The sequence below is a fragment of the Mucilaginibacter sp. PAMB04274 genome, from assembly GCF_039634385.2.
GTDB lineage: Bacteria > Bacteroidota > Bacteroidia > Sphingobacteriales > Sphingobacteriaceae > Mucilaginibacter.
The window spans coordinates 4,209,738-4,671,110 of sequence record NZ_CP155081.2 but is presented as its reverse complement, the minus strand read 5'-3'; the positions used below and the strand labels follow the sequence as shown (position 1 = coordinate 4,671,110).

Genomic DNA, 461,373 nt, shown 5'->3' with positions numbered 1-461,373 from the left:
CATGGGTTTGGCGTGAAACGCCTGATGTATCCAGTAACCATGATATGGCTTATGCGTGTTCTAAAGATGGCGGTGTAACCTGGCAAAAATCCAGCGGAGAAAAATATGTACTACCCATCACTGCTGGTACAGCCGAATATGCCTGTCATATTCCGCAAAAAAGTGAGCTCATAAATCAAACCTCCATGGTGGCTGATGCGGCAGGCCACCCTTATATTGCTACCTACTGGCGCGACAGCGCCCAAACAGTGCCACAATACCACCTGGTTTATCATGATGGAAAGAAATGGAATATTAAAATTCTGGGTTTTCGTAAAGCAGCATTTTCTTTAAGCGGTGGTGGTACCAAGCGTATACCCATTTCCCGTCCGCAAATTATTGCATGGAAGAACGGCAGGCAAACCGCAGCGGCTATTATTTTTAGAGATGAAGAACTGGCCAACCTGATATGTATAGCAGTGAACCGAGATTTAAGCAAGGACAATTGGAAAGTTGAAAGCCTGCACAACCGACAGGTTGGCTCCTGGGAACCAACTTATGATACCGAGCTATGGAAGAATAGTGGTGTACTTAACCTATTTATTCAAAACACTACACAGGTTGATGGTGAAGGTAATGCCAACGTAGCGCCACAGCCTGTTGAGGTGCTGGAATGGAGGCCCAAACTTAAAACACAATAATAATCTATGCTATATAAGAAAACATTTTGGTTGAGCTGCCTGATAGGTATTTTGACCATATCATCAACGTACGCACAAAAGGCTACGGGCTTCAAGAAAGATAAGGCGCTGCTGGGATCCTTAAGCCAGCAGTTTAAGGATGGCGGCGCCCAGTACAAGCTGCTGGCTGCGCGGTTAAAGGCAGACCGCTTCCCCAAAACCTACTATGCCAAAACCGACAGTTTGGAAACCAGCGGCTCGGGCTGGTGGTGCAGCGGCTTTTACCCCGGCACGCTCTTTTACCTGTATAGGCAAACCCATGATAAGGCACTGCTGGCCGAGGCCAACCGTATCCTTTTGCCACTGGAAAAAGAACAGTATAACAAATCGACCCATGATCTGGGCTTTATGATGTACTGCAGCTTTGGCAACGCCTTAAAGGTTGACCCCAAGCCCCGCTACAAGCAAATACTGCTGAACAGCGCCAAATCCCTGTGCACCCGTTTTGACCCCAAGGTGGGCTGCATTAAATCATGGGATTCCAAAAAGCCGGAGTTTTTGGTGATCATTGATAACATGATGAATTTGGAACTGCTGTTCTGGGCCACCCGGGTAACCGGTGATTCGAGCTTTTATAAGATAGCAGTAACCCATGCCAATACCACAATGAAAAACCACTTCAGAGCCGATTACAGCTCATACCATGTTATCGACTATAACCCCCAGACAGGCGCCGTACAACAAAAGCGTACCGCCCAGGGCTACGCCAATGAGTCGGCCTGGGCCCGGGGGCAGGCCTGGGGCTTGTATGGGTATACGGTAATGTACCGCCATACCCGCGATAAGAAGTACCTGGTGCAGGCCAATCACATTGCGCAGTTTATCCTGGGCCACCCCAACCTGCCAAAAGACAAGATACCGTACTGGGATTTCAATGCGCCTGACATTCCCAAGGCCTTGAGGGATGCCTCGGCAGGAGCGGTGATGGCATCGGCCCTGCTGGAGCTGTGCACTTATACGGATAAAGCCATGGCACAGCGCTACTTCGGCAGTGCGCAAACGATGCTCAAAAGCCTGTCGGCAGCGCCATACAAGGCAGCCCTGGGCAGTAACGGCGGCTTTATTTTGCAGCACAGCGTTGGGCACATCCCCCAAGGTACCGAAGTGGATGTACCCCTTACCTATGCCGACTACTACTTTATGGAAGCACTGGAACGGTATAAAACGTTGTAGTAATTTGCGGACTACCGAAAAATGATTATTTATCTTCATATCATGAAAATTGTAATATTCTCTGCATTATTGGTGGCTCTGTCACTTGGCAATGCATCTGCACAAACGGATGCTGCTAAAGTTCAGGTTGATTGGTCGGCAGTTGTACCTACAGCTAACGTAGCAGCACAGGTAGGCAAAAAAGTAGCCGTTTGTGACACCGTATATGATTACCGGGTGGTAAGTGAGGCGCTTACGTTGCTTAACCTGGGTGGTCGCTACCCAAATCAACGTTTAACTGTGACCGTTAAAGGTGCCGGCGTAAAAATTAATGCAGCTGCCATGAAAGGTAAGCCAGCATGTTTTTACGGCGAAGTAACTATGTTCAAAAATCGCCCGGAACTGGTGGTAACTGAACCGGACCAAATAAAAAATATAAAGCAGTATCAGTAACAAAGCTTGTATACAGGCAACTGAGTTAAAAAGTGGATTAGTAAATTGTCCGCTTTTTTTATCGGCAGAGCTTTAAGTTGCTTTAATAGTAATTAATAGTACTTCTTTACTTCTTAATTTTTGCCAGGCATTTTATAATAATTGCGTTGGTTAAACGTTTTGAATTGATAGCAGGAAATACCGATTATACCTTTTACTTTCTGTTTTAGCTAAATGCCTCATCAAATTTATATCTCCTTATTTGATTTGGAGCAATTCATTGCATCATTCCATGCGTATAGTTTTGATAACTATTCGTTACTGAAAATCTTTAATGTGGATTTATTGGCGTTTTTAGAACTGGAGCATCCTGAAATAAGCAAGCAGACAAAGTTAGACCTCAGCTTGGAATTGGAAAACGAAATAGAAACATTGGAGGCTATACGCTATGCTCAGGATAAAAACGAGGACTTTTCGACGCATGTGGCAAATACACTGTCTGTTATTAAAAGGCTAATGCTTTATTTCCCAGGCAAAGATGCGATCATACTAACCACCGATTATAATGATGGGTTTGGCAATAAGCTTAAAATGATGCTTAAGCGTTGGTTTAACCCAAAAAGTGACCTGGGGTTACAATAGCAGGATGTAACCGAAATAAAAAAAGCTTTACGAATTGAAGAAAACGTGTAAGTAGGGGAAATACATGCGCTAGATCGGTGGAACTACCTAAAGTTCCACACCATGTCTTTTTTCGCTTAACAAAGTAAAAAAAGGGAATACTGTGGTTCTGACTTTAGTGGCACAAGCTAATATCTATCAGGCTAAGACCGTTAACCGCTTAACTGCAAATGCATTGTATAATTATACAGGTTTAGTGCGCTATTTTATTTTGTAAACCGTTTGGGGCGTATATCTGTTAATGCTTTAACTCACTGCTGCTTCTAAACGAACAGCCGATTATATGATTACTTGATAGCCGTATGTTAAAAGTTATAGCTTATCTCATTTATGTTGTTGTTTTTACTTACTGTTATTACGGCCTAAACAAGAGAATGTCCAACACATGGATATTGATGCTATATCCGTTAATCTTTGTAGCCGCTATTTATCCAATGAAGTTATGGGTAGATTATGCCAGACCGGCATATGGAGACGCCTTTGCAAGCACCTGGGCTAAGATAATACTGATGATGCTGTCCAGTTTCATTGTGTTTAATTGGATGTACGTTGCTGTCAACTTCATCGGGAATACTCAAGTAAGGTTTCACCAGAAATACAACGAACCTAACATTAGGGGCTTCCTTAAGTCAACGTTGGACAAGGGACCTAATATTAGGACCTTCGCACATTTTTTCTTCTATATAGGAGGCGTAATACTCATGTACATTGCGGTTAAAAACTATTAACCTGAAATTGCAACAGTATAATAGAAGTGATTTAGTTGAGTAAGGTGCAAATGGTTTTAAACACAGCCAGTCAGCCAAAAATGGGATTGCCAGTATGGTTCTGAGCGGTCTGCCAGTCAACAGCGTTTGTAGCGCAGTTTGTACGATAATGTAAGTTTTTACGACTGCGCAAAGAAACGCTGGTCATTTAATGGAAAACGTAACATGAGTGTCCTGAAGAGTATCTCCATAGTGTCTATAGGTAATACTTTGCCATTAAGTAAATCGTCCAGGTTGTCTTTACCACCAACCAGCATTGACAGATAGTCTTGTGGCAGATCAAACATACTCGTGCGCTGCATAATCACTTCTTGTAAACTCATTGTCGGAAAACGTAATTGTTCCTTTTCATAACGTTCTATGGATGGAAGCAAGGACATCAACTCCGGGTATGACCATTCTTTAGGCTGACTGTTAAAGAGACTATTTGCCCTTGCCAGCGCTGTTAGGTATTCAGCTTCTGTACTAAGAGTAAATGTGGCGTCAGGATTTAATTCAGACCGGTCATCCTGTTTTAAATCTTGCCGGTAATTGTATGCTGGCATTGGCCAACTAACGCTTACGGTATCTTCCGTTGCCTCAAACTCATCAAGATGGTCGTAGTCCTCCAAGGGTGGTGGTGGGGTAAGTGTAACTGTAACTACTTTGACGTGTGAGGTAGAGCCTGAGTGATTCTCCTGATGTGCTTTGATTTCCTGCATGACTTCCTCTTGCGTTTTGATATCATTGATGCAGACAGCCTTTGCCGAGAAGTTTATATGATAATTGACAACGATTTCTCCTGTGCCTGGCTGGGCCGATCCATTACCAAACCCTGCAGCTGTATGTCCATCATGATTGGCAAACATCCGGTCCATCCAGTAATCAGATTCCTTTAGCCAGGTTAGTAAGGTTACTCGTGATTCAGGATGCGTATGAATGAAGTCGGCAATCTTGCCAGTTGCAATAAGGTTCATATTGCAAAATAGACAATGTATGCTAAAGTTAAATCATTTTTTATGCAGATAAATCGGATTGCATAATAATGGTTCTGAGCGTATTGGCACAGGTTTAAATAACATAAGAAGGCTACTAAGCTGGTTGCAGTCTGTTCTCTAACTTTTCTCTTAGCTCCTCCAATTGAAAAGGCTTGTGCAGATAGTCGTTCATGCCACAACTGATTACCCGCCTTTGTATCTGATCAGAAACCGAAGCTGTAAGGGCAATGATATGCACATTAGCTTTCGTGCTATTAGCCATCTGCCTTATTTTTTCTGTAGCCTGCATTCCATCCATTACAGGCATGTGCATATCCATCAATATCACATCGTAGTCGTTATTTTCCAGTAGCTCCAACACTTCGGCTCCATTCTCGGCAATATCAGCCGATATATCCCAGCGTTTAAACAACTGCTTCATAAAGTAGATGTTCATCATATTATCCTCAGCAAGCAAGATTCGTAGATTACTTAGGCTCTTCTCTGTAGATGTTTCTGCTATCGATCCTGCATCTATGGGCTCTTGCTCTACCTGCTGCAACGGCAAATCAAAGTAAAAACTCGTTCCGCTACCCAGCTTACTTTCCAACTTAATTTGGCTGCCAAACATCTCTACCAGTTGTTTAACAATGGCCAGTCCTAAACCTGTACCGCCAAACTTCCTCGTGGTACTGGCAGTAGCTTGCTGAAAAGGCTCAAACACCAGTTTCTGTTGTTCCTCTGATATGCCTATCCCGGTATCACGTACCTTGAACCGTATTGCAAATTCAGAGTCGTTGTTATCAAGTATCTCTGCACTTAGGCTTACCTCGCCTTGTTCAGTAAACTTAACCGCGTTGCCTACAAGATTGTAAAGTACCTGACTGAGACGGGCAGGATCTCCTTCAAAGCTTTTACCTTTTAACCTGTTATCAATCGAAAACTTGAATTTTAGTCCCTTCTCATGCGCTTTGAATTCCATTCCACGGGATATACCGCTTAAAAGTAGCTCCAATGAGAAAGGAGTAGACTCTAGTTCCAGTTTGCCCGAATCCAGCTTGTTAATGTCAAGTATGTCGTTAATCAGCGTTAACAAACCCTCGGCCGAGAACTTTAATACGTCCAGTTGTTCCTTTTGCTTAGCGTTAGCCTCATCGCTAATAAGTAGTCCGGCTATGCCAATCACCGAATTTAGCGGTGTACGCAACTCATGCGACATGGTTGACAGAAAGTTAGTTTTAGCCTGGGCTGCCTCTGCCAGTTGTAAGCTGAGTGTTTTGCTCGCTCTGAGGTTGCCATACAACACACCATGAAAGTAGACGTGTGATAACAGGATAACCAGCCAGTTTACGGCGATAGAAATGTCGTTCAAACCCTCGGGCAATGGATGCAAACCTGTAAAGCGGAAAGGTATATAATGAACTGATATCGTTGATGCGACTGCTATTAGCGTATATACAGTTCCCCACTTTTTACCCAGTCCGTAAAAGCCCGAAATGATAACCATAATAATGGCTTGAAGGGTAACCACATCTAACCCTACCGACTGATTGAAGGCTCGGTAATAAACATGGGCAATGGTGGCAATTACAGCATAGTGAATGCCCCAATGAATAATTTTGGGGAACCTGCGCAGTACAAGGATGATAACAATAGAGGAAACCATCAGGCGGATTGCCCTGCCGCTTCCATCACCGCCAAATCGGTAGATGGCGTCATAAAGGTATAAACCTCCCTTGATGATGTTAGCCGCAAGCATTAACGTAAACAACTTTACTTGTGCGTTTAAAAGTGTTTCACTACCCGACCAGTTATTGATATATTGGGCTGCCCGCCTGATCTGCATTTCTTACTAAGTATGAGGTATCTATCTAAAACTAAACAAGCAGCAAAGTTAGGCAAAATCCATGTTTTATGAATAACCTGATATTTACAGCCAGTTCGCTTCACCTTATGCGGCGCATAGAGCTAAGAGTAATAAGGCACTAATCTCTGAGTGGCTTCTCCACTCTCATATGGCAAAATCTACATACTGAAGTGGACGGATGTTCACTGCTTGTAGGTTATGTGGTTGTGTACTATATTGCAGTATGTCTTTCCCTTTTTCTATAAGCTATAATAAGCACTTGAAGGCGGTTCTCACCCCTGGTAATCAGCAGCAGGTGATGCAGTATATTCAAAAAATAATACTGGAAGAGTGGTCATTGAGAATTGACGGAAGGTTGGGTAGTATACAATTATTTCCGGAAGGAGAAAGCGATATTGAAGTATATGAGAATGATAAACTGATGGAATATTGGTTTAAGTGCATGCTCTAAGCTTGATACTAATTTAAGATACTAGGTAGTTATGTACATTGCTATTAAGCCTAACAAGTCAAAACCGCGCCAAGCCTTTGTGAAGCATTATGAGTGACCGTACCTTGTCAGTGCTACCTCCACTCAGACTCTGCTCAATTCGCGTAGGACGGTTCGCAATTAAGAATATCAGAGCAATACACTACCTTAGTTACTAATTATGAGAATCCCAACCATAAGAGGTATTATAGATAGACGCATGTTGGTTAACTTTACAGTTGACTTGGATGTGGCTAAATTCATAGTACCCGCTCCGTTCACTCCCAAAGCATTCAATAGTAAAGCGATTGCAGGCATATGCCTGATTAGATTAAAGCAAGTAAGACCGAAAGGACTGCCTGCCTTCATTGGTATTGGGTCTGAGAATGGAGCACACCGTATTGCAGTAGAATGGATGGAGGACGGCAAACTTCGGGAAGGTGTTTACATACCCAGGCGAGATACCTCGTCAGCCTTCAATGCTTTAGTAGGTGGCAGGGTGTTTCCAGGCAGGCACTACCATGCTAAATTTAACGTAAAGGAGGAAGCCGACAATTATCATGTTGCTTTTAAAAGTTCAGACGCTACCATGATTAGTGTAGATGCGAAGCTGGCGCATTCCCTCCCGCCACACTCTATCTTTAAAGACTTGCAGGAGGCTTCTGCCTTCTTTAAGGCGGGTGCAACAGGTTATTCACCTAACGGCAGTAAGTATGATGGGTTACACCTGAATACTTATAGATGGAACATGAAGCCGTTAGAGGTAAGCAACGTAAGGTCAAGCTTCTTTGAGGATGAAAAGGTATTTCCTAAAGGGTCTGTGCAGTTTGACAATGCTTTGCTGATGACTGACATTGAGCATGAATGGTCCTCCATAGCCGATATGCGTTATGTTTAACATATCCGTTAAGTATAGCAATTGTTTCAAGGTAGTACATAAAACTGGATATCCTCTTTAGGGAGCCTCCACAGTTTTCTGTCTCCACCTTGCCATAGTGTTGCCGTCAGCAGTTCGTTTTTAAAAGGGGAACACCAAGGGGTACACTAAACCTCGAAATCAGGCTCATTCCAAACTCTATTCCAACAAAAAAGCCCATATCGAACATTCGTAAATGCTTCGATATGAGCTTAATTTGTGTGGAGAATATCGGAGTCGAACCGATGACCTCTTGCATGCCATGCAAGCGCTCTAGCCAGCTGAGCTAATCCCCCGTTTGTGTGGGTGGGCAAAAGTAATAAAAAGTTACATTATGCCAAATTTGTATGATACAGTTTTTGATTTTTTTATCTGCTGCTAAATTAACTTACAAAAAGTTGGTAAAAAAAAGCAAGGCCTCCTGATGGGCAGGAGGCCTTTACTAACCAATTATAAACCTAAATTATGAGAAGACTTTTTTGTGTGTATCTTTTGAATACGGTGTAAAAGTAACACTTACTTTTCTAACTGCAAAATTTATTTTCAAAAAAATTACAAATAATTTATTTCTAGTCTCATTATTTTGTTAACCTGTTATGTTTTCCTTCTAAATGTTAATAAATGTTAAATTAATTGATTTGTGTTGATTTGAAATAGGCAAATAGTATTGCCTATATTACTTGTTTAAACAAATTTTATTCTCTTAATGCTCAAACAATCCAGATATCACGTTTTTTAGCTATTAACGGTATATTTTGCCGTTAATTTGTAACATGTCTGCTGTTTCATCAACTCATCATCAAAAGCTTACACCAATCGTCCTCTGGGTAATGACTTTGGCTACCGGTTTAGTAGTAGCCAACATCTATTATAACCAACCTTTACTAGGTGATATCGCGACTTCGTTCCATATTAGCAATGGCGAGGCCGGTCAGTTGGCTATGTTTACCCAAATAGGTTATGCTACCGGGTTATTGTTTATTATTCCGCTGGCAGATATGTTTAGGCGTAAGCGCTTAATGCTGGTTGACTTTGCCTTTGTAGTAGCATCGCTTTTGTTAGCGGCAAGTGCACAGCAAGTATGGGTACTGGCGTTAAGCAGTTTCTTTATTGGCTTAACTTCGGTGATACCGCAAATATTGGTCGCTATGGGCGCGCATCTGGCTAACCCGCAGGAGCGTGGTAAAAAGATTGGCTTTATTATGAGCGGTTTGTTAATTGGCATCCTGCTTTCGCGTACGGTAAGTGGCTTTGTGGGCGAACACTTTGGCTGGCGGGCTATGTTTTATATCGCCGCCGGTCTGATGCTGGTTATGTGGCTTCTTATAGCGCTGGTAGTGCCCGAGGTAGAGCCCGACTATAAAGGCAGCTATAGCAGCTTAATGCAATCGTTGGTTTCCATCACCCGGCAGGAGCCTAAGCTCAGGCTTGCCGCGTTTAGGGGAGCCTTGTGTTTTGCCTGCTTTAGCGCTTTTTGGACAACCTTAGTATTCTTACTGCGTGAGCCACCCTTTAACCAGGGCAGCGCTGTGGCTGGTGCATTTGGCTTAATTGGCGCTTTTGGTGCATTGGCTGCTTCTTTTATAGGCAGGCTGAGTGATAAGGCTGATACCAACCGGCTCATTACTTATACTTTAATACTGGTGCTAGCTTCGTTCGTCCTTTTTGCTGTATTTAGCCATAGCCTGGCAGGGCTGGTTATTGGTGTAATACTAATGGATATGGGTGTACAGGCTACACACATCTCTAATCAGGCCATTATTTTTTCGCTTAATGCCAACGCACGTAACCGTATCAATACAGTTTACATGGTGTCTTACTTCGTCGGCGGGTCGGCCGGTACTTTTCTGGCCGCTAAAATATGGGGAAGCTACCATTGGACCGGCGTGTGCGCTATTGGTATAACACTGTCTGCAATTGCCCTAATTGTGCACCTGCTAAGTTTGTTAAAAAAGGACAGGTAGTTTCCATTCTATACAGTATCTGACTATTCTATACAACACTGTACTAATATTCGCTATTGAATAAGGTGCCTTCTATTGCATTAATAAAGCTGGTTGGCGCAACTTTAGGCATTGATGATCAGCTTATTGAAAATATTTTAGCGAGTTTGTCCCACTTTGGCACCGTATTGGAACAAGAGTTATCAAATTCACTGATATGGTAATTGTTGATAATAGTAAGCCAGACGGTAACGAAGATCAGGAGTGGGAAAACCCGCAAAATCCTGAGAAACCATCTGATGCACGCGATGAAGAACAGGTACAGAGGCAGTATGAAGAGGCCAAAAGGCGCAAAGACAACCTGACCGAAAAAGATCACATTGACAAAGAAAAGAAGACTGATAATTAATTTAAAACTATCAAAGCAATGAAAACTTACAGCAAACCATCTATAAGCAAATTAGTATCAAGTTTTGATACCGAATTAAAAAACCTGTTATTACAAGATTTAAGAGCTGTAAAAAGCGCCAAAAACCAATTGCTTGAAAGTATTAAACAAAGCATTAACGCTAAAAGCTTAGCTGCCTAAATAATATACTACCACACAACCTACATATACCTATGAAAAACAATACTCAACCACAAGCCACCAAATTGATGAGTCAATTTGATAACGAATTGAAAAAGTTACTAATGGCTGATTTAAAAGCATCTAAGCTAAAAAATCAGTTTGTTAGCAATCAATTGCAGGTAAATACTGCTACAGCAGCTTAATCAGCACATCTACCATCTACCTATATATAACTTCTACAACATCACCTATGAAAAAGATAAAGCTCCGCATATGCCGGAGCTTTATTTGTTTTGGGTATATTTAATTATAAGTTCGGCTGTTTGGGCGGAGGCGCCTGGCTGCCCCATTAAGCCATCCAGTTTGTCATAATTAGCTTTTTGCTCATCAATATAACTGCCATCGTGCAGTAGGCGGTCAACCTCCAGGCTAAGGCTTTCTACATTACAGTGTTCCTGAATAAGCTCCTTTACCACTAGCTTGTCCATTATAAGGTTAACAAGCGTAATAAACTTTATTTTTAGAAATTGCCGCCCGGCCCATATCAAAATAGGGTTGGCCTTATATACAGCTACCTGCGGTACATTAAATAAAGCAGTTTCGAGCACTGCTGTGCCCGACGCCACAATGGCTGCATGTGCATGGTATAATATATCATAAGTGGCATTGAATAATACGGGGAGCTTTGAGCCAGCCATATATTGCTCATAGTATTGGGGCTGAAAAGATGGCGCTCCTGCAACTACAAATTGGTAGTCGGGATATAGCTCCGCAACCTTTACCATCACGGGTAGTAACCGGCTTATTTCCTGTTTGCGGCTGCCGGGTAATAAGGCAACCAGCTTTTTAGCTTCCAATCTGTTTTTTACAAGAAACTGCTCGTCTGCCTTAAAGGCCGATACGGCATCCAGTAAGGGGTTGCCTACATAATCAACCTTCATGTTAAATTGCTTGTAAAAAGCAACTTCAAAGGGGAGAATGCAAAACAGGTGATCTACCACCTTTTTGATTTTATAAACCCTTTTTTGGTTCCATGCCCACACTTTGGGCGATATATAAAAGCAAACCCGTAAACCTGCAGATTTAGCAAAATCGGCTATCTTTAAGTTAAAGCCAGGAAAATCAATCAAAATAACTACATCAGGTTGCCATGCGGCAATGTCTTGTTTGCAAGCCCTCATGTTACGCAATATAGTACGCAGGTTGGCTGCTACCTCTACAAAGCCCATATACGCCATGGTTGAGTAGTGCTGTACCAGCGTGCCGCCCTGTGCCTGCATCAGGTCACCGCCAAAGTAGCGGAAGTCAGCTTCCTTGTCTTGTTCCTTTAATGCTTTTATAAGGTTAGCGCCATGCAAATCGCCGGAGGCTTCGCCTGCTACCAGGTAATATTTCATGTCAACCTTATTTTAAAAACGAACAAAAATAATAACATACAGGCAAATGTTGCTATCATCACCCCACGGCCGGTTTCGTCGGCATTTTTTTTATAGCAAAGCCGGATGATAAGCAAGTTTATGCCAAGTGCAACCAGGTAGGGGATAGCTGGTTTATTAAGAATAATTACGTTGGGGTATAACTTGCTAAACAGCAGCCATGCTGTTAATGGCAATATTAATCCAAGCAGCAAGCCAATTAGAACAGAATTTTTACCAAGCATATCATCAAAAGTACAATAGTAAGCGATTTTTAATGTTATTTTTAAACACGTAATTAATTGAAATTAATTTAAAATGAAAAAACTGTTATTAATACTCACTTGCGCTGCAATAACCCTAACAGCTAACGCACAAAAATATGTACCGCAAATAAAAGCAGGTACGGTGCTGAATTACACAGCTAACGCCCGTGCCATGGGGCAAACCCTGCCTGCAATTTTAACCATAAGCGAACTAAATGCCCCTATGAGGATTAAGTGGGTCATTTCCGGCTTGGGCACAGGCATGTTCGAAATTTCTGCTAAGGCTATACAGAGCGGCAACAAAATGGCGCTTCGGGAACCTGGCTTTGACGCTGTAACCAAATTAAAGGATAACGAGACGCTGGCTTTCTTATCTAAAGATACTTTTAACAGTTTGCTCACTAACAAAGCTTTTGAACTGAACGGGCAAACCTTTACAGTTACGGAAAGTGCAACTCCTTACGTTTTGGATGGGAAAGAAACTGACACGTTTTATGCGGTAACCAAAAACGGTAAAACAAAGTTGTGGATACTCAACAGCGCTGATTTTCCACTCATTTGTAAAATTGAAGGCGCCCCCCAGGGGATTGACTTGACCTTAAATAGTGTACAGTAACCAACGACTAACAGCAGAAATTAGTGCTTGGCGGCAGCTGTTGCAAATTTAGATAGCAGTAAAACAATGATTTGGTAAATTTGTAGTATAGGGTGAGTTTGCAGCCTATACATACCTCCATACCTGCTTTATATCGTTTAAGTTCCGCTACCTGCTGTAAATGCCTTAATATACTTCAACCTTTTTAGCCCATGATAACAACGGCCGGCAGTACTTTCGAGCATATTTTTAACTTACTGAATGATTCGCAAACCTATTACCTCGTATTAGTTGATGACGAAGGCAATTACGCGCATTTTAACGAGTATTTTTTAGAAAAGTATCAGGCGTATTATAAAAATCCGGGAACCCGTTCGGCCCTTGCAGCTTTACATCCGGATGATCATGGTGTGGCTTACCAAACAAATATGATGTGCCGGCAGCACCCACATCAAAGTTTCCAGGTAACGTTACGAAAGTTGAACGGCAGAGGAGGTTATACCATTACCCAATGGGACTTTAAAGCCAATCTGACACTTGAAGGTAACATCAGCGGTATTATCGGAATGGGTTACGATATTACCGATTTCGAATCTCGACAGGATCATATTAAGTTTCTTACATCAACGCTTCGTGATGTGGCATACAAGCAGTCTCATGTAATCAGGCGCCCGCTAGCCAACATAATGGGCCTGGTAGAAATACTGGAGGATAGCGAAATGGATGAAGGTGTTAAAGTTGTTGTGCAAATGTTAAAGCAAAGTTGCGTTGAACTGAGTGAGGAGTTTAACAGCTTCCTGATTAAAGGCAGTCAAGAAAAACCGCTTGGTTACGAGGAAGTAGAATAAGCCGGTAAAACTAATATACTTCGATACGTATCAATCTAACACCCTACAATCAAGCGCTATAATTTCCAGCTATTGATATAAGATATGGCATGGTGTGCGGTCATATCAAACTGCACTGGTACTACAGATACAAAATTGTTTTCAAGCGCCCATACATCCGTATCCTCGCCCTGGTCATTTAACTGAAATTCGCCGGTAAGCCAATAATAAGGACGTTTGTGTGGGTCCATTCTTTCATCAAACTCCTCGGCCCACTTGCCCTGTGCCTGCCGGCAAACTTTAATTCCTTTTAATTCATTTCCTTTCGGAAAGTTTACATTAAGTAGTGTGCCTGCGGGGAGGCTGTTTGCCAGAACCTGTTCAGCAATCTTTTTAACATATTTGCTGCAGGGGCCAAAGTCGGCCTGCTGTGTATAGTCATCCAATGAAAAGCCAACAGATGGAATGCCCTCAATAGCGCCCTCAACCGCGGCCGACATGGTGCCTGAATAAAGCACGTTTATAGAGTTGTTTAAACCATGGTTAATACCCGAAACGCACAAATCTGGCTTAGTGCCTTTAAATACCCGGTTAACAGCCAGTTTAACACAGTCAACCGGTGTGCCCGAGCATTTGTACATTTCTATACCTTCGTACAAGTCTACTGCATCTAATCGCAACGGTTTGCCGATAGTAATCGCATGCCCCATGCCCGATTGCGGGCTATCGGGCGCTACCACCACAACATGGCCCAACTCTTGCATGGTTTCAATCAAAACTTTAATACCAGGCGCAGTTATGCCATCATCGTTAACCACCAAAATTGTGGGCTTAGACTTTTTCATACCGCTAAGTTAGTTATTTTAAGTTCTATGCTTTACCAAGAGGTAATTTGGTTTTTAATGTTCACATAATCAGATGATTACATGTTAGTGAAAAATTAATTTGCATTTAATGCAAATATTTTTGCTCAGGCCCGTATAAGTGGCAGAAAGCTATGCTTTTTGGCTCAATACAACTATGCTAATATTAAATATTTATTGAAAAGTTATATTTTTTGTGAAAATCATAAATAATTAAACTTTAAATTATAATTTGCTCCCTTTTATGAGACCCGTTTCTATACCTGCGTATATCAGTAACTTCTTTTACACTAAGCAAGATCCACTACAAGTGAAGCAGGCTTATCAAAAATTGTATAAGGGAACGCCTGATGTATCTGTAGTTATGCCGGCTTATAATGAGGAAAGCACTATTGTACAAACGCTGGCGTCGTTGTGTAGCAATGAAACCAAGTGGTCGGTTGAGATTGTAGTGGTAAACAATAACTCGCAGGATAAAACCGAAGAACTGGTAAAGGCCTGCGGCGTAAATTGTATACTCGAAACTACGCAGGGTATTACCCCCGCTCGTAATGCTGGCCTGGCTAAGGCAAGCGGCAAATATATACTGAATGCCGATGCCGACACCATTTACCCCAAATATTGGATAGAAGAGATGGTAAAACCATTGGCCGATAGCAGTAAACAGGTGGCTATTACATACGGCCGCTTTTCGTTTATACCGGTGGGTAGCACCAGTCGTTTTACTTATTTTTTTTATGAGTATTTTTCTGACTTTACCCGCTTATATAATACGCACTTTAAAAATGAAGCGGTAAATGTTTACGGGTTTAATTCGGGCTTCAGACGTGAGCAAGGGCTACAGGTGGACAGTTTTAACCACCCCCCAGGTACCAACGAAGATGGTTATCTGGCACTAAAATTGAAAAATAAGGGCTTCGGAGACATGTTTCGTGTTGATGAACCCCGGGCCATCGTATGGACAACAGATAGGCGCATACAAATAGATGGCGGCTTATGGAAAGCAACAGTAAAACGTTTTAAACGCGTATTTATTTCGTGACAATATTATTTGTAAGAACCTTTACCGTATAAATTACGTATCAGGTATACATATATAATGATACAGTATGATACCTGCGATTAACAACCTTTTAAGCACAACAAACACTACCAAATCCACACGTATGGGATTCTCCGACACTGGGCAAACTAAAATATTAATTATCGAAGATGATAATTATATGCAGCTTATACTCAGAAAGTTCTTAGGTAAAGCCTATGAGTTAGAAATTTGTCCTTCGGCATTAGAAGCACTTTCGTTTTTACAAAACGGCAATATCCCCGACTTGGTGATATCCGATTTAAATACACCCAACCTGAGCGGACTTGATTTTATTGCCCAGTTACACAGCAGCGATTTTTTTAAGTCTATACCCGTTATCATCGTATCGGGTGAGGATAGTTCAGAGGTAAGGGTGAGGTGCTTAAATACAGGCGCAGATGATTTTATTGTAAAACCTTTTAACCCGGCTGAGCTCGAAGCGCGTGTTAGAGCGATTTTAAGAAGAATAGGAAAGAGCGTGCAGAACTTATGAGTGTTGACACATTTACCCACAAACGGCAAATTATTGCATTGATTAATTTGAGCGACGAGCTCACCATGTCAATTAATCAATGTAACTTTCAGGATAGACAACTCATGCATTTTAAAAATGGCATGCAGATGTTCTCGGCCTGGCAGGAAGGTAAGCTAAATATTGCAGCAGTTATTTCGCAAGATGAGGTTTTAGCTTCATCGGGTATTACACTGTTAGAGACTTTAAAAAAGAATAACATGCGCGATGTGCCGTTCTTTTTAATTGTTAATCATTTTAACAGCAACCTGCGTAGCCTGGCGCTTAACGCCGGTGTAGCCGATGTTTTCAAGTTGCCGGTTTCTTACCAAAATATTGAAACAAGGGTAAATTTTTTGATTGACCACTGGAAAGGATTGCGCAACAATGTTGCCACCCGTACCGAAATTACTTATAAAGTGCCCGCAGGTAAAAGAGCGTTTGATATGTTCTTCTCTGGTTTGGCCCTTTTAATGTTATCGCCGTTCTTTTTGTTGGTTTATATATTAATTAAGCTCGAATCGAAAGGTCCGGCGTTTTATTACTCATTGCGTGTTGGTACGGGTTACCAGGTATTTAAATTTTACAAGTTCAGGTCGATGTATGTAAATGCCGACCGGCGCCTGAAGGATTTAAAACACCTGAACCAATATGACACCGATGCCGCCGCAAAAAAAGGTGACGAAGGCAAGCAGATCATAGAAAACACCTCGCACCTGTGCAGCGATTGCTTAAGCGCCGGCAGGTGTCAATTCCCAATGTATGCGGATAAAGTGCACTGGTGTGAGCGTGAGTATATAGATAATAAAAAGACAAGTGCCGGGTCGGCCTTTTTTAAGATCAAGAACGATCCGCGTATTACCCGTATTGGAAACTTTATTCGTAACACCAGTATTGATGAGTTGCCGCAATTGTGGAACGTTTTTATTGGAGACATGAGCATTGTAGGCAACCGCCCGTTACCGCTGTACGAAGCAGAAAAGTTAACTACCGATAAGTACGCCCTTCGCTTTCATGCCCCCGCTGGAATAACCGGCTTATGGCAAGTAGAAAAGCGCGGTAAAGGCGATATGAGCGAAGAGGAACGCTTAATGCTGGATAACGTTTATGCCCAAAACCATAGCCTGCGCAGCGATGTGAAGCTTATACTCAAGACCATACCTGCACTTTTGCAAAAGGAAAGCGTATAGAAAAATATAGAAAATCAGGAATTAAGATGTATCAAAAAAAGCCATCCTCAAAAAAAGGGTGGCTTTTTTATTGTTAGCGCGGCTGATATTGCTACGCTGCTTTATTAGTAAAAGCTAAGATTTAAGCTCCTAATATAAGTTCCGAGTAATGTGTTTTGTAAACAAAGGTTCGAAGCTGAACGCTTAAAAAGTCAAAATAACCTATACTCGTACCCAGTCCTTTAACTCAAAATCATATTGTTTAATGATTTTGGCAGGGTTGCCTGCAGCTACCGAGAATGGGGGGATGCTTTTGGTGACTACAGCATTGGCAGCCACTACGCTGTGTTTGCCTACAGTTACGCCTGAGGTAATTACGGCATTAGCGGCAATCCAGCAGTCATCTTCAATTACAATGGGGGCGGTTAATATCTCTTGCGTATGAATGGGTTTGTTTACGTCACGATACTCGTGGTTTAAGGCACTTACTACAATATTTTGCGCCATAATTACATTGTCGCCAATGTTAACGGGGCCAATAATCACATTGCTCATGCCTATTAGGGTGTTGTTGCCAATCAGTACATCGCCTACACCGTTGTTAATAGTACAAAAGTCTTCAATGGTTGAGTTTTTGCCCAGCTCAAAACGGTTAAAAGGCATTACGTCTAACCGAGTGCGCCAGCGTATTTTTGAGCCCTGAGCCCGCTTATGCAGAAATGGGTTCACCAATATCTTTACCCAAAACCGCGGTGTTGCCTCACCCTTAGGTATAAGCATACGGTGCACCATTTTCTTTAAAGAAGGGTTGTTCTTAATCTGATCTGTAAGCGACATCGCTCGTTTTTACGTTATATAGCAGGATAAGTTCCTGTTTGTAGCAGCTAAATTTCGTATAAAGGTAATTTATTTTCGTTTAGATTTTTCCCAGGCTGCACTTTGTCCGCCGGCCATGTATCTGAAGATACCGCGTATCACTGCATAGTTCATCATGCAAAAGTAGTAGGGAATGAATAGTATCTTCACTTTTATCTCGCGGCGCTCCAGCAGCCACCCTGCCAGGGCCATCAGGTAAAAAGCTGCCTGGGCAAATAAAAGTAACTGATAAATTAAGCCTCCGCCTGCCGCAACAATGGCAATGTTAAGAAGCAAAGCCAGTATCATTAAAAAGGGTACCACCGTCCACCGTAATACGCGGTGGCTAATGTATTGGAACGATAACAATGGCTGGTTGAACGGGTTGAGTAAGTTCTTTAACCAAATGATAGATTGAATACCACCGGCAGCAATACGTATTTTACGCTTCAATTCTTCCTTAACATCGGCAGACGATGTTTCGGTTGCATATGCTTCCGGTTCATAAAGTACCCGGTAGCCTTCCTCGGCTACCAGCAGCGATATCATAAAGTCATCTAAAATGGCATTAGGCGATACCGGTCTGTACAAGGCAGTGCGTATACTAAACAATTCGCCCGCTGCCCCAACTACCGAGTGTAGTTCGGCATCCCAGGCTTTCAGCTTCGATTCATATTTCCAGTAAAATCCTTCACTGGCGGTAGCATCGGCAGTTGCATCTACCATTATACGCTTTTCGCCTGCAACAGCACCTACGCGGGTATCCGCATAGTGGCGGCAAATTTTGAGCAGGGCATCAGGGTTGAGATAGGTATTGGCATCAGTAAACACCACTACCTCGCTGATAATTGTTTCCATAGCACGGTGTACAGCCGCTATTTTACCGCGCCGATCAGGCGAGTGCATTAATCTGATCTGCGGATATTCAGCCACCATTTCGGGTGTACGGTCGCTGGAACCATCGGTAATAAATACAAGATTCAATTTACCGGCCGGGTAATCGAGTTCGAGCGTATTTTTTATCTTTTCGGCAATAAAGCCTTCTTCATTATAAGCTGCAATAACCAGGCTGCAGGTTGGCATATTAGCCATATCAACTACCGGTATCACCGGGGTGCCGCGTAGCTTGCGCTTAATTTTAATAATTATAAAAAGTAATATCCCATAACCTGCAAAGGCATAAAAAACAATAAACAGGCTAAGCCAAAATAGTATTTCCATAAATTAATTAAGCCTGTAACCTAAATCGGTACTGTTTTTACTGTGCGTTAAATTCCACCAAATGGCTTTGATTAACAAGCCGGTAAAGCCTTTATAGCCTTTCCGAAGGTAGTTGATTATGTTACGTGGTGTAACCACCAGTATAAAGTAAATATAAAAAATGATAACCGCCAAAACCGAAGGTGCATTGCGCCTGATGAAGAGTATGCGGTTGCGGTTCATAAAATATTCTTTAAGTCCACTTATCTTACCTACCGAAACCGACTCTTTGTGGTAAATAAGCGCTTTTGGCTCGAGCCATATCTCGTACCCTGCACGTTTAATATGGTCATTCCAATCCATTTCTTCGTAATACAGAAAAAAGTTTTCGGCCATTAACCCGCCTTTGGCAATAGCTTCTTGCCTAATCATCATGGCCGCGCCGTGTATATAACCAGTAGGGCCTGTGTGGTGATCATACTGCCCTTTATCTACCTCAAACTGGCCTATGCATTTGTTGCGCATGGTGTAATAATTCATGGGCGTAAAGCCGGCATATTGAAGGGTGTCGGGCTGGTCAAAGTACCTTATCTTAGGCGATACCATACCCACTTGCGGTTGGGTATCTAATATATTTACCAGGGCCTGTGTTAAACCGCGCGTAAACTCGGTATCATTGTTCACCAAAAATAAATAATCGCCTTTAGCGGCTTTAATGCCCAGGTTGTTGCCGCCGGCAAAACCCAAATTAGTTTCAGACCGTATAAAGGTTATATCGGGGTAGCGTGTTTGCCAGGCTGGCACCGGGTTATCTTTACTGGCGTTGTCAACAACAATCAGTTCAATAGCCTGGTAAGCATTTGTGGCGGCTATGGAAGCCAGCAATTGCTCGGTAATGAAACTTTGATTGTAATTAACCGTAATGATAGAAACTAATTTCATTGTATAAGTTTACGGTTTAGGGCCATAAAAGTTTGTGATGAATTTATTACTTTGATTTGAGTAAGCACGAAGATATAAAAAAAGAAGTGGCGCAGTTGCAGCAGGTTACCAATAAGCAAACCGCTATTGATGACAAGCTGGAAGAGCTGGTAAACTTGCTGGCCGAAAGCGAGATTGACAGCGAAAAGGTAAAGCAAATCAGGACGCGGGTAAACCAGGCGCTTGATGATGCCGGATCTTACCGCGACCAGCTCGATGCATTTAAGCAAATAGATGTGCATGACACTGCTAACCGTGCCGACTTGCTCGACGAGTTTAGCGTACTGCTGGCCAGCCATCAGGTTGACAGCAACATGTCTAAAAAATATCTGCGTGGCGAGCGTGTCTCGCGGTTTTTTCTTATCCTTATCAGTCTTGTACTCATAATGCTGGGCTTTGCTATGATCATTATGCCGGCACCGCCTTATTTCGAAATGTTCACCATCTTTTATTTCAATCCGCAGGATGGGGTAACTTTAATGGATGTTATATCTTTGCTCATTATACTTACCGGCAGTTATTTGTTGGTAAAATCAGTATACAAACAATTAAGCACCGATAAATAATATGACCAGCGCATCCCAAAGTATTTTATTGGTTGATGATAACCCGCTGTTCCTTAAACTGCTTGCTCAGGCGTTTACCCGGGCAGGTTTCACCTGCCATACGGCACATTCGGCCCCCGAGGCGTTAAGCATGCTAAAAGCCCAGGTCCCGGATATTATCCTGTCTGACTATGAAATGCCCGAAATGAACGGGTTGGAGTTCAGGCAACACCTGCTTGATGATGCCCATTTAAAGGATATTCCCTTTGTGTTTCTTACCGCGTTTGACGATCAGCAGATTATGTACAGCGGGCTCGATTTGCGCGCTATTGATTATGTTATAAAGGATACGCCTGTTGATGTTATTATAGCCAAGATAAACAACCTATTGCACACGGTGAATATGCAAAGGCAACTGTCTGAACTGGAGATCAGGAAAACAGTAGCTGCACTCAATATTAAGGCAGTACCACAAAAGTTGCCTAAAATTAACGGCTTTGATATTGACCTATGGCACCAGGACTTTCAGGACATACCCGGCGGCGATTTCATAGATTTTATAGAGGCTGATGACCGCTACCTGTTCATCATACTGGGCGATATTATGGGTAAAAAGTGGAAAGCCTGGTTTTACACCTTCACCTATTTGAGCTATATACGTGCAGCGATCCGCTTTGGAGTATCAGATAACCAATACTCGGGCGCTGCTATGCTGCAAAAAATAAACGAGGTAATTTATCATGACGAGGGCCTGCGCGATATATTGTGCAGTTTATCGTTAATATGCTTGGATAAGCAAACCGGCCAGTTAAGCTATACTGGAGCAGGCGATTTACCGCTACTGCATTACCATAGCTTAACACAGGAAATCAGACCCATAGAATCGACAGGGTTGTTACTTGGCATGCTGCCCGACGGGAATTACACCGGGCAACCGATAACACTGGCCGAAGGCGACCAGCTTTTTTTGTTTACCGACGGACTGACCGACTTTGTTGCAGACGGCGCAAAGAAGAGCGATTATCAACAATTTGCTGGCCATTTAAAACAACAGCTGGATGGTGGAGTTACCTTCACCGAATTTAAAGAAAGTTTACAAAAGCAATCATCCAAATGGGTTGATGATTGTAGTATTATATACATCTGCAAAATCTTACCACATGCTTAATGTTCTTAAAGAAGAAGCTAAATATTTATTAGTTGAGGTTAACTTAACGGAGGCAAACTTAAGCCATGCCGAGCAGTTTAAAAACGAGTTGATCAGCCTTCTCAATACAAAAAAACGCAGTATTTGGCTTGATATGGCAAAAGTGACCTATGTGGACAGCTCATTTTTGGGTGCCCTGGTAGCTGCCTTAAAACATGCAATGCCTATGCAGTGCGATGTCGTATTGTTAAGCCCGCAGCAGGACATCAGCGATCTGCTAAAACTAATCAGGCTGGATAAAGTGTTTAAAATGTACGCTGGCGAACAGGATGCTGTACAGGCGATTGGATAGGGCAAACAAATGAACGAGCAACACTTTGATTTTGATAACCGGGCCGAAGGTATAAGTGCTTTCTCGCACCTGGTGCTCGATCACCTGGTAACGCAATTGGTGGAGTGCCACCACGACAGCAGTTTGTTGTTTAAAGTTAAATTTATACTGGGTGAATTGCTCAACAACGCTGTTAAACATTCGGGCACAAGTAAATCGGTCTTTAGCCTGGAGGTTCATAAAGAGCATCTTATCATTACAAAAACCGACAATGGCCAACCATTGCCCTACTTTACCGCAATTGCTTCAAAGCCCAATGAACCGTTGCTGATTAGTTATGACAGTATACACAGCCTGTATGCCGTTTTTAAAAATGAAAAAGTGGAATTTTATAATACTGAAATTGATAATTCCGACATCTACATTAACACGCTAAGCGAACATATGGGCTTGCTCATTATTACAAAGGCCGCCAGCGAATTTACTTATAGTTACCGGCAACCAGCCAATATTTTTACCGTAAAGCTTAATTTAGGCTGAAGCCACCCTGCTGTCGTTACCCAGCTTTTGATCAATAAGCTGCATTATATCACCATGCTTATCCAGGTCAAATTTGCGTGCGTATAAGTTGTTTGATGCTAAAAGCTTGCTTTGGTCGGCAATGGTAAGTGTTTTCGGGCTGGCGCCTCCGGCCGACCAATCAATATACCGTAGATTATTGTTCACCAGCCGCTCATAAAAAGGCGAGTTATAAAGGATGGTTTGAAATACAAATTCATCCGGCCCCCAGGTTAAGCCTATAAAGCGCCTTAATTGCGGGTTCTGTTTCCAAAAATTTAATATATAAGCCACCGCATCACCTGATGCTGTGAACCATTGCGATTGCCCTACCGGTATCAATGCGTTGGGCATACTCCGCTTAGGCAAAAGCTGATTTAAAAGTCTTTGCGCTATAAAAACTCCGGGAAATTTATAATTATTCAAGTGATACAGCTCAATACGGGGAATGGCTTCCTGCCAGTCATTACTTATGGCTTTAAAGCTCATAAAGGTTTTACCTTTATGCTGGCTCAAATAATCATGAATATATTCGGGTCTTTGCAGAGGGTAATCACAACCACTGAGCAAGTTTATAAAATCGTACTTTGTACCGGTTGCCAGTATTTCAGTAAAGCCATTAATAGTGGCATCCACCATGCTGCTGGCACCCCATTTTACACTCACTCTTTTGTCTACAAAAAATACGTTTTTTAGCGTTCTTAAATAGCCGAAGGGTGCCAATGGTGTCTTTTTATCTAAATGTACATACACCACATCATCGGCATAAGTCAATCGCCTGATGAGCAGTTCCAACTGGTTGGGGTTGTTGTGAGCTAATATCAAATGCGCTATTCTCATGCCTTTATTCAATGTGGAGTTTGTGTTTCCTATATACACTTGTTATGTTATTATGTAAGTTGCCTAAAACAGGTTTACAGCGGTGCTTTTGTTTAAGCTTTTACTAATCCAATACTTAACCTGCCGGTAACCGGTTGCATATATACTGCCAATGGTAAACGGATAATACCTGCACAAAGCACGATAGCCTATTAGCGTTCCAATCAGTACCGGGAATACGGTTGCTATGGCTATGCCGTAAATACTGCCCAGCAGGTACACGCCTGCCCAGTCAAAAACTATATTAGCTACGAGCATTACCAGTACTTTATAAAAGTTCACTTTTGGATGGTGTATTACATCCAGCGTGAGTGCAAAAAAGCGGTCGGCCGGGTATAGTAAGGCAAATGTTAAAAACAGGCGGAATACGTTTGCTGCATCCGTGCCTGCATATTTGTTGCCACCTATAAGGTAAATAGGTAAATCGGCAAAAAGGCAGCCCAGTATCACAGCCGGTATCAATACAATGCTCAGTGTTCCGGTATAGCGCTTCATAATGCTTATGACCGAAAACCGGTTGTTCTGGTTGTAAGCGACAGATAGTTCGGGCATACCGGTGGCGGCAAAACTTCGCAGCGGAATCTCAACCAGTTGCATTAGCGTTTGGCCCAGGTTATAAATGGCTACCGCCTGCTTGTTAAGAATAAAGTTGATGACAAAGGTATCAGACGTGCGGAAGAGATTGGATATTAAGGTAGTCCCCACACTAAACTTACCAAAGTGAAACATATCCTTTATGCCCTGCGGGCTGCGTTGCGTAAGGGAGCTAATGCGCGTCCATCCCATTGCAAGTGCATAAATACTGGTAAGCAGGTTGGCCCCCAGGTATATGTACAATACGGCTATTACGTTTACCTTGCCTAAAATAAACAGCAACAACACCCCTAACAGAAATGAAGCCTGGTTAACCAGCCTCACGTATAAAAGCCGGTCGAAACGTTGCTCGCCCTGCAACACGCAGGTAGCCATAAACCACGGTAGCGAAAAGATATAGTTCAAACCAAACCACCGGCAAAACATCAAAATACTCTCATCATGTATATAGGGTGTTACTAAAAATGCGGGAATATTTATGAACAGTAGCAGTGCTGTAATGATGAGGCCCAGCCACCAGGCCGAGCCGGCTACTTCGGCCATGCGTTTGGTATCGGCACCGGCGTAAAATTTAATGAAGGCCGTAGTAATAAAGCCCGACCGAAAGGTATCTACCAGAATTAAAATGGATTGAAAGAACACCCAGATACCGGCATCGTTCACAGATAAGGCATGATATATCAGCACCATGGTAACCAACCCCAAACCCGACATAATGACGTTGCCGGCCAGCGAAAGGAAGTGTTTGTTTTTAACCAGGGTGATAACTTTTAGCCACATATCTCGTACAATAACACCAAGCTATGCAAACTGAATGCCTGTAAATTCAGAAACATATAGCATATTAGCTCAATTTATGGATGTTAACGTAAATCACTTTCCAGAAGTTACCTTATTAATTACACATTATAACCGCAGTCAATCGCTGGAGCGCCTGCTAAAGACTTTTAACGACCAGCAGATGAGCTTTGGCGGTATTATAGTGTCTGATGACGGTAGTAAGCCCGAGCATCAAAAAAAATTACAGGAGCTGCAAAGTGTATACGGTTACAACTTGGTTACTACGCCTCAAAATAGGGGATTGGGCAATAACATCAACAAGGGGCAGGACGCCGTTTCTACACCTTACACGCTCTACGTACAAGAGGACTTTGAGCCCAAGCCACAATTTTTGCAGCACCTTAAAGATGCAAGTAACTTTATGCAGGCAGATGCCGGGCTTGATATTGCCCGTTTTTATGCCTATTTCAGTTACCCTTATACCAAAGCTTATGGCAAGGGTTTTGCCGAAATGGTTTTTAAGCCCCAGCTATGGGCTAATAACCACATCAAATTTTACATGTACAGCGATCACCCGCATTTGCGGCGCACCTCTTTCTTTCAAAAATTTGGGCGATATGCAGAAGGTGTTAAAGGCGATATAACGGAATATCGCATGGCCAAATCATTTATACAGCATAAGGGCAGAGGAATTTTTTTTGAAAACTATAACGACTTGTTTTACCAGAAGAACTCAAGTGATGAGCCGAGTACCATGAACCGGGCGGGCTGGCGCGAAAGCAAGAATCCACTGGCACTGGCTTTGCGTTATGTATACCTGCAGTTTAAACTCATGCGCTGGACTTATGATGTGTTGTATAGAAAGTAAAGAGTGCCCAAGGTGTTTTTGTGGGAGCCGCAAGGTTGCACTTTGCCGTTTTAACCCAGCACGTATATAAATTTTTGCCTGCTGTTCTAAAAAGATAATCTTCAATTAAAGAATATAGAAAGTAAAATTTCATGCCAACCCAATTTCCATCTGTCACCCTCTTAGTTACGCATTATAATCGCAGCCAGTCATTAGAGCGGCTTTTACAGGCATTCCAAAAACAAGAAATTGTATTTGGAGACATTGTGGTGTCGGATGATGGAAGCAAGTCGGAGCAGGTTGTGCGTTTAAAAGAACTGGCGGCGAACTATAATTTTAGACTTGTTTCAGCACCCCAAAATAAGGGATTGGGTAACAATATCAACAAGGGGCAGGATGCGGTAAAAACAGCTTATACGCTATACGTTCAGGAAGACTTTGACCCCTTTGCGGGTTATGCAGTTCATTTAAGTAATGCCTTGACCATTATGGAAGAGCGGCCCGATGTGGATATAGCCCGCTTTTATGCCTATTTTAAATATCCGTATCTGAAACCTTATAAATTTGGTTTCTCCGAAATGGTGTTTAAGATATGGTACCCTGGTTACAAAAAATTTCATGTTTACAGCGATCATCCGCACTTGCGCCGCAGTACATATTTTGAAAAGTTTGGCCGCTACGCCGAAGGGTTAAAAGGCGACCGGACCGAATTTATGATGAATCTTTCTTTTATTAAAAAGAAGGGCAAGGCCGTATTTTATGAGGATTATAAAAAACTGTTCGATCAGGTTAACTCATCAGACGAGCCCAGCACAATGACGCGCAGTGATCTGCGCCAGAGCAATAACCCGTTAGTTGTGTTAGCCAGGGCTTTGTATCGCAATGTTAAGCATACGTGGGAAGTACTTTTTTAATAGCACTGTAAATCTCAGCCACGTTGTTGGTCCAGGTATGGGTGGCGGCAAAACGCACACGTTCGCGTTGTAACGTTTCACTGTTCTCGGCCAGGGCCTGGTCAATAAGGCGTACATAATCTTCCTTGCTATCGCCCAGGTAAACATGCTCTGCAAAGGTGCTCATAGCTTCGGTGCGGGTAGCAACAGTAGGCTTGCCCATAGCTAAATATTCGTCAATTTTACGTGGGTAATTGCCAATAGTTACTTGGTTAACAATCTGCGGATTGATGCATACATCAAACGCACTAATGTAAGCCGGTAATAACTCCGGGCTTTTGGCACCCAAAAAATGAACATTTGGCATGCGGTGCAAATCGCTCTGCTGAAACTCGCCATCCTCCGGGCCTACCAGTACAATGTTCCATCCCGGGCGTTGTTTAGCCATATGCTTTATAATGTCTATATCAAGCCTGATGCTTTGCAGCGCGCCAACATAACCGATGATGGGCTTAGGAATATAAGTGATATCCAACGGTGATTGCTTTTGCTGATTGTACCCCGTGAAAGTATCCAGATCACAGCCCTGGCCTACGTAAAAGGAGTTGGGGTTGTATTGCTTGCAGTAATTAGCTAAGTAAGTAGAATTAGCTACACAAAGGTCGCTTTTAGCTATCAGTTCGGGCTCCATGGTAGTGCCGTGTAATTTCCAGTAATCAACAGCCAGCATAAAATCGCGCGAGTAGTAAATGCTTAATGCAGGTTGCAGCATTTCCTTCAGGTAAAAGCTTCTGAACATGTCATTATCGTTAAACAATACATAGTCCTTAAAACCAAGTTGCTTAATGGCCTTTTTAATACTGCGGGCAAAGCGTTTATTATTCAGCTTATTTAAAAACGTGTAAATGGTGTTGTTTTTAATCCAGTTTACCGATTCAATAATCTCATCAGGGTAATAGTTCCATAGGTTTTCCTGCAGGCGTATTAAACCGTTAACTTTGCCGTCAATTACTTCCAGTCGTTTCTTAATATTGGGTGAATCTTTATGCCTTAGCAGCGATATACGATCGAGCGGCGAGTTAACATACAACACTCGGTTATGCTTGCTTAGCTCAAGAGCTATATTTTTGCAATTGCTGCCTATCTCTACATCCCAGGGTTGCTGTCCTACAATGATAATATCCTTGTTTTTTATTAGATCGCCGCTGCTCATATGGTTTATACGGATGATGTACTAAAAGATTGTATCTGTAGCTTTTCTTTTTGTTTAGCCAGGTCTAACCGGTAGGTTACCTCTATTAAAGCTACCTCCAGGTAAAAGAACACGTTTGATGGATATTGCACCAATGCTTCCTGCGGAAAGTTAGCAATATTATACGCAAACACAATCAGTGTCATGGCCAGGCAGTAAGTTTTTAGCTCCGGGTCCTGCATCTGGTAGTAGTTGTTAATGCCCCGCTTCAGGATGGTAAACATCATTAAACAAAACAAGAACAAGCCGATCCAGCCCTCCTCAACTGCCACGCGGATGTAACCACTATCGGGCGGAAAGCTGGCCAAGAACGAACCCGGTGCAAACTTTTTACCCCAGTCGCCCGTGGCGCCTAATCCACCGCCCATTGGGTGGGTAAGTATGTAAGGCTGTATGCGTTTTTGGTTTTGCTTACGCAGGTTATACGAGTCGTCATTATTAGGCCTGAATGCCGTTTGAAAGCGTTGAATATTAGGGTTACCGGTAGGTATGTTAATAAGTACCAGCAAAAATACAGCTGCCACGCAAGTAAAAATAAGTACACGCTGGCTGTAATTTAAAATGGCAAATAGCAGCAACGCCGCCGGTAAAAGCACGTTAGCTCCTCGTGTGCCCGAAAATAACATAGCCGACATAAACAATGCTGCACATATGGCTAGTACCACTTTTTTCCAAAGTTTAAACTTGCCTGCTATAATACAAATGCATAGTATGGTAGGCATTACCATATTATAAGAGAACGCAACCGGATCAGAAAAAGTAGAGAACTTGCGCCAATGACCGGCAATAAATAGTAGCGAGGCAATAGCCGGATCAGAATGCAGATAGGCGTCTTCGGCTGCCGAGAAGCCAATATACTCCTGTTTATAAGCATACAAAGCGCCTATTAAGCTCATTAACAGCCAGAGCTTTAACAGCAGGCGTACATATTTAACCGAGCGTATACTGTATAAATGAACAAAATAGCCCAGCAGTACAATAGCTACAGTTCGTATGGTATATACCCAGGCCAGGCGCGATTCGGCAAATGGATTGCCAAACTCCAGTATGTTATAGCCCAGCCATATTAATAGTACGGTAGTGATAGGACTTTTAAAATAAACCCAGTTGTGATTATCTTCTTTTACGCGGATAATTAAGCCTAGCAACAGCAAAGCCTGAATACCATCCATCAAAGTACCTACCGGCCCCGGCACCCCTATGCGTATGAGTACGAACAGGAAGTAAGCCATAATAAGCTGCAGAATAATACCGAATTTGGGAAAGTTAACGATGGCATGCAGCAAAGGCAGTACACCAAAGGCAATAAGCAACAGAATGCCAAAGGGCAGCCCCATTTTGGCGGTACCCAAGGCTATGATAGCCGCAGCTGCCAGTAATATAATGATACCTGTAGGGTTATTAAGCTTTTGTACCAGGAACAGCTTAGCCAGCCGCTGCCTGATACTGCCGCCCGTTTTGCTGCCTTTTATGGTTGCCTGAAAATCCGTCACTTACAAAAACAAAATTTTGATAAAGAAAAAAAAGGTACTCAAAAAAGCCACCGCTAAAGCTACAATACGGGTTATCTGGTCAATCTTGCCCTGAAGGGCCGGATCAACCTTATTATCTCGTAGCGCTTTATCTGTTGGATTTATCCTCATGGCTTAGATATTGTCTGTTGTGCTCTGACTACCGCGGGTAGCAACAGAGTATTGGTTTGCCTTACGAGCCTTTAACAATGAAAGTATCTGAAAATAAATAAATTTAGGAATATTAATCAGCGATTGCCATACGCGCTTATCCGTATCAGATTTAGCCAGGGCAATGTAAAAGCCCAATACAAATAGCAGAAAGCCCAACATCCACACAGCCACAGCAGCCCAACTAATAAAAATGTTGATGAACATGCAGAACAAAGCCAGTATCAAAAATATAAATAGGGGTGGCCTCAACAGTATCAACCCGAATATGAACTGATTTAAACTAAAGTTTTTAACCGACTTTAACAATAACGTAAAGCCGTAACCAAAGTATTTAAACCAAGTGTTTATCCAGCGGGCGCGCTGCTTAACTAACTGGTCCGAATGGGTGGTCTTTTCATCCCAAACAATGGCTTTTCCGGTAAATGCAATGCGCTTGTTTCGGCTTAGTATGGCGGCCTGCAGTACCTTGTCAAACCCGGCACCGCTTACATCGCGATTTTCAAGGCTTTCGCGGTAAAGCTGTGTGGTAAATGCCATGCCCGATCCGGCCAGTGTAGCCGATGAACCTACCTGAAACAAAATCTTACCATCATAAAAATGATAATATATATCGCGGGCTGCATCCAGGCAGGCGTAGGTAGTGTCAAGGTTTTTGGCCTCTCGTACACCCTGTACTGCCTCAAAGCCCTGGTTAAACATTTTGTTCAGTTCGTTTAAATATTCGGGCTCTACCAGGTTGTCGCTATCAATAATGGTTAACCTGTCGTGTTGGCGTTTAAAGCGGTTAATGGCATAAAAGTGGGAGCGAACGTTGCCCGCCAGTGTTTCTTCGGGGCGCAGTATAACTACACGCTCATCTTCAAAATTAAGTGTGCTGATATCGCACTTATCGGCCACAACATAAATTAAATAATTGCTGTAATTAAGTTTTAGTAAAGAAGCCACCACGTCGGGTATGGCAGTTACCCATTCATAAGCGGTTACAATAATGGCGTAGTCTGCCTCGGCAGGGGATGAGAGCAACACCTGAGGCTTTCTTTTAAGGCTATAGAAAAGGTAAAGTACTATTGGCAACACCAAGTTATACCCAATCAGTACCTGAAATATTATCCATAACGTATTTATTACGGCCATGTAAGTAGTTTTAACGAGTTAAATGTTAGGCTTGCTGTTCGGCAGGTACCTGTCCTTTATCTACTTCATTTAACACCCAGCCTATAAATTGGTTAGGCAGGCTTTGTAAATAGTTTATGTGCAGTTTTTTATGCTCCTTTAAAGTTTGACCGGCTTTTAAAATGGTAACTACTTTATCGGCCACGCTAATCCACTCTTTTGATTTGTTGAGCGTGTTTAGTGCCGAAGCTTCGATAATGATAATATCGAAGTTTGATTTTAATAAAGATAGCTTTTCTTCAATTACAGCGGAAGAAGCAATTTGTAACAGCGAAATATCATTGCCTTTGTTGCCCAAGGTACTAATTTTTGAGGTAGATGCCAATTCATTAATGGGCAAATTGCCGGTTAGGTAGTCTTCTATAAACGTTTTGGCTTTCACGGCTGCTGTAATATCAGGTCGGGTAAAGTCGCCGTCAATCAACAATACTCTTTTGTTTACCAGCGCATAGGCATAAGCAAGGTTTAGGGCTAAAAAGGTTTTACCCTCATCTTGCGCAATGCTGTTCACCAGCAACACCTTATTGCCTTTCAGTTCATTATCAATCTCAAAACGAATTGATTGCAACAAGTTTTTAAACCTCCGATGTTCATCATTACTCTGAGTATCGTTCCATATCTGGCGCAGGTCGAACGTAGATCCGCTAAGTTTGTGCAGGTAACCCAGTACAGGTGTTTTGGTGATGTTGGCCAGTTCACGCGGATTTTTTACAGAGTTATCCAGGTAAAACAACACAAACAATATCAGCACACAAAACAACACACTGATAACTCCGCTAATAATAACCAGCAGCATTTTTTTTGATGGCTGTGCTGCACCCGGCATGGCGGTTTCAATTTGCCTTAAATTGACCGAAAAGTTAGACTCTAAACTGGTTTGATTGTATTTTTCGAGTACGTCCATGTACTCATCACGTGCAATTTGTATAGCGCTTTCGTCAGATTGTACTACTGCTTCATGCGGTACCAGTCGGGTAAGGCGGTTATTTAACCTTATCAGTTCGCGCTCAATTGAACCAGCGCTGCTTTTGGCCAGATCATACTGAATTTGCATGGTTAGCTTTTGTGCAATGAGACTTTGCTTGTTTACCATAGGGTTAACAATGTACTTGTCTGACGCCCGGCTGATCTGGCTACTCATTAATCTGGTTAACGAGTCAATACGTTCTTGATATTCGGGTTTAAAACCACTTTGTACGTACTCATTGTTAACGGTCTCCAGTTGGGTACGTGTTCTCATCAACTGCTGGTTAATGCGTACCATTGAGCTTTCCAGGTAACGGCGATCGGCAGGGTCAAACTGGTTGTCAATCTCATTAATAGCCGCTTTGTAGGCAATCGCATCTTTTTCAGACTGCTCACGCCGGGTCTCAAAATCAGATATTTGTCCGTACAAAGATTTGGCCTGCTCGCTCAGGTTCAATACCCGATTCTTAATTTTATAATCTTTTAAGCGGTCTAACCTCCGTTGTAAAGTATCTCCTTTAGCCTGCAGTAGGTCACTGTAAAAGTTTACGGCTTTGCGCTGATTTTCCTTTACCAACAACGTATAGTAAGCAATAAACTCCTGGCATAAATTATTAACCACCAGTGCCGACATGTTGGGATCTTCTGACTCAAATTGTACAAACAAAAAATCACTGTTGCCATCGCGGTAAACGGTTAGTTTGTTAAGTAACGACTGGTCGTCATACCGCATGGAGGCCATCAGATCATGCAACCCGCGCTGGTCGGGGTCAAATAGCGATAGCGGCTGCCGCAGGTTATAAAATTTTTTGTAAACAGCTATGGCATGTGCTTTTGCCGATGCATTGAGTGTTAGAAATAACTTGCTGGGTTTACGAAAAGGCGTTGACGAAGACAAGTCATGAATCATGAGCTGGTAACCCACCTGATCCAGCATCTTTTTGGAGCGTATCATGGCTATCAGGTTGCTGAACTCCTGGCTCACCTGCTGGTCTTGCAGCACAGCGGCCGCTGTATTAATGCTTTTTTGTGTCTGGTCTACAATACCGGTGGCAATTTGGCCGCTGGATAAATAGGTATCGGGCTGGTTACGAACCAAAAAGTAGGTAATGATTACCGTTACTAACGGTACTAAAACCAGTGTAAGTTTATGACGGAGTAATACCTTTAGGAAACTACTTAAATCCATTATTTAATATTTTCTAATTTTTCGCCCAGCAGTTCCTCAAGGTCGGCCTTTGCCATAAACAGATCAGCTTCAGCAGTAATTTTGCTTTGATTTTGTTGCGTAAGCGCAAGGCGGGCTTTGTTGTAAGTATCAAGTGTTTCTTCGCCTTTCTCAAATTTGTATTTAACGTCCTTCATTACATTCTCGGCATCAATAGATGCCTGCGACTGCAGCTTCAATGCAGCCACCCGTTGTATATATTGATAGTAGCGTTTTTTTACCTGGGTACTTAAGGTTATCAGGTATTCTTGTATGTCGTTATTGGCAATGGCCAATTCCTGCTTGGCTTGCTTAACCGCATAGGGCTTTTGCAGATAGGAGCCTAAGTTAAAAAACAAGCCAAATTGCGTACCCTTAAATAAGCTGGTTTGGTTGTTGGTATTTGCTGTGCCTGTTGTGCCGCCAGTAGTAGTTGTAGGCGCCAATGTATTTAAATTGAAGGTAGTATTGGGCTGATAAACGTATGAAAATGTCAATGCATCGAGGTAGGAGAGTTTGGAACGGCTCACATTGGTTTGTGCAACGGTTATACGGTTATCTAACGATTTTAAGTGCGGATAGTTAGCTTTGGCGGTGTTAATCAGTTTTTCAAGGTAGGGTTCTGATATTTCATTTACCAACGAATTTTGGGCCATTAAGCTAACCGGAGCGGCAAAAGAAGTAGAAGCTAAAATAATAACAAGGGTAAATAATCTGTTCATCAAATTCTTGTGTGCTGGCAAGGTATTATGGTTAGCCTTAAAATGGGTTAAAGTACTTAAAATACCTTTATACGTCAATATAGTTAAGCCGGTTTATTTTAATCAAAAATAATTTAAAAGGTGCTTAAAGTGAGGTTGTTAAAGTTTTAAAATGCATTGAGCTTTTCAATTACAGCATTAATTTGATCCTCAGTATGGCAGTAGGAGCAGGGCAGGCTTAGTGTAGTTGCATGTATCTCATCGGCTATATTGAAGTTCTGTTCCTGCATTAACGGCTGCAATGCTTTTTGCCTATGCGGCGGTACCGGATAATGTATTTCGGTGCCAATGCCTTGCTGTAACAAAAAGGCCTTTAGCTTATCGCGCTGCGGATGCCTTATGTTAAAAATGTGGTAAACATCCTTGTAACCTTCCTCAACAACCGGCAAAATGTAGTCACTTTTTAACTGGTTAAGGTATAGTCCGGCAAGTTTGCGTTTATGTGCGTTAATATCATCAAGCGCCTGTAACTTAACGCTTAGGAAAGCTGCCTGCAATTCATCCAGCCTCGAATTGGTACCTATCCGTTCGTTGTAATATTTCTTATCCGATCCATAATTGCGCAGCTGTTTGATAATGCCGCCCAGGTTTTCATCGTTTGTAGTAACCGCGCCGGCGTCGCCCAAAGCGCCCAGGTTTTTGGTAGGATAAAAGCTAAATGCTCCAAACTCACCAAAAGTGCCTGCTTTTTTGCCTTTATAAGTGGCGCCGTGTGCCTGTGCACAATCTTCTATCAATATGAGTTGGTGCTTGTTTTTGATAGCTATAATCGCGTCCATATCACAACATTTTCCGTACAGGTGTACTACCATTATAGCCCGGGTACGTGGCGTAATAGCTTGCTCAATTAACAGCGGGTTAATGTTATAAGTGTGGATGTTTGGCTCAACCAAAACTGGTGTAAGGTTATTGTTCAGGATGGCGAGGATAGTAGCTATATAAGTATTTGACGGGACTATGACTTCGCTGCCTGGCTCGAAATTGTAAGCTTTAAGCGCCAGGGTAAGTGCATCCAGCCCGTTAGCCAGGCCCACACAATAAGAGGATGTATTCCATTCTGCAAACTGCTGCTCAAAATTGCTTACCGATTTGCCTAAGATGTACCAGCCCGAATTTAAAAATTCATCAAACTGTTGCTTAAAACGCGCTGTAAAAGGTTTGTTCAGTTCCAGCAGGTTTTCATACGCTATCATGCCGTTTCAGGATAAGGGTCGAAAATGTAGTCGCTTGCATCAAACGAGGTGGAGGCCAATACCAGCAGTATAGCATCGGGGCTAAAATTAGTCATAATGTGCCAGTCCTGCGTTTCCAGAATCAGGCACTTTCTAGGTGCGTCCAGTTCTATATGCTCCAACGTTTTGCCATCATGGTTTATAATGGTGCAGCTGCCCTGTATGCAAATAGCAGCCTGTACGGTTTTATGATGCCTGTGACCTCCGCGGGCAGAGTTATCTACCCCGTATATATAAAACAACCTTTTTATGGGAAACGGAATGGCTTCATCCAGCACGGTAAGGTTGCCGCGCTCATCGCTAAAAGTAGGTATATTAATCAGGTAAGCCATAGGTGCTGGTAGATGGTGTTAATTTAATGTGCTTGTCAAATGCATCTAAAAGTTCGCTGCTTTTCTCTGCGTTCACTTTGCGCGCAAATAAATCACCGGTTTGGGTCGCTTTTACAAAATCGCCCATATCCAGCACCTTGGGATGCGCCCCTCCGGCCGACCAGTCAATGTACCGGTAGTCGTTATTGACGAGTTCGTCTTTGTACGGCGAATTCATTAAAATAGTTTGGAAAACAAATTCGTCACTTCCCCAGGTAAAGAGGAAAAAACGCTCCAATTGGGGATTGGATTCCACAAAATTCACCACATGCATAGCCCGTTTCGGGTTTAGCATCCAAAACATAGCCTTGCCATAAGGGTCTAAGTTTTGCGGCATTTTACGTTTAGGTGTAAAAAGGTTAACCAGCCACTCAATACGGTGCCGGCCTTTAAAAGTAAAGTTGGTGAAATGGTATTTGGTGATGCGCGGCTGTGCCTCAATCCACTCCCGGTCTATACTTTGGTACTCAATAAACTGTTTGCCTTTGTTTTGCTCAAAAAAACTGAGCATGTCCTCCGCAGATTTAAGTGGATAGTCTTGCCCGCTCATAAAGTTAATATACTCATATTGAGTACCAGAGGCCACTATTTCTCTAATACACTTAAAGGTTGCCTTAATAGTATTGTAGCCAGCCCACCGCACGTCCTCGCGGTCTTTTATAAAATAAACATTAGGGTATTGCTGCAAATACAAATACGGCTCAATACTGTACTTTTTATCTACATGTATATAAAAATCAAACTGCGGATGAGTGATCGCTTTGATGAGCCTCTCTGTTAACTGTGGGTTGGTATAGGTAAGTATTAAATGCGCTATTTTCATGAATGCGGTTTCGGCTATAAGTTAAAGCAACGGTCAAATATGGGTGTTTTAAGACAATACCGTGCCATGTTTAATAGTCTGCTGGTTAATGCCGGTTGCTTAATAGGCAATGTATGTGGATAAATACGTAAGGAGGCGCATTTAGGTATGCTTAATTTTATTTGTTTCGCTAAATTGTTACATTCGCTACGGTTACAAATACGCTGAATGAAAAAACGTCCGCCGCATATTGCTGTTGCTATTGATTGTATTGTTTTTGGTTTCGACGGAGCAGATTTAAAACTGTTGCTGATTCAACGAGGCTTTAACCCAGAAATGCACAAATGGAGCCTCATGGGTGGCTATGTAGAAGAAGATGAAAGTGCAGACGATGCATCCAGCCGTATTTTGCATAAACTTACCGGTTTGCAGGGCGTTTATTTGGAACAGTTGCACACCTTTGGGGCAGTAAACCGCGATACGAACGAGCGGACCATTAGTATCACTTACTTTGCATTGATTGACATTGCCCGGTATGAAAAGCAATTAAGCCCGGATTATCATGCTGAATGGTTCCCGATAAAAAATGTGCCGAAGCTGATTTTTGACCATGATGAAATGGTGAATCTGGCCAAAAAACGTTTGCAGTATAAAGCCGCTCTGCATCCCATTGTATTTGAGCTGCTGCCCGAGAAATTTACCCTGCCGCAGATACAGGCCATGTATGATGCCATTTACGAGGTAAATTTTGACAAACGTAATTTTAGCCGCAAGCTACTTTCAACCGGCTTGCTCATTAAGCTAAATGAAAAAGATAAGCTGAACTCAAAAAAAGGAGCTTTTTATTACACGCTGGATAAAGCACGGTACAAGGAAAATCTATATAAAATTTTTAGCCTAATTATTACGCCCGATCACCTTCAATTTTTCTGATAAAATTTTTTTGCAGTGATAGTTTAGAACCCTACTTTTACGTTCTATTAACTGTCAAAATAACAATTAATAGCTAACCATGACTGATAGACCTCAATATGTAATCGGTGTTGATTACGGTTCTGACTCTGTACGCTCGGTAATCGTAAACGCTGCCGACGGCAAAGAACTAGCCACCTCTGTATTTTATTACCCACGCTGGCAAAAACAGCTGTATTGTAACGCTGCAAAAAACCAGTTTCGCCAGCATCCGCTCGATTATATAGAAGGGCTGGAACAAACCATTAAAAATTGTATTGCTAAAGCAGGCCCCGAAGTGGCTGCCCACGTAAAAGCTATTGCTGTTGATACCACAGGTTCAACTCCTGTAGCAGTAAACAAACAAGGTGTGCCACTGGCACTATTGCCGGAGTTTGAGCAAGAGCCAAACGCCATGTTTGTGCTTTGGAAAGACCATACCTCGGTACAGGAAGCGGCCGAAATTAATGCACATGCCACAAAGTTTGATACGAATTACCTGCAGTATGTTGGTGGTATTTATTCATCGGAGTGGTTTTGGGCTAAGTTGCTGCATGTTTTGCGGGTTGATGAACGTGTGCGCGAAGCTACCTATTCATGGGTGGAACATTGCGACTGGATACCTTTTCTGCTAACCGGTGGAACGGAAGCTGATAAGATAATGCGAGGCCGCTGTTCAGCCGGGCATAAAGCTTTATGGGCCGAGGAGTTTGGTGGCTTGCCACCCGATGAATTCTTTTCATCGCTCGATCCGCTATTGAAAGGATTTACCGAACGTCTGTATAAAGACACTTATACGTCTGATGTATCTGCAGGCAACCTAAGTGCTGAGTGGGCTGGTCGCTTAGGCCTTTCCACTGATGTAGTTATAGGCGTAGGTGCTTTTGATGCACATATGGGTGCTGTAGGCGGTCAAATTGAGCCTTATCACCTGAGCAAGGTAATGGGTACATCAACCTGCGACATTTTAGTGGCTCCTAACCGCGATATGGAAGGCAAATTGGTTAAGGGCATTTGCGGACAGGTTGACGGCTCGGTTATACCTGGCATGGCTGGTTTGGAAGCAGGTCAGTCGGCTTTTGGCGATACTTATGCCTGGTTTAAAAATCTGGTGGCCTGGCCGCTCGAAAGTCTTTTGAGCAATTCCACTGTGATTGATACGCAAACTGCCGAAGCCTTAAAAGAGGAAATGATAGGCAAAATTATACCTGAACTTAGCAAACAAGCCGCAGCCTTACCGCTCGATGAAAAAGCCGAACTGGCCATCGATTGGTTTAATGGCCGCCGTACGCCCGACGCTAACCAGTTGCTCAAGGGAACTATAACCGGTTTGGGCTTGGGCAGCGATGCTCCGCGTGTGTTCCGCGCACTGGCTGAAGCGACCTGCTTCGGCGCCCGTAATATTGTGGAGCGTTTCAGGAGCGAGGGTGTGCCCGTTGAAGCTATTATTGGCATAGGAGGTGTGGCAAAAAAATCGCCTTATATTATGCAAATGATGGCCGATGTATTACAGATGCCGATCCGCATACACCAGTTTGAGCATACCTGTGCTTTAGGCGCAGCCATGTTTGCTGCTACCGTAGCCGGTATATACCCTAAGGTTGAAGAAGCCATGGCCGCCATGGGCGGAGGCTTTGACGTGGAATACCAACCAGAAGCTGCTAATACAGAATTTTACGACAAACGTTACCAGCAATATTTAGCTTTAGGAGCGTTTACTGAAAAGTTAGTTTAAATCAGTTCTGTCAATACAGTTGACTAAACGAATCTAAAAACGAAAATTGATATCCAAAAATAAAAATGAGTTATCAACACATACAACAAGCCGCTTACGAAGCTAATATGGAGCTGCCCAAACTGGGCTTGGTGATCTTTACTTTTGGCAACGTTAGCGCAGCCGACCACAGCCAGGGCGTGTTTGCGATTAAACCAAGTGGTGTGCCTTATGAGGACCTTACACCCGATAAAATGGTAATTGTTGACTTTGACGGCAATACCGTTCAGGGCACTTTAAGGCCATCGTCAGATACCAAAACACATGCGGTATTGTACAAAAACTGGCCTGAGATTGGCGGCGTATGTCATACGCACTCTACTTACGGTACGGCCTGGGCACAATCGCAACGAGATATTCCAATTTTTGGAACCACCCATGCCGATTATAATACGGTAGATATCCCTTGCGCGCCGCCTATGATAGACGAGTACATTAAAGGCGATTACGAATACCAAACCGGTTACCAGATCATGGATGTATTTCGTGAAAAAGGGCTGGATTATAAAGAAGTGGAGATGGTGCTAGTGGGTAACCATGCACCCTTCAGCTGGGGTAAAACGGCCGCTAAAGCAGTACATAACAGCGCAGTTTTGGAGGCTATTGCCAAAATGGCGTTGCTAACCGAGCAAATAAATCCGCAGGCACCACGTTTAAAAGATGCTCTTATCCGCAAGCATTACGAGCGCAAGCATGGGCCGGATTCGTATTATGGACAAAGTTGATAGTAACCAAATGCCAGTTGCCGGTAGCCTGTGCTAAATATAATTATAAATACCAATAAAAACATCTGGCCTTTTACAGCAGTGTCTCAGGCCTCAAAAAACAGCTCATGATAAACTTAAAAGAATTAGAAGTATGGTTTGTTACCGGTAGCCAGGATTTGTATGGCGAGGATACGCTAAAGCAGGTTGCCGAACATTCGCAAGAAATTGCCCGTGGTTTGGACGCTACGCCACAAGTGCCGGTCAAAGTGGTGTTTAAACCCACTGTAAAATCATCAGACGAGATTTATAACCTGATACAGGAAGCTAACGTAACCACTAACTGTATTGGTTTAATTACCTGGATGCATACGTTTTCGCCCGCTAAAATGTGGATTCGTGGATTGAGCATCCTCAAAAAGCCGGTATTGCACTTGCATACTCAATACAATAGTCAAATTCCATGGTCGAGCATTGATATGGATTTTATGAACCTGAACCAGAGTGCCCACGGCGACCGCGAGTTTGGTTTCATGATGTCGCGTATGCGTTTGCGCCGCAAGGTGGTTGTAGGCCATTGGCAAGAGCAGGAAGTAGCCGAGCAGATTGCTGTTTGGGCACGTGCTGCAGCTGGATGGCATGATTGGCAAGGTGCTAAATTTGCCCGCTTTGGCGATAATATGCGCTACGTAGCCGTTACCGACGGCGATAAAGTAGAGGCAGAATTACAATTTGGCTTCTCAGTAAATACTTATGGTATCGGCGATCTGGTGCAGGTTATCAACGCACTGGACTACTCGCTGATTGATCAGCAGATTGCTGAGTACCATGATCTGTACGACGTAGCGCCTGAATTGCAAAAAGGCGGCAATCAATACCAAAGTTTAGTGGAGGCCGCTAAAATTGAAGTAGGCTTGCGTACGTTTTTAAAACAAGGTGGCTTTAAAGGTTTCAGTGATACTTTCGAAGATTTGCACGGCATGGTACAGCTACCCGGTATCGGTGCGCAGCGCCTGATGGCAGAAGGCTACGGTTTTGCCGGTGAAGGTGACTGGAAAACTGCGGCCCTGGTACGCGCTATGAAAGTAATGGGTGCTGGTTTGCCAGGTGGTAACGCCTTTATGGAAGATTATACCTACCATTTTGACGGTAATAATTCTATGGTATTGGGCTCGCACATGCTGGAGGTTGACCCTGCTATTGCTACAGGTAAACCCAAAGTTGAAGTACACCCCTTAGGTATTGGCGGCAAGGCCGACCCTGTGCGTTTAGTATTTAACGTGGCCGGTGGTGCTGCGCTGAATGCTTCTATTGTAGATATGGGTAACCGTTTCCGCATGATAGTGAACGAAGTTGAAGCTGTTGAGCCTGAGCATGACCTGCCTAAACTGCCGGTAGCCCGTGTATTGTGGAAACCATACCCGGATATGAAAGCTGGTTGTGCAGCCTGGATATATGCCGGTGGTGCGCACCATACCTGCTACAGCCAAAATTTAACTGATGAGCACCTGCACGCCTTTGCCGAAATGGCGGGCATTGAGTACTTGCTCATTGGTAAAGAAACCAAACTGCGCGAGTTCCAGAAAGAAATTGCCTGGAATGATGCTTATTACAAAATGGTTAAATAAGCCAAAACTTATACTCCTAAGAAAAGCCACTGCGCCTAATTGCACAGTGGCTTTTTTTGTATATTGTAACGCAGATAGATATTAATAACATAAGCCCGATTATGAAAAGAGCGCTTCTTACTTGCTTACTGGTTTCATTTTTTAGTTATTGCTTTGCCCAGGGTATAGTTGGAGATTGGTACGGAACTTTGAAAGTTGGTGATACAGGAATTCCGTTGGTATTTCATATTGTAAGAGCTGGCGAAACTTATGCGAGTACAATGGACAGTCCTAACCAGGGAGCAAAGGGGCTGCAAACAGGTAGCACCACGTTTTTGAATAATCAACTTGTTATTGATGCGGCGCAATATGGTATTAAGTATACAGGCGCTTACCTGGCCGATAGCAGTAAAATAAACGGCACCTTTAGCCAAGGGGGCATGCAGCTTCCGCTTGTTTTAGCAAATAAGCAACAGGCTGCGGTAACTGCGCTTCCTGCACGTATGCAAGACCCTAAAGATTTTCCTTACAAACAAGAGCAGGTTGCTTTCGAGAGCCCTAAGGCCGGTGCTAAACTGGCTGGTACCTTAACCCTGCCCCCTGATGGTAACATATCGAAAGTTGTAGTGCTGATTAGCGGGTCGGGCCCGCAAAACCGCAATGAAGAAATAACACAATATAACCACCGGCCGTTTCTGGTTTGGAGCGACTGGCTCACCCGCCAGGGCATAGCCGTGTTGCGGTATGATGACCGCGGCGTTGCCGAATCTACAGGTAATTTCCAAACTGCTACCAGTGCCGATTTTGCCGATGATGCTGAGGCAGCCGTTACCTACCTGCAATCAAGACCGGATATGGCGGGCGTAAAAATTGGTCTGGTAGGGCATAGTGAGGGTGGTTTAATTGCCCCTATGGTTGCAAGCCGTAATGAGGTAGTGAAGTTTATAGTATTGCTTGCCGGTCCGGGTGTTCCTATTACCGAGTTAATGGCTCAGCAAACGGCAGACCTTACCCGCCAGGCCGGAGCTTCCGAAAAAATGGCAAAGATGAATGCAGCTACTAACGAGAGGTTATATAATGCGGTTAAGAGTAATTCAAATTTGCCAAAGAAGGAACTGGAAGTAAAACTTGCTGCTGTTTTAAATGAGGAATGGAAAAAGTATCCGTCAAACGCCTTAGGTAAAGCAAAATTACAGGATATTATTGATGCCAGTATTAAGACGGTAACTACGCCTTGGTTCAGGTACTTTTTGGGTATGGATCCCATTCAATATTTAACAAAAGTAAAGTGCCCGGTGTTAGCCCTTAACGGTACGCTGGATATGCAGGTAAACAGTGAGGCCAACTTGGCGAGTATTCGCAGCAGTTTACAAAAAGCAGGCAACACCCATCATCAGGAAGTACCCATGCCGCAAATGAATCATTTTTTTCAAAAAGTAAAGACCGGCTCTACCGACGAGTATGGAAAAACAGAAGAAACGGTAAACCCACTTGTGTTACAAAAAGTGTCTGATTGGATAAAAGCAATGCAATAATGCATCTGAAGGCAAATTGCTCTCCAGTTTTTAGGTAAGCCGTGTACCCTTTGCATCTAATTGCTGCTCTTTGTTATAAGATATAAATAATACAATTACGCCAGCCGTAATACAAACGTCGGCAACGTTGAAGATGCCGGTGCGGATATGGTGTATGCCCAAATTCATAAAGTCGGTTACATGGCGGTCTCTGAATATGCGATCAATTAAATTACCAATGCCGCCGGCAAACACCAATGCAAAAGCTGTTAATCTTAAAAGACTAAAATCTTTCATTTTTATAATCACATAAGCTAGCACAGCCAGCATAAATACGAGCGGGATTATGCTTAGTAATATAAAGTTGAAAGGCTGGGGTAAATCGGCTCCCAAACTTAATGCAGCACCTGTGTTTTCCGCATACTCCAGCCTGAACAAGTCATTCAAGTAAGATGTGGGTCCTTGATACATCAAATTATCCTTAGCCAGCTTTTTAGTGACCTGATCGCAACTGATGAATGAAGAGGAGAGGAGGCAGAAAGTGATGATTTTAAATTTGGCTTTCATGTGTGTGCGGGTTGATTGAATTAGGGTAACGCAGGAATGCTTAAAATAGTCTTTCTTAAAGCGATAGGAGTAAAAATTAAGGATGATTGAGCCTGCCGTTATGCAAATAATTATTTTTTCTTGTAACCAATCTTCAATAACCAGCGTCTAATTCATAACTGAACTCTAAAACACCATGAAACTGATAGCCCAAACAATAATAATTGCTGCACTCACTACCGGTGCTGGTCAAACTTTTGCCAAACCATTACCGGTAAACAACATATATGGTATAGAAACACAGGATCGTCATTTGTCGGGCTTTTCAGCTGTGAGTGTGGCCGGTTCGTTTGATGTTTATATTACGCAGGGTGGCAGCGAGTCGGTTAAAGTGGAGGCTGATGACGACGTAATAAATAATATCATCACCGAAGTAAAAGGCGGGGTATTGAAAATCTATACCAAAAACCAAGGCTTTAACTGGAACTGGGGCGATAAAAAGCGTGTAGTACACGTTACAGCTAAAAATCTGAACGCCATCAGTCTTTCGGGTTCTGGTGATGTGTTTTTTAAGGACGGTATTCGGGCCCAGTCATTAGCTTTAAGTTTAAGCGGTTCGGGCGATATTACGGGTAAAGTAGAGGTAACAAACCTAACCAGCAGTATAGTGGGCTCGGGCGATATTACGGTTATTGGTCGTGCCGAAACTTCCACCTCAAAAGTTTCAGGCTCGGGTGATTTTACAGCTAAAGGCTTGCTTACTACCAATTCTATTGTAAAGGTAGTAGGCTCGGGCGATGCAGTTGTTAACGCCAGTCAAAAAGTAGATGCGGCAGTAACCGGTAGCGGCGACATCCGTTATACCGGCGGCGCTAAGCAAATCTCAACATCTAAAACCGGTAGCGGCGATATCAGCAGATATTAAAAAATTAACCAAGATCCTTGCATTACGGATGTTCCATCTGGCGCGAGCCTCTTATAAAACACGCCGATCATGAATTTTACAAAAGTTTATTGACGGATTTATGTCAGTAAGGTAACCACTGTTAAATGCCAAAAAGTAAATGGATTAGGCTTTTTTAGGGGGCAAAGTGTTCCGCCAAAAGTAGCTGAAACAGCCTATCTGTACTCCGTTTTATTTGACTGCAGGCTCATTGCAGTAATTGAAAAACACCAAAAGCACATTCTTATGATGTGCTTTTGGTGTTTAGTATGTTCGGTTAAAATAATGCGGTAGGCAATCCGTCTAAGCTTACCCTGTTCTTCTCCTGGCGGTATTCGGTCAGGCCCTCCTCGCCTTTTTTCTCGGCCCATCGGTACGAAAGGTCTCGCTCGCCGGTGTACTCAAAAAAGGGTACGCTAAAACCGCATGAGGTTTGTACTTTATGCACATCAATAACGATGATTTGCCGGGTAGATAGCGGTAGATTATCAAACAAGGCGGCTAATTCTTCCCATTCGGCATGGCTGGGCAGCACGGCGCGCCCTTTGCCGTATAAGCGCAAAATAAGCGGTGGCCCCTCAAAGGAGCAAAACATTAAGGTAATGCGTCCATTTTCTAATATATGTGCCGATGTTTCGTTGCCGCTGCCGGTTATATCAAGGTAGGCAGCCTGTGTTTCGTTCAGCACACGAAAGCTATCCAGTCCCTTTGGCGATACATTAACATGGCCTTCGGCGCTCAATGGAGCACTGGCTACAAAATACATTTTTTGTTTTTCAATAAACTCCCGGTGCTGGGGTTGTATACGGTCAAAAAATTTTCCCATGGTGTGTTGATATGTTCAGGAACGGCAAAGGTATGCATTATATAATAATTTCATTTTCATGATGTTATTACTATATTCAATCAACCGCTTTTATTAATAAACCTTACCCATGCAACCTGCACAAACCTTGAGTACACCATGGCCTACGGGCCAAAAATGGGCATTCCGCTTTGCCATCCTGTTTTTCATCCTTTTTATCTTTTTTAATCCTAACGGGGCGGTACCATTTCTGGAGATTTTTTATAACTATTACATACAGCCCATGCACGGCCTGGTGGTTTGGGCCGGTACCCATATTTTTCATTTGCCAGAACCCATAACCACCTTTACCAATGGCAGCGGCGATACCACTTATGATTACCTGGTACTTCTATTTTGTGTAACAGTAGCTTTAGTGGGGGCCACGGTATGGTCGGCCGTAAATAGGCAGGCCTGTAATTACGATAAGCTGTATTATTGGTTAAACGTTATACTACGGTTTTATTTAGGCATTACCATGGTCTCTTACGGGGCGGTAAAGGTAATTAAGCTGCAATTTCCAACACCCGGGCCGGCGCGCTTGCTGCAAACCTACGGCAGTTCATCACCAATGGGCTTGGCTTGGACGTTTATGGGATACTCCAAAGGCTATAATTATTTTACCGGCTTTGCCGAGTTAAGCTGCGGTTTGCTATTGCTGTTCCGCAAAACGGCGTTGCTTGGTGCCGTAATAGCGCTGGTGGTATCGGCTAATATCATGGCTATTAATTATTGCTTTGATGTGCCGGTGAAAATCCTGTCGACCATGATGGTGGTAATATGCCTGTACCTGCTATCAAAAGACTTTGCCCGCTTTATCAACTTCTTTTTTTTAAACCGGGTAGCGCAGCCCGCTAACTTAAGTCCTAAACGTTTTACAAAGCGATGGATGAATATTACGCTGATAAGCCTCAAATACCTGCTTATTGCTTATGTAACTGCAAGTACGGTAGAGAACTGTATACAAGGCTTTAAACTTTACGGAGACGATGCGCCCAAGCCGCCCCTAAGCGGCCTGTATAATGTCGAAACTTTTGTGACCGACGGCGATACTCTGGCGCCGGTGCTTACTGAGGCTATCCGCTGGCGCAGGTTAAATATCAGCGCCTTCGGTAACGCACAAATCTATCTCATGAACGATAGTGTTGAAACATACAAACTTCTTACCGATACCACCGTTAAGTCGCTTGGGTTTTATGAGCAGGATCAGAATCAACGGCAAGTATTGTATTACACGGCCGTAAAGCCCGGTTTGCTCTTGCTAAAGGGAAAGTTATATAATAATAACATAGAAGTTACCATGCGCAAAATAGAATCGAAAGACTTTCTGCTCATGAACCGTGGCTTCCATTGGATAAATGAGTATCCGTTTAACCGGTAAGTTTTGTTTATTTGCATCAGCGGCCTACCAACGGCACTTCTTCTTTAAAATGAATACATCAATCAAAATATTTTTGCTGACGCTAACCTCAGCTTTTATATCATTAACAGCCTCGGCACAGCTGCTGCAAAAGAAGCCTGCCTATACCCGGGCCGATACTTTACGCGGTATGCTTACGCCGTTGCGCACCTGTTACGATATTAATTACTATCACCTTGATGTGAAATTCGATATAGATCAGCAGTACATTAGCGGCAGCACACAGTTTAAGTTCACATCAACACAGGCTTTTACCAAACTGCAATTTGATTTGTATGCCAACTTAAAGGTTGATAAGATAATATACGGCACCCAAGAACTGCCCTTTACCCGCGAGGAAAATGCCGTTTTTGTAACTTTCCCCAAGCCTGTTGCCAAAGGCAGCAAAGATGAGTTTACTGTGTACTACTCGGGTAAGCCTACGGTAGCCAAGCGAGCGCCCTGGGATGGCGGCGTGGTGTTCACGCGCGATTCTACGGGTAAGCCTTGGGTAGCCACGGCCTGCCAGGGAGCCGGTGCCAGTATTTGGTGGCCCACTAAAGATCATCAGTCTGATGAGGTGGACAGTATGCTTATCAGTGTCAGTGTGCCAAAGGGGTTAAAAGATGTATCGAACGGCCGGTTGCGTAAAACTACAGAACTGCCCGGTAGCTACACCCGGTTCGACTGGTTTGTGGCTAATCCTATTAATAATTATGATGTTACCGCCAACATAGGCGATTATACCCACTTTGACGATGTTTATAACGGCGAGAAAGGAAAACTAACGCTGGATTACTGGGTGCTGCCTTATCACCTGGAACTGGCCAAAAAGCAGTTTGGCCGTGATGTAAAACCTATGCTAAAAGCTTTTGAGAACTGGTTTGGCCCTTACCCCTGGTACGAGGATGGGTACAAGCTGGTAGAAACCCCTCATCTGGGTATGGAGCACCAAAGCGCCGTAGCCTATGGCAATAAGTTTCGCAACGGTTATCTGGGGCGCGATTTGTCGGGCACTGGCCGTGGCTTAACCTGGGATTTTATCATCGTGCACGAAAGCGGGCATGAGTGGTTTGGCAACAATATCACCTCCAAAGACATTGCCGATATGTGGATACACGAAAGCTTTACCAATTACTCCGAGTCGTTATTTATTGAAACCTATTACGGTAAGCAGGCCGGTTTGGAGTATATAGAGGGTCTTCGCAAAATCATACAAAACGATGAACCCGTTATTGGGCCGTACAATGTGAATAAAGAGGGCTCGGGCGATATGTATCCCAAAGGCGCTAACTTGCTGGGTACGGTGCGTGCTATTATCAGTGATGATGCCAAATGGCGCAATATTTTGCGCGGGTTGAACAAAACGTTCTATCACCAAACGGTTACCACCGAGCAAATTGTTAACTATATTAGCCAGCAAGCCGGGCAAAATTTTACGCCCATTTTTGACCAGTACTTGCGCTATACTAACATTCCCGAACTAAATTTAAAATACGAGAATAACAAAGTATACGCCAAGTGGACGGCCGACGTAAAAGGCTTTACCATGCCCGTTAAGCTGCGTAAAAAAGGAGGCGAGTATTATCTGGTTAAATTAAATACCGAGTATGCACCTGTAAATATGCCTGGCTTAACCCAGGATAACCTGGAGGTGGATACGCATGAGTTTTATATAAGGATGAAGTAGCAGCCCCTCCCAACCCTCCCGGGAGGGCTTTAATTACGGTATCAGTAAAATCCCTGTCATCTTGAACGTAGTGAGAGATCTTTTCGAATTGACTGGCTTATCGCTTAGAACAGGTTTCTTGCCATGTTCGAAATGACGGCTTGATTTGGAATCTTCCATAAGGGCAGATTTAGAGGGCTAATTCCTAAATGCCTACATTTGCCCTGATTATTGGTTTAAAGCATGTTTAATACTACCCTCAGTAAAAATACTTCTGCTAAATACATTACGTATTTTATACTGGGGTGGACGGTGCTTAACCTGCTGCAGGCTGCCACGCTGGGCATTCACTCCGACGAGGCTTACTACTGGATGTATTCCCGCTTTCTGGATTGGGGCTATTATGATCATCCGCCTATGGTGGCCTTGTTTATCCGGATGGGGGATGCCCTCATACCAAACGAACTAGGCTTGCGGTTAATGACCGTTATCAGCAGCAGTTTGTCAGCTTACTTATTGTGGTTAATAGCCCGCCGCTACCGGGCCGATGCACGGTGGTTTGTGATTTTATTTTGCGGTGTGTTTGCCTTTAATATTTACGGCTTTACCACCACTCCCGATGCGCCTTTGCTTTTATTCAGCGTTTTATTTTACTACGTATACCAACAATACTTAGAGAAAGACAGCTGGCCGCTGGCACTGCTGCTGGGTGTGGTTATAGCCCTGTTACTGTATAGCAAGTATCATGGCGTTTTATTGCTGTTTTTTACGCTGCTGGCCAACTTAAAAGTGTTAAAACGGTTAACGTTTTGGGTGATACCTGTGCTAACTGTATTGCTGTATTTGCCGCATATATTATGGCAGGTTAATCATGGTTATCCATCAGTTAACTATCACCTGTTCGAGCGTTCGTCGGCGGTGTATGAATTTTCGCGCACCTTACAATATATCCCGGCGCAGTTACTGATGGCTGGTCCGCTGGTGGGATGGCTGTTGTTCTATTACAGCTCGCGGGTAAAAGTTAAAGATGCTTTTATACGCTGCCTGGTATTTAATGCGGCAGGTATGTTTATCTTCTTTTGGCTCAATACCGCTAAAGGCAACGTCCAACCCCACTGGACGCTTATTGGCTTTGTGCCTTTACTGCTGCTGGTACTCATCAGGCTTAAACAAACTATTGTACAGCCGGTATGGGCGTACCGCCTGGCGTTTATTAATGCTGCCATCATTGTACTATTCAGAGTGATGCTTATAGCCGGAGTGCCATTCGTGAAAAACCTGCCCACCGTAAAAAATTATTTTTACCACGATGAATGGGCCGCTCACATCAAACAAAAAGCTGGAAATAATTATGTGATTATGCCCTTAGGCTTCCAACCGGCGTCTAAATACAATTACTATACCCGCAGCCTTAAAGGCTTTTCGTATGATGTATTTGACTACCGCCGTACACAGTACGAGCTGTGGCCCATTGAAGATAGCCTGCAGCATAAAAAAGCCTATTACCTGGTTACCTACCCGCTGCATGGACCGGGAGTAGATAGTATAAACACCAAGCTTGGCATGTGGTACGGCAAGTGGGTAAACAATGTGCGCACGTATCAAAAAATCGATATCCTGTCTGACCGTTACAAAGTTACCGCCAGGCCCGGGGAAGCGGTAACTTTTAAGCTGCAATTGGTTAATCCTTATAGCTATACAGTAAACTTTGGCGGTACTCGGCAAAAGGATAGCACCGTATTGCGTGCCTGTTTTTATGAGGGCGAAGAGCAGGCCATATTAAGAAGAGCTGATCCAAGCTTTAATCAGTTAATCATCCCCTCACATCAAAAGGCTAACTATACCCTCACCGTTAAGGCGCCTAATGTCAAAGGAAAGTATGATTTGATCTTTTCTATCCGTACCACGCCTTTTCCAGGGGGGCGTAACAGCCGTATTGTTACTTTTACCGTTCAATAACTTATCCACTTAAATGAATAAAAAGTTTTACCTCGTTATCTTTTGCTTACTGCTTGCCCGCCTTGCGCAGGCGCAGCAAAGTTTAGATATTCATTTCAACGGCCTCGGCTTTTTAGATAACCGCGAATACCAGGCCTACACCGAGCGCTCGCGCACTTACTCGGGCACCCGTTTAGCTCTGGATCTGGGCCTTAACATGGATAGCCTTAACCATTTTATAGTGGGTATAAACGGTATACATGAGTTTGGCGCCAAGCCTTACTTCCTAAAAGTGGATCCGGTGGCCTATTACAAATTTGAAAGCAGCAAATGGTTGTTCAATGCCGGTATGTTTCCGCGGGCGGGGTTGCTTACTAACTATCCACGCGCTATACTTAATGATACCCTGATGTACTATCGTCCTAACGTAGAGGGGTTGTTAACCCGCTATCAGGGTGCGCATGGCAATATTACTTTATGGCTTGATTGGGTAAGCCGCCAAACCAATACCGATAGGGAGCAGTTTCTGTTTGGTGCATCGGGCAAGTATTTGCCTAACCAGTTAGGGCCGCTGTATGCCTCTTACTACTTTATGTTATTACATGATGCCGGAGCGGTTGTTACCGTGCCAAACGATCATATACGCGATAACGGTGCGGCGCAGGTAAGATTGGGCTACAACTTTGGCAAACACACAATGTTCGATTCGCTTTCTGTTGAAGTGGGCGGCATGATGTCGCTGGAGCGGGTGCGTACCGGCGAGGGTGGTGGCTGGAAAAAGCCTTTGGGCCTGGTGGCCAGTGCCTATGCCAGCTTTGGGCGTTTTGCCTTGTTTGATGAATTTTATAAAGGTGATGGTCATCACGTAACCTACGGCGATGCCTTTTATGAAAAGAAGATATATAACCGCCTGGATATTATCTATACGCCGTTTTTATTTAAGCATGTAAAAGGTCAGTTCATCCTGAGTTTACACCAATCGCCGGCGCATTTAAATGATAATCAGGAAGCCTTTAGAATTGTTTATGACCTGGGGCGGAAAAACCTGGTCAGATTTAAGGATGACAACTAACTAAGTATATATACCTATGGAAACTCCCAAAGTTTGTGAACACCTGGCCGCAATAAAAGAGGTTAAAGTGGCAGCTAAGCACGTTTGCGAAGAATGCGTTAAACAAGGCGATACCTGGCTGCACTTGCGTACCTGCCAAACCTGCGGCGTAACCCTTTGCTGTGATTCATCGCCCAATAAGCACATGACGCAGCATTTTCACCAAACACAGCACCCGGTGGTATCATCGGCAGAGCAGCATGAATGGTGGCTGTGGTGTTATGTAGATGAAGACTTTGTGGAGTATTAGCCTGCAGGCACTGCTGATCTATAGAAAAATAAGCGGCAGAAATAAATGTTAAAACAACGCTTCCTGCTAATCTTTACCAAAAAATTACCCGTAATATAGCGGGTAATATTACCTTTGAACAACAACAAAATACATTACTGTTATGCAATATGATGTTATCGTTATAGGTTCGGGCCCGGGTGGTTATGTGGCTGCCATACGTGCTGCCCAACTGGGTTTAAAAACGGCCTGTATTGAAAAGTACAGCACTTTTGGCGGTACTTGCCTAAACGTAGGCTGTATCCCGTCAAAAGCCCTGCTCGACTCGAGTGAGCACTACCACAATGCGGCGCACACTTTTAAAACCCACGGTATTAACCTGGATAACTTAAGCGTTGATTTTGGGCAGATGGTAAACCGCAAAAATGAAGTAGTTGCGCAAACTACCGGCGGTATCTCCTTCCTGTTCAAAAAGAATAAAATTACCTCTTACCAGGGTATGGGTTCTTTTAAAGACAAAAATACCATTGTTATTAAGAAAGATGACGGCAGTGAAGAAACCATTACCGGTAAAAATGTAATTATAGCCACCGGCTCAAAACCATCAAGCCTGCCGTTTTTACCTATCGATAAAAAACGCATCATCACCTCAACCGAGGCTTTAAACCTGCCCGAAGTACCTAAGCACCTGGTGCTGATTGGCGGCGGTGTTATTGGTTTGGAATTAGGCTCGGTATATGCCCGTTTAGGCGCCAAGGTATCTGTGGTTGAATACATGGATGCCATCATCCCAACTATGGATAAGCAACTGGGTAAAGAACTGCAAAAAAGCCTGCAAAAGCTGGGTATGGAGTTTTACCTAGGCCACAAAGTTACCGGTGCATCGGTAGAGGGTGAAGAAGTTACCGTAACTTTTGATACCCCTAAAGGCGAAAAGAAAGAGCTGAAAGGCGATTACTGCCTGGTAGCTGTTGGCCGTGTGGCTTATACCGACAGCTTGGGCCTGGAAAATATTGGTATAACTGTAGAAGAGCGCGGTCGTAAAATTGCGGTCGACGAGCATCTGGAAACCTCTGTAAAAGGCGTTTATGCCATTGGCGACGTAATACGCGGCGCTATGCTGGCCCACAAGGCTGAGGATGAAGGTACATTTGTAGCCGAAATTATTGCCGGCCAAAAACCGCACATCAACTACAACCTGATACCAGGTGTGGTTTATACTTGGCCCGAGGTGGCAAGCGTAGGCCAAACCGAGGAGCAACTGAAAGAAAAAGGTGTTAAATATAAATCAGGCTCATTCCCATTCAAAGCCAGCGGCCGGGCACGTGCCAGTATGGATATTGATGGTTTTGTTAAAGTACTGGCCGATGCCGCTACCGACGAGATACTGGGCATGCACATGATTGGTCCGCGTGCGGCCGATATGATAGCCGAAGGCGTAGTAGCCATGGAGTTCCGCGCCAGTGCCGAGGATGTAACCCGCATGAGCCATGCGCACCCAACCTACACCGAAGCCATCCGCGAAGCCTGCTTAGCCGCTACCGAAAACCGGGCTATACATATTTAGTGAATAGTTATCGGGGATTAAGTTATTAGACCCCAATTTTAATAATATAGAGGTTGCAGGCTTGTACTGCAACCTTTTTTGTTGATGGGTGTTTGTTGAATTGAGATAGAGGCTAGTGTTTGGAGATTGTTACCCTCGTGAGCAATTCTATCAGCAGTTACAGCTTTTTTTAGCTCAAAATGTTCCGTTCTACTAAGACAGATATACATGACCACTATTCTTTCCATAATCATCATCCTCTTAACCATAGCCGCTATGGAAGCCTTATCCTGGTTTATACATAAATACCTGTTTCATGGGCCGCTTTGGTTTATACATAAAACCCACCACCAGGAACGGCACGGCTGGTTTGAGCTGAACGATGTATTTAGCATGGGCTTTGCAGCTTTATCTTTATGGCTGATGTGGGAAGGGCACCGGACGTTCGATTACCGGTTTTGGATAGGCGTAGGGATTACTGTGTACGGGATGATCTATTTTGTTTTCCACGACTGGTTTATACACAACCGCTTCAAAGCATTCAAAACCTCCAACAAATACCTGCTCAGCATTCGCCGGGCGCATAAGATCCATCACAAGTCCACGGGAAAAAGTCCTTCGGAAGAATTTGGGTTGCTGGTGGCGAGTAAGAAATATTTCAGAAGGTAGGTTGTTGATGGGTTTCTATTTAATGGCTCTATAGTATATTGCCTTATAAGTTGGTCATTTTCATAGACCTTGATTTTGGGAACGGTTGACTGAAACTTCATAATGCCTTCTGACCGCTCACTTTTCTTTCTAAAGTACTGGCTGAATGGATGAATATACATTCACCTACAATATTGATTCGTTTTAGAGATAGCATTAAAGAAGGTATTTAGTACTTGATTTAACAAATTTAAATAAATCACCTATATGATTATGAGGTTGTTTATCATGCAATGATTGAGGTCTAATCAAGATAAAATTCCGAAATTCGCCCTCCGACATCCGATATCAAAACTATGCTGCACATTCAGGAAAACGTTTCGCTTAAAAAATTTAACACTTTTGGTATTGAGGCCCTGGCCCGGTATTTTGTGGAAATTAACCACGAGCAGGATCTGGTTGAATTATTTAGCGATAACCGTTGGCTTACAGTTGAACGCCTTGTGATGGGCGGCGGCAGCAATATGTTGCTCGTAAACGATTTTAGCGGACTTGTTATTCGCCTGAACATACAAGGCATTACCCAGCAAACCGAAGGTGATACCGTTTTTGTAGAAACTGGTGCCGGCGAGGTGTGGAACGACCTGGTAATGTATTGTGTAGAGCGTGGCTTTGCCGGCATGGAAAACCTGAGTTTAATACCAGGCTCGGTAGGTGCATCGCCTATTCAAAATATTGGTGCATACGGGGTGGAGTTAAAGGATGTATTTGAAAGCTGTAGGGCCTTTGAGATTGTGACCGGGCAGTTTAAGACATTCGGTAAAGAAGACTGCCAATTTGGTTACCGCGAGAGTGTATTTAAATCGGCCCTCAGGGGGCAGTATATCATCACTTCGGTAAAGTTCAAGCTGTCGCTCACGCCTCAATTAAATATAAGCTATGGAGCCATTGAGCAGGAGCTGGCTAACCGTGGAATCACACAACCAACTATTAAAGACGTATCGCAGGTGGTATCGGCCATACGGGTTTCTAAACTGCCCGACCCGTCTACTATTGGCAATTCCGGAAGCTTCTTTAAAAATCCGGTTATTCCGGCAGCACAATTCCAAAAATTATACGAACAACATCCGGCTGTTTCCTACTACCCCGCAGGAGAAGGCTTTGTGAAACTGGCAGCCGGCTGGCTCATTGAGCAGTGTGGCTGGAAAGGCAAAGCCATTGGCCATACCGGAACCTGGAAGAATCAGGCCCTGGTATTAGTTAACCACGGTGGTGCTACAGGTAAAGAAGTGTATGATCTGTCGTCGCAAATCATAGACAGTGTGTATACCAGGTTTGGTGTAATGCTGGAGCGCGAAGTGAACATTATTCAGTAAACCTTACACTTCTGTACCATTATTCCGAAAATCTAAACAATTCGTACAGTATTGTATTCAAACAAGAAGACAATGATTTGTAACTAATAATTAAATTTTAGTCTAATTGTTTAATTGATGTTAAATAATTGTGTTACAGAAATTTAATGTTCTTGTTTTTGTTTTTAAAAAGCGCATTTTCTTTTAAATACGGCGGTTTATGAGCTTAGTAAACTAATTTGTTATTTGGCACCGAGCCAAAACGGTATCATGTTTGCCAATGTATCTGTACAAAACTTTAACAGATAACAGAATGACAAAGATTGAGTTTAACACCATGGTTCTGCGCCAAGCCAGTTCACTACGTTCATACGCACTGCACTTCACTCATGACGCAGACGATGCTAACGACCTTGTTCAGGATACAATGTTGAAGGCTATAACTTATTACAATAAGTTTAAAGAAGGCACCAACTTAAAAGGATGGTTGTATACCATCATGAAAAACACTTTTATCAATAACTACCGCCGCTTTGTAAAGATGAGCACTTTTGTAACCAAGTCAGAAGAAATCTCATCGGCTAACTTAGTATTCAGTTCAACTAAAAACCAGGGCGAATCTAAATTCGTGATGGATGATATACGCCGCGCTTTAGACCGGTTACCAGAAGATTATTATGTGCCTTTTACCATGTACTTCGAAGGTCATAAATATCATGAAATTGCCGACCACTTAACTATCCCAATAGGTACGGTTAAAACCCGCATCCACGTAGCTCGTAAACTTTTAAAGAAAAATCTGAAAGCTTATGATAACGGTGTTAAAAAACCAATCTACGCTGAAGAAGAATAATCTGTATATTTAAACTCAATATAACTGATAACGAAGGCTCGCTTTAATCAAGCGGGCCTTTTTTGCTTTGATTTACAATAAGTGTTCTCTCAAAAAAGTGAGCATTTTTTCGAACCAATAGCCTTACCGGTTAAGACTCGAAATAGCAGGGTGGAAATCTGACTGTGTAAATAACACGCTTCAACCTTTAAGCATCTTTATGGCCTCTTTAGCCGCTACCTGACCCGAAATTAATGCCGGCGGCACACCCGGACCGGGTACTGTCAGTTGGCCGGTATACAGCATATTTTTAATCTTTTTAGCACGCATAGCTGGTTTTAGGAATGCGGTTTGCAAAAGCGTGTTAGCCAAACCGTAGGCATTACCTTTAAAAGAATGATAATCGGCCTTAAAATCATTCATAGCGTAGCTGCGCTTTACTACGATATTGTTACGAATACTTTGGCCGGTTATAGCTTCGAACCTATCCAGAATCAGGCTAAAGTATTTTTCGCGCAAAGCTTCATCATCATGCAGGCCAGGCGCCAGAGGCATTAAAAAAAACAGGTTCTCACAACCTTCAGGTGCCACGGTGCTGTCGGTTTTAGATGTGCACGATACATAAAACAAAGGTTTGCTTGGCCATTGCGGTTCACTGTATATTTCTTTTGCATGCAGCTCAAAGTCCTCGTCAAAAAACAGGTTATGGTGCTGTATATTATCTACCCGTTTGTTAACACCTACATAGTAAAGCAAACTTGAGGGCGACATGGTACGGCTGTCCCAGTATTTACCGGTATAATTTTGATGGTCATTATCTATCAAGTGCTGGTCTACATGCTCATAATCGGCACCGGCTATTACAAAGTTGGCCATAAGCATACCTTGCGTAGTTTGCAAACTGGTAACACTGCCATCGGTAATATCAATTTTGGTAACTTCTGTATTTAACTTAATAACCACGCCATAGCTCTCGGCCACTTTTACCATGGCTTTCACTATCTCGTGCATACCGCCCTGCGGGTACCAGGTACCCAAAGCTAGGTCGGCATAATTCATCATGCTGTACATAGCTGGGGTATTTTGGGGCGTAGCACCTAAAAACAGTACGGGAAATTCGAGCAGCTTAACCAGCTTAGGGTTTTTAAAGTACTTACGCACGTGCTTGCTCATGCTGGTAAGCAACTGTATGCCCAGGCTCTTTTTAACCAGGTTAAAATCAAAGTATTCAGTTATCGAATGCGAAGGTTTGAACACATATTCGCCCATGCCAACCCTGTACTTGTATTCGGCCTGGTCCAAAAACTCTTGCAGGCATTTGCTACTGCCGGGCTCTATTTGCTCAAATACATTCTTCAAAGCATCCATACTTGCCGGTACATCCAGCACGTCATCTTTGCCATAATAAACACGATAGCCGGGGTCGAGCCTAGTAAGTTCGTAAAAGTCTGACGGATGTTTATGGAACAGGGCAAAGTAGTTTTCAAAAACATCAGGCATCCAATACCAGCTTGGACCCATGTCGAAAGTAAAGCCGTCTTGCTGCCAAATGCGGGCACGGCCCCCAGGTTGGTCGTTTTTTTCGAGTATGGTAACCGCGTACCCTTCTTTCGCCAGTACGGTAGCTGCAGCCAGGCCGGCAAAGCCTGCACCTATAACAATAACCTGTTGTTTGTTCATGCCGTGTTTACAAGTACAAATAAAGCAATTTGTTTGGTACCGGCACGAAACAAGTTTGGCCCAATTTGTGTACATTTGGTATAAACTTGCACTAAGTGATGAATTTATTTGATGAAACCTGCTTTGAATGCAGTAAAATAATTACCACCAAGTACAGTACATCCTTTAGCAAGGGTATAATGGCCTTTGATAAGCGTTTTCGCTATCCCATATATGCTATCTACGGTTTTGTGCGGTATGCCGATGAGATTGTAGACACATTTCACGATTATGATAAGCCCAAACTTATAGCCAGTTTCAGGGCTGAAACTTTTACGGCCATCAGCCAAAAGATAAGTTTGAACCCGGTATTACAGTCTTTTCAGCAAGTGGTTAATCAATACAATATAGAGGGTCATCTTATAGAGGCCTTTTTAGACTCCATGGAAATGGACCTTGATAAAACCACTTATGATCACGATAGCTACAATAAATACATTTACGGTTCGGCCGAGGTAGTGGGCTTGATGTGTCTGCGCGTTTTTTGCGAGTGCAGCGAAGATACTTATCAAAAGTTGGTGCCTATGGCCAGGAGCCTGGGCGCTGCTTTCCAAAAAATTAATTTTTTGCGGGATGTACGGGCTGATTATGAAGAACGAGGCCGGACTTATTTCCCGTTTATTGATTTTAACCGTTTTAGCGAGCAGGATAAGCTTGATATTGAAGTAGATATTCGCAAAGATTTTGATGATGCATTCCAAGGCATTAAACTATTGCCCAACGGTACGCGTTTAGGTGTATATATTGCCTATATTTACTACCGGCAGCTGTTTAAGAAAATAAGCCGCACGCCGGCGAGTGTTATTATGCAAAAGCGTATTCGGGTATCTGATACGCACAAAGTGGCTTTATATTTTAAGGCTGTTTTGCATCAAAAGCTAAAAGTAATTTAATGAAGGTAAGGTATTTTATTGTTGCGCTGCTTATTTGCATAAGCGGTATTATCCAGATAGCCCTAGCCGACATACCTGAACCCAAAGTGCTGCGCAAACAATTACTGGTAGCGCTTGATAGACGCAGCCTTACCGACTCGCTGTACAACAGCCTGGCAGCAACTACTAATAAATCGCCCATACTTACCTGTTATTTTGGTGTGGTGCAGGCGCTGAAAGCCAAGCATGCCTGGAATCCCTATTTTAAGGTAAAACACCTTAATGACTCCGAAAAGACCTTGCAGCAGGCTGTAAGCCGCGAGCCCGATAATATGGAGATTCGCTTTATGCGTTTTTCGATTGAACACAATGTGCCTGGTTTTTTGGGTTATGGCAAGCACCTTACTGATGATAGGAACGAAATGATTAAACAGCTGGAGCGTAAGCACTACGCCACAGCAGACCATGAAGTGGTCGTTACAATCATCAAGTTCCTGCTTGATTCAAAACGGTGTACGGCCGAACAGAATCAAATACTGCATAAACAGTTAGCTGCTTTAAAGTGAAATACGCCTATCTCCTCATAAATTTTTTAACCATCATCTTCCCTATACTGCTATCGTTTGATAAGCGGGTGGCTTTCCATAAAAGCTGGAAATTTATATGGCCCGGCATGGCTATCACCGGCCTGATGTTTTTGTTTTGGGATGTGCTGTTTACCATTAAAGGTGTTTGGTCTTTTAACCCAGAATATATCACCGGCATTCGCTTTTTTGAGCTGCCTCTAGAAGAGATATTGTTCTTTTTAACAGTGCCTTTTTCATGTATTTTTATATATGCCTGTTTAAATTATTACGTTACCTGGTCGGTGCCGCAAAGGGTGAGTGAATGGATATCCAACCTCATCATTATTTTAAGCTTGCTTATGTTAGTTACTTACTATAACAGGTTGTATACGCTGGTTACCTTTGGCCTGTTGCTGGTACTAACGCTAGTGCTGCAGTATGGCTTTAAGGCACAATGGCTAAATCGTTTTTACATGGCCTATGTGGTGTCGCTTTTGCCTTTTTACATTGTAAACGGTGTATTAACGGCTGTGCCTATCGTTATATATAACAATGCTGAGAACATTGCCAAGCGAGTAGGTACTATACCGGTTGAAGATCACTTTTACTCTATGGCCTTACTGGTAATGAACATTGGTTTCTTTGAATATTTTAGGAACAAGCAAAAAGCGATACAGGCATGAACGGCTTACCTCAATACACACGCTCGCAATTAGCCCTGCGCAACGGGCAGGATAAGCCCGAGATATGGGTGGCTTATTTTAATATTATTTATGATGTAACCGAAAGCCGCCTTTGGTTAAACGGCAAGCACTACGAGCATTGGGCCGGGCAGGATTTAACTGAAGAGCTGGCCGAAGCCCCGCACACCCATGAGGTGTTTGAGGGCTTTACAGCAGTAGGTGTGTTGAAGTAGAGGGAAAAGATTTACGTTATTAGAACCAAATGTCATTTCGAGAGATAGTGAGAGAGGTCTATTTGCTTAATAAGTTTTCTCTTAGCAAGCTTTCTCACTATCGCTCGAAATGACAAAGGGTGAATTTGCTTTATAACTCTATTTCAAATTGAGCCAGGCTAATGAATTGCTGCACGCGGGCCGCTACTTCTTCCTGGGTTAAGTTCTTGACTTTCTCAGTACCAAATTTCTCAACGCAGAACGAGGCCAGCGCCGAGCCAAAAATGATGGCGTTTTTCATGTTGTTAAAGTTTACCGTACCCACTTTGGCCAGGTAACCAATAAAGCCGCCTGCAAACGTATCACCGGCGCCGGTTGGGTCGAACACCTCTGCTAATGGCAGGGCTGGAGCCGAGAAAACCTTATCTTCATTAAATAGTAATGCACCATGCTCACCTTTTTTAATGATAAGGTATTGCGGGCCCATTTGTAAAATTTTACGGGCAGCTTTCACCAGCGAATATTCGCCGCTCAGCTGGCGGGCCTCAGCATCGTTAATAGTAAGCACATCTACCAATTTAATAGTTTCTACCAGGTCATCCATTGCAATGTCCATCCAGAAGTTCATGGTGTCCATTACAATGAGCTTAGGGCGGTTTTTAAGGCGCTTAATAACCGTTTGCTGTACCTTGGGTGTCAGGTTGCCCAGCATCAGGTATTCGCAATCCTGGTATGATTCTGGGATGATGGGGTCAAAATCGGCCAGTACGTTTAATTCTGTAGCCAGCGTATCACGGCTGTTCATATCGTTATGGTAACGGCCGCTCCAAAAAAATGATTTCTCACCTTCTTTTACCTGCAAGCCTTCAGTGTTGATATGGTGGTTCTCAAAGTCCTCAATTTCACTTTTAGGAAAATCATCGCCCACAACGGCAACGATTTTTACGTTGTTATAAAAGTATGATGCGGCTAAACTGGCATAAGTAGCAGCACCGCCAACAATTTTATCGGTCTTACCAAACGGGGTTTCAATAGCGTCAAATGCCACAGTACCAATCACTAATAAACTCATGTGAAAATATTTTAAAAAATTTTGCTACAAATATTGTGAAATTAGCGCAGACTTTATACTTTTGCACCACTCCAAACCGGAAAATACTCCTGAGTAGCTCAGCCGGTTAGAGCATCTGACTGTTAATCAGAGGGTCGCTGGTTCGAGCCCAGCCTCAGGAGCACTAAGGGTAAGCACATTTTAATGGTCGCTTACCCTTTTTTATTTCCATAAAAGGGCCTTTAGGATGCAATTACGCATGTTTTCGTCACTTCTGACGAAGATTTAGCCCTGCTGAACTAAGCAGAGGTCACGTCAATCAATTTTTCAGTTTCGCACAGTTTTTTGTTAAACTTCACGAATTTGTGTTACAGTTGTGTTACAACTGTGTTACAGAGGTTCGTGGTAAATCATTGAGAAATGGCCACTTTTAGCGCTAAAGTTTTTAAGCACCACAAAAAGGCAGATGGTACTTACAATGTTAAGATCTGCATCAGTCACAACAGAGGGCGTCGGTATATAGATACCCCCCATTATGTTAATGACAAGAAGTTATCTAGAAACCTGTCTATTAAGGACACGTTCATAAATTCCCTGATCAATGCTACATTAGAGGAGTATCGAAATGCTGCCAGCAGATTGGGCAAACGCCTTGCTTTGTTCGATGTCGAAATGTTGAGGGATTATTTACTGAATAAAGATCAGGCAATTGATTTTATGAAGTTTTGCCAGATACATTTGGATCACTTGAAGGAAAATGGACAAACTAAGAGTGAAGCTAATTATAAAACGGTTCGCAACAGCATAAGCGATTTTACCAAAAGTAAGCCATTGCCTGTTGAAGATATAACGCTAACATTTCTAAAGTCTTTTGAAAGGTTCCTTCGGGCTGAAAGAAAGATGATTAGGGTAGATCAATTTGGTAGAGAGTACATGCAAATCGGTAAGCCGCTATCGGACGCGAGTGTACATAATTATATGCGAGAGTTTAGAGGATTTTTTACAGCTGCCATGGCTTACTATAATAAACCATCACTCGGGCTCCAGCCAATCACATACAATCCTTTTACCGAATACAAATTAATTGATCCGCCTGAGACAAGAAAGCGGAATATAGATATTGAGCAAGTAATAAAGATTCGAGATTGTGAGGTTGAACCGGATAGTCGGGCTGAACTCGCCCGGGATATGTTCATGCTTTCCTTTTATCTGTGTGGCATCAACGCTGTGGATTTATATTTAAATAATTATAAAATCAAAAATGGAAGGATAGAATATAATAGGTCAAAAACTAAAGGTAAAAGACAGGATAAGGCTTTTATCAGTATCAATGTACTTGATGAAGCTCTCCCACTTTTATTAAAATACAGGAATATGCTTTCGGATAGGTATTCCAGCATCGCTAATCTGAATAAGGCTCTTAGTAAAGGCATGGCCGATATAAGAAATCTAACAGGAGTCAGTGGTATTACTTATTATTGGGCACGACATACTTTCGGAAACCTTGCCAGAAATAAGTGTAGAAAATCAAAAGACGATGTTGCATTGGCACTGAACCATGTGGATTATGGTCGCAAAACAACAGATATTTATTTAGAGAAAGATTGGGCTATCGTTGATGAGGTCCAAAGGGCAGTTCTGGGGCTAATAAAAAGCCATGAACGTGTTAGAGCAATGAGTAATCAGCCATCTGAAACTTCTTTATTTTCGTTTGTTAATTTGCCGAAGTTGGTTAAGTGACGCTTTTACTAAATGATTAAATCTAGATTGTCTTGTCATAACTCCTAAGCTAAATCAATTTGTTAAGCTTATCTCCCATGCTTCGATAACCTATCACATTCTTACTTTTATTTAAAAATAAATCAAATGTTCACTATATTTGATTGTTCACGTAACGTGAACATGGATTATTATGAACGAAGACGCAATTGTTCAGCAGGCCTTAAACAGGCTGAAAGATCATACAGGCATTGACGGTATCTGGACGAAACTGGATCAGGAAATCGATGGTGCAATAGATTTTCATTTTCAAAGTGAAGATTTTCACTTCATGGTTGAAGTCAAAAGAGAATTACGCGAATACCAATTACCTGCACTGGTTAATCTGTTTCATAAGTACCCAAACTTTTTAGTTGTGGCCGAAAGGATATTTCCCAACTTAAAGGAAAAATTAAGAGATCATAAGATTGGTTACCTCGACGGCGCAGGAAATATATTTGTAAATACCGGCGGCCAATTGATATGGCTCGACGGGCAAAAAAATATAGAGCCAGAAAAACCAATTACCAATAGGGCATTTACCAAAACAGGCTTACGGACTGTATTTTATTTATTAGCCCATGAAAATGCCATTCGAATGCCTTACCGCACAATTGCAAAGCATACCGGGGTCGCTCTGGGTAACATCAACAATATTATCCAGGGCTTGCGGGATGCCGGATTTATCCTGCAGATGAGCGATAAGGAAATGCGTCTTCAAAATAAAACGGAATTGCTGAATCGTTGGATCGCCGGTTACCGGGAAACACTAAAACCCGCCGTGTTACAGGGACGATACCGCTTTTTCCACTTGGATGATTTTAAGAACTGGAAAGCACTTGATGTAAGGCCGGACACAACGGTTTGGGGAGGCGAGCCGGCCGCCGAACTCATCACCAACTGGTTAAACCCCCAAGTGCTGACCGTTTATACTGCAGAAAAAAAAGGGGCATTATTACCCAAATGGAAACTGATTCCTGATGCCGCAGGGAATGTTTTGATTTATGATAAATTCTGGGAAACTGACAAAGTCAACGCTGATCCTGTTGCGCCCTATCTATTGGTCTACGCAGACCTAAAAATTAAAGATGACCCACGTTGCCTAGAGACCGCTGAAATGATCTACGATAAATATTTAAAAAATGAATTTAAGCAGTATTAGAGAAGGTGAGCTGAAAGAGGTTTTCGACGAACTGGAAGATGCTTTTGCGCAGCTGAATATCGACTTTTATTTGATTGGTGCACTTGCCCGTGACATTTGGTATGCTAGAGGAGATAAACAGTTCAGGACAACGAAAGATGTTGATTTTGCGATTATGATCAGCAATAAGGACGATTACGAGGCTGTAAGAAACTACCTGATTGACAACAAAGGCTACCGGGAAGTGAAAACAAATTCTTTCGTGCTACTTACTCCTGCGGATATTCAGGTAGATATCCTGCCTTTTGGAGAGATTGAGATCAATGACGAAGTTAAGTTTGAAGGTGCCGGTTTGACTAGCATCAAAGTCAACGGATTTAGTGAGGTATATCTAACAGGAACGGAAATTGTAAAACTGGCTACTGGTCATACTTTTAAAGTCGCTACGCTTCCCGCCATCATCTTACTAAAATTTATTGCCTATGATGACCGCCCCGAAGTGCGGTCAAAAGATGCACGAGACATCATTAATATCATGCTACATTTTTTTGACCTTCAAGCCGACCTAATCTACGACTCACATGCCGATTTGTTTGGCGGAGAAGAAATGGAACTGGAAGATATTGCAGCAATTGTTATCGGCCGAGAAATCAGAAAAATTGCTGACTCCAATGAAAATCTTTTTAAAAGAATGGACACTATAATGGATGGGCTTTTATTGGCTAAAGAAGATAGCGCCTTTGTAAGAAATATGGTTAGTGAGTCGGGGCGCACGGTTGAAGAAATATTATATCTGCTGACCTGGTTACAGATAGGGTTAAATCAATAATGGTAAATTGATATAACCTGCTAAGCTTTAAGATGCCGGCCCTTATACCAATTTGTTAATACTTTCCGGGCTGGTTCTAAAAAAATTGTGTATTCATTGGACTGTGTATCAATGCTAATCATTGCACTTGTAAAGATAAATACTCTTATTTCCATACTTATCAAACCTTAATAGTTTTTTATCATCGGCTAGCCTGTTTAATTCCCGTGATAATTCCTTGCTTGTAAAATCCTTATTATATTCACTTTTACAAAAAGCTTGTATAGCGTTAACTTCTCGATAATCAATGAGATAGCCAGAGGGGAGTAACACATTTTTTAAAAAATGTGCTATGCTGTTTTCGCCTTTCCGCGAGATAAAATATTGAGGGTTATTTATATTCTCTGTATAAAATATATTGATAGTTGCTATTTGTGAAAGCTTTTTTAATTTAAGCGCCTTAGCAGAAAATATTGAGTCTGGTTCTATTTCGCAGAAGTCAGAAATTTTCTTTGCAACTTTATATGTAATATTCGCAGTTCCCTTTTCAATTAATCGTAAATAGCTAATTGAAATCTTTACAGCTTCAGCGAAACCAACGAATGTTAGTCCAGCGTACTCCCGAATATATTTAATATTATCAGCGACTATTTTTGCATCTATATTTGGACTCACCTAACAAAAGGAGAAATATTTCTGTCCTCATTATGAATTATATATTTTGTTTTTTGAAAACAGATTTTTATCTTTACGATAAGTTAATCGCTGATTAAGTAGCGAATTAAGCACATTAGAAAAATGTGAAAAAATATAATAGGTATTTCTAACAAAGAAACCTTGCTTTGGCAGACGTAGGAATCTTAAAAAGCACGCGAGGTTACGGTGAATGAAATGCCCATTTTTTCTATCTTAGGTGGAATTAATGGGCTATTCTCCGTATTGCGTGCTTAGGAAATTTCAGTTTCCGCCCTTCCTACGGGGTGCCATTGCGATACGGGGAATAGTCTATTATTTCCCCTAATATTCTTACTGAAGTACTAAAAAAAGTAAGAGTATGCTTGCCAAAGAAACTATTTACATCCAAAAGGATAAAGTTAGTGGAAGGACCCTCTCCGCAAAAGAAAAAGCTATAGATTATTTTTTCAGTAATATTTATTCCTCTCAGGTGGAAGAAGAATTGTGTAAATGGTTTTTCTTTAGATTAACTGGCAGAGGAAGGCATATTATTGATCTTACTGCTGACGAGCTAATTCAGTTTGCTAATGAACTGCCCCGCTTAATCACATTAATTTATAATTACCAGCACTCGTCAAGAAAGGGGGGCAGCAATGCTGTTTAACAGTCCCCTTTCATGGCTTTTATTGATCAGCCCTCCAGAGTGATGCCGAAAAGGTAGTCACTTTTAGTTAACGCAAATATTATAGGCTGCCTTTCCTTACACCCCTACGGCTCAATTGGTACGGGTAGTTTATTATCGATCAACTAACGTTCTTATTTCATGAAAAAAATAACGATATATATCGTCCTGGCCATGCTTTGCCTAAATTTTTCCACACATGCACAGGCATTAAAAGGCACGGGCTCAAGCTCAGAAGGCATACAAATCGGGCAACAAGTTCCTGATGTTATCATCACCGGTCTTATTAACTACAAAGATAAAGAAGGCAAGGCATCGAACGCAGCGAAACTTTCTGATTTCAAAGGGAAGCTGCTGATAATCGATTTCTGGGCCACCAATTGCGGAAGCTGCATAAGGGCTATGCCCAAGATGGACAGCCTGGCGAAAAAGTATGCCAATAAACTGCAGATCATCGCCGTGTCCTATGAAAAGCAATCCATTGTTGCTTCTTTTCTCAAGCGCAACCCGGTTGGCAGATCTATGACGTTACCAATCGTAACCGATGACGTTAGACTGAAAAAACTGTTTCCTCACCGCATCCTTTCGCATGAAGTATGGATCAATGAAAACGGAATTGTAGCCGCGATCACAGCGCCGGAATATGTAAATGAAGTAAATGTACAGGCTTTACTTACTCATCAGCCGCTGAACCTCCCGGTGAAAACCGATATCATGGCTTACGACTATAACCAACCGATGGTAAGCAATTCCAGCACAATTACCTACAGTGCACTTGATCATTACAAATCAGGCGTTGCGCCGAAGTTTGGTGCATTAACCGATTCGTCTACCAGCAGGCTCAGATTCTATATAGTCAATTTTCCGATACTCCAGATGTATCTGCTCTCGCTGGATCACCTGCTGTACTTTCCCAAAACCATGATGCAAATAGAAGTTAAAGACACCTCAAGGCTAAAAATGCCTTCGGGAATAACCCGGGAACCCTGGAAAAGGCTGAATACCTTTTGTTATGAAACTGTTCAGCCTTCCGGTACACCCATAGGCAGGCTCAAAGAAATTATCAGGCTGGATTTAAATAGGTTTTTTAACCTGAATGGCCGCATGGAAAAGAGGAAAGCAAAGTGTCTCGTTTTACAGCGGTTTAATAAAGAAAGTCGCCTGCTTGCTACTCCTCAAAGCGTTCCGCTCAACAGCCTGCACAGCAGGGATTCGATCAAGGTCCTATCCGGTGGGTCTATCAGCAATATCATATGGGAGCTCAACGAGGTTCCGAACGGACTCCCGGCAATTGATGAAACAGGTATTCAGGAAAACGTGGAAATGCACCTGCCCATAAAATCGTTTGCCAACATTCCGGAGGTCAACCGGGCACTTGACAAATATGGATTGATGCTGAAAGAGGAAGTGCGTGAGCTGGAATTCTTTGTCCTTTCTGACACCCAGGCCGCTACCCAATAATCAGGTCCTGATTGGTCATTGTCCTCAACTTACATTCAAAATGAAAAGATATTTACCCCTTATTTTTATTTTCATCACGATGAAGACCCTGGCACAGGTCCAAATGCCGGTAACCGGCAAAATACTGAGTGCAAAAGACAGTCTTCCGCTCAGCGGAGCAACCATACTGGTCAAAGAGACTGGCAAAAACTATACAACAAATAGTTCCGGTGTTTTTACGATCCGGGAATTAAAAGATCAGCTTAGTTTAACCATTTCATTTATTGGTTATCAGAAGACACAGCTATCGGTCAGTCTACCGCTCAAAGATCCATTGATCGTATATCTGCAACAGGAGCATACCGAGTTAAAAGAAGTTACCGTTTCTACGGGTTACCAGACGCTGCCACGGGAAAGAGCAACCGGCTCCTTCGAAAAGGTTAACGCCGAATTATTTAACCGGGCTACCGGAACAGATATACTGACCAGGCTTGACGGGATTACCACCTCAACGCTCTTCGATAAACGTACTGGGGCTGATCCCCTGAGTTCATTAACAATCAGGGGAATCAGTTCCCTGTATGCGACTACATCCCCACTGGTAGTCGTCGATAACTTTCCGTACGACGGCGATATTAATAACATCAATCCTAACGATGTGTCCAGCGTTACCTTACTCAAAGATGCGGCTGCCGCTTCTATTTGGGGTGTACGGGCAGGTAATGGTGTTATTGTGATCACCACGAAGAAAGGATCATTTAACCAGCCTTTACAGGTCAGCCTGAACAGCAACCTCACTTTTACCGCCAAACCAGACCTGTACTACCTGCCGCAAATGAGCAGTTCGGATTTTATAGATGTAGAAAAAATGCTGTTTACTAAAGGATTTTATGACAGTGATCTCAGCAACACGTTTTCCAGGCCACCGGTTTCGCCTGTCGTGGAACTTTTAAACCAGCAAAGAAATGGTCAGATCAGTAGCAATGAAGCTGATGCTCAGATCAACGCTTTAAGAAATTATGATGTACGCAAAGATTTTGACAAATACATCTACCGCACAGGAATTAACCAGCAACATGCCCTTTCGCTATCCGGAGGTAGCGGTTCTGCCAATTATTTCTTTTCAGCAGGATACGATAAAAACCTATATAACCTGATGAACAGCGGCTATGACCGCGTGACCATTAAAAGCAACAATATCTTTAAGCCATTTAAGCGTACGGAAATACAGGCTGGCCTACAATATACCTCAAGCAACACTGCTAATCAAAACTCCCTCTCGCCATATGGTTACGGGCAAATCGTTCCGGCTGGGAAATCGGCGCTCTATCCTTATGCGCAATTGGCAGATGCAAACGGTAATGCTTTACCAATCGCTAAAGATTATCGTTTAGGGTTTGTCGATACAACGAGTGCAGGAAAACTGCTGAACTGGCAATATAGGCCGCTACAGGAAGTACAGCAAGCGGATAACAACACCAAGGCACAAGACGTACTGTTAAACTTTGGGATCAGATATTACTTCAGTAATCATCTGAACGCTGAAGCTAAGTACCAGTATGAGAAAGCAGTAAATACCAACACCCAATATTATAGCGCGGATAGCTATTATACCAGGAATCTGATCAACAGTTTTACACAGCTCAACGGAACAAGTGTCATCAGACCGGTGCCGGTAGGCGGCATACTGGATATGACCAATAATAACCTGGAGGCCCATGATGTACGAACTCAGCTTAATTATAACAATTCATGGAATACAAAAAATCAAATATCGGCGATCGCAGGTGCAGAAGTAAGGCAGAACACGACCACTTATAACGTAGGCAGAACTTATGGTTATAACCCTAATCTGCTTACTTATACCAATGTGGACGAAGTAACTACTTTTCCTTTCTACCAGGGATTAAACAGCGATGGTACCATTCCCAATCCCGCCCAGTTCGGTAATATCTTAAATCGTTACGTTTCCTTGTATGCAAACGGCTCCTATAGCTACGATAACAGGTATATGCTTTCACTAAGTGCCCGTAAAGATGAATCTAACCTCTTCGGGGTGAATAGTAATCATAAAGGCGTCCCATTATGGTCAGCCGGGCTGGCCTGGAACATAGTCAATGAGAAATTCTATCATTTACCTGTTCTTCCATACTTAAAGCTGAGGCTGACTTATGGGTATAGCGGAAACGTAGATAACAGCCGGTCAGCTTATACAACGATCGGCTATGTACCTACTAATAATTATACGCATGTCCCATATGCCAATGTGATCAACCCGCCCAATCCCGAACTGAGATGGGAAAGAGTTGGCATGACCAATATCGGGCTGGACTTCGGCTTCGTAAATGAACGGATCACCGGCAGTGTGGATTATTACACTAAAAAATCAAAAGACCTGATCAGCCCGGCTCAGATTGATTTTACAACAGGGTTCAGTTACCTGTTTATCAACAGCGCCAAAACAAAAGGTCAAGGAGTCGATCTGCAACTGAACTCAAGAAATCTGACAGGCGCTTTAGCCTGGAATAGCACCTTGTTATTCTCTTACAATCGTAATCAGATCACCGCTTATTACAATGATCTGTCTACCGCAAGCGCCTATGTAGGTACCGGGCTTACCCTTAACCCCGTCGTGGGCAGAGACGTTTACGCCTTGTACAGTTATAAATGGGCCGGACTTGATTCCCAAACGGGCGATCCGCAGGGTTATGTTAACGGATCAGTGAGCAAGGACTATTCGGCCATGATCAATAGCAGTTTAAGTGACCTGGTTTATAATGGCTCAGCCATTCCGGTCTACTACGGCGGATTCAGAAATACCCTGACCTGGCGCAGCCTATCCGTATCGGCTAATATTACCTATCGCTTCGGCTACTTCTTCCGGAAAACTAGTATCAACTACAATAACCTTTATTCGGGCTGGGTAGGTAACAGTGATTACAGTTTGCGCTGGCAAAAGCCGGGAGATGAAAAAACGACCAATGTCCCTTCCATGATCTATCCCAATGACCCGAACAGGGACGAGTTTTATGCTTATTCCGATGCTACGGTAGCCAAAGCGGATAACATTCGCTTACAGGACATCAGGATTGGGTATCAACTGGAAAAGAACCGGCAAGCCTGGCTGCCTTTTAATAGCTTACAGTTCTATATCTATGCCAGTAACCTCGGTATTCTGTGGCGCGCCAATAAATGGCATATCGACCCGGATTACGGTTCCGGTTTCCCAGCGCCTCGGACGGTTTCACTCGGCCTTAAAGCAGACTTTTAAATTCTAATCAGATGAATATGAAAAATATATCCTCTAAAAATCATACCCGTTCCAGATTGATCCTGCTTTGTTTACTCTTGGTGAGTACTTCCATCGTGTCGTGTAAAAAATATCTGGATGCAAAGCCGAATCAGCAACAGGTGGTTCCATCAACCTTACAGGACTTGCAAGCCCTACTGGATAATGTTTTGGTGATGAATCGTTCTTTTTCCGGCATCGGTGAGGCGGCAGCTGATAATTATTACGTTACACTTACCGATTACAATGCCTTAGTTACTGCCGAGGACAAGTCCTTGTACATCTGGCAGCCGGACGGCGTGCTTCCCAATGGGCAATGGCTGGCATCCTACCAGGTGGTTTATTATGCCAACCAGGTTTTAGAAAGCCTGGAGCAGATCGCCCCGGCACCAACCGTTCAATCGCAACAGATCAGGGGAGCGGCTTTATTCTTCCGTGCTTACGCATTTTTCCAACTCGCCAGCGTCTTTTCAAAACCTTATTACGAGCAGACCGCAGGTAACGATTCAGGGATACCGATCAGGCTGACCGCTGACTTTAACCCGGTCTCCGTGCGTTCTACCAACCAGCAAACCTATGACCGGATTCTGGCAGACTTTAAAGAAGCGGTGCCTTTATTGCCTCAAAGCAGCACCTATCCATCGCAGCCAACGAAGTCGGCGGCTTACGCGGTACTGGCAAGAACTTATCTGGCCATGGGGCAATATCAAATGGCAGGGACTTATGCGGATTCCTGTCTAAGCCTTCAGCCCCAGTTGATCAATTTCAACACGCTAAGCGCAACTTCTGCAAACCCGATTGCCAGGTTCAATAAGGAAACTATATTTTATGCCATGTCCGGAGGTTCAACCTTATTGGTTCCTTCCAGGTGTAAGATCGATTCTACGCTGTATGCCTCTTACGCCACCAATGATTTGAGAAGAACTATTTATTTTAAGAGCAATAACAACGGTTCGTATGCTTTTAAAGGGAATTATGATGGCAGCCAAAGCGCAACGATCTTTTCAGGACTGGCAACCGATGAAATTTATCTGATCCGGGCAGAATGTTATGCAAGAGCAGGTCAAACCGCTAAGGCGTTAAGTGATTTAAATACCCTATTGCAAACACGATGGAAAACCGGGACATTTCAGCCACTCCAGGTAACAGATGCCAGTGCGGCGTTGGCCTTGATATTGAATGAAAGAAGAAAGGAATTAATCTTCAGAGCGCTAAGATGGACAGATCTAAGGCGGCTCAACCAGGAAGCGGATCTAAGAATCACGCTAAAGAGAAATCTGGGATCGGCCCTCTATCAATTGCCACCGCAGGATTTGAGATATGTCTTTTTAATTCCGCAGGAGGTGATTACGACCAGTGGTATTGCACAGAATCCAAGATAAAAAGAAAGAGAGCGGGGCTCTCTTTCTTTTTATTGAAACTATTGATCCTGCAACAGCACATTGCTGGAAGGGGAATGATTATTAACCGCATTGTTAATCTCTGTTTGCAAGGCAGAGGTAATGACAGGTTTGGAATTACTTCCAACTGTCGCCTGAATGGAACACATACTTGTTGTTCCTGGGCAGTCAGGAGTGCCGCTAACCTGCACATAGTTGAGCGGGTCTGTAATACTGCCCGATCCGTCGTAGGTAAACCAGGATGTTGCAAATTTAGCTGCCTTTTTCTCAGTGGGTGCTTTCATAGCCATCATGGTGCCTGCACCTAAGAGAACGAAAAATAATAGGGCTATCGATACCGCTATTTTGTTTTTAATGGGGTTGAACATTTTGCTGTTCATAGTATGGTCTTTTTTTGCTAAAAAAGATTACCTTAAAAAATGTCTGACTGGGTATATTTATATCGCGTTTTGTCTTTAGGCAGACCTCACCGTAACCTTTTACATCCCTGATGTATCGGTTACTTGGTCCCGAATAGCCCGGCACGGCTATTCGGGTTTTTCGTGAACAGTGCGAGCTTACGCTCGTGGGTGGTTCTGTTAGTAATTCTCTTTCGGGCGTAGGTATGGAACATTGGCGTGAAAGTAATGGCAAAAAACCATACAACTGCTGCCATGTTAGCTTTGATGAAAACGATGCATAGCCCTGCCATAACGGCCAGCATCGTTAACCGGAAGATTTCCTCCGCCATGTCTCTAATTATTGCTACATCTAATTTTTTCATCTGTTTTACATTTGCTTTTCTTCTGCTCGATTCAAATGTTAAGTAAAGTTAGTTGGATATCATATGCTTTTAGAAAGACACTTTGCTCAAAATGAATCTCTTATGGACTCTCTAAAACTGAATTTATGACCAATGAGGAGGGCCAATTGTCACTCTATTTAATCCCTTTCCTTTGCAAAGCGGTTACGGATTCGAACGAAATGGCGACGTGACATATTCATATACGAGGCAAGGAATTCAAAATGGCCACCCGTAAAAAGATAGGGCTGTGTTTTGGCCAGATGCCGGTATCGGTCCTCCGGAAACATGCGCATCATGTTTTCCCTTTCTTTACCTGCCTGAATGCTGTCTTCGGCCAATAGCAAGAAAAGGTTCTGGCTTTCCCGATGGATTTTGTTGATGGACTGAATAATGGTATGCGGTAGGGACAAAAGTACGGTCGGCTCGCGGAAAGTGATATATTCAGTAGCCGGCTGCTGATGGAAAAAGCAGGAAGGAATCAGAAAGCTATCCTGGAACTGAAACCATTGAACTACTTTTTGTTTTTGACGGATCGTGTGACCCATCACCAGACCTTCCTGAATGTAGTACATTTCCATCGGAACATGGCCTGGACTAAGTAAGCGGTCATTCTTCTCAAAAAACAGGGTACTTAGGTTTTTCTCAATCAATGCTTTAATCTGCGCTGTTAAAACAATCTTTTCACTGATTTTTGAAAAAAAGCTTTCCTGATCCATCACTTCGGGTGTTCGGTTTAGCTACAAAAAACGGCTTAAACCAGGCACTTGTCAAGTGTTGCAAGGTGTCTGTAATTTGACACCGTTGTAATTTGAACGTATATAGGCTTTCCACAATTTAGACTTTGATAATTTTCAAGACTCTAATCAACATTATTTTTAAAATTAACATGTTTTAATTGCCTGTAAATTCTAATAATAAATCAATGCTTAAATTATTGTTAATTAATTATTAAATAATTATGTAAAAGTTACAACTTTCCGGAATAATGCGCTTTAATTTTATGGTGTAAGCTTTAAATCACTTACCATAAAGCACATGAAAACACCTTTAGCAGTAGCAGGAATTAATTTTGAAGAGGCGAGTTTTAAAAATTTTGAGAACATAGGTGGGTACGATATGTATGCCCGGGCAAATATTTTTAATGAATACCTGGACTTCCTTGATGAACGCGGGCATTTGAATTATCGCATGGAAGCGGTATCCGGTTGTGGACCTGAAATGGAAGTTTTGATACCCGGTAAGTCCAAGCCACAAACGATGGTCGGTCTGGTGTCAAACGATTATTTGGGTTTTACCCAGCATCCTAAGGTTAAAGCAGCGGTTATTGAAGCCGTTCAGCAATATGGTACCGGTGCTGGAGCTTCACCGGCAATAGGCGGTCATTTTAGTTTTCACCAGCGGCTGGAGGAAAAAATTGCTCAGTTTTTCAAAAGGGACAGCGCTATCCTCTACACGACCGGTTACACCGCCAACAGCGCGACCTTCCAGTGCCTGCTCCAGAAAGAGGATATAGCTATTCTAGATATGGCTGTGCATGCCAGTGTATTTGAAGGCTGTCAGCTGACCAATGTCAAGCGGTTCCCGCATAATAACCTGGAAATGCTGGAACTGGTACTTAAGCAGACCAAAGGCAAATACCGGAACAGGATGGTGATCATTGACGGCGTTTATTCTCAAGACGGTGATCTGGCTCCACTCGACAAGATTTTGGAACTGACCAAAAGCTATGGAGCGTATCTGGCGATTGACGACGCCCATGGCACCGGTGTGATCGGTAAAACCGGGAGAGGAGTGCTGGAATTGTACGACCTTTTTGACCAAGTCGACCTGATCACCGGTACATTCAGTAAGACTTTTGCACACCTGGGCGGTTATATCGTCGGTAATCCTGAGCTGATCAGATTTTTGAAATTTCAGTCCAGGCAACATTTATTTTCGGCGACCTCGTCGCCGGCAGCTGCCGGTATTATCAAAGCCATCGAATTACTGGACGAAGAACCACATTGGCAAAGCCAGTTATGGGGTAATATCGATTATTTCAAGAAAGGGCTGCTAGAATTAGGGTTTGATGTAGGTGCCACACAATCAGCGATCATTCCAGTAAAGATCGGAGACCCCAAGAAAACTGGCGAAGCCGGACGCCTGCTATTGGAATATGGCGTCTACAGTAACCCGATCATCTATCCTGCAGTTTCGAAAAATGATGCCCGGATCCGGATGAGCCTGATGGCTACGCATACGCGTGAGCAATTGGACAAAACGTTAAATGCTTTTGCTGACGTAGACCGTAAAATGGGGATCGTTAATAAAAGCTAGCACCCGCGTTTATTTACCTAAGCAGATTTATATGAAAACAGGTTACAAACGAGTTTCCGGCAGAACCAATAACCGGCCGCTAACCGAGCGGAAGCTGATCGATGCTGTTGGATCAATTATTAAAAAGCACGGTTATAAAGGACTGACGGCATCCGCTATTGCCTCCCAAGCCGATGTCAGCCGGCCACTGATCAATAAATACTTTAAATCATTAAATGGATTGATCGAAAAGTATGTTATGGAAAAGGATTACTGGATCGCTTCAAAAAGCCAGATGACGGATGTAGTTATGAAGACGCAAAAGAAAGCCCCTCTAATAGAACTGCTCGTACATACGCTTCAGGAACAATTGAGATTTTTTTATACCACGGAAGAAATGCAGCAACTGATACTTTGGGAAATTTCAGAGCAATCCCACCTGATGAACAGTATCGGTAATGCGAGAGAAAGTATTGGGGAAGATTTTTTCAGTAAAACGGCACGCTATTTTGAAGGTTCGGATGTAAACTTTAAAGCAATAGCTGCATTGCTCGTATCTGGAATTTACTACCTGGTGCTTCATGGGCGGACCAATTCCAGTTTACAATGTGGTATAGATATCAACACACCTGAAGGACAGTGTGAAATATCTAAGGCGATCAGGCATATTATTACCGGGGCCTTCTACGCAGGCAAAAATAAAAAGACCTCAGAATAACAGAATAAAAATCCGGCAATTATTATAGTTACATTTTTGACGATGCGAAATATAAGATATGAGATACACAGATCGTTTACGGCTTTTAGAGAACGAGGTTCTGGAAAGTGCTCATGGGCCATTAACTACATATGAACAAGATTCGACTATAGCGCATATTATAGCAGAACGAGCCCAGATCGCTGAAGACATCCACCGAATGGTGTTCGAACTTAGCGGTGATCAACCCCGCGCAGAGATGCTAATCAGTGATATACAAAATGAGATCGCCTTATTTTCAGATAAGCACTTTCGTTCATTAAATAGAAGCTCAGAAGGCGCTTCTGTGAATAATTATACACCCGCCGGATCTATTGTTGAAGCGTTGCTTGCAGAAATGGATACGCTTTATGCCACGCTCCAAGAAAATTACCCCAGGTTATTTAACATGGAGTTACCGATTCCATTGTCTCTCAGAAATCGGCGGTCATCAGCCATAGCCCAGCAAGCAGAAACGGTGCTGATGGCGTTAAATAAACAGGAGGTGGACGCATCGCTCGTCAGCCTGATTGCCGAATATCTGCATACATTTTTCAGATATTCAGATGTTTTCCTATCAAGCAGCAGGGAGATCGATTATTATACATTTGTTGTCGGGCATTTATACCGATTTGTTAAAAGTTCATTTACAGCCGATTTTAAAGAAAAACTGTTCCGGGAACTCATTTATATGAATTTCAATAGTCTGCCGCTGATCAATTATTATTTAAAGGAGATACAACTCAATTATGATCAGATAGAAAGCTATCAGAGCGAACTTTATCGGTTGATCATTGATCAGCGGAATCTCAAATCACTGCCCGTTCATCCGAAATTTATTTATCAGCCCGGCGGGATATCCTTAAAAGAACTTTTAAGTGGTGCGATAGCTGAGGAAATTTCCTGCGTTGAGCAGCTGCAGCGTATCCAGGAGAAAAAAATGTATAAAGACTGGCCTTCCGGTGTAATTTCACCCTTCTATTTTCATGTTTCCCTTACGCTGGAACAGCTCACTTTCTTGTTCAGGATCATGATCGAGGCTGGAGTGGTTATCGTCAAGAAAAAACTGGAACTCTTTGACTTTATTGCTAAACATATCGGTACCACGAATAAGGACAACCTAGCGACGCGGAGCATCAAAAATAAGTTTGGTAGTCCCAGTGCGCTTACCATTCAGAAAGTAAAGCATATGCTGCTTATGCTGGTAAACCTGATCAATGAAAGGTATCCGGCTTAGGGGGCATATCAAGCAGGAGGTAATTCGCCTCCAAAAACTTCAGCAGTTCACCGAACCAGCGGTAGTTGAAATGCTCATATTTCGTCAAAGAGACCCAGCCCGTTGAAATAATGTCTTGCAGCGTCCTAAAACCCATTTTTTGACAGCAGTCTTTAAAGTCAGTACTTAACTCAAGTTCGCTGATGGCAGTATGTAATATCGGACTCTTTACCTGTTGACCTTTCATTGTAAACAATGTACTATCAGTAGTTTCCTGAATCTTTATTTCGGTACCCGGTTTTCGTTTGCCCTACAAAAAATTAAGCGGATCAATGACACGCTGAATTCGTTCGTAGGCTTGATTTCTACTTCTTTTTGTACGAGGGTGTCAATCGGTAACGACACCTCTGACACTTGACTAAAATACATGAATCAAGTGACATTTGTCTCATTGGTAGCCAAATATAGTTGTTCATGAGCAATTAATCACGCCTGTTTTGTGGTTACTGCCGCTCGGTTGCGGTGGGCAAAACTGATGTTAACCTTAATCTGTGAAATCATGTCAAGTGCCTATTTTAACAAGCTGAAATCCGAACTGGAAAATGACCTTAAATCTTTAACGGTCAAAACGAGCGAGCCGCTCGACCGCCTTACTACAGCAACGGCCTTAATTGCCAAAACCCTTCGTGAACTAAAGGGATATGTTCTGGAAAATAATTTTCCCGACCAAGCGTCGGAGATTGCTTTTTTTAAAGCGATCAAGCCTGGTTTTTATGCCCTCCAGATTTACGAGATCGGACGATTCAACCTGCTCATCCATCAGCCGGTCGGCACAGATGAGACAGAGCTTAACTATCTACAGGAAGAAGTCCGCCAAATCACCCGGTTTTTTCAGCAGAATGCCTTTCATTATCATTATTACCGCTTCAAGATTACGGAACTGGATCATATCTATTTTACGCGAAATCAAGAGTGCCATTTTCAGTCTTTTCCTGAAATCCCTTTACTCGAACCAGATTACTCGACGGAAATGGACTATCTGTTTGCCAAATTTATGGCTTGGGAACGTTTACTGGATGATCTTGACCATCGGATTGCATTGCTGAGCAAATCTGCCTTGCCTGCCGTTTCTGGTTCCGCACAGTTACACCATGATCTGAAATGGACCGGCGACGGAATAAACCTTGTGGAGGTCGCTTACGGAATTTGGTTAACTGGTCAGTTGAATCACGGCACCGCCGGAATCTCTGAGATCATCAGCTGGTTGGAAGCGAACTTACAGGTCAAAATCGGACGGGCTTACCGGAGGTGGACCGCGATCTCAGGGCGCAAACGAATCAGTACCACCCGTTATATTGACCAAATGCGCGAAGCGGTTCAGCTTCGCCACCAGGAGGAGAATAGTTTGATCAAAAAGACAAAAGAGATATAAAATAATTTTTGCGTTTTGTTAAGAGGCTGCTCCGGCGGCCTTTTTTTTTGATTTGAGAGGCGCTTTATCTGCTTTTTAGGGTTCTTACACAAGTTCCCAACGTCGATTCTAAGATTTCTTTTTTCCGAAAGTTATTTCCAAGTGCTTGACAATTAGCATTATTCATATAATATCAGATCTATTTAAGGGTCCCACCCCAAGAGAATTTCAGATCCTCCCAACCTTTGTTTTGTCGGCCATGGCATTATAGCCCGGCTATATAGACCAATGGGATGGAGCAACTTCAACTGATCAGGATCTTCAGAGAATCGGTAAAGACCGGCTCAGAAAAAGCTACGGCTGAGCTGACGGAGAACCCGAATTACCTCACCAAAGCAGCGGCTTACCGAAAATATGGCCGCAGCCTGGTGGATCGATGGTTTCAGGAGAAGCTCTTAGAACTGACGCCCGTTCGTGGCAGACCTTCCCAATTGGGTATTGACAAAAATACGCTGGAGGCCATTGCGGCTGCCAGTAACCGCATAACCTATCTGCCAGTGGCGGAAAGGTAAGATCAGCCTGAGGCTGACTGCTCTTTGACATTGGGGGAAGAAACATTATCCTGTGCGAACAGGAAATTTTGCGAAGGTGAGATCGTATCAATATACCGAAAGCGCATTGGCAGGCGACGGCCCGTTTTGTAGAAAACGACGCGAGTATTCCCGAATCAAAGCCCATTGGACCGCAGGCAATTGCTCATCCAATGGGCTTTTTGTGTTTACACCAATCTTTAAAATCATGGATATACCAATCTCTGCACACCTCCTCGGCTTAATGCTGGAACACGCAGCTGAAATGGGTGCCAAAAATGCGCTCATTCAATTCGGTCACCTCAAACCCTATCTGAAAAAGTCGGAAGCTTACCGCCTGTTCGGCCGCAAGAACGTCGAGTACTGGATCAAAGCCGGGTTGGTGACGCCCCGCAAGGATGGAGACTGTTCCGCGACCTGGCGGCTTGAACGAATGGAGCTTGAAGCCATCGCCAAAGTCGAAAGCTTGCTGATTTATTTATAGATACAGCAGCTCATCACTGCTGGTAGAAAGTAAACAAACATCAAATAAATTAATATCTCATGAGCAATTTTTTAAATGCAGCCGACATCAAAGACCAAGTGTCACTGGTAGACCTGTTATTCCGCCTGGGTTACGAACCCGCACGGCGTTCGGGTAAGGAATTAATGTACCTGAGCATGTTGCGGGATTCTGATATCGATCCATCTTTTGCAGTGAATGAACAACTCAACGTCTGGTTTGACCATGGAACCGGCAAGGGTGGCAATATCGTAGATTTTGGCTTGGCTTACTGGCCGATGACAGATTTCGTCGAGGTATTGCACAAGATCCAGACTACCGCTAAACAGGAGATCATCGCCAATCATTCCAGGGAAAATGCCAGGCCAAGAATGGCCATCAAGATCCCGCATTACCAGATTGAAGATATCAAAGAATTCGGCACCAACGCCGCTATCACTACTTACATTGAAGAGCGGGGGCTCGGCGCCGTAGCTCGGGACAAATTAAAGGAAGTCTACTATTATGTAGAGGATCAAAAGAAATTACGTAAACATTTTTTTGCTTCCGGCTGGCAAAATGAACTTGGGGGCTGGGAGGTCCGCAACAAATATTTCAAGGGTTGTCTGGGCCACAAGGCCGTTAGTTTTATAGAGGGCGTAACTCAAAAACTGGTCATCTTTGAAGGTTACCTGGATTATCTCAGCTGGCTCACCGAACACGCGGAAAATAGGTCTAGTATCTTGGTGCTGAATAGCTTGTCACTCCTAGAAGCAGGCATCAAGCGAGCAAAGACTTACTCAGAGGTTGATCTATATTTCGACCGCGACAAAGCCGGTCATCAAGCTTCCGTCAATTTTAAAGCGGCAGTACCGCAGGCTCAAGACCGCTCTGCCGTTTATGACGGCTATAAGGATTACAACGATCGCCTTCAAGCCGGTATAGCAAGCACCCCGATGGTTTCTTTTCAGCCGGAACCCGAACAGCGAACACGTTTTCGCAGGTAGCATTGCGAGAAAATCACGAGAACAAGTCATTGGAGTGAAAGCGTTGTGATGAGTATCTCAAACTGGATTAAGATAAAACTGGCAGTTTTCATCTTTGCACGGCTTTTTTATCTCAGTAATAGATTGTGTGTGGAGTAAGGCGGGTATGATGAATAGGGCTCTTGCCACAACAACCGCCGATATGTCCTTTAAATGAACTCAACCGTGCAACGTTGGGATATATGGCTACTTGGCTACATTTTGGTTTTTATCCTTGCAAGATGTCTTTTTGTCCGACAAAAATTCGCCTGCGCTCATTTTAGGTCGCCCAAAAAGAATCTTGCCTTCAAGCTGCCTGTCGTCTGCTTGAAGGAAGTATCGAAAATTCGCAACTCATTTCCTCTTCATGAAGAATACAAAAAAATCCCGGGGCAGGCCTATGCTGGCGGAGGGTAAAAGAACGCGTAAGATCGACGCCCGCTTCACAGAGGAGGAATACCAGACTATAATCGAAATGGAGCGCGAGTTTGGGATCAGCCGGGCTGATATCATCCGTTCGCACGTGCTCAGTGGCGCGCAGCAAAGAGTGATTAACGGCAAGGAGCTGATCAGCCAGCTTGACCTGATCGGGGGTGAATTGGGCCGTGCAGGCAATAATATCAATCAACTGGCCCGGTATGCCAATATTTTGAAAAAGCAAAATATTCTTTCGCCGGGCCTGATCGAGCAGTTCAACCTGCTGTTGGAAAAATATCACGGCAACCAGGTTGTTTTGGAGGTGACACTGCGGAAAGTGATCCGCCTGATGACGCAATCTTAATTATAACACTACTACACAGCCATATAACTACACAGCCATCTAACTACAAATCTATGTAGCTATAAGACACTATAGCAAAGTAGATATAAAGCTATTGAGCTACAGTCCTATATATAACGCTATGTCCTGTCTTGTCCTGAAATAGGTTTACAAATTTCGAGGTTTAACTAAGATCGAAAATGAAAATTGTAAAGCACTATCCGGACGAGCTTAAGCTTAAAGTGGTCCGCTATTATCTGGACTCCGATGAGGGTTACCAAAAGACCGCAGAGCGATTTAACCTGCAATATGCTGCAACGGTTATGAAATGGGTTCGTAAATTTAGAGGCGAATCCACTACTCAGCCAGAAATGAGTAAACCAGCAAAAAAAGAAAAACCGATTGCCCCTGGTGATGCCGAAGCTATGGCTAAACGTATCCAGGAACTGGAGCAGGCGTTGGAAACCGAACGTCTTCGGAGCCAGGCAATGAGCACGATGATCGATGTGGCCGAGCGTGACCTGAAGATCTCCATCCGAAAAAAGTCTGGAGCCAAACGGTCAGGGAAATGAAAGCATGTTATCCCAAAATCAATATGGATACGCTTTGCCGATTGTTTGGCTACAGCAGACAAGCCTTTTACCAATTGCAGCAGTATGAATACAAATGCCAGGTACAATCGCAGATCATCTTAGAAATGGTCAGCAATGAGCGCCAGAGTCTGCCGGGCATCGGTGGGCGTAAGCTGCTCAGTCTGATGAGCGGGCCGATGAAAAAGGAAGGCATTCATCTGGGCAGGGATGCTTTCTTTGCCCTGCTACGCGAAAACCGCCTTTTAGTACGTCACCTGCGCTCGAAGATTAAAACCACGGATTCCAGGCACCGTTTCCGCAGGTATCCCAACCTGATAAGGGAGCTGGTACCCAGCAGACCACATGAGCTTTGGGTAAGTGATATCACCTATATAGAAACCGGAGAAGGTTATCTGTACCTGTCATTAGTCACGGATGCTTATTCACGTAAGATCGTGGGCTGGAACCTATCACCTAAGCTGGAAGCGGATGGTGCAGTAAGCGCATTGGATATGGCCATCCTGCAGTTACCGCAGCGTCCTTTGGGTGACTTGATTCATCATTCTGACCGGGGCATCCAGTATTGCTGTGATAAGTACATCAGCCGGTTGAGGGCAAACGGCATTCATATCAGTATGACCGAAAATGGCGATCCGCTCGAGAACGCTATTGCAGAGCGCGTAAACGGCATTCTAAAATCCGAATGGTTAAACAAACGAATGCCGGAAACCAAGTGGGCAGCGCACGCTATGTTAGCGGAGATCATCCAGGCTTACAATCATAAACGACCCCACATGAGTATCGGTATGCGAACTCCTGCCACAGCACATACCTTGAAAGGTGAACTCAGCAGAGCCTGGAAAAGCTATTACCAAAAGGATAAAACAGAACGTACAGATGTTAACAACACCATTGCTTGTAAAGCTGAAACAGGATGAGTAAAATTGCATCAGTAAAGTCCCCTCAGGACGAACCAAAGAAAGTAAACATTATACAGGACTAACACCCCAAATCTGTAAAGACTTTTTAGGACGAGACATCCGTATGACTATAGAGCCATATGGCTACGTAGCACTACAGCTCTACAGCCGGTTAGCTTAATAGTTAAAGAGCCCCATATTTTTAGCGCCCTATAACAACACTTAAACCTGAGGTTAATGAACAATCAAAGTAGCCCGGCTGAAGCCGCAGAACTGTTTAAGCGCCGTTCGCTTGGCATATTGCCGCATATCGATATCGCCGGAACCGATTTTACGATAGACTGGCGGGCAAAGGAATTGCGGGAATCCGCGGCACCCTGGAATACAATCCCGCTGCGCAATCTGGACATGGGCGACGCAGGTGAAAACTACCTGTTCTTTTATGATACGGCAAAGCATACACTTTGGCATTTCGACCCCTACATCACCGCGTTGCCGGCTAATGTTATTTTACTGGAAATACCCTATGAGCTTAAGCTTGATCCTTACGCAGTGGCTAACGAATATGGAATGGACCCGGCGGAATTAATAGCGGAGTTCCCCATTCAAAAGACGCTTTCCAGTGCGGTCAAACCGCTATCGGAATCCGGCCTGCCGGAGATTATACAGGAAAACCTGGAGAAACTACAGACAAGATCTAACGACCGCTCACCAGATCGAAAACGCGGCAGATAGTCATGTCATATGACCACTGCACCTCTATATCTTTTAACAAGTAACAAATTAATAGTATGGAAATTTACGTCACCTGGGCTCATATCATGGTCGCCCTCTGCTTTTATTTATTATTTAAGTATGCAAGCAGTTGCTATTTCAAAGTGTACAATGCCTGCGAGTCACCATTCAATCCTTTCGTTCCCTATGAAAGCCCGGAAGTTTACCGCCAATGGGAACGCGGCTACAAGTACGGCAAGAAGAAAATGCAGCTCAGGCATAAGCAGCAGCTCACTCAAATGTTCACCGAGCAGTTGAAGGATATCAACGATCAGGTGCAGGACGTGGTGGATAAGGCCGGGCAGGATCATGGATTCAATGCAAATTAGCCACTTTAGGCAAAGCTTATGGTCGTTAAGATACTATCTTCCTCTGCTACTTTCAGCGGCGTGACCTATAACACTGATAAGGTTGAGCGTGATAAAGGTGAGTTGATGCTGGTACGAAACTTCGGTTCCCTTCAGGGACTGGAAAAATTAAGGCCGGAAGATTACAGTAATTACCTGAAAATGCTGTCCGCACAGAATCCGAGGGTGCGCAAGCCGCAGTTTCATACGGCTATTTCGGCTAAAGGCACATCCTCTACCAAGGAAGCGCTTACCGAAATTGCCGTACGGTGGCTGGAAGCGATGGGTTATGGACAGCAACCCTACCTGGTCGTGTTTCATAAGGACACGGACAATCATCACGTCCATGTAGTTTCCACTCGCATCGGCCGTGACGGCAAAAAGATCAGCAGTGCCTTTGAGCGTGTCCGAGCCGTTCAGCAACTTAATCGTATCATGGGCACCGACTTCAGGCAAAATGTGGCTAATGATATAAGTGACGCGTTAGGCTATAGGTTTTCGAATAGCGCACAATTTATGCTGATCCTGGAAAGCCGGGGATATGTATTGAAGACGGTTAACGAACAATTGGAGGTGGTCAAGTTCGGGCAGAAACTTCAGAATATTCCTTTAAAGATGGTCAGCCAACAGGCCGCTCAATTTACAAAGGATGTGCAGCGGCAACGCCAGCTAAAGGCAATCTTTCAGAAGTACAGCAGCATTTATCAAACCGCTTTAAAGAATGATAAAGAGCCACTGGCGGGCGGACGCAGTAAGGTTCTTTCTGGGCTTGCTTCCGACCTGTCCCGGTTCCTGGAAATAAAGTTCGGTTTGAAGCTGATTTTTCATTCCAAAGATGATCAACCGGCCTATGGTTATTCCATCATCGATCACAGCGGCAAAGCGGTCTGGAAAGGCAGCGAAATCATGCCGCTTAAAGAACTGCTAAGCCGGAACGGTCAGCACACATTTGATCAGCGTTCTGCACTGGGGCTGCCGGAAATTCCGAAATGTGTGAGTCATGAAACCAGCAAATTATATGCTGCGCTGCTGAAAGCGGCCATCCGCAATTACCCGGACATTGGACAGGGGCTCACCGATCTTGGCTTATCATTCAGTAACGTGGATGGGCGGGTAGTCCTCAGTGATCCGGCGGCAGGTATCCAGGTTCCGGTAGATGAACTGCTTGAAGGCGCCGATACAGCCGACTGGTCAGCGGTTGAAGCTTATGCCGCCTATAAAGGCTACGACTATGTACCGCCGGTCAGCATTGCTGAAGACATTGATGATGAGCAGATCAACGGCCGCAGCCGCCGCCGGAAAAAGAAGGCCCGCACCAATACCCGTTAACCCGTACATTAAAATTAAACGATATGGTCATTATTATTGGCAACCAAAAAGGTGGCGCAGGAAAAAGTACGCTTACGCTGCTACTGGCCAACTACCTTTCTATTTCTAAGAAAAGAGATGTCATCGTTTTGGATCTGGACTATCAGCAATCCCTATCTCAAAAGTATGAAAAAGCCAAAATGCTGGAGAACGAGGAGTCTTACCAGGTGGTCGCAGCCGGACTGGAACATTTCCCGGATATGGCGGAGGTCTTATTGAGCAATCCCGACAAGATCGTCCTGATCGACCTTCCCGGCAAGTTGGATGATGACGGGTTGATCCCCATCTTCACATCAGCCGACCTGGTGCTGTGTCCTTTTTCTTATGATGAGATGAGCTTCGAGTCGACCATCTTTTTTTCCATTGTGCTGCGTAAGATCAACGCCAGGGTACCGATCCATTTTATTCCCAACCGCTTTAAAGCGAACGTACGTTACGATACGCAGCGGGACGTAGATGAGCAACTGGAAAAGTTTGGAACGATCACCAAGAAGATCCCTGACCGTATTGACTTTCAACGGGTCAATACGCAGCAGACACCGCTGACGGTTTCCCCGATCACGACGGACGTCTTCGACCCAATCTATCAATCCTATATTAAAAAGTAAGCTATGAGCGATATCAAATCCTTAGCCGACCAGCTGCGCAGCAAGGTCGGGCAGCCCGCAGAAAAGGAAGCTGCGACCAAAACCGGCAAAACTGTTACCAACGGTGAAATTGAACAATCAGCCCGGGCAGCTTCCGCCTCTAAAACACAGGCCATCCTGGCGCTCATCCGGGCTTACGATAATTCGGACCACAAGAGCATGGTGCATGTGCGCTTTGATGCCAAAACGCTGCAGACCATGAACCATTTTAAAATGGCAACGGGTGTCGATGTGACCAAACTGGTGGCCTATGCGGTCAGTGAACTGTTCGCACTGCACCCGGAACTAAAAACGATCATTAAACAATTTATTCAAAAACTCGACTCATGAACTGGCTTCAATTTATTCTTACGATCACCGGTGTTTATACGCTCTATTACCTGGTGATCATTCTGACCGATGTGGCCGGCACTGTTCACCACAAGGCAGGCGCCGCACTGAATGCTGAACTGACTTTTGAAGAGCCGGTCATTGCGCAGCAGGTTGCGCCGTTAGCTTCGGACGCAGAAGAGCCGATTCCGGATGATGCGTCAGCCGGAACAGCACGAAGTATAAAAAAGAGCGCCGTGCCCGAATCAGTTGGTATCGGCGGTGTGCCATTTAGCGAAGTCATTGCACTCTGCAAAGCTGAGGCCATTCAATTTACCGGAAAGGTAGCTTTTTAGCGTGATGAAAAAAATCCCTAAAATAACGCTATTGCAATTACTCCTATGCATTTTGGCATATCATTCATCTGCACAGCCCGGACTGAACGAAATGCAGCAAGCCAGGCAGGACCTGACCTCGTCTTTCTTTTCTTCGCTGGATGCATCGCTCGTGCTTGCCGCCATATTCGGGATCGTTGGCGCTGTACGTATTTATCATAACTGGCAAGTGGGTAAAGAACGGATGACAGCAGAGGTAGCCGCCTGGTTCTTCGCCTCACTTTTTATGGTCCTGATGGGCGCCTTCGTCCGCGCTATTTTTGGCATATAGTTATTTTCTGCTGTAAGATCAAGCTGCTACCGGCCGGGGCGGTTTTCTTTTTTAAACCCAATACCATTCAATTTTTAACGAACAAACAAATGAAGAGAACAAAAAAAATGGTCGCTATGGCCATGCTGTTGGCTATTACGCAGTTACAGGCTTTCGCCCAAAGTGGCGTTAACGGCCTGAATACTGCCACTAGTACCCTCAAGACCTATGTAGACCCGGTGACCAATATCACGCTGGTGATCGGTGGTATCGTCGGTATCGTAGGTGGTATCCGTGTCTACTCCAAATGGAACAGCGGTGATCAGGATATTAATAAAGAGCTAATGGGATGGGGAGGCAGTTGTCTCTTTCTCGTGCTTTCTTCGCTGATTATCAAAGCCTTCTTTGGCTTGTAAACCATGGCCAAACGATTCGCTGTCTACAAGGGGCTGGAACGGCCCCTTGTTTTCAAAGGCTTCAAAGGCAAATTCATCTATTGGGGGGTAGGCTGCCTTTTGCTCGGCCTGGTTGCCGGCTCCATCACCATGGCGCTCGTCAATATGTGGGTCGGCGCTGTTGTGCTGGTCGGCAGCATTGTCGGCGGCCTGTTTTATACCGCCGGCCGGCAAAAAGGCGGGCTGCATAGCAAGTCCCGTTCGCCAGGCATCTACGCACACCGCGCAAACCTTAAAAATCTCCAAGCTTATGCCGCAAAAAAACGAATTTAAGTTACCTTATTTAGGTACAGATACCTATCACGAGTATGACCTGCTCTACGGCGCAAAGGGTGAATTCTCAGTCGTGATCGAGATCACCAATCCCATTACCAGATATGCCGCCTCAGCGGTAGCTTATGACGAGTTTCACAGCATCTTTACCAGCTTGGTTAAGATCCTTGGAGACGGTTATTTGTTGCAGAAGCAGGATGTTTTCAGCAAGGTGGTCTATCCCTACCAGGAAGATGATGATTATCTGCAGGATAAATACAATGCCCACTTTGCGGGTCGGGAATACACCCGGATCAGCACTTACCTGACCATCACCAGGCAACCTAAGAAAGGACGCTTCTATGTTTATGATCCCAAGGTCCTGCAGGAATTCCGGCAGGCGGTGACTAAAGTTGTGTCGATACTGGGAGCTTCTAAATGCCACCCATCCCTGCTCAAAAAGCAGGAGATCAACAAGCTGATGATTAGTGTACTGGCTATGGACTTTAGCGGCGATAGCCTGGTACTGGATAATATCCGGCCCACAGATACCGAACTCCAGATGGGGAGCCGCGCCACACGTTGCATCAGCCTGGTCAATGCGGACAATGTCGATCTGCCTTCAGAGGTAGGCACCCATATCGAAATGAACGATAAGGATACCATGAAAGGTTTCCCGGTGGATGTGCTGAACTTCCTGCATAAGGTGCCGGGATATGAAACGATCATTTATAACCAGATGATCGAGATCCCTTCCCAGCAGATAACGCTGAACAAACTGGAAGTAAAAAAGAAGCGGCACTCTGGTATTCCCGATCCCGTTAACCAGCTTTGTGTGGAAGATATCGACCACTTGCTGCGTGATGTGGCGAGGGATAACCAGTTATTGGTCCGGGCCCACTTTAATATCATGGTCACCTGCAAACAGGAAAACCTGCAGCGAGCGGCCAACTATATTGAGAACGCGCTGTTCGGCCTTGGCATTATCGTTAGCAAGAATGCTTATAACCAACTGGAACTTTTCCGCACGGCCTTGCCCGGCAATGGCGTCGAGATCCAGCATTACGACTGGTTCCTGACCACCTGTGATGCGGCGCTCTGCCTGTTTTTCAAAGAAAGCCTGCCCAAAGATGACCCCAGCAAGTTCCTGGTCCGTTTTACCGACCGGCAAGGCATCCCTATCGGGATCGACCTTTCTGACCTGATGATGCGTACCGGCAGGATCTCCAACCGGAACCGCTTTGTACTAGGCGGTTCGGGTACGGGCAAATCTTTTTTCATCAATAGCCTGGTAGAGCAATACCTGCTCTTTAACATGGACGTGGTTATTGTGGATGTCGGACATTCTTATACCGGCCTCAACCAGTTTAAGAACGGTAAGTACGTCACCTATACGGAGGATAAGCCGATCACGATGAACCCCTTCCAGATAAAAGCCGATGAATATAATATTGAAAAGAAGGATTTCCTGGTGACGCTGACCGGGCTGTTGTGGAAGGGAGCCGATGGGACGATCAGCACGGTGGAACGGGACGTGATCTCCAACGTAGTGAGCGCTTACTACAACGCTTATTTCAACCCGTTGCTTACTTACGGAGAGGACGCAGCCGGCGAAGTGACTGAACTCAACTTTAATAGTTTCTACGACTTCGCACTCTACAAGATCCCGAAGATCAAGAGCGAGGACCATATCCCTTTCGATTTGGACGAGTTCCGCTACGTCCTGAAAAAATTCTACCGGGGCGGGGAATATGAAACGATCCTGAACGAAGCCGCTGATGAATCCCTGTTCTTTGAGCCTTTTATTATCTATGAAATTGATAATGTGAAAGATAACAAGGTTCTCTTTCCGATCTGTACTCTGATCATTATGGATGTTTTCATCCAAAAAATGCGTCACCGTAAGGACCGACGCAAGACGTTGATTCTGGAAGAGGCCTGGAAGGCGCTGGCCTCACCGATCATGGCGGAATTCCTGTTGTATCTGAACAAGACCGTTCGTAAGTTTTGGGGAGAGATCATCGAAGTAACCCAGGAACTAGGTGATATCCTGAGCAACCCCATCGTCAAGGACAGTATTATCAATAATTCCGATACCGTCATCCTGTTGGATCAGAGCAAAGCCCTGGAAAACTTTAAAGAGGTCGCCAAGCTCCTGTCTATTACCGAAACGGAACAGCGCAAGATCTTTACGACCAACCAGCTCGATAATAAGGAGAACCGCGGCCTGTTCAAGGAAGTCTATATCCGCCGCGGCCAGGTCGGTGAAGTGTACGGCGTCGAAGTGTCGATCGAGCAATATTTGGTCTACACCACGGAAAAGCCGGAAAAATCTGCGGTGGAGATCTATACCCGTCATTACGGAAAATATACGGACGGGCTGGATGCATTTGTCACCGATCTCCGGCAAAGCGGTAAGTCACTTACCGAATTTGTAACGGCAGTGAATTCGGCCGGACGTCCGCTAACCATCACTAATTGATCATTATGAAACGATACCTTTTGCTATTTATGTTCATGGCGGCAAGGCTTGCCGATGGACAAGTACTATACGTTGACCCGGTCACCTCGGCGGCCATGCTGACACACAGTTCGACCATTAACGGACAACTCAATACGACCAACAATAATCTGACCGCTATACAGCGGGGACAGCTGGCGGTAACCGGGCAACTGGTCATTGTCAATGACATGCAGAACAAGATCTATACCGGTCTTAGCCAGGTGGCGAGCGTGTTGAATAACCTCACCACCATCAAGGAGATCGCTGATATCGGCAACGATATTGTAAAGGATGTGGGCAAAGCGGTAGAAACCGCCAAGGCTAATCCGGCGCTGTTGCTATTCGCCGAACAGGGCGCGCGTGATTTCCAAAGCAGGGCTACTTTGCTTGCCGCGGAAGTAAGCAGCTTTGTGCTCAAAGGCGGGAAAGATAACCTCATGGACTCGGGTGAAAGAGGTAAGCTCCTTAATCATATAGCCAGTGAGCTGCGCATCCTGCGCGGGATTGTTTACGGAATGCAGCGGGCCATGTACTGGGCAAAGATGCGTGGTATCTGGGCTTCACTCAACCCCTGGGCCGAGTGGCAGAACATGGACGTTCAGATCGCCAATAGTGTTTTATCCGAAGCTAAATACCTGAAAAAATGAAAACAATGATCTTAAGCCCGTTAATCTTACTGCTGTGGTTGACAGGTGCTCATGCGCAAAAGAGCGCGCTCAACATACCGGGCATCTGGCAGCTTGTGGATTATTCCAAGTCTGAAAATAAACTTCAAACCGAAGCGCGTAATAACCAAACTGTTGTTACCGCGAACGAAGCCAATAATAAGACGATGCTCGCGAAATTAAAAGATACTTACCGCACTTTGCAGCGTCGTTACAACACACTGGGTACCGCCATCGATGCGGCCAACATTGGCCTGCAGGCAACGCCTATGGTCAACCGGATCATCGGTAACCAGACCCAATTGTACCAACTGGCCCGGGATAACCCCGCGATCATTGCACTGGCTTACCAGACCGAGATCGAGTTTGTTGGGAAGGCGCACAGCCTGGTCAATTATCTTGTCGGGCTAAGCGCCTCCATTGGCGACGTGAACCAAATGAAAATGTCAGACCGCAGGATCCTGTTTGATTTCATCCTTTCTGAGTTAAGTGTCATTGACGACCTTTCACGTAACCTTGCCAGTTCCATGCAATATGTCAACCTGAACGGGCTCATCCGTACGCTCAATCCCTTTCAGGATTATGTCGATACGGACCGGTCGCTGATCGAGGACATTATCACCAACGCCAAATATCTTAAACCATGAAACTTTTAATTACCCTGACCTTCTTTAGCTGGCTGAACATAGGTTGTTGCTTTGCGCAGCGCATCGTATTTGACCCGAAGCACTATCAGTCGGTGATCGAAAACGGTTCCGTACAAAGCTCCGCGGAAGTTACCCATGGCCATTATTTATCCCAAATTGATAACAACCTGCAAACGATCAACACGAATGTCGGTTCGGTAGTTCTCGCTCAAACGATCATATACAATGGACTGGCCAACGTTAATTCGGCGCTGAAGAACGGCCTCGTCGTCAAGGACCTCGCCGTGATCGTCAGCGATATCCTGAATTATACCGACCAGACCCTAAATATGGCCAGGGCGGAACCCTATCTTTTATTATTTGCCGAAAGTTATGCTAACGAGATCAGGGGCCGCGCTACTCGGCTCGTCACCGACGTATCGGGTTTTGTGCTTAAGAAAGACAGCAATGTGCTGGCGGACTACAATGCACGTGACCAGTTATTGAATCACGTCCGCCGGGAACTACAGATCATCGACGGCATGGCATACGGCGCCTGGAAAGCGATGTTCTGGGCGAAGCAGCGCGGCATCATCGCGTCGGTCAATCCTTATGCCGCTTTTATCAATAACGATAAGGTCTTTGTCGCGGACATCATCCGGCAGGCCAAATACTTAAAACAATGATTTTATGAAAAAAATATTTCTAATGCTAATAGGCCTGTTTTATTTGCAGCAAACCTATGCCCAGATGCCGATCAACGATGAAGCGATCCGCTACCAGCAGGAACGCATGGTCTTCAAGCAATGGGACCAGAATAAGTTTAAGCCGGGCAGCGGCTTCTTGGGTCTGAGCCCTTATTACTGGCTCACCTGGGGTCTGATGCCGAGTTATAAAAAGACTGACCTTCGTCCGTTAGGCCCCTCAGGTCCGCAGACGCAACGACTGGCTTTGGTCGGCACGATGAACAGTACGGATAACAGCTATAAGCTGCAGGCCGACACGCTCCGCAATTCGGCACTGTCAGAGATCGCGAATCAGGAAGGCCTGTTTTCCGGCACTGATCCTTTATGGCTGCTTTACTACTCGAAAGAACTGAAGCCGGTGCTGGAGCATTCGGAAGCTACCATCATGGGCAGCCTTCCCCCGGCCATTCGCAGCGACGTGGTGAGCGAAGGTATTTACAACTGGTACAGCCGGGAACTCGATATGCTGAAAGAGCGGCTCGATGCGGCCCGCAGCGTCAATATGGACCGTGGTGCGCGGATTATCGCCTACCACCGTATGTTGTTGCAATACCGCGAGCTTGCAGCTGCCTGGGCTACGAGGACAGCCACCGCTGCCATGAACCGGCAAATGACCCAGGGCCAGGCACGGGCATTAGAAGGGCGGGTCACGATCGGTGACAGGACACCTGCCACCGATGTACAGATCGCTAATAAAGTGTTAGCGGACCGAAAATATTAAATGTTTCCCTTATGAAGAGAAAAGCTACACTGATACTCGGCTTGCTGATGTTGCTGGGTGTCACTATTTGCTTCGGGCAGGTCACACCTAATCCCGAATACAAAAAGACCTTACAGTTCCTGCAAGGTAACGATGTTTACGAAGAAGGCATGATGACCATCCTGAAAGGTTTGAAGAATTCGTTATGGGATCATTTCAGCCTCTTCATCACCGATGCCAAGGCATTGTCCGCCATATTCATGATCATTTTCTTTGCCATCAAATCTTATGAGATGATGGCGGGTGATAAGCGCATGGAGATCATGCCGCTGTTAAGGCCCTTTGGCCTGGTGATGGTCATTCTTTGGTGGGGTGGTTTTACCAAGGTCGTCGCGTTTCCTACCGACATGATTGCAGCCCAAACGGAAGAGATGTATAAGTCCGAGCAGAATAATGTCAATGACCTTCGTTTCGTCCGGGCGGAATATATGCTCAAAGTTGCCAATTCCCTGTATACCTACCAGGCGCAAACCGAAGTGGCCGCCAAAGAATCGGATACCTGGTACGGCAGGGCCTGGGACTCCGTGACCAGCACCGTCAAGGAAGGCATTTCGACCGTCGTGTCACCTTTACTGGAACTCAAGAACCGGCTTACGATCGGCCTGCAGCTGCTTTTCACCCAGTTGCTCGAACTTGCGGGCATCTGGATCCTGAGGATCGCGGTGTATATCATATTTATGATCCAGATCATTTATTCATCGATCTTGGTCATTCTGGGGCCGTTTTCAATAGCCGTGAGTATTCTGCCCGCCTTCCGCGACAGCTTCAGCACCTGGGTTGCCCGTTTTGTATCTGTCAATCTCTATTCAGGTATCGGTTACCTGGTGATGTATTTGTGTTCACTGGTCCAAAAGTATGCACTAACCTCGGAGATCAGTAAATACAAGGAGCTCGTGGGCGAGGACGGTCTGAACGCAAGCATTGAAAAGATGACCGTATTTGCCGGCAATGGCGTCCTTTCCTTCGGTACCGTGATTATCACGTTCGTGGTCGGCGCCATCTGTATGTTCACGGTGCCGAGTATATCCACCTGGATCATCTCGACCTCCGGCATTACTTCCGCATCTTCCAGCTTTGGCAGGGGCGCAGCAACGGTAGGCGGACTGGCTAAAAAAGCTTCCGGCAGTTTCTTTTAATCCCATCATAGTTTTACTTTTTTCCTTCTGTTTCCTGTTTATCCGGCCGCCTGTCACCCCTGCAGGCGGCTTTTTATTTCATTATTATGCTCATTAAAAATATCGAATCCAAGATCCGGCTGGCCACGACGGTCGCTATCGGCAGCCTCATCGCAGCGGTGATCATCGCTGGCCTGGCCTGCAGCTACGCTTACCGACAGGTGCTCAGCGCCCGGCAAAGCGTTTATATTCTCGATGGTAACGTGCCTATCCTCGCGAAACAAACGGATGTAACCATGAACCGGCCTGCAGAATACCGTGCACATGTCGACTTATTCCATGCTATTTTCTTTTCACTGACCCCTGATGATAAATACATCGAGTACCAGATGAAAAAATCGATGTATCTGATCGATGAATCCGGCGCCCAGCAAATGAACAACCTGAAAGAGAAAGGATATTTCAATTCGATCCTTTCCTCCAGCTCCGTGCTGACCCTGCAAACGGATTCTATTGTGGTTGATATGCCGCACAAATATTTTCGCTTTTACGGGAAATTAAAGATTGACCGGCGCAGCTCGACCATTGTCCGCTCACTGATCACAGAAGGTAACCTGAAAGATATCCCGCGGTCCGATAATAATCCGCACGGCGTGCTCATCACCAATTGGAAAACCCTTGAAAATAAAGACCTTGAAAATGTTCAAAAGAATTCATTCTAATCGTGATCCGGGCGATACGCTCGGGGGCGAATTAAAAAAAGAGTTTGCCGTTTATTTTGGAAAGGCCGGCCGGATCATCCGGAAGCTATTGGAACAAAATCCCAGATATACCTTGATCGGTATGTCGCTTTGCATCCTCTTATCGCTGGTCCTGTCATTCACCTTGTTCCGTCAGCCGCAAGCTACTGCACCTGCAACCACTCCTGCAAAGGCGGCAGCAGAAAAACAGATAGCTCCGGTCCGTGACGGGCTCGATCAGATCCTGGCGACCACTTCGGCCTTACAGCAAACCCTGGCGCTTAAAAAGCAGGTGGAGGCACTGCTGGCCAAGCCTGTGCTTACCCCTGCAGATAGCGCCGATTTGGAAAAAGCACTGGACCGGCTCAATCAATTACAAAATCATTTAAACCAGAAACCATGAAGATCAATTTTAAGCAGCCCAAATATATCCTGCCCCTGATCATCCTGCCTTTTCTTTGCCTCTTCTTCTATGTCTGGCACAGCAGCGCTGCGAAAAAGCAAACCTCGGTAAAATCCGAGACTGGCATTCAGGAAAACGTGGGCGATGTATCGCCCGACGTCAAAAGGAAAGGGCTTTCCGGTAAGCTGGATGCCTTTCGGAATACCTATAAGGAGTCGGATGGCTATACGGCGGTCAATCCAATCGGGGCCGAAACAACCGGTAACCCGGCTTTTATAAGCAGGTATAGTTCTGAGGAACAACGCAAACTGGATTCCATCGACCAGCAAATGAAACAGCAATACGGAAGTGGGAATCAAGCGATAAACAATCGTTCCTCTATATCCTATGCGGCAGTAAGTAGCCGCCATCCGGCGGCTGGTAGCACTTCTGATGACAAGGCGCTGGCTGCCGCCCTGTCCAACTTGTCCGCCCAACGGCGAAGGGCACCGACCTCGCCGGGTGCCACCGCTGTGCTTCCGGAAAAGGATCCAATGGAGTTGTTCAAAACGCAGATGGCCTACATGGACAGCATGAGCAAGACTAATGATCCGCAGTATAAGGCAGAAATGAAAAAAAAAGCGGTACTAGCCAAAGCCGAGGCTATACGAAAAAGCCAGCCGGTTTTGGAGGTCCGTAAATCGCTTGATCAACCGGATGATTTTAATACGGTGATGCCGCAAAAGCAGGAGAACTTTATAACGGCCATAATTGATGAGAATGTCACCGGTTATGCAGGATCCCGGATCCGGCTACGGCTGCTTGATGATATTTATGCCGGCCGCATGCTGATCAAAAAAGGCACCTATTTGTATGCTTTGATCTCCGGGTTCCAGGGTCAGCGGGTTACGCTTACCGTGCAATCCGTGCTGACCGGTAATGACATTTTGCCTGTTAAGCTGGAGGTATACGATCAGGATGGTCTGCCCGGACTATATGTGCCGGCCTCCGCTTTCCGGGATTTTACCAAGGACCTGAGCGGCAACTCCATGCAAGGCGTTACCATCGACGGTGGTGCACAGAACGGCAGCCAGTTCCTGATGAGCACCCTGGACAAAATGTTCCAGTCCACTTCTTCCGCCATTGCCAGCGCTATCCGCAAGAACAAGGCGAAGATCAAATACAATTCCTATATCTATTTAATTGACCCGCAGGCGCAGCAGAATGCCCTGCAAAATCACTAAATCATGCAAAAATTACGCTTTCTTTTAGCGGTCATATTGGTGACTGCTGGGCATGCTTTTGCCCAATCCGTTTCTACCAGCGGCTTTGAAAAGGCCGCACTGCCGGTGATCTATCTGCCGGAAGATCTTTCTGTTCATTTTGTCTCTCCCGAACCGATCCAGTACGTAGACATCTCCACGAAGGCAGTTATCGGCGACCTGCCCGTGAAAAACATTTTGCGCCTTCGCCGTCGGGCGGATTCTCTGCGAACAGCGAGTCTGGCTGTTGATGCCGTGCTAACTATCGTAGGTGAAAAGTTCATCGCCCAGTACCGCCTGGTCTTCGCCGCGGAAGGCACATCACTGCCGGTTCGCTCTGATATCGAAATCCTGCCTGCTGATACCCGGCCGCTGGACTATCCGGGCACCAACCTTTCGCGGCCCCAGCTTCAGCAGTATTCAGTAGCATTGCTGGGCCAAAAGCCAGACAAGCACCTTGAGCATAGTAAGGCTTACGGGCTCAGAGCCAATCTTGGGCATGTCTATACGCTGGGCGATTATATCTTCCTGGATATCAGCTTTGAGAACGAAACGAGGCTCAAATACGATATCGACGAATTGCGCTTTAAGATCGAGGATAAAAAAGTGACAAAGGCTACGACCATTCAAACGCTGGAGATTAAGCCGGACTTTGTGCTGTTTGATATTTCCTTTTTTAAAAAGCATTACCGCAACATCTTTGTCTTCAAAAAATTTACTTTCCCGGGTAATAAGCTGCTGACCGTCGAACTCAGTGAAAAGCAACTGTCCGGCCGCACAATTACCTTGAAGGTCCCTTACCAGGATATTCTCGATGCAGATATCATTCCAGTACCGTAGGGCCTCATTTACATCAAGATAGTTTGCGATGAAAACAGCAATCACCCGGTTTTATCCCCTCACACGATCTTTCAAGTTGATACAATCCATATACCAGACGAAGGAGCAGACGTTGGTCTGAGTTCTTTTCAATCTTTTAATATTTAATGTATAATTCATGGAAGAGACGCGTGAACAGCAAAAGTTGCATGGCTTTCTGCAATGTACAATTTATGTGATGGTCGCTCTGGAGGCTGCCATCTTTATTTACATCCGGGCACCTGTCTGGGGCATTTTTCATCCGGCACTGGTGAAGATCGCCCGGATTTCACTTTACGACAACCTGTTTTACAGTAAGCTGGCCACGCTGTCACTGATTTGCCTGGTCAGTATTGGTACACTGGCAAAAAAGAAAATGGATCTGGACCCCAAAAAACATATCGTTTACCCGTTGTCGTCCGGTTTACTGTTCTTTTTTGGTAGCCTTTGGTGCTATAACCGGCCGTCTGGCATGGTTTTTCCCTATACCAGTTGGTACAACCTTAGCTATATCGTCTTTTCTTTTGCCGGCGCTTTGCTTACAAGCATTGCCATGGATAATATTTCCAAAATCATCAGGTCCGGGCTTGGTAAAGACATCTGGAATGTAGAAGGCGAAAGCTTTATGCAACCTATTAAACGCGTGGATACGCCATACTCGGTCAATATACCGATGCTTTTCTATTATAAAGGTAAAGTGCGTGATGGCTGGATTAATCTGGTAAACCCCTTTCGTGGTAGCATTCTGATTGGGACACCGGGCAGCGGTAAATCGTTTGGCATTGTAAATCCTTTTATCCGGCAATTGATCGGAAAAGAATTCTGCGCTTGTATCTATGATTACAAGTATCCCGACTTGGGGAAGGTCGCCTATTACCATTACCTCCTGGCTAAACAAAATGGCAAATGCCGTATGCATCACTTTCATGTGGTCAATCTCAACCAGGTGGAAAAAAGCAGGCGGATCAACCCCTGGCGCAGCGATTATATCACTACGCTTGCTGAAGCATCCGAGAGTGCCGAGGGTTTGGTCGAGGCTCTCAAAAAAGGGGATAAATCAGGTGGCAGCGATCAGTTCTTTACGCAGTCGGCGATCAACTTCTTAGCGGCCTGTGTTTACTTTTTCAGCAAGCATGAGGGCGGCAAATATTCCAGCCTGCCGCATGTGCTGTCATTCCTTAACCGGAGCTACGAGGAGATCTTTAATACTCTGTTTTCCGAACAAGAACTAGTTTCCCTACTGTCGCCTTTCAAAAGCGCCTTTATGGCCAAGGCATTTGATCAATTAGAGGGTCAGGTTGGTACACTGAAGATATTCATTAGCCGTCTGGCCACCAAAGAATCGTTTTGGGTCTTCTCCGGTGATGATTTTGATCTGAAGATCTCCAATAAAGAGGCGCCGGGTATCCTGGTGTTGGCCAATGACCCGAACACCCAGAATATTAATTCGGCCTGTTATTCGGTCATCCTTAACCGCCTGACCAAGCTGATCAACAGCAAGGGCAACCTGCCCTCGGCACTCATCATCGACGAAGTGCCCACGCTGTATGTACATAAAGTAGAGAATTTGATTGCCGTCGCTCGTTCCAACAAAGTCAGCATCCTGCTTGGCCTGCAGGAACTGCCGCAGTTCCAGCAGCAGTACGGCAAAGATACCGCTGCGACGATCACTGCAGTGACCGGAAATGTGCTTTCCGGCTCGGTGCGCAATAAGGAAACGCTCGACTGGCTGGAAAAACTATTCGGTAAGAATAAACAGATCGGCGAAGGATTGTCCATTGACCGTAACAAGACGTCTACCTCGCTTAATGAAAAACTGGAATCGCTGATCCCGGCAGGCAAAATCGCCTCGCTAAATACGGGCGAGATGGTTGGCCTGATCGCACAGGATGTCCAGGACCACTATACCGGCCAGTTCGCAACCTCCGCAATCAACTGTAAGGTGAACCTCGACCGGGATGAGATCGAAGCTGAAGAGGCCGGTTACCGCGAGTTACCTACCTTTTATGATTTCGGTGACCAGAAGGACCAGGTGCTAAGGCAGAATTTCTTTCGCATTAATAGCGAGGTAGAAGCAATCGTCGCCCGTTTTGCGCAGCCCGCTCCTGAGAGCCCAACTGTCACCAAGGCATCCATGAATGGTGCCGATACTCATTAATAACTCACTTACTTTCTAAATGACCATGGATGAACTAACAGGCACCCTTGTTTTGGTGCACCCGCAACTGCCGTCTGACCCGGCAAAGAAACAGGGTCAGATCGGTATCATTACTTCCGCCGACCTGGGAAGAGACGATGTCTTTGTCAGCTTTGGCAAGGGCGAACAAGCGCTTTACGCCACAGATGCGCTAATGGTGTTGAAGAATCCCGACAGGCTTTATCGTGATCTGATCGCCAACTTTAAAGAACTGGAGAAGAACGACTTTAAAATGCTCTTTCAAATCAACCTGCTCCAGCAGCATGGTAACTCTAAACAGGTCAAGACAGCGATGGAACTGGCGCTTGGTAATGACATTGTGCTCAAACATGCCATGAACACGCTGGATGATCACCTTGGTATTAAGAAGTCTGAAGTTCAGGAACAGCAGCGGGCGCCAGCTGCAAAGATCGGGCGGTAACCATGAAAGCGCTTATTTATCTGATGCTCATCAGTAGTTCAATTCTTGCCAGGGCACAGATTCCCGGCAGTTTCAGCCTGCCGCTCGATGATCTACAATTGAATTCGCGCTATGGATACCGGGTTCATCCGCTCACCGGAAAAGTAAAGTTTCATGCCGGTGTAGATCTGGCTGCACGCAGCGATACGGTGTTTGCAGTATTAGACGGTAGGGTAACCAAGTCAGGATACAATCACAGCTTAGGTCTTTATGTAAATCTTGATCATGGCGGAGGATTGGAGAGCAGCTATGGCCACCTGTCTCAATGCTGGGTACTCGAAGGCGATACGATAAGGGTCGGCAGTCCCATTGGTCTGACCGGTGCCACTGGCCAGGTGACCGGTGAGCACCTGCATTTTGCCATCAAATTCTATCATCGATTTTTAAACCCGCTGGCCTTAATGAAAGCATTGCTTTTAAGCCAGGCCGGCCATCAATTACCCAATATGGCTAATCATGAATAGCACCGTAGAAATATCACTGACACGAAAGCTCCGCGAGCTGATTGGCTTGCAGGAGATAGCCCTGACCGCAGAAGAAGCGGACCTGTATGACATACAGGGTGCTGACCTGCTCGAACCTGATTTTTTAATCTTAGAAGAAGGAGGATACGACCATGAGTAATTTTAAAGCACTGCACGAACAGGTCGCAGAAAAATTGATCGCTGCCCTGGAGGCAGGAACATCACCCTTTCAAAAGCCATGGACCGACGATCATACTGCCGGTTTCATGACCCCGCTCAATCCAACGACCGGAAAAAATTATCGCGGCATGAACGCGCTCTGGCTGGCCATGCAGGACCGCCAGGATCCCAGGTGGATGACGCTTAAACAAGCGTCATTTCAAAAATGGAGCGTCGAGAAAGGCGCCAAGGCCACTCTCATTAATTTTGTGAAGACCACCGACCTGAAGCCGTTGCTGGATGAGAAAGGTGAAAAGGTGCTGGATGAAAACGGCAAAGCCAAAATGCAGACCGTCAAACTGGAGAAACCAGTCATCACCAATGCCTGGGTATTTAACGGCGAACAGATCAAGGGCATTCCCGAATGGAAAGAGGCTTATGACGCGAAACAAGCGGAGCAGCAATGGTCTCCGGTCGAAAAGGCAGAACAGATCGTGAGTGCCAGCCAAGCCAAGATCAAACATGGCGGTAACGAAGCGTATTATCATTTAACCAAAGACTTTATCCAGCTGCCCAAAAAGGAGCAATTTGATTCAGCTGCTAAATATTACGCCACCCTGCTGCACGAGCTCGGGCACTGGACCGGCGCGGAGACCCGACTGAACAGGCCTATGGAAGGCAAGTTCGGGTCCGAGGCTTATGCCCGGGAAGAGTTGCGTGCGGAAATCGCGTCGCTTATGATTGGCAGTGAACTGAATATCGGCCACAACTTCGGCCAGCATGCCGCTTACGTCGATTCCTGGATCAAAATTCTTAAAGACGAGCCTTTCGAACTGCATAAAGCCTCTGCCGATGCCCAAAAAATCTTTGATTTTGTGCTGGATATAGAAAATAAGCGCGATTTGAAACAGGATGTTGCCGCCAAAACTAATGACAACGTCCTGAATAAGGGAGACGTAATCTCTTATAAGGAAGCGGAATACCGTGTCCTCGCTATACTGAAAGGTAAGACCGCCCAGATGGTGGAACTGAATACCGGTAACAAATTCAAATTGGGTCCTAAAGATGGCTTGTATACTTCCTTAGTCAATGCGCGTAACAACCCGATAGGACGGGAAGTGGAACAAATGGCTTACTACGATGCAACGAAAGACAAAGTAGAGTTCGCGCACCAAATGGAAATGGCCCAGCAGGAACAAGCGCCTAGCCAGGGTATGAAACGTTAATTAATCACCAATTTACAATGACTCAGCAAATATTTAATGAAAGGGAATTGCCATTGGCAGAGCTCGAAAAGATTGGGCTCGCTAAAGACGGCAAATTACAGATCGAGCCAGGAGCGCTGCAGGCGCTACTTGCCGGCAGGCGGACGGAGATGGTCCGACTTGCCGACCTGTCAATGGATGGGTTTCATATTGCGCAATTGGACGCCAAGCTTTCGCTTCGCCCGGACGCCAATGGAAAACCGGAATTATTACTTCACCCTATATATAAGGAAGCGGAATACCCCGAATTTCTGACCGATGTAGAGGCCGAAGAATTGCAAAAAGGTCAGGCGGTCAATATTCGGAAGATCATTAAGGACGAAAAAGGCAAGCCCAAAGACATCCTGGTGGAATATGATCCGGAAACACGGGAGTTTATTATCACTGACACCGAAAAGATCATCGTGCCTGATCTGATTAACAACGAAAAGCTTACCATGGAGCAAAAAGAACGCTATCGGAAAGGGAAGAGCGTAGAACTCCCCGACGATACGATCATCCAATTCTCGGGTGGGGACAGCCATGGCATACGGTCTAACAAATTGGCGCTTGTTGCGTCTATCCTGGTAGACGGCGGCCTGTCCTTTATGCTTTATAAAGGCCTGCATGCCCTGCTGGGTGAAAAGCAGGACGAGAAAGAACGGGCCAGGATGAGCCCCGGTTACCGCCAGGCGCTGGAAGATATGCGCGAACAGAACGCCTCGAAAGCTACCCTTCCGGATTTCGCAATGAAAGATGAGTATTCGCGGGGCTATTCCCGTTCAGGAATTTCACGCTGATGCATCCTTATTTGACTAAGCTAGGGATTCCAGCGATCATCCAGCAGCATTGCTTACCATACCTGGAGACTGATCAGAACAGAAATATTTCATTTTCGTTTGGCGACGGGTATGAGATATTCGGTCCGGGCAGGCATTGGGTACCTGTAACCCAAGGCTTATGGTTCGCCGGAGCGCTTGATGATCCAGGTATTAGACATTTGATCATTGGTCATTCGGCCATGGAACTGATCGCCTTTTTAACGCTCCATCGTCATTTGTTTGATGATCTTAACCGGATACTGCTTGTAGCAACCGGTTCAGGATTACATTCCTCGCAGCTATCCCTGATCAGGGATAGCTGCGAGGGTAAATCCTGTGCCTTTATTTTTGGAAAAGATTTGTTCGGGCGCATTGCCGATTTAAAGGCAGCTGCCAGCTTACGAAAACTACCTGTTTCCATTTCCTTAAGGAGTGACGAGTGCCTGACAGTGATATTCCGATCACGGCATTTCGTTTTTACACAAAATAGTTTCAGTCTGAATGCCTTCGAGCGATCATCAGGATTTCGATTCCGAATACATAGTTATAAACCGAAATCTGCTTCTTCCTATTTGCATCAACTCGAAAGACGGGCATAGGATAATCTTATAATGGTCTCAATATAGTGATGAGCCATAAAAGCCGTTGCTTAACAAATTTCAACTCGCGGTGGATTTTAATCATTCGGGGTTTTCAGGGCCTATTTCGATGTAGGGAGATAGCAGGTGTAGTGCTGTAAATCCGCGGCAATCGATTATTTCGTTGTTTATGGTATCATAAAATACTTCTGCATAAAAATCCGGAAGTGAAAATAAAAGGATACGCTGATCACCCTCCGTACGAGTTGCGATATGTTCACCCTGCCAGGCGATCTGCGCCCGGCCATTTAAGTTTTTAATATTAAATTCGTAGAGCGTGACCATATCAATTAACTGACTTTACGCCAGGTATACTGTGAGGTGAGTTGGCTGAATTGAAAAAGTTTCTGTCGGGAATCGAAGTTGCGTTCGAAAGTAAAGCCGGAATAATTTAGCACTCTCCTTGCTGCACCGTTCTCCCTGCTGACCGCCGCACCGACTTCGGTGATGCCTCTCCGGTTCAATTCTGCCAGAAAGGCCGGTAAGATCTTACTCATGATCTTTTTCCCTCTTGCCGTGCCGCGTAGGTAAAATTCAATAAAATGATAATACCTGGGTAAATGGTAATGCTCTTTGATCGTGCCGGGTGTAAAATGTCAATCATCCCCAACAGCTTACCGGATTTTTTATCAGTTACGAAATGCAGAAAATTACGGTCACAATGAAAATTCAAGATGGTGTTTTTAAGCCAGCTATCTGCCTCCTGAACAGAACGGAGCCGTTTCTCGGGGATGAAACGGAGCGTGTCCGGATCTGAAAATAGTTGATAAATATCTTTAACTAAAGCTTCATAACGCTTCACATCTTCAGGTCCGAAGGCATGGACAATAACCTGGTCATTTTCCAGGTAAATCGGATCAAGCATACGGCTAAAATATCCATTTGAGCAATAACAGCCAAACTATCTTTTGAATAATCAGCCAGAATTCGCGTTGATGCGTTTAATCACTTCTGCTCTTAGATCCGGCTCGCCTATACTGCCGGCGGTGATTACCCATTCTTCCTGCAACCACTCGATCTGTGCAGTGTAGACATCATTGATGAAAATTTTGTAGTAACCCTTATATTTCTCAATCCTGATCTGATCAACTACTTGGTTACGGCTAAAGTTGAAATTCAAACTATGGGCACTTGCGTAATCCTGAATGCAATCAACAATTTGCAATACCTCAACTTTGATGAGCTGTGTACCGTTATATTTCCACTCGAAAAAGTCCAGTCCGGTAAAAAGCAGCTCACCTAAAAACCCGGGATGATCTTTACCGGTTAGTGCAAAGTTTGCTAAATATTTATCCCGCAATTCCGCTGCGTTGTACAGTTCGCTGTCATCTTTCGGGTATCTCTCATAAAGGTCATAAAAACCGGTATTAACTAAATAGTTTTCTTGCTCAATTAATACAGGTGCTACTTCTACTATGCTCTAGTAACGGTCAGCGCGCTGAATCTGCAGATTGATGGGGTTCCTCATGATGCTAAGTTAAGCAAACTAATAGGAAGTGTCGCACAGCAGCCAGGGCTGTGCCATCTACGTTATTGAGACCCTTTAAGAATGCTGTCTCGGCACTAAGGAAACTTTCCGGCGGTTTAATGACGCCGTGGTCGTTTGGGCTTTTTGAGCCTGTTATCGCGGATCGCTTCAGCTGGTTTTGAAGCATTTGATATTGGCAGTGACTTTTCATCGGCAAAGCGAACGCTAATTGTACGGCCTTCCATTTTTGTCCCATCAAGGGCGGCAATGGCCCGCTTTGCCCCAGCATCATCAGTCATTGTAATAAATCCGTAACCCTTTGGCTGGCCTGTTTCTTTATCTGTCACCAAAGTCACGGTATTGACCGTTCCGTGCAGGCTGAACAATTCCACAAGTGCGATCTGCTGGAAGTCTTTGGGGAAACCCACGATAAACAGTTTAGCCATAATCACTGCTAATATAAATAATCGTTTTGACTTGATCTTAACAGTATTTCATTGAACAAACGCAGCATGAACCTCACCGTTCTAACGAAGATTAATTCTAGTTTCTCAATATCTTTAATCATTGATAATGTTCAGTTATCCTGCATTCAGCATATTGCATTGTCACGGAATCCAAAAAACATTGAAAATAGCGTTCGAAAAGTCAATGCCGGCAAAGGTTTTCGTGCAACGGACATTTACCCCGAAGTTGAAAGCTATGATGATCTGAAGTATGATTACCTCGTTAAATACGAAATATACGGGCCGGTCATGGTCGAGTTAAAGCTCTTGCACAATGACGAAATACAGAATACCAACTATCGCAATGCGTATAAGGTCAAACTGGAAAAATACTTAAAGCTAATAACAGGCATGGGATCTATGCCGTCTTCCAAACTGACGACAAGCCCACTCATAAAACAGGCTATCAGAGTATGGTAAAGGAATATGCAGTCATCGAACGGGTGGAGTTTATATTTATTAAGTGCTATTGAAGAAATTAAAATAATTTGTTAATGGACAACCTCGATACAGCCCTGATCAACCTGCAAGAAAAATATGAGGCCCAGCCAGTTATTAAAGCATTGATCCAAAGCCTGCCGATCGGTGCCGCAACGGATACGATCCTGAGTGGCTACATCAATAAGATGAAAGCGGAAAAAGATGCGGACATTTTTTGAACAACTGGCCAATGGCGATGTCGAACTCACCGAAGACCTGATCAAGGACGATGGTTTTTTACACGCCTATTTTGCGACTGTCAATTATGTGCTGCTTAATCGAAGCAAGCTTAAGATTAAGGCATTTGCGGAGATCCTCAAATCCCTCTACCGAGACCAACTTAATATGGACGAATTTGAGGAAATCGAACAGATCTTCAATGAACTGAGCGAGCGTGAATTTCTCATCCTTTCTGTTAAATACGAATTCGAAAAGCATGCAGCCAGCGATACGCGCGAACTGAATCCGGCGCAACGCACCTCAACCTATTGGGCGGATTTCAAAAATGAGATCAAGAATAAATTTGGTATCGAAGCTGACGAACTCAACTCGATGCTTTTACGCGTACAAAGGACGGGCTGCTATAACAGACACAAAGGTTATTGGGACGAATCCAATGAAGAAGAAGGCAACACCACCCCGATCTTCGCAAGATTAAGAACTGTGGTCTCCTTCGAGCAATAAATAAAAGATCATGAAAATTACACCTTTTGCAATAGACGGACTGGTAACTTGTTTTATGGACAGAACTGGTCCCGAACTGGTTAAGCTGTTCAATAAAAACGACCTAAGAGCGATCCTGACAGAGGTGCTTAATGGTGCAGCAAAATCAGTCGAAGATATTGCCTTCTTTGAGGTAATTAACAAAGAAAAATTTAAAAAACTATTACTCGATATTTCAGGAAGCCTGTAATGGCAGGGGCGACAAAAAAGCTCAATATGGATATCTGTCGTGTATATTCAACATCATTCAGGACTAAAACCTGTTTCAAATCTCATAGACCGCTGCCAGTTGTTCCAATAGCTCATCCAAGCTGATGGCACCCACTCCAGCTGCTTTGGCCATTGCCCTGATGTCTGGCTTTTCTTCTCTCATTACTTCGATAAAGGCCGCTATATCTGCTTTAATCATATCGGGGGCATCGGCCCTATCCTCTCCGCTGAGCGTGGTGACCAGTTTGAGAATATCTTTCTTGTGTTTATCAATATCATTTTGCTGTATTTGCTGGCCTTCGGCTTTGCGCTGTCGGTTATTTAAAAATGCTTTTACTTTCAGCACGATCAATGCACGTTCATTGGCAATCCGTAGCTGGTCTAACGTATCACAGTTGGTCAATGTAAACTGGTAATATTCATCATGCAGCAACATGGCGGATAAACTGGATAAGGCTTCATCGGTCGGTACAGGAGTTAAATGAAAGTCTTCCGGCAACTCAATGCCATCCGGTTTTCGTGAAAACAGCTCTACGACAACGGGGAAGCCTTCCGCCTGTGGGTTACTGAAGCGGAAGAACCTTCGCTCTCCACCATCGAAAAACTGGTTTACGTACTTACCATCCCGAATAAACTTCCAGAATTGTTCCTGGAATGGACGGTCCAGCGCTTCAACGATCAATAACATATCAATGTCTTTTGTCGCACGGAAATCGATCTCTCTTTCACTAAATCGGATCTCACAGGCGGTTCCTCCGATTATAATATAATGCTCCTGGTAATTTTCAAAATATGACCGTAAACGGTCCAAACCTATGACCATAATTGTGTTAATAATTCATTTAATGCGATCTGGATACGTTCGTCGTCCGATTCCTTCAGGCTTAAGTAAAGGGATAATTTGTCTACCGTTTTTGCATTGCCAAGGAGTTGTGGGGGATACTGCCAGGTCTCCAGCCGGTATCGGCCATAGCGTGGATGATTCGCGGCTGTTGGCAATGTTGTTAGTTTTACTTTCGCAACTGCGTAAGATGGCTGATCTCCCGCAGAGATCAGGGTGTATTGGGATAAAGCGGTATCGCCGCTCATTAAAGTCTGCTGTGGTAACTCATTTACATAATATACATTGCGGATCGGCGTGCGTAATAAAGGCATTGCCTGTTCCCAAAGCGAGCGAGGTTCCTGAGCAAGGAATCGTATGCGCTTCTCCTTCGTGCCGGACAGTTCTATCAATTGCAATTGTTCCAATTCTTTAACGATACGCGAAACAGACATTGCGGAGTAATTCAGTTTCTCGGCAATAGTGTTTAATGGCAGGTCTTCCAAAGATATCATCTGCAAATGATAAAGGACGGCTAGCTGTGCCGCATAAGTCATTGGCTCATCAGGTTTAACCACATGCTGCACCGTATTACGCAATTCTCCCAGGTCGATCAACAGTTCGGGCAGGAATAGTTGGCGGCCTGGCTGCGCGAAGGCGACTCCCCGCTCGATCAGACGTTTTCTGTCCCAGGAAGCAAGGTCAGCCAGTACATACACCACGGGGCGTTTGAAGATCCTGCGTAATTCATTCCCTTGTTTGGCCAGTCTTTCCGGCGTGACTTCTGCTTCTTCTCGCACGGCCGCGAAAAGCAAGGGACGACCATACAGTTCACTCTCATAAAAAGTATAATTTCCTTTCAGATAAAGAGGAAGGCGCGAGGTCGATTCCTTACTTGCCTGCTTGGCCTCTATCTGAATCGCAAAATTTCGGTACAAATAGTCCAGCAACTCATCCATTATACAATAATAACAAATATTTGCATAATAACAAAATAGATGTTAGTGTGCATTATTGTGTTAGCAAAATACTGCTCGAATATTTACCTGATGATATCACCTGAAGTCGTTAAAATTAACGAACTTGATATCGCTTTTAATTGAAGACGATATGGCTTATATAATGGTTGATGTAGAGAGTGACGGGCCGATACCAGGAGATTATTCTATGATATGCTTTGGAGCTGTTATTGTAGGCGATGATCTATCCCGTACGTTTTATGGTAAACTAAAACCGATAAGTGATCAATATCTTCTGGAGGCGCTTGCCATCTCTGGATTTACCCGTGAGGAAGTATTTTCATTTGATGACCCTTATACGGTTATGCATAATTTTGCAGAATGGATAAGTGCCAACAGCGAAGGCAAACCTGTATTTATCAGCGATAACAACGGATATGACTGGATGTTCATTTGCTGGTATTTTCATCACTTCTTAAACTTGAACCCATTCGGTTATAGCTCTCAAAATTTGGGGAGTTTTTATAAAGGCATCATTAAGGATACTTCTAAAAACTTCAAACATCTTCGTCAGACACGACATACGCATAATCCTGTTGAGGATGCCTTAGGCAACGCGGAAGCATTTTTGACCATCATTAAAGAGCATAACATAAAAATTTCCTTATAGCATCGCACTTTATGCGATATCGTAACCTAAAAAAATAATTATTTGTTTTTTAGGTTACGATTCCGTATGTTTGAATATGGAAAATTTATTAGGATTAAAGCTTAAAGATTTGCGGGAGGGTTTGAACTTCTCCTATCAGCAATTGGCTGATCAAGTCGGAGTAGCCAAACAATCTATTTTTAAATTTGAGAAAGGTCATTCTAAGCCAGGCCCCGATACTTTACTGAAAATGGCCGAATTATTTAATGTACCTTATTCCTTTTTTTACGAAAGCGCAGCTACCAGTTTGAACTTTGAGAATATCAGGTTTAGGGATGCCCACAAGATCTTTGATGTAGAGAGCCATCTAAAAGAGGTAACTGATAAAGTGATCGACTACATCGCTAAGTTTTTGGAATTGGAAAAGATCATGGGTTATGTCCGGCAATTTGAGAATCCTTTGGAGGATATGGTTATCAATAACGAAAAGGATATTGAAAAGGCAGCTAAAGTGCTGCGGAAGAAATGGAAGATCGGTAACTCTCCTATCCTGGATGTGGTTGAAACGTTGGAGTCTAAAGGGGTGTTCGTGGTAGAGGTAAGCCGGGCGGAAGATTTCTGTGGCTTAAGCGGGCAGTTAAATAAGAATATACCGATAATCGTACTGAACGAAAGGTCGCTCACACTCGAACGTAAGCGCTTTACTGCGCTTCACGAACTCGGGCACATTGTATTGAAATTTGACGAAAGCTTCTCTGACGATAAGATGGAGTTTTATTGTAACTTCTTCGCTGGGGCAGTACTGATCGTGGACGAATCATTGTATGCAGAGTTTGGGAAAAATCGTACGTCAATTTCTTTGGCGGAACTTAAACGGATCAAAGAGCTTTATGGCATTTCTATACAAGCCATAATCATCAGGGCAAGGCAAACCGAGTTTATTGATAACCGCACGCATAATGAGTGGTGGCAGATGTATAATGAGTGGTATAGTGGCGGTGATAATGCCAATGATTTCGGCCGTTTTAATTGCCAGGAAAAGGCGACAAGGTTTAATAATATGGTTACACAAGGCGTGACCGAAGGGCGTTTGTCCTGGTCTAAGGCCGCGGAATTGAGTGGGAAGAAAATTGATAATTTAAAGAAGGAACTGAATGTTTTAAATTTTAATGTAAGAAACTAATGTTTATAATAAACGATATGGAATTGCTATCCCGTTTGGGTAAATACAATATCTTGAGTGGTATACTGCTGCAGAACAGCATTTCTATATCAGCTATTAGATTAAACGATTATAGTTTCCAGCTAAAGAAGCAGATTCAAATATACACCGGTTTAAAGACCGAATTCCCGGAGGGTGGATTTGATGTTTGGGTGGATGGGAAAAGAGGGAATGCTTCGATTGGCGACTTGAGTTCATTATACATTGCCCAAAAGCAAGATCTTTCAATAGTGCTTTCGGATGAGGATCAGCATCTATCAGTCCTGGCAAAAGCAGCAAGAGTGGTCAGTATAAACTTTGATGAATTTATACGTAGGACCGTGAAGGATCAGCATATGATACAGATCTATAATTTAATAAAACGAGCAGCATAAAACATATGGATTCAACATAAAAAAAGCCGACAAGAATAGGCTTATCGACTTAAATTGAAGCAGAGCTTCGTTGGATTGTGCAACCAAATATACATCTATTTGGATATCTACAAAAACTCCCTTCCTTTTTTAGCAAGATAATCCTGTAATCTTTTTATTACCGTACGATCAGCAATGACGTGCCTTTACAAATTTTGAGCTTTTAAGCTCGAACAGGACAGATATAGTTTAAATTTTAATCAAGGAGGAACAATGAGTCAGCTCACAACGCACTCAACATTACATAGCCGCATGTGTTGCTTTGTAGATTGGATCGCACCAGATCCTGATAAAAAAGAAGATAACACATCACAAGCCGATACACTCACCGAGCGGGTGAAAAAAAATGCCAAAGATGATGGCGTAACAGTAGTAAGCACCCCTTGTGGCGGATCGGATGCCAAAGGGACGGGCTTGCGCAGGCATTATATGGGCCATTCGGAAGTAGATGGTTATGATATTGATATACCGATGGTGATTAAACCCGAAGATGCCGATGGCAAAAAGCTGGACGAATTACTAACCAAGTTTGAGCGATACGTCCGGAAATCTTACCCAAATTCAACCATTAATATCACTAACAGTTCTGTTAATCTAATATTATCAAATGAACTGGCATTTGATGTGGTGCCGATGCAGGCTACCAGTAAGATAGATGAGCAGATATTGATCAAAAAAAATGGTGACAGATTAAAAACTTCAGTGCAAAAACATTGTGAGTTTACCACCGGCAGGACTAAAATAAGCAAGGCATCACCCGGCCGTGTTAAATATAACGAATGCGTACGACTGATGAAATGGTGGAAGGAGTTTCAGGCAGATAATTCTTACTACCTAGACTATGATGCTTCTTCGGGGACCGATAACCGTCCACCGACAGCACTTATTGACTGGCTCACCGCATATGCCTTTGACAAGTTGGGTGTAGAGAAAACCTATGCAGAAACCTTGGCAAGGTGGTTCAGTTACCTCGCTAACATTGTAAGAAATCAAAAGCCAGTTTATTTTACGGATTACTATACGACACCTGATATTTCTGGCATGACCGGCTGGGTTGTCTTGGATCCAGTAAATAGCGGCAATAATATAACAGCTAAGTGGGACAAGAATAAGCTTAACGAGTTTGCTACGTGGTTTGAAAATGCCCGCGATAGTTGGAACAGGATCATCCGCTATAACATAGACGGCGAGGATCAGTTGGCAATGGATGAGTTAGTGAAGTTATTTGGAAACCCTTTTAAAAATCATTGCGAATAAGGAGAGCTTATTATGTCAGATACATACGTTAATAGTGCAACAAATACCTATACAGAGGCGAGGGCGCGTTATGTTATGGGAAAAGTATACGAAGATCTTATTGGCCTTATGACAGCGGATATAATCACCAAAGATTATGCTGATAAAATGCGCAGGGAATTATTGTACTTATTAGATAAAAAGGTACTTAAATCATTTCAACTGCAATTTAAAGACAGTTATGGCAATGAAAAAGGAGGGCTTCACTATGAGGTTCGCGCTGACTCAACAATAGCGGTAGACGATCAGACCGGAGGCATAGATTTCTGGGGACTTGACGGTATCACAGTTAATTTATTTATAAAAAAAGATCCCTACTCGCCAAACCTGGCGGAAGTTAACCGTCAGCTTACAGCTTGGGGTTGGGGAAGTGGCAAGGCATTGACAGGAAGTGCAACTTATGCAAAATCTTACTCAAGCGGCGGTTTTGGCGTTCAGCAATCAATTATAGGAAAATGGTAGATAGTACGATCAGGTTAGCAGAGGGTATTCACCCTAATAAAGAGGCAAAAAAAGATTTTATGTCTTTGGTGGGGATCGACCATCAAAAAAAGGAACTACTTACAACGTTAGAATTATTGCTTGATCAAAGTAAACTAACGGATTGGGAGAAAAAATATCATCATAAAGGATTGCCCATCATGTCTTTATTAAAAACCAGCAATCCGTTAATTATCCTATCGGGGGAGGTTGGTTGTGGCAAAACCGCTTTGGCTCAGTGTGTAGCTACGCCTTTAGCGGAGTTACTCGGCACGCAAGTTAAGGTATTTGAAACGCCTTCTAACATTAGAGGCGGGGGCTTAGTTGGCGAGATCTCAAACCGCATCACCGAGGTATTTGAGTCCGTTAAAGCGAAGTTAAAGGACAACGAATCTGGCTTACTGATTATTGATGAAGCAGACGACATAGCCACCAGCCGCGCCCAAAACCAGGCACATCATGAAGACCGTGCGGGATTGAATGTGCTCATCAAACAAATTGACGCCATTCAAAAGAGCAAAAAGAAATTGGCAGTTATTATGATCACCAACCGTATGACCGTTTTGGACCCAGCTGTACGCAGGAGAACGAGTTTACATTTGGTGTTTGACCGGCCAAATGAAGATACGCTCGAAGAGGTTTTTAATTGGATATTTACAGGTATAGACTTAAATATAACCCAATTAGATGACCTGATAAAGTATTGTTCAGGCCTAAGTATACCGTATAGCTTTTCAGACCTGATCCAAAGAGTGGCCAAGCAGACATTATACCGCTCTGTCGAACTGAAGCAACCATTTAGTGTGCATTTGTACACTGAAATATTAAAATCAACAGAACCAACACCTTTATTGGGTGAACACAAAATCAACTAAAACAACATGGCAAAAGGATATATTATATTAAAACACCAGATCTTTGGTGAGATCACAGATGAGGAAGTACTCGCCTTTTTACCACAGGATGCCGGTATTCCGGTCTATAAGATATTTGATATCAAAAGGGAGATCATCAGTATGGACAGGGTTCACTTGTTGGATAATGTAGAATTCCGCATTTATCAAAAAAACCTGATCGATAATGAAATAAAGCCATATATAACCGCAAATGCGGATCATAAAGTGCTTTATTTTGGTAAAGCTACCATACCTTTAGCATTACACCTGGGATATTGTTTCGGTTCCTGGAACGATGTGGATGTATATTTATTCCACCGTGAACAGATGACTTGGAATTGGCGAAACGATGATGAAAAGCCTCAATTACCGGCGATATCGCACTTCGTTTCTGAAACATTCAAAGCGCCAATAGATGTTGTTTACAAAGTTGAGACTACCTATCTTACGCAAGACTCAGACATGCAGGAGGTGGTTGATGGAGCCAGTAAAATAATTAGCCTGACCTTAGAGCAACCCGGCAAAGACGTATTTAGAAGCCAGGAGCAATTAAAAGCATTTGCGCACCAGTTCTCACAGGGGCTGGATTCAGTGGCGAATTATTTACCGGACACCGATAAAATCCACCTATTCCCTACCGTACCTGTTGGACTAGCATTTTTGATGGGGACGAAGATCAACCCGCTCTTATCTAAGCCAATTGTCACCTATCAGTTCAATGCTAACAGCACGCCTAAAAATGAGCAAGTACTGATCTTACAGGAAACTCCTCAAAGTGAAACCAATATCACTGAAGAGGATGTTAAACTGATCAATGAGATCAAAGCTGAATTTAAAGCTGAACTGGAAAACAAGATCGCCCCGTTCGCGCAGAGCAAAGCGCAGGAAAAAGAACGCCAGACTGAAAAATTCAGTTGGGTGCGGCAGTTATTACCTGCGGGAGATTACAGCGAAATAGAAAAAGGCTTTTGGAAAGCAATGCCTGATCTGGCCGATACGATCATTAAAACATCAACACTGTCATTAGATGTAGATAAAGCAGACGATGGTTTTCACATAAGTGAAAGTGATGTTTGGCAGGTCAATGACCGGTTCATATTTAATATAATGAACAGGCTTGAACGCGATAAATCAAAAATATTAAGAGCATTGCGCTTATTTGTTTTCCATGAGGGGTTGCATATTCATCAAAATTTAACCAATGCCACAGCGAATAACATAGGCCGTTTTCCAAGAGTACTGGAAGAAGCTGACTATGTGGCAGATGTTTGGGCAATGCTTCATGAGTTTGCCTATTCGCAAGCCCACTATAATCAGGATGCAAAAAATGAGAAAGAGTTCTTCCGTCAGTTGATCGATGTGGCAACAAAGACGATGTGGGCATTCGATGACCTCGATCCTAATAAAGATGAGATGCAGGTTAGGCGGGTAAATCGTTATTTGATCTGGTATTGGAATTATATCCAGATAGAGGACCGGTCATGCACAACTTTGCCGCAGATCGTAAATATCCTTGCCAACAAACCTATCATAGAAATAAGGGGGGTGGATATCAGGGCGCAAGCGCAACGTACCATATTCAGGTTGACCGGTTACAAATCAGAAGAGTTGGAGATCGGTTATTTCCAATTGGATGGCCGGATCTTGCGGGCGTCAAATGCTGGCGGATTTCAACTTACTGAGCTTGTTAAAGGTTATCGAGAACGTGATGGCGAAAAAATATCAAAACAACTGAAAGCATTATATCAATTAAACCGTTAAGCATGTTTCGCGTACCATCTACCTTTCAAAATAACGATCAGCTGGATCAATGGCTTAACAAAATAGGTGAAGCACTTGACCTTACAGCTGCACAGTACAAAGCAGTTGAAGACCGTTATACAGCGGTCGCTAATTATCTTGCAGAAACCCCAGGGCTTAAGCTTTATAAGCCCGAGATCAAACCCCAGGGCTCGTTTTTGTTAGGTACGATGATCAAACCAATCATGCAGGATGATGAACTGGATATAGACCTTGTTTGCCGGCTAACCGGCAAACAAGCGTCCTGGACCCAATATCATTTAAAGCAGGCGATCGGTGATGAATTAAAAGCGAATGGAACTTATAAACGGATGCTCGACGAAGAGGGTAACCGTTGCTGGACATTGCTCTATGCAGAGTCTACGAAGTTTCACATGGATATTTTACCTGCTTTAGTAGGACAAGAGCATTATCAGTTAATGGAAAGGTCGTTTTCTGCTTTAGAGAATAGGCAAGTTGATCGGCTGTCCATTAAAATTACCGATAAAAGATTACCCAATCACCGGACGGAGGTGCAACCTGAATTTTGGCCCAAAAGTAACCCTTTCGGGTATGCAGGCTGGTTCAACGAAAGAGCGAGACTGTCGGCAACTAAGTTGATGTCGTTAAGGGAGTCGGTTGAGGCATTACCGGAACATGCTTCCAGGAAGGAGCCGCTGAAACGGATCATACAAATACTCAAACGCCACCGGGATATGACGTATGGAGGTGACGATGATAAACCAATATCTATTATCATCACGACCCTCGCTGCAAAAGCCTATCAAAAGGAAGAGAATATTGTCGCCGCCTTACTCAATATCCTCAATAGGATGGAGTCGTTCATAGAACTTCGTTACAGTGCTATGTACCACAGGGAGATCAAATGGGTGGCCAACCCCGTGAATGACGTTGAAAACTTTGCAGATAAATGGCCAGATGAACCTAATAAGGAAGATAATTTTTATGCTTGGCTTAACAAGGCAAAGGAAGATTTCTCTGTTTTAGCAGGGGGCGATCTAGGTGAGATCGCGCGTGTTTTGAAAGCAGTGATCGGCACGAGTGTCATTAACGAAACGATAGACCCTGATGGAATTGGCCTGCAATTGTCAGAGAACTACTCTGGCAAAAGTTTTGATCGGTCACTATTGCACGTACCCCACCGCGAGCGAGTTCGATGGCCGGAAAATTTGAAATATAGATCGGAAATTCAAGGGAGTTTTAAACAGGGCAAGAAACGTCACACGATACTGGCGAATACCGTTGTGCCCAAAGGGTGCGATATTTATTTTGTCGCGAGCACGAATGTTCCCCGTCCGTTCGATGTATATTGGCAAGTGGTCAATACGGGTCAGGAAGCAGCGAATTCAAGTGGTCTCCGTGGTGGTATATATGCCTCCAGAACATTAGGGGTAGGCGGTCTTAACCAAAAAGAATATTCGTCATTCCGGGGGACTCATTGGATAGAATGTTTTATTGTCAAAGAGGGGACTTGTGTTGCAAGGAGTTCGGAGTTTATCGTAAATATCGCTTGATGATCAAAAAGTTTTCAATGTAGAATGTGGACACATATAGATAATAAATTATATAGGGAATTTAAGTTTAGCGACTTTTCGCAAGCTTTTTCCTTTATGACGAGGGTTGCATTGCTTGCAGAGAAAGCTGATCACCACCCAACCTGGAGCAACACCTATGGTCATGTTGAGATCTGGTTATGTTCTCACGATGCAGGCAACACAGTTACTGATAAAGATAGACAGATGGCTGATTTGATTGACCAGTTAGTGCCGCGAGTGGTTTAATTAGGCTATGGGGGCGTTCCCCGGCGCTGCCGGGGCCGGCTTCCGCTGTATCCGCTACGGTGGATGCCGCTGCTTACCCATAAGGCGTGGCGGACTATAGTAATACCGCCTTGCGCGACGCTCGTTTCATCCATTGAATTCGCAAAAGCTGCATTTATTCTTTCAACCAGCTTACCACGCCACAAGCGCATGGCGGACGGTTCCCCTGCTGATGCCTTGCTGCGCTCACCATCCGCCATGCACTTGCTTCTCTTTAAGATAAGATGGGTTAATTGGTATCGTCTTCAGGCTTTCAACCAGCATACTAGCAAGGATCGCCTACCGGCGTACCTTGCTGCCCTTCGGGTGCTCGTTCCGAATTACTTCAAAATGGCAGTTGATAGTTTCAAGCCTGCGAATGAGGCGGTACAGCGAAGCTTCAGTTCCCTTCACATTACTATACCTAAAGGCGGATCATATAAAGGCGGTATCGCTGCGGAGCGCCAGGCTGAGGGGGATCGGTTAGCCGGATCAAATGATATGGATACGGCTATCCGACCATCGCTAAGGGTATCTCGGTCGATGGTCTAACACTACTAACCAAGTTTTTTCGGTTATTTAGGGGTGATGAGTTTAGGCGATCTTTTGAAGACGGACTTTCTAAAGCGTTGATTACGCTGCGCTTTACATTAGTAGCAATCAATAACAGATTACTATTTATTATCAACTCTTGAAATTGTTAGGATTATAACTTTAGTATCATTTAGGTGATTTTCAAGAATTGAATTTAATTTTTAGTGAACTCTAGTTAATTGAATCTGTAGGCTGATTAAAATGGAACACTAGAATGGCACACTAATGGATAACTGCACTAAATTAAATCCGTTGATAATGATACCTACAGCGTTATGTTTAAGATTTAGGGAAAAATAAAGTTGCGAAGAAGGTCAGGTCGGTCAATGCTCTTGTTTTTTCCACAGCAATTACATATTGGGCATTTAAAACGACTAATGTTTCGGATTCAACTTTCATTTAGGGTCGAACAATAATCAAACAAATTATTCCGTTTTTTATTTTATTCGTATATTTACTATATGGCAGTTAAAAAGCATAGAACATCCAATCACGTTACCAGCGACGGGTATTCTTATCTCACTAAACGCTTGCTTGTAAGAAAAGCTAAAAGTGCTGGTGTGACAGCTGCGAATGACGCAATGAACGTTATGGGCTTTGTCGTGACCGTCAAAGACGGGTGGGTTGTGAAGCAATATGCTAACGGCAACATTGAACAGTTACAGGAGATATAAATATCCCATTTGAATGAAGTCTGAGAAACCTGCAACTTCCCAACTTCGCCTCCGTGTTTTTGCAGGTCCGAATGGTTCTGGAAAAAGTACAGTAATTAAGTCTATCCGCGAATCGGAGGCTTCCGGCCGTCAAATCGACGTTGGTGTTTATATTAACGCCGACGATATCGCTAGAGCACTGTCGGAGGACAAGTTTAGCTTTAATGTATATGAACTAGAACCGGCACCAAATAACTTTTTTGACTTTGCCGTTGTTTCGGGCTTGATCAGCGAGCAGTTTACGCTATACCAATTACAAGCTGCTATCAGGTTTGAAAGTAAAATCATCAAATTAGTTGATCGCCGGGCGTTGGACAGAGTTGCCCAACTCATTGCCCGCTTTTTGCGCGAAGCTTTACTAAAAGATCGGCGTCGTTTTTCATTTGAAACGGTTTTTTCACACGAATCGAATTTGGAAATCATGGAGCAAGCTGCTGCGGCTGGGTATAAAGTGTATCTGTATTTTGTATCAACGGAATCACCAGAAATAAACAATTATCGAGTGTTACTACGCAAAACTCAAGGTGGTCATGATGTTCCAGCCGATAAGATCACAAGCCGGTACACATCTTCACTTGGATTGTTATACAGAACTGCACAAATTGCTTACCAGGCTTTCTTTTTCGACAACTCTTTAAATGAAGCACCGTTCAGGCTAATAGGCCATTTTAAAAACGTGGACGGTAATAAAAATTGGGATACTGTCAGTTCGGCTGATCAAACAGCTTGGTTTGAAAAATATTATCTTTCCATCGCACGTGAGAACGGAGATTCCGTTCCACTTGTTGATTAGCCTTGTTTTACAAATAGGTTACAAAACAATCTTTGCGTCTTGTAAGATACTAAGAGTCAACTGTATGCACTCAAAGACCTTCTGATGGGTTAGTCAGGTTGTCCCAAGTAAGTTTAGCTTATAAATTGCTGAAAAACTACAACATTTCAAAAAGAACAACACATCTACTGGAGCTATATTTACGTGTTGTTGCTGTTTAGTTGTAAGATGTAAAATACCTATTTGTTCACGAAAATATTAGGTGTCTTGTCCCAAGGGGAAGAGTGAGTATGTTTTGTGCATTGTTAGGCTTAGTAAACAGGCTTACTATAATTAGATTATTAAAGATAACAGAAAAATTGCTTTGAGAATCCAAGTCCATACCTTGGTTTTGCAATTGCGGCGAAGCATGCCTTAGTTGGGCACACGTAAGCTAAATTATCTGTTAAAGCAAAGCAACGTTTTGACCAGTAGGGGCTATTTTTGATTTACTAAGGGCTGAAGGGTTGCTCGTTTTAAAACGAAAGCGGTATACTGTAACCACTAACTAAAAACAATGGTTACGCAAATATCTAACCTGATCGAAGACATCACTCTTGTACACCTGGAACAGCTGTGGGTAGCGATATCATTTACATTGATTCTAAAGACTGTAATCTTTATCTACAGATCCCTATTCTCAGCAGATCATAAGTTATGAACTCTGCAATAATTTATAAATTATATCAAAATTTCAAGCTACAAATGGCTATCGAACAAAGGCAATATAAAGATGCTGCCTAATCATCAATTAGATCGAGGCTTACAGTATTGCAGTAAGCTTTACTTGCCCATTCTTACTCAAAACGGAATAACTATATCGATGACTGAAAATGGACTCTTATGAAAATGCAGTTGCCTAAAGAGTAAATGGTACCCTTGGAGATGAGTTTGGCTTGGCTGATCAAATGGATGATATCATCGATGCAGATTACAAACAGAACAAAGTATAATTACTTACAACAACCAAAGACCGCACCTGAGTTGCCAAATGCTGACTGTGTTACAAATGTAAAACCAGCATACTGTTAGACTTAAGCTCTTTTGTTGTAATGTTTTTGCAATAATAAAACAGGCACTTATTTCAGGACTACTCACTTTCCAATAAAACGGTCTTTTGTAGTCTGCGCTGCAAAAGACCATTTTATTGTAGATGACTCAGTAACTTTTAAACTTTTTTCTATTGTTCCTCAACTATCTTTACACCCCAAGGAGCTAATATTATTTGCCCGCCATTTTTTACGCTTTGATCTGTGGTTAATTCTTTTCCGTCCTTGTGAATATATGAAAGCGATCTTTCTTGTCCTGAATAATTATAATAAAAGTGTACTTTCCTACCAAAGTCATTGATGCCCTGTTTGGTGATCAACGGGAAGTGAATATTCTGATCAACAGTTTTGATACCCGCACGTTCCATAGCAGCCAAAAGAATCTTTTCCTGCAAAATATCTGAGGGTTTGCATCCTTCATAAACCAATGTGCCTTTCCCGAATTGGTTACTTGTGATGGCCGGATATCTACTGTAGAACGGATGATCATAATAGGCCAACGGTTTTGCAGTTTCCGGTATGATCAGTTCCGCCCAATCCGTTACGCTGTTATCTTTTTCAGCAATAGCGAAAGGATTATTTTTCAACTTAAGATCTTTAATGTTAGCAAATTCTTGGTAATAGAACCCGCATGCCTGACGTAACGGCCCCGGTGCGATCACAGGGCGTACCATGTTGTTCTGATCGGTAAAACCGCTTTTGAACATCATGACCACCTGGCCACCGTCTTTCACATAATCAGACAATGCATTCAATAATGAATCTGACGCCGTATATAAAGGCGGCACAATGATCATCTTGTAATCCTTTAATTTCGGCCTATCTGCAAATACATAATCCACAGCAACGCTGTTGTTGTAAAGCGCACGGTGTAACTGGTCGGTTTGTGAACGGTAAGCATCACTGCCATCTTTATAAGGCATGATATTTAAAGCATGGTTTGAATCATAACTGAAGAGAATCGCAACTTCAGGTTTGATCTTGAGATTGACCAAATGGCTACCGAACTTTTTAAGGTCTTTAGCGGTCGTGGCCATTTCCTTATAGACCCTGTTCGGTTGCAGGTCCTGCGACAAGATTCCTTTCCAGTAAGTCTCCTGCCCGTAATGCAGAGAATGCCAATGCCAGTATGCCACCATATTTGCGCCTGAACCTATGTTCGAATACACATTTAAGCGGAGTTGCCCATCGTATGGGGGATATTGTTCTTTGGAATCCCAGCCAGTTGTTTGGCCGGTCGTTTCAGTGACGATATAATTCTTGTTTTTAACTGAACGTAAATAATCGCCAGCCATCGCGTACTCTGAACCCGTGCATTTATCCTGTACAGGAGGATATTTATTAAGTCCCAATAGGTCCATCGCACGGCTGGTTTGTGGCTTGTCGATCTCCGGGGTGGTCATAAAACAATGCATGACGAACTGGTCCTTGCGTTTATACTCACCCACGATATTGGTTTGCCACGTCAGGTAATCGGCGATCACTTTCATTTTATAACGCTCCCACTCCAGTTTATAGCCCGTATTGGTCACCGACTGGCGGTCCGGGAACTCATCCCAATTATTCAAGGCCATACCCCAATAATTCAAACCCCATATCCTGTTGAGTTCATCGGTCGTCTTGAATTTTTCTTTGATGTAGTTCAGAAAACCCGCCTGAAAACTGGGATTGGCAGCATTGCGGGTAAGGGTCTCATTGTCGACCTGCCAGCCTATGACCGCCGGGTTCTTCGCATAATGCTCTGCTATTTTGCGCACGATGATCTCTGCATATTTCAAAAAGGTGGGATTCGTGAAATCCACGTTCTGGCGTATGCCATAACCTATTTTTCGCCCGTCTGCATACTGTATCAGTATATCCGGGTGTTTTTTCCAAAGCCAGGCAGGAATAGAATAGGTTGGAGTTCCCACGATGACCTTGATACCCGCTTTGTGCAACCTCTCGATGATCCTGTCCATCCAGGCGAACTCAAATTTGCCTTCCTGCGGCTCGAAACCACTCCAGGAAGATTCGGCCAGGCGCACCACAGAGACACCGGCATCCTGCATCAGTTGCACATCTTTTTCTAACCGCTCGGTCGGCATATACTCGTGGTAATAGGAGGCGCCGTAAAGTATATTATCGAATTTAACCTGGGCACTGACCTGACCTGCAAAAAGAAGCGATGCGCCGAGCACTGCACCGTAAATATTGCGGAAAGTAGCATGGAGTAAAAGAGATCGAATTTTCATTTTTTATTTGTCTGAATTGGGTTTTTACTTTTTAAATAATAGAAGTTCATCCAGTACGACACCTTCATCAAGTGCAGTAAGCATGAGAACATGTTTCGAAGTCGGAGTGCATTTGAACTTAAATGTTCTAACAGCCTGGTTTCTTAAGACATTGTTCTTCCATTCTTCACTTTGTTCCTCGGTCTCATAATTAACTTCCTGTGATGTGTGGCCATCCAGGGATAAAGTGAACCGTAAATTTTTACCATTGATGGCATGGGTGGGCAAAAGCCTGACATCTACTTCTATAGCATCTGCATTCGAAAGAGTGAATATAAATTTCAGCGGTTCATTTTTGATGACTAAGGCCGCTTTACCCGTATAACCGAGTCCGGCGACTTTTTTTACACTTTTTGCAGAGGCATCACTTGCTGTCCAGCGATATAATGGCTGGGCCTTGCTCAGCATTTTTGAACTGTCTGTAGAACGGGCTAAAGGTTCAAATACAGGAAGTTTACGGGGGCGGTGATCCATCATGCCATGCCATTTCCCGCCAACGAGGTCATTGTATCTCTGGGTTAGCACCCCTATGCTGTCGTAAGCCTTTTCGCTCAGTTGCCATTCTGCTTTACCATGTCTGGCCAACTGGCCATTCAACATCTTAAAGTTCATTTGTGCTGCGGCCTCAACCGGATAAGCGATCAGTTCAAAAAAGGCATTCTTTCTGTCGGGGCCGATCTTAGCTGAGACCTTCTCTACACTTTTGGAGAGCTGCTCATATTCGATCATGCGGCTGCGTATCTCTCCCTCGGTCCAAGGCAGGTCGCTGACCATTGCCTTTGCTGCATCGTAGGTTCTTGAGTTACCCAGGTACTCCGGTTTACAGATCAGTGCGAGACGATAATGTTCCTGCATGATGCGGCCTAGTTCCTGTGCATTTTGCTGGCCGAACTCACGGGTTAAAAAGTTACGAAGATGAGATGGTATATCTTTTACAGCGCCGATGTTCCAGGCCATGTCCAAAAACAATTCGGTCTGGTATTCGATCGGTTTTATATCACCTACATTCGCGATCCATATTTTCTGTACACCTTTTTCATAGGCCATTTTCATTTGCTGGAGTTCCAAGGCCGGATCTGCTGTACCTAACCACAAATAGTCATGTGGCCTTCCCCAATAAGAAAGGTGGTAGTAAACGCCATTCCCGCCTGGCCTGGCCTTTTCTGCCTGATCGGGAAAATGACGAATGTAGCCGTAGTTATCATCCGGCCAAACCAATGTAACATGTGCAGGGACCGCAAGGCCTGAACGGTAAACGTCCAGAACCTCTTTGTAAGGCACGAATATTTGCGGCACTTTTGCCGGGTCTTTGGAAATGTACTGTTCGATTAAATTTTGTTGCTGGGGGATGATCTGTGAAAGCTGCTCTTTATATTCAGCGTTGTTCTTTACGCCTTCCATTTGCCCATCATGTTTACCACGCATGCCGATGGTAAATATATTCTCGCTTCCTTTAAGTTCTTTTAAACGATCTGCCCAGTAACTGATCACCGCATCCTTATTGGTCACATAATTATACCGCCCCGTTCCGGCCGCGTCCCATTCACTGGCACTGTTCCGCATCATGGGTTCACAATGCGAAGTGCCTAATATGATCCCATATTTGTCAGCAGCCTCTTTGGTGCCATCTACGAAATAAAAAGGCACGGTCACCTCATGCATAGCTGGCCAGATCGTATTGGCACGGAGCCGTAACAGCAATTCGAAGATGCGGGCGTATGTTTTGGGGCCGATCACGCTTTTTTCTTTTAAACTCGCCGCTTCTATCCCGTCCTTAAGCTTTCCTTCTGGTTCGTAGTTCTTACTGCTCCAGGGCAGTAGTCCCCAGTCCTCATCATTCAAAAAGATACCGCGGTATTGTACCGTAGGTGACCGGATGATCGTTTGTACGGGTGGTGTGAAACTGATTTTCTTCGACGGCGTTGCATCTGCCCACCACTCCCAGGGCGATACACCTAACATTCGGGAGATCTCTAATAAACCATAGGCTGTACCGCGGCTGTCGCTCCCGATAACAACCAGTTTATACTTGTTCTTTTCCTTGAACGCTTTGATCATATAGGTTTCCCACTTACCTTTTATCCCGTTAGTTTCTATGACGTGAGAGTCGGTAAGGCGGGAAATCTTGTCGCTTACCCCTAAAGTACCTGCGATGATCTCAGCGCCGCTGCCGGTGCTTTTAGACAAACTTGAGCCGAAAACCGACCTGAAGTCTTTTTGCAAAATTTCAGTTGCGGTTTGAACGACAGGGTTTTCATTTTCAGAGACCAGGATCGACGCATTTCGTCCTGCCTTGAACAAAGGGGATTGAGCTTGCGCATTGAATATTGTAATGAATATGACAAGTAAAAGTATCTTATATCTCATAATTTGGTACTGTCTTTTCCAACGGTTGTGCTTTTCAACTGACTTTAATTACTATTCTGGTGAATTCAATTTGGCATAGAAGCCTTTACCTTTCATCCAATACACCAGGTTGTTACGGTTAAGTTCGGCATACGCACGATACGCTGACGCACGGGAAACATTCAATGTGCGGTGAATATAATAGACGGATGGTAACGGCCGTTCGATGTCGAAATCCTGCTTTTCGATGAACTTCTGTAAATGTGTAGCCAGTTGCAGGTAAATATCTTCAGGAGAAGCAAAGTTGATGTAGAACTGCCTGATCGCCGTGACCTGTTGGTCGTAGTACTTATCTGAATTTCGATGGTTCATATTATCCCGTTTTTACTTGACTTATCCTTACCCAACTATTTTTTTGTTTCCACTATGGCCACCGGACCGAAAAGGCCGGATGGTTGAAGCGTATCGTTTTTGTTCTCTATACTGATCCTGGAGCGTACTCTACGATCTTTTAACGGAAGCTCACGATCTCCGAGCAAGCGGTTTCGCCAGGTATTGATCACCTCCACTTGCAAACTATTCTTACCTTTAACGAGTACGCCTGTTAGGTTTAGGCGGTAGGGGTAGGTCCAAACACCTCCTACATACTTCCCGTTCACTTTTACTTTGGCAGTTGCAGAGACCTTACCCAAGTCGATGTAGTAATTGCTTTTTTCCTTGATCTGAGAAAGAATAAAGGTGGTATTGTAGATGGCAGTGCCTGAGTAATGGCGAACACGCTCATCATCCGACATGCTCCAATCTTGTAGCTTAGACATAAACACCGGCTCATTAGGCCCTCTTTTGATACTATCATGTTCAAAGCCAACTCGCCATGTGCCGTTGAGCGCATTCGTTGATATGGGTTCCGGGTAGTTTAATGAAAGACCGCCACCTTTACCAACCCCCGCTATATTGAATATGATAAAGGCACTGCCATTGGCAGCTAATTTTAATGGCACGGTCTCGTGCCCATTGCTTTTTTCATAGGCCGGCAAACGCCTTGTTTCGCCGCTCAGTGCATCCCATAACTCTGGTTGCAATCCATTCACCCGAAATGTAGCTTCAAAATTGACAGGTTTACCCGTTAGATTGGCTAAAAAATAGATCTCTTTGCCATTAAGTGTACGATGGGTGTACGCTATCGCATTGTTGTTGGTGATGAGGTCGGCTGTAATTTTTTGTTCTTTAAATATCTCTTGCAAGCTCGTTCTTGAATACACCTTGCCTTTACCGTAGGCATGGGCATTTATGTTAGAGCTTGTCCATAATTTCGAGGCTAGGTCCCTGATGTTCTGGTCGCCCTGCGGATAATTCTGTAAACTCGGCGACCTGCTAGGCGGCGACCCTAAAACGATGCCCCCATCACTAACCAGTTTTTCGATCTTTTGTAGCACCTCAAGACGCATCGTTTCCTGTGGCGGTAACACCAGTACCCTGTAACTTGTGCCGTTCGGTAGAATGAACCGGCCATTTTTAACCTGAAGGTCTCGTGTAATGACCTCGGCATTGATGTAGTCGTAATTATATCCTTTTGGCAATTCGGGTTCTAACACCCCCCTCATGATGGGATTGTCCTCACCAATGTAATAAGCGACATCAGCCACATTCCTGCCCTGTTGAAGCATATAGTTACAGCGACGGTGATATAATGTGAACAGGTCCATATGCTTGAACCATGTGTTTTTACGGTTGAATTCTGTCCCGAACCAGGCATCAACGCCGGGATACACATCTTCGTAAGCTTGCTGAATATACAGGTGCAGTACTGTGCTGTTGATGCCTTGGGTAAATGCCTGGTCACCCAGGCTTTTGAGTTCCTGCGGATAAGTGCTGTATTCAAAACTTTTGGCCCACGAGCCGCTGGTAAATGATTCTGCCCATACCTTGTTCTTGCCATAAATATGTGCGGTCGATGCAGCGCCACGATTCTCAAAACGCCGGTCGCTGATCGGTTCTACCCAGTATTCACCCGCCACCTCATCGGATTGGCCCCCATATTGGAGAAATTCGCCTGGATAACCGGAATGCCCGTAATTTTCCAGCCATGTCCTCAACCCGTTCCGGTGGCTGATCTCCCGCATCCCGCCGATATAGTCATAGGAAAGCTTGTCAGCTACCAGTCGCCTTACATCCCATAAAAAACGATCTGAGATTGCCGGGCTGCTGATCATGTGGCCACTGTAAACAGGCAAGTATGGCGTTGCGTCATAACCGTAACGCTTTTTAAAATCAACCAGAAAACTATCAGTAAAGTTGGTGCCTCCACGTTCGTAACTATCCATGACGACCATTTTTAGTGTTCTGCGGTCGTTCGCAGGTACTCGTTTCAATATTTCTCCAATGAATGCATTGAAGTGCATTTGAATATTTTGCCTGCTCAGCTTGTCTACTTCCAAACCTTCGGCTTCGAAAGATGCAGGACCGTTCATTACATTAATGAATCGCATACCGGTACGGATGATCACCCATTCACCTTTCGGCACATTCCAATCCAAATTTCCCTTGGCATCCATGTTCTTTGAGATATCAAGCACATCCTGAGCAGCAGGCAAGGCCACATCCGCTGTTGATAGGGCTTCTGTTTTTTGTGCCGATCCGGTCCACCAGGGCGAACTTCCCACCACTTTTGCCAGTTTTTTTTCAAGCAGGTCTTTGATGACGGGGGTAGGACTTAGTACCAGCTTACTGATCCGGCTGTTTCCGCCGCCATATTGATGAAAGACCAAACGGAATGATCTTGCCGTCAGGTTGCCTAATGGCAAAAAGCAAGGTGAATAAGGCTCGAAACCCTTAGCGAGATCTTCAACCGCGCGAGAGCGGTTCAATTCCGCTTTTTTCACACTTTGGTATCCGGTATCTACTTTGACCTGCACATCGACAGTTGCGTTAAGCATTTCAAATGGATAGATACTTAAACTTCTTACGGTTTCTGTTTTAGGAAGCTCAATATTTAGAAAGGATTCTTTTTCTTTTAATACATAATGTGCCTGGGCCTCATTTGCAGAGGAGATGATCTCCAGTTTCTCAGCTTTGATCTTGGTGCCTGGATGCTCTATCAGATTTTGTCGGTAGTTTGACGGTACCCTCATTGCCAGAACTTTCACGTCCTGAAAAAAAGTGTCTGTCTTTGCCAGTTGTTTTTGAAGCCTTAAAGGTCCTTTGACGCGAAGCTCGGTCGCATCAAGATAACGCATGGCTTGGTTGGGTTTTACCCATGGCCCACCAGATTGGCTCCAGCCGGGACAATTGAATAGACCGACCTCGATATCTAACGCGGTCGCGGTCTTCAAAGCAACATGTACGATGTCCCACCATTCTTTAGAGAACACCTTTACATTGCCGAACCATTTGCCGGTCGTATCTCTCGACCAATCCGTTCGGTTACGTATGTTAGTACCTATAAACACCCTGGTGATCCCTGCCTCTTTCATAGCGTACAGGTCTTTGATCACGCCATCTTTTGAAATGTGATTATTCAACCAATAATAGAATGTGGTTACTCTGACGCTATCGGGCGGATGAATGAACCCCTTACGGATGTTTTCCATCTCATCTGCCGGATAGAGTTTAAATCCTGCCAGAACACTTAAAGCGGCGATCAAAAGCCAAATGTATTTTCTGCTCATTTGATTAAATTCAATAGAGGGTTTTCTATTTGATTACAAAGTCGCTTCCGTTAACGATCATTTTTTCCGTGGTGATATTAGGATATTTACCGGTAATTAAGGTGGGCGCGATTGCTTTGGCGGTAACATTCTTAAAGGATATGTCAGATATCCTGTCATCGGGGTTACCCTTAATGTCACCGATCCTGTTGCACTCGACCTGAATATTAGTAAAACTGATGTTTCGAACGGTACCGAAAGGTTTTTCTGTGCGGCCTGCCAAATCGTAGAACTGCGTCCACGGAGCTAATGCTAATAGTATCCCGCACTTTCCTGTGATCCCTTCGATGCTTATATTTTCATAAATCTGATAGGTATCAGGCCGCATCTTGATGCGCAAAATGGAGGTCTTATTATCCATTTTGCAGTTACGCATAGTAATGTTCCTTACATGGATCGCTTCGCTTCCCAGTGTCAACGAACCATGCGACTCACCAAAAGTGCAACCTTCGATCAGCACATCCTCTACTATCCCGTTTTGTGGTAACAGGTGGGCCTCTATTCCCTTTCCGCCTTTGATTGCGATAGCATCGTCGTTAACGGATATATAACAGTTTCGGATCACTACTTTACTACAAACGTCGAGGTCTATACCGTCTGTGCTTGGCGCAGGGATAGGGGCGTATGGGGAACGTATATCGCAGCCGTCGACAAGTACATTTTTACACTGATAAAGATGGGTGGTCCAGAAACCAGCATTTCTGAACTTTGTATTCTGAATGGTCACTTTGTTACATCCCCACAAAAATATGAGCCGCGGCCGGTGTACCTCCAGGTTCGTCCATGGCTTCTTAGCTTTATTCATAGTATCGCGGTGCTCCCAAAATGCTTTCCAGAATTTAGTGCCGTTACCGTTGATACTGCCGGGACCATTGATGCTAAAATCATCCACGAAATATGCGTTGATCAATGCAGCATAATACAATTGGTTTTGTCCTTCCATACGTGAAGGAAGCAAAGGGTAATCACGGATCTCATCTGAGCCTTTTAGAACTGCACCCTCCTGAAGGATGAGCTTGGTTTTGGGCTTGAAGAACAATGCTCCGGTCAAATAGGTTCCTTTAGAAAAAACGATATTCCCACCGCCTTCCGCCGCAGCTTTATCGATCACTTTTTGAATAGCATTGGTAAGTACTACCGTGCTATCGGCATTCACGCCGTATTTGGTCACTAAATAGTCCTGCGCAATCGATCTGTAAGAAATAATGATAAAGCAGAACAGGAATATTGAGTTTTTCATAGGTGTGATCTTTTTTATTGGGTTTTTCAAACGTTGGCCATAGGAAACAGCATTAAGCTTTATTTATTGATCATAACTGTAAAAAAATGGTGCATACGGCTTGGCGACCTGCTTTATATCTCCAAATATGGTTTTAAGCGTTCTGGGCCAGGTCTCTGCGGTGAATGGAATAACGTAAAAGCTTCCACTGATCGGCTTCCCATTATTAAAAGAATAGAGATCAGTAGGCCAGTTATATTTATTGAAATGACCAGAGACCGAAGAATTGTGACTGACCACCAGGCCATTATCCGTGCGTTCCACTGTGATATCTGCACTATCAGCGACCAATGCAAAACCAGAACCTTTTTTGTCCGAAAAGATGGCACAGCTTACTTTCTGCCGGTTACCTGGAAAATAGAGATCATTACTGTTCAAATGAAAAATACCAAATTCGCTTAAACGGTCCTTTCCCGGATAGGCTGGGTATGGTCCTTTTCCTACCCACCGAAATTCGGTAAGTGAAGCTGGGATCAGGAATGATAATCCGGTTTGTGTTGCTTCTTCTTTGGCATCTGCCGCCAGGTGATATTTCACTTTGATATTTCCGCTATCGGATAAACTGTAAGAAATATCGCCCGCGAGTACCCTGTCCTTAGGCGATTCCGGCTTAAACTTATAATTTACATCGATTAGGTTTGCGCCGAAATTTTTGATCTGCGTTTCTGGTTTAGTAAGAATGAACGGGTCCCAAACGTTGTGGACAACTTTAGGGTTAGCTTTTTTTCTTGCCGCAATTTCAGAGACCGTTGCTTTACGACCTACCCTGGCAAATGGCCCATCTAAGATCATGGTTTCCCCTGCGCTGTTCTTGATCTGAAAATTACCTGTTGCCTTATCGAATCCGAAGCGATAATTCCCCGAGATGATCTCATTACCGCTAACCGAGTTGGTCTTGATCTTTCCCGGTTCGATACGTTCAACCAACGACTTACCACTGATCACTTTTAATGGGAATACCTTCTCATAGACCTGAAAGTGGTTTTTGTCTAAGATCTTCAGCTTCAGATAAAAATAGCTTGCTGTCGAACCTGGGGGTAGGAATGTACCAATGGATGCAGTGGTCGTTTGATGTGGGGTACAGGAAAGGCGCAATATCCCTGATCTTATCACTGTTGAGTCTGCAAATATTTGCCACTCGCATTGGGTTGCGGACAAATTGGTAAAATCATAGCGATTCTCGATCCTGAGTTTGTAAGTAGCTTTGCCTGCCTGATATTTTAAAGTATCATCCAGAATCTTTACCGGTGTGTATACTTTTCTAACCTGGTAATAGTCAACCTGAGGCACCCTGTTGGCATAAACTATTCCGTCTGCACCTTCATTGGTAGATGTATCGAAGATCGAATCGCGGGTCGGCCACACATAAAATGTGAACTCATTCTTGTTAAAAGGTTTGGGCGATCTTCGTAGCAGGCCCTGGTCGAAGAAAGCCCAAACAGCACCTCCCACCATATGTTTATCGGGATACATCGTTTCATGTACAGCTTCCATCGAGTTAAAATCCAGTCCCAGCGCATGAGCATATTCACCTGAGATCATAGGCCGGTCAAGCTTAGGTGCAAAACGTTTCAGATCATCCTTGGTAGGATAATGATCGTTCAGCATGTCTATGGAATCGGGTATAGCTTTGAGCATATCCTCAAAAACATCTGGAGTTTGAGGAAAACTATACGGGCGGGTGTTATCTGATCGTTTGATATACTTACCGGTTTTAAGGCCGATCTCGGTGATCGGGTTCTCATTTCCCGAGGTCCAAATAATCACGCTGGGATGGTTCTTGTCCCGTGCGATCGTGCTCTTCGCTCTTTGCAACAAAATGGGTAAATAGCTGGTATCTTTAAGGTGCTGCTCACCGAATCCATAAGGGATCTCATCCATGACATAGAACCCCAATGAATCGCATAATTCAAGGAAGGGATACGCTGGTGGATAATGCGAGGTGCGGATAAAGTTGATATTTGCTTTCCTCATTAGGTTAAGATCGTTGACCATTTCTATTTTGGAGATCGCACGGCCGTTCACCGGCGAAAGGTCATGGTGATTTGCGCCTTTTAGCTTAATAGGTGCCCCATTCAGTTTTAAGACTCCATCCGCCCAACTTAGTTCACGTATGCCAACCCGTTCTTGATATTCTTGTATCAGGCCCGCCTTCTTTCTTACAGCGATCTGAATAGTATATAGGTATGGTGATTCCGCTGACCACAAACGAGCCCCGGTTACCGCTATTCTCCCTTTATAAGATAAAACAGCAGCATCTTTGGGGTTAGCCTCAGCTTGAAGATCGACAGATTTAATGGTTCTACCAGATGCATCGGTTAGCTTACCGGTCAGTTTCAGATCTTTAGGAAATGGTAAGTTACCGGCTTTTTCGACCAATGCCTGAACCTCAACCGCTGTCCCCGCACTTACCGCCGTTTTGATCACTACATCCCGCAGGTGAACCTTTGGTAAACTAAAAACTGTTACATTTCTGCTGATGCCGGATATAGACCAATCATCATTGGTATCGAACTCATAACCCTTAGGTTGAGTGATCACCTTCACCGCCAACTGGTTGACACCGATGGTGGCGAACTCAGATATATCAAAAACATTACGATTGTATGCGCTTGCAAATTTTCCTGCAAATTTTCCATTGACCCATATCGAATAACCAAATTCGACACCATCTAATGCTATAAAGGTCGGGTTACCTTTCCAGTCAGTTGGAACTTTAAAGGTCGTCCGATAAAGTCCCATTCCCTTCTTAAGGTTCCTGGCATAGAATGGCTCTGCAAAGCCTTGAAGTTCCCAGTTGCCTGGCACTTTTATACTCGCCCAATCTTTTATGTCGAATTGAGGCTCATAAAATAAAGTGTCGGAACCCATCCTTTCTCCCTGTAGGTATTTAAATTTCCACTTTCCGTTCAGGGATAATACCTGATGATGATCCTGGGAAGTAGGTATCAGGATCTGACCGAACAATGCATTGGTGCAAAAGATCAGAAATGTTGTACTGAGTATTAATAGATTTTTAAAGGACATGTCTCATGGTCAGTTTAAAGCCAAAGTTCAATTGGATCGTATCGGTCAACAGAAAAGCCTGCCAATAAAGTGATCTTTTGCAGAGATCTTATTGGCAGGCTGGGCTGGTGTTAATACCCTGGATTTTGCGGAAATTTAGGGCCTACCGTAACCAGATCGATCTGGCGTTGAGGTATCGGCCTTAAAACCATAAAATCCTGAATATTAGCTCCGGCTGTCGGGTTGAGCGCTTTAACACGACGGACCAAAGATTGTGTACGAACAAGGTCATACCAGCGTAGCGATTCGCCGAAAAGCTCACGTGAACGTTCGTCTAAAATAAAATCGATCCCCGCAGATTGTAGTTGTCCTGCTGTTACTTGTAGCGCAGCAGCAGCCCCGGCTGGGGCCGGGGCTGCTGTGATAGGACGTGCTACCGCTCGGGTACGTAGAACATTGAGCATATTTGCTTCCGTGGTATAATCGCCTAATTTAAAGGCCGCTTCTGCTGCGATCAGATATAGTTCTGAAAAACGCAGCAAAACGATAGGCCTGATAGAGGCATCATTAACAGCAGGTCTACCCGGATTATCAAACTTTTTCACTGATGGATACATGATCGTAGTCCAAGCATTCTTATTAACGCCTGTTGCAGCGGCAGCCACCGAAGGACGCAAAAAGATTACGCCTTTAAAAGCTGCTCTCTTTGTAGCACCCGGATCATACGGCGGTACCCATATCGCTGTATCGACCCCGATTGTTAATGTGCCGCGCGGCGTCACTGACGCATTGTTGGCGATCCATGCAGTTTGGAAAGTGTTCCAATAACGAAAATCATTTGTTTTATCTGCAAAAAGTACAGATTCCACCCAGTCTGGGTTCGGTCTTACACGTTGAAACGGGCGACCGTTAGTGAGGTCCCTTGTCACCAAAGTAGCACCGCTATTGGTTGGATAATTAACAACGATCGAAGGATAGTTCGGTCTGAAGTAAAAAGCCAATCCATTATAATTTACCGGCGTTGCTGCATTCAGGCTATATTCACCATACTTTGGATCAGTATTATGTTCTACAGAAAAAAGGTCTTCTCTATTCGACGCATCGTTCGCTTCAGTATATGCCTGATCGTAAGAGGCATACAGGCCTTTATTATAAGTACCTGCATTATTGATGAGATTTTGCGACGTTGTTAAGGCATTTTGGAAGTCGGTGGGTTGCGCCGCACTGGACCATCCACGCGTCAGATAGACCTTTGAAAGCAAGAACAAAGCGGAAGCCTTGGTTGCTGCATGACCAGCGAAGGCAGAAGAGACAGTCGAAGTTATAGGGTCACCTGCCTTAGTTTGCAGGTCTGTAGACGCCTGTGTCAGGTCCTGAATGATCAGGTTATAGACATCCGCGATCGGAGCCCTGCTGTCACTCAGTGTACTTTCGTTAATATACGTGGTATGCAGTGGGACATCGCCAAAAGTGCGTACAAGTTCGAAATAAAGAAATGCTCTTAAAAATTTAGCTTGTGCCAAATATTGCTTCTGCACAGCTGCATCGGTAAAAGCTGTCTGGCCAAATTGCAGCACACCATTAAGTGTATTGATATCCTGATACGCGTTTTGGAACAACTGTGCGAATGTATTATAAACGTCGGCGTTATTGACAAAATTTGTGTAGTTCATGATGTTAGCCCCGGTAGTAGATGCGCTACCCGCCGTTATGACCTCATCCGTACCACCCTGTAGCGTATAAAAAAAGTTCTCTGAGCCCCATAGAGAGCGAAAGTTTTGGTAAACACCAGTTATACCGCCCTGAACACCAGCTTGTGTGGTGAAGTAGGAAGGGGTGATACTTGCCCTTGGGTTTTGTTCTAAAAGTTTCTTACAGCTGAACTGACCCAATATGCTTGCTGCAATTAGAACGATAAATACTTTATAATAGAGTTTCATTTGAATTATGCTTTAAAAATTAAAAACCTGCGTTTATACCTATCGACCATACACGGGTTTGTGGGATGTACAGGCCAATTGTAAGTGCACGTCCCAGGGCATTTCCAGAAAAGCCCGACGCACCGCTGTCCTGTCCGCCATAGCCGTTACTTTCCGGGTCAAAAGCTAGTCCCTTATTCACCAATGGTGCCCATATCGTGAACGGGTTGTTGACGATAGCAGTAACTTTTAACGACTTAATCGCTCCTTCTTTCAAGATGCTTTTTGGGAAATTGTATCCCAAGCTTATACTTCTCATTTTGATAAATGAGCCATCTCGGTACTGTAAAGTTGATGCATATAGTGGTGCTGCTCCAGCATTTGGCCGCGGAGATTCATTGGTCGGATTTGTTGGCGTCCAATAATCCAGCATGATCTGATTTCCTCTACCAATGTTAAAGAGACCACCGTAAGTTTGAGCAAGATAATTTACCGACACCTTTTGCCCGATACGGCCAAAAGCGACAGCGGTCAGATCAAAACCTTTGTAGCTGAAATGATTGGTCAAGCCAGCGATAAATTTGGGTTGGTAATTTCCTAATATCTGTCTATCACTTGCATCGATCTTGCCGTCACTGTTCACATCCTGCACTTTAATTTGCCCAGGGCGCTGGTTATATCTTGCTGCTTCTGTGGTCTCACTAGTTTGCCAAATACCCAATTTTTTGTAATCATAAATAATATTGAACGGTTGGCCTACGAACCACCCGTTGCCGATGTCCTGCTGTAGGCCGTCGTGCAACGTTGTGATCTCAGACCGCTGGAATGAGATGTTGAAATCAGTATTCCACTGGAAATTTTTGGTGAGGTTTTTAGAGCTTAAAGTGATCTCTAGACCCCGTCCTTTTGAATCACCTGCATTCACGGTCGTAGTTGATGGGCCGATACTCAGCGGCAACGAAAGCACTTGCAAAATATCGTATGTTCTTTGCGTATAAACATCGACCGATCCCGTAAGACGGTTATTAAATAAACCGAAATCGACACCCAAATTGATGTTATTTGTATGCTCGAACTTTAAATTCGGGTTAGGTAATGAAGTAACCAAAACGCCATTTTGCAGATTAGTCCCGAAGTTATATGCTACGGAGGTGAGATTCCCAAGGATCTGGTATGGGCTGATATTCTGATCGGCGGTAACGCCGTATCCAAGTCTGAATTTCAACGAATTCACCCAGGTCACTTTTTTCATGAAATTTTCCTGATCAACATTCCAGCCGAATGCAAATGCGGGATAAGTAAAATATTGGTGACCTGGACCTAGTACTGAAGATCCATCCCGGCGAAGTGTGGCCGTTAAAAGGTACTTGTTATCAAATCCATAAAATGCACGGGCCATGTAAGAGATCAGACCGCGTTCCGCGTACGAAAAATTTGAATTGGTCACATTCGTACTGCTGGTCAGAAATAGGTTGTAGCTTTTCAGATAGTCAGCAGATACACCTATAGCATTTATGCCACTTCCCTGCGTATGATCTTTCTCAGCGCTATACAGACCGGTAAAAGTGAAGTGATGTTTTTGGTTGAAGGTCTTATCGTAGGTAAGTATATTTTCGATAAGCCAAACATAATTTTCACTATTAGATATAGAGGCGGTCGACTGGTCCTGGGTGCTGTTGGTATTTACCACATTGTTAACGGGGTTATAATTATTGCCCTGGCTCTGATTAAATGATAAGCTAGCGTTCAGTCTGTACTTCAGGCCATCAAGAATATTTGCTTCACCATATAGAACGTTATTAGTGGTCAGTCGCCTGTTCACCGCCTGAATAGCCGGATCTCTTAACGTTATCGGGTTTAAGGTCGTTAATTCTCCCAGGGTACCTGTGGCCGGACGAACATTGATACTGCCATCTGCATTGTAAACAGTGTTCAGCGGGCTTAAAGTACTTGCGGTAGCAACCAAATCACCGATGTTGTCGCGGAATGCTAAGCTATTGTTAGAGGTGATACCAACCTTGAAAACTTTACTGATCTTCTGATCGAGGCTGAACAATATACTACCCCTCTTGTAATGTTGCACATATTGAATGCCCTTTTCATCGCGATACCCACCGCTAAGTGAAAATTGAGTATTCTCTGTACCGCCAGATATCCGAAGCTGATTGTCAGTAACATAACCTGGACGCAGGACGGTCGCGATCCAATCGGTATTGGTTCCATTATCGAGGCCAGCCTGCTCAGCTACGGTCCTGGGATATGGTGTAGTTCCGGGGTTTACTGTATTGCCCGCAATGGTCTCTTGTTTAAATGCATCATATTCTTGGGCATCCATCAAGTTATATTTTCCGATGGCCCTTGTGATCCCTGTTGTTGTATTGAAGTTGACCTGTGTACGGCCACTTTTACCGCGCTTGGTAGTGACAAGGATTACACCACCTGATGCCCTTGAACCATAGATAGCGGTGGCAGATGCATCTTTCAAAACTTCGACACTTAAAATGTCATTGGGGTTGATGTCGTTCAGGCTGGCATTAATGAACGGCACGCCGTCCAATACAAATAATGGAGCGTTCGTTGCGTCAGCAGCGCTGTTACTGGTCGCAAATGATCTTTCCCCACGTAACCTGATCTGCCCTGTCGAGCCAGGTGCGTTGCCGGTAGTGGAAATATCCAGGCCAGCGACCCTGCCTTGAAGCTGTCCAACGACATTCGTTTGAGCCGGGACCTGTTGCAAGGTTTCGCTTGATACGGATGTGACTGCACCGGTAACATCTCTCTTACGCTGGGTACCGTAACCTATCACTACTACATCATTCAGATTTTTGGCAGCCGGTTTCAGTGATACGTTCAATGGAGATGAGCCTGTTACTGAAACTTCTTGAGTCTCATACCCGATGTATGAGATGATAAGGATGGAATTTTCAGATACGTCTATGGTAAACACGCCGTTGACGTCTGTTACAGCACCCTGACCGCCACTTTTCACTTTGACCGTTGCGCCAATTACTGGCTGACCCTTCTCATCCGTGATCTTACCGGTTACTTTTTGTTGTTGTGTTTTGAACTCTTCTTTCGCTGGTCGATCTTTTGCGAAGATGATGATCGTTTTGTTTTTGATCGAATACGCGAAAGGTTGGTCAGCCAGACTTGCCTGTAAAGCCGCGTCAAGCGACACATTATTTAGATTTAAAGTGACAGGGCTAGCGTGTTTGATAAGACTTGCATCTGCAAGTAAGTTATAACCGCTTTGTTTCCTGATGTCGCGCAGCGTCTCGTTAAGAGATGCGTTGTTTTTTTTCAGGGTGATCTGTGCCCATGAGGATGCGCTGACTTGCAGGCAACCTAACAGGACCAGAAAAAAAATTGATCTCATAATTCGCCATAATTTAGGGTAGGCGCACGAAGGAGACGTGCACCTGAGTGCAGTAATTTTTACGTACATTTGAATAGTGGTTTTTAGAAAATTGGTTTAAAAAGGAAACGATGATCTGATCACCCGAAGCAGCTCCCATAAGCTGTGACAGACCAGAAGCTGCCAGGCTTCTGGTTTTTTTTTCGGGCATACATGTTAAAGTATACCTATCTCATAAGCGTGATCCTCCTTCCTTCGATCTTGTACCTGATCTTGCCTGCCAGGGCAACGACATCAAGCAATTCATTTACGGTCTTATATTTGGATACAGTACCCAAAAGTTTCTTATCACCGACATTATCTTTGATCTCGACCTCCACATCGTACCACCGGGATGCTTTTCGCATGACCTCTGCAATACTGGTATCATCAAAAATGAACTGGCCATTTTTCCAGGCCATGGTCTCTTCTATATCTGCTTTGACGGTATACAATTTAGAGGCACCGTCATTGATAGTTGTAAGTCCCGGTGTTAGTAGAATATTCTCGGTGCCTCTAATGACCTTAACTGCCCCTTGGAGTAATGTGGTCCTCACTATATGTTCATCGGAATAAGCTTCCACATTGAAGTGCGTGCCTAAAACCTGGATCGTTTGTGTGGCGGTGTGCACTATGAACGGTTTTCCATTATGCACAACCTCAAAATAGCCCTCACCTGTAAGACTCACTTGTCGCTCGGCACTATTGAAAATAGTTGGAAACGTTAATGTAGATCCGGCATTTAACCATACATGAGTGCCGTCAGCGAGAAAAATGTCATAGTTCCCTCCTTTAGGGGTGGTTAGTGTATTTATTCCCTCTGATACCGGCTCATCCTTATTCTGGGTTGTGAAGCGTAATTGACTATCGCTGGTTTTAGAAATATCAACACCACTAATATTGGCCAACGTGCCATTCGCTGCGGTCGTCAAAGAAATTGTATTTCCATTTGCTGTCGTAAGTATTGCCTTGTTCCCTCCCGGTAAGATTACTATTGGTTTAACAACTCTTGCTTTGACATTTAAAACAGGTTGCTCATTATCCACGCCAAATCTTAAAAGTGTAATGGTCCCCAATAACAATATTGTCGCAGCAACTAACCACCAATGTTTTCTATAGAATGGAACAATCGTTTCTTTATCAATTTCGGCATTGATCTTTTGAAGAATGTATTCTGTTTCGTCTTCAATATCTTCTTTATCGACAGGTACTTCAAGCAAACGAGCTAAAATGTTTTTTTTAATCTCCTTATCATACTCTTCAGAATCCAAATATTGCATCAACTCTTCCTGTTCTTGAGGAGTACACGCATGTTTATTAAATTTGGCAAAAAGTTCCTCGAAGCGGTTCATAATTGGGCTTGTATATTAATATACACACCAAACCAGATGAGTAACTATATCGTAAGCATTTTTTTTAATTATTTTGGAAAGATGCAAGCAGAGATCACAAAAAATAAGGAAGATAGCATTTCAGCATTCCGCATAAAAAACTCGCGGATCTCACGATTACCTTTGACCATGTGATTATTGACCGTGGCGATAGACAACTTCAATATCTCACTGATTTCACGGTGGCTTTTACCGTCAATTTTGCTTAAGATGTAAACTTTACGGCATTGTTCAGATAAATTTTCTATTGCAGTGTTGAGAATATCCTCATTCTCTTTCTCGATCAGTTGTTCTTCTACATGGAAATATTCCCAACGGACATCTTGCGAAAACATAGCCTCTTTTTTGTGAGCAAGCGCTAAATTTCTTAAATGATTGTGTATCAGATTACTTGCAATTTGATACAAATATCGTTTACAAAACCTTTCAGGGTCCAATGAAGTTCTGGCTGACCACAACCTTAAAAAGACATCCTGGAGTATTTCCTGAGCATCTTCTTCATTTTTGACGAGAGTTTTGATCTTTTTAAGTAAGGGTTGACTATAGTACCGGTATAAAGAATTAAAGGCGTGCCGATTTCCGTCCCTAAGTTGGGAGACCAACAGTTTAAGATCAGTTGCGGAAATTACTTCCATATAAAAGATTTAATACTTAGGGTACTATATAACTTGGTTAATCAATAATACTAAAAGCATTTTTTAAAACAGAAACATTTTGAGGTACATAATTGATCAAACAATCACCTGTTTCATAATCAATTGAAAATCAATTTGATAATTTTAACGATACGGCAACCTGTACTATCCTGTATGTAACCTGCTTATTTCAGTGGAGTCACAATACGCAAACTTTGCTTAAGCAACGGTCAACTCAAAGTCCTGAAGATTTCAGCTCAACTATAATATTATGCTTGAATGGCGACTTTAACTGTTTTGGTCACGGAATGGTGAGTTACGGGGTCTCGACTACGAGATGTATATAATTTATAATATAGGATAATTAATGCAGCTTAAAGCGACTATCAATAGGGCCTTTGAGAGGTGCAGTCCAAATTAGTATTTATTTACAACGTAATTTTTTAGCAAATGTAACTTCGCCATCAAAATTGTCATTTTATTTATCAAAAAACAGTCTTTCTAAACTAAAGCAATTATTTTTAGCTATAAAACGGTTTTAATTTACTCATATTGACTGTAATAATTTGGTTAATGCCACATATAACACCGAGAAACGGTTGTTCAACTAAATATTCGTTGTTAGATGATTGAGAAGATTTATTAATCCGGGATGTATTAGATTAGGCAAATTTGAGATGGAAGGTTAACAATTTGTAACTCCAATTTTAAGTTTTAAATTAGAGATTTAAATAAGTGTATGCATGTCCTAACTGATGAGACTGATGAAGTGCTGTTTGATTTACTAAAAGAAGATAGTAATCGGGCTTTTACTGCATTGTATCGTCGCTATTGGGATAGGCTGCTAGAGGTTGCTCTTCAAAAGAAACTTAGTCAGGAAGATGCTGAAGAAGCGGTGCAGCAAGTTTTCATCAATATATGGAACAACAGATATCTGACAGAATTAAAATATTCCTTTAATACCTACGTTTCTGCATGTTTGAAATACGAAGTGTATGCCAACCTTGCCAAGAAGAAAAAAATATTCAACGTACCTATTGATGGGATCTCAGAAAGCTCTTTCATTGATAACGGCACCCAGGAATTCTTAAATTTTGTGGAAATAAGAGACCAATTAGAAACTATTATCACTAATTTACCGGAAAAATGTCAAATGGTATTTCGATTAAGCCGCGAGAGTGGATTCTCAAATGCTGAAATATCTGGCAAAATGAACATTTCGTTGAAAATGGTTGAGGCTCATATGACAAAAGCATTAAAATCAATCAAAAACAAGCTTAGAGATTCAGATTTTCTCCCGTTTATCTCTATAATATCCTTTTTGCTACTAAAAAAGTAGAAATTTTAATTCAGACATAGGGTTTGTCGGGTTTTAATACTCTATATGAGCAAAGAAAATACTTATGCCCGAAAATGAGTCTAGCCGAATTGAAATATTGGCAGAAAAACTACTTAATGGTACTATTTCGGTTCCCGAAATGGAAGAGTTAGAAATATGGTATGCTAAAAAACCAGCAGTGGCTCCGACGTGGAAATTAAATGATCGTAGTAAAGCTGATCTGGAAAGAAGATTATTTTCCCAAATTCAAGGTAGAGTCGCCAAACCTAGGCGCAAGTGGAAGATGGCCACTGCCGCCGCAGCTGTCATAGCATTGATCGGTTTGGCAGGAACCTTGTACTGGCAACTTAATCAAAACGCTGTCATTCCATTGAAAATAGCCAGTACTAAAGGGGGTATAAAAAAGATTTATCTCCCGGATCATACGATTGTTTGGCTCAAAGGAAACAGTAGTTTACAGTTCCCTGCAAAGTTTTCTAATTCTACCCGAAATGTATCTTTGCAAGGGGAAGCTTTATTTGAGGTGACTAAAGATCCCAAGCATCCTTTTATAATCAAAGCTGGTCAGTTTGAGACGAAAGTTCTCGGCACAAGCTTTAACATTCAGGAGAATTCCCTCAATAAGTCTTTCAAACTGATCGTACTTACAGGAAAAGTAATGGTGTCTTCGGCCAAAGGCCATTTTGCAAAAAAATCGACTGTAATCGTAACTCCTGAGAAAGAGTATGAATCTCGGGATGTGACAAAACCTCCGGTCATCTCTGCAACGATCGCGGATCACAAAACTCAAGTTATTTCAGGGACCGAATATCAAATGGAATTCGACAATGCAAAATTCGCCTTTGTAAGAAAGCGAATCGAGCAAAAATTCAATGTTAAAATAGAGACTGGTGAGGAAGATTATATGAATTGCAATTTATCTGCTAACGTAACGGATCAGTCACTTGAAAATACATTGAAAGTTATGTGCGCCGTAATGAGCGCCAATTACCAAATCAAAGACAACATAGTGACTATTACAGGAGGAGGCTGTAACTAATGAAATAAGCTATACCCATAAAAAAAGCAGGTGTGCTCCAACACGCCTGCTTATTAAGATTTAGAGGCAAACCTATTAATTTTTACGACTAAACCCTAACAAATGTACAAGGAATTGTTCAAACGGCCATTCTATGCACAAAATTTTGCGCCGTTATCTCAGCATGTTTCTAATGCCCATGCAAGTTACAATGTGCTCCCCTTTTTAAAAAAGATCATGAAGCTCTCGTTTCTTCAACTCTTATGTATCGCTATTACTGTGCAGTTCAGCTGGTCGGCACCAGTGCGTGCCCAGTTGCTCGAAAAACGCATTACTGCAGAATTTAACAACCAAAAATTGGAGCGGGCACTAAAGGTAATAGCCACGAAGGCGAACATTCGGCTGGTTTATGACAGCCAAGTTTGGAAGAATGCCAAGTTGGTAACTGCTTCCTTCAATAATGTAAAGATGAAAGATGTACTCGACCGGTTGTTAAAAGACGGTGGGGTGACCTATGAAATTATCAATGACCAGTTCATGGTGTTGAAGTCAGGGATCACCCCAAACCCTCAGGTTCTGCCCGTCACCTCCGCGCCGGACGTCAATTATCAATTGCCAGGTTTCGTAGTGACCGGTAAAATAATAGATGAAAATAACGAGCCGTTGATAGGAGTGTCGGTAAAGGTTAAAAATGGCAACCAGGCCGTTATAACTGATAGCAAAGGTAATTATGCTATTGGTTTGGCCAAATCCAATTCCATAATTGAGTTTTCGGTCGTTGGTTACAAAACCGTAGAGATGGTGGTCACTACTGAAGGTACTTTAAACGTAAAGATGCAACCTGATCCGGCAAAACTCGATGAGGTGGTGGTCATCGGTTATGGTACAACAACACGCCGTACCAGTACAGGTTCCCAAGCCGGCATCAGTGCCAAGGAAATTGAGAAGCAGCCGGTGACCAACGTTTTACAAGCTATGCAGGGGCGTCTGCCGGGGGTTGCTATAACACAGACCAACGGACTGCCGGGTGCAGGCATCAACGTGCAAATCAGAGGGACTAATTCACTATTAAACAGTAATCGTCCGTTTTATGTGATCGATGGGGTTCCTTTTCTTTCTGAACCGATCAGCGCGGCTGCTACCGGTACAGCTACACAATCTGCTGAAGGAGCTACCAGCCCGTTAAATACGATCAATCCTTCTGATATCGAAAGTATAGAGGTGTTAAAAGATGCTGATGCGACCGCTATTTATGGTTCCCGTGGAGCAAACGGTGTGGTTCTAATCACTACCAAAAAGGGCAAAGCAGGGAAAACCAAATTTGGTGTCAATGCATCAACAGGCATGTCAAAGGTTACACACTTTGTCGACCTGCTGGGTACAGAGCAATATCTTGCCTTGCGCAGAAAAGGTTTTGCCAATAACAATCTTACCCCTACTGCTGCGAATGCTCCTGATCTTCTGGTATGGGATCAGAACGCTAACACCGATTTTCAGCGTCTGTTTTTAGGAAACACGGCTCACACCAATGATATTAATGCAAATGTTTCAGGGGGCGATGTGCGTACAAATTTTTATTTAAGCGGAACTTATCATAAAGAAGGCAACGTTTACCCAGGAAGTCAGGCTTATCAGCGTGGCGGAGCAAACTTTAATTTAAATCATTCTTCAGCCGACCAGCGATTTACCTTATCGCTTTCCGCAATCTATTCCGCGGATAAGAATAATATTGCTACGATAGACCTCGCTACATACGCTTATACTTTACCACCCAACTACCCGCTGTACAACCCGGATGGTAGCTTATATTACTTTTCAACAGTTAATAACCCTTTGGGCTTCCGTGACCAGACCAATGATAACCGGAGCACTAATCTACTGAGCAATCTTGTACTTAAATATACACTGCTTAAGGGTTTGGATTTCAAGACATCCGTAGGCTATAGTAAAACGGACATGCGTACCACTACTATCCGGCCCTCAACCTCTTTGAATCCTGCGCTAAACCCTACAGGAACAGGTACTTCTGCATTCGTTTATAATTATACTAACAATTATATCGTTGAACCGCAACTGAATTACAAGACCAAAGCATGGAAAGGAAATTTAGATTTACTTGCAGGCGGGACCTGGCAGTTCAGGCAGTCCAATCAGCCTTATAACATATTGGCATCCGGTTTTACCGCGGATGTTTTCCTTAATAATATTGCTTCTGCGACCACCAGAAGTGTCAGTGCGGCGTCTATGGACTACAAGTATACGTCTGTCTTCGCCAGAACGACTTACAACGTCGATAATAAATATATTATCAACGGATCCTTTCGCCGTGACGGCTCCTCAAGATTCGGACCGGATCGCCAATTCGGTCATTTTGGGGCGGTAGGCGCCGCTTGGGTATTCTCGGAGGAAAAATTTGTCAAAGACAAGTTGGATTGGTTTAGCTTCGGCAAACTCCGGGGCAGCTATGGTATTGTTGGCAGTGATGAGATCGGAAACTATAAATATCTGGATACGTATACCTCTGCGGCAACGTCTGTTTACGCTACAGTTGCGGCATTGCAGCCCACCCGTATTGCAAATAATGAATTTCAATGGGAATCCACCAAGAAGCTGGAAATTGGCTTGGAACTCGGCTTTTTGAAGGACCGTTTATCGTTAACCAGTTCTTATTACCGTAATCGTTCAGGTAATCAACTACTCGACTTCAGTATAAGCCCGCAGACCGGCTTTGCCAGCTACCAGGCTAACTTGCCGGCAACCGTTCAGAATTCGGGCGTAGAATTTTTATTGACCAGCACGAACATCCGGAACAAAAGCTTTACCTGGACTACATCATTCAACATTGCTAAAAACGACAATAAGTTATTAACTTATCCCGGAATAGAAAAGACCAGTTACTATAGCCGCTTTATCGTCGGAAACCCAATCAGTGCTTATTATGTTTATCAATATAATGGCATCAATGCCACAACAGGACTTCCTGATTTTGCCGATCTGAATAACAGTGGAACCATTAGTGGCGGTTTCGCGGCGACCGGACGTGGTGACCAGTATTATGTGGGCACAAATTACCCTAAATATTTTGGCGGGCTGAGCAATTCGTTGACATATAAAGGTCTTAACTTAGACTTTACTTTTCAATTTGTCAAGCAACAGGGCAGAAGCTTATTGAATCAATCGTTTTATCCCCCCGGCTACATGTATAATGCATCTGCAGGCATAACGAATGATTACCTGGCACTGGGTTCACAAGATCAATTAGTGACCGCCAGTACCTCAACGGCCGCAGGTCTTGCCGCTTATCTCGCTTATACAAGATATGCGGCTTCTAATGCCTCAGTAGTCGACGCCTCGTTCATCCGCATGAAAAATATAAGCTTGTCTTACGTATTACCCTCAACCTGGATATCCAAGGTCAGGGCGCAAAACGTGCGCCTCTTTTTACAGGGCCAAAACCTGTTTACGATTACGAAATACAAGGGCTTCGATCCTGAATCGCAAGGCGTAAGTACGCCGCCGCTGAGGACGATCATTGCAGGGTTACAGTGTACATTTTAAATTTTAAGATCATGTCAGGAACGCTCAATAGAATTTTCATCATAAGCTTTATTTTAGTGGTGGTTGCCTCCGGTTGCAAAAAAGCGATCGAGATCAATCCACCGATCAACGAATTATCCTCAGCTACCATTTTTGCTTCAGATAAGACCGCCCAAGGGGCGCTTACAGGCATGTACGCTAATCTATCACAAGTTGCGGCTCAAACGACCGGACTTCCGGTTAACACCTCTTTGATGGCCGATGATTTGAAATACCTGAGCAACGTCGTGCTGCAGCAGGAATATAACAATAATGCCTATACACCACTCAGTTCAACCAGCGATATGTTCTCCGGCTGGTACGCGGTGATTTACCGGGCCAATGCAATCATCGAAGGGCTGCAAAAATATAGCGGAACCTCGGACAAGATCAGAAAACAGTTGTCGGCTGAAGCGAAATATGTCAGGGCTTATTGCTATTTCAACCTGGTCAATCTTTATGGGGGGGTACCCCTGGTCTTACAGACGGATGTAAACGTGACCGCTTACCAACCCAGGGAATCTGTAGAAAATATTTACCAGCAAATCCTCATAGATTTATTAGCAGCTAAATCCGATCTACTGGCCGACTTTTCATTTACCAGCAATGAACGTATCGGGGTGAATAAATTCACCGCTGCGGCCCTGCTGGCAAGGGTTTACCTTTTCACAGGGAATTATGCTGCGGCTGAAAGCAATGCTTCTGAAGTCATTGCGTCTAGTTTATTCAGTATAATTCCGTCTGCAACGATGGGAACAGGCGTTTTTGTGAAGAACAGCGCGGAAAGTATCTGGCAGATTATGCCGGCTTTACAATCTTCTAACCAGTACACTACGGAAGCATCAGAATTTCTGCCCGCTTCGAATACTGCTGCTATGATGAAATATGATTTACAGCCGAACTTATTGCAAATATTCCAATCAACAGACCTGAGAAGAACAAGATGGATCAGCGATATCACCATCGGCACGACCATATATAGAGTACCCTTCAAGTATAAATATAGGACCAATGCGCTTGCCTTAGCGGCAAACATCTCTGAATATCCGGTGATACTCCGGCTTCCGGAGCAGTACCTGATTAGGGCAGAATCAAGAGCAAGACTCGGTTCAAATTTAACGGGAGCGCTCGGTGACCTGAATGTCACCCGCGTCCGGGCAGGGCTTGCGGCAAGCACTACCACCGGAGCGGCAAGTTTACTAGACGAAATCGCGCTGGAAAATCGCAGGGAATTCTTCTGCGAGCAGGCTTTCCGTTGGTTCAATCTTAAACGCACAGGGCAGGCGGATGCGGTCATGAGTGCGTTAAAGCCAAGCTATACGTCAAAGTCCAAACTGCTTCCGATCGCTCAAAGTATTATAGACACCAACCCTAATTTGATTCAGAATCCGGGGTACTAACAAGAAAATGAAAAAGAACATTATCCATACTGGTACCAAGCAGAAAAGCCTGGTGCTTGCTACCGCATTGCTTGTGTTGATAGCAAACTCATGTAGCATATTTAAAAAGAAGAATAACAAGAAGCCTTTACCGATCGCTATGGCACCTGTTGTGAGGCCAAGAACCGATACGGCAAAGAATGTGCTCAAACCCTATAGCGAGGTTATCACAGCCAAAGCGGTAACGCAAAGGGGGCTAATTACCGTTCATAGAATTGCTGAGCGCTATTTTTTCGAAATACCTAACAGATTGCTGAAAAAGGACATCTTAGCCGTGACCAGGTTAAGTAAATCAACTCCCGGTGCCGGTAATTATGGTGGCGAGCAATTAGGAGAGCGTATGGTGTACTGGGAGAACGGGCCTAACAACAAGCTTTTCTTGAAAGTGACGGCTCTCGTTAGCACGGCAGATTCAACGAATATGATCGCTAAAGCAGTCGCCAATTCGAACTTGAACCCGATCTTGGCTGCTTTCCCCATCAAAGCAAAAAGCAAAGATTCTTCGGCTTCGGTTATCGATGTAACTGAATGGCTGATCAGTGAGAACCCATTGTTATCTTTCGATGCCAGCGCAAAACGGGCTTACAGTTTAGCGGCACAAATGGCCGATCGCTCTTATATTGAAAGCGTTAAAAGTTTTCCGATCAACACTGAAATAAGAACAATCCGCACTTATATGGCAGCTCCTGCCACAGGCCCGGGGCCTGGTGGTTTACCTGCCGCAACCGAGGCAGGTGCCGTGACCTTAGGCATGAATTGTTCGTTTGTTTTGCTGCCCGAAAAGCCTATGCGGATCCGGAAGTATGATTCACGTGTCGGTTTTTTTGCCAGTGCATATAATCGATATTCAGATACTCAACAAAAAGTCGAGGAAGAGGCATTTATACATCGATGGAGACTTGAACCTAAAAACGAAGATTTGGATAAATTTAAACATGGAGAATTAGTTGAACCTCAGAAACAGATCATATACTACATCGACCCGGCAACGCCAAAGAAATGGCGCCCTTTCCTGATTGCGGGTATAAACGATTGGCAAAAGGCTTTTGAGCAGGCTGGATTTAAAAATGCGATCGTAGGTAAGGAATGGCCGGAAAACGATACCACCATGAGCTTGGATGATGCCCGTTTCTCAGTAGTCCGTTATTTTGCATCTCCACGTCAGAATGCTTATGGTCCTAACGTGGCCGACCCGCGTACAGGTGAGATCATTGAAAGCCACATTGGCTGGTACCATAACGTCATGAGTTTGGTGCATCGCTGGTACATGATACAATGTGGTGCTGTAGACCCTCGTGCCCGCAATAATAAATTTGATGATGAATTGATGGGACAATTGATCCGTTTTGTTTCTTCACATGAAATCGGACATACGTTAGGGTTACGCCATAACATGGGATCGAGCAGTACTGTCCCTGTTGAAAAACTGCGGGATAAGGTTTGGGTTGAAGCTCATGGCCATACCCCTTCAATTATGGACTATGCACGCTTTAACTATGTCGCCCAGCCCGAAGATCATATCAGTGAAAAGGGATTATTTCCGCGCATCAATGATTACGATAAATGGGCTATTCAATGGGGTTATAAACCTATCTTAGACCAGCCTGATGCCGAAGCTGAGAAAAAGGTACTGAACAAATGGACCAAAGATAGTCTGTCTGTCAATAAAAGATTGTGGTTTGGAGGCGAGGGTAGAGACCAGGATCCCCGCTCACAAGCTGAAGATCTAAGTAACGATGGGATTAAAGCAAGTCTTTATGGTATAAAGAATCTTAGACGCATTGTTCCGCAATTGATCAACTGGACTCGTGAGGACGGAGAAGATTACAGTGAATTGCAGGCGATGTATAAGGAAGCCGTAGGCCAATATAGCCGTTACGCCGGTCATGTACTAAAAATCCTCGGCGGTGTGGAAACGACTGAAAAGACATACGACCAGCCGGGGGCAGTATATAAACCGGTTAGCCTAGCCAGGCAGAAACAAGCGATTAAGTTTTTCAATGATGAAGTTTTTCAAACACCAAAATGGCTGATGAACCGTCAGATCCTCGAACGTGTACACCCGGGATATACAAACAATGAAGTGCAATCAGTCCAACAGGGCATGATTGCCTCTGTAACTTCTCAAAGCAGGCTGTACCGTATGATGTTGAACCAGCGCGATTATGGAAAAGGGGCTTACTCTCCGGAAGAATGGTTAAAAGATCTGCGTACTGGTATTTTTTCAGAATTGAAAACAGGAAAAGCAATTGATGAATACCGGAGGCCACTCCAAAAAATGTATGTAGGTAGTATCATCACCATGTATAATAAAAGATTTGCATTACAGGGATCGCTGGACAATGTATTAGCTTCTGTAACCCCTCCGGACGTTATTTACTCAAATGTTCGTCCCTTGGCTTTTGCAGAGTTAAAATTGTTGCGTAAAGACGTATCCAACGGGCTTAGCAAAACCAAAGATGTGCCTAGCCGCGAACACCTATACTATCTAAAGCAGATGCTGGATAAGATTATTAATGAATCCCCAATACCTGGCTTAAATTATTAAGCATATGAAATCAAATTATTTAAAGATCAAACCGGTAATTATTACTGGTTTGATTAACCTGCCCATTTTAGTCCTATTGCTGATCATCAGTGGTTTCAATATAAAGCCGCATCAATATACCATTACCTCGAATATCAATGCACCAAGTGGGACTAGATTTTACCTCACCTATGAATATTTAGGGAAGGAGGTGAAAGATTCAGCCATTAGCAAGTCAAACGTGTTCCAATTCACCGGAACATTCCCTGAGCCGGTCATTTGCACATTAAGTAATACAGCTAATAAACAGATCCGGATTTTCATCGCTGAAAATGGTACTATAAGATTAAGTGGAGAATTTGATAAACTTTACGAGGTTAAAGTGGACAATGCCAAAGAGCAGGCATTGTATGATGCCTACAAGAATAAGAGTGGGCGAATTACTACGATATACCGTACCAGCCTCAGGCAAACAGGTGGTGACACGCATGACAAAAACCACCCGGCATACGTTCACTTCCAGGGGCAGAAAGATAGTCTGGTAACCGCATTTGTAAAGGAGAATAATAGTAGTATAGCAGCAGTCTTATGTATCATTGATAGCTATATCACTTACCCTGACAGGCCTAAAGCCATCGCTTGTTATCAGCTCTTAACTAAGACAGCAAAAAACACGATATATGGTAAACGTATTGGTCAGTTCATTGAGGCAGCGGCAACCATTTCCCCAGGACATGCTGCACCTGAGATTGTTTTGAAAGATCTAAAGGGGCGGTCAGTGGCATTAAGTAGTTACAAAGGTAAATATGTATTACTGGATTTTTGGGCCAGTTGGTGTGCGCCCTGTCGTAAAGAGCACCCCTTTTTGAGAAAACTATATTCTGAATTAAGGTCAGATCGCTTGGAATTTGTAAGTGTTTCCATGGACGCCTCAAACAGTTCTTGGAAGCAAGCTGTTATTGCAGACGAATTGATCTGGAAGCAGTTAAATGACCCCAAATCCTTGAACGGTGCGGTCGCTGATATTTATGGTGTAAAGAGTTTACCCTTCAACTGCTTAATTGACCCAAATGGATTTATAGTGGCAACCCGGTTAGATGAGAAAGATCTTGAAACTCATTTGACTAAAATTATCCGGGACAAATAGCGTTCAAACATATGTTATCAATGGAATCACATTTGTATTATAATGCAACGCAATAGAACGGCTAATGTCGGTCAAAAGTCGTTCTATTGCCATTATTAACCCAATAGTAACGGTAAAATCTACACTGATATCATCCGGCTTATTTTTTAGTATAAATTTATGGTTAAAACGAAAGGTTGTAGAAGGCTGGGTAATTTGTTACCATTGACATATTTCAATGGAAAATACGAAATAATATATAATTTTTGGCCTACGAATTTTTGGGCTTGGAACTTTGCGCAAATGCGCTAAATTAAATGGAAAGGATCAGTTGTTGGTAATTTTTATTAATCTTAAGCTGGGTTTAGATAATTCAAAAGTATTCATTTTAATAAACTCCCAAAGCCGCCTGGTTTACTCAGTTCAATGCGGTATTGCCCCTCACATAACATAACTTTGCAAACTGCAAGGGTTTAAAATCTATCATTAGTTAGGCGTTGGCGTTTCTGGCTGTTATCACACCTATTTGGAGGTTGAAGTTTTACGTTATGCACAATTTTCGTTGAGGCTACTGCTGATTTAACCAGTTGAAAAGTTATAGTGGCAATGGTACTACGCTTAGTTAAGAATCATGCGTTGAACCTAGTTTCGATTACCATATCACAAATGGTATTGGCTTGAAAAAGTTAATGGAAATCTGATTTAGTGGATTCTGATATTGTTACATCATAAAGCAGTCTTAACTTATAATTTGAACTACAATTTATTCACCTATCCTGCAACTGCAATCAAGATTATAAGTGATGTCAGAGAGGACTTTGGATAAAAAATATTCCATGGATAGGTGAGTAAACGAATTGATCGAACAATTTACAGGCTTGCTGATATGGTAAAGATACAGGCATCAGGTAGATTGCCTGAAAGTAAAAACTTCAAGCCTATCTAGTCGGAATGTGAAGGCAGCTTTTATTTTGTAATGTTTGAAAAGAGGCCAGCATAAAATGTGATGTGAAGCCGCCTTTCTTATTTAGTGGCGATTACCGTTTATATGAACTCCTGAACTTTCGTACTTGTCAATTTGCAGGATATCGTCCTTTGCTATTTTTCTTTATTCATCTACCCGCACTGCTTCTTCTGTTAATATGACAGCCTTTTTTTTATCTATTCTGGGGCATCAAATAATATACATGGTCATGAGAGGATAACTGAGACATACATCATGGCTGTGAAATTTGACGAGGTGCATAAAGAATAATGCTGACTCCAACTATCGCAACAACCGCACCGATAATGTCGTAGCGATCGGGTTTAAAGCCATCCACTTTCCATGCCCATAAAAGTGATAAGGTGATAAATATTCCGCTATAAGTTGCATACACACGTCCCCGAAACCAACTGTCTGCCATGTAGCTACCACACCATATAAAGCGAGTAATAACATTCCAAGCATACCAAACCAGTAAGGTTTGTCTTCTTTGAGCCATAGCCATACCAAGTATCCTCCGCCAATTTCACAAATGCCTGCCAGTAAAAAGATTAAGAGTGATTTGAATATCGCCATTTGTAACAGGTTTTACATTATAATTGATAAATTATGAAAACAATTCATTTTTATGCAAAGCTCTATAAATTTATTGCTCTTTAGGTTTTGGATAATACCTTGGTGAAAGCAGATTGATCTCTTCTTTATTAAACTTGCGCAAGATATTTTCATTTAGATCAGAAGTTATGAAATACATTTTTTCAGGTTTCCTGGTATACGCATGTAGTCTGTATACAATGTAAGTTTCATCCAGCTTATTTTTGAATACATATGGTGCCGGATCTTTTTCTACATTAGGGACTTCCAATGCCGCTTCAATTAACAATTCGTTAACTCTTTCAAAACTCACCGTATAGCTAACAAATACATCGATCGGGATAATGAGCGCATTTTCAAGGGAAGAAGAGCTGAAATTAACCGTTTTATTAGTCAGAATCATTGAATTGGGAATAGTTATGTCTTGATTGGTTATTGTCCTGATGCGGGTAACCAAAGCTGTTTTTTCTTTTACCTCACCAGTCACCTCATTAACCATTATCCAGTCACCTTCTTTGAATGGACGCATATAGGTGATTATAAAACCGGCAATTGTATTGGCTATAGCCGAAGAGGATCCTATAGAAATCAGTATGCCGAAAAAAACGGAAATACCTTTAAAAGCCTCTGTATCGGAACCAGGTAAGTACGGAAATATTATAATAATGGTTACAACCATTAAGCATATACGCAACAATTTATAGGTAGGCGTCGCCCATTCTTTGTAAAATCCTTTTATATTTAGATTACCACGCTTGATTTCAATAGAGAAAAATCGAAGCAACTTATTAACATACCTTCCTATAATCAGAATGACAATCAACTTAAATAATTTCGGAAAATAGCTGTATATCGAGGCCCCCAATTCCTTTATCGGTTGCCAAATCCATCTTGCAAGATCATTGGCGAGCCGTTCGGTAGAGGGGAAGATACTAAAGATGATGCTAAGCGAAATATATACGAGCACGATGACAATCGCTGTATATAGGGTTTTAAATATTCGTAGTGTCACGCTCCGCAAATGATGAGGAGATAATATCTGATAATTTTTTATTTTAAGATTTTTTTGAATAATATATTGCTTTTTGGCAATTTTAAAGATAAGCCATTTGAAGAAAGTGTTTAATAATGAAAGCAAAACGCCAAGTAATAAAATTACGCCTACTGTATAGGCCCAACGCAACAATATATTCTTAGGCTCATTACTGTTCCTGACGCCGTCTATTCCTTGATCAATTATTTGAATGTATTTTGCAGCAAGTGAATCTTTTGTGGTGTTTTCCCAAATGGCATCATCCTCACCAATGCTGGTGATAATATTGCCTTCATACAAAATATTTATATAGCTGCCTTTTTCCTGAGTCCTTAGTGAGTCTTTAACGTAGGTTTTCTGGTTGTATATGCCCGTGATATGTTGCTGTGCCGCTATCGCCCGCTCTTGCGCAGATAAAGGACCAAGGTCACTATAGATATCAAATAATTCTTTATAAGATAACTTTACTTTAAAAGGAATAATTTTTTCCCTTAAAGCATTGATTTTAGCTTTTTGTGAAGCCAACCGTAGGGAGTCACTCAAGCGTATTCTCACCAGCTCATTTTTGTATTGTTCCAGCTCTTTTGTTTTGGGATTGGATAGATTGTCCAATCCTTCTTTGATTACAACAGTTTTTATGGAATCTTTAATACGTAAAAGGCTATTGTCTTGCTTCATTTTGTCAATGACCTTTGTGATAGAATCCATTTGCGATTTCTGTCCGTAAGTCATTGAAATAATTCCAATGGTCAGTATTATACAATATTGCAGTTTTCTAATCATTTACCTATCTATTTATTTATAAAGCGAAATTCATAAGAATATTTTGAGGCTGTTAATTGCGTTCAACAGTTCTTCTGCTTTATAATATTATAACCATGCGTTTAGCATTGCCATTATATGCTAGACAGCATCTCAATCTGATACTGATTAAATTTTGTAAAATAACGACAACGATTTTTGACTAAGCTGCTAAAATTTCCTGCAAGCTAGATTGCTGGGTACCTTATTTGCTAGTATAATACGATTTCGTATAACCAACCAGTTTAAACCGTTAATAAATCAATCATTCTCGTAAATTCCTGCATTCAATGGTTCCCTTAAAAGTGATAATCTATAATACTTCTTCAACAAAGAAATGTGCCTAATATTGATTTTAATTAGTTCGGTAATCTCCTAAAAATTTTAAATAATTATGGGCAACGATAGCAGCCAGCATAATGAAAACTCCAAAGATTTGCATTTTACTGATATGTTCATCCAAAACTATCTTGGCCGAGGTGACGGCCACCGGTAATTCAATAGTCATTAATAAACTACTAACGGAAGCACCTACCTTGGGTATGCTGGTTGCAAATAAAATAGGTGGGAGTATCGTTCCAAAAATAGCCATCAATAAACCCCACCCCAGGAGTTCTGCTCCAGGGTGACTGCTAAATAAAAGTTCATGATGGTTTGTAATGCCGATTGCTATCGCAGATCCAGACATCAACCATGCTCCTTTATTTCGCCAGTTCACATCTCTTCCAGCTTTACTGTTGGCGACAACATACACGGCATAGAAGATTGAAGCGAGCATCACAATCAGAATTCCTTTGGTCGGCAGTTCCATATTTTTTGACATTCGAAGCCCACTTGCTAAAATGGTGCCTGCAACTATGACAAGTGCTGAAAATAATTCAAGTTGGTTGATGGTCTTTTTAAAAAAAAAACATTCGATCAACATGCTAATCCAAGTAAATTGCATCAGTAATACAATAGCGATTGTAGCAGAGAGATATTGGACTGATACATAATATAGGTAAGTCGAGATTCCAATGGTCGATCCAGACAATAGTAACATGACCTTATCCTTTGATGAGACAAACTGCTTTTTCGATGACCAGGTAACAGACCAAAGAACAATCGCTCCTATTAAAGCTTGCGTAAAAGATAACTCTCCCGGCAGAAAACCATCTCTATAAGCGACTTTCACAAACGATGACAAGATACCGAAGCTAATGGCGCCACAAAGGACTCCCAAATGGTACTTGGTCATATTTCTAGATTTAATACTGTATCTAGGCCTCTTCGTAAGCCTTTGAAGGAAGATATATTTTCTATAGCAATCAATGCTCCTTTGACATAAGGTTTCGCGCTTTTCCCTGCGTCATGGCGAATAATCAGCTTTTCATCTTCTAAACCAAAGATTGTCTCGATGGAGATCACATGACCCGGTAATCTTACTGAATGAACCTGAATGCCATTGAGATTGGTTCCCCTGCTATCCTTTTCACCAAGGAACCCATGTTTTAACTGTTCGCTTATCGGTTTTTGTATCATTGAAAGCTTATAAGCTAATTCCCGGGCAGTGCCACTCGGCGCATCAATCTTGTCTTGATGAGCGTAGTCAATGATTTCATAGGTAGAGATATATCTCGCCGCGATCTCGGCAAATTTTTGAAGCAACACTACAGTTATTGCAAAATTCCCGACTGCCAAAACTGAGGTCTCAAAATCGATTGCTACTTTTTCGATTTCAGCATAGTCGGATTCTGACAGGCCAGAGGTTCCGATGACGACCTTTTTGTGGCTTCTTAATGCAAGTATGATATTTGACATCGCGACAGCTGGACTGGTATAATCTACCATTATGTCAAAATCGGCTCCAGCTATCGCAGAATTGATGTTATCATAAATAGGCAAACTTCCCTCGATACCCAGCAGCTCAGCCAAATTCTTTCCTGCTTGCGACCGGGATATAGCTCCAACCAACTCTAGAGATGGATGCTGAACAATGGCTTTACTCAATTCTGAGCCGGCCCAACCTGTACCACCTGCAACTAACACTTTCATATTAAGCTTTCAAATTTTTTATGGTTCGATCTTTATAATTGCTGACTTTAATCTTTTCCTCGATCTTTGTCAAAGCATCTAGAAAATCATTATTATCCGCTGCAATTTCCTGCATAGTCAAAACACATGCTGTCCAACAACGCTCAAATCCAGGCAGCGCATCATAAGACTTTTGAGTAAGAAACAGTATTTGTTTTCTAGAATCATTCTCGTCTTTTTTAGCCTGAACATAACCCTTTATTTGCATGGCCTTAACGATTTTAATGATTGCCGGATGTGAAAGCTGTAGGCGCTCAGCAATATCTGCTAAGGATAAATTCTCATTTTCTTTCAATAACAAAAACACAAGATGCCAATTTGGCTCAATATCTAGTCCCAATGAGTGGTAGAAGTCTTTTGTACTATATAATAACGCATCACTCAATCTTTTGATGCGACTCGATAACCCTGCGTAAGATAGCTTCCTTAAAAAATCCTTGTCGTCCATTTTGTATAACTAGTTATACAAATAACGTTCTAATAATTATTCTTTCAAAGTTTTTTAGGACGTATCTATTATTGTACCGGCCTGAGATATCGGAAAACTGTTTTATCAAGATCACGGCAAAGCGGCTCTCTATTCCTGATGTTTGATAATATCACTTAACTGCCAAGTAGATTCCTGTCGATAAAATCATTTCGGAATTTACCTTGAGGGTCGTATCGCTTCATTAAACTTTTGAAGTCATGTAGCCTTTCATATCTTAATTGCAATACTTCAGGTTTGAGCGTGAAAATTTTTGCCCAATGCGGACGAACGCGGTATGCGGCCAATTTCTCTTCTATTTGATTTACCACGCTATTTACCGCCTCATTTTCCTGTTTCCACGTGAAATGAAAGGCTACACAATCCTGTTGATAACAAGGACTCATCCATAAATCATCGCCTTTGATCGTTCGTATCTCCGTAATAAAAAGATGTGGCGTTATTTGTTTATGCAGTTGTTCGATAGCCATCATTGCGTCATACGCGTGTTCAATACCTACAAAAAATTCTGACTGTAATTCCTTTCCCGTGCTCGGTTTGAATCCCATCTTGAAATGCGGCATACGTTCAAACCATGGCCCAGGTACACCCATCTGATCGGTCACTTTTTCCGCAGACTGATCGATCACAGGGTGGACGTTGTTTCGTGCTGCCTTAGCGCCATAAAATTCTGATTTAATTTCAGCGGTTGCTCCGTTTATCGCTTTGTCGATTAACCATACTTCGCTCACATTTTGATTAGCCCAGTTGGTAAACAAACTGACACTATAGCTGGCCGATAAAACAGCTAACATGTTATTTTTCAATGTCTTCATGGGCATATTTAAGTATACCACCTGAGTCATGTCAAACGTCGGTACCAAGTCTAACGTGATCTTGGTGACGATTCCCAAAGCACCTAAACTGACCACCGCGCCCGCAAACTCACTGGCATGGTCTTTTCTGGTCAAATGAACAAGTGCACCAGTTGCATCTACAAACTCGATAGCCGAAACCGATGTTGCGAGATTGCCTAATGATACTCCTGAACCATGGGTTGCTGTAGCGACTGCCCCTTCAATAGTAATATGTGGCAAGGAGGCGAGATTTGGCAAGGCGTATCCCTTTTTATATAAATAGGGCGCAAGTTCGCTGTAACGAATGCCCCCCTGAACGGTCACCGTGTGCTCTTTCTCATTGATATCTATTACTTTGTTTAGAGCGGATAGAGAAATCATATTGGCATCGCTATCGGCAATTCTATTAAATGAGTGACGCGATCCGAAAACCCGAATTTTTTTGCAACGCTTTACAATTTCTTGAATTTCACTGATCGATTCCGGATAGTAGAGATTATCTGTGCTGAACTCGATGTTTTCTGCCCAGTTTTTTAGTCTTTTTTTGGGCGGTGTAAAACAGCTGTAAAAAGGCGTAAACGCAACGCCAGCCAACAAGGCAGACGACATTTTTAAAAAGGATCTTTTTTTCATTTCTCAGGTTATTGGTATGGTCAAACTGGTGCTTGCGGACGCTGGTTTTGTTGAGTTACATCACCTAGGTAATCCTGCATCATGTATAACGGGTTAACTATAGCCTAACAAAGTTACTGGAGTGAATTGAAAATATCTCCATCGCGATTAACCTAAATAAGCTCTGTATTGATATTTTTATTATCTTCAGTACTTAATAATGGGAAATTGGGCATGCAGGACATTTATTTTGAAAAAATTAAGTTCGAGGAGGGAAAATCATTCAGATTGATATATCCAGAAATGCGTAACAAGTTTTTCTGGCATTGTCATCCCGAAATTGAGTTGGTTTATATCGAAGCCGATTCTGGTATCAGGCATATCGGCACCCATGTGTCTACATACACCCATAGTGATTTGGTTTTAATTGGAAACAACTTGGCCCATTTAAACTTTGATTATCGCCTGCAACAGGATTATACCCAAATTGTCATTCAACTCCGTACAGACTTTCTCGGCACAGCTTTGAAGAATGCACCCGAATTCGCAAAAATTTCAGCTTTGTTGCACCAGGCTGACTATGGCGTCGCTTTTCAGGAAAATACAAAGATTAAGATTGCCGAGCTCCTGAAAAATTTGAAGAACTTGGATACATTTGATCAGCTTTTACAGATTATTAAAGTCTTCAGTCTTCTTGCCGAGTCAGTAGATGGACAAATCCTGAACAAAGACCTAAAAAGTAAAGCGTTCCTTTTGAAGGACAAACTAAGGATGGGTGATATTTACGAATATATTGACAAGGCCTACGATCAGCGCCCTGATGTAAATGTAGTTGCTGCTAAAGTGAATATGACCACCCCCGCTTTTTGCCGGTACTTTAAGCGACAAACGGAAATGACCTTTACCGATTTTGTAAACCAATACCGGATCGAGCGGGCAAAAAATTTGCTTATGCAAGGTTATAATGTATTGGAAACTTGTTATGCGGTAGGTTTTGAGAGCCTTTCCCATTTTAACAAACTTTTTAAAACGACAGAGGGAAGAACACCATCAGCATTTAAACGCAGTTCGCGAAGAATCTGATCAATTCGTTTTTAAGTAGAATATTGGACAGTAGGAAAGGCCCCGCTTATAAAATCAACTTTTGGCTGTTGCCTTTACAGAGGTCTTCCCTAGGCAATTGACTGCAAGGGTCGTTAAGTTATGAAAATTATTTAAATTGCAATGTGGATAATCAGAAGGAGAGAAATTTTAATGGAAAAGAATTAAAATCACAGTGGGACCATTTTGTAACGGAGCAAAGTGAAACTTCTTTTAAAGATATCTACAACCACTATTATCATTACTTTTTTTTTATTGGAAGTAAGAAGGGGTTTCATGCAGAGCTCATCAAAGATACTATCAATGAACTCTTCTTGTATGTTTGGGAAAATGCTCCAAAATTGAACCAGATTAATCATCATCATAATTATTTAACGACTATATTTCTACGTAAACTGTTGAAAAATGAAGAGACGAATGCCGATGATGTTTTTTCCATTATAGATCTTCCTGAAGCATTCATTGTACCATCATCCGAGTCATTACATATATATAATAGTGTAATTGAGCAAAAAGCAGATATATTGAAAAGTTTTGTAAATAAATTGCCCAGCAAACAACGTTTAATGATTTATCAGAAGTTTTATTTAGGTATGTCTTATCCTGAAATTGCATTGCACAATGAAGTTTCTATTAATACGGTTTACAACACCGTATATAAAGCCATATCAAAGCTTAAAACCGATTTAGGGCCGGCTGGACGGTTAATTTTGTTGATAATCGTAGTTTTCATACTCTGTTTTTTGTTTTTTTTTTAAATAGAGTAGTGAAAATCTGGATTTCTTCACTCTATTGTATATAAAGCGATAGAATGGATCCGGAAAATATAAATTCGTTGTTGAAAGACGAATCTTTCATCAATTTTTGCACTGAAAAGAACGACAATGACGTTCGTTTTTGGTTAAAGCATATCGAGGATCATCCCGATGACCGATATTTTATTAATGAGCTCAAAGCTTTAGTAATTACTTCAGGCATTGAAGCCTCCCGGCAAGAGGCTCAAACTCAATTCGATAAATTACAAAAACTGATTTCTCGGCAACCGTTTTCAAGAAAGAAAAAACTTATATACTTCAATCCATGGGCTCTGACCGCTGCCATGGCCGCAATCGTGTTAGTGTTCTTGGCATTTGGCGTATTTTATTTGAAATATAAAACGCCTAAAAGCAACTATGTCTTTAATCGATCTCATGATATTTCCCCCGGTGGAAACAGGGCGTTATTGACATTGGCTAATGGTCGCAAGCTTGATATTACCCATGCAAAACCTGGTTTGCTAGTTGATGAACCAGGCTTTCGAGTCAGAAAAACGGCCGACGGGCAACTAGTATATCAGGTTTCTGAGCGTAAAGACAATGATGCCAACCTCGGCAAGCTTAACACAATTGAAATACCCGCCAAAGGCCAGTTTATGATTGTCTTACCAGACGGAACTAGGGTTTGGCTTAATGCGAAAACGACATTAATTTATCCGGCAGTTTTTGACCAGGCAGTAAGGAAAGTCGAGTTGAACGGAGAGGGATATTTCGAAGTGGCTCACCGTATAAATCCTATTACCGGGAAACGTTTGCCGTTTATAGTAAAGTATTCAATTGACCAGGATAAAAACCTTGACCAGGAGATTGAAGTACTGGGCACTCATTTCAATGTCAATTGCTATGCCAACGAACCTGCAGCCGTTACTACCCTGTTGGAAGGTAGCGTTAAGGTCAGGAAAGCCGCTGCCAATAGATCCTCCGGGGCATTGCTTAGGCCGAATCAGGAAGTGGTTAGCAGTAAGACAATTTTTCAGGTTAGGAATGCTGACATTGAAGCGGCCATAGCCTGGAAGAACGGTGATTTTGTTTTTAGAGAAGATATCCATAGTGCTCTCAGAAAGGTAGCGCGCTGGTATGACGTGGACATTATATATATGCAGGATGCACCACAAGATTTAGCACTCGGCGGGTGGATATCAAGAAAAAACAATATTTCCGAGGTGTTGAATATGATGGAATCAACTGGAAAGATTCACTTTAAACTTGACGGAAGGAGGGTATTGGTGTCCAAATAAGTATCTAAATTTTAACAGTAAAGCCAAGAGTGCTGCAAACACTCCTGGTCTTTAGCTGTCTGGCATTCCCTAGTAATTAAACTACAGTTAAACCTGCAAAACGCTTGCGTGTGGAAACAATAACGTTTTGCAAAACCAAACAAGACAAATGTATACAATTTATACTATTGGTGTTGTCGTGCCCCAACGACAGATCCAAAAAATTTTGCAAGTTATGCGATGGACCACATTGATTTTGTTACTTGGACTTCTTCAGGTAAATGCGGCCTCGATGGGTCAGCGCATTACGCTGAACAGGCAAAATGCTTCGCTTGAGAGCATTCTAAAAGAGATTCATCGGCAAAGTGGATATGATATTGTTTATGATCTGCAACTGATTACAAAAGCTGAACCAACTTCGCTTACGCTCAAAGATGCGACATTACCCCAGGCACTACGCGCGGCATTGGCAGATCAGCAGCTGTCCTTTGAAATTGACAATAAGACGATAACCATCAAGGAACGAAGCCTATTGGAAAAATTAAAAAATATCCTGCCCACAGCTGTTGATATACGGTGCGTGGTCACCGATAGTCTTGGCAACAATCTACCTGGGGCTGTGGCCACAGTTCGAGGAACCAAAAAAAGCTATATTTCTGATAAGAATGGGGAATTTACCGTTTCAGATGTTCCTGAAGCGGGCCTAGTTCTATCCGTGACGTATATCGGCTATCAATCGCAGGATATCTATGTTGACCGTTCCGATAAAATTCCTCACAAAATCATTTTAAGATCAACAATGACCCGCCTGAACGAGGTCAATGTGATTTATGACGGTTATACCAAAATATCAAAGGAACGTGCTGCGGGTGCATACGCAGCAATATCGCACGATGAAATTCAATCTACTCCGAGTGCCAATTTGATGGAACGTCTAATTGGTAAACTTCCGGGTGTGAATTTTGATGTCCGGAACAACAAGATACAAGTGAGGGGGGTAAATGAATATACGACTGCCGGTAACCCGCTTATTGTCGTAGATGGTTTTCCTTTAATTAGCAGTGATGATCAGCCGGGAATTACTAAAGCAACCGGAGCTGTAACAGGTAACGCAATTATAAATCGTTTTAATCCGGATGATATTGAACAAATTACGGTTTTGAAAGATGCTTCAGCTACATCTATTTGGGGATCAAGGGGGGCCAATGGGGTAATTGTTATTGAAACCCGTAAAGGAAAGAAAGGCTTGCCGCTCATCAATATGAATTATACATATGGTGTGTCCCAACGTCCGAGCCTCAAAAGCTTGGCGTGGATGAACAGTAGCCAATTCATCGACCTGGAACAGGAAATTGTTGATCGGGGGTTAATCACTGACCCTGCGCTATCCACCGGATCCAGCGCGTTGTATGTTGCTAACAATAGTGAGGCTACGGAATGGATGTTTCGTGTAAAACGAGGAACAGCAACAGTAGCGCAGCGCGACGCTGCCTTAGCGGAACTCAGCTCACACAATTCACTTGATCAGATTGACCAGTATTTATTACAGAACAGCATCACTCAGCAAACGAACATCTCTATCTCTGGTGGCGCTGAAAATACTGTATATAGTGTTTCTGGTAATTATACACGCAATCAACCTTTTTACAAGAACAATTTATCAGACAATTTCTATTTAAACTCCAATCTCTCCTCTGGGCTATTCAGAAAAAGATTGACCTTTAGGACGGGGCTGAACGTTCAGTATGATAAGTATCGTTATAATGGAGCAGCAGTAGACGCTCTATCTACCACCACCACCTCCCTGCGGCCCTATGACCTGCTGGTAGACGGAAATGGTAATCGTATTCAACGAACCATAATTTTCAGGCAGTCTATTGCAGATAACTTTACAGCACAGGGTTATTTGCCATTTGGCTATAATGCGCTGGATGAATTGAATTACTCGAATTCGATCAATAAATCAACAACTATCCGGCTAACTGCTGGTCTTAACGGGAAGATTATAGATGGATTAAACGCTGATATCTCATTTATGAGTCAACGCCAGCTGAATAGCATTGTCACTGTCAATGAACTTAACAGTTATGCCAATCGGATCCAGCTGAATACCGGAACGGTAGTTAATAGCGGAAAATTGGTTTATAATATCCCTTATGGCGGAACCTATTTTGAAAGCAACCCGGACGCTTACGATACTGGTGTGAGGGGCCAGCTCAACTACGATCATACTTTCAGGTCAGTGCATCAACTGACGGCCCTAGCCGGCACAGAAATAAGAGAAACCGGTACAAATACGACATCATCCACCCGTTACGGTTATAACCAGGATGCTAATTCCATTGGCAGCTTTAATCCAAGCGTTTCCTATATGACATTATATGGGTACTCGTCGACATTAGGAAATAATCTTAGCGGCATTTCCGCTACTAAAAGACGGTATTTATCCTATTATGGTAACGCTGGCTATAGTTATGACAATAAATATTTCGTCACCGGAAGTATCAGGTTTGATGATGCCACGCTGATTGGCGTTGACAGAAGCGTTCGCGCCAAACCCTTTTGGTCTGCGGGGATACGATGGAATGCGGACAAAGAAAACTTCTTAGCAAAAGTTGAGTGGCTTTCGGGCTTGGCATTCAGGGCATCTTTGGGGACCAGCGGTACCATACCAACATTAGGGTCAAACGTTACCTTGTTGTCCGTGAGCAATTCTTCAGACAGCCGAACCGGATTAACAACTGCGTCCATAACTACACCTGCTAATAGTACCTTAAGTTGGTCAACTACCCGTCAATTAAATATTGGGACAGATTTCAGTTTATTCAAAAGCAGGCTGATTGGAAGTTTTGATGTTTATACTAAAAAGACGACAGACATCCCAAGACCGCTGCCTTATAATCCGACTTATGGCTGGTCTAGCCTGACGTACAATACTGCTACTTTAAAAGGGCACGGTATTGATCTGGGTGTAACCGGGGAAATACTGCGATTTAGACAATTCAAATGGAGCTCTACTTTGAATTTTTCTTACACTACAAATGAAATTGCAGACGAGCGTTACGCTAACCAAACATCAAGTTTATTGACCAATTCTACTTATGTAAACGGACTGCCGATCGGTGCATTATTTGTTTATAAATGGGCCGGCCTTGATAAATTAGGTGAATCTCAGATTTATGATCGAAATAATAACATTGTAAGCAGTACCGCATCCACCGCGAATTTCACCAGGGAAGATCTAAAATATGCAGGTGTTACCTATGCCCCGTACTCGGGTGGCTTTTTTAATACATTTACCTTTGGCCCCTTCGCAGCAACGGCTCAAATAAACTACTACTTCGGCAACGTATTTATGCGCCCGTCCATTACTTACAACAACTATCCTTCTAGTGGAAACTCTACCTTCTATGGTTCTATTGGTAAAGTTGAGGATTTGGCGTACCGGTGGCGGCAACCCGGAGATGAAGCAAATACGAATATACCTGGCATAGCTAACTCAAATTATAATAGTATATACCGCTACCAGTATTCTGATGTCCTTTTGGAGAAGGGGGATCATATCAGATTACAGCAAGTAAGTTTAGGATATAGCGTTCCGGACAAGTACCTGGCCAAGACTATCATTAAAAGTTTATCCCTAAGCGGGAATATTCAAAATCTGGGGATTATCTGGCGCGCAAATAAGCATAACCTGGATCCTCTGTATATCAATAACGGTAATTACTCGAATCTCCCTCCAGCAAAGAGTTTTTTATTGCGCTTGAACGCTTCATTTTAAAATTATGAAAAAGTTTATATACACCTTGGTGGCTGTCCTGTCATTGGCCAGTTGCCGCAAGTATGTTGAAATCAGTCAGCCAGGTATCCGCACACCAAAATATACCAGCGATTACCGTTACTTACTGGACAACGCCTCTATTTTTGAGGGTAGCTTTGGTTACCCTATTCTACTGGGCGATGATACAGAAATAAACGATGCTACCCGACAATCTAATATTTCGACCATATGGGGGAATGTCTACACCTGGAGCGAGGCTTATGTTCCAGAATCAATAAGTGACATCGATTGGGATAAATTGTACAATATCATTTACAACTGTAACGTGGTGATCAACGGTGTGCTCAGTTCCGATGGCGGATCTGAAGCGCTGAAGCAACAACTCTACGGAGAGGCTTTGGTACATCGTGCCAACTGTTACCTTATTTTGGTTAATCTTTACGGTAAGCAGTACAATGCTGGTACGGCTGCCTCTGACTTAGGCGTTCCATTACTGACCACGCCAGACCTTTATGCCAATTTGAAACGTGCACCTGTTGCGTCCGTATACGAACAAATAACAAAAGATTTAAAACAATCTTTGAAGGCATTGCCAAGATTGCCGGACTATAATAACCGGCCCTCTAAAGCAGCAGGATATGCGTTACTGACAAAGACCTATCTTAACCTTCGTGAGTTCGGACAGGCCGGTCTTTATGCTGATAGTGCCCTTGCTATACAAAACACACTGTTGGATCTGAAAACGTTCAATTCCTCACCGGGAACTGTTCCCAAGAGACTTGCAGATCCTGAAGTGATTATGTCTAAGATTGTCAACGGAAGTTATACCGGCATCCCTATCAGTACTGAAGTGCTGAATTTGCTTGGGACAAATGATTTGCGTTATACGCTGTTTACAAGGGTAGGAACCTCATTTGGCGTCTTCAGTTCTTCCTTTACAGGAAGGGGATATTGGCGTTACACGCTTAATGGTGAATATGTCATCCAGACGGGTCCCTCAGTGCCAGAGGTTATGCTTACAAAGGCGGAATGCCTTGCACGTGCCGGCAATACAATAGATGCCATGGCTATAGTTAATACCCTACGTAAAAAACGTTTTTTGGATGCAAATTATGCTGAACTTTCAGCGGCTGACGCAAACACTGCACTAAGAATCGTAATTGATGAACGGAAACGAGAATTTTTTGGTAAAGGTCTGCGATGGTTTGACCAGAAACGTTTAAATGCTGATCCTGCATTTGCGGCTGCTAAATCTAGGGTGTTTAAAGGGATAACTTACACCCTAGAGCCTAATAGTAACCGTTATTTGTATCCTATCGGACAAAAATATATTCTTCTAAATCCAGAAATTGAACAAAACCCACGATAAGCGTACCATGATTAAGTTTTTCCTTCCAATGTTTATGTTATTATTCACCTGTGCCGTAGCACAGGTGAATAATAACCGCTTATCTATAAGCCCCCAGAAACCTGTTGCCGGTAAATCTCTGATATTAATTTATGATAAGGACTACAGCAATCTGGACAATACCAAGCCTGTAAAAGCAGCACTTTATCAGTTTATAAACTATCATTGGCAAACAGATACAGTTTCATTAGCTCAAAGAACTAATGAATTCAAAACAAGTATTGATGTAAGGCCAGGTACATCGTTTATAGCCGTAAAATTCTATCAGGGCGATTTGAAATCGCCTGACAAATTTGACAACAATAATGAACTTGGTTATTCCATACCGATTAGCGACAAAAAAGGCAGAAACTTACCAGGCGGCGCGCTGGCACAAGCATTATTAATGCTTCCCGGCTACAGTGGTGGAATCCCCGGATATTTTAAGAGTGATAAGGTTAAAATGTCGGCCGATTCCCTAAACAGGCTATTGGGACAGGAGTTGCAGCAAAAAAACAGTTCTCCGGTAAAATATGTCCATGCGTATCTGGCTCTACAAAGGCACATCCAAGGTAATGAGTTTAAGACAAATGCACCTGTTTTGCTGGAAAGATTGCTGGCTTTATCAGAGTTATCTGAACAGGATATGTCCGAAATTTACCGTGTTTACCAATATGAACTTAGAGATAAAGCGAGGGCGGATCAGCTTAAAAATAAGCTTATAAATAAATTTCCTACAGGTGAATTGGCCCGATTCGATGCCTATCAACAAGTCGTCAGTAACGGAGGTAAAAACGAACAACTCATTGCCCGGTGTGAACATTTTTTGAACACCTTTCCTATAGCTGAATTTAGAAGAAACCCCAGCCAGCAAGGATATATCTACTACGAAGTCTATCGTCTCCTTGCCACAGCTTATTTTGATAGCGGCAATTACTCAGCCTTGCTACGTCTAAGAAGCGATTGGGACTTTAAAACTGAGAATGAAGTTTACCGCTGGAATCTTGAGCGTGCTTACATGCTGAAATCTGTCCCCATATTTACCTTGCAGCCCTTAGCAGACAGTATTTTTAATGACCTGCTAAAGAAGGAACAGGATAATTCTTATCGTACTGATTTTGATCAATCAGAGCAAGCCCAGGCAAATGTGAGCAAGCAGTTGACTCTTCGGATAGCTAACCAAATCGAAATCCACTATGCGAGCGGGGATTATCAGGGAGCTGAACGTTATTATAAGCTGTTTAAAACAGCAGATCTATATGCAAGCGCTGATTTAAACGCAATTCATCTGGATTTGCTGGACAAAACAGGTCAGTCACAGCTTATCGGCCATTTACTGGAGGAAAGTGTTAAAGCCAATTCGGTCACACCGGACATGTTTATCCGGCTTAAGCAGATTTATACAAAAATGAATGGCAGTGAAGTTGGTTATGAACAATACTTGGCTTCATTGAAGTCATCCAATGAAATTGCGGACCTGAAAGAATATGTGCAGGCGCATATGATGACTAGGGATATGATGCCTTTCGCTTTGGAAGACCTCAACGGGCAGTTGGTGCGGTCGAGTGACTGGGATGGTAAAATTGTGGTCCTCGACTTTTGGGCCACCTGGTGTCGCCCATGTATTATGGCTTTCCCCGGTATGCAGCTTACCGTTGATAAATATGCCAAAGACCCACTAGTTGATTTTTATTTCATAGGCACCTCACAATCGGGAGATTACAAAAAGAAAGTTAAAGATTTTATTAAACGAGAAGGCTGGCGTTTTAAAGTTCTGCATGATGGCATCAATCCGAAGTCCGGAGAACAAAATGCAGTTTTCTCTACTATCGCCCCCATGTTCAATTCATCGGGCATTCCTCGAAAAATAATTCTTAAAGACGGCGTGATCCGGTACAGCACGGAAGGGTATTCAGGAAGCCCAAGCAAATTAGTGGACGAATTATCCTACGCTATAGACAAGTTAAAAGCAGAAAAATAATGTTATTCAAAAAAATAATCATCGTTGCCGTATTAATTACAGGATTTCCTTTCGTGATGGACGCGCAAACTACTGGAAGGGATAAGCTTAAGGAAGCCTTAAACGCCATCAAACTGAATTATGTAGACTCAATGAGCGAGCAAACTTTGGCCGAGGCAGCGATAAAAGGCATGTTTACCACCCTGGATCCCCACTCAAAATATATTAGCAAAGATGAAGCGCTGGAAATGAAAACAGCGATGCGAGGGAACTTTGTTGGAATTGGCATAGAATATATGTTACAAAACGATACTGTTTACCTGACGCAAATACTTCCTGACGGACCTGCAGAAAAAGCGGGTCTCATGACTGGTGACCGGATAATTAAAATCAATAATGAAACGGTAGCCGGCTCGCAACTGACTAATATGGATATTCTGACAAGAATCCGCGGGCAAAAGAATACGTCCGTTAAAATTGAATTATACCGTCCGATGGCAAGAAAAGTGCTTTCCTATGAGATCCCACGTGGGGCTGTTGCGGATCATTCTGTAACGGCGGCATATATGCTCAGTAGCCAAACAGGTTATATTGCAATACGCATTTTTAGCCAATCTACGCGTAATGAGGTCGATCATGCACTGATCAAACTCAAAGCATTGGGCATGAAGCAGCTGGTCCTTGATTTACAAGGGAATGGTGGAGGATATGTGGAAGCTGCTTTGGGAGTTGCTGATGAATTTCTAAAACGTGATCAGCTCGTGTATTACACTGTTGCACAAGACAGAGGCAAAGATTACTATTATGCTTCGGCGTCAGGAGCATCCTGGAACGGCCCAACCGTGGTACTCATTGATCAGTCAACAGCATCAGCTAGTGAAATTTTAGCAGGTGCATTGCAGGACTGGGATCGGGCAGTTCTGGTAGGCAGGCGAAGTTATGGCAAAGGACTTACCCAAAGGCCCATACCGCTTTCTGACGGTTCCGTCCTGGAGCTGACCGGTGGCCGCCTCTTCACACCCGCAGGCAGATCTGTTCAAAAACCATATAAAGGGATTAATTACCAGGCGGACATCAGTAACCGGTATGCGAGTGGGGAATTATTCAGAGAAGTCTCCGTAAAGCATGCAGATTCTTTGAAATTCAAAACACTTCTTAACAAACGGACTGTATACGGTGGAGGTGGTATTACACCCGACAAGTTTGTTCCTTTGGATACGTTGCAAGATGCATCATGGCTTAGATCGGTTGCGGCAGCTGGCTTGATCAACGATGCATCGTGGAAAATAGCAGACGCTCGCCGTCAGCAAATCAAAAATATCTATCCTGATATTCAGGCATTCGGCGCGGATTATATGGTGCCTGGAAATGTAGTTAATGAAGTAGTCCAGGCAGCCGGTCAAAAAGGCATTAAACCGCCCGGTGCCAAAAATAAAAAACAGTTACTATACCTCCTTTCACTTGAAATCAAGGCCCAGGTAGCAGGACAGGTATTCATGGGTAAGGAAGATTACCTGAGAATTATAAATCAAGAAAATACGAGTATCAAAGAAGCCCTTAAAATCCTTCAAGATACCCACCGATATACTGCTTACTTGCAAAGTAAGCCTGTCGATAGTGTTGATCAGAAAAATTAATTGTTAACGACAAATTATAATACAATCCAAAAATGAAAATAACTGCTCTTATCATAAGCGTTTTATTATGTACATCACTTTGGTGTTCAGCCCAGCAGGGCTACACGATTCACGGTAGCATTGGCAATTTGAACAAACCGGCAAAAGCCTATCTTTCCTATAAAAACGGCGAAGTAAGAATCATTGATTCAACCTATATTACCGGTGGAAAATTTGAATTTAAAGGAAAGGTAAATTCAATTAAAGAAGCAGTTGTTCGGGTGAAGCATGACGAAGCATCTGAAGATCCGACGATGAGGCCGGTATGGGATCTATTCCCATTTTTTATTGAAAATAAGGAACTAAGCATTGTAGCAACTGATTCTATTAAAAATGCAAAGATAGCTGGGTCAAATTTGCATGAAGAGAATGTCCGTCTGACGGCATTCCTAAAACCTATTTACGATAAGTATACTGTCCTGAACAATGAATATAAGAGTAAAAATCCTACTGAGCAATCAGATGCTGCTTATGTTCAGTCGCTGGAGAAAAGAGCACATGAGATCGAGGAAGAAACCGTGAAGGCAAAACAAAATTATGCGCTTGCTCATCCAGATTCTTATCTTGCCATCGTCGCTTTGAGTTCAACTTTGAAAGAGGGCTTTGATGCAGTTGCAGCCGAAAAAATATATAATAAACTGAGCTCTGAGGTAAAAAGCTCAGAACTTGGTCAGGCATCTTTGAAAAGAATTTCAGAATTCAAGAAAACACAGGAGGGAGAGTTGGCCCCTGATTTTACACAGAATGATGTGAACGGCAAGCCTGTAAAGCTATCTGATTTCAGGGGGCATTATGTCTTGGTTGATTTTTGGGCATCATGGTGTGCTCCGTGCCGAAGAGAAAATCCCAATCTGGTAAAATCTTATGATCTGTTCAAAAACAAGGGGTTTAAAATACTGGGTATATCGCTAGATAAACCGACGGACAGGGAGAAGTGGCTGAAAGCTATTAAAGATGATGGCTTGACCTGGACACAAGTTTCCGACCTGAAGTTTTGGAAAAATGAAGCAGCTCTTCTTTATAATGTTAACGCTATCCCTATGAATTTTTTAATTGATCCAAGCGGAAAAATAATAGGTAAATATCTCCGTGGTGACAATCTAACAAATAAATTGAAAGAGATTTATAAGATAAATTGATCTACTGCTTTAAGCTGAATCACGCTGATACTTCAACGGCTTTTATCTCATCAATGGTCGCGCAAGCCAATCAAGCAGATGCCATGATGATGTCCAAAAGTTAACCAGTTGGCATCTGCTCAGGGCTAAAGTATTAGGTGCCATTCTAATTGGCTGAAAAATTAAGACAATTTTTAAGCTGAGGTAACCTTGATTTCTGGATGTTAAAAAAGTACGTCAATGCCGATTTGTTAAAAGAGTCTGTAAAAGGGCTGCTTTTCAACAGATATGATTTTACAGATTGGATTAATATGCCGGTTATCTATACTGACTAACATAAGTCATTTCAAAAAAACATACATCAAATGAATAAGTTAATAATAACCCTCATGTTTACTTTATCAAGCACCTTACTTTGCGCACAAATATTAACTCCTGTTAAATGGGCGTACGCAGCAAGAAAAATCAGTAATACTGAAGCCATAATAATGATTAAAGCTACTATAGATGTTGGTTGGCATATCTACTCTCAAAATGTAGCCGATGGTGGACCAGTCAAAACGACTTTCACTTTCTCTGGTAACCCCAATTATCGTTTACTTGGAAAAACCTTGGAGCCAAAGCCTATTACCAAATACGAAAAAGCGTTTAGCATGAACTTAAGTTACTTCGAACGTTCGGTGGTATTTCAGCAAAAAGTAAAGTTAAGTAGAACCGGCCCGATTACGGTTAAAGGCAGCCTGGAGTACATGACCTGTAACGATCAAAAATGCCTGCCACCTGATAATGTCGAGTTTACCGTGCTTATCAAATAAGGCCATCTTAAAAGAATGCTATCTTGTGCCAGTGCACCGCTCAATAGAATCAGCGTTTCTACTGTCGCAATCTATTTGTGTTTTTGATCTGTATACAATAGGTTTGAGAGGTGACAATGCCGACGCTTCCTTCTCATCGATGTTATTCGGCGTAAATATGCGGTCCTTTCATATCACCGACTGGGCCTGATTTTTATTTTAATATCGAAAGAGTAATATTATGCCACAAAGTAGGCAAGCCTCTCATCTTGATCGATCGGACATGCTTTGGCAAATTGCCGAAACATGGAAGCCCATGCTTGGGCAGATAGGACAGTGCGCCTATTGATGATGTATGTATGATTCAGCATTGTGCAGATGATAAAGAAATTCTTGCCCGAAACCGAGTACAATATACTTTTAAATTTAGTAGCAGAAGGATAAATATCATACGATATCCAGGCGTTACGAATTGGCAGTCATTCACAGCGCGTTTGCGTTCTACTTGATCCAATAACCGAGCAACTTCTGGTGACCCAGGGCGCCGTCTTTGAGATACTCTTTTATCTCAATATCACCAGCGTGGATTAAGCGGCTATAAAAGATCTTCTTCCTCGTTTTTAAAATAGTTTAATTATTCAGCAAAGCACCTTTGAAGAGGGTGCTTTGCTATTGAATGAGCACACAAGTCCGGTTCTTGAACAGATTCAGATAGAGCCTTACAATTCATCTTACCGTTTCTCCCTGAAAACAGAATTAATAATGACCCAAATGTACTTTTCGCTTAAAATAGATCTGCGGAAAATTACAGAAAACATTAAATGCTATCGGTTAAATTTAATTGTTCTTACTTCTCAAGACCGATTTGTGTGAAAATTGAGGAAGCGCTGATTAACCTATAGCTTATGTTGTTCAACAGTCTGCATCTGTTCACTTCAATTATGGAGTAGCTTATTCATAACCACATTTCCATTAGCATCGTCAGTTAAGTAAAGCGAGTAAATTTTGCCTGCTATTAAATCTGTAAAATTAAATGTGCCTACGCTATTCTTGGATGTCAACCCAACGACCTGTACAGAGAGATTGCCCGGTGAAACAAATTTGTAACCAGTTGCCAGATCGCGAACTAGAGAGCTGGAATATTCGTCTCCGTTAGTGTTCTTGATAGTAACAATATTCGGCGCCTTATCACTCAGATGTATAAATTTAATCTTCACCAGTCCGTTATTGGGTGAGCCAAGGTCATCCTGGAAATTCTTGACGCGTGCGTTTGAACCTGAACCCGCCAAATACACCGTGAAATTCACACCATTGTCGGTATATATGGACCCTGACGCGTAAACGGAATTCGTGCCTGCATTTTTAAATTCCGTAATCATATTCTTTCCCGAAGGGACATTGACATATGCCGAAGCATCCATGTAATTTAGTCCGCTGCTGATCAGCACATTCCCGGCAAGCGTGAAAGTTTGCGGGCCGGCAGTTGCCGAAGCATTCACTACTTTAATGTTGAATTGACCCGAGTCATCGATATCGTTTTTCTTGCATGAAGAAAAAGCTATGGCTGTTAGAAGGAAGATCAAAGCAACAACTGGTCTTTTAAAAATTTCTTTTGTGTTCATTTTGTTCTGAGTTTTTTTATCTATTGATTTTGGTTTCTTAATTACAAGTATTTTACCTTGATTTCTACGCGTGGTTGTTTTCTTAGGTCAACCTTGAAATCATCAAAAGAAGGCTTTTTTAATTTTTCCATGTAGTAATTCGAAAAACCGAATCCCTCCTTTGGTACCCGGATCAGGTTTTTGTCAATCTTTCCGTTGGCGTTTTCGTCGTCAAGCAGGGTAATACCATATATACCGGCTTCCATATTGAACTTAACGGTCATCACGCCTTTATCAAGTCCTTTTTTATCAAAACTGAATTTCTTATAAGGTATTTCCTTATCATAATCTGCCTGATCCTTAAAAACATTGATGATGATATTGCCTTTAGAGGATCGGATACCCATGATCTTAACGGGTTGCGATTGGCCCTGTACATAATCGGCAGAGAAGATCATTAGCATACCAATCACAAGGTTTATGCTTTTTAGTGTTATCATTTTCATAGTTTTAATATTAAATTCGAGACGAAGGTATAAGCCCATTGCAAAGGCTGAACATTCAAATAACCTGAACCGGGCAATCTGATACCTGAACGATCAAAACGCCTGCTTGAAAGAAGTATTAAGGTTGCTTGTGGATTCCGTAGCCTTAAAATTGTTGTTTGAAAAAGTTGCTATTAATAAGTGCCTTTAACATAGTATCTATGTTCATTCAGGCTGTATTTTGTCCGCTTCAGGGAGTTCTTGGTTTATGTAGTATTATCTATTCATTAATTTCGCCCGCATGCAGGATGAATTGCCATTAAAACGATTAGTACGCCTGACCTGGTTACAGGCTGTAATCATAGGGTTCATATTTTATTTGGTTGCATCCAATACTGATCGCCCGATACACCACTTGATTGCCTATACTGTTCTCACCATGACCGGCATTTTATTGGTTGGATATTCGGACATTTCTTTAATGCTGGTCTTAGGAAAAAGAGTTTCGATAAGATCGAAAAGATTCTCCTTCCTACGTCGCTTTTTAACTTACCCCGTAAGTATCATCATTTACCTTGTATTGAGACCTGCATTCGGTTATATCGATGGCATCAATTGGTCATTTTGGGACCTAGGCTCGTTTGCTGCGTTTGTGGGTTCTGGGATAGTGATCAATACACTTATCACACTTTTGCATGATTCGGTCTTATTGTATGAACACAAATTACGGAGCGAATTGGAGGTTTCCCAATTGAAGGCCGTCAATGCGGAAGCCATGAACCTTGCACTGAAGCAGCAGATTCATCCACACTTTCTGTTTAATGCATTGAATACACTGAAAGCGCTCTATCATAAAGACACTCACATAGCCGACGACTACATCGTTCATTTGGCTAATTTTTTAAGGGCATCTATTTGTCATCAAAGTGTCCATGTCTCCAAATTAAAAGATGAGGTAGATTTGTTGCTTGATTATTTTGAAATGCAGCGTATTAGGTTTGGTGAGGCGCTGCATTGTAAAATTCTTCTTCCCGCAGAGGCCTTAGATTGTTTTTACCTTCCTTCATTTTCCTTACAGCCACTGTTGGAAAATGCGATTAAGCATAATAATTTTACGGTAGAGGATCCGCTGGACGTCGTCATCGAACAAAATGGCACATGGTTACTGATCAGCAATCCAATTCAAAAAAAGAGAATAAAAGTAGCATCAACCAATTTTGGCCTAGCCAATCTCGCCGAGCGGTATAAACTTTGGTCGGGAGATGATATTATCATCGAGGAAGAAAACAACATATTTTCAGTTAGTATCAAATTGTTGAATCATGAACATCGTAATTATAGAGGATGAAGGAATTGTTGCAGATGAACTGGAAATTAATATCCGTGAATTGATTGACGAGCCAGTTGAGATTACCAAGCTCAGATCCGTGAAGGAGGGTACGGCTTATCTCAAGTTCCACGAGGCCCCAGATCTTATATTTAGCGACATCCAATTGGGTGACGGATTAAGCTTTGAGATATTCATTAACGTTCCGCTTTCGGTTCCCATAATCTTTTGCACTGCTTATGATGAATATGCATTGGACGCTTTTAAAACAAATGGCATAGATTATATATTGAAGCCATTTACTAAACGAACCCTTGAGACTGCATTACAAAAGTACATGCAATTGAAAAAAGTCTTCTCCAGAGATCAGACGCCTCAATATGACGCGCTCATAAAATTGATCACTGCAAAAGAAGGACAACCTGCAGCATCTATCTTAGTACACCATAAAGACAAGATAATTCCCATAAGCTTGGACGACATCGCCATGTTCTACCTGGAGAATGAGATTATCCACCTGCTTACATTCTCCGGTCAGACATTTTACCCAAATAAGAATCTGGACGAGTTAGAACATTTATCCGGCTCTTCTTTTTTTCGGGCAAACCGGCAATATCTTATCTGCCGCAAAGCGATCATTGATGTCAGTAACTTTTTTTCTAGAAAACTTTCATTGAACCTGAAAATATCATACCCCGAGAAAGTGATCATCAGTAAAGGTAAAGCCTCACAATTCTTAAACTGGCTGGCCAAAGGATGATCCGGTGATGACGATCTCCTTTAACTATCTAATGATCATTTGCCGTATCGGTTAAATTCTTCCAGGCTGTTTCGGGTTTGATTTTGCCCGTTTCACTGAACTTTACTAAAAAAATACTACGTTCTCGCTGCAACTTTGACTCAAGTAACCAGCCTGCCAGGTGCAGGCTTAATTAAAAAAGTCAAACATTAGGAATTATGAAAAGGTCAGTATTTTTATTATTAGGATTAGTTGCATTAGCATTTAAGGGATTTAGCCAAACCAGTCCGGAAAATCTGGGTCGACGCGGAGGCTTTCTGAGCAAAATGGAGTTCGGCCTGACCGCGGGCGGAAATGCCAGTAATTTTACCAACGCCAATTTTCCAACAGACCCGCTTCCTGGGTTTCAGGGTGGACTTACAGTCGCCTACAAGTTCACCGAAAATTTTATCGTGCAGGAAGAATTTCTATATACCATGCAGGGTGCGAAAGTGAAAGGTGGCTTACTGGGTACCCGTGACGTTAAGTTATCTTACGCTGCCATTCCTATCTTATTAAAGTATCGTACCAGTTCGGGTTTCTTTGTAGAGGCTGGTCCACAGGCCGGTTTTAAAATAAAAGAAGATATAGGCGGTGTCACCGATGCAAAATTCTTTAAAAAGATCGACTTCGGTATGATAGGCGGTATAGGGTATAAATCGAATATCGGGTTAGGTATAGATGCGCGATATGTTTACGGGCTACAAAAAGTTCAGGAAATTCCATCTACTGTTTTAGGCGACTTCAAAAACAACAGTATCCAGGCAAGCATTTTTTATGTTTTCTAATCAAAGATTGTTTCACCGATTGCAGACAGGATGACGCGCTGTCATTTTATATGACGATCACCTAAAACCTTATTTCAGCGAATCGCTCCATAACTTTGATTAATCATAAGAAAGCAAGCTTCAAGATGATATAGCTAAACAAATATTGCTTTGCAACGTGCTTCTTGGACCTTTATTAAATTTATTGGTCAACTTTTATAGAATTAAGTAAACTTGCAGAAACATGGAGAAGTCATGAATGACAGCAGGGAACAGATAATTAACGTTGCGGCAAACCTTTTTATGCAAAAGGGATATCGGCAAGTGACGATGCAAGATATCGTTAAAGCGACCGGATTATCAAAAGGGGCATTTTACCATTATTTCGAAAGCAAAGAAGTTGTTCTTAAAGAGGTAGTGAAATATTTTTTTGATAATAACCCTTTTTATGCTGAGGACAGTTTGGTTCATGGCATTACTTTAAAAGACTATTGTGAAACTGTGATTCGCCGGATCTCCGAACGATTGGAAAGGTATGAGAAAGACATTAGTTGTGAGGACAATGTGCTTAGGGCAAATCAATACGTCTTGATCTTTGATGCACTTCGAATCCTTCCAGATTTTCAAAATCATTTTCAATCCCTGCAGCAGCGTGAATTCAAAGCCTGGAAAAGTGTAATTAACAATGCAATAGACAGGCAGGAGATATTTACATCTCTTGATGCGGATATTGTTGCTAAACAATTCATTTATTTAAGTTACGGGGTAGGTATATTGAATGTTATGCGTGATCAAACTGCCCGTTTAATTCTTGAATTAAAAGAACAGTTTTTTGCATTATACGGTACATTATCAAAAAAATAAAAAAATTTTAAACAAAACATACCGACCGTTCGGTTTATAGATTATGGAAACTAAATCAGGTAGTAGTAAGAAATCAAGAAAAACATTAATTATCGTTATCGTAGTAGTGTTAACAGCCGGACTTGGATTATACTTTTGGTTGAGCGGAGGGAAAAGCGAATCGACGGATAATGCGCAATTAGACGGCAATATATTGACAGTCCGGTCCAGTGTAACGGCCTACGTGAATCGTATTTGTTTCAAGGATAATCAATATGTTCAGAAGGGAGATACGCTAATTTTACTTGATACTGTGGTTTTGTTTGCCCGAGTTCAGCAAGCCAAAGCGGCATTGGCAAATGCCCGATCTGAAAAACGAGTGAGTGGAAGCAAAGCTGGAGCAAGTGTATTGAATGCACTTGCGTCCAAAAAACTTGCGGAGTCGAACGATGCAGCGATCACAGCAGCGCGTGCTCAAGTCGATCGTTTGCAAGCGGATTATGTTCGCAGTCAAAAACTTTTCAACATAAAGGGTATCACACAGCAGCAATTGGAAAGTGATAGAACGGAACTGCAATTAGCAGAAGCGCAATTAAAAGAAACGGTAGATAAGCAGCGATCAGCCTTAACCACTGCGAAAAGCCAGCAGGTCAATGCGCGTTCAGATGAAGCACAAATCGGATCAGCTGAGGCGTTAGTCAATCAGCGCATCGCAGAGCTCCGGGTAGCTCAGGAAGACCTCCGTCACGCATCGGTCATAGCACCCTGTGCAGGTCTAGTTACCAAAAGATCGGTTCAGGCAGGAAATTATATCTCAGCTGGTCAGAATCTTTGTGCGATAGTGAGTCAGCAGGATTTATGGGTATCTGCCAATGTAAAAGAAACGCAATTGAAGACTATACGTATTGGACAACCTGTAGAAATTGAAGTCGATGCGTTTCCGGATATGGACCTTGAGGGTGAGGTTATTTCATTTGGTGGAGCAACAGGAGCAAAGTTTGCACTGATGCCACCGGATAATGCTACCGGAAATTTTGTTAAGGTGGTGCAAAGAGTTCCTCTACGAATTGCTTTGAAACCCTTAAAAGATACTGCCGCAAGTAAGATGCTTTTGCCTGGTCTGAGTACCCACGTTAAGATCAAAACGGACTGATATGGCAAGTGAAGCAACAATCAATAAGCAACAAGCTTCTTACCCGACAGGAGCGAAACTTGCCATCTTAGTAGGAACGGCAATCGCTTGTGCCCTACTCGAACTGATCGACACGACAGTGGTTAACGTAGCATTATCAGAGATCAGCGGTAACATTGGGGCCAGTACTACCGAGATCGCATGGATTGTTACTGGCTACGGCATCGCTAACGTCATCGTGATTCCTCTTTCGGCAATGTTTTCGGCCCTTTTTGGACGGAAAGCTTATTTCACTGGATCGGTGGTTGTTTTTACATTCGCTTCCTTAATGTGCGGACTATCCGGTAGCCTTTGGACATTGGTCTTTTGGCGATTTATCCAGGGACTCGGAGGAGGTGGATTACTTTCAACTTCACAATCAATTATTTTTGGTGCCTTTCCTCCGGAAAAGGCCGGTATAGGTACTGCGATATTTGGTTTAGGGGTTATCTTAGGTCCTACTTTCGGCCCTGTACTTGGTGGAGTAATTACAGATAATTTAAGCTGGCACTGGGTGTTTTTCATTAATCTACCAGTCGGTGTGATTGCTGCGATCCTTGCATGGAATTACGTGCCTAACCTTGATGGTGTTGAAAAACCAAGCAGGATGGACTGGTGGGGTATACTGTTTCTGGTAGTGGGACTTGGATCTCTGCAGTATACCTTGGAAGAAGGTGGTGCCCATGATTGGTTTGAAAGCGGGGAAATACTGTTTTTCTTCTTGCTCGCTGTTGTCAGCTTAATTGCTTTTGTGTGGCGCGAACTTAGTATCACTTATCCAGCGGTCAATTTAAGGCTTTACAAAAATTACAACCTGACACTCGGTAATTTCTTGAACCTTATTGTTGGAGCGACAATAAGCGGTTCGGTATTCATCTTTCCCCTGTTCGCCCAAACAATGCTGGGATGGACCGCCACAAAAACCGGTGCATTCCTCATCCCTGGCTCCCTTGCTACCGCAGCAGGAATGCCTATCGTTGCAGCATTACAGAAGAAAGGGATCAACGCCAAAATTTTAATGAGTTTTGGAACGATTCTGATGGGGATCTTTCTGGTATGGTTGTCTTTCGCTTCGCCTGACGCAAGCAGCAATTTTTTCGTCGTCCCTTTTTTGCTGCGTGGGTTAGGTTCTGCTTTTATGATGATGCCGGTTTTGGGTTTATCCGTAGCAGGACTTAGTGGAAAGGATCTTGCCCAGGCGGCAGGCCTTTCCAATATGCTTAGACAGTTGGGAACGGCGGTAGGTATTGCTGTCGTGAATATTTTCCTTAATACGAAAACTGCTCAGGTAAGAAACGGGCTTGTCATCAACCTTAACGAATTTAACGAATTGCTCAACGATCAGCTAGCTGGAATAAGGCAAACTTTATTTACCGCCGGATACTCTCCTGAAGAGTCGACAGCGGGTGCTTATCAATTGATAGCTAATTCGCTAGGCAAACAACAAGCTGTTGTTGCTTACTGTCAGGGCTTCTTCTTTATGGCCATTGTCGTAGCAGCTTGCCTGCCGATCATTTTATTGCTAAAAAATACAAAACCTAATACAGATGCCTCTTTGGGAGGTGGCCACTAAACGTCATGAAAAAAAATATAGGGATCATTCTATTGCTGGCCTTGAGCGGCCAGGCGGCCTTTTCTCAAATAGATCTGAAGATCAGTTTGAAGGAGGCACAGGAACTAGGTTTGAAGAACCGAAGTGATGTAAAAGCTGATGCTTTAAGGCTGGAAGCCTCACGTATAGAAAAGCAAAAAGCAAAACAGGCCTGGTTACCAGAGATTAGTGCCAACGCTAATGTCAGTTATCATCCCCAATTACAAGCTACACTGATACCTGCGGGCTTTGTGCCCGGACTCAACGAGCCTCAGATACTCGCACTAGGCGCGAAAAGCATAAGTATTTACAGCTTAGAACTTAACCAGCCGATCTTGAAGGCCACTTTATCATCTGATGTTAAACTCGCAAAAAACAGTGAAGCAATGGAAGCCGAGAAGAAGCGCGGCAGGGATATCGTTGTCAAACAACAGATCAGTCAGGCCTATTTAAATACACAGTTGAAGGACCTTCAATGGCGCCTCGCTAAGCAGGACGAAAATAGATTCTTTAAGTATTATCAAGTGGCCGAAGGGAAGTTTAAAAGTGGGGCATTGATTGAAAACGAATATCTCCGTGCTAAATTAGATTACGAAAATGCTTGTCATCAAACGACGACCAGTTTGCAGAGTCTTGGATTGAGTATCAAATCCCTACGTTATGAATTGAACGTTGATACGCTTGTCAAACTCATCCTGACAGATTCGATAGATGTAAACCCTGTGGTGCTGCCTGCAATTCAGGAGGATATTACGCTGGCCCGTAACAGGACGGAGATCAAGCAACTTCAGCTTCAACGGGAAGCGGATGAGCTTAACGAAAAAAAGCAACGTCAGTCCGTGATGCCGGTTATTTCCTTATATGGAAATTACGCTCAGCAATTTTTAAATGGTAATTTTAATTATGATTACAGCAATTCCAGGTGGTGGTCGCCATTTAGCTCCGTAGGCTTAAAATTAAGTCTTCCGATCACAGGGCAATTGACTAATCGTACCAAAGTTCAGCAAAGCCGTCTCCGTTCTCAAGAAACAATCTTGCGGCAAGAGCAGCAAACCGCCAAGGTGAATTACGAGATCCGTCAAAGCACAACAGAAATTGCTAATGCCATACAAAATGTAAGACGTGCGGATAATAGCTTTAAATTGGCACAAAGGGTTTATGAAAATCAGGAAAAGCAACTTGCCTTAGGCGCTTTCAGCTATGATAGTTTACTTAATACAGAAAGTTCCGTGCTTAATGCCGAAAGAAATTATATTAAATCTGTATACGACTATTTTATATCACGGCTAAATTATGAAATTGCTATCGGAGGGTTATAAGTTCAAGATTGGCTCAGACAAGTCTCATTGTAAAGACTATCGTCGCTGAAATATTCGATGTCAAACAAATTAAAATATATACTCAGCGAAATCAGCTTTATCGCAATAGCGTGGGTAGTATTAACCTTGGTCTATGTGCTGGTAAAGTTTAGTGATGTGCCCGAACCGCAGATTGCTTACCTTTATAGCTTAGCTGAGCCGGTTAAAAAGTCATGGTTGTTTACTGTTTCGCTCATCGTGGCTACGCCACTCGGCATAGTATTAGGTGTGATGCATACGCTGGTCTACCCAAGCTTCGATAGATTCAAGAGTCTGGGATTTAATATTCTGACTAGGTCTTTTATTTTTAGCATGTTGGCAGTGACAGTTTTTCTGTTACTGCTTGCCGTTGGAACAATCAGCAATTCTTCGTTGATTCAAAGCTTGCAAGCATTGTTTAGCAAGGCATCGGTGCTCAACGTTTTCTTGTACATGCTATTAGTTGAGAACTTCTTAGGAGTTGTATTATTACTTAGGCGGGGCTTGGGAGACAGATATTTTTTCAATTCACTGGTCAACACCTATCGCAATCCAAAAGAAGAGCAACGCATATTCATGTTTCTGGATATGGAGGATAGTACACCGATTGGCGAATCGCTGGGTTATCTGAAGTTTAGCAGGTATGTGCAGGATTGTTTTTACGATTTGTCAGATATTGTTATTCAGCACGGAGGTGAGATTTATCAGTTTGTCGGTGATGAAGCGGTCATTACCTGGAAAATATCAAGTAACTTTCTCTACCAGCAGTGCATAGACCTTTATTTCGCTTATATGGTTCTTCTGATAGAACGTGAGTCCTATTATAAACTAAATTACCAAACAATTCCAATGTTCAGGTGCGCTATTCATTGCGGAACAGTATCAACATCTTTGGTCGGTAATCATAAGAAAGAGATCGCATACCATGGAACAGTGCTGAATTTATGCGCGAGGTTACAAGCTATTGCTAAAAGTCTGAACGCCTGTATTCTCGTGTCAGATATCTTTTGGGATCGGGTTTTGGAAAAAACACATTATCAAGCCGAACAGGTTCACTTGGAATCCTTGAAAGGACTTCATCACGAACAAATAGCTTATAAAATTTTAAAACATTTTTCTTGACCTGATAGCGTGGATCGAAAATGTCGATTTTCTATAAATTGAAACTGCATTAAGGCTAATCGACATTTATTATTCTTTGTTTTAATTTTAAGATATATTAGCAAAATATACAGAAGGATAGTTCCTGTGAAAAAACAAAATATGCTAAAGCAGTATAGATTGATAGAATGATGTGTGAAATATTGTTCGATTGGTTGAACGGTCATTTAATGGGTCTCTTGGAAACTCTTACGATACTATGGACTGGTTTATGCAGGCGGTCATTCCCCACACGTTCTACCTTGATGAGATGAAGCAAGCTACCCTTTAGCTGATACAAAAAACTTAAGTAAAGTAACCAACCAGCGGTGACTGCCGCTTATTTTATGATTACTATTAATTTACTATGCAGGGCCGCATTTTACCTTCTAGAGCTTCACAAATATTCAATAGGCCAAATACTGAGGTTTTGTTTGTGCTGGCCTTTTGTTCAAGGTTCAATCCAAATTTAAAAGAAAAATCAGAAATTTATGAAAAGTAACAACGATCATACCGCACTTTTAGTCATGGACATACAAACTAGTGTATTGGCAGGTATGACAGAAACAGCCACAATTTTAACCAACATCAATAAAGCGATAGCTTACGCACATTCCCATAATATAATGGTAATTTTCATTATCGTTGGCTTCCGCAACGGTGTGCCTGAGGTTAGTGCCGATAATAAGATGTTAGCTGGTATCAAAGAACGGTCAGCAGGAATCAACCTGCATGAAATGAGTAAAGTTCATCCAGGTGTCGTGTCCGATCCGCAGGAAATCATTGTAATCAAGCATCGGATCAGCGCATTTGTAGGTACCGACCTTGAACTGATTTTGAGAGCACAGAGCATTCGGCATTTGATCTTGACTGGTGTGTCTACAAGTGGTGTTGTGCTTTCGACCTTGAGGGAAGCTGCCGATAGAGATTACCGGATTACCGTACTTAAAGATTGTTGTATGGACCGGGACGAAGCGGTCCACCAGATACTTGTCGAAAAAGTTTTCGTCCTCCAGGCTGAAGTTACTGACCTAAATAATCTGGTTGAATAAATATTCAGACACCTAAAAAACTCTTCCCAGCAGCTCAGGCCGTTTTTTGCCTTATGAAAATAGCTGCATCCCTGGTAGGGTAAACTCGGAGTATTTCGAAATGGCGGGTAAGGACGTTTGTAATTAAGTAACGGAGAGACCGGTTTTAACTAAGAAATTATGCTTCATCAGATCCATCCGTCAGCAATACCCCTTTTTTATAATCGGGCTGTCCTTTGTTTATTTTAGTACTGATCTGATTACCGCTGACTTTCTTACCTCTATGAGGCGTTTTATCAACAGGTCCCCCCCGGGTACCAACCACCAGTTCGAGGAAGTCAATTTCAACTTGGGTCATGGATGTCGCAGTGGAGAACATTTCATGCCAGAGGACAACGACTTAGAAGTTCGGCGAAACGGAAAATCTTGATAAAGAAAACAGTTTGCCGAATGTGTCAGAATTTACGATACCAGTTAGCGGCGGACGTACTTTAAACGAAAAAGCACAAGTGATTTTATAGGTGGAGATGCCTATTGGCATAGTTTACGACTCCGGCGGAAATAAAGCCAACTTCGAGATGGTCCTTTGTCTTCTTGCACAGAAATACAGCTCGCTTACAGGGACAGGAACATCAATGAGCACTTGCTGACAGCAGCGGCAACCCGGTTTCCCTTTTCGTTAACCAAAGGAAAATTAAACGCAACACATGGTAAAAAGATTGCGAATCCATTGCAGTTGGGTACCAGGGCTATAACTATCCTGTTTTCAATAGTACTTGCCTTTTTAGAATACCTAAAAGCGCAGAATGGCAATGACCCGATCACCGAAGCCGCTAACCGAATCGAAGGATATTTATTTTAGTCCCTAGCCTAAGTAGGACGAGACGTCTGATGTGTCCTTAGCCTTGGTTATCAAGTTTGCCCAAACCGACTCAACCGAACGTAATGAAATCTTCGTATCGTAGAAACCAGAGAGTCTTTATCATAGGGGATTGAAGCCAATCTGTTAATTCATGTAAGGGTACTTGAACGCGTCGTTTCAGTTAACCTGGAACATACACTGCTTATTAACGTCAAAAACTACTAAGTAAAGAAAATATGGATTGGCTATTTTCTGAGCAAACCCTGTTCGGAAAGCCTCACTAAACTCAAATCAAGTCCCATTTGCCGAAACTGCTTCGCGATGCTCTTACGATACGTCTCAGTCTGCCCGCTTTTGATAGCACTTTGCCAGCTTATTGCCATCAAAGTTGCTTGGAGCTTCATCTCTTCGCCTAACTGGGCCATCATAACCGGTGATTTCAGGCTAACTCTTTGACTTAATATACCTGCTACCTGGCGCTGTACACCTCTGTCCATGGCTGGTGTTACAGTAGCGGCATTTTGTATGTTGTTAACGACGATGTAACCCATCTCCCAACATGCAGCTAATGCCGTAGCTGCATTGTCAACTGGCAAGCCTGATGGCTGAACCATTTGTTTAAACATCTCTTGGTAGTCCGCCTTGCCTGGCCCATATAGAGATGCCAATCCATGAGCCATTACGGGGTTAATAGTCTTTAAGCGTTTTGCAATGTTTGTTACTGCTTGTTGCCGTAAAGCGGGTGTAGAGTTGTAATTGAAATTAATTTTATTGGTCGCAGTCGATTTTGTTGTTGCATTGTAGCTTAGTCCAGCCTTTTTCTTTAAATCTATGCGGAGGATTTCACCTGCGGCGTATCCCATTGCCGCAGTAGGGTCAAGTGTTGGATTGAAAATAAAATCCTGAGCGCGAACCAATATTGGCATTAAGAAACTTAATGCAAAAATTGCATTTAAAATGAATAGCTTTTTCATAAGTAGGATCTGACAATTTTTAAACTCACATCACACGATCTATGTTAACGCGGTATCCGGCAAATTGATTTCTGAAAACGCACTAACGTACATATTACGCCAAAATACATCAACAACATTTTGAAATTGTTGCAAAAGGAAGAATAGAATCTGTTTTAAATAAAAATGATGTAAATACTTGGGACCTAACCGCCAGAACATGTGTTTGAAGTTTTACTCATGATATGCGTTTAACAAGATGTTTTAAGAAATATCGAAGCATATAAGTTTCATACGGTCAGATTCCACAAAAAAGAATTCCTTTGCAATTAAAATTTACAGTACAAACAAATCATCATGCGCTCCTATAAGAATTTTAGCAATCGTTTACCTTCAAAACAACCCTGAAAGAACTTAGTTACCGCTTTCGATCCCATGTATATTCAATAATCCACCTTTAACAAATTGCCATAAGGAATCTCTTATAAATAATTGGACACAGTTGTAGAATATTTAATTATAAAAGTATGATAATCATCTCGGAAGATATTTTTGTTCAGCCTGATTTTTAGCTGGTCACTTTCTTATGCGGCGTACTAGTTTTATAGCTTGGAACAGTCCTTTCTCGACGCTGACCATACATGATTTAATCTCGTTACCGAAATTACGCTTGTTATAGTCATCTTATACTCGTAGAAAAAATATAGCTATCCATACTTTGAAGGACTAGATGACGTCTTCACTAATATATTAATTACTCAGCCTCACAACCCGTCTCTGATCTACCAATTTCATAAGAATTTTCAGTTTGTTTTACGTGTTCTCAGCAAAAGTTCCTCGTTGGAGGCTTTCAACTCCTCCTGTTGTACCTGAAGTTCTTCAGCCTGCTGATGTACCGCCTCATATAATTCTTCGATCTCTCTCTTAGCGAGCATTGCATGAACGGTGATACCTATACGGCTTAAGGTTGATAATATAAATCCTTTGCTAATATCAGTAGGCGCTTCACGGTAACCGAGTTCCAAGATACCACATAACTGCTGCTCATAAAAGAAAGGTACGATAAAACAGTGTGCCAATTCTTTTTGAAAGATTGATGTCGAAAGCGTTAAATTGGAATTGAACCGGCCGCTGATCAGTTTAGCTTGCTGGAGGTTGCCTACTTGTCCGATCCAGGTCTCCGTAAGCCGGAACTGCTTTCTGATCTCATCCTTAGGTGATACGGCATGCGCAGCGCAAAAGTTTAACAATTCCTGTGAGGTTTGATAAAGGTACATGGTTCCTGCAACCCCTTCGGTATACTCAATTAGTTCTTTCAATATAACGGCACCGAGGTCTTCCATATTGCTTTGTCCCTGCATTTGTTCTGCAAGATGCTTGAGGCCTTGCAGCATCCAGTTCTGATGCTTGTTTTCCGAGAGCGTTTTCTCCAGGTAAGCATTGTTCTGATGAACGCTTTGTTCTGCCGCTGTCTTCTGGTCGAAAGTTCGTTTTATGTAAAAGAATAAGGTACAGATCATCACCATGAACAATAATGCGCCTCCGAACAGCACGATAGATGCATTTGTTGCGGCCATTTCAGAGCGTTGTTGCTGTTGCCTGAGTTGGTTCTGGGCATTGATAATAACGTCAGCCACCAACTTACGGATCAGGTCCATTTCCGTTTTACCTTCAAGGACCCTATATATCGGTATGCTGCCGGTGGTTCCGCTAGCCTGGCGTTGGGAAACGTAGCTTTTCATGACCGTCTGCTTAGCCACGACACGTGCGCCCAGTTGCTCGACGATGTGCAGTTGTGCCGCATCGTCTTGCACAGATCTGAATAGTCTTTGAAAATTCGGATCTATGTCTTCGAGTGCCCGCTGAAATGCGGTAATAAAAACCTCCTGACTTGTTCCAAAATAGCCTCTCGCTGAGGTTTCGGCATCAGTTACTCGTTGTAAAAGATCGGTAGCTGCTTTGGTCACCTCGCGGGTGTGGTCTGCCAATTGGTGTTCCTTCTCCAGATCATGAAGCTTTTGATATGAGATCAAGGTAATAGCAAAGATAAGGACTATAGAGGTTATAAAGCCTGCCAGTATCTTATTACGGAATGAGATTGAGTTATTTTGCATAATAAATTATGATGCAAGATAAAGTTAATTTGTATCTCTCCGTGTATATCAAATCTTGGGACTAAAATTAAGTGATATTTTTTTTACAATGACTTGAATAGATCTGCGGAGGTGGAATTTACTAATTCTCTACCTTCAAATGATCTATGTCTTCGCAGCATAGCAATAACATGGCACTGCGATGGCAAGGTAGCTGTACCAATAGAAAGTCAATGCCTAAACCAGTTGCGCAAGCAATACAAAAATAATAATACCCCCCGCATAAAGTATAAGAGCCGGATAGAAAAGCAGAGGTGCTAATTTGCTCTGTAATGAACTTATTGTTGGTTTGCTAATGTTATAAGCCGCTTGTTAACGAGAGACTTGAGATAAATTCCTTGATTTGATATGTTTGTTATAAATGGCGCGCATAATGTTAATAAGTCGAAGTTAGAATCACCAACATTTAGACAATAAATTTTTAAGGATTCTTATAACATTAAATTAATATAGAAAGTCTAAAATGTCAAAAAAAACATTTTGAAGATAATCTCAAAGACTTGTGATCAGTGAATCAAGCTCAAGTTTTGTTTATAAGCCATCACAATGATTATAAGCTTTTGATTCTCGAGTAAACCAATAATCAATATGGTGGCCTTCTCAGGTCAGTATATCATTGAACGTAATATCTGTTAGGCCTAAGTGGTCAGATTTCCGAAAACCAAGTCAGGGCATAATCTTTCGATGGTCAGGTTAGCCTTTTTGGGCGTTGATTCAGCATTTTGGTGTATTGACGGCGTTTTGAAAGATGCCCGGCCGCTTTGGATCATCAATTCGCTGATGCTGACCATGATCCTGGTGATGATAGGATTGAAGACTGCCTATCGACACAATATCCCGGATCAGCGCGCCTGATCTGCCGGGATACGGATCACCAGGTATGGGGGGTTCCGGAGATCTGTGCCATTGTTGAAGCTGGCTAACCGGTTCCATTGCCCCAGCGTAACGTACACGTACCCGTTGCGGTAAGCCAGCCCGTCGGGCCAGCCAAACCGATCCGCATCGTGCCCTATCAGGTGGTATTGCCCGTCGGGTGAGCGCTTCACGACCGACCGCTGCTCAAAGGCGCCAAAGTAGATGTTCCCCTGCTCATCTTCCGCCAGTCCGTCGCAGGCCGGATGCTGTCCCTCTTTGACGACCGCATTTTCAAGGGTGCTTTCCTCCAGGGCGAAGTTGCTCAGGGTATCGGTAGCCATGCTGTAAAGGGTTTTTCCGCTGATGGTGGTCCAGTACAGTTTCCTGCTGTCCGGCGACAGCGCTAATCCATCGGCACCGCCTTGAGGAAAGGCTTGTTTCTTCATGTCACCCACATGCGGCGTGCCTTCCAGGAAGGCCATGAACGCGGGTTCCGGCGAGGTGGAGGGGTGATCAAGCAGTACTTCCCTGGTCTTACCTGTGGCGACATCGATCACCAATAGAGAATAGCGCTCGCCGAAACCGGAGTTGGCTATATAGACGGTTCCTTGGCTGCCATGCGTCAGGTCCACGCGCAGGTCATTGTAATGCGCGTCACTGGACAGTACGGGCCGGCCGATCACCAGCGTATGTACGATCTTTTTGGTTCTGATATCGATTGCCACGACCTTAGCGGCCCCTTCAGGAATCTCATTGATCTTTGCCCCTTTACCATCGTCCAGTACCCAGAGCATATCGTGCTGGTCCATGTACATTCCGTGGGGAGATACCAGCCACTCCTGATACGGTTTGGCAGAAGGATACACATATTCCCGGCTTGGGAAAGGGACCGGTTTGCCATTCACCAGTTCGGCCAGGGCATAGGCCGTATGGTTATCCGCATGACGCGGGAAGCCCAGGAATACGCGGTTATCTGAGCTGACCGCGATACCGGACATATCAGGATCGGGCGGCGAGAACCGTGCGATGACTTCATAATTTTGTTGTGCCATAACCAATTTTTGGGTAAGGATTAGGGTTAGTATTCCTATTGTTTTGATGATTCTCCTCATTGTCATATGTTTATTAATATCGAATAGGCCCAAACCGGTTTGCCCAAGGAATCGCGGAAAAAGCAATGCTGCAGTCTGCGCGAATGAACCCGTGATCGATGGCAGGAAATCTTTTATGATTGTCATAATAGTTCGGCTTTCAGGTTCTGACGGGCGGGGATAATGACCGATTGTTCGCCGATGGTCGTCAGCGTATGCTCATGATCCAAAAACGTCAGTTCATCGGGATAAACCTGCTGCTGATAGAATTCAGAGTTGAGTACTTTCACCAGTCCATCCGCATCATCGAACCAGATCTCGGCGGTGCCGTCAAAGTCATCTTCGCTGTCCGCAGCGGAATGCACTGCGGACGGATGTGTTTGGATATAACATAGCACATGTGCACTGGCTTCAGGTATTTGCCTGAACAGGGGGCCATGTTTTTCGATATGGTGCTGTACGAACTGTTCATGCGTTAATTCAGGGTTGCGTTTAAGCAACATGGTCATCTTGATCATGAGCGTGTTTTTAATTTCGTTTAATGTGTACCGGGTGTCCAGCGGTGCAGGGTTTTGTCTTTTAATCCATCCGGATAGCTCAGCAGTTCGACCAGCGTTCCCCAGGGTGCTCGGCCATAAACGCCGCGGTTACGGGGGCCATCCTCCACGCCGGATAAGGGGTGCGGCGGTGACAGCAGCTTTCCGCCTGCTGATTCGAATTGCCTGGCAGCAGCCTGAATGTCCTCTACATATACCGCAAGATGCTGCAGGCCATAGTCATGCAGCCCGGCAGTTTTTGACTGGAAGGTACCGGCGACCTGAAAAAGTTCAATGGTCGGTCCGCTGCCGATCTGCAGCAAACGCATGTGAACGACCTTGCTATCCGGCGGTAGGCCGAGCTGCTCCTCCGTCTCTGCACCTTGCAACGGCTTTGCATCTTCGGGCAGCACGTCATAAAGCGTTTCGGCTTCAAAAGCCTTTGCAAAAAAGGCTGAAGCTGCGTTCACATCGGGAACAGTGATCCCGATATGATCTATTCCTCTGAAATTTCTATTGGTCTCCATTTTTTTTTTCATTTAATGATCAGTGACTTGACATGACCAGCCCGCCAGGCAGATGAAGGCGAGGGCCACGATCTTACCACTTTGTAAAAAAACAGGTAGCGCTCATGACCTGCCTCATTGCTGATCAAGATCATAAAAGTTGAGGCCCACGGCTTCATTCTTGACCTTGACCACTCGCGTGTTTAGCGGATAGACAAAGAATTCGCCCGCACCGCGGATCTTTCCATCCTGGAGGAGACCAGCCAGTGCCGTATAGTCGCGCCTGCCTAAAGTGGCATGCAAGTGCAGCAGGGGCCTGCCTTCGCTGATCGAGATATTGCCGGACAGGTTGCTCATCTCCAGTTGTTCGCTGAAGGTCTTGTCCACGTATTTTTTGGTCGCCGGGTCAAAGAAACGCAGGGTAGCTTCGTTCAGTGCGCCAATACCGGTGATCTCGCCTGCAGATATCCGCTGTGCGGTAACAAGATCGGTCAAGGCGTCCAGGATGCTGCTTTGATCAGCGACGCTCAAAATATAATGGTCGCCTGTTTTCCGGGCTGTCCAGTGGGTGCCTTTCAGGCTTTGTGCGTTCATGGTCAGATGAGTTAATAAAAGCAGTATGGTCAGTAATAAATGAGTTCTTTTCATGTGTCCTTTTGTTTAGTGCTCGTCCCTGCCCGGGCGGGGTTTCCAGCGGCGAAGCGGTGTGGTTCTTTCGATCTCCAGTTCAGACGGGTAAGTGATCAGTTCCACAAAACTGCCCCATGGGGTGACCGCATATAAGAACTGATTACCCTCGCCGCCCTCTCTGCCAAGCATCTCATTGGGCCCGGTTAGTAGCCGGCCACCAGCCTGCTCGAATTTTTTAGCGGTGGCTTCTATGTCTTCCGTATACACCGCAAAATGCTGCAGGCCGAGATCAGAAGGAATGATATCGCGCTGGCGCTCTCCCGGGACCTTCATCTCGAACAGTTCGATGCAGGCACCATCCCCGATACGCATCATGCGCATGTGAACGATCGCAGCCCCCTTGGCCACGCCAAGCTTTTGTTCGGTCTCTGCACCGCGCTGCGGCGGGTCAGACGGGATGACGTTGTCATAAATGGTGGTGGCGCCCAGTGCTTCCTCCAGGAAGCGGGAAGCTGATTCAATGTCCGGCACGGTAATTCCGATATGATCTATGGCCCGGACCTCTGTTTTCTGGTAATTCATAGGTAAGTTGTATGATGCTAGTTATTCATAATGTTCTTGAAGTGGTATCTTCAATACCTGGTACGGCCCGTGTCTGAGGTCCTTCCCCCCGTTCAGGTTAGGCGCCCGGTGCCACTGCCCGATGGTAACATACAGGAAGCCGCCTTGTATCACCATACCGTCCGGCCAGATCAGCCGAGGATCATATGCGGTAAGTGCGAGCTGGCCATGTACATCCTTTTGCAGGATACTGTAGCGGGAGGCATCCCCAAAGTATAAAGTGCCTTGCGGATCGACGGTGATGCCGCCATTGGAAACGATCTGGCCTTCATATCTGATCGCTTGTTGTAACATTTCCTCGGAAGCACTAAGATCGCTAAGGGTGGCGGTCGGAATGCTGTAATAATCGGGATTGCCAGGGGGCGTCCAGTACAGGGTGTGGAGGTTGGGACTCAGCTCGATACCGTTGACACCGCCCTGGGGCATGGTAGGCTTATCATAATTAACCGTATGCGGCCTGCCTTCCACAAAATAGACGGACCCTTTTACTGGTGACACTTCCGGGCGGTCCCGGAATACCTCGCGCATCCGGCCGCTTTTCACGTCGATCACAATCAGGGACTGGTCCGGTTTGGCAAAGCCGCTGTTACTGATATACAGCGTTCCATCTTCTCCATGCGAGGGGTCGAACCGCAGATCGTTGAGCTGCATCGACTCACGGAAGAAAGGCCTGCGGATCGGAAGCTGACGCACGATCTTCTTGGTGCGTATATCTACGCCCACGACCTTGGTGCTCCCTTCCGGAATGGAGTCAATGCCTGCACGCTTACCCTGATCCAGAATCCATAGTATGTTCTGGGACAAGTAGATGCCCAGCACGGATACGAGATGTGCTTCGGGATGATCCGCCGTGTTCTCATTGATCTCGGTATTCGGAAAGGCGACCGGCTTTCCTTCCACGATCTCCACCACGGAAGGGAAGCTGTGGTTAACGCCGCCGCGCGGCAAAGCCAGAAACATACGACCCTGGGGATTCACCGCGATCCCGGCCGGTTCTACGTCGGGCAGACTCGCCGCTACGGTGATCCCCTTTGGATAGGGGACCGGCATTTGCGCCAGGCTCGCCCCGCTCGTTAATATGGCACTCATCGATAGTAGTAAACAGCGTTTCATGGTCTTACAGTTGCAAATCTCATGCACGAAGAGTGTCGATCTTTAGTAGAATTACATGAATAAATAGTACATTTCCGGTAAATTGATGCCATCATGAAAAAAACACAGTTCGAACAATTAGTGATCCATGATTTCGAGGAGCAACATTTCCATTTGCCCAACCATAGCCATACCTATTATGAGTTAGTGTACATCTGGCATGGCTCGGGGCAGCATGTACTCAACCAGCAGCGCATGCCTTACCTGCAGGGTGACCTCTTTGTCATCAGTCCCGAAGACGAGCATTATTTTGAGATCGCAGAGAGTACCCGGTTCACGTTCATTAAATTCACGGACGGCTATTTCGCGGGCCATACTTTCTACCGCCCCGAGGCCCGTGCTTCCGGAAGCCCCGAAGCGGTCATGCGCCTGCCCGTGCTCAAGCAGCTGAAGCTGCAGATGGATGAACCTTGCATTACTATCCTGCGGCAGACCGTTGATAACATTGTCGCCTACAACTGCCGCAAAAATGTAGCCGCCTCACCGCTGGTCTTTTATCAGGTGCTCTCCGTACTGGGCCTGATCAGGGAGGCTGCAGCTAAACTGAATCTTCAGATCAGTTACCACGAGCCGGATAAGGAAGACCTGATCTCTTACATCCACGGTCATATTCATCTGCCAGAACGTCTTAAGGTCAAACATATCGCATCACACTTTGCGATCTCGGCCACTTATTTCGGCGACTACTTTAAACGGAATTTCGAGGTAAGTTATCGTAAGTATATTAATGCCTATCGTCTGCAATTGATCGAACAGCGCCTGCTCACAGCTAAAACGCCTCTAAAAAATATTGCGGCGGAATTCGGTTTCCAGGACGCCAGCCATTTGAGCAAGTATTTCAGGTCACAAAAAGGTGTTGGTACAAAAGAGTTTCGGTTAAAAGAAGTTGATGATTGACTTTTACTAAAAATCTGACAATTAGGGCTAATATAATTATATGATTCAACTGGGCGCTTATTTTATGTATCACAAAATTTAGTTCAGTGATGGAATGCCCTCGTTAATTCACGAAAATGGAAAAAATAGGTGCTTTTTAAATTAATCTTATTGATCTAAGAAGATGATTACTATCGTCAGTGTACCTGTGGAGATGCTAAAAAGTCGTCAAAGCATTCAAAATCTCCAAAGTTTAGTTGCTATTAGAAGTTTGGTGTTATACCAACCGTGCTTCATGCAGCCAGTTGTAACTCCGAAATCACCTGGCCATTTATCAGGTAAGACCTGTACTTGGTTTATGTCTTCAAATAAATATGCATTCGATATGTTTTTCTGAAACTTTCTGTTAAAGTGTTCAAGATAGTCGTTCTGTACAAGCTGGGTAAGTTGCAGGGTAACACCCTTTCTCAAAAATCTTGAATTCCATGTCGTTTTCTTTGGTGACGGTATTTATTCGGACACAAATCGGGTTGCCCTATTCATGACTAGAGTATTTCTAAATAGGGTGCCCCAAACGGCGGACAGGGTATGAGTGGCTACTATGGCAGGAGGTTTTCGGTCAATGTTCTGAAGTAATGTTGAGGGTTTGAAATCTGCTTTTGTTCACCTGTTCACGCACCCATAAAGTACAAAGACAAGTATCCCCGGCCTGTTCAGGTATAATGAGTCGTACTTTGGCTCCAGTGAGCAGGCAACTGCGGACCTTATGGCCTGAATACTCAGCCGCAAGTGAGCACGTCTTACACGCTTATGATTCCACATAAGTGTTTCTAGCGGATCTACTGTCCGCAGATTCTTAATCTTTAATTGGATGAGGCTCTCGAACTACAGTTGGCTTAGCGATCATCTCTAATGTTCTAATAATTATACCTGAACCACGGGCAGCCCCAACACACAAGGGACCCTGCTGATGCTTACCAGGCAGAATTACTGTCTTCGCGCTGGCACGGCTTTGAAGCTTTTCCCGATGTAGGTCTTTCAACAAGCTATAGTCAAGGGGCCGGTTTTGCTTAGATGCATTTAAGCTTGCCGCTCCCTTCGTTCAGCTATTTCAGTTCTCGGTGTACTTATCCACTCACTTCATTCGCAAGGTGTGAAAGGCTCCATCTGCGCATTCCCCTATTGCGGTATAAATCGTTAGCTAACATCCTGCTTTTTCCTCTTTAATGGCCTTAGAGGTCTCCGTAATTTGTTATTAATAGAATGCTGCATCGTTCCAACGTTCTATCTTAATCCTTCATGTCCACTGCGGAGTCCGAATGTTAGTAGGACATACCTAAGTAATAGTGAAATGACGATAATTAAAGTGTATTTTACTTGGAAGGCCAGTTGTCTTTCTTTATGGATCTTTTAAAACTGCTTAAAAGGGATGACGCCGTAGAAATGTAGAGTTATTCACTTTACTGATGGCACAATTTTTTCAGCAAGGGTACCATATCATGCACTCTATTCTACAATTATAAGTCAGCCAACAGTAACTGGTAGATCGACCAGCGTTTTGCAGTTGAGTTCCAATTCGCAGAACCGGGATTTATTGCTTCAAAGTCATCAGCGTTTGAAGCTTCGCTTAATGAACATATTATTTTCTGCGGGTATACTTGCTTAATCCGCCCTCCCAAGTAAAAATTGTTGAAATAATTAACGTATCACTTTTCAAAATTATAAAATTGTTATATGCCGTCGATCTGGCGCGGTTAGGTTGGAAAGTGATCAGTTCATCCTCAATGCTCTTTGCAGAATTTGTTATTTTGCTAATACTAAAAGTACCTGCATCTGTTACAGTTCCATCCGCAATAAATGTATAAGTACTATCTGCGTTAAGTGATAGCGACCTGCTACTTCCGGTAGAAGTAGGTGTAATAATCTGGGGTCCGACACCTCCGGTTGATAAGACCCACTGCCACTGGCCTAGGACGTTTGTTGCGGGATGGTCGTTAGTTTTCTTACAAGAAGTAATGAGTGAAACAAGTAGTGCACAGCTTAAAAACTTTTTTTTCATATCGGGTTTTATATCTCATTACGAGCCTTGTAATCGAAATGAGACATATCAATCTTAATAATTCACCACCATATCAAGATAGGCGTATTTAGTGGAATAAAATATATTCCTATTCAGTACTTAAATGGAGCGACTCACGTTCACCAGCAATGTTAATAATAAATAATTCATGCATCTTGTACAGAGATTCTTTAATGCAAGCGAATCAATTGCTTACTACGTAGTTAGCTATCTTTCCTCTTCTGAATTTGCCAATAATTTTTCTACCTGCTCCTATATAATACGTATACACTGGCTTGGTGTGTTATAATTACCTATATTAATGAATGTTTTAAGAAACAAAATCTACCTGAATGATCGTGATTCGCCACCCTTTTTATTTTCCAATTTTACAGCGTAGAAACACTACTCAATACTATAGGGTAGTTGTGTTGAATAGGTCGCGTGCCAATCTCATCCATATTATCGTTATTGGTACATCAAATGAGTTTCGGATATATAAAGATCTCTTCACCTTGTCCACAACAGAACATTTATTCAAATTATCTACCACCCATAGCTTTCCGTTCAAGATAAAAGTATAATTGACTTCACGTCTGAACTATCTTGAAGTTTTAAAGAAGTCGTGCGTTATGTACATTACGTATTTGCAGCCCGGTCGCTTTGCGATAGCTTCAAATAGAGTGTACTAATCGGATTTTACTGATCTTGCTGCTAATTCTTGCAAATACTGGGATGGTGTCTTTCCGTACTCTCTTTTAAAAGCTTTGGCGAAATAGGATTGGGTTTGAATCCCGACTCTATAAATGACCTCAGTTAGTAATACATCCTCCTCCGTCAAAATCTCAATTGCCTTTTTTAGTCGTACGGTTCTAATAAACTCGTTAGGTGACTGACCTGTAATGTCCTTAACTTTCCTGTAAAGTTTGGTTCTGCCCATATTAAGCTCACTACATAAGTCCTCAATCTGAAGTTCAGGATTACTTATATTTATTTGAATTAGTTCGAGCAATCGATCCATAAACTGTTTATCTTTTTGAGAACGTACCAGATCAATATGTTCCATTTGATGGCCTTTCTTATAGCGGCTTTTTAAGATCTCTCTTTGCTCGAATATATTTTGCAAGGAAGATTTGAGCAACTGAATGCTTAATGGCTTAGTGAGGTAGAGGTCTGCGCCAGACTGCATTCCTTCAATCTCTGCCTGTAGATTAGTCTTAGCTGTCAACATAATAAACGGGATATGGCTTGTTTCGATGTCATCTTTTATTGCCTTACAAAACTCAACCCCATTCATTCCTGACATCATCACGTCACTTATAATTAAATCTGGTAAGATTTCTTTAGTTTTGTGTAGTCCGGTTCTGCCATCAATGGCTTCATCTACCAAGTAGTAGCTTTTTAGTTCTCGTGCAAGGAACGACCTAATCTCATCGTTATCCTCGACAATCAAAATAAGATGCCGTTTGCTGGTAGGAGTACAAGCTTCGGCAGGCCTGAATTTTTGGCTGTTTTCGACGTTTGCAGATACATCAACCGACATATCAATATGCAAATTTTCCAAACTGATCCCTCCTTCCGAACTAGAAATACCTTCCCTTTCAGAAAAATCGTAATCTTGCTCTCCAACAGGTAACCCTATGATGATGTCGGTTCCATGGCCGCGCTGACTATGAACAAACAAATCGCCTTTATGTAATACAACCAAACTTTTAACTAATGCAAGACCGATGCCTGAACCAAGGTGCGTATCCTTAATCCGGTAATAGCGTTCAAAAAGATGGCTTATAGACTCTTTTGAGATTCCGATGCCATTATCGGAAATCCGGATATATCCATATTTGACCGAACGTGTATCATTTTTAAGAATCAATTCATTTTCAAAAACTGAATTGAATTCATTCAGCTGTTCAAACAATGAAATTGTTATTTTCCCGTGCACAGGTGTATACTTTAGTGCGTTGTTTAAAAGGTTCAAAATAATTTTTTCAATCACCTGTGGATCAAATAAAACTGTTTGCTCCATCATCTTGATTTCAATATTTAACTTAATTGATTTTGCTTGTGCTGCATCTTGAAATTCCTTTGCTAATTCAGTTAAAAATGAATTGAGGTTTCCGGAACGTACCTTTAGACGCAAAGCTCCGGTCTCAACTTTCCTAAAGTCCATCAGTTCATTGATTAGGGAAAGCAGGCGATTCGCGTTCCGGTACATGATCTTATAGTAATGACGGGAGAGTGATTGTCTATCATCCAAAAGCGTTTCAAGCGGGCCCAATATTAACGATAATGGGGTTCGAAATTCATGGGATATATTTGTAAAGAATTGAATTTTGGTTTGATGAAGTTCTTCTATGCGCTGCTTTTCAATTTTCTTCAGATCCAGATTTTTTTTCAACGATAAAATATAATAAGCACCTGCACTGATCACCACCACTGTCAAAATTCTGAACCACCATGTTCCCCAATATGGCGGAGCAATCACAATAAGCACAGTAGATTCTTTTGGATTCCATATCCCATCATTATTTGCCGCTTTAACGCGAAATACATAGTGGCCAGGTTCCAAATTTGTATATGCAGCCTTTCTTTCTGAGGTGAAATACCAATGTTCATCCATACCTTCCAGGCGGTAAGCATACCGATTATTTTGAGCAGCTGTAAAATTCAATGCGGCAAAGTAAAATGAAATTGAAGATTGTTTATAAGTTAATGAAAGTTTTCTGGTCATGCTGATATCCATTGCCAAGGGAGAGCCAGCCATACCAGGGTGCATCACTTTGTTAAAAATTAGAAGGTTTGTTAGGTAAACAGGCGGTACAAAATGGTTGGCCTGAACGGAATCAGGTTTAAATTGATTGAACCCATTTAGACCACCAAAGTACAATGTACCATCACTTGCAAGCAAATTTGCGTTAGGTTCAAACTCCTGGCCCTGCAAGCCGTCAACAAAATTATATATTTTAGCTTTAAAAGAATCAGGATTAAATTTAATCAAACCATTTGAAGTAGAAATCCAGAAATCTCCGTGGACGTCTTCCTCGATTCCCTTAATAAATTCTTTGTCTAGATCCGCCTTGCCCGTATATAGTTTAAAACTATCTTTGAGCGGATCGTAAAGATAAAGGCCACGTTGTCCAACCCAAATCCTTCCCTTGCGGTCAATAAATATTACCTGGAGATCTGGAAACTCCTCTAATTGATCGAAATAGTGTTTTATCTTTCCAGTCTGCAGGTTATAGCGATTCAACCCGCCATCATCAGTTCCAAACCAAATATTTTGCTTACCATCTTGACCTACAGACACAAAATTACATCCCTTGAGCTTGGTTTTACCATCCGGTGCTTTGGTAAATCGCCGGAATTTTCCTGATTTCACATCGAATAGATTCACGCCCCCATAATAAGTGATGACCCAAAAGTTTTCTTTGGTATCCTTAAAGCATTTATAGACGTAATTAGATGATATCGAATTGCTGTCCGCGGGATCATTGATATAATAAGTAAATTTCTTAGATTTTCTATCAAACAAATTGATGCCGCCACCCCATGTACTTAGACAAACTCGCCGATTATCCAAATTCATGATACTCAATACCGCATTAGAAGATAAAGAGCACTTATTGAAAGGCTCATTTTTGTATGCTTCAAATGTATAACTTTTAGGATCAAATAAATTCAATCCTCCGCCATCCGTACCAATCCAAATTTTATGCTCATTGTCTTCCGAGAATGCCCGTATATCATTGTAAGTTAAGCTATTTTTCTTGGGCTCGCTTTGAAATAGCCGAAATTTGGACATGCCAGGAGTATAAAGATTTATACCTCCACGGTGCGTTCCTACCCAAAGGTTATGCTGATTGTCCTCAAATATTGAAGAAACTGTTCGCTGAGATAAACTGGTGGAATTTTCAGGTATGTTTTGGTAGTTAAGAAATATATTCGCCTGATCGTTGTAAATACTCAGTCCACCGTTTATGCTACCGATCAACAATCTTCCATTATGATCTGTAAATAAACATTTGATTTGATTGGTGGCTAGGCTGCCAGGCTGTCTTTCATCATGCCTGAATTGGGTTATAGTTGAGCCATCCTGTGACATCCTAATCAATCCATGATCTTGAAGACCTACCCAAATGTTACCGGTTCTATCCTCTTGAAGGCTTGTTATGTTATAGGCTATCTGACTAATCATTCCAGCTGGGTGAAAAAACGAGCCATGCTTTCGGTCGAAAAGGAACAGACCCTGCGTAGACCCAACCCAAAATCCCCCTTTTTTATCTTCTAACAAGCAGGTCACTTCTCCAACCGTTGCCCCTCGGTATTTTTCGAACGGAGAAAACCGGGTAAATGAATTGGATGAAGGATTGTACAGGTTTATTCTTCCGTCTGCCGTGCCAACCCACATCTCTCCAGACCGATCGTTGAAAATACAATTTATCTTATTGCCAGAGATGGAATGGTTATTGCCCAGCACATTATTGAACCTAATGAATTTGTTGTTCTCCGCGTCAAATCTGTTTAAGCCATTTCCCGTACCTACCCAAATGGCATGTCGATTGTCTCCACCGATGCAACGGATATAATTGTCACTTATAGATCCAATATTTTGGACTGAGTTCTTGTAAATGGTCATTTGATAGCCATCATACCTGTTTATACCATCACGCGTACCGAACCAGATAAAGCCTCGATAATCTTGAAAAATTGCTTCTATAGTGCTGTTGGACATCCCTTGCGAAATGTTAATATGGGAAAATTTTAGTGAGTTATCTTGTGCGTAAGTTATCCCAAGCATAATGCGGCATACGCCAAACAATAACAGGAAAAGCCTCAATAAAATTTTGAAACGGGAGGGTTGTAGAAGACTCATATCCATTTAAAAAAGCAGCATTATCTGTTGCGGTTTAAATTCCTTGTAGTGATTGCTTATCATGACGTCATTCGGACTGCTCCAAACCACAAGGTAGACCACATGGAGAGGAATATTAGACAATTAGGTCGTATACGCTACCAAGTGGGTTTAGATTAGCACTAAACATGCGGTAGCTGTACAATTAATTCTATTGGTTAGAAATTTCAGTAAAGTTACTCAAATATCAATAAACAAGAGTAACCTGATATACCATTAATGTAATCACACTAACTCAAGTTTTTACACCCAAGTAGGGAGGTAACGATAAACCTTAATTGAAAGTTAGCTCATTGGTAGCTGTCAACGTTTTCAATGGATTCTTTAAATAATATTGCAATTTATGACAATATGAAATACAAAAAGGTCTAAATGAAACAGTGCTCAAGTAATCACTACGCTAACTTTGACCTTATAAACCATAATTAAAACCCATATATGAAAAAGCTATTTTATGTTTGTATTTTAGCACTTACGTTGCTTGGTGCTTGTAGTAAAGAGAAGGTGTCTAATACAGATCTAGGAACTATCCCGAGTGATATGAATACAGGATCATCTGTTACCGCCAAACAGACCTTGGCCGTATCTGCTGAATTTGCCTACGGCGCTGACATCAGCTGGTGGCCACAAATGGAAGCTAAAGGATATATCTGGAAAAATAGTAGCGGTATCCAAAAAGACCTTCTGGACATCCTTAAAGAAAAGGGTATAAATTCAGTCCGACTGAGAACTTTTGTAAACCCATCAACTGACTCAATTAAAGGGCATTGCAGTGATGGTGAAACGGTAGCGTTGGCTCTTCGATGCAAGAAAGCTGGATTACGGGTCATGATAGACTTCCATTTTGGAGATTCGATGAACAGTGTTGGTGAACAAGTACCACCAGCTGCCTGGGCCAACATGACCTATGCACAGATGCGTACGGCCATGAGTACTTATGTTTACCACTTTATGAACTTAATGAAGTATTACAAGGTTACTGCTGACTGGATACAGATTGGAAATGAAGAGAACCTTGGAATTTGTGGTTATGTAGGAAGCTTTGCTTATAATCCCGTTCAAATGACAGGATTATTGAATATAGCCTATGATCAGATAAAGGCTGTTTCTCCCTCGACTCAGGTGATCGTTCACTTAGCTCAACCGCAAAAATTAACGGCTGTGGAAAATTGGTTTGATACTTACAAAGCCAATGGTGGAAAATGGGATATAAGCGGGTTTTCTAGCTACGCAAGTAGTATCGATGCGCCCGGAATCGCACCTAATTTTAGTACAATACAAACACGATACGGAAAACCTGTTATGGTTGTGGAAGTAGGAGGACCGACTAATAAACCCTCGCAAACTGCATCAACTATTAAGACTTACATCAATTATTTAAGGGACACAATGCCAACCGGGACAGGCCTCGGTGTCTTTTATTGGGAGCCAGAAGTTTATACTCCGTTTTGGTATTGGGAAAACACTGCATGGGATGCTACAACTAAGATGCCTACCGCTGCGATGAATGCTTTTATTCACTAACATTTAATAGCCACCTGTAAGTTGCAGGTGGCTATTAAATGTTTTTACTTCTGGAAAGTTTACCCTTTGGCATGCCATGAAGCCCTACTTACATCAATCATCCATAATTTCCCAAAAGGGCTGTATATTATTGTCTCATTGACTCAAAACGTTTGCTACCAAAATGCCCTGATTGTATTAACATTACTTACATGATTGAAGTCAGCAATAGATGAGTAATATATCTTGAGAAACACGTCTTCAGGTAAGCTTTTTAGGTGCATGTTCTTTTTATTTGAAAACGCAAAAAGGGATTTGCCTAAATACACCGAGTTTACTTAAGGTCGCTGTAAATAACGTTATTATTTTTCAATAGCGGCTACGATTGCCAAGATCACTTTATCCATTTCCAAAACTTTTGTATCAAGGTAACGCAACAGTATCTCAACATCACCGGAATGCGATTCTTCTTTCAGCAGTGATACCAATCCCATTATCGTAGCTAATGGCCCCCTGACGAGATGGGATTGTTCATAAGCGATACGTTCAAAGGTTTTGTACTGGGAAAGCAATTGTTCATACAGCGCTGATATTTTATGTGTTTTGATGGTTACCTCTTCTTGTAATTGTTCTTTTTGCTGCTTATTTATATTGTTCTGGAGCGCCAGCATTTCAGCAAAACTATTTTTGAACGTCATAGCTGCTTTAATCTCGTGGAACTGCCAGTCCGTAGATAGCACGCTTTTAACGGACGCCTTGCCTTAGTCTGTTACCGCGACGAGGACACAACGCTTGTAATTTAATTTTCCAGTTCATGAACTAAGCCACGCTTAAACAGTAGCTTGATCACTTCAACACTAAAGGTTTTCAATGATGTTTTCCGATCAACGCTGTTTTGTTTAGATGAATATGTGTCATAAGTACGATCAAGAAAAAAAATTATCGAGGGTGAGGACATCGCTTCCCTTTAAAGCTTTTTACCATAAAATACAGTATATCTGTACATAAATATAAACAACACGGAAAGTTCCGTTGCTAAACTTCTTTCTTCTTGTAACCAGCCTTCATCATTACCTAACACGTCTCGAATATATGAAAATCATGGGCTGGGCCGGATGGTTCAGATCGGGTCGTCGGGCGAGATCGAGTTCTGTGCCGTGCAGCTGGATTATTTAGCGGCTACTGCTGCGCGTGATAACCTGACCATATCACTGGCCCGTAAGCTGAAAGGCATCATTGGCGTCAATCTCAAACTGCCAATATCCAAAGATTAGAAGTATTAGCCTAGTCACGTTGCCGGGGCCAACAACGTGACTAGGCATATTAGTAGTACAAAAAATGTTTAATACCTGAACCATAAAATAAGTTTACAATTGTAAGGCTTATAATTTATTTATATATTTAAACTACCGCAAGGGATTGTCACTGTGTGTTTCAAATATGCTACAACGGGGAAATTAATTGACATAACTAATTGATCCTTAGTCCAATATAGAGGTCGACCATTTCTCTGTTAATCAGAGGGTCGCTGGTTCGAGCCCAGCCTCAGGAGCTTGAAAATCAATTATTTAACCCAACTCTGGCGAGTTGGGTTTTTTTATTTGCAGAAAATTTGCAGAAAAAAATCAAAACAGATACAAACGGCATTTTGCATAACTTTGCTTTTATACTGGTTTTAGGCTTATGATAGCTGATTTTAGCTGGGTTATCTATACTTTTAAAATGCATGGTTGCGTTTTTTAAAGGAATCTGACTATAGTAAAGGGCTTAATTTCATCACCAACAAGTTATGCAGCATCTAAAAGAATTTCTAATCCGCATTCAAACATTCGATCTACGTATTATTGAGGATGATATTCAACTGGAATGGGGAACGAATGAAAGGAAGCATGTTAAAACTTATGACCTGACCTACGAAACCCAATATTACGATTCCTTTTCCTACAGAAGCGAACTAAGGGTATTAAAGGATATGGCTTATATAGACCTGCTAACGTTAGACAAAGACCATATTTTGCTTCAATTGGCAGAATTATCTAAAGTCCGCAACCGCTTTAAGGAATTTTGGACAAAATACAACCAGCATTATTCGGAGATGAATTTGGTTTATCACCGCTCCTTTATTATTTCTGTCCGACTGGAATATTTATTTATTGTCAACAATCTGCAATCTGACAGTGCTGATATAGAAGTAACCGCGAAGTTTGCGGAAGATTTGGGCGATTCTGTCAAGCTTCGGGAAAAGTTTTTAATGGAACTGATCTATGGTACAGAAAATTTTATTAAGCCGAAGATAACCGAGGTTGATTTTAAAAAAAGGATGAATGCCCAACTAGCGGGGCAGGAAGCGGCAAAAGTTGAAGAAGTTCCGGCAGAAATCTATAACGCTAACGAAGCGAAAGAAATAAATCAACCGGCAATAGTAGTACAGGAAACTACCTACCAACCGGAACTAAGCGAAGAACAGGCAGCCATTGCAAAAATAGTAGGCTACTATCCGACCTTTAAGCAGGGGGTAGCAGTTCAACTGTTTGACTTATTAAAAGCCTATTTTCTTCTTGAAGAGCACGCTGCACTTGAAAAGCTGTTACTATATGATGAGGCACCCGCTGCCCCGCTGGTTTTCCGTGGCTTTGCAACCCAGCTGGCCGATGCCTTTAAACAACTCTATGATGCTAACCTGATTGTCGGCTGCCGAAAGTCCGACCTGGAAAAATGGATTGCCCCGAAGTTCATGTACCTTTCCCAACAGTCCGAACCCAGGGAATTGCCAGAGGGTTATTTGTCCGGCCTAATGTCAGAAAATACCCGTCCATGCAAATCTCCCATCCTGAAAATTGAGCAAAAGGAAACTCAGTTTCTCATCCTGCCTACTCCCCGTAACAAAAGATAGCAAAAAAATGAGGGGGTAAGCGCAGGGTTACGGTTTACCCCCTTGTAACACTGCAAAACAAGCCCTTACAATTGCAGCATTAAACAAAATTAATGCGCAATGAAAGACACACTCACATTTGACCAGTTACCCGAGGCGGTAAGTAAAATACAGGATAAGCTGGATAACATCGAACAGCTTTTACTTCAGCGGCAGGAGCAGCCGATGGAGCAGGACGAAATTATGCCTGTTGCCAAGGCTGCAATATTTTTAGACCTTGCTATCCCGACCGTTTACAGTAAAGTATGCCGTAAAGAACTCCCTGTTAATAAGCGCGGGAAGCGTCTTTATTTCTACCGCTCCGAATTGACTGAATGGATTAAGTCTGGCCGTAAAAGAACGGCAGAGGATATCAAGGTTGAGGCCATCTCGAAATTTAGCCTTATCGAGAAGAAACCCAAGATAATTTAAGGCTCATTATGATGATTGCAGGATTCACCAATGGTCATAGCATTAGGTTTATCGCGCTAAGTGCGAGTAAAAAGCCATTGGACGACAAAAGAGGATGAGGTCAGAGAAGACAAATTCGATGCTTCGCATCGGATAGGCAACGAGTGAATCACAAAGCGAAGCTTTGTTATAAAGGCGGCGCAGCATACCGGTTTCGGTATAGCTGTATAGTTGTCTAACCGGCCTAAGGCCGTTAACAAAACTCATTTGCCGATAAGTAGCAAGTTTGTGTTTTTGTTGCCACAAAAACATCCCGGATGCCTGTCGGCACCGGGCAAACTTGCCTTTTGCGCCCGATGGTTGCAAAAGGGAAAATGGAAGAAAGAGTAAGGAGTAACCGATGGAAGCAACAGCAAAGACAACTAATAAACAACAGTTATCCCAATCAAAAAACAAAGGCGGTGCGCCGAAAAAAAGGGTTAAACGGGAGTTAATTATTCGCATTAGAATGACAGCGACGGAGCGCTTTTATATTGACAGTAAAGCCAAGACCGCCGGGATGCGATCAAGCAGCTGGATAAGGGCAGCCGCTAAAAGCGCGAAGGTAGTCCCCCGATTAACAGACGATGAGCGGCGCATCCTTTGGATGCTTGCCGAACTTGCCAACAACCTTAATCAGCTAACAAAGCTTGCACACCAAGTAGGTTTATTGACAGTAGTTCGTAACTGCGATAAAATTTTGAAAGAGATAGATATTACTTTAAAACAGCTCAATAACAATGATAGGGAAAGTGATAACGGGTAGAAGCTTTGCCGGGTGCATCCGCTATGTGGTACAGAAACATGATGCGGTGGTACTGGACGCGGCAGGCGTAAGAATGCTCCATGTCAATCAGATCATCAATGATTTTAACCTGCAACGAAAGTACAATCCAAGTTTAGGAAAGGCAGTAGGCCATATTGCTTTAAGCTGGAGTATAAACGATGCTGCTAAGTTGAATGATGAGGTAATGGTAAATATGGCGAAAGAGTATCTACAAAAAATGAAAATACAGGACACGCAGTACCTAATTGTTAAACATCGGGACAAAGATCATCCGCATATTCACATCGTTTACAACAGGGTAAGCAACAACGGTAAAACCATATCCGATAACTTTCAAAAGCAGCGAAATGTACAGGTAGCAAAGGAACTGACCATAAAGCATGGCCTTTATATCTCACCGGGTAAAGAACGGGTCAACCGCCAACAGCTAAAAGGCGAGGACAAAATCAAATATGAATTATTTGATACTATCAGGGCGGCCAGCAAAAAAGTAAAAAATATCAATGAGCTAAAGCAGGTATTGGCTAAGCAGGGTATCGTTACCCACTTAAAATACAGAAGCGGTACCACCGAGGTGCAGGGCATTAGTTTCAGCAAAGGCGAATATAAATTTAAAGGATCAGAGATAGACCGGAGTTTAAGTTATGCAAAGCTTAGCCAGGCAATAGAACAACAGCAGGCTAAACCGGAAAAGAGTTTGGCAGACCAGCTAAGAGAAGTAATGGAAAACGCAAAGCAGGAAAGAGAAAGCCAGGACAAGACCGAAAAAATAACTTATTTAAAGCCGGAGCCGGAAACCCATTACCTGAGGCAATCGCTATCAGCAGGAGCGGATTTATTAGGTGGCATGCTTGGCAATATAGCCGACGACGATGACAGCCCGGAAAGAAGACGGCGAAAGAAAAATGAACAACAGCAAAGTAGAGGAATATCAAGATGAAAGAAATAGATGAACTAAACCAAAGGATAAATGGAGTAGATGAACTTATTGACACCTTAGTCAAAACCAACACGGATATGGAAAGAAGACAAGTAAAACTCGAAGAGCATATAGAGAATATTAAAGACCTTGTTCCCAGAATTAAAGCAATGGAAAGTAAAACGAATTATCCTGAGGTTTATATACCTGACTACAGTGAAGAGTTCGGACAGATCTTTGCGGAAATTCAAAAAGCTTATGCCGAATCCGGCAAAGAAACGTCCACTGCATCCTTCCAAAAAGTTATAGATAAAATAGACGCTTTAAATATAGATATAAGGGCATTGGCTAAACGTTACTTTGATCCAAAGACGAGTTGGCTGCTTATCATTTGCAGCATACTCATCCTACTGGTAGCCGCATTGACAGGTACGACAATGGGCTTCGCATTCGAAGCATATGAATTTAAACTGAAAAACAACGCTGAAAATATATCAACTAGAGATACTGTTAACCGGTTCTCCCCAAATAAAACTTTTAAAAAACACAAAATGAAAGCTGGAAGAATAAAACAGTTTTTGCACCATACAGACAAAACAGAATAAGTGAACCCTTTATTTGTAAGACAATGAACAAAACGTTAAATTTGAATAAGTTTGAGAAGAACAGCGAACTTAGCATTTTTATAAATGCTAAATATGAGCCAATTGGTGTATTAATTCCATTGGAGCAATGGAAAAAGATAGCACCTACGGTAGATAAAAATTCTGAACTGCATCAACTAATGGATCAATTAACATTTAAACCGATTTTTGAACGTTCTTTAAAAGAGCAGAATAATTGGCTGGATCAGGAAATTGAACAGGTTGAAGCAGAGCACCTGCAAAAAGGATTATATAATATTTATCAGGACGATATATATTGCAAAGACAAAGATGTCTTTATACATCAATATACTGACCACCGTGAACTTGTAAAAGTAAATGCGGATACGGGCCAAACCCAAACTATCAGGAGAAGTTTCTAATGAAGCAACCACAATTGTATGTTTTTGCCGGACCCAATGGTGCCGGTAAGAGCACGCTGTCGGCGAGTATGCTTTTGCCTGGTACGCCCATATTTGACGGTGATAAAGAATTTGCATTATTAAAGAAAGAATTCCCGTCCACCGATAGTGGCAATCTCTATGAAGCCGTAAATGGGCATATATTTTCCGATTGGAAGAATAAAGCAAAGGAACAGTCGCTCGATTGTGCCTTTGAAACTAATTTCAGAACCTCAGAGGTGATGAACTCTATAGCTGAGTTTAAAAAATCTGGTTATCAAGCTAGGCTCATCTTTTTCGGACTTGATAGCCTGGAGGCTTCTATCGAACGCGTAAAACTTCGGGTGGCGAATGGTGGTCATCAGGTTAGCCTGGATAATATCAAAGCTAATTATGAAATGGGATTGAAGAATTTGACCAAATACTATCAAGATTTCGACTCTGTTCACTTAGTGAAAAGCTTTGCATCAAATGAGTTAGATAGGAAGCTAACCTCCTATTTAACAATCGAGGCTGGCCAAATTGAGGAGCGAGCAGAATTAATTCCTGATTGGGCGAATGACCTTGTAAAAACAGCTGAGTTAAACCAATCTGCAAAAATCTTGGACAAGCAGCAACCCCAACAGAATCAAGAACATAAAAAAGACCAATCACGTAGCATTGGTCGGTAACCATTCCATTTCACCGCGCTCGGCAAAGTTACCGACCGGCGGATGAAATGTAAAGGCTATACAAGCGAAGCATTTTAATTTGTTTTTTAGCGGTGCTTCGGCCTTGACATTTCATCCACCTTGCGCTTTTGGTGCCTAAGCGTTGAAAATGGGATGGTGAATTCAACTACTAATTAAGTTAGAATTTTATCTGTAAAAGAAATGTCTTTAATAACAAGAACCTTATCATAAAGGAGCATTTTTATGATAGTAAGGACAAGCAGGAAAGCCACCTTTAATCAATTTCTACACTAAACCCAGCCTCTCCGGCAGCATAAAATTCAATATTTCTCTTCTTGAAATGTTTAGCGTAGTTCTCATATCGTTGCTTCAGAAAAAAGTCTTTCGCATAGCCGTCGTGAACCGGAAGTATATGCTTTGGATGAATTTTGTCGCCAAATTCAGCAACTTTCAATTCGGTGGTAAAGGGTGCCATGATTGGAAGAATCAATAAATTTATTCCTTCATATGCATAAAGCTTTTGCTCAAACGAATCAACCGGATTCAATATTGTACCGTCAATAACGTAAGCTTGCATATCCGGCAAGGGGCTATCCAGTATAGGCTCGTGAACAACATTGATAATATTCAAACTAAAAGGACCAATTATCATTTCGCCTTCTTCGACAAGAATACTTTCCAAGCCATTGGCAAAGAGTTCTTTCGAAACTTCTGCGTTAGTATAAATGGTAGCCTTGCTTAGTTCAATTATCTTTTTCAAATTCTCCATATCCAAATGGTCGGGATGATTGTGCGTGATAATGACAGCATCGATTTCCGCAAACATTTCAGGGGTAACAAGGCCCTCTGCGAAAGAAAATTTGCCGGGATCAAAAAGTAATTTAAAACCGTCTTTTTCGAATAACAGGCAGGAGTGTATGTATTTGGTGATTTTCATATAGCAACCATAACAATAAGCGTTCCCTTTTAAAACCTTAACGCGAGTATTGGATAAGCGCATGATCTATGATCGCTAATGCCCGCAACCGCAATTCTATATTTCCGGCGTTCATATCTTGCAACAGCGATTTTTTACGCTGAAGATATTGCGGGCCGTGCTTCCGCTCGTACTCGATGACCAGCGTCATATTATCGATCAGGTCGCAGTATTTGACCGTCTGTGCAGCTGAACTAACCGTGCGCAGACGGAATTCTTCTTTTTCTTTACGCTCATTCCTGCTCAGGTCCGGGGAAGCGGCAGAAGTAAATTGATCGGTCAATTCTGCCACGCAGGCTGCTATGTCATCGGCATCATGATGGGAATAACCAAATGTGACTAGGGCTTCTTTCAGCTCGCTTCCGGTCGTCCGGGTGTCCTCCAGCAAATCATGGCAAAGGCCGATCTCATAGCCTAAACGTATCGCTCCTTTAGCCATTTCTGCGACTGACGCGAGATGATTAAAATAAGGTTCGCCATTATATTTTTTTAGCTGACCACCGTGTTTCGACCTAACCCAGCCGGTTAACAATTCCTGAGGGCTCATGATTTAGCTTGCAATGGATATTTTATTTTCCGGTAACAGTCTTTTTATAATTGCAGCTGACGCTTCCTCGCTAAAATCAAGCCCTGAATAATCCGGATTGTAGCCGCCGATGTAAGGTACAGCCATGATATAGATCCGGTCATTGAGCGCGCCATAGCTGTCTACCACTTGGAAATGATCGTTAATGGTGATACCAGAAACTTTCAAATAATAATCCCCGTTTTGATCCTGCCAGACATCTTTCCCGTCGGCAAGCGCCTTGCACCCTTCATCAGCTGAACGAAATTTAAGCCGTGCAGGGCTGACAGTCCTCTGCTCGATTAAACTTTTGAAAGGAAACGCTTCAAAAGTTAAATGCGGTTGTCCCACCCCATCAATATAAGTTTCGAAATAAGACGCCTGTTTAATTCCGTGCTCATCTGTGTAGTGATATACAGCTCCACCCTCGGTTTCAGGCTGCACCTCGCTATCTTCACCAACCGGGATAAGTGTCAATACGCCTGCCTGGTTCAGCGCTATCAATTCCTCGCTTGAACTTTGCGGAATATAGGCGATCACTATAGAGATTAGTGGCGAAAGCGAAGTTTGCAACCGTTGCATATCTTCAGCAGATAAATGCTTGGCCGGATAATTCAGCGCAAAACTCAATACGCCCAGCATCTCTTTCCAGTAAACCGATTCTTTACGTTTTATAGATTTCTCTGCTTCCGCATACTCCGCTTTGAGCAACTGAAATGGATCGAGCCGTTCGCGCAAGTCCATCATCGCCGCCACAAATTCTTCTAAGCGCATACCTTTGATCGACTCATAAAATTCAGGTTCTTTTTCCCTGATTGGTAATTTAAAATCCCGCTCGAACACAAAGTCCAAAGACAGAAAGCCATCATTGTCTTTGATATGGCTGGCAATCTCTGCTTTAGTAAGTAAAGAACTATTGGATAGATGGGAATCTTCCAGGTGAAATCGTACTGCCGGCAGCATCCCATTGCGGGTGTGCAGCACTATTTTGAAATCATTGCTGTCTTCCAATAATTTATAGGAAAGCTTGCTATCATTATCTTTTTCAAATGTGCCGTTATGACGCGAAAGCGTCCTGATCGCATCAACCGCGGTTAAAGAGGAACCTTTTATCGCAACAGCATGGTTGAGTTTTAAACCCAGTTTAGCCGGTGGATAAGGCGAATCGAAATAGTTGGGCACTGTACCCTCATATCGTTTAGGCCAGTTATGCCCTGTACAAATGATGACATGATCAAATTCCAATTTATCTTTGCCGCCTATTTCTACAAAAACAGTTTCCTGGTCAGGGCGGTCTATAATATCGGTCACTTCACTATTATAATGCACTTCGTATGCAATTCCGGTTTTCTTCGCCTGTTGTTGAAGCAGGTCAAACTGGGCGGCCAGGTATTGTCCAAAAAGCAAGCGAGGTAATACCTTATATTCATTAAAACGTTTCGGGTCTATATGGAATTTATCCAGCGTGTCTTTTGCTACAGTTTTAATCCAATCAGCTAATGTGGTAACCAATAGTGGGATTTCATTACCCGAAACATTGGTGATATGTTCATCATTAGCTCCCTCCTGGCTGTAAGGCATACCAGCACCCAATTTATTTTTTCGTTCGAAAATTGTTATTTCTATGTCAGGGTTATCAGCAGCTACTAACCGTTTAAACATGAATAATCCGCTTGGCCCTCCTCCAAGAACTGCTATACGTTTTTTATTTTTCAATTTGATTTTGGCCTATAAGAAGATTAATAGATGCAACACCTGTTACCCCTAAGTGTTTTAACGGCAAATAATTACTAACCAAAACCCGGATCAGTTGTTAGCTAAAAAACGCTATGACAACAAACGAAAACAAGCCAACTTCTAATCCAAGCGATCACCTCGCAAATGAAAGAACATTTTTAGCCTGGATCAGGACCAGTGTTGCCATAATGGGCTTTGGATTCGTTGTGGTAAAATTTGCGCTGTTTATTAAACAGATCTCATTGGTCTTAAATACCAAACAAACCGTATTACCCGGCAAAGGTTATTCTACACAAATAGGGATTTTGCTGGTTGGCATTGGTGCTTTTATGGCTTTGTATTCGTACTTGAGATATAGAAATACGGAAAAGCAACTCTTAAATAAGGCCTATAAGCCATCACAGCTTCCTTCACTATTATTAACCCTAGCTATAGTGATAGTAGGTGCCTTGTTAGTGATCTACCTGATACCGGGTCTATAATCAAAATTGTTTAATAACATTTAGTTATTGAACATCATTAATCATGATAAAAATACCCCTCATTCTGTAATTACTTTTGATGTATTAAATAACAACAAAATATTACAAAATGAAAAACTCAATAATCAAAACAGCACTTATCCTGATGGTATCAGGATTTACAATAAACGCCAATGCTGCAACAGGCGGTGTAAAAGCGCCAGAACAAGTTACTGCTGAATTTACAGCTAGATATCCCGGCGCTGTACTTAAAGATTGGAAAATGGACAAAGCCGGTTACAAGGCAGAATTTAAGCTTAACCACAAAAAACAAACTGCTGTTTACGCCGCAGATGGAACCTGGTTAAAAAGTTCGATAAAGCTAAGCGGGACCAAAGACATGCCGTTGGCAGTTAAAACCGCATTGAGGAACAGCAAATATGCTTCATTCTATGAAGATGAGATCAAGAAAGTCACCACCCAAAACGGAACCCTATATGTTTTAACCATTGACAATCATAGCGGAAGTACAATGGCTACAGAGGGTTATGGCAATTGGGAAGATTACCAGGTTACTTTTGACAGTAACGGTTTACTTACCAGCGTAAAAGAATTATAATACTCCTGACTATAATTAACGTAACATGCAACCCGAAGAAGAAAAAGAGCTGGTTAAAGCTATAGTAAAAGTATCGCGCTATACGGTTTATATTGCGCTGCTGACTGTAGGATGTATGGCGATCATTATCATTTCCTTATTAAATAATGGATCAGGAACTACAGCAAGCCCCAAGGCAAATGAGGTCGCAGTTACAACCAGTGTTACTGCTCCCGCATCTCCGCTTGCCGCTCCTGGAACTACGCCGCGAGCCATACCTGCAGATGCCTGGAAAGCGCCGGATGAAAGCACCATACCTGCCGGAAAAGCAGGCGACATGATTCGTTATGGAAAAGAACTTTTAGTACATACATCTCAATATTTTGGTCCGCAGGGTTCGGTTGCACATATTACCAACGGCATGAACTGCCAGAATTGTCACCTTGCAGGCGGCACTAAATTGTTCGGAAACGATTATGCTGGTTTCATTGCCAGCTATCCAAAAATGAGTGGCCGAAGCGGAAAGGTAGAGCCAGCTTCAGAACGGATAGCGGAATGTTTTGAACGCAGCCTGGCGGGTAAAGTACCCGATACTTCAAAAAAAGAGATCCAATCTATATTGGCTTACATGAAATGGATTGGTAAGGATGTGAAAAAAGGCCAGAAACTGTTTGGCAACGCTACTGAGAAACTGGCTTTTATGGATAAGCCTGCTGATCCTGTTAAAGGTAAGGAGGTCTTCGTCATGAAATGCCAAAGCTGCCATGGTAATAACGGAGAAGGCTTGCTTGCACCGGATAAGAAATCATACACCAATCCACCGCTCTGGGGTAAACACAGCTACAATGACGGTGCGGGGATGTACCGGTTAACCAATTTGGCCGGGTTTGTAAAAAACAACATGCCTTTTGGGGCCACTTACGAAAGCCCGCAGCTGACAGATGAAGAAGCCTGGAACGTAGCCGCCTTTGTTAACACCCAACCCCGTCCGCACAAAGACCAGCATAATGACTGGAAGGATCTGAAAAAGAAACCAATTGATTTTCCGTTCGGGCCTTATGCGGATCAGTTTAGCGAGAAACAGCACAAATTCGGGCCGTTCAAACCAATTATAGACGCACAAAAAGCAACAACTAATAAATCATAAACCAATTAATGAAAATCATCATGAAAAAGATCGTTCAATTATTATTCATCCTTTCAGGAACATTATTTATCAAACCAGCTATGGCACAAAATTATACCGGGGCCGAGGCCACCAAAGCCCATTACAAGGCATTGTATTTTTTAGATGATGCCGACCCTAAAAAGATAAAAGGGACTTTACGAAATATCGATAACGCTTTGGAGGACGTGCGTTTAAAAGGAAAGATCGAAGTAGAACTGGTTGCCTTTGGGGACGGTGTAGCCGTATATGAAAAAGCCAATCCTTACGAAGCTACCTTGTTAGCGCTTCAGAAAAAAGGTGTGATACTTGCGCAGTGCAGTAACACCATACGGGAAAGGAATATTGATAAAAATACGCTTTTTCCTTTCATAAACTATGTACCAAGTGGTAATGGCGAGATTATTATCAGGGAAGCCGATGGCTGGTCTGTAGTGCACCCATAAATTCACCGTTCAGCATTCATAATTCTTATTTAAATCAAAAATGAAAACATATAAAAAAATATTGTTCAGCATGGCCGCACTTATCGCACTGGGCAACCAGGTAAAAGCGCAGGATCACCGTTTCGATCCGCCCTGGAATACACCGCCTGAAAGTAAGGTAATGTTTACCGTGCCAGGGGTTGATAATGTCCCCGACCTGTTTGGTGACATCAACGACCCGCAGTTAGTTGTGTTCTTTGCCGGTAACCAGTTTATGTGCCTGGATGATATGATGGCGGCATTTAAGAAGGCTTATCCGCAGTACCAGCGGGTATTTGCAGAAACGTTGCCCCCGGGCATTTTAGCCAAACAAATTATGGGCGGTTCGATCACCATTGGGAACATGCGTATTACGCTTAAGCCTGATGTATATACCGCCGGAAAAAACCGCACGGATCAAATGCCGGAATATTTCAGCAAAACCGAAGCCTATGCTTATAACCGTTTGGCCATAATGGTGCAGAAAGGAAATCCGAAAAATATAAAAGGATTAAAAGATTTGGGACAATCGGCTATCCGTGTTAGCATGCCGAACCCGGATTTCGAGGGAATAGGTAAACGCATTGAACAGGCTTACGTACTCGCAGGTACAGAATCTTTGCGTAAGACTATTATGGAAGACAAGGTAAAGGATAGTACCACTTACCTTACCCAGATCCACCACCGTCAATCACCGATGCGTATAATGTATGGCCGATCAGATGCGGCCCCGGTATGGTACAGTGAGGCTTATTACCAGGTAATGATCAAACACCCGGTTGATATGGTCGAGATCCCCTCTGATCAGAATATCAACGCGACTTATGTTGCAGGACAACTAAAAAATGCGCCGCATGCACAGGCAGCCAGAGATTTTATGGACTTCTTAGTTAGCCCGACAGCCAAAGCAATTTACCGCAAATACGGTTTTACAACTAAATAAAAAACTAATATTAAAGTAAAAGATATGTCATTGCACTTAGGGGATTTAGCTCCCAACTTTACCGCACAAACAACCATCGGCGAGATTGATTTTTACAAATATCTTGGCGACAGCTGGGGAGTATTATTCTCTCACCCCGCAGATTATACACCTGTATGTACTACCGAATTGGGTAAGACGGCCCTATTAAAAGGCGAATTTGATAAACGTAATGTAAAAGCGCTTGCTTTAAGTATAGACCCGCTGGATAAGCATCTTGCCTGGATCAGCGATATTAACGAAACCCAAAATTGCAGCGTAGAATTTCCTCTTATTGCAGACGAGGATCGAAAAGTATCGATGTTATATGATATGATCCATCCAAATGCATCGGCAACAGCCACCGTTCGTTCCTTATTTATCATCGGGCCTGATAAAAAAGTTAAACTGATGATCACTTATCCGGCATCAACCGGGCGTAATTTCAATGAAATATTACGAGTGATAGATTCGTTACAGCTAACCGACGAATACAGCGTGGCTACTCCCGCAAACTGGGAAGCAGGCGAGGATGTGATTATTGGCCTGGGTGTTAAGACGGATGACATTGAATCAAAATTTCCGAAAGGGCATCGTATTATTAAACCTTACCTGCGTTATACGCCACAGCCTTCATCAACCACGAAATCATGAAAAAGTATCTTTTAATAATATTTCTTATCGGGCTGATCAGCCGTGCTGCATTTGCTCAGACTGATACGCTTCATGTTTACGGCCCAGGTGGTCCGCTATCGGCGATGCAGGATTGCGCCAAAGCTTTTACCGCGAAAACAGGTATCCCTGTAAAGGTGATGGGCGGCCCCGAGCCTAAATGGCTGACCCAGGCTCAGCAAAATGCCGATGTGATCTATGGTGGCGCTGAATATATGCTTACCCAGTTTATCCAGGCCCATCCGGGGATGGTTGATGCCGGTACAAGAGTTGAGCTGTATAAAAGAATAGCGGCCATTTTAGTCAGACCGGGGAACCCTAAACATATTGCAACGCTGAAGGACCTGACCAAACCGGGGATTCATGTTTTAGATGTGAATGGTGCAGGGCAGTTTGGCTTGTGGGAAGATATTGCCGGAAAAGAAGAGCTTATTAGTGGTATTCAACGGAACATCGCAGTCTCATTTGCCAATACTGCTTTAGGCATAGATGCCTGGAAAAAGGACAACCGGTATGATGCCTGGATTACTTATGCCTCCTGGCATCAAAACTTAAAAGAGATCACTCAAATAGTAGAATTACCAATTTCATTGCGTTTGTACCGGGGTACACCAGTTGCATTAGCCACCAATAGTAAGCATGGCACACAGGCTAAACAATTTGTTCAGTTCCTGCAAAGCCCGGCAGGTCATACGATATTTGAAAAATGGGGTTGGGAATAATTAGGCATAGGGGGCCTTTTTTAAAGCACGCCTTAATTGCCGGCTTTATCGCCATCTCGGTAAATACATTGTTGCTCCAACTTGCACCAATGATCCATATTAAGGCGGAAGGTGGCGGACTTTTAAAATTATTATTACAATATGGCAGGCCAATAACCGGCCATATTACTTTTTTATATACGTCATTATTTGGCGTAGTCTTTCATTACCTTACAGGACTTGTAATGGTTATAATTTATGTCTGCTGGTTTAGCCGGTTGTTAAAAATATCTGGCTGGATTAAAGGCAGCCTCTTTTCTTTATTGCCATGGCTAATTAATGGAGTTGTAGTGTTACCACTTTTAGGGTATGGTTTGCTTGGCAATTACAAACTCTCCTTAGCAGGAATGTGCTATTTCTTTATAGCGAATTGGTTATTCGGATTAGTACTTGGATGGCTATTTGCATATTTGAGTAAATCTGCGACCAAGTAATTCATAACTTTACATTATCAACCATGTACAATGGCGATGAAAATAATGCGTTTTTATGATTGATCTTTGATTAACAAAATCAAACAGATCATGAAAACTTTACAAAACTTAACTCATCACCAATTTACAGAAAGAACAATCGCATTAGGCGATAAGGCAATTAATACAGGAGTGATTATAGCTGCCTTCGCCTTTTCAGTTTTACCTTTTATATTAATGATTGCCAGGTTATCTTAAAACGTTAATTCATCCAAATGTTAGACTTTCGATTACAAGTGTTTTATACAGTAGCCAAAAGGCTCAATTTCACCAAAGCCTCAGCTGAATTGTATATCAGCCAGCCAGCAGTTACCAAACACATTAAAGAGTTAGAAGCTGAATATAAGGCAACCCTTTTTGAGCGCAGCGGAAATAAAAAGATCGTATTGACCCCGGCGGGCGATATGTTGCTTCAATATGCCGATAAGCTATTGGCTATTTATAAAGAATTAGAATTCGATATGAACTTACTGATAAAACAGCATTCGGGCGTGTTGCGGATTGGTGGCAGTAATACCGTCGCACAGTATGTGATACCCCCGGTACTGGCACAGTTTCACAAAAAGTTTAAAGACACGCGTGTAAATTTGGTTACGGGTAATACAGAGCAAATAGAACAGGCTTTATTAAACAAAGAGATAGACCTGGGAGTGGTAGAAGGTATAAACCGCAACCCGCAGATAAAATATCAGGAATTTATTGCCGATGAATTGGTGCTGGTCTGCAGTACAGCCAATAATATCATAAAAAAAGATATGATAAAGCCTGAAGAATTAAAAACTCTTCCCTTATTATTACGCGAGCCCGGCTCAGGGTCACTTGATGTCATTGCACACGCGCTCAAGCCATTCGATATTAAATTATCCGACCTGCAAACAGAAATGCAGTTAGGAGGAACCGAGAGCATCAAATCCTACCTGATGCATAGCGATTGTTTCGCCTTCCTTTCTGTTCAGTCTATTTTAAATGAACTTAAGGCAAATACTTTGAAAATAGTAGATGTAAAGGATTTTAATATAGAACGGCCTTTCTACTTTATTCAACCGCACGGGCAACCGTCTTCATTGGCGGAACTATTTATGCGGTTCGCCAGGACTTACAGGCAGAATTGAAAGATAATTTAATCGATTTTACTGGAACGGCTCATGAGTGTTACGGATACCCCCAAGCAGACGATTATTCCAACTAACAAAGCCCCGAAAAGACGTCCCGAAAAATCCTGATAGCCATGTTGCTTTCCGATAAAGCTGACAAACAAAATCCCAAGAAAACCTGTAATAAATCCGGCTACCAATAATATTTTAAAGCTTTGTACAAGCGCCTCAAAAAAGTTGATCTGGTTCTCCTTTTCGTTTTTCTTATAACTCAGCACTCCCAGGAACACACCAGCTATCGGAATAATGACTACGGCGTACTCAAATGATGTTGCCTGGCCGTTAGAAATTGAATCGCCGGCCCAACGCAATATAAACAGCCATAAAGCGCTTAATATGCCAATAATTCCCCCGGTTATAAGTGCGTTTTTCATTTTTTTAAAATATTGGCTATAAGTAAGTTTCTATTGCAACGCCGATAAGTTGAAATAGTTTGAAAAGCTTAGTGACTATAACTTATAGCTATCATCAATGCTTTTTTACGATAAAAAACGCAGTTAATTCTGATTGATATTTGTATCAACAAACAGAAAAAATATCATGAAAACATTTCAATTGGTAGTCGACCCCAAAATCTTAATCACCGGTAAATCTTGTCACTACACTTACGCCCCGGTAAAAAAGGTTGAACATATTGCTTTGGAAGACAAGGCTATGATTGGTATAAATACCAAAACAGGCTGGTTTGATAAAGATGCCCCTCAAAACCTTTCTTATAAAGAAGCAGGTATAAGGGCAATGATCGTCGTGTTTATGCCGGCACTCTCCGCTATCGACTGGTATTTACATACCCATACGATGTATTTCATTGCACCTTTGACCATGTATCTTGCCGTAAGCGCCTTGACCATGACCTGCCAGGTGAAGGCTTTATTTACTAAGGATAAACATAATGATAGCCACGTATTGTAAATAAGCTATCATATATATCAGGATTCATTTGATAATAAACACTAATAAAATGGAAAACATCGTTCAAATAATTTCGATCAAAGACATTACGCATAATGTAAAACGATTTAGAATGACAAAGCCTGCGGGCTTTCATTTTAATGCCGGGCAAGCTACCGAATTGTCCATTAATGCTGCTGGATGGAAGGATGAAAAACGCCCATTTACATTTACCAGTCTTAATAATGACAGTTTTCTTGAATTCACTATAAAAATTTACAATGATCATCAGGGAGTAACTAACCAGTTGGCTACACTGCGAAAAGGCGATGAACTCATTTTAAGAGACGTTTGGGGAGCTATAGAATTTAAAGGCCCGGGATATTTTATCGCAGGTGGTGCAGGAATTACACCTATGTTGGCCATATTAAGGCAATTACATCAATATGGTCAACTGGAAGGAAATAAGCTTTTCTTTTCAAATCAGACTGACCAGGACATTATTCTTCAAGACGAGTTGCAGGATATGCTTTGCCAAAAGGTTATTTTCACAACTACACGACAGGATGATGCGTCGCATGACCATCGCAGGATAGATGCGGCATTTTTGCAAGCGGAAGTTATTGATTTCAATAGACATTTTTATGTTTGCGGACCTGATCAAATGGTATCTGCGATCAATGAAACTTTAAAACAATTAGGGGTTAAGCCGGATTATTTGGTTTTCGAACAATAAATCTCTTGTTGGTAATGGGATTGAACCCTAATCTTTTAGCGCTTTATCTTAATAAAGTTAGGATCACTTATCCGGCTACACCGCTGAACAAACTAAAGGCTATTATACCCAATACAATCAAGGTAATAATAATATACATCTTATCTTTTTCCTCTATAAAACCAATTATAGAAAACAATACGCGGGCAATGGGAGTTGCCAGCAAAACCAGCACTCCAACCTGTAATATCGCCATGCTGTTTAAATGAAACGCATCCGTAAATATGGTTTTAAGATTGATCAGCTGATGCGGTTCACCTGCAAACTTTTTATAATGTGGCAGATCTTTGCCCTTTTGAAACAGATAGAGTACACCACCTAAAAACACAATCACTGCGGAAACAATGACGCCTGTGCGTAACAAGGTGCCCATTTGCGATTCGATATCTTTATCCCGGTTTTTGATCATTTGCTAAAGTTTACCTGAAATACCATTATAGATCATTTGAATGGCCAGAAACCCGATCACGATTGCGAAAAATATTCTTAACCAGGAAGTTTGACCTTTTATCAAAAATTTTGCGCCACCCATAGCTCCCGCTAATACCCCTAATACCACAGGAAAGCATAATCCCGGATCAATGTACCCTCTTTGAAAATATATGCCTGCACTTGCGGTAGCTGTTACACCGATCATAAAATTGCTCGTTGTGGTAGAAACTTTAAAAGGTAATTTCATAATGTTATCCATGGCGATTACTTTTAAAGCACCCGAACCAATGCCAAGCAACCCTGAAATTGTGCCAGCGACGATCATCATCAGGAAGCCAGCCGGAACTCTCACCACATCATATTGGACTGTGCCTTCAGCAGTTGGATACGAACCATTGAGTTTAAGCCATCTGGCGAATTTCCCCTGCGATCTGCTAATTTTTACTATTTCCTTTTTTCGCAGCGAGAGAATTGCTGAGATGATCAATACGATGCCAAATAAAATAGCGATGAAATGTGTAGGTGCATAAACCGCAGCAGCGGCACCCACAACCGCACCTATGGTAGTTGCAATTTCGAGAAACATACCAACTCGGATATTACTGATGCCTTCTTTTACGTAAGCCGCTGCCGACCCTGATGATGTAGCGATCACTGATACTAATGAAGCACCAATAGCATAGTGTATGTCTACGCCAAATAATAAAGTAAGCAAGGGTATGATAACAACGCCTCCGCCCAAACCAGTTAGCGAACCAACCAGCCCGGCTAGAAGTGAGCCTGCAAAAATAAGGAGCGTAAATAACGTTATAGTCATTGGAGATTAAACATTAGTGTACCTATTAAGTTTGCAACCAAAAAAGGCAATCTTTGTAGTATGAAACTATTCGGAGCAATTTTAGAAGAAGAACTGCGTGCTAACAGCCAGCTTAAAACCCTTCCGGCTGAAACGGTGATGATGCAATCGAATAGTTATATCCGGTCTATTCCGGTGGTGCTTTCAGGCAGCATGCGGGTAATGCGCGAAGATGAAGATGGCCGCGAGATCTTGCTTTATTATATCAAACCCGGTGAAAGCTGTATCATGTCTTTTTTGGCCGGGATACATGAAGATACCAGCAAAGTCAAATTAGTGGTGGAAGAAGATTCTGAAGTATTGATGTTGCCTATAGCCAAAGCCAGCGAATGGATAAAAGTTTACCCGGAATGGGCCGACTTTATCTTTAAACTGTATCATAAGCGTTTCGAGGAGTTGCTCGATGTGATCAATGCCGTAGCCTTCCAAAAATTAGACGACCGGATCGTGACCTTGCTGAAAAGAAAAGCAAGTGTTTACGGATCGAATGAGTTCAGCATTACTCACCAGCAATTGGCTGAAGAATTGGGCACTACTCGCGAAGTGGTTTCTAGGCTGCTTAAACAAATGGAAAAGCAGGAATTAATTACGCTCTCCAGAAATAAAATCACTTTAAATATCCCTCTGTAACATAGGTCACCAATTCACAGTCTGCATCCTGGTACATTTGTTTCCTAATCAAAAACGAGTGGAAATAGCAGGATACGCAGCGGCAATATTAATAGGTCTGTCTCTAGGTTTGATCGGTGGTGGCGGTTCTATTCTCACTGTCCCTATATTAGTTTATTTTTTCCTGATCGACCCTGTTATAGCGACAACCTATTCGCTTTTTGTAGTAGGGTTAACCAGCTCGGCAGGCGCGATAAGCCATTACCGAAAAGGCAATGTGAATTTTAAAATAGCTTTTGTATTTGGTATCCCATCATTAATAGCGGTATTCATCATGCGTAAATGGGTGATGCCTGCCATGCCGCATCATTTGCTCAATATGGGTTCGTTTGAATTGACCAAGCCGGTATTATTAATGCTTGTTTTTGCGGTGTTAATGTTGGCCGCTTCCATTTCTATGATCAGAAAGAAAAAGGAAATTTTAGTTTCCGACTCGCAGTTGAGTTATACCAAATTGATGATCCAAAGTGTTATAGTTGGCATCATCACCGGTTTTGTAGGCGTGGGCGGTGGCTTTTTGATCATTCCATCGCTGGTTTTGTTTGCCGGTTTATCCATGAAAAAAGCAGTAGGCACATCCTTAATGGTCATGACCATCAGTTCATTGTTAGGTGTTTTGGGAGACATCAGCCGTCATGCACCTATTAACTATCAATTCTTATTACTGTTTTCGGCATTTGCCATAGCCGGAATTATAATAGGCAGCTATTTAACCAAATATATAAGCGATACTAAACTAAAGCCTGCTTTTGGATGGTTCGTGTTGTTAATGGGCATTTTTGTGTTAATCACTACTTTAATTAAATAATATGGAACTAATTAAACAACCCTGGCCCTGGTATGTGGCTGGTCCCCTGATCGGGTTGATCGTACCGGCTTTACTACTCCTAGGTAATAAAACCTTTGGAATTTCCGGAACGCTTAGACAGGTCTGCGCCGCCTGTATTCCTGCGAATATTTCATTCTTTAAGTATGACTGGAAAAAGGAGAGCTGGAATCTTTTTTTTGCAGTCGGGATTATTATAGGCGGCTTTATTGCTACCTACCTGCTTTCAAACTCCGGGCAGGTAAATATCAATCCACATACGACAGCGCTGCTGCAGCAGGAAGGTGTAAAAGATTTCAGCGGATTATTGCCGCAGGATATATTCAGCTTTAGCCAACTGTTTACTATGCGTGGATTCATTTTTATTATTGTGGGTGGGTTCCTCGTTGGTTTCGGAACCCGGTATGCGGGTGGTTGTACTTCAGGTCATGCCATCATGGGAATATCTTCTTTGCAATGGCCATCTTTATTAGCTACCTGTTGCTTCATGATCGGCGGCTTTGTGATGACCTGGTTTATTTTACCTTATTTATTACACTTATGAAAAATATAAAGTTCTTAGTAGTGGGGATGCTCTTCGGTATTATCCTCGTCAAATCACAAGTAATCTCCTGGTTCAGGATACAGGAAATGTTCCGCTTGCAAGCCTTTCATATGTATGGGATTATCGGCAGCGCCATAGTCGTAGGCATCATTTCAATTCAGCTCATCAAACGGTTCCGGTTAAAGACCATACACGGGGAGCAAATTGTTATTCCTGACAAAATATTTCACTGGGGTAACGTTTATGGCGGCCTGATATTTGGTTTGGGCTGGGCAATTACGGGCGCTTGTCCGGGGCCGCTGTTTGCGGAGATCGGCATCGGCTTTTGGGTAATCATTGTCACGCTGCTGAGCGCTATTGCCGGAACGTGGACCTATGGTTTGTTAAGGGAGAAATTGCCTCATTAATAATTACAGATAAATATGAAAATCGAACAATTTGAAGATAAGGGGCTGTCGCACTATTCCTATGCTATTTTAAGTGAATGTGACCAACAGGTAGTTTTAATAGATCCGTCACGGGACGTAAGTCCATATTTGACTTACGCTGAAAATAATGGAGCGACGATCATCGGCGTAATCGAAACGCATCCGCATGCCGATTTTGTAAGCGGGCATTTAGAACTGCATCAAACAACTGGCGCGACCATTTATTGTTCTGCATTAGTAGGCGCTGCTTATCCGCATCAAACTTTTAATGATGGGAATAGTATCAGTTTTGGCAAGATCACGTTAAAAGGATTGAACACGCCCGGCCACTCTCCTGATAGTATCTCCATCGTATTAACTCACGATGGTAAAGATAAAGCGGTATTTACGGGCGACACCTTATTCATCGGGGATTGCGGCAGGCCAGACCTGCGTGAAAGTGCAGGTAACTTAAAAGCTAAACGGGAAGAATTAGCAGCCGAAATGTATCATTCGCTCCGGGATAAATTAATGGTGCTGGATAATGACGTAATTGTTTACCCGGCGCATGGGGCCGGAACACTTTGTGGTAAGGCTTTAAGTGAGGCCAATAGTAGCACCATTGGTTCTGAAAAACTGAGTAACTGGTCGTTACAAAGTATGACTGAATCGGAGTTTATAACTACGCTGTTGCAGGATCAACCCTTTGTACCAAAATATTTTCCGTTTGATGTGGAATTAAATAAGCACGGCGCAGGTAATCTGGCGCAGGCAATTGCAAATGTTCCGATTGGACAAACTGTAATATTAAACAGCAGTATTTATATCATTGATGCCCGCGATGAAAAAAAATTTAAAAAAGGGCATCTTCCGGGATCGATCAACCTGCAAAATGGCGGCAAGTTTGAAACCTGGCTGGGGAGCATTATTGCACCAGAGGAAGCGTTTTACCTCGTTGCAGAAAATGAGGAAATACTCCGGAGCCTGATTTTGCGCTGCGCGAAGATTGGCTATGAGCATTTTATCGAGCGGGCATTTGTTTTTCAGGCAGGAACAGCAATAATGGATGCTATTGATTTACCTAGGTTTTCAACGAATCAAACAGAATATACCATTGTTGACATCAGGAATAATGGAGAAGTGAAGGAACGCCCGGTATTTAAAAATGCAATCCATATACCGCTTCCCGAATTAAGGGAAAGAGTTTCGGAAATACCCTTTAATAAACCCATAATTGTACATTGCGCGGGTGGCTATCGCAGCGCGGCTGGCAGCAGTATCATTAACAATGCTTTTGGCAATAAAGCAAAAGTATATGACCTTGGTGAATCTATAAAAGCATTTTTATAAATATGAGTATATCATCCATTCGTAAAAAGCTGACCGTTGCAAATATGCTGAATGGGGTTTTCATTGTGTTGGTACTCATCGTTTTTTTCAGCCCGTCTGCCAAGGCTTTACTGATTCGCGGCTTAATGCAGGTGGGTTTATTTCAACCCGATATATCGCAGCCGATAAAAACCACCGGTAATACCAGTTTGCCAAATATCACGTTTCAAAATACCAACGGGCAAATACTCAACCTAAGCGATCAAAAAGGCAAGGTCATATTTATGAATTTCTGGGCGACATGGTGCCCGCCCTGTACAGCGGAAATGCCATCTGTTAATGAGCTCTATGAAAAACTGCAGCACAATAAAAATATTGTTTTTATCATGGTAGATGCAGATCATGACTTTAGTAAATCAGTACCATTTATGAATAAGCGTCAATTCAGCCTTCCGCTTTACGAGGCCAACAGCGAGATGCCGGAGAATTTATTGAGTGGCTCAATTCCTACTACCGTTATCTTTGATAAAAAAGGGCAGTTGGTATTTCATCATGAAGGAGCAGGAGATTATAGCAGTGCAAAATTTGCAGATTATTTATTAAAACTGTCCCGTTAATCATGGAAAGAAAAGATCATTGGGAAAATGTTTATCAAACCAAACAACTTTCTGAAGTAAGCTGGTATGAGCCGATACCTCAAACTTCGCTTAATATCATCGATGAGTTAGGCTTGCCTGCCGATGCCGCGATCATTGATATCGGTGGCGGTGACAGTTTATTAGCCGATCATTTATTAGCATTGGGTTATACCAATATTTCAGTGCTCGACATATCATCAGCAGCGATTGAAAAGGCAAAATTGCGTTTAGGGCCAAAAGCTGATTTAGTTAAATGGATCATACGCGATATGCTCTTATTTAACGGAACGGAAAAATTTGATGTCTGGCATGACCGGGCGGCTTTTCATTTCCTGACCGACCCGCAGGATCAGCAGCTATACTTATCTACCTTAAACAAGAATTTAAAGGATGACGGTTATTTAGTGATCGGTACATTTTCCTTAAATGGCCCCGAAAAGTGTAGTAATTTGCCGGTACAGCAATATTCGGAACTTACACTTACCAGGCTTTTTAGCCGGTATTTCAAAAAGATAAATTGTTTCATTATGGATCATGCAACTCCATTTCAAACTTTACAGCAGTTTATCTTTTGTGTATTTCAAAAGAATCAATAACTTTTTGTTATTGAGCATCCTATTTTATGATAAAAATGCAGGAAGAAATTGATTGATATTTGGGTATCAAAACAACGGATATGAATACCCAACAATCAACAATACCATCGACCGGCCTGATATTTAATATTGGCACAACTGCTCAAAAGATATTATTTTTTATATGTGTCATCTTTTGTCTTTCACCTTTTGCAAGCCCTGCAATAGCTTTATTAATAGGCATTGTTATAGCACAGTTTACAGGTCATCCTTACTTGCACCTAAATCATAAAGCTACTAACCTGTTGCTTAAAATAGCAGTAGTAGGACTGGGATTTGGCATGAACGTACATAGCGCCATGCAAGCGGGTAAAGAAGGCATTTTATTTACTATTGCTTCCATAACCGGAACCCTTGTGTTTGGTTATTTCATGGGCAAATGGTTAAATATTGAAAAGAAAACCTCTTACCTTATTTCAGCAGGCACAGCAATTTGTGGTGGAAGCGCTATTGCGGCTATTTCACCTGTAATCAAAGCGGAGGAAAAACAAATCTCTGTCGCCTTGGGATGTGTGTTTATCCTTAATTCAATAGCATTGGTGGTATTCCCTATTATAGGGCATCACTTCAATCTTTCTCAAACTCAATTCGGCTTATGGTGTGCTATCGCAATCCACGACACCAGTTCAGTAGTAGGTGCTGCAAGTAAGTATGGCGCTCATGCCTTAGAAGTGGCCACTACTGTCAAATTAGCCCGTGCTTTATGGATCATCCCGGTTGCTTTTATGTCAACCTTTATTTTCAAAAACAAATCAAAAAAGATCAGTATCCCCTATTTTATTGGCTTATTTATACTGGCTATGATAGCCAATACTTATATCCCGGCTACTAAAATTATCAGCCCCTACATGATCGCCATTGCTAAGGCCGGATTAACCCTTACATTATTTCTGATCGGTGCAGGTTTATCCAGGAAGGTGATCGTGTCAGTTGGTTTTAAACCCTTATTCCAGGGCGTTGTTCTTTGGATAATTATATCTGTTGCAGCTTTGTATGCGGTAATGCATTTGGCATAAATGAATTGATATAAAAGATAAATATTGGTAATCAACTGGGTCAGTTCAAAAATTCAATTCATCTATGTGTCATTGAGAGTAAATCATCGAACTGATTTCAAACGAAATTGAAGCCATTACCACACTACGCAACCCACTTATTTTATATCAATCATTCACCAGCATAGCAAAGATAGCCTACGCCGGAATAAAACGTAAAGGCTATACAAGCGGGCAAATATGTTAATTTTTAGCGTTTGCCCGGCCTTGACGTTTTACTGGACTACGCGCTATTGGTTGCTCAACTGGTGAAAATGAAAGATTTTGTGTTTGACTTACTCGCCGACTATGCATAGCTGCGAAAGTTATAATTAATTCTATTTGTTTTCGATTTGCAGCAACTAGGTTGGTATTGAAGAGGCCGTTTCAAACACCCTCTTCAATTACTGTCGGTTTTGCAACCGTAAATTCCATAAGCTTTTCTGCCATACTCTTTTTAGCATCATTTTCAAAGCCTTTCCAGTAGTCCTGTGTCGTGCTCATCGTTGTATGCCCTAAAGCTTCCTGTGCAAATTCCAGTCCCATTGTACGGGTTGCCTGGGTAGTGAACGAATGGCGGGCTACCATCGTGCCTAATTTAAATGATAAGCCTAACTGATCGACCAGTTTTTGCATGTGCTGGTTAACAAACCGTATAAAATTTTGGTTGACTCGATGCCGCTCTTTTGCTGACATGCCTGTCTGGAATATCGGAAATAAGTAATCATTAGGCTTGCCTTTTTCGTTTGCATACTTTTTAATAAAATCTTTAATATAGCTGGTCAAGGGAACAACAATAGGGGTCGGGTCTTCCTTTGTAGTATTTTTCGTCTTGTGCCTTAAAAATGAAAAATAGGTATCACGGATGTCTTTAAACTTTAATTCAGCAATATCTCTGAAATTCATCCCGTTGCACTGGTAACTGAAAAACCAGAAATCCCTGGCCTTTAGCATTAAGCTGTCTTTGGCAACATCTGCAATGTATAACGCATTAAGATCAGGTGTTTCCAATGCCTTTTTTACATTTTTGCCGTTCGGGATTTTATAAGTTTTAAAAGGGTAAAGTTCAGGGGAAATATCTCCGGCTGAAATTGCTTTATTAAAGATTGCCCTTAAATTACGCATATAAATACCAACTGTTGTTTTGGAACTATTTTTGGAGATCATCCATTGTTCGTATTTATTTAAAACATCGGCTGAAAGTGAGGCAAAAGGAATATACGTAACCGGATTTTTTTTACCCTCACTTAAATAAGCCGTGATAGAATTAATGCTGCAATTGTAACTGGAAGCTGTGCCGATCTGCTCATTTTTGTCCAGTTCCTTTACATAACCAGCAAAATGGTCAATAACATTATTGGCGCTTGCTTTGGTACGGAACATCTTGCGCTCAAATTTTTCAAAAGTAAAGCTATCACCTAAATCCTTAGCCAGTTCTGCCGCTTTTTGTATAATAGCATCCAACTCAATTTTAAGTTCCTTAAGTTCTCCTCTTGGCCTGGCAGCCAAATAAGATTGTTCAAACTGTTCATTGCTCAATTTGTAATCAGTTTTATACCACCGTTCCATTTTTGCGGTAAAATAAACGTGTAGTTTTATAGGGTAAGTGCCATCTTTCAATGCCCGCCTTGTGTCCAGATATAAAGAAACCTCTGCTTTCATGATTTTAATAATTAAATGTATAAATTTGCAGAAACAAACAAAATATAAGCATCACAATAAATGATATAAAATGCTGATTTATAGTGATATTTACTAATACAAATATAAAAAGAATGATTTAATTATTTGCAGAAAATTTGCAGAAAAATGGACAACAAATCACAAAATATCACAAATTAACTAATATTGAAAAATATATAAAATATTGATTATAAATACATAACAATGTATTTATAAATACTAATAATGTGTTAAATCTGACTGTTAATCAGAGGGTCGCTGGTTCGAGCCCAGCCTCAGGAGCACTGAAAATCAATGATTTAACCCCACTCTGGCGAGTGGGGTTTTTTGTTTGCACAAGATTTGCACAAGACTAGTTGGTGGCTGTCATTCGCACAGCATACTAATACTCGTCCCTTTCCTGCCCTTTTTCCTTTGTTTTGTCTTGTGTCATATCTCGGCTATCCTCTTTAAACCAATCTTTTTTCAACCAATCAGGCAGATGTGATTTTTCTTTTTCTGGCTCACGAGATATTTCAATTCCAGCTTTTAGGGCATCTAACTGTGGTGTGCGGGTTTGGGTAGAGACAATCAATTCCGCTATCTCAGGTGACATTTTATTCAACCCATACCCAATGTTGTAATAATCAGCGAACTCCTGTTCACTCAAATGTGCTCTATCCATATTAGAAAGTGTTTTGTGCTTTACTGTCCAAATAAGCGTTTATTGAATCGCTGTCATATAAAAAGTTCTTAGGTGTTACAGGGACAAATCTGATACGCCCTTCATCTCTGAACTTCTGCAAACTTGTTTTACTAGAAATCCCCAGCCGCTTCATGGCCATATCGCCAGTGATCCACTTCTCTTCATTGATATTATTATCGGCTTTATATCTCTTGTATAGCCGGTCAAGCATTTCATAGAATGCTTCATCTTCAAAACAAATGACTTGCATATTATTATTGGCTTAAAGTTGACAGCCCCTTGCTTTATCTAATATTGAAATTGACTTTTATTGGAAAAAACTTTCCTCTTATTTGCAGCTTTAAAGCTGTAGAAGGTACGGACTCTTGGTTTCTACCAGAGAGTATGTGAAGTTCCCGCGTTTTGACTATTCGTCTTCCGTTCCTATCTGGTCTAGAAGTTCGCGATGATGAGACGTCCACTCCTTTAGACGCGCACTCTCTTGAGCTGTGTACCACTCGAAAGATTCTTTATTACTCAATGCAGCGCGAGAATCCGAAGTTGTGATGTGCTCTGCCTTGTTAATCAACCAGAAAATCGTGTTTTCATCTCTTCTATATTGAACGTTCTCCTCATTACGATTTAATATATTGCTACCTATACGTTCGCAACTTCTTATAAGCCAATTATCTTCATAAATGAACTTAAATTCGTAGTGCGTTTGGTGCGGGCTTAATTTTTTGTTGGGAAACAAATTGGTTGCACGTCTTTTCAACTCTTCCGGGCATGTTGTTATTAATTCACTCAAGTCGTGGTTAAGCAACTGGAGAATAGTTATATCATCCATCCACCAATACCTTTCATCAGCATCAATGGTTCTTTTGATGCTTTGTAGATTCGTTATAAACGTATCCAAATTTTTTAAACTCAACTTGCGACAAACAGCTAATTCTTTGGATTCAAACCTTTTTAGCCGATCAATTACAGTGACATAGCATTTTGCATGTTTAATGCGACCTCTTTGTTCAAAAGACTGAATTGACGAGCAATAGTAATTAACAAGATCCAAAGGTTCTTGAAATAAATAAAACGACCTTGCGGAGTTCCAACTTCTATCTTCCCAGCACTTATAAACTTTGAGGTCATCCTTCTCAATTAATCCTTTAAATAGGTTGCTAAGAAGCTTCTTTAATTGTATCTCATCGTCGTTTAATGGCATGAAATATGAATGTTCATATTTTATTTCATCGTCCCTCTTGGTGTCGCCCTGAGAAAATCTTTCCTGATAAATTTTGTACAACACAGCTGCTTTTTGTCTTGCATCCTTTTCAACTCGTTTTGGAGTGTTGTTTGTCAGTTGAATTCCTATAAATTCGAGCATAACGCATAAAAAGTCATCTTTAATTGGTATTGTGTCGCCATCATATTGAAGAAGCTTACGGGTGAAATGATTTCGCTCAGTTTTGGGGTAGTGCTCGAGAAAAAATGACTCGAAAAAATTGTAGCCATTGATTCCGACTTCTTCTATATCCCATGTCGAACTATGACCTCGGGGATGTATAAGTTTTTGTTCCTCTGTTAATTCATCATCCCAAACTTTGGTAATGAAATCCTCAATGAGTTGTTGATATAGAGCTGCATCGATACGCATAAAATCAAATTAGATGTAAATAAATCTCTCCGTCTCAAGCTTTCAGACAGAGGTAATATAATTTTTTGTTCAGACACCGGTTACGGAGATGGCTTTTCCATCGTGCCGGGCGAAACTTTGTTTATTAGACTTTTGGTTGTGGCGACATTAGTCGCCCAGTATTCTTTTAGGAGCTTGCGAACAATATGAGGCGTGTTCGAAATTCCCGACACCCGATCTTTTGCAGGAGACAGAATATCCGACAAATCTACGCAGACAGTTTCCATTGCTTGAAGATAACCAGCGACCCACTTCTCACCATATTTATCAAGATACTCATCCAAATTCATCTCGCTCATGTGATCTGGCAGACTGCCAGTGAAACGACCGTAGGTGGTAAACTCGTCTAACTTGCCCAAGAAAATGCCTCGCCCAAAATATATCACATGATACCCGTTATGTATGATTCTGTCAATTAATTTTTCCTGCTCAATTCCCGGAAGTTAAGCATTGATACCACAATTATAAAACTTGGAGCTTTTCCCTAAAAAAATAGAAAAAATAGTTTTTTCTAAAAATTCGCTAGTGGTTTGATTTGGCTCCATTTGTATCAAGGCTTCTGATAAAGCCCTAAACGTTACTCTAACTTAAGGAAAAGCCATGAAACAAAAAGGACAAACATTAAAAATAGAAGATCAAACAAAAATTGCATCGTTTACCGACAATACGGTTTACAAAGTGTTTGACGCAAATTTCTTAAATGATTGGAACAGCTTAGAGTTTCCCTCACCTGAAACGCTTCCCCAATACTACGATCCGCAGCGGGATGGCAACTAAAATATCGCGATAGTGGAGAGCGCCTTAAACACTTAAAGCAAGCGGCTGGGAATTAGCTGAAAACCCAATAACAGAGTAAGCAGAAACCTTCAAACCCATTAATCATGAGTACGGAAAAAACCATTCGTGATGCGGGCTTCAGTTCTACCAGCGATCCTTACAAATTCAAAAAGGATAACAGCACGGTAACTGTAAGACCGGGGCAAGGCATAATCGTTGACCACGGTGGCCGCCATAACAAATACGGCAGCAACACTTCGGACAGCTTTTTAAGCAACCGCCTGAACAAGTAAGTATGAATGACCACTCGCAGCCAGGCTGCGGGTGGTTCTTAAAAACTAAGACAATGAGTTACAAATTAGAAGACCCGCTATTTTTCTTTAACAACCGAGATTACCGGGCCTATACATACAGGAATATTTTCGAGGGAACTCTTATCTGTGGCAGCCTTGGAGCGGGGAAATCAAGTGCCTCGGGTAAATTCTGGGCATTAAAGATGTTAAAGGCTGGCTTCGGCGGCTTGGTGCTGACGGTAAAGCCGGACGAGAAAAACCAATGGGTTGAGTATTGCCAGTTGGCCGGGCGTTCGAAAGACCTGCTCGTATTAGAGCCGGGATGTCCGTATAGCTTCGACTTTATGAGCTACTTATCCAGCAATAACACCGGCGATGCTTTAACGGGAAATTTGTTAGAAATTTTAAAGGTGGTTATCAACGCAGGTGCAGAGCGAAGCGGCGGTAAAAACAATAGCGACCCTTTTTGGAACCAGGCACTCGATCAACTGATTGCCAATGCCATTGATCTTTGTTTAATGGCCTTTGGCAAAGTCGATGTGCAGACCTTGTATGATATTGTGCAAACTGCACCGCATAACGACAAGCCAGTGCCTAAGCCTGAAGAACGCCATAAGAAAGCTTTCTACAGAGCCTTTACAAAGGTAAGAACTCAGGTATCAAAAGATTTAGACACTTGGTATAACGGGCTGCATTGGGCAGAGCGTGAGCAAATCGATTTCGATGGTACTTATGATGCAAAAGCGTCGGATGCCGTGCCTAATTACAAGCCTTTAAAGCTGCTTGATCAGTTTTTTACGGATACGTTTAGGAATCTCGCCACCAAAACAAGGAGCATCGTTGAGTTTAGCTTCACTGGTCTGCTCTACTCATTGCTAAGAGAACCCTTCTACTCCTTGTTCTGTAAGCAGAAGCAAGATTTTAATCCGAGGCTGAGCTTGGATGGAAAGGTCCTGCTTTTGAATATCCCCACCAAGCTTTATCATGATGTTGGAAGAGATTGCCAAATCCTTTACAAGGTGTTGTGGCAGCGGGAAATGGAAAAGCGTGATATCACTTTGAACGATAGGCCGCTATTTTTATTCGCGGATGAGGCATATACTTTCCTACATGAAAGAGATAGCCAGTTTCAATATACCGCGCGCAGTTCGCGGGTCGCGACGATTTACATTGCTCAAAATTTTTCACAATTTTTTGCTGCGCTAGGTGATAAGTCAAGAGACCGGGTGCATAGCTTTTTGGGTACACTTAATACTAAGGTCTTCCATGCTAACTCCGATGTCGAAACAAACAATGCCGCATCCGAGCTGATCGGCGATGCTGTTTTTATCGATCCTTCCAAATCAGTGTCCATATCAAAAGATTACTCCACGAGCCAAAGCAGTGGGCTAGTTGTCGAAAGGCAAGTACGGTCCAACGAGTTCGTAGGGTTAATTACTGGCGGTTCCAGAAACAACTTCAAAGTGGAAGCTTACATCCATGTCCAGGGTGATAAGCTGTTTAACGGACAAAATTTCGCCAAGGTGCGATTTGATCAAAACTATAAATAAAAGAAGTCTAATTTAATTTTTAACAGCCATGAAAAAGCATAATTCGTATTACCAAATCGTGTTCCAACGCACGAACCTTATTAAACTGTACCTCTTAAGTTTCTTTCTAGGGATTTCGAGCTGGCCTCGCATCATCCTGGAAGTGTTTCTTCGTCGGGGAATGGGCCAACGTTACATGAGTTTAATGACTTGTATCACCCTGTTTGTGTTAATGTTTTTCGGCACCAATGTGCCGCACTACAGTACGTACTCAGGTTGGTCTTTCCCAAGTGTGGCAGATAGCTTTGGTACTCATCCATCGGAAGCCATCTTCGCACTTGTGTTCCTTGCAATGGGCATCATGCGATACCGGGAAACGATGTCGGAACCGGGAGTGTTTGAGTTTGCCAAATTCAGCCACTATTCAGGAGACATCCTACCTTTTTACTACAACATTAAGCTGTTTGGTATTGAGCCTGGGCGTCGGTTAATTTCCACGGTCTATGAACCTTTGACCGGCATCGCCGTAGGAGCAATTCTAAACTTATTTGATTCGCCGGTGGGACCGCTTTTGATTGTTTGCAGTATCATTTACTCACTAAGCTATTTTGGAGCGCATTATTTAGGCGATCAATATTTAATGGACAGAATCGACGAGATTATGTGCAGCGAAGATTTAGGCAAAACACTTGCCGAAGGGATGCGTCCAGAGGATGGCCGTGGTGTTGAGTTTTTCGGCACCGTGCCACCTGACAAGCAATTTCGGCGGGTACTGGCAGATAGCATGATCGAAAATGAGCCTGCAACGGACATCGTGTAGCGGTCATTGCTCAGCAACGGGAAGATGTCTGTAAGGAAAATTAGAACCACTTATGGAATCTTCCCGGTGCTGTGTTTTGGTTAATAGAATACGCCTCCTCTTATCTATTCGTAACAAAGAAACGAAGTCCAGCACTGCTTTTATAGTTTCACGATATAACTGCTGCTATGATACGCATGCACCAAACAACTTCAGCAAAACAGGCCAAAGAATACTATTCCGGCGCACTGCTGCAATCGGACTATTACGTCGGAGATCAGGACCTTAAAGGGCGGTATTTTGGGAAACTAGCACAGCATCTTGGACTTGACATCGAGCCATCAAAAGAGAGCTTTTTCTCGCTTATCGATAACGTTAATCCTGTGACTGGCAAGCCGCTTACACAACACACCAAAGAGGGGCGGACCGTTGCTTACGATGTGGTGTTCAACGCGCCAAAAAGTGTCAGTATTTTACATGCTTTAGCAAACGATCAGCACATTTTACAGGCGTTCCAGGACAGCGTAAACGAAACCATGCAAGACATCGAAATGGATGCGCAAACGCGGGTACGTAAAAGCAAATCACAGGAGGATAGAGCTACGGGCAATTTGCTATGGTTCGAGGTTACGCACCAAACCGCTCGGCCTGTGGACGGCTCTTTGCCTGACGTTCACTTGCACTCCCATAACGTAATATTTAATGCTACCCATGACCGCGTCGAAGGCACGAACAAGGCTGGGCAGTTTCGCGATATCAAAAGGTCGATGCCCTATTACCAAGCGATGTTTCATAAGCGGTTATCTGACAAGCTTATTGATCTGGGTTATGGCATAAGACGAACAGACAAAGCTTTTGAAATCGCCAACGTGCCACAAGTTGCCATCAACCATTTTAGTAAACGCACCAACGCCATTGGTGAATTTGCCAAGGAAAAGGGTATTAGCGACCCAAAGGTGTTGGCAGAACTTGGAGCGAAGACCAGGGCCAAGAAGCAAAAAGGCCACACAATGGCCGAACTAAAAACGGAATGGCGGCGACAACTGCGTGAAGAGGTAACGTTACAACCTGGCGAAGATGTCATGCCGGTACGTTATGCACAAAAGGCATATGCTGATAGAACAATACCAGAAGATGTTATTGATCACGCGTTACGGCATTCCTTTGAACGGGCCTCTGTTAAACCGGAGCGCCGGATATTAGAAACAGCCTACCGACAAAGCATCGGAAAGCGTCAGCTTTCCATAGAAGGGCTAACGAAGTGTTTTGACGGCGACAGCCGGATCATTCGTGTAAAGGAGAAGCATCAAGTCGTCTGTACGACAAAGCCGGTATTGGCAGAAGAAAAAAGGATGGTGGAATTGGCCCGGCAGGGATTAAACAGCCAGCAGCCACTATACCGCAAAGCTCCGGCGTTGGCCCCTCACCTTAACGACCATCAGCAAAACGCCATTGCCGATATTTTAACCACCACCGACCAAACCTCAATTATTCGTGGGGCGGCCGGAACAGGCAAGGCGACGATTATGGTCGAGGCTAGGAAACATATTGAGAACGCCGGTAAGCAATTATTTGTGGTTGCTCCAACCTCACAGGCGGCGCGTGGCGTACTGGTCTCTGAAGGCTTTGAAAATGCCGAGACGGTCGCAAAGCTTTTGGCAGATAAAAAACTGCAAGAGCAGTTAGCAGGGCAAGTTTTGTGGGTAGATGAGTCCGGTTTGATGGGTACACAGGATATGATAGCACTCCTTAGCATCACGAAACAGCAGAATGCCAAGCTTATCTTAGGAGGGGACTACAACCAGCACAGCGCCACAGTGCGTGGCGATGCAATGCGCGTCCTTAATTCTGTAGGAAAAATTAAAACGTCGGATGTTAGCAAAATTGTCCGGCAAAAGAATATCCATTATCGTAAAGCGGTCGAGGACTTATCTAACGGAGATACCAAGCAAGCCTTTATCAAGTTAAGCAGCATCGGTGCAATTAAGAACGTCGATCCGCTTAAGCCTAATGAATTGCTGATTACCGAGTACGTAAAAGCCCTCAAGAATGGCAAAAGTGCCATGATTGTATCGCCTACTCATGCTCAAGGTAATGCGGTCACCACCGAGTTGCGCGAAAAGTTACGGGCCAACGGACTGATCGGCAAAAAAGAAATCAGTGTGGATAAATTTGATAACCGCAATTTAACGGAAGCGGAACGATCTGATTACCGCAACCTTAATGAAGGCGATATCGTGCAATTCAGCCAGCACGTACCAAAAATCAGGCGTGGATCGGTATGGAAGATTCAAAGTATCGACAGGGAGCAAGTGACGATTAGCAATAAGAATAATGAAACGCGCCAACTGCCGCTTGATCGCGCTAGAAGCTTTGATGTGTATGCTCACACTCAATTGAACCTTTCAAAAGGTGATACCGTCCGCATCAGTCGCAATGGATTTGATAAAAATGATAAGCGCATGAACAACGGGCAAATATTGGAGGTGGCGAGTGTCAGCAAGCAAGGAAAGATTGTGTTGCACAACGCTGCAAGCAAGGTGTCTTACGAGGTGGACCGCGATTTTGGTAACATCGATCATGCCTATAGCACCACGTCTCACTCTGCACAGGGGCGAACTGTTTCAGAAGTATTTATCTCTCAGCCATCGGCAACGTTTGTGGCGACAGATGCCAAACAGTTCTACGTATCTGTGTCCAGGGGCAAGGATGCCGCGCATATCTACACAGACGACCGAAAAGCGTTGCTGGAATATGCCAGCGAATTAGGCGACCGCCAATCGGCCCTGGAACTGGTAGGTGGGTATACCCATGCTGATTATGTGCAGGATCAGATTGTCAAAGGGCCGGAGCGCGAACCGCAATCAAGAGGAAAGGACAGAGCATTGGAGGTAACCAAAGGAAAGGATGATTATGAACCGGGACTTTGATTTAGGATTTGATAAATTTGATAAGTCCGAGCAAAAATCTGCTGGAAGTACAGATCAGGCTGACGAATACAAGGTACAATCGTCAGTTCGTAATGTATGCTTTGTCTGGCCGGACGGACGTATGAAGTTTTTAAATTATGCCTATCTTGTCAGTAGCGATTATCTGCCGGAGAACGGCCTTGTAAGGCTAACTTTCACCTCGGCAACCATTGAGCTAAAAGGAGTGAAGCTTCAGACACTATTCGATAAGCTGCTTTTTCATTTGCCGATCAGGATAATTTCTCAGGATGAGCGTTACAATCAACTGTCTGGCGATGCCTACTGTGTCAACGAAATCTTGGAGAATATATAAAACTTAAACTGTTAGCGATTTACTTTACGTCTACCAATCCCATAATAGTTTATAGACATCTTTGATCACAGGGTTTTTAACCGTCCAAATTAAAGCTGGACGACCTGAAATCAATGTTTCAACGGGCTGAATTTCGGTTAAAGTTTCATGAGATGTCACCCTTCTGTATCCTCTAAAGCTTCTATAGGGCCTATCTCGATGAAAGATAACTGTAAGCTTGAACTCCTCGGTTGGCAGGATGATTCGAACAGACCAATACTCTGGTTGGTTATTGAATGAATTTTTAAGTTTAGCAGTTATTTTCTTGTCGATACTTTCTCCCTTTTTAAGGACGTGCCCAAAGTTCGATTTTACAAATAAATCGCCACCCTCTTTCCTGATTTCTTCAATTATACCAGGGTGTACTTTAGGTTCACTAAATTCTCCGTCTGCACTCATATGATCGGTAAACGAACTTACACCATTTTTCAAACAAAGAAATTTTGTCTTCCTGCTGTGAATCGCGAGATCGCCATTTACATCCTGCAAATCGATCTCAACTTCATGCGTCAAAACTTTTAAATCAAATGTGATCGCATCCTTTTTATTGAACTTAAGATATAGAGCCACCGAAATTATTATGCATACCGCGGTGATTTCCAACGAAAGCTTCCTATCATGTAAAAAATAATCCAACCCGATAATTAAAGAAACAACAGTTAGTACGAACCCAGAATACTTAGCTATATTGTCAAAATTCATTTAAAGATAGTTGTGTATTAATTGGCTTATTAGGTAGCTAATTTAACATTTTAAACGTTAGGAATTTGTACCCCAATAGATTATATTATAAGGTAGAGTCATCGGGTTACAGTAGTTAATGAATTTCATTTGGATAGCCTATGCAAGATTTACAAAGTCGTATCAGGAAGATTTTCCAGTCAGCCAATCCATCGAGCCCAAAAGGTTATGCATTAGGCATATATCAAGATGGTGCAAAGGAATTTATATTCGAAGGCAAAGCGTCCATCGAACACGATGTAGCAATTGACGGGAAAACTAAGTTTCACATTGCATCGCTGACCAAGCATTTTGTGGCGGAAATATTTAGATACTTGGAACGTAAAGGAGTAGTAAGTGAACACGATGATTTAAGAAAGTATTTTTCAGAAATTGATTCAAATCTTCAAGATGTTAAAATCAAACATCTCTTAAACCATACAAGCGGACTTAGGGATCAATGGGAACTTACCGAATATGCCGGTTGGAGGCCTCAAGATGTTATAACTAATGACGACATCTTACAGCTCCTTAAGCGACAAACGGTTTTAAACTTCCATCCTGAAAGTCATTATGCATATAACAATACTGGTTATACACTTCTGTCGATTATTTTGGAGAAAGTAACTGGTGAAACGATCCAAAAGCTAACGACAGATTATTTATTTGAACAATATGGCACCGTAAATACAGGCTATTACTCATATAAAGATAGTTTGGATTGGATGGCTACACCATACGTACCAAAGCCTTCTATCAATGGTCAGTATGAAATTAGTAGGCCAAATTTCGATGTTACTGGCTCGACATCAATGTATTCGACTATTGAAGATCTAATTTCGATAGAAGAAACGTTTTATAAAACCCAAGTGGGCTTACCTTCCATAGAAAGGAAAGAACTCCTCTATCATGACGGGTTGATGATTCTTGAGTCCAATGGGTTAAGTGTGCAAATGCATAGCGGTTGGGATTACGGATACAGCGCTTTCTTACTTAGAATACTTTCGTCGAAAGTCTCGATAGTTATTTTATCGAATTATGGAGTGTCCAATTTATTTCCTTATGCAATGCGCGTCGCTGCTTTAATTGACGGAAGTCTTTCGAAAGCAACCCTTATCAAACACAATTTAGAAGGAGCGAAAGTATCTTATCCGAACCCAGATACCTTTGAGAGTGGTTGGTTCCTCAATAAACCCTCGAATATCATCTTTGAAGTTGACAGTGAAAATGCATTGAAAATTCAGGGTAATAATTTATTTCAAATAGATGATAAGAACTTTCTTATTCAAGACTCGTTGACACAGATTGAATCTGTGTCCTCTACCTGTTTTAACTATGTTAGTTTTGGTCTGTCGCTGCAATTCACAAAGCTAACAAGGGAGCAAATTGCATTTTCTTTAAAGAATTATGAGGGCACATATTACTCAGTTGAATTGGACGCAAAGTATTCCGTTGCATTGGAGCAAGGCGCTTTGGTGCTACTAGGCAGGAAATTTGTACGCTACAACCTGCGACAGGTAACGAACGAATATTTTATAACGCCGAGATTTACATTAAAATTTATTGTAGAAGAAGACCGAATCCTAGGCTTTATTTTATCCAATCAAAGAATGTGGAACCTGAGTTTTCAAAAGCTACGGACTTCATAGGCTCCTAACTCAAATATTGCAGAGCTCGAACCCTAAAAACAAGCTGCTAAGCTATGTGACTTCTAATTTCATCTCGATTGTGTGTTAACAAGCGTATAATGAATAAAGAGCCGGATTGATTGGCTCTTTAAAAATTAAAAGGAAGGTTGTAAACTATTTAAATATTCAACTGCTTTGTTTGCCGCACTCGCAGCACGGAAAATAGCGCGATTGTCCTCACGGAGCACCTTCAGCCAGTTATCAATGTAGGCCGCATGATTGCCTTTCTCAACGGTTGGCAAACTGAAGCCACTACACAAAAAGGCAGCCCCGAATTCGGCTACCAATTCTTCATTGGCGTATTTTTGATCACCGAAACGTGATTTTTCCAAACGATCCAGGCGTTTCTTGGCACCCGTCCAATGGGTCAGCTCGTGAAACAATGTAGCCAGGTAATTTTCTGTGATTGAACATTGGTCTGTTTCTTTAAAGCTTGCTGCATATGGCATAAAGATTTTGTCCTGAGTGATGTCATAGTAAGCACCGCTGTTTATTTCACAAATCTCAGCGCCGGTATTGATAATGAACTGTTCAATTTCAATCGTTTTGTTGACGGACGGTTTGATCTTGTTAGTATCTTCGGCTGTAGTCTCGGGGGTCGTATAGCTTTGCAACTGACAACGATTGTAGACTGTTGAAACTTTGGCAAACGGCACTTTTTGCAGCTCCCCATCGACCTCTTTTTCATAGGTGTCATAAAAAATGATCAATTGCGTTTTTGCACTTTCACCTTTGCGGATGCGTTCACCTTTATCGTTCCATTGCTTGAACGTGGCCCATTCGTCCGACTGATAGTTGTTTTTGATAGCATGGGCCCAAAGAAGGATGATGTTGATGCCTTGGTAACGTTTGCCGGTGGTAAAGTTGACCGGGATTGTAAATCTGTTGCGTGAGTTGTCATCGAAGGGTTTTTGCCAGGGAACGACGCCCTTCTCTAATTGTTCAATAATGGTATCGGTTACCTGTTGATAAACGTCCTTTTGATTTATGCTGAAATCGGATTTTGCAGTGGTTGCTGCTTGGGTCATGTTGTTTTCCTCTTAGGTTGATAAGCTGTAATAGGTGAATGGGTGTCAGTGGTTCCAGTGTTCAGGGCCGTACCATTGGCCGTTGATCAGAATTTCGTTGGCTTCATTGATCGGTACATATTGCTTTGAGCCGTCGAACATGAGCATGTTTGCGTATGTGTTATCGAAGCTGAATCCGCTGACTTGGAATACCCAAAGACTGAGTTCCCGATTGGCTAACTCGTAAGTGTCAAAGTGTTGAAGGAAGCCTTGAAAGTTTCGAACTCTGAACTTGTATTGTTGTGTCATTGTTTATGCCTTTCCTGTTTGAAGTTGATGGTTGCAGGAGATGACCAACAGAAGTTCAAGGGAGCGAGCCAAATTTTAATTTGGATGGGCGAGTGAATTGGCCCGCAGGGTCAAGAGGAAATTAACTTTTGGTGTAAAGACCGGCTTCTGTTAATCTCATGCAAAAACCATTAACTGCATCAAAACAGGAATGGCTTAAACGATGACGTCGTGCGACTAAGTGTAGTTGAAATGCTGCTTTTCCCTTCCGGCACAGGTGAATCGGAAATGCTTTAACATTCGCTGGTTGCCACATGCCAGTCGTTCACGTCTTTAAAGGCGCGATACAATCCGTTCATCGGCTTATGCCCTAAACCGTCCTGAGTCCTGACAAAGCGATTAATGGCTAAGGTGGCATTGTTGCCGCGTTCCGTATTATCCATCCAACTATACAAGGTCTGGTAGCCGTAACCGACCAGATAAGGAAACGCAGCAGTAAGGTGCCTAACCGAATTCAAAACGATGCTATCGTGCTGCGATACGTATTGCGGAAACCGCAAAAGAGCCGATAGGTAATCGAAACTGTCTTTGAACAGATGTACGGCCTTTGGCTTTGCCACCTCTCCGCGTTTAAACGTTACGGTTTGAGGGCCGACCGTGCCTTTCATAAAGATGTTGCGTAAGGAGTAGCCTTCGTCCTCGTTCTCAAAGGCAAGCGTGTACATGCGTTTGCCGGTGCCTACCTCCTGCACATAGGCTTCAAAATAAGTTTTACGTGCAAGGTCGGAGGGAATTCCGCGCTTTTCCAGGTAGCGGATAAGCGCCAGGTCTTCCAACTCATCTTTGCGGCTGATACGCCAGCCGGGCAGCAAAACCACATTTGATGATTTTGCTGAACCGGGTTTGACAACCATATTGTTGAGCCAGCGTAGCGCATCGGTCTCGGTGTCGTCTTCGTTCGTGGATTTAAGATACAGCATGACGAAATCGACAACACCGCCGATCTTGCCGATGGTGCTATCGTGCCAGGTATTCTCTTCCGATCTTACAATCATGCTACCCGGCTCTTTATCGTGTAGCGGTGAGTCATACACCAAAGCGTTGATGCAGATGTCCAACGGTTCAAAGCCGAGAGCGAGCAGGACTTTTGTAAGTGGAATGAGGTTAGCTTGTTCCAGCTTCATGTCGCCTCCTATCGCACAAGGCGGCTGTTGAGAAAGTCGTCGAGAGACGACTTGCGATAGCGAACGGCCCTGCCTACCTTGATCGGCTGTAGGTCGTAACGTTTTGTGCAGTCCCATACGGCCAGCGTATGCGGATTGGTCAGGCCTAGATATTTTGCTGCCGCCTTGCGGTCGAGCAACGGGTCGTGATGGTTGTCACGCATGGTTACCTCACTGGAAAAAATGAATTTTTGAAAAGTGGCTTCTGGTGGCCCTAATAGATGTAGGTTTATAATCCTACGTTATAGAAAATTCAATGGGAATTCGTTCCCATTAACAAAGAATAAAATACAATTATAAATTGTCGGCCTAAAAGGATATAAAATTGCCCCTGCAAGGCAGGGGCAATCCGGTTCTATACACCGGGAAAGTTGATCGTCGATTCGATTTCTTTCAATTTCAGATTACATTCTGAGAAAATGAACTGAGACACCATGCGGATCAATCCTGGAGTGGACGTCAGGAACTCACGTCCTTTATCATCGCGGATAATCAGTTTGCAGCCTTGGTAAGGGTTCTCATTTAGCTCGTCGCCTTCCTGGGCTAAGGCAACTTCGAAGGCTTCCAATTGGCGCATACGGGAGATCAGGTTGATGCGCTGAACGCTTCTACGGTGCAGGTCGCTTACCATTTTAAGCTTGTCATCAAGGGTTAGCTCGACTTTGGCCGGTTGTACCTCCGATTGTTTCACTTCCTGCTTTGCTTCTACCGCAGGTTCGGCCTTAGGCTTGTCGGCCTCTGGCTTGGCATCCGCAGTCTGCGCTTTGGCTGGCTGGGCAGCATGGTCTTTTTTTGCTGCACCGTTTTGTGAATTGTTGTTTGCTTGTTTTGCAGGTTCGTTCTTAACGCCTACACCGTTCAGATTGTTAAATTCCATGTGGAAATGTTTAATAAGTTAAAAAATCTGTTATCACCAAAGTCATTTGAGGTTGCCTCATCTGCCCTTTGATAGAGGCTAGATATTTGCGCGGTGGGCTGGCTGGCAAGGCTGACGCTAAAAAATACTACCCGTAGCGTAGCAGAGGTGTGGAGATTTTTTATGCGGCACTCCGCATGGCCTTGACAGCCGAAGAGGTATAAATTCGCCTCGTTCAAAGGGTTGATGAAGGCACACGGCCAATGTGGGGATGACAGGTTTTTACATCAACTATGCCATTGGGATTACAATTGGAGCAGTGAGGTAGTGAAAATGGAAGCTATGGAACGTAGCGGCCAGTTCATAGAAAAACAGCTTCAACAAAAAATCGCATGTCCACAATAAGGGAAGCGCCCTGACTGGAGCCAGGGCGCTGATAGTCTAAGGTTTCAGATGATGTACGGCTTGAAGTGATACATCGTCTATTACTATGCGTCGAACCTTACGCGCGGCATTGGCATATACGCTAAGTGGGTATTTGCCTTCGAAGTTATCATCACGAACAATGCGGTGCAGAAAGTCCTGGCATTCTTCGAGTTCAGCGATACTTACCAAACCCAACTCTGGAAAGCCCATGCCGAGATCACATAAGCCAAAGGCGATTTCCGGATAGTCAGGGTCAAGCTCACTGATTAACCAGGTCATTGAAGTGTTGGTCAGAAATAACCTGACGACTGGCGGGTAGTCTTTATCAGGGCTGGTATCGCTGCCGTTTTTTATGAGCTGTTCGTACTGCGCCTGAGTGAATAATGAAGACATTGTATTTTCCTTTCATAAGGGTTGATGGTTACAGGCGATGACAGAGCCGGAGTTAAGCGAACAAACCGGCTGTTATTTTGGATGGGCGAGTGAATTGCCCCAATGGGGCAAGAGGGAAATAATAGTTGGTGTCGAGAGCGCTTCGGCTAATCGCGTGTGCCCAACCATCGATCCCATAACTATAAAAGGAAAGAGCGTGTCTTAACTAATTCTGGTGCAAAGAATAATGCGCATCAAGCAACGGTAATCTGACGACTGTAAGTTGAAGTCTCGGAGTGGATGCGACTTGATAGGTATGAGTGAAAAGAGCTAAGGCAACTAGAAATAATTGCCTCAGCTATGAATCAGTTGCTTATGAGGGTCATGTTAGTTTTAATCGCCTGACGGCTTAGCAGCTTCCGCCTGGTCTGCAAGATCGAAAACATGATGGACGAGAAACGCTTCCACCAATGACAGTGCGTAACCATCATCAATGGGTAACATATCTTCGGTCAACAGGATTTCGTCGATGTAAAGTGCTGGATTCCACAGCTTGCGGATCAGTTCTGGCTGTTCGGGTTCCATACGCTCTAAAACACGTTCAAAAGAATTCTCGGCAGTTTCAAGGAACCTTTCACGAATGCCGGTTTCTAAAGGTAAAGTTGTAATCTGGATATTGTCTGTTTGTATGTGGCGTTTTTCTTTGATAGGAGGTTCATCACCTAATTTCCCAATGACATCACGATTCAAACGATAGTCCTGATACATGGTCTGATGCCCTTCAACGTCAGCAAAGACTTGTTGGAAAACGTCCAGTCGGAAGTCAGGGTCGTATCTAAGCTGATTGTCTGTTTCAACACCACGAATGTAATAGTGCCATTCCTCCGCACTGATTTTGTGCTGGTTGTCGAAGAGTAGTTTGGCAAGTTCAAATTCGCTGGCTGTACCTTTGGTGAGGTCTGCCCATTTTCTGAATCCGGCCAGTCGAGCCATTAGGTGTTGTGCATCCGCCAGTTTGAAATCTTCTTCATCAATGTCAAAATCCAAAAAGAGTCCGTCAATGTCGAAAAATCTTGGATTGTACTCATAAACATCACTGTCGAATTCTGGATCAAAACGAATTGTTTGGGTTTTGAAGTCTCTAAGCAGGTTTTTTGCTTGCAACCTGAAAAAGTCGATTGGTTTCATAATACATACCTTTTTTAGCCAAGTTCATTATCTATGGGTGGAGCGTTCGTAATCTGTTGACTAGATAACAACCTTGGCGGGTTTGCATTATTAATCTGTTGGCTGATGAAATCTTTGCACGAACGAGCTGGCTTGCCAACGAGCACACACAATTATAAGTATAATTTCAGAAATCTTGCTTGGAAACGAGGCCACAAATTATTGTGCCTTCTTAACTTCCTGATATTTTCTCTTCAAAAACCGATTTTGCTTTGTGAAGCGTGCCCGAACATAGCTGTCGAGTGTAGGCATTGTTCGAAAGTCAATTCTGTCAGCATTTAAGGTTAAGATATATTGGCTCCCATTGAAGTTTGCTTTATTAGCTAGGAAGTTCAGGTTGCGCTGTAGCGTATCCTGATCAACGTCGAAGATATTGTCATGAATTAAAAAGCCAGGATGGTTTTTCCTTGTATGTTCATCAATAAGGAGTGCGAGGTCATAAATAAAAGTTTTTTCGCGTTCTACACTGTGGCTCCCATCGTCAGCAATTCGCATGGTTATCTCCACAACTTGAACACGATTTACCTGCTTGATTTGAAGAGATGCCTGCCTAGTTCCTTGAACGTATTCATGGATCATTAAGACAGTTTTTTCTAAACTTTCAATGACCCTGCGGTGCTCTTGAAGCAACGATTGCAAACGCAGGAGTTCTTGCTCTTTTCTTACTCTATAATGCTGTCTGTCAGCAGTTAACTCATCATATCGAAGAACAAAACTTCTTAATTCTGAAAGCTGGTCCGATTTGTCTTTAAATGCTGCATAGGTTTGCTTAAGATTTTTAAGCGAACCATTCTGGTTTATTACTGATAATCCCTTTTTATACTGGTTATCCAATGATTCAAGCTCATTGTCTATTTTCTCAACTTGAGCAATGATTACTTTTTTTCGCTCACCTAGAAGCCTGTTTTGAAATTCATCGATGCTGTTTTTAAATTCTATCGCTTCTGATAGGCTCTTTTTTATATGTTTACCTAGTCCCGCCTTTAAATTGTCGTAGAATTCAGATATTTCGCCTAGGTCGAAATCTACTCGTTGTGATACCGGTTTCAGTTTTGCGAGCTGGAGTTTCAAAACCCCTTTTTGTCTGCGTCGCGCTTCAATGTCTTCCTCAAGTCGGATAAGATCAGACTTAATTAACTCATAACCGGCAATATTTAGGTATTACGGGAATGTTGACCAGGCGATTCCGTGGCAAACTGACCAGTCTAAGAACTGGCGGAATGGTGCAGCAAATGCTGTAGAAGCATTATTACAAAGTTAGCTATTAAAGGTTATTATTGGTAACTGATTTCTTTTTCATCAGCCCTGCGTTTTTTTCTCATAGATTCTCCTTTGAGCTCCAGTCTGTGAGCGCTGTGTACAATACGATCCAGTATGGCATCAGCTATCGTTTTTTCGCCGATCACCTCATGCCATTTACTTACCGGAAGTTGTGAGGTAATGACCAGTGAGGCTTTGCCATGCCTGTCTTCGATGATCTCCATCAGGGCAGCCCTGTTTTGCGCATCAAATGGCTGCAATCCGAAGTCATCAAGTATAAGCAGGTGCTGCCGTTCGATCTTTGCTATTTCTTTGATGTATGAGCCATCGGCCTTGGCCATCTTTAGTTTGGCCAGTAGTTTGGGGGTACTGGCGTAGAGTACTCGGTAACCCTGCGTACAAGCTTGATAGCCAATTGCAGAGGCTATATAACTCTTACCTATACCGGTGCTACCTGTCAGCAATACATTCTCATAACGCTCGATGAATGTGCAATCTGCAAGCCGCATTACCTGATTACGATCAATGCTCCGGTCCGCATGGTAGTTTACATCTTCGATAGATGCTTTGTACCGGAACTTAGCATAATAGATCTGCCGCTCAATGCGACGATTATGCCGATCATCCCATTCGGCATCAATGAGATGAGCCAGCAATTCATCGGCCGTATAGCTATCTGTTTGCCCGGTTTCCAGGCTGCTTTGGAAAGCATGGAACATGCCGAAGAACTTCATCTTCCGCATCTTGTCTAAAGTGTTCGTGTTCATATTGATATTATTATTGTTTATTGGTAATAGTCTTCTCCTCTGATATTATCATGCTCCGGCATGGTAAGTTCATTTGCAAACAGGCTTTCTTCGTACTGATCAAGGTTCTTTTCCAGAATCATCTGTATGGTCTTGTAACTGTACATACCATAACTCAGCCCCCTTCTGCAAGCCATGATCAGGCGTTCATTACCCGCCTTACTGGCAAAGCCCAGTACGCCAACGCAAGATCTATAGGCATGCTCTGCGTAATTTTTGCGATTGAGAATGTGTTGAATATAAAGGCGCACGTCCTCATGGATTGATGCCGCCCATGAGAGGAACTTATCTGGATTCCAGTCGGCAACAAACTGGTGGGTGGAGGCCAGATGGTCTTTGTCAGTAATATAGCGATGCAGTCCTCTGGTACGCTTGTGAATGGCTATTCGTTCATAATGATAAAAGGCCTCTACTGTGGAACTGGAATAAAGCAGTTTTATCTTTTTGCCGATAAAGCGATAAGGGACACTATAGTAGTTTTTGTCAGGCCCAAGGCTGACATGCCCGTTTTTCATTACGGTTGCATGGAACTGTTTTTTAAGCTCATAGCGTAATACAGGCAGAGGCATGAGTGTTTCGCGCTCTACCTCCTCAAACTGCTGCCTGCGGCTATAGGGGCGGCTTTGCATTAACCTGTTATTGTGCTCTTCCAGTAGTTCATGTATAGCTGCATTCAGCTCTTTTAAAGAATGATAGACGTTCTTACGAAGCGGCACATAGATCCGAGTGTAAATGATCCTTACAGCACCTTCTACCAGTGCTTTATCCCGTGGCCGGAACGCCCGAGCCGGTAAGATAGTCGTGCAATAATGATTGCTAAAGTCTTCAAACGTTTCATTCAGCGTAGGTTCGTAACGGTTACTTTTAGTGACGGCAGCTTTCAGATTGTCCGGAACAATAGCTTCCGGCACGCCGCCAATATAGTGGAGTGTATTCTCACAGGCCGTTATGAAGTCTTCTTTTTGCTGGCTCAAAACAGCTTCTACATACGTCAGTTGGCTTGCTCCAAGTATGCCTATAAAGACCTCAACAGGAATGATCTCACCGGTTTCCTTATCGGTTATATTCAGCTTTTGACCGGCAAAGTCTACGTATAGCTTATCACCGGCTTTGTGATCAATATGCATGACAGGGTTAACCCGGGCCTTCCACTGCGTATAGTAAAAGCAGAACTGGCTATATTGATAACCATCCGGGAACTCTTTGCGGTAGGCCTCCCAAAGTATATGACGGGTAACACCAGTACGTTTCAGCTCTTTATCTACTTTGGGAAAGCAGCGCAGCATGGCTTGCATACGGCTATTGGGCGGTTGTTCTTTTGCTTTGCCAAACAGATCTTCCAGCTCTTTGTCATTGAAAGCATTTACTTCATCAAAGGTAAAGCCGCTCTCTTTGAAAGATGCCAGGTACTTCTTTACGGTGTTTCTGGATGCATCGGCCTGGGCGGCTATAGACATAATGCTGCGCCCATTCGTATACATCCTTAAGATCTTTCTTATCTTATTCATACTGATCGTAGTGTTTGCCATGCTATTGAGGAGTTTTAAACCCTCAAAGATGGCGGCTTCTACCGCATCAGCTGCATTCCAGGGTGGTCATTTTCGCCCGGAATCCCTGGTCAGTTTGTCCCGGAATAGGGTGGTCAATTTGCGCCGGAATGATCGACCTCTTTATTCCGGAATACTTGGTCATTTTCAGCAGAATACCCATGCTATGTTTCACTATTGACAATGACTTATTAAAAGCTACTTTTTAATTGTTTGATGGGTCGTATTTAAGCTGCCCTTTCATTGAGTAATCCTGCAAATCCTTCATAATCATGTGGAACCATTACCTCCGGCGTGTTAGAACTTTCATACCTGCTGGTAATGAGCTTTGAAATCGTATGAGCTGTAAGGTGCTTCTCAGATAGTGGAGCAATAATCTCCCGAACCTGCTCTTTACTGAACTTTGGATCAAGCCAACTCCCTTCTATATCGCGTTCCAGAATAAAGGGTTGCCATAATTTGCTGTTATGTATGCGTGACATGAGCGAATTGGCGGGGTTGGTTAAAATCGAGTATGTCTTAACCACTTCACCTGTTTCAGGGTCAACCCAATGGCTATAAATGCCGCCAAAGGAAAAAATTTCCTTAGACTTTAGATAAATGTAATGAGGTATCTTTGTTTTTTTATCGAGATGATGCCACTCATAAATACCCGTTGCTGGTACAAGGCAGCGTTTTTTCCCAATATAATTGCGAAATGACGGTTTATCAAAAACCGTTTCGCCAATCGCATTTAAAGTTTGATTACTAAACTCCTGGGCCTGCTGCCGTGCTGGTATTGGCTTGCCTCGGCTATCTGTTTTATTGGGGTCATGCTTAAACCAGTGGGGGATCAATCCCCATTTATAAAGCTGTATCTTATTTGGTTCATCTGCTGTAATAACGGGCATAGCATTGTGCGCAAAACCGTCGGTGTGATAAACAACTTCATAGTCATTCATCAATTCTTTTGTCTCGTCACTTTCCAAAGAATACCGGCTACCCAGTTCAATTGGATCGGCTACTAAAGCATAGTGGTAACACATAATCAGATGATTTAGAGACCTAAGATAACGTTTTCGAGGGTATTAGCGAACCGATTCGATGCTATTCTGCAACGCGGAATAGCTCTAAAAATTATTTTTCCACAATTTAAATTACTAATATTTTTAGCATTAGTTTTGCTATTGCAATAAATATGAAAGAAAATTATGATGGTGTAAGATTGCCCGAAGATATACGAGAGAGTTTGCTAACCGCATCTTTAAGCAGTTGGAGGGTTTTGGTAGTTATGGTTTTCCCGAAAGTCATGCCGCCTCGTTCGCTGCCCTCGTCTATGCTTCTGCCTGGATTAAATGTCACTACCCTGATGCATTTGCAGCAGCACTGCTCAACAGCCAGCCAATGGGTTTTTATGCTCCTGCCCAAATCGTGATTGATGCAAAAAACCACGGTGTAACAGTGTTACCAATTGATATTAACTTCTCTATGTGGGACAACACACTTGAAAAACGCTTTAGCAAGTATCACAATTTGCGGTTGGGTTTCCGGCAAGTCAAAGATATCCGCGAAAGCGACATGCAGGCTTTGATTGCAGGCAGGCACAGCAACTACAAGAACATTATCGAATTATGCGATGCAGGTGTATCGGTTTCACCCTGGAGAAATTAGCTGATGCTGATGCGTTTCGTTCTTTAGGTTTGGATCGAAGACAAGCCCTTTGGGAAATTTCTGCATTGCATGACAGACCACAAGCTCTGTTTAAAAACCAACCTTCCGAAACCTCCAAAGAAGCACAGGTGGAATTACCCCTCATGACCCAATCAGAACATGTCGTGCAAGACTATGCAGCTACTTCTTTATCCATCAAAGCCCATCCAGTGAGCTTTGTAAGGGAAAAGCTGCGAATGTTGCATATCCTTTCAAGCAAGGAACTAAAAGAAGCTGAAGACGGTACAACTGTAAAAGTTGCAGGATTAGTACTAGTTAGGCAACGACCTGGCACCGCAGGTGGCGTTTGTTTTATCACAACAGAAGATGAAACGGGCTTTGCCAATATCGTGGTATTCCAAAATCTGTTTGATACATACCGAAAGGAAATACTGCAATCCCGCCTGTTGATGGTAGAGGGCAAAGTGCAGCGTGAGGGCGAAGTTGTGCATTTGATTGTCAGAAAATGCTTTGATCTGTCGAAAATGCTTAGGGGTTTAACAAGTGTGGAGAAAGAGCATCAACCTGTTTTAACGCTATCACGCGCCGATAAAGGAAGCCCTTTCCAAACAGCAAACAAGCGAGCACAGGTTCGAGAAAACGTCGCAAGTAATGTTATTCCGAAAGCTAGAGACTTTAGGTAATCAAAACATCTGTTTTTTAATCGATTGGATAAATTTTGAAATACAATAATAAGATTATAAACTTCCAGAAGATAGGTGCAAATGTTATCAAACGCCTAGAATGATGCACTTGTCAGAATAACTTTCAACGTATATTAAGCAAACAGAATACTTCTAAAAAAATATTTTAATATTTGAACGCGAATTAAATAAATGCAAGTAGTTCAATGCTTTCGCAATCAAATTAAACTTACCTGCCTGATTACTCAATTACTTTCTCATGAATCCATCTAAACCGAAAATTGAAACTGAAAAAGAAGAGACCACTCTGTCTGATAAAGGCTATGGTTATTTGGCTAATTCGTTGATAGTAACAGGTATTCTAATAGCATTCACCGTTTTTTACTTACTTCAACCCGGGTGTGCCACCAAAAACAAAGCTAACGCCGAACCTACACAAGATGATGTTAAAGATTACTGGACTATCAATGGGACACGTGGTGATTTTACAGCTGGAGTAGTAGGCACTTTTTTTTCATTAGGGGCATTTATATATCTTTATCTATCTTTTAAAAAGCAACGTGAATCAAATGAAGTGCAGCTTAAAGCTTTCCAACATGACAAAATTGAAAACCGCTTTTTCGAGCTGATTCGCATTCATCGAGAAAACGTTAGCGAAATGAGCTTAAAATATGTAGACGTCTCTCTAATCATTAAAGACGACCTACCAAGACTTAAAAAAAGCACAAGAACACTCACTAATAGACAAGTATTTCATGCAATATATCTTCAATACGTAGCACTTGTCGGAGAAGTAGGATTCGTTTTTCACGGATTAAAAGAAAATGATATTTATGATGATAGTTATTTGCTGCAGTTAAGGGCTAATACTACCTTAAACGAAAGGAAAATCGACTTAGTCAAGTATGCGAAAGCAGATTTATATTATTTAATCGTTTTCTTCGGAGTTGGAAAAATTGGAATAACGTCTATCGAAAACTTTACTAAGGGTAAGTACAAAAAAGAAATCGTTGATAAGCTTGTTAAATTAGCAGCTATGAAACCAAAGCAGGATTCAAAATATTTTGAAAAATGGCTTTGGTCGAATTCGCATAAAAAGAAAGAAGAAATTTTTGATAAAATTCTTGCTATTAGGAAAGATGCAAGTTTGCCTCAAATGACACCTTACCAGATAAAATATCGTGGCAAGGCATTTGAAGTGCAATTGTATTATCCTGGAGTTTACGAAAAATATTATGGTGGTCACCAATTTCGCTTAGGTCACTACTTTCGCCACCTATATCAAACTGCGCAGTTCATCAACAACCAGCCAGACTTGTGGGAAGAAGATCAAAGGGAATACTTGAGACACTTGCGAGGGCAGATATCGACTGCTGAACAAATAGTTTTTTTTCTAAATAGTCTTTCTCAGTTAGGCCGCGTATGGGAATTAGAAATTACTCGGACGGGCTGCTGCGTGCCCCGTGCAGATCGTTTGATTTCTGACTATGCCTTAATAAAAAACATCCCTCATGATCATGTTGTTGATGACCTCCATCTTTCAGATTTCTATTCAAAAATTGACTATGAGGGATTTATCGTAAAAGATATGTCGACTTAATTACTCCTTGGCAGTTCGAATCACGTAATACATATCGTCTGGTATGATGGTTTACAAGGTGGTTTTGTGATCGTGGCACTACCAAAGATTATGCGAAAAATATAAGTAAAGCGGTAAGCATAACAAGCAAGGTTTTGGCACCAAGACGTAATTAGAAATGGCGCTAGTCAATTTGGGGCTGAATGTCCTAATCAGCCTTGGACTGTCGTGTTACGTGGTGATGCAAAAGCCATAGCGCCTGAGATTGACGGTAAGGTAATCAAAGTTACTGGAACAGTAATGAGTACAAAGGAAAGCTGCAGATCGAAGTTAGCGACCGTGCGGCAATCAGCATAGCAAAGTAATACAGATAGTAATATTTAGAACGGCAGCATGCATTCAAACGATACCTGGCTGCCGGTTGTTTTTTTCTGGTAGGTTGTTTCTTCTGCAAAAGAATAATATCCCTCATTGGTAACAATAATATGGTCATGTACTTTTATGTCGAGCAATTCACCACCAGCCTTCAACTGGCGCGCTAACTGGTGATCTGCCTCACTCGGTTTAAGATTTCTTGAGGGGTGATTGTGAGCCAAGATAATTGACGATGCATTTGCATTGAGAGCCGCAACAAAAACAAGCTTCGGGTCTACAATGGCGGCGGAAGTCGTGCCGCTACTAACATGGTAAATGCCAATCAGTCGCATGGCACGGTTGAGCAGTAACACCTTAAAATCTTCAACTAAATCAATTCTGTTTTCATCCCATTGGCTATGCAGGACAGAGTATGCAGTTTCAGCGCCGCTTATCTGTATCTTGTCCTCTGGTGCCATATGCCGCTTATAACTCAATTGAATCTCATTAACGAGCAAGTCCTTCGTCATGTCTCCCTTTCATAAGAAGAAAGAGGATAAGCAGCGAGCCGAACCTATAGATGAAAAAGCGCAGGTCATTAAAAGCAGTTAAGCTACCGCACCAGTAATTCTTCTACGGAAATTTGTAATGCGCTCGCTATTGTCATTATTGTAGACAGCCGAGGGTCACTTTCACCTGTTTCGATTCGGGCAATTTGAGATTTTTCAATTTCAGCAATATTCGCTAAATCCTGCATTGATAAGTTTTGCGCTTCCCGGTGTTTGCGCAGGTTTTTCCCTAAGAAACTTATATCAATTACCCGATCCCGTTTAGCCATTACCAAAAGTGGTACGGCACTGAAAATATTTTGTAGGCAAATTTGCGTACAAAATGTGAACTTTTGTTTAGCTTTGTATATCAACAAATACGTAATCAACGCTTTATGAAACGGTTAACTATCGGGGCGATTGCCCTTCTAATGACAGCCTCTTTCTGCATGGCACAGTCAAAAAACAACAAAACACCTGTATCCCGGCAAGAGGCAGTGAAACCAACTTTGCCGGCCTTTGAAATGATGAACCATATTTACCATTTCAATAAAGCCAGTAACAGTGCTGCACCACTCGAAAAAGCTGCCGCTACTATGAAAACCAAGATGAAGCTTATGGGTTATGGCGGGGCAAATGTGATGTATGTAATTGATGGAACAAAGGCCAATGTACGGTTATTACAAACCGACACGGCATTGTTTGTGATAAACACTGGCGGCGCACCTGCCGAATACACTTTATATAAGCTGGAAACGACCAAAAAGGAAAGGCAAGCCATTACTCAAAAGGCAAGTGGTATGGGGTTTGGCAATAACGCTGCAAACGGTGGCTTAACTATTCCCTACAACACCATTCAACTTAAAAGCGGTCTGTATCAGCTTACTCCGGCAACCAAGCTTGAAAAGGGCGAATACTTCTTTGCGACCAAACCATCGTTAAGCGCAAGCAACATTGATGTTTTTGCTTTCGCTATTGACTAATCATCACCAAACTCAATGAAGAAAATTTTAATTTATAGCAGCATGGCCTTGCTGGGCCTGCTGTATTCCTGTGGCAAAGGAGGCGGCAATAATGTTCCAGCACCGGAACCGCCTGTGACAACAACTCCGATATCAAACGTTAAGATTTCAGATTTTTCGCCAAAGTCAGGTAAACCAGGAACAACGATAACAATTACAGGCACAGGCTTTACAAGCGATAGAGATGGGGTGTTAGTTTCAATTGGTGGATCACCATCAAGAAAGCCAGTATCTGTAACGCCAACATCCATGACTTTTAAAACCGATGAAGAAACCTTGAGTGGCAAAATCAGCATCAACGTGAATATGGATAAGGCAACAAGTGCTGATAGCTATACAGCAATGCCGCCTGATTTAACTGCTGGAGGCTTCCAGGGAGAGGCCGGGCAATTGGGTGCTGCACAACTCGGAACACAAGTTTATATAAGTGCGTCAGGCATGGGCAACGATACCAACAAAATCTTTATCTCCTTTGGAGGAACAAAGCCAGTAAAGGCAAATTATATAGGCCCACAAAAAATTTCCATTGGAACAACTGTGCCAAGATATGCGCTACCGGGTAAGGCGACAATAACCGTAGAAGGTAGAACGGCAACAACCATTGATGATTTGAAGTTTGAAATGTCAATGAGAGATTTTACCCCGAAAGCCTTTACCGTAGGCGACACGGTTAAGATTACTGGTGTAGAATTTGCAGACAAAAGTTCAATGTTTGTGAGTTTCAATTCAGGTGCAACTTCACTCAATCCTTATAAAGCCACCGCCACAGAAATGTGGGTAGTTGTTCCTTCGAATGCAAAATCAGGTTACTTAACAGTGAGCGAAAGGTTTGGGCGATCAAGTTCCAGTGAAGACAAGTTTACGTTTACACCGCAGGTGTTTTTTACCAATAATGGGTTACCAGGTTCGGCGAAAGCAGGTGATATGCTAACAATTAACGGTGATTTTGTGGGTGCGGATATTGCAACCATACTGGTTTCGTTTGGCGGCTCTACAGGTGTTAAGCCAACATCTATTATTGGCAGCAACATATCGGTCAAAATTCCGTCAGATGCAAAAAGCGGCAAAATTACCATATCAAGAACCGGCTACACTTCTTACACGTCATCATTCAGTCTGACGATTGTGAGGTAAATATGAATTTTTTTTAACGTTGTCAGATTAGGTTGCAAGTTGTAATCGGCAAGTTTTTTTGTCTTTAAGAATTAAACAAAAAGTTTCTAAGGTTCATGCCCTGGAAACTTTTTGTTTTATCTTCGATATCAAAGAATCAAAATGAAAGATTACGAACTTTTTGAGGTTGGCAATTACGCATACTTAGCTGGAACAGATCAGATGGTCCGGGTACTTAATACCTTCAAATCCCAGGTTCTGGTCGCTCACTATCCCCAAAGCGACTCTGACGGTTTCACAGTAGCTAACAAGATGATGACAGGTATACCAGTATCCAAGCAATTTCTTCGTGAATTTTTTTTCCGCGACGTAACGGACACTCACTTCTTTGCTAGCCGCCCAGAGTATGCCTGTGAACGAGATGGAGTGATTGTCTCATTCCAGTTGGGAACAATTGATGCAGGTGGCAAAATCGACGGCGATCACTTTGCCTACCTTACCGCTAAAGGAAAGAATGGTTATACTCCAGCCAGGTCGATGCATGAGATACAAAACTACTTTACCCATCATACAAACGAATATTTGAGCTTGTTCTAATTGTTTGCTAGGCGCTTTACTGCAATATTTTGGCGTTATAGTCGTCCAAAATATTACTTGGCAAGCTTTTTAAATACACTTCCGTCGTTTTTAAACTAGAGTGGCCCAACATAGCACTTATAGCGTTTAATGGAACCTGCTGTAACATCGCTTGCGTTGCAAAGGAGTGACGGCTTACATAGCTAGTTAAGTTCTGTTCAATTTCACATTTCTCAGCAAGCTTCTTCAATTTTATGTTATACCGTTTTCTCGCCCATTGAATATCTTTATCTTGGAGCAATGCGCTATCCCGTTTGATGATTGGAAAAACATATGGTGAATCTTCATCTAATGAGATATAGTGCTGCAAAATCTTATTCAAGTTTGGATTGATTTTGATGTCATAGAGCTTGCTCGTCTTTCTTCGGCGATACTGAATCCGCCCATCAATAATATTTGCCTTTTTTAAGAATGCCATGTCCGTAAAGTTCATGCCATACATCATGTAACTGGCTACAAAGTAGTTTCTGGCATTAAAGCATATATCATCGCTGTCGATCTGTTTTTTGATGATTATTTGCAACAAACTTAAATCCAAAGCTCGTTTTTCAGTAGGCACAGATTTAATCTTATAATCAGCAAACGGATAATTGTCTTTGTCGATCGCTCCCTCTTTGATGGCTTTGTTAAAAGCCGCTCGTATGGTACGAAAGTAAACGGCCAGGCCATTGTAAGATCCACCTTTACCTAGGTGGCTATTCTCAAACTTTTTTAAAAACGAATAAGTGATGTCTTTGAAATATAGTTCCTTGTTGTTTGTGAAGGTCTTCAAAACCGAAATTACGCCTTTATAAGATCGCGCTGTACCAATACGGTTAGCAGAAATAAGCTCTTGAACCTGTTGCTCAGTATAATCATAAAAGGAAATGGCAGCATTCTTTCGAACTAAATGGCCCCTTAGTTCAAGGATAGACATTCCCTGTAAGCGTCCATTTTCATTTAGTTTTAAAATGATGTCCATCGCTTCAGATTTGCTCTTCTGAATGATGTGATTAAGCCGTGTAACTGAATTAGTGCCAACATAGGATTTTTTAACAACCCGTAGTTCTTCATCCCAATCCTTCTTTTTAAGACTAATATTTAACGGAATAGCGGTAGTTCTTTTGTTATGTCCCAATCGCATGACTAGTGGAAAGGAACCATCTTTTTTCTCGCGGCGCTCATCCAGGGAAACAACGATATTTGTATTCATAGTAAGCTAAAGATAAGCATAATTTGCACAAGATTTGCACAAGAAATTTGATTTTATTTGTATAAATACGGATTTTTTTATTTATAAACAGCTGTATATCAGGAATAAATAATACAGATCAATTCATATGATATCAATAATCCATTGCCTGTTAATCAGAGGGTCGCTGGTTCGAGCCCAGCCTCAGGAGCCAATGCAAAAAGCCTTACCATGCCCGGTAAGGCTTTTTTGTTTCTAAGCCATTTACGATATCCTATCTGAAACACTCAGATGTTCGTAAAATGTTCGCACACTGTTCGTACAACCGTTGGCCACAACAAACAATGTTATGGTCTACTTAAAATTCTTTCTCAATTACAAGCGTCAAACCCTGGGCCAGCCAAGTTCAGTTCTCCTAAAAGTTACATTCAACCGTCGTAACACATCTATTACTACTGGTGTACGAGTAAAAACAGATGAGTAGGATGCTACATTAGGTCAGGTCAAGCGTGCAAACGCAAACTTCCAACTTCTCAACAATAAGCTAACCGAACTTCATCTGCGAGTTCAGAAAGTCGCTCTACGACTTGAAGACAATAATGAGTTCTCATTCGAGCAATTAAAGGAAGGCCTCATAGACAAACCGAAAACTATTCAACGTTCATTAACTTTTAATGAGTATGCAGCTCAAGTAATCCAAGAGCTCAAAAGAAGTCTAGCGTACGAGTAACGCTGTTGTATACCAAACAGCACTGAACCGTTTAGAACAGTTCTGTGGCAATTCTAAATTAAAGTTCACAGACATTAACTTTACATTGCTCGATAGTTTCAGCAGACATCTAACGGTTAGAGGCTTAAAACCTAACTCAATCGGTGACTACTTAAGGTCAATCAGAGCTATTTTACAACAAAGCTATTAAGGCAAAATTGGTTGATCGGTTATACTATCCATTCACGGAGATTTCTATCAAGACAGTCAGAACAGCAAAGCGCGCAATCACAATAGACCACATAGCTAAGTTGAGCAAACTAGAGTTGCGACCCAATAGTAAAGAATGGCATGCACGTAATTACTTCTTCTTAAGTTTTAATTTGATAGGTATATCATTTACAGACTTAATCTATCTTAAACCGGATAACATCATTAAGGGCAGGGCAGTCTACCGACGTAGGAAGACAAAGAAAGAGTATAGTATTAAACTTACTACAATGGCTCAACGGCTGTTAACCTATTATCGACATACCGGAAAGTACCTGCTGCCTATTTAACGCCTATTATCCTAAGAAATGTTGTGCTTCTTTGAGTAAGTCTGCTACAGTTACTTAGATAGAAAGTTGATGAGTACCGATTCAAATTTTATAAATATTGTTCTACATCTTTTTTCCGGAAAAACGTTTACCTCCTGCCCATTTTTAAGACCTTCACAGACCATAAATAGAAACTAAATTCTAGCAAATACCTCAAGATCCCATATGTAATGGTTCGATTTTAGTCCTATTAGGGCTCCCTTTTTTAGCGAAGCCCCGATGGTACTCGAACCGCTCAAACACTACAATCCAAAGCACTCAATAATCTGATATCTTCTAACCAGTGGTTCGAACGCTGCCCAGTCTGAGGGAGTTGAATACATTGCTCGAAAAGTGACGGCTTTTTTTATTATAATTATAAATTAAAGCGGATTATCCGAGTTGGAATTACTATTTGCAAATATGATTCTTTTATGGTTCGAGCCCATCCTGAAAACCTTCGCTGCAACGCATCCTAATTAAATGAGTTAATTAAAAATGCGCCAGTTGATGTTTATAAAACGATTGTGGTAATACTTTATTAAGACTGTAGATTTGACTGTATTTTACCCTGGCAATGACGAGCAACATTGAAATTTGATTTCACGTTAAACAATCTTTCTACCTCCTGTGAAATGCTGAACATAGACTTTTAGATTGAAGTTTTGTTTCTAATCATAGCGTTAAACTGCAAGCAATATACCTGAAGACAGTAGCAGCGAAATGTATAAAAAATCCTTAATAGTTGCCTGGCTTTTGAGGAAACGGGTTGCCTGACTAATCTGGTTTTCTACGGTCCTTTTTGATATTCGTAACCGTTCCGCAATCTCATCGTTAGACAAATCTTCTTTTCTACTTAAAATGAAAATCTCTCTGCACCTGGCAGGGAGGGGCGTGAGGTATTGCTCTAATTTATAAAACAATTCGTCTTTGCCATAACGGTTAACGGCAATATTTTCTACAACCGGCAACAAGTAATCTATATCACTCCCTAACGTATCAACCAAATGCGGTTTAGCGGCGTTGCTTTTTAAATACTTGTAGCAATTATACCGTACTGCGGTAAGAAGGTAGGCCGGAAAAGATGTAATTACCAGTTGATGCCTGCGGTCCCAAAGGGTTATAAATATATCATGCACTATCTCCAAACTGGTATGCTCGTCATCCAGATACTTAACAGCATTTTTGAAAAGTTTATACCAATACTTTTCAAACAGCTCACGAAAAGCTTGATCATCGTCAGACTGTATAGCCGACCACAATACAGGATCAAATAGTTTGGACATATAATTGGTTATCCAAATAACAAAAAATTATATGACTTTTCAAAAAAAGCTTTTTCTAAAAAAATAATTTAAAAAGCGTGTGAGTCAGCCATATTGTTTTCGCACTCCTATAATAGAACCACACCAAATGGACCGGGAAGAATACCTAAAACTGGCAGCTAAATATTTAAACGGAGAGTGCACCCCCGAAGAGGAGGCTGCATTGATGTCTTATTCAGACGGCGTATCATTGGATGACGACCAAACAAATGAGATACCTGCAAAGCACTTATTTGCTTACAAACAGTTAAAGGGTAAAATAGACAATCACTTACAAAAAACTAAAGTTAGCAGTAATAGTAGCCCCCGTTACTTCAAATGGATAGGAGTCGCTGCCGCTGTATTAGTTTTTGCGTTAGGAGCATTGTCGATTTTTTATTCACCACGCCCTGCTGCAATTACACAAATAACATACAAGCCAAAAAATCCTGTTGTAAACAAAGGCACTGCACTCATATTAGCTGATGGTGAGCAAGTGGATTTGAACAGCAGCAAATCACAAAGCTTAAACAATAAATCAGCGCAAATTGAACTGGTAACAAAAGGTCATATTAAATACCGCGAAGGCGTTGTTACTGATGAGCAACCATTGGTTTATCATACTGTTGCTACCCCTGTTGGCGAACATTACGAGTTAGAATTATCAGATGGTAGCAAAATATGGCTCAATGCGCAATCATCGGTGAAGTTCCCGGTACTGTTTAATAAATCTCACCGCGATATAGAGATTAGCGGAGAGGCCTACTTTGAGGTAGCAAAAAATAAAGCCGCACCATTTACCGTGTCTGTTAACGGAACTGCTATACGCGTTTTAGGCACCCATTTCAATGTTTCGGCATACCCGGGCGAGCATACCGTAAATACTACGCTGCTTGAAGGTTCGGTTGAGTTGGTTGCCGGTGACCATAAAACTTTATTATCTCCAGGAAAAATTGGCATTGTTGATCCGGTAAAACAAAGTTTTAAGGTGGAGGATGCAGATATTGATCAAACTATGGCTTGGAAAGGCGGCCTGTTCGTTTTCCGCGATGAGAATATTTGCGAAGTAATGAAAATTGCGGCTCGCTGGTATGGTGTTAACATTGAAGTTGCTGATGATGTAAAAACCAAAACCTTCGGTGGTACCGTATCGCAAAACCGCAGTCTTACCGATTTTATGGAATTAATTAAACTAACAGGGGGCATTAACTATAAAATAACAGGAAGGAAGGTAACCGTCATGAAGTAATATCACCGGCGGTTGAAAAAAGGAAAAGCCGAAAGCGCTGCAACGCTCCCGGCATTCGAAATCAGCCGTAAAAAAGAATGTAATCGACACAAACCAATTACTAAACCAATTAAACCAAATGTATGAAAATTTTACTGCAAAAATTTGCAGGTGCTATTTCTATGCGCAAAAACCTTTACTAATTATGAAACTTACTTTCGCTTTGCTGCTGCTTGCTCTTTTGGAAGTGAGTGCTACTGCCATAGCCCAAAAAGTAAGTTTAAACCAACGCAACGCCACGTTAAAAGTGGTGTTGGAGGAAATCAGAAAACAAAGCGGTTACGAAATTTTATATGATGCCGAACTAATTAAACAGGTAAGGAACGTAACGGTTACGGTTGAACAGGTAAGTGTTGATGAAGCACTGAAAAAATGCCTTGAAAATCAACCGCTTACCTACGTTATTAAAAACAAAACCATTGCTATAATACCTATACGCCCAACTCAAAATGCTCCCGGGGCGGCTATACAAATAAAAGGTACCGTTACCGACGAAGACAAGCAACCTTTACCAGGTGTTAACATACGCCTCAAAGGGGGCGGCGTGGCAGCGGTAACGTCAGCAACGGGGCAGTTTAGTATTAGTGTGCCCGATGCTAACGCCGTACTGGTATTCAGTATGGTTGGCTATGAATCGCGCGAGGTTAAGGTACCGGGCGATAATACGCAAGTTACCGTAACACTAAAGCAAATAAGCAGTCGGCTTGATGATATTGTGGTAGTTGGCTATGGCACACAACGTAAATCAGATGTTACCGGCTCGGTAGCTGGCATAAAAGAGCGTGAGATACAACAAGCCAAATCGGTATCATTTATGGAGGCTATGCAAGGCCGCTTGTCGGGTGTACAGGTTACTTCATCATCAGGTGAACCTGGTAGTGCCGTTAACGTAACCATACGTGGTACCAACTCATTCAACGCAGGCACGCAGCCACTATATGTTATTGATGGAGTACAGATTGACGTAAATAACGCCGAGGCTGCGAGTTCGGGCAGAGGTAGCACCTCGTTAACAAACCCGCTTGCTGGTATTAACCCATCAGATATTACTTCGATGGAGGTGCTTAAGGATGCGTCGGCAACTGCTATATTTGGCTCTAGGGGTGCTAACGGCGTTATCGTAATCACTACCAAATCGGGCAAAAACAACTCTTCAACGCTTGAATTAAATACTTACGGAGGTATAGCCTGGGCACCTAAACATATACCTATGCTTGGCGCACAAGATTATGCCTATTACCGTTTTGCCACGCTAACCGCCGATGGCAACTATGCCATTGATGTAAATAACGATAAGGTTATTGACTTTCGCGATCAGGTTAAAGATTTAAGCGGTGAAGTTAGCCACGATTGGCAAAAAGAGGCGCTACGCCACGCAGCCACACAAAGCTACAACGTAAGCTACAGCGGCGGTAACTCTCGTACTAACTTTTTAACCTCGGCATCGTACCTTAATCAACAGGGTGTGTTAATTAACAATAAGTATGAGCGTTACAGTTTACTGATGAAGATAAACCATAATGCGACCGAAAGGCTAAAATTGGGTGCTAATGTCAACTTATCACATGCTATTGGCTCTGGTGTAGCTTCCAACGGTGGTAACGATGTACCTAACTACATTGGCCTTATGCAAATGCTGGTAATGACCCGGCCCGTAAACGCGCCTGATCCTACACAACTGGCTCTTGACCCCGATGGCGGCTCATTTTCTAACCCGTTAGATTTTGCTAACCTATCATACAAAAAAAGCCCGCTCTCTAGGGTTCTTACTGATATAAACGCAAATTACCGCATTGTTAATGGCCTTAACCTTGACGCCAGGGCAGGCGCTATTCTTACATTTTCTAAGAACGGCGAGTTTTATCCAAGCACAGTTTCATGGGGCTATCCGGTAAACGGTTTGGCTTTGTTAAACACCAGTAATACTACCAACTGGTACCAAACTACTACCCTTACCTGGAACAAGCGCTTTGCAAAAAACCACTCTTTTACAGCCTTGGCCGGTTTCGAAGTAAACTCCTATCAGCAGGAAGCATCAAGCTGGATTGGACAGGGTTTTGATGTGCAAAACATTAATCCTATTGATAATATATCAACTGCAAATGTATTGCCTGCCCCGCCCAGCACCGATAAGCAACGCTACGTACGTGTATCACAATTTGCCCGTATCAATTACTCATTTAAAGATAAGTACTTGTTAACCGCAACTTTGCGTAACGATGCTTCTTCAAAATTGGCTGAAGGCAACAAATCGGCCAGGTTTCCAAGTATTGGTTTGGCATGGCGTGCTTCTAAAGAAAATTTCCTGAAGAATGTTTCAGCAATTTCCGACCTCAAATTCAGGGGAAGTTTCGGCTTAACGGGCAACGAGAGAATACCGCCTTACCAATCATTGTCTACATTGGCACCGGTATACTACTCTACACCTAACAATACAGCATCATTAGGTTTTGCACCTAACCTTATAGCCAACCCCATACTTACCTGGGAAACTACTAAAGCATACGATGCCGGTTTTGACCTGAGCTTGCTAAAAGACCGCATCAGCGTTACTGCCGATGTTTACCTTAAGCAAACTAAAGACCTGCTTTTACAGGCTGATGTTCCGGCACAGTCGGGCTTCATGCGCCAGTACCAAAACTTAGGTCAGATTGATAATCGCGGCCTTGAGGTTGCGCTTAATACCATTAACATTCGTACGGGTAATTTTAATTGGAGCTCTAACATTAACATATCTATGAACCGTAATAAGGTAGTATCATTAGGTAGTGTTAGCTTTATACCTGTTACCGTACGCGGTGGTGTTATTTCAACTGTTGGTCGCGTTATTGTAGGCCAGCCTATTGGTACAGCTTATGGCTATGTGTTTGATGGTATTTATCAAATTAGTGATTTCGGTATCAAAACCACAGCAGGTGCTGCGGTAGATCCATCAACCATTACCAGCGCCAACATTGCCAACTTTGTTTATACACCTAACAGCGGGGTGCCTGCAATGAGCACACGCTCAGCACGTCCGGGTGATAAAAAGTTTAAAGATCTTAACGGCGATGGCGTAATCAATGATCGTGATCGCACAATGATCAGCAACAGCAATCCTAAGCATTACGGAGGTTTTAGTAACAACTTTACTTATAAAAACTTTGATTTAAGCGTATTGTTCAACTGGTCGTACGGTAACGAGGTGCTTAACCTTGGCCGGTCAAAACTCGAAGCCGGACAATCATTTTTTGCCAACGTTACGCAAGAATACTGGGACCATCGCTGGTTACCCGAGAGACCATCTAACGAATACCCAATCCTTAATGAACAAAGCAAACTGGATGTATCATCATACTACGTTGAAGATGCTTCGTTCTTACGCTTAAGAAACATGACCATTGGTTACACGCTTAACAAGTCAGCTTTCCTGAAAAAAATAGGCGTTAGCGGCATAAGAATATACGCTACAGGCGTAAACCTTTACACCTGGACTAATTACAAGGGCTTTGATCCGGAAGTTGCTTCTTACACTCCCTTACTACCAGGTGTCGACAATATATCTTACCCGCGCGAACGGTCGGTAATATTTGGGCTAAACTTTAAATTTTGATTATGAATCGTATACTTACTATTATGATAGCAGCACTTGCCCTTGTATGCGGTTCGTGCAAAAAGTTATTAGAAGAAAAGCCTTCCTCGGTGGTATCTACCGGCAATTTTTACCAAACTGCAAGTGATGCCGAACTGGCTTTAACCGGAATTTATGATGTGCTTAACACTCCCAGTGTACAAGGGTTAGGCAACCAGGCGCTTTGGGGCCGTGGTATACATTACATGACCAACCTTGGGGTTGATGATCTTTCGCAGGACGTTAGGTTTAGCGTTGGTGTACCCGAACTGGTACAATTTTATAACTACACCTACACATCTGAAAACCTACTTATATGGTACTCATATTTTACCTTTTATGCAGGTATAAACAGGGCCAACTTTGTAATAGACAAAGTTCCATCGATTAACATGAACGCTACCCGCCGTGCACAAATAGTTGGCGAGGCCAAACTTTTACGCGGGTTGTTTTATACCTATTTAGGTTGGCTATGGGGTGGTGTGCCGCTGATCACTAAAACCGATCCTGATTTTACTTCGCCAAGGTCAACCTTGCAGCAAGTACTTCAACAGGCTAAAGATGACTTGAAAGCTGCTTACGATGTGTTGCCAAGCCGCAATGCCACAGCTGGCCGCATGAACAAGTATTCGGCATCAGGCTTTTTAGCCAAGGTGTATCTGTATGAAGCATCGGGCAAGCAAAACAACGTTGGCCAGGATCTCAACTTTCCGCTCAACAGTTTTGATTATGTTGATGTAGCCGCCTCATATGCCGAAGCGCTTAAATATTGCAAGGATATATACGATAATAGCGGTTACAAGCTTTTAAGGCCATACAATAACCTATTCTTATCAGCTACAGAAGCTATAGCACGCGATGAAAATATGATGATTGTGCAATCGGGCGCGGGCGGTAACCAGGAGTATATTCTTTTTTCACAACTTGCGGGGCCAAGGGGTAATACGCGCGACAACAGTGGTACAAGTGGTTTTTTACGCCCCGTACGCGAATCATATACCAAGTTTAACGCAAACGATGGCCGTATTACTTGCTTTAGTGGATTATTAAATACTACTACCAATTTCACTACTGTAAACGGGTATAAGTATTACACCCCTGATCCTATAGCTGCAAACCTAGCTAATTTATCAACCAATAAATGGCGCGAAGATGATACCAAAGCACGCGCCGCCAGAGGTGTGGTAGTTTGGGGCGGAGAGGCCGATTTTGCTATACTACGATTTGCCGACATCATACTCATGTATGCCGAGGCTCGCTTCCAAACCGGCGACGAGGCCGGAGCGAGGACACTCTTAAGAGAGGTGAGGCTACGTGCTTGCGCAGATGATGTTGCCAAAACCAATCTCATCACTACTGCTTACCTTAAACCCAGCTTTATGGATGAGCTAATGGATGAGCGCGGACGCGAACTTTTTGCCGAAGGTTGGCGAAGGATTGACCTGATACGTACCGGAAGAATAGCAAGCGTGGTAAGCAGTTTGAGCACCACCGTTATGTTTACCGGGCAAGATCCTGTTTCGGTTAAGCAAAACTTTCAGCCGTATAAAATATGGTATCCTATACCAAGCCGAGATATAGCAACAAACCCTAGCCTTATTCAAAACCCGGGTTACTAAGTTTTAATAAAAGACTGCTATAATATAAAAATCGGTTGGGCAACGGGTGCATTATTGCTCCGTCAGTGGGTTCCTATTGCCCGGCCGTTTTTATGATGATTCAAAAAAATGCTGTAACTATCGCAGCAAGCCTATGTACCATGAGAAACTTTTTTTGCCTTTTGTTTTGTGTTTGCATTTGCAAGTTGGCTTACCCGCAACAGTTGCAGGTGGTTAATTATGTTGACCCTTTTATTGGTACAGGTGGTACCGGGCATACGTATCCGGGAGCCACAGTACCCAACGGAATGGTGCAGCTAAGCCCCGAAACCGGTTACGCTGGCTGGAATTATTGTGCCGGTTACCGGCATGAAGATAGTACCATTTTGGGCTTTTCGCACACCCACCTAAGCGGAACCGGAGCGTTAGACCTGGGCGACATTTTATTGATGCCATTTACCGGCAAAGTAACGCCTCAGGAGTATTACAAAAGCTTTTTCTCTCATCAGGACGAAAAAGCAAGTGCGGGTTACTACGCAGTAAAGCTGAAAACGTTCGACGTAAAGGCCGAACTTACTGCATCGGCTCATGTCGGTGTTCATCGTTACAGTTATCCGGCCAAACAAGTTGCCAATTTACTGCTCGATCTACGCCATGGCTTGGTGGGCGAAACCCCCGGCAATCTTGACAGGCATGTGATGGAAAGCAATTTTAAAATGGAGAACCGCACTACGCTATCAGGTTATACTATTACCAACGGATGGGCAGGTCGCAAACATGTGTACTTCGTAATGCAGCTTAATCAGCCTTTTAGCAGCTACACCTGGGTGTCTGATTCTACCGCCAAGCGCAACCAAAGGGTAGTATTCCATTTTACTCAACCCGACCGTTCGCAGGTAATTGTTAAAGTGGGTATATCCAGCGTAAGTATTGAAAATGCACGTCAAAACCTAAAAGAAGAGGCGGGCAATGTTGACTTTGATCAACTGCACCAACGCGCCCGCCAACAATGGGAACGCGAACTTGCCTGTGTAGATATTGACGCTTCAAAGTCCCAAAAGCAAATTTTTTATACGGCCTTGTATCATGCCCTGGTTGCACCAAACAATATTGCCGATGTTAACGGGCAATACCGCGGTGCTGATAATAAAGTTTATACATCGCCCGGTAAAGCGTACTACTCTACCTTGTCATTATGGGATACGTTCAGGGCACTAAACCCGCTATATACTATCCTGTATCCTCAAAAAACAAACGGTATTGTAGCCAGTATGATTGACCATTACAAGGTTGTTGGCTACCTGCCTATATGGACTTTGTGGGGGCATGAAAACTTTTGCATGATTGGCAACCATGCCGTGCCTGTTATTGCCGATGCTTACCTGAAAGGCATACGTAATTATGATACCGCCAAGGCTTATGAGGCTATGCGCACAAGTCTTACCGCTAATCATCGCAACTCCGAATGGGAACTTTATAACAAATATGGCTACCTGCCATCTAACCTTTACAAAGTAGAGTCTGTATCAACGACGCTCGAGAATGGAGTGGATGACTGGAGCGCAGCGCAGGTGGCTAAAGCAATGGGCAAAACGGCCGACTATCAGATGTTTACCAAACGGTCTGGCTTTTATAAAAACCTTTTCGATCGTTCAACCAACTTAATGCGTGGCAAAAACAGCGACGGAACGTGGGTGAAACCTTTCGATCAGTTCAAGATATCTCACGCCAATACATCGGGAGGTGATTACACTGAGGGTAACGCCTGGCACTACAGCTGGCACGTTATGCAGGATGTAGACGGATTGATGAATCTCTATGGTGGTAAAAAACGTTTCGTATCAAAGCTTGATAGTCTTTTTGCGCTTGATTCAAAAGTTTATGGCGATGGTGCCACTGTTGATGTAAGCGGCCTTATTGGTCAGTATGTACAAGGTAACGAACCTAGCCATAATGTGGCTTATTTGTATACACTGGCCGGCGCGCCTTACAAAACACAGGAAAAGATAAATACGATTATAAACACCTTATACAGTAACCAACCCGATGGGCTGAGCGGTAACGATGACTGCGGGCAAATGAGTGCCTGGTATATATTCAGTACACTGGGTTTTTACCCTGTAAATCCGGCTTCGGGGCAATATGTGTTTGGGGTGCCTGCGTTTAAAAAGGCAACCTTAAAGTTAGGCGGCAAGTCTTTTGTTGTGGAAGCAAAAAACTTGAGCGATCGTAACCGTTACATAAGCCGCATACAACTGAACGGCAAGCCTTACACACTGCCTTACATCACCCACGCTGCTATCATGAAAGGTGGACAACTCACCTTTGAGATGACGGATAAGCCATCTATAGCCTCACTAACCAATTAACATAAACTAAACCATGAAAAGGATTTTAAAAATGGTAACTGCTGCAGCTTGTTTGGCTGCGCTTACGTCATTTGTAAATTATAAACCTTTCAGGCTATTTGTACTTGGCGATAGTATATCACTCCAGTACGGCACTGATTTGAGTAGGTTTTTAGGTGATGGATATACCATCGAAAGAAAGACAGGCGATTCTGTAGCATTTAAAAATCTTGACATTCCCGTAGGTTCCAACGGTGGCGATTCGCGCATGGTACTCAAATACCTTAAAAGCAAAGTAAACGACCCATCCTTTAACCCCGATCTTTTTGTGCTCAACTGTGGTTTGCACGATGTAAAGAAGGATCCAACCACCGGTAAGGTTGCGGTTGAAGAAGCCGATTACCGCAGCAACCTGGAACAGATTTATAAGCTTATCTCACAAAAAAAGATTCCGATGATGTGGGTAAGAACCACTGGTATCATTGATTCTATACATCGGCGAAATAAAGGGTTTAATCGCTTTAATAAAGACATTAAACTGTACAATCAGATAGCCGATGAGGTGTTCATCGCCCATCAGGTGCCCGAAATAGACCTTTTTACTTTTACCGAGGCCCAGGGAGACAACCGTTTTGTAGATCATGCACACTATACACCCGAGGTACGCAAGCTTCAGGCCGCTTACATAGCAGGCTCTATCCGGTTATGGAAACAAACATTAAACTTTAAGACTAAGTAAAACTCATGCAAAATATCACCCATCATATAAACACTAATCAATCCACGCCATTGTCGGGTCGTGCCAGGCGTTTAGGGCGCAATATGTCGTGCTCCTTATTGGCTGCGGCAATGTTGTTATTAACGCTTAATCATACCGCGCAGGCACAAAACGGTAAGCACTACGAACTAAAATCGCCCGATCAAAAGATTTCTGTTGCAGTTAGTGCCGGTAGTGCCTTGCTCTGGTCGGTAAAGCACAATAGTACTGAGGTAATTAAACCTTCGGCTATAGCTGTACAATTGCAGGGAATGTTCTTGGGCAGTAATGTAAAGGTGGTCAGCGCAAAGCAGCGCGATGTGAATAACGTCATTAAAACCACCTTTTACAAAAGGGCCGAAGTGAACGACAAGTATCATGAACTGGTGCTTGATTGTAAAGGTGGATACCAGGTTCAGTTCAGGGTGTATAACGAAGGCGTGGCCTATCGGTTTGTGCTCAATCAAAAAGATTCGGTTACCGTACTATCTGAGCTATCAACCTTTGATTTTGCTGGCAATCCTACAGCCTATATCCCTTACGTTGACCCTAAGCGCAGCGCCGCCGATAGGTATCAATCATCATTTGAGAATATTTACACTCATTTACCGCTGGCCTCAGCGGCGAAAGATTCACTAGCTTTTTTACCATTGTTGGTTGAACTTGCTGATGGAAAGAAAGCAGTAATTACAGAGGCCGATCTGGAAGATTATCCGGGCATGTATCTTAAAAGGGGTAGTTCGCCCAACGCTCTTATTTCAGATATGGCACCCGCTCCTAAAAATGAGAAGCGCGGTGGATATAACAATGTACAATCGGTAGTTACCGAACGTGAAAATTATATAGCTAAAATTAGCGGCAAACGTACCTTGCCATGGCGCTTAATAGCTATAAGCGAGCAGGATAAGGATTTGCTCGATAACGATTTGGTGTATAACCTGGCCTCCCCGTCACGTGTGGCCAATACCGGTTGGATCAAACCGGGCAAGGTTGCCTGGGATTGGTGGAACGACTGGAATATATCAAAGGTTGACTTTAGGGCTGGTATCAACACCACTACCTATAAGTATTACATTGATTTTGCTGCCGCCAACAAGCTGGAATATATTATGCTTGATGAAGGATGGTCGGAAAAGGCCGACATTATGAAGATCATACCTGATTTGAACCTGCAGGAAATTATTGACTATGGCCGCAGTAAAAATGTAGGTGTTTGGTTATGGACAGGTATGTATACCCTGAACCAAAAAATGGATGAGGCGTATAACCACTACGCTAAAATGGGTATTAAAGGTTTTAAAATAGATTTTATAAACCGCGATGACCAAAAAATGGTGGGCTTTTACTACAAAGCCGCCAAAAAAGCTGCCGAGCGGAACTTATTGGTAGATTTTCATGGAGCTTACAAGCCAACCGGCTTAAACAGAACGTACCCAAACGTACTGAATTTTGAAGGCGTTTTTGGTATTGAAAGCTTTAAGGCACTGCGCAAAGAGGTTGATTTTCCGGGTTATGAAGCTTTAGTGCCCTACATCAGAATGCTGGCGGGCCCGCTTGACCATACACCCGGCGCTATGCGTAACGCTACTAAAAAGCAATATGTTACATCGTACAGTATGCCTATGAGCCAGGGAACCCGTTGCCACCAGGTAGCGTTGTATATTACCTATGAGGCACCGCTTAATATGCTTTCTGATAATCCCACGGTTTACATGAAGGAGCAGGAAACCACCGATTTTATTGCAGCCATACCTACGGTTTTTGATGAAACCGTACCGCTTGGCGGCAAAGTAGGCGAGTACACCGTTTTGGCGCGCCGTAAAGGGAACCAGTGGTTTGTAGCTGCACTTAACAACTGGACGGCCCGCGATATTGAGGTCGATCTTTCGCCATTGGGTAAAACTACTTTTAGCGCTGTAGTTATGAAAGACGGCATAAACGCCGACCGCGATGCCACCGACTATAAAAAGGAAAGTGCAACCGTGAATCCTGGCAGTAAAATTAGGGTAAGCCTTGCACCGGGTGGTGGTTGGGCTGCACGTTTAACAGCCAAGTAATAAACTCCGTCAACCAACTTATAAAAACCTATGTATATGAAAAGAATTAAATTTTTACTATGCCTGTTAACTACCGGCATGTGCTTCATATTCATCTCTTTTGTTAAACCCGATAAACCTACCATATACCTGGTAGGCGATTCTACGGTTGCAGGTGGCTGGGGAAAGCTTATGTACCGTTATTTTGATACCACCAAGGTGAGCATTCAAAACAGGGCTGTGTCGGGTACCAGCAGCCGTACATTTTACACAGGTGTATTTCATGACCCATCGCTGGTTAAAAACGGCATGTGGAAACCTATAGTTAAGCAGTTAAAACGCGGCGATGTAGTATTCATCCAATTCGGGCATAATGATGACAGCCCTGTTAATGACACCCTACGTGCAAGAGGCAGCCTCAGAGGTACCGGTGATGACTCAACTGTTTTACAAAACCATTTCACCAAAAGCAAAGAGGTGGTGCATACTTATGGCTGGTATTTATCGCGCATGGTTGATGAAGCAAAGGCCAAAGGCGCTACAGTAGTAATTTGTTCGCCTGTACCTAAAGACAAATGGAAAGATGGCAAAATAGACCGGGTAAATGAAAGCTATGGCAAATGGGGTAAGGAAGTAGCCGAAAAAAAGGCGGCTTTGTTTTTGGATCTGAACAACATTATAGGAGACAGGTACCAGGGGCAAGGACAGGAAGCCACAGCTAAATATTTTATTAATGACCACGTACACCCAACTACCGAAGGAGCACAGGCAGGTGCACTTACTGTAGTTGATTTTATTAAAAACAGCAACCTTAAAATCAAAGATTACTTAACGCAATAATTGTCTGTATCCAATATACATTGGCCATGAAAAAGAACATAAAACACTTACTAATTATACTGGCTTTCTTTGCTTCAGTCTATAACGCTTCGGCCAAAGATTACCTCATTACCGATTTTGGTGCTAAGGCCGATGCCAAAACCGACAATACTGCCGCTATACAAAAAGCAATTGATGATTGCAGCGCTAAAGGCGGCGGCAAGGTGGTTGTACCGGGTGGAGAATTTGCCTCAAGGATGATATCCCTGAAATCAAACATAAACCTGCACCTGGAAGCAGGGGCAAAAATCAGCGCCATTGCTAACGGCTTCAAGTACACCAGCCTGGTAATGGGCAACGAAGTTCAAAACGTTTCGGTTACTGGTAGCGGTACGCTTTTTGGCAACGGCGGTAATTTTACCATTGGCGAAGAAGCACCCAACCGCCCGTATATTATATTTTTTAAAAATTGTAAAAACGTATTGGTTGAGGATGTCCATCTTTTACAATCAGCATCATGGACGCTTCGCCTGTTCGGCAGCGAACATGTAACCGTTAGGGGCGTGTCCATTTACTCGCATGCCAACTTAAATAATGATGGTATTGATATAGATGGTAAGGACATCATTATAACAGGATGCCATATTGACTCGGGCGATGATGCCATTTGCCTTAAAAGCGAGGATTCCACCAAACGTGTTACCGAAAACATCACCATAACCAATTGTATAGCCGCATCAAACTGTAACCTTATTAAAATGGGCACAGGGTCAATTGGCGGCTTCAAAAACATATCTATCAGTAACTGCACATTGCGTCGGGCCACCGAATCGCCGTTTCATAAATGGGCAGATAAGGCCGATCATTACATAGGTTTGCCTATCAGCGGCATATCAGGCATTGCCTTAGAGATTGTGGACGGAGGCGTTCTAGATCAGGTAAGCATAACCAATATTACCATGACGGGGGTACAAACACCCCTATTTATGCGGTTAGGCAGTCGTAAAAACCCTACCGGGAGCTTTAAAAATGTGATTATATCAAACGTCACAGCCACGTGCCATAGCCGTATGTCGAGCATGATTGCAGGTGTGCCCGGATTCAATATTGAGAATGTAACCTTACGGGATATTTTGATAAACAGTCAGGGCGGCGGTACCCGTGAGGATGCTGAGCGTAAAGTGCCTGAAAAAGAGCAGGAGTACCCCGAAAACCGCATTTTTGGCTGGACCATACCTGCCTCGGGTTTGTTCGTGCGGCATGCCAACAACATCAATATCGATAACTTTCAGGTAAGGTTAGCCGCTCCTGACGCCCGCCCCGCATTATACCTTGATGATGTGAAACAGCTTAAAGCAACAAATATAAAAGTGGACGGTGAGTATATAACTGATAAAGCGGTGTACAAAGCCAATGCTGTTAACACTTTGGTAAACCAGTAACAAATATCAATCTTTCAACCGGTTCAATATGATTGACATACTGTAAATCAATTGACCTTGCATTCAACAATGAAATGGCAACACCAGGCAATATGCAAAAAGTACAGCGGTTTTTACGTAGAAGCATCCTTGTTATTTTCTTACTACACATCACAAGTCTGCTTTGCCACGCACAGCCAGAGTTTGAGGGCATTGGCAGTACACGTAAGTTTATGGCTCATACCGATGCTGCTAATGCTATGTATCATTACTTTGCCAAGCAGGCATACGGCTATTTGAATGACCGGTCGACTCAAATCAGCAAGCTTTCTACTTTAAAAGATTGGCAGACCCGGCAGGAGCTGATGCGCAACAAGTTGAGGCGGGCAGTTGGCTCATTTCCTCAAAAGCAGCCGCTAAAACCTGTTGTGACATCAACAATTGAAAGACCCGGTTATAGGGTAGAGAACGTTGTATGTCAATCGCGGCCGGGGTTCTATGTTACAGCATCTATTTTTCTACCTGTTAAGGGTAAGGCAAATGGGCCCTCACCAGCAATAGTTTATTGCAGCGGACACATTTGGGAAGGCTATCGCTCGGCGGGTTATCAAACCGCTATTCTTAACCTCGTAAAAAAAGGATTTGTTGTACTTGCCTATGATCCGTTAGGCCAGGGCGAAAGATTGGAGTATTTGGATTCGGCCACTCAGCGTTCCCGTCTTGTATCTCCGTCAAGCGAGCATTCGTATCCGGGCGCACAGTTGTTCTTGACCGGCAATACTTTGGCTAATTATTTTATTTGGGATGGCATCAGGGCGGTTGATTACCTGCTTACCCGCAAAGAGGTTGACCCTAACCGCATAGGAATTACCGGCCGCTCGGGCGGAGGTACGCAAAGCGCATTCATAGCTGCTTTTGATGATAGAATAAAGGCCGCAGCACCCGAAGATTATGTAACAAGCTTTAGCTGGCTGTACCAATCATTAGGACCGCAGGATGCTGAGCAGAATTTTTTACACGGCATTAGTAGCGGTATTGATATGGCCGATTTATTGGCGGTACGCGCACCCAGGTCTACGTTGGTAATAGCCACCAGCAGAGATATGTTCCCTATACAGGGCACCATAGAAACGGTAGAAGAAATTGCCTCTTTGTATAAGTTGTATGGCAAGTCTGATCAGTTTGCAATGGTTACTGACGATGGCGGACATGAATCTACTAAGAAAAACCGGGAAGCTATGTACGCTTTTTTTCAGAAAGCGTTAAATAATCCAAGCTCGCCAACCGAAGAAGAGATTGCACTCCTATCACCTAAACAGCTTCAGGTCACTAAAACCGGGCAGGTGGTTACCTCTTACAAGGCAGAAACTGTGTTTAGTTTGAATAGTAAGGATGCCTCCGGCAAAATAAAAGCGTTGAACAATCAGCGTAAAAACTCACTTGATTATTTAAAAAGCCTTTTGCCTGTAGCTAAACGTATTTCAGGCTTTCGTGAACCGGTTAAAACATTTAAACCCGTTTTCACCGGGCGCATACAGCGCGATGGCTACATGATTGAGAAGTTTATGGTGAAAGGTGAGGGCGACTATAATATACCATACCTGCTATTTAAGCCAAATACTCCTGGCGACCGGGCACTTCTCTATCTGGATCCTAAGGGCAAAGCGGAACACGGCGCAAAACCGGGCGACGTGGAATGGTTTGTAAAACGGGGAGTTACCGTAATGGTGCCGGATATGCTCGGCAACGGGGAATTGGGGCCGGGAGTGTTTCAGGGGGATTCTTACATCGATAGCGTTTCTTATAACAATTGGTTTTCTGCCATGCTCATTGGCCGGAGTATCACAGGTGTGCATGCTGGCGATATTGTAACGCTGTCGCGCTTATTGAAAGCGCAAATCGGGGCTAAAAAGGTATTTGGATTAGCTAATAGTTCTTTATCACCGGCGTTGCTGCACGCAGCTGCTTTTAGTGATGATATAGACCGGGTTGCCATAATAGAGCCATATACATCTTACCTGTCAATTGTAGAAAATGAAAATTACAAACCATCGTTTTTGCACAGTACGGTGGCCGGTTCGATAGGGCAATATGATTTGCCTGACCTTGCCGCAAGTTTAGCGCCTAAAAAGTTGCTGATAATTAAACCTTGCCGAGCTGATGCCAAACCGGCAAGCACAAAGGATATTGAAAAAGAGTATGGCGTGATCGGGAAAGCATTTTCGGTTCGTAACGCTACTGCTAATTTAAGCGTTGAGCTGGGCTTAGGCACTGATAGCTCTAGCTTGTTTGAAACATGGATTGAAGATTAAATCATTCATAGTGCGCCCTTTAACCAATTAACACACCCGTCTAAACACACCGGCCTAAACCTTATCCAATTAATTAAACCTTATATTATGGCACATAAAATATTCAAGAAATCATGTGTAGTGTTGTTATTGTTATGCCTGTTTTGCGAAGCTTACTCGCAGGAAACAATCAACATAACCTCTTTTGGCGGCAGCCCTAATAGTTACTCAGATGTAATTCCTGCCATAAACAGGGCTCTTGGTTACTGCAAAGGCAAGAAGAATATTACCATACATTTTCCTAAAGGCAGGTATGATTTCTTCCCGCGGGAGGGAAGTTCAAACACGGTGGGCATGAGCGTGTATAAGCAAAACGGCGTAACCATAGATGGTGGCGATTCAGAATTTATCTTTCATGGAAAGATGCAGATTGCCAATGTAGACTCCAGCACCAATATTGCGCTGCGAAACTTTACGGTTGATTGGGATCGCCCCTTTACGTCGCAATGCCAGGTGGTTGGTGTTACCGATACCTATCTCGACGTAAAAATTGACCGCGAAGCTTACCCTTATCAAATAGAAAAGGACACTATACAGTTTACCGGCGAGGGCTGGAAGTTGCCGGTGTTGAAAATGTACGGAACGCTTTATGATAAATTAAATAAGGAGGTGGTGTACAATACCTGGGATGCGCCTTTGGGTAACATTTTTCAGAATAAAGCTGAGCAACTTGCAGGCGGCGTGGTTAGGTTTCATGGTAAGCCCAATATAAAACCCGAGATTGGAACTTATGTAGCCTTATTTCACATAAGATATGGCAATGTTGGCGTATATATTCAAAACAGTAAGGATGTATTGTTGCAGGATGTTAAAATCTACTATACGTTAGGTTTTGGGTTAAGAGGCGAACGGACCGAAAACATCACTATGAGAAATGCTTCAATATGTGTAAATGATCAAAAGGGCCGGGTATTTAGCTGTGCTGCCGATGCCACCAATTTTGTAAACTGTAAAGGTGTTATCAAAGTTGAAAATTGTGCTCATACAGGGCAGGGCGACGACTTTATTAATATTCATGGACGTAACATGGCTATAAATAAAATAGCTGGCCCTAGTACCGTCGAGTTTAAGGATGCCCGGCTGACCACTGTGGGTGATAGTGTGTGGTTCATCAACAAAACCACCGCCCAAAGAGGGGAAATACGCGTGGTAAGCTCGGTTAAAAAAAACAAGGACAACTACGCGTTAACTTTTACCAGTCCCGTACCCTCCAATGTAAATGCTGGCGACTTTGCCGAGAACAAAACCTGGACAGCAGGCTTAGAGCTTCGACGGTGTAAAGTATTAAAGCGGAACCGGGCGCGTGGGTTGTTGGTAACAACGCCTAAACGCGTAGTGATAGAGGATAACTATTTCCGTACCGCAGGTACAGCTATTTTAATTGAAGGTGACCTGAACTTTTGGTTTGAGGCAGGTGCCACCACTAACCTCCAGATAAAAAACAATGTGTTTGAAAATTGTCTTACCTCCGGTAACAAAAATGGCAATCGCGGCGAGTGGGGCGAGGCTGTTATCACTATTACACCATCACACCAACCGCAAAATTCAAGTACCGAACCTTATCATAAAAATATACGCATCACCAACAATCAGTTCAAGGTTTTTGATGCACCGCTGGTAAGAGCCGTATCTGTAAGGGGGCTGTATTTTGATAACAACCGGATTGTTAAAACCGAGAAGTACGCGCCCTATACCTGGCAAAAGTCTGCATTCCTTTTAGATGGCTGCCGTGAGGTAGAAATAACCCGCAACAAACTCGACGATAAATATGCAACCCGTGACGTTGCGATAAGCCACATGGAAAATTCAGATGTAAAAATTCCAGATGGTTTATTCAAGGTTAATTTGAATGCCACACGGTAATCATTGTCAGCAAATAAAACTAAACATGTCTTGTATGAAAAGTTTATCAGTCTTTTCGTTGTTAATGCTTACCGCCTTGTGTTGTCGCGGGCGCATTATATTGCCTGCACTGGTAAATTCTAACATGGTGTTGCAACAAAAGGCTACTGTTAAGCTTTGGGGTAAAAGTACACGAAAGGGAAGTGTGCAGGTCATCACTTCGTGGACCAACAGGCAGTATAAAACCATTATAAGCAAGGATAGTACCTGGCATATTAACATTGCCACGCCCCCTGCCGGAGGGCCATACAACATAAGCCTGAACGATGGTGTAAAGCTTACGCTCGATAATGTATTGATTGGAGAGGTATGGTTTTGCTCGGGGCAATCCAATATGGAAATGCCTGTGCGGGGGTGGAAAAATCAGCCGGTTAAGAACTCGGCAGAGCTATTACTTAATGCCCACAACCCTAACATGCGGTTATTTACGTAGCCCGAAATCCATCCTTAACGCCATTAAAAAATTGCGAAGGTGAATGGAAACAGGCGGATACTGAAAGTGTAGGCAGTTTTAGCGCCGTGGCTTACCAGTTTGGGTTAATGCTGCAGCAACGCCTTAAAGTACCAGTAGGGTTAATTTTTTCATCATGGGGTGGCACTAAGATTGAAACTTGGATGGATAAAGCATCCATCATGCAGCACCCGGAGATTGAACTGCCGGCGCAACTTCCTCCCCCAACGGTAGACCGCCAGCCACCTACGGCATTGTACAACGGCATGGTGCACCCCGTAACCAGCTATGCCATCAAAGGGTTTATTTGGTACCAGGGCGAGGCCAATAAAGATGCGCCAGATCTTTATAAAAGCCTTTTTCCGCAGATGGTAGCCGCGTGGCGTAAGCAGTGGGGCGGCGGCGAATTACCGTTTTACTATGTACAGATAGCACCTTACCATTATGGACGGGATAGTACCAATAAAGGTCCGCAACGCCTGCGCGAGGTACAGTTAAATGCCATGAAAGTGATCCCCAACAGTGACATGGCAGTAACCATGGATATAGGTGCAGAGCGCTTTATACACCCGCCCGATAAGATAACAGTAGGCAAGCGTTTGGCATTTTGGGCACTGGCTAACACCTATCACTTCAAAACGCTGCCCTTTTCGGGTCCGGTGTACCGGTCGAAAGAGAGTAAGAACGGACGCTTGCAGTTATATTTTGATTACGCACCGTTAGGGCTTACCTCGTACGAAAAGGAGTTAATCAACTTTCGCATAGCTGGCAATGACAATATTTTTTACCCCGCTAAGGCAAAGATCACAAATGAAGGCATAGAAGTTTGGAGCGAAAGAGTTAAAGAACCGCTTAATGTACGCTATGCTTTTGACGAATGGGTAGTTGGTGAACTGTATAACATTGAAGGCTTTCCTGCGTCCTCTTTCGGAACTGATAGTTTGATGAATCTAAGTACGCCTTGATAATTAATCTAATAGGAAGTTTACTGTACTTCTAAACTGCAAAATGCTGGTATAAGTATGCTTTAGGCAATACAAGTTTGTTTAGAAGGATTAAGCTTTATAGGGCCTTCAACACTTTTAAATTGTCCAATATCTGGTTCGAATTGTGTTCAGTGTGAGGCTTAAAACAAAAAGCCTTTCATTTTTCACTTAAAGGCTTTTTGTTTTAAGCCCCATTTCTTTTTAGTGGTACTAGTTCAGTTATGCACTGGTTAGTTTGCAACTTTTAATGAGTAAGCTAATCAATTGATAAATGAGCTATTGAAGGTGAAACGTACAGGAAACGCAGTTGTTTATAAGACCTCAGTGAAGCGTTTTATGCACTTCGGCAACAATCCTAATGCATCAGGCACTTTGTCCGCCATCAACATTCAACGTTACGCCAGTAATATACTGGGCATCATCGCTGGCCAAAAAGGCTGCTGCATTTCCGATATCTTTGGGTTCGCCATATCGTTGCAGTGCAACAGCTTGCAACATGTGTGCACTAAAAGGGCCGTCTGCCGGATTCATGTCCGTGTTGATAAGTCCTGGCTGAATAATGTTAACAGTAATGTTTCGAGGACCTAAGTCACGGGCCCAGCTGCGTGTATAAGCCGCAAGCGCTGCTTTGGTGGCTGAGTAGTCCCCAACGCCGGGATAGGGCGAGCGGCCGGCGCCTGTTGAGCCAATGGTTATAATTCTTCCGCCGCTAGCCATGAAAGGCAAGACCGCCCTGACTGTATGGGCTACGCCCAACACATTAACCTTCCATTGCTGATCAAGCGCCTGCATATCAACGGTAGGGTCATCAACTGCACCAGTCACAAAAAGGCCGGCGCTGTTTACCAGGATATCTATCTGTCCGAGTTCTGCTGCCGCCTGAACAGCCTTGTTAATCTCATCCGGGTTGCCGGTATCGGCCTTTACCGCTAGGGCCTTAACCCCAAAGCTTTCTATTTCTTTTACCAGTATTGCTGCTTTTTCTGCAGAGTTTACGTAAGTAAACACAACGTTGGCACCTTGTGCGGCTAATTGTTTTACAATGGCTGCACCTATGCCGCGGCTACCACCGGTAACCAAGGCTAGTTTATTGGCTAATTTTGACATGTTTTTTTGAATTGATTGTAAGTGATTTATTAAACGTGGAAGATAATAGAACCGGTTGTTTGGCCTAATTCGAGATCCTGATGTGCTTGAGCTGCCTGGGCTAATGGATAAATCGTTGGCTTTATTTCTCCAAGCACGCCGTTGCGCAGGGCTTGGAATAATTCACTTGTTGCCAGTTCTACACTATTTTTATTTGGCAGGTAATCACCTAATGATGGACGAGTAAGGTTAACTTCCCTGGCTTTAAGATCAATAGCATTTATTTCCGGCTCTCCCGATGCAGTTCCGTACAAAATTATGGAACCGCCGCGTTTAGTTAGTTTCACAGACCGGCCGAAGGTAGCTTTGCCTACACCATCATAAACGGCCTGCACCCCCTGGTTATGCGTTACCGACCTTACGATGCTTTCAAGATCTTCGGTATCCAGTGCAACAACATAATCAATGCCCTGACTTATTGCCACTGCTTTTTTGGATGTGTGACCTACTGTACCAATAACCGTGGCTCCCAATGCCTTTGCCCAGCGGCTAACCAGCGAGCCCACACCGCCCGCCGCTGCGTGAACCAGAATAACATCGCCGCTTTTAACCAGGTAAGCTTGCTTAATAAGCATCCTGGCAGTTAATCCTTTTGCCAAGATAGATGCCGCCTGGTCAAAGGAAACGTCTTCAGGAAGCTTAATCAGGTCATTTGCGCTGATTAGCCGGCGCTCGGCATAAGCACCCAGTGAAAAGAAATAAGCGATTCGGTCACCTACTGTAAAGTTAGTTACGTTGTCACCTATCGTTTTTACTACGCCGGCTGCTTCCACGCCAATCGTAGCTGGAAAAGTATTTAGCGGAAAGCTTCCGTTTCGGAACAAAACGTCGACAAAATTTAATGATATGGCTTTATGTTCAATTAATAATTCATTGCCTTTTGGCTCACTCACATTTGTTGTAGTATAGGTTAGCACTGAAGGTGCTCCCTGTCTGTCTATCAGCACTACACCGGTTTCGTTGTCTGTTTTCATTTTTTAATTCGTTTGTTTGATAATTCAAAGTTGCAGCAATTACTGCCGGTGCACATTGATAAACGCAGCAACTTTATGTTGACATTTATCAACAGATTGAAAGAGGCTTGACTTACAAAAAGCCTTATTGATTAAATTTTCAGATATTTTTGCGGTTAATTATCCGCCCACATTATAATGATCCGCTATTATGGCTTATGAATTACTTTTCCACTACATCGAATCCAAATCTCATTTAACCCTTAGCAATAATGAAAAGCAGTTAATACAAGCTGCTTTTAAATTAAAGCACTTAAGAAAGCGGCAATATCTTTTACAGGAGGGGGATGTTTGCAAATACATGGCATTTATTGTTAAAGGAGCCGGAAGGATGTATGCAGTTAAAGAAAACGGGCAGGAGTATGTTATACGCTTTGCCATTGAATCCTGGTGGCTGGGTGATTATGAAAGTTATAATTTACAAACTGCATCTCTCTATAATATAGAGATGACTGAGGATTCTGATGTATTACTGGTTATGCGGGAACAGATACAGGAAGTTGCAGCGGCAGTTCCGGCCGTAGGCCTGATGATTAAGGAGATTGACCAGAAGGGAGCTATCGCCACTCAAAAACGTATTCATTCAGCAATTAGCCTCAGTGCAGAAGAACGGTATGATGTGCTATCTAAAAGTTATCCGGAATTTCTAAAACGGTTTCCTCAAAGTATGATTGCTTCTTATCTAGGCATTTCGCCGGAAACCTTAAGCAGGATCAGAAAAAATCTATTATTTAAGTAAGCTGCTGTCGCTTGATTATTCAGCTACTTTTACCAGGCTTGCCGGCATTAACCCTCTACCACATCACTAAAAAGCAGTTGATAATAATCAAGGCGATTTAATGATAAAGCGCAAGATGCAGCCGCTCACAAGCTGATACTTTTGAGGGTATAAAAACAACAAAAATGGAAAAGTCGGTAAAACTTTTAGAAGATAGTTTATTAGTGATCTGGAACGACAGACAAGCAGAAAGACGGTTAGAGGCAATGCAAGAGGTGTACGCTGCCGACATCGTATTTTACGAGTCGAACGAGGGGCCTGCAATTATAGGTCATCAGGACATTAACGATTTGATTGCTAAACTGCAAGAACAATGGCCTGCTGAATTTAGGTTCGAGCTCAACCGTCCGTCATTGGCAAATCACCAGGTACAGCACATATCATGGACGCTTGGCATACCTGGTCAAACACCCGTTGCCTCAGGAATGGACATTGCCGTTATTGAAGACGGAAAAATTAAATCGCTGCATCTTTTCCTTGACCCGGCCGGAAAATAATAGGCTTCGCTACCATCAAATGACTGGATGATCATGAACTGGTCATCAAAATATTTACAGAAGCTTAACTGTAAAACATGTACGTTGAACTTCCACACAAAAACTGAACTTTAAATTACAGCAGCATTATTAAAGTAGCACCGTCAATCAAACCTTATGATTTTTAATGTGTCATAGTTTTAAATTTAAAGATGATACATAAAGCTATTAAATGGATTATTCCGGTTACTTTGATCTTTGCCGGTTGCTATACCCAAAAGTCAGGAAATAAAGAAAACGTTAATGCGGGTGCCGGAAAGCTGATAACGCGTTTGCGAATAGCAGCAAGGTCTGCCAGTACAGAATCTGCTTTTTTATTGTTCACCGTAGTTAACAATACAGATAAAGCTCAGCGGTTTTGCAAATGGGAAACCCCGTTCGAACCCAGGTTGGGGAAATATTTCGAGATAGTGGATAACCAGGGAAATGAAGCTACATTTAAAGGTGCAATGGCCAGACGAGTAATGCCACCTCCGCCCGAAGCCTATATGGTAGTTCCGGCACATGGCAGTGTCAAGACGACCATCAACCTGGCTAATAATTATGAATTAAAGGCCAAAAAATATACGGTGAGCTATACAGGTGGAGGCGTAAGTGGACTGAATGCAGGAAATGCAGCAAAGCTAAATTTGAAGCGTCCTTAACATTACCGGCAGAGCCGACAGTTTATATTAAGCAAGATACGTTCTTCATATAAGAAGCGTAAAAGCACAAAAGAAGCTGCCTTAAGAGCGGCTTTTTTTTGTGCAAATATTTCGGACCATCGGTATGTTAGCGGCTCCTTAGCTTTGAAGCACTTTTATGCTTTTGCCGGTTTTGATCGAAATATTTATACACCCTGTAACATATCCTGAAGTGCCGTATCTAACCCGGCATAAATGAATAAAGGCCTTGTACCGGCCTGTTAACCATGACCACGTTTGAGGAAATATATGATTGTTATGCCCCGCAAATTTTTCGGGTTTGTTTAGGGTATACCAATGATGCAGATCGGGCTAAAGATCTGGTGCAGGAAACTTTTATATCGGTTTGGAAAAATCTGCACAGCTTTCGTAATCAGTCGCAGATAAGTACCTGGATATTCCGGATAGCTACTAATCATTGTCTGCGTGCCTTGGAAGTTGCCAAACGCATGCCTGCCGCAGAACTGCCATTTGATTTAGCCGAAACGAAGGAAGAGTCTCCGGAAGAAAAACTGAACTTTTTATATCGGTGCATTGCCGAATTGGACGAAACAGAGCGCATCATTATCTCGCTGGAGCTGGAGGGGTTGCCACAGGCCGAGATTGCAGAAGTGGTAGGGTTAAGCAATGGTAACGTAAGGGTAAAGGTTCATCGGATAAAAGAAAAGCTGGCTCAAAAATTTAAAGCAAATGGACAATTTAAATGATTTGAAAGCCATTTGGCATACGGCAAAAACAGAAAGTTTGCCTACTTCAAAAGAGATGATGCAACTGGTTGGGAAGTTTCGCGGCCAAAAGCTGAAAAGGAAGTGGTTGGTTATTGTAATAGCTGCGTTTATTGGCTGCTTAATGTTAGCAGTGTTGGTAGTAACTCCCTTCAAGTTGTTTACCACTTATTTTGGCGGAGCATTAATAATTGCAGGCAGTGTTTTGCTGGCCGCTACCGAGATTAGGTCCCTAAAGCGTTTTAATAAGTTGAATGATTGCAGTAACCTGGAGTTTCTGGCCTTCATTGAAAAGACCAGGCAAAACCAAATCTTCTATTACAAAAAAACAATGGTAGTTATTGTTCTGCTTTGCTCTGTTGGTTGGGTGTTGTACATGTATGAGCCTGTTCAAAAATATCCCTTTTGGCGTGTTGGTATCTACACCGTTATGGCTATTTACCTGGCCGTTATGTGGTTTGTTGTTAGGCCGCGCGCTTTAAAAAAAGATGGAGAAAAATTAAATGCCATTAAACAACGACTGGAAAGTATAACCAAACAACTTCAATAATATGCAACATAGCGCCATTTCAAAACCTGCTATAGCCTACCTTGTTACAGGTTTGCTTATTGCAACACTTACGCCTTTAATTAGCCGTTATTTTCCATTGCCCGATTCTCTGAAAGGATTTGTAACGGGTCTAGGCCTCACGCTTGAATTTATTGCATTGGTTAAAATACAACGCAGTAAAAATGTGAGCAGGTGCGTTGCATCAAATTCAGGTTCAAAAATTTAATCAAATGTGCTCAGTAGGTGCTTTGCCAAACCTCTTTTTAAAGGAGTGCGAAAAGTGAGAAAGACTTTCAAATCCGAGGTCGAGGTAGAATGCAGATGGCCTCATGTTCTTTTTTTCAATAAGGTGGCGGGCCTCAGTTAGTCGTTTTTCCTGTAGCCAGTGCCGGGGCGACATGCCAAAAGTCTTTTGAAAATCGCGCTTAAATCCGGCAAGGCTTCTTCCGGTGAGTTGCGCAAATTTTTCAACAGGAATGTTAAAGTGAAAATTGCTAAGCATAAATTTTTCGAGGTCTATTTTATACGGCTCTGAAAAATCGAATAGAAAGTCCTTCAGTTCGGGCATAATATGCAAAAGCAGTAGTACAACTTCTTTCACCTTCAACATACCCACAGCGTTGGTTACCTTATCTTCAGAATGACGCACGTATGGCATTACCGATTGGAAAAACGCATGTAAAAAATCGTTTCCCGGAATTAAAATAGTTGGCGGGCCAACATATTTTTTTCCAGCTTGTATTTGCCCTTCCAACGCAATTTGCCTGAGCAAATCTTCTTTCAGGCATATGACTATAGTTTGGTAATCCTGGCCATCTAACGGCGTTTTGGTCAGTTCGCCCAGTTGGTTCCTTCGTATCAGTAGCATCTCACCCTGCTCCATAGAAAAACGTTCGGTAGCGGTTTCCATCGTAAACCGGCCCGAAACCTGCAATACCAGGGTGGTGTGTTCTAAAAAAGCAACCTTATCTTTTCGTACCGAAGCGTAGTACGAATAAAAGAGCACTCCCGGAATTATTTCGGTCGGATTTATCATTAGGTAAATATATAAAAGAGATGGGCCTCATGTAAAGCCCGTTCTCTTTTATCGCTGCAGGTATGTACCGCCAAGTATAGCGCCTGGCGCAAAGTTTGTGTTAAGGGCATTAATCTCTTCGGGAGTAAAAACAATTTCCATAGCCCGCATATTTTCGGGCAGACGCGATCTGCGACTCATACTTACCAATGGCATAATATGATTACCTTGCGCATTTACCCAGGCTATGGCCAGCTGCGTTGGTGTAATTCCTTTATCTCTGGCTATTTGCTTTAACACTTCTACTTTTTCAAGATTTTTAACCAGGTTCTCACCCTGAAAACGGGTGAAATGATTTTGATAAGCATCTGGTTCAAGAGGGGCTTTCATATCACCGCTGAGCAAGCCTTCGGCGGTGTTAGCAAAGGCCACAACACCTATACCCAGTTCTTTAGCGACAGGCAGCAAGTCGTTTTCTATCTGACGATCAGCCAGCGAATAACCTATTTCTAATGCAGTTACCGGGTGTATATCATTGGCCTTTCGCAGCTGGTCGGCTGTTATTTCAGAAACACCAAGGTAGCGCACCTTCCCTTCCTTAATCAGGTCGGCCACTGTTCCAATAACATCTTCCATAGGTACACTATTATCTAACCGGCACGGCTGGTAAAGGTCAATAGTATCAATGCCTAAACGCACTAATGAGTAGTTGATGAAGTTTTTAATGGCAACCGGGCGCAGGTCTAACCCCAGCATTTGGCTATTATAAAAAATAGCACCGAACTTTACACTGATGAAGGCATCGTCTCTCCGGCCTTTAATGGCTTTGCCAACCAGCAGTTCGTTATGTCCGGCACCGTAAAAATCTCCGGTATTTAAAAAGTTGATACCACTGTCGAGTGCCGACTGTATGGTTGCAATGCTTTCTGTTTCGTCTCTCACCGGGCTTCCAAAAACCGGCGACATGCGCATACAGCCTAAGCCAAGTTTAGATACAAGCGGACCATTTTGGCCAAGGTTTATTTTTGTGATGTTTGTCATAGCTGATTTGTTTTAACTATACAAAGATCGGCTTTATAGCCTGGGGCAGATTACATTTACGGCTCAAATTGCTTGCCTGTATGGCTCAACTTTACGGTGCTTATTTAAGGTGTTTTCACAAGGAATTTAAGTAGTCGAGATATAAGGGAACACTTTTTTCAATCCATTCAGCAGAAGAATTGTATTCAATACCGTAGTAAGCAAACAGGGGCTTGTAATTGGCTTTCACGTACTCAAAAGACAATTCGAATGGTCGGGTTAATTCTGCCAGGGTATATTTGTATCGTTCGCCTGGTAAATATTCACGTTCATCAACTCCTGCAGAAACAGCCAGCGCAATTTTCTTTCCCGAAACTTTATAACCGCTTTTACTGCCATAAGCCCAACCATGCGTTAAAACCTCGTCTAACCATTTCTTAAAAAGCGCAGGGCAATTGAACCAGTACAAAGGAAACTGAAAAACAATTTTATCGTATTGCTCTATCAGCTTTTGTTCTGCCGGCACGTTAATTTTCTCATCCGGGTATAGTTCATACAATTGATGAATAACGTATTTGTCGGGGAATTTTTGTAGTTCTTCAACCCATCTCTTGTTAACAGCTGAGCTTTTAATGTCGGGGTGGATAACAATTATCAATGTTTTCATCGCAATAATTCAAAAATTATGTGACGAAAATAAAGCGCGTTACCTGAACTTTGTACATTGCCAACCCATTGTAATGTACTATAAAAAATGTAAGTAATGTCCAAGGTCAAAGAAACATCAACCAATTTTGCCAACAAACAAGCCTTAGCCAATGAGTGTTCTGAAGTGCATGCTGCTAACATTATAGGCGGGCAATGGGCTTTGGTTATCTGTTCCTGGTTAATAAATGGAAAACTTAGGTTTGGCGAATTGAAAAGGTTTTTGCCAAACATAACCGAACGGATGTTGACTTTGCAATTGCGGAAATTGGAGAAAGACAAAATTGTAAAAAGAACAGTTTATGCTGAAGTGCCGCCGCGGGTAGAATACGAACTTACTCCAATAGGTTATGAACTGAAACCTGTTATTCAGGAACTTGAAAAGTGGGGTGTGAAACATAAAGAGTTGGGGTAAAAAAAGCCTGTTTAACAACTATAGCCCCGGGTTATAAAAATTCTAATAGTAGCCAGTAGTGCCAGGCAGCTTTATTAAAAATAATTTGCGTTGTGCCTGCTTGTTTTGTGGTAAACAAAAGCTTTGACAGCAGAAATTCTAAGACAGCAGATAGAAAAGATTGTAAAACTCACAGACGTTGAGTTTTACTTTGTGCTATCTCATTTTTCAGCTAAAAGCTTTAAAAAGCATCAGTATATTGTACAGGCAGGGTATGCTGCGCCGAATGACCATTTTGTTGTAAAAGGACTTTTAAGGTCTTTTTACCTTGATGAATCGGGTAAGACGCACATTTTGCAATTTGCTATGGAAGACTGGTGGATCTCCGATCCGCAGGCTTATCATAACAGCGAGGCCGCTACGTTAAACATCGACTGCCTGGAGGATACCCAGGTTTACGTCATCTCTTTAGAGAACCGGGAGAAACTTTGCGCAGATTCCAGAAAGATGGAGTATTTCTTTAGGAAGAAAACCCAGGCTGGCTATATAGCTTTGCAAAAACGTATCCAATCGTTAATGAGCCAGAGCGCCAAAGAACGGTACGACCAGTTCGTTCATTTGTACCCGCAGCTATCGCAGCGGCTACCTAAAGTTCAAATTGCTTCATATTTGGGTATTTCGCGTGAAACACTGAGCCGTATGGCCGATAGTTGAGTGATCTACCTCACTTTATTTTTGTGAGCTATGTCCTATACCCATGCTGCGTATTAAACGAATTTTGTTGGCATAAAAATCTCAGATCATTACTATGGAAAATATAGCATTAGTAGTTGGTGCAAGTGGCATCACAGGCAGTAATCTGGCCAAAAAACTAATCTCAAAAGGTTGGAAAACCTATGGCCTGGCCCGAAACCCCGACCATGAAATTAAAGACCTGCAGCCCGTTGCAGCCGATCTGCTGAATGTAGACAGCCTCAAATCAGCCTTAGCCGAAGTAGCGCCAACGCATGTATATATTACCAGTTGGATGCGTAATGAAACCGAAGCGGAAAACATAAGAGTGAACAGCCTGATGGTTCGGAACCTTTTAGAGGTGCTTACCCAAAATGAAAAGCGATCTGTACAGCACGTAGCGCTGGTAACCGGTTTAAAACATTACCTCGGGCCGTTTGAGGCTTACGCTAAAGAGGGCTTTTTACCCGAAACGCCTTTGAGGGAAGAGCACCCGAGGTTGGATATAGAAAACTTTTATTACGCCCAGGAAGACGAGGTTTACGCTGCCGCCGCGCGTGCTGGTTTTACCTGGAGCATACACCGCCCGCATACCGTTATAGGTAAGGCCGTAGGCAATATGATGAATTTGGGCACCACCTTAGCCGTATATGCCACTATTTGTAAAGAAACTGGTCGCCCATTCATCTGGCCCGGCTCTGCGGCGCAATGGAACGGCCTGTCGGATGTTACCGACGCCAGGGTATTGGCAGAACATCTCATTTGGGCATCAACCACAGAGGCCGCCCGTAATGAGGCATTTAATGTGGTTAATGGCGACGTGTTTCGTTGGAGCTGGTTGTGGAAACAACTGGCCGCTTATTTTGGAATAGATGCCGTGGGTTATGAAGGGACTATCCGCCCGTTGGAGGTAGAAATTGCTAACGACGGACCGCTTTGGCAGCAAATTGCTGAACGGTATAATTTAAAAGAGCCTAACTTAGCACGATTGGCATCAGCCTGGCACACCGATCTCGACCTGGGCCGGCCTATTGAAGTCATGACAGATATGTCGAAAAGCCGAAAACTTGGATTTACCGTTTTTCAGAGAACGGACGAGTCGTTTTATGACTTATTTGCGCAATTACGCGCCGGGAAACTGATTCCGTAATGAATATTTCTAATCAAAAGGAGCCCTCAAGTTGAAAGTGAAGGCTCCTTTTTTTATTCCATTATTGTCTGTAACAACGACGCCATATATTTAACCATCGGTTAATATTCTGTAAAACTTTTAAATTTGCGCTCGGTTATACAAAAATAATGATTGAGAAGCCGAACCCCTTTAATGATAAATTGCTTTTGAATATTCTTGCTGTTTCGAACGAAGCTACAGCCATTTATACTACAGATGATATTGTTATTCAATTTGCTAATGATGCAATGCTTGGCTTTTGGGGAAAAGACAGGAGCGTTATTGGTTTACCTTTAGAAGAAGGTGTGCCTGAACTTAAAGGTCAGCCGTTTAAGTATATGCTTCAGCAGGTGCTGCGTACTGGTATTACCGATAATGGTATAATTTCTGCCGAAACCTTAATTAACGGTGAGCTTCAAACTAATTATTATGAATATGAGTACCGTGCCATACCCGATGATAACGGCGTGCCTTATTGTGTTTTACATACCGCGGCTAACGTAACCGAAAGGGAGCGCAACAAAAGGGTTATAGCGCAGCAACAAGAGGAAGCTCAGGCCCTGACCGAAGAGCTGGAAGCATCAAACGAAGAGTTGCGGCTAATTAACGAGGAACTTATCATTTCAAACAATGAACTGGATAATGCCCAAACCCAACTCCAAGCTGCTTATAATTCGCTGGAAGAAAATGAGATTGCCTTAAGACTGGCTATAGAGGCTGCTAACTTCGGTACCTGGCATATTAATTCAATAACGAGAGCGTTCATTACCTCAGCAAGATTGAGGGAGCTTTTTGGCTACCGTGCTGATGAGGAGATTACCATAGAGGACACTTTAGCACAGATTACTGATGAATACCGGGGCCTGGTTTCAAAAAAGTTTGAGAATGCTATTTACAACGGAGGTGATTTTGATGTGACTTATCAGGTGGTAGGCTATCATGACCAGGTGACACGCTGGCTAAGGGCAATTGGCAATTTAAAAGCCGACCCAAGTGGTGAGTTCTCGAATTTTACAGGTGTGGTGATGGACGTATCCGAGCTGAGAAGAGACGAGCAGCGCAAAAATGATTTTATAGGTATGGTAAGCCACGAGCTTAAAACGCCATTAACATCTATGAAAGGCTATGTGCAAATCTTAAAAAGCAAGGCTGACAAAAACCAGGACAAATTCAGTTCGGATGTATTAGACAAGGCCAACAACCAGGTCAGTAAGATGACCACACTCATCAACGGCTTTTTGAATGTTTCCCGGCTCGAATCAGGTAAGATCCAAATCGACAAACAAGTGTTTGACATGGCCTTACTGGTAAAGGAAGTAGAAGAGGAGTCGATAACAACGATTACAAGCCATAAAGTAGTGTTTGCACCTGTTGTGGAAACCATAGTAAAGGCCGATAGAGATAAGATTGGGCAGGTCATTAATAATTTTATCAGCAATGCCGTAAAGTATTCACCTGCAGGTAGTACTATTGAGGTTGCTTGTATAACTATAAATGGTAAAGCTTTAGTAAGTGTTAAAGACCAGGGCATGGGTATTGCCCCCAAGGATATTGATAAGTTGTTTGAACGCTATTACCGTGTTGAAAACAATAGTACCGCAACAATTGCAGGTTTTGGCATAGGTTTATATCTGTCGTCAGAGATTGTTGAGCGCCATAACGGCAACATTGGCGTAGAAAGCGTTTTGGGTAAAGGCAGTACATTTTGGTTTACTTTGCCGGTTAATTTGGTTTAAGTTTCCATCCAAATTATAATGTAGCTACCTGTACTTTCTTTTCCAGATTTTAAACCAAGCTTTGTTTTTGGGATAGCTGCGATGCGAGGTAGCGTTATTGCAAACCAGCGCTACCAGCAGTAAAATAATTACGCCTGTAAATACCGGGCTTAATACATAAAAGTACCCAAGTGCCCTAATCTTATCCGACCCAATGTTGGCAATAAGCGCAGTTGCACCGCCCGGCGGGTGCAGTGTTTTGGTGATTTGCATAAGCACAATAGCTACAGATACCGACAACGCCGACGTTAACCACACCTCGCCCGGAATAAGCTTATGAATACTTACGCCTACCAATGCACTGATAACATGTCCGCCTATTAAATTACGCGGTTGCGCCAGCGGGCTGTTAATAGCCCCGTAAATAAGCACAGAAGAAGCGCCGAATGACCCGATCAGAAACAGGTTATCGTATGCGGTGAAATATTTGCTATTTAAAAGTCCGATTATGCCGATACCGAGAAAAGAGCCTATAAAAGTCCATAAATGCTCTTTGTAATCAACAAGGGTTTCTTTGTAAACAATATATCTGGCGTTCCTTACGTGTACCTTAATTCGTCTTCTCATAAATCAAAGCAAAAATAGCGTTCGTAAGAATATATAGCTATCTTAAAAATAAGATTGAAAACATAACGTGTGTATGATGGTGTAATATTACATCACATATTAAGTATTGCAGTACTGTCTCACAGGTAGAAGGGGGTACAGGCAATAGCTTACAATAACACCGTTACGAAAGTATTTTTAGCCCGTCTGCTTGTGTTATTATAATCAGCCGATGGGTTATGAGAGAGAATTCCACAGCAAACAAGGCATATTTAACGGCATATATTTATAAAAGTCAAATTTTAATATATTTGGCAAATCTATCTAACCCTGCAATTTGATGAACGACGTTGTGAATGCACAAATGTTTGAAGCGTTATTTAACCAATCGCCCAGCCCGGTTTCGGTTGTACGGGCTGACGCCCCTGCATTCACCATAGTAGCTGTTAATGATGTTTATGTTAAGCGATCATACCTTAATAAAGACCAGATCTTAAACAAGCCATCTTTTGAGGTTTACAAACCATGGGACGAGGCCAGCGCCGAGCAGTTTAAACTACTGCGCGAAGGGCTTATGCAAGCCGTTTATGATAAACAGCAGATAAACCTGCCCACGTTATCATTTGAGGCGCCTGCTAAAGACGGAGAGGCAGGCTCGCGAAGCTGGTGGCAAATACAGATTTCCCCTGTTTTAGACACTGCCGGTGAAGTAGAATACCTGATGTGCGTTACCCGCAATGTTACCGAGCAGGAACAGGTCAGGAAGCAGGCTGAAGAATCGCGCGAAAAGGAACAGGAGTTGAACGAGGAACTGCAGGTTATCAACGAAGAACTTGCCGCTACCAATGAGGAGCTAACCTCAACTATTGAAGAACTCAGTTACTCGCAGGAGAGGCTATCGAGGCTCAATAATGAGCTGGAGGAACGTATCACCGCACGTACAGCTGCCCTGACTGCCAGTGAGCGGCGTTATAAAACCATATTAAATACGCTGCCGCAAATTGCATGGACTACTACCCTGCAAGGTGATGTGAGCTTTTTTAACCAGCGCTGGTATGAGTACACTGGCCTCAGCGTAGAGCAAAGTAAGGCAACCGGCTGGGAGGACGTAATTCACCCCGATGATTTGGAGTATAGTGTGAGAACCTACCGTGACATTGTGGCTACCAAACGCCCGGGCGAGTATGAGCTACGTGAAAAGGGAACTGACGGCATATACCGCTGGCACCTAATCAGGGTACAGCCCATTCGCAATGAGTTTGGTGACATTGAGCATTGGATTGGTACCGCAACCGATATTGACTCCATAAAGCAGTTACAGCAACAAAAGGACGACTTCATCAGCATTGCCAGCCATGAATTAAAAACGCCAATAACCAGTCTGAAAGCATCTTTGCAGCTAATGGATAAAGTAAAAGACAATCCAACGAGTGATATGATGCCGCGGCTCATCTTACAATCGCGCAAAAGTATACAGCGCGTGAGCGTGCTTATTGAAGATTTGCTTAATGTAAGCCGTTTACAGCAGGGCGAGGTACAGCTTAATAAAAGCACCTTTATAGTATCGCAGTTGCTTAATGCCTGTTGTAATCCCATTGCCATTATGGGTAAGCAAAAGATAAAAATAGATGGCGAGGTAGAGTTGCAAGTATGTGCAGACGAGCACCGTATTGACCAAGTGGTTACAAACTTGGTAAATAACGCCGTTAAGTATGCGCCCGAGTCGGAGTTTATTACGCTTTGCATCGAGAAAGATTTTGACATGGTAAAGGTATCGGTGAGCGACAACGGCCCTGGTGTGTCCGAAGATAAGATTCCGCACCTTTTTGACCGGTATTACCGGGTTGATTCCTCAGGCTACCATGCCTCCGGTTTAGGTTTAGGGCTGTACATTAGCGCCGAAATTATTAAACGCCATGGAGGAGAAATAGGTGTGGATAGCAAAATAGGCAAGGGCAGTACCTTCTGGTTTACTCTGCCGCTTATAGAAGATTATGATTAAAAGTTGCTTTTTACATCTGTAAAATACCACAACGGCATGTGATGATGAATCATGTGCCGTTGTGGTATTTAAGCTTGTTTGCTACAAGTAAGTCAGTTGTATGTTTGTTAAGAGATACGTATGCTATTAGTAAACTTTTGTCTCATGTCATTTTTAAACTCAACTGGGCTGTACTACTGCGCTTAGTTTTTGGATACGATATTCAGGGTTAGTTTGAGTTTGTATGTTCGTTTCTGAGATTGGGAAGCGTTATAAAGGTGCCATTGCGTAGACAGCAAGCCGGGGTAGGACAGTACGTTCCAGTTTATATCATTACTGCCGGTTATGAGGCCTTGGCGAACGTTACGCCAGCAACAATAACTCTGCAAATAGCGCTATTTTTACTACATTGCATCTTAACCTTATTCACCATGAAACTGAAGTTAACCCTACTCTGCTGCGTGTTTATAAACTGCGCCTTAGCCCAGGATTCCATTTTTGCTCGCCGCATGGTGGATACGCTCACCTCACCTTACTTTTGGGGACGTGGCTATACTAACGAGGGCATGAGTAAAGCAGGTAAATTTATCTCTGCGCAATTTAAAAGTTATGGCTTGCAGCCCATGAAGGGGAAGGATTATATGCAGGAGTTCAGCTTTAACGTCAACACCTTTCCGGGCAAAATGGAAGTAGCTATCAATGGCGCTGCCTTAGTGCCTAGTCGAGATTTTATTGTGGGTCCGGAGAGCCAAGGTGCTAAGGCACAAGGCAAGCTGGTACAGCAAGACAGCGTAACCTTTGTAAATGCCGAAAACCGCATCATTGTGTCATTACAAAACAAGCTCACCTGGTCGGTAGCCCAGGAGTTAGGCGATTATACGGTTATTCAAGTGGATAAGAAAGCGCTGAAGGGGCAACCATCAGCCGTTAGTGTAAATATTGAAAATAAGCTCATTAACAATTTTAAAACGGGCAATATCTGTGCGCTGGTTAAAGGTACCACCAAGCCCGATTCTATCATAATGTTCACCGGTCATTATGATCACTTGGGCGGTATGGGCAGCAATACATACTTCCCCGGTGCAAACGATAATGCCAGCGGTATAACCATGCTGCTTAGCCTGGCTAAGTACTATGCTGCACATCCGCAGCCATATACTGTGGCGTTCATGTGCTTTGCCGGAGAGGAAGCAGGTATACTGGGGTCAAAGTACTTTACCGAACATCCGCTGGTGCCTTTATCCAGCATCAAGTTTCTGGTTAATATGGATATTATGGGTACCGGTAATGAAGGTATTACAGTGGTTAATGCATCGGTATATCCAAAGCAGTTCGAATTACTGAAACAAGTGAACGCACAAGGTAACTACCTGGTTAAAGTATACTCGCGTGGTAAAGCAGCCAACAGCGATCACTATTGGTTTACCGAAAAAGGTGTTCCTGCATTTTTTATCTACACCATGGGCGGCATCAAAGCTTATCATGACGTGTTCGACATTAGTAAAACGCTACCTTTAAACGAATATAATGACCTCTTTAAGCTGCTTGTTGATTTCAATACCCAGCTGCAAAAACAATAATATTGGTTTAATGAAATACATCTACCTCCTCATTGCCATCCTATCAGAAGTAACGGCCACCAGTGCACTCAAAGCTTCTGAGCAGTTTACGCGTTTATGGCCGTCAGTTATTGTGGTGGTGGGTTATGCCTCTGCTTTTTACTTTATGAGCTTAACGCTCAAATCTATCCCGGTGGGTATAACTTACGCCATATGGTCGGGGGTGGGTATTGTGTTAATTTCCATAAGTGGTTATTTCCTGTTTAAGCAAAAGCTTGATGTGCCTGCTATGTTAGGTATGGCGCTTATTGTGGCGGGCGTGCTCGTCATTAACCTGTTCTCCAAATCAACAGCAGCCTAAGCCTACAAAGGCACAATTACCTTAAAGCTCATATTACGGCCTATATTATAAATACCCCTATACCCATTTGGCGATGCCTGGTAATACTCAAAGTATTTTAGCCGGTTTAAGTTTGATTGGTAGGCTTTATCCAGAACGTTATCTACTTGCAAAAAAACGTCTAACAGCGTTCGGCCGCTTTTATTTTTGATACCTGTACCGCAGCCAATGTTCCATAGTGTATAACCCGGGGTAGCAGTCTCCGTATCATCAAGTGCATAAAAATGATTTTGGGCGGCATAAGCATCGGCCTCTAACTTTAAATAAGGTTTTTGAAAGGTATTAGACGCTTTCTGAAAGTTAATACGAAATTCTGACCGTGCATGCAATGGCGGTATAAAAGGTAAATATTTGGCTGCATTACCCACGCGGGCCAGTAATTCAGTATTTTTATTAAGCCCCTCTACGTAAGCTAAGCTATTGTTCCAGCACAGCCATTTTAATTTTTCAGGATGCAGATTTAGCGTTAACTCGGCTCCATATAATCTGGCCTCCGACTGCTGGTATTGGTAGGTGCTGTTGCCGGGCACTATCACCACCGGCTCACCGTTGGCATCATTTAACCGGGCCTGGTAAATGTAGTTGTAGATATTGTTGTTAAATAGTTCAGCGCTTAAGTCAATGTCTTTCAGGTAAGCAATTACACCAATATCCTGCTGTACGTTAAATTCGGGCTTAAAAGTACGGTTACCCAGATAAACAATGTGTGCACCCGGATCAAGGCCGTTAGAGCCAATTTCGGTTATGTTCGGTGCCCGGTACCCGCGTGCAATATTAGCTTTTAGTAATAGGCGCTCGCTTACGTTGTAAGTTAAGCCTAAGCTACCCGAAAGTCCGGTATAGCGTTTTTTAAAAGCAGGAAATTGCAGGTAAGTACCAATAGTATCGGCCCCGCTCACCCGCTTCTGAAAGCCATTTTGCGGGTTGTTGGCTACAAAAAAATTCTCCCATTTAATGCTGCGGTTATCATAACGTATACCGCCGCTTATATCCATACGGCCAAAGGTTTTCTTGGCAAACAGGAAAGTGCCTATGTCAAAAAGATTATAGTCTGGAATGGGAAAGTCAGTAGCGTTTTTACTGCGGTTTGTTTGGTACATGCCATTCACACCTGCTGAAGTTTCTATGCCGGCCAATTGCGGCAAGTTGTATTTAACATCGTAATTTAAGGTATTTAAAACTACGTACAATCCGGCTTGCTGCGGCTGTGTAGGGTGATTGTACTCCCGCCTAACACTCTGCTGACCGCCCAGTAACAAATTGATATTGCCATCGCCCAACTTAAACTGGCTGCTGCTGTAAAGCCTGTAATGCTGAATATGTTGGTAAAGCGGATTAAGCCGGTAGGTCTTCAGTTCATGATCGGGTACAATAGGGCGGTTTTTAATATCATCGGCGTTGTCCAGAACTTGCCTGGTAAAACGTCGTGTGAGGGAATCCCTGCTGCCATCGGGAATTTCCTGTTTATTGTTAAACAACGTAGCAGCTAGTTGGGTATATCCCCATTTCTTGTCTACCCTTGCCATGGCCGATAAATTAAGTTCCCCGTAGGCGGTGCCGTACACCGGGCCATCAATATTGTTAGTGTAATTATGAGCCCATTTGCCGGTTCCGCGTATGGTATAGCGCCAATCGTTGTGTTTGTATGCCAAGCCTAATGATGTACCTATCAGGCCATTGTTGGTATGGTAATCTACCGTGTAATCGCCTTTTAAGGCGTTGTTGTTAAAGTTGGGCAGGTAAGGGATCATATTAATTACCCCTGCCAAAGCATCAGAGCCATAAGATAAACTGGCCGGGCCCTTTACCACCTCGGCTCTGGCAATGCCGTACTGGTCAATCTCAATGCCGTGTTCATCACCCCATTGCTGACCTTCCTGCCGTATACCATCATACAAAGTAAGTACGCGGTTATACCCTAACCCACGAATAAAGGGTTTGGATACGTTTGGCCCTGTTGTTACCGCACTTACGCCCGGCACACCTTTAATTACGGCATCAATAATATTATTATTTACATGCCTGTCCATGTCTTTTTTGCTCATCACGGCAACAGGCACCGGGTTTTTGCGCACCTCGGTAGCTCGGCTAACACCGGTTACAATAACATCATTCAACCTCGATTCGCTTTTGATGAGGGCCACATTTAATAGTACAACAGCATTAGATTTAACCTCTGTTACAAGCTGCTGCTTTTGGTAACCCACCGATGAAAATATAACCGTGTAAGTGCCTGGAGGTACGTTACGCAGTTCATATTGGCCATTAATGCCGGTTCGCGTACCTGTATTTTTATTCAAAATGCTTACCGATGCATGGCTTACTGGCCCGTCGGTTGATGCTGTAACCTGGCCTTTTATAGTGCCGTTTTGAGCTAATACACTGCTTGACTTTGTAATAAACAGGATAAGAAGTATAATGAATTTTGGCATATCGATTTATAATATTTAACTAAACCAAATATATAAAATTAGGTTTGCCTAATTTTATATATTATGGGTTTTATTTTCATAAGTTTGATTGAGCTAACTAGTACAGCAGCATGAATACCTTTTCAGAGGAGAATTATCTAAAATCCATTTTCCGGTTATCGCAAATGCCCGACGGCAAAAAGATTTCCACCAGCGCCATTGCCGAATCATTGGGAAATAATCCGGCATCAGTGGTAGATATGATACGGAAACTCACCGACAAGCAGCTTATTGAGTATGATAAAAAGAAAGGTGTAAAACTTACCCCGCAAGGGCAACAGGATGCCATACAAATTGTACGTAAGCACCGCCTTTGGGAAGTCTTTTTGTTGGAAAAGCTCGGTTACCGCTGGGACGAAATACATGACATTGCCGAAGAGCTGGAACACATAAAGCATCATGATCTGGCCGATAGGTTGGAGAAGTTTTTAGAATATCCCGAGTATGACCCACATGGTGATCCTATACCCAAAGCAAATGGTAAGATGGCCAAATCTTTTTCGGTTACCCTGGCCGATGCCAAACCGGGCTCGACTTACCGGGTAGCTGCTGTGCGCGATACCAGCAGCGATTTTCTGCTTTATCTCCATAAGCTCGAAATAAATATTGGTACGCACATCAAATTAATAGAAAAGATTGCTTTTGATGGTTCGCTGGTGATCAGCATAAATGCTGCAGAACCAAGCACCGTATCTGCCAAGTTTGGCGAGAATATTTTAACCAGTTAATTTTATATTTGAATTTAAACGTCTACACACTATGCTACCTTTAATTGAAGCTGAAGAACTAAAGAAACTTGATAAAGATACCTATGTGCTGATTGATGCCCGAGGCTTTGGTAACAGCCGCGAGCGGTATAAGCAAGGCCACCTGGAAGGAGCCGTGTATGTAGACCTGGAAGACCTGGCCGTCCATCCTGAAAATCCCGCCTATGGTGGCAGGCATCCATTGCCAGGTGTGGAAGACTTTGCCAGGCTGTTGGGTAGCTTAGGTATTACGGCACAAACACACGTTGTTATTTATGACGATAAGGCCGGCGCGAACCCGGCTGCACGCCTGTGGTGGATGCTGCGTGCCGTTGGGCACGAGCAGGTACAAGTATTAAGCGGTGGTTTACAAGCAGCGGTTGATGCAGGTTTAAACCTAACAACAATGGTTCCAGTACCGCCCGTGGTAACACAATACATTGCTAAACACAATTACACGGGCACAGTTACGCTTGATGAGGTGGCCGAAGCCGCTAAAAACCCAGGCAAAATAGTAATAGATGTGAGAGAAACACCACGTTACCTGGGCCAAACCGAGCCTATAGATTTAATTGCCGGTCATATACCGGGTGCTATTAATGTACCTTATACCACTAATTTAAGTCCGGCTACCCGCTACTTACCGGCCAGTGAATTGAAAGCTAATTACCTGAACGTATTTGGCGAGGTACAACCCAATCAAGTTATTGTACACTGCGGCTCAGGTGTAACAGCTTGCCATACATTACTGGCGTTAGAGCAGGCCGGACTGTTGGGCGCTCAGTTGTACGTAGGTTCGTGGAGCGAGTGGTCGCGCCGGGATTTACCAATTGCAACTGAATAGAGACATTGCTTAGTTGAGGAATATCATTCCAATATAACATAAACAACAAACCCGGGATCAGTCAAAACCCGGGTTTGTTGTTTTTTTAGTGGCGGTAGCCGTTACTATCGTAAGGTCCGCGGTGGCCATCGCGATGATGATCGCGGCCACGATAATTGTCGCGGTTATAACGGCCCCGCCTGTCTTGTGCTACCATGCAACTGGTTAATGAACTAGCCAGTGATGCTATTAACGCTATGCTTAAAATGGTCTTTTTCATAATGTTTCTTGCATTTAATATGAATTAGAGGGGAGCGGAGGCTCAAAGATTAGTCGGTCATGTATTTGTTACTTAAGCAAGAACTGTTTGCGCAACGCAGGCCTAAACCAGTAAGTTTCTATCCATAGTTAGATGTATTAATTAAAAAATTTAACACTTTTGAAATGTAAACATCACTTATGTATAAAACTCTCCTCATTACATTACTAGCGGGTATTGGCTTAAACGTGGCTCAAGCGCAAACCGACAGCGCAATCACGCCATCAAGCATTAAAACTTTAACGTTAAAACAGTATGCCGATTACCAGAAAGGCCCTACGCTCGAAAGTATGGCTTTGCCGGCTACCCTGAACCGTTATCCTATGCCCGATGATGTATTGCGGTATAAAAAAGAACTGAAGCTTACGCCCGAACAGGTAACTAAAGTAACCGCCATCAGCAAGTACCTGCAGCTTAAAAAAACGGAAATAGGGCAATCGGTACTGCGTAACGAGAAAAAGCTGGATGATATGTTTCGCAGCCAAAAGCTGGATGAGGGCAGCATTACCTTTTATGCTAACCGTTACGGCCTGTATGAGGGTGAATACCGTACATCTGTACTGCTGGCTTGCTACAATACCTACAATGTGCTTAATCCGCAGCAAACCACTAAGTTTTGGCAGCTGAAAAAACCATAATTAGCATTTTGACGTTTGATTTAATTAACTTAGCGCCCCGTTACAGAGGATTATGAAGATTACGTTTGATTTTGAAAAGCCGTTAGCCGATTTGCAGCATCAGATCGATAAGATAGAACAGGTGCAGGAAAAGACCAAGGTGGACATGTCGGCCACGTTGAATGAGTTGCAGGAGAAGTTTGAGCAGGCTAAAAAGCAAGTGTACACCAACCTGAGCGGCTGGCAAAAGGTACAGATATCACGCCACCCCGACAGGCCATATACCTTGCAGTATATTGAGCTGATGTGTGATGATTTTATTGAATTGCACGGCGACCGTAATTTTGGCGATGATAAAGCCATTATTGGCGGCTGGGGCTCAATAGGCGGGCAAACTGCTATGTTTATTGGTCACCAAAAAGGGCGCAACACTAAAGACAGGCAATACCGCAATTTTGGTATGGCCAACCCCGAAGGTTACCGCAAGGCCCTGCGCCTGATGAAAATGGCGGAAAAGTTTAACAAGCCTATTATTACCCTGATTGATACGCCCGGAGCCTTTCCTGGCCTCGAAGCCGAAGAGCGCGGACAAGGCGAAGCCATTGCCCGTAACATTATGGAAATGTCGGTACTTAATGTGCCGGTTATTTGCGTAATTATTGGTGAAGGAGCGTCAGGGGGCGCCATTGGTATCGGTATCGGCGATAAAGTATACATGCTGGAGCATACCTGGTATTCGGTTATTTCGCCCGAGTCTTGCTCGTCTATCTTATGGCGTAGCTGGGATTTTAAGGAGCGCGCTGCCGAGGTGTTGAAACTTACCTCAAGCGAAATGTTTAAGAACAAGCTGATTGACGGCATTATTAAAGAGCCGCTTGGTGGTGCCCACCAGGATCCGATTGCGATGGCTGCCGTACTTAAAAAGCAATTAACAAAAGATCTGAAAACACTTAAAGACCGCAATATTGACGAACTGGTGCAAGAACGCATTGACAAGTTCTGCTCAATGGGCGTTGTGATAGAAGACGAGCCCGTAGCTGCTCCGGCGCCTGCGGCAGAGTAAGCTTCAAAATATGCTATAAACAAAAAAAGCCATGCTAAAAAGCATGGCTTTTTTTGTTTGATATTGTATTCATAGTCCATTAAACCTGTAGTTCTTTCTAGAGTTTCTCATGTCATCCTGAACATCGTGAGGAAACTTTCAAATAAAAGGCCCACTATTTGAAAAAGTCCTCGTTAGCAATCAAAATGTCAAGTTGTTCTTTATTGAAAGCTCATAAAAAAAGCCGGTGTTAAGAAACACCGGCTTATAAAAATATTATATCCCCTTATTGCCCACCGCCACCAAGCACGTTGCCAAACTTGGCTTCGTAGCCTTTGTATTGAGCACTTAGCTTGCTGTGTAAGGCAGTTTGGTGATGGGTATTGGTTAATTCAACTAAACCATTCAGCATGTAAATGCCGAGCTGTATATCGCGCTGGTTTAATTCGCCGCCTTTTTGCATAGCATTATAGTTGAAGTCGAGCGAGTTTACGATGTATTTGTCCAGCTCCTCAGTCCATTTGTTGGCGAGTTGTGTTTGGTTCAGGTCGTAAGCGCTGTTGTTTAAATAGAACTTGCGCAAAGCAACCTCACCAAACGGAATAGTTGATGGCATTACTTCGTCAAAGCGTTTTAGTGCATTAACGGCCAAATCGTTGTGGCCTTCTTTCATCAGGTTTGATACCAGCGAGTTAAACTGCTTAATAATGATAGGGTAGAACATCGTAACTGACTCATGATCCAAATATTTGGCAGTTTTCATGTTGCCCCATTTATACTTGGTCATCATGTTATTGTACATTACCATGGTGTTAACCGGTTCAGGTGCATTTGCTGCGGTATCGGCTTTTAAAGGTTGCAGGCGGTAAGCAAAGCCTTCATCATGCATATACTTATCCAGGCCCATCATGTTCTCGTTACCAACGGTTATGGCAAAATAAACCGGACGCTTCCAGTTATTGTGCGATAAGATATCCATCAGAGCCAGGTTATCCTTGGTTACATAATTAGAATTATATTTCCAGGTAATGGCAGGTACAATGTTATTTTTTTGGCTGGCTGGTACAGTGCCTGTACGAATAACCTCATCAGGGTTAACAGATAGCTTAAAGTTTTTGGTGGGCAGGTAATTCATGGTCATGCCGTTCTCATACTGCACCTGGGTTTCCTTGTTATCAGAGGTGATAAAGTCGAAAACCTCTTTCAATTCGGTAGTATCGGTTACGTTCATCTGATCGCTCCAGTAGATCACGTCCCGTATACCTGCCGCAAATTTTTCATTAGGCATGGTAATAGGTAACGGTGCCGACTCGTTCATCTTTTGCTTCATTTGGCGTATGTACCAATCGGTACCCAATAGGCTCAGGTTCACAATACGTACGTCCGGGCGTATGTTTTCCACTTCCTGCGCATACCATAGCGGGTAAGTATCGTTATCGCCATAGGTGAACAAGATAGCGTTTGGCGCGCAGGAGTTAAGGTAGTTGGCTGCCATATCATGCGGTGTCATCTTGGTAGAGCGGTCGTGGTCATCCCATTCCTGAAAGCCCATCAGCACTGGTGCTGCAAGCAAACAGGCTACAGTTGCAACAGCCGCGCTCACTTTAGGGCTAAGCACTTTACTCAGCAACTGCGCTATAAATAACACGCCCAAACCAATCCAAATGGCAAACACATAAAAAGAACCTACGTAAGCATAGTCACGCTCACGTGGCTGCAATGGGTTTTGGTTAAGGTAAAGTAAGATAGCTAAACCAGTAAAAAAGAATAATACAGCAACCACACCTGCATCGCGCTTGTTGCGCTGGAAATGGTATATTAAACCCAGTATGCCAATAATAAGCGGCAGGCAGTAAAGGCGGTTATAAGCATTGCTTTCAGTAACCGTGCTTGGGAAAGCTTTAAACCAATCAAAAGGGCTCAGCCAGTTGCCATCAGTTCCTTTACTATTGTTTTGTCCGTCCATATCATTGGTACGTCCGGCAAAGTTCCATAAAAAGTATCGGTTGTACATTTGGTGTACTTGCCAGCTAAAGAAAAAGCCCAGATTATGCGACATGTTAGGCTGTTCTTCCGGGCCTAATTGCAGCCACTCGCGGTAAAATGCCGATTTGTTACCATCCGTATCATATATACGTGGGAACAGCGTATTGCGGTCATAAACAGTACTCGATTTTTTGCCGGCTATTTCATATTTAGTAGCCCCACGGCGGTATATGGTAGCACCTTCTTTTGATTCTTGTGGTTTCGAATCAAAGTACTGACCATATAACAGAGGTGTTTCGCCGTATTGGTCACGGTTTAAATAGCTGTTCAGGGCAAAAGCATCCTGAGGGTCGCTATTATTAAGGTTGGTACCCGCTTTGGCGCGTACTACAATCATCACAAATGAACTATAGCCCAGTAGAATGAACATAGTACAAAGCAATACCATATTTAAAGAGTAGCGCTTTTGACGTACTTTAAGCACATATTCCAGTAAAGCTAAAACAGCAACAGCGGCAATTAAGCCAACAATGCCACCGCTTATGCTTAACGCAATAATAAAACTGGCCACCGCCACAATTAATGCACCTTTTGATAACGTAACCGAATAGTAAACGCCGGCTACCAGTGCAGCAACTACCAGCAGGTAAAATACAATAGCGCCACTATTAAAGCTGAAGCCCAAGGTGTTTACAAACCATAGATCGGCATAGGCAGCGCCTTTAACCGTGAACTGGATAATGCCCCAAAGCACCAATCCTAAAACCACAACACCGATTATAAACGACCAGATTGTACCTGATGCCGTAACGTTTTTAGCGCGGCGGAAATACAGGATAAGGGCAATTACCGGTATAACCAGCAAGTTAAGTAAGTGTATACCTATTGATAAGCCCATGATGTAAGCAATGAACACAATCCAGCGGTCTGCTCCCGGCTCATCGGCGTGGGCATCAAATTTTAATATAGCCCAAAAAACTACAGCCGTACACAATGATGATTGCGCATAAACTTCAGACTCAACGGCCGAGAACCAGAAGGTATCAGAGAATGTATAAGCTAATGCACCTACCAAACCTGCACCTATAATAAGTATCGTATTGGTGATGTTTAAGTCCTCAGCTTTTTTAATCAGTATTTTTTTAGCGAGCATAGTAATGCTCCAAAAAAGAAACAAAATAGTGGCTGCACTAGCTATAGCCGATGCCATATTGGTCCAGTAAGCTACCTTGGTTACATCTCCGAATGAGAGGAGCGAGAAGGCTTTGCCTATCATGGTAAATAGTGGCGCACCAGGTTGGTGGGCTACCTGTAAACGATAAATACAGGCAATAAACTCGCCGCAATCCCAAAAACTGGTAGAGGGCTCAAGGGTTAACGTATACGTAATGGCGGCAATTAAAAAGGAAAGCCAGCCAAAAAGGTTATTAATCTTGTTGTAATTCATATTGGGTTATACAGTCTTCTGCTAAACTAAAAGCTGACGAAATTAATAAATCTATAGATAGGTTGGGTTAATTAGTTGTGCTTTAACATAAATTAACAGTTACAAATGGCGTTATTGTGTAGGCATTAATTTTTTTGAAAAATATTTTTGCAGCTTCAATTTTTCGCCTTACATTTGCATTCGATTTCGGAGAGGATAACAAACCGAAAGAGGATTGTCCGATAGTATAAAGGTAGTACGACGGTTTTTGGTACCGTTTGTCTTGGTTCGAATCCAGGTCGGACAACAGAGAGAAAATTCGAATTTCGGAATATCGAAATTCGAATTTTTCGTTTTAGCCGGAACCATTATTAAAAAACGATGGTTGGGCGGGTGAGCAGGAAGTAAAAAAAAATATTGAAGTCTTAAAGCCGGAAGGAGAGATCGAGCTGAAGTTCGAAATCAAACCGCCGAAATCCGAATCAAAAGAAGATGCCTTTACAGTTCAATCCGGTTAAGTTGTTTTCGGGCTCAGGGTCAACAGATCTTGCAGCTAAAATTGCCAAGGTTTACGGCCGCGAATTAGGTGATATGACCTTGTCGCGCTTTAGTGATGGCGAGTTTCAGCCATTCATTAACGAGTCGGTACGTGGATGTGATGTGTTTTTCATCCAGAGTACTAATCCACCAACCGATAACCTGATGGAGCTGCTCATGATGATTGACTGCGCCCGCCGTGCGTCAGCCCATTATGTAACTGCTGTAATTCCATATTTTGGTTTGGCGCGTCAGGACCGTAAGGATAAGCCACGTGTGGCCATTGGTGCTAAACTGGTAGCTAACCTGCTTACGGCAGCTGGCGCAAACCGGGTAATGACCATGGATTTACATGCGGCCCAGATACAGGCTTTCTTTGACATACCGGTAGATCACCTGGATGCTTCAATCATATTTGTGCCCTATATTAAAAGTTTGGCTTTGCCTAACTTAACCATAGCCTCGCCTGATATGGGCGGCTCATACCGGGCTCGTACATTTGCCAAGTTTTTTAACGCCGAGGTGGTAATTTGCGATAAACGTCGCAAACGTGCCAACGAGATAGAAAGCATGACCATTATAGGTGATGTAACCGGACAGGACATTGTACTGATTGACGATATATGTGATACAGCCGGTACACTAGCCAAAGCAGCCGGTTTAATTATGGAGCGTGGCGCTAACAGTGTGCGTGCCGTATGTACGCACCCGGTATTATCGGGCAAAGCGTACGAAACTATCGAAAACTCGGCCCTAACAGAGCTGATTGTGACCGATACCATTCCTTTAAAACAGGAGTGCAGTAAAATAAAAGTATTATCAACTGCCGATCTTTTTGGTAAGGCCATTGCTAATGTAAATGAGCATGGTTCAATTAGTCAGTTGTTTAAGATAGATTGATAGTTGTTAGTTCATGGCAGGTAGCCCATGGTTATAAGCTAACAGATATATTATATAAGAACTATGGACCACGGGCTGCCAGCTCTGGTCTTTGTAGAACAAACAATTTAAAAACAAAAAAATGAAATCAATTGCTATTAGCGGTTCTCCAAGAGAGAACGTAGGGAAACGTGATGCTAAGGAACTGCGTTACCAGGGTTTAGTACCTGCTGTTTTATACGGTGGTGCTACTCAAACGCATTTTTCAGTATCCGCAGCTGATTTGAAACCGGTGATTTATACACCAGTTGTTCAATTCATCGACTTAGACGTTGCCGGTACTACCAGCCAAGCTATCATCAAAGACATGCAGTTTCATCCATTAACTGATGAGTTATTGCACGTTGACTTTTTATTACTGGATGAAAGCAAACCGGTAACTATCGAAATTCCTATCCTTTTAACTGGTACTTCGCCAGGTGTTAAAATGGGTGGTAAATTAGTACAAAAATTACGTAAACTGCGTGTTAAAGCTTTACCTAAAGATCACTTAGATTCTATAGAGGTGAGCATTGAAGGTTTAGAAGTAGGTAAATCAGTACGTGTACGCGACATCAGCGTTCCTAACCTGACTATTACTAATACTCCGGAAGATACTATCTTATCTATCACTACTTCACGTGCCCTGCGTCAGGCAGAGCAAGAAGCAGCTAAAGGTAAATAAGCTCTTTAGTAGTTATCAAAGTAAAGAAAAGCCGCCTCACCCATAAAGGGAGGCGGCTTTTCTTTGCTATCCACTATTTAATTAACAACTTCATTTGTTTAACAGGGTTTGTTAGTTTTGCCATAACAAACGTTACTTGGGGTACTAATGAGAAGTGTTGTTCATGAAAACATGTGTATAATAGAAAGTATTTCTTACTGTCGTTCGTGATTAAAGTTAGGTTGGTTAACAAAGCAATAAAATGAAATACCTCATCGTAGGCCTGGGCAATATTGGTCCGGAATATAAAGATACCCGTCATAACATTGGCTTTATGATATTGGATGAACTGGCCAAACAGGAGAGTGCCCAGTTTCATAACATGCGCCTGGCCTATTATACCGAGGTTAGCCACAAAGGCCGTATGCTGCATTTAATTAAACCAACCACCTTTATGAACTTAAGCGGTAAAGCGCTTAGTTATTGGATGCAGCAACTAAAAATACCGGTCGAAAATGTGTTGGTTTTGGTTGATGACCTGGCATTGCCATTAGGCACCCTGCGCCTTAAGCCCAAAGGCAGTGCTGCCGGTCACAATGGATTAAAGCATATTGAACAAGTATTAGGCAATAACAACTATGCCCGTTTACGTTTTGGCATAAGCGATAATTACCCCAAAGGCCGCCAGGTTGACTATGTGCTGAGCGGCTTTGATGAGGATGAAAAACCGGAGCTCCCTGCCCTGATAGACCGCTCTATTGAAATGATAAAAAGCTTTGCCACTGCCGGTACTGAGCTTACCATGACCCGCTACAATAAATAGCAGATAGGTATCATGTGTTAAATTTTAGTTAAATGTTGTTAATTAAAAGTTGTATTTGCGTTAGCTGTATTATTTTGCGAAATAATTAGAATCTGCTGTAACGTTTTGTTATAAAACTGCATCTATTGTGATGTAAGCTGTTTACAACAACAAATTTCAGCGCTGCAACCGACTATTCTTATCGCATTGATGAAAAAACTTTTACTGACCGCCGTATTTTCTTTCTGCCTTTTTGTTTTTGCAACAGCGCAAACTGCAACCGCACCAACTGCAACCATAAAAGGTTCAGTGGTAGACTCTGTAAAAAAGGAACCGCTGAGTTATGTTACCGTAGCCTTGGTAGATATGAACAACCAGCCGGTTAAAAGCACCTTTACTAAGGATGACGGTACGTTTACCATAACAGGTCTCACTATAAAGTCCTACAAACTCGCACTGGTTTATGTGGGCTATAACGGCAAAACCATCAATATTAATAATCTTGATAAAGTAACCGATTTGGGCAAGTTGTTACTAAGCCCATCTACAAGTCAGTTAAAGGAGGTAACCATTACCACTGTTAAGCCATTAATGAAACGCGAGGTAGATCGCATAAGCTACGATGTGCAGGCGGACCCCGAAAATAAGGTAATAACCGTGCTGGACATGATGCGCCGTGTACCGTTGCTATCAGTTGATGCCACAGATAACATTAAGCTGCAAGGTAACACTAACTATAAAATATTAATTAACGGTAAGGAATCGGCCTTAATTGCTCGCAACCCGGCCGATATTTTCAGATCAATGCCGGCCAGCAACATCCAAAAAATTGAAGTAATTACTACGCCGCCGGCCAAGTATGACGCGGAAGGTCTGGCGGGTATCATTAACATTATTACCAAAAAGGATCTTACCCAAGGTTACAACGGTAGCATTAACGGCCGGTACAGCAATTTGTGGGGACCGGGCGCTAATTTAAATTTAACGGTTAAGCAGGGCAAATTTGGTTTGGGGGGCTATGCCGGCTACAACAAGCGCAACAACCTTACAACTGGTTTTAGTAATTTAAATGAAAATTACCAAGCTGGTGGAGCCCTGGCATCATCCCTCAATCAGCAAGGTGCTAATACCAACAGTGGTAACCACACCTATGGCAGTACCGAATTAACTTATGAGGGCGATAGTCTTAATCTCCTTACCGGTACGTTTGAGTATTACCGTGGCAAAAATAATTCGGAACGCGATCTGTTCTCTAACTTCATCAACAACACAACTGCTGCCGAAAATAATTCATACCGCTCCTTAAACACGGCCGATAACGGTTACCGTGGCTTTGGCGCCGGTTTAAATTACCAGTTAGGCTTTAAGCGTAATAAAGATCAGTTGCTTACGGCATCTTACAAGTTCAATTCTTCTAAAAATACCCAGTTCAACGATATTGCGTTTACGCAGCGTATTGGGTTTACTAACCCTAACTACAAGCAGTACAATAATTCGGGTAACAAAGAGCACACCCTGCAATTGGATTACGTACAACCGGCTAAAAAGCTGAACATTGAAGCGGGTGCAAAAGCTATTTTTCGCAATAATTTTAGCGATGCTTATACCGAGAATCAGGTTAACAATGCTGCGTACGTGCTCGATCCTAATCAAAACAATATGTTTGATTATCAGCAAAATGTATATAGCTTGTATAATTCATACCAGTTAAAGTTTGATGAAAAATGGGTAGCTAAAGGTGGTTTGCGCCTGGAGCATACAACGGTTAATGCCAGCGAGGCCCTTAATCAGCGTTATTCAAACCTTATTCCCTCACTTTCCATACAGCGCAGCTTTAAAACCAGCAGTATTAATATTGGCTACACCGATAGGATACAACGCCCTGGTATATGGCAGTTAAATCCATTTATAGACCGCTCCAACACCAACTTTATCCGGGTCGGTAATCCAGATTTGCGCCCGGTGGTTAATCACAGTATTGAGTTAACGTACAGTAACTTCAAAAAAGGATCATTCAATTTTGGTTTAAATTACAAGTTTGCCAACAACACGGTGGAATATATTACTGCGTTTGATCAGGCCAGCGGAACAAGCGTGAGTACCTTTCAAAACGTAGGTAATAACAAGCGCTTAGGGTTCGATTTTAATGCAAACTACCCCATTACTAAAAATCTTAACTTTAATATCAACAGTCAGTTGGTACATGTATGGTTAAGGGGATATGTAAACAGTGTTTTGTTCAATACCAAAGGGTTTCAGGGGCACACCTTTTCGGGCCTCAATTACAAGTTCGACAACGGCTACCGCCTGGGTGCCAACTTTGATTTTGATAGCCGCTACGTAATGCTGCAAGGGCGCGATAACTACTGGTTAGGCTACGCTGCTAGTGCATCAAAAGAATTTTTGGATAAAAAGGCAACCATATCCGTTTATGTAAACACCCCTTTCCAAAAGTTTAGAACTATTGATAATACCATCCGTACGCCAACTTCATATCAGTTAACGCTAAATGATATGTATGCCCGTACGTTTAACATCAGCTTCAATTATAAATTTGGTAAGCTAAGCGGCGAGCTTAAAAAGAACCAGCGTGGTATTAATAACGACGACGTAAGCGGAGGCAGCAGAAATTAATAACTTTGCTGCATGAAAGTATATGGTATTACCAACTGCAACACGGTAAAGAAAGCGCTGGATTGGTTAAAGCAACATCAAATAGATTTTGAGTTTCATGATTTTAAGAAGCTGGGCGTTAGCACCGAAAAGCTGGATGAATGGAATCAACAAGCCGGTTATGATAAATTTTTAAACAAGCAGGGACTTACCTGGAAAGGCTTGGACTCCGAAACAAAAGATAGTGTAAAAGGCGCTGCAGAAGCCCTCCCCTTACTGCAGCAAAAAACCAGTATGATTAAGAGGCCGGTAATTGAGGATAATGGCTTTTTGTACTTTGGCTTCGATGAAAAAGTGTATGAAGATCACTTTCAGGCAAAATAAAATTTGGTAACAATCAGCTTACTAGATTACACGGTAAAGCAATTATTCCTATAATTGCTTTTTAAATTTAACTACAACTATTTTCTTAACGATGAGATACCATCTGATTGCCGGCTTTTCGCTGGCTTTTATGGCTATTACCGGTTTAAGCAAGGCACAGCAACAGCCAGCCGACCCTGCAGCACCGGTTAGCAAATACAGCTATTACGAGGCCTTTAACCCGTTGTTTTATAGCAAAACTGGCAACGATTTCAGAGCTGCCAGCGGCGAGCCCGGAGCCCGTTACTGGCAAAATAAGGCCGATTACCAGTTAGCCGCCCGCCTAAACGACAAAATCAACGAAATTAGCGGAACAGAAATATTAACCTACACCAACAACAGCCCGCAGAAGTTGGGCTTTTTGTGGATGCAGTTGGATCAAAATCTGTTTAAGCAAGATTCACGCGGTAGCGCCATCATTCCTTTAAGCGGTAGCCGTAACGGAACACGTGGCGGTTTTAACGGCGGGTATAACATTAAATCGGTAAAAGTAAATGATGTGGATGCCAAGTATATAATTAATGACACCCGCATGCAAATCTATTTACCTAAAGAGGTTACGCCTAACGGTGGCCAGGTAAAGGTAAAAATTGAATATTCATTCATCACACCCGATTATGGATCAGACCGTAACGGCGTGCAGCAAACCAAAAACGGTAAAATATTTAACGTAGCGCAGTGGTTTCCGCGCATGTGCGTGTTTGATGATGTGCAAGGGTGGAACACCGTACCTTATACCGGTCCGGGCGAGTTTTACCTCGAGTATGGCGATTTTGACTTAGCTATTACTGCACCGGCTAACCACATTGTGTTGGCGTCGGGCGAGTTGCAAAATCCGCAGGAGGTGTATACTCCTGAGCAGCAAAAGCGCTGGGCACAAGCTGCACAGAGTGATAAAACCGTATTGATACGCACCGCTGAGGAGGTTACCAATGCGGCGTCCCGCCCAGCTGGAAAGCAGGAGTTAACCTGGCGATTCAAGATCAAGAATGCACGTGATGCTGCCTTCGGTTCATCAGCTTCATTTATTGTTGATGCTGCCAAAATTAACCTGCCGAGTGGTAAAAAATGTATATCTGTATCAGCCTACCCTGTTGAGAGCGATGGCAACGCTGCCTGGGGCCGTTCAACCGAGTACACTAAAAAATCAATTGAGTTTAACTCACAAAAATGGTTCGAGTACCCTTACCCGGTGGCATCAACCGTAGCGGGTAATGTAGGTGGAATGGAATACCCCGGTATTGTATTTTGTAGCTACCGTAGTCGTGGTGCTGGCCTGTGGGGCGTAAACGACCACGAATTTGGCCATACCTGGTTCCCAATGATTGTAGGTTCTAATGAGCGTTTATACGGCTGGATGGATGAAGGCTTCAATACGTTCATCAATACCCTATCAACCGATGCTTTTAACAACGGCGAGTACAAAGAACGCCCGGTAGATATGCACCGTGTTGGTATAGCCTACACCCGTCCCGAAGTTGAACCCGTAATGACAACGCCTGCCGGTTTAAAGGAACGTAACACAGGTTTATTATTATACAACAAACCTGGTATAGGTTTAACCATGTTACGCGAACAGATCTTAGGTCCGGAACGTTTTGATTTTGCCTTTAGGACTTACATAGAACGCTGGGCATTCAAACACCCAACCCCTGATGACTTTTTCCGTACAATGGAAAATGCAGGTGGCGAGAGTCTGCAATGGTTCTGGCGTGGCTGGTTCATCAACAACTGGCGCCTTGATGTGGCCGTGCGTGATGTGAAATACGTAGATAATGATGCCAGCAAAGGTGCTTTAATTACGTTGGATAATCTGGAAAAAATGGCTATGCCGGTTATACTGGAAATAAAACAAAAAGGCGGTAAGGTTGACCGTATTAAGCTGCCTGTTGAGATATGGGAGCGTAACACCAGCTGGACGTTTAAATACCCGTCAATAGCCGAAATTGAATCGGTGACGTACGACCCCGATAAAGTACTGCCCGATTATAACGAGGCTAATAACGTTTTCAAAAAATAACGAAAAAGACCCGGCAATTTGGCCGGGTTTTTTTTATGCTTAACTTTAACGCTTTATAACCAAACCAAGCCGCTGCAATGCGGTTATTTATCATATAAACAGATACAGGCTACATGATGAAACTAAGATACTACCTGATACTTTGCATAAGCCTGATAAGCTTAACCGTAAAAGCACAACAAAACGCCGTACGCGGGCAGGTGATTGAAGCTGGCACCAACAACAGGCTGGCCGATGTGCTGGTGCGCAATACCAATAACAACCAGGTTGCTCTAACTACCGCAAACGGCACTTTTGATATCAGGGCGGTGTTGGGAAATATATTAATATTTTCATCACCCGGCTATGTTTCAGATACCTTGTACCTGGCCGATTTGCGTTATAAAAGCATTACCATGACCCCACTGGGTATTGCCTTGCGCGAGGTGAATGTACGCGGTCAGCGTTTTGATCCAAGGGCTGAATATCCACAGGTATATCAAAAAAGTAAAGTGTATGTTCTGTCGCCTACTACCTGGTTTGGTAAGGAAGCCAAGGATGCGCGCCGGTTAAAACGCTACTTTGAGCATGAGGAAAAAGAACGCCGTATCGACTCTGTATTTACAAAAGTATACGTAGGCAGCATTGTGCCGCTAAAGGGCCGCGACCTTGAGATATTTATGAATTTGTATAGGCCAACCTATGAGTTTGTGCGTAGCAACGCCGCCGAATCAATGGCTGTTTACATAAACGATTCGTACAAAAAATGGCTGGCATTACCACCCGAAAAACGCACCGTGCCCAAGTTAAGTGCGCAATAAAATGTTTGTGAGTTGAAGGTTTTTTGCCGCAACATCGTTTGTTGAAAAACATATCATGGACATTTGATATCCGGGATCTGTAACCTGCAACTAAAATACTTACCGAAATTACCTAACTTCGTTCATGCAGTCCATCGACTTTAACCTGTTTAGGTTTAACCTGTTCGATATTTTAGATGTTTTACTGGTTGCCTTTCTGATTTACCAGCTGTATAACCTTATACGAGGTACCATTGCAGCTAATATTTTTATTGGCTTTGCCATGATCTGCCTGCTCTACTTTGTGGTAAGGGCGTTAAATATGCGTTTGCTTACCGGTATACTGGGCAATTTCATGAACGTGGGCATTATTGCTGCCATTGTTGTTTTCCAGCAGGAGATAAGGAGGTTTTTGCTATTGGTAGGCCGTAACGCATCCCTGCAACGCAACCGGGCCTGGTGGAAGTATTTTTTGGGAAAATCTGACGTAGAGAAAGACAATTACAAGCGCATAAAACCTATTATTGATGCCTGCAAAAGTATGAAGCAAACCCGCACCGGGGCATTAATTGTGTTTGTAAAGGATTATGACGAGCAGATTTACCAAACCAGCTGCGAAATGATGGATGCCCGCATATCCAAGCGGCTCATTGAAAGCATTTTTCAAAAGAATGGCCCTTTGCACGATGGGGCCGTTATCATTTCGGGTAACAAAATTAAATCGGCAAGTTGTATTCTACCGCTTACTGATAATACGGATTTGCCTTCGCAATTTGGTTTGCGCCACCGCGCCGGTATAGGTGTTACGGAGGCTAATGAGGCCACAGCCATCATTGTATCAGAAGAAACCGGAGAGATATCCTACGCTAAGCAGGGCAGGGTAAAAATGAACATTAGTTTTGCCGAACTTGAGAAGCTGCTGAATAAAGACTTTTAGCATTTATTTTTCAATATTGCGTTATAACGTACAGCGTTTCTAGAGTAGATAATCAAGTTACGAAGTAATTTCTTAAATTGATCTTATGCCCGTAATGTAACTGTTGCGACAATAGATTACCTTTGAAGTTACTTATCGTAATAATAAATAACACCAATATATAATGTCTTTACCCGAATTCAACGAGCAAGTGGCAGAGCTTGAAAAGCTAAGGCAGGAAGTTGCCCGTTTAAAAGAAGAAAAGGAGAGACTTGCACTCGAAACTGCGGTACACAAGGCAATTCTGGAAACGAATGCCGATACGCTGTTGTCTGGTTTAGAACAATTTAAGCTTATTGCCGACAATGTGCCTGCACAAGTATGGACGGCCGATGCTGAAGGTAGCGTTGATTATTACAACAAACGTTATTTTGAATATAGCGGTTTAACCTCAGAAGAATCAATAGGATGGGGGTGGCAGCCTATGCTGCATCCGGATGATTTGCAACGTACTATTGAAAATTGGACCAGGTCGGTCAAAAAAGGCGCGCCTTACGAAATTCAATATCGCTTCAAGCGAGCTTCTGATGGTGCTTTCCGCTGGCACCTGGGTAAGGCCATACCTCTAAAAGACAGTAATGGCAAGGTGATTAAATGGTTTGGTACCAACATGGATATCCATGAGCAAAAGGTGGCCGAAAAGCAAAAGGATGAGTTTTTGAGTATTGCCAGCCATGAATTAAAAACGCCGCTTACCTCTGTTAAGGCATTTTTGCAACTGGGCCAAAAAATGATTGCGCCTGATACAAAGGCTTACAGTTTTGTGAGTAAAGCCTCTTCTCAGCTCATCCGGTTAGAAAGCCTGATATCAGACCTTTTGGATGTATCTAAGATTAACGCTGGCAAAATGGTTTATAACCTGGAGCCGTTTGAGTTTGGTGCCGCCTTGCGCGAAGCTGTAGAAAGCGTGCAGCAGGCTAACGAAAAGCACCAGATCATTATTGAGCATAATGATGACGTAGTATACAATGGTGATAGGCTGCGGATAGAACAGGTTATCAACAACTTTTTGGTAAATGCCATAAAATACTCGCCTGATGCTGACAAGATAGTTGTCCGTTCAGAAGTTCAGCAAAATAACATTGTTGTATCCGTGCAGGATTTCGGGATAGGTATCGCGGCTGAAAACCTCACCAGGCTTTTTGATCGTTATTACCGGGTAGATAATACCTCCATGCGCTTTCAAGGACTTGGATTAGGAATATTTATATCTTCAGAAATTATTAAACGGCATAATGGCAGTTTCTGGATTGAGAGTGAGCCGGGCAAAGGTTCAACCTTTTTCTTCCTGCTTCCCATTAGTGGTAAGCATGAACTGATCGATTTGGAGACAGATAACCAAACATTTTACAAGGGTAACTTTATTGAAATGAAGTATGTGCCCGAACAGCAGTGGCTGGATGTAAACTGGCTGGGCTATCAAAACCTCGAGTCGGTGCAGAAAGGCTGCATGATTATGCTTGATCTGCTCCAAAAGAACAACTGTTCAAAAGTGTTGAATGACAATACCCATGTAGTAGGAAATTGGTCAGAAGCGGCAGACTGGGGCGGCGAATACTGGTTTCCGGCTATGCAGGATGCTGGCCTGAAGCATTTTGCCTGGATATACTCCCTCAGCACTTTCAGCCGCATGTCTGCCCATAAAAGCATTGATATCACTATGGGCAAAGTAACCGCACAATTTTTTACCGAAATTGAAGAAGCCAGGAGATGGCTTAGTGAGGCGGATTAAACATTATTGAGTTGGCCATGCTAAAAAGGCTTCGGCATTGCATAAATGATCTTTTATGGCTTGGCAACTTCCGTTTTAGTCGGGTTTGCGATGGTAATACGTTTTACCAGCATAGTGTAGCGTGTATTCGGATCGCCAAGCTTTGCTATTGGCATACTGTCACTACGCGCGGCACCACGGCCGGCTACAGGCATGGTGCTGTAAACAATACTGCCATAACGCTTATCTAACTTGGCAGCAATAACCGCATCAGATGGTGTTTCCCGAAGATATTTTAACAGGTCAGTTGCTTTAGGCTGTAACCCTCTCAGCGCTGCCACACTTGTGTCCGCTTCAGGCTTTAAGCCCTCATTGCTGCCAGTGCTAGGTAGGGTACGGTTAGATTGGGCTTTAACCGTAAGTGCACAGGCAAGAACAAGCAGGCTTAACATCAATATCTTTTTCATAAAGCAGTTGGTTTAATGCAAGTTAAACAACAGGTTGTAACCGTACAAACTATTTAACATATTTAACAACTAATGGGGTTGATTGCTTGCATGTTAACAAAAAAAGGCTGCCTATTTAGGCAGCCTTTTACAAGTAAATGCTTTTATTGGAGTTGCTTAATAGCCGCATCTACAGCTTTTGCCGAAGCCTCGTCGTTTAATTTTGTACGTTGTGCCTTGATGTTTTCCAGCAAGGTAATAAGCGTTGGTGCAACGCCATATTGTTTATAACGTACGCCAACAGCTCTGATTTGCTCAATGCCTTCTTGTGCGTATTGTGAGCTTTGCAAGCGGCCAACATAAGCAGCATAGCTGCGCATTACAGTAAACTGACCTTGTGCTTCGGCTTCTTGAAACTTACGGTTTACATAAGGCCACTCGGCATCGGTACCATTGGCGGCATAAATGCCCAGAATGGTTTGGGCTAACTCGCCTTCGCTATCTTTCTCCAATGTTTTAGCGGTAGCTAAGCTGGCCGCCGGATCAATTTGGCCTAAGCCACTCAGTGCAGCAGCCTGTACAGCGTATGATTGGCTGCTTAGCGCTTGTTTAAACAAATTGCTATTTCCGGAAGCTTTTAGGGATGCTAAAGCATTCAGCGCGGCAGCTTTAACCAGATTGTTTTTATCGGTTTGTGCTAAGGATATCAGTACCGGCTGCGCCGCATTGCGCAAATCATCATTGGTTAACTTCAGTGCTTTAATGGCTTTAATCTGGATGCCGTAATATTTGTCTTTTAATGCGGCAATTAAAATTTTGCGTGCATCGGCATTTTCAGGAGCTTGCGCTTCGGCGTAAGCTACGGCCTCATAACGGTCAAGATAAAGCGGTGCGTTGTTGTATTGGTATACAAACTCGGCAGCGGTTTTATTATCTGTTTTACGAACCAGCAATGCTTTATCGCCATCAACGTTAACCAGCTCTGGCTTGGCGGCCAGTTTAAAGGTTAAGGTATCGGCCTTGTTGCGCATCCATACCATGTGGCGCTCTTTTTTGCCGCCTACATAAATATCAACTGCCATAGGCAATACAAACGCGTTGCCGGTTTGGGTTTGCTGTAAGTAAATACTTTGCGTTTTAGTGGCCGCGTCCCAATTATAATTAATATTCAGGATAGGATGCCCCGAATTGTAATACCATTGGTTAAAGAACCAGTTCAGGTCTTTACCGCTGGCTTCCTCTAAAGCCAAGCGTAATTGTTGCGCCTCGCCGTTTTTAAGACCGTTGGTTTTCAGGTAAATGTTTAAGCCTTTGTAAAAAGCCTCGTTACCTAAGTAGTTACGGAGCATGTAAAGTATAGCGCCACCTTTTTGGTAGGTAACTACATCAAATACATCTTCTTTATCATTGTAGTGAAAACGTAATAGGTTTTTAGCAGCAGCATCGGCCGAACCAAGGTATTGTCTTCTGTCGCCGGCAATGTGGGCATCACCTTCGTCTTTGCCATATTTGTGTTCAGCCCAAAGGGTTTCGCTAAAATCGGCAAATGATTCGTTTACGGTTAAGTTGCTCCAGCTTTCAGCAGTTACGTAATCGCCAAACCACTGGTGAAACAGCTCATGCACTACGGTGCTTTCGCCCTGGCTGGTGTTGTAATAGCGGTCCAAAAACTGGCGTGGAGTACCTTGAACATACTCACCATGCAGGGTTGCTGTAGTGTTTTCCATGGCACCGCTCACATAATCGCGCACTACAATTTGTGCGTACTTGTTCCACGGGTAATCCACACCTAAAGTTTTGGAGTAAAACTCCATTGCCTCCGGCGTGTAGCCAAATATTGTTTTGGCATACGGCGCATATTTAGGTTCCAGGTAATAATTCACCTCTTTACCGCGCCAGGTATCCTTGTAAATTTTAAAGTTACCCACGGCCATCATAAACAAGTAAGGCGAGTGCGGTAAGTCCATTTTCCAGTAATCGGTACGGGTACCGTTGCCGTTGTTTTTTTGCGACACCAGTTTGCCGTTGGAAAGCGTTACGTACTTTGATGGTACGGTCATGTAAATCTCCTCGGTAGTTTTCTGATTGGGCTTATCAATAGTAGGGAACCATGCCGATGAGCTTTCGGTTTCACCCTGTGTCCATACCTGAACAGGCTTGTTCTTTGAAGCGCTATCGGGGTTGATAAAGTACAAACCTTTAGCATCGCTGATTGCCGCGCTGCCTTGAGCTTTCAATTCGTCAGGCTTTGAGGTATAATCGATGTAAATAGTATAGTTCTCACTGTTGCGATAAACTTTATCGAGCTTAATGGCCAGCGAAAGGCTGTCGTAAGTAAACTTTAACGGCGTGTTTTTGCCCGCTTTTACTACGGCCACCGTTTTAATATCCATGCCTTTTGCATCCAGGCGCAGGCTGTCGGTGGGGTATTGGTGTGGCTTTAATGTAACCCATTCTTTGCCGTACAGGTAGCGTTTTTTGTAATCGAAACGAACATCGAGCTTGGTATGCACCAGGTCGTTAATTTTTTCGGTTGTAGCCCGGTAGATCTTAAAATTGGGGTTTTCGGGCGCAGGTGCTTGTTGCGCTGATGAAGATAGCGTAGCGGCACTTAGTAACAAAGTGCTTAACAAAGCTATGCGAGAATTTTTACTCATACTTATTGATGGTGTTTAAAGCACGAATTTATATTATTTTACTTATAAGATATAAACAAAAAATCCGGCCCATTTGGGAGCCGGATTTTTATTATCATATTACTTAAGTATTTGCTTAGCAATACTGATCAAAAGCGTCCATCAGGTTATCGGCAATCATTTGTGCCGGGCGTCCTTCTATTTGGTGGCGTTCAATCATATGCACTAGTTTGCCGTCTTTAAACAAAGCCATAGCTGGCGATGATGGCGGATAAGGCAGCATGTAACGGCGAGCCTCATCAACAGCATCTTTTTCCATACCGGCAAATACAGTCACCAGTTTATCGGGGTGTTTGGTGTGTTGTGCAGCCATTTTAGCAGCAGGACGAGCCATGCCAGCGGCGCAACCGCAAACCGAGTTTACCATTACAAATACAGTGCCTTCGCTTTCCACTGCATTTTTAACTTCTTGCGCGTCTTTTAATTCTACAAAGCCGGCGTTAGTCAAATCAGCCCGCATAGGAGCCACTAAATATTCTGGATACATGGTTGTGTTTTAATTTATTAATTACAAAAATACCAAAACGGCTTTTAAAATTGCTAAACTGTTAAAATATTAACACTTAGCTGACGTTTACCCTGTAACATTTGGGTTGCGTGGCACCGTATAAAAGCGTGCAGCAAGCTTTTGTTGCCCCCCTGATTATAAAATAGATTATTGCATGAACTTAAAACAAGCAGATTTAGGTAGAGAAAGTGTTGTTGGAGCGCGTCAGCTTCGTGGTCGTACATTGCAAATCAGAGCCGCTTATATAAACCGTTTAAAGGCCTTAACCGCCGTTGCCTTTTTATTAATTGTAGTATTGCTGGTAACGGTGTTTCAGCTAAACAAGCGCCATGACATACAGGCTGCTGAGAATAACCGGTTAAACGCACAAGTTGCACAACTGCAGGGCCAAATAAGCGATGAAGCAGCCAAAATGGAACTGGTTGCGGCCCAAAGCGACAGCACCAGCAGCAAAGCCTTAACCTATATTGAAGGCATACAAGCCAAGTTAGGTAAGATTAATACTTACCTGAATAAGCGTGGCCTGCATGGCATATCTTTTAAAGCGGCTAAAGCCGTTAAAAAAACAGATAAAAAGAATGGTTATGTAGATTTGTATAAAAAGTATAACCGCTACCTGGATAAAATGGTTGATAACATAGCCATGATGCCTATGGGCTACCCTCGTGTAAGCGACTTTACTTCGTACTTTGGCTATCGCAGCAACCCTTTTAATTTTGGCCGCAATGAATTTCACCCGGGGCTTGATTTTAAAGGACGTATGGGCGAGCCGGTTAAAAGTACGGCCAGCGGTAAGGTTGTGTTTGCCGGTCGTGCTGGTGGTTACGGCAACTGCGTACGCATACGTCATACCGATGGTATTGAAACCTGGTACGGTCACCTATCGCGCATGTTAGTTAGAGAAGGACAAAAGGTTAATGTTGGTCAGCTGATTGGCAAAGTAGGTTCAACAGGCCGTTCAACTGGTCCGCACCTTCATTATGAAGTGCGTCGTAACGGCAAGGCAGTTAATCCTAAACAATATTTAAGCTTAAACGAATAAAATATAGCGGAGCGGGTTGCATTACTAGCCTGCTCTTTCATTTCTGGAAGCCACTATTCACAATAGTCTTTCTTTCCGGTTACTCTTCTCAATGCTGCGGCATTCCTTGGTGTTTCTTTATGGCACTGTCGGCATTGGCCGATATAGTGAACTGCCTGATCTCGCCTTTTTCCCAGGCATTGGCCATTGGGTCAACTTTGGGCATGAGTATATCTTCGCGGCTTTTTCGCTTCTCGGCCATTGATACGTTGAAGCGTTTGTCTCTTGCGGCTACAAGTTCAGGCTTTAGCTGGCCATCTTTTGTAAAGCCCATCATAATCATGGGCGAGCCTACAGGTAAAGAGCGTTGCTGGTCGGTATGCCAGGTATGTATGGTTTTGCCGTAGGTTGATACCAGCTTTTCCATCAGTTCATGCTCTGCAAGTTCAGGCAAGCCCGGTGCAATTAATTCGCCCGATTTTACCTCGTAGTGGTGCGAGTGCCAAAGCTTCTTTTCTTCTGCATCTAAGGTTTTAAACAGCCGTTCAGATATTATATATTCAATGCCCATAATCTTGGCATCATCGCCATTGCCATCAAAAATTATGGCCTGGTGCATATCTTCATTGAGTTGAGATACATAATGATGCGCTTCCATCTGAGCTTTAGGGTTGCCATTGTAAAAGTGGAAACCATCCAGGTAAGCGTTAAACTTTTTCAAGGGCGACTTGCTTTGTATGAGATCGGCGCCGGCCTCCAGGGTCTTGCTCGTGGCGTCCTTTTCGGTACCTGGTGTGCCCACGTTTGAGGGTGTGTTGTTTCCGCCACATGCCGAAAGCAGAGCAACCGTAAAAACTACAGAAAGTAAGTAAGCGTTTTTCATCATCAGATGTATGAAGTTTGGTTTAAATAACTTCTATACCTCTAAAAATGTTTAACTATTAGTTAGTTGATGTAGTGATGCCGAATTGCTTGTTACGGGCATCTATTACCAGAATATGGTTAATGAAAAGCTTATTACCTGTCATGCCGCCCATACCCATTTTCATCATCTGGTCAATCTGGCTGTTACTAACGCCGTCCATATAAGTAACCCTTTTAATCGGAAGCTTTTGGCTGGCTATTATAATACTATCGCCGGTGGTATAAATGTTGGCTGTAAGCATGCTGTTCCATGATTTTACCTGCTGTTGAACCGGTTTGGCATCAGCGGTAGCTAAAGCCAGGGCCGTGGCCTTGTTGGTTAAAAGCTCGTATGCGCTGGAGCCGGTATCAAAATAAAGCATTACGCGTTTTTTATGAATTTCTACCGGCAGCAAAATACTATTGCTTACCAGCATAAATTTACTTAAAGTTAGTTTGGCTTTTAACTGGTTGGGTATCTCGCTTGTTAGCCAGATCTTTTTGCCGGGATAATTAAAAACAATAGTTCTGTTCTCTATAAAATCTGTACCAATGGTACCTATAACATTTATACTGTTCTTGTTTTTCCAGTCTATAGTTTTACCACTATATTTTTTAAGTACTATCTCTTTAGCCAGTATATTTTTACCCGCGATAGTAATTTGCTGATTAATCAGTTTTTGGGTAGAATCTTCTTTTGCAACACTGGCAGGGTACTTTGTTTTGATGGCGCTTATCCTTTCGGCGTAAAGAATGCTTTGAGGTACTCCGGTGTCAAACTGCATGTAAAACTGCTTGGGGCAATTGGGTAATTTAACTGGAATGAGTAACGCTGCATGGGCTTCAAACTGGTTGTTTAAGGCATTGGTTTCCCATATAAAATCTGTTTTAAAATCATTAGCCGGTAAAACCAGTTGACTGGGGGTAGCCGGTGGCATCATTTGCGCCTGTGCAGATGAGATGCCTGCATAAGTACTGATTGTTAAAGCGGTAAAAAGTAGTTTGCGAAAGGTGAATAGCGAGTGTGTCATTTACATTTGGTTTGTTGTTCCAAAGGTATATCTGTCCTCCTTGCCAAACGCCCGACATTAGCCCGACGTTCGCCTGAAGTTAACGTCACAAAGGGTTGGAAAAACGCCGTTACTCGCTCAAAAAACGCTTATTGATCTGGGTGAAGCTTTTTAAAATGAGAAAGGGATTGATGAAATACATTAAAAAAAATACGAGCAGGTAATTAGCCGGATATTGATTTTTAAGGTATGCAGCCTGCATAAAGTTATACCCCAGTGTAAGCAAAAATGCCGCCACTGTTGCAATAACCCAGTACACCTGATTTTGGATCACGTTCCGCGCAAAACGCAGAACAGCCGGGTCTTGTTCGTGCCGCCTCCTTAGCAGATAAGAAGGGATCAGGAAATGTACGTAGGGCACAAGCAAATAACTGAAACACGACAAGCAAAGCAACCTTAAAAAGTTTACCTTGTCTTCATTAGATGCCATCTTTACCGACAGGTCTTCGGAAACTTCTGTTTGATTGGAAACGGCTCCCGGCTCCGGAGCAACTACTATTTCTTCGCCCATAGAATTCAACTCATCAAAAGGGATGTGAAGTGCCGCAGCAATCAGTTTCAGCGTAAATTTACGCGGTATGCTCTCGCCGCTTTCTATGCGCTGTATGGTTCTGGCCGTAACGTTGGCCTGGTTCGCTAACTCCTCCTGGGTAAGTCCCATTTGGTGTCTGGCCAAAGCAATTTTTTGATGGAGATTCATGTGCGGCTGTAAAGTTAAGATATTAAAACATTTACAGAAGTGTATGTCTGTACCAACGTGTGCGTACGGGCTTGTTTAACACGGGGTTATTACCTACTTTTGTATTCAAATTAAAAAAGTATGTCATCAGTAGAAACCACCTACGTTAAATACAAAGTAAAAGACTTATCGCTGGCCGAGTGGGGCCGCAAAGAAATAGAACTGGCCGAGGCCGAAATGCCTGGTTTAATGGCTTTGCGTGCCGAGTTTGGTGCATCAAAACCTTTGGCAGGCGCCCGTATTGCAGGCTGTTTGCACATGACCATTCAAACCGCCGTGTTAATTGAAACACTGGTTGAGTTGGGTGCCGAAGTTACCTGGTCATCATGTAACATCTTCTCAACGCAAGACCACGCCGCCGCTGCCATTGCTGCTGCCGGTATTTCGGTTTACGCCTGGAAAGGTTTAACCGAAGAAGAGTTTAACTGGTGTATTGAGCAAACCTTGTTCTTTGGCGAAGATCGCCAACCGTTAAACATGATTTTGGATGATGGCGGTGATTTAACCAACATGGTATTAGATCAATATCCTGAACTGATTTCGGCTATTAAAGGTCTATCTGAAGAAACTACTACCGGCGTACACCGTTTGTACGAGCGCGTTAAAAATGGTACCCTGCCTATGCCGGCTATCAACGTTAACGACTCGGTAACCAAATCTAAATTCGATAACAAATACGGCTGCCGCGAATCACTGGTTGACGCTATCCGCCGTGCTACCGATGTAATGATGGCTGGTAAAGTAGCCGTAGTTTGCGGTTATGGCGATGTGGGAAAAGGTTCGGCCGATTCTCTGCGTAACGCTGGTGTACGTGTTATTGTAACCGAAATTGACCCTATATGTGCGCTACAGGCCGCTATGGAAGGCTTTGAAGTAAAAAAACTTGCAACTGCTATTGCTGAGGCCGATATTGTGGTAACCGCTACAGGTAACTGCAACATTGTACGCGAAGAACACTTCCGTGCCCTTAAGGATAAAGCCATTGTGTGTAACATTGGCCACTTTGATAACGAGATTGATATGGCCTGGTTAAACGGCACTTATGGCAATACCAAAATTGAAATTAAACCACAGGTAGATAAATATGCCATTGAAGGCAAAGACGTAATTGTACTGGCCGAAGGCCGTTTGGTTAACTTAGGTTGCGCAACCGGTCACCCAAGCTTTGTAATGTCAAACTCGTTTACTAACCAAACCCTGGCCCAATTAGAGCTATGGACTAACGGTAGCGCTTACGAGAATAAAGTATACACCCTGCCTAAACACCTTGATGAAAAAGTTGCCCGTTTACACCTGGCTAAAATTGGTGTAGAGCTGGAAGTGCTTGATCAATCACAAGCCGACTATATTGGCGTGGCTGTTGAAGGTCCGTTTAAACCGGAGTACTACAGATATTAATATCGGGTATTTAATATAAAAACTAAGGCATGACTGAGTAGGTCATGCCTTTTTTGTTTATAGACTCCTTACATCTTCTCAAACGGCACATTACTAATGCGGTATTGTTTCCAATCCTTATAATCAAAGTGCCACCACTCCACGCTGTAAACTTTAAAGCCATGAGCTTCCATTTTGCTTCGAAGCAAATCGCGCATCTGGCGTTGCTGTACAGTGCCGCCGGTATAGCTGGGGTACGAGCGTTCGCTCATCTCATCGTAAGCTCCGGTCATTTCAATTTCTTTACCGGTTTTAAGGTCGTATAATGATAAGTCAACCGCGCATCCCCGATTGTGGCGCGAGCCGTTTTTGGGGTTAGCTACAAACTTCTTATTCTGGGCCGGAGTTACATCCCAAAATAGCTTAGTAACCTGCCAGGGGCGGTAACCGTCAAAAATAAGTAAACCATAGCCTAATGGTTTTAGTTCCTGGTTAACCTGGGCCACTGCCATAGCTGCATCACGTTGCAGAAAGGCACGGGCTTGCCGGTATACTGGCCGGCTGGCCAGGTTGTTTTTGGTAGCATAGCGTATGTCCAGCTTAAGCGTAGGGTCTGCTTTAATAAGTTCTACCAAATCTGTTGGCTTAAAGTCACCTCGTTCGCGCGGCATACGGGTAGCACAGCTCACTAATAGTACACCAATTGCACATACTCTAAATAAAATAACAACTGCTTTCATTAAGCGTAAAATAATGGAATTAATGGGTTTTTACAATTAGGTAAAAACATTATCTTAGTAAAACAACCCATTCATATGTTTAACCTTTGCAATTACTTCAAAGCGGTCATTATATTGGCTGTTGTTTCTATTAGTGCGTGCCGTAACACAGGAGCGGAGCAGCATTCGAACATCAGTTTAAGCAACTATTTCAAAGATACTACCTCGGGCGTTAAAACAGGCGGTGTACAAGTAGTAGCTATTACAACGCCTAAAGGTAAATTCAATGTTTGGACTAAAAGGATTGGCAATAATCCTAAAATGAAACTGCTGTTATTAAACGGCGGCCCAGGCGCTACACACGAATACTTTGAGTGTATGGAAAGCTTTTTACCTGCAGAAGGTGTAGAGCTTATTTACTATGATCAACTGGGGTGCGGTAACTCAGACAACCCTAAAGATACCAGCATGTGGAGCCTGCCGCGTTATGTAGAGGAGGTTGAGCAGGTGCGTCAGGCGCTTAAGCTTGATAAGGAAAATTTTTATTTGTTGGGCCACTCATGGGGCGGCATATTAGCGCTTGAGTATGCTTTAAAATATCAGCAGCATTTAAAAGGCTTAATTATTTCGAACATGATGTCGAGTTGTCCCGACTATGGCAAATATGCCGAGGATGTATTAAGTAAGCAAATGGATCCTAAGGTGCTGGCCAAAATACGTGCCATTGAAGTTAAAGGAGACTTTGATAACCCTGAATATATGCAATTGTTAATGCCTAACTTCTATACCAAGCACTTGTGCCGCTTTCCGCTCGATCAGTGGCCCGAGCCGGTGAACAGATCGTTTGCGAAAATGAACCAATCGCTGTACGTAACCATGCAGGGCCCAAGTGAGTTTGGTGTAGCAGGTAAATTGTTAAAATGGGACCGTAAAGCTGATTTGCCTAAAGTTGCCGTTCCGTCGCTAAGTATTGGCGGGCGGTATGATACCATGGATCCCAAACACATGCAATGGATGGCCACGCAGTTTGCTAATGGTACTTACCTTTATTGCGCTAAAGGCAGCCACTTGAGCATGTATGACGATCAGCAAACTTACATGACCGGCCTGATCAAGTTCATAAAAGGTGTTGATGAAGGTAATAAGAAAGTAAAGCTCTAAATAGTTTTTAAACAATAAAGGCACCCGTAATAGAGTGCCTTTATTGTAAAAAGAGAATTAAAAAAACAACTTATTTAATCTCAATCTGACGGCTTATGCTTTTAGCTTCTTCTTTTTTAGCAATGTCAATTTGCAGTACGCCATCATTATAAACGGCTTCAATCTGGCTTTCATCAGCACTTTCGGGCAGGGTGAATGAACGTACAAACGACGTGTAACTAAACTCCCGCTTGTTATACTTTTTATTGTTTTCTGAATTCTCGTTGCGTTGTTCTACCGATACAGTTAAAATGCTGCGTTCTGTAGAAATTTTAAAGTCTTGCTTTTTCAGTCCGGGGGCAGCCAGTTCAATGTGATACCTTTCGGGTGTTTCGCTGATGTTTACGGCCGGTACACGTGATACCATGCGGTCAGACACAAAAGCATCGTTAAAGAATGATTCAAAAATGTCATTAAAGCCTGGCATTAATGCATTGTTGTTTTTCTCATTATTCCATTTAACCAAACTCATAGTTTGTTCCTCCTAAAAGATGTTTTTAAATTGAATGAACTATAATTTAATTAATATTAAGAACGTTTACATGAGCTATTTTACAACCTGAATGCCAAACGCCTCTCAAAAGTGCCAACTGACATTTTTACTTTTTTAACGCTGTTTAACTGGTGAAAAATTTTCAGTTTGGGTGCCAAAGTTTCGTTTCTAGAGTGTTTAGTACAAAGTACCTTAGGCAACAGTTACAACTAGTATGATCAATTTTATATAAATTACGTTTATATATAAAATATCTTAACTTCGCATTAATCGTCTATTTACAACAATTGAGAATGTTTTGCTAATACATCTACTTCGTATACATAATGGGCACAGGCAGTTTAGACAGCAACTTGATATCAGCAAACTTTGGTCAGGACGAAAATGCTTATCGTTTACCGTCAGCATTGTTTGACAGCTTACCGGTTGCTGTGTACACCTGCAACACACAGGGATACATAACTGCCTACAATAAAGCTGCTGTCAACTTTTGGGAAGCCGCTCCTCAGGTTAATCAAAACCAATGGTTTCCATTTTTTAAGCTGTTAGACACAAATCAGCAATACCTCTCGCCAGACGTTAGTCCGATGGCTGTGTGCGTTAAAAACGCTGCAGTTACAGAAGCAGAACTAATGGTTGAAAAGCCCGACGGCAAAAAATTAAAAATAAAGGCCTCATGTACGCCATTGTTTAATGGCGATGCAACGTCAGGCGTCATGGTTACGCTTATTCCCTTAAATAATTATTTAATTAACAATAACCAGCAGGCCTTGCTGGCTTCAATAGTCGATTCATCAGAAGATGCCATTGTTAGTAAAACCTTAGATGGTATAATAACCAGTTGGAATAAAGCTGCCGAAAAACTATTTGGCTACAGTCCCAGCGAAATTATAGGCAAACATATATCTATACTAATTCCAAACGCCAGGCTAGGTGAAGAAGATATTATTATTGGAAATGTTAGGCAGGGGAAAAGGATTGACCACTTTGAAACCATGCGGCTTACTAAAGCAGGTAAGGAAATTCCTATCTCGCTATCGGTATCACCTGTATTAAACGATGCTGGGGAGGTAATTGGTGCTTCTAAAATTGCACGTGATGTTTCTGAACGAAAAAAAGCTTACGAACACCAGGCCAGGCTGGCGGCTATTGTTGATACATCCGACGATACCATATTAAGTAAAACGCTGGAAGGTATTATTACCAGCTGGAACAACGCGGCCGAGGCCATGTTTGGCTATACAGCAGACGAAGTGATAGGCAAACACATTTCCATACTGATACCACAATCACGTTTAAAGGAAGAGGAATATATTATCGGCCAAATTGCTCAGAATAAAAGGGTCGATCATTTTGAAACTATACGGATATCAAAATATGGGCGGGAAATTCCAATCTCGCTTTCAGTATCACCGATATTAGACCATAACGGGCAGGTTATAGGCGCCTCCAAAATTGCCCGCGATATAAGCATCCAGAAGACGGTAGACGAAAACACCCGTAGTTATACCAGGCGGCTTGAGATTATTAATACCGTTATTAAGGTAATTGCCGAAGAACTTGACCTGAATAAGATCTTACAAAAAGTTACCGATATAACAACAGAGTTGACAGGGGCAGAGTTTGGTGCGTTCTTTTATAATGCTGTTGATGAAAGCGGTGAGTCGTACTTATTATATACTTTATCGGGCGCGCCAAGAGAAGCATTTGAAAGATTTGGAATGCCCCGAAATACGGCCGTTTTTCATGCAACTTTTTCGGGCGAAGGTGTGGTACGTGTAGGTGATATTACCAAAGATCTGCGCTATGGGCACAACCCGCCGCATAATGGTATGCCAGCGGGGCATTTGCCTGTGGTGAGTTATTTAGCCGTACCGGTAATTTTAAGGTCTGGCGAGGTAATAGGAGGGTTATTCTTTGGGCACTCAAAAGCCGGCGTTTTTACCAGTGAGCACGAAAGTTTGGTTGGCCCTATCGCCGCTCAGGCTGCCATTGGACTTGATAATGCTAAGTTATACAAAGAGGTAAAGACACTTAACGAAAAGAAAGACGAGTTTATAGGTTTGGCCAGCCATGAGTTAAAAACACCTTTAACCAGCATAACCGGCTACCTGCAAATTTTGGAAAGGATGCCGGGCAGCGATAGCAGTAAAAAGTTTGTGAGCAAAACCGTGCAACAGGTTAAAAAGCTTTCGGCTTTGGTATCAGATCTGCTGGATGTATCAAAAATTGAGGCAGGCAAGCTGCAATTAACTAAGGAAGATTTCGATTTCAGGGTAATTGTTGATGATGCTGTTGAACTGATACAGCATTCGCATAACACACATCGTATCAATGTGCATACTGATGTTAATAGTTTGCAGGTATACGGCGATCCGCAAAGGATTGAGCAGGTGGTTATTAACCTGCTTACCAATGCTATCAAATATTCGCCCATGGCCAATGAGGTTGAGTTAATGCTAACTGCCAGTGCAAATGAGGTTAAGCTGAGTGTGAAAGATTTTGGTATTGGTATAGCTCCCGATAAGTTTTCGCAGTTGTTCTCGCGCTTTTACAGGGTTGAGGAACTAAACCCCAATATTTCAGGGTTAGGAATCGGGTTATATATATCACATGAAATTATAAGCCGTCATGAAGGCAATTTATGGGTAGAGAGCGAGCCTGATAAAGGCAGTACCTTTTGGTTCACTCTGCCTTTAAAAAATAGTCAGGAATAAAAGAAAGAGGTAGTCAGTACTTCCTGATACTACCTCTTTAAAAGTTATATATTACTTATTCTTTCTCTACTATCACAGCTGTGCCATAAGCCAGCACTTCGGTAATACCCTGCATTACTTCATTAGCATCATAACGCATATTAATAATGGCATTGGCACCCAAAGCTGCGGCATGTTGAATGAGTAATTGATAAGCTTCCTCACGTGTACGTTCGCAAAGCTCAACGTAAATGGATAAGCGGCCGCCAAACAATGATTGAAAGCCGCCGGCAATGTTGCCCAGTGCGCTACGGCTACGTACCGTTATACCGCGTACCACACCTAAGTGCTTAACCACCTTGTAGCCATCCAGACCGGTGCTTGTTGTAATTAATGAAGTATCCATTTGTGATATTTTTAGTTTTAGATGATTGTTTTATCCGCTTGTTACAAATTATCTTATTGGTTTTGGATATACCGGTAAGCTTTCATGTCCATCGGCATCTACCGCCTGCACGGCAAAAAAGTAATTGTCTTTGGAGTAATCAGATGTGTATTCGTTACCGGTTACAAATATTTTCTTTTCCCAATAAGGGTTAATGGTTTCGCGCATCAATATGTAGTAGCCGGCCGGCTTTTTACCTGCCACCGGTTCCTGCCATTTTAGTGTTGTTTTGTTTGTTAACCCGCTGGTGCTTACGCCCACATTTTGTGGTTGAGCAGGAGCTGATGCCAGGTTAGCTAATACCGATAGATTCATGCGGGCCACTTTCTGAATATACTCATAATCAGCAAATTCGGGCAGGTCGCCATAATCTACACCTTTTTCTTTGCGAATATTTTGGTGCTGACGGTTAAAATCTTCGTTCATTTCGGTAAAGCGCACTGCGGTGAAGCCGTTCTGCAAAAATGGTGTCTGATCACCGCCTCGCAAAAAGCGATCGCGGCGATAAATCATTTTCACATCCAGGTGGCTTACATAACGTTCGCCTACCTCTTTGATGTAACGGGCCAGTTGTCTTGACGGGCTGTCGTTTTCGCCACCGTTGCCTATTAAGGCTGTAATAGCCCGTGCATCGCCCGCTGCCGTTGAAGGTATACCCTCACTGAAGACCCGCACGCTGGTATTGTTTTTAATACCGTTTTCCATGCCGTAGGTATTTCCTACAATATCATTGTTGAGCATAGCATCTATGTTCCACTTTTCGGCCTTGGCGCGTTTAGCTACGTTGGTAGAACCGTTAAGCCCTTGCTCTTCGCCTGCTACCGCCATGAAAATTATAGTAGCCGGAAAGGAATGCTTAGCCATTACACGTGCTATTTCCATAGACACTGCCGTGCCCGAAGCATCATCAACGGCGCCCGGCGCTACAGAAGCCGAATCCATAACATTGTTAACCCTTGAATCATAATGGCCCGATACCATATACACGCGGGTATCATTAGGGTCGGTGCCTTTCAGGATAGCCAGCACGTTCTTTAAAACAGTAGGCTTGCCAATGCGGCCGCCTGCAGGTTGTGTGAATGTATCAAACTCCACTTTCATACGCCCACCGGATGCTGCTGCATAGCGTTCCATTTCAGCCTTTATCCAGTTGCGGGCAGCGCCAATACCGGTGGTTTTACTGATAGTATCGCTTAAGGTGTGGCGGGTTTTAAAGCTTACCAGCTTGCGTACTATGGTTTCAATATTTTGGGCCGATACCTCGTCGTTCATTTGCTTAATGGCAGCATCTTGCTTAACGGTTGTTTGCGCCATGGCCGGCACGGCAAATAGTAAAGGGAGTAAAAGTTTAAACTTCATGCAGTTTGTGGTTTATCAATAGCAAGATACAGATAGCACAGGGAACAAGCATAAGGAAACAAGATTTTTACTTGTTATTATCCACCGGCATGAAAGAGGAATGCTGTCAATTCTTTAATTCCATAATTTCCATTCATAAAAACACCTCCGTTGCAACTCTCATAATAATCACCTATTTTCACGGCAACCGTTATAAATCTGCTTATGTTTTTTAAAAAATATGTTTGGCTTACTGGTCTGTTCTTTTTAGGATCAGGAGCGTTGTTTGCTCAGGTTAAACTGCCTAAAGTAATTGGCAGTAATATGGTTTTACAACGTAGTGAGTTTGTACCCATTTGGGGATGGACTAAAGCCGGTAAAGCCGTTAAGGTAAAGTTTGGCGGACAGATCAAAACTGCCACTGCCGATACTGGCGGCTACTGGAAAGTTACTTTAAACCCCATGCCTGCCAACAGCAAGCCGCAAGATTTAACCATAACATCCGACACCTCAATCCTAAAGTTGACCAATATTTTGGTAGGTGAAGTTTGGTTGTGCTCGGGCCAATCTAACATGGAGTATACCATGAAACTGAACCGAGGGTATGCCAAGCCGGCCAAAGGCGTAGATAGCGCCGAATTGGAACTAGCGGTAGCTAACCCAGCTATCCGCTTGTTTAAGGTAGAAAAGAAACTAAGCCTGGCCGACGTGACCACCACCGGCTGGAACGAAAGCAGAGGCGAGGCGTTGGAACAAATATCGGCAGCGGGTTATTATTTTGCCAAAAACTTGCAGGCAAAATTGAAGGTGCCTGTTGGCATAATCAGTTCATCATGGGGAGGCAGCCGCATCGAGCCCTGGACACCAGCTTCGGGATATGCAGCTTTACCGGCCTTTGCCAAAGAAGCAGCCCAGCCCAAAATGATGATTGACAGTATGGCGCCGGGAAAGTATTATGAGAGCATGATTAAACCACTGGCCCCTTTCGCACTTCGTGGCTTTTTATGGTACCAGGGCGAAAGTAATGCTATGCTGAACGAACTTGGTATGCGCTATGCCGATAAAATGCAGGCCCTGGTTGATAGCTGGCGTAAGCAATGGGGTAATGCTAAATTGCCGTTTTACTCGGTGTTGATAGCGCCTTACTACTACACCAAACGTAAGGATAAATTGCCCCATACACCGCAAACTTTACCCGCTTTTTGGGAGCAGCAGGTGCAATCTGCCCATATACCACATACCGCATTTATAACTGTTACGGATTTGGTTGATAACCTTGCCGACATTCATCCGCCTTATAAATGGGAGGTTGGACGCCGCCTGGCCTTGGTGGCGCTGGCTAAAGATTACGGCGTTAAGAACATCACCTATAGCGGACCAGCCTACCAGCGGATGCAGGTTAAAGACAACAAAGTTGTGCTGTATTTTACCGATGCCAACGGCTTAAAAACCAACGACGGACAAGCGCCGACCTTTTTCACTATAGCCGGAGCCGATGGTAACTTTGTAGATGCCCAAGCCGAAATTTCGGGTAACACAATTATAGTATCCAGCCCGGCGGTAACTAAGCCTACGCAGGTACGCTTTGCATGGACAGAGATTGCCCGGCCAAACCTTGTAAATGGTGCTGGGCTACCGGCTGTACCCTTCAGGACGGATAGCTTAGTGTGGAGTTATAAAAAATAGTGCCGTATAAATGTGACCGCTGAACACGCCAGCTTACTTACTATTTTAGACCTGTTACAAGTGTTCTATTTGAAATACGCCTCTTATAAACGCATTTTGTGTGATATAAAAGTATATAACCTACATGTTATCGTAGTTGAAGACTGTTAACAGTAAAAGTAGTTGCGATTAATTGCTAAACTTAGCTTTGAATACACCCTCGGTAATTTGAACGGCCACACCATTGTTTATAAAAGTGCCATTAAAAGTACCTGCAATTGGTCCTCCATTAGTATAAGATACATCGGTTAGAAAGGCATATATCTCATTTTTAGCATTCATGGTAGAGTAGGCTTCATTAGCGCTACTGGTGTATTCAACATAGGTGGTGGGATAGCTGTATTCTTTCATCCAAATATTTATGCCTTTTTCAAAGCCAATGGATGTTTCTTCCATAAAGAATTTAAATTTTGGCACCGCACCATTCTTTCCGGTACCGGTAACGCTCAAAGTTCTGGGGTTGGTTGCAATTCCACGCGTTGCAGAAACATCCGTAAATGAAACAACTGTGCCATTAGCTTTAAAAGTAATGCTATACTGAGCGGCCGATGGATCTGTTGGCGTAGTTGGGTTGGATGGCGTAGTAGGTGTGGTCGGATCTGTTGGCGCAGTAGGCGTGGTTGGGTTGGTTGGATTTGTTGGCGTAGTAGGCGTGATGGTTCCGGTAATAGGTGTGGAGCTAACCTGCGGTACAATAACACCCGAATCATCTGAACAACCGTTAACGGCAACTACAATAAAGAATATTATGGTATAGGCTAAGTGTCTCATTCTATGCGCTGTAATTTCGTATAAATATAATAATTGAATTGGTGCTTTATATAATTAAAGCACGACGTAAGCTTATACGGTAATTCGACAAGGTTTGTTTAAACAGTGCGGCCTTGTTAAAGGCTTCTTTATTTGTACTTGCTAAAGCCTGCAAACTACTCCTCAACACCCTCTAATATCTTACCTGGCTGTTTAAAGTTGCTGCGCACAAAGTGGCACCAGTCGCAATCGGGTTTGCCGCAACCGGTGGCAAAATCATGGGCCATAATTTTATGGTAGGTTTCGGTAAGCTGGCGGGTTACGGTTTCTACGTCTTGTGGCATCACCAGTATTTTTTCTTTGTGGTATTGTCCGTCAATAGGTTCTATAAATTCAAAAACGGTGCCGGTTGCTTCCCAGCCTTTGCGGTCGTTATCCACCAGCATTTTATAAAATACAGCCTGGCGCCAGTAGTCGCCCCCGTTGGGGTTATCGGTGGTTGGGCGCAACAGTTTTTCTTTAGCGTATTTAAGCTTGCCGGTTTTATAGTCTACAATAGTGGCCTGGTTGCCATTAAACTCAATTTTATCCAGGTGGCCTTTTACCGGTACTCCGTTAATGGTTAAGTTGCGCATAGCGTGTTCCACGCGTACTATCTTGTTCCATTGGTAAACGTTTTGCTCGTAAAAAGCTGGTAGTATCTTTTCGCCGTAGTCCATCCGCAATTTAAATTCTTCGCTGGTAAAGGCATCGCGGTTGCGGTACATAAACCATTTAAACTCGCGCATAAAATCATCTACCGGCCCAAAGCGGTTATCGTTTTTGGTCATTCTGTCAAACACCTTATACAAGGCATGGTGCACTGCCGATCCAAATGCCATAGCCGGACTTTTACCCGCCGGAACGCGTATGAGGTTCTGGAAATAGAACTTCAGCGGGCAATCCAGGTAGCTGTTGAGGTGCGTAACCGATAATACGTAGTTTTGCAGCAGCTGGTTAATGTAGTTCTTATCCAGCAATTGTACCACAGGCTTGTCGGCCTCGCTAAACTGGGTGGCAAAGTACGCCATCAGCGCATCCTCATTTACCTGTGGGTGCTGTACCTGCAGGTGGCTTGCGGCCAATATTTCGCCTACAAACTGCGATGCTTCCTGGTCTTTATCATTACGGTCTTTGACAGGGTAGGAGATGTGCAGGCATTGCTTAGCACGGGTAAGGGCCACATAAAACAACCGGCGCGATTCTTCCTGCTGGGCGTTCTCATCGCCAGAGGCCTGCATGAGCGTATCAGGAAAGCTAAAGCCCATATTGCGACCTTTTGAATCCCATATCCTTTTGGTGCAGCCAACTAAAAATACATACTCATACTCCAGTCCTTTTGAGCCGTGGGCGGTTACAAAGTTTACGCCATTTTCGGCATGTATTACCTGGTGCAGCTCCAGCCTGATGTTGTTGCGCTTCATCAGATCAATGGTATTGACGATGTGCTTTAATTTCATTTCAGGGCTTTTGCGGGCTTCATCGCGTACAAAATTAAACAGGCTGGTGAGTACCTCCATGTGCCAGCCCTTATCGGGCTGTTGCATTACATACTTTAAAATGCCCAAAGCAGTAATAACCTGCTGAAACAGCTGTTGCAGGCTTAAACTTACCGACGCCTTAAGCAGGAAGTTTATATCGGCAACTACTTGCTTCATCTCCACATTTTCGGGCTGCTCAAACAAGCTGGCTTGGCGGTTAGGCTTTAGTTCGCTTACATAACGGCGTATGGAGGTTTTGGGCTCATCGGCATTCATGCTAAAGTTGGCTTTGGATACCGCAATACTCACCTTGGCAATCTCAATAGGCGGAATGTCAAAAAAATCATAATGCAGGATCTCGAAAAGTAATTCATCGCCACTGTAAGGCGAGTCCATTTCCATAGCCAGGTACTGCATTATGTTGATGATCTTTTCGCCAAAGGGCAGCGTCAAAATATCAATCTTTCGCCGGGTATTCACCGCTACTTTTTTAGCGTCGAGGTAATGAATAAGTTGCTCCACCTGGTTGTGGTTACGGTAAATCACGGCAATTTCGGCCGGATCGGTACCGCGGGCAATAAGCCGCTCTATCTGGTGGGCTACGTCAACCAGTTCCTGGTCGGTGTTGGCATACTCATTAATCACCGGTTCAACCATCTCTGCCTGAAAGCGGGGATGAGCGGCCAGCAAATTTTTATCTAACCGCAGCTGACTGGTTAAGCGCTCGCGGTTGTTGCCAATGAGCACGCGCGATATATCTAAGATGGTTTGGTTAGAGCGGTAGTTTTGTTTAAGTACTACTGTATGCAGTGTGCTTACATAATCGTCGGCAAAATCCAGTATGTTTTTCATGTTAGCGCCCTGAAAACGGAAGATGGACTGGTCATCATCGCCCACTACAAACACGTTGGGCGTATCCCAATAAGTAAGCAAAAATTTCAACAACTCATTTTGTGAACCGCTGGTATCCTGAAACTCATCCACCAGAATATACTGGTAGCGTTCCTGGTAACGGCGCAGCAAGTCTTCATTCTCGCGGAAGGCGCGCAGCACCCAAATAATCATGTCATCATAATCATACATGCCACGCGTTTTGAGCTTGCCCTCGTAATTCGCAAATTCGTTTACGGCACAAATCAGCTTGGCCATTATTTCTTTGGCGGCATCAACATCCTTTTGTTTTATATCGCCTTTTTGTATGCCTTTGGCGGCATTGGGCCTTTTGTAGATGAATTCGTCGCGGTTGGGCAGGTCGTCAATATATTCCTGTACGGCGCGCTCAATCATGGTCAGTTCCCAGTTCTCGCGTTTCATGGTGCTGAACAGGCTTTTCAGCCGGGGAACATCGTAGTAAATATCGCCGGTAAAGCGTTTTAGCAGGTGGTCTTTATCAAACTCGTCCACCAATTCCCTAAACAACATGGCCGATTCCAGATCGTTCAGTGGCTCCAGGCTCAGCTTGCCGAAATAGTCCAGGTTTTCCTGAATAATGTCATTACAAAAAGCGTGGAACGTATAAATGTTAATGCGATAAGCATCGGGACCTATAAAATCGAACAAACGCTTGCGCATGGCTACCGCGCCGGCATCCGTATAGGTTAAACATAAAATCTCATTGGGCTGGGCATCGGTTTCGAGCAGTATCTTACCAATGCGGGCGGCCAGTATCTGTGTTTTGCCCGTACCCGGGCCGGCCACCACCAAAACCGGACCGTCAACCTTATTCACGGCGGCAAGTTGCTCAGCATTCAGTTGGGCCAGTATATCTTTAAATTTCTGATTATAACGTTCGGAAGGAGATTGTATCATTACAATTGTAAAGATAAGCAAAGAGCGGTGATTTTAGAATCGGGAACGGAGCGGTGTTACTTGGTGCAATGTCAAAAAAAAGCCGAAGCTGTAACCATACTTAATGTATCAGACGAAATTTTAGCCGGCTATGCTGATGATATGTATTAAGAAGAAAACAACGGTGAAGCACTGAGATGATAGCCGGATTTATATTAAACGCCAGATTACAATCTATGCTGTAGGAGTGAGTAAACAATCCATTAAGCATCAAACATTTTAAGCCTGCTTTGTATTTAAAACATGGCCGGTGTTGTAACATCAAGCCACTTTCATATATTTCGGAATGTATTGGTACGAGGATGAGGTAAAGCGCCTGGAAAAGGATAGTTTAAAGATTGGTTACGCGCCGGAAACGCTTTTTTATGGCAGTTCGAGTATGCGTATGTGGACAAGCTTGTATGATGATTTTAAAGATTTGAAACCTATAAATCTGGGTTTTGGAGGTTCTACTATTGCAGCATGCGTTTGGTTTTTTGACCGTATAATGATGCCTTTTCACCCTAAAAGATTGGTAATTTACGCTGGTGATAACGACCTGGGCGATGGCCGGCTGCCCGAAGAGGTTTTTATATTTTTTCAGCAACTGATGTTTAGGGTAAACGAGCGTTTTGGCGATATACCCTGCTACTATGTTTCGCTGAAACCAAGCCCGGCCCGCTGGAGTATGGCCGATCAGTTTAAGTATGCTAATAATTTAATTGAGAGCGAGATTATTAAAAAGCAGAACAACTGGCGTTTCGTAAACATTTTCAAAGCAATGCTGGATAGTAGCGGTGCACCAAAAAAGGAATATTTTGCTGATGACGGTTTGCACCTAAGCGTAAAGGGATATAGTGTTTGGAAAGAAGTAATAGGCAGTAGCATAGTTTAATGAGAATTTAAGAGCTAATACAAATACACCAATACCCTATTAGATGAACAGGGAGTATCACAAGTGGTTTAGCAACGTGTTGCAGCGCGACATGGAACTTTTGGTGTTTGGCCATGGGGGCCGTGCGGTGCTTTTTTTTCCAACGCGTATGGCTCGGTTTTATGATTATGAAAACTGGGGCGTAGTTGGTGCTCTGTTCGAGAAACTGGAAAACGGTGAGCTCCAGCTTTTTTGTGTGGACAGCATTGATGCTGAAAGTTTTTACAACAAGACTATTGAGCCCAGAGCGCGCATTGAACGCCATTTGCAGTATGAAGAATACATACTGGGCGAGGTATTGCCTTTCATGCACCAGCATAATAGCGGCCGGCCCATTGAAGTAGCTGGTTGTAGCATGGGTGCTTACCATGCAGTTAACCTTGCCTTACGGCATGCCGAAAAGTTTGTAAAAGTGGTGGGCATGAGCGGGCGTTATGATCTTACTGTGCAAATGGAAAATTATAACGATCTGTTTGATGGTTACCGGGACGAAGACATTTACTTTAACATGCCCCAGGAGTTTATGGCCAACTTAAGCGATGAAAATATCCTGAATAGAATAAAACAGCTCGATATGGTAATAGCTGTTGGTGAAGCCGATCCTTTTTTACACAGTAACCAGGAACTGAGTAGGAAACTATTGGCACATGATATACAGCACGAGTTTTATATATGGGATGGTAACGGGCATCGGCCCCGTTACTGGCGGCAAATGGTGCAACTGTACCTGTAAAGCATTGCACATAAAAAAAGAGACGCCTGCTTAGGCGCCTCTAATGGTTGTATGATAAGGTTAAAATTATTTAATGCTTTTGCGTTTTACAACAAAATAGCCGGCTACAAATATTACAGCAGCGGTAATCAGGCTTAGCTGTACCTCCTTAGTAAGCAGTTCAAATTGGGCCTGGCCGTTTAAAGTTTTGCTCCGGCCCATTATAGATTGCAGCGGCTGTGAGTAGGGTATAGTGTAAGCATACTCCCAGTGTACGGTAGCTACCAATATAATACCCATAATGGCTCCTATAAAACCAATACCCATAGGTTTTAAAAAGTCCTTCCAAACCAGGCTCATCAAAAACTGGAGCGAAAGCGTGCCCAATGAAGCCAGGAAGAGCTTGCTGTAAATCTGGAATAACTCTTTTTCCATATGGTAGCCGCTAAACTTAAGCTTTGGCTGTATGGCGCCCAGCAGGTTGCCAAATAAAATAGTAAACCCCGGGAACAGCAAAAGTGATATTAGCAGCAACAGAACAGCATAAACAAACTTAGCACTGTAAATTGACCATTTGGGTATAGGTAAGGTAAACAGCGTTTTCCAGGTATCAGACCGATGTTCAATGTTATTTACCGAGTAGGCTAAAAATATAATGAACATAGGTAACAGCAGCGAACCCATTACACCCATAGGTATGCCCGCAAAGTTGCCCCATACTTTTTCGGGGGTGTACGCGGTCAGCTTATCAGCTTTTATGTAAAAGCCAATCGTAACTAAAAACATTAATATAAATGGCAGCAGTATGGCGCTCCAAAAGCCCAGCGTTTTACGGCTCTTATAAAATTCAGATTGCAGTGATAGTAAAAATCCTTTCATGGCTCAGGTTAGGCTTTTTGGGTTATGTTCAAAAACAGTTCTTCCAGGTCTTTTTGTATTTTACCAATACTGTAAACCTTGTGGCCATTATGGTGCAGGCTGGCATTAATAGCTGCAGTATCTTCTTTTGATGAGAAAGGTAGCGTTAAATAGGTATCGGTTACGTGAGTAATCTCATAGCCTTGGCTCTTGAGGTAATTGGCAGCATCAGCGGTTTCGGTGGTTTCGACCTGCACAACCGGCTGGCTTAGGTTTTCCAGGTCTTGTATACTACCCTGAAACATCATGGCGCCATGGTTAATGATACCCACATGGGTAGCCATACGCTCAATTTCTGCCAGTAAGTGGCTCGATACAAAAACGGTTTTGTTGTGCTCTTTGGTTAGTTTAACCAATAACTCACGTATTTCAATAATGCCGTTAGGGTCAAGTCCGTTAGTTGGCTCATCCAGTATGAGTAGTTTAGGGTCGGCCAGCATAGCCAGGGCAATGCCCAGCCGTTGTTTCATACCCAGCGAGTAGTTGCCGGCCTTTTTATGCGCGGCATCGTTAAGATGAACCAGGGCCAGCATATCATTGGCACGGTTAGCCGGAACCTGCAGCAGGCGGGCGCGGTTAATAAGGTTCTCTTTACCGGTAAGATGAGCGTATATAGCAGGCTGCTCAATAAGCGAACCCACTTGCGAGAGTATTTTGATGCGATTGCTTTGCAGCTCCTGCCCAAAAATATGAATGCTGCCCTCTTGTATTTGTAACAAGCTGAGCAGCAATTTTATAGTTGTTGTTTTACCCGCCCCGTTAGGGCCTAGAAAGCCAAATATGCTGCCTTCGGGTACTTGTAATGATAATGATTTTACAACAGGCTGTTTGCCAAAGTAAAAGTTCAGATCCTGTGTTTGAATTACCATGCTTTTTCGGTTGATACAGCGCAAACAACTTTAACTAAACGAACCCCTTTTGTAAATAAAGAAGTGGTTTGTTTAACTGATGCTATGCTGTTATCACCGTTTAAGCTTTTAGCATGCTCAAACTGGTAACCTACACCCAGTACCAAAGCAAATAGTACAGGCAACATTAACAGGATAAAGGGATTCAGGTTTGATAATAACTTTTTCATTGTGACTGATTTGATGATACAAAGTAAATTCAAAAAAACAAACTGCTAAACTAATTTAGACCAACTGCTGAATATTATAGATGAACTGCCCTTTCTATCTATCAACCAGTTCATCGATAATTATAGCCTGTTTATCGGCAAATTGCCAGCATGTATATAAATAAGCAGGTAGCTTTACCGCTTTAACTATATATTAGGGCAATGAAAAAAAGCTGGCAAATCTTCTGGCATTCCTTTTTTTGGATAAGCGTCATCTCATTCTTTATGTATATAGCGCACACCAACGCTAAAATAAAGATGGTTGACCTGCTGGTTACGTTTGTAGGTTATGGCTTTATCAATATTGGCCTGTTCTACTCTAATTACCTGGTATTTATACCCAATTACCTGAACAATAAGCGGTATGGCAGGTACCTGCTTATGCTGCTTTTAGCTGTTTTAGCAGTTGGTTTTGTTAAGTATGGCTTGGGGCGCATATTTCATGAGCATATACTTACAGGTCGTAACGGTAAAGCCATCAGTTTTATCAGCGCCTGTTTTACAAGTGTTATATTTGTGCTGTTAAGCTTGCTGCTGCATTTTACAGTCGATTGGTTTTTGAACGAGCGTATACAGCGCGATTTGGAAAACCAGCGCCTTCAGGCCGAACTGGCATTGCTAAAGTCGCAAATCAATCCGCATTTCTTGTTCAACTCTTTAAACAGTATATACTCACTTGCCTACCAACGGGCCGAAAACACCCCCGAGGCCATTCTAAAGCTTTCGGAAATTATGCGTTACATGCTGTATGAGTGTAATGATAACAAGGTTGATTTGGCTAATGAGCTGCAGTACCTGCAAAATTTCATCGATCTGCAAAAGATTCGTTTTGGCGACAACTCTTATGTAAACTTTGAGGTAGATGGTATTATTACCAACCAGCGTATAGTGCCTTTGCTGCTTATATCGTTTATTGAAAATGCATTTAAACACGGCGTAGCCAATGATCCGGCAGCACCTATACAGCTAAAAATTACGGTAGATGACGGTCACCTCGACTTTTATATGCACAATAAAAAGCATTTGCATAATCGCGATGCAGCCGGTGGTATTGGCCTAAACAATGTAAAGCGCCGTTTAAAATTGCTGTACCCAAATCAGTATCATTTAAATATTAATGATACTGCCGACACCTATACTTGTGAATTATCATTAATTTTATAACATGATCCGATGTCTGGTTGTTGATGATGAGCCTTTGGCCCTGCACGTTGTAGAAGACTACATTTCAAAAATTCCGTTTTTGCAATTAGTTAAGGCTACCACCAGTGCTATCGAAGCACTTACCCTAGTGCAGGATGGCGGCATTGATCTGGTTTTTTTGGATGTGCAGATGCCCGAGCTTACCGGCATTCAGTTTCTGCGTATATCAAACGGTAAAGCCCGTGTTATTTTAACCACGGCCTACCCGCAATATGCCCTGCAAGGTTATGAGCTGGATGCTGCCGACTACTTGTTAAAACCCATTGCCTTTGATCGGTTTTATAAAGCGGCTCAAAAAGTGCATGCTGTTATGTTTCCCTCCAATAAGCCGGTTGAAAAGGAGGAGGCACCCCAGCCGCAGTCTGATATATCGAACGATTTTATTTTTGTGAAAACTGAGCATAAAATTCAGAAAGTATATTTGAACAATATTCTTTTTATTGAAGGCTTAAAAGATTATATATCCATATTTACGCCGGCTGAACGAATTATTACGCTACAGAATATGAAAAAGGTGGAGGATGCCCTGCCCGAGCGCCATTTCATTCGCGTGCACCGCTCGTACATTGTTGCCCTTAATAAGATAGACAGTATCGAGCGTAGCCGCATTTTCATTGGCGACAAAATTATTCCCATAGGTGATACCTACCGCGACGAGTTTTTCAGAATGGTAGAGGAAAAGAATATTTGATATTAAAATAAAGAGACGAGAGCCAGGAGGAAATACTCGGTTGATGAGTGTCTACCTTGTCTCTTGCTTTTTGTTTCTTGGCTCTACTATAACCCCTGCTTTAATCACCTCCTCCACCTCTTTTACCAGTTCATCGGCGGGGCGGCCATTGGGTTCTATAGGGGGAAGGACCTCGAAGGTTAGATGCTCGAACGTGCTGAGCGGGTAAATACCGTATTGCACCATTTTCCAGGCATTGTTGATAACGATAGGCACCAATAATGCGTTAGGGCATTTTTTTAGAATGGTGGCAATACCGGCCGATTGGAACTGGCGCATGTGCCCATCTTTAGAGCGGGTGCCTTCCGGAAAAATAACTGTAGACCAGGTATTGCTCTTCATCCGGTTGCCCAGGTTTACCAACTCGGTTATAGACTGTCGCGGATCTTTGCGGTCTATATTGGCGCCACCACCTACTTTTAAGTTGTAGGAAATGGATAGGATGCCTTTAGTGAGTTCGACTTTGGAGATAAATTTGGCATGGTGCCTACGCAAATAATAGATAAGCGGAGGCACATCATACATACTCTGGTGATTGGCAATAAAAATAATGGGCCGGTTTACAGGGAGCTGTTGTTTGTTGGTAAAACTTACCCGGTTGCCTAATAAATAATAGGTTTTAGTTAAAAAGAAGTTTAATACATCTACAGATTTTTTGTGTGCGCTGTATCCAAAAACCGTATAGCAAAACCATTGTATGGGCTGAAAAATTAACAATAGCAGTCCAAAAGCCGGGTAATGAATGGCCGATAAAATGTATCCAAAAAGTCTCCTCATAACAGAAGCCTCAAAGGTAATAATTTATCAGAGACAAGAAACAAGAGCCAAGATAGAACCCCAAGTCTTTAGTCTTATTTATAAGCTCATTTCCCTTTACAGCTTTCCCTCTAAAATTAATAATTGTACGCGCAGCACGGCAGCAACGGTTATTGAGTCAGTTATTTCGCTGTTGCAAACCATGCGGTAAACTTCGCTGAAAGGCAGTTTACGTATCACTAATTGTTCGGTTTCCTCAGGCTCGGCCTCATGTTGTTCCAAGTCTTGCGCCAGGTAAATGTGTCCAAATTCGTCACCTACAGAATTAGATAGGTGGAAGTCGTTTAACTTAGTCCAACGGTTGGCTTTGAGGCCTGTTTCTTCTAATAGTTCGCGCTTGGCAGCATCAAGTGGGTCTGTACCTAAGGGGCCACCTCCTTCGGGTATTTCCCAACTGTAGGCATTTAAAGTAAAGCGGTACTGGCCAACTAAATAAGTATTCATTTCTTCATCAAGCGGCAATATGCCAATAGCCCGGTTTTTATAATGCACCTTACCGTAAATGCCAGCATTGCCTGATGGATTAATGACTTCAAAATGCGTTAAGCTGATCCAGGGATTACTGTAAACTTCTGTTTCGGAGGTTACTTGCCAGGGGTTATGTTCGGGGTTGTGCATGTAAAGTGTTATTTTGCTAAAATAGTTATTCGAAGGTGATTTTGCTCGCTGTGCTGTTCTTTAGCTCTATATTAAAACCACAATTAAGCTAAGGAGTATGTTTTAGAAAATAGTATGGCTTGGGATTACTCTTGGTTCTCGGTTCCCGGCTCTTGTTTCTTCCTCCTGTACGCAGGCACGTTCACCAGCAAAATACCAATTAATATAACGGCCAGACCTATAAACTGGCCGGTATAAAATTTCTCATCGGCCAGTGCCCATCCTAAAAAAACGGCCACTACAGGGTTTACGTAAGTATAAGTGCTGATAAGCGCCGGTGCTACATGCCCCAACAGCCAAATGTAAGCCAGGTATGCCACCAGCGATCCAAACGTTACCAGGAACAGCACACCCAGCCAGGCATTAACAGGCACATGCGCAAAGGTAAATCCAGTCAGCTCGCCCGATACCAATGCAACAATTGTACTAAACACACTAGCGGAAATTAGTTGGATGCTGCTATTCATGATTACTGTACTGCTACCTTTACTGTTTTTAGTAATAAGCGAGCCTATCACCCAAAGCATAGCCCCAATTTGAACGCCTATCATGGCTATTAAGCCCATGTTTGATTGCTTAACATCTTCCTGAGCACCCAGTTTCATAAACAGGAAGATGCCTAAAAAGCCTACCAATAAGCCGGAAAGGATATATTTATCAGAGAAGTATTTGACCCAATTTACCCTATCGAGTACCAGGAACCAGAGCGGTTGTGCGGCAATAAGTACTGCTACCTGCCCCGAGCTAATATACTGCTCAGCCCAGGCCACCATGCCCGTGCCGCCAACCAGCATTAAAATGCCGCTTACAGCCTGCTTACCAAACAAGGGTATTGAAGGTAAACGCTCACCCTTAATTTTGCAATAAGCAAGCATTACTATACCTGCAGCCATATACCGCAGTGCTACCAATATAAACGGCGGGAAACCGGTAAGACCAAAACGGACGGCCAAATAGGTTGAACCCCAAATAAAATATACAGCAGCAAAAGCCAGTATAATTAGCAGGCGTGAGGGCGGGGCAGTAGTTTGCATGGTTGATGGTAAGGTATAGCGTATAAAACGTTTAAATAAAAAGAGCGGCAGATACTATCTGCCGCTCTTTTTAAGCAATATATAGTATCGTATTACAAGCCAAAAGCCTGTTTAACTTTTTCTACGTAGTCTAATTTTTCCCAGGTAAATAGCTCAACCTCTTTGGTTACTTGGCGGCCCTCAGGGCTTACAAAGTTTTTGGTAACGGTTTGGCTGGGTTTACCAAAGTGGCCGTAGGCAGCAGTTTCGCTATAGATAGGATTACGCAGTTTAAAGCGGGTCTCAATAGCGTAAGGGCGCATATCAAATAGCTCTTCTACCTTACGTGCAATCTCGCCGTCGTGCAAATCAACTTTGGCAGTGCCGTAAGTGTTTACGTAAATGCCCATAGGCTGTGCCACACCAATAGCGTATGATACCTGTACCAATACCTCATCGCAAATACCTGCAGCTACTAGGTTTTTAGCAATGTGGCGGGTAGCATAAGCCGCCGAGCGGTCTACTTTTGAGGGATCTTTACCCGAAAACGCACCACCACCATGTGCGCCTTTACCGCCATAGGTATCCACAATGATTTTGCGGCCGGTTAAGCCGGTATCACCATGCGGGCCGCCAATTACAAATTTGCCCGTTGGGTTGATATGGTATTTTATATCATCATTAAAAAAGTGTGCATATTTAGGATAACGGGCTTTAACACGCGGAATCAAAAATCCAATAATGTCTTCACGTATTTTAGCCAGCATAGCCTCATCCTCGTCAAAATCATCATGTTGGGTTGAAATAACGATCGCATCAATACGAACCGGCTGGTTGTTATCGTCATACTCCAGCGTTACTTGTGATTTGGCATCGGGGCGCAAGTATTTAATATCGGTACCTTCACGCCTAACGGCTGCCAATTCAATTAATAAAGCATGGGCAATATCTAACGCCAAAGGCATATAGTTGTCGGTTTCAACAGTGGCATAACCAAACATCATACCCTGGTCGCCTGCACCTTGTTCTTGCTTGTCCTGCTTGTCAACCCCCTGGTTAATATCGGGCGATTGCTCATGAATAGCCGATAACACACCGCAGGAGCTGCCATCAAACATGTATTCGCCTTTGGTATAACCAATGCGGTTAATCACATCACGCGCAATTTTTTGCACATCAAGGTAGGCTTTAGACTTAACCTCGCCGGCCAGTATGACCTGCCCGGTGGTTACCAGCGTTTCGCAAGCCACTTTTGAGTCGGCATCAAAGGCCAAAAAATGATCAATCAGTGCGTCCGATATCTGGTCGGCTACTTTATCTGGATGTCCTTCTGAAACGGACTCTGAAGTAAATAAATAGGGCATAGAATTTCGTCAATTAATATGATTTGAGGAAAGTACAGAGAAATGAGCGGGATACAAGTAAAAAAGAAAATTTTGGTTTTAGCACTTTTTTACGTGGTTGCAATCCGCGCTGCCTTAGCAGCGTTTATCAAATCAGTCCACTTTCAGTGGGCAAAATTAAAACAATTTTACAAAAGCCGAAAATAGGGTTACTTTTGATGGCGAAAATAAATTTAATTGAAAACAAGAGCCTTATTTGTTATAAATCCGGTAGCGGGTGGCAAGTCTAAAGACCATGTGCCGCCACTCATACAGCAGCACCTGGACAAAAAGGCTATTGACCATACCATTGTATTTACGGAAGAGGCCGGGCATGCACATTGGCTGGCCAAAGAGGCCTGTGCCACTTATGACGCTATTATTGCCGTAGGTGGCGATGGTACCGTAAACGAGGTGGCATCGGCGGTGGTAAATAGTAAGGCGGCGCTTGGTATTTTGCCCTTTGGGTCGGGTAACGGCCTCTCCCGGTTTTTAGGCATCCCTATGGATACGGTAAAAGCCATACAAAATATTAATAATTTTAAGGTAGAACTGATTGACGCCGGCCAGATAAACGGACAGTGGTTTTTTAATATGGCAGGTATGGGCTTTGATGCGCACATAAGCCAGGTTTTTGCCCGGCAAAAAACACGCGGTTTCATTACCTATTTTAAAGCGGCCATTAAAGAAATCATCAGCTACAAGTCACAACAATATCAATTAACTATCGACGGTAAGGCGTACAACCGCGATGCCTTTATGCTAAGCTTCGCTAATTCCTCGCAATATGGCAATAATGCCCACGTATCGCCCAAGGCATCCGTTCAGGACGGTTTGCTGGATGTATGCGTGATAAAGCCTTTTCCGCTTTACCGCTTCCCTGAGATGGGATTGCGTATGTTTACCAAAACGGCCGATACATCCAGCTTTGTGGAGATTATTAGAGGGAAGGAAATACGGGTATCGCGTAACGCCCCCGGGCCGGCACATTTAGATGGCGAGCCGCAAACCTTGGGTGCCGATGCCGAAATTAAAATTATGCCTTTATCGTTAAATGTAATTGTTGGCCCACAATACAGCCGGTAACCTATGTCGAAAAAAAATAAAAATACCAACGGCGGACTGATTTATTCGACCGATCCTGATTTTACCTACAACAGCGGCAATAATGAAGGCGCAACTACGCCACCGCCACAGCAGCAAAACCTCAAAATATACCTCGACCGAAAAGGAGGTAGCAAACTGGTTACCCGTGTAAGCGGTTTTGCCGGCGCCGAAGCTGATTTGGAAGCGTTGGGCAAACAGTTGAAAACTAAATGTGGAGTAGGCGGCTCGGTTAAAGATTATGAAATATTAATACAGGGCGATTTTAGAGACAAGATACTGGCGCTGCTGTTGAGCGATGGTTATAAAGCAAAAAAGGCCGGTGGATAATCTCCCGGCCTTTTTTGCTTTAAGTTATTTATAGATAAATCTTTAAAAAGTTTTAAATGTTAAAGGCGCTATTTGGAGCATTTTTATAAATCTCAAAAACTTTTATTAAATTTATATCTTAAATAATCAATATAAACGTTAAACAAACACATAACGGGGCAACCATTGGGTAATTTTTACACTCAGCCGGGCGCCTTATATCAGTTTAGTTACATTTTTTTAATGTTTGATGCTTGTTATTATTAAAAAAAATGGCTTTCATTGCAAAAATGTTTGTTGAAACATAATAAATGACAGCGCTCACGTTAAGTAGTACATTGCTAAAAATATCTACCTAACAATCTGGCATTAAATAATTGTAAAGAATAACATTTTGCGTAATTTTATATTGATAAAATTATAGATTTGTTATTTATGTAAATACGCATATTTAATTAACTAAATATTATAAACAAAAACTAAAAACTAAATTTAAAGTAATGGCAACCGCACCATCAAAACCAACTACTCCTGTTAAAAAAGAAAGCTCTGGTAACTCAAGCGCTTTCGCTTCTTTAGTAATTCCTATTTGTTTCGTAATAGCAGTATTGCTGTTTATTTTCGTTTTGGGTGATGCAAGCCACTATAAAGGCGGCGACGTTGAGCACGGCGAACCAACCGATTACTTCGGAACTATACACAAAGGCGGTCCAATTGTACCCGTGTTAATGACTTGTTTCTTAATGATGATCGTTTTCTCTATTGAGCGTTTTGTTGTAATTGGCAAAGCTTCTGGTACTGGTAACGTTGATGCTTTTGTTAGAAAAATCAATTCTTTCTTAAACCAAGGTAACATCGAAGCTGCAAGTGCAGAGTGCGATAAACAAAAAGGTTCAGTAGCTAACGTAATCAAATCAGGTCTGAAAAAATACCGTGAAATGGAAGAAGAGCCAAACCTTGACGTTGATCAAAAAACTTTAGCTATCCAAAAAGACATCGAAGAGGCAACTGCTTTAGAAATGCCAATGTTAGAGCAAAACTTAACTATCATCGCTACACTGGTATCAGTAGGTACACTGATCGGTTTGTTAGGTACGGTGGTAGGTATGATTGGTGCATTCCGTGCACTGGCTACTTCAGGTGCTCCTAACCAGGCTGAGTTATCATCTCACATTTCTGAGGCCTTGATTAATACAGCTTTAGGTATCTTAACTTCAGCATTGTCAATTATCTCTTACAACGTATTTACGTCTAAAATTGATAAACTGACTTACGCTATTGATGAGACTGGTTTCAGCATTGTACAAACATTTGCTGCATCACACAAAAATAAAGCTAGATACTAGTATTGGTTTTTAAGATACTGTTACGCTGCTGATAATAAAACCGGTAGCGTAACAGTTAGATAATTAACCATTTATAGTATTGATTTTTATAAAGAAAATAAAAAATGCCTAGAGTAAAAATTCCAAGAAAGAGTACAGCAATTGACATGACAGCCATGTGTGACGTGGCTTTCCTTTTGCTTACCTTCTTTATATTAACGGCAAAACCTAAGGTAGAAGATCCGGTTCCGGTGGATACCCCCGGATCGGCATCACAAGTGCTGCTACCTGAAAGTGATATTGCCACCCTTACCATTGGTGGTAAAGGAAAAGTGTTTTTTGGCATAGAAGGCTTTGAAGTGCGCAAACAATTGCTGCTTCGTATGGGCGAAAAGTATAAAATTGGTTTTACGCCAAAAGAGCTTGATCGCTATGCAGTAACACCAAGCATTGGTGTGCCAATGGCCCAGGTAAAACAGTTTATTAACATGGAAGGTGATCAGCGCAAAGAATTTAAAGCGCCTGGTATTCCTACCGATTCTGTTAGTAACGAATTGTTTAACTGGATTCACGAAGCCCGTATTGTAACTAAAAACATATCAGGTAAAGAACTGCGTATTACCATTAAAGGTGATAGTAAGGAAGAATACCCGACAATACAGCGTATAATTGCCATATTGCAAAAGCAAGAAGTAAACAAATTTAGTTTAATTACATCATTAAGAGGAAAGTAACAAGATGGCAGAATTAGACACCTCCGGCGGGGGTAAAGGTAAAGGTGGGAAGGTAAGAAGTAAGAAGCAGTCAACACGTGTGGATTTAACAGCCATGGTGGATTTGGCTTTCTTGCTGGTAACTTTCTTCATGCTTACCACTACCCTGTCAAAACCAAAAGCCATGGACTTGGCTATGCCGGATAAAAATGAAGACAAACCTCAAGATCAGGAACCAATTGCAGCATCCAGAACGGTAACTGTATTATTAGGTAAAGACAACCGTTTAGAGTGGTTTGTAGGCGTTCCTACCGAGCCGCTTTCGGCCCCAACAGTTGATAATTACGGTAAAGATGGTATCCGTAAGGTGTTAATTGAAAAAGGTAAAGAAATCAAACAAAAAACAGGCAAGGATATGTTTGTGATTATTAAACCAAGCGATAAATCGATCTACAGAAATATGATCGATATTATTGACGAGTTGAACATTACCAACAATAAACTGTATGCAATTGTAGATATTACACCGGTTGAAATTGGCTTGTTAAAAGACGTAGGTCTTTATTAATTGATATTTTACACACACTTTAAATAAAATAAGTCATGGCTATTTTAGGATCAAAACTAGACATACTGAAACCTGAGTGGCTTGATGTTGTTTTTGCCGATAGAAACAAGGCATACGGTGCGTACGAGTTACGTAAAAGCAATCCAAAAAATACATCAGTAGCATTACTTATTACTGTTAGTCTTTTTGCATTGGCCGTTTCGATGCCAACTATCATTAACAAGATCAAAGGTTTTATACCTAAGCCCAAAGAAAAGGTTAAAATTGAGGAAGTGGTGTTATCTCCTCCGCCGCCATTGAACGAGGCAGAACCACCGCCGCCACCGCCACCAAGTGCCGAACCGCAGAAACCAAAGGTTGATCAGGTTCGTTTCCCGCCTCCGATAGTAAAACCAGACGAGCAGGTTCGCGAAAAAGATCCACCAAGCCAGGAGGATTTGAAAGTAGCAGACCCGGGCCCGAAGGATATCAAAGGTGACCCTACACAAACAGTTCGTATTGACGAACCTGTGGGTAATGCACCAGTTAGTGCTGCAGTAACAGAGTCTAACCCGAATGAAATTTTTACCTCAGTTGAGGAATTACCTAAATTCAATGGTGACTTTGGTAAGTTTTTGGGTAAAGCTTTACGTTACCCAGCCGTAGCACAAGAGAATGGCGTACAAGGCCGTGTTACTGTGACGTTCGTTGTTGAACGTGATGGTAGCTTAACCGACATTAAACCTATAGGCCGTACATTAGGCTCAGGTTTAGAAGAGGAAGCCGTACGTGTATTGAAAGCAGCTCCAAAATGGACGCCTGGTCGTCAGAACGGCCGTCCGGTTCGTGTACAATACACTGTGCCAATTGTATTCACGTTAGCAGATCAGTAATTAATGCTAAATTCTGATAATGATAAACAAAAATCGCCCCAAAGGCGGTTTTTGTTTATTTTAGGAGCAGCCTTCTTCATTTTGGTCATTGTTCTGGGCCTCATGATTATGTTCTGGGATAAACTGCCACTCGAGCTGAGTGAAACCAAACGGTACACATTTGGTGGTTTGTTTATTTTGTATGGTATTTTACGTTTTATTAGAATTATCAGAACAGATACGCTTAGATGAATAACAGCATAAAGATTTTATTAGTATGCCTTGCCGTATTGATTGGATTTGGAATGTGCAGGCAACAATCAGCTCCTGAAGTTAAAGGAGATGATACATTTGTAAAGGGTAAAGCGCAATTTTTGGCCGACGAATCATTCCAGCCCATTCTGGATCAGGAAGCCTACGTTTTTAAAGCCTTATTTACCGAGGCAAAACCCGAGTTTATCTATAAATCGGAGAATGACGTGTTGCGGATGTTCTTAAATGACAGCATCCGGGTGGCTATAATATCAAGAGAATTAAAGCCCAGTGAACTCCAAATTCTTAAAAATCGCAATTTTGCGCCCGATGTTAACCGCTTTGCTATTGACGCTGTAGTGCTGATTGTAAATCAGCAGTCTACAGATACGCTGATCTCTGTTGCGCAGATCAAAGACATGTTAAATGGCAAGGTTATGACCGATAAAAACATTGTATTTGATAACCCGAATTCGAGTTTGGTAAGGTATTTGAAGGAACTATCAGGCAATCAGGAATTAAAGCAAAAAAATATTTATGCTTTAAAATCTAACAAGGATGTAATTCGTTATGTAAGCGAGCATCCTCAATCCATTGGGATAGTTGGATTTAGTTGGCTGGATGATCCTGACAAGGATTTTGCAGACGAGGTAGCCAAAGTTAAAATAGTTGGTGTGAAGAATGAAAGTAATGACAAAGCACCGACAGAGTATTTTAAACCATCACAAGAAACATTAGCTCTAAAACAATATCCGCTTAGTCGCTCACTGTATATTTTAAACAGTACAGGGAAATTGGGATTAGCAGCTGGCTTTGCTGCCTTCCTTAAAAGCGACCGCGGGCAACGTATCATTTTGAAATCGGGTTTATTGCCTGATTCGATCCCACAAAGGGAAATGATTTTAAAATAGTAACGTAACTAAAACTATAAAATTAAGCCATGAAGAACAACATCAGTAAAGTAGCGGGAGCAACGCTTGGCCTGGTATTTATAGGTTCATCAGTTTTTGCGCAGAGTCTTGCCGACGCCAAGAAAGCTATTGACGCCGAACAATATCAGAAAGCTAAGTCGATGCTTAAAAATCTGACTACAACACAACCAACAAAAGACGAAAACTTCTTTCACCTGGGCTGGGTATACTTGCTGCAAGATTACCCAGATTCAGCTAAAGCAACTTTTCAAAAAGGTTTGGCTGCAAACCCTAAATCAGCCATCAATTTTGCCGGTTTAGGCGCCGCAGCAAGGGTTAATAAAGACCAGGCTGGTGCACAAACCAATTTTAACCAAGCTATTACTTTAGCTGGCAAAGACAGCAAGCCCTATTTATACGTAGGTGAAGGTTACTTGCTTGATCCTAACCCGGATGCTAATGCTGCCGTAGCAATACTGCAAAAAGGTATAGCCGCAAATAATAAAGATCCGGAGTTATACATTGCTTTAGGCGATGCTTACCGTACGCAATTAAAAAATACAGAAGCGGTGTCAGCCTACGGCGATGCATTGAGAATTAACCCTAAGGCTGCTGCTGCTAAAGTAGCTACTGGTGTGGTTTGGCGCCAGGCAAATAACTGGGAAGCATCTGAAGACGAGTTTAAAGGCGCTTTAGCCATCGATCCTAACTTTGGCCCCGCTTACCGTGAGTGGGCTGAAACAGATGTACGCTGGGCGCAAAAAGTTCCTGCCCAGGCATCAGCCAAAATTAATGAAGCTGTTGAACAGTACCGCAAATATTTGGGCTTAACCGACATGTCGGTAGAGTCACGCCTGCGTTATGCCGACTTTTTGTACCAGGCTGGTAAATTCAAAGAACTGCAAACCGAAGCTGCTGCCATTGCTAAGTTGCCCGACGCTAACTCGAGGGTATATCGTTACATGGCTTATGCCGCCTACGAAAACGGTGATTATGCTAACGGACTTACTGCTTTAAATACCTGGATGAGCAAAGCCGATCCTAAACGTATTATTCCTTACGATTACTTTTATTTGGGTCGTTTACAAGCTAAAACCCCAGGTCAGGATTCGTTATCAGTGGCTTCTTTTGAAAAAGCAGTTAGCATGGATACTACCCAGGCTGCTTTATACCAAGAGATTGGAGCAACTTACTTTAGACAACGTAAATACATTAAGGCGGCTGAGGCTTACCGTAAATATACCGATAAGATAAATAATGGTAAGGTAAACCTAACTGAGCATTATACTGAAGGATTAGCTTATTACTATGCTTTTTCTGATCAGTACAACAACCAGTTAAAAACTAAAGCGCCTGCCGATACTTCACTTTTAGGAAAATCGGAAGCTGCGTTTGCATTTGTTCAATCAAAAGCAGCCACACCTTTTGCACCGGCCATTCTGTACCGTGCCCGTATTAACGACCTGAGAGAGCCGAGCCGGGAAACCAGCAAAGGCTTAGCTAAGCCGTTCTACGATCAATACCTGCAAATTATAACTGCTACAGCAGTTGCTGATAAAGACAAAAGAGATGTAGGTGAAGCCTATGCTTATTTAGGTGCTTATTACGAGTACACCGAAAAGGATGCTGCTAAAGCAACAGAAAATTATACTAAAGCCCGTGAGTTTGATCCAACCAATAAACAGGCTCAATACTTCTTTCAAAAAAAGGCAGGATCGGCTAAACCCGCTGCCAAAGGAAAATAATTTTTTTTTATGAACTGATAAGAGGCTGCAGATTAATCTGCAGCCTTTTTTGTTATTACACAATTCCAGTTATATTTGCTGCATGGAAGCACAAAGTTTACCTATTAACTATTTGCCAATAATAATTCAAATGCTGGTTGCAGTTGGGTTTGTGGTTACTACTATGTTTTTTACCCACAAGTTGGGTCCAAAACGGGTAACTGCAGATAAGCTTAGTCCGTTTGAATCGGGCATCGAGGTGGTTGGTAATGCGCGTACACCGGTTTCCATTAAATACTTCCTGGTAGCCATCCTGTTTGTGCTGTTTGATGTTGAGGTTATTTTTATGTATCCCTGGGCGGTTAATTTTAAAGCCATGGGTGTTGATGGACTGATCGAAATGTTCATCTTTATGGCTACACTACTGCTGGGCTTCATTTATGTGCTCAAAAAGGGCGCATTAGACTGGAACTAAGCCAGTTTAGAATCTTTCTAAATACAACCTTGTACATATTACACTATTCAATATCACGTTAATAATGGTAAATTTGTAGTCATCCGTATAAACGGATTTTAGCATTTATATCAATGAGTGATGTTCAGATAGTTAATGCCCCTCCGGGCGTTGAAGGTTCAGGATTTTTTGCTACTTCTTTAGATAAAGCCATAGGTTTGGCGCGTTCGCACTCGTTGTGGCCGCTGCCTTTTGCTACCTCTTGCTGTGGTATTGAGTTTATGGCTACCATGGGCTCTCATTACGATTTATCGCGTTTCGGGGCCGAGCGTTTAAGCTTTTCGCCGCGCCAGGCCGATTTACTGATGGTAATGGGTACTATATCAAAAAAAATGGCGCCGGTATTAAGGCAGGTTTACCTGCAAATGGCCGAGCCGCGTTGGGTAATGGCTGTAGGTGCATGCGCCTCGAGCGGTGGTATATTTGATACTTACTCGGTATTGCAGGGTATAGATGAGGTAATTCCGGTTGACGTTTATGTGCCCGGTTGTCCGCCCCGCCCCGAAGCTATTATTGATGGCTTCATGAATATACAAAAACTGGTGCAAACCGAATCCCTGCGCCGCAGAGATACACCGGAGTACCAGGAATTATTAGCTAAATACGGAATCCAGTAAATGGGTGAATTAAATAACGAATTACTGCAGCAGCACCTAACCGGAAAGTTTGGCGACCAGATTAAACTGGAAGGCGAACCATACGGTTTGCTCACAGTTGAAACCAGTAGAGATAATATTATTGAACTGCTAACGTACCTCAAAAAGGATGCGGCTTTGCAGTTTATTTATTTAACCGATATTACGGCTATACAATACCCCGAGCAGGAAAATTCCATTGGCGTAATTTACCACTTGCACAGCCTGCGGTATAATGTGCGTATTCGGGTTAAAGTGTTTTTACCTGAAGGTGATGTGCGCACCCCGACAGCAACGGTGCTGTGGAACGGCGCCAACTGGATGGAGCGCGAAACTTATGACTACTTTGGCGTAAACTTCGAAGGTCATCCTAACCTGGTTCGTATCCTCAACGTGGACGACATGACCGTATTCCCAATGCGTAAAGAGTACCCGCTGGAAGACCCGAACCGTGTAGACAAAAAAGATTTTTATTTTGGAAGATAACCCATGCAGAATTTTCCTTCACTAAATATAAATATCAATACGGATACCAACCTGCAAAGCGAGTTGTCCACCCTTAACCTGGGGCCAACGCATCCGGCCACGCACGGCGTGTTCCAAAATGTGTTGCAACTGGATGGGGAACGTATTGTGAGCGGCGTATCAACCATTGGTTACATACACCGCGCATTTGAGAAAATTGCCGAGCACCGGCCGTTCTATCAAATTACCCCGTTAACCGACAGGTTAAACTACTGCTCGGCCCCCATTAATAACATGGGCTGGCACATGACGGTCGAAAAACTGCTGGGCATCAATACACCAAAACGCGTAGATTACTTGCGTGTAATTGTAATGGAGCTGGCCCGTATATCCGACCACATCATCTGCAACGGTGTATTAGGTGTAGATACAGGCGCTTTCACCGGCTTTTTGTACATGATGGAATACCGCGAGGCTATCTATGAAATATACGAAGAGGTTTGCGGTTCACGCTTAACAACCAACATTGGTCGTATAGGTGGGTTTGAGCGTAATTTTAACGATATAGCTTTTGCCAAGATTAAAAAGTTTTTGGTTGATTTTCCGAAAGTGCTTAACGAGTTCGAATCGCTGTTTAACCGTAACCGTATATTTATTGATCGTACCAAAGGCGTTGCCCCGGTAAGTGCCGAAACAGCTTTAGACTACAGCTGGAGCGGCCCTATACTGCGTGCAACCGGTGTGGATTATGATGTGCGCGCCATGAATCCATATTGCTCATACGAGGAGTTTGATTTTGAAGTACCTGTGGGTACCAGCGGTGATGTGTATGACCGTTTCCTGGTACGTAACGAAGAGATGAAACAGAGCATGCGTATGATACAGCAGGCTTTGGATAAAATAGAAAAAGAAGATCCGACCATATTTCACGCCGATGTACCTGAGTTTTACCTGCCTCCTAAAGAGGAAGTGTACAACAATATGGAAGCGCTCATTTATCACTTTAAAATTGTGATGGGCGAAATTGAAACACCAGTAGGCGAGGTTTATCATTCGGTTGAAGGTGCCAACGGCGAGTTGGGCTTTTATCTGGTAAATGATGGTGGCCGGTCTCCTTATCGCTTGCATTTCCGCAGGCCGAGCTTTATCAATTACAGTATGTATGCCGATATGAGCCGAGGAATGCTGTTATCGGATGCGATTATTAACATGAGTAGCTTAAACGTTATAGCCGGAGAATTAGATGCTTAGAGTTGAAAATATCACCCACCAGCCGGTTGAATTTTCGCCGGCGTTGATGGCTCAATTTGCCGATTTTGTTAGTCGTTACCCTGAAGGTAAGCAAAAGTCGGCCTTATTGCCTATGCTGCATGCCGTACAGGCCGAGCAGGGCTGGCTGAGCGTACCCGCGATGGATAAAGTAGCCGCTTACTTAGGTATTGAGGCCATTGAGGTATATGAGGTAGCCACTTTTTATACCATGTACTTTTTACGTCCGCAAGGCAAGTTCATGCTGGAAGTTTGCCGCACCGGGCCTTGCTGCCTGGTAGGTGCTGAAAAAATAATGGATCACCTGGAGCAAAAGCTCGGCGTTAAGGAAGGCGAAGTTACACCTGATGGCCTGTTTAGCTGGCGCGGCGTGGAATGTCTGGCTGCCTGTGGCTTTGGTCCGGTTTTGCAAATAGGCCCTGAGTATACGTTTTACGAAAACCTAACCCCTGAGTCGGTTGACCAATTGTTAGGTGATTTAAAAGCAAAAGCTAACAACTAATGGGACGCAAACTATTACTAGAACATATTAACGTACCTGGTATCAACACTTTTGACGTTTACCGTTCAAAAGGTGGTTATGCAGCGGTTGAAAAAGCCCTGAAAACTTTAACACCTGATGAAGTGGTGGAAGAGGTGAAAAAGTCGGGTTTACGTGGCCGTGGTGGTGCCGGTTTCCCAACCGGTATGAAGTGGAGCTTTTTGGCTAAGCCAGAGGGTGTGCCACGTTACCTGGTTTGTAATGCCGACGAATCTGAGCCTGGTACTTTTAAAGACCGTTATTTAATGACACACATCCCTCACTTGCTAATTGAGGGTATGATTATAGCCAGCTTTGCTTTAGGTGCCAAAACCTCGTACATATATGTACGTGGCGAAATGATGCCGCAGATACGCATTCTGGAGAAAGCCATTGCCGAAGCTAAAGCTGCAGGCTTTTTAGGCAAGAACATATTAGGTACCGGTTACGACCTGGAATTGTACGTACAGCCGGGTGGCGGTGCCTACATTTGCGGCGAAGAAACTGCTTTGATTGAATCGTTGGAAGGTAAACGTGGTAACCCGCGTATTAAGCCGCCATTTCCGGCTATTGCAGGTTTGTATGGCTGCCCAACTGTGGTCAACAATGTCGAATCAATTGCCGCTACCGTGCCAATCATTCGTGATGGTGGCGATGAATATGCCAAAATAGGTATTGGTCGCAGTACCGGTACTAAGCTAATATCAGCCGGGGGCAACTTAAAAAGGCCTGGCGTTTACGAGATTGAGTTGGGTGTACCTGTTGAAGAGTTCATTTTCTCGGATGAATATTGTGGCGGTATAGCTAACGGGAAACGCTTAAAAGCAGTGGTAGCCGGTGGTTCATCGGTGCCAATTTTACCTGCTAACCTGATACTGAAAACAGCTGCAGGCGATGCCCGTGTAATGAGCTATGAAGGTCTTTCTGAAGGTGGCTTTGCTACTGGTACCATGATGGGTTCAGGTGGTTTTATTGCCTTTGATGAAGACCAGTGTATTGTACGCAACACCTGGAACTTCGCACGCTTCTACCACCATGAAAGTTGCGGGCAATGTTCGCCTTGCCGCGAGGGTACTGGCTGGATGGAAAAAGTGTTACACCGCTTAGAGAATGGGCATGGCAAAATGAGCGACATGGATCTGCTGGTAGATGTTTCTAAAAAGATTGAAGGAAATACCATTTGTCCGCTGGGTGATGCAGCTGCCTGGCCGGTGGCCAGTGCTATACGCCATTTCAGGGATGAATTTGAATGGCATGTAACTAACCCAACGGAGGCAGTTAGCCGTAATTTTGGGTTAGCGCATTATGCTGATCCGCTGCCTAAGCCAGAAGTGATAGCTTAAATTTGATCTGGGGTGCCTAATAGATGTGCTCTATTGATAACGATTGATTAAACTATTGAAATATGGCAGAGAATCACGAAGTAGTTATCAAGTTCAACTATAAAACGGAGGACTTTGATTATTTAGACGAGTTGCAGGATGAGATTGAGCGGGCGGTAACCTATCATGGTGTTGGCGCCTATGACAGCTACGAACTGGATGAGGAAAATAACCGGGCATTGTTCTTTTTAACAGCACATGATCCGGAGATATTGTTCAGAAATTTGAAACCAGTACTGCAGGAGTCGCCTATTTTGAAAGGGGCTAAAATTGATATAGAAATGGGGCACAATGCAGATGGTAGTGCCATCATTAAAGAATACCAGTTGTAAAGGCAACGCTTGACAAGGAGAACAGCAAATGGAATATTTGTTTGCATATGGCACCTTGTTAAAGCACTTCGAAAATGAAGTATTAAAGCCGCTTGAAGATTTCCTTACCTTTACAGGTGAGGGTTTGTTAAAAGGCGAACTGTACGATCTGGGCGAATACCCAGCGTTAATAAAAGCAAAGGAGTTAAGCCAAACCGTTGCAGGAGAGGTTTACAGTATAGATAGTAATGCTAACCATGTTTTGGCAGCATTGGATGAATACGAAGGGCCGGAGTACAGCAGGCAACAGCAATGGGTACGGCTGCACAACGGAAAAGAAGTAAGGTGCTGGGTATATGTATATCAGTATACGCCCGGTCCAAATCATATAAAAATAATAGACGGCGATTACCTCGCTTATATAAGAAATAAGGTTGATAATGGTTAAAGTAACTATTGACGGAATTAGTGTTGACGTAGAGCCAGGCACGTCCATCCTGAATGCTGCAAGGCAAATAGGAGGGGATATTGTGCCGCCCGCTATGTGCTATTATTCTAAACTGGAAGGCAGTGGCGGTAAATGCCGTACCTGCCTGGTTAAGGTAAGTAAAGGATCTGAAAAAGATCCGCGGCCTATGCCTAAGCTGGTAGCATCATGCCGTACCACAGTAATGGATGGCATGGAGGTACAGAACATAACCTCGCCTGAAGTGATTGAGGCACGTAAAGGAGTGGTTGAAATGTTATTGATCAATCACCCGCTGGATTGCCCTATTTGCGACCAGGCCGGCGAGTGCCACCTGCAGGACTTGGGGTATGAGCATGGTGCGGCTAAAACCCGCTACGAGTTTGATCGGCGTACGTTTGAACGTATTGATATTGGCGACAAGATACAACTACACATGAACCGTTGTATTTTATGCTATCGTTGCGTATTTACGGCCGATCAGATCACCAATCAGCGTGTACACGGAGTATTAAACCGTGGCGATCATGCTGAAATCTCTACCTACATTCACAAAGCTGTAGACAACGATTTTTCGGGTAATGTAATTGACGTATGCCCGGTTGGTGCTTTAACCGATAAAACCTTCCGCTTTAAAAACCGCGTATGGTTTACCAAGCCGGTGGAAGCACACCGCAATTGCGAGCACGAAAATTGTAACGGCAAGGTAACCCTCTGGTATAAAGGAGAAGACGTTTTACGCGTAACGGCCCGTAAAGATCAGTACGGTGAGGTTGAGGAGTTTATTTGCAACACCTGCCGTTTTGATAAAAAGAAAACCAGCGATTGGGTAATTGAAGGCCCGCGCAAGGTGTCTAATCAATCGGTTATCAGCGCTAATCATTACGAAACGATGCAGCCGCTGCCAGTGGTTAAAAAGAACCTGGTATTGCAGGAAGCTAACAAAGAACAATTTGAACGGGAGACAAGACTGTAATGGAAACTACTGATCTGATTATAAAGCTGGTACTGGTAGTGGTTATATTTGCTATCAGTTTGGTAGTAGCCATGTATTCTACTTATGCCGAGCGTAAAATAGCAGCCTTTTTACAAGACAGGGTAGGCCCTAACCGTGCCGGCCCGTTTGGTATGCTGCAACCTTTGGCCGATGGTGCCAAAATGTTCATGAAAGAAGAGATCATACCAACCCGGGCCAGTGGCTTTTTGTTTGTGGTTGGTCCGTCACTGGCCATCATGACGGCTTGTATCGGTTCTGCGGTTATTCCGTGGGGGCCGCAAATGGTTATTGCCGGTCGCACTATCGATTTGCAGGTTACCGATATTAACGTGGGCATCCTGTACATTTTCGGTGTTGTATCCTTAGGTGTGTACGGTATCATGATTGGTGGCTGGGCCTCTAACAACAAATATTCATTACTGGGCGCTATCCGTGCCGCATCACAAAACATCAGTTACGAAATTTCGATGGGCCTTTCCATAATTGCCCTGCTGATGCTGACCGGTACACTAAGCTTAAAAGAAATAGCCGAACAGCAACATGGCTGGCACTGGAACGTGCTTTACCAACCGCTTGGCTTTTTAATATTTATAGTGTGTGCCTTTGCCGAAACCAACCGCAGTCCGTTTGATTTGCCTGAGTGCGAAACCGAGCTGGTGGGCGGTTACCATACCGAGTATTCATCCATGAAATTGGGCTTTTACCTGTTTGCCGAGTATATCAACATGTTTGTATCCTCAGCTGTAATGGCTACGCTTTATTTTGGCGGCTACAACTATCCGGGTATGGATTACATGGCTAATTTGTTAGGACCAACCTGGGCGCCAATTTTAGGTGTAGTGGTACTCTTTGCCAAAATATTTGCCTTTATCTTCTTTTTCATGTGGGTGCGCTGGACCATCCCGCGTTTCCGTTATGACCAGTTGATGCACCTGGGCTGGAAAAAACTGATACCGTTGGCTATTGCCAACATCGTATTAACCGGTGTTATATCTATATTAATTCAAAAGTTTGCTTAACCCTTATAAATGGAACCATTAAGTAATAAGCGAAAAGTACTGGAGGTAAAACCCCTTAATTTTTGGGAGAGGGCTTACCTGCCCGCTATAGCCCAGGGGCTTAGCATTACCATGAAACACTTTTTCAAGAAAGATGTAACCATTCGTTACCCCGAACAAAAGCGGGAATTTTCTGAAAACTTTCGTGGCCTGCACTCTTTAAAGCGCGATGAGGACGGTAAGGAACGCTGTACAGCCTGTGGTTTATGCGCCCTGTCATGCCCGGCCGAAGCCATTACCATGACCGCCGGCGAACGCCAGAAAGGTGAGGAACACTTGTACCGCGAGGAGAAATATGCAGCTGTATATGAAATTAATATGCTGCGTTGCATTTTTTGCGGCCTGTGCGAAGAAGCTTGCCCTAAAGAGGCTATTTACCTCGATGGCGATATTGTACCAACTGATTTTTTAAGAAAAGACTTTATATACGGTAAAGACAAATTAGTTGAGCCACCTTTAAACCAATAAAAAAGAATGATACCTTTGCGGGCTACCAACCAGTACCGGCAAAGGTATTTCTGTTTACAAGCCATATGAGTATATTTTACTTTATCGCATTTTTATCCATACTGTTTTCACTGCTGGTTATTTTTGCAAAAAACCCGGTGCACAGTGTGCTGTACCTCATTATTACCTTTTTTACATTTACCATTCATTACATCATTCTTAACGCGCAGTTTTTGGCTATCGTAAACTTTATTGTTTATATGGGCGCCATCCTGGTGTTGTTCCTGTTTGTAATGATGATGCTTAACCTTAACAAGGATACCGAGCCAACCAAAAGTATTTACGTAAAGCTTGCCGGCGTAATAGGTGGTGGCGCTTTACTGGTTACTTTGGTTGCTGCTATAAAGGTGCTCGCTAAATCGCAGCCGGTGGTATTGCAAAATGTAAACCTGGGCTCGGTACAAAACCTGGGCAAGGTGCTGTTCAACGAATTTTTGTTGCCATTTGAGGTATCGTCTATCCTGCTGTTATCGGCCATGGTGGGCGCTGTTTTGCTGGCCACTAAAGACACTAAACCTAAAGCTATCGTTTAATGGAAAGTTTTCTCCAGGCTGTGAAGGTCGTTCCGCTTAATCATTATATTTTGTTAAGCGCTATAATATTTTCAATTGGTGTGGTAGGCGTTTTAATACGCCGTAACGCTATTGTGGTATTTATGTCGGTTGAGTTGATGCTGAATGCCGTTAACCTGTTGCTTACCGTATTTTCGGTTTACAGCAATGATCCTAACGGGCAGGTATTTGTATTTTTCATTATGGCGCTGGCCGCTGCCGAAATTGCTATTGGTTTGGCCATCATCGTTATGATACACCGCAACACCAACTCTATCGACGTAGATATATTGAACAGATTGAAATGGTAATGCCCGGTAGCCGGTACTGAGTTGCCGGTTGCAACATTAAGAAGACCAATAATTCATCAGAACACAGGATACTGGCCATTGGCCACAGAGATAAAAATATGGATAAATACATCTGGCTTATTCCGCTGCTGCCGCTGGCAGGCTTCGTAATTAACGGATTAGGCCGCAATACCTTATCAAAAAGCATTATTGGCGGTTTAGCCAGTTTAATGGTGCTATTATCATTTGCTTTAAGCGTTGGCGCATTTTTACAAATCAAGTCAACCGGCGTACCAATCAACGTTACCCTGTTCGACTGGATTAAAGTAGGTAACCTGCATGTGCCGTTTTCATTCCTGGTCGATCAGTTGAGCTCCATCATGCTGCTCATCATTACTGGTATAGGTTTTCTGATTCATTTATATTCTATAGGTTATATGAGTCATGATGCAGGGTTCGGTAAATTCTTTGCTTACCTTAACCTATTCGTGTTTTTCATGCTCCTGCTGGTAATGGGTTCAAATTACATTATCATGTTTATAGGTTGGGAAGGCGTGGGGCTTTGCTCTTACCTGCTCATTGGTTTTTGGTACAGCAATCCAAGCTATGCCGATGCCGCCAAAAAGGCATTTGTAATGAACCGTATTGGCGATCTGGGTTTCCTGATTGCTGTGTTCATCATCCTGAATACCTTTGGCAGCATTACTTATGCAGACGTATTCAGCAAAGCGGCTACTATGCGAAGCGGCGATACCACCCTGGTTTTAATTACCCTGTTACTGTTTGTAGGCGCTACCGGTAAATCGGCACAAATACCCCTTTTTACCTGGCTGCCCGATGCAATGGCCGGCCCTACCCCGGTATCGGCATTAATACACGCAGCTACCATGGTTACCGCCGGTATATACATGATTGCCCGCTCTAATATCCTGTTCACTTTAGCGCCTGCTACGCAAACCGTTATTGCGATAATAGGTGTTGCTACTATATTACTGGCTGCTTTAATAGCGCTCACTCAAAATGATATTAAAAAGGTACTGGCTTACTCAACTGTATCCCAGCTGGGCTATATGTTTTTAGGGCTCGGTGTTGGCGCTTATACAGGTGCTTTCTTCCACGTTTTAACGCATGCCTTTTTTAAGGCCCTATTGTTTTTGGGTGCCGGTTCGGTTATCCACGCGGTAAGTGGCGAGCAGGATATGCGCAACATGGGCGGATTAAAAGGCAAGCTTACCATTACTTTTACCACCATGCTCATTGGAACGCTGGCTATATCTGGTATTCCACCGTTTGCAGGGTTCTTCTCAAAGGACGAAATTTTGGCTGAGGCTTATATGCACAGTCCGCTATTATATATACTGGGTGTTTTAGGCGCTATGCTCACTTCCTTCTACATGTTCCGTTTAATGTTCCTTACATTTTGGGGAAGTTTCCGCGGTACGCACGAGCAGGAGCATCATTTACATGAATCTCCACCCAGTATGACAATTCCACTGATTGTGCTGGCCATACTTTCAACAGTAGGTGGATTTATGGGTGTGCCACATGCTTTGGGCGGTCACCACTGGTTAGATCACTGGCTGGAGCCTGTGCTGAGCGCATCGGCTACGCACACCGGCAAGCTTTTTATCGCACCTAATACCGAGTATATGTTAATGGCAATATCGGTAGGAGTTGCTGTATTAGCGCTTATTTACGCTTTTGTTAAATACGTTAAACAAGCCGATATTCCGGTTCCGGATAGCCAAGAGCGCCCTGCATTAGTGAAATTATCTTATAACAAGTTTTATATAGATGAGTTGTATGATGCTATCATCCGTAAGCCACTTGATGCATTATCAGTATTCTTTTATAAGGTAATTGATAAAATGGGTATAGATGGTATTGTTAACGGTTTAGGGCAAGGGCCAATTGAGGCCGGCCGTGGTTTGCGCTTATTGCAAACCGGTAATGTTGGGTTCTATCTATTTATGATGGTAATAGGCATTATTGCCGTACTGATATACAGTTTAATAAAAATTTAAGTTAGCGTTTACTGCACATACAATGACGGTTAGTTTTTTACTCCTTTTACCCTTACTGGCAGCCCTGGCGCTTTTGTTTATAAAAGGCAATGCTGCCAAAAATGCTGCCTTGTTTTTTTCAGTGGCCGAACTGGCTTTGGGTGCCTATTTCGTAACGCAGTATACGCCCGATGCCAGCCTACAATTTGTTACCGATTTTGCGTGGATACCTAAACTGGGCATATACTTTACCGCGGGTATTGATGGTATCAATATTATTCCGGTTATATTAACGGTGTTGCTGGTTCCCTTTATTATTACAAGCACCTTTAAGCACGATTATAAAAACGCCTCTGCATTCTACGCCTTAATTATGTTTATGCAGTTTGGCTTGCTCATGGTGTTTACCGCGCTTGATGGCTTTATGTTTTACATAGGGTGGGAGGTTGCTTTAATACCTATTTACTTTATATGCGGTATGTGGGGCGGCGAAAACCGTATTAAGGTTACACTTAAATTCTTCATTTATACTTTTGCCGGTTCATTGTTTATGTTGCTGGCCATTATTTATCTGTACCTGCAAACGCCTGACCGCACTTTTGATATTTTTAAGTTTTACGAGCTTAAACTGAATGCCGAGCAGCAGTCGTGGATATTCGGCGCGTTCTTACTGGCCTTCGCTATTAAGATGCCTATTTTTCCGCTGCATACCTGGCAGCCCGATACCTATACCGAGGCACCATCGGCGGGCAGTATGCTTTTATCTGGTATCATGTTAAAGATGGGCGTATACGGCGCCATCCGCTGGATGATCCCTATTGCGCCGGTTGGCTTTTACGAGTGGCAGAACAACCCACTTTGGTTAGCTATTGCCGGTATTGTATATGCATCCATCATTGCTTTCAGACAGCGAGATGGTAAGCGTTTAATCGCTTACTCTTCTATTGCGCACGTAGGGTTGATAGCTGCCGGGTTATTGGCCTGGAACATACAAGGCTTGCAAGGTGCCATGATACAAATGCTGAACCACGGTATTGAGGTGGTAGGTTTGTTCTTCATTTGGGACATCATTAGCCGCCAGTTAAAAACCCGCGATGTTACCGAGCTGGGTGGTTTATCAAAAGTGGCCCCTAAGTTTGCTATAGCTTTCTTAATTATTGTGCTGGCATCTGTAGCGCTGCCTTTAACCAATGGTTTTATTGGCGAGTTCCTGTTATTGAACGGTGTTTACCGCTATAACATGTGGATGGGCATAGTAGCCGGCTTAACCATTATACTGGGTGCCGTTTATATGCTAAGGATGTACAAAAACGTAATGCAGGGCGAAACCAATGCATTAACCGCCACCTTTACCGATATTACGCTAAGCGAGAAAATTGTGCTGGGTATTATTTGCGCTTTAATTATTGCCATTGGTGTATATCCGCAACCGGTGTTGCATCTGTCTGAAGCGGCAGTTACCCACCTGATGAATACCGTTAACGGTAAGATAAGCGAAGCTCTTTTACACAAATTAGGAAAATAAACTTCGATGGTCTTAACAGGCTTTTGAAACGAATTTTTTAGATATAAGAAACTTGAAATAATGACTACGTTAATCATCATAGCTGTATTACCCATAGTGCTGTTGTACTTGGGCTTGTATAAAGCCAATAAGTTGCTGCTGCCGGTTACTATAGTGGGTTTACTGCTGGCGCTGGCATCGGCTGTAATGCAGTGGAACAACGGTGCGGTGCCTATTTATCATGATATGATGCTGTTTGATAACTTTTCGGTAGCATTTTCAGCGACGGCAATTGTATCAACACTGCTAATATTGATGTTATCAAAAGGCTATTTTGAAAAAATAAGCGAGCATGTAGCCGAATACTTTGCCATTATGCTGTTTTCGCTGGCGGGTATCATAGTTATGGTATCATACTATAACTTAAGCATGCTGTTTATCGGTATCGAAATTATGTCGGTTAGCTTGTACATCTTGGCCGGTATCGATAAAAAGAGCTTTGCCTCAAACGAAGCATCATTGAAATACTTTTTGATGGGTGCCTTTTCAACCGGCTTTTTACTGTTCGGCATAGCATTAATTTATGGTGCTACAGGTTCGTTTAACCTGGAGGTCATCCGCGACTGGGCCTTAGCGCATCCCCGTGGTATCAACCCGTTATTTCATACCGGTATTATCTTAATGATTATTGGCCTGTGCTTTAAAGTAGGTGCGGCACCTTTCCACTTCTGGACGCCCGATGTTTACGAAGGATCTCCAACGCTTATCACCGCTTTCATGTCGACCGTTGTAAAAACTGCCGGCTTTGCCGCATTCTTACGCTTGTTTGCCGCCAGCTTTGCACCGCTGGCCGATTTCTGGATGCCAACTTTGCTGGCTATAACCATTTTAACGTTATTTATTGGCAACCTTACAGCGCTGTATCAGCACAGCTTTAAACGTATGCTTGCCTTTTCGAGTATCTCACACGCAGGTTACCTGTTGTTTGCCATAGTGGCCTTAAGTGCAGGCTCGGGCAATGCTATATTTATGTATGCCACAGCCTACTCCATTGCTTCCATTATTGCGTTTGGTGTGTTGTTGCTGGTGCAACAGCAATTAGGCAGTGATAGCTTTGAGTGCTTTAATGGCCTGGGTAAACGCAATCCTTTCCTGGCTGCTGTACTTACTATTGCCATGCTTTCATTGGCGGGTATTCCACTTACTGCTGGTTTTATTGGGAAGTTTTTAATGTTTTATGGTGCTATGGCGCGTTATCAGGTGTGGCTGGTTATTATTGCGGTTATCAACGCCATTATTAGTATTTACTACTATTTTAGAGTAATTATTGCCATGTACTTTCGTACGGCCGAACACGATGAACTGGTTGTGCCGGGCTATTATCAAATAGTTTTGGGCTTTTCGGCCGTGGTTACATTGGTTATTGGTATATACCCTGCACTTATATCAAACTTGATATAGTTTGTATCTCGCATTACAAATTGCTGTAATATTTGTAGTTTTACAAATATCGTGAATGGAAAACTTCTGGGAACATCTGCAGAATTTAACGGATGCACAATCCATCATCAGTAAAGGAGGCTTTTACTTATTGCTGGTGGTAGTGTATGCTGAGACCGGGTTGTTCTTCGGATTCTTCCTTCCGGGCGACTACCTGCTGTTTATGGCTGGCTTGCTTTGTGCAACCGGCTTGCTTGATGTGAATATCTATACGCTGGTATTATCGCTAATGGCAGCTGGCGTATTGGGCAATTACACTGGTTACTGGTTTGGCTACCGCACCGGTCCGCTGATGGAGAATCGTAAGGAATCCTTATTCTTTAAAAAGCGCTATATTGTAATGGCCGAGGAGTTCTACCAGAAATACGGCGGCATGGCCCTCGTTTTAGGCAGATTCTTCCCTATAATCAGAACTTTTGCGCCTATCTTTGCCGGTGTTGTAAAGGTTGATTTTAAGAAGTTTAGTTTATATAACTTTGTGGGCAGTATAGCCTGGGTTGCAACACTAACATTATCAGGCTTTTTTTTAGGTCGGAAATATCCCGGACTAAAAGATTATTTGCAGTATATTGTAATTGCATTAATTGTAGTTACCAGTGTGCCGCTTATCATTGCTTTCCTTAAAAGAGGTAAAGCAACAAACAAAATTGACGAACAATAATTTTATACATATTCTTACAATTTTACATGAGTACACAACATCCCTGGCATCAGGTTAGTCCGGGCGAAAATCTTCCGGACATAGTTAATGCCATCATCGAGATCCCCAAAGGTTCAAAAGCTAAATATGAAATTGATAAAGATTCAGGTTTATTAAGACTGGATCGCGTGTTATTTTCATCTGTAATGTATCCGGCCAATTATGGTTTTATCCCGCAAACTTATTGTGACGATAAAGATCCGTTGGATATATTGGTTTTGTGCTCTGTTGACGTGTTTCCGATGTCATTAATCGAAGCCAAGGTTATTGGCGTAATGCACATGGTTGACAATGGCGAGCAAGACGATAAGATTATTGCTGTTGCTAAAAACGATATGTCGGTAAATTACATTAACGATCTTAATGAGTTGCCGCCGCATGCCATGAAAGAAATAGTGCGTTTCTTTCAGGATTACAAAAAGCTGGAAGGCAAGAACGTAACAATTGAGCATTTAATGGGTAAGCCTTATGCACTTAAGGTGATTAACGAAAGTTTGGAATTGTACCAGACGACGTTCCCTGACCAAAAATAATACATGGGCCCTGATTTAGACATAAACGGTTTTCATATCTTCTTAACCATATTTTTGGTTTTGCTGAACGGTTTTTTCGTAGCCGCCGAATTTGCCATCGTGCGTGTTCGCGGTTCGCAAATTGAAATTCAGGCAAAGGCCGGTAGCCGGATGGCTAAAGTTGCCCGTGGTATTATGCATAATTTAGATGGTTACCTGGCTGCTACGCAGCTGGGTATTACCATTGCTTCACTTGGCTTAGGTTGGGCAGGCGAAGAGGTGGTTAGTAAACTGATGCTTAATTTATTCAAAGCATTTGGTTTAGTAATCGAATCGAGCCTTATTATTAACATTAGCCACGTAGTAGCCTTTATCACCATTACCATATTGCATATTGTATTTGGTGAGCTGGCGCCTAAAACACTGGCCATACAGCGTTCTGTACGAACAGCAATGACGGTGTCTTATCCCTTAAGATTCTTTTTTGTTGTATTTCGCCCGGCTATCTGGGTGCTGAACAGCTTTGCTAACTTTATTCTGAAGCTTTTTGGTGTTACCGCCGTTCACGGCGATGAATCACACCATAGCTCCGAAGAATTACAGTACTTGCTGGAACAGGGCAAAGAAAGTGGTGCACTGGATTCAAACGAGCATGAGCTCATTAAAAATGTATTTGATTTTAACGAGCGTGTAGTCAAGAACATCATGGTGCCTCGTACCAAAATATCGGGTATCGATATCAGCTCTTCGCCGCAGGATTTGTTAGACTGCCTGGTTACCGAAGGCTACTCGCGTATGCCGGTATATGACGATACGGTTGATAAGATCATCGGTATTGTGCATGCGAAAGATATTTTGCCTTTACTGGCCCGTAAAATAGATTTTGAGCTGAAGGATATTATCCGCAAGCCGTACTTCATCCCCGAAACCAAGAAGATCAACGATCTGATGGCCGAACTGCAGCAAAAACGTATCCAGATCGCTATTGTGCTGGATGAGTTTGGCGGTACCGCTGGTATGGTAACGCTTGAAGATATTGTGGAGGAACTGGTTGGCGAGATTCAGGACGAGTTTGACGAGGAAAAGCCAATTGTTGACAAAGTAAATGACCGTGAGTTCATCGTAAACGCTGTAGCCTCTATTTATGACGTAAATGAACATTTACCTCATGATTTGCCAGAGGATGGTGATTTTGATACCGTATCGGGCTGGGTAAGCGAAATTTTTGGTAAGATACCTGAGGTAGGCGAACAGCGCGAATCAAACGGTTACAACATTACAGTACTCAAAAAGTCTGACCAAAATATTGAATCGGTTAAGCTGGAACTCCTGCTGAACGAGGAAGACGTATCAGACCTTAATTAAGCCTCGATGCTTATGCAAATCTTTTATACGCCTGATTTACCCGAAGGTGCTTCACATTATACCTTAAGCGAGGAGGAAAGTAAGCACTGTATACGTGTGCTGCGGCTGGAACAAGATGATAGCATTCAACTGGTTGATGGTAGGGGCGGTTTTTATACTGCACGAATTATTGACCCGCATCCTAAAAAAACATTACTGGTTATCACAGAGGCTCAACAAGCGTTTGGTAAGCGCAACCATTACCTACATATTGCTGTTGCACCTACCAAAAATATAGAGCGGCTGGAATGGTTTCTGGAAAAAGCTACCGAGATAGGTATTGATGAAGTGTCGCTCATTCTATGCCAGCGCTCAGAACGTAAGGAAGCTAAAGTTGAACGGTTAGACAAGATCATTACCTCCGCTGTAAAGCAATCTATTAAAGCTTACCACCCCAAATTAAATCCTATACAGCCGCTGGCTAAGTTATTGAGCATCCCTTTCAACGGACAAAAGTTTATGGCACACTGCCTGCCCGGCGAGGATAAGGTAAGCCTGGCTGCTCAATTGCAGCTACAAGGCCATTGCCTCATACTGATTGGACCGGAGGGCGATTTTACCGAAAAAGAAATTGCCGATGCTTTGCAAAGCGGCTTCAAACCCATAACTTTAGGCGAAAGCCGCCTGCGTACCGAAACAGCCGCGCTGGAAGCCTGTTTTGAGGTTAATTTTTTGAACAGGTAAACAATTGGTAAGGTACGCTAACAAGTAATGTTACGTGGTAGCGTATTATACTTATAGCGGTGTTTCAAAGCTGTCAATTGATGAAAATTAAAGCACTGTTTTTACTGTTTATACCCCTGTTGCTAAGCAGTTACAGGCAGGTGCCTACTTATACCCTGGCGCGCCTTAAATACAATGGCGGCGGTGATTGGTACGGCGACCGTACAGCTTTACCCAACCTCATTAAGTTTTGCAACCAAAATTTAAAAACCAATTTTAAGGTTGAGGATGAAACCGTAGAAGCCGGGAGCGCCGAGCTGTTTAATTACCCTTTTGTGTTTATGACCGGCCACGGTAATGTTATCTTTTCTGAACATGATGTGCGTAACTTGCGGCAGTACTTAACCGGTGGCGGGTTTTTGCACATATGCGATAATTATGGGTTAGATAAGTTTATTCGCCCCGAAATGAAGAAGGTTTTTCCTGAACTTAATTTTGTAGAATTACCATTCAATCATCCTATATACCATCAGAAATTTGATTTTCCTGCCGGCTTGCCTAAAATACATGAGCATGACAGTAAGCGCCCGCAAGGTTTCGGCCTGATTTACAAGGGGCGTTTGGTTTGCTTTTATGATGTGGAGTGCGATTTAGGCAATGGGTGGGAAGACCTGGGCACTTATGCTGGCGATAGCCAGGAAATACGCTTAAAAGCTTTAAAGATGGGTGCCAACTTAGTGCAATTTGCATTAACCCAATAGTTAAATGTAAATAATTGTGCTACAGTAAAATGCAATGCTTAAATTTGCATAATTTGCTGTAATGTATTGATATGAAGATTTTTACCCGCCCTCTTTTTTTGCTGTTGGTGTTAAGTGTGATGGCTGTGTCATCATGCCGTACTTATGAAGATAATGACATTACGCCGGATACAACCGGCACCGGTACTAAACCTGGCACCGGTGGCAGCACCGAAAATTCTAACCAGGTTACCATTGCATTCCCTAAAACCAGCCTTGATATTAATACAACCGATTCGGTTGTAGCTGTATTTACAAACGGCACCACTACTATACGTAAAAAGGCTACCAAAGGCGGTACCTTTTATATTTTGCCTTTAAACGGTGTTTACGCCGGTACCTGGCAAACTAACTTTAAGGTTTACATGGCACCAACATCGGCAACAGACCCTGCCCGCATGTACCGTTATGAAACTAACTTGAATACAGCAGTAAGCACCAGCCTGGTTGCGCCAACCGGTAAGCTTGCCGATACATGGAAGCCCAACCTGTTTTTTATAAGCCAGAATTACGGTGTTAAATTTGCAGTAGCTGTACTGCCTTCCGATCCTTATTATGAGTTGTTCTTGCCTCAAACCTTAATAAATTATAAGAATATATACATTGAGCGCTACGTTTACAAGACTATAGATAATAACCCGACGGTTATACAGTATGGTAACATAACTTTAAAAGCTGCAGAATTTAAAGGGTTTAATGCAAATACCAATGCCTTTGGCCCGTTTGCTAAAGCTATGGTTGATGTGCCCTGGGATAGCACAGATGTTTCGCTACAGTTGTATAATGATAGCGGAAACGATTTTAGGATTCTATTTAGCCACACTACAGTAAATAAGTAAATACACACTTATATGAATGGCAAAAGCGGGATGTTATTACATAGCATCCCGCTTTTATTGTTTTGGCGCTCTTGCTAGTTATTCATCGCAATACCTATCTAACACTGCCTAACAATACGATGCTATTAAGGACACCAAAGTGGTGCAGCGGCAGATGCTTGCATATTGCAAGTTGGTATAGCGTAAAAGGGGGTTGAAGAGCTTGCTTAGGTACTAATTTATAGCATTTTATTTGGAGCGAGTTGGTGTATGAAAGAAACATTTAAGTCAACTTTGTTTTTCACCCACAAAAAAAGCCCGTTGCTTTTGGCAACGGGCTTTTTCATTTTATTACATCCTTATTTCTTTGGATTATAGTTTTTAGGCTTTTTAACACTGAAGTGTGTTTTACCATTAGGGTTAATTTCTGGAGCGCCAACCATGCTCATGGCGCAGCGGAAACCAACTTCGGCGCTGGCATCGCCCTGGTCCATAAAGCGGCGGGTAGCTGGGTTTAACCACATAGCGCGGTCATTCCATGAACCACCTTTGTAAACCTTAGAATGATCGTTCACCAAAGTAGTTACACCATACAAACTGTTATCAGTTGAGTCGGCAAAGCCGCGTTGATCTGCTTTAAATGGCTTGCCGGCTATTGAAGCGGTAGCAGCGCCAACAGGTACACCGCTTGGTGTGCCAACAGTAGTTGCTGGTTTTTGTCCTTGTTGCTGAGCAATAAACTCGTTCCAAGGTAGTTTTTTGTTCGATTTAGCAGCATCCTTAATTACGCGGCCATATTTGTCTTTTGCATAAATACCTTTTTCGGCATCGGCAAGGCGTTTGTTAGTATACTCGTTACCACGGAACGGGTTAAAATCTTCAACGTCCTCAAACGTCATTTGGCGGTAAGTATCGTTAGTCCATTCGTTAACATTACCGGCCATGTTATACAAACCAAAATCATTAGGCTGATAAGAACGTACCGGAGCAGTAATGTCGGCTTTATCATTCAAGGAACCGCCTACACCCATGTTGTCACCCTCGCCACGTTTAAAGTTAGCCATAATCATACCACGGGTGCGTTTTTTTGCCGAGCGTACACCCATGCCATTCCACGGATATATTTTGCCGTCTTCAATGTTTTCAAACTCAGTGTTGCCAGCTAAACCCAATGCAGCATATTCCCATTCCGCTTCTGTAGGTAAACGGTAAGCTGGTTTCAAAATACCATCTTCCATACGTACAGGTCGGGTAGCTTTGCCAGTACCACCAGCTTTAGCACTCGGGTTAAGGTTTTTCATGGCATTTTTACCGTCTTTGCCATTGTATTGGTTGTTCAGGTAAATGTCTGTATCAAATGGCTGGTCGCCTTTGCCGCCTGTAGCGGCATCTTTCCATGATGCTAAGCGACCAGTCTCGCGTAAAATGTTTTCGTTTATCTGGTTAGTCCGGAAAACACAATACTCTTGAGCTTGCTCCCAGGTAACGCCCACAACCGGGTAGTCCTGAAAAGCCGGGTGCCTCAGGTAATTATCTACGTAAGGTTCGTTATATGACAAAGGTCTGCGCCATACCAGCGTATCAGGTACCGCATTATAATATAGCTCTCTGTCACCAGAGTAGGTAATGCTAATGTAATGAAGATAATCCAGCCAGTCTTGGTTAGATACTTCGCTTTCGTCCATATAAAACGAAGCGATAGTTACACGACGACGTGTGTTATTGTAATCGAAAGTTACATCCTGATCGGCGCTGCCACCTAATACGAACGTACCGCCTTCAATAGCTATCAGCCCTGGTCCGGGAGCCGGATGCGTTTGTTGGAAACGCATGTAACCGCCATTGTCTTTGTTATTGTAAACAACGCCGGTTTTTTGCGAACGCATTGGTTTACTGCAACTGCCTAATAACAATCCCACACATCCCAATAGTAAAGCAGATTTAGTAAAATGCTTAATCATATTTAAAAATTTGAATATAAAAATACAAAATTTCTTTAAACAGTAATTTAATTCGAAAAACTGCCGATAACGTTAAGTTGTAGTTTAGCCTGTTTAACGGCTAACAAGTTCTATAAGTTACACTTAATATGAAAAAAGTGGCGGTGTGCTAAATTAAAACTTTTATACCATGGTAGAGTATAAATCGTAGTTTTTTAGAAAAATTAACAGCTTATTTGTAGTAATGAAATTTTTAAAGTTTTACACTTTATTACTGTCCTGTTGCATAGTGCCCGCGGCTGTAATGGCACAGGGAACGGTAAATAACAGCACAACAACAAATGGCAGCAGTACAAATGGACTTATCACAGCTGTTCCTTTTTTAACCATAGCGCCAGATTCGCGCTCTGGTGCCATGGGAGATGCCGGCGTAGCTTTATCTCCCGATGTTAATGCCAACTACTGGAACCCCTCAAAACTAGCCTTTATTGAAGGCCGGGATAATGTTGCGCTTTCTTATAGCCCATGGTTACGCAGACTCGTATCTGACGTTAATTTGGCTTACTTGAGTTATGCCCGCAAACTGGACGACCGTAATGCAATCGGCCTTTCATTACGCTACTTTAATTTAGGCAGCATACAACTTATAGATGCCGGCCAAACCGATCAGGGTACTTACAGCCCAAATGAGTTTTCTGTAGATGGTTCATTTGCACGCAAGTTTGGGCAAAATTTTTCATTGGCTTTAACTGCCAGGTACATCCATTCGGGGCTAACCAACGGCGCGGTTGTTAACGGACAGCAAACCAAGGCTGGGAATGCGGTAGCTGCTGATGTTTCGGCTTATTACACCAAGCAAACCATTCAGTTTGGTAAGCAGGCACAATTATCATTCGGTGCAACAGCTTCTAACCTCGGCACTAAAATGAGTTTTTCTACAAATGGGCAAAGCTATTTTCTGCCCGCCAATTTAAGGTTGGGCGTGGCCGATACCTGGTTTTTAGAGAACAACAGTCACTTTACACTTACGCTTGATATTAATAAGCTAATGGTGCCTACACCACCCATACGCGATAATAAAGGCAATGTGATACAAGGCTATGACGACGACCGCTCCATCCCTGCAGGCATATTTGGCTCATTTGCCGATGCGCCGGGCGGTTTTGGCGAAGAACTGAAAGAGATAAGCTATGCTGCAGGTGCTGAATATGGCTACAATAAGCAAATATTTTTCAGGGCGGGATATTTTTACGAGAATCCATCCAAAGGCGATCGTCAGTATGCTACGCTGGGCGCCGGTTTCAAATACAACATTTTTAACCTCGACTTAGCATACCTGCTGGCTACACAGCAAAAAAGTCCGTTGGCTAATACCCTCCGTTTTACACTAAGTGCTACCTTTGGCGGTAAATAATACTTATGAGTAAGATACGTGTAGGCTTTGGATTTGATGTACATCAAATGAAAGAAGACCATCCCTTTGTGATGGGTGGAGTTACCCTGCCGCACCATTCGGGTGCTTTTGGGCATTCTGATGCTGACGTTATGGTGCACGCCATTTGTGATGCTTTACTGGGCGCAGCCAACCTGCGCGATATTGGGTATCACTTTAGTAATAAAGATGAACGCTGGCGGGACATAAGCAGTCTTATTTTACTACAACATGTTATAAAACTCTTGCAAGAGAAGGGCTGGAGCGTAGGTAATATCGATGCCATGATATGCCTCGAGGCGCCTAAAATAAACCCACACATACCCGCTATGAAAGCAAACATTGCCCAGGCGGCAGGCATCAGCGAAGAGGATATCTCCATTAAAGCCACCACCAACGAGCAAATGGGCTTCATAGGCCGCGAAGAAGGTGTAGTAGCCTATGCGGTTTGTTTGATAGAGAAGTAGCGGCTCCTTCACAACCCTCCCCGATGGTTTCGAATCATGAATATAGAATATTCAGTTTGATGCAGCAGTGAGGTTTGATCGTTGTTTGGGGTACAAACAATAATCGATATGTCCCTCATCTTGCACCAAGTTGCCTTGAAGTGTTTTGTATGAAAAAAACTATATTAGCTATTCATATTAAACCTAAACCATGGACACCATTGCAGAAACTAACGCCACACCAACAGCTAACTACCCATCATTGGTTAGAAGATTTCAATCCATGTTTATTGATACCTTACTGATTATAATAGCCATGGTACTTATCTCAGCTACTCTTAGTAATATCACCAATACGCCCGACTGGATAAGAATTGCTTTGTTTGTTTTTCTTTTTGGTTGTTACGAGCCCTTTTTTATGGCTTTTACTAAAGGAACAATGGGCAACAGATTAATGGGTATTCAAATCAAGCAAGCAAAGGATGAAAGTAAGAAGCCCAGCTTAGTGCAAACTTAACTTCGGTTTGTTTTTAAGTTTGGTTTAGATTGGCTTTCTTTTGTTACTATGCATTTTAATACTCAAAAAAGAGCCATTCATGACTTGGTTGGTAATACCGTAATGCTACAAAAGTAATCTTACTTTACAGATTTTATTCTGTGGTTGTCTCATTGTTTACCTTCACATTGCCCGTTCTTTTCAAATTGCCCCAGCCACTGTGCTGGCCTTTGAGGGCGTGGCGTAGAGATTTGAACAAGATGTAGTACATCAATTGCCGCCAGGCAAAGCGCTGCGGAATAATGTAGATCAGTTTGCGGTAACTCTCTTTTTCCATACGGAAAGCAATAACCGCTACCAAGAGATCAATAACGATAAACGCCAGGTAGAACGCAAAAATCTTTTCGGGATGGTCGCTGAAAAAGCCGCCAATCATCATCAAATCGGCCAGTGGTGAGAACAATGGCAGTATGATCTGAAAAATCAAGATGTTAGGCATACCCACCATGCCAAAAAATTTGTACTTGCGGTTAAATAAGGCATCGCGGTTTTTCCAGAAGCTTTGCATCACGCCATAACTCCATCTAAAACGTTGTTTCATCAGCATGTGCACTGTTTCGGGCGCTTCGGTATAAGCAATAGCCTCACCGGCATTACGAATAACATAGCCCAGCTTGAGTATGCGCATTGTTAAATCGCAATCTTCGGCCAAAGTATCGGTAGTAAAGCCGCCTGCTTCAAAGATAGCCTCTTTCCGGAATGCCCCAATGGCTCCCGGTACCACGGTAATGCTGTTGAGTAAATCAAAAGCCCGGCGGTCCATATTTTGCGCCGTAATGTATTCAATAGACTGCCAGCGTGTAATAAGGTTGGTCTCGTTACCCACTTTAACCGTACCCGCTACTGCGCCAATCTCCTCATCGGTAAAGTAAGCCATCAGGTGTATAATGGCGTCGTTCTTCAGTAAAGTATCAGCATCAATACACACTACATAATCGTACTTTGCCTGGGCAATACCAAAGTTCAGGGCCGATGCTTTACCACCGTTAGGTTTGGTTAGTATCTTAACCATATCATGATTTTGATAGGCGGTGCTCACCACTTCAAACGTCCGATCCTTAGAGCCATCGTCCACAAAAAGTATTTCCATTTTCGGATACTCCAGCTGCATTAGGCTCTGTATAGTTTTAACCGCTGTTACCTCCTCATTGTAAGCAGGCACAATAATACTTACCGGCGGCAGGGCGCTTACATCCACATCATGATCAGGCGCTTTTTTATTCAGGGCAAACTGCCTAACGGCCAATATGCCTATAAGTATAATTCGGCCTACCGCTAAAAATATAGCAGTAAGGAACAAGTACAATAAAAACCAGTTGCCATAAAATAAGCCCGAGTTAAACAGATCATACAATCCGCCGGTGATGCCGCTGTTGGCATCGTCTGTTACAGGCGGCATCAGTTCATCCTTGCTCTTGTTTAATACATCGGCAATGGTGGTAAACTCATAACCCTTGCTTTTAAAGTATTGGATAATGCGCGGCAATGCCTTAACCGTTTCCTCGCGCGAATCGCCGCCGGCATCGTGTAGCAATATCATGGAGCCGTTTCCAGATTGTTTAATGGTACGGGCTACAATACTATCGGCAGTTACGCCGGGTTCCCAGTCGTGCGGATCAATAAACTCGCCTATGTTAATGTAGTTCTCTTTTTTGCTTTGCGCCACCGGAATGATCTCGTCAAGTGTTTGCGGTTCGGCATCGGCATTAAACGGCGCCCTGAAAAGCACGGTACTGTGCCCGGTTATGGATTCGATAAGCTTGCGGGTGGCATTTAACTCCAGACTTACGCGTTGGAGTGGGATTTTGGAGATATCGGGGTGAAAGAAGGTGTGGTTGCCAATCTCATAGCCTTCATTGTAAATGCGACGCAGCAGGGGCATGTTCTTTTCAACCATAGCACCCACCACAAAAAAGGAAGCCGGTACTTTTTCTTTCTTTAGTATGTCCAGTATTTGCGGTGTATAGGTAGGATCCGGACCATCATCAAACGTAAGAACCACCTTTTTGGGCGCATAGCCATACCGCCTAATCACATATTTGGTAGGCAGCTCTATATAAGTCTGATTGGTGATGGTGAAAGTTTTAGGATCGAACTGTACATCAATTTTGCCCGTTTTAGGTTCAGATATAAGGTATAGCACCTCGCCCTCGCCGGTGTAATCAACCTTTTTATTTAAGCCTACTTTGGTGAGTTTTTTTATATCGATACCCGTTTTGCGTAAAGAATCGGTAGATAAGTTTTTTTGGAAAAATGACCACAAGCGCGGGTCTTCAGTTCCAAGCCGCCATAAGGCCACGCCGCCGGTAGCCCAATCATCGGCCATGCGGATGATATTGAAATTGGTGGCAGCATCGGCAAAGTATACGGTGTGCATCAAAGAGTCTGACCCACGGTAAGAAAAGTTCAAGTTGGCAGACTCGGGGTTGTAATTAATTTTGCTGTTGTGTTCCTGAGCGGTACTTACAGCCTCCTGGTAGCCTACTGAGGTGCCGTAATTATGTTCGGCCCAGTCAAAACCGCCGCCTGCCACCGTCAAAATAACCTTCTCGCTGGGTACCTGCTCACATACTTTATCCAGTATTTGCTCCACCCAATGCTGGTGCGAAATATCGCCTGCGTTACTGGCATCGTTATGCTGGTCAATAGCCATTACAAAAAGGTAATCGTTCACTTTTTGTAAAAACTTCAAGTCAAACTCGTCATCTTCGGGCACCACATTTTGGGTTAACAGAAAGCCCTGGGTGTGCAATGTGCTGTAAAGCTCCTGCTGAAATGCACGGTAAGCCGGCCGGTTACGATCTTTTATGTCGTCAAAGCTCAGGTTAAGGCCTTTAAGCTTGTACTTGGTTAAGCTTTCGGCAATATTGTTAATGAATGCTGTACGCAGCTTAGGGTTGCCAACTATGCGGTTAACATCCTTACTATCGAAACCGCCGCTTACATTGTTGTAATTAATATAATTGGTAAGTGTTATGACAACGGGTTTATGATGGCGTTTATTCAGGTTTACCAAGCCGGTGTCCATACGCACGGTAATGGTGTCTTCACCAGGAGTAATGGCAAAGCCTTCGCTCACTACCATGTCCAGTTTGCCAATGTTATCAACCAGCGAGGTATAGGCCTGTGGTTCCCATGCATGGTAAAAGCCTACGTTAATCCGGAAAGCGTTATTTGGATGTTTAAGCTGATGCAAGTGCAATGCCCGCCTGATCTCCTGTATCTGAGCTTTCTGAACCGTAAAATCGCGGTATTCGGTTGATCGCTTGAGCTTGTTTAACTCGGCTTTGGTTAGCTTTTTAGGTGTTGGCGTAAGGTTGGGAAGCTCGGGATACTGCTTTGACGTAACAGTAATTGCAGCGCCTACTACGCCGCTTACTAAAATAAACAGCAGCACTCGGCTAAGCCATTTAAAGCTATTCCAACGTTTAGGATTATCAGCTTGAAAAATTTGTTTATGAGCCATCAGCAGTTAGTACGTTTCGCAGAACAAAACTAACGGTTTTAATGAATAAACTTGTTAAAAGGAGCTTTAGCGTTTAAGAACCCAGTTTGTCGGGATTAACGTTCGAAAAATCGACCCCGCATTTACAGTTTGAACCACAGCCTTTTTTAGTATAAAGACTTTTATATACCATACGGCCCACATAAACCACAGCGGCCGCAAAAAGTAATATAATGATGATGGTTTGAAAACTCATAGTTCAAAAATACAGATTGTTATATCATATACACGTAAAAACCAATGCAATAGTATTAGCCGCACCTAATAAGTAATGCTTATTTAGGAAAGAAAGCAGTAGTACCGCCCACCCAGTCAAAATCTTTATTGTAGCGTACACCAATCATTTTGCCACGGCTTAAGCGTGCAAGGTTTATAGCCAGAGTTGGTTCATCATCACCGTCTGGCCAAAGGTATAGCAGCCGAATCTCGGCCTTTACGCCACCGTCGGGCGCTTCAACCACAGGTTCATAGTGTACTTTTTCTTGCAATATCCAGTTCTCCGGGTCCTTAATGCTTTCAACGTCCGTAGCGGTAACATCAATAATTACGCCCTGGCCGGCAAAGGAGAATAAGGGTTTAAGAACATAGTTTTCCAAATCGGCGGGTATGGCCGCTAACTCATGCAAAAAGAACGTTTTAGGTATCGCATCTCCTTTTAAGTAGGGCATGGTAAACTTACTAATGCGATAGAACCAGTTAGGGTGGGTTACCCATTCCACATCGAGCGTTTGTCGCAAATCAACATACCCATCAAAAGGCGTACCTTCTGTTTCAATCTCGTCAAATATAAGGCGATTGTATATGCGCTTAATTAATTTATCTTCACCGTTGGCCTCATAAAATAACTGATTGCCTTTTTGCTTTATATCGCCTAACGATACGATGGGAATGCCCAGGTATTGCTGCGTAATATAAAAGTCGACCGATGTTTTTTGTTCGAGAGCATTCACATCCATCAATACAACTTCGTGAGGCTGGTAGGGCCCCAATATGGTTTCTCTCAATAAGTCTGTATAATCCTGTTTACCCAGGTTGTTGAAGTAGATTGTCCAGTCATCGGCAATATCATAAGCCTGGCTGTAAGTATCACCCAGCTTAACCTGGAAACCGTATAGAGATGGAAAGCCTTGCAATTCTATAAGCTTAGGTACGATGTTGCCGGCTTCATCTTTACAAACGCCAAAATCCAAGGCAATGAAATGAGGATGATCATTCTCATTAGCTACTTTCCATTTTTGCGGAATTGCACGCTCGGTTAGTTCTTTAAAACCTGGTTGCAATATAGTTTGCAGGATATTGTTACCAGCGGCTAGCAGCTTCTCTTTAAATTCGGTCGTTAAAAAGATAGGCGTTTCTGCCACGCGGAATGCCACATCAGCAGGCAGGTCTTTATTGAGCAGCTGTAAAAACTGCTGATATTTTTCGGTGCTGAAGTTAGCGTTGAATTTGCTGCGGGCGGATTTTTCCATAGAGATGTTTTTTAAAAGTAGTTCGACGACTTAGCACTTAAAGTTTTCAAGCAAGTTCAGACTTACATTTGTGAATCATACTCCTTATCCGCCTATGCTTCCTGCAAGCTCAGTATGGCCTCATGTAAAAAGTTAGGTATAATGGTATTTTGCGTGTGCATGATCTTGTCCGGGTCTTCCAGGCGTTCAATCATCTCATGATACTTGGTTTCGCCGTGTTCATCTATTACTTCTTTCTTTTTCTCGTTGGTAATTAAATACTCTTTCATGCCTATGGCATCAGCCTCAGGGTGAAATTGCGTGCCTACAAAGTATTCGTTGAAACGTATAGCCATCATAGCACGTGGATATTCTACATAAGGCCGTTCTTTTTCAATTGCAATGAGCGTTGCTCCAGTTTCTTTAAAACGGTTTTCATCAGGGTTAATTACCTGCCACGAGCGGGAATCAACTGCATAGAATGGGTCGCTCAGGTCTTCGAAAATAGCTTCGCTATGTCCGCTGGGTGTTAAATGCACTGGTAATGCGCCAAATGATGGTGAATGGCGCAAATTCACCTCGCCCAGTTGCCAGCGGCGGCACATTAACTGGAACGAGTGACAAACGAAAAGCACATGCTTTTTGGCTCCATCGGTAGTTTGATTGTGCTGATCAATAGCATCAATCAATTTAAAATAGTTGTTTTCCCAGTCAGCCCCTTCGCTATCAATAGGGCTACCCGGACCGCCGCTTGATATATAGATATCAAAGTCGGTACCAGGTACCTCATTAGCTCTGCGAACGTCAAATACCTGGTAGCTCAGGTTTAGCTGACTGTTGGTCTTATACCGTATTAATATATCCTGAAAACAGCGCATGCCCTGGTTAGGGTGACCTGCATATAAATCGAGTATAGCTACTTTTATGGATGTTGTATCTGTCATCACGTTGCTCAAATCCCTTTTAATGTTTGCGAGGTAATATAATCTACCACGTCTACAAAGTTACCTTTTTGCTGATAAACAGCCAACTGGCGGTCAGCTCCGGTGCCGTGTTCCAGTATCTGGTGTATGTATTGCAAATCATCGCGGCATCCTAAATCATCCACTACATCATCCACAAAATCTAACAGTTCCAGTATCAGTGCACGGGTGTTTACTTCCTGTTGCTTGCCAAAATCTATCAGTTTGCCGTCAATGCCGTAACGTGCGGCGCGCCATTTATTTTCATTAATAAGGGCACGAGGATAGGTGATAAACTTCATGTTTTGCAACCGCAGCTTGTACAGCTTGGCACACAATGCCTGAAAAATTGCGGTAAAGGCAATTGTCTCATCAACCAGCATAGGACAATCACATATCCTGAACTCAATAGTTTCATAGAATGGATGTACCCGGATATCCCACCAGATCTTTTTGGCGTTATCGATGCAGTTGGTTTTTACCAGCAGCTTAATGTAATTGTCGTACTCCTCAATACTGCTAAAAGCGTCGGGTATGCCGGTACGCGGAAACTTATCAAACACCTTGGTACGGTACGATTTATAACCGGTATTACGCCCTTCCCAAAAGGGTGAATTGGCGCTCATGGCGAAAACGTGCGGCAAAAAGTAGCGTACCTGGTTGGCAATATGTATGGCCATCTCCCGCGATTGGATGCCCACATGCACATGTAAACCAAAAATAAGGTTCGAGCGGGCGGCATCCTGCAATTCGTCTACAATTTCGTTATATCTTGGATGTTCAGTAATAAGCTGGCCCGCCCAGTGCGAAAAAGGATGCGTACCGGCCGCACCTATACGCAAACCCATATCACCTGCCAGTTGTGCCACGGTAAGACGTAGTTTGCTCACCTCTTTACGTGCCTCTTCGGTATTGCGGCAAATATGCGTGCCTACTTCCACTACAGCCTGGTGCATTTCTGCCTTTACCTGGTCTTCGTGAATGCGCTGGGCACCGTCTACAATCTTTTGTTCATGCGATTTTAGTTCCCGACTAACCGGGTCTATCACCATAAACTCTTCCTCAACCCCAATGGTAAACTCATTCATAGCTTAAAAATTTAGTGGTCCTAATATGGGTTGTATATGCTTTATTCTCTGAGGCCAATCACTTTGCCAGGGGTAAATACCCTTTACTGTTGGATAAATACACTGTAACACCGGAAACTCATCGTTTTTATAAAACCAGTGTGCATAACCTAAATAGTTTCGGTAATTACTTTGATCAATAGGGATAAAATAGCACTCAAAGCCTTCCAGTATATCCGGCGAATAGGAGTACGCATCAAAAACTTTTCCACTTTTAATGGCTTCTCCCATATCGTTAATGAGCGAATGAATTAACTCTTGCTGCAGGCCTATTATGATGATCTCCGGGTGTTTAAAGTTGTGAAACAAACCGACAGAAAAGCCAAAGCCAGGCAGGCCGTTATCAGCAAGGACGTGAACAATATGGAACCCATATTGCTCTACGTCACTTATTAACTTTTTATCACCGTCGGTTAATGCAGTATCCATTTAATCTTTTTTCTTGGCCTTTTTGCCCTTTTCTTTCACGGGCTCTGCCTTTGTAACCGGTTCCTTAATTGCTTTTACCTTAGTTGCTGCTTCCTTGGCAGGTGCAGCCGGCTTTGCAGTTTGTACAGCTGCTTTAGGCGCGGCAGCAGCTTTGGCTTTTTTGGGTTTAGCCGCTTCGGTAATTGCGCCTTCATCAGTTATAGCATGGTCAATAGTGCCTAAACTGGGCGCTGCAGGAGCTTTGGCTGCCACTTTTGCTGTTTTAGTTTTTGTTGCTGAAGCCGCTACTAATGGTGTTTGGTTCAAGGCTCCTTTTAAATATTGGCCCCAGGTTAAATTGTCTACGCCGTTTTTCTGTTGTTGTGCACGTTCAATAGCATAAGTGGCAGCCGTTTCAACCACCCAGTCAAAGTTTTCCTGGCCTACACTGTTCACATCGGCATCTGGCGCTGGGTTGCAAAAATCAATAGCGTAGGGGATGCCATCACGTACGGCAAACTCCACGGTATTAAAATCGTAGCCTAAATATTGATTTAGTTTTAACACGTACTCTTCAATAGTGGCCAGCAGCTTTTTATCGGCCGGGGCTTTGCCATGCTCGTAACGCAAGTGATGCGGGTTGCGTGGCTCATATTGCATAATACGCACGTGCTTACCGCCAATGCAGTAGCAACGGAAATAATCATCAAAAATAATCTCTTCCTGCAACAGCATTACCAGTTCGCCGGTACCTTCAAACTTAGTCCATAGGTCTTCTTTGTCACTAATCTTGTAAACATCGCGCCAGCCGCCACCGTCAAACGGTTTCATGTATGCCGGGAAGCCCACATAATTAAATATGGCATCCCAGTCTAACGGGTAGGCCAGGTTACGGAAGGATTGATCATTAGTTCCTTTAGGATGATCGCGCGAAGGGAGCAATACGGTTTTAGGAACAGGAATGCCCAGCTTTACCGCCAGCGCATTGTTAAAAAACTTTTCATCAGCGCTCCACCAGAATGGGTTATTGATAACGGCTGTGCCAGATATAGCCGCATTTTTAAGAGCCGCCCGGTAAAACGGCACATCTTGCGATATGCGGTCAATTATTACCGCATAATCAAGCGGCTCGCCTTGCATTACCTTATCAATGCGCACAAACTCGGCGCTGATATCTTTTATGCCTTTTTCATTTATGCGATCTACAAAAGCCTGTGGAAAGGTGTTCTCCTGTCCAAATAAAATGCCTATTTTTTTCATAAGTGTAGGTTGTGTTTAGTATTTGTTAATATTTAGTTGTAGGTTTTATGTTGTAAGCTTTCTGTTTTTTAAAACCTGTTTTAAATCTTGACGCTGGCTCTTTATTCTAGTATCTCTATTAACTTATGGTTGATAAATAATGCGGAAACATTTCTTTCCAGATGGGCCAGTCGTGCTCGGCAAATGGTCTTACATCCAGCCAGTGATTAATGTGTTTTTGATTTAGAATATTTGAAAGCTGGTAGTTATACTCTTTGCAGATATCACGGTCTGAGGTGCCCAGAATAATGTTCATACGCCATAGATCTTGATGGTTACTGCCTGGCAGGTAATCTACCGGATTATTGTAAAAGATGTTATCGTCATAATACCCATCGGTAAACATCCTGATGTCGAAAGCACCACCCATGCTAAACATGTGGCCAACTCGTTCAGGGTGTTTAAAGGCATAATTGGCTGCGTGGTAGCCACCAAAGCTGCAACCTGCTACGCACACCTTACCTATACCGGTTTCGTGCATAGCCCAGGGCACTACTTCGTTGTGTAACATCTGGTCGTACCGGGCATGGTTGCGGGCGCGGTCGGCCGGATGAATGCCTTTATTGTACCAGCTTTGCAGGTCTATAGCGTCGGGGCAGTAAATTTTCGCCAGGCCATTGTCTATAAACCAGCGTGCGCTGTCAATCAGGCCATAATCTTTGTTCTGATAATAGCGGCCCATTGAGGTTGGAAACAGGATAACCGGATAGCCACGGGTGCCAAACACCAGCATTTCCATGTCCTGATTAAGGGTTTGCGAGTACCAGCGGTGATATTGTTCAGTCAATTTTAGTTAAGCTATAATTATTTAAGTTGTAAGATAGGCCGATTGTTTGATTTGGGCAACAATAAGCGTAATAATTGTGTATAAGTGTTAAAAGCGCGTACTTTTGTAACCCCATTAATTAATTGAATATGTATACTGCCTGGCCCGAAACCATAACCGTTACCGAAACCAGCCTCCATATAGCCTCGGCTTTGCTTAATCGCGAAGTGACATGCACCCTTTACTCAACTGATGATATTGCGCCACAAAGCCTGCTCTTGTTGAATGACGGACAGGATGCTGGGAATTTAAAGCTGAAAGAAACCCTGGAATTTCAATACGAACGCAGTGGCATTGACCCCTTACTGGTAGTAGCCATACATGCCGGCGAAGAGCGCATTCAAGAATATGGTGTGGCAAACCAGCCTGATTTTAAAATGCGAGGCTCAAAAGCGGGTTTATATACCCGGTTTATTGTGGAAGAGCTTTTGCCGGCTATTTACCGGGAAACTGGCCTGCAGGCGTTTAAAACAACGGCTTATGCTGGTTTTTCGCTTGGCGGGTTATCTGCATTGGATATTGCCTGGAACCATGCAGATGTTTTTAATAAAGTGGGCGTATTCTCCGGCTCGTTCTGGTGGCGCAGTAAGGATCTGGCTGACGGTTATACCGATATGGACCGCATAGCGCATCAAATGGTCCGCGAATCAGCAAATAAGCCTGTGCTTAAATTTTGGTTACAGACCGGTACGCATGATGAAACAGCCGACCGCAACAAAAACGGCATTATTGACTCGATTGACGATACTATAGATTTCGTAAAAGAATTGGAGGCTAAGGGGTACATGCGCCCCAGCGATATTCAATACCTCGAAATGGTGGGCGGCGAACACAATGCAGCTACCTGGGCTAGGGCAATGCCTAAGTTTTTGTGCTGGGCATTTAGCGGGTAAGTTTACAACTGTTTTATTATATGATAATGATACTTTAACATGCTCATTTATAGCTAATATTCAAAGTATTGTAAAAAGCTGAGAATGCTTTTAATTGCCATAAATTAAACGTATCTTTGCGCAAAATTCAAGAGGCATATTTCATGCAAAATCAAATTCGTAATATTGCTATTATAGCACACGTTGACCACGGTAAAACTACTTTGGTTGATAAAATCCTTCATAGCTGCGCCATCTTCCGCGATAACCAGGAGACCGGCGAGCTGATTCTGGACAATAACGATCTGGAACGCGAGCGGGGCATTACCATCGTTTCTAAAAACGTATCGGTACGGTATAAAGACGTAAAGATCAACATTATTGATACTCCTGGTCACGCCGACTTTGGCGGTGAGGTTGAGCGTGTGTTAAAAATGGCCGATGGCGTTTTATTGTTGTGTGATGCTTTTGAAGGCGCCATGCCACAAACTCGTTTCGTAACCCAAAAGGCTTTGGCTTTAGGCTTAAAACCAATTGTGGTTGTAAACAAAGTAGATAAAGAAAACTGCCGTCCGGAAGAGGTTTATGAACAAATTTTTGAGTTGTTCTTTAACCTGGATGCAACCGAAGAGCAACTGGATTTTCCGGTTATCTACGGTTCATCAAAACAAGGTTGGATGAGCACCGACTATAAAGTTAAAACCGATGATATCTTCCCTTTAATGGATGCTATCCTGGCTAACATTCCACCGGCCCCTATCAGCGAGGGTACTTTACAAATGCAAATCACTTCGTTAGATTATTCATCTTTCGTGGGCCGTATTGCTGTTGGTCGTGTGGCTCGTGGCGTAATTAAAGAAAACCAGCCGGTATCTTTGGTGAAACGCGATGGCACTATTCAAAAATCAAGAATTAAGGAGCTTTACACTTTTGAAGGTTTAGGTAAAGTTAAAGTAACCGAAGTAAAATCGGGCGATATATGTGCGGTTGTTGGCATTGAAGGTTTCGATATTGGCGATACCATTGCCGATTTTGAGAAACCAGAACAACTGGAAGTTATCCATATCGATGAGCCTACCATGAACATGCTCTTCACCATTAATACTTCACCGTTTTTTGGTAAAGAAGGCAAGTTTGTAACCTCACGTCACCTGCGCGATCGTTTGTACAAAGAGATGGAGAAAAACCTGGCCCTTAAAATTGTGGAAACTGAGTCTCCGGATTCGTACCTGGTTTATGGTCGTGGTATTCTTCACTTATCAGTACTGATCGAAACCATGCGCCGCGAAGGTTATGAGTTACAGGTTGGCCAGCCACAGGTTATTATTAAAGAAATTGACGGTGTTAAATGTGAGCCAATTGAGGTACTTACTGTTGACGTACCTGGTGATGTTGCCGGTAAGGTAATAGAGCTGGTAACACAGCGTAAAGGCGATCTTTTGGTTATGGAGCCTAAAGGCGATTTACAGCACTTAGAATTTGAAATTCCGGCCCGTGGTATTATTGGTTTACGTAACAACGTATTAACTGCTACTGGTGGCGAGGCTATTATGGCCCACCGCTTTAAAGCCTACGAGCCTTGGAAAGGAGCTATTCCTGGCCGTGCGAATGGTGTATTGGTATCAATGGATACTGGTAAAACAACTGCATTTGCTATAGATAAGTTGCAGGATCGCGGTCGTTTCCACATAGAGCCGGGTGTTGATATTTATGAAGGTCAGATTTTGGGCGAGCATATTCGTGATAATGACCTGGTTATTAACTTAACTAAAGGCAAGCAGTTAACCAACATGCGCGCATCCGGTAGTGATACCAACGTGCGTATTGCACCTGCTATCAAATTCTCTTTAGAAGAATCAATGGAATACATACAGGCTGATGAATACATTGAGGTAACTCCTCAGAGCATTCGTATGCGCAAAATCTATCTGAACGAAAACGAAAGAAAGATTAACGCTAAGAAGTTCCAGTCTGCCTAACTAGATTTAGGCATCTATTATATATCCATAAGCAAGCCCCGGCATTAAGTCCGGGGTTTGCTTTTTTATGCCTTTTAGGTTTACCGGCTTAGTGTTTGCTTAAATATCAAGGTGCGCGGCGTTTTGCTCACCATTTGGTAGCCTTGTTCAGCTAAAAAGCTGTAAGCTTCAGATGCATCCAGGTGACTAAAATTTACGTCCACATCCTCAACCAATACAAAGCTAGGACGGTATTTTTCCCAGTTATTAGATCGCAGCACACTTATATCAAGGCCTGCAACATCTACGCTCATAAAATCAATTACTACCTGGCCTGCCGGCAGGTTTTCCTCAAGTACTTGCGCTAAAGGATAAATTTCCACTTCGGCAGTTTCAACAATGTGATAAGGACTGGTATCAGCGTGGCGGCTTTGTGAGCCTACCTGGTCAAAACTGTTAAAAGCCGAATCGTTGAAGCAGTACAAGGTTTGCCGGGTACGTTCGGCGCCTATGCCTACGTTTAAATTAATGTCATGCTCGCGGTATTGGTTAAAAAGCTCAATAGCAGCAGGAGTGGGCTCAATATTTATACCACGCCAGCCCTGTTCATAAAAGTGCATGGTGTTAGAGTAGCGAAAGGGGTGATGCGCGCCTATATCAACAAAAAAGCCCTTGTAGGTGTCATAGTCTTTAATATGTTCCATAAGCAACGGACGGAGCAGCATATCTTCCCCATCCTGGGAGTAGGAGTGCAGCGGTCTGAAATCTGGATGATCGGGTATCATGTTTTTTTAATAGAATTATTGGAGTATTTGTACTCTTCCAAATTAAAGCAATTATTTACAAAATAGTATGCATTGCGGCTTAAAGCAGTTAATGCACAGGTTGTAAGTATACATTTTATACATTTGCACACAATATATGCGTATTCCCAATATTCCAGGTTTTGATCAGCAAGCTTTAGAAAAGTATTTCAAGAATACCGGGATGCTGTTTATTGGCCGTATTGGCAGCTTACTCATAAAAATGATTGTAAGCATCCAAATAGCCAATTACCTGGAACCTACTAATAACGGTATTGTAACAGGCGGAACAGTTTACATCTACTTCTTTTCGGCTATTGCTACCTTGGGTCTCGATCAATTCATTATCAAGGAGCTACACCAGTTCCCCGAACAGCGCGACACTATTTTGGGTACTTCGTTCTGGCTTAAAGTAATCTCAGGCTTTGTCTGTATACCGTTAATATACCTGGCTTATCAAGTATATCCCGCCCGGGCTACACCTTATCATTATGTGCTCATCCTTTCGTTTATTGGCGTGGCCCAGGCATTTAATGTAATTGATAGTTATTTCCAGTCGCAGGTTCAGTCTAAATACATTATGCAGGTGCAGGTAGCGGGTAACCTGGTGTCGGCCGCTATCAAAATTAGCTTCATCTACCTCAAGATGCCTATGGTATATTTTGTATATGCTTACTTGCTCGATGTGGTGCTGTTGTCTGCAGGTTACTTTTTTACTTATCAGCGTAAGCAGCGTAACATATTTAACTGGTCGTTTAATAAGCCGCTTGCAGTAAAGTTGTTAAGTTACTCGTGGCCCCTCATTATATCGGGCATTATGGTGGCGTTGTATATGAAAATAGACCAGCTGATGCTGCAAAATATTATTGGCGTAAAAGAATCTGGCGCTTATGCAACAGTAGCTCAGCTAAGCGAAGCCTGGAACTTTGTGCCAGCCGTCGTAGTATCGTCGCTGTTTCCGGCTATCCTGAATGCCCGTCGGGATGACCCCGAGCGGTATAAAAAACGAATACAGAACCTTTATGACCTGATGGTTTACCTGAGCGTGCCGGCTGCTTTAGTTATTACCTTTGCATCGCCCCTTGTTTATAAACTTTACAAGCCAGAGTATGCGTATGCCGCACCGGTGCTATCGGTGCATATATGGTCGGGCGTGTTTGTGTTTTTGGGAGCAGCCAGCGGGCAGTATCTTATTGCCGAAAACCTGAATAAGCTTACTTTTATCCGCACCGGTTTTGGCGCCATTGTTAACATTGTGCTGAATTTACTGCTCATACCTAAAATGGGCATGATGGGGGCTGCCATAGCCACCTTGATAGCTTATGCCAGCGCTGCGTTCTTTATTTTGGCTATTCCTAAAGTAAATAAGCAAGGCATAATGATGTTAAAATCTTTATTCTTAATTTCACTTTTTCAAAAAGTTACTAAACGTTGAGCAAATTTACCGCCCTTATAAACATACTCAAGCAGCCCGAGCGCTTAAAGGCCTTGCTGTCCTACAATGAAAAAGGTTACCTGAATACAATTGGCTGGTTCAATGCCTTTGATAAAAAAGCGCCGGTAGATGGCAATGATAACCCTATCCCCTGGGTTACGTACTCTTTTATTGATTTTATAAAGGATAGGCTGAAACCCGAGCATGCCGTTTTTGAGTTTGGATCGGGTAACTCAACCGCCTTTTATGCACAGCGTACGGGCATAGTGGTATCGGTTGAGCATGATAAGGAGTGGTTTGACAAGATAAGCGCGGGTAAGCCCGATAATGCCGAACTGATTTATTGCGAACTACAGCGCGACGGCGATTATTGCCGTATGCCGGTAAAGCTAGGCGAAGAATTTGATATTATTATTGTAGACGGCCGCGACCGCGTAAACTGCTGCATACAAGCTGTTGAAGCGCTTTCAGAACATGGTGTGATTGTTTTGGATGACTCAGAACGGCCTGAATACCGTGATGGTATCAACTACTTACTTGATAAAGGCTTTAAGCAGATACCGTTTAGTGGTATATCGCCGGGATTATTTTACTACAAAAGCACCACCGTATTTTATAAAGTTGACAACTGTTTAGGTATTTAACCTATGGCTGATGATAAACTGAGCGGCAATGTAAAAACCGCTTACGACGAGTTTTATAAGACCCATGACGAAGCCTGGCGTATGCTGGGCGCTAAGTACAAAGCGCAGCATATTATTGACGTTTGCCAGGGCTTTACTTTCAACAAAGTGCTGGAGGTAGGTGCAGGCGATGGCAGTATACTCAAGATACTTTCAGAAAAAAGCTTTGCACCTGAATATCATGCTGTCGAAATTTCAGAGAGCGGCGTGTCTTATATCCAATCGCGCCAGATTCAAAGTTTAAAATCGGTACAGGTGTTTGATGGTTACCATTTACCTTACCCTGATGATAGCGTCGACCTCATTATTCTATCACACGTGCTGGAGCATGTGGAACACGAGCGTTTGCTGCTGAGGGAGCTGAAACGCGTGGCCAAAATGTGCGTAATTGAGGTTCCGCGCGATTATAAAACTAACGTTGATGACCGCATTAAGCACTTTTTGGCTTACGGGCATATCAACGTTTATACACCCACCTCCTTGAGGTATTTGTTGCGTACCGAGGGCTTTGAGATTATGAAGGATCTGACTTCGATGATTGAGCCTGAGGTTACCCAATTTAACGCTTATATAAATCTGAAAAAGCCTAAAAGCTTTGTGACTGACTTGAAAATTAAAGCCGAATATGCGGTAAAGAACGCTATGGGTAACTTAATGGGCAAAAGGAAGCAAGAACAGTTGGCTAATGCTTATACGGTGCTTTGCAGTAAAACCAATCAGCAAACCGAAATATTTTAATTAGACGCTTAAATGCAAAATCTGGCTCCTATAGCCCTGTTTGTATATAACCGGCCCGAGCATACGCGCCGTACACTAAGCTATTTGCAAAAAAACCAACTGGCGGAGAATTCGCGCTTGTTTATCTTTTCGGACGGGCCAAAAACAGAGGCCGATAAACCTAAGGTGGAACAGATCAGGCAACTGGCTAAAACCATCACAGGTTTTAAATCAGTTAAACTGATAGAACGGACTGAGAATATTGGATTGGCTAATTCCATCATCAGCGGGGTAACGCAATTGGTTAATGATTACGGCAAGGTAATAGTTTTTGAAGATGACCTGCTATCATCACCCTACACATTACAATATTTTAACGAAGCGCTGGATCGTTATTCTACTGATGAAAAAGTGATGCACATAGGCGCTTACATGTATAATTTAAAAGCACCTAACTTGCCGCAAACCTTTTTTTACCGTGCGGCAACCAGCTGGGGCTGGGCTACCTGGGCACGTGCCTGGCAGCACTTTGAACCCAATGTAGATACGCTGATGCAGCAGTTCGATAAGTCGAAAATTAATGCGTTTTCGATAGAGGGAACCATGAATTTCTGGAAGCAAATGCAGCAATTTAAAGCCGGTAAAAATAACTCATGGGCTATTCGATGGTATGCATCCATCTTCCTGAAAAATGGCTTAACGCTAAACCCCGCACAATCACTTATACAAAATATAGGTCACGATGGTACCGGCGTGCACTCCAATAACGAGGACATTTACCAGGTTAATATCTCACGTCAGCCCGTTACCGATTTTCCGGATGCGCTACAAGAAAATTTGCAGGCGTACCAAGCCATTAAACAGTTCCTGAAAACAAGAAAAGGTAATTTATGGCAAAGAGGGGTAAGGTTTATTATGCAAATGCGCGATAAGTATTTGAAAAATTAATTGAGCCTGTGGCGCATGAGCAGCAAGCCGGTTTAATCATTCGTTCTTCTGTGCTTTAACCAGTACCCACCCAATTTAAAAGCAATAATTACATGATTGATGGCCGTTGGCATCAACCCATAATGCTTGCGCATAATGGAGAAACGTTCCAAAAGACTCTGCCTGTGCTTTTTTTTTGACATACCGCCCACCAGGTATTTAGCCACATAGGCATGTACGTTTACAATATGACGTGCTTTTTTAGCGGCTTGCAGTATCCAATCAATATCGGCGCTAAGCTGATACTGCGAATTATAGGGTTGGGTTAAGGACTTTTTAATGTAAATGGCCTGATGACTAATGCTCATGCCATATTTAAAATCGCGCCAGGTAAACTGCTCTGGTGCCTCATGGCGGCGGCGGCCCAAACTGTTACCATTGCTGTCTATCATTTCGGTTTCACCGTAGTAGATGTCGGCATTATCGGCGGTGGCAAACACATTAGCTACCGTTTCTTTCGAGTAAATCTCATCGCCGGAGTTCATGAATAACACATAGTCGCCCGTGGCCAGCGCAAGACCTTTATTCATGGCATCATAAATTCCCTGGTCCTTTTCGCTTATTAATTTGGTAATAAGGTCTTCATGCCGGCGTATAATATCAAGCGTGCCATCGGTCGATTGCCCGTCTATCACAATGTACTCAAGGTTATCATAGGTTTGATTAATAACCGAAAAAAGCGTACGTTCAATATCCCTAACGTTGTTATAAACTACAGTAATTACGCTAAGCTTCGGCCTAAACATTTTGCCCTCCTGCCTCCGGCTTATTGGCCACCTGTTGGTATAGTTGCAGGTGCTTTTGTGCAATCACTTTTTCAGAGTACCTTTCCATTACTGCATTACGTGCTTGTTTTTGCAAACTTGCTTTATCAGGATGAGTTAAGATCCACTCCATGCCTTCGGCAAAGCTCTTTGATGAGCGGTACTCGGCTAAGTAACCACTTTGCTGATGCTCAACCATGTCGGGTATTCCCCCCGTGGTAAATGCAACAACCGGCGTGCCGCAGGCCAGGCTTTCCATAACAGTATAAGGTAAATTATCCTCGAGTGATGGTATTAGAAATGCATCTGCCGCTGCATAGCACATAGCCAGCCTGGCATCATCATTTATGGTACCTAAAAAGTTGGTTTTAAAAGAAAATTCCGGTACATCCTTGGCATTCCGATTACCAAAAACAACCAGCTCCACTTTATCAGCAGATACACCCAGTTTCTCTTTTAGTAACTCCAGGCTCTCCAGCAAATAACTGGTGCCTTTGTGCAAATCCTTACGTGAGGGCATAAAGCCTGTTAAAAAAATGAATTTGTCTTTTGGCAAGCCCAATTGTTCTTTTGCCCAGGCTTTATCAGCCGGCCTAAATACATCGGTTTCGAGCGTATTAGGTATTTGTATAGCCGGCTTATCCTGCATCAGGCTGCTTACCAAAACCGAATTTAGCATCCAGTTGCTGGGCGCTATAACGTTAAATTTTAACTGTTGATACGCATCATGCTTTTGCTGCCATATTTTATGCGAGGCATCATCTGCGTCTGCTTTTTTGAGGAGGGGGCAATAGCCACACTGCCTTACAAAATGATCGCAGGTATAACGCACATGGCAGCCGCCGGTGAAGGCATTGCTGTCATGAAAGGTCCAGATAATGGGTTTGTTCAGTGTCGCAAGTTCGGCCAGGTGCTTAGGGTTCAAAAAGCTATGATTAACCCAGTGTAAATGTATCACATCTGCCGCCTTAACATCCGGGTGGTTAATAACCGAGCGGCCAAACCAGGTAAATGAAAAAGGCGTACGTTTTAGCGGCTTGAGCAGCCGTTTCGCTATAATACGCTCTAATACAATAGTAGCCGCAGTGTACGCCTTTTGTATGGCCGTTGAATTGAAGGTGAGTATCAACGGATTTTTGCCGAACTTATAGTGCACTATTACTTTCGAATCGATATTTTCAGCTAACAATGCCTTGTTCAGGCGCAAACAGGCCCGGCCAGCGCCACCATTACCATCGTACGTATTAATATGCACCACTTTTAGCATGCTTCAAAAATACATTTTATCGTAACAGCATGCCACTTAAATCGCGCAATATGAAAAGTGCTGTGTTTTATCAGCTTAAAAATCTTTTCTTTGCAATCTAAATGAGCAACGAACTCACCGACCGAAAATTCTGGGCAAATTACTGGGAATCAAAAAGTGACCTGGCTTTTCAGGTGCCGGCTAATTATACTTTTAACAAGCTGCTGAAACAGCTTTTGGCCGATAATAAGATTAAAACGGCCATTGAGCTGGGTGGCTTTCCTGGCTATTACGCCATATTTCTGAAAAAGTATTTTGGTCTGGATACCACCTTATTTGATTTTTATGTGCACCAGCCCATTTTAAAAGAGGTGCTGACTGCTAACCAGCTCCATGAGCAGGACGTTAAAGTTATCGAGGGTGACTTGTTCAAGTACCAGCCAGATCAGCAATATGACCTGGTATTATCGTGCGGCTTAATTGAGCATTTTAATGATACTAAGGATATCATCAGCCGCCACCTGCAGTTCCTGAAACCCGGCGGTACCTTGTTTATTACTTTGCCCAACTTTACAGGTGTAAACGGATGGGTGCAGCGCCGGTATGATATGGATAACTACAACAAGCATAACATTAACAGCATGAATCCGGCCCTTCTGGCCGATTACTGTGAGCAGTTAGGACTAAAAAATGTTGAGGCTTATTACTATGGGCACTACTCCATTTGGCTCGAGAACATGAAACAGCAAAGCAGTGTGACCAGGGCTTTTTTAAAAGGTTTATGGTTAGCCGGCAAAGTGTTTACCAAGGTTGTCCCTATTGAAAGTAAATCGTTATCGCCTTATATTGTAGTTAAGGGGGTGATGTAATTGCCTGTCGTTTAAGCGGATGCTGTCTGCATGCTACTACATATACAAGTTGCTAACTGTTATTTTATAAAGAAAAAGGGATAAGCCATTGGCTTATCCCTTTTTCTTTATCGTTTTTTAGCTTTATGCTTTTTGATTAATGGCATGGCCTTTCTTTTTGCTTTCCATATAAACAGCACCGCCTAAAATCAGCACCAGCAGCGCTGAACTGGCCAGGGATATGCCCTCGCCGGTGTAGTAAGATGCCGGGTGAAATACAAATTCTACCTTATGGTTACCCACTGGTATTTGAGCTGCACGCAACAGGTAATCGGCTCTGAAGTAGGGTTTCTCTTCGCCGTCTATCAGCATTTTCCAGCCTTTATCATAATATATCTCCGAAAAAACAGCCACCTGCTCAGTTTGTGAACCGGTTTCGTAAACCAAATGATCGGGGTTGTAGCTGGTCAATTTTATTGTAGCGTTGGGGTCTAAGGCATGTGGTTTGCTTTCGGCTACTTTTTTAAAGCGTTCGTCAACTATCACTTCATTTTTTGGATCAAAGCTGCTAATGGCTTGCATTTCTTCGTCGGCATCCTTGGCGTATTTAATGCTTTTTACAAACCAGGCATGACCGCAAGCTGTTGCATTGGCCTGCATTTGCGCAGCTTGGGTTTTTGGATCGGCATTAATAATGTACTTGGTATTTAGCATATCAAGCACATCATGGTTAATGCTTTTACTAAACTGATTTTCAATTAATTCGTCATAACGCTTTAGTCGTGCAGCAGAGTAACCACCAATTGATTTGTGGAAATAAGGGCTGAAGGCATCCTGCATGATACTCTGCGTCATGTCAAAAACACGGTAATTTGGATCAGTGTCACGTAAAATGAACTGATCTACTTCCCGTGGTTGAATTTGTTTAGTATCCTGCTTTTCGGTAAAGCTGTCGGTATTCAGATAGCGTTTATCCACCTGCCACATATCTATCATCACTACTAACAAAAAACCCACAGAAAGTACAGTGGCATTAAGCTTTTGCTTTAAATAAGCCCAAACCAGGCCAAATGTTAAAAGAATAAAAATCAGCGTTCTGATCGCATCAGCACGTTCCATCGCAATCCGCTCATTCACTACACCAGTCATAATGGCGTTAGCCAGGCCACTGTCGCCCTGTAGCGCTTGCGTTAGGTAAGTAATAATGTCTTGCTGGTTAGAAGATCTGAAGCTTAGGAACACACTTGGCAGCGCAATAAGCAGAAGTGTTAAACCGCCAACAATATATAAGGCAATGAATGCCTTTTTTAATAATGTTGTCTTATCGGTTGATTGAATAACCTCTTGTATGGCTAAAATCGCCATAACTGGGAAACACAAACCAGCGACAGCCAGTATAGACTCAACAGCCCTGAACTTGTTATAAAGTGGGAAGTAGTTGAAGAATAAATCGGAAACGTACGGAAAATGCCTGCCGAAGGATAACAGCATGGTTAATACAACCGTTCCTAAAAGCCACCATTTGATGCGGTTTTTGATGATGAATAAACCTAGCACAAATAGGAAGCAAATAACTGCACCAAAGTAGAACGGCCCTTCGGTAAACTGCTTTTCGCCCCAGTAAGTAGATACGCCTGCACCGCCTAATTGTTGTACAATGCCTTCGGCCTGTTCTTGCGGTACATTTCTGGAAGTAAAGGCTTTGGTGATCTCCGACTTTGCTGGGTCAATTTCTCGCAACCCCGAGGCGCCGCCGTAAGCATTTGGTATTAAAAAGGTAATACACTCGCCTACACCCTGGCTCCAGGCATAAGCATAATCTTTAGGTAAACCCTCAGCCGGTTCGGTAGTGTTTTTGGTAAGGTTTGATTTGCCACGAATGGTTTCTTTACCATACTCATAGGCGCTCCACAAAATAGAAGCGTTTACAGCCACTGCCAGTAATAATGCGCCGGCCAGGTAAGCAACCGATTTAACAAAGCTGTTAAGCGTTTTGCCTTTTACAGCATGGTAAAGCTCTATGCCCACCAGTATAAACAAGGCAAGCATTAAGTAATAGGTCATTTGTATGTGGTTAGCCCTAATCTCTAAAGCTAAAAATAATGCCGTGAGCGAGCCGCCAAGCAAATGCCTGCCACGTAAGGTGAGTATTATACTGGCTATAATAGGTGCAAAAAATGCTATGGCAAAAGCCTGGTTAGCATGGCCTGCTACCAAAAGAATAATATTATAGGATGAGAAGGTAAAAGCTACCGCACCTGCAGCAGAAAGCCACGGATTTACTCTTAACACCCTAAACAGGAAATAAGCGCCGGCCAGTAAAAGCAGCACGGTATCAACCGGGCTTGGAAATACGGCTTTAAGCGTAGAAACGATATGTGAGGTGATATTACTGGAATACGGTGCCCAGATCTGAAACGCAGGCATACCGCCTAAAATCTGGTTTGTCCATAAAATGGTTTCACCTTTGGCCCGGTAATCCATAATTTCCTTTTGGGTGGATTGGGCTCTTGTTACGTCATTTTGTCCTAATGTTTTACCCTGAAAAGCAGGTGTAAAATACAGGAAACAAATTGCTAAAAAAACTCCGAAGATGGCAAAGTGAATGCCATTGCGCTTAAACCAGTTACTCATTTATCTTTAGGGAAAAATTATTCCTCAAAAATAGAAAAATGAGCGATAATAGAAACGATTAGTTTAAAGGGGTTTAACCATATCACAGTGCAGTGCCACCACACCCAACAAATAATACAGCAAACCCAGGCCTGCCAGGCTTATACCGTAGATAATCTGCGTTCTTTTTTCTTCAAATTCTTCGAGGTTGCGGCGTATGGTGTAGTAATTGTACCAGGCCAGGCCTGCCAAAATTAGCCAAAAGAACCAATGTACCCGCTCACAATTTACACAGACTTGCACGCCCAGTGCAAAGATGATATAGTTGGCCGTTGTAAGTGATACTAATGCCTGCAGGCTGTAGTGCCTGTCTTTAAAATAATTTTGTGGCTCGTTAATCATGCCGCTTATTTTACTTCTTCGTAATCAATAAAATCGCCCTCGTTGTCGGGTATGGTGGTTTTAGGCGCCGGTGGCACATAATCAACCTTTATTTTTTCTTCGGGGCGGCTGTGTGGGCGTTGTTGTGTGTACTGTTGGTTATGTTGCTGCTGTGCCTTGTTTACTACGCTCTGAAACAGCATAGGCAAAAATATACGTGCCAGGCTGCGAACAATGTACAAAACACAGATAGTTATAATCAGAATACGTATGAGTAACATTTGATAATAATTTGGCTACAAATATAAGTTTATAACGATAAAAAAGTTTGGATATGATAACCAGTATATTACCAGTTTGAAAAAACAGTTTGCGCTTGCTTATAACTATTTAAAGGGCTTTTTGCAAACGCAAACCGACTTGAATCTGAAGCGGAACATCCGGGGTTTAGAAATTGGCTTATTTTTCACTCATCATTTTTTCCAAAGCAAACATTTCATCCCGCAATTTGGCAGCGGCTAAAAAGTCCATATCCTTGGCGGCAGCCATCATATCTTTTTTGGTGTTTTCAATTGCCTTTTTCAGCTCGCCTTTGCTCATGTACTGCACAATAGGATCGGCAGCTACGGTGATTTCCTCACTCTCTACATAAGCACGCTGTACGCCACCTTTAAAGTCCACTACCGAGGTTTGCTCAATAATAGCCTCTTTTGATTTCCCTACCGTTTTAGGTACAATACCATGTTCTTCATTATAAGCCATTTGCTTTTCGCGGCGGCGGGTAGTTTCATCAATTGTTACGCGCATGCTCTCAGTAATGGTATCGGCGTACATAATCACCCGGCCGCGGTCATTACGGGCGGCCCGGCCAATGGTTTGTATCAATGATCGTTCAGAACGCAGGAAACCTTCCTTGTCGGCATCTAAAATGGCTACCAGGGAAACTTCAGGTAAGTCCAAGCCCTCCCGCAATAGGTTAATACCTATTAGGACATCAAATTCGCCTAAACGCAGGCCACGTAAAATTTCCACACGTTCAAGCGTTTTTACTTCTGAGTGTATGTAACGGCACTTAATGCCCAGGCGGTCCATGTATTTGGCCAGTTCTTCGGCCATGCGTTTGGTAAGGGTTGTCACCAGTATGCGGTCGCCTATTTTAATGGTTTTATCTACTTCGTCAAGCAAATCATCCACCTGGTTAATAATAGGGCGTATTTCAATAAGCGGATCCAGCAAGCCAGTAGGGCGTATCACCTGTTCAACCACTACGCCACCCGATTTTTCTAACTCAAAATCGCCGGGCGTAGCGCTTACATAAATAGTTTGTGGCGCCAGGCGCTCAAACTCCTCAAAATTAAGCGGACGATTATCCATAGCCGCCGGCAAGCGGAAACCATACTCCACCAGTGATATCTTACGCGATCGGTCGCCGCCATACATAGCACGTATTTGGGGTACCGTTACGTGACTCTCGTCTATCACCATCAGGTAATCATCCGGAAAATAATCCAGCAAACAAAAGGGGCGCATACCTGGCTTGCGGCCATCAAAAAAGCGGGAGTAGTTCTCAATACCCGAGCAGTAGCCCAGTTCGCGAATCATTTCCAGGTCGTAATTAACACGTTCTTCCAATCGTTTGGCCTCTAAAAAGCGCTTTTCGTCAATAAACTGTTGTTTACGTAATTCGAGTTCTTCCTGTATGGCCCAAATACTACTGGTAAACCGGTCTCGGGGGGCTACATACAGGGTTGCCGGGAAAAGCACCATATTAGGCATCTTCTCCAGTGTTTTACCTGTTTGCGGGTCAAAGCTGCTGAGCTCCTCAATATCATCGCCATAGAACGAAACGCGGTAAGCATAGTCCAGGTAGGCCGGGTAAATATCTACAGTGTCACCTTTAACACGAAACGTTCCGCGCTTAAATTCAACGGTGGTACGGGCATATAATATCTCTACCAAACGGTGCAAAAATGCATTACGGCTAATACGCGTGCCTACTGCAAATTTGAATATAGAGTTGGTAAAATCCTCAGGGTTACCCATACCGTATATGCACGATATAGACGATACTACAATCACATCCCTGCGGCCCGACATGAGCGAAGATGTGGTGCGTAAGCGCAACTTTTCAATCTCATCGTTTATCTGCAGATCTTTTTCTATATAAGTATTCGTGGTGGGTATAAATGCCTCAGGCTGATAATAATCGTAGTAAGACACAAAGTAGTTTACCGCATTTTCCGGAAAGAACTGCTTAAACTCGCCATATAACTGGGCTGCCAGTGTTTTGTTGTGGCTTAATATGAGCGTAGGGCGTTGGGTTTGCTCAATAACATTGGCAATGGTAAACGTTTTACCTGAGCCTGTAACACCCAGCAGGGTTTGATAAAGTTCGGCGCTCTCTACGCCATCCACCAGTTGTTTAATGGCTGCAGGCTGATCGCCCGAGGGAATATAATGTGAATTGATTTTAAAATCCATGGAATATAAAGATACGAAAAATATTAGCAAACATAACCGGCAAGCAGGTATGGTTGACTAATAAACGGTAATAAACAGGTAAACTTTTTTACGGTTATAATGCAAACGTTTATGGCACATAAATAGTTTCTTTGTGGGGAGAGCTGGCTATATTTACTAATGTACGTTCAATAAAAAATCTCCGGTAAAAGGAGAATGGGAGATACCTTATGCTTTTTGTATTAAATGATACCAATACCATTTGTAACCAGTACCTGGCCGAGTTGCGTGATGCGGACCTGCAGCAGGACCGTATGCGTTTTAGGCGTAACCAGGAGCGTATAGGAGAGGCGCTGGCTTACGAGGTGAGCAAAAGCTTAAAGTATAAAGCTGTAGAAGTGCAAACGCCATTAGGAATTGCCCAGTTAAACATACCCGATGAGCAACCGGTGCTGGGCACTATTTTGCGTGCCGGCCTGCCCTTGCACCAGGGTTTTATGAATGTGTTCGATCAGTCGGCATCGGCTTTTGTAACGGCTCATCGCAAAAGTAAGAAGAACGGTAGTTTTGTAATACAAATAGAACACATCTCTACCCCTGATTTGGATGGCAAAACCTTTATTTTATGCGATACCATGCTGGCTACTGGCCAAAGCGTAGTGCAGGTATGCAAGGAAATAATGGGCCAATACAGGTTAGCAGCCCTACACATTGTAGCAGTAATTGCCAGTACAGAGGGAGTAGAGCATGTACGTGCCAACCTGCCAATGGCCAGCTTGTGGATAGGGGCTATTGATGAAGAAATGACTACCAAATCTTACATCGTACCCGGCCTCGGCGATGCCGGCGATTTGGCGTTTGGAGAAAAAATGTAGCCGCTAATGTGCATATGTTCAAATAAAAGGTTGCACTAAGAGTTTTCCAAATCTATCTGCATATTTGTACATCAGCATATCCGCACCTAAATATGAAGCGCTATACTCACCTCTTTTTTGATCTTGACCATACCATTTGGGACTTTGACCGCAATGCTGAAGAGACTTTGCATGAGTTATATGAATTGCATGGTTTGCACGCTTTGGGCGTTGCATCCAAAGTGGCTTTCATTGAAACCTATACACGTAATAATCACCAACTGTGGGCCGATTACCATTTAGGTAAAATTACCAAAGATGCGCTGCGTCAGTTGCGCTTTAATAAAACTTTTAGTGATTTAGGCATGCACCCGGACTTGATACCGGCGGGTTTTGAAGATGCTTATGTGCAGCTGTGCCCAACTAAAACCAATCTCTTTCCGCACGCGCACGAAACGCTCACTTACTTGCATTCAAAATATAAGCTGCATTTAATTACCAACGGGTTTCGCGAGTCTCAGGATGTTAAGTTAAAAGGCTCGGGATTGGCCAAATACTTTCAGCATATCATCATTTCTGAAGAAGTTGGTTTTAACAAGCCTCATCAAGCTATATTTGAGCATGCGCTTAATCTGGCAGGCGCCACTAAAGAAGAAAGCATTATGATAGGCGATAGCCTGGAGGCCGATATTTATGGTGCGCTGAATTTTGGTATGGACGCTATTTATTTTAACCCGCTAAAAATGCCAAAACCGACTGATGTGCCGGTACAAATACATAGCTTAGATGAACTAACCCGATTGTTATGAAGTTGGCCGCCGAACTTAAAGCCATTAATGCCGCGCTGGATACTTACCGGCAGCAACTGGACGAAATACCAGATGATGTGTTTGCCGAAACGCCGGCCATCGGCGGATGGTCGTTTGCTGAGGTGTATTCGCATATTATGCAGGCCAGCCTGGGTTCGTCTGTCGCCGCCGAGAAATGCTGCAATAAAACCGGTTCAACCACCACAGAAGGTTTGAACTGGAAAGGTATGCTGGTTTTTTTGTTGGGCCGTTTTCCGCCTGGTAAGCGCAAGGCGCCGCCTGCAGTTGCCGAACTTACCAAAAACATTACCAAGGAGGAAGCACGCAACCTCATTATAAAAGTGCGTAAGAGGTTGGAAAGCGTAGTGCCTTTGACCCATCATGCGCCTGACAATAACAAGATAAGTCACCCCGGCTTGGGTATGTTGAATGCCAGGCAGTGGATTAAATTTCTACGTATCCATCTGGAGCATCATTTAGCGCAGTTGTCGCGCATTCGAAAAAGTTTTCCACAGGAGTAACTATTTGATATTTAATACAGTCTTAACGTTAAAATAATTTTTTAACCTGACTTTTATCCTGTTATTATGAATATCGAGTTTCCATACCTGATAGTTACCGGCTTACTGTTGTTGTTAGCTGTTTTTTACTTCAGCCCATACGAGCTGAGCGTAAAAGAAGACGACGAAGACGAATAAGTCTGTTACATCACCGCATCGACTTATATTTAGAACTGCACTTGCTGCAGTAATAACGCCTTATGTTCAGATACACCGTAATGGCAAAACGCGAAGTTGATATTGTAGTAATTTCTGATGTGCATTTAGGCACCTACGGTTGCCACGCCAAAGAACTGCTCCGTTATTTAAAAAGCATCCGCCCTAAAAAGGTCATCCTCAACGGCGATATTATCGATATCTGGCAATTCAGCAAATCGTACTGGCCCGAGTCGCATATGAAAGTGGTGCGCCGCCTGTTAAAGTTTGTGACCGAAGGTGTGCCGGTTTATTACCTTACAGGTAACCACGATGAAATGCTGCGCAAGTTTGCCGATTTTAACCTGGGTCAGTTCCAGTTGCTCAATAAACTGGTTCTTGAAGTTGATAATAAAAAAGCCTGGATATTTCATGGTGATGTGTTCGATGTAACCATGCAGCATTCTAAATGGCTTGCAAAGCTGGGCGCAGTTGGTTACGATACCCTCATTATCCTGAATAGTTTGGTCAACTGGGGCCTTACCGCGCTCGGAAGACAAAAAATGAGTTTCTCTCAAAAAATTAAAGGCAAGTTTAAAGACGCTGTAAAATTCATTAATCACTTTGAACAAACCGCGGCCGATTTAGCTGTAGATAAGCAATACGATTATGTGATATGCGGCCACATTCATCACGCCGAGATTAAGCAGGTTAAAGCTACAGACCACCCAGGTTCGGTGCTCTACCTAAATTCTGGCGACTGGGTTGAGAGCCTCACAAGCCTTGAATATGCCGACGGCAAATGGACCATTTTCAAATATAAGCCCGAAGACTTCAACAGCGATGCCGATGACGACGACAAGGCTGATGCTGAAGATTTAAACGCCAGTTTAGACGTAAGGGTATTGTTAGAAAAGTTTAAATTGGAGACGCATTAAAAACAAGAGATCGCCACAGCTCAATCCAATTAAGCGTTTTCGTTAAAAGCCTTCTTATTTCCCCAAAAAATGCTGCATTGTGTAATGCTTAATGTAGATGGAACTTTAAATTCTTCAATGTTTAATCTTAACAATTATTTAGAGTACTTTCAAAACGCTTTATCCTAAAAGCCGTTTATATTTGCAAGCTACCACATCATGAAAATATTATTTGCTATACAGGGAACCGGTAACGGGCATATTAGCCGGGCACGCGAAATTGTTCCGCTGTTGCAGCAGTATGGCGAACTGGATTTAATGGTGAGTGGTACCGAAGCAGAGGTTGGCTTGTCGCAACCGCTTAAGCACAAGTTTCATGGATTTAGCTTTGTGTTTGGTAAAAAGGGAGGGGTTGATAAATGGGCCACCTTTAAACGCATGAACTTATGGCAGCTATGGCGCGATATACATAACCTGCCTTTAAGCCAGTATGATTTAATTATAAATGACTTTGAACCGGTAAGTGCCTGGGCCTGCCGTTTGCAAAAAATACCGTCTGTATCATTAAGTCATCAGTGCTCTTTTATATCGCCAAATACACCGCGGCCTGCCAGGTGGAACTACGCCGAATGGCTTTTTAAATATTACTCGCCAACTACGCATCACATCGGCTTTCATTTTGATAGGTATGCCGATTTTATACACACGCCCGTAATCCGCAGCGAGATACGCCGCTTCGAGCCCACTAATAAAGGTCATTATACGGTATACCTGCCAGCTTATGATGATAAAACGCTGGTAAAGTACCTGGGCAAAACCACTGATGTAGAATGGCACATTTTTTCTAAACGTCAAAAAACACCTTACCGAACCGGTAACATTCACATTTGCCCGGTTGATAACGATAAGTTTAACCAAAGCATGGCCAGTTGTGAAGGGCTGCTTACAGGTGGTGGCTTTGAAGGCCCCGCCGAGGCACTTTACCTGCAAAAAAAGGTAATGATGGTGCCCATGACCGGCCAGTATGAACAACGCTGCAATGCACTGGCAGCCTCTCGCTTAGGCGTGCCCGTTATTAGTGCTATTAATAATGATGCAGTTTTGCATATTAATGATTGGATTAACAGCAACCACCGTGTACAAGTTGACTTTCCGGATGAAACTGCTCAAATTGTAGAAAGCCTGGTGAAACAATATACCCGGCCGCAGGCTGTTTTAGCTTAAACATTTTTGGTAATATTGCCTGCTTAAATCAACAGCGTGCATGATTGATATTTTCAGGCGTTTTAATCCGCTGAACATTTTATGGCTGGCTATCCTGCTTTTTATTTTGCGGGCAGGCTTTGTATTGTTTGCGCCTGCGGCTATTCCGTTACCTTTAGCCGAGCCTTTTGTAAATACTATATTACCGGTGAAGATAGCCGGTATTTTAGAGCCTGGTATCAGCGTGTTTTGGGCTGGCATTGTTGTACTTGTACAGGCTGTTCTGCTCAATTATCTTATCAATAACCATAATTTGCTGGGCAGGCCGAGTTTTTTGCCAGCGTTAATGTACGTAACCTTATCGGGGCTGTTTACACCGTTTTTAGTGTTAAGTGCGCCTTTGCTTTGCAATTTTGTACTTATCTGGATGTTGTACAAGTTTCTGGACCTGTATAAAGCTGAAGAATCCAAGTCGCTGGCATATGATTTAGGAATGCTGGCCGCCGTTGGGTCACTTATCTATTTGCCTTTCACCTATCTTATGATTGTGACTTGGATAGCCCTGATCATCTTTCGGCCTTTTGATTGGAGGGAATGGGTAGCCAGCCTAATTGGATACATTACCGTTTACTTTTTTGTAGGGGTTATTTATTACTTAAATGACCGCCTGCCTTATCTGCGTCAAATTTGGACTCCATTAGGCTCTACATTTGCTATGCCGCAGGTGTTAGATAAGTTTGATTTTTTATTGCTTATCCCCGTTTTTGCTGTACTTGTGTTAGGGACTTTTAAATTACAAGAAAACTTTTTTAAAAGCTATGTACTCATACGGAAGGCTTTTCAACTATTGTTTTTTATAGTTTTGGTTGCAGCCTTGTCTTACTATGTACGGCCCGAGTTTGGCTTAAGCCACTTTTTGCTCTGCACAGTGCCGGCTGCTATCTTTTTTGCCTACTATTTTTTGTACGCAGGCAAGCGCTGGGTATATGAAATACTGTTTTTTTTGCTGCTAGCCAGCATAATTTACTTCCAGTTTAACAATTTTTAACTTTTACATTCGTTCATGTTCAAGCGGTTATATTAGCTTTGTAGCATGAAATTTGGTGTTGTTATATTCCCCGGTTCCAATTGCGACGAAGATATCATTTACGTTCTTGAGAAAATTATGGGTCAGGAGGTGGTTCGCCTCTGGCATAAAGATCATGATTTGCAAGGCGTAGATATGGTTATTCTTCCAGGCGGTTTCTCTTTTGGCGATTACCTGCGCTCTGGCGCAATTGCACGTTTTTCGCCCATTATGCAGGAAGTTATCCAATTTGCTGCCAAAGGTGGTTATGTAATGGGTATCTGTAATGGCTTCCAGATATTGGCTGAAGCCGGCCTGGTACCGGGCGCGCTGCTGCACAACAAACAGCGCAAGTTTATTTGCCGCAATACCTACCTGGTGCCGCAAACCAGCAACTCGCTGCTTACCTCACAAATTGATGAGCAAAAAGTATTGAAGATTCCGATTGCACATGGTGAGGGTAACTATTTCGCAGATGCCGATACACTGCAAAGTCTTAAAGATAACGACCAGATTCTGTTCCGTTACAGCGATGAGTCGGGTAATATTACCGACGAGGCAAACCCTAATGGTTCACTTGAAAACATTGCCGGTGTATGTAATATCAAACGTAACGTATTTGCCATGATGCCTCACCCTGAGCGCGCGGCCGATACTTTGCTGGCAAACGAGGATGGATTGGCCATATTTGAATCAATACTGAACATGGCTAAAGCCTGAGATGGCCCAATTGGTAATTGATATAGGCAATACACTCATTAAGATAGCCGTATTTAATGGTGCTGAGTTAGTAAGCGTACATCATTACAATACCGTAGGCTACCAAACTTTGCAAGCGTTGCTTGTAAAATATGCCATTAACAAAGCCATTGTATCTACAGTTAGAAACGGTAAGGAATCGTGGCTTTCAGAGCTTGAACATCAATTAAGCGTAATTTACTTTGACCGCAACATGGCTTACGGTATATACAATCACTACCGTACGCCGCAAACCTTAGGTGCAGACCGGCTGGCAGCCGTAATAGGAGCCAGGCACCTGTTTCCGGGCGAGGACAATTTAGTAATCGATGCCGGAACCTGCATTACTTATGATGGCATCGATGCAGGCGGTAATTACTACGGCGGCAGTATATCTCCGGGGCTGGTTATGCGTTATAAAGCGCTACAGCAATACACGGCTGTGCTGCCACTGGTTGATGCTGATGCCACATTTGATAAAAGCTACGGCGACGACACGCTGACAGCCATACGCTCAGGCGTGCAAAACGGCATTAAATACGAGGCGGAAGGTTTTATTCGCAGCTACAGCCAGGCTAATAAACCTCTTAATATCATACTCACCGGCGGCGATAGTGTTTTTTTGGATACTGTGCTGAAAAATAGCATCTTTGCCGGCTATATAAAAACTGAACCTCATCTGGTTCTCAAAGGATTGAACGTAGCTATAAAAGCATAATGATTAGATATATAAGATCGGGTTTTACTTTTTTACTAACCTTACTTGCCTGTGGGGCAATGGCCCAAACAACGGCTACCAGCAGTTCGCCTTACTCGCAATTCGGATTAGGAACCTTGAACGAGGGTTTACTGCCTCAAACCCGTGCCATGGGTGGTATTGCCACTGCTATAAACCGTATAAGCGGCTACAATACCGTTAATGTGGTTAACCCGGCATCATACAGCTATATCAACTTAACCAGCATTGATATTGGTTTGTATGGCAACGTATCTACCTTAAAGCAAAATAACATCAGCAGCCAAACCAATGGTAACTTCAGGTTAAGTCACTTTAATTTTGCTGCGCCGGTTAGTAAACGTTCAGCGGTGAGCTTTGGTTTGGTGCCTTACACAGAATTGGGCTATAATTATCGTCAAAGCCTGTCAAATTTTGGCACTGGCAATGCAGCCGATACTAATGCTGTAAACTACATTTACAGTGGCGATGGTGGCTTGTCTAAAGCTTATGCTGGTTACGGATTTGGTTTGGGCCGGGTATTATCTGTCGGCGCTAACGTATCTTACATCTTTGGTAATCTGCGTAAATTCCGCTCTACTGAGGTTCCTTCTTTGGTGGGTGCCATAAACTCCCGCAGCGAACGTAGTAATAGTGTAAGCGGTGTTAATTTTGATTACGGCGCACAATTAAATTTCGATTTGAGTGATACACGTCACCTGGTGTTTGGTTACTCTGGATCAGCAGGTAATAATTTAAATTCCAGGATCACGAACGTGGTAAGTCAGTATTTAACCAGTGATGTAGGTGATGAAACCTCTGCTATAGATACCATATCTAACCAGGTTATTGCTAATGGAAAAATTAAGTTGCCGTTAATGCACCGGGTTGGTATATCTTACCAAAAAGATGGCAAATTTTTAATAGGAGCCGAATACAGCAGGGCTAATTGGTCTGCCTTAACTATAGGCGGCGTTAATCAAGGTCTGCAAAACAGTCAAAGTATGAGCATAGGCGGTCAAATTACCCCTAATAACAATGCAATTAATAACTACCTTGCTTTGATTGATTACCGCTTAGGTTTTCGTTATGATAAAACTAATATCAGGATAAACAATACGGATATTAAACAATACGCGTTAAGCTTTGGATTAGGTTTACCATTACAGCGTAATAACACCGCGTTTTATAAAATTAATATAGCAGGCGAATACGGCCAACGCGGTACGTTGCAAAACAACCTTATCAAAGAAAACTTTTTTACCATTCATTTAGGTTTCACATTAAACGATGCCTGGTTCCAGAAATACCGGTTTGATTAAAAAGAAATTCATGCATTACAGCAAATGGAACTGGCTGGCTACTTTAGCCGGCCTGTTGCTTTTTAGTGCCTGCGAAAATGACCTGAAAGCTATCCGTAAAATTTCATCTCAGGAGGTAAGTAAACCTATTAGCACCACTACGGGGCTCGACGTTATCTACAGCGACTCAGCACATGTAAAAGTACATTTGAAAGCTCCTTTACTGCTCGATTATATCGACAAGAAATTCAGGGAGATGCCAAAGGGGGTAACCATTATTTCTTATGAGCATGCCAGTGGCATTAAGCAATCGGGGCAAATAGTGGCCGATTATGGGATTGAACGGCAAAACGATAAGATAATTGAATTACGCCGAAATGTGGTAGCCACTAACGCGAAGGGCGAAACTTTCAAGTCAGATGAACTGATTTGGGATCAGGCTAAAAAGGAATTTTACTCCAACAAACAGGTAGATGTAACCTTTGCAACAGGTACTCATTTGCTCGGAACTAACTTTAAAAGCGACGAAAGTATGACCCACTGGACGATGGGAAATACTAACGGGCAAATTCCAGTTAATCAAAACTTTGGGCAGTAAATTTTGTTACGCAACTTTTTGTTAAAAGTTGTATCTTGCGCCCTCTTTTAAACGAAGTGAAAATTTATTTTTTATAGGCTATATGGGTATAATGAGTTTTTTGCGCGAACGCATGGGGACAATTTTGGTTGTCATCATTGGTGTGGCGCTTTTTGCTTTTATTGCAAGTGAAGTAGTAACATACGGGCGCTCTTTCATGAGCGGAGATGCCACCACCGTGGGCGAGGTTGCAGGGCAAAAAATTGCTTTTGAGGATTACAATACCAAGGTAAAACAAAGCACTGAAGCTTTTATGCAGCAGTCTGGCCAAACAAGCCTTACGCCGCAAATAACTGAGTATGTGCAGGAGAATGCCTGGAATCAAACCATGAGCCAGATCATCCTGAAAAGGGAGATGGATAAGCTGGGTGTAGTAGTGGGTGATGACGAAGTAAAAGCCATCATTAGCGGTCCAAACCCCGATCCGCAAATTGTGCAATACTTTGGCGATCCCAAAACCGGTCAGTTAGACCGCAACAGGTTAAACGCCTTTTTACGCGAGTTGTCAACTGCAAAAGCAAATGATCCGCGCGTAGAGCAATGGGCCGGTTTCCTGGAGCCTAAAATTGATACCCGCCGTATTGAAAAATATATTGCTTTAGTGCATAACGGCTTATATGTAAACTCACTCGAGGCGCAAGATAGCTACCAGGCTAAAAACAAACTCGCCAACTTTACTTATGTAGAGTTACCATACAGCTCGTTGCCCGATAATAAAGTATCCGTAACCGACAATGATTACCAGGAATACTACGATGAGCATAAAGGCCTGTTTAAAAACCCACAAGAAACCAGAAGCTTTGACTACGTAGCTTTCAATGCTGCTGCATCTGCAGAAGATCAGGCAGCCATTAAATCACAAATGGATAAATTAGCCGGCGACTTTAAAGCCAGCACTAATGATTCATTATTTGTGCAGATAAATGCAGAAACTAAGGCCCCGTTGGCTTACCAGCGCAAAGGCCAGTTAGAGCCGCAACTGGATTCAGTAATGTTTAACGCTGCCCCTGGTTTTGTATATGGTCCGTACCTGTCAAACGGTAGCTTCAAGATTGCTAAGCTGGTTGACAGCCGTGTAGGTCCTGATTCGGTATCTGCCCGTCATATCCTGCTTAATCCTGCTACCAGCGGTGGTGTGGATAAAGCTTTAGCCAAAGCCGACTCTATAAAAAAATTAATACAAGGCGGTCGTCCGTTTGCTGAATTTGCTAAAAACTTCTCTGAAGATAAAGCATCCGCCGAAAAGGGTGGCGACTTAGGTACTTTTGGCCGCGGTGCAATGGTTCCTGCTTTTGAGGAGGCTGCCTTTAATGGCAAACCCGGCGATTTAAAAGTAGTTACTTCTCAATTTGGTGTTCACCTAATTAATGTAGTTAGTCAAAAAGGTTCTTCAAAAGTAGTTAAAGTAGCTACTGTTGATAAACCGGTAGTGGCAAGTAACAAAACACAATCAGCTGCTTATAATAAAGCGCAGTCTTTCTTATCAAACGTGTCGGGTGATGATTTTGCAGCACAGGCTAAAAAAGCAGGCTTAACCGTAAAACCGGCTAATGACGTGATTGGTACTGCATCGGCACTGCCAGGTTTAGATAATGCACGCGAACTGGTAAAATGGGCATTTAATAAAGCCGACAAAGGTGATGTGGTAGACCAGGTTTACACACTGGGCGACCAATACGTAATTGCACACTTAACCAAAATCAAAAAAGCGGGTACTTTATCATTAGAAGACGTTAAAGATCAGATTAAAGCTGATGTACTTGCAAAAGTGAAAGCAAAGCAACTAAGCGAAAAATTGCAATCAGCAGTTAATGGAGCTTCGGGCATACAGCAGGTAGCTCAAAAAGCAGGCGCTAAAGCCGTTACGGTTGAAAACATTGTGTTTGCTAACCCGGTTATACCAGGCCTGTCATTAGAGTACAAGGTTATTGGTACTGTATTCGGTTCAAAACCTAACAAGGTTTCAAAACCAATTGAAGGTGCGCATGGTGTTTATGTAGTTTCATTGAACAGCTTCCTTAACCCTGCTGTTTTAACCAATACCGTTCGCGAAAAGCAACAATTGAGTCAGACATTGCTGCAGCAGGTTGATAGCCGTTTGTTTGATGCACTGAAAGATAAGGCGAATGTAAAAGATTACCGCTATAAATTCTTATAGTAAAAATTAAAGTAATTTTGCATCCGGAGCCAACGTTAAGTTGTCTCCGGATTTTTTATTTTAGTATTATGGATATCCAGGAAAATATAGTTAACAAGGTTGCCCAGAGTGGTTTGGTAACGCTCGATCCGGCCAGCTTTTATCCAAAAGGTGAACGGGTGATCTATGATATAAAAGACAACCTGTACATGGGCCTTATTTTACGTGAGAAGGACTTTAGGGAGTTTGTGAAGGGGCATGATTGGTCGCAGTATGCAGGCAAGAATGTAGGCGTTACCTGCACGGCCGATGCTATTGTGCCGGCCTGGGCTTATATGCTGCTGGCAAACCGCTTAGCGCCTTATGCCAGTGATGTGGTGTTTGGTAACGAAGAGGTATTAGAAACGGTGTTATTTGAAAAAGCAATGGCGAAGGCCGATTTTGAGCAGTATCGTGATCAGCGTATTGTATTAAAGGGTTGCGGCGACATAGAAGTACCTACATCAGCCTATGTGGAGCTCACTAAGCGATTAACACCAATAGCCAAAAGCCTTATGTTCGGCGAGCCATGTTCAACGGTGCCAATTTACAAAAGGAAGGATTAGGTGTCAGATTATTGTTCACTAAAAAGAATTGCGTCGAACAATGTTTAAACTGCGCTAATGTATGCTTGTCAAAGCTAATGTAATTAAACAATCATTGTTCGCAGTGAAAATGACACGCCAGATATTCAAAAGCCAATATATTAAAGCTGGTGCTTTACTTGCTTGTATAGTTACAAGCTTAGTGTTTAGCACTTTTGCGCAGGAGCCTGTTAAAGTGGCCGAACCGACGTTTAAAGTGGGAGAGGAGTTAAGCTACCGTTTAAAATATGGCTGGTTTACAGGGGCCGAAGCGCATTTACGGGTAGCCGAAACGGATACCCGGTTTGAAGGCAATCCAGCTTGGCATATCATAGCCGATGGTAAAACGGCGGGTACGTTTGATGTATTTTATAAGGTTCGAAACCGTTATGAATCTTATATAGACCAACGAACGCTGTTACCTTATTTTTATACTGAAGACCGGCACGAAGCCAAGTACAAGCATACCGACAAGGTTACGTTTAACCATCAAACAGGTAAAATTACCGCAAATAGCGGTGTTTACCCTTTTAGTGGCAAGGTGTTCGATTTTCCGTCGGCTTATTACTTTGCCCGTTGTTTGGATGTATCTCACCTTAAAATTGGCGATAAGATTGATTTAAAGTATTTTTTAGATGATGCTATTCAGACGCTTTCTATAACTTATATGGGTAAGGAGAAAGCAGAATGCTCATTAGGTACCTTTAACTGTCTTAAATTTAATCCCACCATTATACCGGGTCGCATATTTCGCAAAAACAGTAAGTTGTACCTTTGGGTAACTGATGATAATAACCGTATTCCGGTAAAGGCCCATGTTGAGTTGGTGGTGGGTAGTGTTACCATGGATTTAACCGGTGCAAAAGGATTGAAGTATCCTTTGAATCCTATAAAAAAATAAAATGATTGAAGTTGGAAGTGCATTGGTGCACGAGGATGTAGTAACCGAAAACTTTGTTTGTAATCTTAATAAATGCAAAGGTGCCTGCTGCCTGGAAGGCGATTCGGGCGCACCGCTTGCTGCCGACGAATTAGCTATATTAAGAGACATCTATCCAAAAGTGAAGCCTTACATGACCGCTAAGGGCATTGCCACGGTTGAGGCTGTTGGAACTCATGTAACCGATTTTGAAGGTGATTATACCACACCTTGTGTGGATACCAATAAAGAGTGCGCTTATGTAACCTGGGAAAATGGTATCACTAAATGTGCTATTGAAAAGGCTTGGGAGGCAGGTGATGTAGAGTGGCGTAAGCCTATATCCTGCCATTTATACCCCATCCGCATAACCAATTATCCTGAATTTGACGTATTGCATTATGACCGCTGGAACATTTGCAGCCCGGCTTGCAGCTTTGGTAGCGAATTAAAGGTGCATGTGCATGAGTTTTTAAAAGAACCGCTCATACGTAAATATGGTGAAGAGTGGTATCAGGAATTAGTAGATAAGCTGGCGGGTATTTAATACACCTAGTATTTAAAGCTTTTTTATATCTTAGGAGCAATAAATAATCATCTAACTATATTATTGTGAAAGGAATAATACTTGCCGGTGGCTCCGGTACCCGCCTGCACCCATTAACTTTAGCTGTAAGTAAGCAATTAATGCCGGTTTACGATAAGCCGATGATCTATTATCCGCTATCGGTGTTAATGCTGGCAGGTATTAAAGAAATTCTCATTATATCTACACCACATGATTTGCCGCAGTTTGAGAAGCTGCTGGGCGATGGATCGCGCATTGGTTGCCGGTTTGAGTATGCCGTACAGCCCGAGCCTAATGGCTTGGCGCAAGCCTTTGTAATTGGGGCAGATTTTATTGGTACTGATAAAGTAGCGCTTATTTTAGGTGATAACATCTTTTACGGCGACGGCCTTTCGCACTTACTGCAGCATAGCAGCGACCCTGAGGGCGGTATGGTTTTTGCCTACCAGGTTGCCGATCCTGAACGTTACGGTGTGGTAGAGTTTGACAGTGATAATAAAGTTATTTCACTGGAAGAAAAGCCAGCTGAACCTAAATCAGACTATGCTGTACCGGGCTTGTATTTTTATGACAATGATGTAGTGGAGATAGCAAAAAATATAGCGCCTTCACCACGGGGAGAATATGAAATAACAGACGTTAACAAAGAGTATTTAAACCGTGGCAAGTTAAACGTAGCCATACTGAGCCGCGGTACCGCCTGGCTAGATACTGGTACCTTTGCCTCCTTAATGCAGGCAGGACAGTTTGTACAGGTAATAGAAGAACGCCAGGGCATTAAGATTGCCTGTATAGAAGAAATTGCCTACCGTATGGGCTTTATTGATGCCGAACAGTTGGCGGAGATAGCAGCGCCACTTACCAAGAGCGGCTATGGCCAATTCCTGCTAAAGCTATTAAAGAACAAAAAATAATAAATCAAGACTATAACAGAAAGGTCAGCTCCTAAGACGTGCTGACCTTTTTTTATGTTTTTAATATCTTTTTCGAAGTTGAGACCCAGAGAAAAGGTCTGGCAGTTAGTGTTGGCAACAACGGTTATGTTGTTTAATATTGAAGTCTATTGAATTATTATAAGGAAGAATTCCGGTATCTATAAACTGGCCATCACTACCATTTGGTTAAGTGTTGGGTTTACACTGCCACCACGTGGCTCAATAGTTACCGCAAATGCCTGTGCAAGCGCAATGGATTTCATTTCCTTCATATCGGCCGAATCGGCATGTGCATTATCAAATACACCTAAATCAACCGGTTTGCCATTTGCAATAGCCCATAACTGGTATTGGTGGTCTTTATCTGGAGCAGGGAGATTAGCGCTTACCAGATCCACCATCACTTTTCTTCTTTTAGGGCTCCATGCAACTGTTAACCCCGAACTAGGTGTTTTAGCTGTGCCTTTTAACTGTACAAAACGGAAAGAAGGATCGCGAAAGACTGCAATCTCTTCATCCATTACACTTACTTGCCTTGAAAACTTTTGCTCACTTAATCTTAAACTGATAAGTTGTTGCTCTTTGGTTTGCAAACGCTTGTAAACAACACCTAGGGAAGCTACACTCAGGCACAATAACAACAAGCTGGCAGCAAACGCATATTTGTAGAATACACTGGTGGTTGGCCGTTGCGGTTTCATTTCAACTACACGGGCCGGTTGTTGGTCGTGCGATATAGAAGGAAAATTACGGTCATCGCCAAAGTTAGTGAGCAGACTATTTAACACCCGGTTCTTTAATTCTCCAGCTGGTTCAACGTGGTGTACATCAGCATAATCTTCCAGGGCGTTCTCTATTTCCTCCAGCTCAGCTCTTACCTCCGGATATTTTTGGGCCATAACTTCCACCTGCAACTTTTCTTCTGCGCTTAAGTCGCCCAGAACGTAAAGTTCCAACACCCCCGATTCTATATATGCCCTAATCTCTTCCAATGTTAATTAAAATGTTTGCGTAACTGTTGTATAGCCATGCGCAAACGGGTCTTAATGGTGCCCAAAGGCATTCCTAACTCGTCTGCAGCTTCAGTATGCGTGTAACCTTTAAAATAGATGAGGTCGAGTATTGATTTTTGCTCGGGCCTTAGCTTATCAACCAACTCTTTTACACCCAAAAGCTCAGGCTTATACACCGTACTATTGTGCTTGTCGATGTAACCTACGTTGTTTTCGAGCTCTTGGTTTTTGAATTGATTTTTAAAATCTTTTGACCTGATTTTGTCGATTGCCAAATTGCGGGCAATGTTTACAATCCAGGTAAAAAGCCGGCCTTTATCAGCGCTGTAGCTGGTGGCAGAGTGCCAAATTTTAACAAAAGCTTCTTGTAAAACGTCTTCGGCGGTTGCCGTGTCATTTACAATACGCAGTATTACACCATATAAAGCAGCAGAATACATTTCGTATAACGCTTCGGCGGCTACTTTTTCGTGCCGCTGCAAAGCGAGTACAAGTTGTTCTTCTGTAAGGGTTGATTTATGCTTCTTGGCCAAAACTGGGTAAATATAAAATATTATACCGCAACATTATAAATCAAACAAATGTTTTTCAGCATGATAAGATGAACGGACTAGCGGACCGCTCTCAACATATCTGAAACCCATGTTTAAGCCAACCTCTTTATAATATGCAAACTGGTCGGGTGTTACCCAGTCAATAACCGGGTGATGGCTACGAGTGGGTTGTAAGTATTGACCTAGCGTTAGTATTTGCACGCCGGCGTCATGAAGATCTTGCATGGCTTCCAACACATCCTCTTCGCGTTCACCCAAGCCCAGCATAATGCCTGATTTGGTGCGAAGGCCGGCTGCTGATATCTGCCTTAAGCAATCCAGGCTTCGGTCATACTTGGCTTGTATGCGTACTTCGCGCGTTAAGCGGCGTACGGTTTCCAGGTTGTGAGATACTACCTCAGGACGAACGGCCAATACACGGGCTAAGTTGTCCCAATTGCCTTTAAAATCGGGTAGGAGGGTTTCTAGCGTCGTTTCAGGGCTTTCGCGACGGATAGCGTTAATGGTTTCAGCCCATATTATAGAGCCGCCGTCTTTCAGGTCGTCGCGGTCAACCGATGTAATAACGCAGTGTTTTACCTGCATCAGCTTTACCGAGGTGGCAACCCGGTTAGGCTCATCCAAATCAACCGCAAGCGGGCGACCGGTAGCCACGGCGCAAAATGAGCAGGAGCGGGTACAAATATTACCCAGTATCATGAAAGTAGCTGTACCGGCACCCCAGCACTCACCCATGTTAGGGCAGTTTCCGCTCTCGCAAATGGTATGCAGTTTATGCGTATCAACCAAACTGCGAACATGAGCATACTCTTTACCAACAGGAAGCTTAACCCTAAGCCAATCTGGCTTACGTTGCACCTGGTTGGCTGGAATTACCGGCAAATCAATCATAATACAAATTTAGGGAATTTTGTTTAGAAGCAAGATACAACAATCCAAGAACCAACATCCATAAAGCACGAAATGCCAGCTCAATTATAATACTCTTGTATTCTAATATTTATGCTAATACAGATAAAGCTTCGTCTACCGAGATAGCACCATGTGATTGGTCAAGAATACATTCGCCATCCTTAATCAATAATAATTGCGGTGACTCGTGGTGAACTTGAAAGTCTTCGGCTACTTTGTTGGAGATGTCGCGATGTTTAATTAGATCCAGAAAATAAAGAGGAAGGCCATCAGGCAATTGTTCCCAATCCAGTTCGAAACGACGTTTAGCCATCATGCTGATGGAACACCGGGTACTGTGTTTAAAAATAATACTGTAACCGGCTTGTTGTTTAATGTCATTCAATTGATTTGCCGAGTCTAACGCGATCCAATTCATATAATCAAAAAAAATATTTTAAACAAAAGTACGGCTAAGTATAGTAATGCTTATGTCAGATATAGAATATGACAATTACGTGTTAGCGGCCGCGGCGGGGGTATGAACCATAAGCCGGGCAAAGTTTATTAGAGCAAGAAGCAAATGTGCTTAACAAGGCGGCTACTAAACCAATGTATATAATCTTTTTCATGTTGGAGCTACTTATAAATGCTGTCTAATTAATCAATTAACTGTTTTGCAAAGTCAGCCATTTTGATAGCAGTAACAGCAGCTTCAACGCCTTTGTTTCCATGCTTACCTCCGGCCCTATCCAAGGCTTGCTGCTCGTTATCAGTGGTTAACACACCAAATATAACAGGTTTTGCATATTTTAAAGCAACATTGCTAACGCCGTTTGCAACGGCATTGCAAATAAAATCAAAATGTCTGGTTTCGCCCTGTATAACACAACCCAGGCAAATAACGGCATCCAGATGTTTGTTGTTTAATAAAATATCGGCTCCTGCTGTAAGCTCAAAGCTTCCCGGAACGGAATAGGTGAAAATATTATCAATTAACGCGCCATTATCAATCAGGCTTTGGTAAGCTCCGCCATATAAAGCGCCTGTAATTTTTGCATTCCACTCAGCTACAACAATGCCAAAGCGGTATGGTGCCGCACTGGGTATGGTAGTATTGGAAAAATCGGAAAGATTTTTAAGCTGAGTTGCCATGTATGTAATTTAATTAACCAATTAGCTAAAACAGTAACTAAAGGTTATACGAATAATGATTGCTTATTGTTTTGCTTCGGCGCGGGCAATATAGCCATCTATATTTTGTGCCTCGGCGCTGGTTGGGTAATCGGTCTTAATTTTCTGGTAGGTTTCAGCGGCGCTTTTATTGTCGTTACGTGCTTCATAAACCAAGCCTAGCTTTTTAAGATAGATGGGCGAAAGGAATTTATTGCCCGCTTTATCGGCTGCCTTTTTGAAATAAGTTTCAGCTTTTTCGTAGTCTTTCAACTCAACATAAGCATCGGCAATACTGCCAAAGGCCTCAGCTGCCACCATATTGTCATCACCGCGAAAGTTGGTTAGATTGTCAATTGCTTTACGGTATTCGCCTTTATTCAGGTAAGCTGTACCGGCATAGTAATAAGCCAGGTTAGCAGCTTTGGTATTGCTGTAATCATTAATAATTTTTTCAAAGCCCGGGTAGCCGGCATCGCCTTTTAAAGCTTTATCCCACTCTTTTTTGCCCCAATGATCCTGAGCTATATACATTTGGTTGGCGGCATCCGTTTCACGCGGGGCCAGGTATAATTTTTGGTAAGCTATATAAACAGCAATTAATGCAACTATGGCCGCACCAATAAATAATAGGCTTTTCTGATTTTCTCTTACAAAGCCACCTGTTGGTACAAAGGTCTTTTGCTCAGTTGCAACATTGGCATTCACTTCCGTCTTTGACATTTCTATGCTAAAATTAAGTGTGCAAAAATAGGTATTTAAAATTTTTTATCAATAACTAAAAACATTAAATATTCGCGCACGTTTTTTAACGTTCTTATTCCGCGAAAATATCCTCCTATTGCTACCTTTGACCTCACTTTATGTACCTGCAGCAATTATCCCTTATTAATTTTAAAAATTATGCCGAGGCCCAACTGTCTTTTGTGGATGGGGTAAATGCTTTTACAGGTAATAATGGCGCTGGTAAAACCAACCTTTTAGATGCTATACACTACCTTTCGTTATGTAAAAGCTATTTTAGTACTATTGATAGCCAGCAGATAAGGCAGGGAAACGACTTTTTTATTATTAACGGAGCTTTTGAACGCAGCGACGTAAATGAAACCGTTGCCTGCTCAGTAAAGCGTAACCAGAAAAAAGTCTTTAAGCGCAATAAGAAAGATTACCAGCGTTTGGCCGATCATATTGGGCATTTCCCGTTGGTAATGGTTTCGCCGTATGATGTCAGTATTATAATGGAAGGGAGCGAGGAGCGGCGCAAGTTTATAGATAACGTGATTTCGCAGACGGATAATCATTACCTCGATGAGCTGATTACTTACAATAAAGTATTGAGCAACCGTAACGCCCTCCTTAAAAACATTGCTGAAACCGGCCGTTTTGACCCCGGCTTGCTTGAAGTGCTCGATGAGCAACTAGTAGCATCCGGTTCGCGCATTTATCAGAAGCGCAAGGCTTTTATGGAAAGCTTCACTGTAATTTTTAATCAGTATTACAGTTTTTTAACCGAAGATGCAGAGTATGTGGAACTGGTTTATGAATCGCAGCTGCTCACCAGTGATTTTGCTGCGCTGTTAACCAAAACCACGGAAAAAGACCGTGTGCTGGAGCGTACCACAGCGGGCATTCATCGTGACGATCTGCTTTTTACCATTCATCAGATGCCGCTTAAAAAGTTCGGGTCGCAAGGGCAGCAAAAATCTTTTTTAATTGCATTAAAGCTGGCTCAATACAGTTATTTGCAACAGCAAAAGGGTTTTAAACCGCTGTTGTTGCTGGATGATATATTTGATAAGCTGGACGAGCACCGTATCACTAAACTAATGCAGTTGGTATCCAACCATGAGTTTGGTCAGGTTTTTATAACCGATGCCAGTGCCAGCCGTGTAACGGGTATATTTAAGCAGATTAATGTTGATGTGAAGTTGTTCAATGTAAATAAAGGAGAAGTTACAGAAGTTGTAAGTTGAAAATAAAGAACGTTGCTTTAAACTAACACCTTATACATTTAGCCCTAATGCCTTCAAATTGATGCTATGTACTTTATGCAATCACTTACCTAATATCCATGCGTAAAACTAACGATAAGACGATTAAACAGGCAATAGAGCAGATGCTGAACGTCTATAAAATAAAACGCCGTTTCGATGAAACGGCAGTTATTGCGGCATGGCCCGAAATTGTGGGTAAACCTGTAGCCAACCGTACAAGCGAGCTTTTTATCAATAATAAAAAGATGTTTTTGCGCATTGAGTCATCGGTGGTTAAAAACGAGCTGATGATGATGCGCTCTCAAATTATAGAAAAAATTAACGCCGAAGCGGGTGATGTGCTGATTGAGGAAATTATTTTCCTTTAGAATGCCGCAGGTTGTTGAGGCCAGGTTTGGCGAAAAGGTCATCGCGTATAACAGCGTAGATGATCATGATGGCAGCGGGTATGTAAAAGGTAAACTGTACTTCAGGATGCAACCTCACTAATTCCCAGCTCCCTATAACAAATAATACTACAAATACAGAGTAAATTGCGGCTCTCGACGTCGTCTTCATATGGCTAAGCTAATTAAATTCAGCGCTTATACTGAAAAAAACGTGCCAATAGGTGCAAAAAAGAATCAGATTTACCTAAGGGGTAATTCTGTGTTTCCCAATAGATAAATCTGACCTTAAATCTCTTATAAATCGCTCTGTAAAAGAGCGCATTATAAAGTATGCTTAGAATTTCTCAAAAGCAGAGAAAAAGAAGCTGCCTTCAATAGCGGCATTCTCATCAGAGTCTGAACCGTGTACCGCGTTAGCTTCGATCGACTCGGCAAACAGGTTACGGATTGTACCAGGCTCGGCTTTGCTTGGATCGGTAGCGCCAATCAGCGTACGGAAATCAGTAACGGCGTTATCCTTTTCCAGAATAGCAGCTACGATAGGGCCTGAAGACATGAAGCCAACTAAGTCCTTATAAAAAGGACGCTCCTTGTGCACGGCATAAAACTCACCTGCTTTTTCAGCAGTTAAGTAAGTGTATTTCATGGCCGAAATTTTGAAACCGCCCTTAACGATGTGGTCTAAAATAGCACCAATGTGGCCATTGCGTACAGCGTCTGGCTTAATCATGGTGAAAGTTTTGTTATTTTCCATTATTATTGAATAATTCGCGCAAAAGTAAGGCTTTGTTACTGAAAGATAAAGCTTTTTGTATAATTAACATCATTGGTATATAATTAATTTATTTAGATTTGCGTCTTCTTTTTTAGTTGATGTTAGATACCGCTTCGCTTAATAATATATTAAACCAGCCCCAAAAAATTGTTATTACCACGCATCACAAGCCCGATGGCGATGCTATGGGTTCGTCTTTGGGGTTGTACAATTATTTGATACAGCAGGGCCACCATGCTAAAGTAATAGCACCTACCGATTATCCTGAATTCCTTTGGTGGATGCCGGGTAACGAGGAGGTGATCATTTACACTGAGCAAACTGAACAGTCGGCACTATTGATAGCCGAGGCTGATCTTATCTTTTGCCTTGATTTTAACGCACTAAGCCGCATTAACCAAATGGGCGAACTGGTGCGTGAAAGCAGCGCCGTTAAGGTGATGATTGACCATCACCTGGAACCAGAAGACTTTGATGATTACCGTTATTGGAACATTAATGCCTGTGCAACTGCCCAGCTTGTTTACAGCTTTATAACCGATGAACTGCAACGCGCGGATCTGATCAACGCCGATGTGGCCACTTGTTTGTACACCGGTATCATGACTGATTCAGCTTCCTTCCGTTTGCCTAACACCACTGCCAATGTGCACCGCATTGTGGCCAGCTTAATGGATGCCGGCGCTGTTAATTGGCGTATACATGAGTTGGTATACAGCAACGCTTCCGAAAATCGCTTGCGCTTTTTGGGTTACTGTCTGAGCGCTAAGCTAGAAATACTGACTGATTACAATACGGCCCTTATTGCCGTTACCCATGCCGAGCTTAAACAATACGACGTAAATACCGGCGATACTGAAGGTATAGTAAACTACGCCTTATCTATAGCAGGTATAAAGCTTGCGGCGTTTATTGTAGAACGTAAAGATTTGGTTAAGCTTTCATTACGCTCTACGGGTACATTCCCCGCTAACGAGATCTGTAAAAAGTACTTCAAAGGCGGCGGTCACCGTAATGCGGCAGGCGGCCAGTCTGAGCTTTCGCTCGAACAAACCATTGAGAAATTCAAACAAATATTACCCGAGTATAAAACACTATTAATTCAATAAAAATGAGAAAAAGCTTTATGTTTTTAGCTGTGGCAGCTATTGGCTTAGCCAGTTGCAACAGCGGATTTAAAAAAGGAGAGGGCGGCCTGCTGTATAATATTCATGAGGATAAAGATGGTGCGGCTGTTAAAGAAGGAGACTTCATCAGTGTTAACCTGATTGCCAAAACCGATGCCGATTCGGTGTTATTCAATTCATATGATACTGGCAAGCCAGTACCAACCTTAATGCCTAAACCGCAGTTTAAAGGCGACGTTTATGCCGGTATTAACCTGTTGAGCGAAGGTGATAGTGCCACCATCAAAGTAAACGCCGACTCGGCTTTCAAAACTGGTCCTAAGCCACCGGGCTTTAAAGGTAAATACATCGTTTATCAGGTAAAAGTTATTAAGATTATTCCTAAAGGTAAATTAGCCGACCAGGTTTTCCAAGGCCGCATCAGCGAATACTTTAAAGGCGAGGCAGCCAAAATGAAAGGCTTAGAGCCAGGAAAAATTAAAAAATACATTGACGATAACAATGTTAAAGCATCTAAAACACCTTCAGGTCTTTATTATGAAATTACCAAACAAGGTTCGGGTGCTAAAATTGCCAAAGGCGACACTGCCGTTGTAAATTACGTAGGTAAGCTAACCAGCGGTAAAGTATTTGATACCAGTTTGAAAGACGTAGCTCAAAAGAACAAAACTTATGATGCTATGCGTCCTTACCAACCTATCCGTATTGCGGTAGGTGCCGGTGCTGTAATACCTGGTTGGGATGAAGGTTTGCAATTATTAAACAAAGGCAGCAAAGCTACTCTGGTTATTCCTTCGAGCTTAGCATATGGCGAGCAGGGCGTAGGTCCGGTGCCGCCGTTTGCACCAATTGTGTTTGAAGTGGAACTGGTTGACATTGTTCATCCAAACCCTAACGCTCCAAAACCAGCTGCACCGCAAATGCCAATGCAACAGCAACAAGCGCCTACCACTCAACGTTAATCTTATACAGGCCTTCTTAAGCGTTTAAGAAGGCCTTTTATTTATATAATGAAAAAGTTATTTCTGAATTTATTGCTTTTAGGTATTGCAGTTAGCCCGGCTTTAGGACAAGCTAACTTCATTAAAACACCTAAGGGGGCATTATACACTATTGTAAAGCAGGGTAACGGAGCTAAAGTGAAACAAGGCGACGTTATTACCTTTCAATTTTCACAAAAAACAGATAAAGATTCGCTTTTAGGCAGTTCTTTCCAAATGGGCAGGCCTGCTAAGGCGCAGGTGCAGCCATCTAAGAATGTGGCCGACCTTATGGAAGTTTTCTCCTTATTAAGTGTAAACGATAGTGTTTTGGTACGGGTTCCTACCGATTCTATTTTTACCGGCATGGAAGATAAGCGTCCACCGTTTTTACCAAAAGGCAGCTACATGAATTTTGGTATTAAACTGGAGAAAATCCAAACTTACGATGAGGCCATGGCCGAGGCCAAAGTTGAAATGGAAAAAGCCCGTGCTGAGCAAACTGCCATGATGGAAAAATGGCGTAAGGAAGAAGTGCCAAGTATTAATGCCTACGTTGCCGATAAGAAGCTTACGCCGCTTAGCACTGCATCAGGCTTAAGATACCTGGTTACTGCACCCGGTAACGGTCCTAAGCCAAAAGCTTATGATACGGTAGTAGTAAATTATACCGGACGTTTGCTGGATGGTAAAGTATTTGACTCAAGCCTAGCCGAGGTGGCTAAGGCCGCAGCTTTGGAGCAAACCGGCCGTAATTACGAACCTATTAAATTTTTGTTAGGTAACGGCGAGGTGATACCTGGCTGGGATGAAGGTTTACTTTTACTGAACGAAGGTGCAAAAGCCACATTCATCATTCCATCAGCGTTAGCTTATGGCGAACGCGGATCAGCACCGGTTATACGGCCATTTAGTCCGTTGGTGTTTGACGTGGAGTTGGTTAAGATAATAAAAGGCACCGGCAAGCCTCCTGTTGCTTCCCGAGGTGTATTGGATTCAACGTCCTGGAAGTCATCTGGCAAAAAGCCCGTTGCAAAAAAGAAAGCGCCGACTAAGAAACCGGTGGCGAAGAAAAAAGTCACCCGTAAATAATATTATCAAAAAGCCCTGCATTAACCACGCAGGGCTTTTTACTTTCGCAGCATGGTACTAACCGATACGCATACGCATCAATATTACGAAACCGACCCGGTAAAAAAGGCCGAACTGATGCAGCGTTGCCTGGATAACGGCATTAGCCGGTTATTTTTGCCCAATGTTGATTCATCCAGTATACCACAGGTAATGGACATGGTAAGCGCCTACCCGCAATACTGTTTTCCGATGCTGGGCTTGCATCCGTGTGATGTAAAAGCTAACTGGGAGCAGGAACTGGATGCCATTTATACAGCCCTGCAACAAACCAAAGTTTATGCTATAGGTGAAATTGGTATAGATTTGTATTGGGACAAAACTTTCATAACAGAACAACAGGAAGCTTTTCGCACTCAAATCAACTGGGCTAAAGATGCGCAACTGCCTATAAACATTCACTGCCGCAATGCGTTTGATGAGGTGTATGCCGTTTTGGAGCAAGCGTTCGACGATAAGCTGCGTGGTATTTTTCATTGCTTTTCGGGAACGCTTGAACAGGCCAACAAAATCATCGACTTAGGATTTAAGTTAGGGATAGGTGGCGTAGTTACCTACAAAAATGCCGGATTGGATAAGGTTGTTGAGCAAATCAGCTTAGAACATATCGTTTTAGAAACAGATTCTCCGTATCTTACTCCCGTACCATTTAGGGGCAAGCCCAACGAAAGCTCGTATTTGATACATGTGGCACAAAAAGTAGCCGACTTGCATCAAACCAGCCTGGAAAATGTAGCACAGATCACAACCGAAAATTCGAAAATTATTTTTGGTGTATGAGTGCGATTATAACTAACGATTTATATTTTTATAGCATAACCAGTTATACATGTGCCAAATTCTGATCATTTATACCGGGGGGACAATCGGTATGATGAGCGACCCGAGAACCAAAGCTTTGGTTCCCATCAATTTTGAACAAATTATGGAGAACGTTCCGGAACTGGAACGTTTAAACTGCCGTATTAAAGTACACTCGTTTGAGGATATTATCGACTCGTCGAACATGAGTCCGGCTATATGGAGCCGGCTGGCGGGCCTGATTCAAAAACACTATAATGAGGTTGATGGGTTTGTGATTTTGCACGGCTCCGATACCATGGCTTACTCAGCATCGGCCATCAGCTTTATGCTCGAAAATTTGGCTAAGCCGGTTATTTTTACCGGTTCGCAGCTGCCTATCAGCGCCATTCGTACCGATGCGAAGGAAAACCTGATGACTGCCATAGAATTGGCTAAGGCTAAAAAGAACGATAAAGTACGTGTGCCCGAGGTTTGTATTTACTTTGACTACAAGCTGTTTAGGGGCAACCGTGCATTCAAATACAACTCCTCTAAATTTGAGGCTTTCCGTTCGCCCAACTACCCGGTACTGGCCGAATCGGGCGTACATTTGCGTTTTAGTATAAACGATATACGGCAACCCGGAACACAGGAGCTGATTGTTCATAAGGAACTGGTTAATGATGTAGCAGTGTTAAAGCTTTACCCGGGTATTAGCCCTAAGGTAGTTGATACCATTGTTAACTCGGACGTTAGAGGAATTGTAATGGAAACCTTTGGCGCCGGTAATACGACAACCGACCAGTGGTTTATTGACATGCTGAAAGGCGCTATAGATAGCGGTAAAGTAATTGTAGATATATCACAATGTAAGGTAGGTACGGTAGAACTTGGCCGGTATGAAACCAGCAAGCAATTAAAAGATATTGGCGTAGCCAATGGTTACGACATGACCTTTGAAGCCGCCATTACTAAAACCATGTTCTTACTCAGCCAGTTTGAGGATCCAAAAGAAGTAAAGCACTGGCTGGAAACTGATATTAGAGGAGAGCTTACGGTTTCGTAAACTCTTTTGGTTTATACATAACTCGCCCACCATTTGCCTCGATGGCGCTGCTTATACCCTGCAAACCATTTGCACGGCCAGTATAGCAGTGCCACAATACCTATCCAAAAAAGGTAAGTTACACCTAACGAAAACCCCATGGTTGCCGGCCTGAACAGGAATGGTATGTTGGGCGATACGATATTTTTTACCGTGTATCCGGAGGCGAAAAAGACAACAATCGTAACAATACGGATAAGGTAAAAGTGCGGTACGTAGTAAAAGAATGGTACCTTCCCATATACTTTAAATAGGTTCGCTAACCTATTATGGCTGTTTTCGGTGACTGCTAAAAAAACAAATCCTACACCTAAGGTAAGGCAGGTGTATTGTAAAGATGGCGGGTATTTGCTCACATTAAGAAAAGCCAAAACGGAGCCTGTTATATTGCGTTGGGAAACATAAGGGGAAGGATCACCATAACCTATAGCACTGCGCAGCAAAATAAATGCGATGAGTAGCAGGAAACCCGTGCTCGATAACGCTAAGCGTCTGTTTTTTTGATGACTCTCATTGACATACCAAGCCGAAACAGCATAGCCCAGCAGCATAATACCTGTCCATGGCAAAACAGCATACAAAAACGCTAAAAAATGATTGCCGGGTAAAGGGATGATGTATAAACGTGCTGTAAATAATATATTTAATAATGCCGTGCTTACAACATTTTTTGGCTGCGGTAAATACTGCAGAGCATCGTGCCCAACAATAAGCAACAATCCCAACGGTAAAATTATTTTGTTTGATATACGCAGCAATAATCCCAGTATAATCATGCTGATGCCTATGGCCCATATCACCTGAAAGAAAACCATGTTGTACAGTGGGTTTAAACTTAAAGCCAGCGTAATAAGCACCACCTCAACGGCAACAAGCCACAAACCGCGTTTAATTAAAAAGGAAGATGTTTGAGCCGGGCTACGCTTTTGACCGGCCAACCCGGCAGATAAACCCGATAAAAACAAAAAAATCGGCGCGCAAAAATGCGTGATCCACCGGGTAAAAAACAGAATGGGCGTGGTGGTTTTTAAATCCAGCGGATCGTGTAACATGGCGTCATTGTGCAAAAAGTCGCGCACGTGGTCTAACGCCATGATAACCATCACCAGGCCTCGCAGTATATCAATGGATTGGATGCGTTGTGTAGCTGAAGTGTTCATGATAGGTTAGGGCTTTGCTAACCCTAACCTACGTAATTAAAGATATTAATCAAAGAACCTTTACGTTGTCTATTGCGCTGCCTAACTAAAATAGCTTGAGGAAAGTTATTTAAGCAAGTTAAAGCACTGCTGCGCAATTTCTAACTCCTCATTAGTTGGTACAATCAGTATTTTAACGGTTGATTCGGTTGCTTGTATTTCGCGGATACCTTTAGCACGAGTGCCATTCGCTTCTGTATTCAATTGTACGCCCAAAAACTCTAAATCGGTACAAATCATTTGCCTGATTAAAGCATCGTTTTCGCCTACACCCGCAGTGAATATAATGGCATCTAATCCATTAAGTACTGCAGCATATGCACCTATATATTTTTTGATACGATAGGCGTACAAGTCATAAGCCAGTTTGGCATTCTCATCACCCTGTTCTATAGCGGCGGTAATATCGCGCATATCGCTGTGGCCGGTTAAACCCAGCATGCCGCTGCGTTTGTTGAGCAGGTTGCTTACCTGTTCAATATCATAACCCAGCTGATTAACCAGGTAGAATATGACCGTTGGGTCGATATCGCCCGAACGGGTACCCATTATTAAACCACTCAGCGGGCCAAATCCCATCGTAGTATCCACCGACTTGCCATTATGCACAGCCGCCATGCTGCAGCCATTTCCTAAATGTATGCTAATGAATTTGTGTTGGCTTTTGCCTAAGTGAGCTGCCGCTTGCTCGGTTACATACTTGTGACTGGTGCCATGAAAGCCATAGCTGCGAATATTAAAATCGGAATAATAGTTATTAGGAATAGCAAAGCGGTAAGCCTTTGGTGGCAGCGTTTGATGAAAAGCCGTATCAAACACGCCTATCTGGGTAGCCTCCGAAAATATCTTTTCGGCAACCTCAATACCCAGGTAGCTCGCCGGGTTGTGTAGCGGAGCTAATTGGAAGGTTTGCTTGAGCTCTTCTTTTACGTTAGCATTAATAATAGTGGTGGTGGTAAACCTTTCGCCGCCGTGCACAATGCGGTGGCCCACTACCTCAATATCGGCCGGGTTTTGTATAACGGCAAGTTCGCCCTCCGTAAGCAGTTTGTTCACCTCCTTTAACCCGGCTTCATGGTCGTCCAGTTCCTCAGGAGTTAACTTAATTACTTTCTCTTCACCATTTAAAAACACTTTGTGTGTGATGGTTGGATTGCTTAAGCCAATGCGTTCAACCAGGCCACTGCAAACCGGATCTTGAGCCGGCATTTTAAATAACTGGTATTTGATGGAGCTGCTGCCCGAGTTAACAACAAATATGTTCATAATAAAAATTCTTAAAAATCTTCATAGCTTCGTTCCTTGCAATAACGGATTTAATTATTACCCCTCCTGCGCTTGTATAGCAGTAATGATAACCGTATTAAAAATATCATCCACCGTACAACCTCTACTTAAATCATTTACAGGCTTGTTAAGTCCTTGCAGCATGGGGCCAATGGCCAGGGCTCCGGTTTCGCGCTGTACCGCTTTGTAGGTGTTGTTGCCAGTATTTAAATCCGGGAAGATCAATACGCTCGCCTGGCCGGCTACTTCAGATCCGGGGAGCTTACTTTTGCCCACAATAGGATCAACGGCGGCATCGTATTGTATCGGGCCTTCTACTTTTAAGTCGGGGCGCTTAGTTTTTACAATTTCAGTGGCACGGCGTACCTTTTCTACATCCTCGCCCTCGCCCGATGTGCCTGATGAATAGGATAGCATAGCAATACGTGGTTCAATACCAAACCGCTGACTGCTTTCGGCCGATGATATGGCAATTTCGGCCAGTTGTTCGGCAGTAGGGTTGGGATTTACAGCACAGTCTCCAAACACAGAAACCCGGTCTGGCAAACACATAAAAAATACGGAAGACACTACGGAGATGCCGGGCTTGGTTTTAACAAACTGCAAAGCCGGCCTGATAGTATGTTGCGTAGTGTGTACCGCGCCCGATACCATGCCGTCAGCATGGCCTTTAAAAACCATCATAGTACCGAAGTAAGACACATCCGTCATCATATCGGTAGCCATCTCCAGGTTTACATTTTTATTCTTGCGAAGTTCGTAAAGTGTATTTACGTAGTCCTGATAATTATTAGAGGCAGCCGGGTTAACAATGTTAAGTTTACTCACATCCAGGTTTAAGCCCAAGCGTTTTATATTGGCCGTAATATCATCGGGGTTACCCAGTATGGTTAGGTCCACAATTTCCTGGCTAATTAGCCGGGCTGCAGCCTTTAGAACGCGCTCGTCATTACCCTCGGGCAATACAATATGTTTCTTTTGTCGTTTAGCCCAATTGGTAAGCTGGTACTGGAACATGCGTGGCGTAATGCCGCCACTGTGCTTAAAGGTTACTATACGTTCATCCAGCTTGGCTACGTCTACGTATTTATTAAATACATCAATGGCCAGCTGTATTTTCTTCGTATTATCAGCCGAAATCTTCGATCGGATATTGCCGATCTGCGTAGTGGTTTGAAAGGTGCCTGCTTTAACAGCTATAATGGGCACTACCGTTTGCAGACCTTCAATCAGTCTGATAATTGGCTCCTCGGGCTCGGTACCTGCTGTTAATACAATACCCGCTATAGATGGATAGCTGGTTGACAGGTTGGCCTGAAGCGCTGCTATAATGATGTCGCCACGGTCTCCGGGCGTAATAATGAGTACATTTTCTTTGATGAAATTCAGGAAGTTTGGCACCTGCATAGCGCCGGTAACAAAATTATCTACCTGGTTGGTTAGGCGCTCCTTACCAAAAAGCAATTTGCTATTGGGTAGCTCATCATAAATCTCTTTCATGGTAGGCGCCTGCAAACCACGGGTAGACGGGATGATGGTTAAGATAACCGAAGCTGGTAGTTGAGCTGTGAGCAGCTCTCTTACATCATCAACCTGCTCGGCGCTTACCTTGTTGGCAACCAGGGCCAGCACCTGTATCTCCCGGCCTTCAAAGTTTCTGATAACGGTAATGGCCGCATTTACAATTTGTGCCGTAGTTTTACTATCGCCCGATATAACCGCAATGACCGGTGCACCCAAATTTTTTGCAATTGATGCATTTACCTCAAATTCAAAGGCAGTACCCTCGCCCTGGTAATCACTGCCTTCAACTACGGTAAAGTCATACTTATCCTCCATCTTTTTGTATTTCCTAATGATGGTATCGATCATTTCGCCCTGGCTTTCATTCTCGCTTTGGTGCATCGCATCCTGCCAGCTAAACGCATAGGCATCCTCGTAAGTAATAGGCAAGTCAAAGTAGCTTAATACAGTTTGGATATGATCGCTTTTGTGCTCGGCAGGATTGCGGCTTACAATAGGCTTGAAATAGCCAATCTTTTGGGCCTTGCCCAACAACATGTTAATGATTCCGAGTGATACGATTGATTTTCCGCTGTAAGGTTCGGTACTGGTAATAAAAACGGTTTTAATCATGCGGCAGAGTAGTTACGGTGAAGTTAAGGCACGTCTAAGCTTATTGACAAATATAGCATCTAATAGTTCTGATGCAATTCAAATTACAAGGACAAAATCTTAACAATTGGTCAGCAATTGAAATTGAATTTCTGTGTAGGTAAGTGTATTAAACATTCAAAAAAATAACTGACAATTTTAGAATTAATTTGCTGACAAAATGGCCATCTGTGCTGATTGTAAGTTGTTGTAAATCAGTAACATTATTTTAAATTATTGTATACTAATATTTTTAGTATTTCGTTTACTATATGTGTATAAAAGGTTACATGAAAAAGCTGCTTTTAAACGCTTTAAAAGCGGTTTTACAAATGGGCAAATTAGCGCGGAGTTAAGAATTAATTTTTAAGCATTAAAACCTGCCTTTTTAGCACAAAAAACAGCAAGGTATGTGCTTTGCTTAATAGTTAATATCTGTTAGCATTCAACCTGTTAACAGTTAATGTACAGTATAATCTTATCCGGTTAAGGCACTTACAAGGTGTGCTGCTTGCGTAATGGAATACTTAAATTTTAGAAGGATAAATGGATAGTTTTGAATTAACAACAATTACGGATGAAATGCAATCATCCATTACACACATGGCCCAAATGCGTAATGCCTTAATTGCTTTTACTAAAGAAGTATTGGTTAAGGATCAGGATTATGGCGTGGTGCCCGGTGTACAAAAACCAACATTGCTAAAACCCGGCGCCGAAAAGCTGATGAATTTATACGGCTTATCGGTTGAGTTTGAGTGCACTGATAAAGTACTGGATATACAATCGAAATTTATAGCTTATACCTACAAGGCTACCGCAAAGAATAGGGATGGCCGTATAGTGACCCAGTGCGAAGGTTCGGTAAATAGCTTTGAGCCAAAATACCGCTATGTATGGTTAGAGAAAGCCAAACCAGTTCAGGCTACTCAAGATAAGTTGAAGGCCGAGGGTAATGGTAAGTTTCGTAAAGGAGCCACCGGCTGGAGTTGGGTGGAGCGTACCGAGAACCCAGATTTACTTGGCCTGCAAAACACCATGCAAAAGATGGCGCAAAAGCGTGCCTTTGTAGGGGCGATACTTTTGGCCACCAATGCATCTGAGTTTTTTACCCAGGATGTGGAAGACATGGGCTTTATTGATGTAGAGGCTACGGTTGTAGAACCGGCAACAGAGCAGAAAGCCGCAGTTAAACCGGTTAAAGAAGGAAAGGGTATGGTGCCGCCACGCGAGGCTAAACCATCAGAGTTAAAGGAAGAGAAAAAAGCTGCTAAGCCGAAGGTGCAAGCTAAGGCGGAGCCGGTTAAATCCAGCATTCCGGATGATACCCGCTCAGCTATACAGGAAGCCAAGGATGTGGCCGCTTTATATCTGATACATAAAACTAACGTTGCTCTGCAGGGCGATGAGCAGTTCATAAAGCTGTTATCGACCAAAAAGGCAGAGATTAGAAAAGGAGTAGCTGCTTAAATGAGAAATACATTAGCCATGCAGTTGCCTGCCTGCGAAGCGGTAACCCTGTTTACCGGTAAAGATCTGGCTCCTGAGAGCCTCATTAAACTGGACAGGGCTACTATTGCCCGCATTGTGAATGATACCGAACAGCTTATAGCCGATGGCGAGCTGGATAGTGTGCGCATGCTGGTATTAGCCAAAAAAGGGCAGGAACTGTTTAATAGTTTAGAAAAAAAAGTTCGCCGTTATGCCGAAGAGCATGCCCGCGTACCCAAGCATGATAAGCTGCGGCTTTATGATGCGGAGATAATTGAAAAGGAAACAGGAGTGAGCTATGACTACTCAGTTTGCAATGACGTGACCTGGAACGAGCTGCACGATTTGCAAGCCGAAGTTGTACAAAAGCTTAAAGCGCGCGAGGCGTACCTGAAAACTGTTAATACACCAACCATAAGCGTTGATAGTTATACAGGCGAGATATGGGAAGTGAAACCACCATTGCGCACCGCTAAACAAGGATTAAACGTAAGTTTAAAATAATTAACTCTATATATATTCCTATAGCCTGCTCTTGTAAAGGAGCACGCTTATTTTTTGCAGTAGAAAAATGAAAAGGGTTACTTAAAGCTTAATACAATTCCTCCTCGGGTTGTACAAGTGGTATGCAGAACCAAAACGTTGAACCCTCACCTTCCACGCTGTCAACCCCGATTTTGCCGTTATGCCGGTTAATTATCTCAGCAGTGATGTACAAGCCTAAACCCAATCCCGAAAACTTTTGTGATGATTCCTGAACCCTGAAAAAACGGTCGAACACCATGTCCTTCTTTTCGGGAGGGATGCCAATGCCAAAGTCCTGCACCGATAGCTTGAGCATGTTGTTGTCGGTAACTTCTTTAGTTACAATGATCTCTTTAGAGTCTGGGGAGTATTTTACGGCGTTAGACATAAAGTTGCTCAGCACCTGCTCCAAGCGGTGCCTGTCTGCATAAATCTGAACGTTTGTGCTGCCGCTTAGGATGAATTTGTGCGACGGCGTGTGCGATTGTGTATCTTCCATGCACTCGCGTATCATTTCGCCGGCGTTGAACCAGCTATAATTGAAACGCATTTTACCGGCATGTATACGGGTAACATCCAATAGGTCATCAACCAAAGCTGTAAGTTTACCTGTTTGTTTACTCGCCTTTTCAATAAATGGGAAGATTTTCTTTACTGCATTTTCCTGGTCGGCAAGGCGTTGTACTATTTGCAACGAGCCCTTTAAACTGGTAATAGGAGTTTTAAGTTCATGACTGGCAATGCTCATAAACTCATCCTTGCGTTGCATAAGCTCTTTGGTGGCCTGCTGGGCCTTTACCAGGTCTGTTACCTCAAATCCAAAAAATGCAATGCCATCCACATCGCCATTATCATTGTAAACCGGGGTAAATAAAAAGTCGAGCCAGGTGTCTACCAGTTGTCCGCTTATAGGATCAATACGCTTAACATTCAAAGCTTTGCCAACTTTGGTTTGGCCGTTTTTTAATATTTTGCTATCGCCGGCATAAAGCTGTGTGCTCGCAAAATCAATATGTGCTTCGCGGGTGGTTTTACCTATAAAGCTATTGCGGTTATAAAAGTCGTTAAATGCCTTATTGGTAAATTCGTAACGCAACTCGGCTCCCCGGCGTATGCTAATGAGTGCAGGAGCATTCATGAAAATGCTGTAAAATTCATCCTGCTGCTTTTTAATAAAGCCTTGTAGCTCCAGCCTGTTCTTTTCTACCTCTTTTTGTTTCGACAGATCGATTACATAGGTTACTGCATTGGCCAAATTATCATCATCCAACCGCGCCGAACCCATCAAAACCGGTACGCGCGTGCCATCCTTACGGAAGTATTCTTTTTCAAACGGAGGGCAAAAACCATTATTTTTTAACTGGCTCACTGCTTTGTTGCTCACACCCATGTACTCAACGGGGGTAAGTTTGTCCCAATTAACCTGGCCATTGTGTACTTCTTCGGCTGTATAACCAATCATCTGTAAGAATGCATCGTTGGCATCAATAATATTACCGGAAAAATCGGTAAAGAGCATGCCTATCATATTTGATTCAAAAATCTTTTTGAACCTGTTCTCACTGCTGCTTACCCGTTTTTCGGCTTCGGTTATGCGGCTTATGTCTACAATAGAACCTACCATGCGGTACGGTGTACCGTAGTCATCATGTAATATGCTGCCACGATCCAGTATCATGGTATAAGTGCCGTCGGCCTTTAAAAAGCGGTATTCGGCTAACCAGTTATTTTTACCGTTATTAATAGCGTCATGCACACTTTGCTCTACGCGTTGGCGGTCATCGGCATGTATTTTACTAAACCAGTAGTTTATTTTGTTGGTATCATCATTATTATGATAACCAAACATGGCTGTAAAGTTGTCGCTGCGCCACATCACATTAGAGGCCAGGTCCCAATCCCAAATGGTATCGTTAGTAGCTTGAGAAACCAGTTTAAAACGTTCTTCGCTTTGTGATAAGCGCAGGGTTCTTTCCTTAATTTTATCTTCAAGCTCGTTGTTTAAAGATTTTAGGTTTTCACGGGCGCTGATCAGCTCGTTATAATTCTTTTTAAGTTTTTGCTCGTTTAGTTTGCGCTCGGTTATATTTGTGTAGGTTACGGCAAAGCCATCTACAATTTTAGTAGCCATAACCAGGTACCAGCCTTTGTTGTCAAAATTTACTTCAGTTTGAAGGTTGGTGTCGGTGTCTACTACTGATTTAAACTTATCTAATAAGTTGTGTTGCAAAAGCTCTGGTAAGTTTTTAACTAGTAAGGCGTGTTTTAATTCAACCTCGGGCCTGCTTAATAATTGCGATGCCATTTTATTGGCCGTAACGCATTCAAAGTCGGTGATTTCACCTTGCGTATTGCGTACAGCATTAAATACCAATACAGCACTTAAGCTGGTACTAAATACACCCGAAACTATATTACTCAGCTCGGTAACCGTGCTAATGTCAACAAAAGTGATAACTACACCGTCTTTTTGCCTGTCCTTGCGTATGTAAGGTAAAATACGCATTAAGCAATGCTGGCCGCTTTTTAGCTCTATCTCTTTTTCAATCACCAGATCATGGTGGCGCTGTACCCGGTTAATATCCTCTGCAAAATGATCGTATTTAATGTTGTTTGAAATATGGCTGATCGGTCGGCCTATATCGGCCTCTATCAAATTAACCATATTTACAGCGGCCGGGTTAAACTTTCGTATATGCGAATTTACATCAACAAAAATTTGCCCGATGTCAACACTTTTAAAGTAGTTGTTCAGGTCATCATTTAAGTCAATAAGTTCCTTTATTTTAAGCTGGTGCTCTGTATTTAATGTGTGCAACTCCTCATTCAACGATTGTAGCTCCTCGTTGCTCGACTGTAATTCCTCATTTGCCGAAAGCAATTCCTCGTTACTGGATTGAAGTTCCTCATTGGTTGTCTCCATTTCCTCAACCGCCATTTGCAGGTTGCTGCGCACCTCGTTTAATTCCGATTCCAGCTCCATTACATAGTCGGAGTGCTGCTCACTGTGATCAATAGTAGGGGTTGTAATATCATCTTTGGCGTCCAACTCAACCTGCACCTCGTTAAATACAATAAGGGTTAGCGGCTTTGCCGAATTTTGGACGGGGGGATTTATAGAAATGTTAACAAAAACGTCTTCCTGGTTCCGTTTTATACGAATACGTTTTAAGCTGGCCTTTTCATTGTCCTGCCACACTTTACGAATAGCCGTATTTAGCATGAATGACAGCTCACGGGGAACCATCTTCAGGATATTGAGCTCCAGCTTTTTATCGGGTAGCGAAAGGTATTTTTTAAAGTCGCCTATGGTCTCTTTAATCTCGTGATTCTTATCAATAAAAACACCAACATAACCAAGGTCATCGGTTAAAAAATCTTTGAATACATCATCGATGGATTTTTTAGTTCCTTGTGGTGCGGTTTTTTTTAACTGTTGTGAAATAGAGGTTGTTCCGCTGCTGGTGTAATAACTATTGGGTTGTATATGGCCTATAGGGCCGGTTTTGCGGTAAATCTTCCACTTGCTGCTTATCTCTGATAGTCCGTCTTTGATATTAGATGCAGTTTCGCTTGAGCCCAAAAATAAATAACCACGCTGGTTTAAAGAAAAATGAAATGTAGACAGCACCTTTTGCTGCAACAGCACATTCATGTAAATGAGCATATTGCGGCAGCATATTAAGTCATTTTTAATAAACGGCGGTGCCTTGGTTACATTGTGGCGGGCAAATACAATCTGTTTACGTATGTTAGGTAAAACAGAATAGTGTTTGCCATCTTTAATAAAGTAATGCTCTAATATCTCCGGATCTATTTCTTTGGCGATAGCTTCGGGATAAAGATTGTGTGAGGCGACTTCTAAGCTGGCTTCGTCAATATCCGACGCAAAGATTTTTACTTCGAGTTCTTTGCCGGTTTTTTGCAGGTAACGGTCAATTAAAATGGCCACTGAGTAGGCTTCCTCACCGGTGCTGCATGCGCAAATCCATACCTTAAGTAAATCGCCGTCTTCCTTAGCGTCAATAATTTCGGGTATTACTTTGCTTGCCAGTATATCAAAGGCGGCTTTATCTCTAAAAAATTTGGTTACACCAATTAAAAAATCTTTACCCAGGTCCTTGGCTTCTTCATCGTTTTCGCGCAAAAGTTTAACGTAATCTTCCAGCTTAAAAATCCCGTTAAAGTTCATGCGGCGTGCTATACGCCTAATAATGGTGGGCGTTTTATACAAGTTAAAGTCGTGCCCGCTTTGTTGGTGCACTAACTGAAACAACTCGCTAAGCAGGGCATCGTCAATTTTACCGTTTTCGAGAATTTTAAGCGGCTCTTGCCTGGCATAGGCAAACAACTCCTCATGCATGCGTGCAGGCGAGGTAATCGCATCAGCATTGCCTGAGGTGATGGCACTTTTGGGCATTCCATCAAACCGCGCTGTTTCCGGGTCTTGAACAATAACCATTCCGCCGCATTCCTTAATTGCTTCAATGCCCTTAGTGCCGTCGGTTCCGGTTCCGGATAGTATGATAGCTATAGCTTTTTCCTGCTTATCATGAGCCAATGAGAACAAAAAGTTATCAATGGCTGTGTTGGGTGCCTTGTCATGATTTTTTTCGGCCAGCTTTAAACGGCTGTGGCTAATGGTCATGAGTTTGTTGTTCGGAATTATATAAACACAATCGGGTTGCAGGCTCATGTTTTCTGTAGCCTCAAACACCTTCATGTGCGTATGCTTGGATACCAGTTCAACTAAAAGACTTTTATAATCTGAAGACAGATGCTGGACAATTATAAATGAGAAGCTCGAGTTACCGGGCATATGGTCGAAAAACTCATGTATAGCTTCAAGCCCGCCGGCTGATGCGCCGATGGCAACTACGTAACCTTCGGTAGCGCCCGCAAAATTTCCCTTTAAAAACTCTTTTTTCGACATTTTTGTGAAAGCTGGAATATTACTGCGTCTGTTTAATTTTATACTCGAACACAAAACTTCTGAAAGTTTCAGCAATACTTAGTTCTTGTTCATGCCAGGGCAACGAAGTTTTGTCTACGGTCTCCAGCCAGCTTTTAAACGAATTGCGCGGATGATAGTTTAAGCCGTTAGGTTCAAAATTTACAGCTTGATTAGGGTTGCCTCCCCACTCAATTGTTCTAACTACTTCCGGTCTGAAACATATAATGTAGTCGCCGGCTTCCATATCAATAGGAATGGCGAGCATGCCACTGGCTATATCGGTAAAAGCCAAGGCTTCGTCAAAAATATCGGCCAGTTGTATGGTTGCAAACACCTGGTTGGTGTTTTTGGCTTGCAGCCACAATTGTAGGTTTTCGAGCACTTCGCCCTCGGGTACATTGCCTGCCGTGGTAATTTCGCCATTTAAATAAACTACAGCTCCGGTAGCGTTAAATAGCTTCATTACATTATTGTCATTATTTAGCAGGCCGGTTGCTATGTCATTGTCGGCGTAGAGTTGTTCTATTAAACGATTACGCTTAGCCTGTAAATGAGCTACAAAATCATACTCTTCTTTATTGATGATCGCAGAAATTTTGTTGGAAATAACACTCGATAATAATTCGAAAATTGAGCATATCTCAAAGTTGAGATAATACGGCGTTTTATGATGACAAGCAATTAGTCCCCAAAGTTGCTCGTTATGAATTACCCTGACCGACATTGAGGCCGTAACCCCCATATTGGCAAGGTATTCAAGGTGCACCGCTGCAACGCTGCGCAAATTACAATCTGACAGGTCGGTAAATGAGTTGGTAATTGGGTTAAGTACCGGGTATAGCTTTATGGGTATATACTCGCGGTTAGGGATAAGGCGGTACGGGTTTTTTAAGTAGAGATTTCTGGCTTGTTTAGGCACATCAGATGCAGGAAAAGTTACGCCTAAATATTGTTCTAATCCATCCTCCTTCTCTTCGGCAATTACGGTTCCGTTCCAATTTTTGTCAAAACGGTACATCATAATACCATCAAAGCCCGAAATACGCTTTAATTCATGTATGGCGATATCACAGGCATGCTGAACTGTGGTAGCAACGTCAATAGCACCCATTACATACTTTATCTCTTCAAAAACATTGATAAAAGACCGCTGCGCGTTAGGCTCGTTTTTTTCCACCTCCAGCAGCAGGTAATCCTGATGTGTATGCACCAATAGTAATAATGACTTATCACTTAAGGATATTGTAATAGGAATCTTGTTTTGTATGCCGCTTTGCAGCTTGTTTTTTAAATCTTCAAATTGCTCCCGAGGTATGTATCGGTCAAAACAGGTATTAATAACTTCAGAAGGTTCAATGTTTAAAACATCGCTTATATTTTCGCTAACCTGAACTATGTTTAAACTATCTTTTTGAAGCACCAGTAAATAGCCATGTGGCTGTATCATATTTACATGATGCAGCGGCAAGCTGCCGCAAAATTCAGAGTCAAAATTTTTACTGGACATATATTATTAACGTCGTATCTTTTAATCTAATGTCAATAACTATATTCCAACAGCACGAATTGCACTGCTGTTACTGGTGATGCAGGTATAAAACCTGCAATTTTTCTGTTTTTAATAATATAGATAGAGGTAGGCAAAATACATATAAATGAATTAAGTATAATATTTATTCAAATTTGGAGTGGAGTATTTTCCATGTAGTTATTATTAATTTAATTTTTAGGAAACTGTGAAGCAGTGAAAATTAAGCATGCTATGGTTTAAATCGGTTTTTTTTGTCCGTCGGGAATTGGAACAGAGATTGTATAATTATTTTAAGAATACAGAGTTACAATCATGGATGCCGCATATATTAAAGCTATAATAAACCGAAACAAAGCACAAGCTGAAATTAACCGGAACAATTTACTCGCTTATAAAGCTAGTTTGTCTACATTTCAGAACAGCTTGTGTAGCCTCGGCGAAGCACTGAAAGAATCAGAACAAAAGTTTGCTAGTTTAACAGGTAGTTACAAGAATAATGGAAACGTAAAGAGCATTGTGCCCGTCACGTTACACCGAGTGGCTTCTTAAAAACCGAATCAATATAAACAACAAAAGCCTGCAATTGCAGGCTTTTGTTGTTTATAGGCTTAGCTAAATATAAGCCCTAATCTAATAGATATTAACCACTACAGCATTTAGCTGCACATTTTGTTGTACTGTTTATTAACATGCTGAATATGTGTTTAACTTTTATAAATTTGGTTTAGCAAAACCAATTATAAAAACCGAGTTAACCAGCATTTAGCGTATTGCCGGGTGTGATCTGTAAAAATCCTATTTGCAAATAAGGCTTTAGTTTGGCGTGTATAATCTTGAATAAAAATCAATGCTATCAAAGTTTTTTATCTCTAAAATTTATTCAACCTTTATCAATAAAGTGCTGTTGCTCGTGTGTGTTTACACAGCAGTATTTATCACTACTGCAACGGCGCAAAAAAGGAACATAAATTTTACCGCGTTAACATCCAAAGACGGACTCTCTTCTAACACCATAAATGCAATATGTAAAGATAAGTTAGGCTTACTCTGGTTTGCAACAGACGAAGGATTGAACAGGTTTGATGGTAAAGACTTTAAAGTGTACCGCTACCGGCCCGAAGATACAGCTGGTTTAAAATCAAAAGAAGTTGTTGCATTGCATGAGGACAAGCAGGGCCGTTTATGGATAGGAACCATGGGGGGATCGCTTCACTGTTATAACCGAAACAGCGACACATTTGCGCACTACAACTCGGGCAAAGGAGACAGAAATACCAGTAGTGACGATATCAAATCTATTTGCAGCGATTATAAGGGCAAAATATGGATAGGCACATTGGATGGCGTGAACGTTTTAGATCCGGAATCAAAAAGGATCAGCAAGCTTTCGGTAAACGCTAAAATGTCGGCAAGCCTGGACTCACAAGCTATATTTTGTGTGTTTGAGGATAGCCACCGGCGGATGTGGGTAGGTACAAACAAAGGTTTATATCATTATAACCGTCAGTCAAAGCAATTCATTCCATTCCGGCACAACAATTCTAATCCAAGCAGTTTAGTTAGCGATACCGTAAATACAATTGCTGAAGACAAATCAGGAAACGTATGGGTGGGCACTATAAACGGACTGAGTATGTTAATGCCCGACAACAAAACGTTTAAAAACTTTAAGTTTAACGTACATAGCCCGCAAAGTATTAGCAGCAATACTATATACGCCATTGCTGCTGAGGATAAAGATAATCTTTGGGTTGGTACCGAAGGCGGCCTCGATATCATCCATGTAAAATCGGGCCAAGTTAGCCGTTACAAACCCGATGGTCGGAATAAGTTTAGTTTAACAAGCCGTTCTGTAAGGAGCATTTTTATTGATAAACATGGTATTTGCTGGCTGGGTACTTATGAAGGCGGTATTAATAAGTACGATAAGAACCTAACACTGTTTAATTTAAAGCAGAGTAATGCTTTTGATCCCTTTGGCCTAAGCGCCCCGTTTATAACAGCATTTGCTGAGGCTGCCAACGGTGATGTATTTATAGGTACAGATGGCGGGGGCTTAAACTTGTTTCATCGTAAAACCGGACTATTCACTCACCAGGACATACAGCCGGCTCACGGCATCTTTTCATCAGGGTTGCCAATTCTTACTATGGCGCTTGATCGCCAAAAACAACTATGGATAGGCACATTTCGTAACGGACTGTTTATATACAATACTCAAAGCGGGCAGTACAGGCAGGTGAAGCAGGGCAGGGCAGCAAACGAAATTAATGATGATGACATTTTTTGTTTAAAGGAAGACCATGAGGGCAGAATGTGGGTAGGTACGAACGGTAGCGGCGTTAGCGTATATAATCCGGCAAGTGGTACATTTCAGAGATTTACTAACAAGCCTGTATCTGCTGATGACGTTGCTGTTCCGTTAAACGGATTCATTAGGGCAATTGAAGAAGACCGGCAGGGTAATATTTGGATAGGTAGCTATGGTTCCGGACTGGCGGTATATAATCGCAAATTAAAAAAGTGCATACTTTATGATAAGGCACATTACAGCCAACTGCCAAGTAATAAGATTTTATCTTTATTAGCCGATCATCAGGGAAATATTTGGATAGGAACAAGTGGCGACGGGTTGGTCATGCTTAACCAGAAAACCCATACCTTCAGCACATTTACCGATAAAAATGGATTACCTAATGGCTTAATACATAAAATACTGGAAGATAAAAACGGAATGATTTGGATGAGCACCAACCGGGGTATAAGCCGGTTTGATCCGGTCACTAAAAAATTCAAGAGCTTTTCGCGTTACAATGGGCTGCAAAATAACGTTTTTATGAACGGTGCCGGTATAAGTACTGCCAGCGGAGAACTGTTTTTTGGTGGTGTTGAAGGGTTTAATTACTTCAACCCACTGGAAATCAAAACCAATATAACGCCTCCGGTTGTGCTTATCACCGATTTAAAAGTGGCTAATAAATCGGTAACCCCAGGCGGTTCCGGGTCGCCCATCCAGCAGCAAATTTCTGTTGCTAAAGAAATAGTGTTGAATTATAAACGGAATTTTTCCATCAGCTATGTGGCCCTCAATTTCACAGCGCCTCAACAAAATCAGTACGCATACAGGCTTGTTGATTTTGACAAGGACTGGATACCTGCAGGGCCTTCAACTACGGCCACTTATACAAACCTCGACCCTGGCAAGTATGTGTTTGAGGTAAAGGCCTGTAACAATGACGGTGTATGGAATGATAAAAGTACACGTATCAGCATTATTATAAGGCCTCCCTTTTGGATGACAGTTTATGCTTATATCGTATACGCTCTGCTTTTTACGGCACTGCTATTATTCATTCGCCATAGGGGCATACTTAAGTTGCAAAAGAAGTTTGCGCTGGAGCAAGAGCAGCTGAAAGCAAGGCAAGCTATAGAACAAGAAAAGCGGGAAGCAGAGCGTTTACACGAGCTGGATTTAATGAAGATTAAGTTTCTAACAAACCTGAGTCACGAGTTCAGAACGCCGATATCCCTCATCATGGGACCTGCAGAAAAAATGCTGACGCAAGATCCCGGCAATAGTAATGCAGGGCAGTTGCAAATGATTAAACGCAATGCCCGACGGTTGCTAAACCTTGTAAATCAGTTGTTGGATTTCAGGAAAATGGAGGAACATGAACTTAAACTGAACCTTGCCGATGGCGAGATTATCAGTTTCCTGAAAGAAGCAGCAGATTCCTTTTTTGATATTGCTGAACGTAAGCGTATTACTTTCAAATTCGAAAGCCAGGTAAAGCAACTTTACGCATCGTTCGATCATGACAAACTTGAGCGTATAATATTTAATCTGCTCTCTAACGCATTCAAATTTACGCCTGAGGGCGGCGCTGTGACCGTACAGGTTGAAGAAGCTTTGCTAATTTCCAGTGAGGATAAATGGCTGCGCATAAGCGTAACAGATACGGGCATTGGCATACCTGACGACAAAAGAGATAAAATTTTTGATAGATTTTTTCAGGATGATACGGTTACCATGCCTGGCTTAAATCAGGGTAGTGGTATAGGGTTATCTATCACTAAGGAGTTTGTACAAATGCATGGTGGTAGCATTGAAGCTGCCAGCAGATTAGAAAAAGGTACTGTATTTGTAATTGATCTGCCTTTACTGTTGGCATCTGTTGTACCGCCATTACCAGAGCCATTGCCAACCCAGGCGCCGCAGGAAACTGTGGAGGTAACGGCCGAAAAGGATAAGAAGCAACGGTCGGAAGATTTGTTTACCATCCTGATTGTAGAGGATAATGATGATTTCAGGTTTTACCTTAAAGATAATCTAAAGCTTCATTACAAAATAATTGAAGCCTCCAATGGTAAAGAAGGCTGGCTTAAGGCGTTATCCAGTCATCCGAATTTAATAGTGAGTGATATTAGTATGCCTTATATGGATGGCATTGAACTAAGCCGAAAAATAAAATCGGATAAAAGGACGGCCCACATACCGGTGATATTGCTTACAGCGCTAACGAGGGAAGAGGAGCAATTGAAAGGACTCAATTCGGGTGCTAACGATTACATGACCAAGCCTTTCAACTCAGAGATATTGAACGTACGCATCAGGAACCTATTGAACATGAACCGTACATTGAAGAACACGTACACCAAGCAAATCAAAGTGTCGAGTTCAGAGGTGGTTATTGAATCAAGCAATGAGAAGTTTTTAAGCAAGGTGGTATTGTACGTAGAGGAGAATATGAACAATTCTCAATTATCAGTAGAAGATTTAAGTGGCTATTTGGGAATGAGCAGGGGAGCCTTATATCATAAGCTGCTGGAACTTACTGGCCTTTCACCGGTTGAATTTATCCGGTCGATAAAATTAGAAAGGGCGGCTGTATTACTCGAAAAAAGTGATCTCAACATCGCACAGATTGCCTACATGGCGGGTTTTGCTACACCGCATTATTTTGCTAAATCTTTTAAGGCCAAATTTAACATGCTGCCATCCGAGTACATTGCCGTTAAAAGAAAGGTGTCTGAAGTGAAAAATTAAACTTAAATATCTGGTTATAGCATAAAAAAGGAGGCTGCCATAAAGCAGCCTCCCAAACAAATTGAAACATAACTCCTCGTTATTGAGGGGTTAGGCCTTGTGTAAAACCGGCATAAGCTAGTTTCTTTTTATAATTGCTATCAAATAGTAAAGGGAAATCTGGCGATGTTGGGGTGTTTAGCCAACTATCACTATCGGCCACGCCCCAAACCGTAACACCGTAACGTTGTATAGCAGGTACGTTTTTAATGTATGATTGTATAACGTACTTGTAAAGTTTGCGCTGTAGTTCAAGCGCGTTTACCGAGGGCGCAAACGGTGCCTGTTTAGCGCCATTCAGCACAATGTCTAATTCTGATATCCTGATTTTTAAGCCGGTGGAGGCCAGTGTTTTAAACATGTAGTCTACAGCGTTAGGGTCTGTGTTAATGTTTAAGTGCATTTGTGTTCCAATGCCATCAACCAGTGCGCCGCGTTGGTTAATAAACGTAACCAGGGCTTTCATAGAGTCTGTTTTAGCACGCGAGTATTCCAGGTTATAATCATTGATAAACCTCAAAGCAGTAGGATCTGCTTCCTTAGCGTATTGAAATGCTTTGAGTACATAATTATTGTTATCATATTTACTGCCAATGTACTGCCCGTACAGGAACTGGTTAGTGATGTTGGCTGTTGGGATGGTATAGTTGGAGCTGGTCCGTACAGCGCCATTATCCAAAAATACTTCGTTAACCACATCCCAGGCCTTAATCTTTCCGGCGTATCGCTGCATGGCGGTCACAATGTACTTTTTCATCTCACCGTCAATAGCAGCCGTTTTTTGCGCATCTGTTAGTGCAGTTGCAGGGCCGCCGCTGGTTTGGTAGGTTACGGTCACATCATCAATAAAATAAGTATTAGCCGCATAACCAATATCAAACAATACCCTTGTTTGCGCTTCCCGGGCAGTAAAGGTGTAAGTATACGGTGCCCAATCGGTAGTAGTATTATAATCGGCGGAGTACTGTGCAGTTGGCTGGGTTGATATCCTCATTTTACCGCCTGCAGATGCCGCTTTGATATAAAAAGTCATAGTATAAGTGGTGCCTACCGTGGTGTTAAACAAATCGCTTGCTAACTGAACAGAGTATGCCGTTCCTGAAGCTGCTACGACTACTTTAAGTGAATGACTACCCGTGCGCACTTCGTTTGCGCCTGTACCGGCCGAAAATGAATTTCCACCATTAAACTTATTCCAATTTGCCACATCAGTGCCGTTTACGGCTTCAAAGGTGCCGTTTGCAAGCACATTAGTAGCAACCGTTCCGGTTGATTTGGGCGCAATAAGAGAATTAAGGTAGGTTGCATTTTGCTGCGAATACCATACCAGGGTATGGCCAAACACCTGCAAGCCGTTATTTGCACAAATGTTATATAACGCATCGGCTGTTGTAAAATCATAAGCACCGTTATTTCTAACTACCGAACCTTCTTTTAATTCGTTGCCAAAAGTTATGTTATTGGCTTCTCTTTTAACCGTTGCCAGGTAAGCAGCACTATTTAGCATAGGACCATAAGTTACCGCCATACCCATGTTTGGGAAAAAGGCTGCAGTTTTTGCTTTTAAGGTTCCGGCGGTATCTGCAGTAGGAATGGCTGTTGAATAAATTTCCAGCGGTATTTCGGGCGCTACGATATTTTCGTCGTCGTTCTTTTTACAAGAGGTAGTATATATAAGCATAACTCCTGCCATGGCAAATTGAAATGCTATTGATATTTTTTTCATAATTTATTGAATAACTGGATTGATGGATTAGGGTTCCGCCGTATGTGGCGGAACCTTGGAATCAATTATGGTAAAATTTATAAGAGGCCAAAATCATCAACATAATAAGTAAGCGGAACGCTTCCACTCACATTCTGTATGGCAACTTCTGTTATTACAGTAGGGTTATTAAATGCACTCAATGGCACGGTTACTTCTACATAAGTGCCGCCTACAATTTTGGCCTGTACTGCTGTATTGTAATTTTGGTTTATATACAGTTGCACGGTTTTACCATTATCGGCCGGGGCGCCATATAAAAAGTACTTGATAGAGGTTATGCCCAGGGCGCTTACATTTAATCCATTGCCGTTCGCATCTTTATAGCCTACTACAAAGCCACCATAGATATTGGCTGCATCGTCTGCTGTTGCTTTAATTGCAGCTGTGCCACGGTACACCTGTTCCTTGTTAGCAGGGTCGCGGGTTGTACTGTAGCCGCCAAATGTCCAATTGGGTGCAAATGCGTCATCATAAATCAGTGCCTTGTATACGGGCGCAGGTATACCAAACGAGTCGGTAGACTTTGCGGTGCCTCCAGGGGTAGTTACATAAAGGTTAGCCTTTACAACGCCCGCTGGTACTTTAACCTGTATACTGGTTTTGGTAGGCGTTCCCTGAATTTGTCCCGGCCGGTCATCAAACCGCACCACCGTTGCATTATCCAGTGATGAGCCTGTAATGGTAACTATGTCTCCTTCTTTGCCGGCTGTGGGCGTAAAGCTGGTGATCACGGGAGGCGGTTGGTTAATAGAAAAAGGAAATTCAACTTCGCCATACTGCGTTACTACTTTGAGTTTATTAATTTGAGCGGCACCGTAGGGCACATTCTGCGGAATAGTTACAATAATGCTTTGGTCGGTCAATAAACCTGGGTTAAAGTAAACCGAGGTGCCGTTAAAGGATACTGATTTTGTGCTTTTTAAGTTAGTACCTAAAATGGCGTACTGCGTACCCAACCGTCCGGCCTTAATGGTAGAATCAAATGCAACAGCCCTTGTTTCGTTATATATGTTATTAGAGTCCAGCGTAATTCGGTGAATAACGTTTTGTATGGTATCCAGCTTACTTATTAAGCGCACGCGCTCAATCGTAGGAGCTCCTTTGCCGCCTTCATCACTTTTTTTACAGGCAGCGAATCCAAATACTACCAATACCGATAGCAGGCAGAAGTATATTTTTAATTTCGTTCTCATGTGCTAATGTTATTTAAATGGGTAAGCAACCGGTGGATCTTTCAACTTAGGATCAGCTACAATCTCGGTAGCTGGTATTGGGAATAGCAGGTTGGCACTGGTTACGTTAGTAAGGTAACCGTTACCATAGCGCTGTGGAGGGTTACTGTTATCCGATGTGCCCTTATCCTGCTGTTTAATGATTTGTAACGCAATAGGGTGTTCGGTTTTATTGAAGCCGTCCAACCGCATCAGGTCGAAGAAGTAATCATTTTCGAACGCAAATTCACGTCTGCGCTCATCCAATAAGTCGTCTTTATAATTAGTTGGCCAGCGTTTACCTTTTTCGTTACTTCCGGGGGTGTAGTCGGGATTGGGAACAAAGCCGCTACGGTCAATTACGGTTAAGTTGCTTAAGCCTGCCCGGCGGCGTATGGTGTTTATGGCATTTAACGCTACCGGATCGGTACTGGTTTTTGCACCAGCCATAACCGCCTCGGCCAAAATAAGGTATACATCAGCATAGCGCATCATGTAAGTATTATTGGCTGATGATTGTGCACCGCCTACACCACCGTTGTCGGCAGGAGTACCTACAATATATTTCTTAACCTGTGCGTGTGTACCTTGCGAGTTGGCATCAGAAGGTACGGTATATCCGCCAGATGCCTGGTTAATTTCGTTGTACTTATCGCCTGGAATCATATAAGTAGGCTTGCGGCGCAGATCTGTCGCATCAAATTTATCCATCAGGTCAAACGTTGGTGCCATTTGTCCGTATCCATCGCCGGTGCCGGTAATAATACCGTTTAAAGCAACAGCACCCTGAAATGGATTGCCGCGGCCATAGCCGCCGCTGCCTGTCCACTGTAAGGCCACAATTGATTCTTCGTTATTGTTATTGGCGGTTAAGAACAGATCTGAAAAGGTTTTACCGGGTACATCAATACCATACAGTTTAAATTCTTTGCTGGCAATTACCTTTTCGGCCTGTGTGCGGGCATTGGGATAATCCTGCATATATAAGTATACCTTAGCCAGAAGGGCAGATGCCGAACCGCTGGATACACGGGCATTAGATGGCGAAGATCCTGTTCTAACTGCAGGAGAACAATTAGCTTCGGCATATTTCAGGTCGTTAACAATAAATTTGTAAACGTCGGTAACCACATGCCGGTTTACCTGATAATTATCTACATAATCCAGGCTGTTTTCAATGATAGGCACCGGGCCAAATATCCGTACCAGATGAAAGTACGCCAGAGCCCGCCATAAGTGGGCTTCACCTAAAGCGTTTTTAACAACGGCTTGATCTACAGACGAAGGCACCTTAGTTGGCAAGTTGTTTATAATTCCGTTTGCTTGCGCAACTTCAATAAACAGGGAGTTCCATACAGACGAAATCTCGAAATTAGTGCCCGTAACAGAAAAGTCCTGAAAATTGATAATATCCGGAGACCAGGTGCGCCCGTTGCCGCCGCTTATTTCGGTTATAGCCCAGCCGCCCTTGGTACAATAGCCAAACCAGGGCGCACTGTATAATATTGTGGTGCTCGTTCTTACCTGTTCGGCTGTTTGGTAATAATTATCAAGCGTAATCTGACTTTTAGGCGGGCGATTAAAGTATTCTTTTTTACAAGCTGAGAAAGATGCAGCCAGTAATACTGTTAGGCTTAAAAATGCTTTTATATTAATTTTCATATTCATTAAGCTTTATTTTTAGAACTGTGCATTAATACCAAATACAATGGTACGCGGAATAGGGTAGCGCCCCAGATCTACGTTGGTTAAAAACACATTTTGATTGATTGATCCTACTTCGGGGTCCAAACCTTTGTATGGTGTAAATACATAGAGGTTTTGCCCGCTGGCGTATACCCGTAGGCGGCTTATGCTCAATTTTTGAATGAGGCTTGCCGGTAAGTTATAGCCAATGCTAACGTTTTGAACCCTCAGGAACGAGCCGCTTTGCACAAAACGATTAGAACTATACAAATTGGGATTATCACCGCCTACAGGCCGTGGGGTAGGAGCGTCTGCATTGTTTGGCGTCCAGAAATTAGCGGCTGATGCTAACTGGTTTTGATACAAACTCCCTAAGCCGGCAGTTTGGAAAGATAATATGTTATAAATTTTAGCTCCGTAAGATCCGTTGAGGAAAATAGACAGATCAAAGTTTTTGTAGTTAAAAGTATTGGTGATACCGTAAGTAAACTTAGGATTTGGATTGCCGATACCCGACTGGTCGTTTTCGTCAATCTTGCCGTCGTTATTTAAATCCTCAAACTGTATATCACCCAGCCATGTACCGCCTGAACCTGTTCTAACCGGACGGCCAAACTGTACGGGTGCATTTCTGAGCTGGCTTTCGGTTCTGAAAATATCTTTAACCGTGTAGCCATAATATTGTCCAACTGGCGAACCAACAACCGTACGCGTTGGCGTTAACGACAAGAAGCTGGTAACAACATTTTGTTGTATATACGGCACGCCTGTGTATAGTGAGAGTACCTTGTTGCTGTACCTGCTAAAAATGAGTTTAGTATCCCACTTAAAGTTTTTCGATGCAATATTTTTGCTGTTGATGCTAAACTCAAAGCCTTTGGCAGATAGCTTACCACCATTGGCATAAGGCGGATTGATTACAGCGGTTCCGGAAAAAGCAGCGTTTTGACCAAGCAGGAAAGCCGGAAGTGCTCTCTGGAACAGGAAGTTCTTTGAACTTTTGTCAAAGTAATCGAACGTAGCATCTATGCGGTTATTAAGCAAGCTAAAATCGATACCCAGGTCGGTTTGTACAGCAGTTTCCCAAGTTAGGTTTTGGTTAGGTACTTTGTCAATGGCAAAGGCAGTTCCAATACCGGTTGGTACTGCATTAAGTGCCGAGCCGTACAGGTAACTCGGTACTCCCTGATTACCTGTTTGGCCGTAACCAAATCTGATTTTAATGTTATCAGCTATCGATTTGAATTTTGCCATAAATGGCTCTTCGGATAAGCGCCATGATAGTGCAAATGAAGGGAAGTAGCCTGTTTGGAACCCTTGGGCAAACTTAGATGAACGGTCTATCCGGTAGGTTGCTGTTAAGCTGTAGCGATTGTTATAGGTATAGATGATACGGCCATATTTCGACTCGATAATATCATTATTACCAACAAACTCGCCAACGGTAGCTGTTTTTGCATCGCCTAAGTTTAACGACTGCAGGTCATTGGTTAGGAAATTTTGAACCCCTGCCGAGTGGTCGTTGTAGACGGAGTTAACCAACTCGTAACCTAATAAACCGGTAACATTGTGTTTTTTGCCGAAAGTGTGATTGTAAGTAAGATATTCTTTCCAGCTCCAAAAGTTTGAATTGGTATAATACTCCTGTAATGACGCTGTTGGGTTTATAAAGCGCGGACCGTAGCTGTAAGTAGGCCTGAACAGCTTAGCTGCCGAAAAATTAAAGTCTCCGTTTAATTCAGACCGTAAGGTTAGGTCTTTATAAAATTTCAGATCAGCATATAAGCTGCCATTAAAGTTACTGCGGGTCAGTAAATTGGTTATATCTAACGCTTGGGCTACCGGGTTAATCTGCCCGCCAACCTGGTCGGCCTGTGGGCCGGCGTAAGAACCATCGGCATTCCGGACAACCTGATCAGGCGCGCTTAGCAGCGCAGTATAGATAATGCCGGTATTATTACTTAGTGAGGTGTTTTGAATGCTGCGGCTGGCCGACAGGGTTGTGCCAACCTTAAACCAACTTTTTACCTGCGAATTTACGTTTGTACGAATGTTGAAACGCCTGAAATCGTTACCCAACACGGTACCGTCTTGGGTAACGTATCCACCCGAAATATAGTAATCGGTTGCTGTGTTAGCGCCAGAGAATGAAGCCTGGTGGCTTTGTTGAGGGGCCGTTTTAAAGATCTCATCCTGCCAGTCGGTTCCTTCGCCTAACAAATCCTGGTTGGCGAACTCACCGCGGCGAGCCTGCCCTATGTTGTCGGCTAAGGCATTCTGCAGCCTGGCGTACTGTTTCAGGTTCATCATTTTCAGGAATTTACCCTGTTGCTGAAAACCATAGTAACCATCGTAACCAATGCGCATGCTACCTGCCTTGCCACGTTTAGTTGTAATGATAATTACACCGTTAGAGCCTCGGCTGCCATATATTGCAGTTGCCGAAGCGTCTTTTAACACTTCAATGTTCTCAATATCGCTTGGGTTAAGGAAGGATAAAGGACTAACACCTACCTCGCCATTGTTTGGCGAGAGTGCCTGCGACCGGCCGCTGCTGCTCCGATTGTTGGCATCGCCAGAAATGGCAACACCATCTATAACATACAATGGCTCGTTAGATAAGCTTAGCGATGTTATGCCCCTTATATGTACCGAAGTTGCGCTGCCCGGACCGCCCGAATTTTGTGTGATGGTTATGCCTGAGGCCTTGCCTTGCAAAAGCTGATCAACGCTTACTTGCGGAATGTTAGCAATATCTTCTGCCTTAACTGATGATATGGCACCGTTTATATCTGAGCGCTTTTGTGCACCATAGCCTATAATTACCACATCATTTAAAGCAGAGCGGGTTTCAACTAAGGTTACGTCCAGCTTTGTGCGGTTTGCAGCGCCTACCTCTTGAGTTGCAAAGCCAACAAAACTGAAAACAAGTGTTTCGTTGCCCTGCGGCAGCGTGATGGTGTATTGGCCGCTGGCATTAGAAACAACGCCGGTTTTTGCACCCTTAATTTTAATGTTAACACCAGGTAATGGCACGCCTTTATCATCAACCACTGTACCCGATACCACAATCGATTGCATTGCTGTAGTTATCAAATCCTTTCGTTTAATAACTACGGTATTCTGGTTAATAACAAAAGTTAGCGGCTGGTTTCTGAAACACAGCTCAAGTGCTTCCGTAAGGTTGCGGTCTTTTACGCTCAGATTTACAAGCCGCGAATCTTTAATGGTAATTGCGTTGTAAATAAAATTATAGCCCGTTTGCCGGCTTATGTTGTTCAAGACCTCATCTAATGGGGCGTTCTTAACGCTTAGGCTAACTTTCTGGGCAAATGTTCTGGCGCTTACCTGCATAATTGCAATCAAGCATAACATCAGGGTTATTTTCATTACCTTAAAAAGCTTAGGTTTAATGCAGGAGCGAGCCCCGCAAATAATTGCAGTAAAATTTTTGTACATTTGAATGTTAGGTATAAATAATTGGTTGTGAACACGATTGGTTATGGTTGCCTAACTGGGCTTATGGCCTGTAGCCAGGAATGCTGCGAACATTCCTGGTATTTTTTTAGGTAACCGGTAATGTAATAATTATTCCATAACGGTTACTCTCCTTCCTTCGGTTTTAAAGTGTATAGTTCCTGTGAGTTCCAAATTTTTCAAAACTTCTGTGAGGCTTTTAGACCGGGATATACGCCCGCCAAAAACCATGTTTTGCAAATCTCCTTTATAGACAACTTCTACATCATACCATCGGGCGATCTGTTGCATAATTGCAGTTATACGTGCATTGCGGAATAAAAAAATGCCGCTCTTCCATGCAATTGCTTCTTCCACATCAACATTTTGTATATCAAAGCTTTGCATATCGGGCTGTAGTTGGGCTTGCTGACCAGGAACAAGCAGTTTCTTTGCTCGTCCTCTGGAAATAGCTACCGAACCCTCTAACAATGTAGTTTTTGAAGCTTCAACTCCGGGGTATGCAGTTATGTTAAAATGTGTACCTAATACCTCCACTTCCTCATCTTTAAACGCAACTTTAAACGGCATCGTTTTATTTTTAGCTACTTCAAAATAGCCTTCGCCACTAAGTTCAACTTTGCGTTCTGCGCCTGTAAATGCCACCGGGAAGCGTAGCGTAGAGGCTGCATTGAGCCAAACTTTACTGCCATCCGGTAGTATAATTTGGTATTGCCCGCCTCGCGGGGTGCTGATTGTATTGTATTCAACTTTGCCTGTCACCAGCGGTGCTGGCACTTCATATTGCAGTATACCATCCTGCTGTTTTTTTATCGTTACTTGCCCTTTAGCAAGGATGGTAGCATTACCTACTGTATTTAGTTCAATTGTTTTGCCGTTTGCCAGTGTTAGTATGGCCTTGCTGCTATCTGTATAAGCATGTTTTATTTGATTTTTACGGGTTGCTACGGTTAGCCGTTTATCAGGCTCTGCTATGTAAAATAATGCAGCCCCCATAATAATAAGCACAACAGCTGCCGCTGCCCATTGCCAGGTAAACCTAAAGTGTGCATGCTTCCTCATGTTAAGGCTTTCGTCCAACTTGCTCAATAATCTGGTTTCAATGCCGCGGTAACGGTCCTTGTCTTCTTCCGGATGAAGGGTTTTAAGTTCAAAATCATCCTCGTATGCCATTATTTTTTCAATCTCTAAAGGCGTAGCTTTACCTGCCAGGTGTTTTTCATAAAGTAACAGGTATTCTTCTCGCGTCATGAAATTGGTTGGTTTGTTTGATCTTTGTAATAGTATAGAGTAGCAAGTACAGGTACCACACACATACCAACAGTAAATAATTATTAATTAAAAAATTGGTAATTATTTTTAATAGCTGTAGCTTTACTTTACAACCAATTATACTATGGCATACAGCTCATTGAGCGACGCCAACCTCTGGAATCTTGTAATAGATGACGATTACCGTGCTTTTACCGTACTGTTTCAGCGTCATTGGGTGCGTTTGTACAAAACGGCTCTTAATTATATTAAAGATGAGCAGGTGTGCGAAGAGCTCATTCATGACTTGTTTCTGAACTTATGGAACCGCAAACGGTATTTAAATATTAACAATTTCAGTGCTTATCTGAAAGTGTCACTTCGTTACCATGTTTACGCCCAGTTAAAAAAGCAAAAGACATCTCCTATACAACTACAGGAGGACTTGTGTGACACAGTTTATGAACTTAATGCCGCCTATGAGAAGCTGTGTTACCGGGATATGGAGGATGAGCTTCACAAGCAAATGAAGACGCTTCCCCTTCGTTGTCAGGAAATATTTAAGCTGAGCCGCACTGAGCAATTAAGCAATACCGAAATTGCTATAAAGCTTGGTATCTC

The 461,373-nt window shown here is 43.0% G+C and carries 434 protein-coding genes, 2 tRNA genes and 1 pseudogene (2 of these 437 running past the window's edge); 282 read left to right on the top strand and 155 right to left on the bottom strand.

Annotated elements, in window-relative coordinates:
• The 4 genes from ABDD95_RS19870 to ABDD95_RS19855 all read left to right on the top strand — a co-directional run.
• Positions 1 to 680, top strand: the 3' portion of a protein-coding gene (locus tag ABDD95_RS19870; protein ID WP_345949100.1) for a BNR repeat-containing protein. It extends 664 nt beyond the left edge of the window; 680 of the gene's 1,344 nt are visible here — the last part of the coding sequence; the start codon falls outside the window, past its left edge; its stop codon occupies positions 678 to 680.
• A gap of 6 nt (positions 681 to 686) precedes the next feature.
• Entirely contained in the window at positions 687 to 1,892 is a 1,206-nt protein-coding gene (locus ABDD95_RS19865; RefSeq protein WP_345949099.1) for a glucuronyl hydrolase, read from the top strand.
• A gap of 42 nt (positions 1,893 to 1,934) precedes the next feature.
• Positions 1,935 to 2,324 carry a hypothetical protein gene (locus ABDD95_RS19860; protein WP_345949098.1) on the top strand — a complete coding sequence of 130 codons (390 nt, stop codon included), beginning with the start codon at positions 1,935 to 1,937 and terminating at the stop codon, positions 2,322 to 2,324.
• 213 nt (positions 2,325 to 2,537) lie between these two features.
• The gene (locus ABDD95_RS19855; protein ID WP_345949097.1) at positions 2,538 to 2,945 is read left to right on the top strand and encodes a hypothetical protein; all 408 of its coding nucleotides are present in this window, start codon (positions 2,538 to 2,540) and stop codon (positions 2,943 to 2,945) included.
• A gap of 925 nt (positions 2,946 to 3,870) precedes the next feature.
• Here the strand turns inward: ABDD95_RS19855 and ABDD95_RS19850 are convergent.
• Together ABDD95_RS19850 and ABDD95_RS19845 are read right to left on the bottom strand one after the other, a co-directional pair.
• Positions 3,871 to 4,707, bottom strand: coding sequence for a hypothetical protein (locus ABDD95_RS19850; RefSeq protein WP_345949096.1), 837 nt, complete (start codon positions 4,705 to 4,707; stop codon positions 3,871 to 3,873).
• A gap of 115 nt (positions 4,708 to 4,822) precedes the next feature.
• On the bottom strand, positions 4,823 to 6,553 hold the full coding sequence (locus ABDD95_RS19845; protein ID WP_345949095.1) for an ATP-binding protein: 1,731 nt from the start codon (positions 6,551 to 6,553) through the stop codon (positions 4,823 to 4,825).
• Between the two features lie 244 nt (positions 6,554 to 6,797).
• Between ABDD95_RS19845 and ABDD95_RS19840 the strand changes: the two genes are divergently transcribed.
• Together ABDD95_RS19840 and ABDD95_RS19835 are read left to right on the top strand one after the other, a co-directional pair.
• Positions 6,798 to 7,025 (top strand): hypothetical protein, encoded by a 228-nt coding sequence (locus ABDD95_RS19840; protein WP_345949094.1) that lies wholly within the window; start codon positions 6,798 to 6,800, stop codon positions 7,023 to 7,025.
• Between the two features lie 199 nt (positions 7,026 to 7,224).
• Positions 7,225 to 7,941, top strand: a complete 717-nt coding sequence (locus tag ABDD95_RS19835; protein ID WP_345949093.1) for a DUF2071 domain-containing protein — start codon at positions 7,225 to 7,227, stop codon at positions 7,939 to 7,941.
• A 240-nt stretch (positions 7,942 to 8,181) separates the two neighbouring features.
• Here the strand turns inward: ABDD95_RS19835 and ABDD95_RS19830 are convergent.
• Positions 8,182 to 8,255, bottom strand: a tRNA-Ala gene (locus ABDD95_RS19830).
• Between the two features lie 477 nt (positions 8,256 to 8,732).
• Here ABDD95_RS19830 and ABDD95_RS19825 point away from each other — a divergent pair.
• The 4 genes from ABDD95_RS19825 to ABDD95_RS19810 all read left to right on the top strand — a co-directional run bounded on the left by ABDD95_RS19825 (position 8,733) and on the right by ABDD95_RS19810 (position 10,676).
• On the top strand, positions 8,733 to 9,923 hold the full coding sequence (locus ABDD95_RS19825; RefSeq protein WP_345949092.1) for an MFS transporter: 1,191 nt from the start codon (positions 8,733 to 8,735) through the stop codon (positions 9,921 to 9,923).
• Positions 9,924 to 10,119: 196 nt separating this feature from the next.
• Entirely contained in the window at positions 10,120 to 10,311 is a 192-nt protein-coding gene (locus ABDD95_RS19820) for a hypothetical protein (protein WP_345949091.1), read from the top strand.
• A gap of 18 nt (positions 10,312 to 10,329) precedes the next feature.
• Positions 10,330 to 10,491, top strand: coding sequence for a hypothetical protein (locus tag ABDD95_RS19815; protein ID WP_345949090.1), 162 nt, complete (start codon positions 10,330 to 10,332; stop codon positions 10,489 to 10,491).
• A 32-nt stretch (positions 10,492 to 10,523) separates the two neighbouring features.
• Entirely contained in the window at positions 10,524 to 10,676 is a 153-nt protein-coding gene (locus ABDD95_RS19810; protein WP_345949089.1) for a hypothetical protein, read from the top strand.
• An 81-nt stretch (positions 10,677 to 10,757) separates the two neighbouring features.
• Here the strand turns inward: ABDD95_RS19810 and lpxB are convergent, their stop codons facing one another.
• The gene (gene lpxB, locus ABDD95_RS19805) at positions 10,758 to 11,870 is read right to left on the bottom strand and encodes a lipid-A-disaccharide synthase (protein WP_345949088.1); all 1,113 of its coding nucleotides are present in this window, start codon (positions 11,868 to 11,870) and stop codon (positions 10,758 to 10,760) included.
• Between the two features lie 336 nt (positions 11,871 to 12,206).
• Here lpxB and ABDD95_RS19800 point away from each other — a divergent pair, with 336 nt between their 5' ends.
• Together ABDD95_RS19800 and ABDD95_RS19795 are read left to right on the top strand one after the other, a co-directional pair.
• The gene (locus ABDD95_RS19800) at positions 12,207 to 12,770 is read left to right on the top strand and encodes a hypothetical protein (protein ID WP_345949087.1); all 564 of its coding nucleotides are present in this window, start codon (positions 12,207 to 12,209) and stop codon (positions 12,768 to 12,770) included.
• Positions 12,771 to 12,961: 191 nt separating this feature from the next.
• Positions 12,962 to 13,597, top strand: coding sequence for a hypothetical protein (locus ABDD95_RS19795; protein ID WP_345949086.1), 636 nt, complete (start codon positions 12,962 to 12,964; stop codon positions 13,595 to 13,597).
• Positions 13,598 to 13,653: 56 nt separating this feature from the next.
• On the opposite strand, the gene surE is transcribed toward ABDD95_RS19795, so the two are convergent.
• Positions 13,654 to 14,421 carry a 5'/3'-nucleotidase SurE gene (surE, locus tag ABDD95_RS19790; RefSeq protein WP_345949085.1) on the bottom strand — a complete coding sequence of 256 codons (768 nt, stop codon included), beginning with the start codon at positions 14,419 to 14,421 and terminating at the stop codon, positions 13,654 to 13,656.
• A gap of 262 nt (positions 14,422 to 14,683) precedes the next feature.
• On the opposite strand from surE, the gene ABDD95_RS19785 reads away from it, so the two are divergent.
• The 3 genes from ABDD95_RS19785 to ABDD95_RS19775 all read left to right on the top strand — a co-directional run bounded on the left by ABDD95_RS19785 (position 14,684) and on the right by ABDD95_RS19775 (position 17,224).
• Positions 14,684 to 15,481 (top strand): glycosyltransferase family 2 protein, encoded by a 798-nt coding sequence (locus tag ABDD95_RS19785; RefSeq protein WP_345949084.1) that lies wholly within the window; start codon positions 14,684 to 14,686, stop codon positions 15,479 to 15,481.
• A 124-nt stretch (positions 15,482 to 15,605) separates the two neighbouring features.
• Complete coding sequence (locus ABDD95_RS19780; RefSeq protein ID WP_345949083.1) at positions 15,606 to 16,016, top strand: response regulator transcription factor; 411 nt, start codon at positions 15,606 to 15,608, stop codon at positions 16,014 to 16,016.
• Positions 16,013 to 17,224, top strand: coding sequence for a sugar transferase (locus ABDD95_RS19775; RefSeq protein WP_345949082.1), 1,212 nt, complete (start codon positions 16,013 to 16,015; stop codon positions 17,222 to 17,224). The genes ABDD95_RS19780 and ABDD95_RS19775 overlap by 4 nt, the downstream gene beginning before the upstream one ends.
• Before the next feature lie 201 nt (positions 17,225 to 17,425).
• Here the strand turns inward: ABDD95_RS19775 and ABDD95_RS19770 are convergent, their stop codons facing one another.
• From ABDD95_RS19770 to ABDD95_RS19760, 3 genes are all read right to left on the bottom strand, one after another.
• Positions 17,426 to 18,040 (bottom strand): acyltransferase, encoded by a 615-nt coding sequence (locus ABDD95_RS19770; protein WP_345949081.1) that lies wholly within the window; start codon positions 18,038 to 18,040, stop codon positions 17,426 to 17,428.
• A 69-nt stretch (positions 18,041 to 18,109) separates the two neighbouring features.
• Positions 18,110 to 19,279, bottom strand: coding sequence for a glycosyltransferase family 2 protein (locus tag ABDD95_RS19765; RefSeq protein ID WP_345949080.1), 1,170 nt, complete (start codon positions 19,277 to 19,279; stop codon positions 18,110 to 18,112).
• Positions 19,280 to 19,282: 3 nt separating this feature from the next.
• A complete protein-coding gene (locus ABDD95_RS19760; RefSeq protein WP_345949079.1) occupies positions 19,283 to 20,200 on the bottom strand; it encodes a glycosyltransferase family 2 protein in 918 nt (305 codons plus the stop codon).
• 56 nt (positions 20,201 to 20,256) lie between these two features.
• Here ABDD95_RS19760 and ABDD95_RS19755 point away from each other — a divergent pair, with 56 nt between their 5' ends.
• From ABDD95_RS19755 to ABDD95_RS19740, 4 genes are read left to right on the top strand one after another with little or no spacing between them, the layout of a single operon-like run.
• The gene (locus tag ABDD95_RS19755; protein ID WP_345949078.1) at positions 20,257 to 20,805 is read left to right on the top strand and encodes a hypothetical protein; all 549 of its coding nucleotides are present in this window, start codon (positions 20,257 to 20,259) and stop codon (positions 20,803 to 20,805) included.
• A gap of 1 nt (position 20,806) precedes the next feature.
• Positions 20,807 to 21,952, top strand: a complete 1,146-nt coding sequence (locus tag ABDD95_RS19750) for a fused response regulator/phosphatase (protein ID WP_345949077.1) — start codon at positions 20,807 to 20,809, stop codon at positions 21,950 to 21,952.
• Positions 21,945 to 22,283 carry an STAS domain-containing protein gene (locus tag ABDD95_RS19745; RefSeq protein WP_345949076.1) on the top strand — a complete coding sequence of 113 codons (339 nt, stop codon included), beginning with the start codon at positions 21,945 to 21,947 and terminating at the stop codon, positions 22,281 to 22,283. Before ABDD95_RS19750 ends, ABDD95_RS19745 begins: the two co-directional genes overlap by 8 nt.
• Before the next feature lie 9 nt (positions 22,284 to 22,292).
• Positions 22,293 to 22,802: a hypothetical protein gene (locus tag ABDD95_RS19740; RefSeq protein ID WP_345949075.1), complete on the top strand. Its 510-nt coding sequence runs from the start codon at positions 22,293 to 22,295 to the stop codon at positions 22,800 to 22,802.
• Here the strand turns inward: ABDD95_RS19740 and ABDD95_RS19735 are convergent.
• Positions 22,794 to 23,660: a beta-1,6-N-acetylglucosaminyltransferase gene (locus ABDD95_RS19735; RefSeq protein ID WP_345949074.1), complete on the bottom strand. Its 867-nt coding sequence runs from the start codon at positions 23,658 to 23,660 to the stop codon at positions 22,794 to 22,796. The two genes, ABDD95_RS19740 and ABDD95_RS19735, sit on opposite strands and share 9 nt — an antisense overlap.
• A 63-nt stretch (positions 23,661 to 23,723) precedes the next feature.
• Complete coding sequence (locus tag ABDD95_RS19730; RefSeq protein ID WP_345949073.1) at positions 23,724 to 25,073, bottom strand: oligosaccharide flippase family protein; 1,350 nt, start codon at positions 25,071 to 25,073, stop codon at positions 23,724 to 23,726.
• 76 nt (positions 25,074 to 25,149) lie between these two features.
• On the opposite strand from ABDD95_RS19730, the gene ABDD95_RS19725 reads away from it, so the two are divergent.
• Positions 25,150 to 25,941 (top strand): glycosyltransferase, encoded by a 792-nt coding sequence (locus tag ABDD95_RS19725; protein ID WP_345949072.1) that lies wholly within the window; start codon positions 25,150 to 25,152, stop codon positions 25,939 to 25,941.
• A gap of 131 nt (positions 25,942 to 26,072) precedes the next feature.
• Positions 26,073 to 26,834, top strand: a complete 762-nt coding sequence (locus ABDD95_RS19720) for a glycosyltransferase (protein ID WP_345949071.1) — start codon at positions 26,073 to 26,075, stop codon at positions 26,832 to 26,834.
• Here ABDD95_RS19720 and ABDD95_RS19715 read toward each other — a convergent pair.
• The 9 genes from ABDD95_RS19715 to ABDD95_RS19675 form a co-directional block, all read right to left on the bottom strand.
• Entirely contained in the window at positions 26,806 to 28,026 is a 1,221-nt protein-coding gene (locus ABDD95_RS19715; protein WP_345949070.1) for a glycosyltransferase, read from the bottom strand. The genes ABDD95_RS19720 and ABDD95_RS19715 overlap by 29 nt on opposite strands.
• Positions 28,027 to 28,031: 5 nt before the next feature.
• Positions 28,032 to 29,558 carry an O-antigen ligase family protein gene (locus ABDD95_RS19710; protein ID WP_345949069.1) on the bottom strand — a complete coding sequence of 509 codons (1,527 nt, stop codon included), beginning with the start codon at positions 29,556 to 29,558 and terminating at the stop codon, positions 28,032 to 28,034.
• Positions 29,559 to 29,708 carry a hypothetical protein gene (locus ABDD95_RS19705; RefSeq protein ID WP_345949068.1) on the bottom strand — a complete coding sequence of 50 codons (150 nt, stop codon included), beginning with the start codon at positions 29,706 to 29,708 and terminating at the stop codon, positions 29,559 to 29,561.
• A 3-nt stretch (positions 29,709 to 29,711) separates the two neighbouring features.
• Entirely contained in the window at positions 29,712 to 30,884 is a 1,173-nt protein-coding gene (locus tag ABDD95_RS19700) for a glycosyltransferase (RefSeq protein WP_345949067.1), read from the bottom strand.
• A gap of 25 nt (positions 30,885 to 30,909) precedes the next feature.
• Positions 30,910 to 33,078, bottom strand: coding sequence for an AAA family ATPase (locus ABDD95_RS19695; RefSeq protein ID WP_345949066.1), 2,169 nt, complete (start codon positions 33,076 to 33,078; stop codon positions 30,910 to 30,912).
• Positions 33,078 to 33,818, bottom strand: a complete 741-nt coding sequence (locus ABDD95_RS19690) for a TolC family protein (protein WP_345949065.1) — start codon at positions 33,816 to 33,818, stop codon at positions 33,078 to 33,080. The genes ABDD95_RS19695 and ABDD95_RS19690 overlap by 1 nt, the downstream gene beginning before the upstream one ends.
• 146 nt (positions 33,819 to 33,964) lie before the next feature.
• Positions 33,965 to 35,050: a DegT/DnrJ/EryC1/StrS family aminotransferase gene (locus ABDD95_RS19685; RefSeq protein ID WP_345949064.1), complete on the bottom strand. Its 1,086-nt coding sequence runs from the start codon at positions 35,048 to 35,050 to the stop codon at positions 33,965 to 33,967.
• Entirely contained in the window at positions 35,047 to 35,421 is a 375-nt protein-coding gene (locus tag ABDD95_RS19680; protein WP_345949063.1) for an FdtA/QdtA family cupin domain-containing protein, read from the bottom strand. Before ABDD95_RS19680 ends, ABDD95_RS19685 begins: the two co-directional genes overlap by 4 nt.
• Complete coding sequence (locus tag ABDD95_RS19675; RefSeq protein ID WP_345949062.1) at positions 35,405 to 36,283, bottom strand: beta-1,6-N-acetylglucosaminyltransferase; 879 nt, start codon at positions 36,281 to 36,283, stop codon at positions 35,405 to 35,407. Before ABDD95_RS19675 ends, ABDD95_RS19680 begins: the two co-directional genes overlap by 17 nt.
• Positions 36,284 to 36,490: 207 nt before the next feature.
• Between ABDD95_RS19675 and ABDD95_RS19670 the strand changes: the two genes are divergently transcribed.
• The 5 genes from ABDD95_RS19670 (at position 36,491) to ABDD95_RS19650 (ending at position 42,833) form a co-directional block, all read left to right on the top strand.
• On the top strand, positions 36,491 to 37,195 hold the full coding sequence (locus tag ABDD95_RS19670) for an NUDIX domain-containing protein (RefSeq protein WP_345949061.1): 705 nt from the start codon (positions 36,491 to 36,493) through the stop codon (positions 37,193 to 37,195).
• Positions 37,196 to 37,274: 79 nt separating this feature from the next.
• Complete coding sequence (locus tag ABDD95_RS19665; RefSeq protein WP_345949060.1) at positions 37,275 to 38,948, top strand: ribulokinase; 1,674 nt, start codon at positions 37,275 to 37,277, stop codon at positions 38,946 to 38,948.
• Positions 38,949 to 39,013: 65 nt separating this feature from the next.
• On the top strand, positions 39,014 to 39,712 hold the full coding sequence (locus ABDD95_RS19660) for an L-ribulose-5-phosphate 4-epimerase (protein ID WP_345949059.1): 699 nt from the start codon (positions 39,014 to 39,016) through the stop codon (positions 39,710 to 39,712).
• Positions 39,713 to 39,819: 107 nt separating this feature from the next.
• Positions 39,820 to 41,319, top strand: a complete 1,500-nt coding sequence (araA, locus tag ABDD95_RS19655) for an L-arabinose isomerase (RefSeq protein WP_345949058.1) — start codon at positions 39,820 to 39,822, stop codon at positions 41,317 to 41,319.
• A gap of 101 nt (positions 41,320 to 41,420) precedes the next feature.
• Entirely contained in the window at positions 41,421 to 42,833 is a 1,413-nt protein-coding gene (locus tag ABDD95_RS19650) for an alpha/beta hydrolase (protein WP_345949057.1), read from the top strand.
• A gap of 30 nt (positions 42,834 to 42,863) precedes the next feature.
• Here ABDD95_RS19650 and lspA read toward each other — a convergent pair whose 3' ends face one another.
• Positions 42,864 to 43,379 carry a signal peptidase II gene (gene lspA / locus ABDD95_RS19645; protein ID WP_345949056.1) on the bottom strand — a complete coding sequence of 172 codons (516 nt, stop codon included), beginning with the start codon at positions 43,377 to 43,379 and terminating at the stop codon, positions 42,864 to 42,866.
• Between the two features lie 175 nt (positions 43,380 to 43,554).
• Between lspA and ABDD95_RS19640 the strand changes: the two genes are divergently transcribed.
• Complete coding sequence (locus tag ABDD95_RS19640) at positions 43,555 to 44,283, top strand: head GIN domain-containing protein (RefSeq protein WP_345949055.1); 729 nt, start codon at positions 43,555 to 43,557, stop codon at positions 44,281 to 44,283.
• Between the two features lie 295 nt (positions 44,284 to 44,578).
• Here ABDD95_RS19640 and ABDD95_RS19635 read toward each other — a convergent pair whose 3' ends face one another.
• The gene (locus ABDD95_RS19635) at positions 44,579 to 45,127 is read right to left on the bottom strand and encodes a pyridoxamine 5'-phosphate oxidase family protein (RefSeq protein WP_345949054.1); all 549 of its coding nucleotides are present in this window, start codon (positions 45,125 to 45,127) and stop codon (positions 44,579 to 44,581) included.
• Between the two features lie 109 nt (positions 45,128 to 45,236).
• Between ABDD95_RS19635 and ABDD95_RS19630 the strand changes: the two genes are divergently transcribed.
• The 9 genes from ABDD95_RS19630 to ABDD95_RS19590 all read left to right on the top strand — a co-directional run bounded on the left by ABDD95_RS19630 (position 45,237) and on the right by ABDD95_RS19590 (position 55,893).
• The gene (locus ABDD95_RS19630; protein ID WP_345949053.1) at positions 45,237 to 46,526 is read left to right on the top strand and encodes a DoxX family protein; all 1,290 of its coding nucleotides are present in this window, start codon (positions 45,237 to 45,239) and stop codon (positions 46,524 to 46,526) included.
• Between the two features lie 49 nt (positions 46,527 to 46,575).
• Positions 46,576 to 48,234, top strand: a complete 1,659-nt coding sequence (locus tag ABDD95_RS19625) for a M1 family metallopeptidase (protein WP_345949052.1) — start codon at positions 46,576 to 46,578, stop codon at positions 48,232 to 48,234.
• Positions 48,235 to 48,456: 222 nt separating this feature from the next.
• Positions 48,457 to 50,172, top strand: a complete 1,716-nt coding sequence (locus tag ABDD95_RS19620; RefSeq protein ID WP_345949051.1) for a glycosyltransferase family 39 protein — start codon at positions 48,457 to 48,459, stop codon at positions 50,170 to 50,172.
• 13 nt (positions 50,173 to 50,185) lie between these two features.
• Positions 50,186 to 51,223: a hypothetical protein gene (locus tag ABDD95_RS19615; protein ID WP_345949050.1), complete on the top strand. Its 1,038-nt coding sequence runs from the start codon at positions 50,186 to 50,188 to the stop codon at positions 51,221 to 51,223.
• 16 nt (positions 51,224 to 51,239) lie between these two features.
• Positions 51,240 to 51,512 carry a UBP-type zinc finger domain-containing protein gene (locus tag ABDD95_RS19610; RefSeq protein ID WP_345949049.1) on the top strand — a complete coding sequence of 91 codons (273 nt, stop codon included), beginning with the start codon at positions 51,240 to 51,242 and terminating at the stop codon, positions 51,510 to 51,512.
• Between the two features lie 142 nt (positions 51,513 to 51,654).
• The gene (gene lpdA / locus ABDD95_RS19605; RefSeq protein ID WP_345949048.1) at positions 51,655 to 53,058 is read left to right on the top strand and encodes a dihydrolipoyl dehydrogenase; all 1,404 of its coding nucleotides are present in this window, start codon (positions 51,655 to 51,657) and stop codon (positions 53,056 to 53,058) included.
• A gap of 207 nt (positions 53,059 to 53,265) precedes the next feature.
• On the top strand, positions 53,266 to 53,706 hold the full coding sequence (locus ABDD95_RS19600) for a sterol desaturase family protein (protein ID WP_345949047.1): 441 nt from the start codon (positions 53,266 to 53,268) through the stop codon (positions 53,704 to 53,706).
• A 335-nt stretch (positions 53,707 to 54,041) separates the two neighbouring features.
• Positions 54,042 to 55,061, top strand: a complete 1,020-nt coding sequence (gene murB, locus ABDD95_RS19595; protein ID WP_345949046.1) for a UDP-N-acetylmuramate dehydrogenase — start codon at positions 54,042 to 54,044, stop codon at positions 55,059 to 55,061.
• Between the two features lie 292 nt (positions 55,062 to 55,353).
• Positions 55,354 to 55,893 carry a sigma-70 family RNA polymerase sigma factor gene (locus ABDD95_RS19590; protein ID WP_345949045.1) on the top strand — a complete coding sequence of 180 codons (540 nt, stop codon included), beginning with the start codon at positions 55,354 to 55,356 and terminating at the stop codon, positions 55,891 to 55,893.
• Positions 55,894 to 56,073: 180 nt separating this feature from the next.
• On the opposite strand, the gene crtI is transcribed toward ABDD95_RS19590, so the two are convergent.
• Positions 56,074 to 57,552 (bottom strand): phytoene desaturase family protein, encoded by a 1,479-nt coding sequence (crtI, locus tag ABDD95_RS19585; RefSeq protein WP_345949044.1) that lies wholly within the window; start codon positions 57,550 to 57,552, stop codon positions 56,074 to 56,076.
• A gap of 98 nt (positions 57,553 to 57,650) precedes the next feature.
• Here crtI and ABDD95_RS19580 point away from each other — a divergent pair, with 98 nt between their 5' ends.
• From ABDD95_RS19580 to ABDD95_RS19565, 4 genes are read left to right on the top strand one after another with little or no spacing between them, the layout of a single operon-like run.
• Positions 57,651 to 58,484, top strand: a complete 834-nt coding sequence (locus tag ABDD95_RS19580) for a phytoene/squalene synthase family protein (RefSeq protein WP_345949043.1) — start codon at positions 57,651 to 57,653, stop codon at positions 58,482 to 58,484.
• Positions 58,484 to 59,029, top strand: a complete 546-nt coding sequence (locus tag ABDD95_RS19575) for a hypothetical protein (protein ID WP_345949042.1) — start codon at positions 58,484 to 58,486, stop codon at positions 59,027 to 59,029. The genes ABDD95_RS19580 and ABDD95_RS19575 overlap by 1 nt, the downstream gene beginning before the upstream one ends.
• Positions 59,026 to 59,712, top strand: a complete 687-nt coding sequence (locus ABDD95_RS19570; protein ID WP_345949041.1) for a lycopene cyclase domain-containing protein — start codon at positions 59,026 to 59,028, stop codon at positions 59,710 to 59,712. The genes ABDD95_RS19575 and ABDD95_RS19570 overlap by 4 nt, the downstream gene beginning before the upstream one ends.
• Positions 59,709 to 59,945 (top strand): cytochrome b5 domain-containing protein, encoded by a 237-nt coding sequence (locus ABDD95_RS19565; protein ID WP_345949040.1) that lies wholly within the window; start codon positions 59,709 to 59,711, stop codon positions 59,943 to 59,945. Before ABDD95_RS19570 ends, ABDD95_RS19565 begins: the two co-directional genes overlap by 4 nt.
• A gap of 130 nt (positions 59,946 to 60,075) precedes the next feature.
• Here the strand turns inward: ABDD95_RS19565 and ABDD95_RS19560 are convergent, their stop codons facing one another.
• Positions 60,076 to 60,996 carry a PfkB family carbohydrate kinase gene (locus ABDD95_RS19560; protein WP_345949039.1) on the bottom strand — a complete coding sequence of 307 codons (921 nt, stop codon included), beginning with the start codon at positions 60,994 to 60,996 and terminating at the stop codon, positions 60,076 to 60,078.
• Between the two features lie 87 nt (positions 60,997 to 61,083).
• On the opposite strand from ABDD95_RS19560, the gene ABDD95_RS19555 reads away from it, so the two are divergent.
• The 4 genes from ABDD95_RS19555 (at position 61,084) to ABDD95_RS19540 (ending at position 64,703) form a co-directional block, all read left to right on the top strand.
• Positions 61,084 to 61,157, top strand: a tRNA-Asn gene (locus ABDD95_RS19555).
• 238 nt (positions 61,158 to 61,395) lie between these two features.
• Entirely contained in the window at positions 61,396 to 62,715 is a 1,320-nt protein-coding gene (locus tag ABDD95_RS19550) for a site-specific integrase (protein ID WP_345949038.1), read from the top strand.
• Positions 62,716 to 62,887: 172 nt separating this feature from the next.
• Positions 62,888 to 63,895, top strand: a complete 1,008-nt coding sequence (locus tag ABDD95_RS19545; protein WP_345949037.1) for a type IV toxin-antitoxin system AbiEi family antitoxin — start codon at positions 62,888 to 62,890, stop codon at positions 63,893 to 63,895.
• Positions 63,876 to 64,703 (top strand): nucleotidyl transferase AbiEii/AbiGii toxin family protein, encoded by an 828-nt coding sequence (locus ABDD95_RS19540; RefSeq protein ID WP_345949036.1) that lies wholly within the window; start codon positions 63,876 to 63,878, stop codon positions 64,701 to 64,703. Before ABDD95_RS19545 ends, ABDD95_RS19540 begins: the two co-directional genes overlap by 20 nt.
• Positions 64,704 to 64,817: 114 nt before the next feature.
• Here the strand turns inward: ABDD95_RS19540 and ABDD95_RS19535 are convergent, their stop codons facing one another.
• Positions 64,818 to 65,357: a helix-turn-helix transcriptional regulator gene (locus tag ABDD95_RS19535; protein ID WP_345949035.1), complete on the bottom strand. Its 540-nt coding sequence runs from the start codon at positions 65,355 to 65,357 to the stop codon at positions 64,818 to 64,820.
• A 379-nt stretch (positions 65,358 to 65,736) separates the two neighbouring features.
• Here ABDD95_RS19535 and ABDD95_RS19530 point away from each other — a divergent pair, with 379 nt between their 5' ends.
• The 4 genes from ABDD95_RS19530 to ABDD95_RS19515 all read left to right on the top strand — a co-directional run bounded on the left by ABDD95_RS19530 (position 65,737) and on the right by ABDD95_RS19515 (position 72,150).
• The gene (locus tag ABDD95_RS19530) at positions 65,737 to 66,021 is read left to right on the top strand and encodes a hypothetical protein (RefSeq protein ID WP_345949034.1); all 285 of its coding nucleotides are present in this window, start codon (positions 65,737 to 65,739) and stop codon (positions 66,019 to 66,021) included.
• A 159-nt stretch (positions 66,022 to 66,180) separates the two neighbouring features.
• Positions 66,181 to 67,500 carry a TlpA disulfide reductase family protein gene (locus ABDD95_RS19525; protein WP_345949033.1) on the top strand — a complete coding sequence of 440 codons (1,320 nt, stop codon included), beginning with the start codon at positions 66,181 to 66,183 and terminating at the stop codon, positions 67,498 to 67,500.
• Positions 67,501 to 67,540: 40 nt separating this feature from the next.
• On the top strand, positions 67,541 to 70,750 hold the full coding sequence (locus ABDD95_RS19520) for a SusC/RagA family TonB-linked outer membrane protein (protein ID WP_345949032.1): 3,210 nt from the start codon (positions 67,541 to 67,543) through the stop codon (positions 70,748 to 70,750).
• 95 nt (positions 70,751 to 70,845) lie between these two features.
• Complete coding sequence (locus tag ABDD95_RS19515; RefSeq protein ID WP_345949031.1) at positions 70,846 to 72,150, top strand: RagB/SusD family nutrient uptake outer membrane protein; 1,305 nt, start codon at positions 70,846 to 70,848, stop codon at positions 72,148 to 72,150.
• 38 nt (positions 72,151 to 72,188) lie between these two features.
• On the opposite strand, the gene ABDD95_RS19510 is transcribed toward ABDD95_RS19515, so the two are convergent.
• The 3 genes from ABDD95_RS19510 to ABDD95_RS19500 form a co-directional block, all read right to left on the bottom strand.
• Entirely contained in the window at positions 72,189 to 72,548 is a 360-nt protein-coding gene (locus ABDD95_RS19510) for a hypothetical protein (protein WP_345949030.1), read from the bottom strand.
• 119 nt (positions 72,549 to 72,667) lie between these two features.
• Positions 72,668 to 72,931 (bottom strand): hypothetical protein, encoded by a 264-nt coding sequence (locus tag ABDD95_RS19505; protein WP_345949029.1) that lies wholly within the window; start codon positions 72,929 to 72,931, stop codon positions 72,668 to 72,670.
• A 158-nt stretch (positions 72,932 to 73,089) separates the two neighbouring features.
• Positions 73,090 to 73,668: a hypothetical protein gene (locus ABDD95_RS19500; RefSeq protein WP_345949028.1), complete on the bottom strand. Its 579-nt coding sequence runs from the start codon at positions 73,666 to 73,668 to the stop codon at positions 73,090 to 73,092.
• A 319-nt stretch (positions 73,669 to 73,987) separates the two neighbouring features.
• Here ABDD95_RS19500 and ABDD95_RS19495 point away from each other — a divergent pair, with 319 nt between their 5' ends.
• From ABDD95_RS19495 to ABDD95_RS19485, 3 genes are read left to right on the top strand one after another with little or no spacing between them, the layout of a single operon-like run.
• Positions 73,988 to 75,268: an aminotransferase class I/II-fold pyridoxal phosphate-dependent enzyme gene (locus ABDD95_RS19495; protein WP_345949027.1), complete on the top strand. Its 1,281-nt coding sequence runs from the start codon at positions 73,988 to 73,990 to the stop codon at positions 75,266 to 75,268.
• A 31-nt stretch (positions 75,269 to 75,299) separates the two neighbouring features.
• Positions 75,300 to 75,965: a TetR/AcrR family transcriptional regulator gene (locus ABDD95_RS19490; protein WP_345949026.1), complete on the top strand. Its 666-nt coding sequence runs from the start codon at positions 75,300 to 75,302 to the stop codon at positions 75,963 to 75,965.
• A 58-nt stretch (positions 75,966 to 76,023) separates the two neighbouring features.
• The gene (locus ABDD95_RS19485) at positions 76,024 to 77,220 is read left to right on the top strand and encodes a hypothetical protein (RefSeq protein WP_345949025.1); all 1,197 of its coding nucleotides are present in this window, start codon (positions 76,024 to 76,026) and stop codon (positions 77,218 to 77,220) included.
• Here the strand turns inward: ABDD95_RS19485 and ABDD95_RS19480 are convergent.
• On the bottom strand, positions 77,198 to 77,446 hold the full coding sequence (locus tag ABDD95_RS19480) for a hypothetical protein (protein WP_345949024.1): 249 nt from the start codon (positions 77,444 to 77,446) through the stop codon (positions 77,198 to 77,200). The genes ABDD95_RS19485 and ABDD95_RS19480 overlap by 23 nt on opposite strands.
• A gap of 312 nt (positions 77,447 to 77,758) precedes the next feature.
• Between ABDD95_RS19480 and ABDD95_RS19475 the strand changes: the two genes are divergently transcribed.
• Both ABDD95_RS19475 and ABDD95_RS19470 read left to right on the top strand, forming a co-directional pair.
• Positions 77,759 to 78,631, top strand: coding sequence for an RteC domain-containing protein (locus tag ABDD95_RS19475; protein ID WP_345949023.1), 873 nt, complete (start codon positions 77,759 to 77,761; stop codon positions 78,629 to 78,631).
• Between the two features lie 272 nt (positions 78,632 to 78,903).
• The gene (locus tag ABDD95_RS19470) at positions 78,904 to 79,182 is read left to right on the top strand and encodes a hypothetical protein (protein ID WP_345949022.1); all 279 of its coding nucleotides are present in this window, start codon (positions 78,904 to 78,906) and stop codon (positions 79,180 to 79,182) included.
• Between the two features lie 87 nt (positions 79,183 to 79,269).
• On the opposite strand, the gene ABDD95_RS19465 is transcribed toward ABDD95_RS19470, so the two are convergent.
• Complete coding sequence (locus ABDD95_RS19465) at positions 79,270 to 79,410, bottom strand: hypothetical protein (RefSeq protein ID WP_345949021.1); 141 nt, start codon at positions 79,408 to 79,410, stop codon at positions 79,270 to 79,272.
• Here ABDD95_RS19465 and ABDD95_RS19460 point away from each other — a divergent pair.
• The 31 genes from ABDD95_RS19460 to ABDD95_RS19310 all read left to right on the top strand — a co-directional run bounded on the left by ABDD95_RS19460 (position 79,409) and on the right by ABDD95_RS19310 (position 103,356).
• On the top strand, positions 79,409 to 79,684 hold the full coding sequence (locus ABDD95_RS19460) for a hypothetical protein (RefSeq protein ID WP_345949020.1): 276 nt from the start codon (positions 79,409 to 79,411) through the stop codon (positions 79,682 to 79,684). The two genes, ABDD95_RS19465 and ABDD95_RS19460, sit on opposite strands and share 2 nt — an antisense overlap.
• A gap of 59 nt (positions 79,685 to 79,743) precedes the next feature.
• Positions 79,744 to 80,688: a toprim domain-containing protein gene (locus ABDD95_RS19455; RefSeq protein ID WP_345949019.1), complete on the top strand. Its 945-nt coding sequence runs from the start codon at positions 79,744 to 79,746 to the stop codon at positions 80,686 to 80,688.
• A gap of 385 nt (positions 80,689 to 81,073) precedes the next feature.
• Positions 81,074 to 81,487 carry a plasmid mobilization relaxosome protein MobC gene (gene mobC, locus ABDD95_RS19450; protein ID WP_345949018.1) on the top strand — a complete coding sequence of 138 codons (414 nt, stop codon included), beginning with the start codon at positions 81,074 to 81,076 and terminating at the stop codon, positions 81,485 to 81,487.
• Between the two features lie 179 nt (positions 81,488 to 81,666).
• Positions 81,667 to 82,038: a transposase gene (locus tag ABDD95_RS19445; protein WP_345949017.1), complete on the top strand. Its 372-nt coding sequence runs from the start codon at positions 81,667 to 81,669 to the stop codon at positions 82,036 to 82,038.
• Positions 82,035 to 82,976 carry an IS3 family transposase gene (locus ABDD95_RS19440; protein ID WP_345949016.1) on the top strand — a complete coding sequence of 314 codons (942 nt, stop codon included), beginning with the start codon at positions 82,035 to 82,037 and terminating at the stop codon, positions 82,974 to 82,976. Before ABDD95_RS19445 ends, ABDD95_RS19440 begins: the two co-directional genes overlap by 4 nt.
• 219 nt (positions 82,977 to 83,195) lie before the next feature.
• Complete coding sequence (locus tag ABDD95_RS19435; protein WP_345949015.1) at positions 83,196 to 83,693, top strand: hypothetical protein; 498 nt, start codon at positions 83,196 to 83,198, stop codon at positions 83,691 to 83,693.
• Positions 83,694 to 83,749: 56 nt separating this feature from the next.
• Positions 83,750 to 84,061, top strand: a complete 312-nt coding sequence (locus tag ABDD95_RS19430) for a hypothetical protein (protein WP_345949014.1) — start codon at positions 83,750 to 83,752, stop codon at positions 84,059 to 84,061.
• Positions 84,062 to 84,079: 18 nt separating this feature from the next.
• Entirely contained in the window at positions 84,080 to 85,408 is a 1,329-nt protein-coding gene (locus ABDD95_RS19425) for a relaxase/mobilization nuclease domain-containing protein (RefSeq protein WP_345949013.1), read from the top strand.
• A 23-nt stretch (positions 85,409 to 85,431) separates the two neighbouring features.
• Positions 85,432 to 86,055: a ParA family protein gene (locus ABDD95_RS19420; protein WP_345949012.1), complete on the top strand. Its 624-nt coding sequence runs from the start codon at positions 85,432 to 85,434 to the stop codon at positions 86,053 to 86,055.
• 3 nt (positions 86,056 to 86,058) lie between these two features.
• A complete protein-coding gene (locus ABDD95_RS19415; protein WP_345949011.1) occupies positions 86,059 to 86,424 on the top strand; it encodes a hypothetical protein in 366 nt (121 codons plus the stop codon).
• Positions 86,421 to 86,759 (top strand): hypothetical protein, encoded by a 339-nt coding sequence (locus tag ABDD95_RS19410; protein WP_345949010.1) that lies wholly within the window; start codon positions 86,421 to 86,423, stop codon positions 86,757 to 86,759. The genes ABDD95_RS19415 and ABDD95_RS19410 overlap by 4 nt, the downstream gene beginning before the upstream one ends.
• Before the next feature lie 4 nt (positions 86,760 to 86,763).
• Complete coding sequence (locus tag ABDD95_RS19405; protein ID WP_345949009.1) at positions 86,764 to 87,069, top strand: DUF4134 family protein; 306 nt, start codon at positions 86,764 to 86,766, stop codon at positions 87,067 to 87,069.
• A gap of 89 nt (positions 87,070 to 87,158) precedes the next feature.
• The gene (locus tag ABDD95_RS19400) at positions 87,159 to 87,464 is read left to right on the top strand and encodes a DUF4134 domain-containing protein (RefSeq protein ID WP_345949008.1); all 306 of its coding nucleotides are present in this window, start codon (positions 87,159 to 87,161) and stop codon (positions 87,462 to 87,464) included.
• A gap of 3 nt (positions 87,465 to 87,467) precedes the next feature.
• Complete coding sequence (locus ABDD95_RS19395; RefSeq protein WP_345949007.1) at positions 87,468 to 87,776, top strand: plasmid transfer protein; 309 nt, start codon at positions 87,468 to 87,470, stop codon at positions 87,774 to 87,776.
• Positions 87,754 to 90,237 carry a TraG family conjugative transposon ATPase gene (locus tag ABDD95_RS19390; RefSeq protein WP_345949006.1) on the top strand — a complete coding sequence of 828 codons (2,484 nt, stop codon included), beginning with the start codon at positions 87,754 to 87,756 and terminating at the stop codon, positions 90,235 to 90,237. Before ABDD95_RS19395 ends, ABDD95_RS19390 begins: the two co-directional genes overlap by 23 nt.
• A 5-nt stretch (positions 90,238 to 90,242) precedes the next feature.
• Entirely contained in the window at positions 90,243 to 90,905 is a 663-nt protein-coding gene (locus ABDD95_RS19385; protein ID WP_345949005.1) for a hypothetical protein, read from the top strand.
• On the top strand, positions 90,902 to 91,570 hold the full coding sequence (locus ABDD95_RS19380; RefSeq protein ID WP_345949004.1) for a hypothetical protein: 669 nt from the start codon (positions 90,902 to 90,904) through the stop codon (positions 91,568 to 91,570). Before ABDD95_RS19385 ends, ABDD95_RS19380 begins: the two co-directional genes overlap by 4 nt.
• Positions 91,567 to 92,235: a hypothetical protein gene (locus tag ABDD95_RS19375; protein WP_345949003.1), complete on the top strand. Its 669-nt coding sequence runs from the start codon at positions 91,567 to 91,569 to the stop codon at positions 92,233 to 92,235. Before ABDD95_RS19380 ends, ABDD95_RS19375 begins: the two co-directional genes overlap by 4 nt.
• A gap of 4 nt (positions 92,236 to 92,239) precedes the next feature.
• Complete coding sequence (locus tag ABDD95_RS19370; protein ID WP_345949002.1) at positions 92,240 to 93,016, top strand: hypothetical protein; 777 nt, start codon at positions 92,240 to 92,242, stop codon at positions 93,014 to 93,016.
• Positions 93,017 to 93,027: 11 nt separating this feature from the next.
• The gene (locus ABDD95_RS19365; RefSeq protein WP_345949001.1) at positions 93,028 to 94,191 is read left to right on the top strand and encodes a plasmid transfer protein; all 1,164 of its coding nucleotides are present in this window, start codon (positions 93,028 to 93,030) and stop codon (positions 94,189 to 94,191) included.
• A gap of 86 nt (positions 94,192 to 94,277) precedes the next feature.
• Entirely contained in the window at positions 94,278 to 94,892 is a 615-nt protein-coding gene (gene traK, locus ABDD95_RS19360) for a conjugative transposon protein TraK (RefSeq protein ID WP_345949000.1), read from the top strand.
• Positions 94,870 to 95,313, top strand: a complete 444-nt coding sequence (locus tag ABDD95_RS19355; RefSeq protein WP_345948999.1) for a hypothetical protein — start codon at positions 94,870 to 94,872, stop codon at positions 95,311 to 95,313. Before traK ends, ABDD95_RS19355 begins: the two co-directional genes overlap by 23 nt.
• The gene (gene traM / locus ABDD95_RS19350; protein WP_345948998.1) at positions 95,310 to 96,536 is read left to right on the top strand and encodes a conjugative transposon protein TraM; all 1,227 of its coding nucleotides are present in this window, start codon (positions 95,310 to 95,312) and stop codon (positions 96,534 to 96,536) included. The genes ABDD95_RS19355 and traM overlap by 4 nt, the downstream gene beginning before the upstream one ends.
• Before the next feature lie 3 nt (positions 96,537 to 96,539).
• Positions 96,540 to 97,394 (top strand): conjugative transposon protein TraN, encoded by an 855-nt coding sequence (gene traN, locus ABDD95_RS19345; protein WP_345948997.1) that lies wholly within the window; start codon positions 96,540 to 96,542, stop codon positions 97,392 to 97,394.
• Between the two features lie 157 nt (positions 97,395 to 97,551).
• Positions 97,552 to 99,570, top strand: coding sequence for a type IV secretory system conjugative DNA transfer family protein (locus ABDD95_RS19340; RefSeq protein WP_345948996.1), 2,019 nt, complete (start codon positions 97,552 to 97,554; stop codon positions 99,568 to 99,570).
• A 25-nt stretch (positions 99,571 to 99,595) separates the two neighbouring features.
• Positions 99,596 to 100,030 (top strand): hypothetical protein, encoded by a 435-nt coding sequence (locus tag ABDD95_RS19335; protein WP_345948995.1) that lies wholly within the window; start codon positions 99,596 to 99,598, stop codon positions 100,028 to 100,030.
• Between the two features lie 2 nt (positions 100,031 to 100,032).
• Positions 100,033 to 100,533 carry a M23 family metallopeptidase gene (locus tag ABDD95_RS19330; RefSeq protein ID WP_345948994.1) on the top strand — a complete coding sequence of 167 codons (501 nt, stop codon included), beginning with the start codon at positions 100,033 to 100,035 and terminating at the stop codon, positions 100,531 to 100,533.
• A complete protein-coding gene (locus ABDD95_RS19325) occupies positions 100,526 to 100,693 on the top strand; it encodes a hypothetical protein (protein ID WP_345948993.1) in 168 nt (55 codons plus the stop codon). The genes ABDD95_RS19330 and ABDD95_RS19325 overlap by 8 nt, the downstream gene beginning before the upstream one ends.
• Complete coding sequence (locus ABDD95_RS19320) at positions 100,686 to 101,918, top strand: zincin-like metallopeptidase domain-containing protein (protein WP_345948992.1); 1,233 nt, start codon at positions 100,686 to 100,688, stop codon at positions 101,916 to 101,918. The genes ABDD95_RS19325 and ABDD95_RS19320 overlap by 8 nt, the downstream gene beginning before the upstream one ends.
• Positions 101,919 to 101,935: 17 nt before the next feature.
• On the top strand, positions 101,936 to 102,736 hold the full coding sequence (locus ABDD95_RS19315) for a DUF4099 domain-containing protein (protein WP_345948991.1): 801 nt from the start codon (positions 101,936 to 101,938) through the stop codon (positions 102,734 to 102,736).
• Between the two features lie 11 nt (positions 102,737 to 102,747).
• Positions 102,748 to 103,356, top strand: coding sequence for a hypothetical protein (locus ABDD95_RS19310; RefSeq protein WP_345948990.1), 609 nt, complete (start codon positions 102,748 to 102,750; stop codon positions 103,354 to 103,356).
• A gap of 81 nt (positions 103,357 to 103,437) precedes the next feature.
• Here the strand turns inward: ABDD95_RS19310 and ABDD95_RS19305 are convergent, their stop codons facing one another.
• From ABDD95_RS19305 to ABDD95_RS19285, 5 genes are all read right to left on the bottom strand, one after another.
• The gene (locus tag ABDD95_RS19305; protein WP_345948989.1) at positions 103,438 to 103,680 is read right to left on the bottom strand and encodes a hypothetical protein; all 243 of its coding nucleotides are present in this window, start codon (positions 103,678 to 103,680) and stop codon (positions 103,438 to 103,440) included.
• Between the two features lie 5 nt (positions 103,681 to 103,685).
• On the bottom strand, positions 103,686 to 103,892 hold the full coding sequence (locus tag ABDD95_RS19300; protein WP_345948988.1) for a hypothetical protein: 207 nt from the start codon (positions 103,890 to 103,892) through the stop codon (positions 103,686 to 103,688).
• Complete coding sequence (locus ABDD95_RS19295; RefSeq protein WP_345948987.1) at positions 103,889 to 104,260, bottom strand: hypothetical protein; 372 nt, start codon at positions 104,258 to 104,260, stop codon at positions 103,889 to 103,891. The genes ABDD95_RS19300 and ABDD95_RS19295 overlap by 4 nt, the downstream gene beginning before the upstream one ends.
• Before the next feature lie 51 nt (positions 104,261 to 104,311).
• Positions 104,312 to 104,695 (bottom strand): hypothetical protein, encoded by a 384-nt coding sequence (locus ABDD95_RS19290; RefSeq protein ID WP_345948986.1) that lies wholly within the window; start codon positions 104,693 to 104,695, stop codon positions 104,312 to 104,314.
• Positions 104,696 to 104,979: 284 nt separating this feature from the next.
• Positions 104,980 to 105,309, bottom strand: a complete 330-nt coding sequence (locus ABDD95_RS19285) for an RNA-binding protein (RefSeq protein WP_345948985.1) — start codon at positions 105,307 to 105,309, stop codon at positions 104,980 to 104,982.
• 159 nt (positions 105,310 to 105,468) lie between these two features.
• On the opposite strand from ABDD95_RS19285, the gene ABDD95_RS19280 reads away from it, so the two are divergent.
• From ABDD95_RS19280 to ABDD95_RS19265, 4 genes are all read left to right on the top strand, one after another.
• Positions 105,469 to 105,789, top strand: a complete 321-nt coding sequence (locus ABDD95_RS19280) for a hypothetical protein (RefSeq protein WP_345948984.1) — start codon at positions 105,469 to 105,471, stop codon at positions 105,787 to 105,789.
• A gap of 74 nt (positions 105,790 to 105,863) precedes the next feature.
• Positions 105,864 to 106,028: a hypothetical protein gene (locus tag ABDD95_RS19275; RefSeq protein WP_345948983.1), complete on the top strand. Its 165-nt coding sequence runs from the start codon at positions 105,864 to 105,866 to the stop codon at positions 106,026 to 106,028.
• Positions 106,012 to 106,533 carry a hypothetical protein gene (locus tag ABDD95_RS19270; protein ID WP_345948982.1) on the top strand — a complete coding sequence of 174 codons (522 nt, stop codon included), beginning with the start codon at positions 106,012 to 106,014 and terminating at the stop codon, positions 106,531 to 106,533. The genes ABDD95_RS19275 and ABDD95_RS19270 overlap by 17 nt, the downstream gene beginning before the upstream one ends.
• Before the next feature lie 10 nt (positions 106,534 to 106,543).
• Complete coding sequence (locus ABDD95_RS19265; protein ID WP_345948981.1) at positions 106,544 to 106,762, top strand: hypothetical protein; 219 nt, start codon at positions 106,544 to 106,546, stop codon at positions 106,760 to 106,762.
• A gap of 75 nt (positions 106,763 to 106,837) precedes the next feature.
• Here ABDD95_RS19265 and ABDD95_RS19260 read toward each other — a convergent pair whose 3' ends face one another.
• Both ABDD95_RS19260 and ABDD95_RS19255 read right to left on the bottom strand, forming a co-directional pair.
• Positions 106,838 to 107,605, bottom strand: coding sequence for a hypothetical protein (locus ABDD95_RS19260; protein WP_345948980.1), 768 nt, complete (start codon positions 107,603 to 107,605; stop codon positions 106,838 to 106,840).
• Positions 107,596 to 108,561: a helix-turn-helix domain-containing protein gene (locus ABDD95_RS19255; RefSeq protein WP_345948979.1), complete on the bottom strand. Its 966-nt coding sequence runs from the start codon at positions 108,559 to 108,561 to the stop codon at positions 107,596 to 107,598. The genes ABDD95_RS19260 and ABDD95_RS19255 overlap by 10 nt, the downstream gene beginning before the upstream one ends.
• 151 nt (positions 108,562 to 108,712) lie before the next feature.
• On the opposite strand from ABDD95_RS19255, the gene ABDD95_RS19250 reads away from it, so the two are divergent.
• The 9 genes from ABDD95_RS19250 (at position 108,713) to ABDD95_RS19210 (ending at position 117,098) form a co-directional block, all read left to right on the top strand.
• Positions 108,713 to 109,231: an exonuclease gene (locus tag ABDD95_RS19250; protein ID WP_345948978.1), complete on the top strand. Its 519-nt coding sequence runs from the start codon at positions 108,713 to 108,715 to the stop codon at positions 109,229 to 109,231.
• Between the two features lie 76 nt (positions 109,232 to 109,307).
• The gene (locus ABDD95_RS19245; RefSeq protein ID WP_345948977.1) at positions 109,308 to 110,393 is read left to right on the top strand and encodes an XRE family transcriptional regulator; all 1,086 of its coding nucleotides are present in this window, start codon (positions 109,308 to 109,310) and stop codon (positions 110,391 to 110,393) included.
• A gap of 17 nt (positions 110,394 to 110,410) precedes the next feature.
• A complete protein-coding gene (locus ABDD95_RS19240; RefSeq protein WP_345948976.1) occupies positions 110,411 to 110,806 on the top strand; it encodes a hypothetical protein in 396 nt (131 codons plus the stop codon).
• A gap of 252 nt (positions 110,807 to 111,058) precedes the next feature.
• Positions 111,059 to 112,102 (top strand): CBASS oligonucleotide cyclase, encoded by a 1,044-nt coding sequence (locus ABDD95_RS19235; RefSeq protein WP_345948975.1) that lies wholly within the window; start codon positions 111,059 to 111,061, stop codon positions 112,100 to 112,102.
• Positions 112,103 to 112,114: 12 nt separating this feature from the next.
• The gene (locus tag ABDD95_RS19230; protein WP_345948974.1) at positions 112,115 to 112,603 is read left to right on the top strand and encodes a hypothetical protein; all 489 of its coding nucleotides are present in this window, start codon (positions 112,115 to 112,117) and stop codon (positions 112,601 to 112,603) included.
• Positions 112,597 to 113,496, top strand: a complete 900-nt coding sequence (locus ABDD95_RS19225) for an ATP-binding protein (RefSeq protein WP_345948973.1) — start codon at positions 112,597 to 112,599, stop codon at positions 113,494 to 113,496. Before ABDD95_RS19230 ends, ABDD95_RS19225 begins: the two co-directional genes overlap by 7 nt.
• Before the next feature lie 6 nt (positions 113,497 to 113,502).
• The gene (locus ABDD95_RS19220) at positions 113,503 to 115,278 is read left to right on the top strand and encodes an SAVED domain-containing protein (RefSeq protein ID WP_345948972.1); all 1,776 of its coding nucleotides are present in this window, start codon (positions 113,503 to 113,505) and stop codon (positions 115,276 to 115,278) included.
• A 2-nt stretch (positions 115,279 to 115,280) separates the two neighbouring features.
• Positions 115,281 to 116,831 carry a nucleotidyltransferase gene (locus tag ABDD95_RS19215; RefSeq protein ID WP_345948971.1) on the top strand — a complete coding sequence of 517 codons (1,551 nt, stop codon included), beginning with the start codon at positions 115,281 to 115,283 and terminating at the stop codon, positions 116,829 to 116,831.
• A 24-nt stretch (positions 116,832 to 116,855) separates the two neighbouring features.
• Entirely contained in the window at positions 116,856 to 117,098 is a 243-nt protein-coding gene (locus ABDD95_RS19210) for a 4a-hydroxytetrahydrobiopterin dehydratase (RefSeq protein ID WP_345948970.1), read from the top strand.
• A gap of 5 nt (positions 117,099 to 117,103) precedes the next feature.
• Here ABDD95_RS19210 and ABDD95_RS19205 read toward each other — a convergent pair whose 3' ends face one another.
• Positions 117,104 to 117,337 carry a hypothetical protein gene (locus ABDD95_RS19205; protein WP_345948969.1) on the bottom strand — a complete coding sequence of 78 codons (234 nt, stop codon included), beginning with the start codon at positions 117,335 to 117,337 and terminating at the stop codon, positions 117,104 to 117,106.
• 130 nt (positions 117,338 to 117,467) lie between these two features.
• Between ABDD95_RS19205 and ABDD95_RS19200 the strand changes: the two genes are divergently transcribed.
• The 3 genes from ABDD95_RS19200 to ABDD95_RS19190 all read left to right on the top strand — a co-directional run bounded on the left by ABDD95_RS19200 (position 117,468) and on the right by ABDD95_RS19190 (position 119,216).
• Positions 117,468 to 117,668 (top strand): hypothetical protein, encoded by a 201-nt coding sequence (locus ABDD95_RS19200; RefSeq protein WP_345948968.1) that lies wholly within the window; start codon positions 117,468 to 117,470, stop codon positions 117,666 to 117,668.
• A gap of 503 nt (positions 117,669 to 118,171) precedes the next feature.
• Positions 118,172 to 118,384: a hypothetical protein gene (locus ABDD95_RS19195; protein WP_345948967.1), complete on the top strand. Its 213-nt coding sequence runs from the start codon at positions 118,172 to 118,174 to the stop codon at positions 118,382 to 118,384.
• A 13-nt stretch (positions 118,385 to 118,397) separates the two neighbouring features.
• Positions 118,398 to 119,216 carry a hypothetical protein gene (locus tag ABDD95_RS19190; protein WP_345948966.1) on the top strand — a complete coding sequence of 273 codons (819 nt, stop codon included), beginning with the start codon at positions 118,398 to 118,400 and terminating at the stop codon, positions 119,214 to 119,216.
• Between the two features lie 1,198 nt (positions 119,217 to 120,414).
• Here ABDD95_RS19190 and ABDD95_RS19185 read toward each other — a convergent pair.
• The 10 genes from ABDD95_RS19185 to ABDD95_RS19140 all read right to left on the bottom strand — a co-directional run bounded on the left by ABDD95_RS19185 (position 120,415) and on the right by ABDD95_RS19140 (position 140,230).
• Complete coding sequence (locus tag ABDD95_RS19185; protein ID WP_345948965.1) at positions 120,415 to 122,514, bottom strand: beta-galactosidase; 2,100 nt, start codon at positions 122,512 to 122,514, stop codon at positions 120,415 to 120,417.
• Positions 122,515 to 122,538: 24 nt separating this feature from the next.
• Entirely contained in the window at positions 122,539 to 124,920 is a 2,382-nt protein-coding gene (locus ABDD95_RS19180) for a glycosyl hydrolase 115 family protein (protein ID WP_345948964.1), read from the bottom strand.
• 51 nt (positions 124,921 to 124,971) lie between these two features.
• A complete protein-coding gene (locus ABDD95_RS19175; protein ID WP_345948963.1) occupies positions 124,972 to 125,271 on the bottom strand; it encodes a hypothetical protein in 300 nt (99 codons plus the stop codon).
• Positions 125,272 to 125,306: 35 nt separating this feature from the next.
• Positions 125,307 to 128,567: a glycosyl hydrolase gene (locus ABDD95_RS19170; protein WP_345948962.1), complete on the bottom strand. Its 3,261-nt coding sequence runs from the start codon at positions 128,565 to 128,567 to the stop codon at positions 125,307 to 125,309.
• 25 nt (positions 128,568 to 128,592) lie between these two features.
• Positions 128,593 to 129,846, bottom strand: a complete 1,254-nt coding sequence (locus ABDD95_RS19165) for a glycosyl hydrolase family 28 protein (protein WP_345948961.1) — start codon at positions 129,844 to 129,846, stop codon at positions 128,593 to 128,595.
• Between the two features lie 63 nt (positions 129,847 to 129,909).
• The gene (locus tag ABDD95_RS19160) at positions 129,910 to 132,756 is read right to left on the bottom strand and encodes a glycoside hydrolase family 2 TIM barrel-domain containing protein (RefSeq protein WP_345952117.1); all 2,847 of its coding nucleotides are present in this window, start codon (positions 132,754 to 132,756) and stop codon (positions 129,910 to 129,912) included.
• 266 nt (positions 132,757 to 133,022) lie between these two features.
• The gene (locus ABDD95_RS19155; protein WP_345948960.1) at positions 133,023 to 134,831 is read right to left on the bottom strand and encodes a RagB/SusD family nutrient uptake outer membrane protein; all 1,809 of its coding nucleotides are present in this window, start codon (positions 134,829 to 134,831) and stop codon (positions 133,023 to 133,025) included.
• 19 nt (positions 134,832 to 134,850) lie between these two features.
• Positions 134,851 to 137,988, bottom strand: a complete 3,138-nt coding sequence (locus ABDD95_RS19150; RefSeq protein WP_345948959.1) for a TonB-dependent receptor — start codon at positions 137,986 to 137,988, stop codon at positions 134,851 to 134,853.
• Between the two features lie 404 nt (positions 137,989 to 138,392).
• Positions 138,393 to 139,556 (bottom strand): FecR domain-containing protein, encoded by a 1,164-nt coding sequence (locus tag ABDD95_RS19145; protein ID WP_345948958.1) that lies wholly within the window; start codon positions 139,554 to 139,556, stop codon positions 138,393 to 138,395.
• A 68-nt stretch (positions 139,557 to 139,624) separates the two neighbouring features.
• Positions 139,625 to 140,230, bottom strand: a complete 606-nt coding sequence (locus ABDD95_RS19140) for an RNA polymerase sigma-70 factor (RefSeq protein ID WP_345948957.1) — start codon at positions 140,228 to 140,230, stop codon at positions 139,625 to 139,627.
• 739 nt (positions 140,231 to 140,969) lie between these two features.
• Here ABDD95_RS19140 and ABDD95_RS19135 point away from each other — a divergent pair.
• From ABDD95_RS19135 to ABDD95_RS19110, 6 genes are all read left to right on the top strand, one after another.
• Positions 140,970 to 141,569: a sigma-70 family RNA polymerase sigma factor gene (locus ABDD95_RS19135; RefSeq protein WP_345948956.1), complete on the top strand. Its 600-nt coding sequence runs from the start codon at positions 140,970 to 140,972 to the stop codon at positions 141,567 to 141,569.
• Positions 141,570 to 141,633: 64 nt separating this feature from the next.
• The gene (locus ABDD95_RS19130) at positions 141,634 to 142,608 is read left to right on the top strand and encodes a FecR family protein (RefSeq protein WP_345948955.1); all 975 of its coding nucleotides are present in this window, start codon (positions 141,634 to 141,636) and stop codon (positions 142,606 to 142,608) included.
• Positions 142,609 to 142,710: 102 nt separating this feature from the next.
• Complete coding sequence (locus ABDD95_RS19125) at positions 142,711 to 146,145, top strand: SusC/RagA family TonB-linked outer membrane protein (RefSeq protein ID WP_345948954.1); 3,435 nt, start codon at positions 142,711 to 142,713, stop codon at positions 146,143 to 146,145.
• A gap of 11 nt (positions 146,146 to 146,156) precedes the next feature.
• Positions 146,157 to 147,563, top strand: coding sequence for a RagB/SusD family nutrient uptake outer membrane protein (locus ABDD95_RS19120; protein ID WP_345948953.1), 1,407 nt, complete (start codon positions 146,157 to 146,159; stop codon positions 147,561 to 147,563).
• 7 nt (positions 147,564 to 147,570) lie between these two features.
• Positions 147,571 to 150,150 carry a zinc-dependent metalloprotease gene (locus ABDD95_RS19115; RefSeq protein ID WP_345948952.1) on the top strand — a complete coding sequence of 860 codons (2,580 nt, stop codon included), beginning with the start codon at positions 147,571 to 147,573 and terminating at the stop codon, positions 150,148 to 150,150.
• Between the two features lie 4 nt (positions 150,151 to 150,154).
• The gene (locus ABDD95_RS19110) at positions 150,155 to 151,276 is read left to right on the top strand and encodes a TlpA disulfide reductase family protein (protein ID WP_345948951.1); all 1,122 of its coding nucleotides are present in this window, start codon (positions 150,155 to 150,157) and stop codon (positions 151,274 to 151,276) included.
• A 1,196-nt stretch (positions 151,277 to 152,472) separates the two neighbouring features.
• On the opposite strand, the gene ABDD95_RS19105 is transcribed toward ABDD95_RS19110, so the two are convergent.
• From ABDD95_RS19105 to ABDD95_RS19075, 7 genes and pseudogenes are all read right to left on the bottom strand, one after another.
• Entirely contained in the window at positions 152,473 to 152,739 is a 267-nt protein-coding gene (locus ABDD95_RS19105; RefSeq protein ID WP_345948950.1) for a YnfA family protein, read from the bottom strand.
• An 11-nt stretch (positions 152,740 to 152,750) separates the two neighbouring features.
• Positions 152,751 to 152,816, bottom strand: a pseudogene (locus ABDD95_RS19100) (hypothetical protein); the annotation flags it as partial.
• Between the two features lie 70 nt (positions 152,817 to 152,886).
• On the bottom strand, positions 152,887 to 154,650 hold the full coding sequence (locus ABDD95_RS19095) for a mechanosensitive ion channel family protein (protein WP_345948949.1): 1,764 nt from the start codon (positions 154,648 to 154,650) through the stop codon (positions 152,887 to 152,889).
• Between the two features lie 373 nt (positions 154,651 to 155,023).
• Positions 155,024 to 155,905, bottom strand: coding sequence for a DMT family transporter (locus ABDD95_RS19090; protein ID WP_345948948.1), 882 nt, complete (start codon positions 155,903 to 155,905; stop codon positions 155,024 to 155,026).
• Positions 155,902 to 156,702: a 4-hydroxy-tetrahydrodipicolinate reductase gene (dapB, locus tag ABDD95_RS19085; protein ID WP_345948947.1), complete on the bottom strand. Its 801-nt coding sequence runs from the start codon at positions 156,700 to 156,702 to the stop codon at positions 155,902 to 155,904. The genes ABDD95_RS19090 and dapB overlap by 4 nt, the downstream gene beginning before the upstream one ends.
• Before the next feature lies 1 nt (position 156,703).
• Complete coding sequence (locus ABDD95_RS19080; RefSeq protein ID WP_345948946.1) at positions 156,704 to 157,189, bottom strand: helix-turn-helix domain-containing protein; 486 nt, start codon at positions 157,187 to 157,189, stop codon at positions 156,704 to 156,706.
• 155 nt (positions 157,190 to 157,344) lie between these two features.
• On the bottom strand, positions 157,345 to 158,697 hold the full coding sequence (locus tag ABDD95_RS19075; protein WP_345948945.1) for an FAD-binding protein: 1,353 nt from the start codon (positions 158,695 to 158,697) through the stop codon (positions 157,345 to 157,347).
• Positions 158,698 to 158,865: 168 nt separating this feature from the next.
• On the opposite strand from ABDD95_RS19075, the gene ABDD95_RS19070 reads away from it, so the two are divergent.
• From ABDD95_RS19070 to ABDD95_RS19030, 9 genes are all read left to right on the top strand, one after another.
• Entirely contained in the window at positions 158,866 to 159,759 is an 894-nt protein-coding gene (locus ABDD95_RS19070; RefSeq protein WP_345948944.1) for an AraC family transcriptional regulator, read from the top strand.
• A gap of 143 nt (positions 159,760 to 159,902) precedes the next feature.
• A complete protein-coding gene (locus tag ABDD95_RS19065) occupies positions 159,903 to 160,535 on the top strand; it encodes a sigma-70 family RNA polymerase sigma factor (RefSeq protein WP_345948943.1) in 633 nt (210 codons plus the stop codon).
• Between the two features lie 53 nt (positions 160,536 to 160,588).
• Positions 160,589 to 161,830, top strand: coding sequence for a FecR domain-containing protein (locus ABDD95_RS19060; RefSeq protein WP_345948942.1), 1,242 nt, complete (start codon positions 160,589 to 160,591; stop codon positions 161,828 to 161,830).
• Between the two features lie 148 nt (positions 161,831 to 161,978).
• Positions 161,979 to 165,590 carry a SusC/RagA family TonB-linked outer membrane protein gene (locus ABDD95_RS19055; RefSeq protein ID WP_345948941.1) on the top strand — a complete coding sequence of 1,204 codons (3,612 nt, stop codon included), beginning with the start codon at positions 161,979 to 161,981 and terminating at the stop codon, positions 165,588 to 165,590.
• Between the two features lie 4 nt (positions 165,591 to 165,594).
• Entirely contained in the window at positions 165,595 to 166,959 is a 1,365-nt protein-coding gene (locus ABDD95_RS19050; protein ID WP_345948940.1) for a RagB/SusD family nutrient uptake outer membrane protein, read from the top strand.
• Between the two features lie 7 nt (positions 166,960 to 166,966).
• The gene (locus tag ABDD95_RS19045; RefSeq protein WP_345948939.1) at positions 166,967 to 168,958 is read left to right on the top strand and encodes a TlpA disulfide reductase family protein; all 1,992 of its coding nucleotides are present in this window, start codon (positions 166,967 to 166,969) and stop codon (positions 168,956 to 168,958) included.
• A complete protein-coding gene (locus tag ABDD95_RS19040; RefSeq protein ID WP_345948938.1) occupies positions 168,958 to 170,574 on the top strand; it encodes a S41 family peptidase in 1,617 nt (538 codons plus the stop codon). Before ABDD95_RS19045 ends, ABDD95_RS19040 begins: the two co-directional genes overlap by 1 nt.
• Before the next feature lie 32 nt (positions 170,575 to 170,606).
• The gene (locus ABDD95_RS19035; protein ID WP_345948937.1) at positions 170,607 to 171,752 is read left to right on the top strand and encodes a TlpA disulfide reductase family protein; all 1,146 of its coding nucleotides are present in this window, start codon (positions 170,607 to 170,609) and stop codon (positions 171,750 to 171,752) included.
• A 344-nt stretch (positions 171,753 to 172,096) separates the two neighbouring features.
• Positions 172,097 to 172,546 (top strand): protein-disulfide reductase DsbD domain-containing protein, encoded by a 450-nt coding sequence (locus tag ABDD95_RS19030; RefSeq protein ID WP_345948936.1) that lies wholly within the window; start codon positions 172,097 to 172,099, stop codon positions 172,544 to 172,546.
• 914 nt (positions 172,547 to 173,460) lie between these two features.
• On the opposite strand, the gene ABDD95_RS19025 is transcribed toward ABDD95_RS19030, so the two are convergent.
• Together ABDD95_RS19025 and ABDD95_RS19020 are read right to left on the bottom strand one after the other, a co-directional pair.
• Positions 173,461 to 174,147, bottom strand: coding sequence for a DUF4397 domain-containing protein (locus tag ABDD95_RS19025; RefSeq protein WP_345948935.1), 687 nt, complete (start codon positions 174,145 to 174,147; stop codon positions 173,461 to 173,463).
• Between the two features lie 41 nt (positions 174,148 to 174,188).
• Positions 174,189 to 174,632 carry a DUF2141 domain-containing protein gene (locus ABDD95_RS19020; RefSeq protein ID WP_345948934.1) on the bottom strand — a complete coding sequence of 148 codons (444 nt, stop codon included), beginning with the start codon at positions 174,630 to 174,632 and terminating at the stop codon, positions 174,189 to 174,191.
• 280 nt (positions 174,633 to 174,912) lie between these two features.
• Here ABDD95_RS19020 and ABDD95_RS19015 point away from each other — a divergent pair, with 280 nt between their 5' ends.
• The 9 genes from ABDD95_RS19015 (at position 174,913) to ABDD95_RS18975 (ending at position 184,617) form a co-directional block, all read left to right on the top strand.
• On the top strand, positions 174,913 to 175,959 hold the full coding sequence (locus ABDD95_RS19015) for a histidine kinase (protein ID WP_345948933.1): 1,047 nt from the start codon (positions 174,913 to 174,915) through the stop codon (positions 175,957 to 175,959).
• Positions 175,934 to 176,698: a LytTR family DNA-binding domain-containing protein gene (locus ABDD95_RS19010; protein WP_345948932.1), complete on the top strand. Its 765-nt coding sequence runs from the start codon at positions 175,934 to 175,936 to the stop codon at positions 176,696 to 176,698. The genes ABDD95_RS19015 and ABDD95_RS19010 overlap by 26 nt, the downstream gene beginning before the upstream one ends.
• Positions 176,699 to 176,895: 197 nt before the next feature.
• Positions 176,896 to 177,504: a porin family protein gene (locus ABDD95_RS19005; RefSeq protein WP_345948931.1), complete on the top strand. Its 609-nt coding sequence runs from the start codon at positions 176,896 to 176,898 to the stop codon at positions 177,502 to 177,504.
• A gap of 213 nt (positions 177,505 to 177,717) precedes the next feature.
• Positions 177,718 to 178,347 carry a TetR/AcrR family transcriptional regulator gene (locus tag ABDD95_RS19000; RefSeq protein ID WP_345948930.1) on the top strand — a complete coding sequence of 210 codons (630 nt, stop codon included), beginning with the start codon at positions 177,718 to 177,720 and terminating at the stop codon, positions 178,345 to 178,347.
• Between the two features lie 43 nt (positions 178,348 to 178,390).
• Positions 178,391 to 179,479, top strand: a complete 1,089-nt coding sequence (locus ABDD95_RS18995) for an HlyD family secretion protein (protein ID WP_345948929.1) — start codon at positions 178,391 to 178,393, stop codon at positions 179,477 to 179,479.
• Position 179,480: 1 nt separating this feature from the next.
• Entirely contained in the window at positions 179,481 to 181,070 is a 1,590-nt protein-coding gene (locus tag ABDD95_RS18990) for a DHA2 family efflux MFS transporter permease subunit (protein WP_345948928.1), read from the top strand.
• 5 nt (positions 181,071 to 181,075) lie between these two features.
• Complete coding sequence (locus tag ABDD95_RS18985; protein WP_345948927.1) at positions 181,076 to 182,407, top strand: TolC family protein; 1,332 nt, start codon at positions 181,076 to 181,078, stop codon at positions 182,405 to 182,407.
• 57 nt (positions 182,408 to 182,464) lie between these two features.
• Positions 182,465 to 183,547, top strand: a complete 1,083-nt coding sequence (locus ABDD95_RS18980; RefSeq protein ID WP_345948926.1) for an adenylate/guanylate cyclase domain-containing protein — start codon at positions 182,465 to 182,467, stop codon at positions 183,545 to 183,547.
• A 509-nt stretch (positions 183,548 to 184,056) separates the two neighbouring features.
• A complete protein-coding gene (locus ABDD95_RS18975; RefSeq protein WP_345948925.1) occupies positions 184,057 to 184,617 on the top strand; it encodes an isochorismatase family cysteine hydrolase in 561 nt (186 codons plus the stop codon).
• Positions 184,618 to 184,774: 157 nt separating this feature from the next.
• Here the strand turns inward: ABDD95_RS18975 and ABDD95_RS18970 are convergent, their stop codons facing one another.
• Complete coding sequence (locus tag ABDD95_RS18970; RefSeq protein ID WP_345948924.1) at positions 184,775 to 184,954, bottom strand: hypothetical protein; 180 nt, start codon at positions 184,952 to 184,954, stop codon at positions 184,775 to 184,777.
• A 228-nt stretch (positions 184,955 to 185,182) separates the two neighbouring features.
• On the opposite strand from ABDD95_RS18970, the gene ABDD95_RS18965 reads away from it, so the two are divergent.
• Positions 185,183 to 185,458 carry a hypothetical protein gene (locus ABDD95_RS18965; protein ID WP_345948923.1) on the top strand — a complete coding sequence of 92 codons (276 nt, stop codon included), beginning with the start codon at positions 185,183 to 185,185 and terminating at the stop codon, positions 185,456 to 185,458.
• 245 nt (positions 185,459 to 185,703) lie between these two features.
• Here the strand turns inward: ABDD95_RS18965 and ABDD95_RS18960 are convergent, their stop codons facing one another.
• Together ABDD95_RS18960 and ABDD95_RS18955 are read right to left on the bottom strand one after the other, a co-directional pair.
• Positions 185,704 to 186,432 carry a hypothetical protein gene (locus ABDD95_RS18960; RefSeq protein WP_345948922.1) on the bottom strand — a complete coding sequence of 243 codons (729 nt, stop codon included), beginning with the start codon at positions 186,430 to 186,432 and terminating at the stop codon, positions 185,704 to 185,706.
• 782 nt (positions 186,433 to 187,214) lie between these two features.
• Positions 187,215 to 188,525, bottom strand: a complete 1,311-nt coding sequence (locus ABDD95_RS18955) for a CHASE3 domain-containing protein (protein ID WP_345948921.1) — start codon at positions 188,523 to 188,525, stop codon at positions 187,215 to 187,217.
• A 723-nt stretch (positions 188,526 to 189,248) separates the two neighbouring features.
• On the opposite strand from ABDD95_RS18955, the gene ABDD95_RS18950 reads away from it, so the two are divergent.
• Positions 189,249 to 189,419, top strand: a complete 171-nt coding sequence (locus tag ABDD95_RS18950) for a hypothetical protein (RefSeq protein WP_345948920.1) — start codon at positions 189,249 to 189,251, stop codon at positions 189,417 to 189,419.
• Here the strand turns inward: ABDD95_RS18950 and ABDD95_RS18945 are convergent.
• The 6 genes from ABDD95_RS18945 to ABDD95_RS18920 all read right to left on the bottom strand — a co-directional run bounded on the left by ABDD95_RS18945 (position 189,407) and on the right by ABDD95_RS18920 (position 193,892).
• Positions 189,407 to 190,657, bottom strand: a complete 1,251-nt coding sequence (locus tag ABDD95_RS18945; RefSeq protein ID WP_345948919.1) for an L-dopachrome tautomerase-related protein — start codon at positions 190,655 to 190,657, stop codon at positions 189,407 to 189,409. The genes ABDD95_RS18950 and ABDD95_RS18945 overlap by 13 nt on opposite strands.
• Positions 190,654 to 191,028, bottom strand: a complete 375-nt coding sequence (locus ABDD95_RS18940) for an EthD domain-containing protein (RefSeq protein ID WP_345948918.1) — start codon at positions 191,026 to 191,028, stop codon at positions 190,654 to 190,656. The genes ABDD95_RS18945 and ABDD95_RS18940 overlap by 4 nt, the downstream gene beginning before the upstream one ends.
• A 20-nt stretch (positions 191,029 to 191,048) precedes the next feature.
• Positions 191,049 to 191,585, bottom strand: a complete 537-nt coding sequence (locus ABDD95_RS18935) for a VOC family protein (RefSeq protein ID WP_345948917.1) — start codon at positions 191,583 to 191,585, stop codon at positions 191,049 to 191,051.
• Between the two features lie 102 nt (positions 191,586 to 191,687).
• Positions 191,688 to 192,200: a PPC domain-containing DNA-binding protein gene (locus tag ABDD95_RS18930; protein ID WP_345948916.1), complete on the bottom strand. Its 513-nt coding sequence runs from the start codon at positions 192,198 to 192,200 to the stop codon at positions 191,688 to 191,690.
• A 12-nt stretch (positions 192,201 to 192,212) separates the two neighbouring features.
• The gene (locus ABDD95_RS18925) at positions 192,213 to 192,764 is read right to left on the bottom strand and encodes a VOC family protein (RefSeq protein ID WP_345948915.1); all 552 of its coding nucleotides are present in this window, start codon (positions 192,762 to 192,764) and stop codon (positions 192,213 to 192,215) included.
• A 21-nt stretch (positions 192,765 to 192,785) separates the two neighbouring features.
• Complete coding sequence (locus ABDD95_RS18920; RefSeq protein WP_345948914.1) at positions 192,786 to 193,892, bottom strand: L-dopachrome tautomerase-related protein; 1,107 nt, start codon at positions 193,890 to 193,892, stop codon at positions 192,786 to 192,788.
• A 117-nt stretch (positions 193,893 to 194,009) separates the two neighbouring features.
• On the opposite strand from ABDD95_RS18920, the gene ABDD95_RS18915 reads away from it, so the two are divergent.
• Positions 194,010 to 194,852 carry an AraC family transcriptional regulator gene (locus tag ABDD95_RS18915; protein ID WP_345948913.1) on the top strand — a complete coding sequence of 281 codons (843 nt, stop codon included), beginning with the start codon at positions 194,010 to 194,012 and terminating at the stop codon, positions 194,850 to 194,852.
• A gap of 1,618 nt (positions 194,853 to 196,470) precedes the next feature.
• Here ABDD95_RS18915 and ABDD95_RS18910 read toward each other — a convergent pair.
• Together ABDD95_RS18910 and ABDD95_RS18905 are read right to left on the bottom strand one after the other, a co-directional pair.
• Positions 196,471 to 196,890 carry a hypothetical protein gene (locus tag ABDD95_RS18910; RefSeq protein ID WP_345948912.1) on the bottom strand — a complete coding sequence of 140 codons (420 nt, stop codon included), beginning with the start codon at positions 196,888 to 196,890 and terminating at the stop codon, positions 196,471 to 196,473.
• Between the two features lie 688 nt (positions 196,891 to 197,578).
• Positions 197,579 to 201,763: a two-component regulator propeller domain-containing protein gene (locus ABDD95_RS18905; RefSeq protein WP_345948911.1), complete on the bottom strand. Its 4,185-nt coding sequence runs from the start codon at positions 201,761 to 201,763 to the stop codon at positions 197,579 to 197,581.
• 477 nt (positions 201,764 to 202,240) lie between these two features.
• On the opposite strand from ABDD95_RS18905, the gene ABDD95_RS18900 reads away from it, so the two are divergent.
• Positions 202,241 to 203,326, top strand: coding sequence for a glycosyl hydrolase 53 family protein (locus tag ABDD95_RS18900; protein ID WP_345948910.1), 1,086 nt, complete (start codon positions 202,241 to 202,243; stop codon positions 203,324 to 203,326).
• Positions 203,327 to 203,667: 341 nt separating this feature from the next.
• On the opposite strand, the gene ABDD95_RS18895 is transcribed toward ABDD95_RS18900, so the two are convergent.
• Entirely contained in the window at positions 203,668 to 204,003 is a 336-nt protein-coding gene (locus ABDD95_RS18895; RefSeq protein ID WP_345948909.1) for a hypothetical protein, read from the bottom strand.
• A 417-nt stretch (positions 204,004 to 204,420) separates the two neighbouring features.
• Between ABDD95_RS18895 and ABDD95_RS18890 the strand changes: the two genes are divergently transcribed.
• The 8 genes from ABDD95_RS18890 to ABDD95_RS18855 all read left to right on the top strand — a co-directional run bounded on the left by ABDD95_RS18890 (position 204,421) and on the right by ABDD95_RS18855 (position 210,088).
• Positions 204,421 to 204,579, top strand: coding sequence for a hypothetical protein (locus tag ABDD95_RS18890; RefSeq protein WP_345948908.1), 159 nt, complete (start codon positions 204,421 to 204,423; stop codon positions 204,577 to 204,579).
• A 515-nt stretch (positions 204,580 to 205,094) separates the two neighbouring features.
• Entirely contained in the window at positions 205,095 to 206,198 is a 1,104-nt protein-coding gene (locus ABDD95_RS18885; protein ID WP_345948907.1) for a hypothetical protein, read from the top strand.
• Positions 206,199 to 206,297: 99 nt separating this feature from the next.
• The gene (locus tag ABDD95_RS18880) at positions 206,298 to 206,648 is read left to right on the top strand and encodes a helix-turn-helix domain-containing protein (protein WP_345948906.1); all 351 of its coding nucleotides are present in this window, start codon (positions 206,298 to 206,300) and stop codon (positions 206,646 to 206,648) included.
• 379 nt (positions 206,649 to 207,027) lie between these two features.
• On the top strand, positions 207,028 to 207,432 hold the full coding sequence (gene mobC / locus ABDD95_RS18875; protein WP_345948905.1) for a plasmid mobilization relaxosome protein MobC: 405 nt from the start codon (positions 207,028 to 207,030) through the stop codon (positions 207,430 to 207,432).
• Positions 207,407 to 208,393, top strand: coding sequence for a relaxase/mobilization nuclease domain-containing protein (locus ABDD95_RS18870; RefSeq protein WP_345948904.1), 987 nt, complete (start codon positions 207,407 to 207,409; stop codon positions 208,391 to 208,393). Before mobC (ABDD95_RS18875) ends, ABDD95_RS18870 begins: the two co-directional genes overlap by 26 nt.
• Positions 208,390 to 208,977: a hypothetical protein gene (locus ABDD95_RS18865; protein ID WP_345948903.1), complete on the top strand. Its 588-nt coding sequence runs from the start codon at positions 208,390 to 208,392 to the stop codon at positions 208,975 to 208,977. The genes ABDD95_RS18870 and ABDD95_RS18865 overlap by 4 nt, the downstream gene beginning before the upstream one ends.
• Before the next feature lie 23 nt (positions 208,978 to 209,000).
• Positions 209,001 to 209,399, top strand: a complete 399-nt coding sequence (locus ABDD95_RS18860; protein ID WP_345948902.1) for a hypothetical protein — start codon at positions 209,001 to 209,003, stop codon at positions 209,397 to 209,399.
• On the top strand, positions 209,399 to 210,088 hold the full coding sequence (locus ABDD95_RS18855) for a zeta toxin family protein (protein ID WP_345948901.1): 690 nt from the start codon (positions 209,399 to 209,401) through the stop codon (positions 210,086 to 210,088). The genes ABDD95_RS18860 and ABDD95_RS18855 overlap by 1 nt, the downstream gene beginning before the upstream one ends.
• Before the next feature lie 274 nt (positions 210,089 to 210,362).
• Here the strand turns inward: ABDD95_RS18855 and ABDD95_RS18850 are convergent, their stop codons facing one another.
• Genes ABDD95_RS18850 through ABDD95_RS18840 form a run of 3 tightly spaced genes read right to left on the bottom strand, consistent with a single transcriptional unit; the run spans position 210,363 to position 213,345 of the window.
• Positions 210,363 to 211,025 (bottom strand): MBL fold metallo-hydrolase, encoded by a 663-nt coding sequence (locus ABDD95_RS18850; RefSeq protein WP_345948900.1) that lies wholly within the window; start codon positions 211,023 to 211,025, stop codon positions 210,363 to 210,365.
• 37 nt (positions 211,026 to 211,062) lie between these two features.
• Positions 211,063 to 211,611 (bottom strand): hypothetical protein, encoded by a 549-nt coding sequence (locus ABDD95_RS18845; RefSeq protein ID WP_345948899.1) that lies wholly within the window; start codon positions 211,609 to 211,611, stop codon positions 211,063 to 211,065.
• A 3-nt stretch (positions 211,612 to 211,614) separates the two neighbouring features.
• Complete coding sequence (locus tag ABDD95_RS18840; protein ID WP_345948898.1) at positions 211,615 to 213,345, bottom strand: FAD/NAD(P)-binding protein; 1,731 nt, start codon at positions 213,343 to 213,345, stop codon at positions 211,615 to 211,617.
• A gap of 113 nt (positions 213,346 to 213,458) precedes the next feature.
• On the opposite strand from ABDD95_RS18840, the gene ABDD95_RS18835 reads away from it, so the two are divergent.
• The 10 genes from ABDD95_RS18835 to ABDD95_RS18790 all read left to right on the top strand — a co-directional run bounded on the left by ABDD95_RS18835 (position 213,459) and on the right by ABDD95_RS18790 (position 220,033).
• On the top strand, positions 213,459 to 213,848 hold the full coding sequence (locus ABDD95_RS18835; protein ID WP_345948897.1) for a DUF202 domain-containing protein: 390 nt from the start codon (positions 213,459 to 213,461) through the stop codon (positions 213,846 to 213,848).
• A 109-nt stretch (positions 213,849 to 213,957) separates the two neighbouring features.
• Complete coding sequence (locus ABDD95_RS18830) at positions 213,958 to 214,446, top strand: hypothetical protein (protein WP_345948896.1); 489 nt, start codon at positions 213,958 to 213,960, stop codon at positions 214,444 to 214,446.
• 25 nt (positions 214,447 to 214,471) lie between these two features.
• Entirely contained in the window at positions 214,472 to 215,572 is a 1,101-nt protein-coding gene (locus tag ABDD95_RS18825; protein WP_345948895.1) for a c-type cytochrome, read from the top strand.
• Between the two features lie 20 nt (positions 215,573 to 215,592).
• Positions 215,593 to 216,036, top strand: coding sequence for a DsrE family protein (locus ABDD95_RS18820; protein WP_345948894.1), 444 nt, complete (start codon positions 215,593 to 215,595; stop codon positions 216,034 to 216,036).
• Positions 216,037 to 216,076: 40 nt separating this feature from the next.
• Positions 216,077 to 216,997: a substrate-binding domain-containing protein gene (locus ABDD95_RS18815; RefSeq protein WP_345948893.1), complete on the top strand. Its 921-nt coding sequence runs from the start codon at positions 216,077 to 216,079 to the stop codon at positions 216,995 to 216,997.
• Between the two features lie 24 nt (positions 216,998 to 217,021).
• Entirely contained in the window at positions 217,022 to 217,669 is a 648-nt protein-coding gene (locus ABDD95_RS18810) for a peroxiredoxin (protein WP_345948892.1), read from the top strand.
• Positions 217,666 to 218,409 carry a substrate-binding domain-containing protein gene (locus ABDD95_RS18805; protein ID WP_345948891.1) on the top strand — a complete coding sequence of 248 codons (744 nt, stop codon included), beginning with the start codon at positions 217,666 to 217,668 and terminating at the stop codon, positions 218,407 to 218,409. Before ABDD95_RS18810 ends, ABDD95_RS18805 begins: the two co-directional genes overlap by 4 nt.
• Entirely contained in the window at positions 218,394 to 218,882 is a 489-nt protein-coding gene (locus ABDD95_RS18800; protein ID WP_345948890.1) for a hypothetical protein, read from the top strand. The genes ABDD95_RS18805 and ABDD95_RS18800 overlap by 16 nt, the downstream gene beginning before the upstream one ends.
• A gap of 90 nt (positions 218,883 to 218,972) precedes the next feature.
• The gene (locus tag ABDD95_RS18795; protein ID WP_345948889.1) at positions 218,973 to 219,119 is read left to right on the top strand and encodes a hypothetical protein; all 147 of its coding nucleotides are present in this window, start codon (positions 218,973 to 218,975) and stop codon (positions 219,117 to 219,119) included.
• Between the two features lie 17 nt (positions 219,120 to 219,136).
• Positions 219,137 to 220,033, top strand: a complete 897-nt coding sequence (locus tag ABDD95_RS18790) for a LysR family transcriptional regulator (RefSeq protein ID WP_345948888.1) — start codon at positions 219,137 to 219,139, stop codon at positions 220,031 to 220,033.
• Between the two features lie 8 nt (positions 220,034 to 220,041).
• Here ABDD95_RS18790 and ABDD95_RS18785 read toward each other — a convergent pair whose 3' ends face one another.
• Complete coding sequence (locus ABDD95_RS18785; RefSeq protein ID WP_345948887.1) at positions 220,042 to 220,449, bottom strand: DUF4199 domain-containing protein; 408 nt, start codon at positions 220,447 to 220,449, stop codon at positions 220,042 to 220,044.
• Between the two features lie 166 nt (positions 220,450 to 220,615).
• Between ABDD95_RS18785 and ABDD95_RS18780 the strand changes: the two genes are divergently transcribed.
• Both ABDD95_RS18780 and ABDD95_RS18775 read left to right on the top strand, forming a co-directional pair.
• Positions 220,616 to 220,987 carry a hypothetical protein gene (locus ABDD95_RS18780; RefSeq protein ID WP_345948886.1) on the top strand — a complete coding sequence of 124 codons (372 nt, stop codon included), beginning with the start codon at positions 220,616 to 220,618 and terminating at the stop codon, positions 220,985 to 220,987.
• Positions 220,988 to 221,036: 49 nt separating this feature from the next.
• Positions 221,037 to 221,702: an FAD-binding oxidoreductase gene (locus tag ABDD95_RS18775; protein ID WP_345948885.1), complete on the top strand. Its 666-nt coding sequence runs from the start codon at positions 221,037 to 221,039 to the stop codon at positions 221,700 to 221,702.
• Between the two features lie 67 nt (positions 221,703 to 221,769).
• Here ABDD95_RS18775 and ABDD95_RS18770 read toward each other — a convergent pair whose 3' ends face one another.
• Together ABDD95_RS18770 and ABDD95_RS18765 are read right to left on the bottom strand one after the other, a co-directional pair.
• Positions 221,770 to 222,150: a DUF1634 domain-containing protein gene (locus ABDD95_RS18770; RefSeq protein WP_345948884.1), complete on the bottom strand. Its 381-nt coding sequence runs from the start codon at positions 222,148 to 222,150 to the stop codon at positions 221,770 to 221,772.
• A 3-nt stretch (positions 222,151 to 222,153) separates the two neighbouring features.
• Positions 222,154 to 222,990 carry a sulfite exporter TauE/SafE family protein gene (locus ABDD95_RS18765; RefSeq protein ID WP_345948883.1) on the bottom strand — a complete coding sequence of 279 codons (837 nt, stop codon included), beginning with the start codon at positions 222,988 to 222,990 and terminating at the stop codon, positions 222,154 to 222,156.
• A gap of 60 nt (positions 222,991 to 223,050) precedes the next feature.
• On the opposite strand from ABDD95_RS18765, the gene ABDD95_RS18760 reads away from it, so the two are divergent.
• The 8 genes from ABDD95_RS18760 to ABDD95_RS18725 all read left to right on the top strand — a co-directional run bounded on the left by ABDD95_RS18760 (position 223,051) and on the right by ABDD95_RS18725 (position 229,093).
• Complete coding sequence (locus ABDD95_RS18760; protein ID WP_345948882.1) at positions 223,051 to 223,659, top strand: Crp/Fnr family transcriptional regulator; 609 nt, start codon at positions 223,051 to 223,053, stop codon at positions 223,657 to 223,659.
• A 58-nt stretch (positions 223,660 to 223,717) separates the two neighbouring features.
• The gene (locus ABDD95_RS18755; protein ID WP_345948881.1) at positions 223,718 to 224,506 is read left to right on the top strand and encodes a sulfite exporter TauE/SafE family protein; all 789 of its coding nucleotides are present in this window, start codon (positions 223,718 to 223,720) and stop codon (positions 224,504 to 224,506) included.
• A 1-nt stretch (position 224,507) separates the two neighbouring features.
• The gene (locus tag ABDD95_RS18750; protein ID WP_345948880.1) at positions 224,508 to 225,068 is read left to right on the top strand and encodes a YeeE/YedE thiosulfate transporter family protein; all 561 of its coding nucleotides are present in this window, start codon (positions 224,508 to 224,510) and stop codon (positions 225,066 to 225,068) included.
• Complete coding sequence (locus ABDD95_RS18745; protein WP_345948879.1) at positions 225,065 to 225,475, top strand: DUF6691 family protein; 411 nt, start codon at positions 225,065 to 225,067, stop codon at positions 225,473 to 225,475. Before ABDD95_RS18750 ends, ABDD95_RS18745 begins: the two co-directional genes overlap by 4 nt.
• A gap of 15 nt (positions 225,476 to 225,490) precedes the next feature.
• Positions 225,491 to 226,825: an MBL fold metallo-hydrolase gene (locus ABDD95_RS18740; RefSeq protein WP_345948878.1), complete on the top strand. Its 1,335-nt coding sequence runs from the start codon at positions 225,491 to 225,493 to the stop codon at positions 226,823 to 226,825.
• Between the two features lie 2 nt (positions 226,826 to 226,827).
• Positions 226,828 to 227,421, top strand: coding sequence for a TlpA disulfide reductase family protein (locus ABDD95_RS18735; RefSeq protein WP_345948877.1), 594 nt, complete (start codon positions 226,828 to 226,830; stop codon positions 227,419 to 227,421).
• 2 nt (positions 227,422 to 227,423) lie between these two features.
• Entirely contained in the window at positions 227,424 to 228,038 is a 615-nt protein-coding gene (locus ABDD95_RS18730) for a class I SAM-dependent methyltransferase (protein WP_345948876.1), read from the top strand.
• Positions 228,039 to 228,118: 80 nt separating this feature from the next.
• Complete coding sequence (locus ABDD95_RS18725; RefSeq protein ID WP_345948875.1) at positions 228,119 to 229,093, top strand: putative sulfate exporter family transporter; 975 nt, start codon at positions 228,119 to 228,121, stop codon at positions 229,091 to 229,093.
• A gap of 405 nt (positions 229,094 to 229,498) precedes the next feature.
• On the opposite strand, the gene ABDD95_RS18720 is transcribed toward ABDD95_RS18725, so the two are convergent.
• From ABDD95_RS18720 to ABDD95_RS18700, 5 genes are all read right to left on the bottom strand, one after another.
• Complete coding sequence (locus ABDD95_RS18720) at positions 229,499 to 230,773, bottom strand: site-specific integrase (protein ID WP_345948874.1); 1,275 nt, start codon at positions 230,771 to 230,773, stop codon at positions 229,499 to 229,501.
• Positions 230,774 to 231,176: 403 nt separating this feature from the next.
• Positions 231,177 to 231,458 carry a hypothetical protein gene (locus ABDD95_RS18715; protein WP_345948873.1) on the bottom strand — a complete coding sequence of 94 codons (282 nt, stop codon included), beginning with the start codon at positions 231,456 to 231,458 and terminating at the stop codon, positions 231,177 to 231,179.
• 1 nt (position 231,459) lies between these two features.
• Entirely contained in the window at positions 231,460 to 231,729 is a 270-nt protein-coding gene (locus ABDD95_RS18710; RefSeq protein WP_345948872.1) for a DNA-binding protein, read from the bottom strand.
• Positions 231,730 to 231,885: 156 nt separating this feature from the next.
• Positions 231,886 to 233,109, bottom strand: a complete 1,224-nt coding sequence (locus ABDD95_RS18705) for a hypothetical protein (RefSeq protein WP_345948871.1) — start codon at positions 233,107 to 233,109, stop codon at positions 231,886 to 231,888.
• An 80-nt stretch (positions 233,110 to 233,189) separates the two neighbouring features.
• Positions 233,190 to 233,507, bottom strand: coding sequence for a hypothetical protein (locus tag ABDD95_RS18700; protein WP_345948870.1), 318 nt, complete (start codon positions 233,505 to 233,507; stop codon positions 233,190 to 233,192).
• A gap of 241 nt (positions 233,508 to 233,748) precedes the next feature.
• Here ABDD95_RS18700 and ABDD95_RS18695 point away from each other — a divergent pair, with 241 nt between their 5' ends.
• From ABDD95_RS18695 to ABDD95_RS18670, 6 genes are all read left to right on the top strand, one after another.
• Positions 233,749 to 233,925: a hypothetical protein gene (locus tag ABDD95_RS18695; RefSeq protein ID WP_345948869.1), complete on the top strand. Its 177-nt coding sequence runs from the start codon at positions 233,749 to 233,751 to the stop codon at positions 233,923 to 233,925.
• 104 nt (positions 233,926 to 234,029) lie between these two features.
• Positions 234,030 to 234,218 carry a hypothetical protein gene (locus ABDD95_RS18690; RefSeq protein ID WP_345948868.1) on the top strand — a complete coding sequence of 63 codons (189 nt, stop codon included), beginning with the start codon at positions 234,030 to 234,032 and terminating at the stop codon, positions 234,216 to 234,218.
• Between the two features lie 53 nt (positions 234,219 to 234,271).
• Positions 234,272 to 235,768 (top strand): TraM recognition domain-containing protein, encoded by a 1,497-nt coding sequence (locus ABDD95_RS18685; RefSeq protein WP_345948867.1) that lies wholly within the window; start codon positions 234,272 to 234,274, stop codon positions 235,766 to 235,768.
• A 28-nt stretch (positions 235,769 to 235,796) separates the two neighbouring features.
• A complete protein-coding gene (locus ABDD95_RS18680; protein ID WP_345948866.1) occupies positions 235,797 to 236,567 on the top strand; it encodes a hypothetical protein in 771 nt (256 codons plus the stop codon).
• Positions 236,568 to 236,743: 176 nt separating this feature from the next.
• The gene (gene mobF, locus ABDD95_RS18675) at positions 236,744 to 239,476 is read left to right on the top strand and encodes a MobF family relaxase (RefSeq protein ID WP_345948865.1); all 2,733 of its coding nucleotides are present in this window, start codon (positions 236,744 to 236,746) and stop codon (positions 239,474 to 239,476) included.
• Positions 239,460 to 239,828: a hypothetical protein gene (locus ABDD95_RS18670; protein WP_345948864.1), complete on the top strand. Its 369-nt coding sequence runs from the start codon at positions 239,460 to 239,462 to the stop codon at positions 239,826 to 239,828. Before mobF ends, ABDD95_RS18670 begins: the two co-directional genes overlap by 17 nt.
• A gap of 30 nt (positions 239,829 to 239,858) precedes the next feature.
• Here the strand turns inward: ABDD95_RS18670 and ABDD95_RS18665 are convergent, their stop codons facing one another.
• On the bottom strand, positions 239,859 to 240,569 hold the full coding sequence (locus tag ABDD95_RS18665) for a hypothetical protein (protein WP_345948863.1): 711 nt from the start codon (positions 240,567 to 240,569) through the stop codon (positions 239,859 to 239,861).
• Positions 240,570 to 240,709: 140 nt separating this feature from the next.
• Here ABDD95_RS18665 and ABDD95_RS18660 point away from each other — a divergent pair, with 140 nt between their 5' ends.
• Positions 240,710 to 242,236, top strand: a complete 1,527-nt coding sequence (locus tag ABDD95_RS18660; protein WP_345948862.1) for a serine hydrolase — start codon at positions 240,710 to 240,712, stop codon at positions 242,234 to 242,236.
• A gap of 134 nt (positions 242,237 to 242,370) precedes the next feature.
• On the opposite strand, the gene ABDD95_RS18655 is transcribed toward ABDD95_RS18660, so the two are convergent.
• From ABDD95_RS18655 to ABDD95_RS18610, 10 genes are all read right to left on the bottom strand, one after another.
• Entirely contained in the window at positions 242,371 to 243,303 is a 933-nt protein-coding gene (locus ABDD95_RS18655) for a zincin-like metallopeptidase domain-containing protein (RefSeq protein ID WP_345948861.1), read from the bottom strand.
• 560 nt (positions 243,304 to 243,863) lie between these two features.
• Positions 243,864 to 244,625, bottom strand: coding sequence for a hypothetical protein (locus tag ABDD95_RS18650; RefSeq protein WP_345948860.1), 762 nt, complete (start codon positions 244,623 to 244,625; stop codon positions 243,864 to 243,866).
• 137 nt (positions 244,626 to 244,762) lie between these two features.
• Positions 244,763 to 244,957 (bottom strand): helix-turn-helix domain-containing protein, encoded by a 195-nt coding sequence (locus ABDD95_RS18645; protein WP_345948859.1) that lies wholly within the window; start codon positions 244,955 to 244,957, stop codon positions 244,763 to 244,765.
• A 191-nt stretch (positions 244,958 to 245,148) separates the two neighbouring features.
• Positions 245,149 to 245,670: a hypothetical protein gene (locus ABDD95_RS18640; protein ID WP_345948858.1), complete on the bottom strand. Its 522-nt coding sequence runs from the start codon at positions 245,668 to 245,670 to the stop codon at positions 245,149 to 245,151.
• A gap of 420 nt (positions 245,671 to 246,090) precedes the next feature.
• Positions 246,091 to 246,468: a DUF2958 domain-containing protein gene (locus ABDD95_RS18635; RefSeq protein WP_345948857.1), complete on the bottom strand. Its 378-nt coding sequence runs from the start codon at positions 246,466 to 246,468 to the stop codon at positions 246,091 to 246,093.
• A 372-nt stretch (positions 246,469 to 246,840) separates the two neighbouring features.
• Entirely contained in the window at positions 246,841 to 247,635 is a 795-nt protein-coding gene (locus ABDD95_RS18630) for a hypothetical protein (protein WP_345948856.1), read from the bottom strand.
• Between the two features lie 198 nt (positions 247,636 to 247,833).
• Positions 247,834 to 248,745, bottom strand: a complete 912-nt coding sequence (locus ABDD95_RS18625; protein ID WP_345948855.1) for a DUF2326 domain-containing protein — start codon at positions 248,743 to 248,745, stop codon at positions 247,834 to 247,836.
• 203 nt (positions 248,746 to 248,948) lie between these two features.
• On the bottom strand, positions 248,949 to 249,701 hold the full coding sequence (istB, locus tag ABDD95_RS18620) for an IS21-like element helper ATPase IstB (RefSeq protein ID WP_345948854.1): 753 nt from the start codon (positions 249,699 to 249,701) through the stop codon (positions 248,949 to 248,951).
• Positions 249,702 to 249,718: 17 nt separating this feature from the next.
• Positions 249,719 to 251,248 (bottom strand): IS21 family transposase, encoded by a 1,530-nt coding sequence (gene istA / locus ABDD95_RS18615; RefSeq protein WP_345948853.1) that lies wholly within the window; start codon positions 251,246 to 251,248, stop codon positions 249,719 to 249,721.
• 266 nt (positions 251,249 to 251,514) lie between these two features.
• Positions 251,515 to 252,255: an SOS response-associated peptidase gene (locus tag ABDD95_RS18610; RefSeq protein WP_345948852.1), complete on the bottom strand. Its 741-nt coding sequence runs from the start codon at positions 252,253 to 252,255 to the stop codon at positions 251,515 to 251,517.
• Positions 252,256 to 252,538: 283 nt separating this feature from the next.
• Between ABDD95_RS18610 and ABDD95_RS18605 the strand changes: the two genes are divergently transcribed.
• From ABDD95_RS18605 to ABDD95_RS18595, 3 genes are all read left to right on the top strand, one after another.
• Positions 252,539 to 252,937, top strand: coding sequence for a hypothetical protein (locus ABDD95_RS18605; protein ID WP_345948851.1), 399 nt, complete (start codon positions 252,539 to 252,541; stop codon positions 252,935 to 252,937).
• Positions 252,898 to 253,620 carry an OB-fold nucleic acid binding domain-containing protein gene (locus ABDD95_RS18600; RefSeq protein ID WP_345948850.1) on the top strand — a complete coding sequence of 241 codons (723 nt, stop codon included), beginning with the start codon at positions 252,898 to 252,900 and terminating at the stop codon, positions 253,618 to 253,620. The genes ABDD95_RS18605 and ABDD95_RS18600 overlap by 40 nt, the downstream gene beginning before the upstream one ends.
• Positions 253,621 to 253,879: 259 nt before the next feature.
• Positions 253,880 to 255,220, top strand: coding sequence for a putative phage abortive infection protein (locus ABDD95_RS18595; RefSeq protein ID WP_345948849.1), 1,341 nt, complete (start codon positions 253,880 to 253,882; stop codon positions 255,218 to 255,220).
• A gap of 359 nt (positions 255,221 to 255,579) precedes the next feature.
• On the opposite strand, the gene ABDD95_RS18590 is transcribed toward ABDD95_RS18595, so the two are convergent.
• Together ABDD95_RS18590 and ABDD95_RS18585 are read right to left on the bottom strand one after the other, a co-directional pair.
• On the bottom strand, positions 255,580 to 256,083 hold the full coding sequence (locus ABDD95_RS18590) for a JAB domain-containing protein (RefSeq protein WP_345948847.1): 504 nt from the start codon (positions 256,081 to 256,083) through the stop codon (positions 255,580 to 255,582).
• Positions 256,084 to 256,166: 83 nt separating this feature from the next.
• Positions 256,167 to 256,391: a helix-turn-helix transcriptional regulator gene (locus ABDD95_RS18585; protein ID WP_345948846.1), complete on the bottom strand. Its 225-nt coding sequence runs from the start codon at positions 256,389 to 256,391 to the stop codon at positions 256,167 to 256,169.
• A 105-nt stretch (positions 256,392 to 256,496) separates the two neighbouring features.
• On the opposite strand from ABDD95_RS18585, the gene ABDD95_RS18580 reads away from it, so the two are divergent.
• From ABDD95_RS18580 to ABDD95_RS18570, 3 genes are all read left to right on the top strand, one after another.
• Positions 256,497 to 257,084, top strand: coding sequence for a hypothetical protein (locus ABDD95_RS18580; RefSeq protein WP_345948845.1), 588 nt, complete (start codon positions 256,497 to 256,499; stop codon positions 257,082 to 257,084).
• 15 nt (positions 257,085 to 257,099) lie between these two features.
• Positions 257,100 to 258,257, top strand: a complete 1,158-nt coding sequence (locus ABDD95_RS18575) for an IPT/TIG domain-containing protein (protein ID WP_345948844.1) — start codon at positions 257,100 to 257,102, stop codon at positions 258,255 to 258,257.
• 141 nt (positions 258,258 to 258,398) lie between these two features.
• The gene (locus ABDD95_RS18570; protein WP_345948843.1) at positions 258,399 to 258,833 is read left to right on the top strand and encodes a hypothetical protein; all 435 of its coding nucleotides are present in this window, start codon (positions 258,399 to 258,401) and stop codon (positions 258,831 to 258,833) included.
• Between the two features lie 16 nt (positions 258,834 to 258,849).
• Here the strand turns inward: ABDD95_RS18570 and ABDD95_RS18565 are convergent, their stop codons facing one another.
• The gene (locus ABDD95_RS18565; protein ID WP_345948842.1) at positions 258,850 to 260,064 is read right to left on the bottom strand and encodes a site-specific integrase; all 1,215 of its coding nucleotides are present in this window, start codon (positions 260,062 to 260,064) and stop codon (positions 258,850 to 258,852) included.
• 731 nt (positions 260,065 to 260,795) lie between these two features.
• On the opposite strand from ABDD95_RS18565, the gene ABDD95_RS18560 reads away from it, so the two are divergent.
• Entirely contained in the window at positions 260,796 to 260,963 is a 168-nt protein-coding gene (locus ABDD95_RS18560; RefSeq protein WP_352432941.1) for a phage integrase SAM-like domain-containing protein, read from the top strand.
• A gap of 1,050 nt (positions 260,964 to 262,013) precedes the next feature.
• On the opposite strand, the gene ABDD95_RS18555 is transcribed toward ABDD95_RS18560, so the two are convergent.
• Positions 262,014 to 262,616, bottom strand: coding sequence for an RNA polymerase sigma-70 factor (locus ABDD95_RS18555; RefSeq protein WP_345948841.1), 603 nt, complete (start codon positions 262,614 to 262,616; stop codon positions 262,014 to 262,016).
• 127 nt (positions 262,617 to 262,743) lie between these two features.
• Here ABDD95_RS18555 and ABDD95_RS18550 point away from each other — a divergent pair, with 127 nt between their 5' ends.
• The 12 genes from ABDD95_RS18550 (at position 262,744) to ABDD95_RS18495 (ending at position 282,180) form a co-directional block, all read left to right on the top strand.
• Positions 262,744 to 263,883 carry a FecR domain-containing protein gene (locus tag ABDD95_RS18550; RefSeq protein ID WP_345948840.1) on the top strand — a complete coding sequence of 380 codons (1,140 nt, stop codon included), beginning with the start codon at positions 262,744 to 262,746 and terminating at the stop codon, positions 263,881 to 263,883.
• Positions 263,884 to 264,067: 184 nt separating this feature from the next.
• Complete coding sequence (locus tag ABDD95_RS18545; RefSeq protein ID WP_345948839.1) at positions 264,068 to 267,514, top strand: TonB-dependent receptor; 3,447 nt, start codon at positions 264,068 to 264,070, stop codon at positions 267,512 to 267,514.
• A 2-nt stretch (positions 267,515 to 267,516) separates the two neighbouring features.
• On the top strand, positions 267,517 to 269,151 hold the full coding sequence (locus ABDD95_RS18540) for a RagB/SusD family nutrient uptake outer membrane protein (protein ID WP_345948838.1): 1,635 nt from the start codon (positions 267,517 to 267,519) through the stop codon (positions 269,149 to 269,151).
• Between the two features lie 140 nt (positions 269,152 to 269,291).
• Entirely contained in the window at positions 269,292 to 271,499 is a 2,208-nt protein-coding gene (locus ABDD95_RS18535) for a GH92 family glycosyl hydrolase (protein WP_345948837.1), read from the top strand.
• A gap of 13 nt (positions 271,500 to 271,512) precedes the next feature.
• Positions 271,513 to 272,217: an SGNH/GDSL hydrolase family protein gene (locus ABDD95_RS18530; protein WP_345948836.1), complete on the top strand. Its 705-nt coding sequence runs from the start codon at positions 271,513 to 271,515 to the stop codon at positions 272,215 to 272,217.
• A 5-nt stretch (positions 272,218 to 272,222) separates the two neighbouring features.
• On the top strand, positions 272,223 to 274,292 hold the full coding sequence (locus ABDD95_RS18525; RefSeq protein ID WP_345948835.1) for a glycoside hydrolase family 97 protein: 2,070 nt from the start codon (positions 272,223 to 272,225) through the stop codon (positions 274,290 to 274,292).
• Between the two features lie 36 nt (positions 274,293 to 274,328).
• Positions 274,329 to 275,111 (top strand): rhamnogalacturonan acetylesterase, encoded by a 783-nt coding sequence (locus tag ABDD95_RS18520; protein WP_345948834.1) that lies wholly within the window; start codon positions 274,329 to 274,331, stop codon positions 275,109 to 275,111.
• A gap of 26 nt (positions 275,112 to 275,137) precedes the next feature.
• Positions 275,138 to 276,532 carry a glycosyl hydrolase family 28 protein gene (locus ABDD95_RS18515; protein WP_345948833.1) on the top strand — a complete coding sequence of 465 codons (1,395 nt, stop codon included), beginning with the start codon at positions 275,138 to 275,140 and terminating at the stop codon, positions 276,530 to 276,532.
• A 74-nt stretch (positions 276,533 to 276,606) separates the two neighbouring features.
• A complete protein-coding gene (locus ABDD95_RS18510) occupies positions 276,607 to 278,823 on the top strand; it encodes a prolyl oligopeptidase family serine peptidase (RefSeq protein ID WP_345948832.1) in 2,217 nt (738 codons plus the stop codon).
• Between the two features lie 87 nt (positions 278,824 to 278,910).
• Positions 278,911 to 280,725: a hypothetical protein gene (locus tag ABDD95_RS18505; RefSeq protein WP_345948831.1), complete on the top strand. Its 1,815-nt coding sequence runs from the start codon at positions 278,911 to 278,913 to the stop codon at positions 280,723 to 280,725.
• A 34-nt stretch (positions 280,726 to 280,759) separates the two neighbouring features.
• Positions 280,760 to 281,197 (top strand): hypothetical protein, encoded by a 438-nt coding sequence (locus tag ABDD95_RS18500; RefSeq protein ID WP_345948830.1) that lies wholly within the window; start codon positions 280,760 to 280,762, stop codon positions 281,195 to 281,197.
• An 86-nt stretch (positions 281,198 to 281,283) separates the two neighbouring features.
• The gene (locus ABDD95_RS18495; protein WP_345948829.1) at positions 281,284 to 282,180 is read left to right on the top strand and encodes a sialate O-acetylesterase; all 897 of its coding nucleotides are present in this window, start codon (positions 281,284 to 281,286) and stop codon (positions 282,178 to 282,180) included.
• A gap of 384 nt (positions 282,181 to 282,564) precedes the next feature.
• On the opposite strand, the gene ABDD95_RS18490 is transcribed toward ABDD95_RS18495, so the two are convergent.
• Entirely contained in the window at positions 282,565 to 283,308 is a 744-nt protein-coding gene (locus ABDD95_RS18490) for an SDR family oxidoreductase (protein WP_345948828.1), read from the bottom strand.
• 29 nt (positions 283,309 to 283,337) lie between these two features.
• Positions 283,338 to 284,321, bottom strand: coding sequence for a quinone oxidoreductase (locus ABDD95_RS18485; RefSeq protein ID WP_345948827.1), 984 nt, complete (start codon positions 284,319 to 284,321; stop codon positions 283,338 to 283,340).
• A gap of 340 nt (positions 284,322 to 284,661) precedes the next feature.
• Between ABDD95_RS18485 and ABDD95_RS18480 the strand changes: the two genes are divergently transcribed.
• From ABDD95_RS18480 to ABDD95_RS18460, 5 genes are all read left to right on the top strand, one after another.
• The gene (locus tag ABDD95_RS18480) at positions 284,662 to 285,099 is read left to right on the top strand and encodes a Crp/Fnr family transcriptional regulator (protein WP_345948826.1); all 438 of its coding nucleotides are present in this window, start codon (positions 284,662 to 284,664) and stop codon (positions 285,097 to 285,099) included.
• A gap of 164 nt (positions 285,100 to 285,263) precedes the next feature.
• Positions 285,264 to 285,635 carry a nuclear transport factor 2 family protein gene (locus ABDD95_RS18475; RefSeq protein ID WP_345948825.1) on the top strand — a complete coding sequence of 124 codons (372 nt, stop codon included), beginning with the start codon at positions 285,264 to 285,266 and terminating at the stop codon, positions 285,633 to 285,635.
• Positions 285,636 to 285,826: 191 nt separating this feature from the next.
• Positions 285,827 to 286,318 (top strand): protease, encoded by a 492-nt coding sequence (locus ABDD95_RS18470; RefSeq protein WP_345948824.1) that lies wholly within the window; start codon positions 285,827 to 285,829, stop codon positions 286,316 to 286,318.
• Between the two features lie 266 nt (positions 286,319 to 286,584).
• Positions 286,585 to 287,064 (top strand): RNA polymerase sigma factor, encoded by a 480-nt coding sequence (locus ABDD95_RS18465; protein WP_345948823.1) that lies wholly within the window; start codon positions 286,585 to 286,587, stop codon positions 287,062 to 287,064.
• The gene (locus ABDD95_RS18460) at positions 287,048 to 287,632 is read left to right on the top strand and encodes a hypothetical protein (protein ID WP_345948822.1); all 585 of its coding nucleotides are present in this window, start codon (positions 287,048 to 287,050) and stop codon (positions 287,630 to 287,632) included. The genes ABDD95_RS18465 and ABDD95_RS18460 overlap by 17 nt, the downstream gene beginning before the upstream one ends.
• Before the next feature lie 226 nt (positions 287,633 to 287,858).
• On the opposite strand, the gene ABDD95_RS18455 is transcribed toward ABDD95_RS18460, so the two are convergent.
• The 3 genes from ABDD95_RS18455 to ABDD95_RS18445 all read right to left on the bottom strand — a co-directional run bounded on the left by ABDD95_RS18455 (position 287,859) and on the right by ABDD95_RS18445 (position 290,334).
• Positions 287,859 to 288,668, bottom strand: a complete 810-nt coding sequence (locus ABDD95_RS18455; RefSeq protein ID WP_345948821.1) for an AraC family transcriptional regulator — start codon at positions 288,666 to 288,668, stop codon at positions 287,859 to 287,861.
• A gap of 48 nt (positions 288,669 to 288,716) precedes the next feature.
• Positions 288,717 to 289,688, bottom strand: coding sequence for an aldo/keto reductase (locus ABDD95_RS18450; protein ID WP_345948820.1), 972 nt, complete (start codon positions 289,686 to 289,688; stop codon positions 288,717 to 288,719).
• 115 nt (positions 289,689 to 289,803) lie between these two features.
• Positions 289,804 to 290,334 carry an NAD(P)H-dependent oxidoreductase gene (locus tag ABDD95_RS18445; RefSeq protein WP_345948819.1) on the bottom strand — a complete coding sequence of 177 codons (531 nt, stop codon included), beginning with the start codon at positions 290,332 to 290,334 and terminating at the stop codon, positions 289,804 to 289,806.
• 96 nt (positions 290,335 to 290,430) lie between these two features.
• On the opposite strand from ABDD95_RS18445, the gene ABDD95_RS18440 reads away from it, so the two are divergent.
• The 4 genes from ABDD95_RS18440 (at position 290,431) to ABDD95_RS18425 (ending at position 294,405) form a co-directional block, all read left to right on the top strand.
• Entirely contained in the window at positions 290,431 to 290,787 is a 357-nt protein-coding gene (locus tag ABDD95_RS18440; protein WP_345948818.1) for a helix-turn-helix domain-containing protein, read from the top strand.
• A 123-nt stretch (positions 290,788 to 290,910) separates the two neighbouring features.
• Positions 290,911 to 291,480, top strand: a complete 570-nt coding sequence (locus ABDD95_RS18435; RefSeq protein ID WP_345948817.1) for a Crp/Fnr family transcriptional regulator — start codon at positions 290,911 to 290,913, stop codon at positions 291,478 to 291,480.
• 94 nt (positions 291,481 to 291,574) lie between these two features.
• A complete protein-coding gene (locus ABDD95_RS18430; protein ID WP_345948816.1) occupies positions 291,575 to 292,648 on the top strand; it encodes an SDR family oxidoreductase in 1,074 nt (357 codons plus the stop codon).
• Between the two features lie 149 nt (positions 292,649 to 292,797).
• Positions 292,798 to 294,405, top strand: coding sequence for an ATP-binding protein (locus ABDD95_RS18425; protein WP_345948815.1), 1,608 nt, complete (start codon positions 292,798 to 292,800; stop codon positions 294,403 to 294,405).
• Between the two features lie 24 nt (positions 294,406 to 294,429).
• Here the strand turns inward: ABDD95_RS18425 and ABDD95_RS18420 are convergent, their stop codons facing one another.
• Positions 294,430 to 295,011, bottom strand: coding sequence for an HPP family protein (locus ABDD95_RS18420; protein ID WP_345948814.1), 582 nt, complete (start codon positions 295,009 to 295,011; stop codon positions 294,430 to 294,432).
• Positions 295,012 to 295,330: 319 nt separating this feature from the next.
• Here ABDD95_RS18420 and ABDD95_RS18415 point away from each other — a divergent pair, with 319 nt between their 5' ends.
• From ABDD95_RS18415 to ABDD95_RS18405, 3 genes are all read left to right on the top strand, one after another.
• Positions 295,331 to 296,992, top strand: coding sequence for an ATP-binding protein (locus ABDD95_RS18415; protein WP_345948813.1), 1,662 nt, complete (start codon positions 295,331 to 295,333; stop codon positions 296,990 to 296,992).
• 410 nt (positions 296,993 to 297,402) lie between these two features.
• Positions 297,403 to 298,551 (top strand): M28 family peptidase, encoded by a 1,149-nt coding sequence (locus ABDD95_RS18410; RefSeq protein WP_345948812.1) that lies wholly within the window; start codon positions 297,403 to 297,405, stop codon positions 298,549 to 298,551.
• A gap of 10 nt (positions 298,552 to 298,561) precedes the next feature.
• On the top strand, positions 298,562 to 298,891 hold the full coding sequence (locus tag ABDD95_RS18405) for an SMR family transporter (protein ID WP_345948811.1): 330 nt from the start codon (positions 298,562 to 298,564) through the stop codon (positions 298,889 to 298,891).
• 2 nt (positions 298,892 to 298,893) lie between these two features.
• On the opposite strand, the gene ABDD95_RS18400 is transcribed toward ABDD95_RS18405, so the two are convergent.
• Positions 298,894 to 301,362 carry a TonB-dependent receptor gene (locus ABDD95_RS18400; protein WP_345948810.1) on the bottom strand — a complete coding sequence of 823 codons (2,469 nt, stop codon included), beginning with the start codon at positions 301,360 to 301,362 and terminating at the stop codon, positions 298,894 to 298,896.
• Positions 301,363 to 301,472: 110 nt separating this feature from the next.
• Between ABDD95_RS18400 and ABDD95_RS18395 the strand changes: the two genes are divergently transcribed.
• Positions 301,473 to 302,129: a metal-dependent transcriptional regulator gene (locus ABDD95_RS18395; protein ID WP_345948809.1), complete on the top strand. Its 657-nt coding sequence runs from the start codon at positions 301,473 to 301,475 to the stop codon at positions 302,127 to 302,129.
• A 31-nt stretch (positions 302,130 to 302,160) separates the two neighbouring features.
• A complete protein-coding gene (locus ABDD95_RS18390) occupies positions 302,161 to 302,991 on the top strand; it encodes a sulfurtransferase (RefSeq protein WP_345948808.1) in 831 nt (276 codons plus the stop codon).
• Between the two features lie 85 nt (positions 302,992 to 303,076).
• Here the strand turns inward: ABDD95_RS18390 and ABDD95_RS18385 are convergent, their stop codons facing one another.
• Positions 303,077 to 303,250 (bottom strand): hypothetical protein, encoded by a 174-nt coding sequence (locus ABDD95_RS18385; protein ID WP_345948807.1) that lies wholly within the window; start codon positions 303,248 to 303,250, stop codon positions 303,077 to 303,079.
• Positions 303,251 to 303,429: 179 nt separating this feature from the next.
• Here ABDD95_RS18385 and ABDD95_RS18380 point away from each other — a divergent pair, with 179 nt between their 5' ends.
• Positions 303,430 to 303,927, top strand: coding sequence for a hypothetical protein (locus ABDD95_RS18380; RefSeq protein WP_345948806.1), 498 nt, complete (start codon positions 303,430 to 303,432; stop codon positions 303,925 to 303,927).
• A gap of 52 nt (positions 303,928 to 303,979) precedes the next feature.
• Positions 303,980 to 304,969 (top strand): acetyl-CoA carboxylase carboxyltransferase subunit alpha, encoded by a 990-nt coding sequence (locus ABDD95_RS18375; RefSeq protein ID WP_345948805.1) that lies wholly within the window; start codon positions 303,980 to 303,982, stop codon positions 304,967 to 304,969.
• Positions 304,970 to 305,234: 265 nt separating this feature from the next.
• On the opposite strand, the gene ABDD95_RS18370 is transcribed toward ABDD95_RS18375, so the two are convergent.
• Positions 305,235 to 308,381 (bottom strand): DUF2723 domain-containing protein, encoded by a 3,147-nt coding sequence (locus tag ABDD95_RS18370; RefSeq protein ID WP_345948804.1) that lies wholly within the window; start codon positions 308,379 to 308,381, stop codon positions 305,235 to 305,237.
• 471 nt (positions 308,382 to 308,852) lie between these two features.
• On the opposite strand from ABDD95_RS18370, the gene ABDD95_RS18365 reads away from it, so the two are divergent.
• From ABDD95_RS18365 to ABDD95_RS18325, 9 genes are all read left to right on the top strand, one after another.
• Entirely contained in the window at positions 308,853 to 309,797 is a 945-nt protein-coding gene (locus ABDD95_RS18365; protein ID WP_345948803.1) for a ribose-phosphate pyrophosphokinase, read from the top strand.
• 121 nt (positions 309,798 to 309,918) lie between these two features.
• Positions 309,919 to 310,500 (top strand): 50S ribosomal protein L25/general stress protein Ctc, encoded by a 582-nt coding sequence (locus ABDD95_RS18360; RefSeq protein ID WP_345948802.1) that lies wholly within the window; start codon positions 309,919 to 309,921, stop codon positions 310,498 to 310,500.
• A 241-nt stretch (positions 310,501 to 310,741) separates the two neighbouring features.
• Complete coding sequence (gene pth, locus ABDD95_RS18355) at positions 310,742 to 311,302, top strand: aminoacyl-tRNA hydrolase (protein WP_345948801.1); 561 nt, start codon at positions 310,742 to 310,744, stop codon at positions 311,300 to 311,302.
• Positions 311,303 to 311,491: 189 nt separating this feature from the next.
• On the top strand, positions 311,492 to 313,915 hold the full coding sequence (locus ABDD95_RS18350; protein ID WP_345948800.1) for a TonB-dependent receptor: 2,424 nt from the start codon (positions 311,492 to 311,494) through the stop codon (positions 313,913 to 313,915).
• 12 nt (positions 313,916 to 313,927) lie between these two features.
• Positions 313,928 to 314,278, top strand: coding sequence for a Spx/MgsR family RNA polymerase-binding regulatory protein (locus ABDD95_RS18345; RefSeq protein ID WP_345948799.1), 351 nt, complete (start codon positions 313,928 to 313,930; stop codon positions 314,276 to 314,278).
• Positions 314,279 to 314,369: 91 nt separating this feature from the next.
• A complete protein-coding gene (locus tag ABDD95_RS18340) occupies positions 314,370 to 316,337 on the top strand; it encodes a M1 family metallopeptidase (RefSeq protein ID WP_345948798.1) in 1,968 nt (655 codons plus the stop codon).
• A 113-nt stretch (positions 316,338 to 316,450) separates the two neighbouring features.
• Entirely contained in the window at positions 316,451 to 317,137 is a 687-nt protein-coding gene (locus ABDD95_RS18335; RefSeq protein WP_345948797.1) for a hypothetical protein, read from the top strand.
• Between the two features lie 124 nt (positions 317,138 to 317,261).
• On the top strand, positions 317,262 to 318,053 hold the full coding sequence (cdaA, locus tag ABDD95_RS18330; RefSeq protein ID WP_345948796.1) for a diadenylate cyclase CdaA: 792 nt from the start codon (positions 317,262 to 317,264) through the stop codon (positions 318,051 to 318,053).
• A gap of 163 nt (positions 318,054 to 318,216) precedes the next feature.
• Positions 318,217 to 319,824: a PAS domain-containing sensor histidine kinase gene (locus ABDD95_RS18325; protein ID WP_345948795.1), complete on the top strand. Its 1,608-nt coding sequence runs from the start codon at positions 318,217 to 318,219 to the stop codon at positions 319,822 to 319,824.
• A gap of 53 nt (positions 319,825 to 319,877) precedes the next feature.
• Here ABDD95_RS18325 and ABDD95_RS18320 read toward each other — a convergent pair whose 3' ends face one another.
• The 3 genes from ABDD95_RS18320 to ABDD95_RS18310 form a co-directional block, all read right to left on the bottom strand.
• Positions 319,878 to 320,270 (bottom strand): hypothetical protein, encoded by a 393-nt coding sequence (locus ABDD95_RS18320; RefSeq protein ID WP_345948794.1) that lies wholly within the window; start codon positions 320,268 to 320,270, stop codon positions 319,878 to 319,880.
• A gap of 143 nt (positions 320,271 to 320,413) precedes the next feature.
• Positions 320,414 to 322,906, bottom strand: a complete 2,493-nt coding sequence (locus tag ABDD95_RS18315; protein WP_345948793.1) for a M1 family metallopeptidase — start codon at positions 322,904 to 322,906, stop codon at positions 320,414 to 320,416.
• A gap of 115 nt (positions 322,907 to 323,021) precedes the next feature.
• Positions 323,022 to 323,432, bottom strand: coding sequence for a BrxA/BrxB family bacilliredoxin (locus ABDD95_RS18310; protein ID WP_345948792.1), 411 nt, complete (start codon positions 323,430 to 323,432; stop codon positions 323,022 to 323,024).
• 175 nt (positions 323,433 to 323,607) lie between these two features.
• On the opposite strand from ABDD95_RS18310, the gene ABDD95_RS18305 reads away from it, so the two are divergent.
• Positions 323,608 to 324,495 carry a M23 family metallopeptidase gene (locus ABDD95_RS18305; protein WP_345948791.1) on the top strand — a complete coding sequence of 296 codons (888 nt, stop codon included), beginning with the start codon at positions 323,608 to 323,610 and terminating at the stop codon, positions 324,493 to 324,495.
• Between the two features lie 88 nt (positions 324,496 to 324,583).
• On the opposite strand, the gene ABDD95_RS18300 is transcribed toward ABDD95_RS18305, so the two are convergent.
• From ABDD95_RS18300 to ABDD95_RS18290, 3 genes are all read right to left on the bottom strand, one after another.
• Positions 324,584 to 325,360, bottom strand: coding sequence for an OBAP family protein (locus tag ABDD95_RS18300; protein WP_345948790.1), 777 nt, complete (start codon positions 325,358 to 325,360; stop codon positions 324,584 to 324,586).
• Positions 325,361 to 325,415: 55 nt separating this feature from the next.
• Positions 325,416 to 326,408, bottom strand: a complete 993-nt coding sequence (locus tag ABDD95_RS18295) for a hypothetical protein (protein WP_345948789.1) — start codon at positions 326,406 to 326,408, stop codon at positions 325,416 to 325,418.
• 109 nt (positions 326,409 to 326,517) lie between these two features.
• Positions 326,518 to 327,147, bottom strand: coding sequence for a helix-turn-helix domain-containing protein (locus ABDD95_RS18290; protein WP_345948788.1), 630 nt, complete (start codon positions 327,145 to 327,147; stop codon positions 326,518 to 326,520).
• Between the two features lie 120 nt (positions 327,148 to 327,267).
• Here ABDD95_RS18290 and ahcY point away from each other — a divergent pair, with 120 nt between their 5' ends.
• On the top strand, positions 327,268 to 328,584 hold the full coding sequence (gene ahcY / locus ABDD95_RS18285) for an adenosylhomocysteinase (RefSeq protein ID WP_345948787.1): 1,317 nt from the start codon (positions 327,268 to 327,270) through the stop codon (positions 328,582 to 328,584).
• A 68-nt stretch (positions 328,585 to 328,652) separates the two neighbouring features.
• On the opposite strand, the gene ABDD95_RS18280 is transcribed toward ahcY, so the two are convergent.
• Positions 328,653 to 329,303, bottom strand: coding sequence for a M15 family metallopeptidase (locus tag ABDD95_RS18280; RefSeq protein WP_345948786.1), 651 nt, complete (start codon positions 329,301 to 329,303; stop codon positions 328,653 to 328,655).
• Between the two features lie 75 nt (positions 329,304 to 329,378).
• Between ABDD95_RS18280 and ABDD95_RS18275 the strand changes: the two genes are divergently transcribed.
• Positions 329,379 to 330,443 (top strand): proline iminopeptidase-family hydrolase, encoded by a 1,065-nt coding sequence (locus tag ABDD95_RS18275; protein WP_345948785.1) that lies wholly within the window; start codon positions 329,379 to 329,381, stop codon positions 330,441 to 330,443.
• A 70-nt stretch (positions 330,444 to 330,513) separates the two neighbouring features.
• On the opposite strand, the gene ABDD95_RS18270 is transcribed toward ABDD95_RS18275, so the two are convergent.
• Positions 330,514 to 330,954 (bottom strand): Hsp20/alpha crystallin family protein, encoded by a 441-nt coding sequence (locus tag ABDD95_RS18270; protein WP_345948784.1) that lies wholly within the window; start codon positions 330,952 to 330,954, stop codon positions 330,514 to 330,516.
• A gap of 347 nt (positions 330,955 to 331,301) precedes the next feature.
• Between ABDD95_RS18270 and ABDD95_RS18265 the strand changes: the two genes are divergently transcribed.
• Positions 331,302 to 333,692, top strand: coding sequence for a PAS domain S-box protein (locus tag ABDD95_RS18265; protein WP_345948783.1), 2,391 nt, complete (start codon positions 331,302 to 331,304; stop codon positions 333,690 to 333,692).
• Positions 333,693 to 333,747: 55 nt separating this feature from the next.
• On the opposite strand, the gene ABDD95_RS18260 is transcribed toward ABDD95_RS18265, so the two are convergent.
• Both ABDD95_RS18260 and ABDD95_RS18255 read right to left on the bottom strand, forming a co-directional pair.
• Positions 333,748 to 334,077 carry a heavy metal-binding domain-containing protein gene (locus ABDD95_RS18260; protein ID WP_345948782.1) on the bottom strand — a complete coding sequence of 110 codons (330 nt, stop codon included), beginning with the start codon at positions 334,075 to 334,077 and terminating at the stop codon, positions 333,748 to 333,750.
• 48 nt (positions 334,078 to 334,125) lie between these two features.
• Positions 334,126 to 335,475, bottom strand: coding sequence for a M20/M25/M40 family metallo-hydrolase (locus ABDD95_RS18255; RefSeq protein ID WP_345948781.1), 1,350 nt, complete (start codon positions 335,473 to 335,475; stop codon positions 334,126 to 334,128).
• Between the two features lie 204 nt (positions 335,476 to 335,679).
• Here ABDD95_RS18255 and ABDD95_RS18250 point away from each other — a divergent pair, with 204 nt between their 5' ends.
• Positions 335,680 to 337,140: a sialate O-acetylesterase gene (locus tag ABDD95_RS18250; protein WP_345948780.1), complete on the top strand. Its 1,461-nt coding sequence runs from the start codon at positions 335,680 to 335,682 to the stop codon at positions 337,138 to 337,140.
• Positions 337,141 to 337,308: 168 nt separating this feature from the next.
• Here ABDD95_RS18250 and ABDD95_RS18245 read toward each other — a convergent pair whose 3' ends face one another.
• Both ABDD95_RS18245 and ABDD95_RS18240 read right to left on the bottom strand, forming a co-directional pair.
• Positions 337,309 to 337,950, bottom strand: coding sequence for a hypothetical protein (locus ABDD95_RS18245; RefSeq protein ID WP_345948779.1), 642 nt, complete (start codon positions 337,948 to 337,950; stop codon positions 337,309 to 337,311).
• Positions 337,951 to 338,105: 155 nt separating this feature from the next.
• Complete coding sequence (locus ABDD95_RS18240) at positions 338,106 to 341,258, bottom strand: ATP-dependent DNA helicase (RefSeq protein WP_345948778.1); 3,153 nt, start codon at positions 341,256 to 341,258, stop codon at positions 338,106 to 338,108.
• Between the two features lie 325 nt (positions 341,259 to 341,583).
• Between ABDD95_RS18240 and ABDD95_RS18235 the strand changes: the two genes are divergently transcribed.
• Entirely contained in the window at positions 341,584 to 342,171 is a 588-nt protein-coding gene (locus ABDD95_RS18235; protein ID WP_345948777.1) for a GDSL-type esterase/lipase family protein, read from the top strand.
• Between the two features lie 43 nt (positions 342,172 to 342,214).
• Entirely contained in the window at positions 342,215 to 342,943 is a 729-nt protein-coding gene (locus ABDD95_RS18230; protein ID WP_345948776.1) for an alpha/beta hydrolase-fold protein, read from the top strand.
• 66 nt (positions 342,944 to 343,009) lie between these two features.
• On the opposite strand, the gene ABDD95_RS18225 is transcribed toward ABDD95_RS18230, so the two are convergent.
• From ABDD95_RS18225 to ABDD95_RS18215, 3 genes are read right to left on the bottom strand one after another with little or no spacing between them, the layout of a single operon-like run.
• A complete protein-coding gene (locus tag ABDD95_RS18225; protein WP_345948775.1) occupies positions 343,010 to 343,801 on the bottom strand; it encodes an ABC transporter permease in 792 nt (263 codons plus the stop codon).
• Positions 343,802 to 343,809: 8 nt separating this feature from the next.
• On the bottom strand, positions 343,810 to 344,709 hold the full coding sequence (locus tag ABDD95_RS18220; protein ID WP_345948774.1) for an ABC transporter ATP-binding protein: 900 nt from the start codon (positions 344,707 to 344,709) through the stop codon (positions 343,810 to 343,812).
• Entirely contained in the window at positions 344,703 to 344,918 is a 216-nt protein-coding gene (locus ABDD95_RS18215) for a hypothetical protein (RefSeq protein WP_345948773.1), read from the bottom strand. The genes ABDD95_RS18220 and ABDD95_RS18215 overlap by 7 nt, the downstream gene beginning before the upstream one ends.
• A 201-nt stretch (positions 344,919 to 345,119) precedes the next feature.
• Between ABDD95_RS18215 and ABDD95_RS18210 the strand changes: the two genes are divergently transcribed.
• Positions 345,120 to 346,121, top strand: a complete 1,002-nt coding sequence (locus ABDD95_RS18210; protein WP_345948772.1) for a histidine kinase — start codon at positions 345,120 to 345,122, stop codon at positions 346,119 to 346,121.
• A gap of 1 nt (position 346,122) precedes the next feature.
• Positions 346,123 to 346,851 (top strand): LytTR family DNA-binding domain-containing protein, encoded by a 729-nt coding sequence (locus tag ABDD95_RS18205; RefSeq protein WP_345948771.1) that lies wholly within the window; start codon positions 346,123 to 346,125, stop codon positions 346,849 to 346,851.
• A gap of 51 nt (positions 346,852 to 346,902) precedes the next feature.
• Here the strand turns inward: ABDD95_RS18205 and ABDD95_RS18200 are convergent, their stop codons facing one another.
• The 4 genes from ABDD95_RS18200 to metK all read right to left on the bottom strand — a co-directional run bounded on the left by ABDD95_RS18200 (position 346,903) and on the right by metK (position 350,740).
• Positions 346,903 to 347,667: a lysophospholipid acyltransferase family protein gene (locus ABDD95_RS18200; protein ID WP_345948770.1), complete on the bottom strand. Its 765-nt coding sequence runs from the start codon at positions 347,665 to 347,667 to the stop codon at positions 346,903 to 346,905.
• A gap of 96 nt (positions 347,668 to 347,763) precedes the next feature.
• Entirely contained in the window at positions 347,764 to 348,324 is a 561-nt protein-coding gene (locus tag ABDD95_RS18195; RefSeq protein WP_345948769.1) for an NUDIX hydrolase, read from the bottom strand.
• Positions 348,325 to 348,449: 125 nt separating this feature from the next.
• Complete coding sequence (locus ABDD95_RS18190; RefSeq protein WP_345948768.1) at positions 348,450 to 349,397, bottom strand: EamA family transporter; 948 nt, start codon at positions 349,395 to 349,397, stop codon at positions 348,450 to 348,452.
• A gap of 92 nt (positions 349,398 to 349,489) precedes the next feature.
• The gene (metK, locus tag ABDD95_RS18185; RefSeq protein WP_345948767.1) at positions 349,490 to 350,740 is read right to left on the bottom strand and encodes a methionine adenosyltransferase; all 1,251 of its coding nucleotides are present in this window, start codon (positions 350,738 to 350,740) and stop codon (positions 349,490 to 349,492) included.
• A 216-nt stretch (positions 350,741 to 350,956) separates the two neighbouring features.
• Between metK and ABDD95_RS18180 the strand changes: the two genes are divergently transcribed.
• The 30 genes from ABDD95_RS18180 (at position 350,957) to ABDD95_RS18035 (ending at position 377,405) form a co-directional block, all read left to right on the top strand.
• On the top strand, positions 350,957 to 351,844 hold the full coding sequence (locus ABDD95_RS18180; protein WP_345948766.1) for a diacylglycerol kinase family protein: 888 nt from the start codon (positions 350,957 to 350,959) through the stop codon (positions 351,842 to 351,844).
• A gap of 3 nt (positions 351,845 to 351,847) precedes the next feature.
• Entirely contained in the window at positions 351,848 to 352,192 is a 345-nt protein-coding gene (locus ABDD95_RS18175; protein ID WP_345948765.1) for a translation initiation factor, read from the top strand.
• Between the two features lie 479 nt (positions 352,193 to 352,671).
• Entirely contained in the window at positions 352,672 to 353,517 is an 846-nt protein-coding gene (locus ABDD95_RS18170; RefSeq protein WP_345948764.1) for a MotA/TolQ/ExbB proton channel family protein, read from the top strand.
• 104 nt (positions 353,518 to 353,621) lie between these two features.
• Positions 353,622 to 354,230, top strand: coding sequence for a biopolymer transporter ExbD (locus ABDD95_RS18165; protein ID WP_345948763.1), 609 nt, complete (start codon positions 353,622 to 353,624; stop codon positions 354,228 to 354,230).
• Positions 354,231 to 354,234: 4 nt separating this feature from the next.
• Positions 354,235 to 354,777, top strand: a complete 543-nt coding sequence (locus tag ABDD95_RS18160; protein WP_345948762.1) for a biopolymer transporter ExbD — start codon at positions 354,235 to 354,237, stop codon at positions 354,775 to 354,777.
• A gap of 35 nt (positions 354,778 to 354,812) precedes the next feature.
• Complete coding sequence (locus ABDD95_RS18155) at positions 354,813 to 355,649, top strand: TonB family protein (protein ID WP_345948761.1); 837 nt, start codon at positions 354,813 to 354,815, stop codon at positions 355,647 to 355,649.
• A 227-nt stretch (positions 355,650 to 355,876) separates the two neighbouring features.
• Positions 355,877 to 356,791: a substrate-binding domain-containing protein gene (locus ABDD95_RS18150; RefSeq protein ID WP_345948760.1), complete on the top strand. Its 915-nt coding sequence runs from the start codon at positions 355,877 to 355,879 to the stop codon at positions 356,789 to 356,791.
• Between the two features lie 29 nt (positions 356,792 to 356,820).
• Positions 356,821 to 358,536 carry a tetratricopeptide repeat protein gene (locus tag ABDD95_RS18145; protein WP_345948759.1) on the top strand — a complete coding sequence of 572 codons (1,716 nt, stop codon included), beginning with the start codon at positions 356,821 to 356,823 and terminating at the stop codon, positions 358,534 to 358,536.
• An 82-nt stretch (positions 358,537 to 358,618) separates the two neighbouring features.
• On the top strand, positions 358,619 to 358,990 hold the full coding sequence (locus ABDD95_RS18140; RefSeq protein ID WP_345948758.1) for an NADH-quinone oxidoreductase subunit A: 372 nt from the start codon (positions 358,619 to 358,621) through the stop codon (positions 358,988 to 358,990).
• 113 nt (positions 358,991 to 359,103) lie between these two features.
• Positions 359,104 to 359,646 (top strand): NADH-quinone oxidoreductase subunit B, encoded by a 543-nt coding sequence (locus ABDD95_RS18135; protein ID WP_345948757.1) that lies wholly within the window; start codon positions 359,104 to 359,106, stop codon positions 359,644 to 359,646.
• Positions 359,647 to 360,150, top strand: a complete 504-nt coding sequence (locus tag ABDD95_RS18130; protein WP_345948756.1) for an NADH-quinone oxidoreductase subunit C — start codon at positions 359,647 to 359,649, stop codon at positions 360,148 to 360,150.
• A 3-nt stretch (positions 360,151 to 360,153) separates the two neighbouring features.
• The gene (locus tag ABDD95_RS18125; protein WP_345948755.1) at positions 360,154 to 361,380 is read left to right on the top strand and encodes an NADH-quinone oxidoreductase subunit D; all 1,227 of its coding nucleotides are present in this window, start codon (positions 360,154 to 360,156) and stop codon (positions 361,378 to 361,380) included.
• Positions 361,373 to 361,900 (top strand): NAD(P)H-dependent oxidoreductase subunit E, encoded by a 528-nt coding sequence (locus tag ABDD95_RS18120; protein WP_345948754.1) that lies wholly within the window; start codon positions 361,373 to 361,375, stop codon positions 361,898 to 361,900. The genes ABDD95_RS18125 and ABDD95_RS18120 overlap by 8 nt, the downstream gene beginning before the upstream one ends.
• Positions 361,900 to 363,261: an NADH-quinone oxidoreductase subunit NuoF gene (gene nuoF, locus ABDD95_RS18115; RefSeq protein WP_345948753.1), complete on the top strand. Its 1,362-nt coding sequence runs from the start codon at positions 361,900 to 361,902 to the stop codon at positions 363,259 to 363,261. Before ABDD95_RS18120 ends, nuoF begins: the two co-directional genes overlap by 1 nt.
• Before the next feature lie 62 nt (positions 363,262 to 363,323).
• Positions 363,324 to 363,632: a hypothetical protein gene (locus tag ABDD95_RS18110; protein WP_345948752.1), complete on the top strand. Its 309-nt coding sequence runs from the start codon at positions 363,324 to 363,326 to the stop codon at positions 363,630 to 363,632.
• A gap of 28 nt (positions 363,633 to 363,660) precedes the next feature.
• Positions 363,661 to 364,059: a gamma-glutamylcyclotransferase family protein gene (locus tag ABDD95_RS18105; RefSeq protein ID WP_345948751.1), complete on the top strand. Its 399-nt coding sequence runs from the start codon at positions 363,661 to 363,663 to the stop codon at positions 364,057 to 364,059.
• On the top strand, positions 364,052 to 365,053 hold the full coding sequence (locus ABDD95_RS18100; RefSeq protein ID WP_345948750.1) for a 2Fe-2S iron-sulfur cluster-binding protein: 1,002 nt from the start codon (positions 364,052 to 364,054) through the stop codon (positions 365,051 to 365,053). The genes ABDD95_RS18105 and ABDD95_RS18100 overlap by 8 nt, the downstream gene beginning before the upstream one ends.
• The gene (nuoH, locus tag ABDD95_RS18095) at positions 365,053 to 366,093 is read left to right on the top strand and encodes an NADH-quinone oxidoreductase subunit NuoH (RefSeq protein ID WP_345948749.1); all 1,041 of its coding nucleotides are present in this window, start codon (positions 365,053 to 365,055) and stop codon (positions 366,091 to 366,093) included. Before ABDD95_RS18100 ends, nuoH begins: the two co-directional genes overlap by 1 nt.
• A gap of 9 nt (positions 366,094 to 366,102) precedes the next feature.
• Positions 366,103 to 366,600: an NADH-quinone oxidoreductase subunit I gene (locus tag ABDD95_RS18090; protein ID WP_345948748.1), complete on the top strand. Its 498-nt coding sequence runs from the start codon at positions 366,103 to 366,105 to the stop codon at positions 366,598 to 366,600.
• A gap of 65 nt (positions 366,601 to 366,665) precedes the next feature.
• A complete protein-coding gene (locus tag ABDD95_RS18085; RefSeq protein ID WP_345948747.1) occupies positions 366,666 to 367,172 on the top strand; it encodes an NADH-quinone oxidoreductase subunit J in 507 nt (168 codons plus the stop codon).
• On the top strand, positions 367,172 to 367,501 hold the full coding sequence (gene nuoK / locus ABDD95_RS18080; RefSeq protein ID WP_345948746.1) for an NADH-quinone oxidoreductase subunit NuoK: 330 nt from the start codon (positions 367,172 to 367,174) through the stop codon (positions 367,499 to 367,501). Before ABDD95_RS18085 ends, nuoK begins: the two co-directional genes overlap by 1 nt.
• A 98-nt stretch (positions 367,502 to 367,599) precedes the next feature.
• Positions 367,600 to 369,504, top strand: a complete 1,905-nt coding sequence (gene nuoL / locus ABDD95_RS18075; protein WP_345948745.1) for an NADH-quinone oxidoreductase subunit L — start codon at positions 367,600 to 367,602, stop codon at positions 369,502 to 369,504.
• 22 nt (positions 369,505 to 369,526) lie between these two features.
• Positions 369,527 to 371,008 carry an NADH-quinone oxidoreductase subunit M gene (locus tag ABDD95_RS18070; protein WP_345948744.1) on the top strand — a complete coding sequence of 494 codons (1,482 nt, stop codon included), beginning with the start codon at positions 369,527 to 369,529 and terminating at the stop codon, positions 371,006 to 371,008.
• 60 nt (positions 371,009 to 371,068) lie between these two features.
• A complete protein-coding gene (locus ABDD95_RS18065; protein ID WP_345948743.1) occupies positions 371,069 to 372,448 on the top strand; it encodes an NADH-quinone oxidoreductase subunit N in 1,380 nt (459 codons plus the stop codon).
• Positions 372,449 to 372,503: 55 nt separating this feature from the next.
• The gene (locus ABDD95_RS18060; RefSeq protein WP_345948742.1) at positions 372,504 to 373,148 is read left to right on the top strand and encodes a DedA family protein; all 645 of its coding nucleotides are present in this window, start codon (positions 372,504 to 372,506) and stop codon (positions 373,146 to 373,148) included.
• A 26-nt stretch (positions 373,149 to 373,174) separates the two neighbouring features.
• Positions 373,175 to 373,720 carry an inorganic diphosphatase gene (locus ABDD95_RS18055; RefSeq protein ID WP_345948741.1) on the top strand — a complete coding sequence of 182 codons (546 nt, stop codon included), beginning with the start codon at positions 373,175 to 373,177 and terminating at the stop codon, positions 373,718 to 373,720.
• A 3-nt stretch (positions 373,721 to 373,723) separates the two neighbouring features.
• Positions 373,724 to 375,064 (top strand): hemolysin family protein, encoded by a 1,341-nt coding sequence (locus ABDD95_RS18050; RefSeq protein WP_345948740.1) that lies wholly within the window; start codon positions 373,724 to 373,726, stop codon positions 375,062 to 375,064.
• Positions 375,065 to 375,076: 12 nt separating this feature from the next.
• Positions 375,077 to 375,787 carry a 16S rRNA (uracil(1498)-N(3))-methyltransferase gene (locus ABDD95_RS18045; protein WP_345948739.1) on the top strand — a complete coding sequence of 237 codons (711 nt, stop codon included), beginning with the start codon at positions 375,077 to 375,079 and terminating at the stop codon, positions 375,785 to 375,787.
• A gap of 80 nt (positions 375,788 to 375,867) precedes the next feature.
• On the top strand, positions 375,868 to 376,527 hold the full coding sequence (locus ABDD95_RS18040) for a DUF4159 domain-containing protein (RefSeq protein WP_345948738.1): 660 nt from the start codon (positions 375,868 to 375,870) through the stop codon (positions 376,525 to 376,527).
• Positions 376,528 to 376,598: 71 nt separating this feature from the next.
• Entirely contained in the window at positions 376,599 to 377,405 is an 807-nt protein-coding gene (locus ABDD95_RS18035) for a hypothetical protein (RefSeq protein WP_345948737.1), read from the top strand.
• 338 nt (positions 377,406 to 377,743) lie between these two features.
• On the opposite strand, the gene ABDD95_RS18030 is transcribed toward ABDD95_RS18035, so the two are convergent.
• Positions 377,744 to 379,345 (bottom strand): SUMF1/EgtB/PvdO family nonheme iron enzyme, encoded by a 1,602-nt coding sequence (locus tag ABDD95_RS18030; RefSeq protein ID WP_345948736.1) that lies wholly within the window; start codon positions 379,343 to 379,345, stop codon positions 377,744 to 377,746.
• A gap of 223 nt (positions 379,346 to 379,568) precedes the next feature.
• Here ABDD95_RS18030 and porV point away from each other — a divergent pair, with 223 nt between their 5' ends.
• The 3 genes from porV to ABDD95_RS18015 all read left to right on the top strand — a co-directional run bounded on the left by porV (position 379,569) and on the right by ABDD95_RS18015 (position 381,719).
• A complete protein-coding gene (gene porV / locus ABDD95_RS18025) occupies positions 379,569 to 380,738 on the top strand; it encodes a type IX secretion system outer membrane channel protein PorV (protein ID WP_345948735.1) in 1,170 nt (389 codons plus the stop codon).
• 5 nt (positions 380,739 to 380,743) lie between these two features.
• A complete protein-coding gene (gene ispF, locus ABDD95_RS18020) occupies positions 380,744 to 381,223 on the top strand; it encodes a 2-C-methyl-D-erythritol 2,4-cyclodiphosphate synthase (protein WP_345948734.1) in 480 nt (159 codons plus the stop codon).
• Positions 381,224 to 381,413: 190 nt separating this feature from the next.
• The gene (locus ABDD95_RS18015) at positions 381,414 to 381,719 is read left to right on the top strand and encodes an RDD family protein (protein WP_345948733.1); all 306 of its coding nucleotides are present in this window, start codon (positions 381,414 to 381,416) and stop codon (positions 381,717 to 381,719) included.
• 133 nt (positions 381,720 to 381,852) lie between these two features.
• Here the strand turns inward: ABDD95_RS18015 and ABDD95_RS18010 are convergent, their stop codons facing one another.
• From ABDD95_RS18010 to ABDD95_RS17975, 8 genes are all read right to left on the bottom strand, one after another.
• Positions 381,853 to 385,224 (bottom strand): glycosyltransferase, encoded by a 3,372-nt coding sequence (locus ABDD95_RS18010; RefSeq protein ID WP_345948732.1) that lies wholly within the window; start codon positions 385,222 to 385,224, stop codon positions 381,853 to 381,855.
• Positions 385,225 to 385,297: 73 nt separating this feature from the next.
• Positions 385,298 to 385,459 carry a FeoB-associated Cys-rich membrane protein gene (locus ABDD95_RS18005; RefSeq protein WP_345948731.1) on the bottom strand — a complete coding sequence of 54 codons (162 nt, stop codon included), beginning with the start codon at positions 385,457 to 385,459 and terminating at the stop codon, positions 385,298 to 385,300.
• Between the two features lie 79 nt (positions 385,460 to 385,538).
• Positions 385,539 to 386,732 (bottom strand): hypothetical protein, encoded by a 1,194-nt coding sequence (locus tag ABDD95_RS18000; protein WP_345948730.1) that lies wholly within the window; start codon positions 386,730 to 386,732, stop codon positions 385,539 to 385,541.
• Between the two features lie 92 nt (positions 386,733 to 386,824).
• Entirely contained in the window at positions 386,825 to 387,655 is an 831-nt protein-coding gene (locus tag ABDD95_RS17995; protein ID WP_345948729.1) for a GMP synthase, read from the bottom strand.
• 8 nt (positions 387,656 to 387,663) lie between these two features.
• A complete protein-coding gene (locus tag ABDD95_RS17990) occupies positions 387,664 to 388,761 on the bottom strand; it encodes a carboxylate-amine ligase (RefSeq protein ID WP_345948728.1) in 1,098 nt (365 codons plus the stop codon).
• Between the two features lie 3 nt (positions 388,762 to 388,764).
• Complete coding sequence (locus tag ABDD95_RS17985; RefSeq protein ID WP_345948727.1) at positions 388,765 to 389,229, bottom strand: DUF4262 domain-containing protein; 465 nt, start codon at positions 389,227 to 389,229, stop codon at positions 388,765 to 388,767.
• The gene (locus ABDD95_RS17980; RefSeq protein WP_345948726.1) at positions 389,230 to 390,468 is read right to left on the bottom strand and encodes a hypothetical protein; all 1,239 of its coding nucleotides are present in this window, start codon (positions 390,466 to 390,468) and stop codon (positions 389,230 to 389,232) included.
• 118 nt (positions 390,469 to 390,586) lie between these two features.
• On the bottom strand, positions 390,587 to 391,294 hold the full coding sequence (locus ABDD95_RS17975) for an alpha/beta fold hydrolase (protein ID WP_345948725.1): 708 nt from the start codon (positions 391,292 to 391,294) through the stop codon (positions 390,587 to 390,589).
• 128 nt (positions 391,295 to 391,422) lie between these two features.
• On the opposite strand from ABDD95_RS17975, the gene ABDD95_RS17970 reads away from it, so the two are divergent.
• Positions 391,423 to 392,226, top strand: a complete 804-nt coding sequence (locus ABDD95_RS17970) for an alpha/beta hydrolase-fold protein (protein ID WP_345948724.1) — start codon at positions 391,423 to 391,425, stop codon at positions 392,224 to 392,226.
• A 143-nt stretch (positions 392,227 to 392,369) separates the two neighbouring features.
• Positions 392,370 to 394,184 (top strand): translational GTPase TypA, encoded by a 1,815-nt coding sequence (gene typA, locus ABDD95_RS17965; protein ID WP_345948723.1) that lies wholly within the window; start codon positions 392,370 to 392,372, stop codon positions 394,182 to 394,184.
• A gap of 80 nt (positions 394,185 to 394,264) precedes the next feature.
• On the opposite strand, the gene ABDD95_RS17960 is transcribed toward typA, so the two are convergent.
• Positions 394,265 to 394,948, bottom strand: coding sequence for an FkbM family methyltransferase (locus ABDD95_RS17960; RefSeq protein WP_345948722.1), 684 nt, complete (start codon positions 394,946 to 394,948; stop codon positions 394,265 to 394,267).
• A 136-nt stretch (positions 394,949 to 395,084) separates the two neighbouring features.
• Between ABDD95_RS17960 and ABDD95_RS17955 the strand changes: the two genes are divergently transcribed.
• The 4 genes from ABDD95_RS17955 to ABDD95_RS17940 are packed head-to-tail and all read left to right on the top strand — an operon-like array spanning position 395,085 to position 398,749.
• Positions 395,085 to 396,401 carry a flippase gene (locus ABDD95_RS17955; RefSeq protein WP_345948721.1) on the top strand — a complete coding sequence of 439 codons (1,317 nt, stop codon included), beginning with the start codon at positions 395,085 to 395,087 and terminating at the stop codon, positions 396,399 to 396,401.
• Complete coding sequence (locus ABDD95_RS17950) at positions 396,398 to 397,045, top strand: FkbM family methyltransferase (protein WP_345948720.1); 648 nt, start codon at positions 396,398 to 396,400, stop codon at positions 397,043 to 397,045. Before ABDD95_RS17955 ends, ABDD95_RS17950 begins: the two co-directional genes overlap by 4 nt.
• Positions 397,046 to 397,048: 3 nt before the next feature.
• Positions 397,049 to 397,822, top strand: a complete 774-nt coding sequence (locus tag ABDD95_RS17945; protein WP_345948719.1) for a class I SAM-dependent methyltransferase — start codon at positions 397,049 to 397,051, stop codon at positions 397,820 to 397,822.
• Between the two features lie 12 nt (positions 397,823 to 397,834).
• Positions 397,835 to 398,749, top strand: a complete 915-nt coding sequence (locus ABDD95_RS17940) for a glycosyltransferase (protein WP_345948718.1) — start codon at positions 397,835 to 397,837, stop codon at positions 398,747 to 398,749.
• A gap of 32 nt (positions 398,750 to 398,781) precedes the next feature.
• Here ABDD95_RS17940 and ABDD95_RS17935 read toward each other — a convergent pair whose 3' ends face one another.
• Together ABDD95_RS17935 and ABDD95_RS17930 are read right to left on the bottom strand one after the other, a co-directional pair.
• Entirely contained in the window at positions 398,782 to 399,534 is a 753-nt protein-coding gene (locus ABDD95_RS17935) for a glycosyltransferase family 2 protein (RefSeq protein ID WP_345948717.1), read from the bottom strand.
• The gene (locus ABDD95_RS17930) at positions 399,527 to 400,819 is read right to left on the bottom strand and encodes a glycosyltransferase (RefSeq protein WP_345948716.1); all 1,293 of its coding nucleotides are present in this window, start codon (positions 400,817 to 400,819) and stop codon (positions 399,527 to 399,529) included. The genes ABDD95_RS17935 and ABDD95_RS17930 overlap by 8 nt, the downstream gene beginning before the upstream one ends.
• Before the next feature lie 101 nt (positions 400,820 to 400,920).
• On the opposite strand from ABDD95_RS17930, the gene ABDD95_RS17925 reads away from it, so the two are divergent.
• Positions 400,921 to 401,667, top strand: a complete 747-nt coding sequence (locus tag ABDD95_RS17925; RefSeq protein ID WP_345948715.1) for a methyltransferase domain-containing protein — start codon at positions 400,921 to 400,923, stop codon at positions 401,665 to 401,667.
• A 123-nt stretch (positions 401,668 to 401,790) separates the two neighbouring features.
• Here ABDD95_RS17925 and ABDD95_RS17920 read toward each other — a convergent pair whose 3' ends face one another.
• The 4 genes from ABDD95_RS17920 to uvrB form a co-directional block, all read right to left on the bottom strand.
• Complete coding sequence (locus ABDD95_RS17920) at positions 401,791 to 404,280, bottom strand: YfhO family protein (protein WP_345948714.1); 2,490 nt, start codon at positions 404,278 to 404,280, stop codon at positions 401,791 to 401,793.
• Positions 404,281 to 404,343: 63 nt separating this feature from the next.
• Positions 404,344 to 404,661 carry a hypothetical protein gene (locus tag ABDD95_RS17915; protein ID WP_345948713.1) on the bottom strand — a complete coding sequence of 106 codons (318 nt, stop codon included), beginning with the start codon at positions 404,659 to 404,661 and terminating at the stop codon, positions 404,344 to 404,346.
• Between the two features lie 5 nt (positions 404,662 to 404,666).
• Complete coding sequence (locus tag ABDD95_RS17910; RefSeq protein WP_345948712.1) at positions 404,667 to 404,921, bottom strand: DUF4834 family protein; 255 nt, start codon at positions 404,919 to 404,921, stop codon at positions 404,667 to 404,669.
• 178 nt (positions 404,922 to 405,099) lie between these two features.
• Positions 405,100 to 407,121, bottom strand: a complete 2,022-nt coding sequence (gene uvrB / locus ABDD95_RS17905) for an excinuclease ABC subunit UvrB (RefSeq protein ID WP_345948711.1) — start codon at positions 407,119 to 407,121, stop codon at positions 405,100 to 405,102.
• Between the two features lie 209 nt (positions 407,122 to 407,330).
• Here uvrB and upp point away from each other — a divergent pair, with 209 nt between their 5' ends.
• From upp to rfbA, 15 genes are all read left to right on the top strand, one after another.
• Positions 407,331 to 407,975 (top strand): uracil phosphoribosyltransferase, encoded by a 645-nt coding sequence (gene upp, locus ABDD95_RS17900; RefSeq protein ID WP_345948710.1) that lies wholly within the window; start codon positions 407,331 to 407,333, stop codon positions 407,973 to 407,975.
• 92 nt (positions 407,976 to 408,067) lie between these two features.
• Positions 408,068 to 408,763, top strand: a complete 696-nt coding sequence (locus ABDD95_RS17895; protein WP_345948709.1) for a YjjG family noncanonical pyrimidine nucleotidase — start codon at positions 408,068 to 408,070, stop codon at positions 408,761 to 408,763.
• A complete protein-coding gene (locus ABDD95_RS17890; protein ID WP_345948708.1) occupies positions 408,760 to 409,284 on the top strand; it encodes a DinB family protein in 525 nt (174 codons plus the stop codon). The genes ABDD95_RS17895 and ABDD95_RS17890 overlap by 4 nt, the downstream gene beginning before the upstream one ends.
• 257 nt (positions 409,285 to 409,541) lie before the next feature.
• Positions 409,542 to 410,396 (top strand): UDP-2,3-diacylglucosamine diphosphatase, encoded by an 855-nt coding sequence (locus tag ABDD95_RS17885; RefSeq protein WP_345952116.1) that lies wholly within the window; start codon positions 409,542 to 409,544, stop codon positions 410,394 to 410,396.
• A gap of 198 nt (positions 410,397 to 410,594) precedes the next feature.
• Positions 410,595 to 411,599: a glycosyltransferase family protein gene (locus ABDD95_RS17880; RefSeq protein WP_345948707.1), complete on the top strand. Its 1,005-nt coding sequence runs from the start codon at positions 410,595 to 410,597 to the stop codon at positions 411,597 to 411,599.
• A 40-nt stretch (positions 411,600 to 411,639) separates the two neighbouring features.
• Positions 411,640 to 412,626, top strand: a complete 987-nt coding sequence (locus ABDD95_RS17875) for a DUF6427 family protein (RefSeq protein ID WP_345948706.1) — start codon at positions 411,640 to 411,642, stop codon at positions 412,624 to 412,626.
• 45 nt (positions 412,627 to 412,671) lie between these two features.
• Complete coding sequence (gene purQ / locus ABDD95_RS17870) at positions 412,672 to 413,364, top strand: phosphoribosylformylglycinamidine synthase subunit PurQ (RefSeq protein WP_345948705.1); 693 nt, start codon at positions 412,672 to 412,674, stop codon at positions 413,362 to 413,364.
• A 1-nt stretch (position 413,365) separates the two neighbouring features.
• Positions 413,366 to 414,100, top strand: coding sequence for a type III pantothenate kinase (locus ABDD95_RS17865; RefSeq protein WP_345948704.1), 735 nt, complete (start codon positions 413,366 to 413,368; stop codon positions 414,098 to 414,100).
• On the top strand, positions 414,100 to 415,419 hold the full coding sequence (locus tag ABDD95_RS17860) for a hypothetical protein (RefSeq protein WP_345948703.1): 1,320 nt from the start codon (positions 414,100 to 414,102) through the stop codon (positions 415,417 to 415,419). Before ABDD95_RS17865 ends, ABDD95_RS17860 begins: the two co-directional genes overlap by 1 nt.
• Positions 415,388 to 415,996, top strand: a complete 609-nt coding sequence (gene lptC / locus ABDD95_RS17855) for an LPS export ABC transporter periplasmic protein LptC (protein ID WP_345948702.1) — start codon at positions 415,388 to 415,390, stop codon at positions 415,994 to 415,996. Before ABDD95_RS17860 ends, lptC begins: the two co-directional genes overlap by 32 nt.
• Before the next feature lie 91 nt (positions 415,997 to 416,087).
• Positions 416,088 to 418,193 (top strand): SurA N-terminal domain-containing protein, encoded by a 2,106-nt coding sequence (locus ABDD95_RS17850; RefSeq protein WP_345948701.1) that lies wholly within the window; start codon positions 416,088 to 416,090, stop codon positions 418,191 to 418,193.
• A gap of 68 nt (positions 418,194 to 418,261) precedes the next feature.
• The gene (locus tag ABDD95_RS17845) at positions 418,262 to 418,777 is read left to right on the top strand and encodes a DUF2480 family protein (protein WP_345948700.1); all 516 of its coding nucleotides are present in this window, start codon (positions 418,262 to 418,264) and stop codon (positions 418,775 to 418,777) included.
• A gap of 61 nt (positions 418,778 to 418,838) precedes the next feature.
• Positions 418,839 to 419,696: a DUF3108 domain-containing protein gene (locus ABDD95_RS17840; RefSeq protein ID WP_345948699.1), complete on the top strand. Its 858-nt coding sequence runs from the start codon at positions 418,839 to 418,841 to the stop codon at positions 419,694 to 419,696.
• A 1-nt stretch (position 419,697) separates the two neighbouring features.
• Positions 419,698 to 420,261 carry a DUF3109 family protein gene (locus ABDD95_RS17835; RefSeq protein WP_345948698.1) on the top strand — a complete coding sequence of 188 codons (564 nt, stop codon included), beginning with the start codon at positions 419,698 to 419,700 and terminating at the stop codon, positions 420,259 to 420,261.
• Between the two features lie 65 nt (positions 420,262 to 420,326).
• Positions 420,327 to 421,196 carry a glucose-1-phosphate thymidylyltransferase RfbA gene (gene rfbA, locus ABDD95_RS17830; protein ID WP_345948697.1) on the top strand — a complete coding sequence of 290 codons (870 nt, stop codon included), beginning with the start codon at positions 420,327 to 420,329 and terminating at the stop codon, positions 421,194 to 421,196.
• 179 nt (positions 421,197 to 421,375) lie between these two features.
• On the opposite strand, the gene ABDD95_RS17825 is transcribed toward rfbA, so the two are convergent.
• The 6 genes from ABDD95_RS17825 to ABDD95_RS17800 all read right to left on the bottom strand — a co-directional run bounded on the left by ABDD95_RS17825 (position 421,376) and on the right by ABDD95_RS17800 (position 425,571).
• Entirely contained in the window at positions 421,376 to 422,209 is an 834-nt protein-coding gene (locus tag ABDD95_RS17825; RefSeq protein WP_345948696.1) for an anti-sigma factor, read from the bottom strand.
• A gap of 2 nt (positions 422,210 to 422,211) precedes the next feature.
• The gene (locus ABDD95_RS17820) at positions 422,212 to 422,763 is read right to left on the bottom strand and encodes a sigma-70 family RNA polymerase sigma factor (protein ID WP_345948695.1); all 552 of its coding nucleotides are present in this window, start codon (positions 422,761 to 422,763) and stop codon (positions 422,212 to 422,214) included.
• Positions 422,764 to 422,796: 33 nt separating this feature from the next.
• Positions 422,797 to 423,675: a lipoyl synthase gene (gene lipA / locus ABDD95_RS17815; RefSeq protein ID WP_345948694.1), complete on the bottom strand. Its 879-nt coding sequence runs from the start codon at positions 423,673 to 423,675 to the stop codon at positions 422,797 to 422,799.
• Positions 423,676 to 423,784: 109 nt separating this feature from the next.
• Complete coding sequence (ytxJ, locus tag ABDD95_RS17810; RefSeq protein ID WP_345948693.1) at positions 423,785 to 424,114, bottom strand: bacillithiol system redox-active protein YtxJ; 330 nt, start codon at positions 424,112 to 424,114, stop codon at positions 423,785 to 423,787.
• Positions 424,115 to 424,335: 221 nt separating this feature from the next.
• The gene (gene ribH, locus ABDD95_RS17805) at positions 424,336 to 424,830 is read right to left on the bottom strand and encodes a 6,7-dimethyl-8-ribityllumazine synthase (RefSeq protein WP_345948692.1); all 495 of its coding nucleotides are present in this window, start codon (positions 424,828 to 424,830) and stop codon (positions 424,336 to 424,338) included.
• A 63-nt stretch (positions 424,831 to 424,893) separates the two neighbouring features.
• A complete protein-coding gene (locus ABDD95_RS17800) occupies positions 424,894 to 425,571 on the bottom strand; it encodes a tetratricopeptide repeat protein (RefSeq protein ID WP_345948691.1) in 678 nt (225 codons plus the stop codon).
• A gap of 140 nt (positions 425,572 to 425,711) precedes the next feature.
• Here ABDD95_RS17800 and ABDD95_RS17795 point away from each other — a divergent pair, with 140 nt between their 5' ends.
• Both ABDD95_RS17795 and ABDD95_RS17790 read left to right on the top strand, forming a co-directional pair.
• Entirely contained in the window at positions 425,712 to 426,821 is a 1,110-nt protein-coding gene (locus ABDD95_RS17795) for a DNA replication/repair protein RecF (RefSeq protein WP_345948690.1), read from the top strand.
• 98 nt (positions 426,822 to 426,919) lie between these two features.
• Positions 426,920 to 427,210 (top strand): DUF721 domain-containing protein, encoded by a 291-nt coding sequence (locus tag ABDD95_RS17790; protein ID WP_345948689.1) that lies wholly within the window; start codon positions 426,920 to 426,922, stop codon positions 427,208 to 427,210.
• Between the two features lie 355 nt (positions 427,211 to 427,565).
• Here the strand turns inward: ABDD95_RS17790 and ABDD95_RS17785 are convergent, their stop codons facing one another.
• Entirely contained in the window at positions 427,566 to 427,985 is a 420-nt protein-coding gene (locus ABDD95_RS17785) for a nucleoside-diphosphate kinase (protein WP_345948687.1), read from the bottom strand.
• 119 nt (positions 427,986 to 428,104) lie between these two features.
• Here ABDD95_RS17785 and ABDD95_RS17780 point away from each other — a divergent pair, with 119 nt between their 5' ends.
• The 5 genes from ABDD95_RS17780 to ABDD95_RS17760 are packed head-to-tail and all read left to right on the top strand — an operon-like array spanning position 428,105 to position 433,093.
• Positions 428,105 to 429,115 (top strand): DHH family phosphoesterase, encoded by a 1,011-nt coding sequence (locus ABDD95_RS17780; RefSeq protein ID WP_345948686.1) that lies wholly within the window; start codon positions 428,105 to 428,107, stop codon positions 429,113 to 429,115.
• A gap of 2 nt (positions 429,116 to 429,117) precedes the next feature.
• Positions 429,118 to 430,095: an FKBP-type peptidyl-prolyl cis-trans isomerase gene (locus ABDD95_RS17775; RefSeq protein ID WP_345948685.1), complete on the top strand. Its 978-nt coding sequence runs from the start codon at positions 429,118 to 429,120 to the stop codon at positions 430,093 to 430,095.
• Between the two features lie 48 nt (positions 430,096 to 430,143).
• Positions 430,144 to 431,205: an FKBP-type peptidyl-prolyl cis-trans isomerase gene (locus ABDD95_RS17770; RefSeq protein ID WP_345948684.1), complete on the top strand. Its 1,062-nt coding sequence runs from the start codon at positions 430,144 to 430,146 to the stop codon at positions 431,203 to 431,205.
• A 51-nt stretch (positions 431,206 to 431,256) separates the two neighbouring features.
• Positions 431,257 to 432,024, top strand: coding sequence for a TatD family hydrolase (locus ABDD95_RS17765; protein WP_345948683.1), 768 nt, complete (start codon positions 431,257 to 431,259; stop codon positions 432,022 to 432,024).
• Positions 432,025 to 432,073: 49 nt separating this feature from the next.
• On the top strand, positions 432,074 to 433,093 hold the full coding sequence (locus ABDD95_RS17760) for an asparaginase (RefSeq protein ID WP_345948682.1): 1,020 nt from the start codon (positions 432,074 to 432,076) through the stop codon (positions 433,091 to 433,093).
• Between the two features lie 11 nt (positions 433,094 to 433,104).
• Here the strand turns inward: ABDD95_RS17760 and ABDD95_RS17755 are convergent, their stop codons facing one another.
• The 3 genes from ABDD95_RS17755 to pta all read right to left on the bottom strand — a co-directional run bounded on the left by ABDD95_RS17755 (position 433,105) and on the right by pta (position 437,754).
• Positions 433,105 to 434,292, bottom strand: a complete 1,188-nt coding sequence (locus ABDD95_RS17755) for a heparan-alpha-glucosaminide N-acetyltransferase domain-containing protein (RefSeq protein WP_345948681.1) — start codon at positions 434,290 to 434,292, stop codon at positions 433,105 to 433,107.
• 105 nt (positions 434,293 to 434,397) lie between these two features.
• A complete protein-coding gene (locus tag ABDD95_RS17750) occupies positions 434,398 to 435,597 on the bottom strand; it encodes an acetate kinase (protein ID WP_345948680.1) in 1,200 nt (399 codons plus the stop codon).
• Positions 435,598 to 435,654: 57 nt separating this feature from the next.
• The gene (pta, locus tag ABDD95_RS17745; protein WP_345948679.1) at positions 435,655 to 437,754 is read right to left on the bottom strand and encodes a phosphate acetyltransferase; all 2,100 of its coding nucleotides are present in this window, start codon (positions 437,752 to 437,754) and stop codon (positions 435,655 to 435,657) included.
• 564 nt (positions 437,755 to 438,318) lie between these two features.
• Between pta and ABDD95_RS17740 the strand changes: the two genes are divergently transcribed.
• Together ABDD95_RS17740 and ABDD95_RS17735 are read left to right on the top strand one after the other, a co-directional pair.
• Positions 438,319 to 439,242 (top strand): hypothetical protein, encoded by a 924-nt coding sequence (locus ABDD95_RS17740; protein WP_345948678.1) that lies wholly within the window; start codon positions 438,319 to 438,321, stop codon positions 439,240 to 439,242.
• Positions 439,243 to 439,767 (top strand): hypothetical protein, encoded by a 525-nt coding sequence (locus ABDD95_RS17735; protein ID WP_345948677.1) that lies wholly within the window; start codon positions 439,243 to 439,245, stop codon positions 439,765 to 439,767.
• An 88-nt stretch (positions 439,768 to 439,855) separates the two neighbouring features.
• Here the strand turns inward: ABDD95_RS17735 and ABDD95_RS17730 are convergent, their stop codons facing one another.
• Positions 439,856 to 444,721 carry a chemotaxis protein CheB gene (locus tag ABDD95_RS17730; RefSeq protein ID WP_345948676.1) on the bottom strand — a complete coding sequence of 1,622 codons (4,866 nt, stop codon included), beginning with the start codon at positions 444,719 to 444,721 and terminating at the stop codon, positions 439,856 to 439,858.
• A gap of 19 nt (positions 444,722 to 444,740) precedes the next feature.
• Entirely contained in the window at positions 444,741 to 446,249 is a 1,509-nt protein-coding gene (locus ABDD95_RS17725; protein ID WP_345948675.1) for a GAF domain-containing protein, read from the bottom strand.
• Between the two features lie 871 nt (positions 446,250 to 447,120).
• Here ABDD95_RS17725 and ABDD95_RS17720 point away from each other — a divergent pair.
• Positions 447,121 to 451,320, top strand: a complete 4,200-nt coding sequence (locus ABDD95_RS17720; RefSeq protein WP_345948674.1) for a two-component regulator propeller domain-containing protein — start codon at positions 447,121 to 447,123, stop codon at positions 451,318 to 451,320.
• A 79-nt stretch (positions 451,321 to 451,399) separates the two neighbouring features.
• On the opposite strand, the gene ABDD95_RS17715 is transcribed toward ABDD95_RS17720, so the two are convergent.
• The 5 genes from ABDD95_RS17715 to ABDD95_RS17695 form a co-directional block, all read right to left on the bottom strand.
• Positions 451,400 to 453,085: an endo-1,4-beta-xylanase gene (locus ABDD95_RS17715; RefSeq protein ID WP_345948673.1), complete on the bottom strand. Its 1,686-nt coding sequence runs from the start codon at positions 453,083 to 453,085 to the stop codon at positions 451,400 to 451,402.
• Positions 453,086 to 453,162: 77 nt separating this feature from the next.
• Entirely contained in the window at positions 453,163 to 454,320 is a 1,158-nt protein-coding gene (locus ABDD95_RS17710; protein WP_345948672.1) for an IPT/TIG domain-containing protein, read from the bottom strand.
• A 9-nt stretch (positions 454,321 to 454,329) separates the two neighbouring features.
• Positions 454,330 to 456,000: a RagB/SusD family nutrient uptake outer membrane protein gene (locus ABDD95_RS17705; protein ID WP_345948671.1), complete on the bottom strand. Its 1,671-nt coding sequence runs from the start codon at positions 455,998 to 456,000 to the stop codon at positions 454,330 to 454,332.
• Between the two features lie 18 nt (positions 456,001 to 456,018).
• Positions 456,019 to 459,414, bottom strand: a complete 3,396-nt coding sequence (locus ABDD95_RS17700) for a TonB-dependent receptor (protein WP_345948670.1) — start codon at positions 459,412 to 459,414, stop codon at positions 456,019 to 456,021.
• Positions 459,415 to 459,612: 198 nt separating this feature from the next.
• A complete protein-coding gene (locus ABDD95_RS17695; protein ID WP_345948669.1) occupies positions 459,613 to 460,752 on the bottom strand; it encodes a FecR domain-containing protein in 1,140 nt (379 codons plus the stop codon).
• 145 nt (positions 460,753 to 460,897) lie between these two features.
• Between ABDD95_RS17695 and ABDD95_RS17690 the strand changes: the two genes are divergently transcribed.
• Positions 460,898 to 461,373, top strand: the 5' portion of a protein-coding gene (locus ABDD95_RS17690) for a sigma-70 family RNA polymerase sigma factor (protein ID WP_345948668.1). Its footprint extends 100 nt past the window's final position; 476 of the gene's 576 nt are visible here — the first part of the coding sequence; it begins with the start codon at positions 460,898 to 460,900; its stop codon lies off the right edge, out of view.

What these genes read in the sequence shown, in the direction of transcription:
- ABDD95_RS19865 (WP_345949099.1), top strand. Translation starts at nt 687, where the DNA reads ATGCTATATAAGAAAACATTTTGGTTGAGCTGCCTGATAGGTATTTTG.
- ABDD95_RS19860 (WP_345949098.1), top strand. Translation starts at nt 1,935, where the DNA reads ATGAAAATTGTAATATTCTCTGCATTATTGGTGGCTCTGTCACTTGGC.
- ABDD95_RS19855 (WP_345949097.1), top strand. Translation starts at nt 2,538, where the DNA reads ATGCCTCATCAAATTTATATCTCCTTATTTGATTTGGAGCAATTCATT.
- ABDD95_RS19850 (WP_345949096.1), bottom strand. Translation starts at nt 4,707, where the DNA reads ATGAACCTTATTGCAACTGGCAAGATTGCCGACTTCATTCATACGCAT.
- ABDD95_RS19845 (WP_345949095.1), bottom strand. Translation starts at nt 6,553, where the DNA reads ATGCAGATCAGGCGGGCAGCCCAATATATCAATAACTGGTCGGGTAGT.
- ABDD95_RS19840 (WP_345949094.1), top strand. Translation starts at nt 6,798, where the DNA reads ATGTCTTTCCCTTTTTCTATAAGCTATAATAAGCACTTGAAGGCGGTT.
- ABDD95_RS19835 (WP_345949093.1), top strand. Translation starts at nt 7,225, where the DNA reads ATGAGAATCCCAACCATAAGAGGTATTATAGATAGACGCATGTTGGTT.
- ABDD95_RS19825 (WP_345949092.1), top strand. Translation starts at nt 8,733, where the DNA reads ATGTCTGCTGTTTCATCAACTCATCATCAAAAGCTTACACCAATCGTC.
- ABDD95_RS19820 (WP_345949091.1), top strand. Translation starts at nt 10,120, where the DNA reads ATGGTAATTGTTGATAATAGTAAGCCAGACGGTAACGAAGATCAGGAG.
- ABDD95_RS19815 (WP_345949090.1), top strand. Translation starts at nt 10,330, where the DNA reads ATGAAAACTTACAGCAAACCATCTATAAGCAAATTAGTATCAAGTTTT.
- ABDD95_RS19810 (WP_345949089.1), top strand. Translation starts at nt 10,524, where the DNA reads ATGAAAAACAATACTCAACCACAAGCCACCAAATTGATGAGTCAATTT.
- lpxB (WP_345949088.1), bottom strand. Translation starts at nt 11,870, where the DNA reads ATGAAATATTACCTGGTAGCAGGCGAAGCCTCCGGCGATTTGCATGGC.
- ABDD95_RS19800 (WP_345949087.1), top strand. Translation starts at nt 12,207, where the DNA reads ATGAAAAAACTGTTATTAATACTCACTTGCGCTGCAATAACCCTAACA.
- ABDD95_RS19795 (WP_345949086.1), top strand. Translation starts at nt 12,962, where the DNA reads ATGATAACAACGGCCGGCAGTACTTTCGAGCATATTTTTAACTTACTG.
- surE (WP_345949085.1), bottom strand. Translation starts at nt 14,421, where the DNA reads ATGAAAAAGTCTAAGCCCACAATTTTGGTGGTTAACGATGATGGCATA.
- ABDD95_RS19785 (WP_345949084.1), top strand. Translation starts at nt 14,684, where the DNA reads ATGAGACCCGTTTCTATACCTGCGTATATCAGTAACTTCTTTTACACT.
- ABDD95_RS19780 (WP_345949083.1), top strand. Translation starts at nt 15,606, where the DNA reads ATGGGATTCTCCGACACTGGGCAAACTAAAATATTAATTATCGAAGAT.
- ABDD95_RS19775 (WP_345949082.1), top strand. Translation starts at nt 16,013, where the DNA reads ATGAGTGTTGACACATTTACCCACAAACGGCAAATTATTGCATTGATT.
- ABDD95_RS19770 (WP_345949081.1), bottom strand. Translation starts at nt 18,040, where the DNA reads ATGTCGCTTACAGATCAGATTAAGAACAACCCTTCTTTAAAGAAAATG.
- ABDD95_RS19765 (WP_345949080.1), bottom strand. Translation starts at nt 19,279, where the DNA reads ATGGAAATACTATTTTGGCTTAGCCTGTTTATTGTTTTTTATGCCTTT.
- ABDD95_RS19760 (WP_345949079.1), bottom strand. Translation starts at nt 20,200, where the DNA reads ATGAAATTAGTTTCTATCATTACGGTTAATTACAATCAAAGTTTCATT.
- ABDD95_RS19750 (WP_345949077.1), top strand. Translation starts at nt 20,807, where the DNA reads ATGACCAGCGCATCCCAAAGTATTTTATTGGTTGATGATAACCCGCTG.
- ABDD95_RS19745 (WP_345949076.1), top strand. Translation starts at nt 21,945, where the DNA reads ATGCTTAATGTTCTTAAAGAAGAAGCTAAATATTTATTAGTTGAGGTT.
- ABDD95_RS19740 (WP_345949075.1), top strand. Translation starts at nt 22,293, where the DNA reads ATGAACGAGCAACACTTTGATTTTGATAACCGGGCCGAAGGTATAAGT.
- ABDD95_RS19735 (WP_345949074.1), bottom strand. Translation starts at nt 23,660, where the DNA reads ATGAGAATAGCGCATTTGATATTAGCTCACAACAACCCCAACCAGTTG.
- ABDD95_RS19730 (WP_345949073.1), bottom strand. Translation starts at nt 25,073, where the DNA reads ATGTGGCTAAAAGTTATCACCCTGGTTAAAAACAAACACTTCCTTTCG.
- ABDD95_RS19725 (WP_345949072.1), top strand. Translation starts at nt 25,150, where the DNA reads ATGGATGTTAACGTAAATCACTTTCCAGAAGTTACCTTATTAATTACA.
- ABDD95_RS19720 (WP_345949071.1), top strand. Translation starts at nt 26,073, where the DNA reads ATGCCAACCCAATTTCCATCTGTCACCCTCTTAGTTACGCATTATAAT.
- ABDD95_RS19715 (WP_345949070.1), bottom strand. Translation starts at nt 28,026, where the DNA reads ATGAGCAGCGGCGATCTAATAAAAAACAAGGATATTATCATTGTAGGA.
- ABDD95_RS19705 (WP_345949068.1), bottom strand. Translation starts at nt 29,708, where the DNA reads ATGAGGATAAATCCAACAGATAAAGCGCTACGAGATAATAAGGTTGAT.
- ABDD95_RS19700 (WP_345949067.1), bottom strand. Translation starts at nt 30,884, where the DNA reads ATGGCCGTAATAAATACGTTATGGATAATATTTCAGGTACTGATTGGG.
- ABDD95_RS19695 (WP_345949066.1), bottom strand. Translation starts at nt 33,078, where the DNA reads ATGGATTTAAGTAGTTTCCTAAAGGTATTACTCCGTCATAAACTTACA.
- ABDD95_RS19690 (WP_345949065.1), bottom strand. Translation starts at nt 33,818, where the DNA reads ATGAACAGATTATTTACCCTTGTTATTATTTTAGCTTCTACTTCTTTT.
- ABDD95_RS19685 (WP_345949064.1), bottom strand. Translation starts at nt 35,050, where the DNA reads ATGATAGCGTATGAAAACCTGCTGGAACTGAACAAACCTTTTACAGCG.
- ABDD95_RS19680 (WP_345949063.1), bottom strand. Translation starts at nt 35,421, where the DNA reads ATGGCTTACCTGATTAATATACCTACTTTTAGCGATGAGCGCGGCAAC.
- ABDD95_RS19675 (WP_345949062.1), bottom strand. Translation starts at nt 36,283, where the DNA reads ATGAAAATAGCGCATTTAATACTTACCTATACCAACCCACAGTTAACA.
- ABDD95_RS19670 (WP_345949061.1), top strand. Translation starts at nt 36,491, where the DNA reads ATGAAAAAACGTCCGCCGCATATTGCTGTTGCTATTGATTGTATTGTT.
- ABDD95_RS19665 (WP_345949060.1), top strand. Translation starts at nt 37,275, where the DNA reads ATGACTGATAGACCTCAATATGTAATCGGTGTTGATTACGGTTCTGAC.
- ABDD95_RS19660 (WP_345949059.1), top strand. Translation starts at nt 39,014, where the DNA reads ATGAGTTATCAACACATACAACAAGCCGCTTACGAAGCTAATATGGAG.
- araA (WP_345949058.1), top strand. Translation starts at nt 39,820, where the DNA reads ATGATAAACTTAAAAGAATTAGAAGTATGGTTTGTTACCGGTAGCCAG.
- ABDD95_RS19650 (WP_345949057.1), top strand. Translation starts at nt 41,421, where the DNA reads ATGAAAAGAGCGCTTCTTACTTGCTTACTGGTTTCATTTTTTAGTTAT.
- lspA (WP_345949056.1), bottom strand. Translation starts at nt 43,379, where the DNA reads ATGAAAGCCAAATTTAAAATCATCACTTTCTGCCTCCTCTCCTCTTCA.
- ABDD95_RS19640 (WP_345949055.1), top strand. Translation starts at nt 43,555, where the DNA reads ATGAAACTGATAGCCCAAACAATAATAATTGCTGCACTCACTACCGGT.
- ABDD95_RS19635 (WP_345949054.1), bottom strand. Translation starts at nt 45,127, where the DNA reads ATGGGAAAATTTTTTGACCGTATACAACCCCAGCACCGGGAGTTTATT.
- ABDD95_RS19630 (WP_345949053.1), top strand. Translation starts at nt 45,237, where the DNA reads ATGCAACCTGCACAAACCTTGAGTACACCATGGCCTACGGGCCAAAAA.
- ABDD95_RS19625 (WP_345949052.1), top strand. Translation starts at nt 46,576, where the DNA reads ATGAATACATCAATCAAAATATTTTTGCTGACGCTAACCTCAGCTTTT.
- ABDD95_RS19620 (WP_345949051.1), top strand. Translation starts at nt 48,457, where the DNA reads ATGTTTAATACTACCCTCAGTAAAAATACTTCTGCTAAATACATTACG.
- ABDD95_RS19615 (WP_345949050.1), top strand. Translation starts at nt 50,186, where the DNA reads ATGAATAAAAAGTTTTACCTCGTTATCTTTTGCTTACTGCTTGCCCGC.
- ABDD95_RS19610 (WP_345949049.1), top strand. Translation starts at nt 51,240, where the DNA reads ATGGAAACTCCCAAAGTTTGTGAACACCTGGCCGCAATAAAAGAGGTT.
- lpdA (WP_345949048.1), top strand. Translation starts at nt 51,655, where the DNA reads ATGCAATATGATGTTATCGTTATAGGTTCGGGCCCGGGTGGTTATGTG.
- ABDD95_RS19600 (WP_345949047.1), top strand. Translation starts at nt 53,266, where the DNA reads ATGACCACTATTCTTTCCATAATCATCATCCTCTTAACCATAGCCGCT.
- murB (WP_345949046.1), top strand. Translation starts at nt 54,042, where the DNA reads ATGCTGCACATTCAGGAAAACGTTTCGCTTAAAAAATTTAACACTTTT.
- ABDD95_RS19590 (WP_345949045.1), top strand. Translation starts at nt 55,354, where the DNA reads ATGACAAAGATTGAGTTTAACACCATGGTTCTGCGCCAAGCCAGTTCA.
- crtI (WP_345949044.1), bottom strand. Translation starts at nt 57,552, where the DNA reads ATGAACAAACAACAGGTTATTGTTATAGGTGCAGGCTTTGCCGGCCTG.
- ABDD95_RS19580 (WP_345949043.1), top strand. Translation starts at nt 57,651, where the DNA reads ATGAATTTATTTGATGAAACCTGCTTTGAATGCAGTAAAATAATTACC.
- ABDD95_RS19575 (WP_345949042.1), top strand. Translation starts at nt 58,484, where the DNA reads ATGAAGGTAAGGTATTTTATTGTTGCGCTGCTTATTTGCATAAGCGGT.
- ABDD95_RS19565 (WP_345949040.1), top strand. Translation starts at nt 59,709, where the DNA reads ATGAACGGCTTACCTCAATACACACGCTCGCAATTAGCCCTGCGCAAC.
- ABDD95_RS19560 (WP_345949039.1), bottom strand. Translation starts at nt 60,996, where the DNA reads ATGAGTTTATTAGTGATTGGTACTGTGGCATTTGACGCTATTGAAACC.
- ABDD95_RS19550 (WP_345949038.1), top strand. Translation starts at nt 61,396, where the DNA reads ATGGCCACTTTTAGCGCTAAAGTTTTTAAGCACCACAAAAAGGCAGAT.
- ABDD95_RS19545 (WP_345949037.1), top strand. Translation starts at nt 62,888, where the DNA reads ATGAACGAAGACGCAATTGTTCAGCAGGCCTTAAACAGGCTGAAAGAT.
- ABDD95_RS19540 (WP_345949036.1), top strand. Translation starts at nt 63,876, where the DNA reads ATGAATTTAAGCAGTATTAGAGAAGGTGAGCTGAAAGAGGTTTTCGAC.
- ABDD95_RS19530 (WP_345949034.1), top strand. Translation starts at nt 65,737, where the DNA reads ATGCTTGCCAAAGAAACTATTTACATCCAAAAGGATAAAGTTAGTGGA.
- ABDD95_RS19525 (WP_345949033.1), top strand. Translation starts at nt 66,181, where the DNA reads ATGAAAAAAATAACGATATATATCGTCCTGGCCATGCTTTGCCTAAAT.
- ABDD95_RS19520 (WP_345949032.1), top strand. Translation starts at nt 67,541, where the DNA reads ATGAAAAGATATTTACCCCTTATTTTTATTTTCATCACGATGAAGACC.
- ABDD95_RS19510 (WP_345949030.1), bottom strand. Translation starts at nt 72,548, where the DNA reads ATGAACAGCAAAATGTTCAACCCCATTAAAAACAAAATAGCGGTATCG.
- ABDD95_RS19505 (WP_345949029.1), bottom strand. Translation starts at nt 72,931, where the DNA reads ATGAAAAAATTAGATGTAGCAATAATTAGAGACATGGCGGAGGAAATC.
- ABDD95_RS19500 (WP_345949028.1), bottom strand. Translation starts at nt 73,668, where the DNA reads ATGGATCAGGAAAGCTTTTTTTCAAAAATCAGTGAAAAGATTGTTTTA.
- ABDD95_RS19495 (WP_345949027.1), top strand. Translation starts at nt 73,988, where the DNA reads ATGAAAACACCTTTAGCAGTAGCAGGAATTAATTTTGAAGAGGCGAGT.
- ABDD95_RS19490 (WP_345949026.1), top strand. Translation starts at nt 75,300, where the DNA reads ATGAAAACAGGTTACAAACGAGTTTCCGGCAGAACCAATAACCGGCCG.
- ABDD95_RS19485 (WP_345949025.1), top strand. Translation starts at nt 76,024, where the DNA reads ATGAGATACACAGATCGTTTACGGCTTTTAGAGAACGAGGTTCTGGAA.
- ABDD95_RS19480 (WP_345949024.1), bottom strand. Translation starts at nt 77,446, where the DNA reads ATGAAAGGTCAACAGGTAAAGAGTCCGATATTACATACTGCCATCAGC.
- ABDD95_RS19475 (WP_345949023.1), top strand. Translation starts at nt 77,759, where the DNA reads ATGTCAAGTGCCTATTTTAACAAGCTGAAATCCGAACTGGAAAATGAC.
- ABDD95_RS19470 (WP_345949022.1), top strand. Translation starts at nt 78,904, where the DNA reads ATGGAGCAACTTCAACTGATCAGGATCTTCAGAGAATCGGTAAAGACC.
- ABDD95_RS19460 (WP_345949020.1), top strand. Translation starts at nt 79,409, where the DNA reads ATGGATATACCAATCTCTGCACACCTCCTCGGCTTAATGCTGGAACAC.
- ABDD95_RS19465 (WP_345949021.1), bottom strand. Translation starts at nt 79,410, where the DNA reads ATGATTTTAAAGATTGGTGTAAACACAAAAAGCCCATTGGATGAGCAA.
- ABDD95_RS19455 (WP_345949019.1), top strand. Translation starts at nt 79,744, where the DNA reads ATGAGCAATTTTTTAAATGCAGCCGACATCAAAGACCAAGTGTCACTG.
- mobC (WP_345949018.1), top strand. Translation starts at nt 81,074, where the DNA reads ATGAAGAATACAAAAAAATCCCGGGGCAGGCCTATGCTGGCGGAGGGT.
- ABDD95_RS19445 (WP_345949017.1), top strand. Translation starts at nt 81,667, where the DNA reads ATGAAAATTGTAAAGCACTATCCGGACGAGCTTAAGCTTAAAGTGGTC.
- ABDD95_RS19440 (WP_345949016.1), top strand. Translation starts at nt 82,035, where the DNA reads ATGAAAGCATGTTATCCCAAAATCAATATGGATACGCTTTGCCGATTG.
- ABDD95_RS19435 (WP_345949015.1), top strand. Translation starts at nt 83,196, where the DNA reads ATGAACAATCAAAGTAGCCCGGCTGAAGCCGCAGAACTGTTTAAGCGC.
- ABDD95_RS19430 (WP_345949014.1), top strand. Translation starts at nt 83,750, where the DNA reads ATGGAAATTTACGTCACCTGGGCTCATATCATGGTCGCCCTCTGCTTT.
- ABDD95_RS19425 (WP_345949013.1), top strand. Translation starts at nt 84,080, where the DNA reads ATGGTCGTTAAGATACTATCTTCCTCTGCTACTTTCAGCGGCGTGACC.
- ABDD95_RS19420 (WP_345949012.1), top strand. Translation starts at nt 85,432, where the DNA reads ATGGTCATTATTATTGGCAACCAAAAAGGTGGCGCAGGAAAAAGTACG.
- ABDD95_RS19415 (WP_345949011.1), top strand. Translation starts at nt 86,059, where the DNA reads ATGAGCGATATCAAATCCTTAGCCGACCAGCTGCGCAGCAAGGTCGGG.
- ABDD95_RS19410 (WP_345949010.1), top strand. Translation starts at nt 86,421, where the DNA reads ATGAACTGGCTTCAATTTATTCTTACGATCACCGGTGTTTATACGCTC.
- ABDD95_RS19405 (WP_345949009.1), top strand. Translation starts at nt 86,764, where the DNA reads ATGAAAAAAATCCCTAAAATAACGCTATTGCAATTACTCCTATGCATT.
- ABDD95_RS19400 (WP_345949008.1), top strand. Translation starts at nt 87,159, where the DNA reads ATGAAGAGAACAAAAAAAATGGTCGCTATGGCCATGCTGTTGGCTATT.
- ABDD95_RS19395 (WP_345949007.1), top strand. Translation starts at nt 87,468, where the DNA reads ATGGCCAAACGATTCGCTGTCTACAAGGGGCTGGAACGGCCCCTTGTT.
- ABDD95_RS19390 (WP_345949006.1), top strand. Translation starts at nt 87,754, where the DNA reads ATGCCGCAAAAAAACGAATTTAAGTTACCTTATTTAGGTACAGATACC.
- ABDD95_RS19385 (WP_345949005.1), top strand. Translation starts at nt 90,243, where the DNA reads ATGAAACGATACCTTTTGCTATTTATGTTCATGGCGGCAAGGCTTGCC.
- ABDD95_RS19380 (WP_345949004.1), top strand. Translation starts at nt 90,902, where the DNA reads ATGAAAACAATGATCTTAAGCCCGTTAATCTTACTGCTGTGGTTGACA.
- ABDD95_RS19375 (WP_345949003.1), top strand. Translation starts at nt 91,567, where the DNA reads ATGAAACTTTTAATTACCCTGACCTTCTTTAGCTGGCTGAACATAGGT.
- ABDD95_RS19370 (WP_345949002.1), top strand. Translation starts at nt 92,240, where the DNA reads ATGAAAAAAATATTTCTAATGCTAATAGGCCTGTTTTATTTGCAGCAA.
- ABDD95_RS19365 (WP_345949001.1), top strand. Translation starts at nt 93,028, where the DNA reads ATGAAGAGAAAAGCTACACTGATACTCGGCTTGCTGATGTTGCTGGGT.
- traK (WP_345949000.1), top strand. Translation starts at nt 94,278, where the DNA reads ATGCTCATTAAAAATATCGAATCCAAGATCCGGCTGGCCACGACGGTC.
- ABDD95_RS19355 (WP_345948999.1), top strand. Translation starts at nt 94,870, where the DNA reads ATGTTCAAAAGAATTCATTCTAATCGTGATCCGGGCGATACGCTCGGG.
- traM (WP_345948998.1), top strand. Translation starts at nt 95,310, where the DNA reads ATGAAGATCAATTTTAAGCAGCCCAAATATATCCTGCCCCTGATCATC.
- traN (WP_345948997.1), top strand. Translation starts at nt 96,540, where the DNA reads ATGCAAAAATTACGCTTTCTTTTAGCGGTCATATTGGTGACTGCTGGG.
- ABDD95_RS19340 (WP_345948996.1), top strand. Translation starts at nt 97,552, where the DNA reads ATGGAAGAGACGCGTGAACAGCAAAAGTTGCATGGCTTTCTGCAATGT.
- ABDD95_RS19335 (WP_345948995.1), top strand. Translation starts at nt 99,596, where the DNA reads ATGGATGAACTAACAGGCACCCTTGTTTTGGTGCACCCGCAACTGCCG.
- ABDD95_RS19330 (WP_345948994.1), top strand. Translation starts at nt 100,033, where the DNA reads ATGAAAGCGCTTATTTATCTGATGCTCATCAGTAGTTCAATTCTTGCC.
- ABDD95_RS19325 (WP_345948993.1), top strand. Translation starts at nt 100,526, where the DNA reads ATGAATAGCACCGTAGAAATATCACTGACACGAAAGCTCCGCGAGCTG.
- ABDD95_RS19320 (WP_345948992.1), top strand. Translation starts at nt 100,686, where the DNA reads ATGAGTAATTTTAAAGCACTGCACGAACAGGTCGCAGAAAAATTGATC.
- ABDD95_RS19315 (WP_345948991.1), top strand. Translation starts at nt 101,936, where the DNA reads ATGACTCAGCAAATATTTAATGAAAGGGAATTGCCATTGGCAGAGCTC.
- ABDD95_RS19305 (WP_345948989.1), bottom strand. Translation starts at nt 103,680, where the DNA reads ATGGTCACGCTCTACGAATTTAATATTAAAAACTTAAATGGCCGGGCG.
- ABDD95_RS19300 (WP_345948988.1), bottom strand. Translation starts at nt 103,892, where the DNA reads ATGAGTAAGATCTTACCGGCCTTTCTGGCAGAATTGAACCGGAGAGGC.
- ABDD95_RS19295 (WP_345948987.1), bottom strand. Translation starts at nt 104,260, where the DNA reads ATGCTTGATCCGATTTACCTGGAAAATGACCAGGTTATTGTCCATGCC.
- ABDD95_RS19285 (WP_345948985.1), bottom strand. Translation starts at nt 105,309, where the DNA reads ATGGCTAAACTGTTTATCGTGGGTTTCCCCAAAGACTTCCAGCAGATC.
- ABDD95_RS19275 (WP_345948983.1), top strand. Translation starts at nt 105,864, where the DNA reads ATGGACAACCTCGATACAGCCCTGATCAACCTGCAAGAAAAATATGAG.
- ABDD95_RS19270 (WP_345948982.1), top strand. Translation starts at nt 106,012, where the DNA reads ATGCGGACATTTTTTGAACAACTGGCCAATGGCGATGTCGAACTCACC.
- ABDD95_RS19265 (WP_345948981.1), top strand. Translation starts at nt 106,544, where the DNA reads ATGAAAATTACACCTTTTGCAATAGACGGACTGGTAACTTGTTTTATG.
- ABDD95_RS19260 (WP_345948980.1), bottom strand. Translation starts at nt 107,605, where the DNA reads ATGGTCATAGGTTTGGACCGTTTACGGTCATATTTTGAAAATTACCAG.
- ABDD95_RS19255 (WP_345948979.1), bottom strand. Translation starts at nt 108,561, where the DNA reads ATGGATGAGTTGCTGGACTATTTGTACCGAAATTTTGCGATTCAGATA.
- ABDD95_RS19250 (WP_345948978.1), top strand. Translation starts at nt 108,713, where the DNA reads ATGGCTTATATAATGGTTGATGTAGAGAGTGACGGGCCGATACCAGGA.
- ABDD95_RS19245 (WP_345948977.1), top strand. Translation starts at nt 109,308, where the DNA reads ATGGAAAATTTATTAGGATTAAAGCTTAAAGATTTGCGGGAGGGTTTG.
- ABDD95_RS19240 (WP_345948976.1), top strand. Translation starts at nt 110,411, where the DNA reads ATGGAATTGCTATCCCGTTTGGGTAAATACAATATCTTGAGTGGTATA.
- ABDD95_RS19235 (WP_345948975.1), top strand. Translation starts at nt 111,059, where the DNA reads ATGAGTCAGCTCACAACGCACTCAACATTACATAGCCGCATGTGTTGC.
- ABDD95_RS19230 (WP_345948974.1), top strand. Translation starts at nt 112,115, where the DNA reads ATGTCAGATACATACGTTAATAGTGCAACAAATACCTATACAGAGGCG.
- ABDD95_RS19225 (WP_345948973.1), top strand. Translation starts at nt 112,597, where the DNA reads ATGGTAGATAGTACGATCAGGTTAGCAGAGGGTATTCACCCTAATAAA.
- ABDD95_RS19220 (WP_345948972.1), top strand. Translation starts at nt 113,503, where the DNA reads ATGGCAAAAGGATATATTATATTAAAACACCAGATCTTTGGTGAGATC.
- ABDD95_RS19215 (WP_345948971.1), top strand. Translation starts at nt 115,281, where the DNA reads ATGTTTCGCGTACCATCTACCTTTCAAAATAACGATCAGCTGGATCAA.
- ABDD95_RS19210 (WP_345948970.1), top strand. Translation starts at nt 116,856, where the DNA reads ATGTGGACACATATAGATAATAAATTATATAGGGAATTTAAGTTTAGC.
- ABDD95_RS19205 (WP_345948969.1), bottom strand. Translation starts at nt 117,337, where the DNA reads ATGGCGGATGGTGAGCGCAGCAAGGCATCAGCAGGGGAACCGTCCGCC.
- ABDD95_RS19200 (WP_345948968.1), top strand. Translation starts at nt 117,468, where the DNA reads ATGGCAGTTGATAGTTTCAAGCCTGCGAATGAGGCGGTACAGCGAAGC.
- ABDD95_RS19195 (WP_345948967.1), top strand. Translation starts at nt 118,172, where the DNA reads ATGGCAGTTAAAAAGCATAGAACATCCAATCACGTTACCAGCGACGGG.
- ABDD95_RS19190 (WP_345948966.1), top strand. Translation starts at nt 118,398, where the DNA reads ATGAAGTCTGAGAAACCTGCAACTTCCCAACTTCGCCTCCGTGTTTTT.
- ABDD95_RS19185 (WP_345948965.1), bottom strand. Translation starts at nt 122,514, where the DNA reads ATGAAAATTCGATCTCTTTTACTCCATGCTACTTTCCGCAATATTTAC.
- ABDD95_RS19180 (WP_345948964.1), bottom strand. Translation starts at nt 124,920, where the DNA reads ATGAGATATAAGATACTTTTACTTGTCATATTCATTACAATATTCAAT.
- ABDD95_RS19175 (WP_345948963.1), bottom strand. Translation starts at nt 125,271, where the DNA reads ATGAACCATCGAAATTCAGATAAGTACTACGACCAACAGGTCACGGCG.
- ABDD95_RS19170 (WP_345948962.1), bottom strand. Translation starts at nt 128,567, where the DNA reads ATGAGCAGAAAATACATTTGGCTTTTGATCGCCGCTTTAAGTGTTCTG.
- ABDD95_RS19165 (WP_345948961.1), bottom strand. Translation starts at nt 129,846, where the DNA reads ATGAAAAACTCAATATTCCTGTTCTGCTTTATCATTATTTCTTACAGA.
- ABDD95_RS19160 (WP_345952117.1), bottom strand. Translation starts at nt 132,756, where the DNA reads ATGGGTTCCGACACTTTATTTTATGAGCCTCAATTCGACATAAAAGAT.
- ABDD95_RS19155 (WP_345948960.1), bottom strand. Translation starts at nt 134,831, where the DNA reads ATGAAACTCTATTATAAAGTATTTATCGTTCTAATTGCAGCAAGCATA.
- ABDD95_RS19145 (WP_345948958.1), bottom strand. Translation starts at nt 139,556, where the DNA reads ATGAACCGCTTCGAGGAACTTTTTGCCAAATTTAATAAACATGCGTGT.
- ABDD95_RS19140 (WP_345948957.1), bottom strand. Translation starts at nt 140,230, where the DNA reads ATGGAAGTAATTTCCGCAACTGATCTTAAACTGTTGGTCTCCCAACTT.
- ABDD95_RS19135 (WP_345948956.1), top strand. Translation starts at nt 140,970, where the DNA reads ATGCATGTCCTAACTGATGAGACTGATGAAGTGCTGTTTGATTTACTA.
- ABDD95_RS19130 (WP_345948955.1), top strand. Translation starts at nt 141,634, where the DNA reads ATGCCCGAAAATGAGTCTAGCCGAATTGAAATATTGGCAGAAAAACTA.
- ABDD95_RS19125 (WP_345948954.1), top strand. Translation starts at nt 142,711, where the DNA reads ATGTACAAGGAATTGTTCAAACGGCCATTCTATGCACAAAATTTTGCG.
- ABDD95_RS19120 (WP_345948953.1), top strand. Translation starts at nt 146,157, where the DNA reads ATGTCAGGAACGCTCAATAGAATTTTCATCATAAGCTTTATTTTAGTG.
- ABDD95_RS19115 (WP_345948952.1), top strand. Translation starts at nt 147,571, where the DNA reads ATGAAAAAGAACATTATCCATACTGGTACCAAGCAGAAAAGCCTGGTG.
- ABDD95_RS19110 (WP_345948951.1), top strand. Translation starts at nt 150,155, where the DNA reads ATGAAATCAAATTATTTAAAGATCAAACCGGTAATTATTACTGGTTTG.
- ABDD95_RS19105 (WP_345948950.1), bottom strand. Translation starts at nt 152,739, where the DNA reads ATGGCTCAAAGAAGACAAACCTTACTGGTTTGGTATGCTTGGAATGTT.
- ABDD95_RS19095 (WP_345948949.1), bottom strand. Translation starts at nt 154,650, where the DNA reads ATGATTAGAAAACTGCAATATTGTATAATACTGACCATTGGAATTATT.
- ABDD95_RS19090 (WP_345948948.1), bottom strand. Translation starts at nt 155,905, where the DNA reads ATGACCAAGTACCATTTGGGAGTCCTTTGTGGCGCCATTAGCTTCGGT.
- dapB (WP_345948947.1), bottom strand. Translation starts at nt 156,702, where the DNA reads ATGAAAGTGTTAGTTGCAGGTGGTACAGGTTGGGCCGGCTCAGAATTG.
- ABDD95_RS19080 (WP_345948946.1), bottom strand. Translation starts at nt 157,189, where the DNA reads ATGGACGACAAGGATTTTTTAAGGAAGCTATCTTACGCAGGGTTATCG.
- ABDD95_RS19075 (WP_345948945.1), bottom strand. Translation starts at nt 158,697, where the DNA reads ATGAAAAAAAGATCCTTTTTAAAAATGTCGTCTGCCTTGTTGGCTGGC.
- ABDD95_RS19060 (WP_345948942.1), top strand. Translation starts at nt 160,589, where the DNA reads ATGGATCCGGAAAATATAAATTCGTTGTTGAAAGACGAATCTTTCATC.
- ABDD95_RS19055 (WP_345948941.1), top strand. Translation starts at nt 161,979, where the DNA reads ATGTATACAATTTATACTATTGGTGTTGTCGTGCCCCAACGACAGATC.
- ABDD95_RS19050 (WP_345948940.1), top strand. Translation starts at nt 165,595, where the DNA reads ATGAAAAAGTTTATATACACCTTGGTGGCTGTCCTGTCATTGGCCAGT.
- ABDD95_RS19045 (WP_345948939.1), top strand. Translation starts at nt 166,967, where the DNA reads ATGATTAAGTTTTTCCTTCCAATGTTTATGTTATTATTCACCTGTGCC.
- ABDD95_RS19040 (WP_345948938.1), top strand. Translation starts at nt 168,958, where the DNA reads ATGTTATTCAAAAAAATAATCATCGTTGCCGTATTAATTACAGGATTT.
- ABDD95_RS19035 (WP_345948937.1), top strand. Translation starts at nt 170,607, where the DNA reads ATGAAAATAACTGCTCTTATCATAAGCGTTTTATTATGTACATCACTT.
- ABDD95_RS19030 (WP_345948936.1), top strand. Translation starts at nt 172,097, where the DNA reads ATGAATAAGTTAATAATAACCCTCATGTTTACTTTATCAAGCACCTTA.
- ABDD95_RS19025 (WP_345948935.1), bottom strand. Translation starts at nt 174,147, where the DNA reads ATGAACACAAAAGAAATTTTTAAAAGACCAGTTGTTGCTTTGATCTTC.
- ABDD95_RS19020 (WP_345948934.1), bottom strand. Translation starts at nt 174,632, where the DNA reads ATGAAAATGATAACACTAAAAAGCATAAACCTTGTGATTGGTATGCTA.
- ABDD95_RS19015 (WP_345948933.1), top strand. Translation starts at nt 174,913, where the DNA reads ATGCAGGATGAATTGCCATTAAAACGATTAGTACGCCTGACCTGGTTA.
- ABDD95_RS19010 (WP_345948932.1), top strand. Translation starts at nt 175,934, where the DNA reads ATGAACATCGTAATTATAGAGGATGAAGGAATTGTTGCAGATGAACTG.
- ABDD95_RS19005 (WP_345948931.1), top strand. Translation starts at nt 176,896, where the DNA reads ATGAAAAGGTCAGTATTTTTATTATTAGGATTAGTTGCATTAGCATTT.
- ABDD95_RS18995 (WP_345948929.1), top strand. Translation starts at nt 178,391, where the DNA reads ATGGAAACTAAATCAGGTAGTAGTAAGAAATCAAGAAAAACATTAATT.
- ABDD95_RS18990 (WP_345948928.1), top strand. Translation starts at nt 179,481, where the DNA reads ATGGCAAGTGAAGCAACAATCAATAAGCAACAAGCTTCTTACCCGACA.
- ABDD95_RS18985 (WP_345948927.1), top strand. Translation starts at nt 181,076, where the DNA reads ATGAAAAAAAATATAGGGATCATTCTATTGCTGGCCTTGAGCGGCCAG.
- ABDD95_RS18980 (WP_345948926.1), top strand. Translation starts at nt 182,465, where the DNA reads ATGTCAAACAAATTAAAATATATACTCAGCGAAATCAGCTTTATCGCA.
- ABDD95_RS18975 (WP_345948925.1), top strand. Translation starts at nt 184,057, where the DNA reads ATGAAAAGTAACAACGATCATACCGCACTTTTAGTCATGGACATACAA.
- ABDD95_RS18970 (WP_345948924.1), bottom strand. Translation starts at nt 184,954, where the DNA reads ATGACCCAAGTTGAAATTGACTTCCTCGAACTGGTGGTTGGTACCCGG.
- ABDD95_RS18960 (WP_345948922.1), bottom strand. Translation starts at nt 186,432, where the DNA reads ATGAAAAAGCTATTCATTTTAAATGCAATTTTTGCATTAAGTTTCTTA.
- ABDD95_RS18955 (WP_345948921.1), bottom strand. Translation starts at nt 188,525, where the DNA reads ATGCAAAATAACTCAATCTCATTCCGTAATAAGATACTGGCAGGCTTT.
- ABDD95_RS18950 (WP_345948920.1), top strand. Translation starts at nt 189,249, where the DNA reads ATGGTCAGGTTAGCCTTTTTGGGCGTTGATTCAGCATTTTGGTGTATT.
- ABDD95_RS18945 (WP_345948919.1), bottom strand. Translation starts at nt 190,657, where the DNA reads ATGACAATCATAAAAGATTTCCTGCCATCGATCACGGGTTCATTCGCG.
- ABDD95_RS18940 (WP_345948918.1), bottom strand. Translation starts at nt 191,028, where the DNA reads ATGATCAAGATGACCATGTTGCTTAAACGCAACCCTGAATTAACGCAT.
- ABDD95_RS18935 (WP_345948917.1), bottom strand. Translation starts at nt 191,585, where the DNA reads ATGAAAAAAAAAATGGAGACCAATAGAAATTTCAGAGGAATAGATCAT.
- ABDD95_RS18930 (WP_345948916.1), bottom strand. Translation starts at nt 192,200, where the DNA reads ATGAAAAGAACTCATTTATTACTGACCATACTGCTTTTATTAACTCAT.
- ABDD95_RS18925 (WP_345948915.1), bottom strand. Translation starts at nt 192,764, where the DNA reads ATGAATTACCAGAAAACAGAGGTCCGGGCCATAGATCATATCGGAATT.
- ABDD95_RS18920 (WP_345948914.1), bottom strand. Translation starts at nt 193,892, where the DNA reads ATGAGTGCCATATTAACGAGCGGGGCGAGCCTGGCGCAAATGCCGGTC.
- ABDD95_RS18915 (WP_345948913.1), top strand. Translation starts at nt 194,010, where the DNA reads ATGAAAAAAACACAGTTCGAACAATTAGTGATCCATGATTTCGAGGAG.
- ABDD95_RS18910 (WP_345948912.1), bottom strand. Translation starts at nt 196,890, where the DNA reads ATGAAAAAAAAGTTTTTAAGCTGTGCACTACTTGTTTCACTCATTACT.
- ABDD95_RS18905 (WP_345948911.1), bottom strand. Translation starts at nt 201,763, where the DNA reads ATGAGTCTTCTACAACCCTCCCGTTTCAAAATTTTATTGAGGCTTTTC.
- ABDD95_RS18900 (WP_345948910.1), top strand. Translation starts at nt 202,241, where the DNA reads ATGAAAAAGCTATTTTATGTTTGTATTTTAGCACTTACGTTGCTTGGT.
- ABDD95_RS18895 (WP_345948909.1), bottom strand. Translation starts at nt 204,003, where the DNA reads ATGACGTTCAAAAATAGTTTTGCTGAAATGCTGGCGCTCCAGAACAAT.
- ABDD95_RS18890 (WP_345948908.1), top strand. Translation starts at nt 204,421, where the DNA reads ATGGTTCAGATCGGGTCGTCGGGCGAGATCGAGTTCTGTGCCGTGCAG.
- ABDD95_RS18885 (WP_345948907.1), top strand. Translation starts at nt 205,095, where the DNA reads ATGCAGCATCTAAAAGAATTTCTAATCCGCATTCAAACATTCGATCTA.
- ABDD95_RS18880 (WP_345948906.1), top strand. Translation starts at nt 206,298, where the DNA reads ATGAAAGACACACTCACATTTGACCAGTTACCCGAGGCGGTAAGTAAA.
- mobC (WP_345948905.1), top strand. Translation starts at nt 207,028, where the DNA reads ATGGAAGCAACAGCAAAGACAACTAATAAACAACAGTTATCCCAATCA.
- ABDD95_RS18870 (WP_345948904.1), top strand. Translation starts at nt 207,407, where the DNA reads ATGATAGGGAAAGTGATAACGGGTAGAAGCTTTGCCGGGTGCATCCGC.
- ABDD95_RS18865 (WP_345948903.1), top strand. Translation starts at nt 208,390, where the DNA reads ATGAAAGAAATAGATGAACTAAACCAAAGGATAAATGGAGTAGATGAA.
- ABDD95_RS18860 (WP_345948902.1), top strand. Translation starts at nt 209,001, where the DNA reads ATGAACAAAACGTTAAATTTGAATAAGTTTGAGAAGAACAGCGAACTT.
- ABDD95_RS18855 (WP_345948901.1), top strand. Translation starts at nt 209,399, where the DNA reads ATGAAGCAACCACAATTGTATGTTTTTGCCGGACCCAATGGTGCCGGT.
- ABDD95_RS18850 (WP_345948900.1), bottom strand. Translation starts at nt 211,025, where the DNA reads ATGAAAATCACCAAATACATACACTCCTGCCTGTTATTCGAAAAAGAC.
- ABDD95_RS18845 (WP_345948899.1), bottom strand. Translation starts at nt 211,611, where the DNA reads ATGAGCCCTCAGGAATTGTTAACCGGCTGGGTTAGGTCGAAACACGGT.
- ABDD95_RS18835 (WP_345948897.1), top strand. Translation starts at nt 213,459, where the DNA reads ATGACAACAAACGAAAACAAGCCAACTTCTAATCCAAGCGATCACCTC.
- ABDD95_RS18830 (WP_345948896.1), top strand. Translation starts at nt 213,958, where the DNA reads ATGAAAAACTCAATAATCAAAACAGCACTTATCCTGATGGTATCAGGA.
- ABDD95_RS18825 (WP_345948895.1), top strand. Translation starts at nt 214,472, where the DNA reads ATGCAACCCGAAGAAGAAAAAGAGCTGGTTAAAGCTATAGTAAAAGTA.
- ABDD95_RS18820 (WP_345948894.1), top strand. Translation starts at nt 215,593, where the DNA reads ATGAAAAAGATCGTTCAATTATTATTCATCCTTTCAGGAACATTATTT.
- ABDD95_RS18815 (WP_345948893.1), top strand. Translation starts at nt 216,077, where the DNA reads ATGAAAACATATAAAAAAATATTGTTCAGCATGGCCGCACTTATCGCA.
- ABDD95_RS18810 (WP_345948892.1), top strand. Translation starts at nt 217,022, where the DNA reads ATGTCATTGCACTTAGGGGATTTAGCTCCCAACTTTACCGCACAAACA.
- ABDD95_RS18805 (WP_345948891.1), top strand. Translation starts at nt 217,666, where the DNA reads ATGAAAAAGTATCTTTTAATAATATTTCTTATCGGGCTGATCAGCCGT.
- ABDD95_RS18800 (WP_345948890.1), top strand. Translation starts at nt 218,394, where the DNA reads ATGGGGTTGGGAATAATTAGGCATAGGGGGCCTTTTTTAAAGCACGCC.
- ABDD95_RS18795 (WP_345948889.1), top strand. Translation starts at nt 218,973, where the DNA reads ATGAAAACTTTACAAAACTTAACTCATCACCAATTTACAGAAAGAACA.
- ABDD95_RS18790 (WP_345948888.1), top strand. Translation starts at nt 219,137, where the DNA reads ATGTTAGACTTTCGATTACAAGTGTTTTATACAGTAGCCAAAAGGCTC.
- ABDD95_RS18785 (WP_345948887.1), bottom strand. Translation starts at nt 220,449, where the DNA reads ATGAAAAACGCACTTATAACCGGGGGAATTATTGGCATATTAAGCGCT.
- ABDD95_RS18780 (WP_345948886.1), top strand. Translation starts at nt 220,616, where the DNA reads ATGAAAACATTTCAATTGGTAGTCGACCCCAAAATCTTAATCACCGGT.
- ABDD95_RS18775 (WP_345948885.1), top strand. Translation starts at nt 221,037, where the DNA reads ATGGAAAACATCGTTCAAATAATTTCGATCAAAGACATTACGCATAAT.
- ABDD95_RS18770 (WP_345948884.1), bottom strand. Translation starts at nt 222,150, where the DNA reads ATGATCAAAAACCGGGATAAAGATATCGAATCGCAAATGGGCACCTTG.
- ABDD95_RS18765 (WP_345948883.1), bottom strand. Translation starts at nt 222,990, where the DNA reads ATGACTATAACGTTATTTACGCTCCTTATTTTTGCAGGCTCACTTCTA.
- ABDD95_RS18760 (WP_345948882.1), top strand. Translation starts at nt 223,051, where the DNA reads ATGAAACTATTCGGAGCAATTTTAGAAGAAGAACTGCGTGCTAACAGC.
- ABDD95_RS18750 (WP_345948880.1), top strand. Translation starts at nt 224,508, where the DNA reads ATGGAACTAATTAAACAACCCTGGCCCTGGTATGTGGCTGGTCCCCTG.
- ABDD95_RS18745 (WP_345948879.1), top strand. Translation starts at nt 225,065, where the DNA reads ATGAAAAATATAAAGTTCTTAGTAGTGGGGATGCTCTTCGGTATTATC.
- ABDD95_RS18740 (WP_345948878.1), top strand. Translation starts at nt 225,491, where the DNA reads ATGAAAATCGAACAATTTGAAGATAAGGGGCTGTCGCACTATTCCTAT.
- ABDD95_RS18735 (WP_345948877.1), top strand. Translation starts at nt 226,828, where the DNA reads ATGAGTATATCATCCATTCGTAAAAAGCTGACCGTTGCAAATATGCTG.
- ABDD95_RS18730 (WP_345948876.1), top strand. Translation starts at nt 227,424, where the DNA reads ATGGAAAGAAAAGATCATTGGGAAAATGTTTATCAAACCAAACAACTT.
- ABDD95_RS18725 (WP_345948875.1), top strand. Translation starts at nt 228,119, where the DNA reads ATGAATACCCAACAATCAACAATACCATCGACCGGCCTGATATTTAAT.
- ABDD95_RS18720 (WP_345948874.1), bottom strand. Translation starts at nt 230,773, where the DNA reads ATGAAAGCAGAGGTTTCTTTATATCTGGACACAAGGCGGGCATTGAAA.
- ABDD95_RS18715 (WP_345948873.1), bottom strand. Translation starts at nt 231,458, where the DNA reads ATGGATAGAGCACATTTGAGTGAACAGGAGTTCGCTGATTATTACAAC.
- ABDD95_RS18710 (WP_345948872.1), bottom strand. Translation starts at nt 231,729, where the DNA reads ATGCAAGTCATTTGTTTTGAAGATGAAGCATTCTATGAAATGCTTGAC.
- ABDD95_RS18705 (WP_345948871.1), bottom strand. Translation starts at nt 233,109, where the DNA reads ATGCGTATCGATGCAGCTCTATATCAACAACTCATTGAGGATTTCATT.
- ABDD95_RS18695 (WP_345948869.1), top strand. Translation starts at nt 233,749, where the DNA reads ATGAAACAAAAAGGACAAACATTAAAAATAGAAGATCAAACAAAAATT.
- ABDD95_RS18690 (WP_345948868.1), top strand. Translation starts at nt 234,030, where the DNA reads ATGAGTACGGAAAAAACCATTCGTGATGCGGGCTTCAGTTCTACCAGC.
- ABDD95_RS18685 (WP_345948867.1), top strand. Translation starts at nt 234,272, where the DNA reads ATGAGTTACAAATTAGAAGACCCGCTATTTTTCTTTAACAACCGAGAT.
- ABDD95_RS18680 (WP_345948866.1), top strand. Translation starts at nt 235,797, where the DNA reads ATGAAAAAGCATAATTCGTATTACCAAATCGTGTTCCAACGCACGAAC.
- mobF (WP_345948865.1), top strand. Translation starts at nt 236,744, where the DNA reads ATGCACCAAACAACTTCAGCAAAACAGGCCAAAGAATACTATTCCGGC.
- ABDD95_RS18670 (WP_345948864.1), top strand. Translation starts at nt 239,460, where the DNA reads ATGAACCGGGACTTTGATTTAGGATTTGATAAATTTGATAAGTCCGAG.
- ABDD95_RS18665 (WP_345948863.1), bottom strand. Translation starts at nt 240,569, where the DNA reads ATGAATTTTGACAATATAGCTAAGTATTCTGGGTTCGTACTAACTGTT.
- ABDD95_RS18660 (WP_345948862.1), top strand. Translation starts at nt 240,710, where the DNA reads ATGCAAGATTTACAAAGTCGTATCAGGAAGATTTTCCAGTCAGCCAAT.
- ABDD95_RS18655 (WP_345948861.1), bottom strand. Translation starts at nt 243,303, where the DNA reads ATGACCCAAGCAGCAACCACTGCAAAATCCGATTTCAGCATAAATCAA.
- ABDD95_RS18650 (WP_345948860.1), bottom strand. Translation starts at nt 244,625, where the DNA reads ATGATTGTAAGATCGGAAGAGAATACCTGGCACGATAGCACCATCGGC.
- ABDD95_RS18645 (WP_345948859.1), bottom strand. Translation starts at nt 244,957, where the DNA reads ATGCGTGACAACCATCACGACCCGTTGCTCGACCGCAAGGCGGCAGCA.
- ABDD95_RS18640 (WP_345948858.1), bottom strand. Translation starts at nt 245,670, where the DNA reads ATGGAATTTAACAATCTGAACGGTGTAGGCGTTAAGAACGAACCTGCA.
- ABDD95_RS18635 (WP_345948857.1), bottom strand. Translation starts at nt 246,468, where the DNA reads ATGTCTTCATTATTCACTCAGGCGCAGTACGAACAGCTCATAAAAAAC.
- ABDD95_RS18630 (WP_345948856.1), bottom strand. Translation starts at nt 247,635, where the DNA reads ATGAAACCAATCGACTTTTTCAGGTTGCAAGCAAAAAACCTGCTTAGA.
- istB (WP_345948854.1), bottom strand. Translation starts at nt 249,701, where the DNA reads ATGAACACGAACACTTTAGACAAGATGCGGAAGATGAAGTTCTTCGGC.
- istA (WP_345948853.1), bottom strand. Translation starts at nt 251,248, where the DNA reads ATGAATAAGATAAGAAAGATCTTAAGGATGTATACGAATGGGCGCAGC.
- ABDD95_RS18600 (WP_345948850.1), top strand. Translation starts at nt 252,898, where the DNA reads ATGCGATGCAGGTGTATCGGTTTCACCCTGGAGAAATTAGCTGATGCT.
- ABDD95_RS18595 (WP_345948849.1), top strand. Translation starts at nt 253,880, where the DNA reads ATGAATCCATCTAAACCGAAAATTGAAACTGAAAAAGAAGAGACCACT.
- ABDD95_RS18590 (WP_345948847.1), bottom strand. Translation starts at nt 256,083, where the DNA reads ATGACGAAGGACTTGCTCGTTAATGAGATTCAATTGAGTTATAAGCGG.
- ABDD95_RS18585 (WP_345948846.1), bottom strand. Translation starts at nt 256,391, where the DNA reads ATGGCTAAACGGGATCGGGTAATTGATATAAGTTTCTTAGGGAAAAAC.
- ABDD95_RS18580 (WP_345948845.1), top strand. Translation starts at nt 256,497, where the DNA reads ATGAAACGGTTAACTATCGGGGCGATTGCCCTTCTAATGACAGCCTCT.
- ABDD95_RS18575 (WP_345948844.1), top strand. Translation starts at nt 257,100, where the DNA reads ATGAAGAAAATTTTAATTTATAGCAGCATGGCCTTGCTGGGCCTGCTG.
- ABDD95_RS18570 (WP_345948843.1), top strand. Translation starts at nt 258,399, where the DNA reads ATGAAAGATTACGAACTTTTTGAGGTTGGCAATTACGCATACTTAGCT.
- ABDD95_RS18565 (WP_345948842.1), bottom strand. Translation starts at nt 260,064, where the DNA reads ATGAATACAAATATCGTTGTTTCCCTGGATGAGCGCCGCGAGAAAAAA.
- ABDD95_RS18555 (WP_345948841.1), bottom strand. Translation starts at nt 262,616, where the DNA reads ATGTCCAAACTATTTGATCCTGTATTGTGGTCGGCTATACAGTCTGAC.
- ABDD95_RS18550 (WP_345948840.1), top strand. Translation starts at nt 262,744, where the DNA reads ATGGACCGGGAAGAATACCTAAAACTGGCAGCTAAATATTTAAACGGA.
- ABDD95_RS18545 (WP_345948839.1), top strand. Translation starts at nt 264,068, where the DNA reads ATGAAACTTACTTTCGCTTTGCTGCTGCTTGCTCTTTTGGAAGTGAGT.
- ABDD95_RS18540 (WP_345948838.1), top strand. Translation starts at nt 267,517, where the DNA reads ATGAATCGTATACTTACTATTATGATAGCAGCACTTGCCCTTGTATGC.
- ABDD95_RS18535 (WP_345948837.1), top strand. Translation starts at nt 269,292, where the DNA reads ATGAGAAACTTTTTTTGCCTTTTGTTTTGTGTTTGCATTTGCAAGTTG.
- ABDD95_RS18530 (WP_345948836.1), top strand. Translation starts at nt 271,513, where the DNA reads ATGAAAAGGATTTTAAAAATGGTAACTGCTGCAGCTTGTTTGGCTGCG.
- ABDD95_RS18525 (WP_345948835.1), top strand. Translation starts at nt 272,223, where the DNA reads ATGCAAAATATCACCCATCATATAAACACTAATCAATCCACGCCATTG.
- ABDD95_RS18520 (WP_345948834.1), top strand. Translation starts at nt 274,329, where the DNA reads ATGAAAAGAATTAAATTTTTACTATGCCTGTTAACTACCGGCATGTGC.
- ABDD95_RS18515 (WP_345948833.1), top strand. Translation starts at nt 275,138, where the DNA reads ATGAAAAAGAACATAAAACACTTACTAATTATACTGGCTTTCTTTGCT.
- ABDD95_RS18510 (WP_345948832.1), top strand. Translation starts at nt 276,607, where the DNA reads ATGGCAACACCAGGCAATATGCAAAAAGTACAGCGGTTTTTACGTAGA.
- ABDD95_RS18505 (WP_345948831.1), top strand. Translation starts at nt 278,911, where the DNA reads ATGGCACATAAAATATTCAAGAAATCATGTGTAGTGTTGTTATTGTTA.
- ABDD95_RS18500 (WP_345948830.1), top strand. Translation starts at nt 280,760, where the DNA reads ATGAAAAGTTTATCAGTCTTTTCGTTGTTAATGCTTACCGCCTTGTGT.
- ABDD95_RS18490 (WP_345948828.1), bottom strand. Translation starts at nt 283,308, where the DNA reads ATGTCAAAATTAGCCAATAAACTAGCCTTGGTTACCGGTGGTAGCCGC.
- ABDD95_RS18485 (WP_345948827.1), bottom strand. Translation starts at nt 284,321, where the DNA reads ATGAAAACAGACAACGAAACCGGTGTAGTGCTGATAGACAGACAGGGA.
- ABDD95_RS18480 (WP_345948826.1), top strand. Translation starts at nt 284,662, where the DNA reads ATGGCATTTATTGTTAAAGGAGCCGGAAGGATGTATGCAGTTAAAGAA.
- ABDD95_RS18475 (WP_345948825.1), top strand. Translation starts at nt 285,264, where the DNA reads ATGGAAAAGTCGGTAAAACTTTTAGAAGATAGTTTATTAGTGATCTGG.
- ABDD95_RS18470 (WP_345948824.1), top strand. Translation starts at nt 285,827, where the DNA reads ATGATACATAAAGCTATTAAATGGATTATTCCGGTTACTTTGATCTTT.
- ABDD95_RS18465 (WP_345948823.1), top strand. Translation starts at nt 286,585, where the DNA reads ATGACCACGTTTGAGGAAATATATGATTGTTATGCCCCGCAAATTTTT.
- ABDD95_RS18460 (WP_345948822.1), top strand. Translation starts at nt 287,048, where the DNA reads ATGGACAATTTAAATGATTTGAAAGCCATTTGGCATACGGCAAAAACA.
- ABDD95_RS18455 (WP_345948821.1), bottom strand. Translation starts at nt 288,668, where the DNA reads ATGATAAATCCGACCGAAATAATTCCGGGAGTGCTCTTTTATTCGTAC.
- ABDD95_RS18450 (WP_345948820.1), bottom strand. Translation starts at nt 289,688, where the DNA reads ATGACAAACATCACAAAAATAAACCTTGGCCAAAATGGTCCGCTTGTA.
- ABDD95_RS18445 (WP_345948819.1), bottom strand. Translation starts at nt 290,334, where the DNA reads ATGAAAACATTGATAATTGTTATCCACCCCGACATTAAAAGCTCAGCT.
- ABDD95_RS18440 (WP_345948818.1), top strand. Translation starts at nt 290,431, where the DNA reads ATGTCCAAGGTCAAAGAAACATCAACCAATTTTGCCAACAAACAAGCC.
- ABDD95_RS18430 (WP_345948816.1), top strand. Translation starts at nt 291,575, where the DNA reads ATGGAAAATATAGCATTAGTAGTTGGTGCAAGTGGCATCACAGGCAGT.
- ABDD95_RS18425 (WP_345948815.1), top strand. Translation starts at nt 292,798, where the DNA reads ATGATTGAGAAGCCGAACCCCTTTAATGATAAATTGCTTTTGAATATT.
- ABDD95_RS18420 (WP_345948814.1), bottom strand. Translation starts at nt 295,011, where the DNA reads ATGAGAAGACGAATTAAGGTACACGTAAGGAACGCCAGATATATTGTT.
- ABDD95_RS18415 (WP_345948813.1), top strand. Translation starts at nt 295,331, where the DNA reads ATGAACGACGTTGTGAATGCACAAATGTTTGAAGCGTTATTTAACCAA.
- ABDD95_RS18410 (WP_345948812.1), top strand. Translation starts at nt 297,403, where the DNA reads ATGAAACTGAAGTTAACCCTACTCTGCTGCGTGTTTATAAACTGCGCC.
- ABDD95_RS18405 (WP_345948811.1), top strand. Translation starts at nt 298,562, where the DNA reads ATGAAATACATCTACCTCCTCATTGCCATCCTATCAGAAGTAACGGCC.
- ABDD95_RS18400 (WP_345948810.1), bottom strand. Translation starts at nt 301,362, where the DNA reads ATGCCAAAATTCATTATACTTCTTATCCTGTTTATTACAAAGTCAAGC.
- ABDD95_RS18395 (WP_345948809.1), top strand. Translation starts at nt 301,473, where the DNA reads ATGAATACCTTTTCAGAGGAGAATTATCTAAAATCCATTTTCCGGTTA.
- ABDD95_RS18390 (WP_345948808.1), top strand. Translation starts at nt 302,161, where the DNA reads ATGCTACCTTTAATTGAAGCTGAAGAACTAAAGAAACTTGATAAAGAT.
- ABDD95_RS18385 (WP_345948807.1), bottom strand. Translation starts at nt 303,250, where the DNA reads ATGAAAAAGACCATTTTAAGCATAGCGTTAATAGCATCACTGGCTAGT.
- ABDD95_RS18380 (WP_345948806.1), top strand. Translation starts at nt 303,430, where the DNA reads ATGTATAAAACTCTCCTCATTACATTACTAGCGGGTATTGGCTTAAAC.
- ABDD95_RS18375 (WP_345948805.1), top strand. Translation starts at nt 303,980, where the DNA reads ATGAAGATTACGTTTGATTTTGAAAAGCCGTTAGCCGATTTGCAGCAT.
- ABDD95_RS18370 (WP_345948804.1), bottom strand. Translation starts at nt 308,381, where the DNA reads ATGAATTACAACAAGATTAATAACCTTTTTGGCTGGCTTTCCTTTTTA.
- ABDD95_RS18365 (WP_345948803.1), top strand. Translation starts at nt 308,853, where the DNA reads ATGCCTTTACAGTTCAATCCGGTTAAGTTGTTTTCGGGCTCAGGGTCA.
- ABDD95_RS18360 (WP_345948802.1), top strand. Translation starts at nt 309,919, where the DNA reads ATGAAATCAATTGCTATTAGCGGTTCTCCAAGAGAGAACGTAGGGAAA.
- pth (WP_345948801.1), top strand. Translation starts at nt 310,742, where the DNA reads ATGAAATACCTCATCGTAGGCCTGGGCAATATTGGTCCGGAATATAAA.
- ABDD95_RS18350 (WP_345948800.1), top strand. Translation starts at nt 311,492, where the DNA reads ATGAAAAAACTTTTACTGACCGCCGTATTTTCTTTCTGCCTTTTTGTT.
- ABDD95_RS18345 (WP_345948799.1), top strand. Translation starts at nt 313,928, where the DNA reads ATGAAAGTATATGGTATTACCAACTGCAACACGGTAAAGAAAGCGCTG.
- ABDD95_RS18340 (WP_345948798.1), top strand. Translation starts at nt 314,370, where the DNA reads ATGAGATACCATCTGATTGCCGGCTTTTCGCTGGCTTTTATGGCTATT.
- ABDD95_RS18335 (WP_345948797.1), top strand. Translation starts at nt 316,451, where the DNA reads ATGATGAAACTAAGATACTACCTGATACTTTGCATAAGCCTGATAAGC.
- cdaA (WP_345948796.1), top strand. Translation starts at nt 317,262, where the DNA reads ATGCAGTCCATCGACTTTAACCTGTTTAGGTTTAACCTGTTCGATATT.
- ABDD95_RS18325 (WP_345948795.1), top strand. Translation starts at nt 318,217, where the DNA reads ATGTCTTTACCCGAATTCAACGAGCAAGTGGCAGAGCTTGAAAAGCTA.
- ABDD95_RS18320 (WP_345948794.1), bottom strand. Translation starts at nt 320,270, where the DNA reads ATGAAAAAGATATTGATGTTAAGCCTGCTTGTTCTTGCCTGTGCACTT.
- ABDD95_RS18315 (WP_345948793.1), bottom strand. Translation starts at nt 322,906, where the DNA reads ATGAGTAAAAATTCTCGCATAGCTTTGTTAAGCACTTTGTTACTAAGT.
- ABDD95_RS18310 (WP_345948792.1), bottom strand. Translation starts at nt 323,432, where the DNA reads ATGTATCCAGAATATTTAGTGGCTCCTATGCGGGCTGATTTGACTAAC.
- ABDD95_RS18305 (WP_345948791.1), top strand. Translation starts at nt 323,608, where the DNA reads ATGAACTTAAAACAAGCAGATTTAGGTAGAGAAAGTGTTGTTGGAGCG.
- ABDD95_RS18300 (WP_345948790.1), bottom strand. Translation starts at nt 325,360, where the DNA reads ATGATGAAAAACGCTTACTTACTTTCTGTAGTTTTTACGGTTGCTCTG.
- ABDD95_RS18295 (WP_345948789.1), bottom strand. Translation starts at nt 326,408, where the DNA reads ATGACACACTCGCTATTCACCTTTCGCAAACTACTTTTTACCGCTTTA.
- ABDD95_RS18290 (WP_345948788.1), bottom strand. Translation starts at nt 327,147, where the DNA reads ATGAATCTCCATCAAAAAATTGCTTTGGCCAGACACCAAATGGGACTT.
- ahcY (WP_345948787.1), top strand. Translation starts at nt 327,268, where the DNA reads ATGTCATCAGTAGAAACCACCTACGTTAAATACAAAGTAAAAGACTTA.
- ABDD95_RS18280 (WP_345948786.1), bottom strand. Translation starts at nt 329,303, where the DNA reads ATGAAAGCAGTTGTTATTTTATTTAGAGTATGTGCAATTGGTGTACTA.
- ABDD95_RS18275 (WP_345948785.1), top strand. Translation starts at nt 329,379, where the DNA reads ATGTTTAACCTTTGCAATTACTTCAAAGCGGTCATTATATTGGCTGTT.
- ABDD95_RS18270 (WP_345948784.1), bottom strand. Translation starts at nt 330,954, where the DNA reads ATGAGTTTGGTTAAATGGAATAATGAGAAAAACAACAATGCATTAATG.
- ABDD95_RS18265 (WP_345948783.1), top strand. Translation starts at nt 331,302, where the DNA reads ATGGGCACAGGCAGTTTAGACAGCAACTTGATATCAGCAAACTTTGGT.
- ABDD95_RS18260 (WP_345948782.1), bottom strand. Translation starts at nt 334,077, where the DNA reads ATGGATACTTCATTAATTACAACAAGCACCGGTCTGGATGGCTACAAG.
- ABDD95_RS18255 (WP_345948781.1), bottom strand. Translation starts at nt 335,475, where the DNA reads ATGAAGTTTAAACTTTTACTCCCTTTACTATTTGCCGTGCCGGCCATG.
- ABDD95_RS18250 (WP_345948780.1), top strand. Translation starts at nt 335,680, where the DNA reads ATGTTTTTTAAAAAATATGTTTGGCTTACTGGTCTGTTCTTTTTAGGA.
- ABDD95_RS18245 (WP_345948779.1), bottom strand. Translation starts at nt 337,950, where the DNA reads ATGAGACACTTAGCCTATACCATAATATTCTTTATTGTAGTTGCCGTT.
- ABDD95_RS18240 (WP_345948778.1), bottom strand. Translation starts at nt 341,258, where the DNA reads ATGATACAATCTCCTTCCGAACGTTATAATCAGAAATTTAAAGATATA.
- ABDD95_RS18235 (WP_345948777.1), top strand. Translation starts at nt 341,584, where the DNA reads ATGTATTGGTACGAGGATGAGGTAAAGCGCCTGGAAAAGGATAGTTTA.
- ABDD95_RS18230 (WP_345948776.1), top strand. Translation starts at nt 342,215, where the DNA reads ATGAACAGGGAGTATCACAAGTGGTTTAGCAACGTGTTGCAGCGCGAC.
- ABDD95_RS18225 (WP_345948775.1), bottom strand. Translation starts at nt 343,801, where the DNA reads ATGAAAGGATTTTTACTATCACTGCAATCTGAATTTTATAAGAGCCGT.
- ABDD95_RS18220 (WP_345948774.1), bottom strand. Translation starts at nt 344,709, where the DNA reads ATGGTAATTCAAACACAGGATCTGAACTTTTACTTTGGCAAACAGCCT.
- ABDD95_RS18215 (WP_345948773.1), bottom strand. Translation starts at nt 344,918, where the DNA reads ATGAAAAAGTTATTATCAAACCTGAATCCCTTTATCCTGTTAATGTTG.
- ABDD95_RS18210 (WP_345948772.1), top strand. Translation starts at nt 345,120, where the DNA reads ATGAAAAAAAGCTGGCAAATCTTCTGGCATTCCTTTTTTTGGATAAGC.
- ABDD95_RS18205 (WP_345948771.1), top strand. Translation starts at nt 346,123, where the DNA reads ATGATCCGATGTCTGGTTGTTGATGATGAGCCTTTGGCCCTGCACGTT.
- ABDD95_RS18200 (WP_345948770.1), bottom strand. Translation starts at nt 347,667, where the DNA reads ATGAGGAGACTTTTTGGATACATTTTATCGGCCATTCATTACCCGGCT.
- ABDD95_RS18195 (WP_345948769.1), bottom strand. Translation starts at nt 348,324, where the DNA reads ATGCACAACCCCGAACATAACCCCTGGCAAGTAACCTCCGAAACAGAA.
- ABDD95_RS18190 (WP_345948768.1), bottom strand. Translation starts at nt 349,397, where the DNA reads ATGCAAACTACTGCCCCGCCCTCACGCCTGCTAATTATACTGGCTTTT.
- metK (WP_345948767.1), bottom strand. Translation starts at nt 350,740, where the DNA reads ATGCCCTATTTATTTACTTCAGAGTCCGTTTCAGAAGGACATCCAGAT.
- ABDD95_RS18175 (WP_345948765.1), top strand. Translation starts at nt 351,848, where the DNA reads ATGTCGAAAAAAAATAAAAATACCAACGGCGGACTGATTTATTCGACC.
- ABDD95_RS18170 (WP_345948764.1), top strand. Translation starts at nt 352,672, where the DNA reads ATGGCAACCGCACCATCAAAACCAACTACTCCTGTTAAAAAAGAAAGC.
- ABDD95_RS18165 (WP_345948763.1), top strand. Translation starts at nt 353,622, where the DNA reads ATGCCTAGAGTAAAAATTCCAAGAAAGAGTACAGCAATTGACATGACA.
- ABDD95_RS18160 (WP_345948762.1), top strand. Translation starts at nt 354,235, where the DNA reads ATGGCAGAATTAGACACCTCCGGCGGGGGTAAAGGTAAAGGTGGGAAG.
- ABDD95_RS18155 (WP_345948761.1), top strand. Translation starts at nt 354,813, where the DNA reads ATGGCTATTTTAGGATCAAAACTAGACATACTGAAACCTGAGTGGCTT.
- ABDD95_RS18150 (WP_345948760.1), top strand. Translation starts at nt 355,877, where the DNA reads ATGAATAACAGCATAAAGATTTTATTAGTATGCCTTGCCGTATTGATT.
- ABDD95_RS18145 (WP_345948759.1), top strand. Translation starts at nt 356,821, where the DNA reads ATGAAGAACAACATCAGTAAAGTAGCGGGAGCAACGCTTGGCCTGGTA.
- ABDD95_RS18140 (WP_345948758.1), top strand. Translation starts at nt 358,619, where the DNA reads ATGGAAGCACAAAGTTTACCTATTAACTATTTGCCAATAATAATTCAA.
- ABDD95_RS18135 (WP_345948757.1), top strand. Translation starts at nt 359,104, where the DNA reads ATGAGTGATGTTCAGATAGTTAATGCCCCTCCGGGCGTTGAAGGTTCA.
- ABDD95_RS18130 (WP_345948756.1), top strand. Translation starts at nt 359,647, where the DNA reads ATGGGTGAATTAAATAACGAATTACTGCAGCAGCACCTAACCGGAAAG.
- ABDD95_RS18125 (WP_345948755.1), top strand. Translation starts at nt 360,154, where the DNA reads ATGCAGAATTTTCCTTCACTAAATATAAATATCAATACGGATACCAAC.
- ABDD95_RS18120 (WP_345948754.1), top strand. Translation starts at nt 361,373, where the DNA reads ATGCTTAGAGTTGAAAATATCACCCACCAGCCGGTTGAATTTTCGCCG.
- nuoF (WP_345948753.1), top strand. Translation starts at nt 361,900, where the DNA reads ATGGGACGCAAACTATTACTAGAACATATTAACGTACCTGGTATCAAC.
- ABDD95_RS18110 (WP_345948752.1), top strand. Translation starts at nt 363,324, where the DNA reads ATGGCAGAGAATCACGAAGTAGTTATCAAGTTCAACTATAAAACGGAG.
- ABDD95_RS18105 (WP_345948751.1), top strand. Translation starts at nt 363,661, where the DNA reads ATGGAATATTTGTTTGCATATGGCACCTTGTTAAAGCACTTCGAAAAT.
- ABDD95_RS18100 (WP_345948750.1), top strand. Translation starts at nt 364,052, where the DNA reads ATGGTTAAAGTAACTATTGACGGAATTAGTGTTGACGTAGAGCCAGGC.
- nuoH (WP_345948749.1), top strand. Translation starts at nt 365,053, where the DNA reads ATGGAAACTACTGATCTGATTATAAAGCTGGTACTGGTAGTGGTTATA.
- ABDD95_RS18090 (WP_345948748.1), top strand. Translation starts at nt 366,103, where the DNA reads ATGGAACCATTAAGTAATAAGCGAAAAGTACTGGAGGTAAAACCCCTT.
- ABDD95_RS18085 (WP_345948747.1), top strand. Translation starts at nt 366,666, where the DNA reads ATGAGTATATTTTACTTTATCGCATTTTTATCCATACTGTTTTCACTG.
- nuoK (WP_345948746.1), top strand. Translation starts at nt 367,172, where the DNA reads ATGGAAAGTTTTCTCCAGGCTGTGAAGGTCGTTCCGCTTAATCATTAT.
- nuoL (WP_345948745.1), top strand. Translation starts at nt 367,600, where the DNA reads ATGGATAAATACATCTGGCTTATTCCGCTGCTGCCGCTGGCAGGCTTC.
- ABDD95_RS18070 (WP_345948744.1), top strand. Translation starts at nt 369,527, where the DNA reads ATGACGGTTAGTTTTTTACTCCTTTTACCCTTACTGGCAGCCCTGGCG.
- ABDD95_RS18065 (WP_345948743.1), top strand. Translation starts at nt 371,069, where the DNA reads ATGACTACGTTAATCATCATAGCTGTATTACCCATAGTGCTGTTGTAC.
- ABDD95_RS18060 (WP_345948742.1), top strand. Translation starts at nt 372,504, where the DNA reads ATGGAAAACTTCTGGGAACATCTGCAGAATTTAACGGATGCACAATCC.
- ABDD95_RS18055 (WP_345948741.1), top strand. Translation starts at nt 373,175, where the DNA reads ATGAGTACACAACATCCCTGGCATCAGGTTAGTCCGGGCGAAAATCTT.
- ABDD95_RS18050 (WP_345948740.1), top strand. Translation starts at nt 373,724, where the DNA reads ATGGGCCCTGATTTAGACATAAACGGTTTTCATATCTTCTTAACCATA.
- ABDD95_RS18045 (WP_345948739.1), top strand. Translation starts at nt 375,077, where the DNA reads ATGCAAATCTTTTATACGCCTGATTTACCCGAAGGTGCTTCACATTAT.
- ABDD95_RS18040 (WP_345948738.1), top strand. Translation starts at nt 375,868, where the DNA reads ATGAAAATTAAAGCACTGTTTTTACTGTTTATACCCCTGTTGCTAAGC.
- ABDD95_RS18035 (WP_345948737.1), top strand. Translation starts at nt 376,599, where the DNA reads ATGAAGATTTTTACCCGCCCTCTTTTTTTGCTGTTGGTGTTAAGTGTG.
- ABDD95_RS18030 (WP_345948736.1), bottom strand. Translation starts at nt 379,345, where the DNA reads ATGATTAAGCATTTTACTAAATCTGCTTTACTATTGGGATGTGTGGGA.
- porV (WP_345948735.1), top strand. Translation starts at nt 379,569, where the DNA reads ATGAAATTTTTAAAGTTTTACACTTTATTACTGTCCTGTTGCATAGTG.
- ispF (WP_345948734.1), top strand. Translation starts at nt 380,744, where the DNA reads ATGAGTAAGATACGTGTAGGCTTTGGATTTGATGTACATCAAATGAAA.
- ABDD95_RS18015 (WP_345948733.1), top strand. Translation starts at nt 381,414, where the DNA reads ATGGACACCATTGCAGAAACTAACGCCACACCAACAGCTAACTACCCA.
- ABDD95_RS18010 (WP_345948732.1), bottom strand. Translation starts at nt 385,224, where the DNA reads ATGGCTCATAAACAAATTTTTCAAGCTGATAATCCTAAACGTTGGAAT.
- ABDD95_RS18005 (WP_345948731.1), bottom strand. Translation starts at nt 385,459, where the DNA reads ATGAGTTTTCAAACCATCATCATTATATTACTTTTTGCGGCCGCTGTG.
- ABDD95_RS18000 (WP_345948730.1), bottom strand. Translation starts at nt 386,732, where the DNA reads ATGGAAAAATCCGCCCGCAGCAAATTCAACGCTAACTTCAGCACCGAA.
- ABDD95_RS17995 (WP_345948729.1), bottom strand. Translation starts at nt 387,655, where the DNA reads ATGACAGATACAACATCCATAAAAGTAGCTATACTCGATTTATATGCA.
- ABDD95_RS17990 (WP_345948728.1), bottom strand. Translation starts at nt 388,761, where the DNA reads ATGAATGAGTTTACCATTGGGGTTGAGGAAGAGTTTATGGTGATAGAC.
- ABDD95_RS17985 (WP_345948727.1), bottom strand. Translation starts at nt 389,229, where the DNA reads ATGGATACTGCATTAACCGACGGTGATAAAAAGTTAATAAGTGACGTA.
- ABDD95_RS17980 (WP_345948726.1), bottom strand. Translation starts at nt 390,468, where the DNA reads ATGAAAAAAATAGGCATTTTATTTGGACAGGAGAACACCTTTCCACAG.
- ABDD95_RS17970 (WP_345948724.1), top strand. Translation starts at nt 391,423, where the DNA reads ATGTATACTGCCTGGCCCGAAACCATAACCGTTACCGAAACCAGCCTC.
- typA (WP_345948723.1), top strand. Translation starts at nt 392,370, where the DNA reads ATGCAAAATCAAATTCGTAATATTGCTATTATAGCACACGTTGACCAC.
- ABDD95_RS17960 (WP_345948722.1), bottom strand. Translation starts at nt 394,948, where the DNA reads ATGATACCCGATCATCCAGATTTCAGACCGCTGCACTCCTACTCCCAG.
- ABDD95_RS17955 (WP_345948721.1), top strand. Translation starts at nt 395,085, where the DNA reads ATGCGTATTCCCAATATTCCAGGTTTTGATCAGCAAGCTTTAGAAAAG.
- ABDD95_RS17945 (WP_345948719.1), top strand. Translation starts at nt 397,049, where the DNA reads ATGGCTGATGATAAACTGAGCGGCAATGTAAAAACCGCTTACGACGAG.
- ABDD95_RS17940 (WP_345948718.1), top strand. Translation starts at nt 397,835, where the DNA reads ATGCAAAATCTGGCTCCTATAGCCCTGTTTGTATATAACCGGCCCGAG.
- ABDD95_RS17935 (WP_345948717.1), bottom strand. Translation starts at nt 399,534, where the DNA reads ATGTTTAGGCCGAAGCTTAGCGTAATTACTGTAGTTTATAACAACGTT.
- ABDD95_RS17930 (WP_345948716.1), bottom strand. Translation starts at nt 400,819, where the DNA reads ATGCTAAAAGTGGTGCATATTAATACGTACGATGGTAATGGTGGCGCT.
- ABDD95_RS17925 (WP_345948715.1), top strand. Translation starts at nt 400,921, where the DNA reads ATGAGCAACGAACTCACCGACCGAAAATTCTGGGCAAATTACTGGGAA.
- ABDD95_RS17920 (WP_345948714.1), bottom strand. Translation starts at nt 404,280, where the DNA reads ATGAGTAACTGGTTTAAGCGCAATGGCATTCACTTTGCCATCTTCGGA.
- ABDD95_RS17915 (WP_345948713.1), bottom strand. Translation starts at nt 404,661, where the DNA reads ATGATTAACGAGCCACAAAATTATTTTAAAGACAGGCACTACAGCCTG.
- ABDD95_RS17910 (WP_345948712.1), bottom strand. Translation starts at nt 404,921, where the DNA reads ATGTTACTCATACGTATTCTGATTATAACTATCTGTGTTTTGTACATT.
- uvrB (WP_345948711.1), bottom strand. Translation starts at nt 407,121, where the DNA reads ATGGATTTTAAAATCAATTCACATTATATTCCCTCGGGCGATCAGCCT.
- upp (WP_345948710.1), top strand. Translation starts at nt 407,331, where the DNA reads ATGCTTTTTGTATTAAATGATACCAATACCATTTGTAACCAGTACCTG.
- ABDD95_RS17895 (WP_345948709.1), top strand. Translation starts at nt 408,068, where the DNA reads ATGAAGCGCTATACTCACCTCTTTTTTGATCTTGACCATACCATTTGG.
- ABDD95_RS17890 (WP_345948708.1), top strand. Translation starts at nt 408,760, where the DNA reads ATGAAGTTGGCCGCCGAACTTAAAGCCATTAATGCCGCGCTGGATACT.
- ABDD95_RS17885 (WP_345952116.1), top strand. Translation starts at nt 409,542, where the DNA reads ATGGCAAAACGCGAAGTTGATATTGTAGTAATTTCTGATGTGCATTTA.
- ABDD95_RS17880 (WP_345948707.1), top strand. Translation starts at nt 410,595, where the DNA reads ATGAAAATATTATTTGCTATACAGGGAACCGGTAACGGGCATATTAGC.
- ABDD95_RS17875 (WP_345948706.1), top strand. Translation starts at nt 411,640, where the DNA reads ATGATTGATATTTTCAGGCGTTTTAATCCGCTGAACATTTTATGGCTG.
- purQ (WP_345948705.1), top strand. Translation starts at nt 412,672, where the DNA reads ATGAAATTTGGTGTTGTTATATTCCCCGGTTCCAATTGCGACGAAGAT.
- ABDD95_RS17865 (WP_345948704.1), top strand. Translation starts at nt 413,366, where the DNA reads ATGGCCCAATTGGTAATTGATATAGGCAATACACTCATTAAGATAGCC.
- ABDD95_RS17860 (WP_345948703.1), top strand. Translation starts at nt 414,100, where the DNA reads ATGATTAGATATATAAGATCGGGTTTTACTTTTTTACTAACCTTACTT.
- lptC (WP_345948702.1), top strand. Translation starts at nt 415,388, where the DNA reads ATGCCTGGTTCCAGAAATACCGGTTTGATTAAAAAGAAATTCATGCAT.
- ABDD95_RS17850 (WP_345948701.1), top strand. Translation starts at nt 416,088, where the DNA reads ATGAGTTTTTTGCGCGAACGCATGGGGACAATTTTGGTTGTCATCATT.
- ABDD95_RS17845 (WP_345948700.1), top strand. Translation starts at nt 418,262, where the DNA reads ATGGATATCCAGGAAAATATAGTTAACAAGGTTGCCCAGAGTGGTTTG.
- ABDD95_RS17840 (WP_345948699.1), top strand. Translation starts at nt 418,839, where the DNA reads ATGCTTGTCAAAGCTAATGTAATTAAACAATCATTGTTCGCAGTGAAA.
- ABDD95_RS17835 (WP_345948698.1), top strand. Translation starts at nt 419,698, where the DNA reads ATGATTGAAGTTGGAAGTGCATTGGTGCACGAGGATGTAGTAACCGAA.
- lipA (WP_345948694.1), bottom strand. Translation starts at nt 423,675, where the DNA reads ATGATTGATTTGCCGGTAATTCCAGCCAACCAGGTGCAACGTAAGCCA.
- ytxJ (WP_345948693.1), bottom strand. Translation starts at nt 424,114, where the DNA reads ATGAATTGGATCGCGTTAGACTCGGCAAATCAATTGAATGACATTAAA.
- ribH (WP_345948692.1), bottom strand. Translation starts at nt 424,830, where the DNA reads ATGGCAACTCAGCTTAAAAATCTTTCCGATTTTTCCAATACTACCATA.
- ABDD95_RS17800 (WP_345948691.1), bottom strand. Translation starts at nt 425,571, where the DNA reads ATGTCAAAGACGGAAGTGAATGCCAATGTTGCAACTGAGCAAAAGACC.
- ABDD95_RS17795 (WP_345948690.1), top strand. Translation starts at nt 425,712, where the DNA reads ATGTACCTGCAGCAATTATCCCTTATTAATTTTAAAAATTATGCCGAG.
- ABDD95_RS17790 (WP_345948689.1), top strand. Translation starts at nt 426,920, where the DNA reads ATGCGTAAAACTAACGATAAGACGATTAAACAGGCAATAGAGCAGATG.
- ABDD95_RS17785 (WP_345948687.1), bottom strand. Translation starts at nt 427,985, where the DNA reads ATGGAAAATAACAAAACTTTCACCATGATTAAGCCAGACGCTGTACGC.
- ABDD95_RS17780 (WP_345948686.1), top strand. Translation starts at nt 428,105, where the DNA reads ATGTTAGATACCGCTTCGCTTAATAATATATTAAACCAGCCCCAAAAA.
- ABDD95_RS17775 (WP_345948685.1), top strand. Translation starts at nt 429,118, where the DNA reads ATGAGAAAAAGCTTTATGTTTTTAGCTGTGGCAGCTATTGGCTTAGCC.
- ABDD95_RS17770 (WP_345948684.1), top strand. Translation starts at nt 430,144, where the DNA reads ATGAAAAAGTTATTTCTGAATTTATTGCTTTTAGGTATTGCAGTTAGC.
- ABDD95_RS17765 (WP_345948683.1), top strand. Translation starts at nt 431,257, where the DNA reads ATGGTACTAACCGATACGCATACGCATCAATATTACGAAACCGACCCG.
- ABDD95_RS17760 (WP_345948682.1), top strand. Translation starts at nt 432,074, where the DNA reads ATGTGCCAAATTCTGATCATTTATACCGGGGGGACAATCGGTATGATG.
- ABDD95_RS17755 (WP_345948681.1), bottom strand. Translation starts at nt 434,292, where the DNA reads ATGAACACTTCAGCTACACAACGCATCCAATCCATTGATATACTGCGA.
- ABDD95_RS17750 (WP_345948680.1), bottom strand. Translation starts at nt 435,597, where the DNA reads ATGAACATATTTGTTGTTAACTCGGGCAGCAGCTCCATCAAATACCAG.
- pta (WP_345948679.1), bottom strand. Translation starts at nt 437,754, where the DNA reads ATGATTAAAACCGTTTTTATTACCAGTACCGAACCTTACAGCGGAAAA.
- ABDD95_RS17740 (WP_345948678.1), top strand. Translation starts at nt 438,319, where the DNA reads ATGGATAGTTTTGAATTAACAACAATTACGGATGAAATGCAATCATCC.
- ABDD95_RS17735 (WP_345948677.1), top strand. Translation starts at nt 439,243, where the DNA reads ATGAGAAATACATTAGCCATGCAGTTGCCTGCCTGCGAAGCGGTAACC.
- ABDD95_RS17730 (WP_345948676.1), bottom strand. Translation starts at nt 444,721, where the DNA reads ATGTCGAAAAAAGAGTTTTTAAAGGGAAATTTTGCGGGCGCTACCGAA.
- ABDD95_RS17725 (WP_345948675.1), bottom strand. Translation starts at nt 446,249, where the DNA reads ATGTCCAGTAAAAATTTTGACTCTGAATTTTGCGGCAGCTTGCCGCTG.
- ABDD95_RS17720 (WP_345948674.1), top strand. Translation starts at nt 447,121, where the DNA reads ATGCTATCAAAGTTTTTTATCTCTAAAATTTATTCAACCTTTATCAAT.
- ABDD95_RS17715 (WP_345948673.1), bottom strand. Translation starts at nt 453,085, where the DNA reads ATGAAAAAAATATCAATAGCATTTCAATTTGCCATGGCAGGAGTTATG.
- ABDD95_RS17710 (WP_345948672.1), bottom strand. Translation starts at nt 454,320, where the DNA reads ATGAGAACGAAATTAAAAATATACTTCTGCCTGCTATCGGTATTGGTA.
- ABDD95_RS17705 (WP_345948671.1), bottom strand. Translation starts at nt 456,000, where the DNA reads ATGAAAATTAATATAAAAGCATTTTTAAGCCTAACAGTATTACTGGCT.
- ABDD95_RS17700 (WP_345948670.1), bottom strand. Translation starts at nt 459,414, where the DNA reads ATGAAAATAACCCTGATGTTATGCTTGATTGCAATTATGCAGGTAAGC.
- ABDD95_RS17695 (WP_345948669.1), bottom strand. Translation starts at nt 460,752, where the DNA reads ATGACGCGAGAAGAATACCTGTTACTTTATGAAAAACACCTGGCAGGT.